We start from the raw sequence: 434,692 nt of genomic DNA, 5'->3' as shown, positions 1-434,692 counted from the left end.
TCAGAGATGTGTATAAGAGACAGGTACCGGAGGTAGAGCCGCCCGTTGTCGGCGAACTCGGGGTGGAAGGCGACGCCGAGGAAGCCGCGTTCGTCGTAGCCGTTGAGGTCGACGATGCGGTCGGTGATGTCGAGGTACGGCTCGCTCTGTAGTCCCGAGTCGTCGTGCAGCCAGATTCGACCGGGCTGGTCGACGACGAACCGCCGCGACCCGCCGAACGCCTCGGGGATGGCCACGTCGACCGGCGAGGCGAACCCGGTCGCCAGCGTCTCGTAGGCGACTTCGAGACCCGCGAGTGAGCCGTCGGACCCGCCGTTCGCGGTCGCGGTCGCCCCGTCAGTCTCGTCTGGCGTCGCGTCGCTGTCGGTCGTTCCCCCGGCTCCGTCGTCGGTCGGGGCGCTCGCACAGCCCGCGAGGCCGCCGAGGAGGGTCGCGCCGGTCGCGGCGAGGAAATCGCGTCGGGAACCGTTCATGTCAACGTAGAGCGGCGCGACCGGAGTAAGGCTTGCTACGACCGGGCTGGCGAGCCCTCCCCCGTTCGCCCACCGCCCCGCGACTCGAATCGAGCGGCGATTCCGAATCCCTTACCACCCGATAGTGACGACGGGTACGACATGGACGCGGTACTCGCCGCCGACGACCTCAGGAAGTCCTACGGCGACGTGGAGGCGCTCTCGGGCGTCTCCCTGTCGGTCGCCGAGGGAGAGGTCTTCGGCCTCATCGGTCCGAACGGCGCGGGGAAGACGACGCTGGTTCGCGCCCTCACGGGCACGACCGCGGTGGACTCGGGGTCGGCGGCCATCCTCGGACGCGACCCGACCGAGGTCGACCGCCAGCGCCTCGGCGTCCTCCCGCAGGAGTTTCGGCCCGCGGGTCGGCTCTCCGCCCGCGAACTCGTGGCCTACTACGCGGGGCTCTACGACGACGCCCGCGACCCCGACGCGGTGCTCGACGAGGTCGGCCTCGCCGACGCCGCCGACACGTGGTACGAGAACCTCTCGGGCGGCCAACAGCGCCGCGCCTGCATCGCCCTGACGCTCGTCAACGACCCCGACGTGCTGTTCTTGGACGAGCCGACGACCGGCATCGACCCCGCGGGTCGCCGGTCGCTGTGGGGGCTCGTCGAGGACCTCGCCGCCGGCGGGACGACGGTGTTTCTCACCAGCCACTCGATGGAGGAGATAGAGCGCCTCGCCGACCGCGTGGGCCTGCTCAACGCGGGCGGACTCGTCACGGTCGGCGAGCCGGACGACCTCGTCGCCGAGTACGGCGGCGAGAGCCGCCTCGTGGTCCGGACCGACGGCGACGCCGACGCGGCCCTCGGGTCGGTGTCGCTCCCGGCCGCGCTCGACGCGACGGTGTCGGGAGACGGCATCACCGTCCACGGCGTCGGCCCGCGCGACATCGGCGACGTGGTCGCCGCCTTCGACGACGCGGGCGTCGTCTACGAGTCGCTCGTCTGGAAACAGCCCGGCCTCGAAGAGGTCTACCTCTCGTTGACCGGCGAGCAGTTCGAGGCGGCCCGGCCCGCCGCGGCCGCCGCGGCCGGAGGTGACAGATGAGCCTCGCCGCCCGCGTCCGCGCTGAGTTCGTCGCCTCGTGGCACGCGTTCCTCCGGCGGCGGACGGCGGTGTTTTTCACGTTCTTCTTCCCCGCCATCATCGTCGTCATCTTCGGGGCGCTCGTGCAGACCCAGCCGACCGGCGGCGGCCTGTTCGCCGAGCCGAAGGAGTACTACATCGCCGGCTACCTCGCGGTCGTCGTGCTGTTCACCCCGCTGTCGCGCGTCGGCAGCACCATCGCGCGCCACCGCGAGGGAAGCCGCTTCGAGAAGCTGGCGACGACGCCGCTGTCTCGGGCCGAGTGGCTCCTCGCGCACTCGCTCGTCAACGTCGTCGTCATCGGCCTCGCGGCGCTGTTGCTCCTCGCGCTGTCGGCGCTCGTGACGGGCGCGTCGATTCCGCTGGCTCCCGCGACGCTCGCCATCGTCCCCTTCGTCGCGCTCGGCGTGACGCTCTTCTGCGGCCTCGGGGCCGTCATCGGGAGCGTCGCCGACTCGCAGGACGGCGTCATCGCCGCGAGCAACGCCATCGCGCTGCCCCTGCTCTTCCTCTCGGAGACGTTCGTGACGCCCGACCTGCTTCCGCCGTGGTTCGTCCCGGCGCTGAACCTCTCGCCGCTCACGTACTTCGCCCGCGGCGTCCGGGCGCTCACCTACGGCGGCGGCGACTGGCTCACCAACCTCGCGGTGCTCGCGGTGCTCGCGGTCGCGTTCTTCGCGGCGGGCACGGCAGCGATTCCGCGGACCGACTGAGGAGGCGCACCGCCCGCCTGCGGCGCTCGGGGGCGCTCCCGAGGGCGTCCGACGCGCCTGCAAACTCAAGCCTTAACCCGCGGCCGACCCCACGTGGGGGCATGGTCGAAACTGAGACGTACACCATCGAAGGACCGGACGGAGACACCGAAGCACTCGAACTCCCCGCGGGCCTCGTCGATATCTTCTCGGAGCAGGGCGAAGACCCGACCGACGTCGTCGCCGACGTCGTCGTGCAGGCGTTCGCACAGCAGGCGCACGTCGTCGCTCACCACAGCGAGGGCGGTGCACCGGCCGACATCGCCGAAATCAACGAGAAGATGGAAGAGCTGTTCGAGGACCGCTTCGGCGTCCCGCTCTCCGACGCGCTCGGCCACTCGCACTAAGTCGAGTTCGCGGTTGCTGTTTTCGCTGCCGTTCCGAGTCGAAGGCGAGAGCCGCGCGTCTGAGCCGCCGTGGCGGGTCCGCGGCGCTCAGATGAACGCCAGCGGCACCATGACGGCGAAGCCGGCGGCGAGTCCGGCGAGCAGTTCGACCCGACCGCCGCGCGGGAGGCGCTCGCCGAGTTCGAGCGCCTCGGGGATGAACTCCGTGAGGACGAGAAAGACCATCGCGCCCGCGGCGAAGCCGAAGCCGAACGGGAGGAACTCCCGCGCGATGCGGACGAAGTAGAAGGCGATGACCGCGCCGATGGGCTGGGGCAGACTGGAGAAGATAGCCCACCAGACGAGCTTCCAGTTCGAGACGTTCATCGACCGCAGCGGGATGGAGATGGCGAGCCCCTCGGGGACGTTGTGAATCGAGATGGCGAGAGTCATGAACACCGCGAGCAGCGGGACGACGAACCCGAACAGCTGGAAGCCGCCGTCGAGGCCGAGGTCGGCGAAAGAGACGCCGACGGCGACGCCCTCCGGGAAGCTGTGGACGGTGAGGATGCCGAGAATCAACAGCAGTTTGCGGAAATCGGCCTCCTCGTACTGCTTCGGGTTGACCTCCGCACCCTCGATGACGCGATGGGCGACGAGGACGAGTGCGACGCCCGCGAGCATCCCGATACCGAGTTGGAGCGGCGTCCCGTTGGCGAGCCCCTCGAAGACGAGTCCGAACAGTGACGCCGACACCATGATGCCCGAGGCGATACCCCACAGCGCCACGTTCCAGCGGTCGCTCACGTCGGAGACGAAGAAGAACGGAATCGCGCCGAGTCCGGTCGCGATGGCCGTGACGAGCCCGGCGAGAAAGACGAACGCGAGCGCAGAAAACTGGTCCATACCGAACGTAATCATTCGGTACCGATAAGTATTATCATATTCCATATACTTTTGGTTGGCCTAAACTCTGAATTGCGGATAGCTGCGCTCTACTGATTTAGACGGGCCAAAAATCCCCGTCATATTTATAATCGATATTCTGATATGTACGTCGGCGTGAGCGATTGCTCGCCGGCGATAGACGGTGAAGAAAAGACGTCGGTTCCGCGGTACACTCGTACCGAGCGCACCGGACGCACCGGGTGGAGCGTGTTCAGTCGTCGGCCGGCGACGCGCCCTCCGGCGAGTCGCTGTCGCCGCCCATGGGCGAGACGGGGGTGGCCGCGACGGAGCGGGCCGAACCCATCCAGCGCTCGACGTTGGCCGAGACGTAGTCGCGCGCGCCGAAGGCGACCGCGCCGCCGACGCCGATGGCGAGGGCCGCGGCGATGCCCCAGGCGAACGCCTGCGCGATGGTGAACAGGATGGCGACGTCGATGCCCATCGTGCTCAGGCCGATGACGACGGCGGTGAAGTAGAGGAACATCCGGGTGCCGACCGCGAAGACGCTCGTGTACGGCGTCTCGGTCGCTGCGCGGGTCCGCGTGATGGCGTCACCGATGAAGTCGGCGACGACGAACCCGAGGACGACGACGAGCAGGCCGGCCACGAACGACGGCGCGTACGACGCCGCGGTCGAGACCCATTCGGAGAACAGGTCGACCGCGAGCACGTCGGCGGCCGCGAGCACGGCGATGGCGTAGACGAACCACTTACCGAGCGTCCCGAACGCGCCCGAGACGGCCTTTTCGGTCCCGCCGAGAATCTTCCCGACGGGCGTTGCCAACACCGCCTTGTCGACCTCGACGCGGTCGGCGACCCGCGTGATGAGTCGGGCGGCGATGCTGCCGATGAACCAGCCGACGATGAGTATTAACAGCGCGCCCACGAGCCGCGGGACGAACGCGAGCACGGCGTTAGTCAACTCTGCGATGGACTCTGTCAACGTGACTTGTAACGGGTACATTGTTCCGGGTGGAACATCGCGCGCCCGACAGTTAGTTAAGAATATAAGAACCGTGAATAAAATCATCTCGTAATCGGAACCCTCCGATTTCGCCGATACTCGGTGAAACCGGACGGAGCGGCGGGCTACGGGTCGAAACGTCCGTTCCTCGTTCGACTCGCTCACCGGCGAGACAGTCTCGGGTGCGGGTGCGTCCGTCGTGGTTTAATCTCAGCTTGATTCGTCGCCGCGGTCGCGGGACCCAGTGCGCTCGTCGGCGAGGCGGCCGAGCTGTGTCGCGATTTCTTCCATGGCGACGACGAGTCGAGCGGCGTACCAGAGGACGACGACGGTGACGACGAGGAACACCCACGCGAGAATCTGCTGGGCGATGAGGAGCGCGTAGGCGAGCGTCAACACGAGGAAGACTACGACGGCGACTTTCGCGCCGGTGGAACGATGGAGGGGGATGTCGTCGGGTGATGGCGACATAGCCCGTTGTTCTTGGGGGGAGAAGTTATGTATTTGGCCGCCGCGGGCCGGCGGGGTCGACCCCCCTGCTGACGAGCGTAACCGGCCCAATTCTGTGGTATAAATCACGAACCATACCGATTAATTGCGCTACTGTATCGTGCCACCAAAGGCCGTGAGACGCCCCACACCACCGAGTTTATCAGTCAATGACGGGAATCAACAACCAATGGGAGAGCTATCCGAATTGTTCGCGCCGAACCGAATCGCGGTGGTCGGTGCGACCGAGCGCGAAGGAGCAATCGGGCGGGCAATCATGGACAACCTCATCGACGAGTTCGACGGTGAGGTCGTTCCGGTCAACCCCAAGTACGACGAACTGTTCGGCCTGCAGTGCTACGGCGACGTCGGTGAGACGAACGCCGACCTCGCGGTCATCGTCGTTCCTCCGAAGGTCGTCCTCCCCGCGATGAAGTCCGCCGGGGAAGCGGGCATCGAGAACGTGGTGGTCATCACCGCCGGCTTCGGCGAGACGGGCAGCGAGGGCGCCGCCCGCGAGCAGGAACTCCGCGACATCGCCGAGGAGTACGACCTCAACGTCGTCGGCCCGAACAGTCTGGGAATCATGAACACGGACGTGGGCATGAACGCGACGTTCGGCCCCGACATGGCCCTCGACGGCAACATGTCGTTCATGAGCCAGTCGGGCGCGTTCATCACGGCCGTCATCGACTGGGCCAACGACGAGGACATCGGCTTCAAGGACATCGTCTCCTTGGGCAACAAGGCCGTCCTCGACGAGGCCGACTTCATCGAGGCGTGGAACGACGACCCCGACACCGAGGTCATCATCGGCTACCTCGAAGGCATCTCGGCGGGCCGCGAGTTCATCGACTCCGCCCGCGACGTGACGAAGGACACGCCCATCGTCCTCGTCAAGTCCGGGAAGACCGACGCTGGCGCGCAGGCCGCCTCCTCGCACACCGGCACCATCGCCGGCTCCGACGCGGCCTACGAGGCCGGCCTCGAACAGGCGGGCGTCATCCGCGCGGACTCCGTCCAGCACCTGTTCGACACCGCCCGCGTGCTGGGCGACCAGCCGCTCCCCGAGAACAAGGACGTCGCCGTCATCACGAACGCCGGCGGCCCCGGCGTCATGACGACCGACGCCATCGGCGAGTCGGAGCTGCAGATGGCCGACTTCACCGACGAGACGCTCGAAGCGTTCTCCGAGTCGCTGCCCGCCGAGGGGAACATCTACAACCCGGTCGACATCGTCGGCGACGCCGACAACGACCGGTTCAAGGAGGCCCTCGACGTGGCGCTCGCCGACGACAACGTCGGCATGGCGCTCGTCCTGACCTGTCCGACGGCCGTCCTCGACTACAACCAACTGGCCGCCGACACCGTCGAACTCCAACAGGAGTACGACAAGCCCATCGCGGCCTGCTTCATGGGCGGCGAGCGCGTCGAAACCGCGTCCGACGTGATGAAAGACGCCGGCATCCCGAACTACTTCGACCCCTCGCGCGCCGTCGACGGCCTCGAAGCCCTCTCGGAGTACGCCGACATCCGCCAGCGCGAGTACGACGCGCCCACCGAGTTCGACGTGGACCGCGAGCGCGCCCGCGACATCCTCGAAACCGTCAAGGAACGCGACGAGACCCGCCTCGGGGTCGAGGCGATGGAACTGCTCGACGCCTACGGCATCGAGACGCCGACGGGTGACATCGTCGACGACCCCGCCGACGCGCTGGAAGTCGCCGAAAACATCGACGGCGACGTCGTGATGAAAATCGTCAGCCCGGACATCCTCCACAAGTCCGACATCGGCGGCGTCAAGGTCGGCGTCGAAAACGAGGACGTCTACGACGCCTACGAGGACCTCATCACCCGCGCGAAGAACTACCAGCCCGACGCCAACATCCTCGGCGTGCAGGTCCAGGAGATGGTGAACCTCGACGACGGCGTCGAGACCATCGTCGGCATGAACCGCGACCCGCAGTTCGGCCCGCTCATGATGTTCGGCCTCGGCGGCATCTTCGTGGAAATCCTCGAAGACACGACGTTCCGCGTCGCGCCCGTCTCCGAGGCGGAAGCCGAGGACATGACGAAGGAAATCGACGCCGCGCCGATGCTCCGCGGTGCCCGCGGTAACGACCCGGTCGACATCGGCGGCATCACGGAGACCATCCAGCGGCTCTCCCAACTGGTCACCGACTTCCCGGCCATCCTCGAACTCGACATCAACCCGCTCGTCGCGCTGCCGGACGGCGTGAAGGCCGTCGACGTTCGACTCACCGTGGACCCGGACGAACTTTAAACACTTCACCACCCTACCATTCAACAATGAACACGGTACTCGTCACCTCGACCGGAGAAAGCACCGGGAAGACCGCAATCACGCTCGCACTCGGCGTCCTCGCCAAGGAGCGCGGACTGGACGTGGGCTACATGAAGCCCAAGGGCACCCGCCTGCAGTCCAGCACCGGAAAAACCCTCGACGAGGACCCGATGCTCGCCCGCGAACTGCTCGACATCGACGCGGAGATGCACCAGCTCGAACCCGTCGTCTACTCCCCGACGTTCATCCAGGGTGCCGTCCGCGGCAAGGAGAACGCCGAGGAGCTTTCGGAGGTCATCTCCCACCACTTCGAGGACATCTCGGCCGGCAAGGACCTGATGCTCATCGAGGGCGGCGGCTCCTACCGCACCGGCGGCATCGTGGACCTCACCGACGGCGACGTGGCGAACCTCCTCGACGCCGAGGTCATCCTCGTCGCCGACTACCAGCACCCGAGCGACCTCGACGACGTGGTCGCGGCGGTCGAAGACATCGGCCCCGACCGCCTCGCGGGCGTCGTCTTCAACCGCGTGAGCGACGCCTCCTACGACGAACTCGAAACGGAGGTCGCGCCGTTCCTCGAAGCCCGCGGCGTCCCCGTCCTCGGCGTCGTTCCGACCGAAAAAGATCTCGCGGGCGTCACCGTCGAGGAACTCGCGAACGAACTCGGCGCGGACTTCGCGACCGACGCGCCGACGGACGCCTTCGTCGAGCGCTTCCTCGTCGGCGCGATGGGCGGCGACGCGGCGCTTCGCTACTTCCGCCGCACGAAGAACGCCGCGGTCATCACCGGCGGCGACCGCGCGAACATCCAGCGCGCCGCGCTCGAAGCCCCCGGCGTCAAGTGCATCATCCTCACCGGCGGCCACCGACCCGTCGGTGCCGTCATCGGTAAGGCCGAAGAGAAGGGCGTCCCGGTGCTTCTCGTCAACGGCGACACGCTCTCGGTGACCGACCGCGCCGAGGACATCGTCAGCACGGGTCGCACCCGCGACGAGCGCACGGTCAACCGGATGCGCGACCTGCTGTACGAACACGCCGACATCGACGCCATCATCGGAAACATCGAACCGTCCGGTGACGGCGCGGCCGACGACGACGAGTAACGACCGACGCGTCGCTATCGTCGACTACTTTTTCCGAATTCGGACTCAGACCCCGTTTCCGTCGCTCTCGTGCCTATCGAGGTAGTCGTTGACGAGCGACGGTGCGCCGACGCCGACGGCGAGGAGCGCGAGAAACGAGAGCGTGAACTGCCCGCTGGCCGCCTCCACGAGGTAGGCGGCCGGGAGGGCTGCGAGGACGAAGGCGGTGACGACGAGCGTCTGTCGAGAGACCATACGCCCGCCACGTCAGTCAGGAAGTTAACAGCTTTGCGCCTAACAGCGCCAGCCGCGGTCGGTGTCGTTCAGGAGTTCCGCGCCGTCGTCGGTGACGACGACGAGGTCTTCGATTCGGACGCCGAACTCGTCGGGGAGGTAGACGCCCGGTTCGACGCTGAAGACGTTCCCGACCTCGAGTTCGCGGTCGCTCCCGGCGACGATGTAGGGTTCTTCGTGCACGTCGAGGCCGACGCCGTGGCCGGTCCGGTGGATGAAGCGGTCGCCGTAGCCCGCCTCCTCGATGACCTCGCGGGCGGCGCGGTCGACGTCGCCGGCGGCGACGCCCGGTTCGACGGTCTCGACGGCGGCGGTCCGTGCGGCCTGCACGACGCCGTGGACCTCGGCGAACTCCGCGGGTGGCTCGCCGGCGAAGACGACGGTGCGCGTCTGGTCGCTCGGGTAGTGGTCGACGACGGTGCCGAAGTCGAGGACGACCGGGTCGCCCGACTCGATGACGCGGTCGCCGTGGCTGTGGTGGGGCATCGCGCCGTTGGGGCCAGAGCCGACGAGCGGGCCGAAGGGAATCCCCTCGCCGCCCTCGTCGGCGAGGAGGCGCTCGATTTCCGCCGCGAGTTCGTTTTCGGTCATACCGACGGCGTCCGCACCCATGTCGCGGACGCGTTCGACCGCGCGGTCGACGGCCGCGCCGGCGCGGCGGAGCGCGTCGAGTTCGGCGTCGTCCTTCCGCGCGCGGAGCGGGGCGACGACCTCGCTGGCGAGGCCGAAGTCGGCGTCGGGGAGCGCCGCCCGGAGGTCCTGCGAGAAACGGGCCCACATCGTGTCGTCGACGAGGACGCGCCCGCCGGCGAGGTCGAAATTCGAGACCACGTCGTCGAGGGCGTCACGCGGGTCGTCGTCGTCGCTCCACGTGCGCACGTCTCCGACCCACGACTCGGCGCGGACCTGCGTCTCGTAGAGGTCGGGGACGAGAAACGCCGGTTCGCCCTCGCGGGGGACGAAAAGAAGCAGGTGCCGCTCCGCGGGTTCCTCGTCGAAGCCCGAGAGGTACAGCAGGTTTCGGCTGGGGAACAGTACGGCGGCGTCGGCGTCCGCGTCGGCCAATCGTTCCTGACACGCGCGGGTCCGTCGTTCGAAGGGCGTCATGCGAGTGGATACGGGCGGCGGATGAAAAGCGTGGGCGGTCCGCGGGAGCGCGTCGAGGCGCGAACCATCGGGTGGGGCCGGTACGAGGGCGTCCCGCAGGCGGCCTACGCCCCGAGGTCGAGCGGGTCGTAGAGCTGGCCGGTGATGGACTCGAAGGCGTCGGAGGCGGTCACGAGGCCGACCACGGAGCCGCCTTCGGGGTCGCGGACCATGGCGAGTTCCTGATTCTCCGCCTGGAAGCGGTCGATGAGGTCGCTGACCGAGAGGTCCGAGGGAACCGAAAGCGGGGGCGCGGCGATGTCTTCGAGGCGGCGGTCGCCCGACTGGAGGCGGTCGATGTTCGAGAGGACCGTCGGCGCGTAGACGACGCCCCGAACGTCGTCGAGCGAGTCGCCGACGAGCGGGAACCGCGAGTGCTGGGGGTTCGCCCGAATTCGTTCGAGGCTCTCGTCGGTGCTCGCGTCGACCGAGAGCGCGACGACGCGGTCCGCGGGAACCATCACGTCGCGGACGGGTAACTCGCCGATGCGAAGCGCGTTCAGGACCTCCTCGCGGCGGTCCTCGGGGAGCGAGCCCTGCGCGAGGATGTCGCCCATCTGGCTTCGGACCTCGCCGCGGGTGAGCCGGGTGCCCTCGCCGGCGGCGTCACCGTCGCCGTCTTCCTCCTCGTCGATTTCGGCTTCCTGCCACGACCGGGTTATCTCGACGCCGACGAGCGACAGCAGGCGCTTTGCCAGCCAGTCGGCGACGACGATGACCGGGTACATGAGCTTCGTCCAGCCGTACAGGACGGGCGCGGTGTACTTCGCCACCGTGCGAGAGCGCTCGACGCCGAGGTACGTCGGCACCTGCTCGCCGAGGACGACGTGCGAGAGGTTGATGACGACGAGCGCCAGTCCGACCGACAGCGACGTGTGGGAACCCGCCGCCCCACCGCCGCCGAGGACCGCGGCGAAGGTGGCCGCGACGGCCGGTTCGGCGACGACGCCGAGGCCGACGCTAGCGATGGTAATCCCGACCTGACAGCCCGAGAGGTACACCTCCAGCCGCTCTGTCATCTCCCACGCGAGTTCGAGGCCGCGAGACCCCACGAAGGCGGACTCGTCGAACTGCGGCACGCGCGTCATCGCGAACTCCGAGACGACGAAGAAGGCGTTCGCGAGCAACAACACGAGGCCGCCGCCGAGCCGAAGCGCGGTGTCGACACCTACCATGTGGGTCGAGCGTTCGAACCGGACTCTCGTGAGCGTGTCGGCTCCGGTACGACGTTGTGGTTTTTCGAGGAATTATTTTAAACTCAAAAATGTGCCGTAACAACTATGTTTTCGACGGCCGCGGTGTCTGGTATGCGTCAGCAACACAGGCGGACGTTCCTGAAGCTGAGTGGTTCCCTCCTCGGTGGGATCGCCGCCGGGTCGACCGTCGTCGCGGCCGAGCGGACCGACCGGTTCATCGTCGACCTCGGGGGCGGCGACGCGTCGGCGGCGACGAGCGCCGACCTGGAGGTCGTCTACGACCTCTCGCCGGCCGGCGTGGTGGTCGTCGAGGGGAGCGAGTCGGCCGTCTCCGCCCTGAACGCGACCTACGCGCCCGACGTGGAGATAACGCTCGACGCGCCGGCGGTCGAAGACGCGGGTCCGGCCGATGCGGTCGACGACCCCGGCTACGCCGCGCAGTGGGACAAACAGAGCCAGCGGATTCCGGCGGTCCACGACGTGACCCGCGGGGAGGGCGCGCGCGTCGCCGTCATCGACACCGGCGTCGCCGCCGACCACCCGGACCTCGAACACGCGGTCAACGCATCGCTCTCGCGGAACTTCACCGGCGACGGCTTCGGCGCGGGCGTCCCCGCGGGCGGCGACCACGGCACCCACGTCGCGGGCATCGTCGCCGCGAACGACCGAAACGAGACGGGCGTCGTCGGCTCCGCGCCGGGGGCCGAAGTCGTCGACTGCCGCGTGTTCTCGCCGAACACGCTGGCCTCGTTCGCCGACATCCTCGCGGCCCTCGTCTACAGCGCCGAAATCGGCTGCGACGCCGCGAACCTCAGCCTCGGTTCCTACCCGGTCCCGCGACAGGGCGAAGGGAAGTTCTACGGTAAAGTGCTGAACAAGACGCTGACCCACGCCAACCGCTCGGGGACTGTCGTCGTCGTCGCCGCCGGCAACGACAGCGCCGACCTCCAGCACGACGGCGGCATCATCAGCCTCCCCAACGAGGGGGCACAGGCGCTCAGCGTCAGCGCGACCGGACCCAAGGGGACCGCCTTCGACGCGGGCGACGCCGAAGAAGGACCGAAGACACCGGCGTTCTACACGAACTACGGGACCAACGCCGTCGGCGTGGCCGCGCCGGGCGGCGACGCCCTCCTCTCCGCGCAGGAGACCAACCCCGAAACGTGGTTCTACGACCTCGTCTACAACACCGTCTCGACGCCCGCCTACGACGACGACGGGAACTACGTCGGCTCGGCGAACGGCTACGGCTGGAAGGCCGGCACCTCGATGGCCGCGCCGCAGGTCGCCGCCGCCGTCGCGCTCGTGCGGTCGGTCGAACCGGGTCTGAACGCGAATCGGGTCGCGTCGAAACTCGGCCGCACCGCGACCGTCCCCGAGGGGTCCGACAAGGCGTACTACGGGGCCGGCTACCTCGACCCGCTGGCCGCCGTCACCGAGTAACGGCCTCCGCACCCCCGAGGAGGTTCACCGAGCGAACTGATACCTTAGCTCTCGAACACCTTTATCTCGCGAGGCGTCGCATTGTCACTCATGAGTTGGAAAGCAATCGACGCCCTCGACGACGCCCGTGACGCCACGGCGTCGCTCCTCCTCCCGTTCGACGCGGGTCGATGGGCGCGCCTCGCACTCATCGCCCTCTTCGTCGGCGGCCTCGGCGGGAGCGGCGGTGCCGGAAGCAACACCGGAACGACCACCCCGACCGGAGGCGGGTCGACCGACATCCCGGTCGACTCGCTACCCGGCTTCGTGACGCCCGAAAACGTCGTCGCCGCCGTCATCGCGATTGCGGCGGTCGCTATCGCCCTCAGCATCGTCTGGTCGTTCGTCGGCTCCGTGATGCAGTTCGTCCTCGTGGACGCCGTCGTCACGAAAGACGTGCGCATCCGAAAGCCGTTCCGCGAGCGCTTCTGGCTCGGCGTCAGGCTGTTCGGGTTCCAAGTCGGCCTCCTCGTCGCCGTGCTCGCGGTCATCGGAATCCCGGTCGCGGCGGTGTTCCTCGGCTCCGTCGCGTTCACGCCCGCGGTGGCCCTCTTCGCTATCCCGCTCGTACTGCTCGGGCTCCTGTTGGTGTTCGTGCTCGCGGTCGTCATGCAGTTGACGACCGACTTCGTCGTCCCGACGATGATAGCCGAAGACCGCGCCCTCCTGTCGTCGTGGGGCCGGGTCGTGCCGGTGTTCCGCGCCGAGTTCTCCGAGTTCGGGCTGTACGTCATCGTCCGGTTCATCCTCGGCATCCTCGCGAGCATCGGTATCGGCATCGCGGCCCTCCTCGCCCTGCTCGTCGTCGCCATCCCCTTCGCCATCGTCGGCGGCGGGGCGTTCCTCGCGCTCAACGCCGCGAACGTCGCGTTGACCTCGACGGTCGGGCTGGTCGTCTTCGGCGCGCTCGGGCTCCTGTTCGTCCTCGCGGCCATCGCGGTCGGCGCGGTCGTCCAGATGCCCGTCGTGACCTACTTCCGGTACTATTCGCTGTTCCTGCTGGGCAGCGCCGACGACTCGCTCGACCTCGTCTCGCAGTTCCGGTCCGACGACGACTCGTCGGCCCCGGAAGGCCCGACCCCCGCGTAAGGACCGGCGACTCGCTTCGCCGTTCCGCCTCCGTTTTCACGCCGTCGCCGACGTGACCGCCTCGCGGTCCAGCCGCCCGAGAAGCACGAGAATCGGAACCATCAGCGCGCCACCGACGACGAACGGTGCCCAGAACGCGACGGCCGTGTAGAGTCCGCCCGCCAGCGCCGGCCCGAACGTCCGGGCGAGGCTCCCCGCGCTCTGGGTGAGGCCGAACGCGCCACCCTGCTCGTCGTCCGTCGCCGAGCGGGAGACGAGCGTGTTCAAGGAGACGTTCGTGAGGGCGTTGCCGAACGACAGCGGCGTCATCACGACGAGGAGCGCGAGCACGCCCGCCGGGAGGACGGGACCGACCGGGAGTATCCTTCCGAGGTCGGGGACGAACGCGCCCAGTTGGGGTGAAAAGGGAACGGCCGCGAGCGTGAGCACCTGAATCGCCGCGCCGGCGACCGCGAGTCGGTACTCGCCGAAGCGGTCGGTGAGCGGGCCGACGAGGCCGCCCTGAACGACCGCGAGGACGACGCCGACGTAGGTGAGGATAATCGCGTTCTCGGTCGCGCCGTAGCCGTACTGGTCGTTGGTGAGGAAGATGAACTGGCTTTCGAGCGCCGAGAAGGCGAAGGAGACGAGGAAGAAGGAGGCGACGAGCGTGCCCAGTCCGGGCGACCGGAGCGCGGAAAGGAGCTGTTGGACGCGGGACTCGCGGTCCCCGGCCGGCGTCCCGCGCGCTTCGGGCGGCCGCGACTCGGGCAGGACGAAGAACGCGACGACGAGGTTCGTTCCGGTGATGGCCGCGGCGGCGAAGCTCGGCAGCGAGAACTCGGAGACGGGGACGAACGCGGGCAGGAGGTCCCGGGCGGCGGCGATGACCGGCTCGCTGGCGAAGAAGCCGCCGAGCGCGGGGCCGAACACGAAGCCGAGGCCGAACGCGGCCCCGAGGAGACCGAGCCCCTTTGCACGCTCGTCCGCCGCGGTGATGTCGGCGATGTACGCCTGTGCGGTGGCGATGTTGCCGCCCATCGCGCCCGCGAGCATCCGCGCGGCGAACAGCACCGCGAGCGACCCGGCGACGCCGAACAGGAGCCACGCGAGGACGCTCCCCGTGAGCGACAAGAGGAGCACGGGTCGCCGACCGCGGGAGTCCGACAGGCGGCCCAAAAACGGCGCGGCGAGGAACTGCATCGCCGAGTAGGAGGCGATGAGCAGACTCCCGACGAACTCCGTCGCACCGAACGAGAGCGCGTACAGGGGAATCACCGGGATGAGGATACCGAAGCCGAGGAGGTCGACGAAGACGATGAAAAAGACCACCCCGAGCGCCCGACGCGGGTTCTCGACTGTCATCGTCTCCTCGTTGGCGGGGTGTCGAATAACCGCACCGATACCCTCCGTCTCGGGGGGTAAGCGGTGATTAATTAATACGTTGACAATCCTGAGTGTCAGTATGTCCTTCGAATGGGTCTCGTACTTCACGTGCGAGGAGTGTGGGCTGGAACGCCCGTCGCCGGAGGTTCCCTACGACCGCCTCGGATACGCCGTCTGTCCGAGTTGCGGCGCGGAGACGCGCCCGGCCGCCTCGGCGACGGTCGACGCCTCGACGCCGGTGGATGGGTAGACACTTCGGGCTCCGCCGCCATCCCCCGGTATGAGCTGGACGGAAGTCCGTCGGGACGACCGCATCGTGGAGTGGGAGCGAAGCGACGGTCACGCGACTATTCGGCTCCGTCGCGGGCCGAACGCGTGGCACGTCAGGGTCGACCGACTCTATCAGTCTGCCGAGGGCCGCGGCTACGAGGGTGAGCGGTTCGAGTCGGAATCCGAGGCCCGCGAGACCGCCGAGGCGTGGAAGGACGAGTACGACGTGGAGAACTGAGCTACTGGAGTCGGCGCGTCGTCTCGACCAGCGGGTGTCGCGCGTAGTCGACGATATCGATGTCCGAGATAGATTTGAGGCCCTCTTTTTCCGCGGTCCGCTGCATGCCGAGTTCGACGGGGTCGTCGACGACGATGACGTAGGCGTCCATCTCCTCGATGCCGATTCGGTCGGCCGCGAGGACGCGGTGGTGGCCGTCGGCGAGGAGCAGCGTCCCGTTGTTGTCGATGACGACGAGCGGCTCCGCGAGGCCGCGTTCGAGTTCGTACCGGCGACCGTCGAGTTCGTCGGCGTAGACGCGGGCCTGCGTGGGAATGAGGTTCGAAAGCGAGACCGTGCGGCGCTCTTGATGGACCGTGATGCCGTGAATCTGTTCGAGCGTCCGCATGAGTTTGCCCACTTTCTCCGGCGTCGCGCGCTCGATTTGGCTCCGGATGACGTCGGTGTTCGAGATGATGCCGACGAGGTTGCCCGCGTCGTCGACGACCGGGAGCTTCTGGATGCCCGACCGGAGGATGACGCGGGCGGCGTCGTTCACGTCCATCTCGGGGTGAGCGACGACGAGGTCCGTCGCCATCACCGTCTCGATGGGGGCGGCGTCGTCGGCGAGGAGGATATCGCGCGCCGTGACGAAGCCCTCGGCCTTGCGTCCGTCGCAGACGGGAAACCCGTTGTGCCCGTCGCTCTCCGCGATGCGTTGGGCGACGTCCGCGACCGTGTCGGTCGGAGAGACGGTCTGGACCTCGCGCGTCATGTACTCCTTGACGGTCGCTTTGGTACTCATCTCCCACCTCATAGGGCCACCGTCGGCAAAAACGTGTGGGCGTTCACTCATCGAGCGGGTACTCGAAGGCCACGTCGGTATCCAGACTCGGCGTCGGCGTCGCGTGCTCCAGCGTCTCGAACATCCGCCCGGCGACGATGTCCGTGACGATGGTGGCGAGCGACTCCCGCGAGTCGTCGCCCACGTCGTCGAGGATGCCCAGTGGAATCTGTGCGCCCGCCATGTCCGCGTGGCCGCCGGCGCTCCCGATAGAGCCGAGGGCGTCGCGGAACGTCTCACCGAGGTCGATTTTCGCCCCGCGGGCGCGACCGGAGACGTAGACGGTGCCGTCCATCAGGCCGTAGACGACCGTCACCTCGACGCCCTCCATCCCGAGGAGGTGGTCGGCGGCCTGCGCGAGCGCGTCCCGCTCGCGGATGTCGCCGACGTTCGTCGTGAGGACGTTCCCCCGAACGTCGCGGTTCGAGATGGCGCGGGCGAGCGTCTCCATCGTCTCGGAGGTCAGACTCGGCGTCTCGACCCGTTCGAGCAGGTCCACGTCGACGTGAGGGATGAGGAAGGCGGCGGCCTCGAAGTCGGCGGTCGAGACCTCCCGCGTGAAGTCGTTGGTGTCGACCTGAATCCCGAACAGGAGGGCCGTCGCCACCGTCGTGTCGGGGACGATGCCGAGCCGTTCGAGGTACTCCGCGAGCAGCGTGCTCGTCGCACCGACGCCGCGTCTGAGGTCCACGTACGCCGCTTCGACCGGCGCGCGCGGCGGGTGGTGGTCGATGACGATGTCGATGGTCGTCTCCGGCGGCAGGCGGTCGTTGACGCCCGGCCGGGAGTGGTCGACGAGCGCGAAGCCGGCGTACTCGTCGTCCGCCGGAACCTCGTCGAGAACCCGAAGGTCCAAATCGAGGAGGTTCACGAGCGCGCGGTTCTCCTGGTGAGAGATGTCGCCGAAGTAACACACGTCTGCGTCGACGCTCGCCCGCTGGGCGATTGCCTGCAACGCCAGCGCCGCGGCGATGGCGTCGGGGTCCGGGTTGTCGTGCATCACGACCGCGAGCCTGCCGTCGAGGTTTCGGAGGACCCGCATCAGGCGGTTCAACCGCTCCGTGTGCGACGTGCCGACGGCGTCGAGGATTCGACCGGAGACGATTCGACGCGGGTCGATGACCTCGTCGGCGATCGCGTCGATGTCGGCGCGGACCGACGGGTCCGCGTCGTCGCCGAGGTAGACGACGAGCGGCGCGTCGGGGAATCGGTCGCGGGCCGCGCGCGCCGCGTCGAGGTTCGACGCCGAGGACTGCCCTCCGACGATGACGAGGTCGACCGCGTCGGGGTAGTTCGACGGGTCTGCGGGGTCGCCCTCCCTCGCGGCGATGCCATCCGAGCGGAGGTCATCGGCGCGGCCCTTCCGGTCCGTGACGACCGTTACCGTCCCCCCGCGGTCGGCGAGTAGCCCGACGAGGTTCCCGCCGAGCGACCCGCAGCCGAGAACCAGGCGACGTACCATACACGGAGGGTCGGACTCCGGCCGCAAAACCCTACCGTCCTCCCATCCGGCGATGATATTATGTCATGCCAACGCATGACACATATACGATGGAACTCGAGACGCAACTGCTCCCCGAGTCGCGAGCCGAGTCGTTCGTCCGAACCTGTCGAACCGTCGTCGGCGACGACCTCAGGAGCGTGACGTACTTCACGCACGACCGCTGCGACCAGATATACCTCCGAAGCGACCTCGAAGCGGACGCCGACCTCACCGGGTTCGTCGAACACGAGACCGACGGGTTTCAGGCGCGGACCGCCTACCGCGGCTCCGAACTCGGGAACTACCGATACACCGTCCGTGCGTTCGACCACGGGTACCTCACCCGGGTGACGGCCGACGACAAGGGCGTGTTCGTCACCACCGACGGCCTGACGCTCAGGCGTTCCGAGGAGCTGGCGTCGGCGCTCGGCGAGTTACTGCGAGAATAAAAGAAACCGAATCGAACCGAATCGCCGAAACGCTCAGAAGAGCGCGGCGGCGACGGTCTGAGCCGTCTCGATGACGGGTTGGAAGCCGGGCAGGAGCAGGACCGTCCCGACCGCGGCGAAGATGATCGCCACGTAGAGACCGACCGGCTGGCTGCCGATTTCGAGGGGCTTCGACGGCTCCTCGATCCACATCGCCTTCACGACGCGGCTGTAGTAGAACAGCGACAGCGCGCTGTTGACCGCGCCGACCGCGGCGAGCCACCAGAAGCCCGACCCGATAGCCGACTCGAACAGGGCGTACTTCGAGAAGAAGCCGCCGAACGGCGGAAGCCCCGCGAGCGAGAACATGAAGACGGTCATCGCCGAGGCGGCGATGGGTGCCTTCGACGCGATACCATTGTAGTCCTCGAAGGTGCGGCCGAGACCCCACTTTTCGACCATGGCGATGAACAGGAACGCGCCCGTGTTCATGAAGCCGTAGACGAACAGGTGGGCCATGCTCGCGCCGAGCACGTCACCGTTCGCGGCACCGCCGTCAGTGGTGATTGCCGCGAGGCCGATGAGTGCGTACCCTGCGTGACCGATAGAGGAGTACGCGAGCATCCGCTTGACGTTGTTCTGGGTCGCCGCCGCGAAGTTACCGAGCGTCATGGTGACGACGGCGAGCACCGCGAACAGCAGCGACCAGTCGACGCTCCCGCCGCCGACCGCGGTGACGGTTTCGAGGGGGAACGCGACGGTGAACACGCGGAAGGCGACGGCGAAGCCGGCCGCCTTCGACGCCGACGAGAGGAACGCGCTCACGGGAGCGGGCGCGCCCTCGTAGGCCTCCGGCGCCCAGAAGTGGAACGGGACGGAGGCAGTCTTGAATGCGAAGCCGCCGGCGATCATCAGCACGCCGAGACCGAGGACACCGACGAGTTCGGTGCCTTCGGCGAGCGACGCGGCGACTTCCGGGAGCACCAGCGAGCCGGTGACGGCGAACACGAGGCTGATACCGAACGCGAACACCGCCGACGACAGCGCGCCGATGAGGAAGTACTTCAGACCGGCCTCGATGCTGCCGCGGTCCTTCTTGAGGAACGCGACGAGCGCGTACGAGGGCAGGGACGCCAGTTCGAGGCTGATGAAGACGGTCGCCAGCGAGTTCGACATCCCCATGAGCGTCATGCCGGTCGTGGCGAATATCACGAGCGAGTAGAACTCACCCTGGTGGGCCTCATCCGCGAGGTAGTCGTAGGAGGCGACGGTCACCATCGCGGCGACGCTGGTGAAGATGAGCGTGAAGAACAGGCTCATCCCGTCGACGACGAGCGCGTCGCCGTACAGCGAGATAGCGCCGCCCGTGGACTCCATGCCGGTTCCGTTGATGAGGAACCAGCCGGCGATACCGCCGGCGGCGAGCGCGCCGAGCGTCGCCGTGCCGGCCAGAAGGCCGTTGTTCGTGGAGTCCGGGTCGATGGTGTCGATGAGCAGCAGCGCGAGCCCCGTCAGCGCGAGCACGATGGCGGGAGCCGTCGCCGCCCACTCTGGGAGCGTCTGGAGGGGCGTCATCTAGAACGCACCTCCCAGTTCGAGAATCGGGTTAACCGCGTCCTGAATCATCGTGAAGAAGATGTCCGGAGAGACACCGAGCACGATGGTGAGCAGGAGCAGCACCGCGAGGGGTGCGACGTCGTGGAACGGCGCTTCCGTGATGTCGTAGTCGCCGTCGAACCGGAAGGGTCCGAACAGCGTCCGCTGCATCGCGAACAGCAGGTAACCGGCGACGATGACGATACCGAACATCGCGGCGCCGGTGAACAGCGGCATGGCCTCCATCACCGTGGACTCGAACGCGCCCTTGAAGATGAAGAACTCGGCCGCGAAGCCGGCCATGAGCGGCAGACCCATGTACCCGAACGCACCGGCGACGAAGATGCCCGCCGTGACGGGCATCCGGTCGGCGATGCCGGACATGTCCGACACCATGCGCGTGTGGGTCGTGTTGTAGATGACGCCGACGGCCATGAACATGAGTCCGGAGATGAGACCGTGGGCGACCATCTGGAAGGTCGCACCGCCGACGCCGTAGGTGGTGTAGGCGATGAGACCGAGGATGACGTACCCCATCGACGAGACGGAGGAGTACGCGACGATGCGCTTGAGGTCCTGCTGGGCCAGCGCGAGCAGTGCGCCGTAGATGACGCTTGCGACGGCGAGCAGGGCGATGGGAAGCGCGAAGGCGCGCGCCGTCTCCGGCAGCATCGTGAAGTTGAACCGGAGCAGGGCGTACGTACCCATCTTCAGGAGGACCCCGGCCAGCATGACCGACACCGGCGTGGGGGCCTCAACGTGTGCGTCCGGCAGCCACGTGTGGAGCGGGGCGACCGGGACCTTCACCGCGAACCCGAAGAACATCGCGACGAACGCGACCGACGCGAGCGCGCCGGCCGACAGTCCCGCGAAGCTCCCGAGCTGTCCGGCCTGCAACGCCTGCGCGATTTCGGGCAGGCGGAACGACGAGATCGAGTCGCCGAGACCGAACACGAGCGAGATGAACCCGATGAACATCACGAGCGACGCGATGTTCGTGTAGACGAAGAACTTGATAGCCGCGTACTTGCGGCGTGGGCCGCCCCAGACGCCGATGAGGAAGTACATCGGCAGGAGCACAGCCTCCCAGAAGATGAACCAGACGAAGAAGTCGAGCGCCGTGAAGACGCCGAGCAGGTTCGCCTCCATGAGAAGCATCAGGCCGAAGAACTGGGACTGACGCTCCGAGATGGGCGTCCACGCGCTGACGATAGCGAGCGTGGTGAGGATGGTCGTAAGGACGACAAGCGGCATGCTGATGCCGTCGACGCCGACCATCCAGTGAATGTCGTACTGGCCGAGTTGCAGCCAGGCGACGTCTGTCTCGAACGCGATGTTCCCGCCGAGTAAGGCGTTCCCGCTCGCGTCGTACTGTTGCCACATGTAGAGGCTCCCGACGACGGGAGCCAGACTCAGCGCGAAGGCCGCCTTGCCGGCGTACCGGTTCGGCAGGACGAAGGTGACCAGCGCGGCGAGGAACGTGACTGCGATGAGCGCTTCGATTATCATGCGAACCAACCTCCGAGCAGACCGAGACCGAGAAGCAGCGCGGTCAGACCGAGCGTGAGGAGCGCGGCGTAGTTGCTCACCACACCGGTCTGAATGCGCTTGACGCGACCGCCAGCGAACAGGCTCACGCTGGAGATACCGTTGACGACGCCGTCGACGATACCCTGGTCGAACTTATCGAGGACGCGCGAGATGGGTTGGACGACGCCGGTCGCGATCCAGACCTGGTACTCGTCTTGGTAGTAGTTGTTGTACAGTACGGTCTTGATGCTCCCGAGCTTGTCCGTGTGTTCGACGGGCTCGGGGACGTTGTACAGCACGTGCGCGAGCGCGGCACCGCCGAGCGCGAAGCCGAGCGAGACGGCCGCCCCGATAGCAACCGTTCCGGCCTCGCCGCCGATGTAGCCCGAACTGTACGGGATGAGTTCGGCGTAGTGGTGCGCGTTCAGCGAGCTGAAGCTCCCGTCGAGGAACTGGTGTAGGAAGTCGATGCCCTTGATACCGAAGAGCTTCTCGACCGGGACCATGTTGACGAGCCCGGTCGTCGCGGCGAGCACGCCGAGGACGGCGAGCGGACCCTTGACGTTCCAGCGAACGCCGTGGGGGTCACGCGCCGTTCCGGACCGTGGCTCGCCGTGGAAGGTGAGGAACACCATCCGGAAGGTGTAGAACCCCGTGAAGAACACGGCGAGCAGGCCCATCGCGTACGCGGCGAGCAGAATCGGACTGCCGCCGAGGCCGTGGATGAGCGTCTCGTAGAGGACCTCGTCTTTCGACCAGAAGCCCGCGAACGGGACGATGCCCGCGAGGGCGAGCGACCCGGAGAGGAACGCGTAGTAGGTCACGGGCATCTTGTCTTTCAGACCGCCCATGTCCCACATGTTCTCGTTGTGGTGCATCGCGATGATGACCGAACCGGCACCGAGGAAGAGCAGCGCCTTGAAGAAGGCGTGCGTCATGAGGTGGAACGTCGCCGCGACGTAGCCACCGGCACCGAGGCCGAGCATCATGTAGCCGTACTGGCTGATAGTCGAGTACGCGAGCACCTGCTTGATCTCTTTCTTGACGACGCCCATGGTCGCCGCGAAGAGAGCGGTGAATCCGCCGATGAGGGCGATGATAGCGAGCGTCGTCGGCGTCAGCACGTAGAACCCGTACATCCGGGCGACGAGGTAGACGCCGGCCGCGACCATCGTCGCTGCGTGGATGAGCGCGGAGACGGGCGTCGGACCTTCCATCGCGTCCGGAAGCCACGTGTGCAGGGGGAACTGCGCGGACTTACCGACGACGCCTCCGAGAACGAGGAGGCCGACGACGGTGAACCACGCCTGTTCGCCCATACCGAGGAACGTGTTGACCGAGTGTTCGCCGTTGAGCGCCTCCTCGGCGAGGACCGGGAAGGCGTCCGGACCGGCGAAAGCGGCGGAGCCGAACGTCGCGAAGACGGCGACGACGCCGATGAGGAAGAAGTAGTCACCGAAGCGGGTGACGAGGAACGCCTTCTTCGCGGCACTCGGCGGGCCGTCCTGCCGGAAGTGGAAACCGATGAGCAGGTAGGAACACAGGCCCACCAGCTCGAAGAACATGAACGCCATGAGCAGGTTGTCGGCGACGACGAACCCGAGCATGGAGGCCGTGAACAGGCCGAGTCCGGCGTAGTAGCGCGGGAGGCCCGTCTCGCCCTCGTCGTTCATGTATCCGAGGCTGAAGATGTGGACGAGGAGCGCGACGAGCGTCACGATGACGAGCATCATCGACGAAAGCGGGTCGATGAGCAGACCGAACGTCAGGTTGATCGCGTCGAGGCCCTCCGCCCACGTGTAAATCGTTTGGTTGTAGGTCTGTCCGCCGCTGACGGCGAAGAACGTCGCGATGGACAGGACGAACGAGCCTGCCGTCGCGCCGATGCCCGCCAGCGCGCCTCCCTTCGGCATGTACCGTCCCGCCCCGAGTGCAATCAGGAACGAGAGGAACGGGAGGAGGACGATGGCCGGAGCGAAGTCTAAGATACCTGCCATATATTACCACCTCATCGTGGTCGCGTTGGTCACGTCCACGTCGTCGAAGTTACGGTACAGTACGAGGATGATACCGATACCGACTGCGACCTCCGCGGCCGCGAGCGCCAGCGTGAACAGGGTGAACGTTTGCCCCGTAACGTTCCCCCAGTAGAGCGAGAACGCGACGAGATTGATGTTTGCGGCGTTCAGCATCAGTTCGACCGACATCAGGAACAACAGCGCGTTCCGTCGAGTCAAGAGGCCGAAAATGCCGATGCAGAACACGGCTGCCGACAAGAGCAGATAGTATTGCGGGGGCACCATCAGCGGTCACCCTCCTCGTCGTCGAACAACGTTCGCTTGATTTCACGGCCGCCGTCGGTCAGAATAGTCCGCATCTGACCACCCTCCTCGCGCCGTGCGAGGTGGATGGCACCGTCAAGAGCGACGTCGAGCGTTACCGCGATGACGATGAACGCGGCGAGGAACCCTTCCCCGGCGACGTCCCCGAAGTCGAGGTTGAACATCGAATAGCCGATGCTCGCGGTGATGTTTGCTCCCTCTGCGAACCCCTGTGGGTTCGGGAACGACGCGCCGAGGAACACGACCGCCATCACGACGAACAGCGCGACGGCAGCCAGTCCGGGCACGAGGTGCGAACCGAGTTTCAGCTGCGGTTTCGTGGTCATGTACTACTCACCTCCGGATCGATACGCGTCAGCATCACGGCGAACGTGATGAGAATCAGTACCCCGCCGACGTAGACGAGGACTTGCATGGCGGCGAGGAACTCCGCCTGCAACATCACGTAATGCACCGCGACGCTCAAGAGCGCGCCCCCGAGCAGGAGTGCGGAATGCCAGATGTCCCGCACGAGGACGACGCCCAGGCTGCAGCCCACGGTGACGAGGGCGAACAGCGCGAACGCGATGGTTTCATAAACCATTGTGTATGTCTCCTTGAGATATCCCTTTGAACATTTCGAGAACGTCCTCAGCGTCCGGTAGCGGACGCGGGCTGACGGGACTCGAACGATTCACTCGCGGTCATGTTACTGGTAATCGACCTCTCCTTCGCCCTCGCCGATCCACGCGTTGCGGTCGGGGTTGCGAGAGTTGAGCGGGTCGATATCCTTGTACCACGGGACGTTCTTGAGCTGTTCTTTGTTGTAGACGAAGTCGTTTTTCGTGTCCGCCGTGAACTCGAAGTTCTGCGTGAGCAGGATGGCATCGACGGGACAGACCTCCTCGCACAGCCGGCAGTAGATACACTGGCCGATGTGGAGGTTGTACTGCTCGCCGTTGCGCTTGTCGTCCTGAACGATCTGAATCGTGTCGTTCGGACAGACGTTCTCACACTGACGGCACCAGATACACCGCTCTTGGCTGAACTTGTGGACGCCGCGGAAACGCGGGCTCACTTCTGGCGCGGTCTCGGGGTACTCGACCGTGAACGTCTCGCCGTCGAGCGCGTGCCTCAGCGTCACTGCCATGCCTTTCAGGATTCCGATCATACAATCACCCCCACGATGATGGCCGTGAGAACCAGGTTGGCGAAGGAGAGCACGAGCATCCCCTTCCAACCGATTTCGAGGAACTGATCGACGCGAAGGCGCGGAATCGCGGAGCGCGCCCACTGGGTGAACAGGAAGAACGCCCAGATTTTGATGGTGAACCAGACGAATCCGGGCAGGACCGGGCCCGCCGGACCGCCGAGGAACAGCGTCGCCGCGATAGCGCCGCCGAGGAAGATGTGGATGAACTCACCGAGGTAGATGAGCACGAAGTAGACCGAGGAGTACTCGGTCTGGAACCCGGCGACAATCTCGGTCGGCGCTTCGGGGATGTCGAACGGGTTACGGCCGACCTCCGCGAGGTTCGCGATGATGAACAGCGCGAACGCGAAGGGGTTCACGAACGCGAACCACGTCGGAATCGTCACGCCCGCGACCGAAAGCAGCGGCTCGGCCTGCACGGCGACGATTTCGCTCATGCGGAGCGACCCGGCGAAGATGACGACGGAGGCCGCCGTGACGACGAGCGGAATCTCGTAGGCGATGTTCGACGCGACCGCGCGGAGCGCGCCGATGAGCGAGAACTTGTTGTTCGATGCGTAGCCGGTCATGACGATGCCCAGCGAGGCGATAGACGCCGCGGCGAAGGCGAACGCGAGACCGGTCTCGGGGTCCGCGAGCTGGATGCCGTTACCCATCGGGATGACGGCGAATCCGAGCAGCGCGGAGAAGGGAATGACCATCGGCGCGAGGTCCCACGCGGGACGGTCGACGCCCTCGGGAACGATGAGTTCCTTCGACAGCAGTCGGACCGCGTCCGTGACGATGGTCAGGAGACCGAACGGGCCGATTCGGTTGACCGCGATGCGGTCACCGAAAGCGGCCGTAATCTTCCGTTTGGCCCACGGTCCGGCGAACGCCGTCATGATGAGCATGATGTTGGCGATGAGGAACGCGCCAACGAGACCCCCGACGACGTCGCCGAGGATGCCTTCGAGACCGAGGAGGCCGCTGATCGTGTCCGGAAGGACCGCTTGCAGACTCATTACCGGTCCACCTCTCCGAGAACGATGTCGAGACTGCCGAGCGAGGCAATCATGTCCGGGATGTACTCACCCTCGGACATCTCGGGGAGCGTCTGGAGGTTCGAGAAGCACGGACTGCGAATCTTGAATCGGGCCGGCTTGTCGGTGCCGTCGGCGCGGATGTAGATGCCGAGTTCGCCCTTCGCGCCTTCGACGGCGCGGTAGATCTCCGTGTCCTCTTCGGGCTTCAGGGTGCGCGGAACGTTCGCCTGGATGTTCCGCTCGTCTTCGGGCCAGTCTTCGAGCAGGTCAACGCACTGCTGGATGATCTTGGCCGACTCCTCGACCTCGCGCATGCGCACGAGCAGGCGCGAGAAGTTGTCGCAGCCGTCCTCGACGACGACGTCCCAGTCGAGTTCGTCGTAGTAGCCGTAGGAGTCGTCGCGGCGGAGGTCGTAGTCGATGCCCGAGCCGCGGGCGACCGGGCCGGTCGCACCGTAGCTCTTGGCGACCTCAGGCGGCAGGACGCCCGTGCCGACCGTCCGCGCCTGGAGAATCTCGTTCGAGGTGATCATGTCGTGGTACTCCTCGAGCGCTTGCGGGAGCTCGTCGATGAAGTCGCGAATCTTCTCGAAGAACTCCTCTCGGGGTTCCGGGAGGTCCCAGACGACCCCGCCGAGCCGGAAGTAGTTGAACATCATGCGCTGACCGGTGAGGTCCTCCAGAATGTTCTGGACGATTTCGCGGTCCCGCATGGCGTACATGAAGATGGCCGTGAAGTCGCCGTACACGTCCAGCGCGAACGTGCCGAGCGCGATCATGTGCGACGCGATGCGGCACAGTTCCGCGCCCATCGTGCGGATGATCTGGGCGTACTCGGGGACCTCGATGTCCGCGAGGTCCTCCGCGGTGCGGGCGTAGGCCCACTCGTTCAGCAGCCCCGCCGAGATGTAGTCCCAGCGGTCGGGGTACGGCATAATCTGGTGCCGGTAGGTCCCCTGCTGACACATCTGCTCCTCGCAGCGGTGGAGGTAGCCGATGTCGGAATCGAGGTCGACCACCTGCTCGCCGTCGACGACCGTCTCGACGTGCAGCACGCCGTGGGTCGCCGGGTGGTGCGGCCCGATGTTGATGTACATCGTGTTGCTGTCGCCCGCGGAGCGGTGGTCTCCTTCGAGCGGGTTGGCGTGCTCGCGGAGCGTCGCGATCTGCGGGCGGTCCTGGTCGTAGTCCAGTCCGAGCGGGTGACCCTGCCACGTGTCCGGAAGCAGGATGCGACGCAGGTCCGGGTGGTCCTCGTACTGGATGCCGACGAGGTCGTACGCCTCGCGCTCGTGCCAGTCGGCCGTCCGGAACACCGGCTCGGCGGACTGACTGACCGGGTTGTCCTTCGAGGTGGGCACGACGACCGAGACCTCGTCGGTCCGGTCGTCGAACTTCGTCAGATGGTAGATGGACTCGTAGCGGTCCTCGTACTCCTGNGCCAGTCCGCCGTCCGGAACACCTGCTCGGCGGACTTACTGACCGGGTTGTCCTTCGAGGTGGGCACGACGACCGAGACCTCGTCGGTCCGGTCGTCGAACTTCGTCAGATGGTAGATGGACTCGTAGCGGTCCTCGTACTCCTGTGCGGTCACACACGAGAGGTGGTCGAATCCGGCCTCGTCGCGGAGCTTGAACAGCGCGTCTTGGACCTCGTCGGGACGGATGACGAGGCCTGGCGCGTTCAGGTGTTCTTCGCGACCGACGACGAGGTCGCCGAGCAGGTCGGCGAGTTCGTCGCCGCGGCTGACGCCCGATTCGAGTTCCGCGGGGTCGTCGGGCTGTTGTTCTTCGAGGCTCATGGCGAATCAGCCCAGTTGTACCGCATGACGAGGTCTTCCTCGTCGATTTCCGCCGCGAGCTTGTCGACGATTTCGTCGCGCTCGAGGTCGCCGAACTGCTCCAGTTCGTACGGCTTGACCGTCACCGGGCTGGACTCGCCGTTCGCGATGCGCTCTTGGAGCTTCGCGATACCGTAGATGAGCGCCTCCGGGCGCGGCGGGCAGCCGGGGATGTGGATGTCAACCGGGATGACCTCTTCTGCGCCCTTGATGACGTTGTAGCCCTCCTGGAACGGGCCGCCGGAAATCGTACACGACCCCATGCCGACGACGAACTTCGGTTCGGGCATCTGGTCGTAGACGCGCTTCATGCGCGGGGCGAACTTCGAGACGATAGTCCCCGGCACGATAATCACGTCAGCCTGTCGCGGCGACGCGCGCGGCACACCCGCCGCGAATCGGTCGAGGTCGTGCTTGATTCCGTAGGTGTGCATCATCTCGATGCTGCAGCACGCGATACCGAACTGCAGCATGAACATCGAGGACCCGCGGACCCAGTTCATGAACTTGTCGAACTTCGTGAGGATGAACGGTGACGAGCCGAACGCCTCCCGAAGCTTCGAGTTGAACCGGTCGTCCGCCCCCGCCATCCGGGCGTCGCGAGTCTCGGTCTGTACCTGTGTGTCGTCCGTGACGAATGGCTTCTGTTCGCTACTCATGCATCTTGCCTCTCTGTCTTACGACGGTTTGCCTGCGGGCTTTTGACCCACTTGACTGCGCCGTTGCGCCACGCCCAGACGAGGCCGACGACGAGGATACCGATGAAAACGAGCATCGGCGTCAGAATCGTCGCCAGCGACGCGCCCTGTTCGAGGGCCGAGCGGTAAATGACCGTCCACGGGAAAATCAGGACGGTCTCGATGTCGAACACGAGGAACAGCAGCGCGACCATGTAGTACTGAATGTTAAACTGGACGCGCGCCGTGCCTGTCGGCACCTCACCACTCTCGTACGTGGCACTCTTTCCTTGTTCCGGTACGCTTGGGCGCAGCAGCGCCGACACCGCCATCATCGCGAGCGGTATGCCGACACCAACCAGCCCCATCGCACCGATTGCAATCCAATCACTCATGCCGTGTCTCCCTGACGTGCGGCGGTTAGAAGCGCTCCCCTATAAACATTGATTTGTGTGTTTCGGGCGCGAGAGAGCTTCTATTTGGAAAATACGCGAGAGACGCCCGGAACCCCGCACGGGCAGGGTTTCGACGCCGGGAGCGACCCCCGCTTGCGGAAGACTGACCGGCGACGACGGACGCTTCGCTACCGCGATTCGCGGAAGCCCGCGACGCCGAGGTCGTGGAGCGCGGCCGAGGTCTCGGCCACGTCGGAAACGAGGTCTTCGTGGTACTCGATGAGCCGGTCTTCGAGCTCGGGGTAGCCGCGCGAGAGTGCCTGTACGGCCGACAGCGCGGCGTTGAACGACTTGCCGGCGTCGACCGCGACGATGGGTGCGCCCGTCGGCATCCCGATGACCGAGTCGACCGACTTCTCCTGGACGGGGACGCCGACGACCGGAATCGGGTACGCGATGGAGGCGGTCATGTTCGGCAGGTCCGCGGACTTGCCGCCCGCGCCGGCGATGATGACCTCGACGCCGCGGTCGCGCGCGGTGTCGCCGTAGGCGTACATCAGGTCGGGCGTCCGGTGCGCGGAGACGACGTACGTCTCGTAGGTGAACCGCTCTTCGGGCGGCGCGTCGAAGTCGGTCTGCTCGCCGAACCCGAGCGTGTCCAGCGCCTCGTGCGCGCCGGACATCACGTCGAGGTCGGAGTCCGACCCCATGATAATGCCCACGTCGGGCGTCGTCTCGGGGTCGCGGTCGGCGTCGGCCTGTGCGTGCAGTTCGTCGATGAGGTCCCGTTCTGTCGTCATTGTGTATCAGTCGAAGTGTAGTCCGTCCCGGAGGTCTCGCGTGCGTGCGAGAAGCGCTTCGAGGTCGACGTCCTCGTCGCCGACGGCGGTGAGGTGGCCCATCTTGCGGAGCGGGCGCACCTCGTCTTTGCCGTACCAGTGCAGCGAAACGCCCGATTCACCGAGGGCGTCGTCGAGGCCGCCGAGCCGCGCCGGTCGGCTCTCGTCGACGGTGCCGAGGACGTTCGCCATCACGGTGGGCGACCGGCGAGTCGTCGCGCCGAGCGGCCACCCGAGCACGGCGCGGACGTGCTGTTCGAACTGCGAGGTGAGCGCGCCCTCGATGGACCAGTGGCCGGAGTTGTGCGGGCGCGGGGCGACCTCGTTGACGAGCACGTCGCCCGCCGCCGTCTCGAACAGTTCGATGCCGAAGACGCCGCGGCCGGGCAGGTGCGAAAGCACCTCGCGGGCGACGCGGTCGGCCTCCTCACGGACCTCGTCGGTCGTCCGCGCCGGGACGACGGTCTCGCGGAGAATCTCCTCTTCGTGGACGTTCTCGCCGACGGGGAAGGTCCGAATCTCGTCCTCGCCGCGGACGCCGATGACCGACAGTTCGCGCTCGAAGTCGACGAACGCCTCGGCCATCGCCGGGCCGCCGACCGCCTCGATGGCGGCCTCGGCGTCCTCCGGGTCGGTGACGGGGACGTTTCCGCGGCCGTCGTAGCCGCCGGTCCGGGCTTTCAGCATGACCGAGCCGAACTCGTCGAGCGCGTCGCGGAGGTCGGCCGCGTCGTCGACGCGGTGGAACGGCGGAATCGGGATGCCCGCCTCGCCGAAGGTGTCCTTCTGGACCAGTTTGTCCTCGATGGTCCGAAGCGCGTCGGGCGAGGGGTGGACCTCGATTCCCTCCTCGGCGGCCAGTTCGTCGAGCAGGTCCGGGTCGGCGAGTTCGATTTCGAACGTCAGCGCGTCGGCCCGCGCGGCGAGTTCCGCCATCGCCTCGGGGTCGTCGAAGTCGCCGACGATCTGGTCGGCGACGGCCGATGCCGGGCAGTCGGGTGTCGGGTCGAGCACGACGATGTCGACGCCGAGCGGTGCGGCGGCCTCGCCGAGCATACGCCCGAGCTGGCCCCCACCGACGACGCCGAGCGTGGGTCCGGGTACGGTGACGGTCACAGTCGCGGGTTCAGTACGTCGATGCATAAACGTTGCCACATTATACGTTCAAATGAGCACATCCGTGGATATAATCGGTGCAGAAGACGCAGAACGAGCCGGGCGCCCGCACGCGTCGGGCGCGAGGAAAATCGGGTCGTCAGACGCCGGCGGCCGGCGTCAGCCCCGCGTCTCGTTCGCGGCGGCGAGGGCGTCCTCGTCGATGAAGACGACCACGTCTTCGCTCCAGAGCTTGAAGGCGTGCTGGCGCGCGACGTAGCCGTCGAGTTCGGATTCGAGTTCGGTTCGGTCCCATTCGTAGGCGATGACGACGGGCGGCGCGTCGGCGGTCACCTCGGAGACGTTCGCGTCCGGCGCGCTACTGGTGCGCTCGACGCCCGAGCCCTCGAAGTACCACGGGAGCGGGAGTCGGCTGTGCCACGATGGCCCGCCGAGCGGGTTCGACTCGTTGGAGACGTAGAAGTGCGTCTCGTCGCTGTCCGGCGGGTGGGTCCCGTACAGGAGCACGTCGGTTCCGGGGTTGGCGGCCGAGACGCGCTCCACGTCGTCGAGCGTGGCCTTGAGGTCGTTTTCGGGTTGGGCCCACTGGAGCACCTCCTTGTCCTCGTCGGTCGAGGCGTTCCAGTAGTCGACGTTGGCGGCCGCGACGCCGCCGACCGAGGCGACGAGCACGAGTACCGCGAGGCCGACGCCGACCGTGTCCTTGGCGTCAAGCGCCTGCACGCCGGAGCGGAAGACGAACGCCGCGCCGACCGCCGCCGGGACCGCGAGCGGGACAATCGCGTGGACGACGACCCACGGCGCTTGGATGTCGGTCGCCAGCGGGTAGCCGAAGATGCTCACGACGCCCCAGTAGGTCGCGAAGGCGACGAGCCAGCGAACCCGGCCCGCGACGACGCCGTACCGGTCCACGACGATGCCGACGAGCGCGAAGACGATGAGCACCGGCGCGCCGTAGACGAACGTCTCGAGGAAGTCCTTCAGGTACGGGAGGTACTCGTGGGACTGGTGGCTCCCGCCGAGCCAACTGCCGAACATCTCGGAAACCGCGCCGACGGTCCCGGCTCTGAGGACGGGCAGAACCGCAGTTGAGCCGCCGAGCGCGTTCCAGAGGTCGGGCCGCGGCGCGTAGAAGAAGACGAAGACGGCGAGGAACGCGAGCAGGCCCCCGAGGACGCCGACGGCGTACCGAACCCCGCCGTAGCCGAGACTGCCGGCCCCGCGTGCGCGAAGTCGGTCGCGGATGCTCGCGGGCAGTTCCGAAAAGAGGATGTCGCGGGCGGACTCGCCGGCCGAGGTCCGAGCGAGCAGTCGGTGGTCGAAGACGAGGAACGCCGCCCCGAGGAAACACGCGAGGTAGACGACGTAGTTCTCCTTCGCCGCCGACCCGGTCGCGAAGGAGACGCCCGCGGGGATGAGGTAGGCGAGGCGGCCGGTGTCGTACGCGCGGACGACGAAGCCGAGCGCGACGAACGAGAAGGCGGCCACCAGCACGTCGTTGCGCATGAACCGCGAGTAGTAGACCAAAATGGGGTTCGCCGCGAAGAAGAGCGCGAGCGCGACCATCTCGTCGCGGCGGAGATGCTCTCGGAACAGCCAGACCGAAAGCGGGAGCAGGCCGCCGACGAGCGCCACGGGGAGTCGAGCCGTGAAGTCGGTCGCCGGAAGGACGGCGAAGAGATAGTCGTTGACGACGGGGAGAAACGGGCCGTGGATGATGGGCCGGTAGGAGAACTCACCGGTCTCGTGATAGCGCAGAATCCAGTAGCCGACGCGGCCTTCGTCCCAGTGGAAGATTCGGCCGCCGAGGTCGACGAGGCGGACGAGGAGGGCGACGACCACCGCGCCCGAAAGCGCCAGGAGGGCACGGGACCGAGTGACCGTCTCGGTCCCACTGTCAGTACTCATGCCCACCCATCGCAACGCCGACAATACAACTTTTGTGCTTGCCCGTCGCCGGAGACCAAATTCGGTCGGTGTCGGTAGTTCTTTTATCCGAGGCGGGAAGGGTCGGCCATGGTCTCACTCGGACTCGTCGTGGCCCGATTCAACTCGTCGGTCACGGAGCAGATGGAGGAGGCGGCCCGCGACGCGGCCGCCGAGCGCGACGCGGAGGTGGTCGAGACGATTCAGGTCCCCGGCGCGTACGACTCGCCCCTCGCGGCCGACCGACTCGCCCGCCGCGACGATATCGACGCCGTCGCCGTCGTCGGCGCAATCGTCACCGGCGACACCGACCACGACCGCGTCATCGCCGATGCGACCGCGAAGTCGCTGACGGAGGTCTCGCTGGACCGCGACAAACCCGTCTCGTTCGGCGTCTCCGGCCCCGGCATGAGCGGCGCTGAGGCACGCGAGCGCGTCAGCAAAGGTGCGGAAGCGGTTTACGCTGCGACTGATATGGTGGAGGCGTTGGCATGAACTTCGATTTCAGCGACCGAGTCGGCCGCGTCGAACCGAGCGCGACGCTCGCCATCTCGAACCTCGCGAGCGAACTGGAAGCGCAGGGCGAAGACGTGGTCGACCTCTCGGTCGGCGCGCCGGACTTCCCGACTCCGGACAACATCACGCAGGCGGCGAAGGACGCGCTCGACGCGGGACACACGAGCTACACCTCGTCGAACGGAATCCCGGAACTCAAGGAAGCAATCGCGGCGAAACTCCGCGGGAACGGCGTCGACGCCGAGGCCGACGAGGTCATCGTCACGCCCGGCGGGAAGCAGGCGCTCTTCGAGACGTTCCAGACGCTCGTCGACGACGGCGACGAGGTCGTTCTCCTCGACCCCGCGTGGGTCTCCTACGAGGCGATGGTGAAGCTCGCCGGCGGCACCCTCAGCCGCGTCGACCTCGCACAGCACGACTTCAGGCTCGAACCCGCACTGGACGAACTCGCCGAGACGGTCTCCGACGAGACGAAGCTCCTCGTCGTCAACTCCCCGTCGAACCCGACGGGCGGCGTCTTCTCCGACGCGGCGCTCGAAGGCGTCCGCGACCTCGCGGTCGAACACGACTTCGCCGTCATCTCCGACGAGATTTACGAGCGCATCGTCTACGACGGCTTCGAGCACACCTCGCTGGGCTCCCTCGACGGGATGGAAGACCGCACCATCACCATCAACGGCTTCTCGAAGGCGTTCTCGATGACCGGCTGGCGGCTCGGCTACCTCCACGCCCCGTCGGACCTCATCTCGCAGGCCGGTAAGCTCCACTCGCACTCGGTCTCCTGCGCCGTGAACTTCGTCCAGCACGCCGGCGTCGAGGCGCTCTCGGAGCGCACCGACGACGACGTCGAGGAGATGCGCCAGGCGTTCGAGGCCCGCCGCGACATGCTCGTGGACCTCCTCGCCGAACACGACGTTGATGTCGCCGTCCCGAAGGGCGCGTTCTACATGATGCTCCCCGTCGACGACGACGACCAGGCGTGGTGCGAGGGCGCGATTCAGGACGCGAAGGTCGCGACCGTCCCCGGCAGCGCCTTCAACGCCCCGGGCTACGCCCGTATCTCCTACGCCGCGAGCGAAGAGCGACTCCGCGAGGCCGTCGAGCGCCTCGCCGAGCACGACTACATCTGAGCCGCCCGCGGCGACCCGATTTTTCCACCGTCGTATCGAGCCCCGAGAGCGCGTACTGGCAACTAATCTGACAGTGTGCTAGGGATGAACGTGATTTTTGTTGTCGTATCTTCGGTTAGATTTATGTCCACTACCACCTAGGTACTACTCGTACATACCGCTCTTCGGGTGGGTTCTCCGCGGACGGTCCGCGTATGTATGGAGCATACAACTCATGAAAATAAGACAACTACTAGCAGACGATGGTGCAGTCTCGCCGGTCATCGGCGTGATTCTGATGGTCGCGATTACGGTGATTCTCGCGGCCGTTATCGGGACGTTCGTCCTCGGACTGGGTGGGCAGACGGCGACCGCTCCGCAGGCGAGTTTCAGTTTCGACTACAACAACAACTCCGCGAATGCAGCCGGCGGTGACGGTGTGGAGGGGGACGTACTCAAGATCACTCACGAGAGTGGTTCACAAATTGCGGCCGCTCGGCTCTCAGTGGCGATTACTGGTGCAGTAGACGGTTCAGGAAATAGTGAGTCACTCGACACCAATAAGCCAGACATCCCAGACCCGATGAATGCCGGTAAAACAATTGAGATCAACGACAGTTCATTCGGTCTAGCCGCGACAGACGCACCAGGAGATGACATTAACCTCGCAGGTGCGACGGTCCGCGTCGTCTGGACCGACGAGTCTGGTTCGAGTTCCGCGACTCTCCAGAGATGGTCTGGACCCAACGCGTAACCAACTTCAAAAAATTTCGCAGTAATCAGCCACTACGTGGCTGACGGCGACCCCAATTTTCATCAGAATTCTCCACCCAGAGTCCCAACTACTTCCGAAGCGCCTCCACCGGTCGCTCGTTGGCCGCCTTCCACGCCGGGTACAGCCCCGAGAGGACGCTGGTGCCGACGCCGAACCCGACCGCGAGGACGATGTAGAGGAGGTTCGCCGCCTGGAAGGTCGCAAGCGGGTCGTTCAGGACGAACGCGTTGAGCGCGACGCCCGCGCCGACAGCGAGTATCGCGCCGATGACGCCGCCGGCGACGCCGAGCAGGCCGGCCTCGGCGAGAATCATGCGAATCACGTCGCCGCGCTGGACGCCGACGGCGCGGAGGACGCCGATTTCCTGGCGTCGCTCGATGGTGCTCATGAGCATGACGTTCAGGATGCTCACGCCGGCGACGACCAGCGAGATGGAGCCGATGCCGATGAGGAAGGCGTTGAGGATGCCGAAGAACTCGTTGATGCCCGCCGTAATGGACTGGAGTTCGAACACCGAGACGCGCTCTTCGCGCTCGTTGAGGGCCTCGCGGATGGCGACCGCCGACTCGTTCGCGGCCTGTCCGGAGTCGGCGCTGACGACGACCTGCGAGTAGCCCGTGCCGTTTACGTCCTCGACGGGGACGATGACGGCGTTGTTCGGGCTGACCAGCGAGATACCCTGCTGTTCGGCGAGCACGGCCGAGACGCGGTAGGTCCGACCGTCGACGGAGATGGTGTTTCCGGGCTCGACGTCGAGCAGGCCGGCGGTGCCGGAGCCGACGAGCGCGCCCTGTCTGAGCCGGTCGGGGATGCGGCCCTCTTCGGCCTCGTAGAGCGCGCCGGGGTCTTCCATCCCGTAGACCGTTGTGACGGTCTGTCGATCACCTCGCGAGACGAGTTTCGACTCGGAGCGGACGGGGACGACCGCGCCGTCGGTGACCGCGCGACGAATCTCGTCGACGTCGCGCTCGGTGAGCTCCTCGATTCCCTCCTGGAAGTTGGGCGAGACGCTGATCTCGTTGCCGATGTCGCCGAGCTGCTGGGTCGCACCGGTACGGAGCGTCGTGCCGAACATGCCGAGCGACGCGATGGCGAGGACGCCGATGATGATGCCGAGGACGGCGAGCCCCGAGCGGATGCGGTTGCGCGAGAGGTTCCGACGCGCCATCAACAGCGCGGGGACGCGCCGGAAGAGGTCGTCGAGGACGCTCACTGTATCCTCCCGTCGATGAGTTCGACCGTTCGGTCCGCGTAGTCGCCGATTTGGGGGTCGTGGGTGACGGCGATGACCGCCACGTCGTCCTCGCGGCGAATCTCGTCGAACAGGTCGAGGACGCTCCGCCCGGTCGCCCGGTCGAGGTTCCCCGTCGGCTCGTCGGCGAGGAGGATGCGCGGCTCGTTGATGAGCGCCCGCGCGATGGCGACGCGCTGTTTCTGCCCACCCGAGAGCTGGTCGGGCCGGTGGTCGAGTCGCTCGCCGAGGCCGACGCGTTCGAGCAGGCGCGTCGCCCGGTCGCGGGCGGTCGGGTCGTCGCCGAACAGCGTCGGCATCTCCACGTTTTCCAGCGCCGACAGCGTCGGAATCAGGTGGAAGCTCTGGAAGATGAAGCCGATAAAGCGCTTTCTGTGGACCGTCATCTCCCGGTCGGAGAGGTCGGTCACGTCCTGTCCGTCGAGGTAGACGGTCCCTTCAGTCGGTGTGTCGAGGAGGCCGAGGACGTTCAGCATCGTGGACTTCCCGCTCCCGGAGGGTCCCATGACGGTGACGAACTCGCCGGGGTCGGCGTGGAAGTCCACGTCCTTGAGCGCCTCGACGACCTCGCCACCGGTGTCGTAGCGCTTCCAGACGCGTTGGAGTTCGATGATGTGGTTCATCTCGAATCAGCGTCGTCTGTAGGCGTAGATTCCGACGCCGACCACGACGAGGAGGGCGACGAGGCCGCCGACGAGGAGGAGCGTGGTGCCGAGACCGCCGCCGCCGTCGTTCGAGTCGACGGGTTGCGAGAGGTCGCTCACGTCCACCGTCGTTTCGACGGTCCGCTCACGGCCGTCGGCGAGGTAGGTCACCTCGACCGGGACGGAGGCCACGCCGTCGTCGACGGTGGCGTAGAGGTCGAACGAGGCGAAGTCGCTCGCGGGCACCGAGCCGACGAAGTACTCCTTGTAGGGGCGCTCGGGGGTGACGCCGTCGGTCGGGACGACCCGGACGACGACGCTCTGGGCGTCGCTGAGGCCGACGTTGCTCGCGCTGCCCGAGATATGTATCTTCCCGTCTTCGCGCTCCACGTCGACGCCGGTGAGCGAAATCCGACCGGGGGCGGCGACGTAGTCGATGGTCGTCGCCGCGGAGCCGTCGCGCCCGCCGGTCTCGTAGTCGGCGACCACGTCGAGCGTCGCACGGTCGACCGACGAGACGTTCAGTCGGACGGTCCGGGTGGACTCGGCCGCGACGGTTCCGACGGGGTTCCCGACGACGGTCGCGTCGCCATCGCGAAGCGAGAGGACGAGGTCTTCGAGGGGCGCGTTGCCGAGGTTCGTCACGTCGACGACGACCGCGGGGCGAGCGCCGTCGCCGAGGGTCGCGTCGAGGCGGACGTTCTCTCGGAGTTCGTCGGCGGCGAGCGGCGCGGTGGTCGTCGTCGTCCGGGCGTTGCCGTCGGCCGTGGTGTAGCGCAGCGTCGCCGTCACCTCGGAGTCGGTCGCGCCGGGCGTCACGTCGAACTGGAACGTCTGGGCCTGTCCGGAGTCGAGGCGCGGGACGACGCGGGTGTCGTTCCGCACGGTCGCGTCCTCGGCGGCCACCGACAGCCGAAGGTTGCGCGCCACCTCGTCTTCGCCGTTCGAGACGGTGACTTGCACGGGCGTCTCCGTGCCGATGACCGCGTCACCGACCTCGACGGTCACCTGCGGACCGCCCTCGCGGACGCGGACGACGACGGGGTACTGGAGTCGCTGGACTTGGCCGTCGCTCCGGCCGACGACGGTCACGCGGAGGTCGTAGGTCCCCGCGTCGGCGAGTCGGACGGAAAGCGGGATTTGCAGGTCGCTCCCGGGCGGAATCGTCCCGAGGTCTTCGGCCCGCGCGAGGTCGTTCGAGCCGCTCGCGGTGCGGACGTACACGTCCGTCACTTGGAGGTTCGACGGGCTGTTCTGTGCGTTCTGTACGATAGTCGAGAGGATGAACCGCTCGCCCGGCGTCGGCTGTGCGGGCGAGACGGAGACGTCGTCGATGTAAGCGGTCGCCTCCGCGCCGAGCGTCGGTGCCGGGAGTCCGGCGAGCACGACGACGACGAGAAGGGCGACCGGGAGGGCGCGCCTGCTCATGTTTATCACTCCATATATCGAGCAGGCGACGGAAATACCTGCCGTGGCTGACGGTCGCACGAGGCCGAACGTCTCGGCTCGGTTCGGCGGGCCGTCGGTCGGCGAACCCCCGCTCGGCGAAGGTACTTATGTGAGTCCGCCACCAGAACGGTGACAGATGCGCGTGCGTGACCTCCCGCTGTCGGCGGCCCTCGTCTCCCACTACGAGTCGAACGGTATCGAGGAACTCTATCCGCCGCAGGCCGCCGCGGTCGAGGCGGGCGTCGCGGAGGGCGGCCGCGTCGTCGCCGCCATTCCGACCGCCAGCGGCAAGACCTTCATCGCGGAACTCGCCATGCTCACCGCCGAGGGGCCGGCGCTCTACATCGTCCCGTTGCGCGCGCTCGCCCGCGAGAAGTACGAGACGTTCGACCGACTCCCCGGCGTGAGCGTCGGCATCTCCACCGGCGACTTCGACGCGGACGAGGCGGAACTCGGCGACCACGACATCGTCGTCGCCACGAGCGAGAAGGTCGACTCGGCGATTCGAAACGGCGCGCCGTGGGTCGAACGCCTCGCCTGTGTCGTCGTCGACGAGGTCCACCTGCTCGGCGCGCCGGGCCGCGGGCCGACGCTCGAAGTCACGCTGGCCACGCTCCAGCGCCGCGTTCCGGACCTCCAGCTCGTCGCCCTCTCGGCGACCGTCGACAACCCCGAGGTCATCGCCGACTGGCTCGACGCGGCGTTGGTCGAGAGCACGTGGCGGCCCGTCTCGCTCCGAACCGGCGTCTACGCCGACGAGACTGTCGAGTTCGACGACGGCACCGACCTCGACGTGGTCGTCCCCCCGACCGGCCCGAACGACGACGAGGCCACCGAGGCGACCGTCGCGCTCGTCGAAGACGCCGTCGAGACTGGCGGACAGTGTCTCGCGTTCGTCCGGTCGCGCCGCGAGGCCGAGGCGCTCGCCGACCGCCTCGCCGGCGAGGACCTCTCGCCCGCGCCCGCCCTCGGCGACGAACTCGACGAACTCGGCGGCACCGCGACCGGCCGCCAGCTCTCGGAGTGCGCCCGGACCGGCGTCGGCTTCCACCACGCCGGCCTGCGGAGCGCCCACCGGGTCGCCGTCGAGAACGCCTTTCGAGACCGCCGGCTCGCGGTCATCTGCGCGACGCCGACGCTCGCCGCCGGGGTGAACGTCCCCGCTCGCCGGGTCGTCATCCGCGACCAGAAGCGCTACACCGGCGACTCGATGGCGTGGATTCCCGTCCTCGACGTGCACCAGATGTGCGGCCGCGCCGGCCGCCCGCACCTCGACCCGTTCGGCGAGGCGGTCCTCGTCGGCGACGCGGACACGAAAGCCGAGCTGTTCGACCGCTACGTGACGGCCGACGCGGAGGCCGTGGACTCGCAGTTCGACGACCCCGAGGCGCTCCGGACGCACGTTCTCTCGGTCGTCGCCTCCGGGTTCGCCGACAGCCTCGACGGCGTCGCCGACGTGTTCTCGGCGACCTACTACGCTCACCAGAATCCGAGCGTGGACCTCGCGGAACTCGTCGCCGACGTGGTCTCGGAGCTCGAAGCGATGGAGCTCCTCGACGCGACGGGGGGGACGCTGTCGGCGACGACGCTGGGCGCACAGACCTCCAGACAGTACGTCTCGCCGACGACCGGGGCGCGCATCGTCTCGGGCATCCGCACCATCGAGACGATGGCCGACGAGCACGTCACCGCCCGGACCGCCCTCGAGATCGTCTGCGACACGCCGGACATGCACGACACGTACCTCGGCAACCGCGAGCGGGCGCTGATGTACCAGTACGCCCGGAGCCACGCCGCGGAGTTCACCACCGCGATGCACGACGCCGACCCCTTCGAGGAGTGGCTGACCGCGGTCAAGACCGCCCGCATCCTCCACGAGTGGACCGAGGGCTCGGACATCGAGGAACTCGTCGAGCGCTACCGAATCGGGCCGGGCGACGTGGAGTCCCGCGTCGAGCGCGCCGAGTGGTTGCTGGGCGCGGCCGACGCGCTCTGTGCCGCCCTCGACACCGACGTGCCGGAGTTCCGCGAGGTCCGGGCGTTGCTGTCGCCCTGACGCGGGAGCCGAATCCCCCGCTCTGCGCCGAGCCGCGTCTCCTCGCGTCGAGGGGGCAAAGTCGCTTCGGGATGCCGTTTTAAGCTTCGCGGGAGCGTAGGCGAAGCTATGGGTATCACGTACGAAGACTTCCTCGACCTCGAGTACGAACCGACCGACGAGGACCTCGTCTGCACCTTCCGCATCGACCCCGCGACGGGGATGTCGACGGAGGCGGCGGCGAGTCGCGTGGCCTCGGAGTCCTCCAACGGCACGTGGGCGGCCCTCCAGACCGGCGCGGACTTCACCGACATGGGCGCGACGACGTTCGACATCGACGGCGACCTGATTCGGGTCGCCTACCCCGCCGGACTGTTCGAACCCGGAAACATGCCGCAGGTGCTGTCGTGCATCGCCGGCAACATCATGGGTATGAAGGCGGTCGATACGATTCGGCTCCTCGACTGCGAGTGGCCCGAGTCGGTCGTCTCGTCGTACCCCGGTCCGCTGTACGGGTCGTCGGTCCGCGAGGAGGTATTCGGCGTCACCGACCGCCCCATCACGGCGACGGTCCCCAAGCCGAAAGTCGGCCTCTCGACGGCGGCGCACGCGCAGGTCGGCTACGACGCGTGGGTCGGCGGCGTCGACCTCCTGAAGGACGACGAGAACCTGACCGACCAGGCGTTCAACCCCTTCTCCGACCGCCTCACGGAGTCGCTGTCGCTCCGCGACGACGCCGAGGACGAGACGGGCGAGAAGAAGTCCTACCTCATCAACGTCACCGCCGACACCCAGACGATGCTCGACCGGGTCGACGAGGTGGCCGCGCAGGGCGGCGAGTACGTTATGGTGGATATCATCACCGCGGGCTGGGCGGGCCTCCAGACCGTCCGCGAGCGCACCGAGAAACACGGCATCGCAATCCACGCCCACCGCGCCATGCACGCCGCCTTCGACCGGCTCCCGTCCCACGGCGTCTCGATGCGGGTGCTCGCGCAGATAAGTCGCCTCTGCGGCGTCGACCAACTCCACACCGGCACCGCCGGCCTCGGCAAGCTCGCCAACGAGGACACCGTCGGCATCAACGAGTGGCTCGCGGGCGACCTCTACGGGATGAACGACGTGCTGCCGGTCGCCTCCGGCGGGCTCCACCCCGGCCTGCTCCCCGACCTACTCGACGCCACGGGGACGAACGTCTGCGTCCAACTCGGCGGCGGCATCCACGGCCATCCCGACGGCACCCGCGCGGGCGCGGTCGCGCTCCGGTCGGCCATCGACGCCTACGTCGAGGGGCGGTCCATCTCGGCGGCCGCCGAGGAGACGCCCGAACTCGCCGTCGCCCTCGATAAGTGGGGGACGGAGACGCCGCGGTAGGGGTGACGAGGCGGCGCGACCGCCGCCGCGGCCGCAAGTGTTGCTAGTTCGTGACAATCTCCAGAGAAGCGTTGAGTCAGTACTACAATATCGAAGAGGGTCCCCTCGTCATTCCACGGGCCCCGAAGTGGTTCGGGGCTCGAATATCGTCGATAATAATTGGCGGGTGAGCTTTATACGGTTGTTTTTTCAGAGCTAGATTCAGAGCTATTCGGACACACACCCGGCTGCTCGGCGTGTATTGGGGGATGCCGGGGTTCGCCGATATCAACTAAACCATGAAGATACGAACGAAACTTATCGCGCTGTGTCTCGCCATCTCGCTGCTACCCGTGGCAGTCGTTGGCGTCGCAGGCGTCCAAGGAATGTCAAGTATTGGTGATTACGCACAAGAACAGAGCGAGGCGACGCTCGAAGCGCAGATTACCGGCGAGTTGAACCAAACCGTCGCCGCCCGGCAAGAGGAGATACAGAACCTACTCGACGTCCGCCGAATCGACGCGCTCGCGCTGGCGGACTCGGCGCCGGTACAGAACTACGAAGCCGCCCGGGCGGGCCAGATGGAACTCGTCCAGGAACAGAGCCAGGCGCAGTTAGGGTACATGGCGCTCCAGATGCGTGCGACCGTCGAGACGACGAAAGAGACGGTGCTCGCGAACCAGTACGGCGGCCGGGACTGGGAGGAACTCACTTCGGCAGAGCAACAACAGGTGAAAGACCAAGTCGAGGCGCGAATCGCCGGAACGGCCGGAAACGGCGTCCAACAGAGTGGAACGCTCTCTGACGCGTTCCGACCGGGCTACGTCGGGTCGACCGGCTACGCGTTCGTCCTGAACGGCGACCTCGACTTCGTCGTCCACCACAGCCTCGAAGACGGAATCAACGCCGTCGACGACACCGAGATACAGGCGTTCAATCAGGTGCCCGCCGAAATCGAGTCGAACGCCGCCGTCCGCAACGGCGAGGACTGGGGCATCGTCGAGTACGAGTGGGAAGACACCACCCAAGCGGGCAACCCCGTCGAGGAGAAGTTCGTCGCGTACGCCTACCACGAGGACTTCGACTGGGTGCTCGCGCCGAGCGTCTACTACTACGAGCTCCAGACGGCCGCCGTCGCCGACGCCCGCGGCCAGATTAACGACTCGTTCGAGAGCTACCTCAGAACGCGCTCCGTGACTATCGACGGCGAGGAGCGCCCCGCCTACGACGAGATTCTGTTCACCGACGAAAACGGGCAGGGAGTCGTCCAAACGGTTCGCACGGAAGACGGCATCACCACCCGTTCGGTGTCCGACGTCTCCTACGCCGAAGAGGAATGGTTCGAGACCGCGACCGGGCTTCAGGAGGGTGAAATCCAGGTCAGTGAGGTGGTACCGACCGACGACGGGGCCACGGTCTACGTCACTACGCCGGTCTACCACGGGGGCGAACTCACGGGGACTATCACGCTCCAGTTCAACTTCGACCTCCTCAACGTGCTCATCGACGACATCCAGGTCGGTGAGAGCGGTCACATGACCATCGTGGGCGAAGGGGGCACGCTCCTGACCGATTCGAAGGAATCGCTCGGAACCGTCGAGGGCGAAGTCGCCGAGAACCTCTCGGCCGGCCTCGTCCAGCGCGGCCTCACCACCTACGAGACGGCCGGCGAAAGCGGCGACTCGGACCGGTACTTCGTCGGGTACGCGCCGCTCCACTTCGGCAACGGACAGTACAAACTCGTCGCGACCGTCCCCGAGTCGGACGTGACGGGGCCGGTCAAACAGCTCGGACAGGCGATGAACAGTCGGGCAGACACCTCCCGGAACGTCATGCTCCTGTTAATCGTCGGTATCATCGTGGTCGTCGTCGGCGTCGGCTACGTCGCCGCGCGGTACTTCTCGGAGCCGATAGAGGCGCTTCGGGACCGCGCGCAGTCGCTCGCCCGCGGGCGGTTCGACGACGACGAAGCCATCGACGCCAACGACGACGAACTCGGGGAGCTCGTCGAGGCGTTCGACGACATGCAGGCGAACCTCCAACGGCAGGTCTCGGCGCTTCGAACCGCCGGAACGGAGCTCGGCGACGGCAACCTCGACCAGAACCTCCGGACCGACCTGCCCGGCGAGTTCGGCGCCATCATGACCGACCTCGACACGGGGATTCAGAAGCTCCAGGACGGCTTCGTCGAGGTGCAGTCCGTCGCCGACGAGTTCGCGGCGGTGAGCAACGAGACGGTGTCGAGCGCGAAGGAAATCGAGTCCGCGAGCCAGGAGACCGCGCGGTCGGTCGAGGAAATCGCTCACGGCGCGGAACAGCAGACCGAACGGCTCCAGACGGTCGCAAACGAGATGAACGACCTCTCTGCGACCATCGAGGAGGTCGCCGCCTCCGCCGACGGCGTCGTCCAGTCGGCGAATCAGGCCGTGTCGCTCGCCGACGAGGGGCGCGAACACGCCGCGGAGGCGACCGAGGAGATATCTACCATCGAGACCGAGGCCGACGAGGCGGTCGAGCGGGTCGAAGCCCTCGGCGAGCAGGTGGGCGAAATCAACGAAATCGTCCAACTCATCAACGACATCGCGGAGCAGACGGACCTGCTCGCGCTCAACGCATCCATCGAGGCGGCCCGCGCGGGCGAGGCCGGCGAGGGCTTCGCCGTCGTCGCCAACGAGATCAAGGCGCTGGCGAAGGAGGCCAGTCAGGCCACCGACGACGTGGAAGCCCGCATCGACGAGGTGCGCGACCGCGCCGACGACACGGTCGACGACATGCAGTCCATGCAGGAGAGCGTCGAGAGCGGCTCCGAGACCATCGGCGACGCCATCGAGATGTTCGACCACATCTCCGGGGCGATTCGCGAGGCCGAACACGGCGTCGAGGAGATTTCGCAGGCGACCGAGAACCAGGCCGTCTCGACCGAGGAGGTCGTCTCGATGGTCGACGACGTGTCGAGCGTGAGCGAGGAGACGACCTCGGAGACGGCGACGGTCTCCGCGGCGACCGAAGAACAGACCGCCGCGATAAACGAAGTCACGCGGAACATCCGGCAGGTGTCGAAGTCGGCGGAGTCGCTCAAAGACCTCGTCGGACGGTTCGACGTCGGCGACGCCGGCGGAAGCGGGCGCGGCGGCGACGCTCCCGCGTCGGTCGGGACGTCCCCCGACGGGTCGCCGCCGTCGGGACCACAGGCCGTCGCCGACGGGTCGGGTGACGCGGCGGGTCCCGCCTCGCCGTCGGACGACTGAACTGTCGCCGACGCGCGACACCCGCCGTCCCACCGCCGATTACCGGTCTACTTCTCCCATTATCGTATCGAGACTCCCGAGCGCAGCGATGAGGTCCGGGATGTACTCGCCTTCGGCCATCTCGGGGAGTGACTGGAGGTTCGAAAACGAAGGGCCGCGAATCTTGAACCGCGCCGGGGTGTCCGTGCCGTCGGCGCGGATGTAGATGCCGAGTTCGCCCTTCGCGGCTTCGACCGCGCGGTAGACCTCGGTGTCGTCGTCCGGCTTGATGGTGCGCGGGACGTTCGACTGGATGGTCCGCTCGTCTTCGGGCCAGTCTTCGAGGAGGTCGACGCACTGCGCGACGATTTTGGCCGACTCCTCGACCTCCCGGAGGCGGACGAGCAGGCGCGCGAAGTTGTCGCAGTCGTCCTCGACGGCGACCTCCCAGTCGAGTTCGTCGTAGTAGCCGTAGGGGTCGTCGCGGCGAAGGTCGTAGTCGATGCCCGAGCCGCGGGCGACCGGCCCCGTCACGCCGTAGTCCTTCGCCACCTCGGGCGGGAGGATACCGGTTTCGAGCGTTCGGGCCTGCAGAATCTCGTTTGCCGTCAGGAGGTCGTGGTACTCCCGCAGTTTCTCGGGGAGGCCGTCGACGAACGTCCGAATCTTCTCGAAGAATTCCTCGCGGGGTTCCGGGAGGTCCCAGACGACCCCGCCGAGCCGGAAGTAGTTGAACATCAGCCGCTGGCCCGTGAGGTCTTCGAGGACGTTCTGGACGAGTTCCCGGTCCCGCATGGCGTACATGAACGTCGCGGTGAAGTCGCCGACGACGTCGAGGGCGTACGCGCCGACCGCGAGCATGTGCGAGAGGATACGGCTCAGTTCGGCCGCCAGCGTCCGGAGCACCTGCGCGTACTCGGGCACGTCGATGTCCGCCAGCGCCTCGGCGGTGCGGGCGTAGGCCCACTCGTTCAGGAGGCCGCCGCCGCCCCAGTCCCAGCGGTCGGGGTACGGCATAATCTGGTGCCGGTAGGTGCCCCGCTGGCACATCTGTTCCTCGCAGCGGTGGATGTAGCCGATGTCCGGCTCCACGTCGGCGACTTGCTCGCCGTCCAGCGTGACCTGCAGGTGCATCACGCCGTGGGTCGCCGGGTGGTGCGGCCCGATGTTGAGAAGCATCGTGTTCGAGCTGGCCCGGCCGTCCTCGGCCAGCGGGTTCGCGTTCTCGTCGTACCGGACCACCTGCGGGCGCGTCTGGTCGTAGTCCAGCCCGAGCGGGTGACCCTGCCACGTCTCCGGCAGGAGGATACGACGCAAGTCCGGGTGTCCCTCGTACTCGATGCCGACGAGGTCGTACGCCTCTCGCTCGTGCCACTCGGCCGTCCGGAACACCGGCGCGGCCGACTGGCTGACGGGGTCGGTTCGGGGCGTCGGGACGACGACGCTCGCCTCTCGGGTCGGGTCGTCGTACGACTTCAGGTGATAGATGGACTCGTAGCGGTCCTCGTACTCCTGGGCGGTCACACACGAGAGGTGGTCGAGGCCGAGGTCGTCGCGGAGCGTCGAGAGCGACGACTGCACCNTAGATGGACTCGTAGCGGTCCTCGTACTCCTGGGCGGTCACACACGAGAGGTGGTCGAGGCCGAGGTCGTCGCGGAGCGTCGAGAGCGACGACTGCACCGCGTCCGGGCGAACCTGCACCGCGGGCGCGTGAACGTGCGCTTCGGTGGCGAGGACGGCGTCGCCCAACGCCCGCCGGAGCGCGTCGGCGTCGAGGGGACCGGAGGCGTCGTCGGCGAGCGCGGCGGGGTCGGCGTCGGACTCGGGGGGCTGCTGCGGGCGTTCGAGTGACATGACGGTTGACATCCGCCCGTTCGTCCGGTCGTCGGTTCGTCGTTCTGCCTCACGAGTGCGGCCGGTTTTTATGTCGCAGTCGAATCAATTCGCCGGCATGAAATCGGTCAGGCTTCGCTTCACGCCCGACGACGAACAGTTGCATCCGATGCACGAGTTCGTCGTCGAACACGAGGCGTTCGAGCGGACCGAACTCCACCACTGGAACCCGACGGTGACCGACAGGAACACCATCGTCTTCGAGGTCTTCGGGACCGACGTCGAGGCCTACGAGGCGGCGCTCGCGGAGACGGAGCGCATCCTGTCGTACGAACTCTCCCAGCTCCCCGGCGACTCCTTTTTCATCGTGGTCGACGAGCGGCTCGACGCGGCGGGAACGAGGCAGACGGCCGCCGTCACGCGGGGCGGTCTCATCGTCGTCCCGCCGGTCGTCTTCGACGGCGACGGAACGGTCTCGATGACGCTCGTCGGGACCGACGAGGCGCTCCAGTCGGCGGTCGAACAGCTCCCCGAGGGCCGCGGCCTCGAAGTCGTGCGGGTGAGGGAGTACACGGGGCCGGGGAGCGTCTCGGCCGGGTCGCTGTCGCCCCGCCAGCGCGAGGCCATCGAGGTCGCCGTCGACTGCGGCTACTACCGCGAGCCGCGGACCGGGTCGGTCGCCGACGTGGCCGCGCGGCTCGACTGCTCGACGAGCACCGCGGCGGAGCACCTGCGAAAAGCGGAGATGAAAGTCATGGCCGACCTCGTCGGCCGGTCGTGACTGCGGGTCGGTTCGCGACGACGTCTCCGCCTACGGTTCGGCCCGCGGCGACGGCTCCGCCCACGGCTCAGAAGTGCCCTCGCCGAACAGTTCTCGCATCAGGATGACGATGCTCTCCGGCGGGAACTGCCCGCGCTCGGTGACGATGGCGTCCACGTATCGCGGCGGCGTCACGTCGAACGCGGGGTTCTTCACGGTGGGGGTTCCGAGGTCCGCGAGCGTGTCGTCGTCGACGACCTCGGCGGTGTCGCGCATCTCGATATCGACGGTGTGACCGGTCATCGTCCCCGGATGGAGTTTGAGCGTCTGCGCGGCGACCATGATGGGCGACCCCCGCTCGCGTGCGTTGACCGCGAGGCCGCTCGTCCCGATTTTGTTGATGACGCTTCCGTCGGCCGCGACGGCGTCCGCGCCGACGAGCACGTGGTCCACGTCGTTGAGGTAGCGGCGGGCCGCCGAGTCGACGATGAGCGTGACGGGCACGCCCAGTTCGTGGAGTCGCTTCGCGGTGATGTGTCCCTGATTTCGAGGCCGCGTCTCCTTGACGACCGCCTCGATGTGCTTTCCCTGCTCGACGGCCGCCTCGACGCACGCCAGCGCGTCCGTGGAGTGGCAGTGGGTCATGATGGTGTCGCCGTCGCGGAGGCGGTTCGCGCCGACCTGTCCGAGGTCGGCCTGCGCCCGTTCGAGCCGGGCGCAGAACTCGTCGGCCGAGTCGACGACGTTCTGTCGGAGCCCCTCGACGGTCGTACTCGACATGTCGCGGAGGACGTACCGGAGGGCGTTGGGGAGGCTCACGGCCGTCGGCCGCGTCTCGTGGAGCGTCCGGGCGGTCGCGCGGAGCTCGGCCCGGAACGCCTCGGCGTCGGCGGCGTCGCTCTCCGTGGCCTGTGTCCGGAGCGCCCGCGCGGCCGCGTCGGCGATGGTCGCCGCGCCGCGAATCTCCATCGTGTCGATTTCCGTCGCGGTGCGTCGGACCTCGGAATGTACGCGGTCGTCCATGCGGGAACTACGGGCGTCGAATGGAAAAAGGTCGCCGCGGAGACGGCGTTCAGACCCGGTCGACGAGCGCCTCGTCGGGGTGTCGCACCCGGACGGTCTCGACACGCTCTGAGAGCGCCTTCGCGTCGGCGAGTTTGTCCTCGGACTCGGCGTGGACGGTAAACAGCGTCTCGCCGCTGGCGGCCATCTCGCCGACGCGGCGGTGGAGTTCGAGGCCCGCGCCGGGGTCTCTCGGCGCGCCGGCCCGGCGAGCGACCTCGTTGACGAGGCGGTTGTTGACGTGGGTGACCACGCCGTCGCGGTCGGCGCGGACCGCGACGGTGTGTCGGCCGGGCGAGAGGTCCGCCGCCTCCACGTCGGGGTCGCCGTTCTGCGCGGCGAGTATCTCGCGGAAGGTCTCTTCGGCCTGCCCCGAGTCCAGAATCTCGGCGGCGTCGGCGTCGACGCCGACGGACTCGAACAGCACGTCGGCGAGGCGAATCGCCTTCACCCGCAGGTCGTTCGGGCCGCCGCCGGCGAGCGTGGCGAGGACCTCGCGGGCTTCGAGCACGGGACCGACCCCGCGGCCGACCGGCGCGACCCCGTTCGTGATGGCGCACTCGACCGCCATCCCGAGGTGGTCGCCGACGCGGTTGAAGTCCTTCGCGAGTTCGCGCGCCTCGGCGAGGCTCTCGACTTTCGCGCCCTCGCCGTAGGGGATGTCGACGACGACGTTGGTCGAGCCGGCGCTCTTCTTTTTCGAGAGGACGGAGGCGATGAGCTGCCCCTTGGGGTCGATAGAGAGCGGCGTCTCGGCGCGGATGATGCGGTCGTCGACCGGCGAGAGATTCACCGCGCCGCCCCAGACGAGACAGCCGCCAGTCTTCCCGACGATATCGCGTATCTCCGCGACGGAGAACTCCACGTCGCAGAGGACCTCCATCGTGTCTGCGGTACCCGCCGCGGAGGTGACGGCCCGCGAGGAGGTCTTCGGAATCTTCAGCCCCGCCGCGGCGACGATGGGGACGAGAATCGGCGTGACGCGGTTGCCCGCGACGCCCCCGATGGAGTGCTTGTCGGCGATGACCGGCTCTTCCCACGTGATGGTCTCGCCCACGTCCGCCATCGACTCCGTGAGGTGCATCGTCTCTTCCATCGACAGCCCGTTCGTGTAGATTCCAGAGACGTACGCCCCGAGTTCCACGTCGGCGAGGCGCTCCTCGTAGATGTCGCGGACGAGTTGGGACAGTTCGTCGGCTTCGAGTTCGATGTCGTCGAGCTTCTTGCGGATGTAGTACACCGAGTCGGGTTGCGGCGCGACCGAAACCTCGACCTCGCCCTCGATGTGACCGAGCCGGCGCGTCACGCCGAGAGTCCCCTCAGAAACGAGTTCGTCCGTCAGCTCCACGATGGCGATGGTCGTCCGCCCGTCTCGCCGCAGTTGGACGCGTTCGAGCGCGTGGACCCCGAGTTCGGCCGCGTCGCTCTCGTTCAGGAGGACCGTCGGCGACCGGGTTCCGATGTCGATGGGTTCGGCGAGGAGTTGCATACCCGAAGGTCGGACGAGAGCGTCAATAAATCGACCCCGAGTCTCGGGGGGAGAGAACGCTTACGCGAGGTGGGATTCGACGAGGTTCTTCAGGTCGTCGTAGCCGCGGACGCCCACGAGCTGTTCGACCGCCTCGCCGTCGGCGAAAAGCACCATCGTCGGGACGCCCCGAACCTGGTACTGTGCGGCGAGCTCCTGGTTCGCGTCCACGTCGACCTTGGCGACCGCGGCGTCGGTGTTCTGCGCGAGTTTCTTCACCGTGGGTTCGAGCATCTTGCACGGACCACACCAGTCCGCGTAGAAATCGACGAGCACCACGTCGTTCGTGGAGACGACGTCTTCCAGGACCTCAGCGCCGTCGACGTGGACGGGCTCCGAGGGGGAATCTGCGGCTCCTTTCGCCGTGCTTCCGCCGTCGCCGCGGAGATTGGATTCGAGCTGTTCGCGTTTCTGCTGCCGGATATCGTTCAGTTCGTCGTCGGACATACCTACTGGTACCGGCCGCTACCTAATAACGGTTTTGCACAATTTAGGCAATAATATCTGCGACCATTGATTCGTGGTGACGAGCGGCACGCTCCGGGATATCGCTGTGGTTCACGACCGAGAGACGTGACAGAAACGGCGGGGGCGCGACCGCGAGTTACGGGCTGGTTCGAAGGCGGTTCGATTGGACTCGGTCGGGGCCATCCGAGAGCAGCCTCCCGAACCAGCTCAGTCGACGTACAACGAGTAGGTGATGACCGCGAAGCCGACGAGCGTCAGCACCGAGTCGAAGAGCAGTCCGGTGGCGAGGTCGACGTTGAGAATCACGTCGAGCGCGCCGCCGAGCATCGCGCCGAGCGTGACGACACCGAAGCCGAGCGCGAGCGCGCGGAGCGACGCCGCCCCGGTGTTCCGGTACGCCTTGTAGCTGAAGTAGGTGATGAGCCCGCCGAGGACGAGGATGCCCGTCTTGACGACGATGATCATCGTCGTAATCGTCGGCGAGGCGCTGAGGTGCCCCATCAGGTCTCCCTCCGGACCCGCGACCAGATGTCCGCGAGGCGTTCGTCGGGCGTCTGCTCCGGGCGGCCGACCGCGACGTCGAAGTCGCGGTCCTCGTTGAGAGCGATTCGAACCTCGTCGAAGGCGACCTCGTAGGTCGTCGCGTGGTGACCGTCCGCGCGAATCTGGGTCCCCTCGGCGAGGAGCGCCGCGTCGGTGAGCAGGTCCAACTTCCTGTACGTCGTCGAAAGCGGGATGTCACACGTGTCTGAAATTTCACTTGCCGTCATGGGTTCTTCGAGTCCTCTGATGATGGCTCGTGCGTCCGCGTCGTCGAGCGCGTCGAGCACCGCCGTCAGTTCGGCCGACTCCATCGCGGACCGGTCGCGCGCCATTACCCAGATTGACCGACGAGAGCCTTATTAACCCACCGGGTCGGGCTCGTCGTCGTCCGCCGTCTCGGTGTCTGTGTCGTATGCTCCCTCCATTCTGAGGGTTCCCGCGCGAGCCAACACGTCGGGCGTTCGACAGACGCCCGGCGCGCCCGTCGCCTGCGGCACCGCGCAGTTGTTGCAGTTCTCGCAGACGACCCGTGTGCCGGCCGGGACATCGCGGCCGAGCAGTCGCGCGGGGAGTTCCGGTTCGGCGTAGAACGGCCGAGCCATCCCGACGGCGTCGCAGGCGTCGCCGAGCAGCCGGTCGATTTCGCCGCGCTCGCGGATGCCGCCCTCGCAGAGCACGGGCACCGAGACGGCGTCGCGGACCCGGCGGCACAGGTCGGCGTTCCACGCCGGGTCGAAGTCATACCACGCCGCCTCGATTCGGTTGCCGAGTTCGACGAGTCGCGCCCGAAGCGGGCCGCCGAAGGCCGCGGCGTAGCCGTCGCGGTAGCGGTCGTCGCGCCACGCGCGGGCCGGGAACGACCCGCGGACGATGCTCGCGTCCCAGAACACCGACCCCGAAACGGGGACGAGCGCGTCGTAACCCGCCTCGTCGAGTCGACGACAGATTTCGACCGCGTCGTCCTCGGTCAGGCGTCGGCGGATGCCGGGCGGCGCGGCCGTCTCCGCCGGCACTTTCGTCATGAGCGGCACGTCGCCCACCTGCGAGCGAACCTCGTCGGCGACGACCTCCAAAAACCGGACGCCGTCGCCGAACTCGTCGTCCCGGCGGTTGTAGAACGGCGAGAGGAACTGGTGGACGATACCCATGTTCGCGCCGGCGACGTGGACCACGTCGTAGCCGGCGTCGACCGCCATCGCGGCGGAGCGACCGAAGTCGGCCGCGAGTTCGTACACCTCGTCGGTCGTCATGACGCGCGCGTCGTAGTCGAGAAAGCCGAGGGCGTCGAGGAGTCTGAGGAGTCGCGGCGGCCGGGAGACGGCGAGCTGTTGCAAATCCGGGTGGTCGCGCCGGTACTCGGCGTGCCACGTCTCCATGCTCCGCAGGCCGCCGTACTCCAACTGGACCGCGACGGCCGCGCCGTGGTCGTGGATTCGCTCGGTCACCGCCGACAGCGACGCCGCGAACTCCGGGTCCGCGATTCGCGTCATCCCCGGCGCGGCGCAGCCACCCGTCTCGCGCACGATAGTCGCGCCCTGACAGATGAGTCCCGCACCGGCCCGCGCCGCGGGTTCGAGTTCGGCCGCGAGGCGCTTGGGGGTCTCGGGACCGGTGCCCGCACATTCGAGCACCGGCGCGCGGTAGAGCCGGTTTCGGAGCGTGAACCCGCCGATGTCGAGCGGGTCGTCGAGCCGAGGAGTCGCCATGAGGACGACATGGCGCGCGAGCGACGTAAATCGACGCGACGGTCGTCGCCGCGTCAGTTCACCAACGGGTCCTGCCGCCGATATCGATAATCGCGCCGCAGCGCCCGCACTCCGACACCTGCAGGGGGTCCGAGCCGGCGTGTCGGACGACCACGCCACCGGGACCCGTGGGGGAACCGCACCGCTTGCAGACCGGACGTTTCGCCGTCATCTGTGGATACACATCTCTCGAGGAGACAGACGACTGCGGCGGAGATAGCCGTATTGTCCCGCGTCTGTCCGGACGAGGCCCGAAGCCGGTCAACCTTCTTACCCGTCGGCTCCGATGAACGTCCCATGGACCCCGAACCGTTCAGGTACGACTCGGAGGTGCCGCCGGGCGAGGTGCGACACCTCAGGTACGAAATCAGCGAGACGTACCTCGGCGACCCCGTCGAGATACCCGTCACCGTCATCAACGGCGAGCAGGGCGGGCCGTCGGTCTTCATGACCGCGGCGCTCCACGGCGACGAACTCAACGGCGTGAAGGTGATGCAGGAGGTCGCGAGCCGGTACAACCCCGCCGACATCCACGGGACCATCGTCTGCATCCACGTGGCGAACGTTCCGGGCTACCTCGCCCAACAGCGCTACATCCCCATCTACGACCTCGACCTGAACCGGTCGTTCCCCGGCCGCGACGGCGCGAACACGGCCGAGCGCATGGCGAACCAGATCTACCGTCGGTTCGTCGAGCCCTGCGACCTCGGCATCGACTTCCACACCTCGACGCGCAACCGGACGACGATGTACCACGTCCGCGCCGATATGAACCGCCCCGAGGTCGCCCGCCTCGCGCGGTCGTTCGGCGCGAACCTCATCCTCTCGGGCGAGGCCGAGGCGAGTTCGCTCCGCACCGTCGCCACGAACGACGGGATTCCGACCATCACCGTCGAGATGGGCCGCGCCCACCGCTTCCAGCCCGCGATGGTCGACCGCGCGCTCGAAGGCGTCGAGAGCGTCCTCGCCGAGTACGGCGTCCTCCCGGAGAAGCCGGTCAGTTGGCCGGGCTGGACGCGCGTCATCGACTCCGCGACGGACAAGACGTGGCTCCGCGCCGACGTTGGCGGCCTCGTCGAGATGCAGTACGGCGACGTGCCGCTGGTCCACGAGGGCGACACCATCTGCACCATCTCTGACCACTTCAAGACGAGAGACAAGCGCGTCTCGGCCCCCTTCACAGGGCTCGTCGCCGGCGTCCTCCAGAACCCGGTCGCCGCGCCCGGCCACCCGCTTTGCCACCTCGTCAGCGTCGACGACGCGACGCTCCGCGAGATAGAGCGCGAAATCGAGGCCGGCGAGTTCACGGAACGCCCGTGGAGTTAGGCCGGACGCGTCGCTTGCGCCTCCGCACCCGCTCGCCACCTCACTCTCACTCAGTCAGTCGTCCGCGCCGACCTGCTCGTGAGTGTGGTGGAAAAACCGGACGTGCGGCCGCCCGTCGCGTTCGACCGGCTCGAAGCAGACGCGACGGTACCGCTCGTTGTCGAGGAGATTGACGAGCAGGCCGCGGTCGTGGAGCGAGACGGAGTCGTAGGGCGTCGAGCAGACGGGGCACAGCACCGGGTCGGCGTCTTCGTCGGCGGCTCCGTGGGTTTCGCCCGCCGACAGGTCCGAGTCGGCCGTGTCGCCCACTGTTATTCCTCCGTCGCCGCCCCGACCGCGTCGGCGACCCGCGAAATCGTCTCGAACTCGTCGTCCGCGTAGGCGATGAACCGAACGTCGCGGAGCGAACTCGGCTCGAACGCCCGGAGTTCCTCGCAGATGAGTCGCGCGCCGTCGGCGAGGTCGAACCCGGCGATACCGCAACCGAGCGCCGGAATCACGAGCGACTCGCAACCGCGGTCGTCCGCGGCTCGCAGGGCGTTTCGCGCGGCGTCGCGGATGCTCTCGGCGGTCGCCCGCCCGTCGCCGTAGTGCGGCATCGCCGCGGCGTGAATCACGACCTCTGCGTCGAGGTCGAAGGCGTCGGTGACGGCGACCGCACCGAGGTCTCTCGGCCCCTTCGCCATCGCGGCCTCGTTCAGTTCGGGGCCGCCGCCGCGACGGAGCGCGCCCGCGACACCCGGCCCCATCCGAAGGCTCGTCCCAGCGGCGTTCACCAGCGCGTCGGCCGACTGAGCGGCGATGTCGCCCTGCACGACGGTGAAGTTCATGTCAGTCGAGTCGGTCCATGTCCTCGTCGTCGAGGTCGATGTGGGAGGCCGCCACGTTGTCGCGGAGGTGCGAGACGCTCGACGTACCGGGGATGGGAAGCATCACGTCGGAGCGGTGCAGGAGCCACGCGAGGGCGACCTGCTGGGGCGTCGCGTCGTGTTTCGCCGCGACCGCGGAGACGGCGTCGGCCCGGTCGCCGAGGTCGCCCGCGCCGAGCGGGTACCACGGGATGAAGCCGATACCGTACGCCTCGCAGGCGTCGAGGCTCGCCTCGAACTCGCGGTCGCCGACGTTGAAGCGGTTCTGGACCGTGGCGATGTCGACGATGTCGCGCGCCTCGTCGAGCTGTTCGACCGAGACGTTCGAGAGGCCGACGTGCCGAATCAGTCCCTCGTCTTTCATCTCGGCGAGCGCGTGGACCGAGTCCTCGAAGGCGACGTGCGGGTCGGGGCGGTGGAGCTGATAGAGGTCGATGGTGTCCACCCGAAGGCGGTCGAGGCTCCCGAGGACGGCGTTCCGGAGGTAGTCGGGGTCGCCGTTTGGCATCCAGTCGCCGTCGGTGTTGCGGAGTAGTCCGCCCTTGGTGGCGACTACGAGGTCGTCCGGATAGGGCGCGAGCGCCTCGCCGATGAGGCGCTCGGAGACGGCGGGGCCGTAGGAGTCCGCCGTGTCGATGAGGTCGATACCGTGGACGAGCGACTCGTGGAGGACCTTTCGCGCGTTCTCCACGTCGTCGGGCTCGCCGATGATGTCGTCGCCGGTGATGCGCATCGCGCCGAAGCCGAGTCGGTGAACCGTGAGGTCGCCGCCGATGTCGAACGTGCCGCTTGCGTTTTCCAGTCCCATGGGCGGGGATTGGTCGCCAGACAGGAGTTCGTTTCGGCGGGGTGGGCGGACGACGGCCGTGCGTTCGCGGTGCCCCGGAACCGCCGAAACCCACACCCGTCGTCGGTCCTAACGGCCGCTATGGACCTCCTGTCGATGCGCTGGCGGCACACGCTGTTCGCCCACTGGCCGGTCGACCCCGACCTCGTGGAGCCGCGACTCCCCGACCGGCTCTCGGTGGCGACTCACGACGGGCGGGCGTGGCTCGGCGTCGTCTCGTTCGACATGACGGACATCCGCCCGCGCGGGTCGCCCATCGGACTGGGGTTCCCCGAGGTGAACCTCCGGACCTACGTCGAACCCGCCGACGGCGGCCCCCGCGGCGTCTACTTCTTCACCCTCGACGCCGCGGACCGCCTCGGCGTGGCGATGGCCCGACTGGGCTACCGGCTCCCGTACCACTACGCGAACATCTCGGTGGAGGAGCGAGACGGCGCGGTCGACTACGAGAGCTACCGGCCCGCGACGGCCGAGACGCCGGGAGCGCGGTTCGAGGCGACCTACCGACCGACCGGCGAGGTCCGAACCCTCGAACCCGGCTCGCTCGACGCGTTCCTCGTCGAGAACTACCGCTTTTACACGGACGACTGGCCCGTCGTCATCGGCGACATCGACCACGACCCGTGGCCGATACAGGACGTGGAGGCGGAGATTCGCGCGAACACGATGTTCGAGGCCTGCGGCTTCGACCACCCCGACGGCGACCCGATACTCCACTACGCGGCCGACCTCGACGTGACGGCGAAGCCGCCCGCCGTGCTTCGCTGAGGTCGGTGCCCCGGCGGTGACTCGCTGACTCGCTCACGCGCCGTCGTCCGCATCCAGCTCCCCGCCGGTCCCGACCGAGCGAAGGTGAAACCTTCAAGCATCGCTGAACTAACCCGACGGACATGGCACTCATCGACACCGTGATGGCAACGCTCCACCTCGTCGTGGGCGGCCTCTGGACGGGGAGCGTCCTCTTTTTCGCGCTCGCCGTGTTGCCGACCGCCCGCGCCGGGAACATCCGCGCCGCCGCGTTCGAATCGGTCGTCTCGCGCCTGACGATGTGGTCTCGCGGGGCCTCGCTCGTGATGTTCGCGACCGGCGGCCACCTCGCCGGCACGCGCTACACGGTCGACAGCCTGTTCGGCTCCGGCCGCGGCCACCTCGTCCTCGGGATGCTCGTGCTCTGGTTCGTCCTGACCGGCCTCGTCGAAGTCGGGCGGGCCCGCGCCAAAGACGGCCTCGCGGAGAAGAAGGTCCGCACGCCGGCCGAGAAGGCCGCGCCGTTCTACCTCGGTGCCGCGCTCGTCGCCGTCTTGCTCCTCGTCGACGCCGGCCTGCTCCTCAACTGACGCCGGAGCCGACTCCCGAGGACTCCGTAGAGTATCCATATCTACGTTCGAAAATATATATTCTGTACGACATGTTTATCATCTCGGTCCGGGTGAGTCCACGTGTATGCACGGGGACGAGACGCGCGCCACCGAGTCGCCGCTTCGAATCGAGTTGTGTCCCGACACCGGGCGGATACGCGTCCACCGGGAGACCGCGCTGGGGACGTTCACGCGGACCATCGACCGATGAGCCCGGACGCCCCGCCGACCATCGGGGAGACGCCGGTCGGGAAGTCGGCCGAGCGAGGTCCCGGACCGGTGCTCGCGCGCCTCGCACGACCGGTCTCTGAGACGCCGACCCGGCTCGCGGTCGTCGCCGACCCGCACGTCACCCCGACAGGGTCCGGCACGTGGAAAGTCTACCACCGGAGCGAGACGCGGCTTCGGACCGCCGTCTCGACCATCGCCGACCTCGACGTCGACGCGACGGTCCTCCTCGGCGACCTGACCCGCGACGGCCGCCCCGAGGAGTACGAGGTCGTCGAGGAAATCATCCGCGACCTGCCGGGGCCGCGGGTCGCGGTCCCCGGCAACCACGACGTGCCGAAGCGCTGGGACGACTACGACGCCCCGACGCCGGCCGAGTTCGCGGCGCGCTACGCCGACGACGCCCTCCCGTTCGTCCGTCGGGTCGGCGGCGTCGACATCGTCGGCCTCGACTCCGCCAGCGGCGGCCCGGACCTCACCCTCACCGACACCCACGAGGGGGCCGTGCCCGACTCTCAACTCCGCTGGCTCGACACCGTCCTCGCTGACGCGGCGACCCCGGTCGTCGTCCTCCACCACAACGTCTTCCACCCTCGCCGCCACACCGGCCAGTTCCCCGACGCCGACTTCTACCAGCTCCGCAACGCCGACGAACTCGCCGCGGTGCTCGCGCGCCACGACGTGCCGCTGGTACTCTCCGGGCACATCCACTGGCCCGCGACGGCCGTGAGAGCCGGTGTCCGCGAACTCATCGCCCCGGCGACCTGCTCGTTCCCGCAGTCGTTCGTCGTGGTCGATATCGACCGCCGCGGGACGACGGTTCGACTCGTCCCGCTCGCGGGGCCGAAGGGAATGGCCGAGGCGTACACCCTCGCCGCCAGCGGGGCCGCCCACGGGCAGGGTATCGCCGCGCACGCCGACCGCGGACACCTGTCGGCGCTCCCACTCGTAGACGAGCGGACGCCGCCCGGGCGGGTCGTCGGCTCGGACGTTCCGGGGGCGGTTCGATGGCGGTGAGCCTCGACCGCCTCGACGACGCCCGCAGCGCCCTCCGCGCCGAGCGCCGCCGCTGTGTGGACGAGCGCGAGGCGTTCCGGGCGTTCCGCCGGGAGGTCGCCGCGTCGCAGGCGACGGCGTCGGCTCCGAATCAGGCCCCCGCGGCCGCGACGCTCGTGGGCCAGCGGGGCGGGCGAGACAGGACCGACGCGGCGCTCTCCGGCCTGCGTCGGAGCTACGAGCGGACCGTGATGTCCGTCCCGCACTACGACGAGGAGTACGGCGACTCCTTCGAAGCGAGCCTCGCCGCCGAGTTCGGCCCGGACGTGGCGACCGCGTTCCGGTCGGCGAGCGTCCTCTCGCCGCCGCTCCGGCGGACCGTCGCCGCGGCGGCCGCGTCGTCGCGAGACGAGCGCGAGAAGTTCATCGAAGTCGTCGACGAGGAAACCGAATCGGTGGCGTCGATGCGCGGCGATATCGAAGACCTCCTCGAACGGCTCGACGACCTCGACCGGACGCCGCTGTCCGAACGCGGCTTCGACGCGCTGGTGACGCTCTACGACGACCTGTCCGCGCTCCGCGAGCGGCTCTCGGAGCTGGTCGCGGCGCGACAGGAGACGATTTCCCACCACCGACGGGCGCTCTCCGGGCTGGTGCCGGACGTGACGGAGTTCTTCTACGCCGACCTGTCGGTCCGGTATCCGGTGCTCGCGACGCTCGCGGAGGTCGGCGCGACGCTCGACACCGCGACCCGCCGGGTCGAACGCCGCCTCGCCGCCACACCGTAGGCCGATTCCCGCGGCCACAGTTATTTACCCGTTCGAAGAGACGCCGGAGTATACGATGTTCACGCGCTCGGAGGGATTCCCGTGAATCGCCTCCACCCCCGTATCCGTCTCCTCTGGGTCGCCCGAGCGGTCGTGTTCGCGCTCGTCGTCGGCGGCGTGGCGACCGCGGCGACGCTGTTCGCGCCCGTCTCGATACCCTCGTACGTCCCCGTCGCGGTCGGCGGCGTCTTCCTCGTCGTCGGCGTCGCCGTCGCCTTACTCCGGTATCGGGCGTGGGGCTACGAGGTCCGCGACGACTCGCTGTATCTCCAGCGCGGCGTCCTCACCAAGGTCAATACCGTCGTCCCGTTCGTCCGGGTCCAGCACGTCGACTCGACGCGCGGCCCGCTCGAACGACTCGTCGGCCTCGCGTCGACTGTCGTCTACACCGCCGGCTCCCGCGGCGCTGACGTGTCGATTCCCGGACTGACGCCGGAGGGCGCGGAGGACCTCCAAGACCGACTGAAGCGCCTCGCAATCGCGTCCGAGGGCGACGACGCGGTATGACCCGGCTGTCGCCGCTTTCGGTTCCCTACCGGGCGGTCCAGCGCAGCGCCAGCGTCGTCTTCGCGCTCGCCTTCTTCGCCTTCACCGGCGGGACCGCCTTCGGCGGTTTCCTCGGCGGCCTCGGCTCGGTCGCGCTCGTCGGCGTCGCTGTGGTCGCAATCGCCGGCTACGAACTCGCATACTTCCGTCGGTTCGAGTACGAACTGACGCCGGACACGCTGGACATCCGCTCGGGCGTGTTCTCCCGGCGTAACCGCGAGATTCCCTACCGTCGCATCCAGAACGTCGACATCTCTCGCAACGTCGCCCAGCGGCTGGTCGGCATCGCCGCCGTGAACCTCGAAACCGCCGGCGGCGGCGAGACCGAGGGCAGTCTCCGCTTCGTCAGCTACGAGGAGGCTCGTCGCATCCAGTCGGAAGTCGCCCGCCTGAAACGCGGCGGTACCGACGGCGACGCGCCCGAACCCGAACAGGAACTGCTGTTCGAACTGACCCCCCGAGAGTTGGCCATCGTCGGCGCGCTGTCGTTCGACCTCCGACTGCCCGGTCTCGTCTTCGTGTTCGGGTCGACCGCCTTCCCCATCGTCGCCTCGTACGTGGACGTGCCGGTCCCCGCCGGGAGCGTCGCGGCCGCGGGCGTCGGCGTCGTCGCGCTGGGGCTCCTCGTCGCGCTCGTCTCGTGGGCCGCCGGCTTCGCCTCCGCGGTGGTGAACTACTACGGCTTCCGTCTGACCCGCGTCGGCGACGAACTCCAGTACGAGCGCGGCCTCCTCCAGCGCTACAACGGGTCGATTCCGCTCGACAAGCTCCAGACGCTCACCGTCGAGGACAACCCACTGAAGCGGCGGTTCGGCTACGCGACGCTCCTCGTGGAGACGGCGGGCTACGCCCCAAGCTCCGACGGATCGAACGGGTCGGGCGGCGGTCGCGGCTCCGAGGCGGCCATCCCGCTTGCGACCCGCGACCGCGTGCTCGGCCTCGTCGCCGACCTCGAGGGCGTCGAGGAGCCGACGTTCGAAGGACCGCCGACGCGCATCCGCCGGCGCTACGCCGTCCGGTACTCGCTCGTCCTCGGCGCGGCGACTCTCGCGCTCTACGGGGCGAACCGATTCCTCCCGCAGGAGATTCCGTGGTTCGTGCCGCTGGCGCTCGTCCCGGTTGCGGTCGTCGCCGGCGCGCTCCAGTGGCGGCACCGCGGCTACGCGCTCGCCGAGAACCACTTCGTCACCCGAAACGGCTTCTGGAAGCGCGAGATGCGCTTTGTCCCCTACTACCGGGTCCAGACGGCCATCGAGCGGCGGACGATTTTCCAGCGCCGCTGGCGCGTCTCGACGGTCACGGCGGACACGGCCGGGAGCATCTCCCTCGTCGGCGGCGACGCGACGGCCGTGGACATCGAAGTCGACGACGCGGCGGAGCTCCGGGAGACGCTGAACGACCGCCTCCGCGAAGCGCTGGCGGCGCGCCGGGAGGCGCGACAACAGTCCCGGCAGGCCGCGCTCGGCATCCGCGCCGCGGAGCCGGGCCGCGACCCCGACGAATCGGACTCGGGCTCGACCCCTGACGACGAGACCGACGTGAGCGAGACGCCCGAGTTCGTCGAGGAGGCCGAACCCGCGGTCGGCGGGGGCGACGAAGACGCTGAGGAGGCCGGTGACGGCGACGAAGTCGAGGCGGACGACCCCTTCATCTGGGGCGAGTCGGTCGAGTCCGAACCCGGACCCGGTCCCGAGTCCGAGAGCGAGAGGGGCGACGGAGCAGAGACCGACACCGACAGCGACACCGACAGCGACACCGACTCCGACTCGGACGACGCCGACGACACCGGTGACGCCGACGACACCGAGGAATCGAGCGACGAGCGGGGAGCTATATAGACGCGCGGACGCAACCTACACCAATGACGCGAACGGTGCTGGAGTCACTCTTGGCCGGGAACGCACGGCACGTCGAGAGCCTCGCCGCCGACCACTTCGACGGCGTGCGCGAGGCGCAGTCGCCGGCGGTCGTCTCGGTGAGCTGTTCTGACTCTCGCGTCCCGGCCGACGCTGTCTGGAGCGCCGACAAAGCCGGCGAGCTGTTCACGTCGGTCAACGTCGGCAACCAAGTGTGGACCGAAGTCGACGGGAAACTCGTCGTCAACGACGCCGTCGGCTACGCCGTCTCGGCGCTCAGGACGACCGACGTGGCCGTCCTCGGGCACACGGGCTGCGGCGCGGTGACGGCCGCCTACGAGACCGTCGCCGGCGGGAGCGTCGGGGACCTTCCCCCGGCGGTCGAAGCCGCCGTCTCGCGGCTCGTTCCGCTCGCCGAGGAGGCCCGCGAACTCGGCGTGTTCGACGCGGACACGCCGGGCGGCGAGGCGGTCAACCGACTCGTCGAGTACGCGGTCGTCCGGCAGGTGGAGTACCTCACCGAGAGCGACGAGGTGCCAGAGGCGACCGACTGCTGGGGCTTCGTCTACGACTTCCAGCGCGTCTACGGCGACGACGACGGCGCAGCCTACCTCGTCGCGGCCAACGGCGAGTCGGACCCCGACGCGCTCGCGGACGTGGTTCCCGCAGGGTTCGAAGAGCGCGTGCAGTCGATTCGGTAAAAGCGATTGATGGGTGGTCAGTTCGGGTTCGGACTCAGTCGTCCCGAGCGTCGTCGATGACGGTCGAGAACTCGCGGGCCGTCTCGGTGATGACCTCGAAGTCGCCGTTTTCGATGGCTTCGCCGTCCATGAGCGCGCCGCCCGCGCCGACGACGACCGCCCCGGCGTCGATGTAGTCCGCGGCGTTGTCGAGGCCGACGCCGCCGGTCGGCATCATCGGAATCTGCGGGAGCGGCCCCTTCATGCTCTTGAGGTGGCCGGGGCCGAGCGAGGAGGCGGGGAACACCTTCACGAGGTCCGCGCCCGCGGAGTACGCGTCGACCGCCTCGGTCGGCGTCATGATGCCCGGCGCGACGAGCGTCCCGTAGCGGTTGCAGGTCTCGACGACGCCCTCGTCGAAGTTCGGCCCGACGACGAACTCCGCGCCGGCCTGGATGGCCGCGTTGGCGGTCGGCGCGTCGAGGACGGTCCCGGCCCCGACGATGGCCTCGCGGTCCGAGAAGGACGCCGATACCTCGCGGATGAGGTCCATCGCGTCGGGGTTGTCGGCCGTGATTTCGTAGGCGGTGACGCCGCCCTCGTGGAGCGCGTCGGCCACGTCGATGATGGTGTCCGCATCCGCGCCGCGCATCACCGCGACGACGCCGCTGTCGGCGAGTCGTTGCATGTCCTCGTGTACGTCGAGTGCGACCATTGCTGTCTCGACGTTTACTACAGATAGTATTAAATTGGGGGTCTCGCGGCATCGTTTCGCTCGCGACCCGCGGCCGCCGCTCCCGACCGCTCCGCCGCCCGTGACAGTCGTGTTGGCTGTCACCGTGCGACACGCTCAAATCCGCTGGGCGCTAACCCGAGGTAAGCGACGCCCCGGCGGTATGTGCCGTCTCGTCGCACCACCATGCCAACGTATCCCGATTTCGAAGCGCTGTATCGCGACGTCATCCCCTCGGTCGTCTCCGTCTACGTCGGCGGCCGCCGACGCCCCGGCGGGGCGGGGAGCGCCTTCGTCTACGACGACCGGCATCTCGTCACCAACGAGCACGTCTCTCGGCTCGCCGACGCCAGCGACGCCGGCCGGGTCGAACTCCGCTTTGCCGACGGGTCGTGGCGCGTCGGCGAGGTCGTGGGCGCGGACGCCTACACCGACCTCGCCGTCGTCGCCGTCGACGACCTGCCCGAAGACGCCGCGGCGCTTCCGCTGGCGACCGAGAACCCCGCGCCGGGACGCTCGGTCGCCGCCCTCGGGAACCCGCTGGGACTCGACGGCTCCATCTCCGCGGGTATCGTCTCGGGAGCGAACCGGTCGCTTCCCACCTCGAACGGGTTCGCCATCCCGGACGTGGTCCAGACGGACGCACCCATCAACCCCGGGAACTCGGGCGGGCCGCTCGTCGGATTCGCCGCCCCCGAGGGCGACTCGACCGCTGACGGCGGCGACACCGCCGACCCCGCCTACGAGGTCGTCGGCGTCAACCGCGCTAAACAGGGCGACAACATCGGCTTCGCCGTCTCGCCCGTCATCGCCAACCGCATCCTTCCGGCGCTCGTCGCCGACGGTCGCTACCGCCACTCGTACCTCCGGGCGCGCACCCTCGACGTGACGCCGACCGTCGCCGAGGTGAACGGCCTCGACGCGCCCCACGGCGTCCTCGTCGTCGACGCCGCCGGTGCCGACGGTGACGAGGGATTCCTCCACGGCTGTCACGAATCGGCCGACTACCGCGGTTCTCCGATTCCCGTCGGCGGCGACGTGCTCGTCGCCATCGAGGGCAACCCGGTCCGCACCCACGAGGAACTGATGCGCTACCTCATCACCGAAACTCGCCCCGGCGAACCGGTCGCCGTCGGCATCGTCCGCGAGGGCGACCCGCTGACGCTCGTCGTCGAACTCGACGAGCGCCCCGCCATCGACCGCGACGACCGGACTGGCGGGGACGGCGGCAGTCGCATCCCCGTGGAGTAAGCGGACCGCGACCGGACGAGAGAATAGAACTTTGACAGTTCCGGACGAACGTACGACTGTGCCTCCGACATCTACGACGCCGGCGGATGGCGGCTCGAACGTCGTCCCGCCGGACAAATCGCTGTTCGCCGAAATCGCGCCGCTACGGCTCGCCGTCGGCGTCGTCTTCTGTGCGTTCGCCGTCGGCGCGGTCGCGCTCGGCTGGCTCCCGCCGATGAGTGCCGACGTGGTCGGTATCGCGCTCCTCTGTGTCGTCTTCCTCGCCGGGGGATTCGTCCCGTTCAACGAGACGCTCGCGTTCTACGTCGCGCAGGCCGCCGCGTTCCTCGTCTGGGGCGCGCTCCGGCTCGCAGTCGACGGCTTCGACGTGATTCCGCTCCTCTTGGGCGCGGCCGGAGCCGTCGGCCTCGCGGTCTACGGCCGGCGGGCGCTCCGCGACGGACTCAGGGCGCTGGTCTGAGTCGGGGTCGGTTCACTCTCTGACCGTCAACACCGGCACGTCGGCGAGCCTGACGACCCGCTCTGTCGTGCTTCCGAGAACCGCGTGTTCGAGACCGGTCCGGCCGTGCGTCGCCATCACCACGAGGTCCGCGTCACCCTCGTCGGCCACGTCGAGTATCTCCCGGTACGGCACGCCGACTCGGACCGTTGTCTCGCAGGGGACGCCCGCGTCCGCGGCGAGCGACGCGACCTCTTCGACGGCCATCTCGGCGGCGTCGCGGAGGCTCGCGCGCACTCGCTCGACCGGCACGTCGGCGGCCGTCCACAGCCCGAGGTCGCCGACGTCGATGACCGAGAGGGCCCGAATCGACGCGTCGTAGGCGCTCGCGAGGTCGATGGCGCGACGGGCCGCCGCCCGGGAGCGGGCGCTGCCGTCGGTGGGGACGAGAACGGTGTCGTACATGTCATTCCATTGGTGTTCGGTCGATATCGCTTTTCGCCTTCGCGTCAGGGCAATCGGGCGGTGCGGTCGCTCAGCGGGTCGGGAAACGGAGAACGGAGGTCAGCGGAGCCGGTCGTGCGGTCGGTGCGATCGCTCAGATACGGGTTCGGGGCCGGGGAACGACCTTCCGGACGCCCGCGGCGGCCGCGACGAGCAGGCCGCCGAAGAGGACGGAGACGAGGAGTTCCGGCGCGACGGTCAGGCCTTCGATACCGCCGAACGTTGCGAACAGCGCGTAGCCGGCGACCGCCGTGAGGACGATACCGATGACGACCGCGAGGCCGATGCCGGCCTTCATCAAGTCGAGGTTGCTCATGATCGCTTGTACCTACGCGGGACTATCGAATATAAACGGAGACTGCTTCCCAGCGACCGGGAAACTGACCGGGCGTCTTCCACGCTATCGCGGGGGTTTTATACCGGTACGGGGCTCGTCGCGTGGCGGTACTGCGGCGACGAATCGGAAACTCAGGCGTCGAAACGAGCGCCCGGCCTGTCGAAACGTTGTTCGAGTCGTCGGTTACGCCGCCGACTCCGACCCCTCGCCGTAGAGCCCGTACAGCACGAACAGCAGGGCGAGAAAGAGGAACTCGATGACCGCCACGGCGATGAGCGGGAGCTCCACGTTGAAGAAGCCCGCCACCGTGCGCAGTTCGATGGCGACGGGGACGCTGAACGCGATGAGGATGAGCGCCCGCGCCTTCGTGAGCTTCACGCGACGACCCCCCAGAGGGTGTTGAACGCGCTCGTGACCGTCGTCAACACGAGGTCGAAGCCGGCCGAGACGGTCGCCGGGACGGGGAGGCCGCCGCCGAACAGTCCGCCGCCGTTCTGGATGATGCCGGCCAGCGGGAGCGTGTACGCGAGCACGACGAGCACCGCCGCGATACCGGTCCACATCGCGAGGTTGTCGAGGATGCGCGGGCTCCCCTCGGGCCCCGAAAGCGGCTCGGGGAGGTGCGAATCGACCGGCCGGTCGGACTCCTCGCCGAGCGAGGTCAGGAGGATGTTGAACAGGAACAGCACCACCGACAGGAACAGGAGCGTCCCGCCGAGGGCGATCTGCACCCGAAGCTCGAAGATGCTCCCGATGGGCGTCAGGAACTCGAAGTTCTGGTACTGCGGTTCGGCGGTGCGCCGCGGGATGCCGGCGAGGCCGGCGCGGTGCATCGCGTTCGACATGAACACCATGCCGACGAACCACATGATGACCTGCAGGAGGCCGATGGGACGGCTGTAGAGCTTCGTGCCCGTGACCTGCGGGACGAGCCAGTACGAGCCGGCCATCATCGTCAGCGCGACGGCCGTGCCGACGGTGAGGTGGAAGTGCCCCGGCACCCACAGCGTGTTGTGGATGAGGTAGTTGATGTTCATCCCGGCGTTGATCATGCCGGAGAAGCCGCCGGCGGCGAACATCGCACCCGCGAGCGCCATGCCGGTGAAGGCGGGGTCGCGCCACGGGAGCGCGCCGAGCCAGCGGAGGTAGCCCTTACCGCCGCGCTGGCGCGCGCCGTGTTCGACGCTGGCGACGACCGTGAACGCCGTGAGCAGCGACGGGAGGAGCAGGAACATCGTGTTCGTCATGGCGATGAACTTGAAGCCCTCCGCGATGCCCGGGTCGAGGTACTGGTGGTGAATCCCGACCGGGGTCGAAAGCAGGAGGAACAGGAGGAACACCACGCGTGCCAGCGGGTCGCTGAACAGGCGACCGCCCGCGAGTTTGGGGAGCACGGTGTACCAAAGCAGGTACGCCGGCATCAGCCAGAAGTAGACGATGGGGTGGCCGAAGTACCAAAAGAGCGTCCGCGTCAGAAGCGGGTTGACGCTCTCGATGAGACCGAGCGACCACGGGATGAGGAAGAACACCACCGAGACGGCGACGCCGAGGGTGGAGATGTACCACATAATCATGGTCGTGAGGACCATGAACGTCTGCAGCGGGATGCGCTCGTCCGGGTGGTCCTGTCGCCACGCGCGGTAGGAGAGGAACCAGTCCGCGCCGGAGAGCCACGTCCCGACGATGAACATCGCGAGCCCGATGTAGAATACCGGGTGGGCTTGGAGCGGCGCGTAGAACGTGAACAGCACGTCCGCGCTCATGCCGAGGTTCGGGACGAAGCCGCCGAGGATGGCGATGGTGGCCAGAACCGCGCCCGTCGTCATCAGGCCGACCCACGCCCACGAGAACAGCGCGCTCTCGGCGGGTCGGTCGAGGCTTCTGGCGACCGCCCAGTGGAACACGCCGCAGAGGAAGAAGATGGTAAATACGATGGCGAGCAGCACGCCGTGGCCCGTCAGCATGGTGTAGTAGTCCGCCGAGTCGATGACGCGGAGGACGTTCGTTCGGTGGAGCGCCTGAACGAGGCCGAAGAAGGCACCGATGCCGAGCGAGACGAACGCGATGAGGAAACTCGCCTTGATGACGGCCGCCTCGTCGGGGAACTTATCGACGAACTCGCCGCCGCCGGATGCGGTCGCCATCAGTTCTCAGCCTCCCCTTGTGCCTGCTGTTGCTCGTACCAACTGTCGAATTCTTCCTGTTCCATAACCACAATCTTCCCTTCCATCACGTGGTGGCCGGAGCCACAGTATTCGTTGCACAGCATCCCGTACTCGCCCGGCTCGCCGAACTCGACGGTGAACTCCGCGACCTGCCCGGGGATGGCCATCGTGTTCGCGTTCGTGCCGACGACCTCGAAGCCGTGGATGACGTCGGCGGCGGTCACGTGGAACGTGACCGTGCTGCCGGCGGGAACGCGGAGCGGCTCGGTCGTGCCGGGTTCGAAGACGAACTGGCGAGCGACGACGTACACGTCGTAGCTGTTCTCCCCGTTGCGTTCGATGCCGGGGTCGCCGAACTTCGGATGCTGGTCGAGCGTCGCCGGGTCGACCGTGCCGCCCTTGTCGTCTATCATGTCGATACCCGCGCCCGCGGCCCCGTAAGTAATCGTCCCGATGAACCCGACGATGAGGACGAGCGCCAGCGCCAACCAGAGTTTCTCGTAGGCGTGAATCTCCATCTATCCCACCACCGTGAGGCCCCGTCCGAGGAACTCGACGAAGTACATGAACACCCACATGCCGATGAGAATCGCCATGTAGATGAGGACGAGCACGAGCGTCCCGACCGGGTCGAAATCGTCGTGTCCGAGTTCGCGAACGATGCCGTCGTCGGCCGTCCCGACGATGGAGTCGACCGGGGGGTCTGCCTGCCCGGAATCACCTTGGGAATCCGCGTTTGCTGGCACGCCTCCGTCGGTGGAAGTGCGCGCGGCAGAGGACGCGGCTCCCTCTGCTGTCGAATCAACGGCCATACCCGGTCATGAGGAATAACGGGACTTTAACGCAACTCCCCATTCCAACGCGGTGGGAATGGGCGAAATCAGAAACACCGTGGTCGCGAATGGACCGGTATGGAACTCACGCCACGACGCGCCGGAACCGTCGCACTGCTCGCGCTCCTGCCAGCGGTCATCTTCGGCGTGACGAAAAACCCCCTCGCGGGCGTCGTCACGGCCGTCAACGTGCTCCTCATCTCCGCGGTCATCTACTTCCTGATGAGCCCGACCGAGGGCGGCCACGGTCACGACGGCGACGGCGACGCCGAGACCGACGGCGAACACGCCGCCTGAGATGGACGGCGGCATCTCGCTCGGACTGCCGGCCGCGACGCCCGAGGCCGTCGCGTTCCTCCTCGTCGGCCTCTTCGGCGGGGCGCACTGTCTCGGGATGTGTGGCCCGCTCGTCAGCGTCTACGCCGACCGCCTCGCCGACCGCGAGGGCGTCGATAGCCGGTCGCTCACACTCCGGCAGGTCCGCCAACACGCCCTGTTCAACGTCGGCCGGGCGCTGAGTTACGCGGCCATCGGTGCCGTCTTCGCCCTCGTCGGCGGGCTGTTCTTCGACGCGTTCGACTCGGTGACCGCCATCGGGAGCGGCGTCCGCGCGACGACCGGCCTGCTCGTCGGGGCCGCGATCATCCTCACCGGCGTCGGCTACCTCGTCGGGCAGTCGGCCGCCATCGACCGGTTCACCCCGACCGCGGTGACGAGCCTGTTCGGTCGCGTCAGCGGGTGGGCGACCGCGCGGGTCGATAGGCTCGTCGGCGGCCCGCGAATCCTCGGCCTCGGGGCGATTCACGGCCTGCTCCCGTGTCCCATCATCTACCCGGCGTACCTCTACGCTTTCTCGACAGGCGAACCGCTCCGGGCCGCCGCCCTGCTCGGCCTGCTCGGCCTCGGGACGGTACCGACGCTGTTCCTCTACGGGACGCTTCTGGGCCGCGTCTCGGCGCGCCGGCGGGCGACGCTCCACCGGGCGCTCGGGGCGGCGTTCCTCGTCCTCGGCTACATCCCGCTGTCCCACGGGCTGATGCTTCTGGGCGTGTCGGTCCCGCACCTTCACGTGCCCTTCTACCAACCGTTGTGACGATGTCGACCACGACGCGGTCCCGCGGGTCAGCCGGCGGCGGAAGCGACGCCGACGCCGAGGACTGTGACCTCTGTGGACTACCGACGCCGACGCCGCCCGTCACCGGCGACGGCGTAGCCGGCGAGTTCTGCTGTCGCGGCTGTCTCGAAATAACCCGCGCGCTCGGCGACGCCGCGAGCGCCGACCCGGAGACTGTCGAGCGCGAACTCGCGGGCGAGGCCGACGAGGTTCCCGACGACGCCGAGCGAACGTACATGGCCGTCGACGGGATGCACTGCGCCACCTGCGAGGCGTTCGTCTCGGGAACCGCGCGGACCTGCGAGGGCGTCTACGCCGCGGAAGCCAGCTACGCCAACGACATGGTCCGCGTCACCTACGACCCGGAGGCCACCGACTTAGACGGGCTGTCGGGGACACTGGCCCGCTACGGCTACGGCACGCGCGACCCCGAGGAGCGCGAGGCGGCCGAACGGCCCGACAACCAGGTCGCGCGGTTCGTCATCGGCGGCGGCGTCTTCGGCATGATGGTGATGCTGTGGTACGTCCTGTTTCTGTACCCGACCTACGTCGGCGTCCGGCCGGTGGTCGAACTCGGCGTGTTCGACGGTATCTACATCCTCGGCAACATCTGGGTGATGACCTCCATCGTCCTGTTCTACACCGGCTTTCCCATCCTCCGCGGGGCGCTCGTCAGCCTCCGCGCCGGCCAGCCGAACATGGACCTGCTCGTCTCGCTGGCGGCGACGAGCGCCTACGTCTACTCGACGGCCGCCGTCCTCGTCGGCGAGACCCACGTCTACTTCGACGTGACCGTCGCAATCATCCTCGTCGTCACGCTTGGCAACTACTACGAGGACCGCATCAAGCGGAAGGCCGCCGGGATGCTCTCGGACCTCGCGGCCTCCCGCGTCTCGGAGGCCCGGCGGCGAGTCGCCGGCGATGCCGACGGCTCCGGCGACACCGCCGTCGAGATGGTCGCGCTCGACGCGCTCGAACCGGGCGACCTCGTGGAAGTCCGGCCGGGCGAGCGCGTTCCGGTCGACGGAACCGTCCGCGAGGGGACCGCCGCGGTCGACGAGGCGCTCGTCACCGGCGAGTCGATGCCGCGGACGAAGCGCCCCGGCGACGACGTGCTCGGCGGGACCGTCGTCACCGACCGCCCGCTCGTCGTCGCGGTCGGCGAGGACGCGACGAGCACGCTCGACCGGCTGGTCGAACTGCTCTGGGACATCCAGAGCGCCCGCTCGGGCGTCCAGCGCCTCGCCGACAAACTGGCGACCATCTTCGTCCCGACGGTGCTCGTCCTCGCCGCCGTCGCCTTCGGCTGGACGCTGTTCAGCGGCGGCACGCCGACCGACGCGCTCCTCGTGGGGCTCACGGTCCTCATCGTCTCGTGTCCCTGTGCGCTCGGCCTCGCCACGCCGCTGGCGGTCGCCTCGGGAATCAAGGAGGCGGCGAGCCGGGGTATCGTCGTCGCCTCCGAGGCCGTCTTCGAGGCCGTCCCCGACGTTGACGTGGTCGTCTTCGACAAGACCGGGACGCTCACGGACGGCGACATGGCGGTCCTCCGGGTCGTCCGCGAGGACGAGAACGGGGGAGAAATCGACGGGAGCGACGCGCTCGCCGCGGCAGCCGCGTTGGAACGCTTCTCCGCGCACCCGCTCGCGGCCGCCGTCGTGGAGGCGGCCGAGGACGCCGGCGTGTCGGTTCCCGAGGTCTCGGCCGACGACGTGACCGTCCACGACCGCGGCGTCTCCGGCGCAGTCGACGGCGAGCGCGTCGTCGTCGGCCACCCCTCGCTCCTCCGCGACGAGGGCGCGACGCTTTCCCCGGCCCACGAGACCGCCGTCGAGGCCGCCCGCGACGAGGGCGCGGTCCCGGTCGTCGTCGGCCGGGGCGGGCGCTCTCTGGCGGTGCTCGTCGTCGGCGACGAACCGCGGGCCGCGTGGGACGACGTGGTCGCCGCCGTCGCCGAGGGGGGCCGGCGCGAGGTCGTGGTTCTCACGGGAGACTCCGAGCGCGCCGCGCGGCGGTTCCGCGACCACCCGGACGTGACAGACGTGTTCGCGGGCGTCCCGCCGGAGGCGAAAGCCGAGACCGTCGAACGCCTCCGCGCCCGGGGCACCGTGGCGATGGTCGGCGACGGGAGCAACGACGCGCCCGCGCTCGCCGCCGCCGACATCGGCATCGCGCTCGGCACGGGGACGGACATCGCGGGCGACGCCGCCGACGCGGTGCTCGTCGGCCGCGACATCGACGCAATTCCCGAGGTGTTCTCGCTTTCCGCCGGGGTGAACCGCCGCATCCGCGGCAACCTCACATGGGCGTTCGGCTACAACGCGGTCGCCATCCCGCTGGCCGCCCTCGGCGTGCTCAACCCGCTTTTCGCCGCCGTCGCCATGGGCACGTCGAGCCTGCTCGTCGTCGCCAACTCGGCGCGGTCGCTCGACTGAGCCGCCGACACTCCACCGGCAGCCGGGGTCGTCGCGGCCGGCCGACCGGTCGCCTTCCCGAGACGGTCGCCGAAAGCGGACCAATCAAGTCGCTCCGACCCGTCGGGAACGATAATGACAGACGACCCCTTCTCGCTCGCCGTTCCGGAGGGGTGGACCGTCGAGACCGACGTGGACACCGACGAGGCGAGCGCTAAGACCGTCTACGAGTCGCCCGACTCGGACCGGCGCGTCACCATCACCGAGTTCGCCCGGGGGCTGACGCTCTACTGGTGGGTCGACATCTTCGCCTTCGCCGACGGGGAGTGGCACCGCCGCGAGGTCGGCCTCGGCGACTCCTACCGCGACGCGGACGCCGTGAGCGACGCCGCACAGGACGCCCTCGACCGACTCGCGTCGTCGGGCGAGCGGGTCGAATCGATAGCCGACGACTGATTTATCACGGCCGCCGTACGACCGGCAAGCATGTATCTCGTCGCCTACGACGGCTCCGCGCTGGCGAACGCGGCGCTCGACAGGGCCGCGCAGTTCGCATCGGCAACCGGCCACGACGTGCTCGCGGTCGCCGTCGTCCCCGACGATTCGAAATACGCCGTCGAGGCGGGGTGGGTCCCCTCGAGAGAGGTGTTCGACCGGCAGACCGTCGTCGGCGAACTCCACAAAACCGCAGTCGACATCGCGCCGTCGGCGTCGTTTCAGGCAGTCACAGTCGGCCGGAACCCCGCTCCGGGGAACATCGTCGCGAAGCTCAAGTCAGTCGCGTCCGAGACGGACGCGAGCGTCGTCTTCGTCGGCAGCGAGAACGCGGGTCGCGTCGTCGTCCCGCTCGTCAGCGTCGGCGGGAACGTCGCCAGCGACGACTCCCACGACGTGCACATCGTCCGCCACGCGTCCCCGGAGATCCACAGACGGTTCCCGAAGTCGCATTTCTATCTCCCCTGAGTCACCGACCCGGCGTCCAGCGAACTCGCCTCGCGCACCACCGTTTCATGTGTCGCGGCCGCGAACGTCACGTATGCGAGATATCAGATACGTCTACACCGTCGGGACCGACCCCGAGACCGTCACCGAACGGCTTTCGAACGCCTCGTCGGGCGTGCTGTCGCTGGCCGACGGCGGGCGCTCCTACGCGATTCCCGCGCACGTCTCCTACGACGCCGAGGGGGGTCGAGTCCTGTTCCGTCTGACCGACGACGGGCGAAGCGAGAAGTTCGCGTTCATCGAGGAGACCGAGGAGGCGACGTTCGTCTGTTACGAGGACGCGGGCAAAGACTCGTGGAGTATCATGGCCCGCGGGCCGATTCGCGTCCTCCCGGACGACGAGCGCCCCGACGCGACGACTATCAACGAACTGTTCGGCGGCGTCCGGGTGTTCGACGAGGAGGTCGACGACCTCGAGTTCCACCTCGTCGAACTCGAACTCGACGAGCTGACGGGCCGCGAAACAGCCAGATGAGCCGTCTCGCCGCCGAGGGACCGCTTGTATCGGTCGCCACCGTGGCGGCAGAACGACCCCTCTGCGACCGGGAGCCGGGTCAGTAGAATCCGACGACCGACTCGTCGGCGGCGAGCGACGTCGCCACCACTCGGTCGACGCGCGGGTGTTCACAGAGCCATCTGGCGATTGCTTCGGCCGTCTCTGCCAGTCGCTCGTCGTCGACCATGTTGAGCACCGGGACGACCCGAGCCGTCTCGGGCACGTCCTTCATCCCGCCGGCGTCGTTCGACAGCACGGCGGCCACGTCCCACTCGGATATCGGGTCGCCGACGGCCGTGCCCGACACGTCCGAGACGAGTTCCGGCCGGTGGACGCGTTCGTCGGAAAGCGGCTCGCCGACGACCCGGACGCTGGCGACCGGGCAGACGAGGTCCGCCGTGTCGGGGAGTTGCGGTTCGTCCTCGCCGGGCGCTTTCAGCCAGCGCGCCCGCGCCCCGTCGGCCTTGACGAGCACCACGTCGTCGGTGGCGCGCGCGACTCGGTCGACCGTCGCCGGGTCGTAGCCGCGGTAGCGGTCGGATCGCTCGCGCTCCGCGACGACGCCGAGCGGGCGGGTCGGCGTCTCCGCGATGGCGGTCTCGGGGTCGTCCGTGACGATGACCTCGCCGACCTCGTCGTCGAAGATTGGGATGCGGACGGTGCTCGTGACCACGCCGTCGAGGTCGCGGGCGAGCCGGTAGAGAAGCGACTTCTTGCCACCCGCGCCGACGGCGCAGACGAGGTCGTCGGGGCCGATGCCGAGGGCGTCGGCGAGCGTCGGGGGCGATGTAGGCGACGCGAACGGCTCGTCAGTCACCGGCCGCCACCTCCGGTTCGACCGTCACGCGGACGGCGCTGTGTTTGTACTCGGGAATCTTCGCCACCGGGTCGAGCGCGTCTCCAGTCAACCGGTTCACCAACGGGTCGGCGTAGTGGAACGTGGCGAAGACGGTCCCGCGGCGGACCGCGGGCGTCACCTCGGCCGCGACCGTGACGCCGCCGCGGTCGTTTTCCACGCGGACGGCCGCGCCGTCTTCGATGCCGCGGGCGGCGGCGTCGTCGGGGTGAATCTGCAGGGAGTCCTCACCGCGCATCCGCATCAGCACGCCCGACCGCCGGGTGAGCGCGCCGCTGTTGAAGTGCTGGAGGACCCGCCCCGTGATGAGTGCGAGTTCGCCGTCGGCGACGGGGTCCGCCGGGTCGACGTGTTCGACCACCCGGAACGGGGCGGTCTTCGACCCGGATTCGAACGCGTCGGCGTGGAGAATCGCCGTCCCCTCGGTCGCGCCAACCGGGAACGGCCAGCGCTGGCTTCCCGTGCCGATGCCCTCGTACGACATGCCGGCGTAGATGGGCGTCACCAGCCGGAGTTCGTCGAAGACGCCCTCGGGGGTCGCGGGCGCGTCGAGGCCGGCCACGCGGGCGGCGAACTCCCGGAGGATATCGAGGTCGGCGCGGGCGTCTCCCGGCGGCGCGACATTTCGGTTCATCCGGATGACCTGTCGGTCGGTGTTCGTCACCGACCCCGACTTCTCGGCCCAGACGCTCCCGGGAAGCACCACGTCGGCGAACTCGGCCGTCTCGGTCGGGAACACGTCGTGGACGACGCAGAAGTCGAGCGCCTCGAACGCCTCGCGGACGCGGTTCGCGTTCGGTTCGGTCACGGCGGGGTTCTCGCCGAAGACGTAGGCCGCTCGCACCTCGTCGCCGAAGCGGTGGGTCGCTTCGACCTCCGTGAGTCCCGGCAGGGCGGGCGGTTCGAACCCCCACACGTCGGCGACGGCGGCGCGGGCGTCGTCGTCGGTGACGGGTCGATACCCCGGCAGGACGTTCGGAAGCGCGCCTACGTCGCCCGCGCCCTGCACGTTGTTCTGCCCGCGGAGCGGGTTGACGCCGGTGCCCACCTTCCCGATGTTGCCGGTCAGGAGCGGGAGGTTGATGAGCGCCTGCACGTTGTCGGTGCCGTAGTGGTGTTGGCTCATCCCCATCCCGGTGAAGATGGCCGCGCGGCCGGCCTCGCCGTAGGCTCTCGCGGCGGCTCTGAGGTCGGCGGGGTCGACGCCGGCGCGCTCGGCTTCCGCGTCGATATCGAGCCCCGAGAGGTGCTCGCGGAGCGCCTCGAACCCCGTGGTCCGCTCGGCGACGAACGCCTCGTCGACTAACCTCTGCTCGACGACGACAGCGGCCATCGCGTTGAGAAGCGGGATATCGAATCCCGGCTTCACCGGGAGGTGGATGTCCGCCGCCTTCGTCGTCTGGTTCTCGCGGGGGTCGACGTGAATCATCGTCGTCCCCGACTTGAGCGCCGGGAGCAGATACGACCGGAAGATGACCGGATGCTGTTCGGCGGGGTTCGCGCCGGTCACGAGGAACACGTCGGCCTCCCCGAGGTCCGAAAGCGAGTTGGTCATCGCCCCCGCGCCGAAGCGGTCGCCCATCGCCGCCACCGTCGAGGCGTGACAGAGCCGCGCGCAGTTGTCGACGTTGTTCGTCCCGAGCGCCCGCGCCGTCTTCTGGAGCAGGTAGTTCTCCTCGTTCGTGCAGTTCGACGACGAGAAGAAGAACACCGAGTCGGGGCCGTGGTCGGCGACGACCCGGGAGAACTCGCGTTCGATGCGGTCGAACGCCTCGTCCCACGTCGCCTCGACGAGCCGGCCGTTCACTCGCACCAGCGGGGTAGTCAGGCGCTCGTCGTGTTCGACCACGTCCCACGCCGCGGCCCCTTTGGGACAGAGTTCGCCCCGCGTGTTGACCGGCCCATTCCACCCGACGGCGCTCTCGCGGTCGGCGTCGTAGCGGATGCCGCAGCCGACGCCGCAGTACGGACAGACGCTCTCGTTCGGTTCCGCCGCCCGATTAGACACGCTGACACACCACACACATAGTCGAACGTGTGACCCGGACGATATTCATCGTACCGCCGACTGCGGCGGCGTGAAAATCGCCGGTGGACATACGTCCGCTCGTGTCGTTCGGTCGAAGCGTGCACGAGCAGGCAACCGCGCATCGGGAGTCAGAGGACGCGAGCGGACGCGAGGACGTCCCGTGGCACGCGCTCGAACGCGAGGCGGCGCTGGAGCGACTCGGGTCGAGCCGCGAGGGTCTCGACGCCGACGACGCGGCCCGCCGACTCACCGAGGAGGGGCCGAACGAACTCGCCGACGAGGAGGGCGTCTCGCCGCTTTCGCTCCTCGTCTCGCAGTTCACCGGGCCGCTCATCCTCCTGCTTTTCGTCGCGGCCGGGCTTTCGCTCGCCGTCGGCCTCCTGCCCGGCCGCGACCCGGGCTACACCGACGCCGCGCTCATCCTGCTCATCCTGCTCGGAAACGGGCTGTTCGGCTTCGTGCAGGACTACCGGGCCGAACAGGCGCTCGCGGCGCTCCGGGAGATGGCGACGCCGGACGCGACGGTCCGACGCAACGGCTCGATTCGAGCGGTCCCCTCGACCGAGGTCGTCCCGGGCGACGTGGTCGTCCTCGAAGCGGGCGACGCCGTCCCCGCAGACGCCCGTATTCTCACGGCGGCCGACTGCCGGGCCGACGAATCGACGCTGACCGGCGAGAGCGTCCCAGTTGACAAGGCGGCCGAACCGGTGTCGGCCGACACGGCGCTTGCCGACCGGGGGAGCGTCCTCCACGCCGGGACCACCGTGGTCAGAGGCCGCGCCGAGGCCGTCGTCGTCGCCACCGCGATGGACACCGAACTGGGCGCCATCGCCGACCAACTGGGGCAGGCCCGCCAGCGGGAGACACCGTTCGAAATCGAGGTCGACCGCCTCGGCCGCCGCATCGGCGTCGGCATCGTCGCGCTCATCCTGCTCATCGCGGCGGTCCAGTTGTTCCTCACCGCGACCGACCCGGTGGTCGTCCTCCTCGTCGCCGTCACGCTCGCCGTCGCGGCCGTCCCCGAGGGCCTGCCGGCGGTCGTCACGCTCACCCTCGCGCTCGGGTCGCGGACGCTCATGGAGCGCAACGCGCTCGTCCGCAACCTCGCGGTCGTCGAGAGCCTCGGCGCGGTCGACTACATCGTCACCGACAAGACCGGCACGCTGACCGAAAACCGCATGACCGTCACCCGCGCGTGGCTTCCCGGCGACCGGACGGTCGAACTAGGCGGCGATTCGGCGTCGGCCGGGACGGCCTCCGGAGACGGCGGCGCGCCGACCGCGACCGACGCGGCGGCTGCGGCCGACTCAGCATCCGCGACTGCCACGGGTCCGAACCCCGGTCCGGACCCTGCGCTCGCGGCACTCCTGTCCTGCGGTGCTCGCTGTAACGACACCAAGGAACTCGACGACGGAGCCCACCGGGGCGACCCCACCGAGGTCGCGCTCGTGAACGCCGCCGCCGACGCGGGCCTCGACGGCTCGCGCGACCCCGACGACCGACTTCGCGAAGTTCCCTTCACTTCCGAGCGAAAGCGCATGTCGGTCGTCGTCGACGCGTTCGACGCGCCCGGCGACGGCCCCGTCGCGCTCGTGAAGGGCGCGCCCGAGGAAATCGTCGCGCGGTGCGACCGCGTCCTCGTCGACGGGGAACTCGAGTCGTTCGACGACGAGCGCCGCGAGCGCGTCGACGCGACCGTGGCCGCCTTCGCCGACGACGCCCTTCGCGTGCTCGGGTTCGCCTACGCGCCCGCGGCAGACCTCGACGCCGACGACGAGACGCTCGAATCCGGGCTCGTCTTCCTCGGGTTGCAGGGCATGACCGACCCGGCGCGAGCGGGCGTCGCCGAGGCGGTCGCCGACTGCCTCGACGCCGGGGTTCGGGTGACGATGGCGACCGGCGACACCCCGCGGACGGCCCGCGCCATCGCCCGCGAGGTCGGCATCGACGCCGGCTCGGTCGTCACCGGAACCGAGGTGGCCGCCATGGACGACGCGGAACTCGGCCGGGTCGTCGAGGAGACGAACGTGTTCGCCCGCGTCTCCCCCGAGCACAAGGTCCGCATCCTCCGGGCGCTCCAGGACGCGGGCTACACGGTCGCGATGACCGGTGACGGCGTCAACGACGCGCCGGCGCTCGGCAACGCCGACGTGGGTATCGCCATGGGCGACCGCGGGACGCAGGTCGCACAGGGCGCGTCGGACGTGGTGCTCCGCGACGACAACTTCGTCACTATCCGCGACGCCATCGCGGAGGGCCGCGGCATCTTCGACAACATCCGCAAGTTCGTCAACTACCTGCTGTCGGCGAACGCCGGCGAGGTGTTCGTCGTCTTCCTCGGGACGCTCCTCGGAGCGGCGCTGTTCCCCGAGGTGTTCGCGGCCGAGTCGGCGCTCGTCATCACGCCCGTCGCGCTCCTGTGGCTCAACCTCGTCACCGACGGCTTCCCCGCGCTCGCGCTCGGCGCGGACCCCAAGTCGGACGACGTGATGCGCAGGCCGCCGCGCCCACGCGACGAGGGCGTCCTCGACCGCCGGACCGTCGCTTCGATTCTCGGCATCGGCGTCGCGCTCACCGCGGCCGGACTGGGCGTGTTCTTCTACGCGCTCTCTCGGTCCGACGACCTCGTCGTCGCCCAGACGGTGCTGTTTACGTTCCTCGTCACCGCCGAGTTGGTCCGCACGCAGTCGGTGCGGCTCCGCTACCGGCTGTCGCCGCTCTCGAACCCGTGGCTCCTCGGCGCGGTCGGGCTGTCGCTCGCGCTCCACCTCGTATTGCTCTACACGCCGGTCGCGGACCTCTTCGGCGTCGTCCCGCTCGGGCTCACCGAGTGGGGCTGGGTCGCGGGGGCGTTCGTTCCGTTCCTCGCCGCGAACCTGTGGCTGGTGTGGCTCAACGACCGGCTGTTTGCCCCGTGAGCGACCCGAGCGCGCCCATGAGCCGGTCGCGGTAGAGGTAGCCGAGAACCGATGCACCGAGCAGCGCGCCGACGAAGACCGCGGTGAGTTCGGCGTTGCCGTCGGCGGCGGCCGCGCCAGCGAGGTTCACGAGCAGGAAGCCGGGGAGCCGACCCACCGCCGCGACGAGGACGACCCTGCGGACCGGGATGTCGGTGAGGCCGGCGGCGAAGCAGATGGCGTCGTCGGGGAGGCCGGGAACGAGGAAGACGAGAAAGAGGACGGCCAGCCCGTGGGTCTCCATCGCGTCGTCGAACACCGAGAGCGCGTCGGCGGTGACGACGCGTTCGACGTACGGGCGACCGAGAGACCGCGCGATTCCGACGGCGAGCGCCGTGCCGAGGACGATGCCGACCATGCTGTAGACCGTCCCCCAGAGCGCCCCGAACAGGTAGCCGCTGGCGAACCCGAGTGCCTGTCCGGGGATGGGCGCCACGAGGACCTGCGCGATCTGCACGCCGACGAACGCGAGGGGGGCGAGCGCGCCGAACCCGAGGAGCCACGTCCGCAGCGCGGCCGGGTTGGCGAGAAACGGAAAGCGGCCGACGAGCGTCGTGCCGGCGAACGCGACGACGGCGACGACGACGGCGGCGAGCGCGAGCGTCCGCCACCGGTCGCGCGGCGACTCGAACAGTTCGGGGACGGATAGCACGGGTTGCACCTCGCACGCCGCGGAGAAAAACCCGGCGCGGGAGCGTTTTTGTGTCGAGATGGCGTAGGAATAATCGTGATGGATACGATTCTCGTCGCCGTCGACGGCTCGCCGCTGTCGAAGCGAGCGTTCGAACAGGCCCTCGCGCACGCCGATTCGACGGTCGTCGCCCTGCACGTCATCGACCCGACGGACCCCGGCTACAGCGCGCCGCTCGACGTGGATATCAGCACGGAACCGCTCCACGGCTCCGAGGAGTGGTACGAACGCGCCGACGAACTCGCGGCCGACATCTTCGACGAACTCGCGGCGCTGGCCGACGGGAGCGGCGTGGAACTCCGGACCGAGACCCTCCGCGGCGACCCCGCGCGGACTATCGTCGACTTCGCGCGCCGGGAGGGCGTCGACGCCGTCTACCTCGGCGGCCACGGCCGCGCCGGCGAGACGGACCTGCTGTTCGGCAGCGTCGCCGAGTTGGTCTCCGGCCGTGCGCCGATGAGCGTGATGGTCGTCCGCTGAGGGTCGCCACTCATGCCTCACGGCTCGTCTGCCAGTCCCGAGCGACGCACCTCACTCGTCGTCGGCCGCGGGCGGTACGCACAGCACCGGGACGTCCGAGAGCCTGACGACTCGCTCCGCGACGCTCCCGAGCAGGTATCGCTCCAGCCCGCTCGTCCCGTGGGTGCCCATCACCACGAGGTCGATGCCGCGTTCCTCACCGTAGTCGACGATTGTCTCGTGCGGCAGGCCGACCCGAATCTCCGTCTCGACGGGCACGTCGCGGTCGGCCGCCAAGTCGGCGACGACGCCGACGGCCGCCTCCCCGCGCGTCCGGGAATCGCCGTCGTCGACGGGCGCGTCCGCGTGGCCGGTCCGAACGTCGACGACGTAGAGGACGTGGAGCGCGGCCCCGTAGGTCGCCGCGAGGTCGACCGCGTAGTCGGCGGCGCGGACCGCGTGGTCGCTGCCGTCGGTGGGGACGAGGATGTGGTCGAACATGTCGTCACAGACGCGCGCCGAGCGAATAAACCCGAACCCGGTCGCCCGGGGTTCGGCCTCTCGTCACCTCACAGCCGACCGCAGCCCCGCCACCACCGTCTCGATTCCCGGCCACCGGGAAGGAAGAGCCCGCCTTATGTCCGGAGCGAGCGTACCGTAATCTGGGTGGTGAGGAGCATGCAGACCGACCAACAACGGAGGGTAGAACTGTGGATTCGTCCGATTCGGGACGGCCTCGGCGAGGAACACCAGACGCTGGTGGTCCGACTCGAACGGCTCGCGGACGAGGGGCTCGTCGACGACGTGTGCGTCCGGACGTGGGGCCGCGAGGTGGATGTCGAGTCCGATACCGCGCCGACGAAACGAGACGCGGTCGTCCGCGAGCGACTCGCCGAGTGTCGGTTGTGGGCGCGAACGGAAGGGGTCGCGCTCCCGACGCTCGACGAGCGGGCGACGGTCGGGTCGGGCCGGATGGGTCCCGAACACGACGCGGTCGTCCTTCCGCCGACGCTGGGCATCGTCTTCCGCGACGACGAAATCGAGGCCGTCTATCCGCACGAGCGAGACGATGGGACTCGAACGCTCGCCGACTGGGTCGAGACCGCCGAGTCGTTCCTCGGTATCGATCGCGAGCACGTCGAGGTGTAAACGGGGACGAGTCGCCGACTCGTGGCTACGAAAACAACGCCACCCGGTCGAGACGGTCAATTTTCGAACGATGCGTTCCGCGAGAAACGTCGCCATCGACGGACGCGATTCCGGCGGCGTACACCCGAATCACTCGCCCCGGGACTTGGTACCGAAAGTGGGCCCGGGCAAGGCCCAACTGTGTCAGAGGCACCCCACTCGAACGACGACTGTCGTCGAGAGTGTGGGCGAATCATCGTTTCCTCGCCAGTCATCTATACTTGGTCCCTGATACATCAGGGTCGTATATACGTCCGCGGCGAAGCGTCACCCTTACTCGGAGCCGTGTAGTGGTGGGGGTATGAACGTCCCCTGCGTCCGCGTGCCCCGCGAGTCCGGCGAGGCGGCGCGCCGGCGCCTCGCCGACGCCGGCCTGCTCGACCACGACCACGAGATTACCGTCGCCGAGGGGACCCTCTACATTCCCGTCGTCGACGCCGACGCCGTTCCCGACGACCTGACGGTCGTCGACTACGAGCCACCCGCCCGCGAGACGCAGACCACGCCCGCCGACCTGCTCGGCTTCGAACCCTCGTACGAGCGACTCGGCGACATCGTCATCCTCGACGAGGACGACCCCGACCGCGCCCGCGACATCGCCGACGCCATCGTCACCTCGGACCTCAAGGCCGAGACAGTCGTCAACCGCGCCTCGAAGGTCAAAGGCGAGCTCCGCGTCCGCGACTGGGACGTGCTCGTCGGCGACTCGACCGAGACAGTCCACCGCGAGTACGGCCACGAGTTCCGTCTCGACATCGACGCAGTCTACTTCTCGCCTCGACTGGCGACCGAGCGCCACCGGGTCGTCGAGGCGATTCGCGAGGGCGAGCACGTGTTCGACATGTTCGCCGGCGTCGGCCCCTTCGCGGTCCCCGCCGCCGCCGCGGGTGCGGAAGTCGTCGCCTGCGACCTCAACGAGGCGGCTGTCGAATACCTCCGCGAGAACGCCGAGCGAAACGACGTGGCCGACCGACTCACCGCGATTCACGGCGACGTGCGCGAGGTCGCCGCCGACTACGAGGGCTGGGCCGACCGACTCATCATGAACCTCCCGCACAGCGCCAGCGACTTCCTCGACACGGCGGTCCGCCTCGCGAGCGACGAGTGCGTGATTCACCTCTACGACATCCAACACGAGGACGACCCGTTCGGACCGGGACTGGCCGCCGTCCGCGCCGCCGCCGAGTCGACGTACGAGGTCGAGGTCGTAAACGAGCACGTCGTCCGGTCGTACGCCCCCCACGAGTACAACGTCTGTCTCGACGTTCGCCTGACGAAGCGGACGTGAGCGGGCTGGTGCCGAACGGCAGACACCGGGTTGATTCGCAAGTCTTAATTACGTAACCGGGGTACGGAAGAATGCGTTCGAAAGCCCACCGCGCCGGTGTAGCTCAGCTGGCAGAGCGATTCCTTCGTAAGGAATAGGCCGAGGGTTCAAATCCCTCCACCGGCTCTTTCTGCCGAACTCAAAACCCAGAGATGTTGGTTCACCTCGCAGCCGCCGCGTCAGAATCACGCGCCCACCTCTGAGTAGGTGTGGGCGCTCCGAAAAGGGGGGGTCGACTAACGGGGGGGTCGACTAACCCGTTCGAGTAGTCGCCGTGCGAACGGCGGTTAGCCCGCGTCGAAACGTCCTCGTTCTCGAACTCGAACCGGACCCAACCGGACCCGGGCGCGTCGAGACCCGAACGCGTCTTCTCGCCCGGTTCCGACCAGTAGGCAACCACTACACCGACGGTCGCGGCGGACGGCGGGGCGTCGCAGGGACGGCCTAAAATCCGATGTGTGACGTCGAACTCGGAATATCGTCGTCGTCCTCGTCATCCTCGTCGTCCTCGTCGTTGCGGGCCGCGCCCTCGTAGAGATAGGTATACTCGTCGTCAATCAGGAAGACGCCGCCGTCGGCGACCGTGACATCCACCTCGGGGAGACTGGTACCGGCCGCCTCGCCGTTTTCGCACGCGCCGGAACAGGCGTCGAACATCGACCCGTGTTTCGGGCAGATAATCTCGCCGTCGCGCATCGCCGCGCCGGTCCCGCGGTCGAACCGCTGGTTCTCGTGGGTGCACGTGTTCGGCCACGCTTCGATGCCCGGTCCGTCGTCGCATCGGACGAGGATGAGCTCTTTCGTCCGCGAATACGCGTCCTCCGCGGTGAACAGGTACGACCCGTTTTCGGGGACGTCGTCTACGGCCGCGACTCGGGTTCCATCGACCATCGAACACAGCTATCGGCCGGGTCGAAAAGTAGCTATCGGCGACGCTGGGGGTGAGTAACGAGACCGGAACCGACCTCGCCGATTACGCCGACGTGAACCGGTCCCAAACTACCCGACAGTCGCTACAGAGGAACCCGGTGAACTCGTCTACCGCGTGTCTCCGAACCGTCGTATCTCGTCCGCACCGTTCACACCACATACCCACTCGTTCGAGGGAATGTCGTATTGTTATGAATCTCATATCCGCTGACTCGACACTCGGCGAGACTGGGGTGCGGAATGTAGGTCAGCGGTCCCCGTCGAGGTTCACACCGCAGACGCCCGCTTCGTCGCCCATCTTCTCCACGCCGGGTGCGAACCGGCCCAACTCCCACGTAGGGTCGTGTCCGGTCGCCGCGCGGTGTGCTTCGATTCTGAGACGCGCGTCGGCGAGCTTCGAGAAGTGTTCTTCGAGGCCGCACGTCGGACAGGAGACCGTCGCACGAGGTGTCGACATCAGTCGAACGAAACGCGGCAGTCGAGAAAGTTCCGTCGGGTTCGGCGCCGAGGCCCAAAGAACGGTCGCTGGTGCGCGGTCGTCAGCCCATGACGAGACTCATCCACCGGTTACGCCGCACGAACTCCATGTTCTCGAGGTAGGCGTCGACGCCAAGGATGCGACCCGCGCCGAACGCGCCGAGGCCGAACAGTAACACCGCGTAGACGATGTGGTCGTCGACGACCCAACCGTGAGCCAGCGGCAGTCCGGCGAGGATGCCGCCTTCGAGCGCCGCCGCCCAGTAGAACAGCATCATAACTGCGCCCCAGAAGGCGCTAAATCGGACGAACGCGCCGAGGATAAGCGCCAACCCCGCGAGCGTCAAGCCCCACATGTTCAGCATGTCGATGAGCGGGCTCCCCGCCATCGAGCCCCACAGCCCCATCAGGGGGTTTCCCTCGGGGATCGCGTTGGCGAGGTAGCCCGCCGCAGTCCAGTTGTTCGAGGGGTCCGCATCGAGGTACGTCACGAGCTTCGTGATGCCGCCTTGGAACAACGTCCACCCCATCACCACTCTGAGGAGGAACAGCGAGTAACCGACCCACCGCTCCGAGTAGTCGAACCGCACCGCTCGTCCGAACATCTCCGTCTCTAGTGTACGACTATCGGTTGACATACAGAGGTAACATTTTCCGCCAAACTACAATAGTGTGTTGGGTAATCTCACACGATGAGTATCGGCCGTCTCGCCGGAGGTCACGCCGCTTATCACCGCCCGCGACAGAACACGGACATGCTCACTTTCATCGGCCTCGGTCTGTACGACGAGCGCTCCATCACCGTCGAAGGGCGGGAGGCGCTCGCGGACGCCGACCGCGCCTTCGCGGAGTTCTACACGAGCCACCTCGTCGGCGCGACCGTCGAGGAACTCGAAGCCTACCACGACATCGACATTGAGGTCCGCGACCGCGCCGGCGTCGAACAGGACCCCGAGCCGATACTCGACGCCGCGGAGGACGAATACGTCGCGTTCCTCACCGCCGGCGACACGATGATTTCGACCACGCACGTCGACCTGCGCCTCCGGGCCGAAGAACGCGGTATCGAGACGCGACTCGTCCACGGCGTGACCGCCCAGTCCGCCGCCAGCGGCCTGACTGGACTCCAGAACTACCGCTTCGGGAAGGCCGTGACGCTCCCGTTCCCGTACGTTCACGGCGGCGACCCGGTTCCGAAGAGCGTCGTCGACTCGCTCGAAGCGAACCGCGAACTCGGCTTGCACACGCTGGTCTACCTCGACATCAAGGTCGACTGGGAGGGTCGTCGCGGCGTCGAGGTCGACGGCGACCAGTACATGACCGCGGACTACGCCGCCGAACTCTTCGCCGAGCACTGGGACGGCGACGCCCTCGGCGTGGCCGTCTGCCGGGCCGGGAGTCCGGACCCCGTCGTCGCCGCGGACCGGTTGTCGGCGCTCGCCGAGCGCGACTTCGGCGAACCGCTGCACATGCTCGTCATCCCCGGCGAGGTCCATCACGTCGAATCCGATGCGCTCTCGGCGCTCGGCGGTGCGCCCGAGGAGCTGTTCGACGACGAAAACTGAACCGAGACGAAAATCGAACAAACGAGAACGAAACTGGGGCTACGTCCGCACGGAGCCGACTACGCCCGGCCGTCGAGGCCCAACTCAGTTCTGAGGTCGTACTCCTCGCCGGTCACCATGTAGAGCACGTCTTCGATGACGGTGAGGAGTTCCGGCACCTCTTGGACGACGAGATACGTGATGCCGACGAGCGCGACGACCGCGAGCGCCTGGCTGATGATGCGGTCGGAGATGAAAAACGACACCATGTAGGGGTCGGACGAGCCGAAGAGGAACAGAACCTCGTCGACGAACCACTGGAAGTACTGCTTGCCGACCGAGATGGTGATGAACGTCGTCCGAAGCAGGTTCAGCGCGTAGATGATGGGGACGGCGATTGCGAGTCCGCGGAGCTTCCGGCGCATCGGGGCGTCGACGGCGGCGATGAGGCCGGCGAAGATGGCGATGCTGCCGAGACCGGTACAGGCGAGGACGACCGAGATTTCGATTCGGTGAGAGCCCTGCATCCACAGGAACGTGTTCAGGTACCCCTCGTCACCGGGAATCATCTGGGGTGTGTAGCCCAGCGACTCGATGAGGAAGCGCGTCTGCGCCGCGACGGACTCCATGAGGACGCCGCGGGGAGCGGGGACGGTCGTCCCGAACAGCGTCAGCGCGGGAATCGTCTCGAAGGGGAGGTAGACCACGCCCATGGCGGCGACGGCCCGCGAGAGAACGAACAGCGTGTCGCGGCCGTTGTAGAGGAGCCACCCGGCGTAGAGCGACGCCGGGACGGCCGCGATGGTCAACAGCCCCTCGATGTAGCTCTTGTGAACGAGCGTGAAATGCGGGATGAGTTGGAGCCAGAAGACCGCAAACAACACCCACGCTGCGGTCATCACCCGCCGTCCGAGCTCGCGGTCCCGCCCGTTGGCGACCGCGCCGGCGACGAAGGTACCGATGACCAGCCACGCGAGGACGTCGGAGAGGAGACCGGGCATACGTGTTCGATGCGGTGGAGCGAATAAATCCCTTGTCGTTCCGGGCGTCGACTCCACGCGACCGTTGGGTCGACCCGAACGCGCAGCGCTGCCGCTGTGCGGGCGGTCGATAAAGAAGTGTTGAGGGGACCGGGACAAAGCCCGGTGGTGGGTTAGCGGTCGTTAGTTGTCGCGGCGGACTGCGAGGAGTGCCGCGGCGACGAGGGCGACGAGGGCGACAACGACACCGAAGCCAGGCGTGCTGGACTCGGTGGTCTCCTCGGTCGCTTCCTCAGTCGGCTCTTCGGTCGCGGTTGCCGTTTCCGTGGGCTCCTCGGTCGACTCTTCGGTGGTGGTCGTTTCCGTGGATTCCTCGGTGGTGGTCGTTTCCGCGGCCGTCGTCGTCTCCATGGCTTCGCCGACGATACCGTCAGCGGTCGCGTCAGCGGCCGTGCCGGAGTCGACGGAAGCCGTCACTTCGAACGTGTCGTTGAGGTTCTGCTCCGAGAAGTCGAACGCGGAGGAGAACGTGCCGTCGGCCTGCACGTACACCGAAGCGGTCTTCAGGAAGCGCGGCTGGGTGTCGCCGTCGGAGGTCACGCGGATGGTGAGCTCCGTACCGGGGGCGACAGTGGCCGTGCCCGAGAGGGACTGCTCGGCGGCGTTACCGACTGCGAACTCGTCCTGGTCCAGTTCGAGTTCGGGGGTGACGACTTCGAACTCGTCGGAGGCCGACTCGTCGTCTTCGGCGAGGTCACCGTCTTCGAGGACGGTGAACGTCGCGTTGAACGCGTCGTCGTCCTCGACTTCGTAGAGCGTCGAGGTGTTGTCGTAGTAGTCCGTGCGCGAAGCAGAGACGTCGTCGAGGTCGTAGACGATGAAGTACGTGTCGTTGTCACCGTCAGCGATGATCGTGGCGCTCGAGCTGTTGATACCCAGAACCTTCGCGTCGCGGTTCGGGCCGGGGTTCGTCTGCTCGACCGTGAGGTTGAACTGCGTGCCCGAGAGGGCGTCGAAGTTCGACGCGTCGAACGCGCCTTCGAGGCCCGTCGCGGAGACCTGCGTGACGACGACGTCGCCGTTAGCAAGCGAGTCCGTCTGCGTCAGGTTCTCGTTCTCGATGGCGTCGTAGACGTCTTCGGTCTCGGTGAGGTCAGCGCCCGTGGGTGCCGTCCAAGTGGCGACACTGTCGGTGCTGCGGTCTTCGAGGACGAGCGTCGCGACGTTGTCCGCGTCGCCGCCGGTGGCGACCTCGAGGTCGTAATCGCCGGCGTCGAGGGTCTCACCGCTCGGGATATCCGTGGTGATGTCCTCGACCGTGTACTCGTCGTCGCTGTCGTCAACGTCGAACGAGGAGGTCTTCTTCGGTGCGTAGCTGTTGAACAGAAGGACGACCTCACCGTCGTCGTTGTCGTCTTCGACGGTGACGTTCGCGCTGTAACCGAGACTGTAGTCACCGATGGTGACCGTTCCGGTGTCCGTGCCGTCGAGCGTGACGGTGATTTCGGCAACGTCGCCGACCTGTTCGTTGATGACGGACGACGCGAAGTCACCCGTGGAGTCCTTGGCCTTCGAGACGGTGACCGTGTCGGACTCGAGCGTGACGCCCGTGAAGGCGTCAGTTGCCTCAATCGTGTACTCGCCAGCGTCGACCGAGCTCAGGTTGAAGTCAGCTTCACCCTGGCCGTTGAGCGTAACGGTGGTTTCGGTGTCCTCGACCTCGTCGCCGTCGTCGTCAAGTGCGACGACGTCGACGGTGCGGTCGCCCGCGTTGGCCGAGACGGAGCCTTCGATACCGTCCTTGGTCGTGATGTTGAGGTCGTCGACAGTGAGTTCGAGACCGAGGTCGCGAACGTCAACCTGCGCCTTCTGGGCGCCGCCGACCGTGAACTGGTACGTGTCGAGGGTCTTGCCGTCCGTGTCGAAGACGAAGACCTGACTGTTGGGGCCAGTGGAACCGGAGAACTGGTAGTTGTTGTCGTCGTCAGCGCCTTCGACTTCGACGTCGGTGTCCACCGCGCTCGCGACGAGCGCGACGTTGGAGCCCTGGTAGGCCGTGTTGTTGGACTCGTTTGCGACGTAGACCGGAGCGAAGGTGACGTCCTCAGTCGCGGTGGCCGTGTTACCGGAGGAGTCGGTCACGTCGTACGTGACTTCGAGGTCGTCGGTGTAAACCTGGCTGAGGGTGACGTTGACTTGGCCGCTGGAGACGGAAACGGACTGCGAGAGGTTGGTCTCGCCGTCCGTGACGTTCATCTCGTTGACCGTGACGTCCTCGTCGAAGGCGACTTCGACCTTCGGCGTGCCATCGTCGAAGTGGATGGCGGAGCTGAAGTCAGCAGGGTTGGCGGCAACGACGTCGAGCGTGTCGTAAGCCTCCTGCTGGGTGGTACCGGCGGTCAGGCTAGCGCTCTCTGCGGCGGAGACGTTGTACTCACCGGCGGAGACGCTCTCAGGAATCGAGAGTGAGAGGGTTGCCGGGGAGCCCGCGGTATCCGTGGTGTTTGGTTCCGAGGCGTTGTAATAGCCATCGTCGTTCAGATCGAGCCATACGTGAACATCGTTCGTTCCGCCGGAATTAACCGTAACATCGACGGTCGCAGACGGGCCTTTGTCGACGGTATCAGGAGATACCGTTGCCGACGTAGCCGCTGCGGCGGCAGTGCCCGTGAACGCGATGGACCCGGCAAAGACCGAGAAAACCATCAGCGCAGCGAGCAGAACCGCGCGAACTTGTTTGTTTGCTGTCATTGTTGTAGATGAGTCTATAAGCGGCGAAGCAGCTTTTTCCCGTACGCCCGTGGGTAGGTCGGGCGGGGGGATTACTCGCTGATTTTCACCTTGGGTAGGGGTACGAAAGCGACTCTCCGGAGATTGGATAAATACTTTGTGGAATGTCTCTCCACGGAGAGCATCGAGACTCGAGTACTGTTCAGCGAATAAACAGAAACGACGACGTGTTAGAAGTTCTATCTGTTATTCCGGTGACTCGAAATCGGCCGGGATGACTTCGATTTCGTGGCCGTCGGGGTCCTTCGTGAACGCGAACATGTCGTCGCAGGACTCGGGGTCGCGGTAGTCCTCGGCTTCGCGCTCCATGAGCGTCTCCCAGTAGTCGTGGAGGTCGTCGGCGCTGACGGCGAGATGGCCCCACGCGTCGCCCATCTCGTAGCTCCGGCCGTCGTAGTTGTAGGTGAGTTCGACGGCCATCGCCTCTTCGGCCGCGCCCTCGGGCTTCATGAAGTAGTTCGCGAAGGTGTCGGACTCCCAACGGCCGGTGTGCTCGTAGCCGAACTTTCGGGTCCAAAATCCGAGCGCCTCGTCGGCGTCCTCGACGCGAATCATCGTGTGGTCGAGGCTCCACTTTGCGCCGTGATCGCGCTTGACGATTTCGACCTCGTGACCGTCGGGGTCCTTGACGAACGCGTAGCGGCCGCCGCAGGACTCGGGGTCGCGGTAGTCCTCGACGCCCTCGTCCATGAGCTGCTGGTAGGAGGATTCGAGTTCGTCCTCGGGGACGCGGACCGCGATGTGGCCCCACGCGTCGCCCATCTCGTAGGTGTGGTCGCCGTGGTTGTAGGTGAGTTCGAGGACCGCGCCCTCCTCGTGGAGGTCCTCGGGGCCGAGGTAGACGTTAGTGAACGTGTCGGCCTCCCAGCGACCCTTCTCCTCGTAGCCGAGGTGGGTCGTGTACCAGTCGAGCGACTCCTCGAGGTCTTCGACGCGAATCATCACGTGGTCGAGGGTTCCGGACATACCCGAGTGATGTGTCGCGCCGGCGAAAAACGTACCGAACGCGGAACCCACCGTCGATGGTTGCCACACGCCGTCTACCGGAACTTTCGGTCCGTTACGTGGTGCATAAGTACCCCCCGAAGTTACGATTCAGCAGTGTTTCCGGTCCCCAACCCCGTTCGCCTCCTCATCCTCGGCATCGGGCTGGCGCTCGCCCGACTCGGTCTCCTCGACCGCGAGCGCGCAGTCCGCATCGCCGACCTCTCGTGGCCCCGCGTCGTCACCGGCATCGCCCGGATGTCGAAGAACGCCGTCGACGTGGCGATGGTGGGTATCGCCTCCGGGACCGTCGCCATCACCGGCGTCGGCTTCGCCGGACCGTACTGGGGGCTCGCCTTCGCACTCGGCGGCGGTATCGCTGGGGGGACCATCGCGCTCGTCTCCCAGCGCTTCGGCGCGGACGCGATAGACGAGTTAGGACTCGCGGTACGGTCGAGCGCGCTCTTGACCGTCGTCGCCACGCTCCCCGTCACGGCCGTCTTCTGGCTGTTTCCCACCGAACTCATCTCCGTGCTGAGCAGCAACCAAGGAGCCATCGAACTCGGGGCGGCGTACCTCCGAATCGTCGGCCTCGGCGTCCCCTTCGCCGGCCTGAACCTCATCGGGAGTCGCGTCCTCGTCGGCAGCGACGATGCCTACACCGCGATGACGCTCCGCGCGAGCGGCGCGGTCATCAACATCGTCCTCAACGCGGTGCTCATCTTCGGCCTCGACATGGGCGTTGAGGGCGCGGCCCTCGGAACCGTCCTCTCGAACGTCGTCGTCGCCGGCGCGTTCGCAGTCGGCCTGTCTCGCGGGTCGCTTCCCGGCGTCGGCGCGTTTCCCGTCACCATCGACCCCTTCGGGTCGTTCGTCGACCCCCGGACGCTCGTCGACCTCGTCAAAATCGGTCTGCCCGTGATGGGTCGCGGGCTCGTCTGGACGGTCGCCGAGTTCCCGATGCTCGCCATCCTCGACAGCTTCGGGCCGGACGTGGTGGCGGCGTTCGTCATCGCCCGCCGCATCTGGGGACTGATGAACACCCCCGGTTGGGGCTTCGGACTGGCGTCGTCGAGCCTCGTCGGGCAGGCGCTCGGCAAGGACGACGAGCAGACCGCCGAGGCTTACGGCAACGAAGTCATTCGGTTCGCCGTCGCCACGTACATCGTTTCGGCGGCCCTCGTGGCGATATTCGCCCGACCCATCGTCCTCGGGTTCGTGGACGACCCGACGGACCCGGCGATTCCCATCGCCATCAACCTCGTCTACGTCGCCTGTATCGCAGTCATCTTACAGGGCGTCTCCGGCGGGTCCGCGGGTCCGCTCGATGCCAGCGGCGACACCCGCTGGACGTTCGGCAGCCAGTTCGTCGGGATGTTCCTCGGGTCGATTCCGCTCACCTACATCGGCTCCGTCACTTCGCTGGGGCTCGTCGGACTTTATCTGGCGTTCATCGCCGAGACGACGATTCCAGCGGCGCTGAACTACTACCGCTTCAAGACGGGGACGTGGAAGGCCGTCAGCCGAAACTACCGGCCCAAGACGGCCGCGGACGACTGAAGCGGCGTCACCGTGGGTCGCGCCCGTTCGCGCGTGACCAATATATGAACCATATGAACCCCGCCACGGCCCACAGGAGAACGGTACCGACCGGCCACGCGGTCCGACCCGGTTGGACCGAAAACCCGCGGGCGACCTCTAACTGAGTCACACCGGCGAGCGCGAGCCCGGCCGCGGTGAGTCGAACGTCCTCGCGGCCGAACAGGACGCCCGAGAGCGCGCTTCCGAGCGCGACGGCGTAGCAGACGACGCCGACCGGCCACACGAGGATGTAGTCCGGAAGCCCCATCGTAAAACGCAGGAAGAAGTCGGTAATGGTCGTCACGCTCCCGGTCGAGGGGCCGACGAGCCCCCACGGGAACAGGAGCGTGAGGGACCCGGTCGTGAACGTCTGGACGGACCACGGAACGAGACCGAGGACGAAGACGAGGAGTAGCTGGAATCGGCGGCGCGCGGGCGACCGCGGAGCCGACCGGGCCGCCGGGTCGGTCGTCACCGCTGGGCGATGATGCGGAGCACGTCCTCGTCGGCGAGGACGTGGTCGCGGCCGACCTGCTGGTCGTCGTGTTTCGCGCTCGGACCGGAGACGCGGGCGAACCGGAACCGCTCGTCGAGTTTGGCTCCGAGTTCGTGGATGGCGTCGTCGATGGTGTCGCCCTCGCGGAGGACGAGCGGTTCGTCGTAGTCGACACCGCGGCCGGGCTTGTCCATGTAGATGCGGATGAGCCCGAGGGCGTCCCAGATTTCCTCTTTCAGCGCGTCGAGACCCTTCTCGGCCTCGGCGCTGATGAACGTGACCTCGTCGGGGTCGAGGCCGATCTCGCGGAGGTTCTCCTCGACCGTCGGGAGGTAGTCCTTGTCGATGAGGTCGGCCTTGTTGACGGCGACGATAGACGGCAGGTAGACCCGGTTTTTCATGATGCCGTCGACGAGTTCGTCGATGGTCGTCTCGCCGCGGAGGGTCACCTCGGCGTTGACGAAGCCGTGCTCGCGGAGGATGCCCTTGATCGTCTCCTCTTCGAGGTCGACGCTGTCGCTTTTTGTCACGTTGATGCCGCCTTTACCCTTCTTGTTGATAGAGAGGTTCGGCGGGGACGTGTCGAGCCGAATTTTGTTGTTGTAGAGTTCGTGTTTCAGCCGCTCGTAGCGCTCTATCTCGAACACCGAGAGCATGAACACGACGAGGTCGGCGGTGCGGACGACCGAAAGGACTTCCTTGCCGCCGCCGCGACCGCCAGCGGCCCCCTCGATAAGGCCCGGCACGTCGAGTATCTGGATGTTCGCGCCCTTGTACTTCAGCATCCCCGGATTCACGTTGAGCGTCGTGAACTCGTACTCGCCCGTCTCGCTGTCGGCGTTGGTGAGGGCGTTGATGAGCGTCGATTTGCCGACGCTGGGGAAGCCGACGAGCGCGACCGTCGCGTCGCCGGTCTTCTCGACGGCGTACCCTTGGCCGCCGCCGGCCGAACTCTGGTTTTCGAGTTTCTCTTTCAGTTCCGCGAGTTTCGCCTTCAGCCGACCGATGTGCGCCTCGGTCGACTTGTTGTACGGCGTGTTAGATATCTCCTCGCGGATATCTTCGATCTCCTCCTCCAGTCCCATCGTCAACAGTTCCGCCGCGTCCGTCGAAAAACCCTTTCCTTCCGCGCGGCGGATTTCGACGCGCCGACGCGTCGAGTATCGTGGTAGTCTCGCGTGCGCGAACAGACAAGTATCGGCACGGTTATACACGACCCCTTCGACCGCCCGATGAACACCGATGCCCGACCCTCGGACGCTCCGCGATAGCACGCAAATCGTGCTCCCGTGCGACCTCTTGGAGAGCGTGCGCGACGACCTCGAAGCGGAGTTCATCGTCTCCGTCCACCGAAAAGACGGAGGCACGTGCCGAATCATCGGGAGCCCGGTCGAAATTCGTGCGGTCAGCGACTTTCTCGCGCGACAGGGCATCTCCCTCCGCTAGTCTCGGTTCCGAAGGGCTTGTTACCACACAGTCCAACGGACGGGTATGGACGAAGCGCCGGGACTTTCCGACCAGTACCGCACGGCCAGTCCGTGGCCCGTGTTCATCGCGCTCGGGATACCAATCTCCGAGTTGGGTCTGTTGTTTGGCCTGTTTCCACTCGCCGTCGGCGGCCTGCTCCTGTTCGGCGGGAGCGTCGTCGGCATCCTCAAGGAGTCCGGCTACGTCACCTCGACGATTCGCGCAGTCACCGCGCTTGCGGTCATCTTCCTCGCGTTCGGCGCGGGACTCGCGTTCACCGACATCGCCCTCGTCACCCGCGGCTACGCGGTCATCGCGGCCGCGATTCTGCTGGTGGTCGGCGGCGTCGTCTTCGAACTGTTCGTCCGCGAGCAGCGACAGACCTTCTGACCGCCGCGGACGCCCACGCGACCGTCCCAGCCCACACCCCCGACCGGACGAGAAACCAACAATCTATTTGAACGGCGTCCCCGAGTGTCTCGATATGGCAACCAAGACGTTCGACAAGGAGACCATCCTCGACCTCACGGTCAACATGGTTCCGCTGGCCATCATCCTGTTTTTCGTGGTGGCTTTCACCTTCGTCAATCCGTTTGGGTTCGAATCGCTCACCTCGGGGCTCCAGTACACGCTTCTCATCGCGCCGTTCGTGCTCCTCGCCGCGCTCACCTATCTCTCGGGGAAGGCCATCGCGGGCTCCGAGAAGGAAGGCACCGTTTACGCGCCCGGACAAGCGACCGTTCCCGGCGCGAAGCCGCTTCACGAAAAGGAGGGCGAAGAGACGGCCGAACTCGAAGAATCGACGGATGACGACGCCGTCGAAGCCGCGGACGAGACGGCTTAAAGCACCTCGAATCGCAGGGCGGTCCCGAATCTTTCATTACCCTGCACTACTCAGGCACTTCCATGGAGGTTAACGGACAGTTAGCACTGACGGTGCTCATGGGGGTCTTCCTCATCGCCGTCGCCGCGTGGCTCGCGCGGGTCGAAGACTGGCGGTCGTACACCCCGCTCGCGGGCGGAGGCACGGTCGGTGGTACCGCAGAGCAGTACGTCTCGGAGGAGAAACCATCCGGGGTCATCCGTTGGTTGACGACGGTCGACCACAAGGACATCGGGATGCTCTACGGCGCGTACGCGCTCGTCGCGTTCGCCGTGGGCGGACTCATGGTCGTCCTGATGCGGATTGAACTGGCGGACCCGTCGATGACGCTTATCTCGAACACGTTCTACAACTCGTTGCTCACAAGCCACGGGATTACGATGCTGTTCCTGTTCGGGACGCCCATCATCGCCGCGTTCTCGAACTACTTTATCCCGCTTCTCATCGGCGCGGACGACATGGCGTTCCCGCGCATCAACGCCATCGCCTTTTGGCTCCTGCCGCCGGCGGCGCTGCTCATCTGGGCCGGGTTCTTCCCCATCCCGGACGTCATCCCAGCGCAGACGGCCTGGACGATGTACACGCCGCTCTCCGCCGGTGTCGGCTCCGGAAACCAGATGAACGCCGGCGTCGACCTGATGCTCCTCGGCCTGCACCTCTCCGGTGTCTCGGCCACGATGGGTGCGATCAACTTCATCGCGACCATCTTCACGGAGCGTAACGAGAAAGTCTCGTGGGCGAATCTCGACATCTTCTCGTGGACGATTCTGACCCAGTCGGGCCTCATCCTCTTCGCGTTCCCGCTTCTCGGCAGCGCCATCGTGATGCTGCTTCTCGACCGGAACTTCGGTACGATGTTCTTCTCGGTCGACGGCGGCGCGATTCTCTGGCAACACCTGTTTTGGTTCTTCGGCCACCCCGAAGTGTACATCCTCGTGTTGCCCCCGATGGGCATCGTGAGCCTCGTGCTCCCGCGCTTTGCGGGCCGTCGGCTCTTCGGGTTCAAGTTCGTCGTCTACTCCACGCTCGCCATCGGCGTCCTCTCGTTCGGCGTCTGGGCGCACCACATGTTCGCGACGGGTATCGACCCCCGTCTCCGCGCTTCGTTCATGGCCGTCTCGCTGGCCATCGCGATACCGAGCGCGGTCAAGACGTTCAACTGGATCACGACGATGTGGAACGGGAAGATTCGCCTCACGACGCCGATGCTGTTCTGTATCGGCTTCGTCTCGAACTTCATCATCGGCGGCGTGACGGGCGTCTTCCTCGCGTCGATTCCGGTGGACCTCGTGCTCCACGACACCTACTACGTCGTCGGACACTTCCACTACATCGTCATGGGAGCCATCGCCTTCGCCGGCTTCGCCGGGCTCTACTACTGGTTCCCCATCTACACCGGCCGGATGTACCAGGTCACGCTCGGTAAGTGGCACTTCTGGCTCTCGATGGTCGGGACGAACCTGACGTTCTTCGCGATGATTCTGCTCGGCTACGGCGGGATGCCGCGTCGCTACGCGACCTACCTGCCGCAGTTCGCGACGCTCCATCAGGTCGCCACGGTCGGCGCGCTCATCCTGCTCGTCGGCCAGATAATCTTCGTCTGGAACTTCGTCCAGTCGTGGCTCGAAGGCCGCGAAGTCCAAGACGGCGACCCGTGGGACCTCGCCGACGACGACCTCGTCACGGCCGAGTGGACCTGGTTCGAGCGCAAACTGGAGACGGCCGTCACCGACGGCGGCGAAGAAGAGACCGAACTCGCCACCGACGGCGGACAGACGGTCGACGACGCGGACGCGGAATCCGCGGACGACGCGTAGTCGACGCCGCTCGCCGGCGTTTCGGTTTCATTTTTCGGACGCTATCTTTCGAGAGCGAACGCGCCCGACGACGCTGACTGTCCGTGCGACCGCACTGTCGTTATCGTAGCTGTCGGTCGCTCGCGTGCGCTGAAACATCACGATATCGCCTGCGCCGCCGCTCGCGACGACGGTCACGGTGGAGAAAAGCGACTGCTCTCGATGCGGTGGCGCGGAAAACCGGGCGGTGCTCAGACGACGAGGAGGACGCCCGTCGCGAACATCAGTATCGCGATGGCCCCGAGCACGAGTCCGAGGATATCGGTATCCGACATAGCTCACCCTTAGCGCGTGCGGCAAAAGGTGCATCGGTACGCGGACGGGAACCGCCACCTCCCGAGGCGAACGGAAACCCCTAACAGCGTCCGACCCCGAGCGTGGACCGTGAGTTCGAACGTCGGCGGTCACCGCTTCGTCCTCGGACTGTACGCCGCCCTCGTCGCCGTCGCCGGGGCTGCGGGCTACCTCACGGGCACGTTCGTCTCGGGGCTCAGCGCCCCCCAGTTCCTCTTTCTGGTGCCGTTCCCGCCGACGCCCCTCGGCTTTGCGGCCTACGGTGCGCTGACCATCGCGCTCGTCCTCGGCGTCCCGCTCGCGCTCGTCGTCTACGTCTCGGCAGGACTCGACGACGCGGCCTAATTCGCACGAACGTTCAGCACAAATACTAAGACCGGCGACCGGGACGTGGTAGTATGTATCACGTGGTAATCGGTGTGGATGACGACGCGGAGCACGCGCTCGCGTGCGTCGAAGAGGTCGCGAATCTCCCCGGCGAACCCGACGAGAAGGAGGTGACGCTCGTCCACAGTTTCACCGACAACCCGAGCGGGGCGTCGGCGACGCAGATTCACTCGGTCCGGGAGGCCGGCGAGTTCCTCGAAGACCGCGGTATCGAGTACGACGTCAACGAGTCGTCGGGCGACCCCGCGGAGGTCATCATCGAGTTCGCCGACGAGGAGGACGCAGACCTCATCGTCACCGCCGGGCGGAAGCGCTCGCCGGCGGGGAAGGCGCTGTTCGGGAGCGTCACGCAGACGGTGATTCTGAACTCCGAGCGGCCCGTCATGGTGACGGGCACGACGAAGCGAAAAGACTAGTAGACCCGGTCGAAGAATCCCGCGACTTCGTCGGGGGTCTGACGGCCGGACGCTCGTTCTCGCAGTTCGCCGTCGCGAACGTACAGCACCGTCGGCGCCGCGTCGACCTCGAAGGACCGACAGAACTCGTCGGCCGTCTCGCCGTCGACGCCCGCGGCCGCAACGCCATCCGGGACTCGGTCGAGGATAGCGCTGAGGTCCTCCTTCATCGCGTCACAGGGCTCGCAAAAGCGTCGCCAGACGAAAACGACGGCGTCCGGGTGGTCTGCGAGGTAGGATTCGAAGGTATCGTCGTCGAGTTCGTCGAGCGCGGCCGGCACCGGCGACGACGAGGTCATCTCGACGAGCAGGCCCGCCATGACCAACAGCGAGTCCTGTTCGACCGGCACGTCGAGGAACGACTTCGCCGCGAGGTAGGCGACCACGTCGGCTCTGGTGACGCCGAACTCGTCGAGTCGCTCTTCGACGTTCTCGGGCGCGACGCCGAAGAGGTCCGAGACAGTCCGGTGGAACTCCTCGGTCGAAACCGCGCCGTAGATGTCGTGGTAGACGGCGAGCGTCTGCTCGAACTCCGGCGTTGTCGAGAGCGTCCCGTCGGGCGCTTCGTCGACCGCGCCGGCGGCGATGAGCGTTTCGAGCGCCGTCTCGGGGTCGGCGTGGGTCGCGGCCACGGTCAGACCCCCAGATACCGCTCGCGGGTCTCGTCGTCCTCGCGGAGTTCGTCGGCGCTCCCGTCGAAGACGATGCTCCCCTGGTCGATGACGTACGCGCGGTCGGCGAGCTTGATGGCCGCCGCGGCGTTCTGTTCGACGAGGAGGATGGTCGTGCCCGCGTCGCTGATTCGCTCAACCGCGTTCTCCACGTCCTCGATAATCTTGGGCGCGAGCCCCTCGTACGGCTCGTCGAGGAGAAGCAGGTCCGTGTTCTGCTTCAGAGCGCGCGCGATGGCGAGCATCTGCTGTTCGCCGCCCGAGAGCGTCCCCGCCCGCTGGTCCTTCCGCTCGTCCAGTCGAGGGAACTGGTCGTAGACCTCCTCGGTCGACATCCCCTTGTGACCGAACGACAGCGACCGACCCCACGTGTTGGACTTGTTGTTGACCACCTCGGCGAGGTGGAGGTTCTCCGCGACCGAGAGGTTCGGGAAGATGCGTCGCTCCTCGGGCACGAGGGAGATTCCCTGCACCGACACGTCTTCCGCGGCGACGCCCGTGATGTCGCCGCCCTTGAACCGAATTTGCCCCTTCCGAACGTCGGGCGGCGTCGCGCCGGCGATACACCGGAGCGTGGTGGTCTTGCCCGCGCCGTTGCGGCCGAGGAGCGCGCATATCTCGCCCTCCTCGACGCTCATCGAGAGGTCGCGGATGATGTGGCTCTCGCCGTAGTAGGCGTCGACACCGTCGATTTCGAGGAGGCTCATAGCTCGACACCTCCGAGGTACGCCTCTTGGACGGCTTCGTTGCCCCGAATCTCGTCGGGGGTCCCCTCGGCGATGATGCCGCCGCGGCTGAGGACGACGATGCGATCTGAGATGCTGAAGACGATTTCCATGTCGTGTTCGACGAGGACGAACGTGAGCCCGTGGTCGCGTTTGACCCGCTCGATGAGGTCGACCGTCGACTTCGTCTCCTCGGGAGACATGCCGGCGGTCGGTTCGTCCATGAGAAGCAGGTCGGGCTCGCTCGCGAGTGCGATACCGATTTCGAGGCGACGCTTGTCGCCGTAGGGAAGGTCGGTCGCGATTGTGTCCGCGCGGTCCAACAGCCCGACCGAGTCGAGCGTGTCGCGGGCGACGCCGTGTACGTCGGTGAGGCTGTCGCGGTGTTTCAGGAACTCGAAGCCGAACGCGCCGCGCTCGGCCGCCAGCGCCGCGATTTCGGCGTTCTCCCTGACGGTGAGGTCGGGGAAGATAGAGGCGGTCTGGAACGACTTCGAGACGCCGCGTTGGACCACCTGATGCGGTTCGAGGCCGACGATTGACTCGCCTTTGAACCGGATATCGCCGCTCGTCGGGTCGAGCCGTCGCGTGATGAGATTGATGAGCGTCGACTTCCCCGCGCCGTTCGGGCCGATGATAGAGACGCGCTCGTCCTCCTCGACGGTGAGGTTCACGTCGTCGGTCGCGACGAGGCCGCCGAACTCCTTGACGAGGTTCTCCGTTTCGAGGAGGGTCATTGGCCGCCACCTCCGTTCTCGGAGCGCGCGCGAAGTCGCTTCGCCGCCTTCGAACCGAGGTCGACCGCGAGTTCGCGGAGCCGGTTCAGGATGCCCCACAGGCCGTCCGGAACGACCCAGACGACCGCGACGAAGACGACGCCCAAGAGCAGGTGCCAGTAGAACCCGAAGTCCCGGACGAGCACGATGCCCGTGAAGGGAATCGTCAGCGCCTGGATGGTGCTGACGATGTTCTCGATGTAGAGGTACAGTCCGACACCGAGGACCGGTCCGAACATCGAGCCCGCGCCGCCGAGGACGGTCATGACGACGATGTCGCCGGACTCCGTCCAGAACAGCGACTGGAGCGGAACGTACGCACCGTGGATGGTAAAGAGGCTCCCGGCGACGCCCGCGAACCCGCCCGAGATGATGAACGCCATGAGCTTGTACCGCCAGACGTTGAGTCCGACGAACTCCGCACGCTGTTCGTTCTCCCGGATGGCGCGAAACACCATCCCGTACGGGGAGTTGAGGATGCGGTAGGCGACCGCGACCGCGCCGACGAAGAAGACGCCGACGAAGGCGTAGAGCCACGTTCCGAGGAGCATCCCGCCGATTGACGGCACGTCCGCTTCGAGGTGGATGACGCCGAGGAAACTGCCGACCTCGACGCCGGTCAGGCCGTTTTCGCCGTTGGTCAGGAACGCCAGCGGCGACGCGGCCATGTAGTAGAACATTTGGGCGAACGCCAGCGTGAGGATGGAAAAGTAGATGCCGCCGCGGCGGAGCGACAGGAAGCCGAGCACCCACGCGAGGAGCACGGCGAAAAGCGTCCCCGAGACGACCATCACGATGGGGTCGCCGCTGACGTTCTTGGCGACGATGCCCGCGGCGTACGCCGCGCCGCCCCAGAAGGCCGCGTGGCCGAACGAGAGCAGTCCGGTGTAGCCGAGCAGCAGGTCGAAGCCGATGGCGAAGATGCCCCAGATGAGGATGAGCGTCGCGAGGCTCTGGTAGCCCTGCAGGAACCCCGAGACGACGGGTGCGCGGGCGAAGAGGTACGGGAACACCGCGACGAGAATGGCCGTGATACCGACAACCGTCCCCTCCCGGCCGCGGAGTTTCTCCCAGCGACCGAAGAGGGTGCCGCCGACGAGCGCGTCCTTCGCGCTCGGGTTGGCGTCCTTCTCGCTCATGGCGTCACCTCTTCGTCGCCGAGGAGGCCCTGCGGCCTCGTCAGGAGGACGATGGCCGCGATGGCGTACAGGCCGACCTGCGACCACGCGGGCGCGAAGGAGACGAGCGCGGCGGTCGTGAGGCCGAAGACGATGCCGCCGAGGACCGCGCCGGCGATGCTTCCGACCCCGCCGATGACGACCGTCAGGAACGCCGGGACGAGGATGTTCGTCCCGATGGTCGGGTTGACGACGTTCAGCGGGCCGCCGACGACGCCCGCCACCCCGGCGAGCGCCGCGCCGATACCGAAGACCACGATGTACGGGCGGGTGATTTTGATGCCGAGGAGTCGGACCATCTCGGCGTCGCGGGTGCCGGCGCGAACGACGAGACCGAAGTCGGTGTACTCGACGAGCAGGTACACGAGCGCCACGAGGACGGCCGTGATACCGATGACCCAGAGCCGCCACTGCGGGAAGTTACCCACGATGGGCAGCGCTATCGGGCCGGAGACGGGGATGCCGGCGAACGAGCCGACAGAGAGGATTCGCTCGGGCTGTTCGAACGGCAGGCTGTTGCTGCCGAACAGGACGCGGAACAGCTCCTGGACGACGATTGCGAGGCCGAACGTGACGAGAATCTGGTCGGTGTCGGGACGGTCGTAGAACGCTCGCGCGAGGTACCGCTCCATCAGCAGGCCGACCCCGAAGACGAAAAGCGGGACGAAAAGCAGGGCGGCCAGAAAGCCGATGTCGAGCCCGAAGCTCGAAAAGCCCCACTCGGCCAGTTTCCCGTTCGAAAGCGGGACGTTCAGCGCGACGAACAGCCCCGCGTACGTGCCGACGAGATACAGCGCGCCGTGCGCGAAGTTGACGAACTTGAGCGTGCCGAGGATGATGGAGAGACCGACCGCCAAGAGGACGTAGATAGCCCCCTGCTGCAGCCCGTTGAGCAGGATGACGAGTACGTCCGACAGAAGGCTCATCGCCCCCTACCTCCGCCTCGGATGTTCGAAGCGCGAACTACCATGGGTATGCTAAACTTACTCATTTACGTGTGCGTGGTTGTCTGCGATTAACTTTCATTAAGATAACGGTGGGGGTGAGTGTCTACTCGTAGGACCCGAGTTCACACTCGGCCGCCGGCCCGGCGTCGCACGCGTAGCCGAGGTCGTCGCGGCTGGTGATGTTGACGATGTTGAAGTACGTCCCCTCGCTCTGCTCGGAGGCGGGAAGCCCCTGGACGACCGGCACGTCTCGCTGCGCCTGGTGGTCACAGCCGCGCATCGTCTCCGAGCCCATCCCGATGTTGTCGTACTCGTAGTCTTCGAGTTGCTTGATGACCTCCGGCGGGTAGAACGTGCCCGCGCGCTCGACGGCGGCCGCGTACTGGAGCGTCTGTGCGTACGCCAGTTGAGCGGGGCCCGATGGCGTCCGGTCGTACTCGTCTCGGAACGCCTGCGTGAACTCCTGCGACGGCGTGTTGTCTATCTGCGAGTCCCACGCGACGGTGCCGTAGATTCCCTCTATCGCACCGCCCGCCGCCTCCGCCATCGGGCGGTTGTACAGCGGAACGATGATTTCCATGTCCTCGTCGATGCCGGCGTCGATGGCCTGCTGCATGGAGTTCGCGCCGTCGAGGCCGTAGTGGTTCAAGATGAGCACGTCCGCACCGGAGCTCTGTGCCTCCGAGAGGTACGTCGAGTAGTCGGACGTTCCGAGCGGGGTCGCGACCGACTCGATCTGCTCCCCCCCGGCCACGTCCGTCATGAACTGCTCCATCGACGCCTGCTGGGTCTGCCCCCAACTATAGTCGGCGTAGAGCTGGTAGAACTGCAGGCCCTCTCCGTAGGCGTCGCGGACGACCGGTGCGAGCGCCTGCCCCGTCATGTAGGCGTTGAACATCTCGCGGAAGGAGTAGCGGACGCAGTCTTTTCCGGTGGTGTCGTTCGAGTGCGTCAGACAGCACATGAACATGACTTTCTCGTTTTGACACAGCCCCTGCACCGCGATGGCGACCGCCGAGGACGACCCGCCCGAAATCATGATGGCGTCGTCGCGCTGAATCATCCCCGAGGCGGACTGCCGCGCCTGGTCCGCGTCCGTGGCCGTGTCCCCGTCCACGTGGTCGATGGTGTAGCCGAGGACGCCGTCGCCGGAGAGGTCGTCGAACTGCGAGTCGACCCAGCCGCCGCCCTCGTTGAGGTGCTTCACCGCGAGCTGATAGGCCCGAAGCTCGTCTTCACCCTCCGAGGCGTACGGTCCCGACTGCGGGACGTTGAAGCCGAACGTGGCCGTGTCACCCTCGATGGGGAAGTTGCCCAGCGCCGGATACTCGTCGTCTCCGCCGCCACCCCCTCCACCGCCGCTTCCGTCGCCACCGTTACTCCCGTCGCCGCCGCCGGTGCACCCCGCCAGCCCTGCCAAGCCAGCGGTCCCAACAGCACCAGTCGCCTTCAGCACGTCTCGTCGATTTAGAGACTTGTTATCCCGTGCCATAGACACATCGGCGGATACATCGTTAATAATAGTTATGTATGGATTCCCTATTACTTGTATTAACAATAATGATAGAATCGGGTCGTCTACGGGATAGTACAAGGGCCACCAGCCGGAGGCACCGGTGGAGCGGGCGCTTCGTTACGTCCCACGCGTTGCAGACGTAAAATACGCGCCGGTGGCGGACTTGCTCGCCACGTTCGTCCCCCTTAGGCCGGTCGTCGAAGGCGGTAAACAGAGCCAACGAACTCGATTCAGTGGGGGCGCTGCGCCCGCGAGTCCGCAGCGTCGCCGACCGCCTGAGCGAGTCGACTATCGGTTCACAACTATCAGAATACTAGATATATATACGCGGATTCCACCGTTTCAACGTGATTCTCCCGGTTCGACAGCGACCGTTAAGCTCCTGCTCTTCGTGAATGTCCGATTTATAACTAACCCGGCAAAGCGCAAATAACGCATCAGCCACACTCGTGGCAGCCACTATGACAAACGACACGAACGACGGATTCAGACCGACAAGACGCTCCGTGCTCCGACTCGGCGCGATGTCGGCGATCGGTATCGGTATCGGCATCCCCGCGGTCTCCGGCTCCGTGGCGGCGACCATCGATTGTCCCAAGACGCCCGGCTACTGGGCGAACCACCCAGAAACGTGGCCTGGCGACGAACTGACAATCGCGGGTGTAACGAAATCGAACGAGGACTGGCAAGAGATTCTGCTCGACCCGCCGAGAGGTGACAAGGCGGTCATAATGCTGAAGCACTACATCGCCACCGTCCTCAACCTTCGGACGCTCCAATCGGGGTGCACCAGCGCGACAATCAAGTACGGCTATTACGAGGGCTACACCATCGAGGAAGTCAAGAACATGGCCGGCACGTGGCTCAGACACACCTCGTCATGGCAGAACGGTAGCAAGCAGACGAGCTGGTACGCCAACGACATGGACGGCGAGAAGCTCAAAGACACCCTCGACGCGTTCAACAACAATCCGGCCTCGCTCGGCCTCGACTGCGGCTGCGACGACCGCTGAACCGCGCTCGGCCCTCGAACGAAAACCAGACCCCGCGACCGCGGTTAAGAGTCGGCTACCCGCAGAAATGCGGACTTAACGCGGTCGTTCCTATCCTTCCCCGACCATCCGCCCTTCGTCTTCCCACTCCCGCTCGCGCAGTTCGTACTTCTGAATCTTCCCGGTCGCGGTCTTCGGGAGTTCGGCGACGAACTCGATTTCCTTCGGCACCTTGTACGTCGCGATGCGCTCCCGGCAGAACTCGATGAGCGCCTCGGCGGTGACACCCGGCGCGTCGGGGTCGCCGCTCGTCGGCACGACGAACGCCTTCGGCGACTCGCCCCACTCGTCGGACGGAACGGGGATGACCGCCACGTCGCCGACGGCGTCGTGGTCGAACAGCGTGTCCTCCAGTTCGATGCTGGAGATGTTCTCGCCGCCGGAGATGATGATGTCCTTCTTGCGGTCCTGGATGCTGATGAAGCCGTTCTCGTCGACGACCGCGAGGTCGCCCATGTGGTAATATCCTTCCAGCCGCGCCGAGAAGGCCTCCTCCGTCTCCTCGGGTTTGTTCCAGTACTTCTCCATCACCTGGTTGCCCGCGACGACAATTTCGCCGATGGACTGGTCGTCTCTCGGCACGTCGGTTCCGTCCTCGTCGACGACGCGAACGTCGGTGCCGAGGTAGCCGATGCCCTGTTTCTTCTTCACGCCGAAGCGGTCGTCGCCGTCTGTCAGGTAGCGACCGGCCTCCGAGGTCGTGATGAGCGGTCCGGTCTCGGTGGCTCCGTAAACGTGCATGAGCCGCCAGCCGAACTCGTCTTCGACGGTCCGAATCGTCGCCTCCGGCGGGGCCGCGCCCGCGGTCGCCGCCCGGACGGGGCTCGCGCCGGTCGTCTCGACGCCCCCCGCCTCGCGGTAGTGTTTCATCAGGATGTTCAGCACCGTCGGCGCGGCGCAGAGATACGACACGTCCTCGTCGCGGATGGCGTCTAACACGGTCTCGGCGTCGACCCCGCGGGTGCAGACGTGCTTCGCGCCGTGTCCGGTAATCGCGTAGATGTGGCCCCAGCCGTTGACGTGGAACATCGGGAGCGTCCAGAGGTAGACGTCGTCGTCGGCGATATCCTGGTGCATCGAGACGAGGTAGGCGTGAATCGTCTCGGCGCGGTGGGTCCGACAGACGCCCTTCGGGTCGCCGGTCGTCCCCGAGGTGTAGTTGATGGTGACGATGTCGTCTTCGTCCATCTCCGGGCGCTCGTAGTCGGTCGACTCCGCGACCAACTCGTCGAAGTCGAGCCACTCGCCGTCGGTCGATTCGGCGGCCTTCTCGGGGTCGTTCGTGACGAAAATCTCCGTCGGAATCTCGTCGCGGACCTCGTCTATCTTCTCGGCGAAGGCGTAGTCGGCGTAGACGGCCGTCACGTCCGCGTCGTTCAGCATGTACTCGAAGTCGGCCGGGACGAGCCGGTAGTTCAGCGGCATGTGTACGGCTCCGAGCTGCATCGACCCGTAGGCGGCTTCGAGGTGGTAGTGCGTGTTCGGGTCGAGCACTGCGACCCGGTCGCCCTTCTCGACGCCGCGGGACTGGAGCGCCGCCGAGAAGCCGTCGGCGCGCTCGCCGAGTTCGTCGTAGGTAAAGCGCTCGCCCGTCGTCGCCACGACCGCCTCCTCGTCCCCGTAGTACCGCCGCGCGCGGTCGAGGAACTCCGTCACCAGGAGTGGTTTCTTCATACGCGCTATCCTTCACTAACGTTCAAAATAAATGTGCGGGCTGGTACCGCGGCGCGAATGATTGAGAACAATTCGCACACCGAGCGACAATAGCCCACGACTCGGGCCGCGAGAGACTATATTACTACACAAACTATGCAGGAAAATACCTTATTCGTGGAGTTCGTAGCGCGCGTATGGCGCTTTCAGACTACACCGGGCGCTCGCCGACGGGGCGGGACGAGACCATCGTCCGCGTCGTCCCCCACCGACTGTGGCGTCCGGGCGACGAGCGAATCGAACCGTGTACCTACAGCGGCGAGGAGATTCGGCTCTCCGAGAAACACCTCCTCGCCGTGGTCGAACGAGACGGCGTCCGGGAACGGCTGTACTTCCGCGACGAGCCGTCGCTGTCGGCGTGGGTCGAAGAAAAGCCGCGATAGGACGGAGCCGACGGTGGTGGAGCCGGTGGTTACTCGCTTTCGACCTGCCGCTGAATCGACTCGACGATTTCGGGGTTCCGGAGCGTCGTCGTGTCACCGAGTTCCTCGCCGTTCGCGATTTCCTCGAGGAGGCGGCGCATGATCTTCCCGGACCGCGTCTTCGGCAGTTCGGGCGTGAACACGACCATCTCGGGGCGGGCGATGGGACCGATGGCGTCCTCGACGCCCTCGATGATGCGTTTTCGCATCTCGTCGTCTTCGTCCTGTCCCTCCTCGGTGATGACGTAGGCGTAGACGGCCTCGCCTTTCACCTCGTGATTGCCGCCGACGACCGCCGCCTCGGCGACGCCCTCGACGCCGACGATAGCCGACTCGATTTCCATCGTCCCGAGGCGGTGGCCCGAGACGTTGATGACGTCGTCAACGCGCCCGAGGATGGTTATGTAGTCGTCGCCGTCGATTTTCGCGCCGTCCTCGGGGAAGTAGACCCAGTCGTCGGGGTCGTCGCTGTCGGTGTCGGAGTACTCCTGCCAGTACTCCTGGATGAAGCGCTCGTCGTTCTTGTAGAGCGTCCGGAGCATCCCCGGCCACGGCTTGTTCACCGTGAGATAGCCCGCCCGTCCGGCGTCGACCCGCCTCCCTTTCGTGTCGACGATCCGGGCGTCGATGCCCGGCAGCGGCGGGCCGGCCGACCCGGGTTTCATCTTCTTGATTCCCGGGAGGGTCGTTATCATCATGCCGCCGGTCTCGGTCTGCCACCACGTGTCCACGACCGGGCAGTCCTCGTTGCCGATGTGNTTCATCTTCTTGATTCCCGGGAGGGTCGTTATCATCATGCCGCCGGTCTCGGTCTGCCACCACGTGTCCACGACCGGGCAGTCCTCGTTGCCGATGTGCTTGTAGTACCACTTCCACGCCCGCGGATTGATGGGCTCACCGACTGTGCCGAGCAGGCGGAGGCTCGACAGGTCGTGCTGTTCGGGGAACCTGCTGCCCCATTTCATGAACGCGCGAATCGCCGTCGGCGCGGTGTAGAAGATGTCGACGGCGTACTTCTCGATGATGTCCCACAGGCGGTCGCGGTTGGGGAAGTCGGGCGTCCCCTCGTACATGACCGTCGTCGTCCCCAGCGCCAGCGGCCCGTAGACGATGTAGGAGTGGCCCGTAATCCAGCCGATGTCGGCCGAACACCAGTACGTGTCNGTACATGACCGTCGTCGTCCCCAGCGCCAGCGGCCCGTAGACGATGTAGGAGTGGCCCGTAATCCAGCCGATGTCGGCCGAACACCAGTACGTGTCTTCCTTCTCGATGTCGAGGACGGTGTGGGAGGTCCACGCCGCGTACGCGAGGTAGCCGCCGGTGGTGTGCTTGACGCCCTTCGGCTGTCCCGTCGTCCCCGAGGTGTACATCAGGAACAGCATGTCTTCGGCGTCGCGCTCGACGGGGTCGACGCGCTCGCCGGCGTGCTCGTCGAGGAGGTCGTCCCAGTCGTGCTGGTTGCCCTTCAGGTCGTGGCCGAAGCCGTCGTCGCCGAGGCGGTCGACGACGACCGTGGCGTCGACGCCGTGGTCGACGCCGTCGAGGCCCTCGTTGGCCTTGTCGAGGTGGTCGAGCGGGTCGCCACGGCGGTAGTAGCCGTCGCAGGTGACGAGGAACTGGGAGTCCGCGGCGTTCATCCGCGTCGCCAGCGCGTCGGCGGAGAAGCCGCCGAAGACGACCGAGTGCGGCGCGCCGATGCGGGCGCACGCGAGCATGGCGATGGGCAGTTCGGGAATCATCGGCATGTACAGCGTGACCACGTCGTCCTCCTCGACGCCGAGGTCGCGCAGCGCCGCCGCGAACTCGTTCACCTCGCGATAGAGGTCCTGATAGGTGTAGGTCCGCGTCTCGCCGTGTTCGCCCTCCCATTTGATGGCGACGCGGTTCTTGTCCCCGTTCTCGACGTGGCGGTCCACGCAGTTGTACGAGACGTTGAGCTTGCCGCCCGTGAACCACTTGTAGAACGGCGGGTTCGAGTCGTCCAGCACCTCGTCGTACTCTTCGTCCCAGTCGAGCATCTCGGCGGCCCCCTCCCAACACTCGGGCCAGTTCTCCTCGAACTCGTCGTAGACGGCCGGGTCGGAGACGTTCGCTTGCGCGACGAACTCCTCGGAGGGTTCGAACTCCTCTTGCTCGACCAGCCGTGCCTCCAGTTCGGTGTCACCGTCTGCCATAGTACGTGCTAACTACACCAATCCTCCATGATAAATCTATGTAGTCCAGCAGTCCGAGCGGGGACTCTCGCCGCGGGTGGTCACCGGTCCGTCGGTCGGTTACGCGAGCCGGCGGTGCGCGTTCCAGTCAGCGAACGTTCATGTCATCCCCAACGTTTCGGGCGGGCTCGCCGCGTCGGCGACGCTCACATCACGCCGATAGTCTCGCGGTAGGTGCCGTACTCTTCGGCGAACACACCCATGATTTCGCCCATCGTGACGTACTCCTTGGCGGCGTCGACGAGCACCGGCATGACGTTCCCGCCGTCGCGGACCGTCTCGCGGAGTTCGTCGAGGGCGGCTTCGACCGCCTCGTCGTCGCGGTCGTCCTTGACGGATTCGAGGCGCGAGAGCTGTCGGTCCTGCACCTCGTCTTCGACGTGCAGCAGGTCGGGACGGCTGTCGTCGTCGCTGGCGTACTTGTTGACGCCGACGACGACCTCCTCGCCGTCTTCGACCCGCGACTGGTACTCGTAGGACGCCTCGCTTATCTCGCGGTGGTAGTAGCCCTCGTCGATACCGGCGAGGACGCCGTCGCGGACCGAGCCGTCGCCCATCTCTCGAATCTCCTCGATGTAGGCCATCGCCTCGGCCTCGATTTCGTCGGTCAGCGTCTCCACGAAGAAGCTCCCGCCGAGGGGGTCGATGACGTCGGCCGCGCCCGACTCCTCGGCGATTATCTGCTGGGTCCGCAGGGCGACGGTGACGGCCTCCTCCGAGGGGAGCGCCAGCGCCTCGTCGAAGCTGTTCGTGTGGAGCGACTGCGTGCCGCCGAGGACGCCCGCGAGCGCCTGAATCGTGACGCGGACGATGTTGTTGAGCGGCTGTTGGGCCGTCAGCGACTGCCCCGCCGTCTGGGTGTGGAACTTCAACTGCTTCGAGCGCTCGTCTTCGGCGTCGTACCACTCCGACATCACGTCGTGGTAGATGCGACGGGCGGCGCGGAACTTCGCCACCTCCTCGAAGATGGAGTTGTGGGAGTTGAAGAAAAACGACAGCTGGGGGGCGAACTCGTCCACGTCGAGGCCGCGGTCCACCGCGTCTTCGACGTAGGCGAAGCCGTCGGCGAGCGTGAACGCGAGTTCCTGAATCGCCGTCGACCCGGCCTCGCGGATGTGGTAGCCCGACACCGAGATGGGTCGGATGCGCGGAGTCTCCTCGGCGGCGAACTCGACGGTGTCGGTGACGAGTTTGAGCGACGGTTCCGGCGGGATGACCCACTCCTTCTGCGCGATGAACTCCTTGAGCATGTCGTTCTGGAAGGTGCCACCTATCTGCTTGCGGGGGACGCCGCGGTTGTCCGCGAGCGCGACGTACATGGCGAAGACGACCGGCGCGGAGGGGTTGATGGTAAAGGAGGTCGTGACCTCACCGATGTCGATGCCGTCGAACAGCACCTCCATGTCGCGGAGGGTGTCGACGGCGACACCCTCCTTTCCGACCTCACCGTCGGAAAGCGGGTCGTCGGAGTCCTTGCCCATGAGGGAGGGCATGTCGAACGCCGTCGAGAGCCCGGTCTGACCGTTCTCGATGAGGTAGTGGAAGCGCTCGTTGGTCTCTTTCGCCGTGCCGAAGCCGGCGAACTGCCGCATGGTCCACGTCCGCCCGCGGAACATCGTTGGGTACACCCCGCGCGTGTACGGGGACTCGCCGGGGAAGCCGAGGTCCGATTCGTAGTCGAGGTCGGCCACGTCGTCGGGGGTGTAGAGGTCCTCGACCTCGTGGTTCGAGACGGTGGCGAACCGGTCTTTGCGCTCGCCGCCCTTCTCCACGAAGGGGTCGCGGGTCTCCGATTCCCACTCGTCGCGCGCCTCGCGGATGGACGCCAAATCTTCCTCGTCGTACATGCTCGTGAATCCGTATGGACGATGATTAAGGATTCGGGTCGAAGTCGCCCCTTCGGTCGGTTCGCCCTCGACCGCGAGGCTTCGACGCACAGACCATCGCGCATATCACCCCCCGAAGACCTAGCCACCGGCATGTACGACCGCGCGACAGGCACGGGGACCCTCGATGCGGCAGCTCACCCCGCCGGGGCCCCCGCATCCGACGGGGTCGAGCGCTGACCGATGGCGCTCGTCACGCCCGAGACGACCCGCTGGGTCGCCGCCGCGACGGCGCTCGTCTTCGTCCTCGCGAGCGTCTCCTTCGTCGTCCCGGCCTCCGGGTCCGTCGCGCCGGTCCCCTTCGACGACACCGTCAAGACCGGCGGCACGTCGGTCGACGTTCGCACGGCCGAAGTCGAGGGCTTCGAAGTCCCGCTCGCGCAGGTCCACTTCTCGCGGTACCGCTTCATCATCGGCTACTACGACGTGACCACGGCCGCCGCCGACGTGTCCACGTCCGAGAGCGCCCGCCAGTTCGGTGACCCCCTCGCGGTGTTCGTCACCGACTACGCGACGGTCTCGCCCGCGCTCGACGACGACGGCTACCTCCGAACCGAACACAACCGCAACCCCGGCTGGACGAAAGCGTCCGAGGCGTCGTTCGTCGTGGACTCCGGCGCGCGAGTCCCCTCCGGGCCGATTGCCGTCCCGTTTTCCGACGCCGACGCGGCCCGCTCGTTCGCGGAGGCTCACGGCGGCACGGTCGTCGATTGGGCGACGCTCCGCGACCGCGCCGGCGACCCGCTTTCGTCACGGCTCGACGCCTTCGAGTCGTCGGTCGCCGCCCACCACGAGTGGGCGAACCAGACCACCGCTGCGAGTGATGCGCTGTTCGACAGGCCCGTCTCGACCGTCGTCGGCGAGGACGCGCCGACCGTCGAAGCCGCCGTCACGTCGGCCCCCGCGAACACGACCGTCTACGTCCCCGCGGGCACCTACTCGGTCGACGCGGTCGAACTGAACCGCTCGATTACGCTCCTCGGGGCCGGACCCGAGACGCGACTCGTCGGCGACGGAAACGGGAGCGTCGTCCACCTCCGCGCCGAACGGAGCGCGGTCGGGAACCTCTCCGTGTCCGGCGTCGGCGAGGTTGGAACCCGCCGGGTCCGCGCCAGCAACGAGTCCGTCGACTGGGACACCCGGGTCGAACTCGCCTACGGCCGCGGCGACGCCGGGGTCGTCCTCGACGGCGCGAACGAGTCGGCCGTCCGCGGGGTCGAAATCGACACGCCAGCGAGCGGCATCATCGCCCGCGAGAGCGCCGACAGCGTCGTCGACGATGTGACCGTCCGCGGGGCCGACGAGCCCTCCGAGGGCTTCATGGGCGTCGTCCTCATCGGCGAGCGGTCGGTCGTGCAGGACTCGACGTTCATCGACGGCCGCGACGGCGTCTACACCCACCGCGCCGACGGGAGCGTCGTCCGCGACAACCGCATGGAAGACGGTCGCTACGGCGTCCACCAGATGTACACCTCGGACGCGCTCGTCGCCGACAACGTCGTCCGCGGGGACCGCATCGGTGTCGTCCTCATGACCCGGCCCGTCGGCAACCTCGTCGTCGGAAACGACGTGCGCGAGTCGGAGTTCGGGTTCATGCCCGCCGGGAGCGACACCTACGTCGCTGACAACGTCTTCGCCGGCAACGGCTACGGCATGGACGTGAGCGGCGACCGGCAGGTGTACGTCGGAAACGTCGTTGCCGGAAACGGGGTCGGCATCCGCGGGAGTTCGACGTTCCCGACGAACGTCGTCGTCCGAAACGACATCGTCGACAACGACGTGCGCGTCGAGTCGTCGCTCGGCCCGATGCGGACCTGGACCGCCGACGGCGAGGGCAACTACTGGGGCGACCTCCCACTCGAAGACGCCGACGGCGACGGGGTCTACGACCGAGCGTACCAACCCTCCGGGGCGGTCGACGCCGAACTCGGCCGCGAACCCGGCGCGCTCGCGCTCTCGGAGTCGCCCGCGGTGCGCGCGCTCCGCAGCGCCCGCGACGCGGTGTCTGGCCTCCGCGGGTCCGGCGTGGTCGACGCCGCGCCGCGGACCGAACCGGTCCGCCCCGAGACGCTCGCCGCCCTGAACGCGACGGAGGAGACCGATGACTGACCGCGACCGGACGAACCCGGCGACTGACGAAAGCGAGACAGACCCGACGGCCGATGGAACCACGACGCCACCGACGACCGACGGAGACACCACGATGCCGAATCCCGAACCAGCGACGACCGCCGAGACCGCTTCCGACGAATCGACGGGCGAGAGCGCCGCCGCCGACGCCGACGCCGCGACCGCCGAGAGCGGCCGACCGGCCATCGCCGCGACCGACCTCAGTCACGCCTTCGGCGACGTGCGCGTCCTCGACGGCGTCTCGCTGTCGGTCGCCCCCGGCGAAATCGTCGCGCTCGTCGGCCCCAACGGCTCGGGGAAGTCCACGCTCCTGCGGTTTCTCGCGCGGGTCCGCGCGCCCGACGAGGGAACGGTCACCATCGGAGCCAGTGACGGGCGCGCCCGCGTGGGCTACCTCCCGCAACAGCCCGGCTTCCGCGCCGGCTTCTCTGCGACCGACACGCTCGACTTCTACGCGCAGTTCGTGGACGACCCCGTGGACGTGGCCGACGTGTTGGAGCGAGTCGGCCTCGCGGGCGCCGCCGACCGCCGGGTCGACGCGCTCTCCGGCGGGATGACGCGGTTGCTCGGCCTCGGGCGGGCGCTCGTCGGCGACCCGGCCGTGGTCGTCCTCGACGAACCGGCCAGCGGCCTCGACCCCGGCATGGTTGAACGGCTGTTCGACATCGTCTCCGACCTCGCCGACGCGGGCGTCGCGGTCGTCCTCTCGTCGCACAACCTCGGCCCCGTCGAGCGGACCGCCGACCGCGTGGTCGTCCTCGACGGCGGGCGGTTCGTCGCCGACGGCGACCCGCGAGCGGTGGTCGAGTCGGTCGGCGCGGCCGACCTCCAGACCGCCTTCGGCGACCTCGTGGCGACCGAGGAGGTGACGGGGAGATGAGCGCCGACGGCCGAGACAGCCTCGGCGACCTGTTCGCCATCGCGGCCCGGGAGCTTCGAACGGTGGTCAGAACCCCGGCTGTCGTCGCGCTCTCGGTCGTCTTCGCGCTGACCGTCGTCGCGGTCGCGGCCGCGGGCTCCGGCGCGCGCGGCGGCTACGTCCCGCTCGTCCTCGACTTGGCCCCGTTCGTGGAGGCGCTCGTCCCGCTTCTCGCCGTCGCGCTCTGCTACCGGGCGGTGCTCTCGGACCGCGAGTCGGGCGAACTCGACGTGCTCAGGACGTTCGACGTGTCTCGCCCGGCCTACGTCGGCGGCGTCTACCTCGGCCGGGGGCTCGCGCTCGTGTTCGTCGTCTTCGGGTCGCTGCTCGCCGCGGGCGCGACCGTCCCCGTCCTCTCGCCGCCGGACCCGACGTTCCTCGCGCTGAACGAGGCCGCCGACTCGCCGGTCGCGTTCCTCCGGTTTTCGGTCCTCGCGGTCCTGTTCGCCCTCGCGGTCGCGGCCGTCGCGCTCGCCGTCTCGGCCGCCGCGCGGACCGCTCGGCAGGCAATCGCGCTCGCCGTCGGCCTGCTCGTCGCCTTCGTCGTCGGCGTCGACGCCGCCGCCGTCGCCGGACTGGCCTCGGGGAACCTCGGCATCGACGCGGTCCCGCTCGTGCTCGCGGCGAGCCCGAACGGCGCGTTTCGGTCGCTCGTCCTCGGCGTCGCCGTCGAGACCGGCGGTTCGACCTCGCCGGTCGCGGCGCTTACGGGGCTCGTCGGGTGGGTCGCCGTCGCGCTCGCGGTCGCGGTGCTGACGGCGTGGCGACCGGTAGAATAGTGCTGGGCAGTGCTGGACAGCGCTGGGCGGGCGAGCAGGCGGTCGAAGCGCCTACCCGAAGTTCTCGACCTTCGCCGCGTCGGCGTCACCGCCGGCCGCTTCGACCGCGTCGGTCGCGCGCTCGACGAAGTCGGCGAAGCCGTAGACGAACACCTGCTCGCCCTCGTCGCCGGTGAGCGCGTCGGAGACGGCGTCGGCGAGGTCGGAGTCGTCGCCGGTGACGACGACGCTCGCGCCGTCGTCCCGGATCGCCGCGAGGCGTTCTTCGTGCGCTGGCGCGTCGTCGAGGTAGACCACGGCGGCCTCGTTGCCGTCGGCGACCGCGGCCTCGGCGATGCCGACCGCGGGGCCGACGCCGGGGCCGCCCGCGAGGACGACCACGCGCGACTCGCCGTCGTAGTAGCTCTGACCGAACGGCCCGGAGACCTCGACGTCGTCGCCGGCGGCGAGCGAGTCGAGGTGCTGGCTGAACGGCCCGGCCTCCTCGGGGTCGATGCCGACGGTCACCTCGAACGTGTCGCCGACGCCGGGCGACGAGAGCGTGTAGAACCGCGCGTACGACTCGCCGTCGACCTCGGCGGAGAGCTTGACGAACTGGCCCGGTTCGGCCTCGAAGCCGTCGGGCGTCTCGAACTCGATGGCGACCGTTCCGGGGCCGACGTCGCGGACCGCGGCGACGGTGACGATTGCGTCCATGCGAGCGGCTTGGTCGCAGGCTCACAAGGGCCTTGCCTTCCCGGACGCGCGCGCCGGAGAGCAGGACAAACCGTCCCGGCCGTGCACATAGTGTGAACCGGAAAGAATTGCCACGAGAGGGCAAAACACACCTTGATTGGATGTTCGTCCAGTTATTCCCCGTATGTGCGGCCTCTTATTTCATATAACCATCTCAATCAGCGTCTCTAAAACTTGTTCGTTAAATTTCCATATGTTACCGGTACCGTCGTTTAACACCAATTTTCAGAAGGCTTTTGACCCGGCTATGGGTAGATTTCACTCAGCATGCCTGCGGACTTCAACTGGGCCATCGGCGGCGAGGCTGGCGATGGCATCGACTCCACGGGGAAGATTTTCGCTCAGGCGCTATCCCGGGCTGGACGCCACGTGTTCACCTCTAAGGACTTCGCTTCGCGAATCCGGGGCGGATACACCGCGTACAAGGTTCGGACTGCCATCGACCCCGTACAGAGCGTCGTCGACCGACTCGACGTGCTCATCGCACTCACACAACGAACAATCGACGAGAACCTCGACGAACTGCACGAGGGCTCCGTCATCATCTACGACGGCGACCGCTCGACGATGGCGGACGTCGAAATCCCCGAGGGAATGGTCGGGCTGGACATCCCCCTCAAGGCGCTCGCCGAGGAGGCGGGCGGCGCTATCATGCGCAACGTCGTCGCGCTCGGCGCGGCGTGCGCCGTCGCGGACTTCCCCATCGAGAACCTCGACAGCGCACTGCAGAAGCGCTTCGGCGGGAAGGGCGAGGCCATCGTCGAGAACAACAAGAAGGCGGCTCGCGCGGGCCTCGAATACGTCCACGACGAGTACGACCACGAGTTCGACTACGACCTCGAGACGACCGACGAGGACTACGTGCTCATCAACGGCGACCAAGCCATCGGCATGGGCGCCATCGCCGCCGGTTGCCGCTTCTACGCCGGCTACCCCATCACGCCCGCGACGGACGTGATGGAGTATCTCACCGGCCGTATCGAACGCTACGGCGGTCACGTCGTACAGGCGGAAGACGAACTCGCGGCCATCAACCTCGCGCTCGGTGCGGCACGCGCCGGCGCGCGGTCGATGACCGCGACGTCCGGTCCGGGTATCGACCTGATGACCGAGACGTTCGGTCTCGTCGCCACCTCGGAGACGCCGCTCGTCATCGTCGACGTGATGCGCTCGGGCCCCTCGACGGGGATGCCGACCAAGCAGGAACAGGGCGACCTCAACATGATGCTCTACGGCGGCCACGGCGAGATTCCGCGCTTCGTCGTCGCGCCGACGAGCATCGACGAGTGCTTCTGGAAGACCGTCGAAGCGTTCAACTTCGCCGAGAAGTATCAGGTTCCGGTCTACGTCGCGGCCGACCTCGCGATGGCGGTCACGGAACAGACGTTCTCCCCCGAGGCGTTCGACATGGACGAAGTCGAAATCGACCGCGGCAAGGTCGTCGACGACGACTCCATCGACGAGTGGCTCGACGAGGAAGGTCGCTTCCAGCCGCACGCGCTCACTGACGACGGCGTCAGCCCGCGCGCGTTCCCCGGCACGGAACAGGGCGCACACATGTCGACCGGTCTCGAACACGACGAACTCGGTCGGCGGACCGAAGACCGGTCGATGCGCGTCGAGCAGGTCGACAAGCGCGACCGGAAGGTCGAGACCGCAAAGGAGACCGAGGACTTCTCGCCGCGCGAGTTCGGTGACGCCGATTCCGACACGCTCATCCTCTCGTGGGGCTCCAACGAGGGCGCGCTCGTCGAGGCGCTCGACTTCCTCGAAGCGGACGGTATCGACGTTCGGTTCCTGTCGGTCCCGTACATGTTCCCGCGGCCGGACCTCACCGAGGAAATCGAGGCGGCAGACGAGGTCATCGTCGTCGAGTGTAACGCGACGGGGCAGTTCGCCAACGTCGTCGAGCACGACACATTGACCCGTGTCAAGCGCATTAACAAGTACGACGGCGTCCGCTTCAAGGCGGACGAACTCGCAGACGAAATCAAAGCCACCCTCGACGCAGAGGAGGTCTCAGCATGAGCTCAAACGTCCGCTTCACCGACTTCAAGTCAGACAAACAACCGACCTGGTGTCCCGGCTGTGGGGACTTCGGGACGATGAACGGCATCATGAAAGCCCTCGCCAACTCCGGCACCGACCCCGACAACACGTTCATGGTCGCCGGCATCGGCTGTTCCGGGAAAATCGGGACGTACATGCACTCGTACGCCATCCACGGCGTCCACGGGCGCTCGCTCCCGGTCGCCGCCGGCGTCAAGCTGGCGAACCCCGACCTGACCGTCGTCGCCGCCGGCGGCGACGGTGACGGCTACTCCATCGGTGCGGGCCACTTCATCCACGCCGTCCGCCGCAACGTGGACATGGCCTACACCGTCATGGACAACCGCATCTACGGCCTCACGAAGGGTCAGGCCTCGCCGACCTCGCGCGAGGACTTCGAGACCTCGACGACCCCCGAAGGACCGAAGCAGCCCCCGGTCAACCCGCTCGCGCTGTCGCTCGCGGCCGGCGGCACGTTCATCGCGCAGTCGTTCGCGACGGACCACAAGCGCCACGCGGAAATCGTCCAGGAGGCCATCGAGCACGACGGCTTCGGCTTCGTGAACGTGTTCAGTCCGTGTGTCACGTTCAACGACGTGGACACCTACGACTACTTCCGCGACAACCTCGTGGACCTCGCGGACACCGACCACGACCCGACCGACTACGACGCGGCCAAAGAGAAGATTCTCGACTCGTCGAAGGAGTACGAGGGCGTCATCTACAAGGACGAAAGCTCCGTCTCCTACGAGGAGAAGTTCGGCGTCGACCAGAACATGTCGGACATCCCGTCGGGCGCGCCCGACGACGCGATGGACCTCGTCCGCGAGTTCTACTAACGACTCCCGCCGAACTCGCGGTCGACGCCGCGCCGCTCGCTCATCGAACTTCGACCGTTCTTTCGACCGTCCCCGGATGCTCGACAGCGCCCGCGAGCGCCGCGACCGCCTCGGTCTCGTCCACGTCGGCCCCGTGGACCGCGAGAACGATCACCACGTCGCCGTCGTGTTCGACCGTCGCGAGGTGGAGTCTCACTTCGGCCGTCCCGCCCTCGTAGGCGACCGTCTCGCCGTCGACTGCGGTCTCCCCGGCTTCGACTTCGACCGTGCCAGCGTAGGTGACGAGTTCCGTCTCCGACCCGAGCATCGTGACGTTCCGTGCGCCGACCTCGCGGACGCCGTTGACCTCTGGGACGTTTCCGAGCGCCTGCGCGTCGGCCAGCAAGTCGAGACCGGCCGCGACAAGGTCGCGGTTGCCGAGGTTCGAAAGCGGGTTGACCGACTGGCCGGCGACTTCGGCGTTCGGCGACGAGACGACCACGAGGGCCGTGATATCGTCGTCGTCGGTCGTCTTCGAGTATCCGGACACCCAGACGTCCGCGCCGACGGAGCGAGAGGCGGGACCGACGCCGACGTCGTACGAAATCGGGACGACGGTGCTGTTGCCGTGGACGTAACCGTGTGCCTCGTAAGCCGACGCGGGAATCGTCGCGGGCTGGGCCGCGAACGTGGTCGAGCCGCCGAGTCCACCGAGGCATCCCGCGAGCGCGACGACGAGCGCGAGCGCGAGGGCTGTGCGTAGTTGAGGCATGCTACCTAGAGGCGCTCTGAGAGTATGACAGTCTCGCCGCCGCGAAAAAGACCGATTCGGACCGCTCCCGAAAGATTTCCGTCGACCGCTGGTTACTCTACCGACTCGACGTGGAGTCGGTAGCGCGTCCCGCAATCGAGACACCGGGCGTCGTCGGATTCGATGAGTTCCGTCACCAACACCTCGCCGAACTCGCAGTTCGGACACTCGTAGACGAGCGAGTCACCCGCGATGCGGTGTGCGAACGCGTTCGTGTTCTCTTCTGTCAACGGCTCTGATGCGGACGACATTCCTGATCACCGTTCAGATATGCTACCACATGTCACATAAACTATCCGCCGCCAAGCGTCGAGCGGCGTCGGGAGGCATCGGGGAGCGAACATCTGAGACCCCGTGTGACACACTCTCGGGCCATGGGAGCCGGAAATTCGCCCGCCCTTTCGGAACGCCTTTTCAACTCGCGGCCCACGGTCCGACCATGACGGAGAACGCCGCTTCAGCAGACGATGCACCGCGGGCGAACGGGATGCCGATGCTCGGGCTCGGGACGTGGCAAAACACGAACGCCGACGAGTGTCGCAACGCGGTGCAGACGGCGCTGGAGATGGGCTACCGCCACATCGACACCGCCCAAGCGTACGAGAACGAAGCGGAGGTCGGCGAGGGCATCGCTGCCGCCGACGTCGACCGCGACGAGGTGTTCCTCGCGACGAAGGTGTGGGCCGACAAGCTGTCCCACGACGACGTCATCGAAAGCACGGAAGAGAGCCTCGAAAAGCTCGGCGTAGACTACGTCGACCTCCTGTACGTCCACTGGCCGTCCCGCGAGTACGACGCCGAAGAGACGCTCGCGGCGTTCGACGAACTCGTCGAACGCGGGCTGACAAAGCGCGTCGGCATCTCCAACTTCGAGCCCGAACAGGTCCGCGAGGCCGTCGAACTGTCCGAGTCGGGCGCCTTCGCCAACCAAATCGAGATGCACCCGCTCCTCCAGCAGGAAGAGCTCCGCGAGGTCTGCGCCGAGGAGGACATCGAAATCGTCGCGTACTCGCCGCTCGCCCGCGGGAACGTTTTCGACGTCGACGTGCTGTCCGACATCGCCGAGAAGCACGACGCGAGCGAGGCGCAGGTGTCCTTGGCGTGGCTCCGCGAGAAAGGCGTCACCGCGATTCCGAAGGCGACGAGCGAGGGCCACATCCGCGACAACTGGGAGTCGCTCGCGCTCGACCTCGACGACGAAGACGTGGCCGCCATCGACGCCATCCAGACCGAAGAGCGCTGCATCGACCCCGACTTCGCGCCCTGGTAAGCGACTGAACCCGCGTTTTTCCGGTTCGCCTCTCGATTCGCCGTCGGAAGCCGCAACGGATTTGTCGAACGGGTCCCGACAGAATCGCATGGAGTTCGACCTCCCCAAGACAGTCGCGTTGCTCGTCGCGCTCGTCGTCGTCGGAACCGCGGCCCTCGTCGGGATGGGCGTCATGGCCACGAGTACCGTACTGATGATGGTGACGCCCGCGATGCTCGTCTTCGGGGCCGTCTGTCTCGCCATCGGCGTCAAGCACGGCGAGTACCGAGCGGCGAACTAACGGCGCGGAACGAAGCGAAAAAGCGGCACGGAAGACCGCAACTCTCGTTTTCTCACGGCGTGTCGACCACGTCTTCGAGCGCGTCGTCCGAGACGCTCGCCGAGATGCGGACGCCCACGACGCTCACGACGATGCCGGCGACGATGAACATCGCCAGCCGCTGGACCGGCGTGAGCGCGAGTCGCCCGAGCAGTTCGAGGTTCGGCAACTCCCCCTGTCGTTCGAGGAGGAAACCGGCGAACCCGCGGACGACCAGCCCGATGGCGACGACGCCGAACGGGAGGTTCATGTACGACGTGGAGACGCGCTCGCTCCCGATGAGTTCGTCCAAGAGACGGCCCGCGCTCGCGGTTAGCGCGGCGAGCGCCAGCCACGGGACGCTGTGGTAGACGAACAGGAGCGACGGGACGAGCACCTCCTCGCTCCCGCCGACGCCCGGCGTCCGGATGGCGAGCGCGCCGAGGAACAGCCCGACGATGGCCAGCCCCGCGGCGACCGCGTAAGTGACGACCGACACCTGTCCGGAGTAGAGGGCGTCGCGAATCTGGTCGGGTGCGTCCGAGAGGAACTCGTCGATAGCGAGCCCCTTGTAGAGGAACACCGCGCCCATGAGGGCGGCGAGCCCGGCCATCGCGACCGCGGGAGTGAACTGGACGAGAAGCAGCGGGACGAGGAGCAGTCCGACCCCGAGCGGGACGAGTATCGTCGAGCGAAGCTCCTCGTCGCCGAGGAACTGCTTGAGCAGGTAGTACGTCGACTCGATGTCGTGGGCCTGTCGGACCACCACGCGGTCGACCGCGTCGACCCGGAACCGGCTCTCGACGACGGGGACGAGTCGCTCGTCTTCCGCGCTGTCGATGACGACGACCGCGGACTCGACGTCGAACTGCTCGGCGAGGTCGTCGAGCTGTCGTGCGACGGCGCGGTCGGCCCCGACGGGGCTGTCGCTCGTCCCCGAGATAACCGCGATTTCGGCGTCTTCGCGCTCGTCTCTGAGTTCACGCGTCGTCCGCAACGCCGCGAGAAGGCAGTTGACGCTCGAATCCTCGGGGTCGGCGAGCCCCACGTCGGTGACGAGCGACCGGACCGCTTCCCAGCCGACAACGGGCGTCGAGAGCCCGGTCTTGCGGCCGATGTCGTTCGCCCGGTCGACACAGAGGACGAGCGTTGTCACGTCGAAGACGAACGCGGGCGCGGGCTAAAAAGCCTCCCAGTCGTCAGAACCGAAACGAAAAGCCGTCGTCCGGTTCGACCGACGAGGCGACCCCCGCACCGAAGGCGTACGCCGCCCCCTCGACACCGCCGCGGAGCCGGTCGGTGAGGCCGACCTCGGGGGTGAACTCCCGCACCGAGACCTCGTCGCGGCCGAGGAGTTCGGCGAGTCGAGCCTCCACGTCGTCGCGGGTGCCCAGCGAGTCGACCAGCCCGAGTTCGTGGGCCTCCTCGCCGAGGTAGACGCGGGCCTCAGTATCGCGGACGACTTGCGGGTCCATGTCGCGCCCTTCGGCCACGCGCTCGACGAAGTCGTCGTAGTAGTCGTCGATGAGCCCCTGGAGGTACTCGCGTTCGTCCTCGGTCGGCTCCTTGAGGGCCATCCCCGCGTCCTTGTACTTCCCCGCGGCGAACCGCTCGTAGGAGAGGCCGACCTTGTCGGCCAACTCCGAGGCGTTGACCGACGAGCCGATGACACCGATGGAGCCGACGACGCTCACGTCGTGGGACCACAGTTCGTCACAGCCGCTGGCGATCCAGTAGCCGCCCGAGGCGCAGGTGTCCGTGGCGTACGCGACCGTCGGGCCGTCGAAGTCGGCGGCCGCCCGGCGGATGTTGTCGCTCGGCAGCACCTCGCCGCCGGGCGTGTTCAGTTTGACGAGGAGCGCGTCGACGTTCTCGTCGTCGGCCGCGGCGTCGATCTGTTCGACGATGTCGTCGGCGGGCGTGCCGCCGCCGCGACCCGGAACGGGGCCCCCGCCGCCGTCGCGGGAAATCGGCCCCTCGACGGCGACCTCGGCTACGTCGTAGTCGGGGAAGGCCGAGGCGGCGAGCCTGCCGCCGACGCGGAGCGCGGCGACGACGGTTCCGATGACCAAGAGGAGCCCCGCGAGGTCCGCGAGCGTGTCGGGGACGCGGTAGAACAGGACCCAGCCGACCGCCGCCGCGACGACGGCGAGGACGACCACGATAGTCAGCCGGTAGATGCGCGTGAAGCTGTCGGTCACGGTGAATCACTCATGGCTGTCGCTGGGGCTTCGAACGGGATAAAAATGATACGTCGCAAGCGCGACGAAGAGAGAGAAAGTGACCGGGGTTTAGAGCAGACCGGACTTCTGAAGCTTCATCAGGTCCTCGGTCTCGAGGGTCTCGCCTTCCTTGAACTTCTGGTAGATCTCCTCGGCCTCGGCCTTGGCGGCTTCGCGCTCCTCGGCGCGGGAGTCCTTGCGCTGGCGCTCTTCCTTCTTGTCCAGCTCGCGGAGGCGCTTCTGGACGCGGACGAAGTCCTCGTGGTGACGGTCGGCCGCTTCCTGGGCTTCGACGAAGAGCTCGTGCATCTCGTCGGCCTTGTCGCGGATGTCGTCGGCCTCGCGGTAGGCCTCGATCATCTGGTTGTGGTGTTCCTGGGCGTCGTCGGCCAGCTCTGTCACCTTCTGGTGGTGCTGGGACGCCTCGGAGCGGACCTCTTCTGCCTCTTCGATGAGCGCTTCGAGGTCACCGCTCTCTTCGACCTTGTCCTTTTTTTGGCGAAGTTCTTCGCGCTTGTTCTCGATCTTCTCGATGAGCTCGCGCTCGTCTTCGGTCGAGAGGACTTCGGTCTGCTGGCGGAACTCGAGTTGCTCGATCTCCTCTTTGAGCTCGTCGATGTCCTTGCCGTCGTCGAGCTCGAGGTCGCTTTTCATTTCGTCGACCTCGTCGAACAGCTCGTTGGCTTTCGCGTTGAGCTCGTTGCGGCTCTGCTTGTGTTCCTGCACCTGCGAGTTCATCTCGTCGCGCTTCTCGCGGTGCTTCTGGGCTTCGTCAACCTTCTCGCGAGTCTTCGCGTTGAGGTCGTCGCGCTTGGATGCGCGCTCAGAAGCCATCTGGTTTAGTTCATTGCGGCGGTCACGGAGTTGACCGGCGAGTTTGATGAGTTCGCCTTTCGAGCCGCTCTCGAGCTTTTCGTCTGGGAGATCGATGTTTCGTGCCTCGTCGAGTTCCTGCACGTCGAACTCGCTAAGTACTTCCTGCTTCGTTACCATGCGTAATCAATCCTCGATACCATCACCACTCCGTGCGTGGCGGCTGCTCGTGGGAGTGCGACCGACCGTGGATAAGAATTCCCGATCATTCTGCGTGCGATGCCGCCGAAACGCCGGAGGCGCTCAGGTACATACACATACAGGCGACCAGTTAATAAATACTTCGGTGAAAATTCGGGTGAAAACAGTTACCACACCGCTCGTATCGACCGTATTCACCATGTCAGTGTTTGCCATGGACGTATATAAATGGGATGCGAACCGTGGGGGCTAAACCGAGTCGGGTCGGATGCCACGCCATGAGAGAAGTCATCCGCGCACGCGGCCACGAGCACGTGCGCGCCGAGCACGCGAGCACGTTCGAGGTGACGACAGACGACTGGCTCACCCCCGCGGGCGACTGCATCATCGGCGTCGAGGCCGACCGCACCCCCGCCGACTTCGACCCGTCGTTCGTCGAGGCCTGTCAGTCCCACGACGCCACTATCGACGTGCGCGTCCGCGTGGACGCGGACGGCGACACCTACGAGCAGGCGGTCCGCGCCCGCGGACACCCGGACCTCTCCTTCGAGGGCGACCGCAGCGTCGTCTTCCGCACGAGCGACTACGTGGACGACCGGACGGGCGCGGTCGGCGCGGCCCACGCCGCCGCGGGCTTCGACCGCGACCTCGTCTCGGCGCTCGCCGACGGCGCGGAACTGACGGTCACCATCGAAGTCGAATAGCCCCGCGCAGACGGCGGACCAACGCGAGCCGACCGACGGAATGCGCTTTTCACCGCGCGGTCGTAACCTCCGGGCATGCCCGAAGAACCCTCCGAGAACATCAGCGGCGGCACGAGCGGCGGCGGTCGAGAGACGGCGGTCGACCCCGCCGATCCCGAGACCGCGACGCGCGCCGAGGTCGTCGTCGACCGACTCGGCGAGCGCTACTGGCGGAAGGCCTACGGCGGGCAGGGCGGCTTCGAGTGCCTCGTCCGGACGATTCTGAGTCAGAACACGAGCGACAAGGCGAGCCAACCCGCCCACGACGAACTCATGGCGCAGTACGGCGGCGGCGACCTCGCCGAGTCGCTGGCGGCGGCCGACCGCGAGGGCATCGTCGAGGCCATCCGCTCGGGCGGGCTCTACAACCAGAAGTCGAAGCTCATCCAAGGCGTCGCCGAGGACGTGCTGGCCGACTTCGGGAGCGAGGCCGATTTCGACCGCTACGTCCGCGAGGAAGTGCCCGCGACGGTCCGCGACCGACTCCTGGAGATGAAGGGCGTCGGCCCGAAGACCGCCGACTGCGTCCTCCTCTTTGCGGGCGGCCGCGGCGGCGTCTTCCCGGTTGACACCCACGTCCACCGCATCGCTCGGCGAATCGGACTCGCGCCGGCTGACGCCGACCACGAAGGCGTTCGCGCGGCGCTCGAACGCGACATCCCCGACGAGAAATGCGGCTTCGGCCACACCGCGATGATTCAGTTCGGTCGCGAGTTCTGCACGGCCCGAAAGCCCGCGTGTCTCGACGGACCGGAGGCGTGCCCGATGGCCGACGTGTGCGACATGGTCGGCGTCGACGCGGCGGCACAGGCCGTCACCGACCCCGCGGCCGCGGACGACTGACTAACAGGACTTCGTTTTGAGTCCGCTCACCGGCGAGCCGTCGTCCTCGTAGCTCGATTCGATACCCGAACCGGCGAACATCGGGAGGTTCATCGAGTAGTCGTAGACGACGCTGAATCGCGAGAAGGGGTTCGAGAGGAACGCCGACGCGGGGCCGACGCCGTCGAACGCGACGCCTGCCCGGAGTTGGACGATGGAGTCGTTGCCGACGGAGCCGCTGGCTTCCATCCCGAAGCCGCCCTCGCCGCCGAGGTTCTCGAAGACCGAGAGGAAGACGACGAGGTCGATGCCCGCGCCCTCGCCGCCGATGTCGAACTGGTGGCCCTCGCCGGGGAAACACGGCGAGGTCGGGCCGGTCGCGGCGGCGACCGGGGCGGTCGCAACGGTGAGAATCACGGTGAGCGTCAAGGACGCGCGGGTCGCGGCGTTCATACCGTCGCCTCCGGCGCGCTGGTAATTAAGGATACGTCGCGATTCTCAGGGGTGATACCACGAGTCGGCGAAAAACGAGACGAGAGACGGGGGTCGCGGCGGGGCGCGGACCCGGCGATTACTCCTCGCCGTCGAGCTGTCTGATGAGTTCGTCGAGGACGGCGTCTGCGCTGGCGAGGTTGGTCGCCAGCGGCGTCTGATGCACGTCGCAGATGCGGAGCAGAGCGGTGATGTCCGGCTCGTGGGGCTGGGCGGTCAGCGGGTCGCGAAGGAAGATGACGCCGTCGCAGGTCTCGCTGGCAATCTCCGCGCCGATCTGCATGTCGCCGCCGAGCGGCCCGGACTGCTTGCGCTCGATGTCGAGGCCCGTGGCGTCGATGAGTCGCTGCCCGGTCGTCCCCGTCGCCATGAGTTCGAAGCGTTCGAGGTCGGCCTGTCGCTCCTCGGCGAACGAGATGAGGTCCGGCTTCTTCTCGTCGTGAGCAATAAGTGCGAGACGCATGGCAAACACTCGTTCGAGCGTCGTGATTAATCTTCGCCCGGAAGCCGTCCGTGAGAAATCGTCGCGCGGCGGCGATTGATACGTCGACGCGGGTCGCCGTGGACGAGAGTCGTTACTTGAAGCGGAACGTCTCGAGGTTCTTCGGCGCGAACGTCCGCATGTTGTAGTCGTGGTAGAGCGCCGACGAGAGGTCCTGCACGGAGCGCTCGTCGCCGTGGACGCACAGCACCTTCTCCGGGCGCGGGTTCATCGTCTTGACGAAGTTCTCGAGGCCCTGCCGGTCGGCGTGACCGGAGAAGCCGTCGACGGTCTCGACGTCCATCTCGAGTTTCAGCGTGTCAGACCGGCCCATGCCGTCGCGGCCGTTGACCGGAATTTCGTCCCAGCCGTTCTGGATGCGGCGACCGAGCGTTCCCTGCGCCTGGTAACCGACGAAGACCAGCCGGGACTTCGGGTCGGGACCGACGTGGCGGAGCCACGACATGATGGGGCCGCCGGTGACCATCCCGGAGGTCGAGAGGATGATGGCCTGGTCGCCGTCGGCGACGTCCTGTCGCTCCTCTTCGCCGCCGTCGATGTGGTTGAACTCCTCGGCGAGGAACGGGTTTTCGTCTTCGTGGAAGATGCGGTCGCGGAGGTCGTCGCGGAGGTACTCGGGGTAGGTCGTGTGGATGGCCGTCGCCTCCCAGATCATCCCGTCGAGGTGGACGGGCATCTCCGGAATCTTGCCGGAGCGCATCGCCTCTTCGAGGACGAGCATGATCTCTTGGGAGCGACCGACGGCGAACGCCGGGATGACGACCTTGCCGCCGCGGTCGTACGTCTCGTTTATGACCTCGATGAGGCGCTTTTCGGAGTCCTGCTGGTCGGTCTGGTAGTCGTTGCGGCCGCCGTAGGTCGATTCGAGGACGAGCGTCTCCACGCGCGGGAAGTCGTTGACCGCGCCGTTGAACAGGCGGGTGTCCTCGTAGTGGATGTCGCCGGAGAACGCGACGTTGTAGAGGCCGTCGCCGATGTGGAAGTGCGAGACTGCGGAGCCGAGGATGTGGCCCGCGTTGTGGAACGTGAGCTTCACGTCGGGCGCGATGTCGGTCACGTCGCCGTACTCCAGCGGGATGGTGTGCTTGATGGCCTCGCGGACCATCTCGGACTCGTACGGCGGGGTGCGACCTTCCTTCGAGGCGACGTCGAGGTAGTCGAGCGTGAGCAAGCCCATGAGGTCGCGGGTCGGCTCGGTCGTGTAGATGGGACCGTCGTAGCCGTACTTGAACAGAAGCGGGACGAGCGCCGAGTGGTCGAGGTGGGCGTGGGTGAGAACGACCGCGTCGAGCGAGTTCGCGCCCGACCCGAGCGCCTCGGGGACCTGCAGATACGGCACGTCGTCGGAACCGGGCTTGTCGCCGCAGTCGACGAGGATGCGGGTCTCGGGCGTCGAGACGATGAATGACGCGCGACCGACCTCGCGGCAGCAGCCGAGGGTCGTGATTCGGACCCACTCGTCGTCCGAGAGCTGTTCGCGGTGAATCTGCCGACCGGTCCGTTCGAGGATGCGGCGACGGTCCTCGCGTTCCTGTTTCAGGAAGTTGCGGACGTTCGAGACCGTCGAGGACTCGATGGGCGGGGTGCGGACGACTTCGGGCGTCCAGCCGACTTTCTGCGTAATCTCGCGGAGCGTCGAGCCGTGGCGACCGATGACCATGCCCGGTTTCTCGGCCTCGATAACGACTTCGCCGGTGTCGATGTGGAAGTCGAGGTCGGTGACGCCGGCCTCCTCGGGGATGACGCTCAGAATCTTGGGTTCGGCCTCCCGGGGGTCGGACAGCACGTCCGGGTCCGGGCGAACCGTGATTCGCTTTCGGAGCTTACTCGCGAGTTTCCGGATGAGGTCGCCGTTCTGAGCGAACTTCTTCGGGTCGCGCGTGTAGACGACGAGTTCGGGACCCTCGTACTTGACGTCGGAAACCGAGATGTCGCGGGGGAGTTCGTTCGTAATCTCTGCCTTCAAATTCTCGAGTTGTTTATCTACGGAACTCATAGTTACGAGCGACCCGTCCGGTCCTGCGCCGGCAGGTCTCGGGAACCCCTACCTCAGGAGCGTCGACACGAGACGGTCCACGTGTACGAGTGCCAGTCTCGGCCAACTGCGGAGAGAGCATAGTGAACTGAATACGGTGGTATCTCGACTGCGGGAAGAGGCAGGGAAAACCCGCTTACCCGACAGTACCATGTCGCCAGTATAAAACCCTTCGCAAAGTCGAAGCGTCTCGGGGCCGACCGACGACCATGGAACTCACACCGGCGGCCGTCTCGGCGGAACACGATTGGGTTCGAGAGCGCGCGGACGTGGTCGTCCCGCTCATCAACGAGACGCGGAGCCGACTCGGCGAGCAGTTCGGCACGCGCGTCGGCGAGGTCGACGACGCGGCCTACTTCGACGCGGTCGACGCGGTGTTCGCCGACGGCGAGGTCGGCGTCAACGTCGCGGCCTACGTGCGCATCCTCAAACAGTTGGACGTGCAGGACGACTATCCCGGGTTCGTCGTGGACGAGGTGCTCGGCCGCGAACTCGCGGCGACCATCGCCGGCGGCGAACCGCTTCGACTGCTCGCGCAGGCGACGTTCCACTTCGCGGACGTGGCCGTCCACACCGACGGTCCCGCCGGACGCGACGACCTCGATGCCGCGCTCGCCGCGGGGTTTCAGACCCGCCTGCCGGGGTGGTCGTGGCGCGAGGGCGACTCACCGTTCGACAGCCGGCGCTGACGACGGGACGGCGTCGCCGGAAAAAACCGTGTTCGGACCGCTTACCACTCGATTCGGACGCGCTCCGACGACTGCTCGGACTCGCGTTCGGCCTGCGAATCGAGGTCGCTGAGACGTCCGCGGAACGCACCGATGCACTCCTCGCACGCGGTCACGTGCGCGAGAACGCCGTCTTCGTACTCCGCCATGACCGCCCGCGGGGTCCGCCGCGTCGGTCGCTCCGGCCCCATCCGGCCGATGCCGCGCACCTCGGGGTCGCCTAACCCCGCCAAGCGCTCGCCGCGCGTCGCCGCCCACCGCGCGTACGACGCGAGTCGGTCGCGGGTGCGGCGCTCGCGCGGACTCAACCTCCCAGAGAGGTCCACGAACCGGTCCCACGTCTCGACCGTGTACTCCGAGACGAGACCGCGTTCGACGATGTTGTCCAGTCGTTCGATGACCGGTGTGAACTCCGCGCGCCGGCCGCTCGGAACCCACAGTTCGATCCGGACCGCCTCCTCCCGAGGAGTCGGCCGCTCGTCGCTCACAATTGTGTCCATTGTTAGCACGCCAACCACCACGTCGAAGGTAGGGCATCCGACGATATGTATCTATGCGTCCGCCGGAACCCCCGACGGTCGTCGGCGAGAGACGGTCCGCGCGGCGGGGCGGCGCGCCGGCACCTTCGGGGCGTTTAAGGGTTCGCTACGGCTACCGATGGGCAATGAGCGACGAGCAGGAACTCGGTATCACCGAGTCGAAGCAGTACAACACCGGCGAGTGGTACGCCGAGGTCGTCCAGAAGGCGGGCCTCGCGAACTACGGGCCGGAGGGGATGAGCGGCTTCATCGTGACCCGCCCGCGCGGCTACGCGCTGTGGGAGGCCATCCAGAACTACCTCGACGGCGAGTTCAAGAAGACGGGCGTCCAGAACGCGTACTTCCCGCTGTTTATCCCCGAGAGCTATCTCGAACGCGAGAAGGACATCGTCGAGGGCTTCGACCCCGAGGTCGCGTGGGTCACCCACGGCGGCCACGAGGAACTCGAAGAGCGCCTCGCCGTCCGCCCGACCTCCGAGTCCATCATCGCGCCCTACATGGCCCGGTGGGTCCGTAGCCACCGCGACCTCCCGCTCCGCGTGAACCAGTGGGCCTCCGTCGTGCGCTGGGAGGCCACGGAGACGAAGCCGTTCTTCCGCACCAAAGAGTTCCTCTGGCAGGAGGGCCACACGGCCCACGAGACCCGCGACGGCGCGTGGGACGAGACGATGACTCGCCTCTCGCAGTACCGGTCGCTCTACGAGGACGTGCTCGCCATCCCCGTGCTCCGCGGCGCGAAGCCGGAACACGACAAGTTCCCCGGCGCGGACACGACGACGACCGTCGAGGCGCTCATGCCCGACGGCAAGTCCGTGCAGGCCGGCACCTCCCACTACCTCGGCACCTCCTTCGCCGAGGCGTTCGACCTCACCTACACGACCGAAGACGAGGACGAAGAGCCCGCCCACACGACCTCGTGGGGCCTGTCGTGGCGCTCGCTCGGCGCGCTCATTATGACGCACTCCGACGACCAGGGCCTCGTCCTGCCGCCGACCATCGCACCCGAGCAGGTCGTCATCGTCCCCATCTGGCAGGCCGACACGCAGGAGAAGGTCCTCGAGTACGCCGAGGGCATCGCCGACGAGCTCGAAGACGCCGGCGTCCGCGTCGAACTCGACGCCCGCGACGAGCGCAACCCCGGGTTCAAGTTCAACGAGTGGGAGCTCAAGGGCGTCCCCGTCCGCTTCGAAATCGGCCCGAACGAGGTCGACGACGACGTCGTCACCGCCGTCCACCGCCCCGACGGCGAGTCGGTCGAACTCGACCGCGAGAACATCGCCGAGGCCGTCCAAGAGCAGTTCGACGAGGTGTACGCGAAGCTCTACGCCGCCGCCGAGGAGAACCTCGAAGAGAACGTCCGCGAGGCGACCGCTCGCAACGAGATTCTCGGCACCATCGGCCAGCACGGCGGCTACGTGAAAGCGCCGTGGTGCGGTGACGAGGCCTGCGAGGACGAGATTAAAGATCAGATCGCCGCCGAAATCGTCATGGTTCCCCTGAACGACGAAGACGCGGAGATTCACGACGGCGAGGACTGTGCGGTCTGCGGCGACGACGCCGAGGAGACCGCGTACTTCGCGAAGTCCTACTGAGCCGCCCGCCGCGCCGTTCTACACGATTGTTCATATTTTTCGTCGTGCGTCGAATCATCATTAGTCGACATACTATGTATGGATACATCCTTATATGACATTGTAACACCCTTATGGTTTCAGGAAAAGTTGCTTATGGTGGTAGCTGTATCATTGGCGTATGACCAAGCCACACATAGACGCACCCTTCGCTCAGGGCGGGTTAGCCGACCCGACCGACGAGCGGTCGAACTGCGGCGTTGGGGCCGTCGTAGACCTTGAAAACGGCGCCTCGCACCGAGTCGTCGCAGACAGCCTCGAACTCCTCGAGAACCTCGAGCACCGCGGCACCACGGGCGCCGAGGAGAACACCGGAGACGGGGCGGGTATCCTGTTCCAGCGACCGGACGAATTCTTCGAAGCAGTCCTCGAAACCGAGCTTCCGGACCGTTACGCGGCTGGTTCGGTGTTCATGCCGACCGACGACGAGGTCCGCGAGCGCGTTTCGGCGGTTGTCGAGGATTCGCTGGCCGACCACGGGCTGTCCGTGTTCGACTGGCGCGACGTGCCGACCGACAACGCCGAACTCGGCGCGACCGCGCTCGAATCGGAACCCGACGTCTGGCAACTGTTCGTCGAGCCGGCCGACGAGATGACCGCAGACGAGTTCGACCGGGCGCTCTACCTCGCCCGTCGCGCCGCCGAGAAGGCGGTCGATACCCTCGCTATCGAGGGCGCAGGCCGGTTCTACGTCTGCTCACTCGACCGCAAGACCATCGTCTACAAGGGGCTGCTCACGGCCGAACAGCTCCCGAACTACTACCCCGACCTCGGCGACGAGCGGATGGTGACCGAACTCGCGCTCGTTCACGCGCGCTTCTCCACCAACACGCTGGGCGCGTGGCACCTCGCCCACCCGTACCGCCAGGTCATCCACAACGGCGAGATAAACACCATCCGCGGTAACGTCAACTGGATGCGCGCCCGCGAGACGGACCTCCAGCACGAGGCCTTCGGTGACGACATCGAGACGCTCAGGCCCATCACGAAGGCCGACCAGTCCGACACCGCGAGCGTCGACAACGCGGTCGAACTGCTCCTCAAGGGCGGCCGCGAACTCCCGCACGTCCTGCGGATGCTCATCCCCGAGGCGTACCGCAACGACGACGCGATGGACCAGGCGCGCCGCGACTGGTACGACTTCCACGCCTCGCTGGTCGAGCCGTGGGACGGCCCCGCGCTCGTCGCGGCGACCGACGGTGACCGCATCGCCGCCGTCCTCGACCGCAACGGACTCCGACCGTGCCGCTACGAGGTGACGACCGACGGTCGCCTCATCGTCGCCAGCGAGGTCGGCGCGCTCGACACCGACCCCGCGGAAATCGAGTCCCGCGGCCGCCTCCAACCCGGCGAGATTTTCATGGCCGACCCCGACGAGGGTCGCGTCATCCCCGACGCCGAGGTGTTCGACTCCCTCACGGACGAGAAGTACGGCGAGTGGCTCGACGAACAGCAGCGCCACCTCGACGAGCTCGCCGGCGACGCGGACTCAACCTCGCGCGGACAGGTCGAGTCGCTTCGGGCGACGCAGGCGGCGTTCGGCTACACGCACGACCAGCTCAACCACATGATAGAGCCGATGGCCCGCGACGGCAAGGATCCCGTCGGCTCGATGGGCGACGACACGCCGCTTTCGGTGCTGTCGGACCTCAACCGCCCGCTGTTTACCTACTTCAAGCAGCTGTTCGCGCAGGTGTCGAACCCGCCTATCGACTACATCCGCGAGAAGCTCGTGACGAGCCTGGAGTCGCGGCTCGGCTTCCAGCGTAACCTGCTCGACGAGTCGGCCGACCACGCGCGCCAACTCGTCCTCGACTCGCCGGTCCTCACGGACGCCGAGACGGCGGCCATCAAGGACCTCGACGACGACATGCGCAGCGCCGTCGTCGACATCACCTACGAGCAGGGCGGCGACCTCCGCGAGGCCATCGAGGCCGTCCGCGACGAGGCCAAGGCGGTCATCGAAGACGGCGCGGATATCGTCGTCCTCTCCGACCGCAACGTCGGCTCCGACCGGGTTGCCATTCCGAGCCTGCTCGCGACGGGCGCGGTCCACCACAGCCTCGTCCGCAACGGCCTGCGGAACCACGCCGGCCTCGTCGTCGAGTCCGGCGACCCCCGTGAAGTCCACCACCTCGCCACGCTCGTCGGCTACGGCGCGGGCGCGGTGAATCCCTACCTCGCCTACCAGACCATCGAGGACGTCGTCGCCGGCCCCGACGGGGCCGACGAGGGCGAGGCCATCGACGCGTACGTCCACGCGCTCGAAGACGGCCTGCTCAAGACGATGGCCAAGATGGGTATCTCGACGGTCGAGAGTTACCGCGGCGCGCAGATCTTCGAAGCCGTGGGCCTCGCCTCCGACTTCGTCGCCGAGTACTTCGAGGGCACCGAAATCCGCACCGAGGGAATCGGACTCGACGTCATCGAAGAGGACCTGCTGACCCGCCACGCCGCCGCCTTCGGCGCGGACCCGAAGCTCGAACGACAGGGCGAGTACGAGAACCGCTCGGCCGGCATCCACCACGGCTGGAACCCCCAGACCGTCGGCACGCTCCAGCAGTCGGTCCGCGCCGGCGACTACGAGAAGTACAAGGAGTTCGCCGAGCTGGTCAACGACCAGTCGGAGCAGCTGAAGGCGCTCCGCGGCCTGCTCGAGTTCGACTCCGACCGCGAGCCCGTGGACATCGACGAGGTCGAACCCGTCGAGGACATCGTCAAGCGCTTCTCGACGGCCGCGATGTCGCTCGGCAGCCTCTCGCCGGAGGCCCACGAGAACAACTCCATCGCGATGAACCGCATCGGCGGCAAGTCCAACTCCGGCGAGGGCGGCGAACCGCCGGAGCGCTTCGGCACCGAAAAGGAGTGTAACGTCAAGCAGGTCGCCTCCGGCCGCTTCGGCGTCACCTCGCATTACCTCTCGTCGGCCGACGAGATTCAGATCAAGATGGCGCAGGGCTCGAAGCCCGGCGAGGGCGGCCACCTCCCCGGCAAGAAGGTCAACGAGATGATCGCCCACGTCCGCTATGCGACGCCGGGCGTCGGCCTCATCTCGCCGCCGCCGCTGCACGACATCTACTCCATCGAGGACCTCAAGCAGCTCATCTTCGACCTGAAGTCGGCCAACTCCGACGCCGACATCAACGTCAAGCTCGTCTCCGAGGCCGGTATCGGCACCATCGCCGCCGGCGTCTCGAAGGCGAAAGCCGACGTGGTCCACATCTCCGGTCACGACGGCGGCACCGGCGCGTCGCCGAAGACCTCCATCAAGAACGCGGGCCTCCCGTGGGAACTCGGCCTCGCCGAGGCCAACCAGATGCTCCGCGCGACGGGGCTTCGCTCCCGCATCCGCGTCTCCGTCGACGGCGGCATGAAGACCGGCCGCGACGTGGCCATGGCCGCCCTCCTCGGCGGCGAGGAGTACATCTTCGGGACCGCGTCGCTCGTCACCTCGGGCTGCGTGATGGCCCGCCAGTGCCACGAGAACACCTGTCCGGTCGGCGTCGCCACGCAGGACGAGAACCTGCGCCGCCGCTTCCCCGGCGAGCCCGACCACGTCATCAACTACATGACGTTCATCGCGGAGGAGCTCCGCGAGATTATGGCCGACCTCGGCTTCACCTCGCTCGACGAGATGATCGGTCGTCCGTCCCTGCTCCGGCAGATAGAGACGGACCACGAGAAGGCCAAGCACCTCGACCTCTCGTCGGTGCTGGCCGAGCCCAAGACGGGCGCACGCCGCAAGACCGAAGACCAGGTCCACGCGGACATCGAGACGCACGTCGACCACAAGCTCATCGACGAGGCCGCGGAGGCAATCGAGGACCGCGAGCCGGTCGTCATCCGCCGCGACCTCTCGAACGTCGACCGCGCGGTCGGCGCGATGCTCTCGAACCGCATCTCGAACGCCCACGGCGGCGAGGGGCTCCCGGACGACACCATCCGCTGCGAGTTCGACGGCATCGCCGGCCAGACGTTCGGCGGCTTCCTCGCCCGCGGCGTCACGATGCGGCTCACCGGGGCCGCGAACGACTACGTCGGTAAGGGCCTCTCCGGCGGCCGCGTCATCGTCAACACGCCCGCCGAGGCAAACTACGAGGCCGCAGAGAACATCCTCATCGGCAACGTCGCTCTCTACGGCGCGACGCAGGGCGAGTGTTACGTCAACGGCCTCGCCGGCGAGCGCTTCGGCGTCCGCAACTCCGGCGTGAAGGCGGTCGTCGAGGGCGTCGGCGACCACGGCTGCGAGTACATGACCGGCGGCGTCGTCGCCGTGCTCGGCGAGACGGGGCGCAACTTCGCCGCGGGCATGTCCGGCGGCGTGGCCTACGTCTACGACCCCGACGACGAGTTCGCCGCGAAGGCGAACACCGAGATGGTGACGCTCGAAACCCACCTCGACGACAAGGACGAGGCGATGCTCACCCGACTCGTCGAGAACCACCTCGCGTACACCGAGTCCGACCGCGCGGCCGAACTGCTCGACGACTGGCAGTCGGTGCTCGGTGACTTCGTGAAGGTGATGCCCGACGCGTACGCCGAGGTCATCGCCGAGGACGGCCGCGAGGACGTCCGCAACGAACTTCCGGCGAAGGCGGGCGCAATCGTCGACGCCGGGACCGACAGAGTCGGCGCAGCGACGACGAGCGACGACTGAGGACCGACTCGACCGTCAGCGACTGACGGTTCGGTCGCCATCCCGCGTTTTCTTGCTGTTCGGCGTGTTTTTTCGGACTGTTTCGTATCACTTACCGAACAGATAATGATGAGCCGTCCGGGGCCATGTCGGCGTGGACATGACCCGTGATTACTCGCGGCGGACGGTTCTCGCCACGCTCGGTGCTCTCGCGGCATCCGGCGTGGCCGGCACCTCGCTCGCGGACAGTCACTCGACAGCAGAATCGGACACGGTCACGACCGAGGATTGGTCGCAGTCTCGTGCAGAGCCGGGGCGCACCGGCGCAGTCGCTCCCGAATCGGCACCCGACGACGAGTACGCCGCCCTGTCGTGGCTCGACGGAACGTGGCATAAGACCAGCGCGAACGAGGTACTCGTCGACGACGGGGCCGTCTTCCAGACGTTCTACACCAACGACAGCACGTTCCGAGGGGGCGTCGTCGCCTACGAGGCCGACACGGGCGAAGAACGTTGGAAATACATTGCCCCGGAGTACGGGGCGTCAGAACCCGGAATCGGCCGGGTGACCGACACACCAGCCGTGGCAGAAGGGACGCTCTTCGTGACGAGTGAGGCAGGATACACCGATTCGGACGTCAAATACGGTGGACTCCACGCGCTCGACTTGGATACCGGCGAAATTAATTGGCAGAAGACACCAGCGGACTACGCGAGTCCGGACAAGGAGTGGCTCGGGACGCCGCTCGTCGCCGACGGCTCCCTCTACGTCCAACACCTGACAAACGCCAGCGCAGACCCGGACCAACAGGAGTCGGTCGTCGTGGAACTCGACCCCGAGAGCGGCGAAGTCGTGTGGCGCTCCGACGCGTCGTACCGGACCTATCCCTACATTGGCGACGACGAGACGCTCTACGGGATGGCGACGTACACCGACGAGAAGAACGAACTCGTCGCGTGGAACGCGAACGACGGGAGCAGGCGGTGGACCGCAGTGCTGGAAGACGGTGTGAACTTCGTCGACTCGGCCCACAAAAACGGTCGCATCTACCGTTCCTCCGGGAATCGGTTCCGAACCGACGAGATAAACCGAGTCGTCGCACACAGCGACGAGGACGGGAGCATCGAGTGGGAGACGAGACTCACCCCCGACGGCGAGGAGTCGGTGCGGTTCATCAGCGCACCGGCCGTCGCCGACGGCACCGTCTACGTCACCACCGCGCTCGACGTGGACTCGGTGGCGGAAGAGGGTATCCTCTCGACGGTCGCCGCGCTCGACGCCGACACCGGAGACATGCTGTGGACGCACGACACCTCGACGGAACTCCACGGCGACCCGAGCGTCGCAGGCGACACCGTCTACCTCGGCGGGAGCGCCATCCCCAAGGCTATCGGAGACCTCGAACGCGAACGCCGACATCCCACGATACACGCGCTCTCGACCGAAGACGGGACCCAGCAGTGGTCCTATCTGGTTCGACACGAGCAGGACGCACCGTCTCGAAAAGCATCGACGCCGGCGCTCGCGGGCGGACGAATCCTCACGGGCTATCTGGAAGAAGCGTCCACGGAGCAAGCCGGGGTGTTCGCCCTCGAAGGGAGTCCGGAGGCCCCCGATTCGAGGAATCTTCCGCGTTCTTCGGACGCCCCGGTCGCCCGCATCGTCACCGACCCCGAAGACGCCGACTCGGCGGACCTCGATTCCGGGACCACCGTCGCCCTCGACGGAACCGCGTCGACGGGTGAGGTGGCGACCTACGAGTGGCAGTTCGGCGAGGGCGCATCGTTCGAAGAACGCGGTTCGACGACAGAGATTACGCTCGACTTCTGTGGGACGCTCGACGTGACGCTCCGCGTGACGGGTCCCGACGGCAACCAGAGCACCGACAGGGTTCGTCTCTCCACCGACAGATAGTCGCACAAGCGGGACCGCGGCCCACCCTCGTCGCCCCATTTTTCCACCGGCCGTCCGAACTCGATGGTATGCCCCGCGAGTACGACAAACTCGTCCGCGACGACATTCCCCGAATCGTCCGCGAGTCGGGCGAGACGCCGGTCGTCCACGTCGCCGACGACGAGGAGTTCGACCGCCGACTGCGCGAGAAACTGGTGGAAGAGGCCGAAGAGTTCGCCGAATCAGGGCGCGTCGAAGAACTCGCAGACGTGTACGCCGTCGTCGACGCGGTCCTCGCCCGACGCGACGAGGACTGGAAGACGGTCCAGACGGCAGCACGAGAGAAGGCGACCGAGCGCGGTGGGTTCGAAGACGGCATCGTGCTCGAACGGGTGGAGTGAGGTCCAGCGGCCGGGACGGGTTCCGGCACCCGCCACCGATTCTCCCACGTTTTTCACCGCGCGCGCCCTCGACCGAGACATGGACAACGCACTCGTCATCGGCGGCACGCGGTTCATCGGCCGCCACCTCGTCTCGGAACTCCTCGACGGCGGCTACGCCGTGACCATCTTCAACCGCGGCAACCACGACAACCCCTTCGAGGACGACCCGCGCGTCCAGCACGTCCAGGGCGACCGAACGGACGACGAGGCGCTCCGGACCGCGAAGCTGACCGTCGACCCCGACGCCGTGTTCGACTGCGTGGCGTACAAGCCCGCCGAGGTCGCCTCCGCGGTCGACATCTTCGCCGACGTGGACGCCTACGTCTACATCTCCAGCGGCGCGGCCTACGGACGCGAGGTCATTCCGAAGCGCGAAAACGAGACGCCGCTTTGCGACTGCACCGACGAGCAGGCGGCGGACGACTCGGGCGCGAGCTACGGCCCGCGGAAGGCCGAGGGCGACCGGGTCGTCTTCGAGGCGGCCTCGCGGGGTATCAACGCGATGTCCGTCCGCCCCTGTATCGTCTACGGCCCGGAGGACTACACAGAGCGCCTCGACTACTGGATCGACCGCGTGCTGAACTACGACCGCGTCGTCGTCCCCGGCGACGGGACGAACGTCTGGCACCGCGCCTACGTCGAGGACGTGGCGAGCGCGATGCGCGTCGTCGCCGAGGAGGGCGAGGCCGGCGAGGCCTACAACGTCGGCGACAGGCGGGTCGTCACGCTCGAAGAGATGGTTCAGGTCATCGCCGACGCCGCGGGCACCGACGTCGAAGTCGTCCACGCGGGCGAGCGCGAACTCGCCGCGACGGACCTCTCGATGGACGATTTCATCCTCTACCGCGGCTACCCGCACGTCCTCGCGACGGACAAACTCGCCCGCCTCGGCTGGGAGTCGACCCCCGTCGAGGAGGCGATGCGCCGGTCGGTCGCCGCCCACCGCGACAGCGACCGCGACGGCTCCGAACACGACCCCGGCCGCGACGCCGAAGAACGNCTCTACCGCGGCTACCCGCACGTCCTCGCGACGGACAAACTCGCCCGCCTCGGCTGGGAGTCGACCCCCGTCGAGGAGGCGATGCGCCGGTCGGTCGCCGACCACCGCGACAGCGACCGCGACGGCTCCGAACACGACCCCGGCCGCGACGCCGAAGAACGCGTGCTGTCGATTCTCGACACGCTCTGAGGAGGGTCGGAAAACCGGGACCGCGGTCGCGACGGGGTTTCGTTCAGCCGCTGAACTGGCCGTCGTGGTCCATCTCGGGGACCTCGTCTTCGAGCCACTCGCGGAACCACTTGACGCGCTTGAGCCGCTGGTGGGCGAAGCTCTGGGCCGTGTCGGTCTCGAGACGCGCGGACGCGTCGCGGCCGCGCTCGAAGACGCGCTCGACCATCTCGGCGGCGTCCATGTGCGTCCGCGCCTCGTAGCCCATCCGCAGGAGCATCAGCGCGGTGCCGTTCGCGCCGATTTTGTCGAGGATGTCGGCCTCGATGAGACAGCGCGTCTCCAGCGACACGTCCGTCAGCGGCCCCTGATACGAATGGTCGGAGACGACCTGACACACCTGGTCGACGAAGGACTCTGGGTAGTCGCCGTGGGTGCTGAGGAACTCGCGGGCGACGCGAGCGCCCTCCTCGGCGTGGACCTCCTGGTCGGCTTCGAGCTTCGAGATGTCGTGAAAGAGCGCGGCGACGCGGACGACGTCGACGTCAGCGCCCTCGCGGTCGGCGATGCGCGTCGCGAGGTCGACGACGTTGAGGATGTGATTGAACCGGTACTCCGCGGAGTGCCACGGGTACCAGCGCATCCGTCCGCCGTCGTCTTCGTTTTCGACGCTCGCAGAGAGATAGTCCGAGACGAAACGCTTCATATCCTCGAACTCCGCGTCGGAGACGGCCGACTCTTTGATTTCAACGCCCACGGCAGAACCTCCGTAGGTGTTGGCACGTGCGTATTCTCATTACACGGAATGAGGGTCGTTCCACTCTTAGGCGTTACGACCACCCTGAGTCGCGCGAACCGGGCTCTCGGGCGACCAGACCGGGTCTCGTGGCCGGCGGTGTGACTCGGTGCCACATCGGTGGGAGTTAACTCGACCGACCGCGTCGTCCCCGCCGTGACCGAAGCACGATACCTCGACGACGCGACGACACACGAGTTCGAGGCGACCGTCGAGACGGTCCGCGGAAGCGACCGCGTCGTCCTCGACCGGACCTATTTCTACCCGACCGGCGGCGGCCAACCGAACGACACGGGCACCCTATCGAGAGACGGCGAGAACGGCGACGGCGAGACGTGGGACGTGACGGACGTGCGGAAACGCGACCGAATCGAACACGTCGTCGCGGGCGACGCCCCCGAGCCGGGAACGACCGTCTCCGGACGCGTCGACGCGGCGCGGCGGCGGGCACACAGCCGCTACCACACGGCCCAGCATCTCCTCTCTGCGGTCCTCCTCGACGAGTTCGACGCCGAGACGACCGGTAACCAGCTGTACGCCGACCACGCGCACCTCGACTGCGCCTACGACCGCTTCGACGGCGACGACCTCCGGACCATCGAGACGCGCCTGAACGACCTCGTCGCGTCCGACCTCCCCGTTCGGTGGTACAGCCTCGACCGCGACGAGGCCGAGGCGACGCTCGACCCCGAGCGCACCCGACTGCACCTGCTCCCGGACTCGATTCGAGAAGTCCGAATCGTCGAAATCGGCGACTCGGACGACCCCTTCGACCGGACCGCCTGCGCGGGGACGCACGTCTCGGCGACGGGCGACATCGGCACGGTTTCCGTCACCGGGCGGACCACCCAAGGCTCGACTCACGAGCGCGTGAACTTCGTCCTCGAATAGCCGATTCGACCCCGACTGAACCCGACTGACCGCCCGCGACTACGCCGACTGGGCCGCCTCGGTCCGCGCCCGTGGCTCGCACACCCAACCTTCCTTGACCGGGACCAGTTCGTAGCCCGCCTCCCGGAGCAGGGCCTTCGCCGCCGCCTCGTCGTGGCTCCCGCGGGCGTCGTGCAGTTCGAAATACACCGTCGGCCGGTGCTCGCGGAGGACCGTTTCCGCCCCCCGGAGCACGTTCAGGCCGAACCCCTCTACGTCCACCTTCAGGTGGTTCGGCGGCGGGACCGTCCCGGAATCGACGAGCGAGTCGAGCCGCCGCATCGACACCGACGCCGTGTCGACGACCTGCGCTTCCCACGCGCTCGCGTGGTCCCGCGAGAACGAACCCAACTCGTCGTAACTCGACAGGTGGAACTCCCGCGACTCGTCGGCCTCGCCGAGGCCGCACTCGAGAAGGTCCACCCGGTCGCCGAAGTCATTGACCTCGACGTTCGCCCGCAACTGGTCGGCGACGTCAGGGTGCGGTTCGACGGCGACGACCCGCGCGGGGGACTCGCTGGCCGCGGTTGCGAGCGTGTAGGTTCCCGTGTTCGCGCCCACGTCGACCACGACGTCGCCGTCGTCGAGACCGAGCAACAGCGCCTGCAGGAGCACGTCGTTGCCGTGGCGGTTGTACAGTTCGTAGCTCCTGAAACTCGTGCGCCCGACGTGCTTCTTCGTGGCGACGAGCCGTCGTTCGTAGTTCGCCCGAACGACCGCGTAGTGGAGGGAGTACGCGAGGTGGCGAGCGGCCGATACCGGGTGCAGCAGAGACACGTTAGTATACTGTCATTGTCCGGTATTAAAAATCGCTCGGCAGCGAAGCGACTCGGCGTGTCGTGTTTTCGAAGGTTCGGTGGGATCGAATTTCGACGAGACGACGCGCTCTTCGCGTCGGTTCGTCGGAGAAGTTTGAGTAGTCCCGGGCGGATTCGAACCGCCGTCAGCGGCTGTCTTCTCGGCACGCATTGAACCGTACCAATCCAAAGGCCGCTATGATTGGCCACTACACCACGGGACTTCGGTCACGGTGTCCACTCGTCGGTTGTCCGCTGGTAAATGAAAACGCTTCGGTTCCGGCCGGTCGGCGGCGGCGATTAATCGGCGACTTCCGTCTCCGTCTCGGGCTCCGCGCCGCACACCTCGAGATACTCGCAGGCGTCCGTCTCGGGGTCGAAACAGTCCGGACACTCGGAGTTGCGGTCGATGATGGTGTCGAGTCGCTCCGCGATCATCCCGTCGATGACGGGTTCGAGTTCGCGGGCCTCCGCGCGGAACTCCTCGACGTCGAGGACGTTCGAGAGGAAGCGCTCGATGATGCAGTAGGTCTGGAGCGCGTCGCGAGCGCGGACGATACCCTCGTCGGTGAGGGTGACGCCCTTGTACTTCTCGTGTTCGGCGAGGCCGCGGGATTCGAGTTTGCCGATCATCTCGTTCGCGCTCGCCGGGCTCACCTCCATCATGTCCGCGAGCGCGCCGGTGGCTGCCGGGCCGTTCTCCATCTCCTGCAGCAGGTAAATCGCCTTGACGTATTGGTCTGCCGTGTTCATCGTTTCACTCGCGGTCTTCCATGATTCGCGTTACTTCTTCTACGCCCTCGGCCTCCTCCTCGCGAATCGCCGACAGCGTCGCGACGAGTTCCTCGCGGTCGATAGAGAACTGTGCGTCGCTCGCCTCGATGGCCTCGATGACGTCGTCGTAGAACTTGTAGGCGGTCTCCTCGTTACAGAGTTGGTCGTAGAGAACACCGTCGAAGTCCTCGGGTTTCGTCTGGCCGTATTGGGCTTCGACCAGCGCCTCTATCTCCTCGAAGGGGACGCTGTCGACCTCCAGCCGGTCGATGACGGCCTCGAGGCGTTCGCGGTGGTCGGCAGACTCCTCGGCGGCGTGCGAAAGAAGGGCTCGAACCTCCTCGTCGAGCGCGTCTTCGCCGAGTTCCTCGTGGTGGTGGTAGGCGCGTGCCTCCACGACCTCTTCGAGGACAATACCGATCTGGAGGAGTCGGGCGAGCTGGTGGTCCGAGGTGACCTGATACCCGACGCTCACGGACTCGTCCCCCTCGACGTTCGAAGACACGGTCCCACGACGTACATACACACCTCTCCGGGAGTAACCGACTTAAGCGGTTCCCTCGCGGGTCGGCGGGACGAGAAAAACGGTCGTCGAAGCCGCGCCGCGGAGCGGTCTGCCTACCGCAGGCGGGCCGCGATGAGCTCCTCGAGGTCGTCGCGGAACTCGTCGACTGCAATCTCTTCGAGGACGGGCACGAAGAAGCCCTCCACGAGCATGTTACGGGCCTGTTCTTCCGGGATGGACCGAGAGACCATGTAGAAGAGGTCCTCGGCGTCGACCTGCCCGACGGAGGCGGCGTGGGACGCCTCGGTGTCGTGGTTGTTGATGATGAGCTTCGGCGACGCGTCGGCCTCGGACTGGTCCGAGAGCATCAGCGTGTTCTCGCGCTGGTAGGAGTTCGTACTCCACGCGTCGCGGCCGACGTCCTGGACGCCCTCGTACACCGAGCGCGCCTCGTCGTCGAGGACGCCGCGGGTCACGAGGTCGGCCGTCGTGTTCTCGGCCTTGTGCCAGACGCGGGCGTTGACGTCGAGATGCTGGTCGTCGTGACCGAAGAACGCGCCGACGATTTTCGTCTCCGACGCTTCGCCGTTGAGTTCGGTCTCGACGTCGCTGCGGGTGAGCCGCGAGCCGAGGTTCCCCTCGATCCAGTTGACGGTCGAGTAGGTGTCGGCGTCGGCGCGCTTGAGCGAGTACGTGTACGTCTCCTCGTCGAGGTTCTGCAGGGAGCCGTACTGGACGTACGAGTTCTCGCCCGCGTCGATTTCGACGAGGTTCGAGAAGTACCGCGCGTCGTCGACGCTGTCGCCGGATTCGACGGCTTCGAGGATGGTGACCGACGAGGACTTCTCGGTGACGACGAGCGTGTGGCTGAACAGCGACCGAGAGTTCATCTCGGCGCGAATCTTCACGTCCTCGGCGTCGACGCCCTCGGGGACGTAGATGAACGTGCCCGTCGTGAACAGCGCCGCCGAAAGGGCGGTGAGGTAGTTCGACTGGGGGTCAACGACGGAGCCGAACCGCTCCTCGATGAGGTCGCCGTACTCGGAGAGCGCCTCCGTGAAGGGGAGGACGACGACGCCTTCGGGCGACTCGCGGGTCGTCTCGTCGGCCTGGTTCAGCGGGTCGACGAGCGACTCGAAGTCGAGCGCTTCGAGGTTCGTCCAGCGGCGACCAGGCGTCTGGATGACGTCCGGTAGTTCGAGCTCGTCGAGTGCTTCGAGGGCCTCGAGACGGGTCTCGAGGAGCCACTCCGGCTCGTCCCGTGCGTCCGAAATCTCTCGTACCGTCTCTGCGGACAGGTTCGCGGGAAGTTGCGCACTCATTGGTTATCCGAGGCTACCCTCCATCTCGAGTTCGACGAGTCGGTTGAGTTCGACCGCGTACTCGATGGGCAGTTCCTCCGTGATGGGTTCGATGAACCCGGAGACGATCATCTGCTTCGCGTCGTCGTCGTCGAGACCGCGCGACTGGAGGTAGAAGATGTCCTCGTCGCCGATCTTGCCGACGGTCGCCTCGTGGGCGACGTCCACCGTGGACTCGTTGATCTCCATGTACGGCATCGTGTCCGAGGTGGACTCGTTGTCGAACATGAGCGCGTCACACTCGACCGCGGTCGAGGAGTTCTTCGCGCCGTTGGCGATGTGGACGAGACCCCGGTAGTTCGTGCGGCCGCCGTCCTTCGAGATGGACTTCGACTCGATGGTCGACTTCGTCTCGGGGGCGTTGTGGTACACCTTCGCGCCGGTGTCGATGTTCTGGCCCTCGCCCGCGAAGGCGATGGTGATGTGGTTGTCGGAGGCGCCGCGGCCCTTCAGAATCGAGGCCGGGTACAGCATGGTGGCCTTCGAGCCCATCGAGCCCGAAATCCACTCCATGCGACCGCCCTTCTCGACGATAGCGCGCTTGGTGTTGAGGTTGTAGGTGTTCTTCGACCAGTTCTGAACGGTCGAGTACTGGACGTGGGCGTCCTCGCCGACGAACACTTCGACGCCGCCGGAGTGGAGGTTGAACGCGGAGTACTTGGGAGCCGAACAGCCCTCGATGTAGTGGACTTCGGAGCCCTTCTCCGCGACGATGAGCGTGTGCTCGAACTGGCCCATGCCCTCGGAGTTCATGCGGAAGTACGCCTGCACCGGCATCTCGACCGTCACGTCCTCGGGGACGTAGACGAACGAGCCGCCGGACCAGATAGCGCCGTGAAGCGCCGCGAACTTGTTGTCGCTCGGGGGGACGCACTTCGTCATGAAGTACTCCTTGACGATGTCTTCGTGCTCCTGGACCGCCTGGTCCATGTTCATGAAGACGACGCCTTTCTCCTCCCAGCGCTCCTGCATGTTCTGGTAGACGACTTCGGACTCGTACTGGGCGCCGACGCCAGAGAGGGCGTTCTTCTCGGCTTCCGGGATACCCAGTTTGTCGAAGGTGTCCTTGATGTCGTCCGGCAGGTCGCGCCAGTCGTCGACGCCGCCGCGGACTTCCACGTCGGGTCGGATGTACGGGACGATTTCGTCCACGTTGACCTCGGAGAGGTCAGGCTGGCCGGGCCAGTCGGTCGGCATCGGCATCTTCTGGTACTGCTTGAGCGCGCGAAGGCGGCGCTCGAGCATCCATTCGGGCTCGTCTTTGTCCTCCGAGATGACGCGGATGGTCTCTTCGGTGAGACCCTTCTCGGCCACGAACGCGGCCTTCTGCTCCTTCTTGAACTCGAAGCGAGCTTCCGTGTCTGTCTCTTTGAGGTGGTCTTGGTCGGAACTCATGATGTTGGGGGATTACGCGGCTTCGTACACTTCCTCACGGACCCAGTCGTAGCCCTTGTCTTCGAGTTCGGACGCGAGCGAGGCGTCGCCGCTCTTGACGACCTTGCCGTCCAGCATGATGTGGACGTGGTCCGGCTCGACGTATTCGAGGATACGCTGGTAGTGAGTGATCTGGAGGATACCGGTGCCCTGCTCGTCGCGCAGCGCGTTGATACCCTTCGAGACGTCCTGCAGGCGGTCGATGTCGAGACCGGAGTCGATCTCGTCGAGAACCGCAATCGACGGTTCGAGAATCGCGGCCTGAAGGACCTCGTTTTGTTTCTTCTCGCCGCCGGAGAACCCGGCGTTGAGGTAGCGCTGCATGAACTTCTCGTCCATGTCGAGGAGGTCCATCTTCTCCTTGAGGAGCTTCTGGAACTCGGCGACGCCGACTTCGCCGTCGTCGACGTTACCCTCCATCGGGGAGGTGTCGTAGCCGGCTTCCTCTTCTTCTTCCTCGTCGTCCTCGCCGAAGAGGAGCTCCTCGCGCTCGTCGATCTTCGCGTTGAGCGCGGTGCGGAGGAAGTTCGTCATGGTGACGCCCTCGATTTCCGCGGGGTACTGGAAGCCGAGGAAGATGCCGAGCGCGGCGCGCTCGTTCGGCTCCAGTTCCAGAAGGTTCCACGTGCGGGCGTCGTCCGGAATTTCGAGGTCGCCGAAGTCGTCGTCCTCCAGGTGGAGGAGGATTTCGCCGTCGGTTACCTCGTAGGCGGGGTGCCCGGCGATGATTTTAGAAGTCGTAGACTTGCCGGACCCGTTGGGACCCATCAGTGCGTGGATCTCGCCGGATTTGACTTCCAGGTCGACACCTCGCAGAATCTGCTCACCGTCTTCCTCCGCGACACGTGCGTGGAGGTTCTTGATCTCGAGAGTTGCCATCGTTGGTTCGTTGCCTCGTACTCGAAGGGTGGGGAGTATCGCCCATAATGCTTGCGCATTCACCCCCGCCACCTTTTGTAGAAAGAAAATTTGTTTTCAAAACCGCAAAGAATCACGGCAGTTCGGAACGCTCGTCCGGGTTTTGGACAGCCGAACAACGTTACGGTGCCGTCGTCTATGTAACCGAATATAGTTTCATTACTCGGTGATACGGCCGGTCACATGAAACTCCCGAGGCCGGTCTGTTCCTGTCCGCTTTTCACCTCGTCCCACGACATCCCGAGCGCCTCGATGACGCGGGAGATGGGCCCTTCGAGCGTCTTGGTGAGCATCGTGTCCCAGTCGACCTCGAACGCCTCTGGAATCTGGTCGGCGTACTCGAAGCAGATGACGTCGGGGTCGCGCTTGAACTCGCGGTAGAGGTCGTCGACCTGCGGGTCGAACTCGCCGGTCTCCATCTCGCGGAACCACGACGGGTGGACCTTCTTGAGGTAGACCCGCTTCGGCTTCGAGCCCCGCCCGAAGTTCGTCCCGAGGAAGGCGTTGGCGTACTGCGCGCCCCGGACGTGCGCGGTCGGTGTCTCGTACGCCGAGAGGCGCTTGCCGATTCCGCCGGGGATACCGGCCTGTTCGAGCGGCAGGTTCCCCGACTCGAAGTCGGTGATGATGTCGTGGAGGTAGTCTTTGATGACTTCCGTCTCCTCGCCGTGGACGATCATGTCGATGACGTTCTTCTGGACCTCTTTCGTTATCTGCGCGATGTCCGAGCGCTTGTACTCGAAGCCCGTGATGTCGATGTCGTCGACGTCCTTGCCCTCCTTCCAGACGATGTGGCCCGCATAGCGCTTCTTCTTCCCCGCCTGGAAGAACCGCCGGTACAGCTTCTCGAACTCGATTTGGAAGCGGTGTTCGTCCGCGCCCAACTCGTCGCGCGCGAAGTCGTCGTAGGCGGCGTTGATGTGCTCCTCGATGTCGAACGACTGCTCGATGGCCTCCTGTTTCGACACGTCGGGGCCGAGTTCGAGCATGACGCTGTCGGTGTTGTGAAGGACAATCCCTCCAACACCGTCGACGAAGTTTTCGTTTTCTTCGACGCTCAGGTCGTACACGTAGCCGTCGTGGTCGGCTTCGGTCAGCACGGGGTCTCGGCCTTCCCGGTAGGTGCTACACGTCCGAATAGTGTACGAGTCTTTACTGTCCCGATACTTGAGCGAGTGTTTTTGCCCCCGTTGCGTGAGCAACATCGAGAGACCGGCAGCAAGTTCTCGGCTCGTCGTCTCGAAGTCGAAGTTTCGCTGTGCGTACGCTTCGGTGTATCGTGGGAATTCGCGAGATCCATCGCCTTCGACGAGCAACGTCAGGAACAAGTCTTGCTTCTCCTCAGGAAGGTGGAAGACGAATGAGGGGATCCGTTTACCACGCGACGTCTGCCCTGCGAACTCGCGGAAGAACACAGCAGCGAGTTCGTTCATCATCTGCAGTTTCAGCGTCTCGTCATTGTACGTGACCGACGCACCGCCTGTGTCCGTTTGATACTCGACGGTTCGCTCCGCTCGTCGGTCGCTCGTAATGATACCGGCGGTCGTGTTCTCGAACAGTCGAGAGTAATCTCGCTGGAGTTGGGCTAGCCACTCACGGTCGGATTCAGCGATACTTGCCCCGAATTCCGACGTCGCCGTCTCGCCAGTGGATGCGCTTCCTTCAGGGACGTACGCACCGAGGAGCCGAATGAGTGCTGCACCATCTTCGCTGTCGATATCGACGAATCGTTTGACTTTGACGGTCGAGTCGACGTCTCGGTGGTGCTCGTGGCCGAACCAGACATACTCGTCGTCCGCATGGATTTGTTTCCGCTTCGTTATCGAATTATCGCTCCCGACGCTCCGTCCGTCCTCGTACTCGCGTTCGTACCCACGAAGGACCTCGTAGACGTCGACCTGCTCGACAGGCTCGACATCGGGTACCCCGGAGACGCGATACGGCTCCGCCACGTCGTCCGGAGAGACAGTTGTGAGGCCGTCTTCACCGGGGACGACGTACGAGTGGTCTCTCGTCGTCGTCGACTCACCGAACTTGTGTTGGAGGTTCACCACCGGTTTGTCTGTGTTATGGCGAATCGCCTGCGCAATCGGTTGCCACTCCGCCTCTCCATCTTCGTTCACAGAGAGGGCGTCCCACCCGTCGAGCGCTCGGCGAGTCTTCCCGGGAGTGGCACTTGCGACGACGTCCCCGTCGGCAGCGATGAGTACCTCAGATTCAGTCGTTCCGCGGGCAAACAAGTCCTCGATAGGAAGGATTCGAACAGTCCCACCGGGGTCTCTGACGACGACCGGGCGATCTCCCGTCACGCTGTCGCCGTAGGCCACGTCGTAGCCGATTTGGTTCGCGGCCTGCTCCGTGAACTCGATGACCTTCCGACCGGTCGCCGTCACCGCCGCGCCCATCTCCTTGTCGTAGAGTCGGAAGCGGTCCCAGCCCAGCACGCCGTACAGCGAGTTCATGATGACCTTCACCGCGGCCTGCTGGCGGTCGAACTGCTCGTACTCCGAGGAGCCGGGGTCGTGGGAGTTCCGCAGCGACTTCTTTTCCTCCCGCTCGGTGAGGAGTTCGTCGACCATCTCCCGAATCATGCCGTCCGGCTCCTGCTGGAAGTGCGTCCCGTTGGGCGCGCGGAACATCTCCCCATCGTAGCGCTCGGGGTCGACTTTCGTCTCCGGCGACGCGTTGATGGTCACCATGCACATCGGGTACAGCGACTTCAAGTCGAGCACCGTGACGTTCTCCTTGACGCCGGTGATGGGGTCGAAGACGGCTCCGCCCTCGTAGTCTTCCGACTCCTGTTTGCCCTTCGAGGGGAGCGCGAACTCGCCGTGGACCTTGTGGAGCACGTAGATGTCGACGGTGTCGCCGGGCGTCGGCGCGTCTTCGAGCTTACAGCCGACGAACGTCCGCACCTCGTCCCAGAAGGCGATGATGTCCTGTTTCCGGTCGATTTCGACGCACAGCTCCACGTCACGGAGGTTGTATTCGAGCAGGCGCTCGGGGTCTTCCTCCCAGAGGTCGCCGATGTCGCCCGAGTAGCGCTCCTTGCCCGCGTCGAGTTCGAGTTCGCCGACCGCGTCGAGACGGTAGGATTCGAGTTCGGTGAACTGGGTGCGCTTGTAGGCGTACAGCAGGTCGAAGACGACGCGCCCTTTGATGTCCGGGCCGCCCCAGCCGCCGCGCCAGACCTCGCCGAGCCGCGACATGCGGTTGTAGTCGAGGTTCAGGTCGGTCCTCCTGTCGACCTCCTCCAACCGGTCGAGGAAGTACGGCGCGTCGAAGTCCTCGAAGTTCCACCCGGTGAGGATGTCGGGGTCGGTCTCCTCGATGTACGAGAGGAAGGCGTCGAGCATCGTCGCCTCCTCGTCGAACGTCCTGACCTCCACGTCCGCGTCCTCCCCGAGGAACTCGTAGTTCGGCAGCGAGTCGGGGCGCTTGCCGAGACCCTCCTCGGCGACGGCGTGCCAGACGACGTACTCGTCGCGGTAGGAGTCGTGGCTGGTGAGGCAGATAATCGGCTCTTCGCCATCCTCGGGGAAGCCGTTCCGGTCGTTGACCTCGATGTCGAAGGTGTTCACCCGAAGGCTCGCGTCGACCTCCGCGGGCGCAACCTCCTGGTGGGGTATCTGAATCGACCCGTCGTCGAGGCGGCGCTCGGGGACGCGGACGCCGCTCTTGATGTCCTTGTCGATGAGCAGGCGGTTCGGAAAGAGGATGTCCGCCTCGTAGTGGTCGAACTCGTCGCGAATCTGGCCGACGTCGCGGGGGGTGCGGCCGTAAATCTTCGTTAGCTCCTCGCCACGGATGCTCTCGTAGCCGTCCTCGGTGCCGGTGATGACGTCCTTGTCGAGCGCGTCGTCGTCGAGGCTGGCGGTGGGCGCGTAGAAGTACGGCCGGAACCCGAGCACGCGGACGTGTTCGGTCTCGTCGTCCGCCGTCCGACCGAAGATGTGAATCACCGGGTACTCGTCGCGGCCCGCGCCCTCGATGGTGTAGTCGACCTGCGTGACGGCCAGTTCGACCGTCCCGTCCGGGTCGGGAAACCGCACCTCGTCCGTGTCGATGACGTCGGAGACGTGCTGGCCGGCGTCGCCGGCGACGATGGCGGCCTCCTCGTCAGGCCGCGCGTCGCCCGCGCCGTCGGCGTCGTTCCCCCCGAAGTCGGTCAGACCCGTCTGCGTCATGCCAGTCGCTTCGATGGCGCGGCTAAAAACCCCGGCGTTTCCGCGTACTGCACCCCGAACCACGGAAAGACATATATCCATGTGTGACATTCCTTGTCACACGATATGACCGACCACGCAACTCCGGAGCGGTGGGATGGCACGATCGACGGCGACGGACCGGCTGGTCCGACTGGAGCCGAGACGGTCGAATCCTACGACATCGACGGTGGCGTGGTGTTCTATGACGCGGAGAACCCACTCGCGTGGGTCGAGGCATCGCGGTCGATGCGCCTCGACGACTGCGCCTGACTCGGCCGAAACGGACACTTTTTCTCGGCACGGCGTCTCGACGCGAGCGTGACGGACGACGAGCGACGCGAGGGAACGCCCGCCGCTGGCGCGGAAGACGAAGGCGACGAGGCGGAGCGTCCGTCGGCGGACATGGCCTCGAAAATCGACCCCGAAACGCGATGGGGCGACCCCGAGGCCCGCTGGGGAGACCCGGAAGCCCGCTGGGGGAACCCCGAGAAGGAGCTCCCGACGATTCCCCGCGTTCGCATCCCCGGCGAGGACGCCGACGACGAGGACCCGGACGGCGAGAGCCACGGCGACGACGCACCGGAGTTCTCCCCCGACGTGAATCCCGAGGTAGCCCGTCTGTTCTGGGCGAGCGTCGTCCTCGCGAACGTCGGCCTCGCGGGGGTCACGGTCGGCCCGATGCTCGCCTACTTCCGCGGCGACACGCTCCTCGGCGCAGGCCTGTTTCTGTTCGGTACGGTCGTGCTCGTCCGCGTCTACTCCATCTACCGAGAGTTCAAGCGAGGGGAGTGGCGGGACGACGGGGACGATGCGGACGACGGTGATGTAAGCGACACCGACGAAGACGCTCCCGAGCGCAACCGCTAACAGTCGCCGCGCCCTTCGCCGAGACATATGCGAACCGTCCGCGGGCCAGACGGCCGGACGTACCTCCTCGTCAAGCAGTCGAGCGACGCCAGCCGCGTCCGCGACCCGGAGACCGGCGAGGAGCGATACCTGCCGAACGACGACCTCGAAGCCGTGAGCGGCGAGTCCCCGCTCGAAACCGCCGCGCGCGCCGTTCCCGAACCGGTCCGGAAGATACTCGTCGCGGTCCCGACCGAGCGCGGACTGGGCTTGCTCGTCGACCTCGTCGACCGCGGGCCGCTCCCCGTGGTCGACCTCCTCGGGGCCTACGACCTCTGCGAGAGCGACCTCCACGGCCTCCTGACCGAGTTCCGGGTCGCCGGCCTCGTCGCCGAGACCACGGTCTACGGGGAGCGCGGCTACGAGGCGACCGACGCCGCAAAAGAAGGGGTCGAACTACTCCGGGCGAGCGCATAAGTCACTCGCGGCGGAACCGACCCGCACTCAGTCGTCCGCGAGCGCGCTCTCGACTATCGGCGCGTCGGTCCGCTCGACCGTCGAGCGGTTCGTCGTCGGGTTCTTCTCCACGCGGACGAGGTCGTCGGCCGCGCCGACCAGTTCGTCGTCGTGACTGACGATGAGAATCTGCTTGACGCCGCGGCTCTGCATGTCCCCGACGAGGTCGACCAACCGCGAGACGTGGCCGTCGTCGAGGAAGACCGTCGGTTCGTCGAGGATGAGCGGCGGAAGCGGGGCCGCGCCGTCGATTCCCTCGGCGAGGAGCCGGTAGATTGCACACCGGAGGCTGAGGTTGAACAGGGCGCGCTCGCCGCCCGAGAGCTGTTCGGGTTCGAGCGCGGTGCCGTCCTTCTGGAACACCGTCAGCCCGTACTCGCCGTCGAGTCGGATGCGCGAGTAGGCGTCGTTGGCGTAGACGAGGTCGAACGTCTCGTTGAGCATCCGTTCGAGCACCTCGACGTTGCGCTGTCGAAGCTCCGCCCGGAGGTCGCCGTAGGTCGATTCGAGCGTCGACACCTCCTCGTGGACCGATTCGAGGGCGCCGACGCGCTCGGCGAGGTGTTCGCGGCGCTCCCGGAGGTCGTCCAACTGTTCGAGTTCGGCCTCGACGCCGCCGACGCGGCTCTGGAGTTCGTCGCGCTTGTCTCGCAGTTCGGGGAGCACTTCGTCCTCGACCCGTTCGAGATACGTCGCGGCGTTCTCCTTGCGCTGTCTCGCTCCCTCGACCGCCTCCTCGTCGACCGTCTCGCGGAGTTCGTCGCGGCGCTCGCGACGCTCTCGGAGGTGTTCGCGGCGCTCGCGATTCACGTCTGCGAGCGTCTCGCGCTTCTCTCGGAGCCGGTCCCGCACGTCGATTTTCTCGGCCCGCGCGTCGACCAGCGACTCGACGCGGTCGAGTCGGTCGCGCCGCTCGTCGAGTGCTTCGAGGTCCGCTTCGAGCGACTCGACCGTCTCCGCGACCTCCTCGGCCCGCTCGGCCTGCGTCGTCGCGGCCTCGCGTTTCTCCTCGGCCTCGGCTTCGAGTTCCGCGGCCACTTCGCGTTTCTCCGCGGCGGCCTCGCGGCGGCTCTCGACGGTCCCCTCGCGGTCGGCGATACGTTCTTCGACGAGGTCGAGTTTGTCGCGCTGAGAGCTCGCGCGGTTCTCGATTTCGACCAGTGCCTCGGCCGCCTCGACGGCCGCCGAGCGCGACTCGACGTCCGATTCGAGCGAGTCGAGGTCGGCCTCCAACGATTCGACCGCGGCCTCGCGCTCGCTGATGGCGTCGACGTGGGGCGAGCCCTCGACCGGCTGTCCGCACTCGGGACACTTGCCCGCGTCGCGGAGGCGCTCGGCCTCGGCGAGACGCTCGCGCGCGTTCTTCAGTTCGGTCTCCGTCTCCGCGAGCGACTCGCGGGCGTCGGACCGCGCCTCACGCCGTTTTTCGAGGAGGTCGGCGGCCTCGCCGAGTTGGACGGGGGCGTCTTCGAACCGCGCTTCGGCGTCGTCGAGCGACGACCGAAGCTCCGCGCGCGTCTCGCGGAACGATTCGAGTTCCCGTTCGGCCTCGGCGGCGGTCTCCGCGTCGGCCTCGGCGGCCTCGCGTTTCTCCTCGGCGCGCGATTCGAGGTCGGCGGCGCGCTCGGCGAGCCGCTCGGCCTGCGTCTCGAACGCCTGCGCCCGCGTCCGCGCCTCGGAGAGGTCGTCGCGCAGCCCGGATTCGCGCTCCGAAAGCGCCTCCCGCGCGCCGGCAATCGCCTCGTCGCTCGCGTCGTCGAGGTCGGACCGGTCGAGGGCGTCGTCGATGTCGGATTCGAGGTCGTCGGCGGCGGCGTCGAGTTCGCGGACGCGCTCCGAGAGGTCGTCGCGCTTCGTCTCGTCCGCGGAGATTTTCGCGGTCAGGTCCTCGATTGCCGCCTCGACCTCGTCGAGTCGCTCCCGCTTTTCTGCGTGCTCGTCGAGCGTCGCCTCGGCGGCGTCGAGCGCCGCCTTCGCCTTGTCGCGCTGGCCCTCGTAGTTCGAAATCTCCTCGTCGAGGGAGTCGAGTTCGGATTCGAGCGCGTTGAGCGTCGCGTGGAGGTCCGCCTCCTCTTTCGTCTCGATTTGCGACTCGACGTCTTCGAGGACGCTCCGCTTTCTCGTCAGCACGTCTTCGACCCCGAGCCGGGCGTTGCCGGCGCGCTCGCGGTACGTTTCGAGCGTTCCGAGTTGCAGGAGGTCGTCTATCATGTCCTGGCGCTGGCTCGGCGTCGCGTTGATGAGCTTGTTGACCTCGCCCTGCTGGACGTACGCGCAGTTCACGAACGCCTCGGCGTCCATGCGCAGGAGCGACGCGACGTGCCGGCGAACGTCGCGCGCGCCTTCGACGGTCCCCTCGGGACCTTCGAGGACGCACTTCGCGGTGGTCGCGCGGTCGCCGGAGACGCGAACCCGACGCTCGATGCGGTACTCGCCGCCGTCGTGGACGAATTCGAGCGCGATTTCGGCGTCGGCGGCGCCCGTCGTCACCACGTCTTCGAGCGTCCCCGCGAGCGCCTTCGAGCCGTAGAGCGCGAAGAAACACGCTTCGAGGAGCGACGACTTTCCGCTGCCGTTGACGCCGTGGATGACCGTAACGCCGTCTCGGAGGTCGAGTTCGGCGTCTTCGTAGGGTTTGAAGTTCCGGATGGCGATGCGGGTGAACCTCACGCGAAATCACCCAGCGAACTGTCGCGGCTCGCCGCCGGTTCCGCGGCGGCCTCCGAATCGGATTCGGTCGTCGTTTCAGCGGTGGTCTCGGTCGTCGGCTCTGTGTCGGCCTCGGCCGCGTCTTCGGGGGCTTCCGCGTCCTCCGACTCCCCGGCCTCGACGCCGTCGTCGCTCTCGATGTCATCCTCGCTCTCGGCGGCGACAAAGGCTCCGGGGTCGTCGGAGAGCAGCGATTCGACGCGCTCGCGGACCTCGTCGCGGACGTTCGAGTCGGCGACCTTGCTCGCGCGGACCGTCTCGTCCACGTCGAGGGCGGCGCTCGACAGGCCCATCTCGCGGACCCGCTCGCGCACCGCGTCGTCGGGGTCGGCGAAGCTCACGTCGGCCGCCAGTTCGGCGTCGTCGGCGATATCGCGCTTGTCGTTGACGCGGGCGACGAGCGCGCCCTCCTCCACGGCGAACGACTCGACCGCCGCGGGCGTGACGGTCTCACCCTCGCCTCGCAGTTCGACGATGACGACCGCGTCTTCGAGGTCGAACTCGCGGACCCGCTGGCGGACGCGTTCGATGCCCTCGTCGCCGGCGAGGTCGACCTCGACGAAGGCGAACGGGCGCGTTTCGAGGGTGCGCCGGCGGATGTCGACCTCGCCGGGCGCGAACTGAACGAGGTTGTACCCGCGCGGGTCGCGCTCGGTCGCGCTCGCGCGCTCGGTCGACCCGCAGTAGGTCACCCACGTCCCGTCGAGTTCGGCGGTGTCGGGGACGTGGTTGTCACCGAGGAGGACCGCGTCGAAGTCGACGTTCGACTCGGCGAGGACGGTTTCGGTCTCCCAGTCGGCGTGCGCGAAGGGGGTGAACAGACCGTGGGCGACGAGCACCGCGCGCTCGGCGTCGTGCGGTTCGAACTGGTAGTCGAGTTCGTCTCGGCGCGAGCGCGGGACGTGGTCGAGACCGTAGAAGGCCACGTCGCCGACGACGTGGGGGTCGCGTCCGAGTCTCGTCGCCAGTCCGAGGCGCTCGAAGAGGTCGAGCCACTGGCCCCCGCGGGTCGACTCGTGGTTGCCGACGATGGCGAGGAAGGGTATCCCGGCGTCGTCGAGGCGGCGGAGCGCGGCGAGCGTCCCGAGGAGGTCGGGGAGTTCGGGACGGCGGTCGTGGTAGAGGTCGCCGGCGTGGACGACGGCGTCCACGTCTCCGTCGAGCGCGTCCGCGACGACCCGCTCGAAGGCGTCGAGGAAGTCCTGTCGGCGCTCCGGCGAGTGGTACTGCTGATACCCGATGTGGGTGTCGCCGGTGTGTATCACCCGTGTCATCTATCAACCGGTTCGCCACCGCCGCTGAAAACGGTTGTGCGACCGGAGCGGAAGTGGTCGGCGTCCCGCGGTCGCCGCTGAGCGGTTCGGGAACACCGATTCGACACCTCGGTCGCGCCCGCGTCGACGAGCGCGCCGCGCAGGCGGTCGAGGTCCGTGAGGAGCGTCCGTCCGGTGCGCGCGCACTCGTGGTGTCCGCGCCGGTCGGCCTCGCCGACCGCTCGGCGGAGCGTTAGTTCGCCTCCGTCGGAGAGAAACCGGGCGGCAGAGTGGAGCGACTCGAAGGCGGTTCGCGCCTCGGCGACGACTTCGGCGGACGGGCGCGACTCGTAGTCAGGGATACCGGCGTCGGCGTCGGCGAGCGCGGCGAGCGCGCGGCCGACGTCGTCGGGAGCGGGCGAAGACATGCGGCGACGTGGCCGCGCGTTCGGATTTAAATGTTGAGCGTGTAGAGGCGCTTGCGCGCGTCGGAGAACGAAAACCGGGAGTCGACCGCGCCCTCGTCTTCCAGCCGGGAGAGCGCGTAGCGGACGGTACGCGGGGGCAGAAGCGATTCTTCGGCGATTTGGCTCTGGGTGAGCGTGTCCTCGTAGTCGAGAATCTTCGCGACCAACTTCGCGCTCGGGGGCATGTCCCGAACCGATTCCCACCGGTCGTCTGACTGGGGCTCGGACTCGCGTTCGACTGCTTCCGTGGTGCTCATCGTACGAGACACCATGCAATGCTATTAGATAATATTTGCTATCCAGATTTATTACTATGGGGAATTTATGTGACGCGCGTCAGACTCGTCATCCGGGCGGCAGACGGGCCCTAGGCGGCGAATCCCTCACACACCCGAAGCCTCTTATGAACCTGCACCCTATGCCGGATGATGACCGATACTGTGGACGACGTCGACCTCCCCTACGATAAGGACTCGGCGTCGCAGCAGGAGAAGATCACCGCCCTTCAAGAGCGGCTCGAAGTTCTCGAAACGCAGAACGAGGAGATGCGCGACAAGCTCCTCGACACGAACGCCGAGAACAACAAGTATCAACAGAAGCTCGAGCGGCTTACCCACGAGAACAAGAAGCTCAAGCAGTCGCCGCTCTTCGTTGCGACGGTTCAGGAAATCACCGACGAGGGGGTCATCATCAAGCAGCACGGTAACAACCAAGAGGCCCTCACCGAAGTGACAGACGAGATGCGCGAGGAGCTCGAACCCGACGCGCGCGTCGCCGTGAACAACTCCCTCTCTATCGTCAAGCGACTCGACAAGGAGACGGACGTCCGGGCTCGCGTGATGCAGGTCGAACACAGCCCCGACGTGACCTACGAGGACATCGGCGGACTCGAAGAGCAGATGCAGGAGGTCCGCGAGACGGTCGAGATGCCGCTCGACCGCCCCGAGATGTTCGAGAAGGTCGGCATCGACCCGCCGTCCGGCGTGCTCCTGTACGGTCCGCCGGGGACCGGCAAGACGATGCTCGCCAAGGCCGTCGCCAACCAGACGAACGCCTCGTTCATCAAGATGGCCGGCTCCGAGCTGGTGCACAAGTTCATCGGCGAGGGCGCGAAGCTCGTCCGCGACCTGTTCGAGGTCGCCCGCGAGAACGAGCCCGCCGTCATCTTCATCGACGAGATTGACGCCATCGCCTCGAAGCGCACGGACTCGAAGACCTCCGGCGACGCCGAGGTCCAGCGCACGATGATGCAGCTGCTCGCCGAGATGGACGGCTTCGACGAGCGCGGCAACATCCGCATCATCGCGGCGACCAACCGCTTCGACATGCTCGACCCCGCGATTCTCCGGCCGGGTCGGTTCGACCGCCTCATCGAGGTGCCCAAGCCGAACGAGGACGGCCGCGAGATAATCTTCCAGATTCACACCCGGAAGATGAACGTCTCCGACGACGTGGACTTCGTCGAACTCGCCGAGATGGCCGACAACGCCTCCGGTGCCGACATCAAGGCCGTCTGTACGGAGGCGGGGATGTTCGCCATCCGCGACGACCGCACGGAGATATACATGCAGGACTTCCTCGACGCCTGGGAGAAGATTCAGCAGGAAGCCTCGGACGAGACGGAAGTCTCCCGCGCGTTCGCGTAACCGACGCGAGTCGCGTTTCGTTTCGGCTTTCGATTCTACCTTCGCTTTTCGCGCGACGCCGACCGCCGAGTGGCTACGCGGCGAACGCGAAGTACGGCAGGACGAACAGCGCGAGGAACATCGCGGCGAGGATGAGACCGTACCCGCCGAGCGTCGCGGCCGCGGTCAACCACGATTCGCGCCGGCCGGGGAGTTCGAGCGCGGACATACTCGGTCGGTCGCGGTCGTGAATGATAAATCGTCGGTATTCACGCGGCCGAATCGGTGGTGTCAGCGGGAGCCGTCTCCGACGCGGACCCCATCAGGTAGCCGCCGAACCCGATGAACCACAGGAGCACCGGGTAGGCGACGTAGCGCTCGATACCACCCGCGCCGAGGAACGAAAGCGGGTGCGGGAGGCCGAGGAGGCCGAACGCGAAGATGCTCGCCAGGAGGGCGAGGACGAACCCGCCCACCGCGACCGAGAGATACCGGAACGGGGTCTCGATGACCCGCGCGGCGACGACCGCGGAGAGGCCGCCGGCGAAGAACGTCAAGAGCGCGAACAGCCCGTGCATCGGGGCTTCGCTCCCGTCGAAGACGCCCACGCCGAGGATGCCTATGCCGAGCATCGCGACGGCGGTGGTGACGACGCGGTCGCGGAGCGCCCGGTGCGCGAAGTAGCTCGCGCCGAGGACCAACAGCCCCGAAAGCACCATCGTCGCGTTGAAAATCGTCGCCGACGGCTGAAGGATGATGCTGTTTGGCGGCCTGGTCGCGCCGAGGTCGCTTATCTCCTGTACGCCCGCGTTGTAGCCAGGGTAGAACGCCTCGGCGGTAATGATTCCCATGAACGCGAGCAGGCCGAACGCGAACAGCATCGCGCCGGCGACGAACCGGTCGCGCCGGTGGTCGTGTGCGCCCGGCGTCTCGGCGATTCGTTCGGGTCGCGTCTCAGTCGGCGGACTGCCGTCCCGTCGGGAGTCGGTGGTTGGTGTCATCGTGCTCACTCCGTCCGTCTAGACGGCTGACGCGTCGATAACACCGACCGATGGCTCTTAAACCGCGAGAATCCGGACGGTCAGGAATCCGCACCCCTCGCCCCAACCCGAACGACTGAAACCGACCGGGTCGCACCCACAGGTATGGGCACGCCACTCGAAAGCCGCGAGGCGCAAGCCGAGGAGGTCCTCGACCGACTGTACGAGGAGTACCCCGACACCACCATCTCGCTTTCCTACTCGAACCGCCTCGAACTGCTCATCGCCGTCATGCTCTCGGCGCAGTGTACCGACGAGCGCGTCAACAAGGTCACCGCGGAACTGTTCGAGAAGTACGACGACGCCGCGGACTACGCCGCCGCCGACCAAGAGGAGCTGGCTGACGACATCAGCTCCATCACCTACTACAACAACAAGGCGAAGTACATCCGCTCCGCGTGCGCGGACATCATTGAGAAGCACGACGGCGAGGTCCCGGACACCATGTCCGCGCTGACCGACCTCGCCGGCGTCGGCCGGAAGACCGCGAACGTCGTCCTCCAGCACGGCCACGACATCGTGGAGGGAATCGTCGTCGATACCCACGTCCAGCGGCTCTCGCGCCGCCTCGGCCTGACCGAAGAGGAGTACCCCGAGCGAATCGAGGAGGACCTGATGCCGGTGGTCCCCGAACGCGACTGGCAGCAGTTCACCCACCTGTTCATCAGCCACGGCCGGGCCGTCTGCGACGCGCGCAACCCGGACTGCGACGCCTGCGTGCTCGAAGACGTCTGCCCCTCGTCGAAGCTCGACCACGAGGTCGACCTCGCCAGCGGCGAGGCGTGGTGAACGCTCAGACGAACACGTAGCCGCTCAGGTAGCGGTAGATGCCGAGCAGCCACGCGAACACCCAGAAGATGACGTAGCCGAAGACGCCGACGCGGAGGCGGCCGCGCCACGCGCCCATGTTCTCGTGGAGGTCGTCGAGCGACACGTCCTGGTCCGGGTCGCGGTAGAGGTCGGCCTCCCACTTGGCCTGGAAGATGCGGACGATTCCCGTGAGCGCGAAGATGAGCATCGCGTACGCCTGCAGGCCGAGAATCGCGTGGAGGGCGCTGAGCCCGTTGAGCTGCTGAAAGAGCCGGGGGAGCATCCACGTGACGACCGGGACCGTGTTCAACACGAGCCCGGGGAAGATGATTTTGAGGTGGTAGACGAGCACGTCCCACGACACCGTCTCGGCGTCGATCATTATCCACGCGCCGTAGAGGTAAAACGGGAAGCTGGCCGTGACGGTAATCGCGGCGAGCGTGGCGAGCGTCGTCTCGTCTGCCATCGCACGGCGTTAGAACCCGGTCGGCCTAAAGGGACCGATGCGCCGCGTCCCGTTCGAGCGCTAGACCACGCGACAGGGGCTAAACGTCGGCCGCGACCGCCAGGATTCGAGCGCCGGACCACCTCCATTCGAGCGCCGGACCAGCGGGCGGTCGCTTCCGATGGGCGGCTCGTGGCCGACCGCCCGCGACGAACGCGGTTCGGGGTCGGAACACGTTTACCGGCGTGGACCCTACTCCGTGGCGATGTCAGACTCGTCTTCCGCCCCGGCCGACGACGGCTCGTCACCGGACGCGGACGCCGACGCCGCGATGTCCGACGCGGAGCTCGCGGCCCTCCGCGAGGAGGTCGAAGCCAAGTACGACTTCGAGAACTTCGGCCCGGCCGACATGGCGAAGATGACCCCCGAAGAGTGGGACGCCGCGTTCGACCCCGATTCGTGGGTCGTCGGCGAGGAGTTGCTCGACCGCGTCGAACAGGAACTCCGCTACCGCGTCGCGATTCGCGAGGTGTTCGCCGTCCTCGAACGCGTGACGGAAAACGGCGAGCCACGGATTCTCGCGTACTCCGACGAGGGCTACGCCGTCGTCTACCCGGACGGGAGCGTCGAGGGCGAGGGGACCGTCCTCCGCGACGTGAAACCGACCGTCGCGCTCTGTTCGATGGAGGACTTCGAAGTGAACGACGCGCCCGAGACCGTCAGGCTCCCCGAACCCGAAGAGGTCGCACAGGGGACCGGCGACTTCGGCAACCGAATGCTCCAAATCGTCGCGTTCGGGCAGCTACTCGGTGGGTTCGCGCTCATCGGCGCGTGGCTCGTCCTCCCCGACCTCGATTCGATTATCGCGCCGCTGGCCGGTCTGGGCTTTCTCGTCATCGGCTTTTTCCTCTTCGTCGTCGTGGCGAACGCCCGGCTCTCGGACCGCTTCCGCGCCGAGGAGTACCGAGACAGGCTCCGCGTCATGGGTCTCGAAGGCGGGTCGCGCCCCGAGTTCGTCCCGACGTTCGACGGGGACGAGAACGTCGCGTCCTTGGTCGAGGCCCCCGAGAGAGACGCCCTCAGTTCTGAGGGCTGAGACCGGCGCGCACTCACCTCGCAAACACCCTCCGTGACGGCATAGTCGGTGGGTTTAAGCGCGTCCCATCCTGACGAACGACCGTATGAAAAGGCGGGAGTTTCTCCGAACGGCTGGCGGTGCGACAGCCGCCGCGACCGCTGCCGCCGGGACCGCTGCTGCGCAGGAAGGCGGCGGTGGAGCGCAGGTTCAACCCGACTTCGGTGGCTACCTCGACGGCGTCGACGGAGGCTACGAAGACCTCCGCGGTCAGAGCGAAGTCACCATCGAGGTCGGCGCGTCCGGCAACGGAGGTAACCTTGCGTTCGCACCGGCTGGCATCTGGATCGACCCCGGCACGACCGTGACGTGGGAGTGGACCGGCGAAGGCGGCGGCCACAACGTCGTCGCGAGCGAGGGCGCGTCGCTCGACTCCGGCGCGGCCGTCTCCGAGGCCGGAACGACCTACGAGTTCACCTTCGAGAGCGGTGGTATCACGAAGTACCACTGCGTGCCCCACGAGGCGCTCGGTATGCTCGGCGCGGTCGCCGTCGGCGACGACGTGGCGACTATCAGCACCGGCGGTGGCGGCGAGAAGGAACTGCACGAACTCGGCGTCCCGATTCAGGCCCACTGGGTCGGCTCGGCGACGATTCTGGGCATCCTCGTCACCATCATCTACACGTTCTTCATCTTGAAGTACGGCGAGTCCCCAAATACGGGTAACACCGGAGGTGGCGAATAATGTCTTCGACCGGCAGCACATACGGCGATATTCACCGATACGAACCGGCGCGAGAGAGCACCGCAGCGGCCATCGCAATCGTCCTCCTGACGATTATCGAGGTCGTGTTCGTGTTCCTCTTCACCTACGGCTTCGTCTCCGGGTGGGGCCTGACGGACACGGGGAACATGTTCCTCGGAGGCGTCCTCGCCGTCATCTTCGTGGACCTCGCGTTCATCCTCGCGCTGTACCGCAAGGAGTTCCTCCCCGACGTGATGATCGTGAAAAAGCGGCGTCGCAAGTGGGAAGACCTCTACGTCCGCGAGGAGGACGTCGACGGTGTCACCTTCAGCAGCGACGACGCGTGGGAACAGGTCAAACGCGCGGTGTACCCCTACTACAAGCGATAAACCATGAGTCTCGAACGCAAAGACGACTACGACCACAAGGCCTGGATGAAAAAGAAGGACCTCACTCCGGTTGAGGCCACCTTCCTCACCACGCTCATCTGGCTGGATAAGCGACTCCGCATCGTCGATTATCTGGAACTTCTGGAGACGCTCTACTACCGAGTCAACCTCCAGATGCCGAAGAGCCACACCGAGCAGTACAACCTCGACAACAAGTTCTGGTACTGGTACCCCCTGTACACGCTCGGCTTGTTCTCGACGCTCGCGTACGTCGTCGCGGCGATAAGTGGTGCCCTTCTCGGGTTCTACTACTCCCCGGCGACGACCGGTGACCCCACGACGGCCTACAGCAGTATCGAATTCATCATGCGCGACCTGCAGTTCGGCTTCATGCTCCGCTCCGTCCACCGCTGGGCGGCGCAGGTCATGGTCGCGGCCGTGTTCCTGCACATGCTCCGTGTCTACTTCACGGGGTCGTACAAGGAACCCCGCGAGCTGAACTGGCTTCTCGGCATCGTCCTGATCAGCCTGACGATGGTGTTCGGGTACACCGGATACCTCCTTCCGTGGGACCAGCTAGCCTACTGGGCGGGGCAGATCGGCGTCGAGATGTCGCTGTCGGTCCCGCTCGCCGGTGAGTGGGTCGCACAGCTCCTGTTCGGCGGCTTCTCGCTGAGCCAGTCGACGCTACAGCGCATGTACATCATCCACGTGTTCCTGCTCCCGTTCGTCGTGACGACGCTCATCGCGATCCACATCGGCATCGTGTGGGTGCAGGGCATCGCGGAGCCGCACTGAGGTGACAATCATGAGCGACAACGAACCCGAAAACGAGGAGATTCGATCCGACGGCGCGGGCATCGTAGCCCCCGACGACGAGACGCCCACTTGGAGCGAGCGCAAGGCTCGTAAGACGGGGCTCTCCCGGCTCACCTACGAGTACTTCGAACGCGCACGCCGCGAAGACCAGGACCTCCGCACGGAGTCCGACTACGTCGAACGCGACGTCCTGGCGTTCCCAACTTGGCCCCACGAGACCGTCCGCAACCTCTCTATCGCGTCGTTCTTCGTCGGGATGATCCTGTTCCTCTCGGCGACCATGCCGCCTCACATCGGCAACCCCGCGAATCCGTCGAGCACCCCGGCGATTATCCTGCCCGACTGGTACCTCTACTGGTCGTTCGGCCTGCTCAAGCTCAACCCGCTGAACCCCGAGCTGGCCATCCTCGGCGGGCAGAAGCTGATGGCCGACCGCACCTACGGCGTGCTGGCGAACGGTGTCGTCGTCGGCTTCATCGCCATCGTGCCCTTCCTCAACAAGGGCTCGGCCCGGCGACCCGTCGAGCAGCCGTTCTGGTCCGCGGTCGGCGTCTTCGGCGTCGTGTTCGCGATGACCATCTCGCTTCTGGCCATCAAGAACCTCATGCCGATGAACGTCGACCTGCTGTTCGACCTGACGTTCCTGCTCCCGTTCGTCTTCGGGACCATCACCTACGCGGTGCTGAAGACGATGCGCGAGGGGTACATGTACAACCTCAACCGCCGCTACTACCGGCTTCGCCCGCCGAAATAGAGCGGAACCACTACCAACCGTCCCTTCTTAGCGTCACTGATGACAGACAGCGACGCAACCGGCCGAACCGGCGACGCCGACGAGACGCGGCGCGGACGCCGCGGCCGGCGCGACATCGTCGTTCCCATGCGGCTCTACAAGACGATCACCGTCTTCTCGACGCTCATCGCCGTCGTCAGCGTGGTCCTCGGCTTCGTCTTCCTCGACGCCGCGACGCTGCAGGTGAGCGCGCTCCGCGCGGTCATCGCGGGCGCGCTCGGCGCGCTCGGAATCGGCGTCGGGGACGGTCTGCTGAGCACGGCCCTCGCGGTCTTCGGACTCGGTATCATCGCGTTCGGCGCGGTCGTCTACACGCTCGGGACCCGATTTCGCGCCCAAGGAATGGGAAAGTCTCAAGAGGACTCCGGCGAAGACTCGAACAATGGCTGACGAATTCATCAAGGGTCTGGGTATCCTGACCGGGTCCGGACTCGCGTGGCTGGTGCTCGCGTCGTGGTACCGGACGAGCAGTTTCGAGAGCACACAACAGCTCATCGAGCCGCTGTCGTCCGGTGCGACCGAGGGACTGTTCAACATCATCGCCGTCACCCTGATGGACGTGTTCCTCTGGTTCGCGCTTCTCGGCGCACTCACCTTCTGGGTGCTCATCCCGGCGGGTCACCAGATTATGTCCGCGCTCGAAGAGCGCCGCAACGCGCAGTAAGCCGACACCGCGCTCCGTTCTCCTCTCATCTCGCTTCGAGTCGACGAAGACCCCCCACAATAGCGGTCGCCCTCCCCGCCGCTCCCGCGTCGGATTGGAAAAACTCTAATGAGTCTCGCTCCGACGGTCCTGTATGCACCCACTACAGTTCCTCGTCCCGCTCGACCAGTTGGCGGCGGTCGAACCGGTTGTCCCGCACGTGGCGCTCGTGCTCGTGCTTGCGAACTTCGCGACGCGCTTCCTCGGTCACCGGTCGCACGTCCGACAGGCCAAGGAGGGTGGAGAGGAGGCCATCTCCCGGTACCTCCCGCACTCGATTAGTTCGGGTGCGCTCGTCTTGACCTCGTTCCTCTACCTGCTCGTCGAGCCGCACGGTGGCATGGTGCTGACCGTGCTGGTCGTCGGGATGTTCGTCACCGACTTCTTCGAGTTCGAAGCGCGCAAGGTCGAAGCCCGCACCGACAAGCCGCTCGAACGCCCGAACGGCTCGCTCGTCGCCGCGACGCTCGTGCTCCTGTACGCGGCGTTCCAGAGCCTCTTCTTCCTCGTCGCGGACTACTGGAACCTCATCGTCTAACTCCGCGACGCACTCTTCTCCGCGTCGTCACGCTCGCACCGCTCACGAGGAACACGTATTTTCGCCGCGCCGAGCGCCGCCGCTCGGTGTCTGAATCACGGCCGAGTGAGACGCTACTCGACGAGAAGCGGAACGCTCCCGTCGCGGTCGATGACCACCGATTCGGACGGGAGAACCTCCCGGACGACCTCGTCGTCGGCGACGAGCGACACGGGCGCGTCGTCGCGTTCGACCGACAGCCGGACGGGCGGTTGGAGGACCCACGAGTCCGTCTGCGTCGCGTACGGTGAGACGGGGACGACGGCGAGCCCGGCGGCCGGACCGACGACCGCGCCGCCCGCGGCGCGCGCGTAGCCGGAACTCCCGAGCGGAGTGGCGACGACGACGCCGTCGGCGCGGAACTCGTCGACCGGCGTCCAGCGCGCCGCCGCGTGCGACTCACCGGTCGGGTCCGACGAGAAGGGGACCGCCGCCTCCGCGTGGGTGACACCGTACTCGGAGATGTGCGCCGGCTCGCTCGTGACGAGCATCGCGTCGAAGAGCGCGCGGGTCGCAGGGTCGCCGCCGACGCGGAGCGAGAGCGTCGGGTGGTCGACGACTCGGCCGTCACCCGCCGCGACCGCGGACAGCCGCGATTCGAGTCCGCGCCGCGGGGTCGACCACGGCGCGCCGCAGTCGACGGGGACGACCGGACACGACCACTCGGAGCCGAGCGCGACCGTCGAGAGCGCTGACTCGCCGACCGCGACGACGGCGTCCGCCTCGGCCGACGTCGGTTCGACCGACGCACCGACCGCTCTGACGGCGGTGGCGACCGAGTCGTCACCGACGATACCGAATCTCATCGTCGTCCACCCGCGGCGAGCCCCCGTAGCATCGTCCCGTGCTACGCCGCCGCGAATAAAAGCCCTCGTGGTTCGGTTGCGCGAGGTTCGGCGCGACCCGAGCGGGACGGCCGCGTCGCCGACCGCCTCAGAACGGCCAGTCGCCGGTGACTTTCATGCCCTCGGCCTGGTCTTCGGCTTCGAGCGCCGCCGCGATGTCCGCGGGGTCGGCGTGGGGAATCTCGCGGTCGGCGTCGGCGAGTTCGACGGTCAGTTCCGTCAGGAGAATCGCCTGCTCGCGGAGCGTCCGCGACTCCAGTTTCTCGATGGTGTCGGCGTGGGTGTGACCCCACCCGCGGCCGCGACCCTCCTTTTCGCTTCCGACCATGTACGCCGGGACGCCGTGGGCGACGAACGGCCAGTGGTCGCTGTGAGGGAGCTGTTCGGGGAGCGTCGAGATATCGTGGTCGAACCGCTCGGCGACGGCGTCGGCGACGGTTTCGAGCTCGCCGAAGCCGTGGGTCGTGAGCTTGAGCGTCCGCCCGGCGACGACGCCGTCGTTGTTGACGATGGCCTTCACGTCCGCCCGGTCGTCGCCGAGGCGGTCGGCCTCGTACTCGGAGCCGACGAGCCCGACTTCCTCCGCGCCGAAGCAGAGGAAGCGGACGCGCGTATCGAGTTCGTCCTCGCGGGCGGCGAGCGCGCGGGCGACCTCGACCACCATCGCGGTGCCCGCGCCGTTGTCCATCGCGCCCTCGGCGATGTCGTGGGCGTCGAGGTGGCTCGTGACGAGCACCTCCTCGTCGGTGTCGGGGCCGAGTTCGGCGTGGACGTTCCCGCTTTCGGCCGCGGGCGTCTCGCAGGTCACGTCGACGGTCACCTCGTCGCCGTCGAACCGGCGGCGGAGGCGCGCGCCGACCTCCTTGCTCACGCCGACGGCGGGGATGTCGCCGATGGGCGCTTCGGCGGTGCCGACGCTGCCCGTGGGCGGGAGTTGGCCGGGGACGTGGTTGGCGAAGACGAACGCGGCCGCGCCGGCCTCGACGGCGTAGTAGTACTTCTCGCGACGGTGGATGAAGCGGTCGTAGTGGTCGGGAACCGTCGTGGAGACGACGACGACCTTCCCCGAGAGGTCGCGGTCGAAGTCCTCGGGCAACCCGTAGCCGAGGTCGACCAGTTCGCCGCTCGCTGTTCCGGCGGGACTGCGCGGGAGCGCGATGCAGTCCTGCGTGGTGTCGGCGGCGTAGACGGCGCTGTCGCCGCGCTCCCAGCCCTGAATCTCGAATGGGTCGATGCGGGCGTTCCGCGCGCCGACGCGTTCGAGGGCGTCTCGCGTCGCCTCCATCGCCTCGCGCTCGCCGGGCGAACCGGTCATCCGGTTGCCGATGTCGACGAGCGTCTCGAGGTGGTTCCAGCCGACCTCGCTGGTGAACGTGTCGCCTATCCAGTCACTCATAGTGGACCGTCTCGCGGGGCTGTGGTAACCGTTGCGATGGGTCGAAAACGCGGCGGTGGTCAGGTGGAAAAACCGACCGACACCGGCGAGACGCTCGCTTCGAGGCGTCGCGGCCGCGACGGCGAGCGAACGGGGCCGAACCGCGACTCGACCCACGGGCGAACGGCAGGTTCAAGGACCATCTATCACGTACGTTCATTCATGACTGACGTGCGAATCGCCGGGGTCGGACTGACGAAGTTCGGCAGTCACCCCGAGCGAACCGGCCGCGACCTGTTCGCGGAGGCCGCCCTCGCCGCCCGCGAGGACGCCGGCGTCTCCCGCGACGACTACGAGGAAATCTTCTACGGCAACTTCATGGGCGAACTCGCCGAGAAGCAGGGCCACCAGGGGCCGGTCATGGCCGAGGCGGCCGGTCTCGACTGCCCCGCGACCCGCTACGAGCAGGCCTGCGCCTCCGCGGGCGTCGCCTTCCGACAGGCCGTCGCCGCGATTCGGAGCGGCGCGGCCGACGTGGTCCTCGCCGGTGGCATGGAGCGCATGAACAACCTCGGGACCGCCGAGGTGACCCAGTCGCTCGCCATCGCCGCGGACGAACTGTTCGAGGTCCGCGCGGGCGTCACGTTCCCCGGCGCGTACGCGCTCATGGCTCGCGCGTACTTCGACGCCTTCGGCGGCGACAGCGAGGACCTCGCGCACATCGCGGTAAAGAACCACGCCAACGCGATGCACAACGACTACGCGCAGTTCCACCGCGAAATCACCGTCGACGACGCCCTCGAAAGCCCCGTCGTCGCCGACCCGCTCACCCTCTACGACGCCTGTCCCATCACCGACGGCGCGAGCGCGGTCGTCCTCGTCAGCGACGACTACGCCGAGCGACACGGCCTCGACGCGCCCGTCTCCGTCACCGGATCGGGGCAGGGCGGCGACAAGGCCGCGCTCCAAGACAGGCCCCACCTCGCGCGGACGCCCGCCGCGACGAAAGCGGCCGACGCGGCCTACGCGGACGCCGGCATCGTACCCGACGAGGTGGACGTGGCCGAGGTCCACGACTGCTTTACCATCGCCGAGGTGCTCGCGCTCGAATCGCTCGGCCTCTACGACCACGGCGAGGGAGTCGGCGCGGCCGCCCGCGGCGAGACGACCCGCGACGGCGACCTCCCGGTGAACCTCTCGGGCGGCCTCAAGGCCAAGGGCCATCCCGTCGGCGCGACGGGAACCGCCCAAATCGTCGAGATGACGAAGCTCCTGCGCGGCGACCACGGCAACAGCGACGCCGTCCCGGACGCTCGGGTCGGCATCACCCACAACGCGGGCGGAACCGTCGCCAGCGCGGTCGTCCACGTCTTGGAGGTGGACCGATGAGCGACACCGGCTACGACGAGTGGCTGGCCGCAATCGCCGATGGCGAGGGCTACTACCTCGCGTGTCCGGACGGTCACGGCTCGCTCCCGCCGCGGCGCTCTTGTCCGCACTGCGGCGCGGCCGAGTTGACCGAAGAACCGCTCCCGGAGACGGGCGAGGTACTCACGTTCACCGAAGTGCACGTCCCCGCACCGAACTTCGCCGACGAAGCGCCCTACGTGACGGCTATCGCGTCGTTCGGCCCCGTCAAACTCACGGGCGTCGTCCGCGAGCTCCCCGCCGACGAGGTCGACCTCGGCGCGACCGTCTCGGCAGCCGTGGGCACGAACGCGACCACCGACGAGCAGTTGCTCGTGTTCCGGCCCGCGAGCGAGTAGCGCCGCACCCGCCGCACGTTATTTCTCACGCGCCTCGACGGCCTCCAGCGGCGAGCGCCAGCCGAAGACGTACGAACCGAGGAGCCACGCCCAGAAGCCGGCCGCGAGGAGCGCGATAGCTCCGTACAGGAACAGCGAGAGCAGGGAGAGGGAGTCGAACATCGGTTCAGTTCGGGGGGTTGGTTCGGGTTGGGTCGGTTCGGCTCGCGGTTGGGGTCGCGGTCGCGGCCGCGGCTTCGACCCCGTTCAGTCGAGGGCGTCGCGGACGGTGTCGACGAAGGCGTTCGGGAACTCGACGTGCGGGAGCAACATCGCGTCGTCGAAGACGACGAGCGTGCAGTCCGCCGCGTCCGCGAGGTCGCGGCCCCGCTTCAGCGGCGTGATGTCGCTCTCGCGGCCCCAGACGAGCGTCGTCGGGACGTCGAGGGCCGACAGCGTCTCGCCGAGGTCGGTGTCGGTGTTGAGGTAGCCGGAGATGAACGACGCCGGCGCGAAGCGCGCGCCCTCCTGATGGGCGGTGCGCCACTCGTACTCCTGCCACTCCTCGCCCGCCTTCTCGGGGTCGTAGTAGCCGTGGTCGGCGTTGAAGTAACGAATCGAGGGTCGGGAGGCGACGACGTTGAACAGCGCCTCGCCGACGACCGGCGCGCGGACGAGTTCGCGGAGCCACTCCTTGGGGTCCGGGCCGCCGCGCGACGTGGGACAGACGAGGACGAACCGCGAGACCGACACGTCGTCTCGCTCCGCGGCGGCGACGGCGTAGGCCGCGGTGAGCGACGAGGCGACGACTGCGGGGTCGTCGTACTCGGCGAGGAAGTCGCCGACGAAGTCCTCGTAGAGCGCGGGCGAGTAGTACAGCGCCGGCCGGTCCGAAAGCCCGAATCCGGGGAGGTCGGGCGCGACGACGTGGTAGTCCTCGGCGAGGGTCAAAAACACCTCGCGGAACTCGCCGGACGACCCCGCGGCGTTGATGCCGTGGAGGAGGACGAGCGTCGGGTCGTCCTCGTCGCCGGCTTCGACGTACGAGACGTCCATACCGCGCCAGCGGTACGTCCCGTGGTTTCCGGAGAGCGGCGGTTCGAGGGGACCCACGCGTTTCGAGAGGGCGGCGTTGGTCGCGGCGGCGAGACCGACGCCCGCTGTGGCCAGTCCGATGGCTCGTCGGAGTTTCATGTCACGTAGATGGTGCGCGGTGGCCTTAATTCGCCCGCCCGTGGCGGGGTGACGGGTGACGGGCAACGGGCGGAACGCGGCGAGCGTCCCGCCCGAATCGCGGCCGTCTCGGTCGTCTCGGCGTCAGCCGTCTCAGCGTCAGTCGTCTCGACCGTCCAGACACTCCCGGAACGGTTCGAGCACGTCTTCTGCGACCGCGTAGGGGTCGGTCTCCTTTTCGACGACCGCCTCGGCGAACGCGTCGACCCCGCCGCGGCGGTCGAGCTCGGCTTCGAGGAGCCGGTTCACGTCGCTTCGGAGGAGCTGTCGAATCTCCTCTCCCGCGCGCTTGCGGGCCTTCTCCGCCAACTCGCCGGAGGCGTCGAGGTAGTCGCGGTGGTCGTCCAGCGTCTCGACCAACTCGTTGATTCCCTCGCCGGTCGTGGCGACGGTCTCGAGGACCTGTGGCGTCCAGACGGGCGGTTTGTCGCCGTCGGAAGGGTCATCCTCGGCGTCGACGTCGGTTTCGGCATCGCTCGCGTCCGCGTGCCCGCCGTGTCCGTGGCCGGCGTCGTCGAACGCCTCGGCCCCGTGGTGGCCCGTATCGAGGTTCGCCCGCGGGTCGTCGCGGAGGTGGATCATCTCCTGTAGTTCGGCGACGGTGCGCGACGCGCCCTCCATGTCGGCCTTGTTGACGACGAACAGGTCGCCGATTTCGAGGATGCCCGCCTTGAGCATCTGCACGTCGTCGCCGCTGCCGGGTTGGACGAGGACGACGACCGTGTCCGCGGTCTTCACCACGTCCACCTCGTTTTGCCCCGCGCCGACGGTCTCGATGATGATGCGGTCTTTCCCGAAGGCGTCGAGCGCCTTCACGGCGTCCGCGGTGGCGGTCGAGAGGCCGCCGAGTTGGCCGCGGGCGCTCATCGACCGGAAGAACACGTCCATGTCGCCGACGTTCGAGGCCATGCGGATGCGGTCGCCGAGGACGGCCCCGCCGGTGTACGGCGAGGAAGGGTCCACGGCGATGACGCCGACCGTTTCCCCTTGGTCGCGGTAGTACTTCGCAAGCTTGTCGACGAGCGTCGACTTGCCGGCACCCGGACTGCCCGTGATGCCGACGACGGAGGCGTCGCCCGTGTGGGCGTGGAGTTCCGAGACGATGTCCCGGTAGCCCGGCGACTGCGATTCGATTTTGGTGATGGCCCGCGCGAGCGCCCGGTGTTCGCCGTCGAGGAGTCGCTCGACGAGGTCGGATTCGACCGCCCGGCTCATCGTCACGCTCGCTCGGGCGCGTTTTCCTTCACGAAGTCGATGGTCTCCTGCATCGGCGTGCCGGGACCGAAGATGGCGTCGACGCCCTGTTCGAGGAGTCCCGGCCGGTCTTCTTCGGGGATGATGCCGCCGACGATGACGAGCGTGTCGTCGAGCGCGCCGTACTCTTCGAGGCCGGCCATCACCTTCGGGACGAGCGTGTTGTGCGCGCCGGAGAGGATGGAGATACCCAGTACGTCCACGTCCTCCTGGACCGTCGCCTGAATAATCTCGTCCGGAGCGCGATGCAGTCCGGAGTAGATGACTTCGAATCCCGCGTCGCGGAAGGCGCGAGAGATGACGTGTGCACCGCGGTCGTGGCCGTCCAGTCCCACCTTCGCGATGAGACACCGGATCGTTCGCTGTTCGGAGTCCGCGCTCATAGACGGGGATTCGATGTCCCGCGCTTTGACTCTAACGGAAAATAAGGCAGGTCCGATTCAGTCGTCCGCGGCGGGCGCGCTCCGGACGTACTCGTCGAGGAAGTCGGCTATCTGGGAGTACGCCTCGATGCGGTTCTCCAACTTCGAGAAGCCGTGGCCCTCGTCGTCGAAGATGAGTTCGCGGACGTGGGCGTGTTCTCTGGCCTCCTCGACGAGTTGGTGGGCCTCGCTGACCGGTACCCGCGGGTCGTTCTCGCCGTGGAGGACGAAAAGCGGCGCGCGAATCTTCTCGACGTTGTTGATGGGCGAGATGGATTCGAGGAACTCGCGGTCGTCTTCGAGCGACCCGTACTCCGCCTCGCGGAGTTCGCGCCGCCAGTCGCCCGTGTTTTCGAGGAACGTCACGAAGTTGGCGATGCCGACGATGTCGACGCCGGCGGCCCACAGGTCCGGGTACTCGGTCATCGCCGCGAGCACCATGAACCCGCCGTACGAGCCGCCCATGGCGACGATTTTGTCGGGGTCGACGGCCGGGTGGTCGTGGAGCCACTCGACGGCGGCCTCGATGTCGGCGACGGAGTCCATCCGCTTTTCCACGTCGTCGAGGTGGCCGTAGGCCTTCCCGTAGCCCGCGGAGCCGCGGACGTTCGGCTCGAAGTAGGCGTAGCCCCGAGAGAGGAAGTACTGTTTGACCGACGAGAACGACGGCCTACGTTGGGACTCCGGCCCGCCGTGGATGTCCACGATGACGGGCGTCTCGCCCTCGGGTGACTCCTCGGGGAGCGTGAAGAACGCCGGGATGTCGCGGCCGTCGAACGTCGGGTACCGGACGAGTTCGGGCGAGACGAACGTATCGCGCGGGATGCCCGCCGTCGCCGCGAGCGTCCAGCGTTCGGCGTCGCCCGTGGCTAACTCGACCACGTAGACGTTCGCGGTGTCGGCGCTGGCGGTGACGGTGACCGCGGCGCGCTCGCCGTCCGGCGAGAACGAGACGCCGCCGGCGACGCCGTTCGGCAGGTCGGGCTGGGGGAGCAAGTCGATTCGGTCGGGCGCGGTGAGTTCTCCGAAGGTGAGTTCCGTGTACCCCTCGACGTTCCGGGAGTAGACGAGCCGGCGCGAGTCGTGGTCGATGCTGATGCCCTCGAGTTCGTGGTCGCCGCCGGTATCGACGGTGGTGAACTCCCCGGAGGCGAGCTCGTAGCGGACGAGTTCGAGCGTGTCGCTCCCGCGGTCGGTCACCATGTAGACGTTCTCGCCGTCCGGCCCCCACTCGGGGCTCTGGAAGCGGACCGTCCCCTGATGCGGCGTGATGTGGGTCAGTTCCCCCGTGGCGAGGTCGAGGACGGACACGTCCTGGTCGAAGTTCGAGTACGCCTCTTGGACGATGAGCTTCGAGTCGTCGGGCGACCATCCGCCGACGGTGAGCCAGCCGTCGCCCTCGTGGACGAGTTCGGCGTCGGTGCCGCTCCCGTTTCGGGCCTGCACGTACACGTCGAAGACGGCGTTGTCGCGGCGGTTGGAGGTGAACGCGAACCGCTCGCCGTCGCGGCTCCAGCCGCCCCAGCGGTGCTTGGCGTCGGGGTGTTCGGTCAGGTTCTCGATGACGCCGGTGTCGGGTTCGAGCCGGAACAACTGCGCGCGCTCGTTGCCGCCTTTGTCCATGCCGAAGGCCAGTTCGGGGCGTTCGGGCGACCACGAGGCGAAGGTGACGCGCTCCTCGTAGAACGTCCGCTGTTCGGGCCACGCGCCGGGCGAATCGACCGTCCAGACCTGCGGGACGCCCGTCGTGTCCATGAGGAACGACAGGCGCTCGCCGTCGGCCGAGAAGGACGCGCCGTAGGCGCTCCTGATGTTCAGGTAGCGCTCGATGTCGTACGTTCGCATACCTCGAATTGTCCCGGCGACGAGAAATCGGTTTGGGTGTCAGAAGTCCGAAAGCCGCGTGTCCTCGCGGTCGGTCCACCCGCGCATCTTCGCGTACGCCTCCGGGTTCGTCGGCACGCCCTCGGTGTTGAGCAGGCGCTCCGGGTACAGTTCGAAGGCGATACCGATGAGTTGGTACTCCAGTTCTTCGAGGTAGGGTCGCGTGTCGGGGTACGGTCCCTCGGTGCCGACCGCCCACGGCTCGACCCAGAAGTACACCGGTTCGCGGAGCCGCGGCGGGTCTGTCGAGGTGAACAGCGCGTCCACCCAGCGGTCGTACTTCCCCGGCCCGTCGCCGCGGAAGACGGCCGACGAGAGGTCGCCAAAGTGGTAGTAGTTCCCGTAGCCCCAACGCGCGAGCTTTCCGTCGTTGGTGTCGACGTTTCGCAGGTTGCTGTTGAGGTCGGTGCCGGACGCGCCGAACTTCCCGCACTTGCCGAGGTATCGGGGGACCACCTCGTCGCCGTCGAGGGTGTACATCATGTAGACGAGCCCCTCGTAGCGGCCCTCGCGTCGGTCGTAGTCGGCGACGACGCGGCCGCCGGCCTCGCGGAGTCGCCGCTCCATGCGCTCGCCGCGGCGGAGTGTCCGCCGGCCGGAACGGCCGTACGCGATGGTCTCGACGGTCCCGTCGGCGGCCGTCTCGAAAAGTGAAATCGGGTCCGCGGCGTCGACGAAGCGGTCGACGAAGCGGTCCCAGAGCGCACGTTTCGTCTCGGTCACGCGACGACCGAACTCAGATCATGTCTTCGGCCTTGAGGCCGGCGATGATGTCGTCGACGAGGCTCTCGGCGTCCTCGTACGGGAAGTCCTGGTGCTTGCCGAGCTTCGCGGCCAGCTCCATCGCCGTGATGGTCACGTCGTCGGCCTTGAACTTCGTGCCCGGACCGTTCGGGAGCGCGGGGACGAGAGACATCTGGTTCTTCACGGGGAAGTCGGCGTTCGCGAAGGCGTCCATGAACTGCTCGCGGAGCTGAGATTCGGTGTCGGACATACCGTGTACCTACGTAGAGAGGTGGAAAAGGGTTCCGGAACAATAATGAATATATTTAGAGTTCTTTGCGAGACGGCGCGGCGGCCCGTCGAGTGTCGGCACGCTCGCCCGGGACTGATGGACTTATCTACAACGGCAATTCATGCACTCGCATGGACTTCGACTTCGACCGTCTGAAGCAACTCACCGAGACCAGCGGTGTCCCCGGCTACGAGGACCGAATCCGCGCGCTCGTCCGCGAGGACCTCGAAGCGACGACCGATTCCATCCGCGTCGACGCGATGGGGAACGTCGTCGGCACCATCGAGGGCGAAGGCGACTACGAGGTCGCCGTCGCCGCCCACATGGACGAGATCGGCTTCATGGTCCGCCACGTCAACGACGAGGGCTTCCTGCAGCTCGACGCCCTCGGCGGCTGGGACCCCCGCGTTCTGAAGGCCCAGCGCGTGACGGTTCACACCAAAGACGAGGACCTCACCGGCGTCATCGGCTCGGTTCCCCCGCACACGCTGACTGAGGAACAGAAGAAGAAAGAGCCGAAAGTCGAGGACGTGTACGTCGACCTCGGCCTCCCCGCCGAGACCGTCGAGGAGACCGTCTCCGTCGGCGACCTCGTGACGATGGAGCAGACGACCGTCCGCATGGGGAACCACGTGACGGGCAAGGCCATCGACGACCGTGTCTGCCTGTTCGCCATGCTGGAGGCCGCCCGGCGCATCGAGAACCCCGAGGTGACGGTCCACTTCGCCGCGACGGTCCAGGAGGAAGTCGGCCTCCGCGGCGCGCAGGCGCTCGGCGTCGACCTCGACCCCGACCTCGCGCTCGGCCTCGACACCACCGTCGCCAACGACGTGCCCGGCTTCGACCCCGCCGACCACGTCACGAAACTCGGCGAGGGCGCGGGCATCAAACTCAAGGACTCCAGCGCCATCGCCAACCCGAAGGTCCACCGTCGCCTCCGGAGCGTGGCCGAGGACAACGACATCGCCTACCAGATGGAACTGCTCCCCGCGGGCGGCACCGACACCGGCGGCTTCCAGAACAGCTACGGCGCGAAGCCCGTCGGCGCGATTTCGATGCCGACGCGCTACCTCCACACCGTCACCGAGAGCGTCCACGAGGACGACGTGGTCGCCTACATCGACCTCCTGACGGCCTTCTTGGAGAGCGAGACGGGCGAGTTCGACTACACGCTGTAGGCAACCCCGCGAGGCGGTCCCTGTGGCGACCCCCGTTGTCGCGCCCGGCACCGCGGGGATACCCCCCTATATCGAGGCGCGGCACCCCCGACCGGCGGACGAGAACCAAAGTATTCACTACAGGCCCACACCAAGCGGCGGACATGACCGACGGCAACGTGGATATGTCTCGGCGGGCGTTCCTCGGGGCGGCCGCTGGCGGCGCGGCGGTCGCCGCCACTTCCGGCACGGCCGCGGCGCAGACGGAAGAACCAGACTTCGGTGGCTACCTCGACGGCATCGACGGAGGCTACGAAGACCTCCGCGGCCAGAGCGAGGTCACCATCGAAGTGGGCGCGGAAGGTAACGGCGGCGCACTCGCGTTCGCGCCCGCCGGCGTCTGGATAGACACCGGAACGACCGTGACGTGGGAGTGGACCGGCGAGGGCGGCGGCCACAACGTCGTCGCGAGCGAGGGCGCGTCGCTCGACTCCGGCGCGGCCGTCTCCGAGGCCGGAAGCACCTACGAATACACCTTCGAAGAGGGCGACGCGGGCATCACCAAGTACCACTGCGTGCCCCACGAGGCGCTCGGCATGCTCGGCGCGGTCGCCGTCGGCGGCGACGTGCCGACCGTCAGCACCGGCGGTGGCGGCGGACCGAGTCTCCCGCAGGTCCCGGACAGCGCGAAGTCCCTCGGCGTGGCCACGACGTTCGCGATGGTCGCGACGCTCGGCCTCGCGTACTTCTTCATGAAGTACGGTGGCGACTACGACGTTCAGGACTGACGCGGTCGTCACTCCTCTCGATTTTTAGCAGTTCCGAGCGGCCGCACTCGCTCGGGTTCGGTCGACGCGGCGGCGACCCGGTCAGAAGAAGCCGTAGTCGTCGCGCTCGGCCTCGTAGACCGACTCGTACTGCTCGATGACCCGCCGGTAGTCGTAGCGCGCGAAGTCGTCGTCGACCGTCTCGTGATCGTACCGACGGGCGGCGACGATTTCGTCCGCGAGTTCCTGCGGACTCGTGACGAGCGACCCTCGCTCGCGCCCCTCGACGAGTTCGTGGGCCGACGACCGAGCCTGATACTCGACGATGGACACACACCCGCAGGCGAGCGCCCACAGCAGGTTCGTGGCGAAGGGTTCGACCGTCGCGGTCTGCGCGAAGACGTGCGCGCCCTTCATGATGGGAACCGCCTCGTCCGCGGGGAGGTCGCCGAGGAACTCCACACGGTCGTCGATGCGGAGGTCGCGGGCGGTCTGTTCGGCCGTCGAGCGCTCGGGGCCGTCGCCGATGACGGCGGCGGACCAGCCCTTGTCGCGGAGTTCCGCGAGCGCGAGGAGGAAGCTCTCGACGTTCGCGTGCTCGTCGAGGTCGCGGGCGTACACCACGTCCGCGCGCTCCTCGGCGTCGGCGCTCCGGACGAGGTCCATGCTGATGGGTTCGGGGACGAGGTGGGTCGCGTCGACCGACGCGCCGAGTTCGCGGACCTGCGTGCGGACCATCTCCGAGGGGACCAAGACGGCGTTCGGGGCCTTCGCCGCCCGCCGGTAGGCCCGCGAGCCGCCGCGGTCGTCGCGGGTCCACCAGTCGGCGACGACCGGCGTCCGGAGGAACCGCGCCGCGGTCTTGACCGCCGCGATGTGCGACGGCGGGTAGCTCGCGACCTGAATCACGTCGGGAGACACCTCGCGGAGGGCGAAGGGAACGCGGGAGGCGAAGCCGCCGACGGAGGGCGCGTCGGTCACGCGGTGATAGGTCACCCCGTCCTGTTTGAACTCGACGACCTCGCCGTCCCACCACTTCGCACAGAGCACCGTCACCTCGTGGTCGCGCTCGGCGAGGAGTTCGGCCGTCCGTCGGAGCCGTCTGGTCGCTCCCGTCTCCTCGTGGTGCGTCGTGTACATCGAGACGAGCGCGACTCGCATATTCGCCGCCACTACGCCGCGCAATAAAAATCCACAGTTTTCGAGGGCGCGACACGAGCGACCGCCGGAGCGCCGACAGAACGGAGCACGGTCCGGCGACGCGCCTCAGAGCCCGACGGTGGGTGCGACGAGCGCGCCCGCTGACTCGACGGCGGTGACCGTGTACTCCCAGCTGTAGATGTGGTTGAGAAGCAGGTACGTCACGACGCCGAGGGCGAGCGAGACGAGCCACGCGCCGGCCGCGATGCGGCCGACTTTCCGGTGGGGCGTCTCGGCCCGGAGTTCGCGTTCTGAGTGGGTTATCCCGAGGATGAGCGCGTAGAGGACGACCGGCACCGAGACGATAGAGAGGATGATGTGAATCGCCAGCATCGCCAGATACGGATAGTACGCGAACGCGGGGCCGACGAACTCCTTGGTGCCGCCGCCGCCGATTTTCGCGAGGTACATCACGAGGAAGACGAGGATGAGGCCGAACGACGTGACCATCGCGGCCGCGTGCTTCTTGACCTCGTCGCGGCGAATCCAGCGCCAGCCCGCCGCGATGACGAGGACGTTCACCGTGTTCACGACGGCGATGGCGTCGGAGAGGAGGTTCACCTGTGGGAGCGACAGGTCGGGAAAGACCCTCCCGGGGACGACGCCGAGGAAGGTCCCGATGACGAGGGCGTACCCGACGACCGAGAGGACGGCGGTCGCGGCCGCGGGGTGTTCCTTCAGCGGGTTGTCTGCACTCGCAGTTGCCATGGCCGGGGGTTGGGAAGACGGCGTATTCCGTCTTCGGGTTCCGGACGGCGTTTGAGAGCGGAACCACCAAGACTCGACTCAATCGAGTGACCGTGCGAAGTCGACTTGCTTCGGTCAGAACTCCGTGCCACGGAGTCCCGAGCGCACCACGTCGTGTGACACGAACGTGCTGTCCCACGAGCGAGGCCGGAGGCCGAGTCTCGTGGCTTTTTCCCGCCAGGTTTTTGCGCCGGGTGGTCGCCCCGCGACCCGAGGCGTAAAAAGGTGGGTTTAGATGACGCCGGTGATGGTCGCGGCCTCGATGGCCGCCTCCTCGCTCACGCCGTTGCCGAGAATCGTGTAGCGGTCGCGAATCTCGTGGGCGGTCGTGAGCGCCTCGATAATCGTCTCGTCGTCGATGCCGAGTTCGTCCGCGGTCGTCGGCGCGCCCATCGTCGACAGGGCGTCGCGGATGTCGGTCCACTCGCCGCGTGCGCCGCTGTGGAAGTACTCGGTCATGATGGAGCCGACGCCGACCTGATGGCCGTGGAGGGCGCTCCCGGGCGCGATGCGGTCGAGCTGGTGCGAAAAGAGGTGCTCCGCGCCCGACGCGGGCCGCGAGGAGCCGGCGATGGACATGGCGACGCCCGAGGAGACGAGCGCCTTCGTCACTATCCACGCGGACTCTTCGAGCCCCGGCTTAATCGAGTCGGCGCTGCCGACGAGCATCTCGGCGGTCATCTGCGAGAGCGCGCCCGCGTATTCGGAGTACTCCACGTTCTTCAGGCGGTGGGCGAGTTCCCAGTCTTTGACCGCGGTGTAGTTCGAGATGATGTCGGCGCAGCCGGCGGTCGTGAGCTCCCACGGGGCCTCCGCGAGCAGCTCCGTGTCGGCGACGACCGCGAGCGGCGGGTCGGCGGCGACCGAGTGGCGGGTGTCGCCCTCGGGAATCGACGACCGACCCGAGACGATGCCGTCGTGGCTCGCCGCCGTCGGGACCGAGATGAACCCGCAGTCGAGACGGTCGGAGGCCATCTTCGCCACGTCGATGGGCTTGCCGCCGCCGAGGGCGATGAGGTAGCCCGCGTCGGCCTCGCGCGCCGCGTCGACGACGCGCTCGACCGACTCGAAGCTCGCGCGGTCCAAGGAGACGGACGAGATACCGTCGAACTGCTCGCGAACCCGGTCGCCGGCGATGCGGTTCGGCGACGGACTCGTGACGAGAAACGGCTCGCCCGAGAGGTACAACTCGTCGACCGCGGCCGAGAGGTCGTCGAGCACGCCGTGGCCCTGAAGGACGCTCCGGGGCAGCTTTATCCACGTCGATTTGTCGAACATACGCGGAAATCGGCCACGGCGGTTCATAGTGTTTCTCGTCTCGACGGCCGGCCCCCCGTCGGTTCTACCACCCCGACTACGACACGGGAGCGAGGTTTCGCCCGACTGTTGGGACAGTATCTCAACGTACCGAACCGTAGTTTGATTTATCACGTTTCGCTTCGCACGAAAGACACCCGCAGACGCGCGGGTAGACAACCCATGGCACACAGACGGCAGTTCCTCGCGACGACAGCAGCAGCGCTCTCCGGACTCGCGGCCCTCGGAAGCGGTCCCACGGCCGCCGCGTCGGTCCCCCACGTCTCGACGCGCGACCACTTCGACGACGACGGCTCGCTCGCGTCCGGTCACACCGCCCGCGGCTACGACACCTCCGGCGACGTGCCCGGCGTCGACGCCGGTTGCGCCTCCGACCTGACCGTGTTCGTCCACGGCTGGGACAAGGACGGCGACGACCCCGAGGCGGCCGCCCTCGACAAGATAGCGACGGCCGACGCCGAACTCTCCGCCGCCGGCTACGGCGGGACGGTCGTCGGCTACACGTGGGACAACGACAAGGGCGGCGGCTGGGACTACGGCTGGGCCGAGTCGCAGGACATCGCCCAAGCGAACGGCCGCAAACTCGCGCAGTTCGCCGTCGACCTCAAGGCGGCCTGCCCGGGCGCGACCCTCCGGTTCGCCAGCCACTCGCTCGGCGCGCAGGTCGTCTTCAGCGCGCTCCGAACCCTCGACGGCCGAAGCGACTGGACCGACCCGGGCCACGAGGTGGCGACCGTCCACCCGTTCGGGGCCGCGACCGACAACGAGGTTCCCGGCGAGGAAGAAGGGCGAGCCACCTACGAGGCCATCCGCGACCGGACCGGCCACGTTCACAACTACTACAACGAGGCCGACGACGTGCTCCAGTGGGTGTACAACACCATCGAGTTCGACCAGGCCCTCGGCGAGACGGGCCTCGAAGACGGCGACACGCCACCCGCGAACTACACCGACCACGACGTGGAGGGACAGGTCGGCGACGACCACAGCAACTACCTGAACACGATTGCCGACGACATCGTCGGCGACATGTAGCGGCTCAGAAACACATTTTTCCGCGCTTCAGAGCGCGAGCGACCGCACCGCGTCCCAGATGAAGACGAGCGACTGCACCGCATCCCAGATGAAGACGACGCCGAACCCGCCGAGAACGACGGCGCTGACGGCGGCGACGGCCGGCGCGAAGGAGTCGACGCGCTGTTCGGCCGCGACGAGCGCCGCGGGGAACCCGGTCACCCAGAGCGCGATACCGCCGAAGAAGCCGAGGATGAGCGCCGGGCTGCCCGTCTCGACGATGAGCAGGTTCGACAGCGACGCGCCGAGATAGGGCGTGTGGGCGAGCACGTCGACGGTCCCGGTTTCGAGCAGGCCGACGCCGATGGTGAGCCAGAACAGAATCTGGTAGGGGTTCGTCAGCGCGAGCACGAACGCCTTCGTGAACCCGGCGCTGTCCTCGTCGGGGTCGGCGGCCTCGCGGAACGTGGTGTCCATCTCCTGTGCCGCGCCGTAGGCGAAGTAGAGCATGAGGACGCCCCCGGCACCGACCATGACGGCCTGCACCGTCGGGAACTGCTCGACGAACGCGACGAGGCCGAGCGCCGCGAGGACGAAAAACAGCGCGTCGGCGCTCATCGCGCCGAGCCCGGCCCGAGCGCCCGCGGTCCACCCGCGGACGACGCTCTCCTCGGCGATGACGGCGTTCATCGGGCCGGGCGGCGCGGCGAGGGCCAGCCCGAACACCAACCCGGCACCCAAGGACGGAAGGAGGGTAGACATGGCTCTCTCTTGGGCGCGATGCCGTGAAAAATGGCGCGGAAGCGACGGCGCGGGGGAGTTAGACGCCCCGCGGCAGGTGGGGCTGACCGGGGGATTCGGGACGTCTACCGTCCGGTCAGACCAGCGCGAGGACGGCGTCGCTGACGGTGCCGACGAGCGTCTCCCAGACGGAGAAGCCGGTGGCGATGGCGAGCAGGGTGTCGACGGCGAAGAAGCCGAACAGGGCGGCCGCGCCGAGGTACGCCTTGCGCGTGTCGACCCGGCCCGAGAAGCGGTGGAAGAAGTACGCGTTGGCGATGCTCACGGGGATGATGGCGAGCATCTCACCCACCCAGATGGCCGAGGTCGCGCCGTACTGCAGGGCCAGTCCGATGGTGACGACTTGGGTCTTGTCACCGAACTCGCCCGCGGCCATCATGGCGAAGATGGGCAGAAAGCCGCCGAAGCCCTGCGTCGACAGTTCGCGGCCGAACACCGTCGGCGCGTCGTCGAACCCGGAGACGCCGCCGTCGGTGGTCGCGACCTCGATCCCCGCGGACGCGTCGGGCGCGGAACGGTAGAGCAACACCGCGAACGTGGCGAACAGGACGGCGGTGATGGCGTCGAGCGCGGCCGGCGGGAGCGCGCTCTTGAGCGCCTGCCCGAGCATGATTTCGAGGGCCGTCCAGAGTGCGAACGCCGACCCCGCGGCCGCGACGACGACCTTCGGGTCGAAGCGGGTCGAGAGGCCCGCGATGATGAACTGGACCTTCTCGCCCGGCAGGACCGCAAGTTGGGAGACGAGGGCGATGACGAGAATCTCCCACCAGCCGGTCACGCAGGCGACACCTCCTCGCTACTCGGCTCGTCGGGCGGTCGGACGCGAATCGTTCGGGCCACGGACTCCGGGAGACTCTGCTCGCGACCGTCGTCGCCGACGCGCACCGTCACCATCCCGAAGGGGGCGATGTCAGTCACTTCGATGGTCGTGCCGGGTGTGACGCCGGCCTCGGAGAGGTACTCCAACTCCGCGGGGTCGCGGTCGCTGACGCGGGCGACCACGAGGCGGTCGCCGACCTCGCACTCGGAAAGCGCCGACAGACCCGAGGAGTCCGGCGGCGTGAGGTCGGCGCTCGGGATGGGGTCGCCGTGGGGGTCGACCTCGGGTTCGCCGAGGGCGGCCGCGACCCGCTTTTCGAACTCCTCGCTGATGTGGTGTTCGAGCGCGTCTGCCTCGTCGTGGACCTCGCTCCACGAGTAGTCGAGGTGCTCCGTGAGATACGCCTCCAAGAGGCGGTGGTGGCGGAGGACTTCCAGCGCGACGGTCTCGCCTTCCGTGGTCAGTTCGACGCCTTTGTACTTCTCGCGGTCGACCAGCCCGCGGTCTTCGAGCTTTCCGACCATGCTCGTCACGGTCGGCGGCGTCTTCCCGAGGTACTCCGCGATGTCGGAGGTCGAAACCGGCGGCCCCTGCTCCATCTGGAGCGTGTAGATTGCCTTCAGGTAGTCCTCCATCACGTCGCTCAACATACCACGGATTAGATGCGTCTAAAGTAAAAGTCTGATGGAGGTAACGTGGGCGTTCGAACGGGGAACCAGCCGGCCGAAGCGGTCCTCAGACGCCCTGTCCCATCAGGTGACTGCGGAGGATGTCGGCGTTCTTCGTCCCGGATTCGGTGTTGACGACGACGACCGTGTCGTCCTCGTCGAACTCGTCCGCGAGTTCCCACGCGCCGGCGAGCGCGACGCCGCCCGCGGGGCCGACCTCGACGCCGGCGGACTGAGCGGCAGTAACGGCGGATTCGAGCGCGTCGTCGTCGCTGACGGCGACGGCCACACCGCCGGACTCGCGGACGGCGCGGAGCGCGAGCGACCCGCCCGCAGGGTCGGGGATTTCCAGTTCGCCGACGATGGTGTCCGGGTGGTTCCACGCCTCGTGAGCGTCGCTGTCGGCCTCCCACGCGGTGGTGACCGGCGAGCACCCGACGGACTGCGCGGCGACGAGTTTGGGGGCCGACTCGACCAGTCCGAGTCCGACGAGGTCGGAAAAGCCCTTGTAGACGCCGTAGGCGAGTTCGCCGGTCGAGACGGGGACGACGACCCAGTCGGGCACCGACCAGTCGAGGCGCTCTGCGACCTCGTAGGCGATGGTCTTCGCGCCGTCGTGGCGGTAGGGATTGTCGAACTCCTGCAGGGTGTACCAGTCGCTTTTGAGCTGTTCGTGAAGCGCCGAGAGGGCGGCGGGGTAGCGCCCGCCGACGACCTTCATCTGGCCGCCGTGGACGTTCACCATGGCCTTGTTCGGGAACGGCGTCCGCGAGGGGACGAAGCCGTAGGAGCGAGCGTCCACGAGGCCCGCGTAGGAGGCCGCCGACTGCGCGCCGTTGCCGGGCGAGGCGTGCGCGACGACCTCGGCGTCGGCCTCACGCGCGGCGGTGACGGCGAGCGAGAAGCCGCGGTCGAGAAACGTCCCGGTCGGGTTTCGGCCCTCGTCCTTGATGAGGAGCGAACCGACCTCGGCCTCCTCGCCGAGCGCGTCGGCCGAAACAAGCGGCGTCGCGCCCTCGTTGGCCGTCACCGGCTCCGCGAAGGGGAGCAGTTCGCGGTAGCGCCACATCGTATCGAAGGGGCGCTCGGCGAGCGTCTCGGCGTCCCACTCGACCGCGTCGAGGTCGTAGGTGGGGTCAAGCGGCGCGTCGGCGTCGCTCGCGCCGGTCGCGTCCGCGTCGTACTCGTCGCCGGTCTCCGTGCACACCAGCCCGGAGAAGGTGTCGGACGTCTGCATGGGCGGGGCTTACGGGGGGAGGGACTAAGCCCTTCCCGTCGGTCGATGGCCGCCACCCGTAGCGGCTTTGTGTCGCCCGTCCGAGAGGCGAGGTATGGACGATAGCCACATCGCGGTCGTCGGCGCGGGCCTCGCTGGCCTCGTCGCCGCGCGACACCTCGCCGCCGCCGGGGCCGACGTGACCGTCGTGGAGCGGCGCGACGGCGTCGGCGGACGGGTCCGCACCCGGACGAAAGACGGCTTCACGCTCGACCGCGGGTTCCAGGTCCTCATCACCGACTACCCCGCGGTCCGACGGGAACTCGACCTCGACGCCCTCGACCTCCGGCGGTTCACGCCCGGCGCGACCATCTGCCGACCGAGCAGACGCGCGGTCCTCTCGGACCCCTTCCGCGACATCGGGAGCCTGTTCGAGTCCGTCCGCAACCCGGAGGTGACGACGAGCGACAAGCTCCGGACGCTGGCGCTCAGACAGGACGTGAGCACCCGCGACGAGGAGGGAATCTTCGCCTCGGCGGACCGGAGCATCCGGTCGTATCTCCGCGACTGGGGCTTCTCCGAAGACTACATCGAGCACTTCGTCGCGCCCTTCTACGGCGGCATCACGCTCGACCGCTCGCTCTCCTCGTCGAAGCGGGTGTTCGAGTACACCTTCAAGATGCTCTCGACGGGGAGCACCGCGGTCCCCGCGGCGGGGATGCAGGCGGTTCCCGAGCAACTCGCCGACGCCGCCCGCGACGAGGGCGCGACCGTCCGCCTCGGCGAGCGCGTCGAGTCGGTCGAGTCCGACGGCGACGGCGCGGTCGTCACCACGGGCCGCGAGTCGCTCGAAGCCGACGCGGTCGTCGTCGCCACCGACCCCAAGGAGGCGCGCCGACTGACCGGGGTCGGGTCGATTCCGACCGAGGCTCACGGCTGTGTCACCCAGTACTACACGCTCCCGAGCGGGAGCGGCCTCGACGCGGGCAAGCGCATCATGCTCAACGCGCCGAGTCCCGACCCCAACACGGTCGTCCCGCTGTCGACCGTCGCGCCGGAGTACGCCCCGCCGGGCGCTGAACTCCTGAACGCGACGTTCCTCGGCGCGGCCGCACAGGACAACTCCGAGGAAGAACTGTTCGAGAAGACTCGGCGGACGCTCGAAGCGTGGTACCCCGACCGCTACTTCGAGGACCTCGAACTCCTCCACACCGACTACATCTCCTTCGCGCAGTTCGCCCAACCGCCGGGCGTCCACGAGTCGCTTCCGGACGCCCGCGACGCCCCCGGCCGGGCGTACCTCGCCGGCGACTACACCGCGTGGTCGTCGATTCAGGGCGCGATGCGGAGCGGGAAAGAGGCGGCCGACGCCGTCCGCGACGACCTCTCGTCGTAGCTCGTCACGGCCTTCGCCGTCGCTTTTCGACCCGAGGTCCGCCACAGAAAATCAGAGCATCCGCCGAAGCGTCCCCAGCGGCGGGAACGTGAGCGTCTCGTCCGCCTCCACGTCGCGGACGAGCGGCCTGAAGTCGTCCGCGTCGCGCACCAGCGGCGAGTCGAAGTCGGTCCCGCGCATCCCGTTTACTTCGACGCCCGCGGCGAGGCGGGTGAACGCCGGGAGCATCAGCACGTCGCCGCCGCGGTAGGCGTCGGGGCCGTAGAGGACGCAGGGCCGCCGCCGACCCTCGATAGCGAGCGTCGGGTGGTCGTGGCCGACGACGTAGCGCTCGGCGTCGCCGTCCGGTTCGCGGTGGCCGTGGCAGACGACCGTCTCGTCGGCGAGGCGGTACTCGTCGTGTACGTCTCCCGACCAGCCCTCCGCGAGCATCGTGTCGTGGTTGCCGGCGACGAACACCGGGTCGGAACCCGCGTCGACGCACGTCTCTGCGAGGACTTCGAGGGCCGCGACGTGGCGCTCCGAGACGCGGTCGAACCGGTGGAGCACGTCGCCGGCGAAGACGACCTCGCCGGGGGCGAACTCGGCGCAGTAGGCTTGCAGGCGCTCCGCGAGGTCGGTCCCCTCGCCGAGCGGAAAATCGACCGCCGACGCGTCGGCTCGGCCGACGTGGAGGTCCGAGAGGACGAGCGCGTCGGCGTCGGGAAAGAAGACGGCGCGCTCGCGGACGGAGACGCGGGTCACGACCGAGTGGAAGGGCGTCGGAGACAAATCTCCACCGGCAGCGCGCGACGAGGCGAACGCTCGCGGGAGGCCGGCGAAGTTGGGGGCAGAGCCAGCGTCGGAGCAGGGGCCTTTTTAGTCGGTGCGTCCCACGTTCGGCACATGAGCGGCGCACTGGAGGACAAGCGCACCGCGACCCGCTTTCGCATCCTCGCCGAGATAGCCGACCGGCAACCGGCCGTGAGTCAGGGCGAAATCGCCGAGGCGGTCGGGGTGACGAGCCAGGCGGTCTCCGAGTACATCCGCGACCTCGTCGAAGACGGGCTCGTCGAAAAGCAGGGCCGGTCGCGCTACCGCGTGACGAAAGAGGGCGTCGACTGGCTGTTTCAGGAGGCGCGCGCCCTCCAGCGGTTCGCCGAGCACGTCACCGACGACGTGCTGGAGAGCGTCAACGAGGACGCCGCAATCGTCACCGACGACGTCGCGGCCGGCGATACGGTGACCCTGTCGCTCCGCGACGGTCTGCTACACGCCACGCCCGGCGACGACGGGCCGGCCATCGGGGTCGCCACCACCGACGCCGAGGCGGGCGACGCGGCCAGCGTCACCGGCTTCGAGGGCGTCATCGAGATGGAACCCGGCTCGGTCCGCGTGCTGCAGGTGCCGCCGGCGCGAGTCGCCGAGGCCGACGCGGTCGACGCCGATGCGCTCGCGGCGGCGTGCGACGAGGCCGACATCGTCGTCGCCGCGGGCGTCGAGGCGGTCGTCGCCTGCCGCCACGCGGAAGTCGATGTCAGAACGTGGTTCGCGCCGGGCGAAGTCGCCGCCGACGCCGCGGCCCGCGGACTCGACGCCGCGGTCGTCGCCAGCACCGACACCGCCGGGCGCGTGACCGACGCGCTCCGCGACGCGGGCGTGCTGTTCGAAGTGACGGAGCCGTAGCTCCGCGCCGGTTTCGGGTTTTCTCGACCTCGAATTCGCCGCTTAACTCTCCGCGTGTTCCCGCGCCATCGTGTACGCCTCCCGTAGCTCCCGGAACCGCTCTCGGTCGCCCCCGTGGTCGGGGTGTACGTCTTTCACCCGCGCTCGATAGGCGTCTCTGACGGCGTCAGAGGAGGCGTTCGCGGGGAGGTCGAGCCGGTCGAACGCGGCCGACACGGGGTCGTCGAGGTCGGCCAGTTCGGGCTCGATGTCCGGCACGTCGAAGGGGAGCCGCCGGCCGAGTTGGCCGCCGGGCATCTCGTGTTCGCAGAGGACGGCGTAGACGCCGGCGCGTTCGAGGCGGAAGAACGCCTGCGCGTCGAAGGTGATGGCGACGCCGCGGTCGGGGAGGAAGAACGCCACCGTCTCGCCGCGGACCGGGCGGTCCTCGACGAACCGCTCGTCGATGGCGGTGAGGTAGTCGCGGATTTCGTGGCGGCGGCGGCCCGTCCCGTCGACGCGGGGGCCGCGGGAGACCCGCCGCTCCGGGAAGACACGACCGCCGACGACGAAGACGCCGGCGACGACGACGGAGGCGACCGCACCCGCGGCGAGGCCGACGAGGAGCCACGGCGGGAGCAGAAAGACCCACTCCGGAAGCACGCTAGAAATCACGGGACGAGCGATTATGAACCCCTCGCTGCCCGTACCGATTTGCCGCCGGCGGCCCACGCGTTGGTATGCGACCGATTCGCTTCGAGGAGGCCGACAGCGCGGAGCGCACGCAAATCGGCGAGGGACTGACGCGACCGGCCGTCGCCGCCGGGCGACTGGAGACGGGCCGCGCCGAGGGGAAGTACTTCCTCCGACACGACGACGGCTGTGCGGTCTGCGGGAAGCCGGTCGAAGCGGGGTCGCCGTTCTATCTCGACCCGGACGCCGGCGAAATCCTCTGCGAAGAACACGGACGGGCGCGCCGAGAGTCATGAGAACGGCCGTTTCCGGGTCGACGCCGCAATTTCATACTCGCCTTCGAGTGAGTTTTCATTCATACTTGTTTCGTTCGCAAACTTCTTTATCGGGGTGCGGGACCATACGAACATCACATGGCTGTAGTCTGGCTGGACGACGTACGGGCTGACGACCTCGACCTGGTCGGCGGGAAAGGCGCGTCGCTGGGCGAACTAACCGGTGCGGGGCTTCCCGTCCCGCCGGGATTCGTCGTGACGGCGGGCACGTACCGCGCGTTCATCGAGGACGCGGGCATCGACGACGAGCTGTTCGCCGCGGTCGAGGTCGACCACGAGGACTCCGAGGCGCTGCAGGCGGCCCACGAGACGGCGCACGACCTCATCATGGAGACGCCGATGCCGGACGACGTGCGGGAGGAAATCCTCGACGCCTACCGGAGCGTCGGCGAGGGCGACGCCTTCGTCGCCGTCCGGTCGTCCGCGACGGCCGAGGACCTGCCGGACGCCTCCTTCGCGGGCCAACAGGAGACGTTCCTGAACGTCACCGAGGAGGACCTCCTCGACCGCGTCAAGGAGTGTTGGGCCTCGCTGTTCTCCGAGCGCGCCATCTACTACCGCAACCGCAAGGGCTTCCCCCACGACAAGGTCGACATCGCGGTGGTCGTCCAGCAGATGGTCGACGCCGAGAAGTCCGGCGTGATGTTCACCCGACACCCCTCGACCGGCAAGAAGGAGATTATCATCGAGGCCGCGTGGGGCCTCGGCGAAGCCGTCGTCTCCGGCACCGTCTCGCCCGACAACTACGTCATCAGCCGCGAGACCGGCGAGGTCGAGACGGCGACCATCGCGGACAAGAAGACGATGTGCGTCCGCGACGAGGAGAGCGGCGAGACCGTGATGCGCGACGTGCCGAACGACCGCCGCCACGAGCGCGTCCTCACCGACGACGAGGTCTCCCGCCTGCTCGAACTCGGCGAACTGGTCGAAGACCACTACGAGACGCCGCAGGACGTGGAGTGGGCCGTCTACGAGGGCGAGGTCTACATGCTCCAGTCACGCCCGATTACGACTATCGCCGAGGCTGACGACGGCGAGGAAGACGAGAGCGACAGCGGACGTTCGCGGGCGGCCGCGACCGGCGACGACGTGCTCATCCGCGGCCTCGGCGCGAGCCCCGGCATCGCCTCCGGTCGCGCCCGCATCGTCACCAAGCTCGACCACCTCGACCAGGTCGCCGAGGGCGACATCATCGTCACCGAGATGACCATGCCCGACATGGTGCCCGCGATGAAGCGCGCCGCCGGCATCGTCACCGACGAGGGCGGCATGACCTCCCACGCGGCCATCGTCTCCCGCGAACTCGGCGTGCCCGCGGTCGTCGGCACCGGCGACGGGACGAAGACCCTCGAAGACGGCGAGGTCGTCACCATCGACGGCGACAAGGGAACCGTCCGCGAGGGCGAAGAGCCCGAGGAGAAACAGCGCCAGCCCGTCGAGGAGGCCCGCCCCAAGACGCCCGTCAAGCCGATGACCGCGACCGAGGTCAAGGTCAACGTCTCCATCCCCGAGGCGGCCGAGCGCGCCGCCGCAACGGGCGCTGACGGCGTCGGCCTGCTCCGCATCGAACACATGGTCCTGACGCTCGGCAAGACCCCCGAGCGGTTCATCGAGCAGAACGGCGAGCGCGCCTACGTGGACGAAATCGTCTCGGGCGTCCGCGAGGCCGCAGAGGAGTTCTACCCGCGACCGGTCCGCGTCCGCACCCTCGACGCGCCGACAGACGAGTTCCGACAGCTCGAAGGCGGCGAGAACGAGCCGCGCGAGCACAACCCGATGCTCGGCTACCGCGGCATCCGCCGCGGCCTCGACAACCCGAGCGTCTTCCGCCTCGAACTGCAGGCGTTCCGCCGCCTGTTCGACATGGGCTACGACAACCTCGAAGTCATGTTCCCGCTCGTCAACGACGCGGAGGACGTGCTGCGGGCGAAAGAGCACATGCGCGAGGCCGGCATCGACCCCGAAAAGCGCGAGTGGGGCGTCATGATAGAGACGCCGGCCGCGGCGCTCTGCATCGAAGAACTCGCCGACGCCGGCATCGACTTCGCCTCGTTCGGCACGAACGACCTGACGCAGTACACCCTCGCGGTGGACCGCAACAACGAGCACGTCGCCGACATCTACGACGAACTGCACCCGGCGGTGCTCAAACTCATCGGCGACACCGTCGAGACGTGCCGCGAGGTCGGCGTGAAGACGAGCATCTGCGGGCAGGCCGGCTCGAAGCCCAAGATGGTTCAGTTCCTCGTCGACAAGGGCGTCAGCTCCATCTCGGCCAACATCGACGCCGTCCGCGACGTGCAACACGAGGTCAAGCGCGTCGAACAGCGACTCCTCCTCGATTCGGTTCGCTGACCCCGGCGAACGTCGAGGGCCGACCACCCGCGTTCCGTCTTTTCTCGTCCCCGTAGCGGTGGCCGTCGGCTGGGCGACGCGGCGCAATGGAGCGGAACCGATATACTGGGTGTGGTTATAGTGGGATGCATGCAGCGCGCGGCACCGCAGGAGTTCGACCGCGTCCTCTCTTCGATGTGCACCCGACCGCACCCGGCCGCCCGGAAGGCCGCAGAGCGGTTCTTTGCCACCAATCCCGGCGACCCGGCGACCTATCAGGCCGTCGCCGCCCTCGAAGAAGACGCACTCTCGTACCTCGGCGACATCACCGGCCTCTCGACCCCCCACGGCTACGTGACGAGCGGCGGGACCGAAGCCAACATCCAGGCCATCCGAGCCGCGCGCAACCACGCCCGCGACGACGACCCGAACGTCGTCGCCCCCGAGAGCATCCACTTCAGTTTCCAGAAGGCCGCCGACGTGCTCGACGTGGAACTCCGAATCGTCCCCGTCGACGACGACTACCGCGCGAACGTCGCGGCCGTCCGCGAGGCCGTCGACGACCACACCGTCCTCGTGGCCGGCGTCGCCGGCACGACCGAGTTCGGCCGCGTCGACCCGATTCCCGAGTTGACCGCGGTCGCCCACGACGCCGGCGCGCTGATGCACGTCGACGCCGCGTGGGGCGGCTTCGTCCTCCCCTTCACCGACCACGAGTGGTCGTTCGCCCACGCGCCAATCGACTCGATGACCATCGACCCCCACAAGTACGGGCAGGCGGTCGTCCCCGCCGGCGGCCTGTTGTTCCGCGACAAGTCGGTCGTCGACTCGCTGGCGGTCGACACGCCGTACCTCGAATCCGCGTCGCAGGCGAGCCTCACCGGGACTCGAAGCGGCGCGGGCGTCGCCTCCGCGGCCGCCGCGATGCGCGAACTCTGGCCCGACGGCTACCGCGACGCCTACGAGCGCCAGCAGGCGAACGCCGAGTGGTTCTACGACGAACTCCGCTCTCGGGGCTACGACGCGGTCGAACCGGACCTCCCGCTGGTCGCCGCGAGCGTCCCCGACGAGCAGTTCGAGTCGCTCCGGGACCTCGGCTGGCGCATCTCGCGGACCGCGAGCGGCGAACTCCGCATCGTCTGCATGCCGCACGTCTCCCGCGAGTCGCTCCGGGCGTTCCTCTCGGACCTCGACGACCTCCGGTCGACCCCGACGCGCAACTGAGCCGGTCCGAACCTGAAAACTTACAACCGACTGGCTTCGACCCTCTCGTGTGTCTCTCACCGCGTTCGCATCGCTCGCAGACCTGACGCTCAGTCTGTACCCCGACTTTTCGTGGCTCTCGTCGCTCGTCGAGACGGCCACGGGCTGGGTCGGGTTGGTCATCATCTTCGCGTACTCGTTTCTCATCGCCTTCGCCCTCCCCGGCGTAAGCGAAATCGTCCTCGCCGCGCCGCTCGACCTCGGGCTCCCCTACGGCGCGAAGCTGGCGGTCATCATCCTCGTTAGCGGCGCGGGCAAGGCCGCAGGAAGCGTCTTCGCGTTCCACATCGGCCGCCAGACGAAGGAGTCGGGCTACGTCGAGCGGGCGCTCGAACGGCTCCCGGTCGACGTGATGGGCTGGACCGAGCGCAAGGCCGTCCAAATCGCACAGAACTGGGGCTTCGCCGGCCTCGCGGCCGCGCTCTGCGTGCCGGGCTTTCCCGACACGCTCTCGATTTACGCGTTTTCGGTCCTCGAAGACGACTACCTCAAGTTCGCGGCCGCGACGTTCGTCGGCTCCTGCGGTCGACTCGTCGTGACGGTCATCGGAATCGAGGCCGCGCTGGCGTTCCTCTGAGCGGAGCGCACGCGCGGGTCGGTCACCCCGCCGTCGTTGTCGCGTCGCCGTCAGTACCGCTGTCAGCCGCTCGTTTCTGCCCCCGTCGCTGTCTCCGAGGTCGCTTCGAACGACTCGACGGACGCGTAGTTGACGACGACGAACGCGACGAAGAGGATGGCTGCGAGCGCCGCGAACGACAGCGACAGCGTCCGGCACGTGGCCGCGGACAGGCCGAGGCGTCGGCCGACCGACTCGATCGCGAAGAGTCCGGCGAGCGCGAGCGAGACGCCGATAGCGAGAATCCAGCCGCCACCGAGGGGCGACTGCGGGACGAGGAGGAGGCCGTAGCCGGAGACGAACAGGCCGAGGAGGACGGCGAACACGGCGGCGAAGCCGACGCTCCGTGCGGGTTGGGAGGCGGTAGTCGTAGTCACGACGGAGAGAGCGTCGGTCGACGAGATAGCGGTTGCGTGACTCGTGTTGGCGCGTCGCCGACGCGTTCGGTCGTGACCGGTCGAGTGCGGCGGTCCCGAGCGCTCCCAACGATTTATACGCCTGCTCGGCTTCAGTACCGGTGTGACCGCGACGGGTCTCCCCGACAACATGCGTATGCGCGCGTTCTTTTAGCCGCGGGTGGACCCGCCTCCGGCCGTCGACTCGGTAACGTGAGACGACGGTCGGGTCCGGCGAACCTCGGGGCGATATCGCACCGCCAGACAGACGCATCCGAAGCGGCGGGCTTTAGGCCCGCTTCCGAGATACACGACACATATGAGTCACGAGGACTTCCCCACGGAGAAGCCAGCGGTGGTGACGTGTGGACTGCCGTACGCCAACGGCGACCTCCACATCGGCCACCTCAGAACGTACGTCGGCGGCGACATCTACAGTCGCTCGCTGCGAACACTCGGCCAAAAGACGGCCTTCGTCAGCGGGTCGGACATGCACGGCACGCCCGTCGCCGTCAACGCCGAGAAGGAGGGCGTCACGCCCGAGGAGTTCGCGCTCCGCCACCACGAGAAGTACGAGGCGACGTTCCCCCGCTTCAACATCGAGTTCGACAACTACGGCCACACCCACGACGAGACGAACACCGAACTGACCCAGGAAATCGTCCGCACGCTCGAAGCCGAGGGCTACGTCTACGAGAAGGAGATTCCGGTCGCCTACGACCCCGAAGCGGACCAGTGGCTCCCCGACCGCTTCGTCGAGGGCGCCTGTCCGTACTGCGGCGCGCACGCCCGCGGCGACGAGTGCGACGAGGGCTGCGGTCGCCACCTCGAACCCGGCGAAATCGAAGCCCCGACCTCGACGCTCACTGGCAACGCCGCGGAGTACCGCGAGCGCGAGCACAAGTTCTTCGCGGTCTCCGACCTCCAAGACTACCTTCAGGAGTTCATCGACCGCCTCGAAGGCACCTCGAACGCCCAGAACCAGCCCCGCGAGTGGATCGAGGGCGAACTGCAGGACTGGTGTATCACCCGGGACATGGACTGGGGCATCGACTACCCCGGAGAGGAGGGTGACGACCTCGTGCTGTACGTCTGGGTCGACGCGCCCATCGAGTACGTCTCTTCCACCAAGCAGTACACGGAGCGCGTCGGAGCCGACACGTTCGACTGGGAGGCCGCGTGGAAGGAGTCCGGCGACATCGTCCACATCATCGGCCGCGACATCATCCAGCACCACACCGTGTTCTGGCCGGCGATGCTCCGCGGCGCGGGCTACGTCGAACCGCGCGCGGTCATGGCCTCCGGCTTCATCACGCTCAACGGCAAGGGCTTTTCCACCTCGCGCAACCGCGCCGTCTGGGCCGACGAGTACCTCGACGAGGGCTTCCATCCCGACCTGCTTCGGTACTACCTCGCCACCAACGGCGGGGTCCAGCAGGACGTGGACTTCTCGTGGTCGAAGTTCAAAGACCGCGTGAACAGCGAACTCGTCGGTACGGTCGGCAACTTCCTCTACCGGTCGATGCTCTTCGCGTACCGCAACTTCGAGGGGACGCCGGATGTCTCCGAGTTACACTCGGAGGCCAGTGAGACGGAGTCTCGCGCTGCGGAGGTGTCCGAGGAAGTCGAAGCCCGCATTCAGGAGGCCATCGACGAGTTCGAAGCCGGCATCAACGACTACTCGGTCCGGAAGTCCGGCAACGCCGCCGTCCGCCTCGCGCAGTTCGGCAACGAGTACATCCAGCGCAACGAGCCGTGGAAGCTCACCGACGAGGACCCCGAGGCCGCGGCGCAGGTCATCCGCGACTGCGTGCAGATTGCGAAGGCCATCGCCGTGCTGTTCTTCCCCGTCGCGCCGGACAAGATGCAGGCGCTCTGGGAGCAACTCGGCGAGGACGGGTCGGTGGCCGACACCGGCGTCGACGCCGCCTTCGAGGCCCCGCCGGCGTCCTTCGGCGAGCCCGAGGCGCTGTTCGAGAAAATCGAAGACGAGCGCGTCGAGGAGCTCAACGAGAAGCTCGAAGCGCGCGTGGCCGAGACGGAATCCGAAAGCGACGAGTCCGACGAGGACGCGGAGGAGAACATGGACGCAGACTCCGACGCTGACGCCGACATCGACTTCGAACCCCTCGCCGACGACCGCATCAGCTTCGAGGACTTCCAGGGCCTCGACATCCGCGTGGGCGAAATCGTCGCCGCCGAGGGCATCGACGGCGCGGACAAGCTCGCCAAACTCACCGTCGACATCGGCGTCGAAGAGCGTCAAATCGTCGCCGGCATCAAACAGCTCCACGACCTCGACTCGCTCGCCGGGTCGAAGGTCATCATCGTCGCCAACCTCGAGAAGGCCGAACTGTTCGGCGTCGAGTCCAACGGGATGCTGTTGGCCGCGGGCGACGAGGCCGACATCCTGACCACCCACGGCGACGCCGTCCCCGGCACGAAGGTCCAGTAAGCGACCGTCCGCGACCCGATACGCGACCGCTCGCGACCCGTTTTTTCGACGCGCCGTCTCGACCGCGCCACCGCCCTCGTATCAGGCGTGGACCACAGCGCCTAACTGCGCCGACTCCCGAGCGTCGTCCATGCGAATCGGAAGACGGGAAGCGGTCGGAATCGTCGTCGCGCTCGCGGTGTTCGCGGGCGTCGTCGCCGCGGTCACGGGCGGCGGCGCTGGCACCCTGACCGTCGAGCGCGTGGACGAACTCCCGCAGGGACAGGGCGCGGTGGCCTTCGGCAACCTCGACCCCGACCAGCGCGAGACGTTCGAGGAGGCAGTCTCGACCGGCGAACCGGCGGCGATACCGAACGAGGCCGCGAGAAACGAGTTCGCCGACCCCGGCTACGTCCGGTACGACGGCGACATCTACCGGACGACCGTCTCCGGCTGAGTCGGCGTTCGACGCTCGAATCCCGCGCCACAATCGGAGCCGATTTGAGCGGCGACGATGGAGCGCCGCCATGCGACTCAGCGTGTTACTCGCCGTGGCGCTCGTCGTCTCGACGGGCTGTCTCGGCGGCACGAGCGGGACCGCGAGACTGAGCGTCGCCCGGGTCGACGACCTCCCGCAGGGCGAGGGCGCCGTCTCGTACCAGAACCTCGCGCCGGCCCAGCAGTCGGCGTTTCGCGAGGCGCTCGGAGGCGAGACCGTGACCCTCCGAGAGGGAACGGACAGAAACGAGTTCCGCGACCCCGGCTACGTCAGATACGACGAGAGAATTTACCGAACGACCATTATAGTTTCGTGAGGGCGACCGAGCGGTCAGTTCGACGGGCGAACTATAGAGAGTACGTATGCGAACCCGTTACTCGGCACCGGGTTCATCATCGGGCTTTTTTATCAGTCACTCGTAGGCGACGCCATGAGAAACGCAAAAATCGTCTGCACCCTCGGTCCCGCGTCCTTCGACCGAGAGACGATTCGCGGGCTCGCCGACGCCGGCATGAGCGTCGCCCGGATGAACGCGAGCCACGGCAACGTCGAACACCGGTCCGACGTCATCGACAGCATCCGCGCCGTCGACGACGCGACCGACGAACCGCTCGCGGCCATGCTCGACCTGCAGGGCCCCGAGGTACGAACCGCCGACATCGACGAGGACATCTACCTCGAAACCGGAAGCGAGGTCCGCTTCTACGAGGGCGACGACGCCACGCCTGAGGCCGTCGGCCTGTCGTACTCCATCACCGCCGCGGAGTCCGGCGACACCATCCTCCTCGACGACGGCCGCATCGAAGCCACCGTCGAGCGCGTCGAGGACGACTCGGTCCACGCGACCATCGTCTCCGGCGGGAAGCTCAGTTCGCGTAAGGGCGTGAACGTCCCCGGCGTCGACCTCGACATCGACCTCATCACCGACTCCGACTACGAGAACCTGAAGCTCGCCGCCAAGAAGGAAGTCGACTACGTCGCCGCCTCGTTCATCCGCGACGCGGAGGACGTTTACACCATCAGCGACACCCTCGAGAACCTCGGCGCGGAGATTCCCATTATCGCCAAAATCGAGCGCGCCGGCGCGGTCGAGAATCTCGACGAAATCATCCAGGCGGCCCACGGCGTGATGGTCGCTCGGGGCGACCTCGGCGTCGAGTGCCCTCTCGAAGAGGTTCCCATCATCCAGAAGCGCACCATCCGCAAAGCGCAGGCCGCGGGCGCGCCGGTCATCACCGCGACCGAGATGCTCGACTCGATGGTCCGCTCGCGCCGCCCGACCCGCGCGGAGGCGTCCGACGTGGCCAACGCCGTCCTCGACGGCACCGACGCCGTGATGCTCTCCGGCGAGACCGCCGTCGGCGACCACCCCGTCCGCGTCGTCGAGACGATGTCCCGCATCGTCGAGGAAGTCGAAGAGAGCCCCGAGTACGACGAGAGCCAAGAACAGCGCGTCCCGACCGCCGACGAGGGCTCCCGCACCGAGGCGCTGGCTCGCTCGGCGCGCTACCTCGCCCGCGACGTGAACGCCGCGGCCGTCGTCGCCGTCTCCGAGTCCGGTTACACCGCCCGGAAGACCGCGAAGTTCCGCCCCGGCGTCCCCGTCGTCGCCGTCACGCCGAACGACCGGACGCGCCGTCAGCTCGCCGTCTCGTGGGGCGTCTCGGCGCAGTACGCCGACTACAGCCCGAGCGTGGAGGGCGTCATGGACGACGCCGTCACCGCCGCGCTCGACGCCGGCGTCGCGGAGTCCGGCGACACCATCGTCGTCCTCTCCGGCATGATGACGGAGCTCGAAGGAACGAACACGACGAACATGCTCAAGGTCCACGTCGCCGCCGAGCCCGTCGCCACGGGTCGGAAAATCGTCAGCGGCCGGGTCGCCGGTCCCCTCTACCGCACCGAGGACGGCGACCTCACGGACGTGCCCGAGGGCGCGATTCTCGCGCTGTCCGCCGAGTTCGACGGCGAGTTCAACGGCGACGCCGACAAGCTCGCCGGCATCGTCGACGCCCGCGCGGGCATGACCGGCTACCCGGCGCTCGTCGCGCGCGAACTCGACATCCCGATGGTGTCGGGCGCGCCGCTCCCGAAGACCATCAAACAGGGCGCGACCGTCACGCTCCACGCCGAACGCGGCATCGTCTACGAGGGCGACGTCATCAGCCACGACCGCGGCAACCGGAAGTAGTGCGGTAGCCCTTTCCGGCCGCGACGCCTACCCACGATTCGATGTCCCGCGCACCCTCTCCCGAGGCCGAAGACGACCGCGACGGCGACGGCGAGTGGCGCTTCGGCGTCGACGACGTCGGCCCCGACGGCATCGTCGACGACGAACCCGAGATCGAACAGCTCCCCATCGAGCCCGGGTCACCGCGGGCCGAAAACGTCGCGTTCGTTTTCCTCGGCGTCCTCCTCGCTGTCGGGCTCATCGTCATCACCGTGTTCCCGGGCGCGGTCTGACCGCCCCACGGCGCGCCGGTCGCGAGCCGCCGCGAGGTCCGGGCTTCGACCATCCGACTTTCCGTTTTGATAATCGGGACTGTTGATTTATGTGACCCCGAGGGGAACCACCGTCAACCCCCCCGACCGGGACACACCAAATGAGTTACGCAGTCCGCGCACCCTCCGTGTTGGTCGCCGCGTTGATTCTCCTCGCGGCGCTCTGGGTTCCGACGCCCGCAGTCGCCGCCGACGAGCCGACCGCGTCGTTCGGCGAGGACGTTACCACCGTCACCCGCGGCGACGTCGTCGAGATACGCGTCCAGCACTCCCAGCCGGGCACGCTCCACATCGGCGGCGACGGCTACGGCTACCACCTGACCGTCGCCCTCGTCGGGTCGGGAACGACCACCCTGACCATCGACACCTACAACTCGACTGGCGCGCCCGAGACGTACGTCTCCGGTGGCGGCAACAAGACGCTCCACACCGGCCACCTCAGCGAGCCGATCGAGCCGGCGACGTACATGATGAACGTCACCATCGACGGCGTCGAACGCGCCATCGGCCAACTCGACGTCACGGAGCGCGGGAACACGTCGGCGACGACCAACGTCGCGCCCGCGAGCCTGAACGACTCCGACTCGTCGGTGTCGCCCGGGGACGTTCGGGGCGTGATGACCGAGCGGACGACCGTCGCCAAGGGCGACCTCGCGGTCGTCCGCCTCAACGAGAGCGGACTCGAGTCGGCGCTGAACCCGGACGACGTGACCGGCGGCGCGAACGCACGCGGCATCGAAATTACGCTGAATCAGCTCGAAGTCCGGCCGAACCGAGAACAACAGACGTTCCTCGCGACGCCGGAAAACGGGACGACGGTCGTCACCGACTTCGAAAACGACGAGGTGTTCGTCGTCTGGGACACCTCGGAACTCCCGCTGGAAGGTGACACCGAGGAGTACGAACTGCAGGTGACGCTCCGCGGCGACCACAGCGACTTCGTCGACGAGGACACCATCACGGCGCGCTCGCGGGTGCGACTCGTCGAACCGACCGTCTCCATCGAGGTGCGAAACGAGACGGTGTACCCGTGGGAGTCACTGCGGGTGAACGTCACCGGCGAGACCACCCTCGCGCCGAACAGCGTCGTCGAACTCCGGGCGCGCGCCCCCGGGCAGCCGTTCTTGAAGCTCGTGCCGATGACGGTCACGGCGAACCGGACCGTCTCGCAGAACCTCACGTTCGCGCCCGATGACCGCGGGCTCACGTTCCCGCTTTGGGTGCGCGACTACCGTGACGAGACCGAACACACGATGCGCATCCTCGACTCCGAGGCGAACCTCCGGTTCGTCGACCAGGAGACCGACGGGACGTTCGTCACCATCAGCCGGGTGAACCTCTCGGTCGGCGGATTCGTCGCCGTCGAGACCGCCGACGAGGAGCCGCTGGGGACGAGCGCGTATCTCCCGCCGGGGACGCACCAGAACGTCGTCGTGGAGTTCGACCGTCGGCAGTTGGTCGACGCGGAGTTGCTCGCCATCGCCTACGCGGACCGCGACCGCGACGGGAACTTCTCGGTCGCGGTCGACGCGCCGTACCGGACCGCTACCGACGGTAATGGTACCGACGGCAACGCGACCGCGGACGACAACGAGACGGTCGGCACCATCGTCGCCGACGACGCGATGGTCCGGCTCGAACCCGGCGCGAAGACGCCGACACCGACGGCCACGCCGACCGCGACGCCAACAGAATCGACCGCAGAAACGACAACTGAGACGCCGTTCCCGGTCGTCGAACGGACGCCGCTGGAACCGGCCGCCGCCGGAACGAACACTGGAATCCCGTTCTCGCCGGGGCTGACGGTCGTCGCGCTCGTCCTCACCGGACTGGCCGCGCGGCGACTGCGACGCTGACGAACACCGAGGCGATAAGATGACACACGACCGACGCGGACACGACCGACGACCCGCCCCCGACGGACCGGAGGGACGCGAACAGTGACGAGACTCGTCGAACTCGAACCGACGAAGTTCGTCCACTTCCTCTCGGACCTCTGGACCCAACGGAACTGGCAGACGAACGCCCAGCCCCGAGGCGAAGGTCGATACCTCGTACAGGGGCAGCGCGGCGACGGCACGAAAGGGCTCATGCTCGTGCTCCCGTCCGTCGAGACGACGGTGGGAACGGGGCACGTCAAGGGGTTCGTCGCGCACGCGAAAAAACGCGGCATCGACACCGTCGTCGTCGCCACGCAGGGCGAGTTCGACGACTCGGTCCGCGGGTTCGCCACGAACCACGACGTGACGCTGCTCGACCGCGAGGAACTCGGCGAGACCGTCGCCGACGAGGGGCTCGAACAGACCGTCAAACAGTACACGGACGGCGACGTGTTCGAGACGGCAGAGGTCGAGTTCGGCCTGCCGTTCGACCTGCCCGAACCGGTCGAGGAGGCGTTGGCGTCGCTCCCGATAGCCGCTCTCCGCGAACGGCTCGCCGGACTCACCGGCGGCGGGGGCGACGGCGGCGATTCTTCGGGCGACTCGCTCCGCGACAGGCTGCCGTCGTCGGTCGACGACCTGAAATCGGGGTCGCCGCCGAGCGTCCGCGTGGTCGTCGTCGCCGTCCTGTTGCTCGTCCTCGCGCTCGGTTCTGTGGCCGCGCTCGGGCCGATGGTGGACGGACTCGGCGGGTCGAGCGGCGGCGGAAGCGGCGTCGCCGTCTCCGCGCTCTCGGGCGCGAGCACCGACTCGGCCGACCTGGTCGCCCGGTGGAACGCGCGGACGGCAGACTCGCTTCAGGTGGGTAACCAAACGTACGCCGCGCCGGAGGGAGAGCGGTTCGTCGTCGTCGGACTCAATGCGACGGCCGCGAGCGGCTCACCCGGGAACCTACCGCAGTCGGCGCTCGTGTTCGAGTCTGACGGCGTCAGCTACGGTCACCAGCCGCTGTCGAACGCGACCGGCTTCGACAACGGCGCGCTGTTCGCTCCCGGCGAGAGCACGCACGTCTGGACCGTCTTCGCCGTGCCGACGAACGCGACCACCGGGACCGTCCTCGTCCAGCCGACGAACGAGGACACCGTGGCGTTCGTCCACGACGACACCGTCTCGACCGACCCGAACGGCGACGACTGAGCGCGGGCGAGTCCGACCCGCCACGGGAATCGCGCACCGACCGCGGCCGCCGCGACGAATTCGACCCTCAATCCTTAATCGGACGACGACCCTAGAGCCGGTATGGCATACCTGCCGTTCCCGTTACAGACCGGTCTCATCACCCCCGAGACGCTTCCGCTGTTGCTCGTGCTCGCGGGTCTCGGCCTGTCACTCGCGGAGGCCATCGCCCCCGGCGCACACTTCGTCGTCCTCGGCGTCGCCCTCCTCGCGGCGGGGCTGGCCGGCCTCCTCATCGCGCCGCTCTCGGGCCCGCTCGCGCTCGCCTTCCTCGTGTTGGTCTTCGGCGCGCTCGCACTCTACGGCTATCGAGAGCTCGATTTCTACGGCGGGAAAGGAGAGGGAAAGACGAGCGACTCGGACGCGTTAACGGGGAAGATGGGGCGCGTCACGGAGCGCGTCACGCCGACCAGCGGCGAGGTCAAACTCGACGAGGGCGGCTTTAACCCCTACTACGCCGCCCGCTCCGTCCACGGCGAACTGGAGGAGGGAACCGAAGTCATCGTCGTCGACCCCGGCGGCGGCAACGTCGTGACCGTCGAGGGAGTCGGCCCCGGCGAAGACGAAATCGACCGCGAACTCGCCCGCGAGCGGGCGCGGCAGCGACGCGAGGAGTCCGCGGAGCGGGAAGAAGAACTCGAACGAGAGGGCACCGAAGGCGTCTGATCGGCGGCCGCCGCACGCCAACCGGCGCGGTTCGGGCCGACTACGCCCTCGTCGCCGCCGAAATCGTCCGACGTGACGGCCGCACCACACGAATACTTATCATTCGTCCAACCCAACACGGGCGTATGGACTTACTTGCCCTCCAGGCGGGACTGGGCATCGGAGGCGTCGTCGTCGGCCTCCTCGTGCTCGTCCTCGCCATCGTGACGGTGTATCAGATGGTCGAAATCGTGGACGCCTACGAGAAGAAGGCGCTCACGGTGTTCGGGGAGTACCGACGCCTCCTCGAACCGGGTATCAACTTCATCCCGCCGTTCGTCTCTCGGACCTACGCGTTCGACATGCGGACCCAGACGCTCGACGTGCCCCGACAGGAAGCCATCACGCGCGACAACTCGCCGGTGACCGCCGACGCCGTCGTCTACATCAAGGTGATGGACGCGAAGAAGGCGTTCCTCGAGGTCGACAACTACAAGCGCGCCGTCTCCAACCTCGCCCAGACGACCCTCCGGGCCGTCCTCGGCGACATGGAACTCGACGACACGCTCAACAAGCGCCAGGAGATCAACGCGCGCATCCGCAAGGAACTCGACGAGCCGACCGACGAGTGGGGCGTCCGCGTGGAGTCCGTCGAAGTCCGCGAGGTCAACCCCAGCGCCGACGTGCAGCAGGCGATGGAACAACAGACCTCCGCCGAGCGCCGCCGCCGCGCCATGATTCTCGAAGCGCAGGGTGAGCGACGCTCCGCCGTCGAGACCGCGGAGGGTGAAAAGCAGTCGAACATCATCCGCGCGCAGGGTGAAAAGCAGTCGCAGATTCTCGAAGCGCAGGGTGACGCAATCTCGACGGTCCTCCGCGCGAAATCCGCCGAGTCGATGGGCGAGCGCGCCATCATCGACAAGGGCATGGAGACGCTCGAACGCATCGGACAGGGCGAGTCGACGACGTTCGTCCTCCCGCAGGAGCTCACGTCGCTCGTCGGCCGCTACGGCAAACAGCTCACCGGCTCCGACGTGCAGGACATGGAAGGCCTCTCCAGCAAGCAGTTCGACGAGGAGACCCGCGAACTCATCGGGCTCGACGACATCGAGGAGATTCTCGGCCAGATAGACCAGGCCGCCGAGATGGACGTCGAACAGCTCGAACAGGAAGCCGAAGCCATCAAGGCGGGCGCGGAGGTCAACGACATCAAGTCGCCCGACGAGGTCATCGCCGAGGCCGACGAGGAAGAAGAACCCATCAAGTCGTCCGACGAGGTCGTCGCCGAAAGCGAGGGCGCCGACGGCGCGGCCGCGACCGGCGGGTCGTCGGACACGGAGACCGCGAGCAACGGGCAACCGGCCGCCGACGAGGACGGCGACGACGACGAAAGCGAGATGTCCTTCGAGAAGGACCTCGAATAGTCGCGTCGGCCGACCGTCCCGGATTCGGACGGGTGTAAATGCCGAAGCCCTTTTCTTCGCGCCGTCTCGTATGTGGGAGTAGATGTCGAACCGCCGGGTAGACGAAGACAAGCGCGCGACCCTCCGTCGGTTCGCCGCGCTCGGGGCCGCCACGCCGCTCGTGGGCCTCGGGGGTGGCGACGACAGCGAGGACGACTCGTCCGGGTCGAGCGACGCGCGGGACGCTATCGTCGGCTACGTCGCGTCCACGCCCGGCGCGCACTTCTCGAAGGTCCGCGACGACCTCAAGTTGGGAACCGGCGAGACGCAGTACCACCTCCGAAACCTCGTCGACGATGACACGCTCGAAGTGCGCCGCGACGGCGACTACAAGCGATTTTTCCCCGCGAGTCGGTTCTCCGAGTTCGAGCAGGTCGCGCTCGGCTATCTCCGCCGTGACACGCCGCGCGGGATGCTCGTTCACCTGCTTCGCGACCCCGACGCGACGGGGAGCGAACTCGCCGACCGCCTCGGCGTCTCGCGGGCGACGGTGAGCACGTACGCGAAGAAACTCGACGCCGTGGGGCTCCTCTCGCGCGAGGACGGCTACGCGGTCCGCAACCCCGAGACGGTCATCACGCTCCTGATTCGCTACGCCGACTCCTTCGGCTCCGACGCCGCGGCGTTCGCCGACGACGCGGCCGAACTCATCCGGTTCGACCCCTGACGAGGTCGGACGAGTCGAGGCCGGCAGTCGAGACGGGCGATTGACGCTGTACCATGTGACGGTTCCGTGTCCGTTCCGACTCGTAGCGGCGGCGCTGGGACGCGAGAAAACCCGAAAAAACGGGGATGGAACGACGTGTGGGTGGGAGACGACGGCGTTCCGGGTGGGGTGGCGCGATGGAGGACGCGCCGGGGTGCACGCCGAGGACGGCGTGCGGCGGGGCCTGAGTGAAACGTCAGCGGGGACTCAGACGGTCACCTTCCACGTGGTGCCCGAGGAGTAGCCCCACTTCTCGACGCTCACGTCGAAGTCGCCGTCGAGGATGGGGCGCATGTTCGCGCCGACCTCCTTCGCCGAGAGGTCGAGGTCGTCGGCGATGAGGCGGGACTTGAAGTACGTCTTCGCCCCGGCGTTGGAGCGGAGGTAGTCGAGGATGCGGCGCTGTTTCTCCGAGAGACTGCGGTTGGCGTCGAGGACCTCGCCCTCGACTGCGGTCGCGGAGGCGGTCGTGCTCATACCTACACAGAGAGACGAGACGCCTATCAGGGGTTTGGTACGGGAGCTTAACACGGCGTTGTCTTGCGATTTCAACCGAAAACGAGCCGTCCGGACGGCTCCACCGAGCCGTCGCAGGTACAGTCGCCTAACACCCACGCGGCCCGGACACACCAACGAGGGAACAGGCCGGACGCATCGAAGCGCGTCGGGGCGGGGGCGCGCCGGGGCGCATCGAAGCGGCCGTCGAACACCCGAACGTTCCGAACTGTCCGTCTCACGGACCGTATCTGTTCCAAGACAGAAAATTCATACGCGGATAGCGGCCATACGACGACAATGGGTCGCCCGACAGAACGACGCCCGGCCGCCGCGACCGCGGCCGGCGTCGAAGTGAGCGTCGTCCTCCCCGCCTACAACGAGGCGCGGACCATCGAGAACACGGTCCGCGTCACCGTCGAGACGCTCGAATCGTTCCTCCCCGCCGACGCCTTCGAAGTCATCGTGGCCGAAGACGGCTGCGACGACGAGACGCCGGAGATAGCCGACCGGTTGGCCGCCGAAGACGACCGGATTCGCCACTACCACAGCGACGACCGCCTCGGTCGCGGCGGCGCGCTCGAACGCGCCTTCGAGGCCGCACGCGGCGACACGCTCGTCTACTTCGACACGGACCTCGCCACGGACATGCGACACCTCGAAGAGCTGGTCGAGCGCGTCCGCTCCGGCGAGTACGACGCCGCGACCGGGTCGCGCTGGATGCCCGACCGCGTCGCCGACCGTCCGCGGAAACGCGGCGTGCCGAGTCGCGCCTACAACGGCCTCGTCCGCCTGTTTCTCCGCTCGGACCTCCGCGACCACCAGTGCGGCTTCAAGGCGTTCAGCCGCGAGGCGTTCGAGGCGCTCCGCGACGACGTAGAGGACAACCACTGGTTTTGGGACACGGAGATGCTCGTCCGCGCCCAGCGCGCGGGCTTTCGGGTCGCCGAGTTCCCCGTCGACTGGGAGCCGAAAGGCGACACGAAAGTCGACCTCGTCCGCGACATCCTCGGGATGGGAAGCCAGATCCTCCGGACGTGGTGGCAGCTCACGGTCCGGCCCCGCATCACCCGCCGGGTGACCATCGTCGCCGGCCTGCTTTTGACCGTCCTCGCGCTCGCGCTGATGACGCTCTACATCGACCCCTCGGAAGTCATCACGGTCCTCGGCGACGCCGACCCCGCGCTCGTCGCGGCGGCCGCGATAATCTACGTCGTCTCGTGGCCGCTCCGGGGGATTCGCTACCGCGACATCCTCGCCGAACTCGGCTACCGCGAGAAGGCGGGGTTCCTCACGGGGGCGATATTCATCAGTCAGACCGGGAACCTCGTGTTCCCCGCCCGCGCGGGCGACGCCGTGCGCGCCTACGTCGTGAAGGCGCGCCGGAACATCCCGTATCCCTCGGGCTTCGCGTCGCTCGCGGTCGAGCGCGTCTTCGACCTGCTCACCATCGCGGGGCTCGCGGGCGTCGTCCTCGTCGGCCTCGCGGCGACCGGCGGCCTCGACGACATCGCCACGGTGCTCGCGACCGGCGTGAGCGGCGGCACGGTCGACGTGTCCGCCGACGACGTGCGAACCGTCGCCTACGTCGCCACGGGCGTCGGCGTCGTCGCCATCCTCGGCGTCATCGGTATCGCGCTGTCGGCCCGCGCGGACCGGAACGTCGTCCGGGCGTTCGTCGGCCGGTTCTCGTCGGACTCCTACGTCGAACTCGTCGCGGGCGTCATCGAGCAGTTCGTCTCCGACCTGCAGGCGGTCGCCGGCAACCGCGCCGCCTTCGGCCGCGTCGGCCTGACGAGCCTCGCCATCTGGACCGTCGACGTGGTGACGGCCGTCGTCGTCCTGCTCGCGCTCGGCGTCGACATCGACCCCGTCGTCCTCGTCGGCGTCTCGTTTTTCGCCGTGAGCGTCGGCAACCTCGCGAAGGTGCTTCCGCTCTCGCCCGGCGGCGTCGGCCTCTACGAAATCGCCTTCACGGTGTTCATGGCCGCCCTCGCGCCGATTACGCCCGCCGCCGCGCTCGCCGCGGCGGTCCTCGACCACGCCGTCAAAAACGCCGTCACCATCGTCGGCGGCGTCGCGTCGATGCTGTCGCTCAACGTCTCGTTGACGACCGCGGTCGAAGAGAGCGCCGACGTGCGCGACCGCGAGCACGAACTCGCCGAGTCGGAGTAACGGAGCGACTCAGTACAGTTCACACCGGAAGGGCGCGAACGCGCCCGTCACGGCCGATTCGAGCGCGTCGGTTCGGGTGAGCCGGCCGCCGGTGAACACGCCGGCCGCGCCCTCGTTTTTCGCGATGTCGTCGGTGCCGAGCACGTCGTCCATCACCGGCCCGAGTTCCTCGCCCGCGTCGATGCGGTCCGCGATGCGGTCGGGGAGCGCAAGGCTCGGGCCCGCCGCGCGACCGACGCGCTCGCCGTCGGTCACGGCCGCCCACATCACGAGATACGTGTCCCGCCCGTCGGTGCCGTCGCCGGTCGGGAAGGTCGCGACGCCGCCTTCGATGCCGACGCCGAAGTCGTAGTCGCCCGCGTCGAGGGCTCGTTCCGCGCGGGTGACCGCACCCGCGATGGTCTCGTCGTTTCCCGTCGGCTGTTCGGAGACGCCGGAGTCGACGGCGACCGCCGCCACGGAGGCGTCGGGGCAGGTTCGTTCGACCGCGCGCCGCTTCACCGGGTTGCCGCTTCCGACCGCGATGTCCATGTCGATAGCGCGTCGCCCGGTTATTTCCCTTCGTCGGATTCGGTCGCGGTCGTGCCCGACCACGGCTCGGGGAGGTCGGCGTCGGGGTGCAGCAGTCTCGCGAGGCGGTCGACGCCGGAGACGACGGCGGGGCTCGGCTGATTGAGAAGCGAGTCGTCAACGGCGTGGACCGCGGCGTCGAGGTTCCACCCGCGGGCCTCGAACGCCTCGGGGTCGCCGCGTTCGCCCTTCCCGCAGGGGTGGAGAACCACGTGGTCGGGGTCGGCGGCCGCGACGGTCTCGGGGTCGACTTCGGCGGACCGCTCGCCGGGCGCGACGAACGGGGCAGAGCCGCCGGCGGCGCGGACGAGGTCGGGGACCCAGTTGCCGGCGGCCATCGGCGGGTCGGCCCACTCCTCGCAGTAGACGGTCGAGTGGTCGCGGTCGGCGACCGCGTCGGCGACGCGGGCGAGGTGGTCGCGGCAGTCCTCGGCGAGCGTCGCGCCGGCGCTGGCGTCGCCCGCGGCGTCGCAGACGACGGGAAACGAGTCGAACACCTCGGCGAGCGTCGCGGGCGCGACGTGGAACACGTCGTAGCCGCGGTCGCGGGCCGCCGCCGCGACGTCCGACTGGAGGTCGTCGCAGGTGCAGACGGCGTCGGCGTCGAGTTCGTCGACTCGGTCGAAATCTGGGTTCAGCCAGCCGCCGACGACCGGCTTGTCGGTCGGCGAGTGAACGGTCGCCCCGACGACGTGAGCGTCGAGACCGGCGGCATCGAGGATGGCCGTCGCGCTCGGCGCGAGCGAGACGACGCGGGGGTGGGCGGCCATGCGTAGTCGTGGCAACGCCCCTTCGAGAAAAGTATGTATCGCGTCACGGTCGGCGAGAAGCCGCCGCTGAGTGACCGGTGAATCGCCGAATCCCTCACGAACCTCAATTGTCCGTGTGACCGTCTCACACGTACAAACGACGCCGCTGGCCGAAAGCGATACCAAACCATTTATGCGGTCGTCTGCGGTTGCTGGTGTTACGGACAGCATCCGGGTTCTAGCCGCCTCTAACCACCCCCTCCCGGAGCACCCGCCGTCGTATCCATGAGTGAACGAATCTGGACCCGAAACCCCGGCGCACAGGAGCAGGAACGAAACACGCAGAACGGCCGACAGGAGGCCGAAACCGAACAGGAAGACACGAAGGGCGACACGCTGCAGTGTCCCGAGTGTGGCGGTCACGTCGTCACCGACGACGAACACGGTGAGACCGTCTGTAACGACTGCGGCCTCGTCGTGACCGCGGACTCCGTCGACCGCGGCCCCGAGTGGCGCGCGTTCGACGCCCGCGAGAAAGACGAGAAGTCCCGCGTCGGCGCGCCGACGACCAACACGATGCACGACAAGGGCCTGTCGACGAACATCGACTGGCGCGACCGCGACGCGTACGGGAACTCCCTCGGCGCGCGCCAGCGCCAGAAGATGCAGCGGCTCCGTAAGTGGAACGAGCGGTTCCGCACCCGCGACTCCAAAGAGCGCAACCTCAAGCAGGCGCTCGGCGAAATCGACCGCATGGCCTCCGCGCTCGGCCTGCCCGAGAACGTCCGCGAGACGGCGTCGGTCATCTACCGCCGCGCGCTCGACGACGACCTCCTGCCCGGCCGCTCCATCGAGGGCGTCGCCACGTCGTGTACCTACGCCGCCGCCCGCATGGCCGGCGTCCCACGCTCGCTCGACGAAATCGCGGAGGTCTCGCGCGTCGAGAAGAGCGAGGTCGCCCGCACCTACCGCTACATCGCCCGCGAACTCTCGCTGGAGGTCAAGCCCGCCGACCCCGAGCAGTACGTCCCGCGGTTCGCCAGCGAACTCGGCCTCTCCGACGAGTCGAAGATGCGCGCGCGCCAACTCCTGAAGAACGCCAAGGAGAAGGGCGTCCACTCGGGTAAGTCGCCGGTCGGCCTGGCCGCCGCCGCCGTCTACGCCGCCGCCCTCCTCACCAACGAGAAGACCACGCAGGCCGCCGTCAGCGACGTGGCCGACATCTCCGAGGTCACCATCCGCAACCGCTACCACGAGCTCCTCGAAGCCGAGGAGAACCTCGGCCTCGTCTGAGCACGCGCCGGACGACCGCGCCGGACGGCGGTTCGAATCGGACGAGACGACTCGATTTTCGGTTATTCGCTCATCAGCGGCGGCGCTGGTCGGGACGAGTGGCCGGCCGGAGCTTCGAACCGCGCGACCGCGACGCGGGACCGACCGGCTCCGTACCGAGGCGAAGGGTTTTGTTTCGGGGCGAACACGTCCGTACGATGCGCACGACTCACGCCCTCACGGTGGGCGACGCCGCCGACACCGGACTCGCCGACGAGAGCGTGAACCTCGTCGTCACGTCGCCGCCGTACCCCATGATAGAGATGTGGGACGACCTCTTTTCGGCGCGCGACGACGCCATCGCGGCGGCGCTCGACGAGGGCGACGGCGACGCGGCGTTCGAGGCGATGCACGAGCAGCTCGACGCCGTCTGGGACGAGGTGGCCCGCGTGCTCGCCCCCGGCGGGCTGGCTTGCGTGAACGTCGGCGACGCGACCCGGAGCCTCGACGGGTCGTTTCGCCAGTACCCCAACCACGCCCGCGTGCTCACCGCGCTCGGCGAGCGCGGGCTGACGCCGCTTCCGGACGCCGTCTGGCGCAAGCCGACCAACAGTCTGACGAAGTTCATGGGGTCGGGAACGCTTCCGACGAACGCCTACGTCACGCTCGAACACGAGTACGTGCTTGTGGTCCGCAAGGGCGAAGCGCGGTCGTTCCCGCCGGGCGACGACCGGCGCTACGAGAGCGCCTTCTTCTGGGAGGAGCGAAACCGCTGGTTCTCCGACCTCTGGGAGTTCGGCGGAACCGACCAGCGCCTCGATTCGGGCACTAGAGAGCGCTCGGCGGCGTTCCCCGTCGAGCTTCCGCTCCGGCTGATTCGGATGTACTCCGTCTACGGCGACACCGTCTTCGACCCCTTCGCCGGGACCGGGACGACGACGCTCGCGGCCATGCTCGCGGGCCGAAACTCGGTCGGCTACGACCTCGACGCCGACCTCGTCTCCGGGTTCGAAACGCGGCTCGACGACCTCCCGGAACGCTCGCGCGCGGAGGTCGAACGCCGGCTCGACGACCACCGGGAGTTCGTCGCCGACCGCGACGAGCGCCCCGGCCACGACGCCGAGCACTACGACTTCCCGGTCGTGACGAAACAGGAGCGTCGCATCCGTCTGTACCGCGTGTCGTCGGTCGAGGCGTCGGCCGACGGGTCGGACCGCGAGTTCGTCGTCGAACACGAACCGCACGACGGACCCGGGGCAGCCAACGCCGCGGGAACGCCGCCGACTTCGGAAGACGCGCAGACGACCGACTAACCTCGAAACGCTCTAATCAGGGGTGTTCGAACGCGTACGGTCAGGATTCGGTTCGGTTGACTGACTATCCGATAATCCAGACGTTTAAGAGTGCGGACGACGACGCCAACGAACAATGCCCGATGCTCGTCGTCGCGCGTTCGTCGCAGCCCTCGTCGGCGTGGTTGGTGCCTCGCTCGGAATCGCCGGGGCGGGCCACGTCTACCTCCGCGAGTGGCGACGTGCGATTGCGTGGTTCACCTTCGTCGTCGGCGCGGGGCTGGTGTTGCTCTCGACGTTCGCCGACCCGGCGACCGTGACCGTGGACTCGGTTCCGAGAGAGGTGCTGATTCCCGTCCTCGGACTGCTGTTCCTGAGCGCGCTCGACGCCTACCGCGTCGGGATTCGCCCCCGCGGCCGCAACGCGAACGGCGAGCCGACCTGTCCGGTCTGCGGCGGCGAACTCGACCGAAACCTCGACTTCTGTCCGTGGTGTGCGACGGAACTCGAATGGTACACGGTCGAAACATAAAGGCGCTCCCGTCGGCGGCCCGCCTCGAAAAAACGGTTCTCCGGAATTACTTCTCGATGATGCTCTCTTCGACGGCCTCGCCGAAGTGGCGAGCCGTGTCCTCGTAGTAGATGAGCATCTCGTCGCCGGGTTCGAGGTCCGTGACCGCGGTTCGTCCCTCGCGGGTGTGAACCTTGATGGTCTCGGCGTTCTGCAGGAGCGTGGTGACGCGGTCGCCCTCGTAGTCGGCGGAGATTCGGAACATCGGTCGCTTTTCTATCTTCACGCGCCCGACGATGGCCTCGCGGGTGTTCCCGTTCGTGTCGATGAGCTGCACCTCGTCGCCGCTTTCGAGTTCGGAGAGGTAGACGGTGCCGCCGTCGGGAGTCCGCGCGTAGGCGTGGACCGCGCCGGCGTTGACCCTGAACGGCCGAGACGCGACGTACGGGGATTTCGCCGTCTCGGCGTGGACAAAGAAAAGGCCGCGAGCCATCGAGCCGACGAGCATCCCCTCGTCGTGGTCCATGATGGTGCCCGTGTCGACGCAGACGCGGTCGGCCATGCCCGTGCGTTCGACCTCCGTGACCTCGGCCCAGACGAGGTCGAGCGACTCGCGTTCGGCCTCGTCGCGGACCTCGACGGTCTTTCGAATCTCGTCGGGGTCGTCGCTGTCGAGGAGGACGCCGTCGGAGCCGAGTTCGAGCGTCTCGAAGGCGGTTTTGGCCTCCTCGGCGGTCGTGACGCCAGCGATAAGGTCGGTCTCGTCGCCGATGCGGGCGATGAGGTTCTCCAGCGGGATGATGGTCCAGTCCTCACCGATGACGATAGTGTAGTCGCCGTCGCGAGCGGCCTCCTCGGCGAACGCCTCGTAGTCCTTACTCAGGATGCGGACGTACGACCCGTTTGCGAGGTCGTCGCCGCGGCGGAGCGTCGTCAAGTCGGCAGAACCGGAGAAGTCGGAGGGGAGTTCGACGGTCGCGTCGCCCTCGCCGTCCTTGCCGACGATGTAGGCGTCGGCGAGCGCCTCGGGGTCCGCGTCGTCTTCTTCCGCTTCCATCACGTGGACGTCGGCGTCGGTCCGAAACGCGGCGATGTTGACGTCGCCGAGTTCGCGCACCTTCTCGACGTCGGCCTCGTCGACGAGAACCCAGTCGACGCCGGCTTCCAGTCCGGCCGTGATGCGTCGCTTCCGCGTCTCCCAGTCGCCGACCGCGTCGTCGGCTTTGAGCCAGACGCTTCGTGTCATTATCGACTTCACTCGGTGGGTGGGCTTGAACGTGGCGAATGAATCAACGGACGGCGAACGGGTCCCGGCGGGTCGGTGCGGCCGCACCCCGCCAATTCTATATCGCGCTATACGATTTATTTTAGGTATCCGGTCCCAACTTCGAGGTTGAACGACCGATTCGAACGCGCTGACGCGAACCCGAGACTTCGGGCTGTTGGGTCCGGAAAACGGGTTCGTAGAGCACACGGTGGTTACGGCCGAGTTCGGAGGGTAACTCCCGCGGTCGAATCGAAGACTTCGACCGGGGGTGTCGAGTCCAAAACCCGCTCTGATAGGACGATGACTGAGACGCAGTTCGGAACGAAATTTCGCGGTCAAACCGGTTGTGATGCCCGAACCTCCGACGGGTTGGGAGACGAGTTCGACCGGGCTGTCGCGGTACTGACTCACAGACACAGAATAGGTCGGAACCGTACACGCACCACCCGACATTCCGCACGAAACTCCGGGGGTAAGTGGGAAAGACGCACGTCCGTCGTCCGTCGCCGTCATCGACAGAGGACCGGTGACGCAGGTCGCGTTTCGGGAACGGTACGCCGTCGCCGACGCAGAAAGACGGAGCAATCGAATGCGGGCCCGAATCCGTTGGACCGTTCGGCGAGCGCCGGGGAAGTCGAACTGTGTTGGGTTCGACCGAGAGTCGTCGAGAAATACTACCCGCGCGCGGCGTTTCCCGACCAAATCGAAGCTCGATAAACCAGTTACGGCGATATAAAATCAGTCAGAACGCGTCAAGCCCCGTCTGGACTGCGCCGCGCTCGTGGTCGAGGAGCGCGCGCTTCAGTTCGACGCCGCCAGCGGCGGAGAAGCCGCCGAGGGAGTCCGCTCCGACGACGCGGTGACACGGGACGACGAGCGGGACCGGGTTCCGCCCGCAGGCCTGGCCGACGGCGACCGCGTGGCTGTCGAGTTCGGCCGCGACCTCGCCGTAGGTTCGCGTCTCGCCGTACGGAATCGACGCCATGACGCGCATCACCTCGCCGGTGAACGAGTCGGGAAACCGAACGTCCGCGTCGAACTCGCGGCGCTCCCCGCGTTCGTACTCGGCGAGCTGTGTTCGGAGCGAGTCGGTCGAACATCCGAGAAGTCGTTCGTCCACGGCGACCGCGAACTCCCACATCGTGACGCGCATGCTCGGGGTTCGCGCTCGGCGGGTATCTATCTGTAGGCTGGATGCCGAAGGAAGCCGAAAACAGAAACGTCGTCCGAAGAGGGCCGCGTTACGCTTCGATACCGAGGCCGGCGCGTTCGAGGGCCGTATCGGCGTCGGCGTCGTCGTGGATGACGGCGCTCACGGCGCGGGTGATGGCTTCGGGGTTCTCGTGTTGGAAGATGGAACGGCCCATCGAGACGCCGGCCGCGCCGGCGTCCATCGTGCCGCGGACCATCTCGACCGTCTCGCGGTCGGTACCGCGGCTCCCGCCGGCGATGACGACCGGCAGGCGCGTGGCCTCGACGACGCGGCCGAAGGAGTCTGCGTCGCCGCTGTAGGCCGTCTTCACCACGTCGGCACCGACTTCCTCGGCGAGGCGAACGGCGTGGGCGAGCGCCTCGGGGTCCTGTTCGTCGATGCCGGGGCCGCGGGCGTAGGACATCGCGAGGACGGGCACGCCGAAGTCGGCGGCGCGGGAACAGAGGTCGGCGAGCTGGGTCATCTGGTCGGGCTCGTAGTTCGAGCCGACGTTGATGTGGAAGGAGACGGCGTCGGCACCGACGCGGAGGGCGTCTTCGACGGTACCGGTGAGTCGCTTGTCGTTTTCGTCCGGGCCGATGACGGTCGAGCCGTTGACGTGGACGATGTATCCTTTGCCGTTTTTGTTCGGGTGGACGCGCGGGGCCGTGCCCTTGTGCGTGAGGACGGCGTCAGCGCCGCCGCGCGTGATGCCGTCGATGGTGGATTCGATGTCGACGAGGCCCGTGACCGGGCCGAGGGTGATGCCGTGGTCCATCGGGACGATGAGGTATCGCCCGTCTGTGGAGATGCGTTCGAGTCGTGCGGAGAGTCCGATGTCTGTGTTCATGTATGAGAAAGGGTGGCAGAGCAGTTATGTGCGTTCCGGATGCGGTGGGCGTTGCGAGGCGCCAGCCACTGCACCTTCTTTCAACTCGCGGGCGAGCGTTTCGAGGCGGTCGGCGACCGTCTCGGCGTCGTCGCCGTTCTCGTGGCCGTCGGCGACGTCGTCAGACGCAGTCTGACGGGCTGCCGAAGTTCCTTCGGCAACGATGTCCACGAGCGCGCTGCCGACGATGATGCCGTCAGCGCCGCTCGCGACGATGCGCTCTGCGTGGTCGCCGCTGCTGATACCGAAGCCGACCGCCTTGGGCACGTCGTAGTCGGCGAGTCGTTCGAGCGACGAGCCGGTCTGGTCGGAGACGCTCGACTGCGCGCCCGTCGTGCCGAGGCGCGCCTGCACGTAGACGTAGCCCGAGACCTGTTCCATCATGCGGTCGAGGCGCTCGCCGCGGGTCGTCGGCGCGACGATGAAGACGAGGTCGAGGCCGAACTCGTCGCAGGCCTCGCGGAGCGGGCCGGCCTCCTCGGCCGGCAGGTCGGGAACGACGAAGCCCTCGATTCCAACCTCGGCCGCCTTCTCGACGAACGGCCGCGGGCCGGGGTCATCTCCGTAGCGGTAGATGAGGTTGTAGTAGGTCATGCAGACCAGCGGCACCGACACGTCGAGGTCCTCGACGAACTCGAAGAAGCGCGTCGGCGTCATGCCGCCTTCGAGCGACCGAACGACCGCGTTCTGGATAGTCGGTCCCTCAGCGATGGGCTCCGAGAACGGAAGCCCGAGTTCGATGATATCCGCGCCGCCGCGTTCGAGCGCCTCGACGTATTTCAGCGAGGACTCGTAGTCGGGGTCGCCGGCGGCGAGGTACGGGATGAACGCCGGTCCGTCGGCGAAGGCGTCTTCGAGCGACATCACAGGCCCCCCGTGAACTCGTCCATGTTCGGCGCGATGTCGATGTCGCGCTCGTAGGTCTCCTCGATGGCCGATTCGAGGTCCTTGTCGCCGCGGCCGGAGACGTTGACGACGACGTACTCGCCGAGGGCGTCCGCCTCCGCCGAGTCGGGCGCGTCGGGACCGACGACCGATTCGAGGTAGCCGAACGCGTGGGCCGACTCCAGCGCGGGGATGATGCCCTCCATCTGCGAGAGCCGGTGGAACGCGGTCAGCGCCTCGTCGTCGTCGACGTTGACGGCGGTGACGCGACCGGTGTCCACGAGATACGCGAGTTCGGGACCGACGCCGGCGTAGTCGAGGCCGGACGACACCGAGTGCGACTCCATAATCTGGCCGTCGCGGTCCTGTAGGAGCCGAGTGCGAGCGCCGTGGAGAATCCCCTCCGACCCGGTCGTGAGCGACGCCGAGTTGGGCGCGACGCCGGCTTCCTCGTCGACTTCGAGCGTCGAGCCGCCGGCCTCGACGGCGTAGAGCGCGGTCTCCTCGTCGTCGACGAACTCGGCGAACGCGCCCATCGTGTTCGAGCCGCCGCCCGCGCAGGCGACGACGGCGTCGGGGAGCCGACCCAACTTCTCTCTGGCCTGCGTGCGGGCCTCCTCGGAGATGACCGACTGGAAGTCTCGGACCATGCTCGGGAACGGGTGCGGGCCGACCACGGAGCCGATGACGTAGTGGGTGTCTTCGACGTTGGTCGCCCAGTCGCGCATCGTCTCGGAGATGGCCTCCTTGAGCGTGCCGCGGCCGACGGTGACGGGGTTCACCTCCGAGCCGTTGAGTTTCATCCGGAAGACGTTGGGTCGCTGGCGGTTGATGTCGCGCTCGCCCATGTAAATCTCGCAGGGCATATCGAGGTGGGCGCAGGCCATCGCCGTGGCGGTGCCGTGCTGGCCCGCGCCGGTCTCTGCGATGATGCGTTCTTTGCCCATGTACTTCGCCAGTAGGACCTGCCCGAGCGCGTTGTTGAGCTTGTGCGCGCCGCCGTGCAGGAGGTCCTCGCGCTTGAGGTAGACCTCGCGGTCGTAGCGCTCGGAGAGTCGGTCCGCGCGCTGGAGGGGCGTCGGCCGCCCGCCGAAGTCCCGCAGTCGCGCGCGGAAGTCGTCCATGAAGCCGTCCTCGTTGTCGAGGACGTACCGCTCGTACGCGTCGGTCAGTTCCTCGATGGCCGGCATGAGGGCCTCGGGAACGTACTGTCCGCCGTAGTCGCCGAATTTGCCGTCTGCGCTCATTGTGTGAGTGTCTCCGTGTTCTGTCGTACGTCGCCGTCCATGATGGCGGTCCCGACGAGGAGGGCGTCGGCACCGGCCTCGCGCATCCGCCGCGCGTCTTCGACCGACTTCACGCCGCTTTCGGCCACGAGGAGCACGTCGTCGGGCGCTTCCGGCGCGAGTTCCTCGAACGTGCCGAGGTCGACTTCGAGTTTCCCGAGGTCGCGGTTGTTGATGCCGATGATGTCGGCTCCGGCCGCGAGCGCCGCCGTCAGTTCCTCGCGGGTGTGGACCTCCACGAGCGGCTGGAAGCCGCGGTCGCGGGCGGCCTCAACGAGGTCGGAGAGGTCCTCGCCGACGAACCGCGCGATGAGGAGCACGAGGTCGGATTCCACGACGTCCAGTTGGGCCTCGTTCATGATGAAGTCCTTGCGGAGGACGGGCACGTCGACGGCCTCCCGGATGCGCCGCAGCGACTCGGCCGAGCCGCCGAAGTGCTCGGGCTCTGTGAGGACCGACAGCGCCGTCGCGCCGCCGGCGACCATCTCGCGGGCCAGTTCGACCGGGTCGTCCTCGCGGACGCCCTCGGTCGTCGGACTCGTGGGCTTCACCTCGGCGATGACCGGGACCCGGCCCGCGGCCTCCGTTTCGGCCACGGCCTCGGGGAACGACTGCGCGTCGACCGACACGCGCGTCTCCCCACCGGGTCGCTCCCGCGCGGCCTCCAAGATGGCGCGCACGTCGGGAGCTAATTCGTCTCCACTAGCGTTCATTGATGTACACTAACGCACGTATCTGTACATAAGACTTGCGCCGGCGGGGACACTCACCGTCTCTCGCGTGCGCGCGGGCGAGAGCGCACCGTCGAAGGGGACGAACCCCACGCCGTCGCCGGAAGGGTCAAGCGTCCGGCGACGGGAGCCGAACGTATGCCCGTCTCGGGAATCTACGCGCGCGAATCGTCCACGCTCGGCCGCCCCGTGCAGGTCGGCGTGGTCAGCGGAAAGGTCATCAACGTCTCGTTTCCGGACTCGCTGCCGGCGGACGCCGAGTCGGAACACGACCACCTCGACGCCGTGTTGGCCGCCATCGACCGGGGCGAGACGGACCTCTCGTCGGTCCCTATCGGTCTGACCGTCCCGACCGACCAGCGGAGCGTGCTGGAGTCGCTTCGGAACGTCCCGCAGGGCGACACGGTCGATGTAGCCCTGCTCGTCCGCATGGCCGGCCTCGACCCCGAGGACGACGACTCGAAGCGCGTCGTGCGCGAGGCGCTCGCGGCCAATCCCGTTCCGGTCGTCGTCCCCGACCACCGCGTGAAAGACGGCCCGAGCGCCGCCCCCGACGACGTGGTCGAAGTGCTCCGGAAGTCGGAAGGAATCTAGTTTTCGCTCGTTGTCGCGGCCGCGGTCACCGCCGCCATCGTCACGGTCATCGTCGCAGTCGCCGGAGTTCAGAAGGGCATCGTGTCGGTCTCCCGGCGGAGCGCGAGGTAGCCGAGCAGGCCGCCGAGGAGGAACAGCGTGCTCGCGAGGCCGACGGACCCGACGCCGGTCGCGAGTTCGGCGAACTGTGAGATGCCCGCGAGGACGAAGCCGCCGCCGGCGACGTACTTGAGTCGGCTGTCGACCGGAATCCTGAGCGTGACGACGCCGAGGAGAATCGCCGTCAGTCCGAAGGCAGCGTCGGCGGCGAGCCGGAGCGTCGGGTTCCCCGTGGCGAACGCCGCGACGACGAGCGCCAGATAGCCGATGAGCCCCGCCTGCGTCAACTGCCGCGTGTCGATATCCATACTGGCTACGCGTGATGCGGGCACTTGAACGCATCCCCGCGTCGCCGCCGCGACGGCGAGCGGTTCGGCGGGACTCGACGGCGCGTCCGACGCACGCTACCAGCCGAACAGTTCGTGGCCGGCGAACTCCAGCGCGTTCACGAGGTAGTGGGCGACGACCACGACCAGCAGGCTCTCGGTGAGGACGAACGCCGCCGCGAGGACGAACCCGAGGAGGCCGGTGACGATGATGCCGAGTCGGCCCTGCGCGCCGTGACCCGCGCCGAAGGCGGCCGACGACACTGCCGCCATGAGCCACGGCGACACGTCGAAACCGGCGGCGACCGCCCCCACGAGCGCGCCCCGAAAGAGCAGTTCCTCGAAGCCGGCGATGAGCGGAAGTGCGACCGCGAACAGGAACACCCAGCCCGCGGTCGTCCGCGGCGTCAACGACTCGCGGACCGCCTCGTCGGGCGCGACGCCGAACCGCTCGCTGACCGTCGAACCGACACGGTTGGCCCCGTAGAGCGCGAGTCCGAGTCCGACGCCGACGGCGAGTTGCGTCGGGAGGTCGGCGGCGGAGAGGCCGAGCGCCGCGGCCGGCACGCCCGCGTACCACGCGCCGAGGCCGAGAAAGCCGCCGAGAAAGGCCTGCGAGAGCGCGACGTTGGCGAGCAGGAGATGCGGCGGGAGGTCCTCGGCGGACGCCGAGCGCTCCGAGACGGCCGAAACGGGGGCCGCGGTGACGCCGGGCGGCGTCGCCCGGTCGGAGTCGGCGTCGAACTCAGGTTCGGAGTCGGACTCGGGGCCAGCGTCAACGTCAGCGTGGGCGTCGCCCGCAACGTCGGCCTCCGCGGGCGTCGACGGCTCGGGACGCGGTGACGCGCCGGTCGAGTCGACCGAGAAGGAAGCCAGAGAGACGGTGTCGAGTTCGGCCGACCAGTCGGTCTCGTCCGACTCGGCAGCGGTCGGAACGGAGTCGTCCGCGGCAGTCGCTCGGGAGTCGGAATCGGAAGCGCCGTCGCCCGGAGCGGCGGGCGCGTCGAGTGCGTCGGAGCCGGTCCCCTCCGCGTGCGGGACGCCGCGAGAAAAGTGTGCGAGAGAGAGTAAGACGGCGAGGACGAGGCCGGTGAAGCCCGCGAACGCCGCCCAGTCGGTCATCCGGCGTTACTGCGGGCTGGGGCTGGAGGGGCCCTTGACGCCCTGGCCCTTGTTGAGGGCGGAGCCAGTGATGCTCTTGAGGCGGTCCACGAGCGAGTCCTTCTCAGGTTCGCCTTCGAGGGCGACGTCGAGGACCTCGCTGATGTGCGAGACGGGGATGATGTCGACCATCTCCTTGTACTCGTCTTCGATCATCACGTCCTGCTCGTTGGCGGCGGGGATGATGACCGTCGAACAGCCGGCCTTCGCGGCGGCTTCGATTTTGTGGGTGACGCCGCCGACCGGGAGCACGTCGCCGCGCACCGACAGCGAGCCGGTCATGGCGACCGACTGGTCGATGGGGATGTCCTCCAGCGCGGAGATGACGGCGGTCGCGACCGTGATGGACGCGGAGTCGCCGTCGACGCCCTGCTGGCCGGTCTGGACGAACTGCACGTGCACGTCCATCTCCGAGAGGTCCTGGTTGGAGAACTTCTTGATGATGGCCGAGACGTTCTGGACGGACTCTTCGGCCATCTCCTTGAGCTGGCCGGTCGCGATGACCTGGCCGGGACCCTGCGAGGGCGTGACTTCGGCCATCACGGGGAGCATGATACCAGAGTCTTCGCCCATGACGGCGAGGCCGTTGACGCGGCCGGTGACGAAGCCGTCGTTGACCGAGAGCTCGTAGTCCTTGCGGCGCTCGATGTACTGGTCCGCGATCTGCTGTTCGATGGAGCGCGCACGGCGCTTGGCCTGCAGCACGTGGTCACGGGTGGTCAGCTCGGCGTTCTCGCCGCGGGCGATGTCGCCAGCGACGCGGACGAGGCCGCCGAGGTTACGGAATTCGAGGGTGAGGTGGCCCTTGCGGCCGGCGCGGCGGCGGGCTTCGAGGATGAGCTCCTCGACCGCCTCCTCGGTGAAGTGCGGGAGCCGCCCGTCGTTGGTGACCTCTTGGGCCACGAAGCGCGCGTACTTGCGGCGCATCTCGGGGGTGTCCTCGATGGTGTCGTCCATGTACACCTCGTACCCGTACCCCTTGATACGGGAGCGGAGCGCGGGGTGCATGTTCTCCATCGCGTCGAGGTTACCCGCGGCGATCATGATGAAGTCCGTCGGGACGGGTTCGGTCTGGACCATCGCGCCCGAGGAGCGCTCGGACTGGCCCGTGATGGAGAACTCGCCCTCCTGGATGGCCGTCATCAGGTGCTGCTGGCTGCGCACGTCGAGCGTGTTGATCTCGTCGACGAACAAGACGCCCTTGTTCGACTTGTGAATCGCGCCGGGTTCGACGCGGTCGTGGCTGGGCGTTTCCATGCCGCCGGACTGGAACGGGTCGTGGCGGACGTCGCCGAGGAGCGCACCCGCGTGGGCACCCGTCGCGTCCTGGAAGGGCGCGGACTTCTGGTCCGCGTTGTTCACGATGAGGTTCGGAATCATCGCGTCGCTGCCGCGCGAGCCGTAGCGGAACGCGAGGTAGATGATACCCGCGGCGAGGATGCCGAGCAGGACCTGCTGGGCGATGATGAGCGAGTAGCCCAGCACGACCGCGATAATGATCCACATGAGGAACGAGCGCATCTGGTTGCGCTTGCGTGCCTCCTCTTTGTGCGCCTCGACGATTTGGTCACCCTTGCCCGCGGGGACCGTGCGGACCTTGGGGCGATTGCCGTCGTCGGGGTTGTGGTAGACGAGCACGTCCTGCAGCTCCTCGCGGGGGAGAAGCTCGGACATCGCCTTGGCGAGCATCGACTTCCCCGTCCCCGGGGAGCCGATCATCATGACGTGGCGGCGCTGCTTGGCCGCCTTCATGATGACGTCGCGGGCGTGCTCCTGCCCGATGACTTGGTCGACGAGGCGGTCCGGAACGGGAATCTCGTCGGTCGTCTCTATCCGGAGACCACCGAGGAGGTCGTTCTCGTCCACGTTCTCGGCCACGTCGGCGTCGATTTCGACATCGCTCCCGAGGTCGTCGATCGTCTTCTTGTCGACCTCTTCGGCCTCGTCGTGCTGGAGCGTCCCCCCGTCGTCGATGCCCTCTTCGGAGGGCGCGTCGTCGGGTGAATCCTCCCGCTCGTGGAGGCTGTCGTCGGTGTTCGTATCGTTACTCATAGAACTGTCGTCGCTACTTCTAACGTAGGCCCTGCGACTGATATACTTTCTCCCCGGTTGCATCCGGCGTACCTTGCCGTAACCTCGCGTTTCGACGGCCCTACCACCAGAATACCGGAATTCTCGTGACTCGGCGTATTTATAAGTAATCCGGACTAACGCCCGATGCATGCGGGGGTTCTACATCGGCCGGTTCCAGCCGTACCACAACGGCCACCACCGAATGGTCGAAGAGATTGCCACCGAGGTCGACGAGCTCGTCCTCGGCATCGGGTCCGCGGGCGACTCGCACTCGCCGCGGAACCCGTTCACCGCGGGCGAACGAATCATGATGGTCAACAAGGCCGTCTCGGATTTCGACATCACGACCTACGCGGTCCCCATCGAGGACCTCGACCGCAACTCGGTGTGGGTCAGCCACGTCCAGTCGATGTCCCCCGCCTTCGAGGTGGCGTACTCCAACAACCCGCTCGTCATCCAACTGTTCAAAGAGGCGGGCGTCGAGGTCCACCAGTCGCCCATGTTCAACCGCGAGGTGCTGGAGGGCACGGAGGTCCGCCAGCGCATGATCGAAGACCGCGACTGGGAGTCGCTCGTCCCCGACGAGGTGGCGGACGTGGTCCGAGAAATCGACGGTATCGAGCGCCTCCAGCGCGTCACGGCCACCGACGGGTCGGAGCGCGTCGGCGACGACGGGAGCCGCGACCCGAACCCCTGTTGAGATGATTACGCTCGCGTCCGACTTCGGGCTGGCGTACCCGGCCGCGATGAAGGGCGTCGTCCTCTCGCGGACCGACGCGCGACTCGTGGACGTGGCCCACGACCTCCCACGGCAGGACGTTCGCGCGGCCGCCTTCTGGCTCCGCGAGACGCTTCCGTACTTCCCGCCCGCGGTCCACCTCGTCGTGGTCGACCCCGGCGTCGGGACCGACCGCCGCGCGGTCATCTTCCGCGTCGGCGACCACGTTCTCGTCGGCCCTGACAACGGCGTTCTCCGCCCCCCGGCGAGACGCGTGATCGACGCCCTCGGCGACGCCGACGCATCGGTCGAAGCCTACGAAATCGACGTTCCGAACCCCGATTCGACGACCTTCCACGGACGGGACGTGTTCGCGCCCGCGGCCGCCGACGCCCACGTCGCGGGCGCGTCGGCGCTCGGGTCGGTCGACCGCTTCGAACCGATTCCCGTCGACTCGCTCGCCGAGTGCCGCCTCCCCGAGGCGACCGTCTCGGCCGACGGCCGCGAGGCGACGGGCGAGGTGCTCGTCGTCGACGACTTCGGCAACTGCATCACCAACGTCCCGGGCGAGTTCGTCCGCGACGCGGCCGGCAGCCGCGCGACGGTAAACGGCGAGTCGGTCTCGGTCGGTCGCACCTTCGAGGCCGTCCCGCGCGGCGAGCGACTGCTCACCGTCGGCAGCCACGGCAACGTCGAGTGCGACGTGAACCACGGCCGCGGCGACGAGGCGTTCGGCCTCGCGCCCGGCGACCGCGTCGAACTCCGGGTCGACTGATGGGCGTTCTCGTCTCCGTCCCTGGCCTCAGTTCCGCCGCCGTCCCCGTCACCGTCGTCGTCCCCGAGGTCGACCCCTTCGCGGTGATGAACGTCGTCGGCCTCCTCGCGTTCGCGGTCGCCGGGGCACTCAAGGCCGCCGAGGCCGGTCTCGACGTGTTCGGTGTCTCCGTGCTCGGCGTCGTGACCGCCCTCGGCGGCGGGACGACCCGCGACGTGCTGGTCGACCGACTGCCAGCCTCGCTCGCGGCGACGTGGGACATGAGCGTCGCGCTCGTCGGCGTCGGCCTCGCAATCGTTCTCATCCACTCGATAGAGGGCCGCGTGCGCGACCACCCGGCGTTCCTGACCACCGACGCGGTCGGGCTGTCGGCGTTCGCGGCGACCGGCGCGCTCGTCGGCGTCGACGCCGGCGTCACGTCGTTCGGCGTCGTCATCCTCGCGACCATCACGGCCGTCGGCGGGGGCTCCATCGCCGACATCCTCATCGGGCGCGTCCCGGTCGTCCTCCGCGACGACTTCTATGCGACCCCCGCGGTCGTCGGCGGCCTCGGCTTCCTCGCCGCCCGTGCGGTCGGCGCGCCGACCGGCGTCCCCTCGGGGCTGTGCGCCGCGCTCGTCTTCTCGGTCCGGCTGCTCGCGCTCCGCTACGACTGGCGGTTACCGCGGGTCTGAGTGGTGAACCCGAGGCCACGCACCAGACGTTACAGTTCGTTTTCCACGCGCCGCTCCGCGGACTGGACCTCGTCCGCGATGGTCTCGCGCTCGAAGTAGAGCACCTCGACGCCGACGACGACTACCGCGAGCGCGAGGACGGTCCAGAACGTCCCCCGCTCGGCGTCGAACAGGTGCCACAGGAGCGCGACCGCGGAGCCGAGCGCGCCGACGGTTCCGACGGCGGGAATCACGGTCGTTTGGAGGTTCTCGCGCTCCCGGAACGCGAGAAGCGAGAGGCCGCCGAAAATGCTGATGAACGCGAGCGACGCGAACGAACTGATGGCGTCCAGACTTCCGAGGAAGGCGAACCCGGCGGCGAGCACCCCGAGCGTCAAGAGCGGACGAATCGGTTCGTCGGTGGACTCGTCGCGGAGCCGACTCGGGAGCAGGTCGTCGGCGACGAGGCGCTTCGAGAGCCGCGCGGAGCTGAACAGCGTGGCGTTGATGGCGCTCCCCGTGGAGAACAGCGCCGCGACCGAGATGAGGACGTACCCGGCCTGTCCGAGGAACGGCTGGGCCGCGACCGCGAGCGCGGTCTCGGCGTGCTGCTGGATGGCGTCGATTCCGGCGAGGTTGGTCGTGACGAGCGCGACGAGGATGTACAGAGCGGTCGCGCCCGCGATGGAGATGTAAATCGCTTTTCTGACCGTCTCCCGGGGGTCGGCGATGTTCTCTTGGTCGAACAGCAGGAGCTCCCACCCCTCGAAGGCGACGAAGGAGACGGCGGCCGCGACGAGCGGGCCGATACCGACGTTCGACAGACCGAACCCGAGGCCGCCGTGGGTCGCGCCGTAGGCGACGCCGCCGAGACCGAACAGGAGCAGGATGGCGACCTTGAGTCCGACGAGGAGGTCTTCGGCCCGCCCGGAGGCGTGCGCGCCGAAGACGTTGAGGCCCACGAACGCGGCGACGGTGAGCGCGGAGACGAACGGCTGTATCGAGACCGACGCGACCGTCGAGACGCCGGTGAGTTCGACGAAGTAGCCGCCGAACGCGTAGGCGTACATCGCCATCGTCCCGACGTAGCCGAAGACGAACGTCCATCCCACGACGCCCGAGAGCGTGGTGTTGTCGGTGAACTTCCCGACGTATCCGACGGGCGACCGCGGCGACTCGCACAGACCGTTCAGCCGGAGGAGCGAGTAACCGGCACAGACCGCGAGCACGCCGGCGACGACGAACGCCGCCCACGCGAGGGTCCCGGCCGCGCCGGCGACGACGCCGAGCACGGCGAAGATACCCCCGCCGACCATTCCACCGATCGCCATCGACACGGCTTCCGGAAGCCCGACTTCGTCGGACATGGAGTGCAGTTCGACGCTCGCGGCTGAAGAACGTAGCGACCAGTTGATAGGTGCTCGCGCAGCGGCAGCGGTACGGCTCTGGAGCGGCCGTTCGAGAGCGGACAGACGGAAAAAGCGACACGAAGTGGCCCGGCGGCGGAACGCGCCGCCGGTGGGGGAGCGTGTCTGCGAGCGGTTCGGTTACTTGGCGGCGATGACGTCGTCGATGCGGACGATCATCGTCGCGGCCTCGGTCGCGGACTCGATGGCTTCGCGCTTGACCGCGACGGGGTCGATGACGCCGAGTTCGACGGGGTCGCCGATTTCGCCGGTGCGGCCCGAGGAGATGATACCGGCGATGCCTTCGTTCTCGTAGCGGGCGCGGAGGTCGACGAGCGCGTCGATGGGGTCCATACCGGTGTTCTCGGCGAGGGTGCGCGGGAGCGCCTCGATGGCGTCGGCGTAGGCCTCGACGGCCAGTTGCTTGCGGCCCTCGATGCCGGCGGCCTCCGAGCGGATGCGGTCGGCGATGGCGATTTCAGTCGCGCCCGCGCCGGGGACGACTCCGCCCTTGTCGATGGCGGCGACGACCACGTCGACCGCGTCTTGGATGGCGCGTTCGAGTTCGTCGACGACGTGTTCGGTGCCGCCGCGGAGGAACAGCGTGACGGCCTTCGCCGCCGAGCCGCCCTCGACGAACGCGAGGTCGTCGTCGCCGAAGGTGCGGATGCTCACGGAGTCGACGTGACCGAGGTCGGACTCGTCGAGGTCGGACAGCGAGCCGAGGCGCTTCGCGCCGGTCGCGCGGGCGAGGGCGCGAGCGTCGGACTTCTTCACGCTCTTGAACGCGAGGATGCCCGCGTCGGCGAGGTAGCCCGCAACGCGGTCGTCGATGGACTTGGTGCAGAACACCACGTCGACGCCGGCGTCCTTGAGGGCCTTCGCGTAGCCGCGGAGTTCATTGTCCTCGGCGTCGATGGCCGCGGTGAGCTGGTCGACGGAGGTGATGTTGTACTCGGTGTCGACCTCGCCTTTGCGCACGTCGAGTTTCATGTCGAGGACCGCGACGGTCGCGTCGGAGACGGCGCGGGGCATGTTCTCGTTGACGGGTTCCTTGTCGAGGACGACGCCCTCGACGAGTTCGGTCGCCGAGGAGGACGCGCCCGTTCGGGTGAGCACGCGAACGTCGTCGCGGTGGAAGGCCCCGTCGGCGTCACCGTGGACCATCTGGACCGCCTTGACGACGTGTTTGGCGAGCACGTCGGCGGTCACATCGCCGGTGCCCTTGCCGGTCATGGAGGACTCGGCGACCTTGCGGAGCAGGTCGTCGTCGAGCGTCACGTCGAGGACCATGTCGTCGATGGCGTCCTGGGCGATGCGGGCGGCCTCGGTGTAGCCCTCGACGATGACGGTCGGGTGGAGGTCGTCGTCGAGGAGGTCCTCGGCGTGCGCGAGGAGTTCGCCGGTGAGGACGGCCGCGGTGGTCGTGCCGTCGCCGACTTCCTCCTCTTGAGTCTGGGAGACTTCGACGATCATCTGCGCGGCGGGGTGCTCGATGTCCATCTTCTCGAGGATGGTCGCACCGTCGTTCGTGATGACGACCTCGCCCGAGGAGTCGACGAGCATCTTGTCCATGCCGCGCGGGCCGAGTGTGGTCCGTACGGCTTCGGCGACCGCCTTTCCGGCGCGGATGTTGGAGTCCTGCGCGGAGCGGCCGTGCGTTCGGTTCGTCCCCTCTGCGAGAATGTATAACGGTTGCTGCATTCGTGAAGCCATGTTGAAACCTCAACCGCTATCAACGATTGCAGTTCTATAAATACGTTTCGGCGAGAGCGAGCTACGAAATCGCACGACAGGGCGACGGTTTTCGAATTCGAGCGCGGGGCGGGCGTCGCAGGGGTTCGGAGGGGGCCGCTCCGGGGTTCGGGCCGCGGTCGGCGGCCGGTTCGCGCCTCGCTACTCGTCGAGCGTGTCGACGGTGAGCGTTCCGTCGCCGAACAAGGAGACGAGATAGCCCGCGTACTGAAACGAGAACCTTCGAGACGGGTCGTGAGAGAGGCGAAAGAGAACGTCGAGCGCTTCGGGGTCGACACCGATGTCCGAGAGCGGCGGGAGTTCGAGTGGGCTGAGTTCCGTGGCAGTCGCGACCGCCGAAGCGATGGCGACCGCCACCTCGTCGTAGCGGTCGACGGAGGTGGTTACCACGGACCCGGCTCCATCTTCGAGCGGGTCGTCCATACAGTCCGGATGGGTAGTCGGGTACCTATTGGTGTGCGTTGATTATGTAACCCGTTATTGTGGGGGTCGCTCGTCGCGAATTCGCTCTGCGAGCGTTCGGTAGGCGCGTTTGAGGCGGGCCGCGACCGCCTGCCGCGAGATTCCGAGCTCCGTGCCGAGCTCGTCGAGCGACGTGTCCCGTCGCTCGTCGAAGTAACCGCGTTCGAGCGCGAGGAGCAGGGCTTCGAGTTGTGTGTCGGTCAGTCCCTCGCTCGCCGGCGCTTCCTCGGCCGCGACGGACGTGATGCGGTCGAACTCGGCGTCGATGCCGTGGGCCGCCCACTCGCGTCTGAGCTCGGTCAGCACGCGGTGCGAGGAGACGCGGAGTTTGAGCCACCACGAGTCACCGGTCGAGAGACACTCTAAGAGAACCGCGTCTCTGGACACTAACGCGTCGAAAATCGGAGCCTGAGAGACGTCCCACGAGACGCCGTAGAGCGCCCGGTCCGAGACGGATTCGACGAGCGTGAGGTCGTCGACGCTCGGAAGCGACCGCGCCGACTCTCCGAACGCCCCCGCGTCGGGACCGCGGACCCAGACGAACGACGCCGCCTGCGAGGCGGTCGGGACGGACCGTTCCAGCTCCAGTTCGACGTCGTGTTCCTCGGCCGCGGGACCGAACGGGAGCGCGGACAGCGGGGCGACGACCTCGACGATGAGGCACACGCGTGGACGATAGGTGGAGTAGGCCAAAAAACTGCGTTTCAGCGTCTCTCCCTACCGTCGTGAAGGAATGAACGTCACGCGGCGCTGAACGAACGAGTCGGTACTGTGTACTCGATGAAACGACTACGGCGGATTCTGCAACCTATTTGGCGGACACCGATGAGTGACTCGACAATGCTGGAGTTGGAACACGGGTTCAGGGTCGTGGACGTGAACGCCCGCCTCGACCCCGACGAGCAGTCGATTGCGGCGCGCGGGCGGGAGATAAGCCCCGAGCGGCTGGAGCGCGAACTGCATCAGGCGGGCGTCGTCCGCGCCGTCGTCTCGCCGGGCGCACAGCGGGTCAAGGGGAGCTACCTCCGTCCGAACAACGCGGTCGCGCGGATGAGCGTCGACCGGCCGTTTCTGGCGTTCGCCCGCATCAACGGCCCGCGCGACCCGAGCAGTCGGGCCTCGGCGCGGCTCCGGAACCTCACGTCGTCGCGGACAGACCAGCACGCCGACCCCGACGACATCGAGCAGTACGCCTACGACGACCGCTTCCACGGGTTCTCGCTCGCGCCGGCGGTCGACGGGCTCCCCGACGACGAGACGCTCGCGATGCTGGAGGACGTCGGGCTTCCCGTCTTCGTCGAGGGCGGGAAGGTCTTCGAGCCGAGCGCCGTCGCCGAGTCGCTGCTCGGTCGGTTCCCCGTCATCCTGTCGAGCTTCGGCGGCTTCCCGCTCGACCGCGGGCTGATGGACGAAGCTATCGACCTCCTCGACGACCACGACGACCTCTACCTCGACACGAGTTTCGTCCGCTATCGGAGCGTGCTCGAACGCGCGCTGCTCGAACACCCGGACCGCGTGCTGTTCGGCAGCGGCGCGCCCGAGACCCACCCGAACGTGGGCGTCATGGAGATTCTGACGCTCGACGTGTCGGAGGACGCGCTGGCGAAGGCGTTCTCGAAGAACGCGGCGCGGGTCATCGAGGCGCTCGGCCCCGGAGAGCGGTAAAACGAGTCAGCGCCAGTCGTACCGGGCGACGGCGCGGTCGGCGCGCTTCGACCGGCCGTGGGGGTTGCGGGCGCGGGTTCGGTCGCGGGCGCGGGCTACCAATCCGTCCGAGACGCCCGTGGCGATACCACCGACCACGTCGCGGCCGGTGCCGGCCCACCCGGAGGGTGTCACGTCCCCTTTCACGACGCCGAGCGCGGCGTCGACGCCGTCCGAAATCGCGTGTTTCGCCGTCCGCTTGACGGTCCCGGGTCTGACGCCGTAGTTCTTCACGAGTCGGTAGGTCAGAGAGCGGTACTTCCAGCCCCAGTCGCGTTCGGAGATGCCGCCGTCGGCCTCGAACTCGCGGCGGACGCACATCTCGGGAGCCCACGCGACGGAGCGGTCGAAGCCGGCGAGTCGGTGCGCCGCGTCGCGCGCGCCACCCGTCTGGAGGTACTCGTCGAAGCCGTCGAGGGCGTCGATGATCTCGCGGCGGAACGCGACGTTGCCGCCGTTGAAGTACGTCACCGTGCGGCCGCCGATGGCGTTCCGTTCGAGGGATTCGGTCGTCATGCCGTTGCGGAGCGTCTGGTGCATCGGCCCGGTGACCACGTCGGCGTCGGCAATGCCGTCTTCGAGCGCCGACAGCCACGACGACTCCACGGAGAGGTCGTATCGGAGGAGCGCGACCACGTCGCCGCCGGCGACTTCGAGGCCGGCGTTGCGGGCGACGTTGAGGTTGCGGTCGGAGATTTCGACCAGCACGTCCACGTCGTCGCGCTCTCTCACCATCCCGGTCGTGCCGTCGGCGGAGGGGCCGTTGACGACGACGACTTCCGCGTCGGGAGCGTGCTCGGCCAGCGCGTCGAGGCTGGTGGCGAGCCGGTCCCGACCGTTGAGCGTCGGGAGCACAACCGAGAGATCCATACCCGACAGTTGCGGTGGACGTACTTAAATGTGAATCGAGAATCGTGTTAAATTCTGCCGTGAGAACGCCTCACTCGGCGTCGCTCGCCCGAGTCGCCGCGCGGGACTGCTCGTCGGCCGACCCGCGCGTTCCAGTACGACACGGACGCGAGGTCGTCGCCGACCGGCGAGTCGCCGACGGCGAGGTCGAGCGAGCGGAAGGGCTGTGCGACGCCGTTGGGAACCTTCCGGTAGAAGCCGAACGGGATGACGAAGTCGTGTTTCGCGTCGGCGAGGTCGAGTCCGGCGTCGCCGAGCAGCCGCCGCACGTCGCCTTCCGAGTAGAGCCGCGACCCCATCGGGAGCAGCCAGTTGTAGGCCACTCGGAGGCTCCCGTCGTTGAACGTGTCGAAGAACACCTGCTGTTTCGAGACGCGAGCCATTTCGGCTAAGAACTTCGCCGGGGTGTCCGCGAGGTGGAAAAACCGCATCGCGAACACCGCGTCGAAGTGGTCGTCCGGGAAGGGCAGCCGCGCGGCGTCGCCGCGGAGGAACTCGATGCGGTCGGCGACGCCCGCTCTGCGGGCCTTCTCCCGCCCCTGTACCATCATCGCCCGCGAAATGTCCAGTCCGACGACGTTCGCCCCCTCCTGGGCGAGCATCACGGTGAACCGGCCGGTCCCGCAGGCGATTTCGAGGACGTTCTTGTCCTCGACGGGGCCGAGCGCCGCGAGGACCGCCTCCTTCTCTCGCCGGTCGATGAGGCGACCGCCCTTGGAGAACCGCTTCGAGTCGTACTCCTGGGCGACCTCGTCGGCCTGGTACCACTCCTTTCCTTTCACGCTACGCATACTCGCGGGGGGGAGCCTAAAACGGTACTGGATACGCGGTGCGGAAGCGGGGTTCGGCGAGCGACGACAGAGAGGTTTTCCCCCGCTGAGCGCGTATCGTGCCATATGCCAACATGCAGAAACTGCGGGGAGACCTGTGATGCGGCTGAACTGACGCGCCACGTCAGCGAGGGGTGGCTCGTCGTCCACTGCCCGGCGTGTCACGCGCCGCTCGGGAGCTATCGACTCGGCACTCCTTCGGTCGATAGAATTCGAAACACGGAGTGAGACACCTACTCGCGGGCGATTTTCCAACAAACGCACGATATTAATATGTGTATTATGTGTCTGGATTCTTTTCACACACTTGTAGCTAACCCTTAACACGGAGCAACCGACTGTGTCGGGTATGAGCACCACCACTGCAGAGCCAGATACTGAAGACCTGCTCTCGGAAGCCGAGTTCCGAGAGCGCCTCCGCGAGCTTCCCCCGAGCGCGAAGCTCGTCGCAAAAGTCCTCGAAAGCGACGCGCCCCTCTCGCAGGGCCAGCTCGCGGAGGAGTCGCTGCTGCCGGACCGCACCGTCCGCTACGCGCTCAACCGTCTCGAAGAGTCTGACCTCGTCGGCTCGCGTTACTCCTTCAAGGACGCGCGAAAGCAGGTCTACTTCCTCAACACGTAAGCGCGCGGTCCCACGATAGCGCGACAGAACACGCCCGCGGGGGCGCACTCCCGCAGACCAAGCCACCACTTCTCTCGAACCACCTAACCCGTCGGCGAGCGTAGCCGCCGGCATGCACGTCACGCGCGTCTCCGTCCCCGTCGCCACTCGCGCGCCGACCGGCGCGACGAACGCCTATCTCGTCGCCGACGGCGGCGACACGCTGCTCGTGGACCCCGCGGCCCGCACCGACGAACTGGACTCCCTCGTCGCGCGCGAGAGCGTCGACCACATCGCGGTCACCCACACCCACGCGGACCACGTCGGCGCGGTCGCCGCCTACGCCCGCGAGACGGGCGCGACGGTCTGGTGTCGTCACGGCCGCGAGCGCGCCTTCTCGGACGCGACCGGCGTCGAACCGGACCGAACGTTCGCAGAGGGGTCGGTTCTCTCCGTCGGCGCGGGCGTCGAAGTGCTCGACACGCCGGGACACGCCCGCGACCACGTGAGCTTCGTCGCCGGCGACGACGTGCTCTGTGGCGACCTCGCGGTGGCCGAGGGGAGCGTCGTCGTGGGCGCGCCCGAGGGTGACGTGCGCGCCTACCTCGTCGCGCTCAGGCGACTCCACGCGCGGGGTCCCGAGCGACTGCTTCCGGGTCACGGCCCCGAAATCACGGACCCGCGGGCGACGCTGGCACGGCTCGTCGCGCACCGAAACGACCGCGAACGGGCCGTCCTCGACGCGGTGCTGGCCGGGAACGCGACGCCGGACGCCGTGACCGACGCCGCCTACGACAAGGACGTGTCCGCCGTGCGCGACCTCGCCCGCGCGACGGTCGTCGCGCACATCGAGAAACTCGCCGCCGAGCGTCGAGTCCGGTGGAACCCGGAGGCGGAGCGGGTCGAACCGCGGTAGGTCGCGCGTCGTCGGCGTCCGGGTCCGCGGGTAGCCGAGGCTCGCGCTCCGGCGAAAAACCGCGCCCCTCTTTGGGCTCGCGCCCGCATCGCGGGTATGGACCTCGACGCCGAACTGGACCGCGCCCGCGACCTCGACGTGTCGGAACTCGCCGACGCCATCGAGTCCATCGGCTTCGAGTGCACGCGCTGCGGGGCCTGCTGCAAGGGCTACGAGGGCGACGACGGCCCCGAACCGCACACCGCGACCGTCTTTCCCGACGAGGTGCGCGCCCTGCAGGAGGCCGGACCGGAACCGATGGAGTGGCGGGACGTGGCCCGCCCGATGCCCTACGGCCTCGCCGAGGGCGACGACGGCCCCGAGGGCGAGACGTTCGAATGGGCGCTCCAGACGAGCGCCTGCGGCGACTGCCGGTTCTACGAGGAAGACGACGACGGGCAGGGGGCCTGTCAGGTCCACGAGGATCGCCCCCTGATCTGCGAGACCTACCCGTTCAGCGTCGCCCTCGGCGGGACGAGCCAGCCGATGGGCGAGGCCGTCGACGAGGAGGGCGTCGTCCGCGCCCACGAGTGCGAGGGGCTCGGACGAGACATCTCCCGGGAGGACGCGGAGGAACTGGCGCGGGCGCTGAAAGAACGGGCGGTCCGAGAGCTACGCGAGGCGCGGGGCGTCACCGAGGCCTACGAGCCGGTCGAGACCGGACCGGGCGAGGTCGTCGTCCACGACTCGGAGGGCGCGAAACGGCCCGACGGGACGCGGGTTCAGTAGTCGAATCCCGATGACTGCGGTACATCTTTAACACTCCGGCCTGACCACATATTGGAGGTCTTACGGTGGAAATCTCAGATAAACTCCTGTGTCTGTTCAATGCTGACGTTCGCACCGAGGACGACCGATACGTCGTCGAAATTCCGCGCCGCGAAGTCGAGACCGGAACCGTCGAACCCGGCGAGACCTACCGCGTCGCGCTCATCTCCCGCGAGTCGAACGAGCCCGCCGAGTCCGAATCGAACGCCGGACCGACGCCCTCGGCCGAACCGCAACCGCCCGTCGAAGCCGGTGAACTCCGCTACGTCGAAATCGAGGACATCGGCAAGCAGGGCGACGGTATCGCCCGCGTCGAACGCGGCTACGTCATCATCGTCCCCGGCACCGAAGTCGGCGAGCGCGTGAAGGTCGAAATCACCGAGGTCAAGTCTAACTTCGCCGTCGGCGAAGTCGTCGAAGACGACTTCTGACGGCGCTGTTTTCGCGGTTCGACGCCGTTCGTCTCGACGGGACGTTTCTCCCGCCGCCGACAGACCACGTCTGCAAGTGAATCACGCACCACGCTTGCGAGTGAACAGAGAGGTGTTCCGGACGCCTAGAGAGAGCACGATTGCACGTGAAGAATTAGTTTCTGAGTCCCGAGACGGCTACTGAACGTACTTCGTCACATCGGCGTCGACGCCCACGTCGGCCGCGTCGGCGTAGGGTCGATTCACCACGATGTCGCCGGCGGTCGAGCGACCGATGCCGGGGATGGCGGTGAGTTCGTCCATCGACGCCTCGTTGAAGTCGAGCGGGTAGGGAACGCCGGTGACGGAGCGGTAGCCGTGGTCGACGACGGCCACGTCGATGGTCTTCCCGAGTTCGCGCTCGCCCGGAATCCCGACCAAAAGCGGGTAGGTTCCGAGCTGGCGGCCGAACGTCCGGCCGTCCTGGTGGTATTCGAGGTGGACGTTCGGGAGGACCGTGCCCGCGGGCGCGACCCGGCGGAGCATCGGTTGGTCGATTTCCTCGCGGACCTCCTTTTTGTACGTCTTGAACAGCTGTTTGTGGTCGCGGGCGATGTCGGCACCCGTATCGGACATGTCGGTGCCGTCGAACGCCATCACCTGCCGGATGTTGATGCGGCGGACCATGAGGCCCTCGTCGTAGACGCGCTGGAGAAACCGCTTGTTGTGCTCGAACGTCTCCTCGCGCTCGCCTTTCAGCCCGTGGAGGAGGTTGATGCCGGGGAGGAGCTTCGGCAGGCGGTTCGCGGCGTCCGGGCCGTGGGTCGGCGCGTCCGCCGGGTCGTCGCCGGGCCGCCAGCCGGCGACCTCGTTGACGATTTTGACCGCCTCGAAGCACTCGTCGGCGGAGACGTTGAGGTTGTTCTCCTCTTGGACCACGGGGTCGGCGGATTCGAGGCCGAACGCCGCGGTGTCGCCGGCCGTGTTGTGCTCGGCGATGATGCGGAGCGCCTCGCGAGACTTCTCGGGCCAGCCGACGATAGTGATGGGGTTGACGTTGTCGAGGTGGAGCGTGCCGAGGTCGGGGGCGACCTCGCGGATACCGCCGTAGAGTCGGCGGAGCGCGTCGGGGTTCGGGGCCTCGCCGTCGCCGCCGAACGCGAGGATGTCGGCCTGTCGGCCGAGCCGGAAGTGCCGCGCGCCGCGGTTATAGAGGTTCTCGACTTCCTTGACGACGGAGTCGGCGGTGCGGAACGCGGGGTTGCCGTACAGCGGTTCGGTACAGAACGAACAGCGGTAGGCACAGCCCCGCGAGGTCTCCATCTCGCAGATGAGGTGGTCGGGGTGGTTCGGGTGCTGTTCGACGACGAACGCGCCCGTGGCGGCCCAGCGGTCGAGTTCCTCGTTGTCGCGCATGCGGTTGCCGAAGCCTTCGAGCCCGGAGTCGACGAGGTCGTAGGCGGCCGCCTCGATGTCGCCCTTGGCGACGAAGTCGTAGTCGAGGTTCTTGCGCTCCATGTCCTGGCCGCCGGCGTTCTCGTCGCCGACGCCGAAGCGAATCGGCCCGCCCATGAGCGCGGTCCCCTCGGCGACCCACGCGAGTTCGCGGACCTCGTCGGGTTCGGCGGGCGTCCCGCCGACGTACTTGCCGGGGACGGTCATGCCGCCGATGTAAATCATGAGGTCGGCGTCGGCCACGTCGCGCCACTTCTGTCTGTCCTCGCGGAGTTCGTCGATGGTGTGGTAGACGACGTTGGACTCGGGGACGCCCGCGTCGACCACCGCACCCGCGGTGAACCTGGGATACGTCGAGATGTACGGCGGCACGCCGAAGTGCGCCGGCTCGTCGACGTATCCGTCGACGATAGTCACGGTGAGGTCGGCGGGGTCGGTCATCGGTCGCGGTTCGGGTTCGACGCGGAAAACGCAACCGGTCGGCGGTCGAAGACGGGGGTAGTCGTGCGAGGGCGAGCGCAGGTGTCGGCGATGGTGCGGCCCGCGGGTCGCTTCCGCCTCCCGCGCGTTTATCAGCGTGGGAGCGTAACTGACGGCCATGCCCGCGACCCTCGAAGTCAAGTGCGCCAACGAGGACTGCGAACTCGACATGTTCGAGCTGCACTACACCTACGATATGCCCGACGACGTGACGGTGGCGGACTTCTCCTGTCCGTACTGCGGCGAGTCCCGCTTCCTGGAGGAGATTCAGCTATGAGCGACCTGCGGAAGTTCGGCGAGTCGGCGGCGAACGCCGTCCTCGAACGGGTCGGCCGCGGCGTCAGCCAGATGCAAGAGCGCAAGCCCCTCGCCCACGACCTGCTCGAATCCGAGGACGCCTACCTCGTCGTCTTCGACGCGCCCGGTGCCCGTGCCGAGGACGTGCAGGTCCGCTTCCTCGACGGCGAGGTCGAGATTCGCATCGACCGCTTCCGCGACTTCCACGAGGGCTACGAGATGCGCTTCCCCGGCCGCGGCCTCACGCTCTCGGGGAAGGCGACCATCCCCTCCGACGCCTCGGTCGAGGCCGCCGAGGGGACCGCCACGGTCGGCAAGAACGGCACGCTCCAGATTCGGATTCCCAAGGACGAGCGCGCGAGCGACATCGCCGTGACCGAGGAGGAAGACGAAGGCGAGGCCGACACTGAGTCCGAGTCCGAGTCCGAGTCCGAGGCCGGCGACGAAGCCGACGACTTCGGTGACGTGGACGACCAAGACGCCTGAAGTGCAGTTTCGGGCGCGACGCGGTGACCGCCCCCTTTTCCCGTTCTTTCATTCCCCGTCGAGCGTCATCCCCTCGACCACCGCGAACTCCTCGTCGCCGTCGAAGCGCCGAGGGTCGAACGCGTCCGGTATCGACGCCTGACCGTCGTCGAGCACCGCCTCGGCGAGTCGCTCACCGATTGCCGGCGACCACATGAAGCCGTGGCCGTGCCAGCCGGCGGCGACGTAGACGCCCTCGGCGACCGCGCCGACGAGCGGGTTCCGGTCGGGGGTCGCCCCGCAGAGGCCGGCCCACGCGCGGTCGAGTTCCGGGTCCGTCGCGTCCGCAGGCACCGGGTCGCCCGCATCGCCGACCGTCGTCCGGTGTCGAACCGCGTCGAGCGCGTCGGCGACGAACCAGTCGTCCGCGGTCGGGTCCCAGTCGTCGGGGTCGGGTTCGACAGGTTCGACGCCGTCGCCGGCGAGGACGCCACCGGGGTGCGGCCGAAGGTACGACTCGGCGGTCGCGTCGTAGACGGTCGGTCCGCGGTAGTCGCAGTCGGCGACGAGCGCCTGCGCCCGGTAGGGCTTGAGCGCGATGGGGAGACCGGCGTCGACCAGCAGGCGGCGCGAGTGGACGCCGGCCGCGACGACGACGGCGTCGAAGCGGGCGGACACCACGTCGTCGACGGCGACGCCCGGCGGGTCCGTTCGGAGCGACACCGCGTCGCCGACGCGGAACTCGACGCCCGCGGACTCGCACTTCTCGACGAACAGGTCCGCGTAGGCCGCCGGGTCGGCCCAGCCGGCGTTCTCGGCCAGGCCCGCGAGGAGCACGTCGTCGGTCCGAATCGGGAACCGGTCGGCCAGTTCGTCGGCTCCGACGAGCGACACCGCGCGGTCGTGGACCCGCATTCGCTCGACCGACTCTTCGAGGGCCGCGGCCGCCGCGTCGTCGCCCTCGCGAGCGAGAAAGACGTAGGGTGTCTCGTGGAAGGTGAACGCTCCCTCGCCCGAGAGGCACCGGAACCGGGCCATCGCGTGGTCGGCGACGGCCACGTCGATGTCCTCCGCGTAGGCGTCGTAGCAGATGCCGGCGGCGCGGCCCGTCGACCCGCCGCCGGGGGCGTCGCGTTCGAACAGCGTGACTCGCGCCCCGCGCTCGGCGAGGTCGAAGGCGGTCGTCAGGCCGACCGCGCCCGCGCCGACGACGGCGACGCGCGCTGATTCGTTCATACCCCGTCTGCGTCGGCGAGCGACTTGAATGGCCGCCGCTCGCGGTCGTAACGTCGGTCGAGACCCGCGCGGCGCGGTCGCTCAGGATGTGTAGAGAGACGGGGTAGGTCGGCCGGCCGTGGCCCACGTGGAAACCACGTGGGTCCGAAAGGAGCCACCCGACCGTGCCGTCACCTGTCCTCTCCGGCGACCGCGTAAAAGGCCTCCGGTGCGAGTTCGGAGACAGGGCGGGCGGCGCGCGAGCGGCGCGCCGGACTACTCGGCGAACTCGTCGACGCCGCGGGCGGGATAGCCGACCACCAGGTCGATGCCGGCGTCGCGGAGGTCGTCGATTCGCCGGCGCACGTCGGCCACGGAGCCGATGAGCGCGTAGTCGCGCGAGGCCTTCAGGAGCACCTCGCGGGCGCGAGCCTCGGCCGAGGCGTCGGTCGCGGCGTCGTCGGGGAGCGCGCGAGCGACGGGACGGCGACGGGAGACGTACGCGCCGACGGCGTCGAGAATCTCGTCGTCGTCGTCGGTGAGGGCGGTCGGGGCGTAGACCGCGATTTCGCCGTCGAAGCCGGCGGCCCGGAGCGCCCGAACGTCCCTGCGGGTCGACCGCGAGAGGAGTTCGTACTGGGTGCCGCCGGCGGCGAGGGCGATTCGTTCGATACCCTCGGTGCCGACCCACGCGTCGGGCGCGCGCTCTCTCGCGGCGCGGAGTCGGGGGGCGACCGCGCGACCAACCTCGTCGTCGGTCAGATACGCGCCGTGGCCGGCCACGAGCACCTGCCGAATTCCGTCGGGGAGCCACTCGTACAGCGAGTCGTCGCCGAGCGGGTCGAAGCCGTCGGCGCGGACCGGCGTAGTCAGTCGAACTTCCTTTTCGGCCGTGAGTTCGCGCAGCACGTCCTCGTCGGGGAGTCGCTCGCGGCCCTCGTAGTCGATAGCCACGATGTCGAGCGGGACCGACAGCGCCTCGCGCACGTCGCACTCGGCGGGCTTGAGTGCGACAGCGTCCAGACCGGCTTTCGAGACCGCACGCTCGGCGGTCAACATACTATCACCACAGAAATTTCAGTACCGTCGCGGAACGCGATCCATCGTCTGTGCGACCATGTGAGAACGGATAGCGCGGAGGAGGCCAAAACCCTGTCGGTGACGGCGATGCTGGCTCTCCCGGCGTCGTTTATATACCCCGTTTCGAAGCGGCGGCGAGCGGCGTCGAAGCGCGTGACGACTCGTCTCACGGCGGAATACCGATGGTTCGTCCGTCGTACCGCCACGATTGTATTCAGGACGCAATTCTAAATTCGAAGTAGTAGTCGAAACTGAATCGTGACAGCCTCAGACGCCCGTTTTCGGTGATTCCCAGTTCTATAGATTCGGAAATCGCGTCGCCGTTATATGGGGTTCGCGGCCGACGATTCAGATGTAAGGTGAACCGAGATGAGCGCTAACGCACAAATCGAGATGCTGGGGAACAGGATGGACTTCGACTACTCGCGGGGCGTCACGGGCTACGTGCTCGTGTTGACCCGCCTCATCACCGGGTACTGGTTCCTCCACGCGGGCTGGGGGAAGATAACCGGTGAAGCGTTCAACGCCGGCGGCTACCTCGCGAACGCCCCCGCCGCCTCGCCGCTGCAGGGCTTCTTCGCGTGGGCCGCCGCGACTCCGTGGCTCCTCGACCTCACGAACATCATGGTTCCGTGGGGCGAGTTCCTCATCGGCCTCGGGCTCATCGTGGGTGCACTCGTCCGGCTCGCCGCCTTCTTCGGCGGCGTCCTGATGGTGTTCTTCTACCTCGGGAACGCCGACTGGGCCCACGGCGTGGTCAACGGTGACCTGTTCGGGCTGATGATGTTCGCCATCGTCGGCACCCTCGCCGCGGGCCGCATCCTCGGCCTCGACGCCATCATCGAGAAGATGGAGTTCGTCCGCCAGCGCCCCGCGCTCAAGTACCTCCTCGGCTGAGGGGGTACTCGGGGGGGCAGAAAGGGAGTTGCCGTGGGGACGACGACACGCTGACGCTGTTTTGTTTTTCGGAACCGACTCAGACACCGCGAGCGGGCGCGCTGGGGGCAGTGAGCCGAGGAGAACGAGACGTCGAGTGGGGACGCTACACCGGGTAGTCCGCGTCGGGGTCGACCACGCGGTCGACCTCCTCGGGGGCCCGCCAGTCGGTCGTGAGTTCGAGCAGTTGCACGAGCATCCGCCCGGTCGCGCCCCAGACGGTGTAGCCGTCGACGTGGAAGAAGTGGAGTCGAATCTCGCCGTACTGCGGGTGGTCGCGGCGCTCCGACTCGTAGTTCGCGCGGTCGGTCAGGTCGTCGACCGCGAGCACCGCGATTTCGGCCACCTCGCGCTGGTCGGGTTCGTACTCGCGGTCGGGCACCGTGGCGACGAACGGGGAGACGGCGTAGTCGGTCACGGTGAGGATATCGTCGAGTCGGCCGTGGAAAGCCGCCTCCTCGGGCCGGAGCCCGATTTCCTCGTTGGACTCGCGGAGCGCGGTCGCCCGCAGGTCGGCGTCGCTCGGCTCGCGCCCGCCGCCGGGAAAACTCATCTGGCCCGGATGCTCGCCGAGGTGGTCGGCGCGCTTGGTAAACAGGATGTGCGGCCGCTCGTCGCGGAACACGACGGGGGCGATGACGGCCGCCCGCCGGCCCGCGTCGACGGTCACCGGTTCGTGTCGGGTGACGCCCGCGAGGTCCATCGTCACGATTCGTAAAGAGATGCCGAGACTTAGGCCTGCCCCTCCGCGTCCAGCGCGGCGTCGAGGCGCTCGCGAATCGACCCGACGTCGGTGTCGGCCCACGCTTCGAGGTCGTACGTCACGTCCAGCAAGCGGGCGATTTCGTCGTCGTCGCCCGTCTGCACCGCGCTCGCGGCCGCCGCGCGGAGACGGCTTTCGACCTGCGTCGCCAGTTCGTCCCGCGGCACCTCGCGGGTGGGGTAATCGAGGATGTGCGGCAGGTCCTCCGCCCGGTCGGGGAGCGTCGGAAACGCCATCGGCCCGACCGTCAGGAGTTCCGCGTCTGTCTCGTCGTCCTCGTAGGGGACGAGGTAGTAGGCGTCGACCGCGTCGGAAATCGCGCCCGAGAGGGCGTTGCCGTCGGTTTCGCGGCCCTGCTTGAACGCGAGTTCGTCCAGCGCGGTCTCCAGTTCCTCGCGGGTGAGCGCCCCGAAGAGGTCGACGACGCCAGCGAGGTCGTCGTAGGTCGCCTCGCTCATCGACCCGCAGCCTCCCGCACGTCGTCGAGGTCGTCGCTCGCGGCGGCAAGCACCTCGTCGGGCGACAGCGACGTGTCCCGCCACGCCGGGAGCCGCGTGTCCTCGCCGGGCTTCGAGATGGCCTCGGCGTAGGTGGCGACCTGCTCGCGCTCGTCTGTCCGGTCGTAGTCGAAGCCGTTGAACGCCGCGTCGGCCGCGTACTGCTCGACCAGTCTGTTCCCGGCCTCGCGGTAGCGCTCCGCGAGCGTGTCGAACTCGACGGTTCCGCCGTGTTCCACGACAGCCCGGAGGAGCGTCCGCCCGACCGACTCGCTCATGTCCGAGAGGCCGGTCGGCCCGCTCACGGAGCGGTGGTCGTGTTCGTACTCGCCGAGGTCGACCTGCGCGCTCCGGTCGAAGCCGGCGTGGGCGAAGGCGTCCCCGAGGGTGCCGACTTCGAGGCCCCACTTCCGCGGCGACCGCATCCGCAACGCGAGGTCCGAGGTGGCCGCGAACTCCCCCGCGAGGGCGTACCGGAACGAGTCGAGATACCGGACGATGGGCGCGTCAGTCTCGTCCTCGAGCGCCCGGACGAGCGGGGCGTAAAACAGCCTGAACAGCCGGCCGTAGAGCCGCCCCTCCTCGACGCGGGCGTAGTAGCCCTTCGAGAAGTCGTGGCCGTGCGCGAGCGGGAACAGGAGCCGCGGGACGTAGCGCTCGTCGTAGGTCTTCGTGTCCGCGTCGTGGACGACGACGTACTCCTCGCGGGCGGCGCAGCCGAGCGCGAGCCACACGTCGCGGCCCTTGCCCCGCTCGCCGTCGAGGCCGTGGGAGTCGAGGAGGTCGGCGACGCGGGGGCCGTCGCACCACAGCACGTCGAGCGGTAGGTCGTACTCGTCGAGCCAGTCGGCGAACGGGGCGACCCGGTCGGCGGGCGCACGGAGGGGGACGACGACCCGCGCCGGCGAGAGCGACTCCAGCGTCGAGAGCACCCGCTCGGCGGCGAGGCCGGCGTACTCTCGCTCCGTCATCGGCACGACCACGGCGGCGCGGTCGGTCGGGGCGTCGGGGACCGCGCCGGAGAGGTCGTGGAGCGTCGTGACCCGCTCTTGTACGTACTCCATCGTGTCGGTCGTGGGACCGGGCGAGCAAAAGTGCGGCGAGAGCCGAGCCGGCTGCCGGCTTCGCTCCGGGAGCGGACGGGCGGTCAGGGGGGTCAGTTCGGGATGCGCCCGGCGCGCTGGAAGACGATGAGGCCCGTGACGACGACCGCCAGCCCGACCGAGAACCAGAAGAACACCTCGTCGAACGCGTAGCCGAAGTCGGTCAGGGTGCCGACCACGCCCGACCCGCTGGCCTGGAATATCATCATGCCGAACGAGTACACCGAGTAGGCGCTCCCGCGGCTCTCGTCGGGCAGCGTGTCGAGCAGGTAGGCGTCGAGCGCCGGAAAGAGGCTGTGGATGACGTAGCCGACGACCGCGGTGACGACGACGAGGCCGACGAGGCTCGTCGTCACGGTCAGGACGAACACCGAGACGACGAAGGAGACGAGCACGCCGAGGATGTACGGGATGCGCGGCAGCTTGTCGGCGAGCCGCCCCGAGAGGAAGAACGCCGGCACGCCCGCGCCGAAGATGACCGTCAGCATGTTGCGCGCCGTCGTCGCCGGCAGACCCTTCGACACCATGTACAGCTCGTAGAAGTTGAACAGGCCCTGCCAGACGAAGCCGGTGAAGCCGAGAATGACGATGCCGGTGAGGATGACGCGCCACTCACTCCGGGCCGCGCCGAGGAGGTCGCGGTCGGCCGCGCCCGCGTCGGGGAGGTCGGTCGAGCGGGCCGTGAAAAAGAGCGCGAGGGTCACGACGGCGGCCGCGAGGCCGACGCAGACGAAGACGAGTTGCCACGCCGCGGAGACGAACGGGAGCCGGGGGACGAGGTCAGGACCGACCGCGAGGACCAGCGTGACGAAGGGCGCGACGCCGACGGCCGCGAGCTGGCTGGCGGTGCCGTGGATACCCATCGCGCGGCCGACGCGGTCGGGGAACAGCTCGCTCACGAGCGGGTTGGCGGCGACGAAGTACGCGCCCGAGGCGAGACCCATCGAGACCGCGCCGACCATCAGCGTCTCGACGGTGGTCGCGCTGGCGGTCACGCCCGAGGCGACGACGAGGACGACGCCGGTCCCGAGCACCACGCGGTGTCTCGGAACGCGGGTGAGGAGCCAACCGGTCGGGACGCGGAGGACGGCGCTCCCGAGCCAGACGAGGGTGGCGACGATGCCGACGGTGGCGCGGTCGACCGCGAAGAACGTGATGAACTCCCCGAGAAGCGGTGCGAAGACGACCCGCGCGAGGTTGACGAGCAGCACCATCCCGCAGAGCGTTCCGAAGAGGCGGCCACGTGACACGGACGGAACCGCGCGCCGCGGGGTCACAACACTTTCGACTGAGCGGGGTCGTCGGCGTGTCGTGCGGGCGAAAACGGGGGTCGTCGTCGGGTTTTTATGTTCGTTGCACAAACGGACACCTATGAAGACAACGCGGAAGGGGCTTCGAGACGGGGAGTTGGAGAAGGATACCTACGGGCGACTGACCTGTTCCGAGTGCGGCGAGTCGCTGAAGAAGAAAAACGACCCGGACGAGGTGTTTTCCCTCCGCATCTGCGCCGACTGCGGACGGGAGTGGAAAGAGCTCAGATAAGACGAACCGACCGACAGCGGACGCCCGACGGGAATCGGCGGCCGCTCACTCGAACACCGAATCGAACGTCCGCGCCCCGAGGGGGTCGAACGTGCCGGCCGCGATGTTCTCCGCGACGTGTGCTACCGACGACGCACCGACGAGCGCCGCGGTCACGCCGGGCGCGCTCCGCGAGAAGTTGAGCGCCCGCTGAGCCGCCGTGTCGCCGGCAAGCACCGAGTTCACCGACGCCGGAATCTCCGCCGCGAGGTCGCCCTGCGCGAGGCTGGCGCTCGTGAAGGCGTGCAGGCCGTGTTCGTGGGCGTACCAGAGCGCGCTCATCGCCTCGCCCGCGTCGGTGTCGTGGGCCTCGACGGTGAACGCGTCGGCCATCACGACGTTGAACGGGAGCTGAATCGCTTCGAGCGAGTGCTCGTCGTTGCCGACAGTGCCGGCCGCGCGCTCGGCCCGACGGACGAGTTCTGGGAGCGACAGGTACGCGTCGTGGTCGGGCGCGACCCGGAGCGCCTCCCACGTGGCGACGCCGTAGCGGCCGATGTCGTCAGCGGCGACCCGGCGTTCGAGGACCTCGAAGGCGGCCTCGATTCGGTCGTACACCGTCTCGCGGTCGGCGACGGCCAGTTGCGTCTCGGGGTTGTGCAGGTAGTAGCAGTCGACGTGGTCCAGTCCCGTCAGGTCGAGCGACCGGTCGACCATCTCGTCGACGAACGCGGGCGCGATGGTGTGGCTGCCGTGGGCGAGTTCGTCCGGTTCGGCGAGACCGGCGTCGAGGACCGTCTCGCGGACGTACGCGCCGGGGTCGTCGGGGCGCTCGCGGTCGAAGGGGACGAACCCGGCCTTCGAGGCGACGACGACGGCGTCGCGGTCGACGTCGGCCCCGCGGACCGCGTCGCCGACGACCCGCTCGGCGCGGCTGTGGCGGTAGTTCGACGCGGTATCGACGAGGTTGACGCCATGTTCGAGCGCGGAGACGAGCGACTCGCGGTAGCGGTCGTCGACCGCGTCGGTCGGCTCGCCGAGGTAGGTTCCGATGCCGATACTGGAGACGACGCCGGGGCCGAACCGGCGGTAGAAGGTGCGGCCGAAACTGTCACCGAACCGGTCGCGGTAGGCCCACGTCGCCCGTCCTGTAGCCATGGCCGGGGCTACGGCGGCCGACGGTTAAGGGCCACCGGTCCGGGTTCGGAGAGGGCCGCCAGCGAGTCAGATATCGCCCGACAGCGCCTCGAACACGTGTTCGATGAGTTCGTCGCGGGCGATGGACTCGCCGTTGCCGCCGTCGGTGACGGCGTCGGGGCGGATTATCTGGCCGCCGCCCATCCGGGCGTGGCCGCCGGCGCTCGACCCGCGGTAGTGGTCGAGGGCGGCCTCCAGCGTCCGACCCATGTGAACCCGGTCGTCGCGGGAGCGACCCGAGAGGTAGACGTTGCTCTCGCGCTCGCCGCAGACGACCGCCGCGGTGACGCCCTCGAGTTGGATGAGTTCGTCGGCCGCCTGCGGGATGGCGTCGACGTTCGAGATGGTGCCGATGTCGGCGACCGCGAAGGGACCGCGCACGTCGCGGCCGGCGATGGCCCGCGCCTTTGCCTCCAGCACCTCGCGGGAGACCTCGGGATTGGCGATGCGGTCGAGGTGGTCCTCGTTGACGCCGGGGAAGAGGAAGCCGGCGGCGTCGAAGTCGGCGGCCGAACAGCCCGCAGTGAGGTGTTTGGTGTCCGTGAGAATCCCGTAGACGAGGCCCGTCGCGACCTGCGAGGGGACGGTGTACGAGGCGTTCACCTCGCTGGCGTGCATGTCCGGCGGGACGGGTTTCGCGCCCACGTCGCGGAAGTACTCGGCGACGATGCTCGAACACGCGCCGTAGTCGGTGCGCACGTCGGTAAACATCTCACCGGTCCCGTCGCCGGGGTGGTGGTCGACGACGGCGTAGGGGAGGACGCCCTCTGCCCCCGCGAAGCCGCGAGGCGCGTTGTGATCGACGAGGACGACCGCCTCGGCGGCGAGGTCGCTCACGTGGTCGATAGGGTCTAAGTCGAGGTCGAGAACGGTACGAAACGCGCGATTTTCCTGGTGTCGAATCTGGCCGGCGAACTGGATGGTCGGTGTGGTACCGACCTGTTCTGCGAGACAGGCTACGCCGATCGCCGCGGCCATGGCGTCGGGGTCCGGGTTCGGGTGCATGAGGACGGCGACCTCGTCGACGTCCTCCAGCGCCTCGGCGAAGCGCGTGCCCATCGGCCGCTTGAAGCGAATCGCGGCGTAGACGACGAGCGAGAGGGCACCGAGCGCGACGACGAGCGCCGCCGCGATTTCGGGGTGCGCGCGCACGAACGAGTCGATAGACTCGAAGATAGCACCCGTATCGAACTGCCCCACCGGACCGAACATACACAACACGACCGGGGCCTACCGTATGAATATTCCCCCTAATCGAGTTGTCCTGATTGACAGAATTTCGGGGAGTCGAACCTGTCGCCCCCCGAATACGCTCAGTCGTCGCCGGCCCGGTAGGCGTCGATTGCCGCCCGGTAACCCTCGCGATACGTCGGATACGCGAACGAATAGCCGAGGTCGCGGAGGCGGTCGTTCGAACAGCGCTTGCTCGTCAGGATGCGGCGACGGGCGGCCTCCGAGAGGTCGCCGACGTCGAGGCGTTCTTCTTTCGTGCGCTTCTCCGGACGCGGAACGCCGCACTCGTCGGCCAGCCAGTCCGCGAACTCGTGTTTCGAGACGGGTTCGTCGTCGACGACGAGGACGGTGTCGTCGCGGGCGCGGTCGGTTTCGAGGAGGTACGCGACGACGCCCGCGGCGTCGTCCCGGTGGACCATGTTGAGGTAACCCGCGGTGACCGGGCCGTTCAGGTAGCGTTCGAGCCGGTAGCGGTCGGGGCCGTAGAGCCCGGCGAACCGGGTGACCGTTCCCTCGACTCCACGCTCGGCGGCGTACTCGCGGGCGACGCGCTCGGCCTCCGCGAGGACGCGCGTCTTGTCGGTCGTCGGGTCGAGCGGCGTCGATTCGTCGACGAAGTCGCCGCCGTGGTCGCCGTAGACGCCCGTGCTCGACGTGTAGACGAGGCGCTCTGGCGGCGAGTCGCGCGCGGCGAACTGGTCGATTGCCGTTCGGAGACCCTCGACGAAGACGGCCCGGGCGGCGTCGGCTCCGCGGCCGCCGGAACTCGCGGCGAAGACGACGTGGTCTACGTCGGGGACCGACGCCAGCGCGTCGGCGTCAGTCACGTCGGCGCGGACCGCTTCCGCACCGGTCGCTTCGACGGCGGCGAGGCCGTCGTCGGAGCGGCGGACGCCCCACACGTCGTGGTCGTCGGCGACGAGCGTGCGTGCGAGTTCGAGGCCGACGTAGCCGCAGCCGAGGATGGCGACTCTCATCGTTCGTTTCGGACGGCGATGACGTGGTAGATGGCGGCCAGTTCGTTCAGCGTGGCGGCCGTGCGGCCCTCGATTGCCTGTTGAATCTCCTGTCCGGAGAGGTCGAGGTCGACCTCGGCGGCGAGCGAGTCAACGTCGAGGATGCCGCTCGTCATGCCCATGAGGAGGTGGTCGCGGAACTCCCAGATGATGGCGTCGGCGTCGGGGTTGCCGTCGGCGAGTTCGAGAACCGCGGCGGCCTGTTCGAGCGTGAGGTCTAACACGCCGTTCGAGAGCGCGGCTTCCGAGACGCCGGCGGCCTCGGCGGCCGTCTCCGACCCGGCGGCGGCGACTGCGCGGCGAATCTCGTCCTCGTAGGCGGCTCGCAACTCGTCTGCCGAGAGGGTTCCGGGCTCCGCGGCGGCGTCGTGCAACATACACCGCGATTCGGCGTTCCGGCGGCAAAACGGTTGCCACTCGGGTCGTATTGGCGGCTACCCGTCCGCATGGCAGTCGGCCGCGACGGTGCATCCCGGTCCGCCCTGCCACCCCTCGGAGCGCTCGTCCGCGTCGCCGTCGATGTCGCCGACGCCGACGCCCGACGGAGGAACTGCGACGACGATTGTCGTCTCAGCGTCGAACGTGACGCGGTCGCCGTGGCCGACCGTCTCCGCGACGCCGTCGCCGTCCCAGTCGAGAGCGACGGTCGAGCCGTCGCGGGCGTACGTGAGGGATTCGGCGTCCCCGCGGGCGTGGACGCGGAACTGCGCGAACTCGCCGGCGACTTCCACGTCCCAGACGTTGACCGTCGCGTACCAGTAGCCGGGGACGGGCGCGACCGGCATCCCGGCGGGGACGCGCTTGAACGACGTATCGAAGCGGGAGTCGAGCGTGTCGTTCACGCGGTCGGTGACTGCCTTCTCGGTGGCGCGCATCGCCGCGTCGGTCGCCATGTCGGCGACGGCCTGCTGACGGGCGGTCCGCGTCGTCTCGACGGTCCGGTTCGTGAGCCGCTGTGAGACCGTCGTCGAGCGGTCCCGGCGGACGGTTCGGAACGCCTCGTCGAGGCGGCGTTCGAGAAGGTCGGCCTCGACGGTTCCCGCGCCGGCGGCCTCGACGGCGATTGCGCGGCCCGCGGAGCCGTTCGTCACCGCCAGGGCCCGGTGGGCCGGGTCGTCCCACTCGCCGAGCGCGCGCTCCAGAATCCGCTGGCGCTCCGTCACCGAGCGGTCGGTGTGCGCGCGCAGCACGTCCTTGGCGGCCTCTTCGGCGGGAACCGTCGACCGGTCGACCGCGATTTCGAGCCTGTCGCGCCGGTCGGCGAGCGTCTCGTTCGTGCCGTTCGTCGCCGCGAGCGTCGAGTCGGCGGCGAGGAGCGCGCGGGCCGCGACGCGGAGCGGGACGCGGCGGTTCGCGCCGAACACCGGTTCGAGGACGGTGTCGACGGCGTCGCCGTAGGGGAGCGTGAACAGGTTGGTGTTTCGGGCGACGAGCGGGTGGTAGGTGCCGCCGCGGGAGACGGTCGGCACCGCGGACCCCGAGAGGCCGCCGAGCGAGAGATACATCGGGTCCGCGTCGGGGACGAACCGAACGCCGGTTTCGTTGCCGGTTCCGTTCGCGCCGTCCGCTCGGGTCTCGCCGAGCGTCGCGCGAGCGACCTCCTCGGCGCGGACCGCCTCCGAGAGCGACCCGAGGTTCGCGTCCGTACTCGCGTCGTCGGCCGCGCCGGTCGCCGCCGCGGTCCGGTTCGCCCGGCGGTCGAGCGCCGCCAGCACGCGGTCGAGGTACGCGGCGCGGACCGCGACGCGCGCCCGGTCGGAGACGCCGTCGTAGGCGGCCGGGGCACCGACGAGTTCGAGACGGTCGGCGCGGAGGTCGGACGCGAGTTCCGCGGCGGGGTTCACCTCGCCCGCGGCGACCCGCCGAGCCGACACCGTCACACTGCGGTTTTTGACGCGGTCGGCGAGCGCGACGAGGTCGGAACGAATCCAGCGGTCGAGGCCGGGAGCCATCGGTACGGTCGTCTGCTGTCGGGCGGGCGCGTCGCCGTCGGCGACGTCGCGGGCGAGGTCATCGAAGCCGCCGCGGGTCGCAACCGCGTCTTCGACCGCGTCAGCGGCCGCGGCGAAGTTCTCGCCGTCGAGCGCGCCGCCGGGTTCGACCGCCGGGTCGAGAGGTCGTTCCGGGGCGGAAACGGCGGCCGGGTCGACGACGGCCGCGAGGTCGACGCGCGTCTTCGTCTCCGTCGTTTCTTCGGTGTGGAACGTCTCGTTGCCCCGACGCCACGTCCGAGTGGTCGTCTCGCTCGTCGTCACGATTCGGGAGCCGGCGTCGACGACGACGGTATCGGCTTCGAGCGCCGGCGTTCGCGTCGCCACCGTCTCGACCGACGACGACGTCTCGGTCGCGGTGTCGACGAGTTCCCATTCGGTTCCGAGGTCGACCGGCGGGTCGTCGCTGTGGGCGATGACGGTCGCGTCGGCTTCGATTGCGGTGGTGGCGCGATGGGCGTCCGCGACCACGTCGTCGGAGGCGGGCGCGTCACCGTGGCCGTCGATGAGGCCGACCAGCGCGTGGTCGGCCGCAGAGCCGACGGAGGCGTTGATGGTCCGGTTCGTCGGAATCTCGTTCGCGACCGACTCGGCGGACGGGTTCGGTGCGGGAAGCGCGTTCGCCAGTTCGGGCGCGGCCGGAACGCCGGTCTGCGAGAGCAGGCTCCGGGCACCGGCGCGGACGGCGGCGCGCCCGGTCGCCCCGCGAGCATCGGCGTCGGTGGTTCCGAACGCCTGCTGTTCGGCGAGCAGGACGCCGGCGTTCGTCGCCAGCGCGGCGTGGTCGTTCGAGACGACGTTGCCCACGGGCGCGCCGGCGTACTGGCTCCAGCCGCGGGTCCACGCCGAGGCCCACAGCGCGGTCGTCACCGTCGCGTCGAGCGTCCCGCCGTCCAGCGCGTTCGCGTCGAGGCGGCGCTCGAAGGCCTCGGTTCGGTCGTGGAGCGCGAGGACGGGCGTCCGGACGCCGGCCGTCACGGTGACGGACTCGGCGGCGACCGTGCGACCGCCGCGAGCGACCTCGACCGAGACGTTCTCGACGGTCGCGACGAGGACGGTCCCGTTCTCGCGGCCCGAAATCGAGACGCGGTCCATCGCGTCGCGCAGACTCGACTCGTTCGTCGGTCGCGGCAGGGTCACAGTCGCGTTCACGTCGCCGCGGGCGACCGAGACGGCCCGAAGCCGCTCGCTCGCGGCGAGAGCGATGCGGAGTCTGAGGTAGTCGCGGAAGGGGCGCTCCTCCGAGAGCAGTCGCCCGACGGTCGTATTGGCGGGCGAGATGACGGGGTTCGCCGCGGCCTCGCGCGCCGCGTTGCCGACGGCCGCGCGAACGGCGGCGTCGGCCTGTGCGGTCGCGCGGTCCATCGCGTCGTCGACGCGGCGGTCGGCAACGGGGTCGTGAGCCGAGAGCGCGCCGGAGAACGTCGCGCTCCCGACGAGGAGCAACACGCCGAGCAGGGCGAAGGGAACCCGACCGCGGTCGTCGTCGGCGAGTCTCACGCCGACCACGTCCTGACGACGATAGTGACGCGTCCGACCGAGACGGCCTCGGCGGCGGCGCGCGGGGTGTCGTACCGGGCGCGCATCGCGTCGGCGAAGCGCGGGGCCAGCGCCGCCGCGAGGTCAGCGTTGGCGGCGCGGGTCTCCTCGCGGGCGACTTCGGGCGCGACGGAGGCGTTCACCAGCGCGCCGGCTCGTTCGTACCGGTGGGTCATCAGCGTCGAAACCGGCTCGTCGCCACGGAGCGCGAGGCGGGCGAGCGCGGGCGGGAACAGCCCGGCGACGGTCCGGTTCGCAGCGACGCGAGCGACGGCGTCGAAGCCGTCGTCGCTGGCGGCCACAGCGTCTTCGCGCGCCGCGGGGAACCCGCTCGGCACGTCGAGCGTCGCGGAGTGAACCGTCGACGACGACGTCGGTTCGGGTCCGAGGGAATCGGTCGCGCGGACCGGCGCACCGGGGAACGGCGTCCACGCGACGGCGACAGAGACGCCGCGAGTCGGAAGTTCGGAGGCGGCGCGGGCGGCGGTCCGGTCCCGGAAGTCGTCGCGGGCGCGGGTCAGGCGAACGCCGTCGACGGTGACCGCACCGAGCGTCGCGCGGGCGAGGAGGCCGGCGAGGCTGCCGTGCGCGGTTCGGTCGAGTTCGCGGGCGTCGACGCCGCCAGCATCGAGGAGCGACGGGTCCGCGGCCTCGACGCCGGGGGCGAGCGAGTAGGTGACCGTCGCGGTGCTCGTCGCCAGCGACGAGGCGACCCCGTCGGCGTCGATAGCGGCGGTGTCACGGTCGATTCCGGTGTCTGCGCCGGCGTCCGCAGTGACGACGAGACCGATGCTCGCGCTCACGAGCAGCAGGCAGACGGTCACGTCGAAGACGAGGTCGGTCATCGCCACACCTCGACGCGGAGCGTCCCGAAGCCGACGCGACCGGGTTCGACGCGAACGCTGACCCGAGTCGAATCGGCGTCGGCGTCGGTAGGCGCGGCGGGGCCGACGGCGCGGCGGTCGCCGTCGACCGCGACGACGACGCGGCAGGAAAACCCGTCCGGACAGGCGTCGAACGCGTCCGAGAGCCGGGAGCTGACGACCACGCCGGAGTCGTCGGTGAGGGCGGACTCGACGTTCGACAGCGTCGCCGGCGCGAGGTCGCGTTCGGCGGTCGGCAGCGAGTCGTCGAGGACCGTCGCGTAGCCCGAAATCGCCGCGCAGACGACGAACAGCGCGGTGAGCGCGGCGACCGGCGAGGTCTGTGCCCTACGCCGAGACGACGGTGACATCGGTTCCCTCCCAGATGACGTGGCGGACGACGAGCGGTTCGCTGGCGGGCCGCCACGAGGCGTTCCGGTCGCGCGCGGTCTCTGCCGCGGCGGCGAACGCGGCGGGCGAGTCGAAGACGGCGCTCGGGGACGCGCCGGCGGCGACCGACCCGAGTCGGGAGTCGGGCGTCGCCGGTGTCACCGGGCCAAAGACGAACGCGGCGTGCGCCGCGCCGCCGTCGTTGCGGAGGCCGATTCGGTGCGAGCCGAGACGGATGGCGTCGGCGTCGAGTTCGTGTTCGGCGGTCGCGTCGTACTCGGCGACGGCCACGGCGTCGACGGCGTCGGCGACTCCCGAGGCGTCGGGCGCGGGCGTCGTCGGGAGGCCGGCGACCGCCCCGACGAGGACGGTCGCGGCCACGGAGAGCGCGGCCCACGTGTAGAGCGTATCGAGCGGTGCGTCGAGCATAGACCGGGGTGGCCCCGTCCGGGTATATAAACCTCAGCACGGGACGGCGACGGAACCGGAGCCGGTGACGAGCGTCCCGAGGACCGCGACTTAGACGAGCGTTCCCGCGGCGGCGAATGCGACTGCGAACGTCGTCGTCGCCGAGACGAGCGCGCGGCCGACCCGTGAGGCCACGAGATGGCGGTCGAGGCCGTGTTCGACGCCGACCGAGAGCGTCGTCAGGATAACCGCCGAGAGGAGGACGTACGCGCCGACGGCCAACCCGAGGTCGGCGGTCGAAAGCGGCGTCGCGACGGCCGTCTGGTCGAGCGTCTTCGCAGGGGCCATCCCGTCGGCGAGCGCGACGGTCGCACCGGCGACGAGCGGCCCGAAGACGGCGGCCGTGTTCGACAGCGTCTCCGTGACCGAGGCGAGTTCGCGGCGGGCCTCGGCGTCGAGTCGGGAGAGCGCCGAAAGTTGGTCTGCCATCGAGACGATTGCGCGACCGGCGGGGCGACCCTCGCTGGCGGCGAGGCCGAGGAGCGTCGCCACGCCCGCGACGCGGGGGCTCGGCGTCGATTCGAGAACGCCGTACTCGCCGCGGAACGACTCGACGACTCCCACGCGGAGGCGACGCTGGACGCCGACAGCCTCGTCGAGCAGGTCGCCGGTTTCGCCCGGGATGGAGGTCGCTGCACGGGCAAGCGCGGATTCGACGGCCTCGCCCTCGTCGACGGCGCGACCGACGAGGTAGAGCGCGTCGGAGAGGCCGTCTTCGACCGCGCGGACGCGGGCTCTGAGCGCCACGACCGGGCGGGCCGCGACGAAAAGCCCGGTTCCGGTCCCAAGGCCGATGGCGGCGAGCGGCGCGAGCCACGGCGCGACGAGCGCGTCGGCGGCGACGAAGCCGGTGATTCCAGCGACTGCGCCACCGGCGACGCCGAGAGCACGGTGGTCGTCGACCGCGGGGTGAGACGCGTCGACCGAGAGCGGTGCGAACGCGACCGGCCGCCGAACGAGCACCCATCCGACCGCGGCGAGGAGACAGGCGGGAAGCGCCACGTCGTAGACGAAGGCGACGTGCCCGGCGGTGACGCCGACGCCGGCGACGCGGGCGGCCGGGAGCGCGCCGACCAGCGCGAGCGGGAGCAGGACACCGAAGGCGTAGACCGCCGTCACCGGCCCGCGGACGGAGCCGACGAAGTCGGCGAGGCGGTCGCGGGTCCCCTCGCGGACGACCTCGTGGGCCCGGTCGAGCGCCCGGTCGCGCTCGCCGGCGGGAACGTCGGCGGCGGTCTGCAGGAGCGCGGTCGAGCGGTCGAGCGCCGGGAACCACGTGCGCCACGCGTCGGCGAACTCGGAGAGCCCCGCCGTCGGTGTCCCGCGGGCGCGGTCGACGTGTGCGGCGAGCGAGGCCGAAAGCGGGTCGTCGTCGCCGTGCGCGGCGAACGCGCTGGCCCGCTCGACCGAGGGCTCGATGCGCATCCGGAGCGCGATACGGCCGACGAGTTCCGGCGCGTTCCCGAGCGCCCGCGTCCGGCGGAGCGTCGCCAGCCAGACCGGGAGCGTGTGAATCGCGTGGGCCGCACCGAGCGCGGCCGCGAGCGCGACGAAGACGACCGTGACGGCCGGGAGTCGAGCGAGATGGGCGACCAGTCCGCCGAGTAGTCCGGCGGGAAGCGACGAGCCGTAGCCCGCGGCGACGACCGTCTCGGGGGCGAGATTCGAGCCGAGAAACGCGAGCGACCGACGAAGGTCGTCGCTCGGCTCGGCGTCGATTGAGTCGGGCGAGAGCCGCGCGAGCGTCGTCGCGCCCGAGTGAAGTATCCGGGTCGAAGCGGAGTCCACTCCCGCTCCCGTGCTCGTGGTCGTGTCCGGAGTCAGCATCCCGAACCACGCTCCGTGCGGGCGGCGGCGATGTCGTCCGGCGTCGTTCGTCCCGTGTCAGCCAGCGATTCGAGACGCGCAGCGCGAGCGTCGAGCACGTCGAGTACGTCCGCGTACGACTCGCCGGGACGGGCCACGGATTCGACCGCGAGACTGTCACCGCGCGCGACCGACCCCGTCGGTTCGAGGGTGCGTCCGTCGTGTTCGAACAGCGTCTCGAACGTCGCGTCGTCGCCGACGGGCCGGACCTCCTCGACGCGTGCGACTCGGTGGGCGTTCGCGCGCTCGCAGGTGACGACGAGGTCGGTCGCGGCGAACGACGACGCCGGGACGTCGAGGTCGGAGACGACGCGCTCGCGCACGTCGGCGGCCCCGTCACCGTGAATCGTTCCGAGGACCGCGTTGGCGCTCGCCCCGACGCGCATCGCCTCGTAGAGGACGGCGGCTTCCTCGCCCCTGACTTCGCCGAGGGCGAGCGCGCCATCACCCAGCCGGAGCGCCGCGTGAAGCGCCTCCTGTGGCGTCGGTTCGGGGCCGCCGGTCGTGTCGGTTCGGAGCGTCTGGACGTCGCGGTCGGCGTCCAACAGGCTCGACGCCGGAAGCTCCGGCGTGTCCTCGATGAGCACCGTGCGAACGTCGCGCGGGAGTTCCCACAGGAGCGAGCCGAGGAACGTCGTCTTGCCGGCCCCGCGCGACCCGGCCACGAGGACCGAGGCACCGCGTTCGACCGCGAGCGAGCAGAGCGCCGCGGCCTCGGCCGATAGCGTTCCGTTGGCGACGAGCGCGGGGAGCGTCAGCGGCGTCTCGTCGTGGCGGCGGAACGCGAAGCCGAGGCCGTCGCTGGCGGGCGCGGTCACGCCCGCGACCCGAACGGTCGCGCCGCCTGCCTCGACCACGGTATCGAGCGTCGGGTCGGCGCGGGAGAACGACGCGCCGCTCACGCGACGCAGGCGGGAGGCGAGCGACTCCGCCCCGCCGGGAGCGAGGCGGACGTTCGTCGGCATCGAGACGCCGTCGGCGACGACGCGAATCGGATTCTCGTCGGCGGGCGTCGAGACGTACACGTCCGAGACCGCGGGGTCGGAAAACAGGTCGTCGAGGACGCCGTGTCCCGCGGTGTGCTTCGCCAGTATCGCCGCGAGCGTCTCGACCGGGTCGTCCGGGTCGGCGACGAGTCTGACGGCGCGGCCCGGCGCGCGCGGGCCGGCGTCGACGGCACCGCTGGCGAGTCTGTCGTGGGCGGCTTCGAGGGTCCGCGCCGCGCGCTGGTTGAGCGTCGATTCGGGCGGCGTAAGGTGGTAGACGGGTCCGCGAGCGCTCTCGTACCGGCGGGCGACCGCGCCGGTGTCGAGGTCGGTCGCTCCGACGAGTCGCCCGTCGGTCGGCGGTCGCGGGTCGACGCGGGAGCGCGCGAGCGTCGGGCCGACGACCGCCCGGAGCGCGTCACCGTAGTCGGCGCTTCGAGACGTGCCCTCTGCGAGTCCGGTCTCGATGGCCGCGCGGCGGACCGGTCCCGCGCGACCCGTCGCCTCGTGGGCGGCCCCGAGCGGATCTTCACGGGCGCGGTCGGCGAGGCGGTCGTCGCGGAAGCGGACGCGTTCTGCGAACCGGCCGGCGGCGACGAGCAGGCCGGTCGCGGCGTCGTCGTACCGTCGTTCCAGTCCGTCGGCGCGGACGACGAGTCGGTCGGCGTCGCGGGTTTCGAGCGCCTCGACGACCGCCGCGCGGCAGGCGGGTGAGGTCGGGAGCGACCCGCGGTGCGGGCAGGTTCCGGCATCGACCACGAGTGTCACGGTGTCGTCGTCGGGGCGGTCGGCGGGCGTCGAGAACGCGGTCACGCAACCGCACTCCGCGGCGGAATCGACCGACGTGCCGCGCCCACCGGTCGCGTCGGTGAGGCGGTCACCGAGCGCGTCCGGGAGCGCCGCGGCGACGGTTTCGGAGAGGGAACCGGTGGAAGAGGAGTCGAGGGGCATACGGGGGCGTGGTCCCGTCCGGGTATTTGAACCTACGCCGCCGGCGGGTCGGCCGTCGCGGGGGCGATGACGACGACCGAACCGCCCGCGTCAGCTTCGAGTGTCAGTCTGAGGCGGTGTTCGCCCGGTCCGAGGACGAGTCGGTCGCCGACGACGCGAATCCGGGGACCGCCGACGCGACGGACGACGGTTGGGCCGGCGGCGACGCTCGCCGAGAGTTTGACGCCGTCGCCGCCGCGAACCGCGAGTTCGGAGACGCCGGCGGCCCGCCACGACCCGACGGGAACGTCGAGGACGACGTGACGCCGCGCGCCCGCGACACCCGCCGGTGTCGGGTCTTCGGCGGCCGCGAGCGCCGTCGCGGCGTGCGCGATGTCGTCGGCCATCGAGCCGATTTTCACGGTCGTCGCGTCCGCCCGCGCCGCGTCGGCCGCCGGGAAGACGACGCCGGCGATGGCGACCGCGAGGAGACACGCGAGGACGACGCGAATCACAGCGCGTCGCGGAGGCGGGCGGCCAGTCCGCGGCCGGCGGCATCATTCCGGGAGTCGGTGGCACGGGTGCCGGATTTGCGCCTGGAAGTACCGCCGCGCCCGTCGGCGGGTCGTTCGGCGTGCGAGGCCGCCTCCGCGGCGAGCGTGTCGGCCGACTGCGACGGCGCGGGAGACGCCGTCTCGTCGACGAGGTCGGCTTCGAGCGATTCGGCCTTGGCGAGCGCGGCGTTCGCCCGGCGCTCGACGTCCTCGTTGACCGCGCGGACGCCGCCGAGATAGCCGCGCATCGCCTGCGTCGCGGCGTCCATCTCGTCGAGGCGCTCGGTGAGCGACCCGACCGCCGATTCGAGTTCGGAGACCCGACGCTCGACGGACGCGAGGTCCTCCAGCGACGAGAAGTCGGCGTCGCCGTCGGTGATGGTTCGCTCGACCGCGTCGAGTCGTGCGGCGAGGTCGGCAGTGCGGTCGGAGGTGTGGTCCACCGCGACCGGTTCGCGGGAAGCGGGCGTTCCGGTGTCTGTGTCACCGTCAGCGTCGAAGTGGACTGAGTCGGCTGTCATGGGGCGGTCTGGTCCCGTTATCCCTGATAAAGCTCCGGGGCCGAACGGGGTTCGACCGGCCGAACAGTTCTCCCGTGGGGAACGTTCAAGACGAGCGACGGAGTGGACTGTGGTATGAAAACCGTCCTGATTGGTGTGGGCCAAGCGGGTGGGAAGCTCACCACCGCACTCCAGTCGTTCGACCGACAGATGGGGTTCGGCGCGGTACTCGACGCCGTCGCGGTGAACACCGCGAAAGCGGACCTCCAGCCGCTTCCGGTCGAGACCGTGCTCATCGGCCAAGACCGCGTCAACGGTCACGGCGTCGGCGGCGACAACGAACTCGGAGCCGAGGTCATGGAGTCGGACCAGACCGAGGTCATGTCCGCCCTCGACGGCCGCGTCACGGCCGAAGCGGAGTCGATTTTCGTCGTCGCCGGACTCGGCGGCGGCTCCGGTTCCGGCGGCGCGCCCGTCCTCACGAAGGCACTTCGCCGCGTCTACGACGTGCCGGTGTACGTCCTCGGGATCCTGCCCGGACAAGACGAAGGAGCGATGTATCAGGTGAACGCCGGCCGCTCGCTCAAGACCATCGCCCGCGAGTCCGACGCCGTCCTCCTCGTCGACAACGACGCCTTCCGCTCCTCCGGCGAGTCGATGAGCGAGGGCTACGACGCCATCAACGACGCCATCGCCCGGCGGGTCGGCCTGCTCTTGGCGGCCGGCGAGGCGACCGAGGGCGTCGGCGAGAGCGTCGTCGACACCTCCGAGGTCATCAACACCCTTCGTTCCGGGGGCATCGCCGCGCTCGGCTACGCGAGCGCCGAGGCCTCCCCCGACGCCGAGGATAACATCAACACCGTCATGAGCACGACCCGCCGCGCCGTCCTGACGGGAACGAGCCTGCCGGACGCGAGCGACGCGGACTCCGCGCTCGTCATCGTCGCCGGCGAACCCGACACCATCCCGCGGAAGGGCGTCGAGCGAGCGCGCCGCTGGGTCGAAGAGGAGACCGGCAGCCTGCAGGTCCGCGGCGGCGACTTCCCGCTGGAGAGCGGCCGTCTCGCGTCGCTCGTCCTCCTCGGCGGCGTCGAGCGCTCCGAGCGGGTCGAGTCGTTCATGGAACGCGCCCGCGAGGCCATCGACCAGGCGAAGACCGAGACGCGAGAGGACCCCAAAGAGATGTGGCACAACGACGACCTCGACGACCTGCTGTGATGACGACCGGCCGCCACTGACGCGACCAACGACCACATAATTCCACTTTTTCAAGACGTTCGTCCACCGAATGACAGACTTCTCTCCCCAATCTGCGAATGACTTTTCCGTCATGCCCCCAATCCGTGCTATGTGTTAACAATAATTTGGAGTGAGTGGAACGAAACGATGAGCGTAGGAGCCGTCTCGGCGCGACGCCGGAGTCGCCATGTCTGAGTCGACGGTCGACCCGCTCCGGCGAAGTGTCGAAGTCGAGTACTGGGTCACCGACGGCGACGGGTCGCTCACCGACCCGGGCGAACTCGTCGACGCCTCGCCGGGGGCCGAACGGGAGTTCGTCGAGCCGGTGTTGGAGGTGAAGACGACGCCGTGCGACTCGGCGGCCGAGTTGCGCGAGGAGCTGTACGAGCGGCTCGGCGACGTCCTCTCGCGGGCGGAGGAAGTCGGAAAGCGACTCGTCCCGCTCGCCACGCCGATTAGCACCGAGACGGTGACGGAGCGTCAGAGCGACCGAACCCGCATCCAGAACCGCGTCATCGGGTCGGACTTCCAGTACGCGCGACACTGCGTGGGGACGCACGTCCACGTCGAACAGCGCCCCGGCCGCGAAATCGACCAGTACAACGCGCTCGTGGCGCTGGACCCCGCGCTGGCGCTGGTGAACTCCTCGCCGTACTACGACGGGCGGCGGTTGGCGGCGGGCGCACGGTCGAAGCTGTACCGTCGGATGGCCTACGACGACGTGCCCCACCAAGGTCGGCTGTGGCGCTACGCCGACGACACGCGGGAGTGGTCGCGCCGCCTCGAACGCCGGTTCGAGGAGTTCGTCGTGCGCGCCGAGGAGGAGGGCGTCGACCGGGCGACCATCGAGGCGAACTTCGACCCGGAGAGCGCGGTCTGGACGCCGGTGCAACTCAGAGCCGAGTTCGGCACGGTCGAGTGGCGCTCGCCGGACTGCGCGCTCCCGAGCGACGTACTCAGGCTGGCGAACAGCGTCGCGGACGTGGTGAACCGCCTCGACGACGCGGAACTCAGAATCGAGGGTGACAGGGGGCGCGTGACGGACGACCGGGTCGTCCTCCCCGAGTTCGACGCGGTTCTCGGCTACGTCGACGCCGCCATCGAGGACGGCCTCGACTCCGAGGCGGTGCGGTCGTACCTCGACCGGATGGGGTTCGATGTGGACGCGTACAGCCCTGTGTCGCACGAGGTAGCCGACCGCGAGACGGTCACGGCCGCCGAGGCGCGGGAGGTGCGACTGGCCCACGCCGACCGTCTCGACCGGGACGTGTGGAGCGCGGTCCGGCAGTAAGTCACCGCGGGCGTCTCCTCAGGGGACTGGGGGCGTCACGCGGCGCTCGCGCGGGCGGACGCGACTGCGAAAAACGGAACCGGAAGCCGAAGCGGTCGCTTACTGCTGAATGAGGCTCGCGCCGTCGAGTTCAGTGCGGCTGTACTCGATGTCCATGAGGTCGAGGATGGTCGGCGCGATGTCGTAGAGGTCGGCGTCCTCGATGACCGCACCGGGGTCGTCGACGTAGAGCGTCGCGTTGTCGAACGAGTGCATGCCGTTGCGGGGGCCGACGCCGAACACGTCGTCGTGGCCTTTGAACCCGGACTTCAGGTCGAAGCCGTGGTTCGGGATGACGACGAGGTCGGGGGCGATGTCGTCGTGGTCGCCGCGGAAGGCGTCTTCCTTGACGACGACGCGGTCTGCGACCTTGTTGCCGTCGGGGCCTTCGAGGGCTTCGAGTTCGGCCTTGAGCTCGTCGCGGACGTCCTCGTACTCCGACTGCGGGACCGATCCGCGGGGCTCGCGCCCTTCGAGGTTGATGAAGAACCGACCGGGGATGAGCGAGTACGCCTTCGAGTCCTCGTCGATGTCCGAAAGCGAGTCGTGGTCGTCGTCCTCGTAGGAGAGCCAGCCGTTCTCCTCGAGCCACGTGTTGCAGTGGACCTCGTAGTCGAGGGAGGTAAAGCCGTGGTCGGACGCGACGATGAGCGTCACGTCCTCGGGGAGGGCGTCGCGGATGCGGCCGAGGTAGTCGTCGACGGTGCGGTAGAACTCCATGAAGGCGTCCTTGTTCTTCCCGTCGCGCTCGTAGTCCTTGAACAGGAAGTGGTTGACGCGGTCGGTCGTCATGAAGACGCCGAAAAAGAGGTCCCAGTCGTCCTGGTCGATGTAGCGCTCGAACGCCTCGTAGCGCCGGTCGAGCGTCTTGCGGGCGTCCTCCATGAACGCGGTCTTGTCCTCGTCGTGACCGAGCTTCGCGTTCACGTCGATCTTGTAGTTCATCTCGGAGAGCGCGTCGCGGAAGTCGTCGGGGTAGGCGGCCTTGTCGACGCCGGGCGAAAGGAAGCCCGAGACCATGCGCTGGACGTTGCGCTGGGGCGGGAACGTCACGGGGACGTTCATCACAGTGGCCTTGCGGCCGGCGTCGGTGACGCGGTCCCAGACGCGGGTGGCCTGCACGTCCCGACCCATCGGGACGTAGGTGTCGTAGGAGCCGACCTCACGGTCCTGGAAGCCGTAGACGCCGGTCTCGCCGGGGTTGACGCCGGTCGTGAGCGCCGGCCAACACGCCGAGGACTCGGGCGGGACGATGCTGTCGATGTCGCCCGCCGAGCCCGCGTCGGCCAGCGCCGCGAAGTTGGGGAACTCGTCGGGGTGCTCAGAGAGGAGAGTGAACGGAACCCCGTCGATGCCGATGAAGGCGACGCGGGGGTGGTCTTTGCCGCGGAGTCGGTCGAACAAACCCATACCTCACGGTATCCAAGAGAACCATAAGAAGGTTCGTCTCTCCGCCGGAGTTTGCGACGAGAGACGACGGATACGGAGCCGCTGTCGGAGAAAGCGGCGAATCTCACCGGGCGAGACGGGGCGCTAACACCGCCGACGACGTGTCAGACTCGAATCAGGCTATCTCGACCGGCCGGACAGCGCGCGTGCGGGACGTCCGCGCAGCCTAGACCCGCGGCTGTCCGGGCATCGAGAACGGGCGCTCCTGAGCGACAGCGGTCCGGCCGCTGACCCGAAGTTCGCTCGCGACGACGAACGCCAGCCCCCACACGACGAGCGCGACGGCCCACATCGTCCCCACGCTGGACACCTGCGTCGGGAAGACGAGTGAGACCGCGCCGAAGTAGACGGCGAGGCCGCCGGTCAGCCACGCGACGAAGCGGTGTCCGGGCGCGCCCGCGGCCGCGACGAGACCGAGCAAGAGGAGTCCGATTGCCATCGTCGTCATCTCCATGTAGTGGCCGGCGACGGCGTGAATGTCGCCGGTCGCTTGCAGACCGAACTGGTTGACTGCGAACGCGAGCACCGGGAGCGCCGCGACCGCGACGAGGCCGAGGAGCGCCGGACTGTAGTCGTCGCCGACCGAGATGACGTCCCGTCCCGCGGGGTGGAACAGTCCCATCAGGCCGGTGAGCACGAAGAAGGGAACGACCTCCTCGACCGGCCCGCCGCCGACGATAGTGCCGACGAGGACGAGCGTCGTCACGGCGAAGGCGACCTGCATGAGCGCGACCCGCTTCAGCGGGCGGTACAGTTGGCTCGCCACGCCGAGGATGATTATCCAGACGTTCGCCGCGATGACCATCAGGTGCAGGCGGTGTTCGGCGAGCACGTCGCCACCCGCACCCCAGCCGACGATGGCGAACGAAAGCAGTTCGCTGATGAAGACTGCCGCCATCCCCAGCGTCACGACCGCGAGCAAGTAAAAGGCGTACAGCCGAGCCTGACCGAACGTGGTCGACGAGTCCGTGGCGGCGTCCGGTGCGTCGTTACTACTGTGTGATTTGGTGTCAATTGGCATGGTCCAGCAGAGAGTACGACGGCCGAGAGAATAACCGTTATTCGGGGGTTTCGGACCTGTTTCTCGGCAGGACGCTCAGCGGGTCGAGAGAGTTGAGCCGGACCGGTCGAAGGAGCGAAGTGCCGCGCGGGACAACGACCGGACGTGAAGGAGTTCGAGCGTAAACAGCTCTTGGAGCGCGTCAATCGGGAGGGTGCGACCGTCGGCACGCAGATTCCCGACCGCATCGAGGTCCAAGGCGAGGAGATAGACCTCAGAGAGTTCGTCTTCGAGATAAAGCGCCGCGACACCATTCCGTCGGGCGAGCGGGAGCGCGTCGACCAGGCGAAGCGGAACCTCCGCCGCGAGCGCCTCGAACGGCTCCAGCGAATCGAGGACAACGAGGTGAGCTACGACGAGGGTCGGCGGCTGGTCGAGGACATCGTCGGCATCGACCGGGCGCTGAACGCCCTCGAACAGCTTCGGCCGGTCGACCTCGAACAGGAAGAGACCCTCCAGAACGCCGCGGACCAGAAGCGCTGGATGAACTTCCTGAAGAAGGCGCTGGGCCGCGACGGCGGCAAGGGCAAACGGGGCGGCCGATGAGCCGAAACGACGAGATAGCGAGCCTGCTGGAGGAGTTCGCCGACCTGCTGGAGGCGAAGGACGTGGCCTACAAGCCGTCGAGCTACCGCCGCGCCGCCGAGAACGTCCGCGAGCATCCGAAGCCCGTCGAGGAACTCGCCGCGGAGGGCGAAGACGCGGTCCAAGAGATAGACCGCGTCGGCGACGCCATCGCCTCGAAAATCGTCGAGTACGTCGAGACGGGCCGCATCGAGGAATTGGAGGAGCTCCGCGCGGACCTCCCGGTTGACATGGCTGGGCTGACGAGCGTCGAGGGCGTCGGCCCGAAGACGGTCGGCAAACTGTACGAGGCACTCGGCGTCGCCGACCTCGACGACCTCGAAGCGGCCGCCCGCGACGGCAAGATACAGGAGGTCAAGGGGTTCGGCGCGAAGACCGAGGCGAACATCCTCGACGGCATCGAGTTCGCCCGCGAAGCGACCGGCCGCGAACTGCTGGGGAAGGCGCGACCCGTCGCCGACGACCTGCTCGCGTACCTCGGCGGCCACGACGCCGTCGGGAGGGTCGAACCCGCGGGGTCGATGCGGCGGTGGCGCGAGACGGTCGGCGACATCGACGTGCTCGCCGAGAGCGCCGACGCCGAGGCGGTCATCGACCGCTTCCTCGCGTGGGACCTCGTCGGCGACACCATCGAGGCGGGCGAGCAGAAGGCGAGCGTCCGGGTGAACGGGATGCGGGTCGACCTCCGCGTCGTCGACCCCGCGGAGTACGGCGCGGCGCTCCAGTATTTCACCGGGAGCAAGGACCACAACGTCCACCTCCGCAACATCGCCATCGACCGCGGCCTCAAGATGAACGAGTACGGGATGTTCGACATCTCCGACGTGGACGACCCCGATGACGGCCCGCGGGCCGGAGCCCGCGTCGCCGGCGACACCGAGGAGTCGATGTACGCCGCGCTCGACCTCCCGCTCGTCCCGCCGGAGATGCGCGAGGACACCGGCGAAATCGAGCGCGCCGCCGACGGCGACCTGCCCGACCTCGTCGCGGAGGGCGACCTCCGCGGCGACCTCCACACCCACACCGACTGGTCCGACGGCGACAACACGGTCGCGGAGATGGTCGCGGCCGCCGAGGAACGCGGGTACGACTACCACGCCGTCACCGACCACGCCACCGGCCCCGGCATGGTCGGCGGCGTCGGCGTCGAGGACGACGACCTGCTCGACCAGATTGACGAGGTCCGTGCCGTCGCCGACGACGCCGACATCGCGGTGTTCACCGGCGTCGAGGCCAACATCGACGCCGAGGGCGGCATCTCCGTCGCCGACGACGTGCTTGACCAACTCGACGTAGTGGTCGCCTCGCCCCACAGCGCGCTCGACCAGGACCGCGAGACGGCCACCGAACGGCTCGTCACCGCGATGGAGCACCCCGGGGTGGACATTCTCGGCCACCCGACCGGCCGGCTCATCAATCAGCGCCCCGGCCTGCCCCTCGACTACGAGCGACTCGCCGAGGCCGCCGTCGAAAACGGAGTCGCGCTCGAACTCAACGCCAGCCCGTACCGCCTCGACCTGAACGGCGAGGCGCTCAAAATCGCCGTCGAGGCGGGTGCAACGGTCGTCATCGACACCGACGCCCACCGACCGGCCGAACTTGACCACGCCCGCTACGGGGTCCACACGGCCCGCCGCGGCTGGGTCGAGACCGCGGACGTGTTGAACGCGCGGTCGGTCGAGGGACTGTCCGACTTCCTCGAGTGACCGACGACATCGGGTCAGACCACCCCGGCACGGTCGCCTCGGGCGTCGATAGGGCGGCACCCGGCGACACCGCGCTCCTCTTGGACGTGATGCTCGGCAAACTCGCCACCTACCTGCGGATGTGCGGCTACGACGCCGAATATGCGCTCGACAGCGAGGACGAGGCGGGTGATTCTGAAGGTAACCGCGACCCCCGAACCGACCCCGGCGACGACAGCCTGCTCGCACGAGCGGACGCCGAGAGGCGTGTTCTTCTCACACGCGACGTGCGACTGGCCGAGCGAGCCTCCCGGAGCGTCCTCCTCGCCGAACGGGAACCAATCGCGCAACTCCGCGAACTCGAATCGGTCGGCTTCGCGGTTTCGCTGGACGAGGAGCCGTCGCGGTGCGGCGCCTGTAACGGCCGCGTGGAGGCCGTCGGCCGCGACGAACCGGTCCCCGACTACGCGCCCGACCCGAAGGAGACGGCGCTGTGGCGGTGTCGCGACTGCGGGCAGGTGTTCTGGTGCGGGAGCCACTGGCGCGACGTGGAAGCGAGATTGGACGGCGGAGAACAGTAAGCGGTACGCGGTCGTCGGGTCGTCCGGGTTCGGCGGCGGGACTACTCGCGGCGGCGCGGGAACCACTCGTCGCAGGCTTCCATGTCCCGCATCATCTCGTCGTGGGCCGCACAGTAGGGCTTGAGCCCGTCGGAGGTGCGGACGTACTCGAAGTACGTGCAGTTGCCGCAGTAGCGGTCGCCGACCGTAGCGTTCGCCGGGCGGTCCGCGGCGGGGTGGTCGGCCGCGCCCGCCGGCGAGCGCTCCGATTCCGCCGACTGGACGGTGTCGACGCCGGACCGGCCCGTCGACGAGGCGTCGGGGGCGGGGGCGTTCGACCCGTCCGACGACGTCGAGGCCGAGGCCGATGGTTCGACGTCAAGCGGGGTGATGTCCTGCGTCGACGCGCCGCCGTCGGTCGCGCCGGCGTTCGGGTTGGCTCCGGCGGTCGACTGGTTCGTCTGCGTCTGGACGTCACCGTCGGGCGTGCCGCCGAGGAAACCGATGCCGCCGAGTCCGCCGCCGGACTTCTCGACTTCGACGACGCGGGTTTCTCCCTTCTTCGTCACCTGAACCGTGGCCGTGCCGCCGGGGTCGTTCCGCGTCTTGAAGTTGGCGACGCCGACGAACAGACACCAGAACGTCGTGAGCGTGCCGAAGAAGTAGACGGCGACGGTTTCGAGGGTGAGGTCGGTGAGCCCGGCCCCGCAGGTCGCGCCGGTCCACTGACAGGGGTACGCGTGCGAGAAGAGCGCGACGCCGAGAACGGCGATGCTCGCTCCGATGAGCGACGCGGCGCGGGTTCGACGGCTCGCGGGGAGGACCGCGAGGACGCCGAGGAAGACGGCGGGGACGCCGATGCCTCCGAGGATGCCCCCGAGTTCGCGCGCTTCGCCGAGGGTCGCTCCACCAGACGTGTACACGTCGGTGGTCGCGACGACGATGCCCGCGACGACGAGCAACACGCCGAGGAGGAACCCCCCGAAGCCCAGGGACAGCCGTCGGAGACTCGGCCCGCCCCGGCCGCCGTGGTACGCCTCCGAAAGACTGGTCATGGCCCCGACTACGAAAGCAGCCCCTAAAACGATGCGTCAGACGATTGTCTGTTTCTCGACACGTCGCGGGCTGTCGATATCCGTGCGGCGGCTCGTTCGCCGCGCCGCGAGTGCGTCACGGTCGCATGCGAATCTCGAAGGGATTATCATGCGCGGTGGCTAACCCTCGCGCATGGCTGACGAGGAAGCAGACGAGGCACCCGCCGTCGAACTCGGTACGGGCGCGTCCGTCGAAGGTGCGCCTCTCGCGCGCGTCGCCTCCCGACTGACGTGGCCGCAAGAAAAGAGCAGCATTCTGAACAAAGAAGGCGACGCGGTCCTCCGCACGCCCGACGGTCCCCAGAGCCTCGAAGACGTGCTCGCCGAGGCCGACGAGACCTACTTCGAGACGCGACAGACCTTCGTCGACGACGTGCTCGACATCGTCGGCCGCGACCCCGTTCAGACGGAATAACGGTGTTGCGCCGCCGGCTCGCCCGCCTCCCGTGGCTCTACCGCGCCCTCATCGTCGGGGGCATCGTCGGGGCCGCGTGGAGTCTCTGGCCGCTTCCCGCGGGCGACCTCACCTACCGCGCGGTCCACGACGCCCTCCTGTTCATCCTCGTACCCGGAGCGCTCGCGCTCGCCCACGGTCGCAACCTCGGCTGGAACGTCGACCGGGCGGCGCTCCGCAACACGGTTCTCCTCGCGCTGTTCGTTCTCCCGTTTTACCTCGTCGGGTCGAGCCTCCCGTCGATTCGGGCCTACTACCCGATGTGGCACACCTCGACCGCCCTCGCCGACTTCCTCCCGCACGCAGCCCAGCAGTTGCTCGTCGTCGTCGCGGCCGAGACGTACTACCGCGGCCTGCTCTGCGTCGGCGTCCGCGAAATCGGCCGGAAGAGCGCGCTCATCAGCCCGGTGCTCTACGCGTTTCACCACGTCGGTAAGCCCCCGATAGAGATTCTCCTGTCGGCACCGACGGACGTGCTGTTCGGCCTCGTCGACTACGAGAGCGACTCGATTCTGCCCTCCATCGTCGCCCACGGCGGCGGGCTCATCCTCTTGGACTGGCTCGTGCTCCACCCGCCGCTGTTGCCGCCCGAGCAGGTCGCTTCGGCGCTCCAGTGGCTCCCGATTCCGCTATGAGCGACGGCGACGACCGCAAGGACGGGTCCGCGGCCGACGACGACGAGCCGTATCCGTCGCTCGGCCTCGCCCGCGGCACCGTGGAACTCGTCGCGCACGCCTCGCGCTGGCGCGAGGCGTACGAGCGCGAGGTCGAGCGCCTGCGACCACGACTCTGTGCCGCCGACGAGAACGGCGTCCGGTTCGAACACGTCGGAAGCACCGCAGTTCCGGGATTAGCCGCAAAGCCCATCCTCGACCTGCTCGTCCTCGTCTCCGACCTCGACGACGCCGGCGACGTTGCGCGGGCGCTCGAAGCCGCGGGCTACGAAGAACGACCCGACGACGACGTTCCCGACCGCCGGTTTTTCGTCCGCGGCCCGCCCGAGCGACGGACGCACTATCTCTCCGTGACCGAAGCCGGGAGCGACTGCCACCGCGAGCAGGTCACCTTCCGCGACGTCCTTCGCGCAGACGGCGACCTCGCGGCCGAGTACGAGCGACACAAGCGCAGGCTCGCCGAGGCGCACCCGGACGGCCGGAGTCGATACACGAACGCGAAGGCGTCGTTCGTCGAATCCGTGCTCGACGACGCCGCGTCGTGGGAAGGCGACGACTCGCTCGTGTAGGTCAAGCACACTACCATACCTTTTCCCCGACGGGGAGTCAACGGTGGGTCATGGCACTCCCAATCGACCCCAGCGCCATCAAACCGGAAGACATCGGCGAGGAGCGCGTCGTCCTCGAAATGGAACACGAGGCCGCAATCGAGCGCGTCCGCGAGGCCTTCACCGACGCCGGGTTCGGTGTCGCCACCGAATTTTCGCCCTCCGAGATGCTCAACGAGAAGGTCGACGCCGGCCGCGACCCCTACTACGTCCTCGGCGCGTGTAACCCGAACATGGCGGACCGCGCGCTCGACGCCACCGACAAGAAGATGGGCGGGCTCTTCCCGTGCAACGTGGTCATCTGGGAGGAGGAACCGGGCAAGCAGGTCGTCTACCACCTGAGCATCATGCGCGTCGCCCGGCTCATCGGTATCGCGCCCGACAACGACGAGATGGCAGACATCATCGCCGACACGGGCGAACTCGTCGAACAGGCGCTCGCCAACCTCGACGCGGCCGAGGCATAATCGAGGTCACCGAGCGTACCCAGCCGTCTCGAGTTATAACCCGTCTCGCGCGTCGACCGCGTCCGCGATGCGCTTGACGTCGCTTCGAATCTTGTACAGCAGGTAGAGCGCGACGAGCGCCGCGACCACGGGGAGGAGCGCGAAGATGCCGTAGATGAGGATGATGATGAGCAGTTCGGGACCGCCGGGTACCTGTAACGGAACCATGCGGAAACGTATTATCCGGCTGTCAAAATACGTTGCTCACGTGAAGTCGAAGATGTCGGTCTGGAGGCCGGCAGCCATCGTGGACTTCCGCCGGAGGTCCGCAAGCGACACCGGGAGGTACTCCGCCACGTCGCGGACGGCGTCGCCGAACGTCTCGGCTTCGGCCGTCTCGCCTTCGAAGGCGTGGCGGATGGACTCGCGTATCTGCCAGACGCCGACGGGTCCCCAGTAGTCGTCGGAGACGTGCCTGATGACGAGCGCCTTCGCCTGTCGGCCGCGCTCCTGGAGGTGTTCGAGAACGCCGAGTCGGGAGGCGTGGTACGCGCCGGCCGTCTCGTTCACGTAGCCGGTCCGGCCCTCGTAGCCCTCGCGGTCTGCCGCGAGGTACATCCCGGCCTCGGGGTCGGGGTTCCAGACGCTCCCCGGGGCTTTCAGCTCTATCAGTTCGAACTCCCAGCGCCCCGGTGCGAGGATGACCCAGAAGGCGTTGCCGATGAACTCGTTGCGGTAGATTTCGACGCCGTCGACGCTGTCAGCGTGTTTGACCTGTCCGCGGAGATACTGGCCGAGCGTGTCGTCGACGGCGGTGATGGACCACCGCGTCGGGACGAGTCGGCGCTGTTCGGTCTGGCCGAGCGCGCCCGCAGAGAGGATGGTGTTGATGTCGTACACGTCGAACCCGCGGCGGTAGAGGTACGTCATCGCGCCCTCGGCGTTCCAGTCGTCGTCTTCGAGCGTCTTTTTCACCAGTTTGGGAACGTGGGGGTTCTCCGCGAGGTCGGCGGAGCGGGCGCGGGCCCGCGGGCCGACGGGGGTCGCCACGTCGTCGGCGCTGGCGTCGAGGTCGAGCGACGGCTTCCCGTCGAGGCCGATTTCGACCGTCACGGGGCGGTCGGCGATGGCGACCTCGCGTTGCGTCCCGAGGAAGCCGTCCCACGAGTCGGCGACGTTCGTCACCTTCGTCCCGCGATTTGAGTTCAAAAGCGAGGTGCGCCGCTGGAACACGTCGTCGATGCTCACGCCCTCGTCGTACCACGCGGCGCTCGTCTCGAACGACGCCGCGTCCTCGTCGTGGCCGACCGGCGAGAGGATGCCCGTCGAGACGTTCGGGTAGTTCGACCGCCCGACGAAGATAGACGGGGAGACGCCGCCGTACAGCGAGTCTCCCTGCACCGTCTCCTCGAACCGGTCTTGGAACGTCTCGAGGTGGTCGAGGATGCCGTAGGACTTCTCCTCGGCGAGTCGCCGCCGCTCGGCGCGCTCGTCCCGCTCGATGTCCATGTACTCGTCGAGCCGCATTCACCGGACGTGGGTCGCCCGCGGGTATGAACCTTCGGCGACGCGTCCGGGGTCAGAAAGGGATGCGACTCGCGCGGGCGGGGCTCAGGTGTGGATGCCCATCGCTTCGATCTGCTCTTGGTAGCGGTTCCGGATGGTGACTTCCGTCACCTGCGCGACCTCGGCGACCTCGCGCTGGGTCTTCTTCTCGTTGCAGAGAAGCGAGGCGGCGTAGATTGCGGCGGCGGCGAAGCCGGTCGGCGACTTCCCGGAGAGAAGCCCCTGTTCCGCGGTCGTCTCGATAATCTCGTTCGCCTTCGACTGGACCTCCTTCGAGAGGTCGAGTTCGGACGAAAACCGCGGGACGTACTTCTTCGGGTCCACCGGCCGCATCTCCAGGCCGAGCTCCTGGGAGATGTAGCGGTACGTGCGCCCGATTTCCTTGCGCTCGACGCGAGACACCTCGGAAATCTCTTCGAGGGAACGAGGAATGCCCTCCTTCCGACAGGCGGCGTAGAGCGCCGAGGTGGCGACGCCCTCGATGGAGCGCCCGCGAATCAGGTCCTCGCTGAGCGCGCGGCGGTAGATGACCGAAGCGACCTCGCGGACCGACCGCGGGACGCCGAGCGCCGAGGCCATGCGGTCGATTTCGCTGAGGNGCGGCGGTAGATGACCGAAGCGACCTCGCGGACCGACCGCGGGACGCCGAGCGCCGAGGCCATGCGGTCGATTTCGCTGAGGGCGAACTGGAGGTTACGCTCGCCGGCGTCCTTGGTCCGGATGCGCTCTTGCCACTTGCGCAGGCGGTGCATCTGCGACCGCTTCTTCGAGGAGATAGAGCGGCCGTAGGCGTCTTTGTCCTTCCAGTCGATGGTCGTCGTCAGCCCCTTGTCGTGCATCGTCTGCGTGGTCGGCGCGCCCACGCGAGACTTGGACTGCCGCTCGGAGTGGTTGAACGCCCGCCACTCCGGGCCGGGGTCGATGCGCTCTTCTTCGATGATGATGCCGGTCTCTTCGTGAATCAATTCGCCGTCGCCGGTCCGAACGACCTCCTCGGGGTCGAGGTCGTCGAGGTCCAACTCCTCTTCTGATGTCTCGTCGTCCTGTGACTCGTCTCCCCATCGAGTCCGGTCGTGCTCACGCTCCCGCTGGCGGGTAGGCCGTTTCATCGCATTTATATATTGTCTATTTCCTTGCACTTCAACCTTTGGCGGGGTTCGTCGGAGTGTCGTCGTGCCCGCAGCGACGAACGGAGCGCCTTTACCGAATCACCGGTGAGGTGACGGTATGCCGACCGTCGAGTGCGACCCCGACGAAGCCCGAGGACGACTCGAAGCCGCGGGCGTGTCCGTCTCGCCCGGAAACACCGACCACGAGCGGTGGCGCGCCGAACGCGGCGACGCCAGCGCCGTCGCCTACGACGGGAAAGTCGTCGTACAGGGGTCGAGGCCGACGGACCTGCTCGCGCTCATCCAGCCGAAAGGCGGCCGCGCGCACGTCTACTTCGACGGCGCGAGCCGCGGGAACCCCGGCCCCGCGGCCATCGGGTGGGCTATCGTGACCAGCAACGGTATCGTCGCCGAGGGCTCGAAGCGAATCGGCGAGACGACCAACAACCGCGCGGAGTACGAGGCGCTCGTGGAGGCGCTGTCGGTCGCCGAGGAGTACGGGTACGACGAGGTCGACGTGCGCGGCGACTCCCAACTGGTCGTCAAGCAGGTCCGCGGCGAGTGGAAGACCAACGACCCCGGTCTGAGAGAGCGCCGCGTGAAGGCCCGAGAGCACCTGTCGACGTTCGACCGCTGGTCGCTGGAGCACGTACCGCGAGAGATAAACGACCGCGCCGACTCCCTAGCCAACGAGGCCCTCGACGATGCCTGAGTCAGAACTCCCCGAAGACGTGCTCTCTGAAGCAGAACGGCTGACGCGGCTGGCCCGCGACGCCGTGGACCCCGACGAGGCGGCGACGTACCGGTCCGTCCGCGACGAACTCGTGAGCGAACACGAGTTCCGCGCGCGACACCGCGAGGAAGACGACGTGTTGGTGCTCCACCCCGACGAGTGGGTCGACGACGACGGAATCGTCGACCCGGCGGAGATAGACGACGTCGACCGCGGAATCGAACGTGCACTGTCGGGGACTGGTGAGGACCACGAGTGGAGCGCGGTCGAAGAGCACAACGCGGCGTGCGTCGCGACCGTCGATGAGGAACACGGCGCGGACCACGCGGCGAACGCGCGGGCGTTCGCGGACTTCCTCGGAAACCACTACGTCCGACGAATCGAGACGGCCGGCGCTCCCGAAGTGCGCGAGTTCGTCGAAGAATATTATCCACGCAATGCGTGGACGACCGCGGAACAGCGGTCGTTGTTGCCGGAGTCGCTCGAGTTGCTCTTCGACGCCGCAGACGCCGAAGTGCCCGAATACAACTGAGCGAACCCCGCGGTTCGTGCGGTGTGTTCGGCCGATTACAGCTTGGCTTCGACGAGCGCCGAGACCATCTCGGCGCGCTCGTCGTCGGTGACGAACTTCGAGAGCATCCAGTCGAAGCGGTCGAGGACCGCCTGGAGGCCGTCGTCGGTCAGTTCGTACTGGTTCGTCCGCTTGTCGAGTTCGCTCTTTTCGACCAGCCCCATCTCGACGAGGTCGTCGAGGTTGGGGTACAGACGCCCGTGGTTGACCTCGGTGTCGTAGTACGATTCGAGGTGACGCTTGATAGCCAGGCCGTACATCGGTTCCTCGGCGAGAATGACGAGGATATTCTGTTGGAACGCGGTGAGGTCCCGAGCCGCACCGGATTTGTTGCCAATTGTTTGTGCCTCTGACATGCATATGGAAATGTCACCTTCCTATTTAAACTTTGTCAACGAGCAGTCTGTTTCGCCGTCATACGGAGGCCCATTATTCAAAGAAATTGGGGCGGAGCGCACACGAGTGCCGGGTATTGCACAGAGTCGGGTCACGGCGATAAAGCGAAGACGACGGAGCGTCGCCGAGCGGGCATACCCGAGGAATATCTCAGACGCATAAGGGTAGCGTCGTGGGATTCTGTGAGGAATACCTCTACATGTAGAGGGGTTCGAAGCGGCCGACGGAACCCGGATGACAGCGATACGAGACCAATCCCGAAAGGACTTTTGCCCGCATCGAGGATGGGTTCGGTATGGTGAACCTCTGGGAAGACATGGAGACCGGCCCCGACGCGCCGGACGAAATCTACGCAGTTGTCGAGTGTCTCAAAGGCGAGCGCAACAAGTACGAGTACGACAAGGACATCCCCGGCGTCGTCCTCGACCGCGTGCTCCACTCCAACGTCCACTACCCGTCGGACTACGGCTTCATCCCGCAGACGTACTACGACGACGAAGACCCCTTCGACGTGCTCGTCCTCGTCGAGGACCAGACGTTCCCCGGCTGCGTCATCGAGGCCCGCCCGGTCGCGCTCATGAAGATGGACGACGACGGCGAGCAGGACGACAAGGTCATCGCCGTCCCCATCGAGGACCCCCGCTACGACCACATCGAGGACCTCGAAGACATCCCGCAGCAGACGCTCGACGAGATTGACGAGTTCTTCGCGACCTACAAGAACCTCGAGGCCGGCAAGGAAGTCGAGACGCTGGGCTGGGAGGACAAGCAGGCCGCAAAGGACGCCATCGAACACGCGATGGACCTCTACGAAGAGAACTTCGCGTAAGCGACTCCACCGCGCGCTTTTTTCGACACCGCCGTCGAGCGAGAGCGTTGCCGCCGGTCGCGGCGTCGACTCCCGAGACGCGTCCGACGGAAACCGACCAGCGTCGGCGACGCGGATACCCGACAGTTATCGCCGGCGCATCGACCGATAAATTATGCGCATGGGTAATCTTTAGTTCCTGTGCCGGGTACGTCGAGACGAGTATGGCAGCCAAGCAACCCCGTCTCGGGCTTCAGCACCCGACCGTCGTCCCCACGAACTTCACGCCCGCCGACGAGGCGGACGAAGACGCCGAGGAAGCGTCCTCCGAAGACGCGTAACCCCGAATTCCCGCGCAACGACCGCCGAGCGCGACACGATGTCTACGCCGACGACAGCCACGCGGCCGCCTCTGACAGATGGGGCGACCCACCGACCGAAGCGACGAAACACCTGAATCTATCACTCGTTCGCTGTATGTTCACACCCCACATCCATGAGGGAACCCCTTTTTATCTCGCCGCTGTAAGGCGTTGGTAATGCCTATCTGCGACGTGTGCGGCAAGGACGAGAGTCTGCCGTACCGCTGTTCACGGTGTGGCGGGACGTTCTGTTCCGAACACCGCCTCCCCGAGAACCACGATTGCGCGGGGCTCTCCGACTGGGACGACCCCGCTGGCGTCTTCGATAGCTCTTTCGACGATTCCGTAAACAACGAAGGCGTCCGCAGCGGCGGACTGTTGAGTTCGCTCACGGGCGCCGGCGGTGTGCTCGGCTACTTCCGCGGGAACGTCACGTACCTGTTCCTCGCGCTGATGTGGCTCACGTTCTTCGCCCAGCTCGTCTTGGAGCAGTTCCTCGGCCTCCCCTCCCTCTCGATTAACGCGTTCTACCTCACGAGCATTCACCCCGAGTACGTCTGGACGTGGGTCACCTCGATATTCGCCCACGGCGGCTTCTACCACATCGTCGGCAACTCCATCGTGCTGTTCTTCTTCGGCCCGCTGGTGGAGCGCTACGTCGGGTCGCGGAAGTTCGCGGCGCTGTTCCTCGTCAGCGGGATGCTCGCCGGACTCGCGCAGGTCGGCTCGTCGATGCTCCTGTCGCCGGGAAGCGTGAGCGCCGTCGTCGGCGCGAGTGGTGCCATCATGGCCGTCCTCGGCGTCCTGACGGTCCTCAACCCGGGGCTGAAGATTTACCTGTACTTCATCATCCCGGTGCCGCTGTGGCTGTTCACGCTCGGGTTCGCCGGCATCTCGGTGTTCTTCTTCGTCAGCCAGAGCGCCGACGGCATCGCCCACTTCGCGCACCTCATCGGTCTCGTCATCGGCCTCGCCTACGGCCAGCGGGTGAAGGGCCAACGGAAGGTCCCCTCGCAGCTCTCGCTCGGCGGGCGCGGTCCCGGCGGTCCCGGCGGCCCCGGCCGCGGCCGGTTCTGAGATGCGTCCGGCCCGCCCCGAACTCGCGCCGCGCCCCGGCCTCTCGCGCGACGAGATGGAGTCGCTCCAGCGCCGCGTCGCCGAGGCCGCCGTCTTCGAGGACGACCTCCCGTTCGACCCGACGCGCGTCTCGCTCGCCACCCCGGAGACGGAAAACGAGACGCTCACGGACGCGATAGTACCCGGCGGTGACGCCGACTCGCCACCGCCGCTCGTCGCCGGCATCGACCAGTCGTTTCTGGACGACCGCGCGCTGAGCGCCGTCGTCGTCCTCCGCGGCGACGAGGTGGTCGAGCGCGTCCACGCCGTCTCCGACCTCGATTTGCCCTACGTCCCCGGCCTGCTCTCGTTCCGCGAGGGCGGCCCCATCCTCGACGCACTCGCCGAACTCGACTGCGACCCAGACCTGCTCGTCTTCGACGGGTCGGGGCGAATCCACTTCCGACAGGCCGGCCTCGCCACCCACCTCGGCGTCGTCTGCGACGCGCCGAGCATCGGCGTCGCCAAGTCTCTCCTCTGCGGGACGCCGGACGAAGACGTGGACGGCCGGCCGGAGGGCTGGCGAACGCCGATTCGCGCCGACGACTCGGTCGACCCCGTCGGCGGCCACCCCGCCGGCCCCGAGACGACCATCGGCTACGCCTTCCAGTCGCGGCAGTACGACTCGCGGCCCATCGTGAACCCGCTGTACGTCAGCCCCGGCCACCGCCTCTCTGCGGCCACGACCGTCGACCTCGTCTCCCGGCTCTCGGGGCAGTACAAGCTCCCCGAACCGACTCGGTTGGCCGACGCCTACGCCGACGAGGCGAAGGCGCAGTACGAAGACTGAGCGGAGGCCAATCGTGGCGAACCGCGAACACTTAACAGCGCGCGGTTCGACCTACCGACGTGCATCAAAAGACGGTCCTCATCACCGGTTGCTCCTCGGGAATCGGGCGCGCGACGGCGCTCGACTTCCTCGACGAGGAGTGGGAGGTTTACGCCACCGCCCGGAACCCGGCCGACATCGAGACGCTGGGGGAGCGCGGCGCGAACATCGCGACGCTCGACGTGACCGACCAGGGGGACGTCGACCGCGTGGTCGACCGCATCACCGACGAGCAGGGCCGAATCGACTGCCTCGTCAACAACGCCGGCTACGGCCAGATGGGCCCCGTCGAGGACGTGCCGACCGAGAAGGTCCACGACCAGTTCGACGTGAACGTCTACGGCCCCCACCGGCTCATCCGCGCCGTGTTGCCTCACATGCGCTCGCAGGGCGACGGCACCATCGTCAACGTCTCCAGCGTCGTCGGCCGCGTCGCCTTCCCCGGCACCGGCGTCTACGCCGGCTCGAAGTTCGCCGTCGAGGCGATGACCGACGCGCTCCGCACCGAGGTCGAGGAGTACGGTATCGACGCCGTCCTCATCGAACCCGGTCCGGTCGAGACGCAGTTTTCGAACCGCGTGGACGACGAGGTCAACGGCAACGGAGAGGACGCCGACGGCCTCGACCGCTCCGGCGCGTACGAGAAGCTCTACAAGCTGTTCGACGACTCGCAGGCGCTCGGCGGCGGCGGTCCCGGCGCGATTCCGCCCGAGCGCGTCGCAGAAGACATCGTCAACGCCGCGAGTTCGACCAAGCCGCGGGCGCGCTACCAGCCCGGAACCGTCGCCCGCGTCGGCGTCCTCGCGCGCTTCCTGCCCGACGCGTGGCGCGACGCGCTCTACGGCTTCGCTCGCAAGCTTCCCTGAACCCGTCGCGGTCGGCCCGCGAAGGCGTTCTTCTCGGCGTTACTTCAGACAGGTCGCGACGACCCGGAGGGCGTCTTCGCCCTGTACCTGTTCTGCGAGCAGCGGCACCCGCTTCACGTCGCGGCCGCGGAAGAGGTTCGTCGCCGAGCGGAGCGCGTCCTGTTGGACCTGCCAGCGGCGCTGACAGAAGCCGCAGTTCTCCAAGTCGGGCGATTCTATCCACTTGGGGTCCACGTCGGCCACGTCCTCGACGGACTCCATCACGCGGTTGACGACGAGCGTCTGGACGGGGATGCCGAACTCGTCGAGCCGCGAGACGAGGCGCTTCGACTCCACGACGCTCATCTCCTCGGGAATCATGACGACACGGAAGTCGGTCCGCGTCGGGTCGCGGAGGACCGCGCGCAGGCGCTCGATGCGCTCGCGGAGGTCGTCGAGGTCCGCCATCCCGGCCTGCGGGTCGTCGGGGCCGCCGCCGAACATCCCCTTGAGGTTGTCCATCATGCCGGAGAAGCGCTGGCGCATGCGGGCGATGCGACCGAGCATGGAGTCCATCAGTTCGGGGAGTTCGAGCAGGCGGAGCGTGTGGCCCGTGGGCGCGGTGTCGACGACGACGCGGTCGAACCGCGGGTCGTCCATGTATTCGAGGAGCTGCTGCATCGCCGCGGCCTCGTCCGCGCCGGGCATCGGGCCGCCCATCCCCATCGGGCCGTCGCCGCCGAGGAGGTCCTCGAAGCCGCCCATTCCACCGCCCATCCCACCGAACGGGGAGTCCGAGTCGCCGCCGGCGAAGGGGTTGTCGTCGTCGTACTCGCCGGTCTCGAAGTCGGTCTCGTCGTCGAAGTCCTCGCTCGAGCCGTCGCCGCCGGCGAACGGCCCTTCCATGACCGCGTCGGGGTCGATTTCGGCCGCGTAGAGGGGAATCTCCTCGCGGATCCGAGTCGGCTTGTCGGGGACCGGCACGCCGAGCGTGTCGGACAGAGAGTGCGCGGGGTCCGTGGAGACGACGAGCGTCGCGGTGCCGTCGGCCGCGCTGGCGAGCGCCGTCGCCGCGGCCATCGTGGTCTTTCCGACGCCGCCCTTGCCGCCGTAGAGGACGTAATCCGGGGCGTCGATGCCCTCGGGGAGGTCTTCGGTGTCGGTCGAGGTGACCTCGTCTGGGTCGGTGACTTCCACCTCGATTTCGGCCGGCCCGTCGTCGCCGGCGTCGTCGTCTTCGTCGGCGTCGGGTCGCTCCGTCGGCTCAACGTCGATGTCCATGTCGGACCCGACACCGCGGGGCTTTGTGTACTTCTCGGTCTCGGAACCGCCGGTGGACTTTTGTCCCGCCGCATCGGTTCCGACCGCGACGCCAGCCCCGGCGGTGACCTCCCCGACCGCTTTTTGTCCCGACCGCCCGTCGTCGGTCGTATGCGCGAGTTCGCATCCGACCCGCCCGAGGAGGTCCGCGTCGGCGACGCCCTCCGCGAGGCGGACCACACCGTCGCAGTCGCGGAGTCCTGTACGGGCGGCCTCGTCGGGTCGCTCCTGACCGACGTGCCCGGCTCCAGCGACTACTTCGACCGCTCGCTCGTCACCTACTCCTACGACGCCAAGCGCCACGAACTGGCGGTCTCGCGGGAGTCGCTCGACGAACACGGCGCCGTCTCCGAGCCCGTCGCCCGCGGGATGGCCGCCGGCGTCCGCGACGTGGCCGACGCGACGTGGGGGCTCGCAACGACGGGTATCGCCGGGCCGGAGGGCGGACTCCCCGGCAAGCCGGTCGGGACCGTCTTCGTCGGCGTCGCCTTCGCCGCGCCGTGGGGCTCCGGCGACTCGTACGCCCGCGTCGAGCGCTTCGAGTACGACGGGTCGCGGACGCAGGTGAAAGAACAGATTGCGCGCGGGGCGCTGGCGCTCCTCCACGAAGAAATCGAGTCCGCCACGACCGGCTGAGTCGGTCGCACGGCCGCTGTCGGTCGGTTCCGTGGGAAAGCTTTGTATCCCGCCAGACCAGTCTGCATCCATGAACAAGAAGGGACACGTGCTCAACGCCATTCTGTTGGCGCTCGGGCTCGGCGTCATCCTCACCGTGGACCCGCGGTCGTTCGAACCGACGGTCGACTCGGCGTTCCTCCTCGCCCAGAAAATCGGCCAGTTGTCGCTGCCCGTCGTCCTCGGGGCGCTGTTCCCCGACGTGGACACCGCCTTCGGCAAGCACCGCAAGACGCTCCACAACCTCCCGGTGCTGGCGATATTCCTCGCGTTCCCGCTCGTCTTCGGCAACCTCCACTTCGTCTGGATCGGCGTCGCCACCCACTACGTCCTCGACATGGTCGGCTCGAAGCGCGGCATCGCGCTGTTCTACCCGCTGTCGCCGCAGGAGTACGACCTGCCGACCGGCGTGGCGACGAGTTCGAAACACGCCGACGCGGTGACCGTCGTCGTCACGGTCGCCGAACTCGGCGTCCTCGCGGGCGTCCACTACTACCTCTTTTCGCTCGACGTGTCCCTCGCGGACGCCGCGGCGACGTTCACCGCGGTGGTCTGAGGGCGGGGCGGCCGCGATGCTGGCGCGTTCGGACGCGCTCGAAAAACTATTTTGCGAGACTCAGTAGACGCTCACGTCGTCGAACCGACCGTCGTAGGCGATGTGGCTCGGATGCGTCGGCTCCATCCCCGAAAGCAGGAGTCGGTCGACTTTCCCCCACGAGTTCTCGTAGCCGAGGTGGGCGAACTCGGCCGCGCCGCGGAGCGCGTGGGAGACTCCTGTGCGGCGGACGACCCGGCGTTCCGCCCCCTCGCGGAGCGCGGTGACGAGGTCGGCCTCGGAGTCGATGTCGCAGTCGAACTCGGTCCACGCCTCGCCGACGGTGCCGTGGAGGTGCGCGTAGGACGACGCGAACCCCGGCAGCCCCGTCTCGCGGGCGATGTCGCGCCCGCGGCGGTTGTCCCGCGGCAAGGACTTCGTGTTGTACGTCTCGACGGCGTCGATGTCGTCGCGGCGGGCGGCCACGTCCTCGGCGGTGAGGCTCACCGTCAGGAACTCGGGGTGCGGGACGAGCGTCGCCGCGTCCTGCCGGTCGAACTCGGCGAAGGCCCCGTCGAGGGTGATGAAGTCGGGCACGGGGTCCGAGAGGCCGACCACGAGGACGTGTTTCCGGTCGCGCCACGACCCCGTGAACACCTCGCGGGCGGGGACGACGAGCAGGTCGTCGTCCGAAAAGCGCGCCGCGCGGGCGCGGATGTCTGGCAGGCGAACGAAGTGCGGCGCGTAGACGAGCACGTCGATACCGCGGGCTTTCGCGCGCGAGACGACCCGCTCGTCGAGAATCTTCACGTGCATATCGACCCGCGTCGTCGTGGTCGCGCTCACACGATACGGTCGGGTCAGCCACCAGTTAGTGGTTGCTATTTGTCGAACGCCGGGCGGTCGAAGAAACGGTTTTGTCGCTCACGTCCGTCGGTGGGAACATGTCCCGGTGGAAGTGCGGAATCGAAGGGTGTGACGGTCGGTTCGAAGACGCGGAAAGCGCGGTCATCCACCAGACGGTGGAACACGAGCGCCACGAGTGCAAGGTGTGCGGGACCATCGTGCCCGAGGGCTACTTCGCGATTCGACACGCCTTCGACGAGCACACCCGCGCCGAGTTCGTCCGCGCGTACGACGCCGACTCCTCCGCGGTCCGCATCCGCGAGGACGTGAAAGACGCCGTCGAGGCGGACGCAGACCTCAACAGCGTCGTCGAGACGCTCCGCGAGCAGGGCGCGCTGTAGACAGAGCGACGAAACGTCGGAGGTCGCGGTGGGACGCGACACGGTCGCGCGAGACGGTCTCGTCGGTGACTGTCGGGGGACATGGGAGTCGCCGGGAGGGTGGATGTCGCCGGGGGACGCGGCGCTCGTCGCGCGCGGTGAGTCGAGCCGAAACTGAGAGAGAAAAGAGCCCTCGTCGGGGCGGACGCTTACCGCTCTTCGGAGTCGAGGACGCGAATCTGGTCCCCGCGGACGGTGACCGGAATCGGGACCGTCGCCTCGTACAGTTCGACGGTGACCTGGTCTTTCGTCTCGTCGATGCGCTGGACGCGCGCCTTCTCGCCTTTGAACGGGCCGGCGATGAGTTCGACGATGTCGCCCTCCGCGATACCCTCCACGTCCGGCGTCGGCGAGAGGAAGTGTTCGACTTCGGCCATGCTGGAGGTGCCGACCGCGCCGCCGCTCTCGACGAGACCTCGGGCGTGCGGAATCTCCTCGAGGACGCGCGTGACAATACCGTCGTCGTCGGCCTCGACCATCACGTAACTCGTGAGCGAGTCGGGCGCGAGGACGGCGTGAATCTGTTCGAATTCCTTCGTCGCAATCATGTCCGCGACCGTTTGCTCCTGACGAGCGGTGGTCTTTACCGCGAAGATGGGCATCTCAGACCCCTCCGGGGAGGAAGCTCATGACCGCGAAGATGATGAAACCGAGCAGTCCGACGAGGAAGATACCCGCGCCAGCGATTTTGGAGATCTGGGAGAACTCCTGCCAGGACGGGGTGCTCGCGAGTTTCAACACGCGAACGTAGCTGTTCAGGTCGTACTTAACGTCCATGTTGCTGGGGCCTAAGGCGTCGGGCTTTTTCTATCTATTGATGCACCGTCGAGCCGAATTCGGTCTCGAAGGCGAGTGAGAACGCCGAATCCGGCGGAGTGACGCCACTACGCGGAACGCGAGGGGAGGAGAACGGAGGGCATCCGGACCGCGAGAGCGGTGGACGCGTTCCCGGCCGCGTCGCCGACGACGGCGACTACTCGACGTAGTCGATGTCTTCGAGACGGCCTTCGGCCTGCGCCTGCACCTCGCCGTTTCGGCCGTAGATTTGGGGCGACTCGACGCCGGTGACGACGATCATCGTCCGCATCATGCCTTCGAGTTCGTCGTCGACGGAGGTCCCCCAGATGATGCGCGCGTCGGGGTCGATGCGGTCGTAAATCTCCTCGACGACGCCCTCGGCCTCCTCGATGCTCATGTCGGAGCCGCCGGTGACGTTGACGAGCGCGGAGTTCGCGCCGGAGATGTCCACGTCGAGAAGCGGCGAGCGGAGGGCAGACTTGACGGACTCTTGGGCCTTGGACTCGGAGTCGGACTCGCCGAGACCGATCATGGCGACGCCGCCGCGCTCCATGACCGTCTTCACGTCGGCGAAGTCGAGGTTGACGAGACCGGGCTTGGTGATGAGTTCGGTGATACCCTTGACCGAGCGCATCAGCACCTCGTCGGAGACCTTGAACGCCTGACGGACCGGGAGCTTCCCCACGGCGTCGAGCAGGCGGTCGTTCGGGACGACGATGACCGTGTCAGAAACGTCGCGGAGGCGTTCGAGACCGGCTTCGGCGTTGGTTCGTCGCACCTCGCCTTCGGCCGTGAACGGCGTCGTGACGATGGCGATGGTGAGCGCGCCCGACTCGCGGGCCGCCTTGGCGACCACGGGGGCCGAACCGGTGCCGGTGCCGCCGCCGAGCCCGGCGGTGACGAACACCATGTCGGAGCCCTCGATGGCGTCGTAAATCTCCTCTTGGGATTCGAGAGCGGCTTCCTCGCCGACCTGCGGGAGCGAGCCCGCGCCGCGACCCTGGGTCTTCTGTTCGCCCATGAGAATCTTCGTGTCGGCACCGATTTCCACGAGGTGCTGCACGTCGGTGTTAGCGGCGACGAGCTTCGCCCCCTTGATTCCCTCCTCGTGCATCCGGTTGACGGTGTTCCCGCCGGCACCGCCGCACCCGACCACCGTGATGTTGGTCTGGAGGTCTTTGAGAACCGCTTTCAGTTCGTCGTCAGTCATCGTCCCGGACCGGTTGATGTTGGTCGAGTCGTCGACCTGAACCGACTCATCCCCCATGTCCTCGGCCTCGGCCTCGTCAATTGCGTCGCCGACGATAGAGTCCATATTTATGGAGACGGTTTACGGAGGACGACTAATTATCTTTCCCCCTTCCGTCAGACATCTGTCCGACGAGCCGCCGATTCGTGCCGAAACGTGACATGAGAGCCCGCGGCACAGGACGGTTCACGGGGCGAATCGGCCGGCCGCGCTCCGCCGGGGCTCACACGACGAACTCGATGAGTCGTTCTTTCGATACCTCTTCGGGCGCGACGGTCTCGCCGTCGATTTCGACCGGCTGCCCGGCCGAGAGCTTGCCGAACGCCGGCCCTTCGGGGACGCCAAACTCGCGTGCGGCGGCGGGGTCGAACGCCCGAACCGTCGCCGTGACCGCCCCGTCTTCGCGGACCACGCTGTCGTATTTCTCGCGCAGCACGTCGCAGAGCCGCGACGCGAGTTCGTCGTAGCCGTCGCCCGCGACGGCGGCGCGACCCACCGCGCGCGCGCCGCCCTCGGTCGTGTGGAAGGCGACGGTGGTCTCGCGGACGGCGTCGAGCGCGGCGTCGAGGTCGATGCCCTGCGCCTCGCCGAGCAGGCCGTCGGGGAGCGAGACGACCTCGTAGTCGTCGGCGTCGATTCGCGCGCCGAACCGGAGCCCCTCCTCGACGGTCGTGACGTCGGCTTCGAGGGCGGCAACGCGGTCGAGGGGGACGCCCGCGGTCTCGCGGACCCACGTCTCGGAGACGACCCGGAACCCCTCGGCTTCGAGGGCGGCCGCGAGGTCGTCGCGGTCGCCGTCGACCAGCGCGAGGTCGGCCGCGGAGGCCTCGAACGCCCGGCGGAGCACGTCGCGGTTGTTCTCGGGCGCGCCCATCGCCTTGAGCTGCCAGTCGGCGGCGATGTGGCCGACGCGCCAGTCGGTCTCGCGGAGGACGCGCTCGAACCGCGGGGCGTAGTGGCCGCCGCCGAAGCCGACGAGCTGGCGGTCCGCGTCGGGCGCGACGCCTTCGATGTCGAGAACGGCCGCCGCGACGGCGCGGGCTCCCTCGGGGTCACCCCACTGCTCTTCGTCGCTCCCGAGCTCGACGAACATCGAGGGGACCGTCGGCTCGGTCGGGCCGTGGTGGGTCGCCTCGATGCCGACCTCGTAGTCGTCGGGCGCACGCTCGCGGAGCGCCTCGATGACGGCGCGCTGGGCGTTGGGGCACGCGCGGGCGAACCGCCCCGGCTCGCCGCCGTAGTCGGCGGGGCCGAAGTTCCCGGTGAAGTGCGCGGTCAGGAGCGCGCCGGTCTCGCCGGCGTGCCGGGAGACGACGACGACGAGGTCGAGGTCGGCGTCGAACGCCTCGGCAGGGTCGTCGAGGTCGATGTGTAGGTCGTCGAACTCCCGGAGTTCGAAGCCGTCCCGGGAGAAGACGGTGCCGCCGCCGTCGGCGTCGGGTCGGTCCCCGTCGGTCCGTTCGTCCCAGTCGGCGAGTTCGAGCAGGTGCTCGCCGATGTGAACCGATGCGCTGTCGGCGCGGCTGACGACGATTCCAATCACGATACGAGGGTCGCCGAGGTCGGCGAAAAGGGCGTCGGAAGCGGCGAGGGGAACCGGTCAGTCTTCGACCGCGGCCGGAATCTCGTTCGCGCCGTAGTCGCCGCGAACGCGTCGAACGGAGAGCTTTGCCACCGCGGCGAGTTGCTCGCGCCGCCGGACGAAAAGCGTTGTTCCGACGACCAGATAGACGACGGAGAAGCCGATGAGCGAGGTTGCGCCGTCGAAGGTGACCGCGCCGAGTCCCGGAATCGGGAGCGTGAGCGCCAGTCCGGTGACGGAGTAGACGAACTGTGCCAAGAAGAGCCCGAGCAGGGCGACCGCCTCGCGGAGGCTGATGGAGAACGTGATGAGGATGGCGATGGCGAAGTAGCTCTGGGCGGCCGTCAGCCAGAGTTCGCCCATCTGGTGGGTGTCGAGCGGAAGCGGCCCGTAGTAGCCGAGCGAGAGACTGTAGACGAGCACGAGCGTCCCGATGAGGAGCGTCCACTGGTTGAGCTTCGAGGAGATGAGCGCGTTGAAGCCGGCGGTCGACCGCGCCTTGTTGACGAGGTAGGCCACGACGATGAGTTCGGGGCTCTCGCTCGCCAGCGGCGCGACCCACTGAATCATCAGGAACGACGGGATGCCGACCGACTTCCCGAGGGCTTCGAGGCCGTGAGCGAACGGCTCGACGGCGACGAGGATGACGATGCCCGAGAAGACGAACAGCGAGAGGGTCGTGGCGATGCGCTTGGGTTTCCGGTACGACTGGAGGTACGCGGGCACGCCGATTTGCTCTTCGTCCTCGTGCGGCGAGTTCATCGCCACGAAGATGTACGCGACGTAGAGTCCGACGAGGACGAACATGTCGACCGCGCCGATTCCCGCCCCGAGCGGGACGAAGAAGGCGAACACGGTCGCGGCGAAGAGAAACAGAATCTCCGTCGCGATGCCGTGATCGAGTCGGACCACGTCCGCGAGGAAGCCGGGACGAGACTCGACCGCCTCGTCGCCGGTGTCACGGGCGCGATAGACGGTGAAGAGCGCGATTGCGGACCAGCCGATGCCGATGAGGATGCGGTTCGCGCCGGTCATGTTGGCGACGGCGAGGCTCGCGGCCTCGGCCGATTCGGGGGAGCCGGGGTTGATGCCGGCTTCCCACGCGTAGAGGGCGTCAACGGCGTATTCGGGGGCGACCGCGAGCACCGCGAGGATGGCGAGAGCGAACGCCCGCGGCACGTCGGCCTCGGCGGTCTCCGCGCCCCACGCGAGGAGGAACGAGGCCCCGAGAACGGCGATACCGCTGAGGGCGACGGTGACGCCGGTCGCGAGGTCAACGCCGAACACCGTGTGGAGGCCCAGCCACGGGACCGTCAGAAGTGCGGCTCCGAACACCGCGGTCAGCGGATGGCTGAGTCGTCGTCGTCCCATCGTGGCTACAAGACCGAAGCCGAAGCCGGTAGCTCTTGTGTTTCAAAATCGGCCCGAGACGGGCGCGAGAGACGGTCGAAATCGCCCGTTTGGGACGTCAGGGAAGGATGAGCCAGAAGAACACGAGGTAGCCGACGACGAGGATGCCGCCGTCGAGGCGGGACACGTCGCGGTTGCGGAGCATCAGCGCGATGACCCCGAAGGTGAACACGAGGAGCGCCGGGAAGTCCAGCGAGATGGTGCTCGGGGGGACGTTCACGGGAACCATGATGGCGAGGATGCCGAGGACGGCGACGACGTTGTAGATGTTGGAACCGACGACGTTGCCGATGCTGAACTCCGACTCGCCGCGAACCGCGCTGATGACGGACGCCGCGAGTTCCGGCAGCGACGTGCCGAACGCGAGGACGGTCAGCCCGATGAACCGCGGGCCGAACCCAAAGGATTCGAGCAGTCCCTGTCCGCCCTGAATGAGCCAGTTCGAGCCGACGAACAGGAGGAGCAGGCCGAGGCCGAGATAGACCACGTCCTTGAACTGCGCGGAGACCTCGTCTTCGTCCTCGATGTCGATTTCGTCCGCGCCGATGGCGTCTGCTGTCGCCGACCGGGCGCGGTAGAGCAGGTAGCCCGTGAACGCGACGAGGATGAGCAGGAGGACGCCGCCGTCGACGGCGCTGAGGTTCCCGTCCATCCCGAGCGCGACGAGCGCGACCGCCGCGGCAATCATGAACGGGACGTGCCGGCGGAGCGTCGCGGTCGAGACGCCCATCGGCTGGATGAGCGCCGAGATTCCGAGGACAAGACCGATGTTGGCGATGTTCGAGCCGACGATAGCGCCGAGTCCGAGGTCGGAGCTGTAGCCCAGGCCGCTCAGGACCGCGACGAAGAGTTCGGGGGTGGTCGTCGCGAACGCGACGATGGTCACACCGACGATGGCCGCCCGGAGACCGAGGCCGATGGCGAGTCGAGACGCGCCCTCGACGAGCGCCTCGGCCCCGAGGTAGAGCGCGACGATACCCGCCACGAGGAGCGCGGTATCGAAGGAAAGCAGGGTTGCGAGTGCCGACATACGCGGGAGTAGACCAACGGGAGACTAAAAGCGCGCCGGTACACCGTGGATCCGCGACAATCTATCACGGGAGAGCGAACGGGTGGAAATCCGCGCTGTGAGGGCCGTCGGGTCCCGGCGGAATCCGACGCGGGCGGGCGAGTTATATCGTCGGCAGGACACCTCCCGCCCATGCAAGTCTACGGTCTCGTCGGCAACCCGGTCGGCCACTCGCTGTCGCCGCCGATGCACGAGGCGGCCTACGAGGAAACCGGCCTCGACGCTCGGTACGTCACGTTCGAACCCGCCCGCGACGATATCGCGGCGGCCGTCGAGGGCGCGGACGCCCTCGGCGTCTCGGGGCTGAACGTCACCATCCCGTTCAAACAGGACGTGCTCGAACTGGTCGACCCCGACCCGCTTGCCGAGCGAATCGGCGCGGTCAACACGGTCGATTTCGGCGGGGAGACGCCGAAGGGGTACAACACCGACGCGGCGGGCGTCACGCGGTCGTTCGAGCGCCACGGCGTGGGCCTCGCCGGGAACTCGGCCGTAGTCGTCGGTGCCGGCGGCGCGGGGCGGGCCGCCGCGTTCGCCCTCTCCGACGCGGACGCGTCGGTCCACGTCGCCAACCGAACCGCCGAGACCGCGGTCGAACTCGCCGAGGCCGTCCCCGGCGCGACCGGCGGCGGACTGGACACGCTCGACCGGATTCGAGAGGCGGACGTCCTCGTCAACGCGACGAGCGTCGGGATGGAGTCGCCCGACGAGACGCCCGTTCCCGCAGAGTACCTCCACGGGGACCTCGCGGTGCTCGACGCGGTCTACACCCCGCTCGAGACCCAACTCATCCGCGATGCGGCCGCGGCAGGTGCGGTCACCATCGACGGCGCGTGGATGCTCCTCCTGCAGGGCGTCGAGGCCTTCGAGCGGTGGACCGGGCGCGACGCGCCGGTCGACGCGATGAACGCCGCTCTCCGGAGCCACCTCGAGAGCGACTGAGGCCGCTGGTTTTTAAATAACGGGATTGCATAGGAGAAGGTAACATGGGCTTGCTTGACACTATTTCGTCGCTCTGGAAATCCCTCGTTGGTGGCGACTCGTCGTCTTCCTCGAAGGAGGGACGTGACGACACGGCGACCGTTACGGTCGAACGCGACACCAGAACCGAACGCGAGGAAGCGAACGTCGAGACCGAGGCCGCGGTGAAGGAACCGGTCGAAGAGACGGAACCGAGCGACGAAGAGACCGACGACGTGGTCGAATCAGCGGTCGAAGACGAGGCCGACGCGGCGTCTGAGACCGACGACGAAGCCGCCGAAGACGCCCGCGACGACGCGGAGGTCGCGGCCGACGCCATTGAGGAGGCCGAACCGAAGGACGAAGACGCCGAAGCGGAGCCTGAGTCCGAGTCCGAATCCGAGGTCGAAGCCGACGGCGAACCCGAACTCGAAGATGAGGACGGGTCTGAATCCGCCGACTCCGACGAAGCCGACACCGAGGAATCGGACGAAGAAGCGGTCGACGAAGGTGACGAAGAAGCGGTCGACGAAGGTGACGAAGAAGCGGAGGCCGAAGACGAAGCAGACGACGAGGAAACTGCAGACGACGAACCGGCCGACTCGTCGGCCGCCGACCCCGACGCGCCGACCGTGGACACGATTCGCGGCATCGGCCCGGCGTACGCCGAGCGACTCTCCGAAATCGGCATCGAGACCGTCGCGGACCTCGCCGCGGCCGACGCCGACGAGGTCGGCGACGAAATCGACGTGTCGCCGAAGCGCGTCCAGCGCTGGATAGACCGCGCCGGCGACGCGTAACCGACGCGCGTTCCGGCCGACCGAGACTATTTTTTCACCCGCCGGCCGCTCACGCTCCCTCGCAGACACGTCGCGAAACCGTTTACCCGACGGGCGGACTGGTGTGGGTAATGACCGCACCGACCGTCGTCACCGACCGCGACGACTTTCGCGCGACCGCCGCGGTCGCACCCGCCGGCGCGCGCGTCCCCGTCGAGGCCCGCATCGCCGTCTCGGACCCCTTCGACGCCTATCGACGCGCCCGCCGGAACGCCGGCGGCTTCTTCTACGAGACGACCGGCGGGCAACCCGGCTGGGGTGCCTTCGGCGTCTCCCCCGCGGAGCGCCTGACCGTCGACGACCCGACCGACGACTGGGGCGAGCCCGGCGTCGACACCGCACCGAGCCTCGCCGCGCTCGAATCGCTCGTCGACTCGGAGACGCTCGTCCGCGGCGACTGCGACGTGCCGTACCCCTGCGGACTGTTCGGGTGGCTCTCGTACGACGCGGCCCGCGAACTCGAATCGCTCCCCGAGCACACGACCGACGACCGGGGATTACCTCACCTCCAACTCGGCCTCTACGACCTCGTGGCGTCGTGGGAGGAACCACGTCCTGACGACGGAAAGACGACGCTCCGTGTCACCTGCTGTCCAGTCGTCGACGACGACGCCGACCTCGATGCCGTCTACGACGAGGCGCGAACGCGGGCGACCGACTTCGCCACCGAAGCGGTCGAAGGTGAACCGGAACCCGTCTCCGCGCCCGTCGAATCCGACGAGGCGACGTTCGAGAGCGCCTGCGGTCGCGAGGCGTTCGCCGACCGCGTTCGCGCCGCGAAGCGGTACATCCGCGACGGCGACACGTTTCAGGCGAACCTCTCCCAGCGACTCGTCGCGCCCGCCGCGGTCCACCCGGTGGACGCCTACGCGGCGCTCCGAGAGGTCAACCCCGCGCCGTACTCGGGGCTGCTCGAACTCCCCGGCGTCGACCTCGTGAGCGCCAGCCCGGAACTCCTCTTGCGCGTCGAGGGCGACCGCCTCGTCACCGAACCCATCGCCGGCACCCGCCCGCGGGGGGGGACGACCGAGGAAGACGAGGCGCTGGAGGCCGACCTGACGACCGATGAGAAAGAGCGCGCCGAACACGCGATGCTCGTCGACCTCGAACGCAACGACCTCGGAAAGGTCTCGGAGTACGGGTCGGTCGAGGTGACGGAGTACCGCCGGGTGGACCGCTACTCGGAGGTGATGCATCTCGTCTCCCTAGTCGAGGGGACCCGGCGCGAGGGAACCAGCCTCGCCGACGCCGTCGCCGCGGTGTTCCCCGGCGGGACCATCACGGGCGCGCCGAAGCCCCGGACGATGGAGATTATCGACGAACTCGAAGCCACCCGTCGCGGCCCCTACACCGGGAGCATGTTCGCCGTCGGCTTCGACGACCGCGCGGTGCTGAACATCGTCATCCGGACGCTCGTCCGCTTCGGAGACGAGTACCACCTCCGCGTGGGTGCGGGCATCGTCCACGACTCCGACCCCGACAGCGAGTACGACGAGACGCTGGCGAAGGCGCGGGCGCTCATCACCGCCATCGACGAGGCGCTCGGCGAGCGCGCGGACATGACCGTGGGGGGCGAGCGATGACGCGTATCCTCGTCGTCGACAACTACGACTCGTTCGCCTACAACCTCGTGCAGTACGTCGGCGAGGCGGTCGCGGAGGCCGGGGACGGGGACGGGGATGGTTCGAACGCTTCGAACGACGTGCTCGTCTACCGCAACGACGCGCTCTCGGCCGACGACATCCGCGACATCGACCCGGACGGCATCGTCGTCTCGCCCGGCCCCGGCACCCCCGCGGACGCCGGCGTCTCGGTCTCGGTCTTCCGCGACCTCGACTACCCGACGCTCGGCGTCTGTCTCGGCCACCAGTCGCTCTGTGCCGCCCTCGGGAGCCGCGTCGGCCACGCTCCTCACGTCGTCCACGGGAAACCCTCGCTGGTCGAACACGACGGCGCAGGCGTCTTTTCCGGCCTGCCCGACCGAATCGAAGTCGGCCGCTATCACTCGCTCGCGGTCGAACACGACGACGTCCCCCCCGAGTTGGCGGTGACCGCCCACACCGTCGCAGCAGGGTCCGAAACCGGCGGTTCCGACACTGAGGAGGGCGACGAACCGTCAGTCGTGATGGGCGTTCGCCACCGCGAGAAGCCACACGTCGGCGTGCAGTTCCACCCCGAGAGCATCCTCACCGACTCTGGGAAGGACATCGTCCGCAACTTCGTCGCGCTCGCGGCCGGCGACGGCCCGGCGGCCGACGCGTGGGAGGTGGAGCGATGAGCGGTGACGGCGACGCCGGTGGGCGTTCGCTTCGCTACCACGTCGGCGGCGAACTCGTCCCCGCCGAGTCGGCGGCGATTCCGGTCACCGACCGCGGCTTCCTCTACGGCGACGCGGCCTTCGAGACGCTCCGTGCCTACGGCGGCGAGGTGTTCCATTGGGACGCCCACGCCGACCGCCTCGCCGAGACGTGCGACGCGCTCGGGATGGACCACGGCCTGTCCGACGACGACCTGCACGCGCGAGTCGACGAGACGCTCGCGGCGAACGACCTCGACGAGGCGTACGTCAGGCTCTCTGTCACCCGCGGCAGTCAGGGCGGCCGCCTCACGCCGGCCGAAGAGGTCGACCCCCGCGTCGTCGTCATCGTGGAACCACTCGCCCGCGGCGGCCGCGGCTCCAACCCCGTGTGGGACGGCCCCGCGTCGGTCCAGACCGTCAAGACCCGGCGCATTCCCGACCGGTCGCTCCCTTCGCGGGCGAAGACGCACAACTACCTCAACGGCATCCTCGCCCGCGTCGAACTCCGCGTCACCGGCGCGGACGAGGCGCTCATGCTCGACGCCGACGGCTACGTCACCGAGGGCGCGACGAGCAACCTCTTTTTCGTCGAGGACGACGCGCTCTGCACGCCGAGCCTCGACGGCCCGGTCCTCCCGGGAATCACCCGCCGCGTCGTCCTCGACCTCGCTCGACAGGAGGGCATCCCGATTCGGGAGCGGCGCTTCACGCCGGACGACGTGCGCGGCGCGAACGAGGCGTTCCTCACGAACTCGACGTGGGAACTCCGACCCGTGGAGACGGTCGACGGCATCCAAGTAGGCGACGGACCAGTGACGAAACTCATCTCGCGGCTCTACGACGACTACGTGGAGCGACGCCACTACGGCGGCGACAGCGACAGCGACAACGATGGCGGCGACGAGAACTGAGTCACTTCGCCGCGCTCAGCCTCAGAACTCGACGTTCGAACTCGAACTCCGGTCGGCGGGGTCGGTCTCGATTTCGCCCGCACCGACGTAGTCGAACTCCGCGTCCGAGAGGAAGACGTGGTCGCCGTCGACCGTGATTTCGAGGTCGTCGAGCACCGCGCCCTCGCAGGGCCCGTAGTTGCAGTAGCCCGTGTCGGCCTCGAAGTACGCGCCGTGGTTCTGACAGATGACCTCGCCGTTGCGCATCGGCGCCCCGGAGCCCTTGTCGAGTTTGATGTGCGTCAGGTGCATGCAGTAGTTCAGCCACCCTTGGATGCCGTCGTCGGTGCGCACGAGGATGGCCTCGCGCTCCTCGGCGTCGTCTTCATCGGCCGCGCGGACCCGAAAGAGAAAGGTCGTGTCGTCGGGCACGTCGCCGACCGCGCAGATTCGTTCGAGGTCACTCATTGTGCTCTCGTTGGGTCGGGGTCGAAAATCTCCTTCGGAAGCGGTCGATTGGGGCGACGGCGCGAAGCCTCGTCTCGCGATCACTCTTCGAGGCCCGTTCGAAAGAGGTCGAGGAGCCAGTATCCAGCACCCACGAACAGGAGGACTCCGAAACTTCCCACGAGGAGATTGCCAGTTCCCAGTTGCTGTGCCCAGCCGAACCCGAGTATCGCGACGATGGCGAGGAGTCCGCCGAGTATCGCTCGCTGGGTCGCAGACCAAAGCTCCGTTCCCGAATCTGTGGAGGGCATACTCGAGTCGTACTCGTGGAGTAGTTAGTAATTCGTGTCACAAATTTGAGAAGGGTTGAGTTCTCTGGTTCAAACTACCTGTCACAATTACCACGGAAAACGGGTCGCTGCAGCGCGATAAACCGCGCTGCTTGGGGTGTAGTTTTCAGGAGAATAGCGGGAGGTAGATTTGAACCCCGGTCGCTGACGCTCTCCGGTTCAAATCTACTGAGCTATGTGGCTGACCTCGTGGGTCGCGCCGAGCCAAGACTCGGCGCTCAGGAGTTGAGGTCAGCAAAACCATAGCGGGAGGTAGATTTGAACTACCGATCTCCGGGTTATGAGCCCGGCGGAATCTCCTGGCTNGTTGAGGTCAGCAAAACCATAGCGGGAGGTAGATTTGAACTACCGATCTCCGGGTTATGAGCCCGGCGGAATCTCCTGGCTATCCCATCCCGCTGAATCAACAAACGAGTCTGCTATTGTTAAGACTTCTGTTTCGACCGCTGTGTGTCAATTTTCACCGTGAGTCGCGCTGACTCGAACGGGTCGCGATGCGCCACGTGAACAGGCTTTCTGCGACGTAGTTCAGGAGCATCGACGCGCCGATAGCGAGGGGCAGCGGGATGAGTTCCCAGAGGTCGATGCCGGCGACCGGAATCGACAGCGGAACCTCGCCGAGCGCCCGAACGACGAGCACCTGCACGAGGAGGCCGCCGCTCCTGACGAGGTTCGACTTCACGAAGCGCCGGACCTTCGCGGTGAGCAGGTCCGAGCCGGCCCCCGCGAACGTCCAGCGGTCGTTGATGACGAACATAATGATGATTGCGAGCTCCGCGCCGGCGAGCTTCGCGAGTTCGTTGGCGACGCCGAAAAAGACGATGAGGAGACTGCTCAACGAGAGGTCGAACACCGCGCCGACCGCGCCGACGGAGGCGAACTTGCCGAATCGGGTGCCGGAGACGAGCGCCGAGAGCCGGTCAGTCATCCGTGACCTCCGCCGAGAACTGCTCGACGAGGGTCCGCTCGTCGTTCCGAGCGTCGATGAGTTCGTGGAGGCGGTCCTCGCGAATCGTCCGGGCGCGGTGGCGCGACCGGAGCAGGCCGCGGGCCATCTTGAGCGTCGTGTCGACCGGCGAGACCGTCGAGTTCGGCTGGTCCTCCCAGACGACCGGCACCTCGGCCACGCGGTGGCCGAACGCGCCCGAGACGGCGATGAGTTCGATGTCCCACGCGAATCCGGGCTCGTACAGGTGGGTCCGAACGTCGTTCCACGCCGCGGCGGTGATGGCCTTCGCGCCGCACTGGTAGTCGTACAGCGGGACTTCGGTCAGGTGGCGGGCCAGCCACGCGAAGCCGTCGCCGAGGTAGCGCCGGGCGACCGTCTGGTGGGAGGCGACGGTCGCGTTCGGATGACGGCGCGATCCCACGGCGAGGTCGGACCCCTCGCGGACGGCGGCGACGACGTTCGCCATCGACGCGGCCGGGGTGCTCCCGTCGGCGTCGGCGAACGAGAGGATGTCCGTGCGGAGCGACTCGAACCCGGCGGTGATGGCCGCGCCCTTGCCGCGACGGGCGTCGACCGGGTTCACGTGAGCGACGGCGGGGAGGGCGTCGAGGGCGTCGAGCGTCTCGGGCCGCGGCGCGTCGAGTTCGACCCGGACCACCTCGGGGTCCAGTTCCTCGACGAGAGCGTGGACGTAGGGGACCAGACGCTCTGGGTCGGGTCGATAGGCGGGGACCACCACCCCGACAGACTTCGACATGCACGACCATTCACTCAACGGGGTAAAAAGCGAACCGCTCTGTTTCGCACCGGCCATCACAAAACGTATTGCATCCGCGGCGCAGTCATCGGACAGATGGAGTACGCCCTCGTTGTCCGGTGGTTGCTGCTGTTCGCGGCCCTCTGGGCGGTCGGTCTTCCCCTCGCGGCCCGCCTGTTCCGACGCCTTCCCGGTCGCGGTGCCGGACTCGCCCTCCCCGTCTCGCTCGTCGTCTTGACTCTCCCCGCCTACTACGTCGGCCACCTCTCGTTCGGCCCCATTGCCCTCGTCGCCGGCGTCGGGACGCTCCTCGTCGCGTCCGCGGTCGCGGGCCTCGACCTCGGCGCGCTCCGCCGCGGCGACCTCCGACTCGCGTCCGACCTCGACATCGACCGTCGCGCCGTCGCCGACGCGGCCGCGGTGTTCCTCGTCGCCTTCCTGTTCGCGGTCTCGCTCCGGGCGCTCGACCCGTCGGTCCACGCCGGCGGCGGCGAGAAGTTCCTCGACTTCGGCCTCCTCCAGTCGCTCGCCCGCGCGTCGGTCCTCCCGCCGGAAGACATGTGGTTCGCCGGCGAGCCGGTCCGCTACTACTACGGCGGCCACCTCGTCTCGATTCTCCTCGCGCGGCTCACCGCCACCGACCCGTCGTTCGCCTACAATCTCGCGCTCGCCGGCTTCTTCGGCTTCCTCGTCACCGCGGCGTTCGAACTCGGGCGCGGGGTCGCGGCCGCCTCGGGGGCGAACGGTCGGCTCGCCGGCCTGCTTTCGGCGTTCTTCGTCGGCTTCGCCAGCAACCTCGTCACCGCGGGGCGGTTCGCCCTCGCCGCGCTCCCCGAGGGGCTCCGCCGACCCGTCGCGCGAGCCGTCGCCGAGCGCTCGCAGTACACCGTCGAGCAGGTACTCGCCGGAACCTCGAGCTTCTCGTACTGGAGCGCGAGCCGCGTGATTCCGGGCACCATCAACGAGTTCCCGCTTTTCGCGTGGCTCAACGGCGACCTCCACGCCCACATGATGGGCACGCCGTTTCTGCTCCTCGCGGCCGGCCTCGCCTTCGCGTACTTCCGGACGCCGGAGGAGGCGGTCGGCGAGCGCCGACTCCTCGTCGCCGCGACGACGCTCGTCGGCGCGCTCCAGGTCGTCGTCGACACGTGGAGTTTCCCGTCGGTGTTCGGCGTGCTGTTCCTCGGGATGGTCTTCGCGCCCGCACGGCCGTGGACGCTGTTTCCCGGTCGGGAGCGCGTCCGCTCAGTCGTCGGTGACGACCCACTCACCGGCGAGTTAGCCCGACTCGTTGGGACGGTCGCGGCGGTCGGACTCGCCGGCGTCGTCGCCGCCGTGCTCGCGAGCCCGTTCCTCCTCGGCGCGGTCGCGGGGGGTGGAAGCGCCCGGACGGTCGAGATTCTCGCGCCCGACCAGCGAAGCGGGTTCGGCGCGCTGGCGCTCGTCCACGGGGCGTTCCTCGCGGCGTTCGCGGGCTACTACGTCCGTCGCCTCGGGGCACAGGACGGCCTCGGCGGCCACGAGTGGGCCGCGCTCCTCGGGAGCTTCGCGGTGCTGACCGTCGTCGCTGCCGTCCACTCGTTCGCCGCGCTCGCGCTCGTCGTGCCCCTCGTCGCCGTCGGCTGGGTGCTCCTCCGGTTCGCCGACGACCCGCGATTCGAGGCGGTGCTCGTCGTCGCCGGCGCGGGCCTCGTGACGCTCGTCGAGCTCATCTACGTGAACGAGCAGGCGGGGCCGGGCCGGATGAACACGGTGTTCAAGACGTACATGCAGGTCTGGGTGCTCTGGGGGAGTGCGATGGGTGCCGTGCTGGCCGGCTTCGTCGGCGACGCGGTCGCCGCGAGCGACGTGTCGCTTCCGAGGGTCGACCTCAGCGTCCGCGGGGGGGCAGTCAGCGCCGTCGGGGTCGCGTTCGTCGTCCTCCTCGTCGCGTCCACGTCGGTCTACGGCGGACTGGCCGTCGCCGACCACGCGGACTCCCCCCGGCAGGAGGAGACGCTGGACGCGACGGCCTTCGCGGAGTGGTGGCACGAAAACGAATCGACCGCCATCACGTGGCTCGACGAGAACGTCGAGGGCAACCCGACGATGCTCACCGCGCCGGGGACGACGTGGTCGGCGACCGTGAGCGACGAGCGCGAGACCGTCATGTACGGTTGGCGCGGGAATCCCGAATCGAGCCTGACCGGCGTGCCGACGGTCGCCGGCTGGGCGCACGAGGTCGGCTACCGCGGGCCCGACGCCTACTACGACCGCGTGCGCGACGTGGACGCGATGTACGTCGGCAACGAGTCGACGCGGGCGCGGCTCGTCGAGCAGTACGAGGTGCGGTACGTGTGGGTCGGACCGGGCGAGCGCGCCCGCTACGGGGAGCTAGAGACGGACGTGGCGTGGCTGACGCCGGTCCACCGGTCGGGGTCGGTCGTGGTCTACGAGGTAGAAGAAGCGAGACTACCTTAGGCCGCGCCGCGCTCGCGGACGACCTCGACGGCCTCGGCGTCGACGCCCTCGGTCTCGAGCCAGTGCGGGACGAACTCGCGCTTTTCGAACGCCTCGCGCTCGTCTTCGGTGCCGACGGTGCACCACAGCTGGACGCGGTCGGGACCGTGCCAGTCGCCCTGTCGGTCGACGGAAAAGAGGACGTACTCCTCGCCGTCGTACTCGATGACGCCGTCGCGGCGGACGCCGGGGTCGCCGTGGATGATGAGCTTCTTCATGTGCCGGGATTGGCACAGTCACCGCTTAATCGCTTCGGCTTCGGGCGTGCGGCGTGCGGCGGGGGAACCGCGGACGGTGCAGTCACCGTGGGCTGCCCACACGTGACACGGTGAACGCCCGGTCGCGGCGAGTTCAGGGGCCGCGTCGAACCAAACGGGTTTTAACGGGCCACACCAAAACCCAGCACAAGGTCGATATCTATGCAGATGCCACGCCGTTTCAACACGTACTGCCCGAACTGCAAGGGTCACCACGAACACGAAGTGGAGAAGGTCCGGAAGGGACGCCCGACCGGCATGAAGTGGAACGCCCGTCAGACGCGACGCGGCAAGGCCACGATCGGTAACGCCGGTAAGTTCTCCAAGGTTCCCGGTGGCGACAAGCCGACGAAGAAGACCCACCTGAAGTACATCTGCTCCGACTGTGGCAAGGCCCACATGCGCGAGGGCTGGCGCGCCGGTCGCCTGGAGTTCCAGGAGTAAATCATGGCAGGAAACTTCTACAAAGTCGCGTGCAGCGACTGCGAGAACGAACAGGTCGTCTTCGGAAAGGCCTCCTCGGTCGTCAACTGCGCCGTCTGCGGGACGACCCTCGCCACGCCGACCGGCGGCAACGCCGAATTCCACGGCGAGGTCGTCGAGACGGTCGAGCGTCGCGACAGCGACGAACTTGAGGCGTAACTCCCTGGAGGACCTCGTATGAAGTACAGCGGATGGCCTGACCCCGGCGAACTCGTCGTCGGAAAGGTAGACGACATCGCGGACTTCGGCGTCTTCGTCGACCTCGAAGAGTACGAAGACAAACGCGGCCTCTGCCACATCAGCGAGGTCGCCAGCGGATGGATCAAGAACGTTCGCGACCACGTCCGCGAGGGACAGACAGTCGTCGCTAAAGTGCTCGAAGTCAACGAGAGTTCCCAGCAGATCGACCTCTCGATAAAGGACGTCAACGAGCACCAGCGCAAAGAGAAGATTCAGGAGTGGAAAAACGAGCAGAAGGCGGATAAGTGGATGGCGCTGGCGTTCGGCGAGGACATCGCCGACGACCGCTACCAGTCCATCGCCAACGCCCTGCTCGCCGAGTTCGAATCGCTCTACGACGGCTTCGAGCAGGCCGCGATTCACGGTCTCGAGGCGCTCGAAGACGTCGAACTCGACGACGACGAGCTCGAAGCCATCGTCGAGACCGCGCGCCAGAACGTGTCGGTCCCCTTCGTCAACGTCACCGGCTACGTCGACCTGCGCTCGCCCGCGGGCGACGGCGTCGACGACGTGAAGGAGGCCCTCAAAGCCGCCGAGGGCGACGACGAAATCGGCGACGAAATCGAACTGTCGGTCACGTACGTCGGCGCGCCCGAGTACCGCGTGAAGGTCAAAGCGCCCGACTACAAGACCGCCGAGACGGAACTCGAATCGAGCGTCGCTCGGGCCCGCGAGGTCATCGAGGCCGCGGGCGGAACCGCGGAGTACCACCGCGAACGCAGCGGCGACGAAGAGTAATCGCATGAAGTCAGACATCCGGGTGTGCAGCGCGTGGCGCGACCGCCACGACCGCCCGGTGTACTCACTTTCTGAGACCTGTCCGGAGTGCGGCGCAACCACAGAGAACAGCGCGCCCGCCCCCTACAACCCAGAAGACCCCTACGGCGAGTACCGCCGCGCTCGGAAGCGCCGACTCGCCGAGGAATAGCCGTCTTCGGCTACCGACGCTCTCTTAACCGGCGCGTCCGCCACTACGTGCATGGACGACATCGAAATCGAGGCTGTCGAGGAGGTCGACCTCACCGACGCGGTCCTCATCGAGGGACTGCCGGGCGTCGGGAACGTCGGCAAACTCGCCGTCGAGCACCTGCTGGAGGAGTTCGAGGAGGCCACGCTGGTCCGCCGCGTCTACGCCGACGTGTTCCCGCCGCAGGTGAGCATCGACGAGGGCGTCGCCGAGCTGACCCACGCCGCGATTCACGCCGTCGAGACGCCCGGCGAGGGGCCGGACCTGCTCCTCCTGACGGGCGACCACCAGGCGCAGTCCAACGAGGGTCACTACCACCTCACCGACGCCTTCCTCGACGTGGCCGAAGAGTTCGGCGTCGAGCGACTGTTCGCGCTTGGGGGCGTCCCGACCGGCGAACTCGTCGACGAGCCGTCGGTCCTCGGGGCCGTCGCCGACGAGTCCCGCCTCGACGAACTCGAAGCCGCGGGCATCGAGTTCCGAGAGGACGAGCCCGCCGGCGGCGTCGTCGGCGTCTCGGGACTGCTTCTCGGTCTCGGTAGTCGCCGCGGCCTCGACGCGACGTGCCTGATGGGCGAGACGAGCGGCTACCTCGTCGACCCCCAGAGCGCGCAGGTCGTCATCGAGGTCCTGCAGGACCTCCTCGAGTTCAGCGTCGACTTCGAGTCGCTCGAAGAGCGCGCCGAGGAGATGAAGGAGGTCGCCGCGAAGATTCAGGAGATGCAACAACAACAGCAGGGCGGCATCGCCAGCGACGACGACCTCCGGTACATCGGCTGAGGTCGCGTCGACCGGCGCGGTCCCGACTCGTTTTCGAACGGAGTTTAGGCTTCGATGATGTCGTCGTCTGCGAACTCCGGGACGACGACCTCGCCGTCGAGCGACTGCACCGCGCGGCCGCCGACGCGTATCTCCGCGCCGACCCGCACGCGAACGGTGCCCGGCCGGTCCACGAAGTGGCCCTGTTCGAAGCGGAGTTCGTCCGGCATGGAGTCGAACGCGCCGACCTGCCGGAGGTACGCGCCGCACGCACCCGCAGCGGTGCCGGTCGCGGGGTCCTCGGAGATGCCGATACCGGGCGCGAAACACCGCGCGTGGAGCGTAGAGTCGCCGTCGATAGCGTCGAAGGTGAAGGCGTAGACGCCCGCCGCGTCGTGTTCGGCGGCGAGGTCGGCGATGGCGGCGTCGTCGGGGTCGGCACCCGAGAGATGTTCGAGGAAGTTGACCGGGACGACGAGGAAGGGAAGACCCGTGGAGGCGACCGCGACGGGGAGGTCCGCGCCCACGTCGCGGAGGGCGGCATCGTCGACGCCGAGCGCCGCCGCGAGGCGGTCGTAGTCGACTTCCAGGGGACGCACCGTCGGCGCGTTCTGCGTCATCCACACCTCGCCGAGGTCGCCGAGTTCGATGTCGAGGGTACCGACGTTCGTCTCCAGCGTGTGGGTCCCCGGTTCGAGTTCGCGGTCGGCCGCGAGGTGGGCGTGGGCCGCGATAGTCGCGTGTCCGCAGAGGTCGACTTCCTGCTTCGGCGTGAAATAGCGGATGCGGCGGTCCGCGGCGGCCGACGAGCAGACGAACGCCGTCTCGCTCGCGCCGAGTTCGGCGGCGACGGCGCGCATCTGTTCCGCGTCGAGTCCGTCGGCGTCGGGGACGACCCCGGCCGCGTTACCGGACAGCGGTTCGGTCGTGAAAGCGTCGACGAGGAGGGCGCGTCGGCTATCCATGGAAAGGCGCACTACACGGCGATGTATCAAACCAGCGGGTCGGCGGTCACGTCACGAGAGAGAAGGGAAGAACGCGATACGAGCGCGGGTCGGTCGGTGTCGACCGATTCACGCGCGGGTCCACCGGACGCGGCCGCTCGTTTGAGCTGCGCCGTCGCCCTGCATCACTTCGCGCATGTTCATACAGGCTGGGCACCCGACGACCTCGTCCATGTCGTTGCCGAAGACGCGGACGAAGTCGCGGGAGACGAACTCACCACAGTTACCACACGTGTGCATTCTGTTTCACCTACAAATCCGCATACTCCGGCACTCGACATAACTATGCCCCTTGTTAACATGCGTTAGTGTCCGCCTGAACGACGGGTTCACCGGTTAGTCACCGAATAACGCCGGTTCGAGCGGTTTTGATACGGCGACACACGGGCGGAGCGAGTCGTACAGATTAAAGGGCGTCAGGCGCGGCAGTACGCACGGTGAACGGAAGATATGGGCGACCTCCCCGACGAGTTTAACTGTACTATCACGAACTGGGAGTACATCTACGGCCTCTGCCGCGACGTTTCGGACGAGGTCAAGACATCCGAGTTCGAACCCGACGTCATCGTCGCGTTGGCCCGCGGCGGCTGGTTCGCCGGCCGCTGCATCTGTGACTTCCTCGGGTTGGACGACCTGACGAGCCTGAAGATGGAACACTACGTCGGGACGGCCCAGAAATCGAACGAGCCGGAGGTGCGCTACCCGATGCCGGAAGGCAGCGTCGAGGGCAAGGACGTGCTCATCATCGACGACATCGCCGACACCGGCGGCTCCATCAAGCGCGCACACGAGTACGTCAACGAGCGCAACGCGGGCGAGGTCCGGACCGCGACGCTCCAACTCCTCCAGACCAGCGAGTTCGAACCCGACTACGTCGGCGAGCGCCTCGAAGCGTGGGCGTGGGTCGTCTACCCGTGGAACTTCATCGAGGACATGATAGACCTCACCTCGGGCGTCATGGCGAAGGCCGACGACGACACCTTCGAACTCGAAGACGTCCGCCACTACCTCGCGGAGTTCCACGACGTGGACCGTATCGAGATGGAAATCGCTCAACCCGACCGGATGCCGGAAGTCATGTCCGAGATGGAGCGCCGCGGCTACGTCGAATCCACCGGCGATGGCGCGTGGCGGCTCCTCGAAAACGACGGCGTCGGGGCCTGAGCGCGGATTCTCTCGGCCCACCCGGCTTCGTTCGACTGCTTCGGCGCTGTTGAATCCCCTTGAGTTTGATAGGACTGGTGACACAGACAGAGGATGTCGTCAGCACGGCCGCTATCTCCTGTAGCGACGCCGTCACGGCTCAAGAGTGAAGATAGGACCGATTAGTCGGGTGAAACGGCCATCGAATCGGACGGGCGTCCGGTGGTCGGTCGCTCAGGCACCCATGTTCGCCACTTTCTCGGCGAACTCGGCGTGGAGGTCGGCGTGGTGATGGACGATTTTCCACTCGTCTTTCTCCTTCCGGTAGACGTTGGTCGTCCGGCCCTCCAGAGACATGGGTTCACCCGCAAAAGTCCACGACACCGACTCGGTGCAGAGTTCGTACGCAGCGTCGCCCATGACGCGGATTGCCTGGTCCGCTCGGGTGACCGTGCCATCCGTGCTCGCCGATGCGACTCCGGCGAAGGACCCAGAGACCGCCTCCCAACCCTCTTCCCGTCCACCGATTGGGTGCATGGTCGTCACGTCGTCCTCGTGTGACCAGACGTCCGCCATGGAGTCGGCATTCCCGTTCGCCATCGCTTCCAGCGCCCCGTAGAACTGGTCGGATGCGGCTCGGACGTCGTCTTCAGCTGCTACGCGTTTTGTAGACATTACAAACCTCACGGTGATGACGGCTCCAGAGCACATATACTAAATCTATGATATTTCGTACGGTCATCTATTTCGGACGTTTCGCCGGTAGGAGGCCTGACTGCTCGTTTCGACTAGAGTGAGTAAGGGACTGTACACGTCGGTATCGGACTGTTCGAACCGACACTGGATGCGAGACTCGCACCCCGTAGTTAGCACGGTCTCGACAAACTATCACCAGTCGAGAATTTCAACAGAGCCGCGTCTCCGACTGCTTCGACCGTCGGCTTCACCGTCTCTCCGACCGCTCACACTCGACCGCCGCCCAGACTCGCCCGAAGCGAAACGTTCGTTTGCGTGACGGACCTCGGCACGCGCATGTCGCTGTTTTCTATCTTCGTCACCGCGCTCCTGCCGATTCTCGCCATCGGCGCGGTGGGGTTCGCCCTCGGCCGCGTCCGCGACGTGGACCCCGAGCCGCTCAACACGGTCACGGTGTACGTCCTCGCGCCGGTCCTCGTGTTCTACAGCCTCGCGACGACCGAACTCGCCGGCGAGACGCTGGCGACTATCACCGCCGGCGTCGTCGTCTACCACGTCGCCATGCTCCTCGTCGCGGGGGGCGTCGCCCGACTCGCCGGCGTCTCCGAACCCCTCCTCGGCGCGCTCGTCCTCGTCGCCGCCTTTCCGAACTCGGGGAACTACGGCATCCCCGTCAGTTCGTTCGCCTTCGGCGACACCGGCCGCTCGACGGCCGTCGTCTACCTCGCCGTCCAGAGCGTCCTCATCTACACGCTGGGCGTGTACATCGCCGGACGAGGGACCGACCGCGACGACGGCGCGCCGGGGTGGCGCGTCGGCCTCGAACGCATCGTCCGCATCCCGCTCGTCTACGCGGTCGTCGCCGCGCTCGCGGCCCGGTGGCTCGGCGTCGTCCCGCCGACGAGCGTCCCCGCGATGGAGACGCTCAGGCTCGTCGGCGACTCGTCGATTCCGATGATGCTCCTCATCCTCGGCATCCAACTCGCGGGGGCCGACCTCGGCTCGACGCTCTCGGAGGTCGGCGTCGTCGCCGCGCTCAAGACAGTCGTCGCCCCCGCGGTCGCCGTCGGCGTCGCGCTCGTCGCCGGTTTCGGCGACCCGACGGTCGCGCGGACGTTCGTCCTCGAATCCGCGATGCCCGCCGCGGTCACACCGCTCATCCTCGTCGCGGAGTTCGGCGACGCCACCGGAACCGGCTCGGCCACCTCGCTCGGCGAGTTCGTCTCCGCGGCCGTCTTCGTGACGACCCTCCTCAGCGTGCCCGCGCTCTCGGTGCTCATCTACCTCTTGAACCACGGCTTCGTGGTGTAGGCCCCGTTTCGCCACGATTTTGTGCGCTCTCTCCCACCTCCGAGTATGAAGATCGGATTCATCGGTGGCAGCGGTATCTACGAGGCGCTCCCGCTGGAGAACACCCGCGAGGAACCCGTCGAGACGCCCTTCGGCGAGCCCTCGACGACGCCCGTCGTCGGCGAGTTCGGCGACACCGGACGCGAGGTCGTCTTCCTCCCGCGACACGGCCCGGACCACCAGCACTCGCCGACGACGCTCCCCTACCGCGCGAACATCTTCGCGCTGAAGCAACTCGGCGTCACCCACGTCCTCGCCAGCAACGCCGTCGGCAGTCTCAAAGAGGACCTGCCGCCGCAGACGCTCGTCGTCCCCGACCAGATTTACGACCGCACGAAACACCGCCCGCTTACGTTCTTCGACGAGGGCATCGTCGTCCACCAACCCTTCGCGATGCCGTACGACGAGGAGCTCGTCTCCATCCTCGCCGAGGCCGCCGAGGAGGCGACCGACGCGCAGGTCCAAGCGGGCGGCACCTACGTCTGCATCGAAGGCCCCTCGTACTCCACGAAGGCCGAAAGCGAACACTACCGCGCACAGGGCTGGGACGTCATCGGCATGACGACCATCCCCGAGGCCAAACTCGCCCGGGAGGCCGAGATGGCCTACGCGACCATCACCGGCGTCACCGACTACGACGTCTGGAAGGAAGACAGCGAAGTCACGCTCGACGAGGTGCTGAAAAACGCCGCCGCCAACGAGGAGGCCATCAAGGAGACCGTCGAGGCCGCCATCCGCAAGATTCCCGACGGCCACGAGACCGACAGCCACTCCGCACTCGAAGGGACCATCAACACGCCCGACGAGGCCATCCCCGCCGAGACGAAACAAAAGCTCGCGCCGCTCATCGACGAGTACGTCGACTGAGCCGGCCTCAGTCGTTCAGTTCTGCGGATTCTGGCGAGTTGCCCTCCGGCTCCGGGGCCTCGCCTTCGCCGCGCGCCGCCTCGTCGTCCGGCGAGAACTCGACCGCGTGACAGCGCGCGCAGTACGCGTTTTCGCCGCGGTCGGTCGTCGCGAGCGGGATGCCGGCCGCCACGAGTTGCGTGCTGAACTCCCGAGCGACGCCGCTTTCGTCCGACTCGCCGCAGACGACGCACTCGCGGACCGCCCGCGGCGACGTGACCACCTCGCGGACGCGACCGAACGAGGTCGGACTGTACGAGACGTAGCCGGGGAAATAGCAGTGCAACCAGAATATGGGCAAGAAAAACAGGAGCGCCCACGTCCAGATGGCAGACTGGGGAAACAGGATAGCCGCCGCGAGCGCCGCGAACAGCGTCGACGTGACGAGCGAAACCGCGACCGTCAACCGCCGGAGCGTGCTGGAGAGCAGGGTCGGATGGGGCACGCCTGAGAGTGACGACGGGCCCGATAAAATAGCTAGTCGTCCGCGATAGCCTCGGCTTCGAGTTCGGGGTCGTCGCCGTCCTCATCAGCACCGTCGGAGCCGTCGGCGACCGCCTCGGCTTCCGGCGCATCAGTTCCGTCGGCGGTCGAGTCGACCCCCGACCCCGCGCCGGGGTCGGCGTCGAACACCTCGGGGTTCCGAATCCAGAGGTCGCCGAACAGGTCGTCCTGCTTGAGGTAGACCGTGCTCCGGTGGGACAGAAACAGGAGCGCGAGGTAGGTCGTCATCACGGTGTCGGCCACGTCGCGAACCTCGGCGAACAGCACCTCGTCGCGGCCCTTCTCGTAGTGCGTCGCGAGCACGTCGCCGACGGCTTCGACGACCGCCTCGATGTCTTCGTTGTGGGCGGTTCCCGTCACGTCGTCCTCCGTGGGCTCGCCCGCGCCGCGCATCTCGCCAGGCGTGTGGTAGTCGAGCGTCTGCGTCCCCCGGGAGAAGCCGCGGGGCGACTGCGAGGTGTCGTACTCGCGTCGGCGCTTCCACCACGACCCGCGTTCGACCTCTCGGAGTTCGCGGACGAGTTCGTCCAGCGTCTCCGGCGACCCGCGGGCGTGCTTGCGTTCGAGCCGACGGTCCATCTCGTCTTCCAGCGCGTCGATGGGGTCGAACCCGGGTGCGCCGCCGTCGTCGTCGCCGGGGTGGCCCTCGTCGCCGCCGCCCTGTAAGGCGAGTTCCCACGGTTCGAGTTCCTCCTCGTCGGGTTCGTCCGGCGCGAGGAGTTCGTCGGACTTCATGCGCAGGAGGACGCTCGCGTAGAACAGCGCCCGCCCGGTCGTCCGGAGGTCCATCGCGTCGAGGCGGTTCAGGAAGGCGTCTGTGACCTCCACGATGTCGATGTCCCACGGGTCGATGGTGCCCTCCTTCGCGAGTTGGACGAGGAGTTCGACCGGTTCGACCTCGTCGTCGTCGGTCTCCGAGACGTCCTCCGGGAGGACGTCGTCCATCGCGTCGGGTTCGGTGGGGCCGGTGGAGTCAGCGGCGTCCGGAGTGGTGTCGACCGCGGAGCCCGACTCGGCGTCGTCGCCGCCGAACGAGAAGACCGCGTCGTCATCGTCATCCTCGTCGCTCGCGTCGCGCTCGCCGCGCCCGCGAGAGAGATTCAGTTCGGGGATGTCGTCAGTCATCCGCCGGAACCTCCGCTTCCACGTCCGCGTCGGCTCCGCCGCCGTCACCACCGTCGGCGTCGTCGCCGTCGTCGCTTCCGCTGTCGTCGCCGCCGAACCCGTCCGCGTCGCCTCCGTCGCCTCCGTCGCTTCCGGGCCCGCCGTCGCCGCCGAACTGGATACCCGTGACGGCGCTGACGTTGTCGCCCTGCATCGTCACGCCGATGGCGCGCTCGGCGCGTTCGAGGAGCGCGGAGCGGTGCGAGACGACGACGAACTGGGCGTCGCCCGCGAGGTCGTCGACCATCTGGCCGACGCGCTCGGCGTTCGCGGCGTCGAGGAAGGCGTCCACCTCGTCGAGCGCGTAGAACGGCGCGGGGTTGTGCCGCTGGATTGCGAAGATGAACGCGAGCGCCGTCAGCGACTTCTCGCCGCCAGACATGGCGTCGAGGCGCTGGATGGGTTTGTCGCCCGGTTGGGCCTTCATCGTCAGGCCCTCCTCGAAGGGGTCCTCGGGATTCTCCAACTGGAGGTGACCCGTCCCGTTCGACAGGCGCTCGAAGATGTCGGTGAAGTTCTCGGCGATGGCGTCGAACGACTCCATGAACGTCGCCTTCTTCTGGGACTCGTACTGGTCGATGCGGTCGGCGATGGCGTCCCGCTCTTCGACCAGCACGTCGCGGCGCTCTTGGAGGTCTTCGAGGTCGGCCTTCACGTCGTCGTACTCGTCGATGGCGAGCATGTTGACCGGTTCGAGCTCTTCCATCTCCTCGGTGAGGCGCTCGATTTCGGACTCGACCGTATCGTGGTCGGGAATCTCGTCGGGGTCGTAGTCGCCGACCTGCGATTCGAGTTCGTCGATTTCCCACTCGAGGCGCTCCGCGGCCGAGCGCATGCTTTCGAGTTTCGATTCGACCGCGCTCACGCGGTCTTTCTTCTCGTCTCGGGCGCTCCGGGCCTCGCGGAGGTCGCCCTGGAGCTCCTTTCGGTCCTCCTTGAGGTCGACCAGTTCCTCCTCGAGTTCGGCGACCGCCTCGCGCTTGGCCTCGAGGTCGTCCTCGCGGTCCTCGATTTTCGACTCCGCCTCGGAGATGGACTTACGGGCCTCTGCCTTGCGGTTCTGGGCGGCCTCGACCGTGTCGTGGAGGTCGTCGACCGCGTCCTCGGCGTACTGCTTTTCGAGCTGAATCTCGTTGAGTCGGCCGTCGAGCGTGGACATCCGGTCTTCGAGGTCGTCGATGTCCGCGCGAATCTCGTCGGCGCGGGCGGTGAGTTCCGGGATCTCGGAGTCCGCGAGTTCGGCTTCGATGTCCTCGATTGCGGCTTCGACCGTCTCGATTTCGTCGTCGAGGTCGGCGATTTCGTCGTCGAGGTCGGACATCTGTTCGTCCACCGACTCGCGTTCGGACTGGAGTTCGTCGAGGCGGTCGTCGAGGCGGTCGATTTCGGCTTCGGCGTCCTCGATGTCCTCCTCGGCGTCCTCGATTTCGCGCTCGATGGTCCGGACGCGGTCGGCGGCGTCGGAGGCCCGGCCGCGGGCGTCGTCGAGGTCGTCGTCGATGTCTCGAATCTCCTCGTTGAGCGAGCGACGGCGGTCTTCGAGCTTCGTAATCTCCTTCGCGAGGCGGTCGAGTTTGCCCTCGCCGGACTTCGAAAAGGAGTAGCGAGAGCCGCCGCCGGAGCCGCCGGTCATCGCGCCGGAGCGCTCGACGAGGTCGCCGTCGAGGGTGACCATGCGGTAGTCGCCCATCAGGTCGCGGGCGGTCCCCATGTCCTCGACGACGAGCGTCGAGCCGAGGACGTACGAGAAGACGGACTCGTACTGCGAATCGTAGTCGACGAGGTTTCGCGCGAAGTCCACGACGCCGGGGTTGTTGGGCTTGCGCGGCAGGCTCCGGTTGTCCATCTTCGTGATGGGCAGGAACGTCGCGCGACCCGCGTTTCGGGACTTCAGGTGGTCGATACAGGACGAGCCCACGCCGTCGTCGTCGACGACGACGTTGGCGAGGCGGCCGCCGGCGGCCGTCTCACACGCCTTGGCGTACTCGCCGTCGACGGAGCCGAGTTGGCCGACCGCGCCGTGAACGCCGGAGATGCCGGCGTTGAGGATGGTCGTGACGGCTCGGGGCCACGAGTTGTCGCCGTCCTTCCCGGCGCGGGCTTCGAGGCGGGCGTACTCGGACTGCTTGGTCTGGAGTTCGTCCGTGACCTCCGAGAGTTCGTCGTTCAGTTCGGCCTTCTCGGCCTGCAGGTCCTCGATGACGCCGTCTATCTTCGCTTTGTTCTTCTCGGCGGTGTCGAGTTCGCTGTGCAGGTCGGAGACCGTCGCCTTCAGTTCGGGGATGCGCTCGCGGGCGCGTTCGAGTTCGTCCCGCGTCTCCGAAATCTGGTTCGAGCGGCGGCGCGCGTCGTCGAGCAGGCGGTCCTTGGCGCGCTGGCGGTCGTTCTTCTCGTCTTTGAGCTCGTCGAGCGTCTCCTTTCTCGCCGCGAGTTCGGACTTCAGCTCGTCGAACTCGGTGTCGACCGAGTCGATTTCGGCCTGCACCTCGGAGAGTTCGACCCGCTTGGACTGGATATCGCTTTTGACCGACGCCTTCTCGACTTTGACCTCGCGGATGTCGTCTTCGAGGTCGTCGATCTGTTCTTGCTTGCGGTCGATGTCGACGAACGCCTTCCGGCGCTCGGCCTCGGCGTCGTCGCGCTTTTCCTCGGCGGCCTCGATGGCGTTTTCGAGCCGGGAGATGTCGCCCTTTATCTCCTCCATCTCCGACTTGATGCGGAGCTGTTCGTCCTCGCCCTTGCGCTCTATCTCGCGGGTGAGGTCTTCGAGGTCCGCTTCGAGACGGGTGACCTTGCCCTGTCGCTCGTCGAGTTCGGCCTGCAGGTCTTCGAGGTCTGCCTCGGTGGACTCGATGCGCGATTCGGTCCGCGAGAGGTCGTCGCGCTTGTCTTCGAGCTCCGCGGCCTTCAGGTAGCCCTCGTACTCCTCTTTCTCTTCGCGGAGTCCCTTGTAGGTGAGCGCGGTCTCGCGCTCGTCGGCGAGTTGGTCGAGGCGCGTCTCCTTTTCCTCGATGCGGAGGTCCGCCTCGTCGACGCGCTCTTCGACCGCCTCCAACTCCTCGAAGGCGGCGTCTTTCTTCTCGTCGAACTCGGCGACGCCCGCGATTTCGTCGATGATGCCCCGCCGCTGGTAGGGCGTCATGTTGATTATCTCGGTCACGTCGCCCTGCATGACGACGTTGTAGCCCTCGGGGGTGATTCCCGCCTGGGCGAGCAGGTCCTTGATGTCCGAGAGGTTGACGGAGCGCTCGTTGAGGTAGTAGTACGAGTAGTAGTTGTCCGGCGTCTCCTTGACGCGGCGCTTGATGGTTATCTCCTCGACGTCGCCGACCTTGTCGGTGCCGGCGGCGTTGACGACCTGCGACCGGTCGAGCGTCCCCTCGGAGTTGTCGAGGACGACCGTGACGCTGGCCTCCTTGGGCTGTTTCGCGGCCTCGTCGCTCCCGTCGGCGTGACCGGGGTTGTAGATGAGGTCCGTCAGCTTCTCGGCGCGAATCCCGCGGGTGCGGGCGAGACCGAGCGCGAAGAGGACGCCGTCGATGATGTTCGATTTGCCGGAACCGTTCGGGCCCGTAACGACCGTGAAATCCTCGTAGAACGGGATGCGAGTCGGCCGCCCGAAGCTCTTGAAACCGTCAAGGACGAGCTCTTTGATGTGCATGGGTTGGTGTTCACGCGGGCGACGCCCGCAGGTGGAGCGCGCCGCATGAACACGGGGCGCGCTCGCGTCGGACGGCGCGCCCGATTACGCGACGATGATGTCGTCGTCGGGGGTCTCGCCGTCGCCTTCGTCAGTCTCGTCGGTCTCGTCCGGTTTAGTCTCATCGCCGTCGGCCGGCGCCGCCTCGTCGGCTTCGCCGGGCTCCGCGGCGGACTCGGCTTCGGTCTCCCAGTCGCCGCGACGGGTCGCGGCCCGCGAGGGGACGTCCACGTCGTTGGCGTCTTCGAGCTGGCGAAGCCGTTCTTTGGTCTCGACGAGTTCCTCGGTGAGTCCGTTCACGGCGGCCTGCAGTTCTGCGACTTTGGATTCGAGTTCCTCCACCCGGTTACTCATGGGTAACATAGCCCCTCGCGTGAGACATAAATGTGCGTCAGACAATCACCGAAAATGTGATACGTGTGCGGGCGACCCCGCCCTCGAACGCTCGCCGCCGGCCCCTCAGTCTCGGTACGACTCGGTCGTCGTCTTCCGGAGCGAGCGGACCGCCTCGAGGTACTCCTCCCGACTGCGCTTTTCTGCTTTCGCCGCGCGGACCTCGGCCATCGCCTCGGGGCTGGTGAGCAGGTCGACCAGCGTGCAGGCGGTGAGTTTCGCCGGGATGACGTACGCCATCTCCTCGTCGACGACCCGGAAGTCCCGGGCGTGAATCGCGCCCTCGAAGCCGCCGGTCCACGGGTGGATTCCGGGGACGAGCTGCGTGATGTCGCCCATGTCTGTCGAGCCCGAGAGGTGGGCGTGGCCCTCGTCGACGGCGTCGGGGCCGACGATGTCGCGGGCGTTCTCGTCGTAGAACGCGACCATCGTCTCGTCGGTCCGAAGCGGCATGTAACCGGGGTAGTCCTCGATTTCCACGTCGCCGCCGACGCCCATCGCGCCGGAGGCGAGCGCCCGGTTGACCGACTCGTTCGCCTCGGAGACGGCCTCGACGGAGGCCGCGCGGACGTACGACTCCATCGTCACCTCTGCGGGGACGACGTTGACGCCGTCGCCGCCGCGGGTGATGATGGGGTGGACGCGGACGTGGTCCTCGTCGCGGAAGCGCTCGCGCTGGGCGTGGACCGCGTTCATCCCCAGCATCGCGGCGTTGAGCGCGTTGACGCCCTCGTCGGGAGCCGCGCCGGCGTGCGCCTCGGCCCCGCGGTAGGTGACGAACTTGCCGACGAACCCGTTCGTCGAGAAGTCGCTCGTAATCGTCCGCTCGGGCGTGTCGCTGCCGGCGTGCATCATCGCGGCGGCGTCCCAGTCGTCGACGTAGCCGCAGCGGATGAGCTCCTGTTTGCCGCCGAAGAACTCGATGTCGCCCGCTTCGAGCAGGTCGCGGCGGTAGTCGAGGTCGAGGTACTCCTCCGCCGGGACGGCGACGAACTCGACCGCACCGTCGAGGTCGTCGACGACGCCGCTGCCGACGAGGCCGAAGGCGGTCCCGACGAGGTGCGCGAGTTGGGCGTTGTGGCCGCAGGCGTGGACCGCGCCGGTCTCGGGGTCCGCCATCGGGTGGTCCGGGTTGACGAGCGCGTCGAGTTCACCGAGGACGGCCGCGACGAAGTCGCCCGAGCCGGTTCTGGCCCGCGCGCCGGTAATCGCCAGTTCCGTCTCCACGTCGAGGTCGAGGTCCTCGAAGAGAGAGACGACCTTCTCGGTCGTCTTGACCTCCTTGTAGCCGAGTTCCGGTTCGGCTTGCACGTCCTTCGCGAAGGCGATGATTTCGTCGGCGCGGTCGTCGATAGCGTCGCAGACGCGGGCTTTGAGGGCCGCGACGCGGTCGTCGTCGGTCATCGCGTCTCACTCCTGCGGGCGGAGCGGTCGTCGGTGGCGGTCGTCATCAGATAATCCCCTGTGCGGAGAGCACGGCCTGCGAGATGAGCGCGGAGCCGAAGAACGTCCCGAAGAAGACGAACACCGCCACGAGGACGAGCTTCCAGCTGACTTCCTTCATCTTCCCGGTCTGGAGGCCGATAGAGAGCCCCGCGTAGGCGAGAATCGGCGTCGTCGTCGCGAGGAAGTCGACCTTCCCGACGGCGGCCAGAAACGGCGCTTGGACCGGCGAAAACGGGAGCGCCAGGGCGAACGCGAGAATCATCGCGTAGGCGAACGCCGGCAGGTCGAGCGGAACCAGCCGGCCCATGAGCAGGGCGACGAGCCCGATGAGGACGATGAGCGCCATGCCGGGGAGCGCGGCGAGGAAGCCGGTGCCGGTGGCGAGGAGGTTCGCCGTCAGCGTCAGGAACGCCACCACGAGCAGCATCTTCAGCGACTCGACGGAGAACTCCGGGGTCGACATCGACATCTCACTCACCTCCGTCGGTCGCGGCGGTACCGCGGCCGAGTACGGGTGCGAGGACCGCGTAGAGGCGCGTGATGACCGGGAGGCCGACGAGGATGACCATGTAGAGCCCCGTGATGCCGGTCAGGAGGTTGCTCGTCGCGGCGAAGCTCAGAATCTGGTCTTCGGCGACGCCCGCGCCGCCGACGGCCGCCGCCAGCGACGTGGAACAGGCGGTCATCATACTCGCGGAGCCCATGCCGCAGGCCATCGAGAGCGCGAGCGGGTGGAGCCCCGTCGCGGGGGCGAAACCGCCGAGCAGACCGAAGAAGACGGTTCCGAGGACCGTTCCCGTCATGTAGGTACCGAGGACGCCGCGCCCCTCGGGCGACTCGATGCCGTACTTGTCGGTGATGACGCCGAGGGTCGGTTCGCGGGCGATGCTGACCGCGGCCCCGATGGACTCGCGCTTGAGGCCCAAAAGCAGGGCGAGCGGGAGGGCGACGAGAATCGTGCCGAGGTTACCGAACTCCTGCAGGACGAACGCCGGGCCGGCCGCCACGAGGTCGTAGAACGACGGCGCGACGAGCGTTCCGTACTTGACGCCGAGCGGCATCAGCGCGATGACCAGAAGCGGCGAAGCGATGCGGCTCACGTCCTCGTCGACGACCCGCCGGAGCGGTTCGAAGAGCGACCCGAGGACGCTGTAACTGAGGACGAGACCGAGGACGACGGCGTACAGGAGCGGCAGGAGCACGACCTGCCCCGGCCCGAGCGGGAACGTTATCGTGCCGACGAGTTCCGCGACGACGACGATGAAAAGAACCGTCAGGTGCGTCCGGAGGTGCGCCGAGAGTCGGCCGCCGGTGCGAATCGGTGCCCATCTATCCGAGGTGGTATCGTTTGTCATATGTGAACGACGTCTGTGAATCGTGGAGATGAAACGCCAGTATATAAAACCTCGTTAGTGATTGTCTGCCGGTTGTGGCAGGGGTCGGTGCCGGGGCCAGCGACCCACGAACGGGCTCCGCTGCGACCAGTCCCGTTAGTCTTTAGCCCACCGCCGTCGAAGCGCGGCCAATGACTGCGCAAGCGCTCGAACAGCGCGAACTCGCGGTCGTCATCGGGTTGGAGGTCCACGTTCAACTCGAGACGGCCACGAAGATTTTCTGTAGCTGTTCGACCGAGCCTGCCGAGGACGAGGAGCCGAACACCCGCGTGTGCCCCGTCTGTCTCGGGCTGCCGGGCGCGCTCCCGGTGCTCAACGAGGCGGCGGTGGAGTCGGCGGTCAAAATCGGCAAGGCGCTGAACGCCGATATCGCCGAGGACACCCGCTTCCACCGGAAGAACTACTACTACCCCGACCTGCCCAAGAACTTCCAAATCACCCAGTACGACGCGCCCATCTGCGCCGACGGGACGCTGGAGGTGTCCGTCGAGGGCACCCGCCGGGACATCGGCATCACGCGCGCCCACCTCGAAGAGGACCCCGGCAGCCTCCAGCACAAAGGCGGCAGCATCGACACGGCGGACTACACCCTCGTCAACTACAACCGCGCCGGTACGCCGCTGGTCGAAATCGTCACCGAGCCCGACTTCCGGAGCCCGCAGGAGACTCGCGCGTTCCTCGCGAAGCTCGAAGAGGTGCTCGAATACCTCGGCGTGTTCGACGCCACCCGCGACGGCTCGCTCCGCATCGACGCCAACATCTCGCTCGTCCCCGCCGACGAGGTCGACGACGACGGCTCGATTTCCGACGAGGCGCTCGAGGCGGCCAACCGCACCGAGGTCAAGAACATCTCCAGCCACAAGGGCGCAGAGAAGGCGCTGGCCTACGAGGTCACCCGCCAGAAGAACGCCATCAAGCGCGGCCGCGCCGTCGAGCAGGAGACGCGCCACTGGGACGAGTCCCGCGGCATCACCGTCTCGATGCGTTCGAAGGAAGAAGAAAAGGACTACCGCTACTTCCGCGAGGCCGACCTCCCGCCGCTCCAGGTCGCCCACTGGAAGGAGGAGATTCCGATTCCGGAACTCCCCGACGCCCGCCGCGAGCGCTTCCACACCGAGTACGGCATCGACGAGGAGTCCGCCTCGAAGCTCACCTCGACCAAGGAGGTCGCCGACTTCTTCGAGGACGTGGCCGCCGAGTTCGACGCCGACCTCGCCGCGACGTGGGTCGCCGACAACCTGCTCGGCGAACTCAACTACCGCGACATGCACATCACGGACGTGTCGGACCGCCTCGACGAGTTCACGCGGCTCGTCGAACTCGTCGACGCCGACGAGGTGACGACGAAGAACGCCGAGGAAATCGTCCTCCGCGAGATGCTCGACGAGGGCAAAGACCCCGACACCATCGTCGACGAAGCAGGACTCGGCAAGGCCGACGACGACGAAATCGGCGGCTTCGTGCAGGAAGCCATCGACGAGAACCCCGACGCCGTCGAGGACTACCACGACGGCGAGGGCGGCGCGCTGAACTTCCTCGTCGGACAGGTCATGCAGAAGTCCAAGGGGAGCGCCGACCCCGGCACCGTGAACCAGTTGCTCCGCGAGCGACTGGACGAGTAACCGACCGTCTTCGGTTTCGCTTCTCCGCGACGAGCGGTCGTTTCCTGTTAGGGTCGGCGTGCGTGGCTACGACCAGTCATCGTCATCATCGTCGCGCCCGAACAGCATCGCCGACCCGAGGACGACCGCGAACCACGTCAGCGCCTCCTCCGTTGCCGGGGAAGACGGAAGCGGACGCTCCACGCCGGTCCGGTAGACGAGGAAGTAGTCGCCGTCGACCTCGAACACTCTCGCGCCCGCGTCCGCAGACCAGAGTTCGCGGTCCGTCGTCGCCGACCCGTCTTCGATAACCGTCCACGCGGTCGGGTACCGGTCGGGAGGTCGAGCGACCCCATCCAGCGCCGCCGCGGCCGAGACGCGCGCCGTCGAGAGGACGTACCGGCCGTCCTCCCACGTCGATTCGCGCTCGAAGACCCGGCCGTCGTAGTACGCGAGGTACGGTTCGTCGGCGTCGAGATGCCCGGACGAACTGAATTTCACGTCCGGGTGGTCCACCGCGAGCGTCCCGTTCAGGGTCGCGGCCTCCAGCGCGCAGTAGCGAGTCACCGACGACCCGACCGAGCAGGCGAATCCGTCGATGCCGTGCCACAACTCCGAGCGAGCGTCGCGGTCGGGGACGACGAGTCGGTTGTCCTCGACCCCGATTTCGGCTGACTCGTAGGTGTACGTCGGTCCGGTGAGCCCGAGCGCAGGTCCCCAGAGCGGCGTGAAAATCAGCAGGACCGCGAGGCCGAGACGAAGGTGTTCGGTGGAGGGCTGTCGCATGGCGCTCCCTTCCGACCCGTCGAGGAAAGTCGTTCTGCTGTCAGGTTCGTCGATGTGAGTCGAAGGTGGCCGAGATTAATCGTCGCCCGCCGCCGGCGTCGCCCCGCGGTCGAGGACGCCCTCGCGCCACGTGCCGAGCCGGAACCACGCGACGGCGACCGCAAAGGAGGCGACGGCACCGACGACGTACGCCCACCAGAGGCCTTCGACGCCCCACGCGAGTCCCGAGACGGGGCCGACGACCGGGAGAGAGACGGTCCACGCGAACGCGACCGCGAGGGCGACCGGGACGCGGAAAATCCACCGCGAGAGGAACGACAGCGCCATCGCGGCCTTGGTGACGCCCGCGCCGCGGAACGCCCCCTGAATCACCATCACGCCGCCGAAGAACGCCCACGACGGGGCGACGATTCGGAGGAACGTCACGCCCGCATCGATGACCGGCTGTTCGTCGATAAAGAGACGCATCGCCTCGGCCGGGAAGGCCACCACGAGCCCCGCGGCGGCGAAGAGCAGCCCCATCGTCCCCGCCATCGCGGTCCACGCGACCGAGGCGGCCCGGTCGGGCGTCCGCGCGCCGAGGTTCTGGCCGACGCCGGTCGCCGTCGCCTGCCCGACCGCGCCGGAGACGGTCCACGAGACAGACATGAGTCGGACGCCGATACCGTAGGCCGCGGTCGCGGTCGGCCCGAACCGGGCGACGAACGCGGCCATCACGACCGCAGAGAAGCTCCGTGCCCAGCCATCGAGAGTGGCCGGGGAGCCGATATCGACCAGCTTTCTGAGGCGCTCCGGGTCGGGGCGGAGGTCGGTGGGGCGGAGTCTGACTCCCCAGTCGCCGCGCAGGAGGATGTAGACGCCGGCGGCCGTCGCGAACAGTCGGGCGATGAGCGTCGCAATCGCCGCGCCGCGGGTTCCCATCCCCGCGATTGGGCCCCAGCCGATGATGAGAATCGGGTCGAGGACGACGTTGAGGCCGGCGGAGGCGACCATGAGCCACATCGCGGTCTTCGTGTCGCCCGCGCCCTGTAGCGCCGCCCGGAACGCGAAAAACAGGAACGTGAGCGGGAGCGAGAGGAAGATGACTTCGATGTAGGCGAGCGCCGCGGTGAAGACGGCTCCCTCCGCGCCGATGAGTTCCAAAAGCGGATGTCTGAACGCGAAGCCGGCGACGGCGAGGACGACCGACACGGCGAGGGTGAGAAGCACCGTCTGGCCGACGACGCGGTCGGCCTCGCGGTCCTCGCCCGCGCCGACGTGTTGCGAGACGAGGGCGATGGTCGCCGCGGTGATGCCCATCGCAGTCGAGACGAACATCCAGCTCGTCGGGAACATGAGCGAGACGGCGGCGACGGCGTCCGCACCGACGCGGCCGACCCAGAACACGTCCGCGAGGTTGTACAGCGTCTGGAGGAGGTTCCCCGCGACGAGCGGCCACGAGAGCGAGAGCAGTTTGGGGGCGATTCGCCCCTCGGTCATGTCGATTCGCGAATCACCCGACACGGTCTCAGGTTCGGCGGGGAGGATGTCAACGCTTCTGGTGTCGCGGGCGCGCTCGGTGTCGAGCCGGGTGGCAAGGCGAGTCGGTGAAATCCGACGGGAGACGCGGCGTGTGGTGGACCGTCGGCAGACACACACCTTCGCGCGCGAAGCGCGCTCACCCGCACGCTCGTATCCGCGCGCGTTGAGGCCGCTACGCTCCGAATTCGGCACGAAAGGTTTAGGACAACCCCCGACATATCGCCGCTCAATGAGTAGGGGTCCGGAACTCATCATCACCGAGAAGGACAACGCCGCGAGGCGCATCGCCGACATCCTGAGCGGCGAGACCGCCTCCGCGGAGCGAATGAACGGCGTGAACGTCTACAAGTGGGGCGGCAAGCGTTGTATCGGCCTGTCGGGCCACGTCGTCGGCGTGGACTTCCCGCCGGAGTACAACGACTGGCGCGACGTGGAGCCGGTCGAGCTCATCGGCGCGCCCGTCGAGAAACACCCCACGCAGGAGAACATCGTCGCCGCGCTCCGCCGGCTCGCTCGCCGCGCGGGGACGGTCACCATCGCGACCGACTACGACCGTGAGGGCGAACTCATCGGGAAAGAGGCCTACGAGCTCGTCCGCGACGTGAACGAGGACGTGCCCGTCGACCGCGTGCGGTTTTCCTCCATCACGAAGCGCGAGGTGACCGAGGCGTTCGATAATCCCGACGACCTCGACTTCAACCTCGCCGCCGCGGGCGAGGCCCGACAGATTATCGACCTCGTCTGGGGGGCCGCGCTCACGCGCTTCCTCTCGCTTTCGGCCCGCCAGCTCGGCAACGACTTCATCTCGGTCGGCCGCGTGCAGGGACCGACGCTGAAGCTCATCGTCGACCGCGAGCGCGAAATCGAGGCGTTCGACCCCGAGGACTACTGGGAGCTGTTCTCCAAGCTGACGAAGGACGCCGACGGTGACGCCGAGTCCTTCGAGGCGCAGTACTTCTACCTCGACGACGACGGCACCGAAGCCGAGCGCATCTGGGACGAGGAGTCCGCGGAGTCGGCCTACCAGACGCTCCTCGGCGTCGAGGCCGCAGAAGTCGCGTCGGTCAATCGCCGCACGCGAACCGACACGCCGCCCGCACCGTTCAATACCACGCAGTTCATCCGCGCCGCCGGCTCTATCGGCTACTCCGCACAGCGGGCGATGAGCATCGCCGAGGACCTCTACACGGCCGGCTACATCACCTATCCGCGGACCGACAACACGGTGTACCCCGACGACCTCGACCCGCGCGAACTGCTCGGCGCGTTCGAGGGCGACCGCCGGTTCAAGGAGGACGCCGAATCCCTCCTCGAACAGGAGGAAATCGAGCCCACCGAGGGCGACAACGAGACGACCGACCACCCGCCGATTCACCCGACCGGCGAACTCCCCTCGGCGTCCGACCTCACCGAAGACGAGTGGGACGTGTACGAACTCGTCGTCCGGCGCTTCTTCGCAACCGTCGCCGAGGACGCCGTCTGGGAGCACCTCCGCGTCGTCGCCGAGGTCGAGGGGCTCTCGCTGAAGGCCAACGGCAAGCGCCTGCTCGAAGCCGGCTACCACGACGTCTACCCGTACTTCAACTCCAGCGAGTCGTTCGTGCCGGACGTCGAGGAAGGCGAGTCGCTCGTGCTGTCCGACACGCACCTCGACGCCAAGCAGACCCAGCCCCCGCGGCGCTACGGCCAGTCGCGGCTCATCGAGACGATGGAACAGATGGGCATCGGGACGAAGGCGACCCGCCACGACGTGATTCAGAAGCTCTACGACCGCGGCTACATCGAGAGCGACCCACCGCGGCCGACACGCCTCGCGCGGGCCGTCGTGGAGGCCTCCGAGGACTTCGCGAAACTCATCGTCAGCGAGGAGATGACCTCGCAACTCGAATCCGACATGCTGGCCATCGCCCGCGGCGAGGCCACCCTCGAAGACGTGACCGAGGAGTCCAAAGAGATGCTCCAGGACGTGTTCGAGGGGCTAATGGAGTCCCGCGAGGAACTCGGCAAGCAACTGCAGGACTCACTGAAAGCCGACAAGACGGTCGGCACCTGCCCCGACTGCGGCGGCGACCTCGTCGTCAGAAAGAGCCGCCGCGGCTCGTACTTCATCGGCTGTGACTCCTACCCCGACTGTACCTACACGCTCCCGCTTCCCTCCACGGGCAAGCCGCTCATCATGGAGGACTCCTGCGAGGAACACGACCTCCACCACATCAAGATGCTCGCCGGGCGCAAGACGTTCGTCCACGGCTGTCCGCTCTGTAAGGCCAAGGAGGCCGACGAGGAAGACGACCTCGTCATCGGGACGTGTCCGGAGTGCGGTGAGGAAGAAGGGGGAGAGCTAGCTATCAAGCGCCTCCGCTCCGGCTCTCGGCTCGTCGGCTGTACCCGCTACCCCGACTGTGACTACTCGTTGCCGCTGCCTCGTCGCGGCGACATCGAGGTGACAGACGAGTCCTGCGAGGAACACGACCTGCCAGAGCTCCGGATTACGTACGAAGGCGACCGCGAGCCGTGGGAGCTCGGCTGTCCCATCTGCAACTACCGCGAGTATCAGGCCCAGCAGAACGGCGAGGGCGGCTCGGACTTAGAGAGCATCAGCGGCATCGGCGCGAAGACCGCCGAGAAGCTGAAGGACGCCGGCATCGAGGACGTGAAGACGCTGAAGGCGTCCGAACCCGACGACATCGCGGCGAAAGTCGAAGGCGTTGGTGCGGATACGGTTCGGAAGTGGCAGACGGCGGCGGATTAATTCCCGTTCCAAACGTATCGTTTTCCCCGGCCGTTTTCGACCGAGACTTCGGGGAGTCGGGCGAGCCAAACGCCGACCGAACTCGCCCGGCGTTTCGCGCTACTCCGCGATAGCTCTGACTCGGATTCGACGAAGTCAACGAGCTCGCTGTGTCCGAACGACTCCGACTCCGAGAGCGGGTGTGCGAGTCGTTCGATTATCTCTGCGTTTCGAATCCCGTCAAGAAGGAGGGGTTCGGCCTCGGCGTTGAGGCCCGCTGTTCGATAGGCGATGTACCGAGCGCCGCTTCGGGTGAGCGACCAGCGGCGCTGTCTGTGGGTCTCCTCGTCGGGCCACTCTTGGTGAACGAACCCGAGAATCCAGCCCGCACCCGCGTACAGGTCCGCGTGGCGGGGCGATACGCCCGCGGACGAGACAATGTCGTCTTTGGTTCCGCGGGTGTCGCCGATAGCCGAGAGAACAGCGTCGAGGGTTTCGAACGAGTTGGCGAGCGGAATTCGTTTCGACGGAACCGTGCTCGTCTCGTCGGTCTCTCCGAACAGGTTCCAGAAACCCTCGTCGGGTTCGAACTGTCCGCCGCCTCGCCGAACGCCGACGCGAAGGTCGACCATCGACTCGAACAGCGCGGAACCGTTCACCAAGTGGATACCCGCCCGCTCGGCGCTTTCGGCGGCTGGTGTGGTAAACGAACTCGTCGTGATGACCGTCCCGGTGTCGCATCCCGTATCGGCTAGCGCGCCCTGAAATCGCTGTATTGCGGGCGAACCGACCGTGTTGCTCGGGTCGTACTGCTTCGCCTGAACGCCGAGCGAAACGTCCAGAAGCGGATTACTGACGCGACCGTCGAGGTCGATGCCGCCGTCCTGTCGAAAAGCGGTTACCGAGAACCGCGCCGGGGGAAGCGACTCCGTGAGCACCGACTCGCAGAGTAGTTCGAACTCCGCCGCGGACAGGGACATCGCTCTGTGTTCGACGTATTCGGTCGCGTCGGCAGCGTCCATCGTACACCGGATTTGGTGACAGGTGGGTTAAAATTCACTCCCGACTATGCGTGTGACCCATTTCATCCGCACGCTTTTTACGCCCCCTCAAGCATAGAGCGACCAATGAGCTATCCGTGGGAAGACTGGGACCATATCACCAAAATCGACCCGGACAAGGACCTCGTCGACGGCGAGACGTTCGAAGACGTGTGTGAGACGGGCACCGACGCCCTCGAAATCGGCGGCACGCTCGACATCACAGAGGAGAAGATGGAACGCGTCATCGAGGCCACCTCGAAGTACGACGTGCCAATCTACCAGGAGCCGTCGAACCCCGGCGTCGTCATCGACGACGACGCGCTGGACGGTTACCTCATCCCGACGGTGTTCAACGCGAGCGACTCGTTTTGGATCACCGGCGCGCACAAGGAGTGGGTCCGCATCGAAGACGGCCTCGACTGGGACCGCACCCACACCGAGGCGTACATCGTGTTGAACCCCGAGTCGTCGGTCGCCGAGTACACCGACGCCGACACCGACCAGTCCGCCGAGGACGTGGCCTCGTTCGCTCGCGTCGCCGAGAAGATGTTCGGCCAGAAGATCATCTACGTCGAGTACTCCGGCACCTACGGCGACCCCGAGAAGGTCGGCGCGGCGCACGACGCGCTCGACGAGGCGACGCTGTTCTACGGCGGCGGTATCCACGACTACGACACCGCCTATGAGATGGGCCAGCACGCGGACGCGGTCGTCGTCGGCAACCTCCTGCACGACGAGGGCGTCGACGCGGTGCGCGAGACGGTCGAGGGCGCGAAAGACGCGACGGCCGAACTCGTCGCGGAGTAATCCCCACGGGCGCGGGTTCCTCTTCTACGCCGACTCCATCGACTCGGCCGACCCCGAGCTCACGCCGCCAGCGTGTGACTGCCGAGACGCATCGACGTCGAGCACCGACGCGTTCGGCGCGCCGCGACCGAGGAGCGTCGCCGACGCGACGAGAGAGTAGAACGACGCGGTCGCGGCGAGCGCGGTACCGACGGCCGGCACCGCGGCGCAGAGGGCGACGAGCAGGCCGACCACGAAGCCGACGAGCGCGACGCCAGAGGCGACGCCGATAAACGAGCGGTCGAACGCGAGGTCGCGCGTGACTGGAATTGCCGCGACGAGCGACCCCTCGCGGGCGATGGCGACCGTGGCGGCCACCGAGAGATACGAACCCATCAGTGCCGCGAGGCCGGCCGCGACGAGACCGACGGTTTCGAGCGTAGAGAGGCCGAGGAGCCCGAGTATCGCCGGATTGGTCGCATACGTGAGCATCGCAAGTGAGGGTCCGGAACCCGGAAGGGCGACGGTCGCGAGGCCGATTGCGGGGAGTTGGAACGCGACGAGCGCGGCCGAGAGACGAGCGCCGTCGGCGACTATGTCGGTGTAGTCGTCGAACGACGGGAGCGCGGTCGCGTCGCGGTCGCCCGCGCGAACGAGGCGGACCACGTAGCCCGCAAGGAGAACGCCCGCGAGGGGCGTGACGAACGACGCGAGCGTCGTGAGGACGCCGACGACGGTCGTGTCGAACGAGGTGTCTTCGGCGAGCGGGAGGGCGAACGCGGCTTCGAGGTCTGAAACGTCCATGTCCGAGGCGAGGTGGCCGCGGGTTCGGATATAAACCTCAGCATCGGAGCCGTCGCGGTGGAAGGGAGAAGCGATTCACTCCTCGTCGGTCGGCTCACCCTCCCAGTAGCCGACGGCGGCGTCTCGGGGGAAATAATCGTTGAGCGTCCGGGCGTTCTTGTCGCCGCCCGGCGGCGCACCGCAGAACACTCCGACTTTGCCGGAGTCCGGATAGACCGTCACGTCGGGGTGGTTCATCGTCGAGAGCGCGAGGTACCGGAGCGGTTCGTCGCCGTCGTTCTCGATTTGTCTCGCGTAGTCGGCCCCGGCGGGGAGTGCGACGTAGGTATCCGCTTCGAGGTCGAGGTCGGCCGCGCCCTCTCGTGTCCGGAGCGTGCCCGTTCCGGAGAGCACGTACAGCGCCTCTTCGTTGCCTTCGTGGTAGTGGGTCGGCCACGGGCGCCTCCCCGGCGGGACCTCGTAGAGCGAGCAGCCGAGGTCGCGGCCGCCGGCGCGTTCGGCGAGTCGCTTCCGGCGGAACGCGAATCGGTCGCCCCGCTCGCTCTCGGACCAGTCGAGGTCGGCGACGCGGGCGGCGTTGGGTGCCGGGCCGGACTCCGGGGAAGCGTCCGCGTCGGTTCGCGGTTCGTCCGCCGGCGCGTCCGGTGAGTCGGGAGCCATACCGGGTGGACACGCGCAGCGAACTAAGTACCACGGTACCACAGACCCCGTCAACGCGTGCCTCGTATCGTCCCGCTTCTCGGTGGGTTCGACACTCGAACGCGTCCGAGCGAGGCGAAGACACGATGTTTAAGACGAACGGTCGGGAACCACGTCGTATGCGAAACCGAACGTACACGGCCGACGCCGAACCCGGTGACACGGTCACCGTCGCCGGCTGGGTCCACGAAGTTCGTGACCTCGGCGGCATCGCGTTTCTGATTCTCCGGGACACCTCCGGCAAGATTCAGGTCAAGTTCGAGAAAGACGAGATGGACGACGACCTCGTCGAGACGGGTCTCGGCGTCCACCGCGAGAGCGTCATCTCCGTGACCGGCGAGGTCGCAGAGGAGCCCCGCGCGCCGACGGGCGTCGAAGTCACGCCCGAGAGCCTCGACGTCATCGCCGAGGCGGAGGCGCAGCTCCCGCTCGACCCCTCCGGCAAGGTCGACGCCGAGCTCTCGACGCGCCTCGACAACCGCACGCTCGACCTCCGCAAGGACGAGGTCAAGGCCATCTTCGAGATTCGCGCCGAGGTCCAGCGCGCCGTCCGCGAGCAGTTCCGCGACCTCCGCGCCACCGAGATCAACACGCCGAAAATCGTCGCCACGGGGACCGAGGGCGGCACCGAGCTCTTCCCCATCACGTACTTCGGCAAGGAAGCGTTCATGAACCAGTCGCCGCAGCTGTTCAAGCAGCTGATGGTCGGTTCCGGACTCGAACGCGTCTTCGAGGTCGGCCCCATCTTCCGCGCCGAAGAGCACAACACGCCCCGCCACCTCAACGAGGCGACCTCCATCGACTTCGAGTCGGCGTTCATCGACCACACCGAGGCGATGGACGTGTGCGAGGCCGTCGTCAAGGCCGGCTACGAGGCCGTCGAAGAGAACTGCCAGGACGAACTCGAAGCGCTCGGTCTCGAAGACGAGTTCGAAGCGCCGTCCGGCGAGTTCCCGCGGCTCAGCTACGAGGAGGCCATCCAGCGCATCAACGCCACGGGCAAGCTCGACGAGCAGCTCGTCTGGGGCGACGACCTCCCCACCGAGGGCGAGAAGGCGCTCGGCGAGGACGTCGGCGAGCACTACTTCATCACCGACTGGCCCAGCGAGATCAAGCCGTTCTACATCAAGGACCACGACGACGACGAGACGCTCTCGACGGGCTTCGACATGATGCACCCGAACATGGAGCTCGTCTCGGGCGGGCAGCGTGAACACCGCTTCGACCACCTCGTCGCCGGCTTCGAACAGCAGGGCCTCGACCCCGACGCGTTCGAGTACTACACGAAGATGTTCAAGTACGGCATGCCCCCGCACGCCGGCTTCGGACTCGGCGGCGAGCGACTCATCATGACGATGCTCGGACTGGAGAACATCCGGGAAGCGGTGCTGTTCCCACGAGACAGACAACGCCTGAGTCCGTAGACGAAGGCGTTTCTGCGAGTGGGTGCTCGTCGGACGAACGACGTGAGTCCGACGGTGTTCCCGCGCGACCGGCAGCGCCTGTCGCCCGAGGCGACGGCGCAACACGAGCGCGGGAACAGGGAGCAACGCGAAGCGTTGCGAGTGAGTTCCCGCGTGATCGCCAGCGTCTGAGCCCATAAGGGCGAAGACGCACCCACCGACGCGACCCATTTTTTGCGAAACAGTCGTTATCTCCCGGACACGTTAGAACACCATGCACGAACGTCGTCGTCGCGGAGGAGACCGATGACCGACCCGAAGCGAATCGTCGACGACGCCATCGACGACGCGGGCGACGACGAGGACTCGGCGCTCGAAGAACTGGTCGCCGGCGTCGTCATGGGGCTCATCTTTCTGGTCGGATTCGGCCTACTCGCGCTCGGAGTGTCGTGGTTCTGGGTCGTCTTCCCGGTCGGCTTCGCGGGCGTGCTCCCCGCCGCGATAGCCCTCGCTCGCATCTACGAGTCCCGTCGCGGCGACGACGCGGCCGAGTCGATGACGACCGAGACCGAAGACGCGCTCGAAACGCTCCGGCGGCGCTACGCGACCGGCGAACTCTCCGAAGAGGAGTTCGAGGCGAAAGTCGAGCGGCTGTTGGAGACGGAGACGGTCGCGGACGCTCGCAAAACGGCGGAATCGCGGCGAACGACCCGTGAGGACGAAGCGACCGAATACGAGCGTTCCTGAGTCAGACTCGGTATGAACGCGGACGCGACGAAACGCAACACCGTTAACCGACCCCCGTCGTAGAACGACCGATGAGCGACGACGCGACGGCGTTCGTGCCCGGCCACGTCACGGGCTTTTTCAGCGCCCACCCCGCCGACGACCCGGCGGTCGCCGGTTCCCGCGGCGCGGGGCTGACACTCTCCCACGGCGTCACCGTGACGGTCGAACCGGCACCGGAGACCACCGTCAGTCTCGACGGCGAGGCGGTCGAGATGCCGCCCGTCGCGGACGTGCTTCGGTCGCTCGGCGTGACGGCCACCGTCGACGCGGAAAGCGACCTCCCACTCGGCGCGGGCTTCGGCGTCTCGGGCGCGATGGCGCTCGGGACGGCGCTCGCGGCGAACGCGGTGTTCGCCTGCGGCCGGTCGGAGAACGAACTCGTCACCCTCGCCCACGTGGCCGAGGTCCGCGCGGGGACCGGCCTCGGCGACGTGGTCGCGCAGGCCCGCGGCGGGATGCCCGTTCGGGTCGAACCCGGCGCGCCGGCCCACGGCCGGATGGACGGCGTCCCCGCGCGCCCCGAAATCGAGTACGTCGCGTTCGGCGGGCTCTCGACGGCCGACGTGCTGTCCGGGGACACCACCACACTCACCGCCGCCGGGGAGACGGCCCTCGAAGCACTCCGCGCCGAGCCCACGCTCGACCGATTCGTCGCCGAGTCGCGGCGGTTCGCCCGCGACGCCGGCCTCCTGACCGGCGGCCGGGTGGAGACCGCCATCGACGACGTGCGCGCGGCCGGTGGCGACGGCTCGATGGCGATGCTCGGCGAGACGGTGTTCGCGGTCGGGACGGGGCTGTCGGACGCCGGCTACGACCCAGAGCGCTGCCGCGTCCACCCCGCCGGCGCGACGCTGCGGAGCGAGTAGGCGGCCGCGAGGCCTCACCGAGCGGTCGGGGGCGTTGCGGAATCCCGCCCGCCCCGATGAGAAAACGTGTTACTGTCGCGGCGACGACCCACCACCAATGAGCGACATCGAGATTCCCGAGAGCCACCCGAGATACCAGTCGCTTCTCACCCGCCACCGCATCGAGGAGGGCGTCGAGAAGGGTATCACGAGCCGGCAGGGACTCATCGCGCAGGGGCGCGGCGAGGCGTTCGATTACCTCCTCGGCGAGCGGACGATTCCGAGCGCGGACGAGGCCGCGCGGGCGGCCGCGGCGCACCTCCTACGCGCCGACCAGCCGGTTATCTCGGTCAACGGGAACGTCGCGGCGCTCTGCCCCGGCGAAATCGTCGAACTCGCGGCGGCCGTCGACGCCGACATCGAAGTCAATCTGTTCAACCGAACCGACGAGCGCATGCGAGCCATCGTCGAGCACCTGCGCGACCACGGCGCGGACGAGGTGAAGGGACTCACCGCCGACGGGCGGATTCCGGGCATCGACCACGAGCGCGCGAAAGTCGACGCCGACGGTATCGGGAGCGCCGACGTGGTCGTCGTCCCGCTGGAGGACGGCGACCGGGCCGAGGCGCTCGGCGCGATGGATAAAGTCGAAATCGTCGTCGACCTCAACCCGATGTCGCGGTCGGCGCAGGTCGCCACGGTCCCCATCGTGGACAACATCGTGCGCGCCGTGCCGAACATCACCGCTCACGCCCGCGACCTGCGGGACGCCGGTGCGACGCGCGAGGAACTGGAAGCCATCGTCGCCGAGTTCGACGCCGACGCCGCTCTCGACGCCGCCGAGCAGGCGATTCGAAGCGGAAGCGACGAGTGAGAACTGGGAGCAAGATTATTGCTGGGTGACACGAGACGTGTCGATATGGACCGTCAGCGAATTCTCGCGGTCGTGATGGCAGTCGCTGGCTTCGGAGCCGTGGTCGCCGGCATTCACCAGGAACTGCTCCACGTCGCACCCGGATACGACGGGTCGATAACGACGGGATGGGACGGTCAACTCAACCACGAGGAGAACCTGCTAGCGCGACTCGGGGGCCTCGGTGTCGTCGGGGCGCTGGCCGCACTCCGGTGGAAGTACGCCGCAGTCGTCCCAGTAGTAGTCGGTGTCGTCGAAGTCGGCTATTCGCTCGTTGCCGTGTCCCACTACGTCCGGGACCCGGGACTCTACACCACGGTCCAAACGTTCGACGGGACGACGCGATTTGTCCTCGGGGCGGAACCGTTCTTACTCGTCGGCGGCGGCCTCCTGTTCCTCGGTGCCGGCTTCGTCGCGTGGCGAACTCACGGTGAGCGCCCCGCATCACACGATGCGGCGACAGAGGCGTCCTCACACGCGTAGTCGCCCCACGAGGACTCGCGGCGGTCCGGCGGCCGCGACGGGAGGGACCCAGCAAAATCCCATACCCGCCGAACCGTAGCGCTCGTCACTCGTCACATCCCTCGGTTCGGCGTGCGGCCCCCTCCCCACAGAAAGTATTTCCACGTTGACAAGCATAGCGACGAGCATGCCCTCCACCGATTCGAGCGCGCCCGACGAAGTCGGGGTGACGGACGTACAGGACGCGTCGGCTGACGACACGGCGGACGATGACCACGAGAGAGAAAAGACGATTCTGGACCGCCTCGTCGACGTGCTGTGGATTCTCCCGTGGTGAGCGCCGCTATCCGAATCCGCTCACCAGCACCGCGAGCCACTGCGCCGGGTCGCGTCGCCGGCGCACCTCGACCGCATCGACCCACTTGACCCACTGGAAGCCGCGTCGGTTCGGCGCGACCAGTCGGAGCGGCGCGCCGTGGCCGTGCGAGAGCGGTTCGCCGCCGACCCCGGTCGCCAACAGCATCTCTCGAGCCTCCGCGATGGGGAAGGACCACCGAAAGCCCGTCACCGACCGGACCGTCACCCACCGCGCTGACGAGTGAACACCGGCGCTATCGAGCGCGTCGCCGAGTCTCACGCCGGTCCAGTTCTGCTCGGTGTACCACCCGCTCGTGCAGTCCAAGAGGACCGACCGCGTCTCGTCGGGCGCGAGGTCCGCCCGGTCGAGTTCGAGCGGGCGGTCAACTAACCCCGCGACCGAAAGGGACCACGAGTCGGGGTCGACGGGGTCGGGGTCGTCGGCGACCCAACTCGTCACCGGAAAGGCGTCGTTGCCCTCGCCGGGCGGGAGCGGCCGCGACCCGGTGAATCGGCGACCGACGCCGCGGAGCGCCCCAACCGTCTCGGTCGCCCGGTAGCTCGCCGCGCCGAAGACGAGTATCGCGCCGTACTGGAGCGCCCGGCGTCGCTCCGCGAAGTCGACCGCGCGGGGCGCGCGGAAGCGCGACCGGAGGTGGACGAGAAGGACTGGAATGACGAGCAGGCCGAAGCCGATGTGGACGTTGAGAAGCGTCCAGAAGGCGATTCGGACCTCGACGCCGAGCACCCACGCGATGCCGGTTCCGAGTGCCGCGAGCGCGACGACCGCGAGGAGAATCGAGACGGCTGTGTGGCGGTCCCGGAGCCGCGAGTCGATGACGCGGTGGCGGACCCGATAGAGTTTGAAGCCGACGAGCGCGACCAGCGAGAGGCCGGCGACGCCGTGGACGACGAACAGGAGACCGTTGGCCGGGTGGCCGGCCCCGAGGCTCAGCACGCCCGAGAGCGTCTCGAAGACGACGAGCGCGAAGATGGACCAGTCGACCGCCCGCGGCGGCGGTTCGAATCGCCGGAGCGCGCGGGTCGCGCGGCTTGCCATGAGAAGTGATAGCGTTTCGAACGGGAATAGGGTGTCGAGAGAGGCGGCGAGAACGGAGCCGAGTGCGAAACGGAGACGGAGACGGAGACGAGCGCGAAAACCGAGCGACGGCTCAGTTGTCGGCCGTCAGCGCCGCGGGAAGGTCCGCCGGGAGGCGGTCGCGGTCGTGTTCCGCCTCGAAGTCGAGGTCGGGACCGACGCCGTAGATGCGCTTGGGGTTGATGTCGCCGTGGCTGACGAAGTAGTGCCGGACGATGTGGTCCATGTTGACCGTCTTTGCGACCCCCGGAAGCTGGTAGAGTTCCTTCGTGTAGTTCCAGAGGTTGTCGTACTCGTGGATGGCCTTCTTGTTACATTTGAAGTGCGTGTGGTAGACGTGGTCGAAGCGAATCAGCGTCGCGAACATCGCGATGTCCGCCTCGGTGAGCACGTCGCCGGCGAGGAACCGCTGGTCGTCGAGGACCTCGTCCCAGTGGTCCAGCGCGTCGAACAGTTCCTCGACGGCCTCCTCGTAGGCTTCTTGGGTCGTCGCGAATCCGGCGCGGTAGACGCCGTTGTTGACCGGCTCGTAAATCTCGTCGATGAGGCGGTCGACCTCCTCCTCGTAGCCGTCGGGGTTGAGGTCCGCGTCGTGCTCGGCGAGGGGGTCGAACGCCTCGTCGAGCATCCGCATGATTTCGCGTGACTCGTTGTTGACGATGGTCTCGCGCTCTTTGTCCCACAGCACGGGCACGGTGACGCGTCCGGTGAACTCGTCGTCGGCGCGGAGGTAGATGTCGCGGAGGAACTCCTTGCCGTACAGCGGGTCCGGGAGGTCCTCGGAGAACTCCCAGCCGTCGTCGATGCGGACGGGTTCGACGAGCGACAGCGAAATCGCGTCTTCGAGGCCCTTCAGCGCGCGCGTCATCGCGGTGCGGTGTGCCCACGGGCACGCCCGGCAGATGTAGAGGTGGTATCGCCCGGCCTCGACCGGGAACCGCTCGTCCTCGCCGACCCAGTTGCGGAAGTCGGTCGTCTGGCGCTCGAACTCGCCGTCTTCGTTGTTGGCGACGAACTTGTCGGTTCGCCACTCGCCTTCGTAGAGCATGTTCATGCTACCACGACCTGGAGTGCTTGCATGTCCGTTCGTTGGGACGTGAACACCAAAAGTTGGGAGGCGACATCGGTGTAACCGGCCGGCGATGGGGGACTAGAGACGCGCGCGCCACCTCGTGTAAGAAAGTCGTCAAAATCGACACAGCCCCGTGTGATTCGATTATACAGTCTCTTTCTCACGACTAACCCGATGACTGTCAGTTTGAGAAAAAGTCATCATAGATTATGGCAATTGTTGGTACGTCACATGGTGGTACTAGACATTGAGACGGAGGATGGACAGCGCGAGGCGCTTCGCCGGATGCTCACGATACGGGCGTTCGACACGAAGGCGGCCGACCTATTCAGCGACGGCGAACTCCCCGGGTTCGTCCACCTCTACGTCGGTGAAGAAGCGGTCGGGGTCGGCGCGTGTTCGGCCCTCGAATCGGACGACTACATCACGAGCACCCACAGGGGACACGGCCACTGTATCGCCAAGGGACTCGACCCGGACCTGATGATGGCCGAACTGTTCGGGAAGGCCAACGGCTACTGTAACGGCAAAGGCGGGTCGATGCACATCGCGGACGTCGACGCGGGGATGCTCGGGGCGAACGGCATCGTCGGCGCGGGGCCGCCACTGGCGACAGGTGCCGCGCTCACGTCGCACCTGAAAGGAGAAGACACCGTCGCGCTGGCGTTTTTCGGCGACGGCGCGGTCGCACAGGGACAGGTCCACGAGGCCATCAACCTCGCGGCGACGTGGAGCCTCCCGGCGGTGTTCCTCGTCGAGAACAACCAGTACGGCGAGGCGACGCCCGTCGAGAAACAGCACAACGTCCAGAACCTCAGCGAGACCGCGGAGGCGTACAACATCCCCGGCTTCACCGTCGACGGGATGGACATCACCGCGGTCTACGAGGCCGTCAAGGAGGCGCGCAAGCGGGCCGCCGACGGCGAGGGACCGACGTTCATCGAGGCCGAGACGTATCGGTACCACGGCCACTTCGAGGGCGACCAACAGCCGTACCGGACCGAAGAAGACGTGGCGATTTGGAAGGACCGCGACGCCATCGAGTCGTTCAAGCGACGACTCGTGGACGCGGGGGCGATTACCGAAGCCGAGTTCGACGAGATGAAAGCCGAAATCCACCAGCAGATCGAAGACGCCGTGGGGAAGGCGAAGGAGGCGGCGTACCCGGACCCCAGCGAGGCGTACGAAGACATGTTCAACGCGGCCGTCCCGGAGATTAGCGACTTCTCCAGCGGGATGCGGGCCGACGGAGGTGAGAACCGATGAGCACCGAGACCAGCAGCGGAACCGGCCCGGACCAGACGAAGGAGATGACCATCCGCGAGGCGATTCGACTCGCCCTCCGCGAGGAACTCGAACGCGACGACGACGTGTTCGTCATGGGCGAGGACGTCGGCAAGTTCGGCGGCGTCTACGAGGTCACGGGCGACCTCGTCGAGCAGTTCGGCGAGACGCGCGTCCGCGACACGCCCATCAGCGAGGCCGGCTTCATGGGCGCGGCGGTCGGCGCGGCGGCGACCGGGACGCGGCCGGTCGTCGAAATCATGTTCTCGGACTTCATCGGCGTCTGCTCCGAGCAGATAATCAACCAGATGGCGAAGAACCGCTACATGTTCGGCGGTAAAACGGAGATGCCCGTCACCGTCAGAACGACCGAGGGCGGCGGGAGCGGCGCGGCCAGCCAGCACTCCGGGACGATTCACACGTGGTTTGCCCACTTCCCGGGCGTGATGGCCGTCGCGCCCGCGACGCCGGCGTCCGCAAAGGGCCTGTTGAAGTCGGCCATCCGGTCGGACGACCCAGTCATCGTCTTCGAGAACAAGCAGATATACGAACAGAAAGGCGAGGTGCCGCTCGACGAGGACTTCACCATCCCAATCGGCACCGCGAGCGTCGAGCGCGAGGGCGAGGACGTGACCGTCGTCGCCACCCAACGCATGGTCGGCGAGTCGCTCGAACTCGCCGAGGAACTCGCGGGCCAGACGAGCGTCGAGGTCATCGACCTCCGGTCGCTCTACCCGATGGACACCGACACGCTGGTCGAGAGCGTCGGAAAGACCGGCCGCCTCGTCATCGCCGACGAGAGCCCGCTGTCGTACGGAACTCACGCCGAGGTGGCGACGCGCGTCATGGAAAACGCGTTCTACAGCCTCGACGCCCCCATCCAGCGGGTCGGCGTCGCCGACGTTCACATCCCCTTCAGCCCCGCGCTCGAAGAGGAAGTGCTCCCCAGCGGCTCCGACGTGGAGGCCGCAATCAACCGCATCGTGTAAGTGACGACCACTATCGGGCTCGTCGTCAACCCCGCCGCGGGCCGCGACATCCGCAGACTCACCGGCGGCGCGAGCGTCAGTAACAACTACGCGAAACGCCGCACCGCGGGCTGCGTCCTCGCGGGACTGACGCTCGTCGACGACGTGGAGGTGCTCGTCATGCCCGACAGCACGGGGCTCGCCGACCGCATCGTCGACGACGCGCCCGACGACCTCGGCGTCGAGTTCGTGGACATGACGGTCACCGCGTCGGGACGGGACAGCCGAGCGGCCGCGGCCCACTTCGCGGACCACGCCGACGCCGTCGTCGTCCTCGGCGGCGACGGCACGACGCGAGACGTGGCCCAGACCATCGGCGACGTGCCGGTCGTGAGCATCTCGACGGGGACGAACAACGTCGTCCCGACGCCCGTCGACGGCACCGTTGCGGGCGCGGCCGCCGGCCTCGTCGGAAGCGGGGCCGTCCCCACCGCGGAGGCGACGACGCGCCACGGAACCATCGAGGTCGACGTCGTCCGGTCTGAAGAGACGACGGTCATCCGCGGACTCGCGACCGTCGGCGTGCTCGACCGACCCTTCGTCGGTACACGGGCGATTCTCGACCCGAGCGACATCGTCGGCGGCGTCGTCTCGCGCTCGTCGCCCGCGGAAATCGGGCTCTCGGGCATCGCCGGCGGCCTCGTTACGCACCGACCGGACGACCCCGGCGGCGTCGGCTTCCGACTGGCCCGTGCGGGCGAGAACGAAGCGACCGCCCCAACGACGGTCAGGGCGATTACCGTCCCCGGAACCCTCTCGACGGTCGACGTGGCCGAACACCGCGTCCTCGACGACCGTGAGGACTACGCGTTCGAGGTGGACCGCGGGGTCATAAGCGTCGACGGCGAGCGAGAACACGAGGTTCGGGACGGGACCGTCCGCCTCCGTCCGGTGAGCGACGGCCCGCGACTGGTCGACGTCGAGTCGGTCCTCGAACGGGCTGCCGACGAGGGACGCTTCAGGCTCGGGTGAGCCTCTTTCACCGCCCGCCGGCGGCGATGACGAGCGACCACGGGTTCTCGACGTGTTCGACGAGCGTGCCGAGCATGCGGGCGGCGTCCGCCCCGTCGACGATGCGGTGGTCGAACGACAGCGAAAAGGAGATGACCCGCCGGACGGTCACGTCGCCGTCGTCGGTCGGCACGGCCTCCCGGCGAATCGTGTTGACGCCGAGGATGGCGACCTGCGGCGGGTTGATGACCGGGTCGAACGACTCGACGCCGAGGACGCCGAGGTTCGAGACGGTGAACGTGCCCCCGGAGAGGTCGTCCATCGTGAAGTCACCCGACAGCGCCCGCTGGGTGACCTCGGCGCGGGTCTCGGCGAGTTCGGCGAGCGACAGCGAGGCCACGTCGCGGACGACCGGTGCGATGAGTCCCTCGTCGATGTCGACCGCGACGCAGACGTTGTGTTCCCCGTGGAGCCTGTGGACGCCGTCCTCGAAGGTCGCGTTGAACGCGGGGTGTTCGTCGAGCGACGCCGAGAGCGCGAGCAGCAGCACGTCCGTTATCGACACGTCCACGCCGAGGGCGTCGTCGGCGGCGTTCGCCGCGGCGAGCAGTTCCTCCGCGTCGGCGCGCCGGTCGACCGTGACGTGGACCGCCTCGCGGTAGCTCTCGCCGAGGCGGTCGGCGATGGTGCGGCGCATCCCCGACAGCGGCCGCTCCGTCTCGACCGGTTCGCTCGCGGCGGTCGCGTCGGTCGCGTCGTCGCCGGCGGCCGCGGAGTCGGTTGCCGCCGCGCTCGCGCCGCCCGCCGCCCGCACGTCGGACTCGGTGATGCGGCCGTTCTGTCCCGTGCCTTCGACCGCTGCGATGTCGACGCCGAGTTCGCGGGCGAGGCGACGGGCGCTCGGCGGGGCGAACACGCGCTTTTCGGCCGCCGCGACCGTCGCTCCGGCGTCGTCGGTCTCGGCGGGCGTCGCGGAGTCCGCGGCGGCCTCCACATCGCTCTCAGTGATTGCCCCCTGCGGACCGGTGCCCTCGACGGCCGTGAGGTCGACACCGAGGTCGTCCGCGAGTCGCTTCGCGCGGGGCGACGCGCGGACCTCGCCGTTCCCCGACGCCCCGTCCGACCCGCTCGACCCTTGCTTCGTGACCGACGAGGCGTCGCCGGTCGCCGCCGCCGTCTCAGTCGTCTCGGTCGCGCCCGAGTCCGCCACCGCGTCGTCGGTCCCGGCGGATTCGTCGCCGCCCTCACCGACGCCCGCGTCCGCCTCCAACTGGGAGATGTCCTCGTCCGCGCCGGCGACGATGGCTAACGCGCCGCCGGGCGCTGTCGACTCGCCCTCAGCGAGAACGACACGCCGCAGGACGCCGTCTTCCTTGGCGTCAATCTCCGCCGTCGTCTTCTCCGACTCGATTTCGGCGATTGGCTCGCCCTCGGTGACCTCGTCGCCCTCCGAGACGAGCCACGCCGAGAGCTCGCCTGACTTCATCTCCAACCCCAGTTTGGGCATCTTGACTACGTACGCCATGGTAGTGACATACACAATAGAACATGATATACCTAGGTCGCCGCGGCCGCAGTCAACAGCTTTTACTACTAGGTGGTATCACTAGGTGATATGTCGTTCGACGGATTCACCGACGCGACAGAAGCACAGGTCACACGCGCGATTTCGGACTCGTGGATGGAGGAGTTCCGCGAGCGCACGGACACCGAAGTCATCGTCGTGGGCGGCGGGCCCTCCGGGCTCGTCGCGGCCAAGGAACTCGCCGAGCGCGGCGTCGACGTGACCATCGTGGAGAAGAACAACTACCTCGGCGGCGGCTTCTGGCTGGGCGGCTTCCTCATGAACAAGGTGACCGTCCGCGACCCGGCCCAGCGCGTCCTCGACGAGCTCGGCGTCCCCTACGAGGAGAGCGACGAGGCCGAGGGGCTGTACGTCGCCGACGGCCCGCACGCCTGTTCCGCACTCATCAAGGCCGCCTGCGACGCCGGCGCGAAAATCCAGAACATGACGGAGTTCACCGACGTCGTCCTCCGCGAGGAAGACCGCGTCGGCGGCATCGTCATGAACTGGACGCCGGTCCACGCGCTCCCGCGGGAACTCACCTGCGTCGACCCCATCGCGGTCGAGTCCGACCTCGTGCTCGACGCGACGGGCCACGACGCGGTCGTCCTCTCGAAGCTCTCCGAGCGCGGCGTCCTCGACGTGAACGGCATCGAACACGCCAAGGAACACAACACGGGCATGGACAAGACCGCCGACGGCGAGTACGGCGCGCCCGGCCACGACTCGCCCGGCCACGACTCGATGTGGGTCTCCGAGAGCGAAGACAGCATCGTCGACGCGACGGGCGTCGTCCACCCCGGCGTCGTCGCCTCCGGCATGGCCGTCGCCACCGCCCACCACCTGCCGCGTATGGGGCCGACCTTCGGTGCCATGCTGCTGTCCGGCCGACAGGCGGCGCAGTCCTGTCTCGACGAACTCGGCCGCGACGCGCCCGAAGTGAGCATCTCCGGGCCCGCTCCGGCCGACGACTGACCGTCTCCCGACGGTCCGATTGTCGGTTCCCCCGACGCCTCTGACACTTGTTTCGGGTCGCTCCCGACCCGTTTTCGACGTATCGCAGACTCCCCGAAAGTGACGACAGCGCGGCGCTCGGAACGCTTCTCACTCCACGACGCCCGCACGAACCCGCGCGAAGCCGAGGGCGTGGGTCGTCTCGTGAGTCACCCGACACCGCGATTCGAGCGCCCGATGGGCCGCGACGAGCCGCCGATTCAGCAGCTTCGTCGGCGAGGCGCGCATGGTGCGCGACCCCGGCGGCGCGGTGGCGCGGACGAGCGCCCGAAACACCGGGTTGAGCGGCCGCCAGCGCGGGTCGGTCGTCTCCGCGAGGTCCACGAGACAGAGTCGCCCGCCGGAGCCGACGAGGTCCGCCCACGACGAGACGACGGCCGCGGAGTCGTCGAACATCCCCGAGACGAAGGTGGCGAGGAGAGCGTCCGGGTCGTGAGGGACGCCGGCGGCGTCGGTCGGTCGAATCGGCGGGCGGGTCGCGTCGGCGCGGACGAGGTGGACCTGCGGGAACTCGCGGGTTCGCTCGCGGGCCACGTCGAGGACGCCGGGAGAGAAATCGACGCCGACGACAGTTCCCTCGGGACCGACGCGCTCGGCGAGGTACGGGAGGTTCGCGCCCGTCCCGCAGCCCATCTCGACGACCGTCTCGCCGGGGTCGAGCGCGAGCGCGTCGGCGGCTTCGGTTCTGACGCTCCCGACGCCGGGCGCGCGGCGGGCGAGCGCGTCGTACAGCGTCGCCCAGCGGGTGTAGAACGACTGGGCGACCGACGACGGGGAACGGGACTGTTCGGCTGTCATGGGACGGACCTCAGAACAGGACGCGGACCACGTCGGCGACGGCGGGCGCGTCGGGGCCGAGGATGTACGTGATGGGTTCGATGCCGTAGCCGCCGCTCTGGTAGACGACGAACGTCTCCGGCAGGTCGCGGCCGGTGAGGTGTTCGCGGACCGGGTCGGTCGGCGCGTCCGGGTCGAACTCGATGCACTCGTAGCCCGCGGCTTCGAGGTCCTCGATGACGCCCGCGTCGTAGACGATGTTGAGCGCGGCGTTCACGTCGGCACCGGCAGCGCGAGCCGAAAGCAGAACGCCCGCGACGTGGCCGCTGACGCCGAACTCGGGTTCGCCGGGGACGGTCGCCTGCCCCTTCACGTCGAAGATGCGGCCGGGGATGGCGGCCACGTCGTCGACGCTGTCGGCGTCCGGGAGCGACTCCACGAGGTTGGAGCCGACGTTCGGGATGAGCCCCGCGAAGCCGGAGGTGTTCGTGAGCATGCGGAGGCCGCGGCGGACCGACGAGCGGACCTGCTCGACGGTTCGGAGGCGACCCTCGGGGTCGTGGATGCTCCGGAAGCCGTCGTGGGAGGCGAGTTCGGGCATCTCCGCTTCGTGGAGATCGGACAGGAGGTCGCCCTCTTCGAGTTGGCGGATGAGGACCTCGGCCTCGACGAGCGCCTGCACGGGCGTCATGTCGCCGGTGGCGAGGCCGTCGCCGACGCGGGAGACGAGGTCGACGACGCGGGGGTCGGTGGCGACCCGCTCGTTCGTGGCGACCTCGCCGTGGGCGTACTTCGAGACGGCGCTCTGGCTGATGCCGAGCGCCTCGGCGACCTCCGACTGGGTGAACCCGCGGTCGCGGAGGTCCTCCGCGAGGAGCGCGCGGAACGTCGGGAGGAACGCGTCCACGACGATTTCTTCGATGAACTTCATTCGTCGCCACCGAACTCGGGGTCCGAGCTGAGCCGCGACGCCTGCGGCCCGCGCTGGCCCTGATACTTCGAGCCGCGTTCGACCCCGTAGGGGCGGTCGGCGGGCGACTTCATCTCCGTGAACACGAGCTGTGAGATGCGCATCCCGGGGGTGAGCGCGACCGGCGCGGTGCCGAGGTTCGACAGTTCGAGCGTGATTTGGCCCTCGTAGCCGGGGTCGACGATGCCGGCGGTCGCGTGGATGACGACCGCGAGGCGACCGAGGGAAGAGCGCCCCTCGACGGTCGCCAGCAGGTCGTCCGGAATCGCCACGCGCTCTTTGGTCGTGCCGAGGACGAAGTCGCCGGGGTGGAGGATGAAGTCGTCGCCCTCCGGGACGTGCGTCTCGCGGACGTACTCGGAGACTTCGTGCTCTCGGTTCGGGTGGATACAGGAGATGTTCGTGCGCTGGAACTCCAGGAATTCGGTGCCGAGGCGGAGGTCGACGCTCGCGGGCTGGACCTGCATGTCCACGTCGTCTATCGGGTCGACCACGAGGTCACCCTCGGCGAGGCGCGAAAGGATGTCCGAGTCGGAGAGTATCATACTCGAAGGGAGCGCGTCGCGGACAAGTAAATCCACCTTTCGACGGGAGACACCGCCGCGTCTCGGCGCGGAGACGACACCCCGCTCGGCGCGGCTCAGACGAGTTCGAACAGGAGGCCGACGAGGCTCAGGCCGACAGTGACGACCGCGGCCGACTCGACGTCGAGGTCGCGGGCGCGGGCCATCCCGTAGGTCCGGACGTACGTCGCCCACGCGACCGTGACGACCACGACGACCCCGCTGACGAGGCCGAACCCGGACAGCGCGGACTGCATCGCGGTGACCGCGGCCTCGGGAGTCGACGGGAGGTCGATTCGCGGGAGGGCGTAGGCGAGGTAGCCGGCGAGCGCGACGGCGCGGGCCGCGCTCGGGACCATGCCCCACGCGGCGACCGTCAGGGACTCGGCGAAGCCGCCCTCGCCGCCGACGAGCGACGTGCCGAGGTGGAGCATCGCCCCCTCGAAGAGCCAGAACAGCGGCACGCCGACGAGCATCGCCCACGGGACCCACGAGATTTCGTCCCAGACGAGGTCGCCGAGGCGCTCGTCGAGCTGTTCGGGGACCGAGGAGTCACAGCCCGCCGGCGCGTCCATGTCGGCGAACGGACCGCCCGCTTCGTAGTTTTCACACATCCACTCGGGGGCGTGCGCGGGATTGTCGACGCTGACCTGCTGGTCGAGCTGTTGGGTGAACGTGACGAGGATGCCGCCGGTGGCGGCCGCGACGACGAGCGTCACGAGCGCGACGACGGCGAGCGCCCGCTTGGTGCCGAGCGGTCGCGTCCGCGACGCGAAGTACTCGCGCGGCTTGAGGAGGGGCGTTCGGGGACCTGCCATCAGTCGAACCACGGAGATGTCGGTGAAATGTCTTCTGCCCCGCACGCGACGCCCGCGATGGGAGGACATTTACCGCGTCGGCGGGGAGTAGCGGGCATGAAACAGGCCATCGTCGCACGCGCCGACCTCGGCATGGGCCGGGGGAAGCTCGCCGCGCAGGTCGCCCACGCCTCGCTGTCCGCCTACGAGGACACCGACTCGCAGACCCGGAAGCGCTGGAAGGGCGAGGGACAGAAGAAAGTCGTCCTCAAGGCCAACGGTGAGTCCGAACTGTTCCAACTCGCCGACAAGGCCGAGCGGGCGGGCATCCCCCACGCCATCATCCGCGACGCGGGGCACACGCAGCTCGACCCCGGCACGGTGACGGCGCTGGCGGTCGGCCCCGCCGACGACGAATCGGTCGACCGCGTGACCGGCGACCTCTCGCTGTACTGATGCGCGAGGCACACCCGCTGGAGCGCGCGGTCGGCATCGACAGCTACGTGAGCGACGCCGACGGCGTCGGCGGCCGCCTTCGCGTCGCTCCCGAGGACTTCCGCGTGCGCGAACTCGAACTCGACTCGCTGAACGTCCGCCCACCGGACGCGCCGACCGGCGACTTCCCGAACCTCGTGCTCCGCGTCACTCTCCGCGGCTGGGACACCAATGACTTCGCGGGGCGGCTCTCGGACGAACTCGACGCGAGTAGAGAGCGCGTCTCGTGGGCCGGCACGAAGGACAAACACGCCGTGACGACCCAACTGTTCACCGTCAACGGCGGCGACGCCGACGACGTGCCCGAGATTCCGAACGCCGACATCGAGGTCGTCGGCCGCCTCGGCCGCACGCTGAACTTCGGCGACCTCGCGGGCAACGGCTTCCGCATCCGCGTCCGCGACCCCGAGAACCCCGACAACGCCGCGGCCGTCACCGACGCACTCGCCGAGTTCGGCGGCCGCGAGGGCCGCGTCGGCGTCCCGAACTTCTTCGGCCACCAGCGGTTCGGCAGCATCCGCCCCATCACCCACAAAGTCGGCCTGCACGTCGTCCGCGGCGAGTGGCGCGAGGCCGTGTTGGCGTACTGCGGCGGGCCGACCGAGGACGAACCCGAGGAGACACAGGCGGGCCGCGCCGTCGTCGACGAGGAAGCCGCGTCGGCCGACCCCGACTGGCACCGCGCGCTCGACCGGATTCCGGGCTACCTCGGCTACGAGCGCGGCATGCTCCACCGACTCGCCGAGGACGGCGCGGAGACCGACGAGGACTGGCGCAACGCGCTCGAATCGGTCCCGTCGAACCTCCAGCGACTGTTCGTCAACGCCGCGCAGTCCTACGCGTTCAACCGGATGCTCTCGGAGCGCCTCGACCGCGGCCTCCCGTTCGACGAACCCGTCGAGGGCGACGTGGTCTGCTTCGCCGACCGCGACGCGCCCGAGGGGCTGGAGCTCCCCGACGTGAGCCGGCTCCAGACCGCGACGGGCCGCCGCGTCGAGGTCATGGGCCGACACATCGAACGCGGCCGCGCGTTCGTCACGGCCCCGCTCGTCGGCACCGACACCGAACTCGCCGAGGGCGAACAGGGCGACATCGAGCGGGCCGTCCTCGACGACCTCGACCTCGAACCGGGCGACTTCGACCTCCCAGGCAACTTCCGGTCGACCGGGACGCGCCGGGCGATGCTCGTCCGCACCGACCTCGACGTGGACCGCGAGGGCGGCGACGGCGATGGTGACGATGGCGACGCTGGCGACGACCTCGTCTTCGACTTCGCGCTCCCCCACGGCTCGTACGCGACGGCCGTGATGCGCGAGTACCTGAAGGCCGGCCCGCTCGACCTCTGAAACGGAAATCGAGACGCGAACCTCGAAGCTACTGTTTTGCGGCGCTCGCGGCGGGGGTCGTATCTGTCCGTCGCTCGGCGTCCGCGGTGCGCGTGGTCGCGTAGCCGATAGCAGCGAACGGAAGCGAAAAGAGCGTCGCGGTGACCGCGAATCCGACCGCGAGGCCGACGGTCTCCAGCCGGAAGCCGGCAGCCTCCGCGGCCGGCGGGAAGTACGACCACGCGGGGATTGCGAACGCGAGCGCCGAGACCGTCGCGCCGAGGCGGAACCGGCCGCGGGCGCTGGCGACGCCGAGCGCGTAGCCGACCGCCAGCGGGAGCGCCAGCGTCGCGGTTCGGGCCACCGAGGGGCCGGCGACGAGCGACGCGACGACACCGCCGAGCGCCACGGGGGCCATCGCGTACAGCGACCCGGTGACGACGCCCTCGGCGTTCGAGCGACCGGCGAAGACGGCACCGCCGGCGGCGAGGAGTGCGACGCCCGCGCCGGCGACGACGACGGGTCTGTCGCGGGCGAAGACGACGACGAGCGGGACGGCCGCGGAGGCGACGAGCGCGAACGCGAGTTCGGCGGTCGTCCGCGTGTCCGAGGGGTCGCGGTGGGCGACGAACGCGCGGAAGCCCCCGGCGGCGACCCACGCGAGAACGGCGAAGAGCGCCGTCGAGAGGGGCGCCGCCCGGCGGAGGTACGAGGCGACAGCGAGACCCGTGTCGAGCGCCGACTGGCCCAGTTGCGTGGCGAGGCGGACGGTCGTCTCGGGGTCGAGCGCGAGCGCGACCAGTCCGACGAGACCGGCGAGCGCAAGCGGCGACAGCGACGCGAGAAGGGCGCGGCGGCGCATACGGAGTGGACTCTCGGACACGGGGACGAATATGTTTCGCCGGGCGAACCGCGCGCCGGGGACCGCGGCGCGGCCGCCCCGACCCGCATAAACGGCCTTTTGTACGCGCACGCCCGACACGTCGATATGCACTGTCGGCGGTGTGGAAACCCGTTAGAGAAGCCGGGAGACTACTGTCTCACCTGCAATACCGCCAATTGCGACGCTGTCGTGGCCGTCTTCGAGGCCGACCGCGCGACGCTGACGTTTCTCGACGAGGAAGACGTAGTCGGCGAGACGACGGTCACGACGATTCCCGAGTCGGACGACGAGACGAAGGTCGTCCAACTCCGCAACTTCGCCGGCCTCGTCGCCGACGAGATTCGGCGCAAGCGCCCCGGGACCGTGTACGCCGCGGGCGAGCGCGACCCGCTCCGCGAGACGCGCGCCCAACTCCACCACGAGTTCTACCGCGTCTCCGACGACGACCCGGTCCGGCGCGTCCTCGACACCCGCGGCGAGCGGACGCTGGAGGTCGTCGACATCCCGCCCGCGGAGAAGTTGGGCGGGAGCCACAGCACGCTCATCGGCGGGCGACGGGGTCGCCGGGCAATCGGCGTCGTCGCCGGCCACCCGCACGTCAAGAAGGTCATTCCGGGCCCCATCGACGCCGGGGGCACCGGGTCGCGGACGGGGCTCCGGGCAAAGGTCACCCGCGCCGACGACAACGGCAACGTCAGACTCCTCCTGCGAGACGGGTCGAGCGTCCAGGAGAACCGCATCGTCACGACGGCGATGAACCGCGAGACGGGCGAGCGCGTCCGCGACGACCTGAACGAGGCGCTGCGAGAAGACGAGTTACAAGACACGTAGCGGAGGAAAACACGCCGAGTCGGAGTCGGCGTCGGCGTTGGAGTCGGAGTCGAGTGGCCGACTCAGGCCGACTCGGCGGTCCCCTCCGAAACCGTCTCGATGTGAATCGGCTCGGCTTCGGCCGCTGTTTCTTCCCGTTGCGTTTCGTACCACGCGACCGTCTCGGCGATGGCGTCTTGCAGCGGCGTCGCCTCGACGGCGTCGCCGAACGTCTCGCGGAACTTCGCGTCACGGACGACGTACGGCTCCTCGAAGGCGTAGCGCATCTCCGAGAGTTCCTTCAGCGGCGCGCTCAGGTAGCCGCCGAGGGTCAGTGCGAGCCCCGGCGCGGCGATGATGTGCGGAAAGCCCGGGTCGACGTCGGCGGCCTCGTAGACGAGGTCGACGAAGCGGCGCGTCGAGACCGTCTCGGGGTTTGGGACGTGCCAGACCTCGCCGAGGGCCTCGTCGCGCTCGCCGAGGAGGACGAGCGCCCGCGCGAAGTCAGGGACGTAGGTGTAGGTGTGGGCGAGTCGCGGGTCGCCGAACACCTTCGCGCGCTTACCCGCGACGGCGGCCCCGAACACCTGCTCGCCGACGGCCGACTCGCGGACGCGCGGGCCGAAGAAATCGCTGGCGCGGCCGATGGTGGCCTCGATGCGACCCGCCTCGTGGGCGTCGAGGACGATATCGGCGCACTCGGCTCTGGTCTGGCCCTTCGGGCCGGTGGCGGCGTACGGGAGGTCCTCGGTGAGACGGGCCTGCACCGGGCCGTACATGTAGAGATTCTCGGCGACGACGAGACGCGCGCCGGCGGCTTCGACGCCCGCGACGATGCCGCGGGTGAGGTCGGGAAACAGTTCGGGCCACTCGTCGTACGGCGGTTGAGCGCAGTGGTAGACGACATCCGCACCCGCGAACGCGGCGACGGCGCGGTCAGGGTAGAGCACGTCGGCGAGGCGGCTCTCGACGCCCTCGGGGAGGAAGTCGGGTTCGTGGCGCGTCACCGCGGCCACGTCCGCCCCGCGCTCCCTGAGCTGTTCCATCACCGCGAGTCCGACCGGGCCGGCACCAACCACCACGTGTTGTGTCATGGTCTCCCGTACGCGCGCCGGCGACAAAGCGGTGTCTAGGCCCGTCACATGCCGAGACGACTCGTAGGGTTTATCCATACCGGCGAGGTAGTTCGCGGTACTATGGCCGACAAGAAGGCTCGATCCGTCGGTAGTTCCGGGCGCTTCGGCGCGCGGTACGGCCGCGTCGCTCGACGCCGCGTCAAGGAAATCGAAGCAGAGATGCGCAACTCCAAAGTCGACGGCGACGACGTCACCCGCGTCGGAACCGGCATCTGGAAGAACGAAGAGACCGGTGAGGTCTTCACCGGCGGTACCTACCGCCCGCAGACCCCCGCAGGCAAGCAGGTCCGCCGTTCCATCCGCGCCGCGCTCACCGGCGAGGACGAATAACTCCCAAGTAGCCTCGACTCTTCACATCTCACAATGAGCTACAAGTGTTCCCGGTGCAAGCGCGATGTCGAACTGGACGAGTTCGGTGGCGTCCGCTGTCCGTACTGCGGGCACCGCGTCCTGCTGAAGGAGCGGTCCCCCAACGTCAAAGAAGTCGCCGTCGAGTAGCGTGCGTCCAGCGCACAGCGCTTCGCTCGAATTCGACTATTCTGAGGAGCGGCGCGCACGCGTCGTCGAGCGGAGCGTCGCCGTTGAGGAAGGCGAGATAGACGACGCACGGTCCGGTGCCCGCGTCGACCGCGAGGGACGGACCGTCGTCGTCACCGTCGAGGCCGACGACCTCGTCGCGCTCCGCGCGGGCGTGAACTCGTGGATACGCCTCGTCGAGACCGCAGAGCGCGTCGCGGACGTCGGCGAGCCACTGTCCGGGTCCGCGTAGGAGACCGCGGGGGTTTTAGGGCCGGCGTCCCGTCGGTTCGGGTATGCAGGGAAGTCTGCCGCCGGAAGCCCAAGAGAAGCTCGAAGAACTGCAGAACCTTCAGGAGACCGCCCAGAACGTCTCCGAGCAGAAGCAGTCCTCCGAGACCGCGCTCAACGAAGCACAGACGGCGCTCACCACGCTCGAGGAAATCGACGCTGACTCCAAGATGTACCGCGAGGTCGGCGAACTCCTCATCGAGACCGACTACGAAGCAGCCAAGGACGACCTCGAAGAGAAGGTCGAGAGCCTCGAAGTGCGCGTCGAACAGCTCACGAAGCAGGAGACGCGCGTGCAGGAGAAGTTCGAGAGCCTGCAGGAAGAACTCCAGCAGATGCTCCAGGGCGGCGCGGGCGGCGCGGGTCCGATGGGCCCCGGCGGCGCGTAAATGCCACAGCCGACGGACGAAGAAGTGGTCCAGACCGCCGCGGAGGCGGCTGAGGGCCTCATCTTCGCCCGCTTCAAGCAGTCTCGCGTCAAGGACTTCGACGTCACCGTGACGTTCGAAGACGGCGTCCTCGACGTTGACGTGTACGTCAACGCGCCCGACGACGCCGACGACGCGGAAGCCGTCGCCGAGGAGGCGGCGCTGACGGCGCAGGAGGCCGTGGACGAACTGTTCGCGGCCGCCGACGAAGAGTAAGGGACGTTCTCGCGGGCACCCCCCGCACTCGCTTTCTCCCGGTGAGCGACGGCGCTGTCCCGAGCGACGCTGTGCCGGTCGGCGCACGGGCCGACCGCGAAATATTCGGGCGATGATTTTTGCATTCCGTAAGTATCACCGCAGTTCGGTGTGCGATCTCCCGACACAATTAAACGTGATAGTGGTGTATGTTATCGTATGTCAATTAGACGGACGCCGAGAGGAACGACTGCGTTGGACCGGTTACGAGAGCGATACACCGAAGCCGACCTGACCTGTTCGGAGTGCGGCTTCACCGACGACGACGGCGAGTGGTCGGCAAAGACGTCCGGGTCGAGCGTGTTCTACCGGCGCGTCTGCCCCAGTTGCGGCGCTATCGAGACGCGAACCCTCTCGCTGAAGTAGTTCGACGGGCTGGTTGCTCGTCGCTCGAACCGAGTCGTGAGTGGCGACGCGAGCGGCAGGAGAACAGGAGTAGGCGACGGGTGACGGTGAATCGTCCGTCTATCCGTCTAGGCGAGGAAGAACACGAGCAAGCTGACGGCCATCGCCGCGAGGATGAGCGCGAGCGCGAGCGCCCCGCCCATCGAGACGACGACGTTGGCGTGGCTGGCGAGCGTCTCGGTGCGGTCGTTGCCGAAGATAGTCACCTCGGCGCGCTCGGTCGCCATGCCGGCGACGACGGGTTCGCTGTCCGCGAGCGCCTCGTCGACGAGGCGGTCGATGGTCTCGCGGAGTTCGTCGGGGTCGATGGCCGCGCCGACCTGGTTTTCCGCCTCGACGGTGTTGACGATGTGCGTGTCGGTCGTCATCACCTCGGCCACGTCGGCTTTCGCGTTCGGCCCGGTCGTGAGTCCCTCGACGATGCGGTCGCGCAGGCCCGGTTCCATGTTGTTCCCGTCGATGAGAACGTACGCGGTCGTCTGGTCGCCGACGGTGGTCGCGGCCACGCGGATGCCCAGCGGGCCGATACCCTCCCGGGGCGTCCAGTCGGTCGGGTCGAACGCCGTCCCCAAGGTGAGCGAGGCGTGCGACGACGCGGAGAGTTCCTCGCCCGCGAGGCCGGCGGCGGTAATCATGTCGAACGACCGTTTGCTCCCCGGGGTGACGTGACCGAGGTCGGCTCCTTGGAGTCCGTTGTTACAGTTGTGGGCGTCGACGAGGAGCACGTCCCGGAGGCCGCTTGTGCGGGCCTCGGCGGACGCCGAGAGGCCGACCGCGTACTCGACGTCGTCGGCGAACTGCGGGGCGTACGTCGACACGAGGAGCGCGTCGTCGCCGAAACGCTGGCCGAGCATCTTCGCGTCGCCGGACTGCACGCGGACGCTTTCTGTCACGTCGGGGCTGTACTCGATGTTCTCGTAGGCGTCGTCGGCCGCGTCGAGGACCACGTCGACCTCGCGCTCGGTCACGAGGTTGAAGTCGTGTCCGGCGGTCGCGTGCGGCGGGAACGCGAGCCCCTCGGAGCGTCGGGCGACGCGTTCGGGGAAGTTGCCGCCGCCGATTTCGCCCATCGGTCCGGGGTGAATCATCGGCAGGACGAAGCGGGCCTTCTCGGTGCCGTCCTCGCGCTCGAACGAGAGCACGGTGACGGGGACGATTGCCTCCTGGCCGAGCTGTTCGAAGAAGTCCTCCAGCTCACGGGTCCCCTCGGCGATGTGGCCGATGAAACCGCGGATGAAGTCGAGGACGGACACCCCGAGGCTCCGACGCCACGGGCGGTCGACGATGCGGAGGAAGACGTAGACGCCGAGGGCGTACACAACGCAGGTGATAGCGAGGAGTTGGAAGTGGCTCAGGGCGATAGCCGACAGCTCCGGAGGTGCCCGGTCGGGACGGGCGAGATACGGCATCAGATAGGCGTCGAGGATGGGACCGCCGACCTCGAAGAAGCGGAGCGTCCCGCTGTAGACGAACAGGAGCGCGGCGGACGTGAGCGTCTGGATGCTCGCCGGGACCGCCGCGATGAGCAGCGACGACCGCGAGACGGCCATCACGATGAGCAGGCGGAAGGCGAACACCGACGCGAGGGCGACCACGAGCGCGTCGAAGATGAACGTCTGGCCGAGGCCGGTGAAGACGGAGACGATGGCGGCTCCGGTGAGGAACGTGACGATGATTACCTCGCCGGCGAGCGCGAGGAGCGACGAGCGGTTGTGCGTCAGCTTCCCGCCGACGAACCGGTCGACGCCGGTGGTCCCGAACGCCGCGACGACGGTCGGAATCCCGATGAAGAAGATGCCTTCCCAAGCGTCTCTCCCGAGGAAGAAGATGCCCCGCCACGAGCCGGCGAGGTCCCCGGAGTCGAACGCCCCGATACCCGCCATCGCGGCGACGAGCAGGGCGAACCCGAGACTCGTGTACCAGCTGGGCGCGCGGAAGATGAACCGCGAGAGCCCGGCGAGGTCGCTCTGGGTGGAGGTCATTTCCCGAACAGACAGAACGGAGGCCGGTAAATGTCTCGGCTTGCTTCCGAGAAACGACCGTGAGAGACCGCGTCGTGTCGCCGGATTGCGGTTTTTCCCCGCGGCGGCGGAGAGAAAGAGACGCGTCGCCGCGGAGAACGCGGTCGCGGTCGGAGGCGACCGACCGCTCGCAGTCGTCGATTACCGCTCGCAGATGTCGATGAAGTTCTCGAAGACTTCCTCGCCCTCGGCGGTGTGGGCGACCTCGGGGTGCCACTGGACGCCGTAGAGGTCGCGGTCGGCGTCGCTCATGGCCTCGATGGTACACACGTCGCTCGTGGCGGTGTGGGTGAAGCCCTCGGGAACCTCCTTGACCTCGTCGGCGTGGCTGGCCCAGACGCGGGTCTCGGGGGCGAGCGAGCCGATGAGTGGGTCGTCCTCGTCGAGGATTTCCACGTCCACGTCGGCGTAGCCGCCGTAGTCGCCGGAGCCGACGCGACCGTCGAGTTCTTCGGCGAGAATCTGCATGCCGAGACAGATGCCGAGGACGGGGACGTCGAGGTCGAGGTAGTCGGGACAGCGGCCGATGCGGTCCATGTCGGGGCCGCCGGAGAGGACGATGCCGTCCGCGTCGATGTCCGCGGGGTCGGTGTCGTTGTCGACGAGTTCGGTGTCGACGCCGAGGTCGCGGAGCGCGCGCCGTTCGAGGTGGGTGAACTGCCCGTGGTTGTCGATGACGACGATGCGGGTCATGTCCCGGATTGGACTACCGTGCCTAAAAGTCAATCGAAGAGTGGTCGAGATACGCGTATCCGTGCATCAGATTGGCACATCGGGGGCGGTTGGGGGGCGAGGCTCGCCACGGCGACTCACCCGTCGCCGGCGCGGTCCCGGGCCGTCTGAAACCCGAGTTCGTCGAGTTCCTTCGTCCGGCGGCCCTCCCGCTCGGCGAGTGCCTCGACGTCGGGCGAGGCGTCGTCGTCGATGCGGGCGAACGACTTGTGGACCTTCGTGTGACACCACCGACACAGCGCGACCGTAATCTCGTGGGAGGGTTCGTCGCCGTCGCGGCCGCCGTACGAGAGGTGGTGTTCTTCGAGTAACGGGCGGGCGGCTGAGTCGTGGGCCATGCGAACCTCTTCGAGGCCGCAGCGGACGCACTCGCGGCCGCTCGTCGTCGACGCGTAGTGCGGGCAGTCGCGGAAGTCACAGCCCTCCGTGGCCGCGACACATTCGTAGTCCGCTCGGGCGCGTTCGCGGGCGAACGCCGGGTCGCGGTCGGCGTACTCGCGGGCGAGGCGACACGCGCCGTCGCTCGTGAGGTGGTCGCAGCGACCGGCGTGGTCGTAGGGGTCGTCGACTCCCACGGGCGTCCCTGTCGGCGTCCGCTCCATGGGGCGCGTTCGGAGCGGGGCGGGCCTAAACGTTGCTCTCGACGGCGGGCGAACCGTCGTCCCGGCGGTGGATTCATCACGCGCGCCGTCGAAGCCGGCGTCGTGAGACTCGTCCACCGACAGAACGGAACCCAATCGACACTCGCGTCGGACGTCGAGACGGCCGACTCGTTTCTCTCGCAGGCGCGCGGGCTGATGTTCCGCGGCTCCGTGCCGGACGACTACGCCCTCGTGTTCCGGTTCGACGACGCCGACCGCCACAGCCTCCACATGGTGTTCGTCCCGTTCGACATCGACGCGCTCTGGCTCGTCGGCGACGAGGTGACGAAGAAAAAGCGACTGTCGGCGTGGACGGGTATCGGCTTCGGCATGGCCGACACCATCATCGAACTCCCCGCGGGCGCGGCCGACGACGTGGAACCCGGCGATTTGGTCGAACTCTCGCAGTGAGGGGCAGCCCAAACGACCGGCCGCGACGCCGACACCGCTGCCGACCCCCGCGCCGCCAAGTGAACGCGCTTCCAACGACACCCCCGCCGAGACACCAATTACTGTCGGAACCATCTCTTTTATACACTCGACGACATATGTGTTCAACTACTATGTCGGGACCTACCACACCGACGGAGGATAGAGTAAGTCGTCGCGAGACGGCTGGCTGTGAAATTCGACGGTTCTAACCTACAAGGACACGATTCTACCGTGAACGAACGATTCGGGAAGACCCCCGAGCTACGCACTTCTGATTCAGTACAGCTCTTAGACACCACGCTCCGCGACGGCGAGCAGGCCCCCGGCGTCTCGCTGACGCCGGCCGAGAAGGCCGATATCGCCCGCGCGCTCGACCGCGCGGAGGTCAACTACATCGAAGCCGGGAGCGCCTGCACCGGCCCCGGCGAGCGCGAGACGATAAAGCGCGTCACGTCGCTCGGCCTCGACGCGACGGTGACGAGTTTCGCCCGCGGCGTCAAGAACGACGTCGACCTCGCGCTCGACTGCGACGTGGACGGCATCACGCTCGTCGTGCCGGCGAGCGACCGACACGTCGAGTCGAAAGTCGGGACGACCCGCGAGGGTGTCGTCGAGACGACCGACGAACTCGTCGCCTACGCCAAGGACCACGGCCTCTGGGTCGAGGTCATCGGTGAAGACGGCTCGCGGGCCGCCCCGGAGTTCCTCGAATCGCTCGCGCGCGCCAGCCACGACGCCGGTGCCGACCGCTTCTGTTTCGCCGACACGGTCGGCCACACGAGCCCCGAACACACCTACGAGGTCGTCTCCCGGCTCGCCGAACTGGGGCCGACCTCGACGCACACCCACGACGACCTCGGCCTCGCGATGGCGAACGTCCACGCCAGCCTCGCCGCGGGCGCGGACCTCGTCCACACCACGGTCAACGGCATCGGCGAGCGCGCCGGCAACGTGGCGCTCGAAGAGGTCGCCATCGCGCTCGACCACTGCTACGACGTGGAGTCGGTGAAGCTCGACGAACTCTACGCGCTCGCCCAGAAGGTCGCACAGGCCACGGGCGTCGCGCTCCCGCCGAACAAGGCGGTCGTCGGCCAGAACGCCTTCACCCACGAGAGCGGCATCCACACCGACGGGACGCTCAAGGACGACGCGATGTACGAGCCGTACCCGCCGGAGACGGTCGGCCGCGAGCGCCGGCTCGTCCTCGGGAAGCACGCCGGTCGCGCCGGCGTCAAGGCCGCCCTCGACGAACACGGCGTCGACGCCACCGACGAGGAAGTCGCGGCCGTCGTCGAGCGCGTGAAGGAACTCGGCGACCGCGGCAAGCGCGTCACCGACGCCGACCTCCTCGCGTTCGCAGAAGACGTCCAGGGCCGCGAGCGCGCCAGACAGGTCGAACTGCTCGACCTCACGGCCGCCTCGGGCGGCGGCACGCCGACCGCGAGCGTTCGCCTCCGCGTCGAGGGCGAAGAGCGCGTCGCCTCCGGCACCGGTTCCGGGCCGGTCGACGCCGCGGTGAAGGCGGTCCGCGAGGCGCTCGGCCCCGACGCCGACGCCCAACTCGACGAGTACCACGTCGACGCCATCACCGGCGGTACCGACGCCGTCGTGACCGTCGAGGTGACGATGTCGCTCGGCGACCGAAGCGTCACCGTCGCGGCGTCGCACGCCGACATCACGCGGGCGAGCGTCCAGGCGATGGTGAACGCGCTGGACCGACTGCTCGCGCCGAATCACACGTCGCCGACGCCCGCGTCGGCCGACGACTGAGAAAACGACCCTATCGCGTCCGCGTCCGCGTTCGCTCCCGCTCCCACTTCCCTTCTCGCGGCCGACCGATTTCGCTCAGAGACCGCAGTCGACCCCGAGTTACTGCGTGTCTTTGGCGACGAGGTAGGTCCAGCCGCCCCGGCGCTCGAACCCGATAGCGGCGTCGCCGAGTTCCGTCTCCGCGAAGTCGGCGACGCGGCCGGTCCGGACCGTCGTCACGTCGATGCGTCGCGTCCCGTCCCGTTCGCTCGTGTCCGCGCTTGCTACGTTCGCACTCATACTTGCGCTGATGCGGGCAGGGGATATGTATCGCATCCTAGGAGAGTGAAAGTGAAATCGAGGGACTGCGCGGGGGAGGCGCTCACGCGGGGAGAGCGCGACTCAGGTCGAACTCGGCTTCGAGCCCAGTCCGAAGGTGATGAGAGTGGCCACGAGGACGAACGCGACGCCGAAGTAGCCGGCAAGTCGGTAGATCTCGATGGTGAGCAACAGGAACAGGAGGGCGATGATGACTTCGAGTCTGTGTTCGAGTGTGGCGTCCATACGGTCCACCATTCGTGTCTGATTAGTAACTATTTCGGCAGGCGAAGCGTGAGCCGTCTGGCGTATCAGAACCGATTTGCAAGCCAGTCTGGACTATCGAAACGATGGTTGGATTCACGGAGTCCGAGCGGGCGGGCGTGTACAAGTCGATATACGCGCGGCGGGACATTCGGCGGTTCAGCGACGACCCGGTGTCCGAGGAGACGCTGGCTCGACTGCTCGACGCCGCGCATCACGCCCCGAGCGTCGGCTTCTCGCAACCGTGGGACTTCGTCGTCGTCGAGGACGACGAGACGAAGACGGCCGTCGCGTCCATCGCGGAGCGGGCGATTGCAGCGGCCCGCGAGGGCTATCGAGAGCCCCGGAAGTCAGAGTTCGGTCGGCTGAAGTTGGAGGGCATCACCGACGCGCCGGTGAACATCTGCGTCACGTGCGACCCGACGCGGGACGCCCCGCACGTCCTCGGACGTAACACGATGCAGGCGATGGACACCTACTCGACGTGTCTCGCCGTGCAGAACCTCTGGCTGGCCGCGCGGGCCGAGGGCGTCGGCGTCGGCTGGGTGTCGTTTCTCTATCCGCACGAGGTCCGCGAGGTGCTCGGGATTCCACACCACGTCGCGCCGGTTGCGTATCTCTGCGTCGGCTATCCCGAGGACGGATTTCCCGAGGAGCCGGTGCTTCAGCGGGAGGGCTGGCGCGAGCGCATCGACACGAGCGAACTCGTCCATCGAGAGCAGTGGGACTGCGGGTCTGTCTAAGAGAATCGGAGCCGCGGCGCGACGAGACGCGCCGCTCGGAACGTTGTGGCCGCGAGAAGCGCCGAGGGTGAGATTTGAACCTCACTCGCTCACTGCGTTCGCTCGCTGGTTCAAATCTCGGGTCGTCGCACAGCCTCGTCACGCAGGGCGAGAGACACGAGCGTCTCTCGGGGGGTGACGTTCGGAAGAAGCGCCGAGGGTGAGATTTGAACTCACGTGTCCGAATGGACAGTAGATTTCGAATCTACCGCCTTGGCCGGGCTAGGCTACCTCGGCTTCCATCGTTGTCTCTCTCGCGGATAGTTTAATCCGTTTCGATTTCCGAGGGCCGCGGCGAGGACTCACACGGACGCAGTCGGCGAGTCTGTGGCCCAACTGCGTCCGGGCGGAGCGGGCGGTGTCGCCGACGGGCGAGCGAGCGCCGGCGACCAATGGGAATAAGTCGCACGCAGACCCGGGAGGTGTATGGACATCGACACGGCCAGCGAGACGTGCGCCGAGGTGCTCGACGCCATCTCGGAGGCCGTCATCGCCGACCGAGCCTTCCTCGAAACCGTCCTGACGGGCGTCCTCGCCCGCGGTCACGTCCTCCTCGAAGACGTCCCGGGAACCGGAAAGACACTCACCGCGCGGAGCGTCGCCACCGCGCTCGGACTGTCGTTTTCCCGCGTGCAGTTCACCCCGGACCTGCTTCCCGCCGACGTGACCGGGACGAACATCTACGACGAACGCGAGCGGACCTTCGAGTTCTCGCCGGGTCCTATCTTCGCCAACGTCGTCCTCGCCGACGAAATCAACCGCGCGCCGCCGAAGACCCAAGCCGCCCTCCTCGAAGCGATGGAGGAGGGACAGGTGACCGTCGACGGCGAGACCCACCAGCTCCCGAGGCCCTTTTTCGTCATCGCCACGCAGAACCCCGTCGAGCAGGAGGGGACGTTCACCCTCCCCGAGGCGCAGGTCGACCGGTTCGTCGTGAAGTCGGCCATCGGCTACCCCGACCTCGACGGCGAGGTCGAACTCCTCCACCGGCGCGCCGGCCGGAGCGAACAGAGCCCGAGCGTCGAGCGAGTCCTCGACCGCGACACCGTCGCCGCCATCCGCCGCGCGCCCGAGTCGGTCCGCGTCGAGGACGACCTGCTCGAATACATGGCGAAACTCGCGCGGGAGACGCGCACCGACCGCCGAGTCCGCATCGGCGTCTCCCCCCGCGGGACCCAACGGCTGTTCGAGGCGACCCGCGCCCGCGCCGTCATCGAGGGCCGCGAGTTCGTCACGCCCGACGACGTGAAACGCGTCTCGCAGTCCGTACTCGCCCACCGGCTCGTTCTGACACCGGACGCGCGGGTCGAAGACGTGCAGAAATCGGACGTCGTCGACGACGTGCTCGGCCGGGTGACCGTGCCGACGCTGGAGTGAGGCGGGAATCGAGGAGAATCGAGAAGACAGCGAGAGACCGCTCAGCGCGTGACGACCGTCACGAGCGCGACCACCCCGACCAAGAGTAAGACGACGGCCGTGATGGGCTGGCCGCCGGCGGCCGCCCGGTCCGCGCCGTAGACGACCGCTGCCCCGACCGCGAGCACGACGAGCGTCGCCGCCGCGTGGACGAGTTCGAGCCGGAGCGTATCGGTTTCGCGGCCGAGGTGTTCGCCGACCGAGTGCGCGTTCTCGGCGAGGTCCCACGCGAGTATCGAGCCGAGCGCGGCGAGGAGGAGCGCCTCCGTTCCGGCCCCGGTCGCGCCCGCGAAGAGGAGCGAGAGGAAGAACAGCCCGCCCGCGGCGTCGACGATGCGCCGCGAGCCCCGGAACAGCCCCGCGGCGAGCGCGACCGTCGCGACGAGGCCGCCGACCGCCGCGGTGGACGTGGTAAACCCGAGTGTGAACGTCGTGAGTCCGGCGACCGACAGCGCCATCGCGGTCCCCGTGCGGGTCGGCTTGCGGGTGATTTCGCTCACCGCGACCACCCCGCTTCGGCCCGCGCGAGCGCGACCCCGAGCGGTTCGTCACCCCAGTCGAGGACGCGGACGCCGCTCCGTCGGAGTTCGCGGAGCCGCAGGTCGCGCTCGATGCGCGCGAGCCGCGCGCCGATGGTCGCGGTCGTCGTCGGGTCGGGCGAGACGACCGTCACGGCGTGGCCGTAGGCCTCCAACCTGCGGGCGACCGACACGCCGTAGTCGTCCACGAGCGGCGAGCAGAAGATGACCTGCGCGTCGCTGGCGAGCCGACGCCGGAGCCGGCGGACCGCGACGGACGGGAAAAAGGCCCCGTCCGGCGGCGTCGGCGCGAACGCCGGGTGGGTCGCGAACAGCCGACGGGCGCGGGCGCGGTGGTCGGCGCCCGACGAGGGGGCGAGCCAGCACTCGTCGGGGCCGAACGCCGCGACGCCGACGCTGTCGCCGCTGTCGAGGAGCGCCGAGAAGGCGACGCTCGCGGCGTCGACGGAGCGCTCGACCGCGGTCTCCGCCTCGTCGCCGGGGGCGACGTGCGCCTCCGGGCGGGTGTCGACGACGAGGACGACGGATGCGGCGCGCTCCTCTCTGAACTCCACGGTGGCGAGTTCGCCCGTGCGAGCGCGGCGGTTCCAGTCGATGCGCCGAATCGGGTCGCCGTGGCGGTACTCGCGGATTGAGGCGAACTCCAGTCCCGACCCCGGCACGTCGGTCTCGACGCGGCCGGCGTACTTCGAGGTGAGGCCGCGAAGCGGCAGATCGGCGGTCGCGGCGAGTTCGGGTTCACACCGGAGCGTCGTCTCGGCGCTGACCGTCTCGCGGGACTCGACGGCCCCGCTCGGGTCGCGGACGACGACGACCGTCTCGTCCCACGCGTGCTCGCCGCGGACGGCCGTGACCGTGTAGGTCGCGGTCGCGGTCGCTCCCGGTCGGAGCGCCGTTCCCAGTCGGGCAGGGCCGTCCGCGACGCCGAGCGCCGGCGGGACGCCGTCGACGACGCGGAGGTCGAACAGCGTCCCTGACCCCTCGTTGGTGACCCGGAGCGTCACCTCGACCTCGTCGTCGGGGTCGGGCGTCGCGTCCGAGAGGTCGCGCTCGATTCGGAGCGACACCTCGGGAATCGCCGCGACCCGGACGTAGCCGAGCACGACGACGCCGAGGCCGGCCGCGAGGAGCAGCGACGCCTCGCGGGTGAACACGCCCGCGCCGGCCGCGACGAGAACGAGGCCGTCGAGACCGGTCCAGCGTTCGGTGTCGAACCCGCGGCTCATCGGCGCTCACCCGTGGAGTCGTCGTCGGTGCCGATTCGCTCTATCGCGGCGACGGTTCGCCCGGCACGGTCGGTGAGCGACGACTGTCCCGACAGGAAGAGCCGGACGCGCTGTCGGAGCGGAATCGAGACGGACGCGCCGAGAAAGCGCGCGGCGACCGGGTCGTCGGTCCAGCCGCCGGTGTCGAGGAGCGCGGCCGCTTCCTCGGGGGCGCGACCGTCGCGGGCGACGAGCGCCTGTGTCGCCCGCGATTCGAGTCGGTCGACGACTCGCTTGCGGGCGGCCCAGTGGGTGTGCCGACCCATCGCCGACACGAGGTCGTCGTCGAAGTCGGAGCCGGGTATCGGGACCGCGACTCTCGCCTCCGGGTCGCCGGTGACCGTGGTGTTCATCGGGGTTTCGCGGCGGCGCTGGACGTACCGAAGCCCCTGAAGCGCCGCGAGCGCCGCGACGAGACCGAGGAAGATGTCCGTCAGTTCGAGGCCGAGCGAGACGCCGGCGACGACCGCGAAGCCCGCGGCCGTGGCGACGACGCCGACGAGCAAGAACAGCCGACGCGCGAGCGTCATCGGTCGTCCCCCGTCGCGTCGGCGTAGGTGTCTTCGATGTTCCTGAGCGCGTCGACCGCGCGGCGCTCGCGCTCCGGCGTCGCCTCGAAGCCGCCGTAGCGGACTTCCTCGAACAGCGTCGTCAGGTCACCCACGTCGTCGCGGTCCATGCCCGCGTCGACGGCCGAATCCGCGAACTCGGCGGGCGTCGCGGCGCGGCGGTTCGGCACGTCGAGGAGCGCCGTCATCTCACCCCACGCGCGGAACACTTCGTTTTCCACGTCGGCGTCACCGTCTTCGATGCGCTGGGCCGCGGCCCCGGCGGCCCGTCCGACGGCGGCGACGTTCGGCCCCTCGTCCTCGTCGATGGGCGCGACTTCATCGTCGGCCTCGGGCGAGTCGCCGGTCCCGGTGACGAGCAGGAAGACAGCGACGACGAGCGCGGTCGCGAGCAGGAGACCGAACACGAGCGTCGGCGGCGAGACGGCCTGTGCCGCGCCGCCGTCGCCGAGGCTACCGCCACCACCGGCGGGGAGAAACGAGACGTTTCGCGCGGCGGCCGCGGCGCGAGACGAAAACGAGAACTCGCGGCGACACGCCGTGAGGAGGGCGAAAAGCAAGACGACCGGCGGGCCGAGCGCCACGAAAATGGCAAGCGGCGGGAGCAACGAACCGGTCTCTCGATAGGCGTACGCGCCGAGGAGGACGAAGACGAGGGCGACCCCGGCGAGGATTCCGGGCGAGAGCAGCCACGGGAGACACGGCGTCGGAATGCTGAGACCGTCGAACGACCCCGAGGGTTGCACGCCGGTCCCGTTCGTGTCACCAGCGACTGCGCCCCCGGTCTCACCGCCACCGAATCCGACTGGACCGCCGCTCGTGACGACGGTCGAATCGATGGTGGCGGCGACGACCGAGAGGGCGACGACCGCGAGGAGGGCGAGCGCGAGTGCGCGGAGGGCGGAACGGTCCACGATGGTAGGTAACAGTATGCGGGGTAAAGACATTTCGAGGGACGAAGCGGTCGTCGGGACGTGAGCGACGTCACCTCGGTACCCGACCGGACCGGATGTTGCTGCTAAACTCCTCAACCGCTGCTAGCTTGTCGAGGCCGTGCTGAATACATCGCGCGAGTCGGTCACACACTCGGCCTCGTGATTTATGTTAATACTTTAGCACTACTACGGCATGGAACGATTTTACGTATTTAACGCACTCCTGGCGATATATGGTGCAGCCTTCGCAATCGAATCAATCTCCGCTCTCGCCGACGGGAGCACAAGCCTACCAATCATTTTGGGTAGCATCGCTGGAATAGGACTGGCGAGTGCATCCGTATACGAGATGACTACTGGCTCTCCATCCGACTTCGAGATTGGCGACATAGGGTTCTGGGCTGTCGTTTTGGGTGTTGTGGCACTTCTCTCACTTCAGGTTCTTGAGATTACTCAGATTGTGGGATAGTAACCATTCGAAAGAGACGAGACAGACCACCCGTGCAAGTGAAACAGCCGCGGGTACGGCGGACGAAAGCCGAGGCTCGACACCCACACACCACGTTTGCAAGTGAATTGGCGGTGGGAAGGAGGGGCTGGGGAGACACACAGACACCACCGTTGCACGTGAAGCGTGGTAACGCCGAGAGGGGGTGCCATCGGCGGGCACTCGGAGAGAGCACGGGTGCAAGTGAACCTCGGTCGCGACTCGAACGTCGTCACCCACCACCGTTGCAGGTGATTTCTCCCGAACTGGACCGTTTACGGGCCGTTCACGACAGAAACGTTTGACTGCAAACTGCACCGCGGGCACCGAGACATGTCAACGGTTTAGTTGAACGCGTGCTCTGTTGTTCTACTAGCTACTCTCGTATCCTCCTATTCACTTGCAAAAGTGGTGTGTGTCTGTTCAAACGAGTTCACACGAACCACGGTATGTGGTACCAAGAGTTGGTTGGGAGGCGACGATTCCGACCCGAACACGCCACCCATCACCCGACGACACCGCCGCCGCAATTCACATGAATCAGATGAAATCGGGGTTTTAAATAAGGGGACGCCACAACGGACCGACGCTAATGCGCCGGTTCGAGCGAAAACAAAACGTCTTCACCAACAAGGACGCCCTCGGGGAGTCCTACAAGCCCGAGCGCATCGAGGAGCGCGACGACGAGATTTCGGAGTACATGGACGCGCTCCAACCGGTCGTCGACGGCTGGGAGCCGAACAACGTCTTCCTGTACGGAAACACCGGCGTGGGGAAGACCGCGGTCACCGAATTCCTCCTCGAGATGCTCCTCGAAGACGTCTCGCAGTACGACGACGTGGACCTCAGCGTCATCTCCATCAACTGCAAGACGCTCAACTCCTCGTATCAGGTGGCGGTCGAACTCGTCAACGAGCTTCGACCACCGGGCGCGGAGATTAGCTCGACCGGCTACCCCCAACAGACCGTCTTCAAGAAACTGTTTCAGGAGTTGGACGACGTGGGCGGGACGGTTCTCATCGTTCTCGACGAGGTGGATTCCATCGGCGACCGCGACGAACTCCTCTACGAACTCCCGCGAGCGCGCTCGAACGGCAAGCTCGAAGACGCCAAGGTCGGCCTCATCGGCATCTCGAACGATTTCAAGTTCCACGACCAACTCGACCCGCGCGTGCAGGATACCCTCTGCGAGCGCGAACTGCACTTTCCGCCGTACCAAGCGCCCGAACTGCAGAACATCCTTGAATCGCGCGCTGAGGTCGCCATCGCCGAAGACGCCTGCGAGGAGGGCGTGCTCAACCTCTGTGCGGCGCTCGCCGCCCGCGACAGCGGGAGCGCGAGACAGGCGCTCGACCTCCTCCGACTGGCCGGCGAACACGCCGAGAACAAAGACGACGAGCGAATCACGCTCGACCACGTCGACATCGCCCGGCAGAAGCTCGAACAGGAGCGCGTCGTCGAGGGGATGCGCGAGCTCACCGAAAACGGTCACTTCGCGCTCCTCGCGGTCGTCTCGAAGGCCGCCCACGACGAGACGCCGTGTCGGATGCGCGACCTCTATCAGGAGTACCTCCGGCTGTGCAACTCCGCCGGCATCGACCCGCTGGCCCAGCGGTCGGTCCACAACCACCTCTCTGACCTCCGGATGCTCGGCATCCTCTCGGCCGAGGAGAACCGCACCGGCTCGCGCGGGAACTACTACAGCTACGCGCTCGACGTCCCCTTCGCCAGCGCGATGGAAGCGCTCTCGGACGTGCTCGCTCTCGACTCCGTCCTCGACGAGATTCGGAAGACCGCGAAACAGGCCGAGGCAGTCTGAACCCCACCGGACGCCGCGCCTCTCCCGAGACCTTTTTCTGAGACTGTTGTTCTGAGGCGTGGCACGCCGAGACGGTGGTAGTTTCTTGGTGTGCCGGCGAGACGTGAGTAGCATGACGGATCTCTCCCCGCGGCTCTCCACGGGAATCGATGGACTCGATTCGGTACTGGACGGTGGGCTCATGCCGAACCGGACGTACATGGTCCGTGGAGCGTCCGGGGCGGGAAAGACAATCGTCGGCTACCACTTCCTGTCGGCTGGGATCGAACGCGGCGAAGGCGTCCTTTTCGTCTCCTTCGAGGAGTCGGCGGCCGACCTCCGAGCGAACGCCGAGACGCTCGGGTTCGACCTCGCCGCGGTACCGATTCTCGACCTGAGCCCGTCGCCCGAGGCGTTCCTCGACGACGAGGCGTACACGATGCTGTCGCCGAGCGAGGTCGAAGGGAAATCGACGACGACCGAACTGAAAGCGGCAATCGAGGAACGCGACCCCGACAGGGTGGTCATCGACCCGCTGAGCCAATTCGGCCGGCTCTCGTCGGACAAATACCAGTTCCGTCGACTCGTCTCGTCACTCCTGAGCTACCTCAAGCAGTCGGGGACGACGACGATGTTTACGAGCCAGCCGTCGAGCGACGACACCGACGAGACGCTCGCGTACCTCTGTGACGGGTCGCTGTCGCTCCTGCGGTCCGAGGAGGGACGGTCGGTTCGCGTCGAGAAGTTCCGCGGGTCGGACTCCCAGACGGGGCCGCACGCCATGCGAATCGACGGCGACCGCGGCATACGCGTCTTCCCGCGGCTCGTCCCCGGGTCGCACCACCGCGAATTCGCCATCGAACCGCTCTCGTCCGGCATCGACGACCTCGACGCCCTGCTCGGCGGCGGCATCGAGCGCGGGAGCATCACGCTCATCAGCGGCCCGAGCGGCGTCGGAAAATCGACCACCGGGGCCGCGTTCGCGCGGGCGACCGCCGACCGCGGCGAGCGCGCCGCAGTCTACCTCTTCGAAGAGAGCAAAGCGAGCTTCCGGCACCGCTCCGAGTCCATCGGTATCCCGATAGACGACCTCGTCGAGTCGGGGGCCCTCCGGGTCGACGCCGTCGAACCGCTCTCGCTTTCGACCGACGAGTTCGCCCACCGAGTCCGCGCCGAGGTCGAGGCGAACGGCACGGAGTTCGTGCTGATAGACGGCACGGCCGGCTACCAACTCAGCCTCACCGACGAGCGAAGCGACATCCGCCGCGAACTCCACGCGCTGGCGCGGTACCTCAAGAACATGGGCGTCACCGTCGTGCTGACCGAGGAGGTACAGCAGGTCACCGGCGCGTTCTACGCCTCCGACAACCACGTGAGCTACCTCGCGGACAACATCCTGTTCATCCGGTACATCGAGGTGCGCGGCGAGATTCGCAAGGCCATCGGCGTCCTGAAAAAGCGATTCGGTTCCTTCGAGCCGACGCTCCGGTCGTTCGAAATCGGGAGCGACGGCATCGTCGTCGGCGAACCGCTGGACGAACTCCGAGGCATCCTCACGGGGACGCCGACGTGGAACGAGGCTGAGTAACCGTGGGCGAAGACGCGTCCCGGAACGGAGCACGTTCCGCGCGAGACGCGTCCGGGGACGAGCGGATACTCCTCGCGCTCCACGGCGCTCGCGACCGCGAGCTACTGGCTGAACTCCTCGACGCGTACGAGGTCATCGTCTGGGAACGCGGCCGCGAAGGCGAAGACAGAGGTGCAGGCGAAGGCGAAGACGGAGACGAAGGTGCAGGCGAGGACCCGCTCCCGGAGTTCGACCTCTGCATCGTCGATATGGAGACCTACTCGACGGTCGCAGACGCGCTCGCCGAGCGCAAAGCCGACGCCGGTGACCGGTTCGTCCCGGTGTTGTTGACGGTCGCGCAGGACCAACAGGTCGTCGCCGCGCGACGACTCGACGACGTTCCCGACGACGTGCTCGCGGTGCCCGCACCGAAGGCGGTCATCCGGTCGCGGGTCGAATCGCTCCTCCAGACCCGACGGCAGTCGCTCCAACTCGCGTTGTACCGCCGCGCGATGGACAGCGCGACCGTCGGCATCACCATCACCGAGGCCGACGACGACCAGCCGCTCACGTACATCAACGACGCTTTCGAAGAGATGACCGGCTACGACCGCTCGGAGGTACTCGGTCGGAACTGTCGGTTTCTGCAGGGCGAAGAGACCGACTCCGAGCCGGTCGAGAAACTCCACGAGGCAATCGAAGCCGGCGAGAGCGTCGCCGTCAGTCTCACGAACTACCGGAAGGACGGGACGCCCTTCTGGAACGAACTGAAGATATCGCCGGTGTACGAGGACGGCGAGCTCACCCACTTCGTCGGGTTCCAGACCGACGCGACCGTCCGCCACGCGCTCAAGAACCAACTCGTCCACGAGACCCAAACGCTCAAACAGCTCTTCGAGACGAGTCCGGTCGGCATCGCGGTCCTCAACGACGACGGGATTATCGTGCGCGCCAACGAGGCGGCCCAGGCGGTCCTCGGTCTGCGGCGGTCGGTCGTGCTCGGACAGTCGTACGACGCCCCCGAGTGGGACCTCGTCGACGCACGCGGGGAGCCGCTCGACCACGAGGACCTCCCCTTCGACCGGGTGAGAGACACCGGCGAGACGGTCACGAACTTCGAACACGGTATCGGCGTCGACGGCGAGCGGCGGTGGCTCGTCGTCCACGCCGCTCCGCTGACCCGAAGCGACGGGGAACACGTCGGCGTGATTGCCGCCATCGAGGACGTGACAGCACAGAAGCGACAGGAGCGCGAGCGCGAACGATTACTCGACCTGTTCGACCAGAGCCAGAAGATCGCCTCGGTCGGCGCGTGGGAGGTCAACGCGGAGAGCGGAGCGGTTCTGTTCACGAGCGGGCTCGCGGAGCTCCTCGGCGTCGACCCGGGAACGGTGTTCGACCTCTCGGAGGCGTTTTCGTTCTACCACCCCGAAGACGAACCCCTGGTCCGAGCGGCGTTCGAACGGCTCGTCGAAACCGGCGAAGAACAGTCAGTCGAATGTCGCCTCGAGATGGCTGGCGGCGAGATGCGCTGGGTGAACGTCCGCGGCGTCGCGACGCGGGAGACCGACGCCCCCGTCTTCCGCGGAACCGTCCAAGACATCACCGAGCGAAAGGCCCGGTCGGGAGAGTTAGAGCGCTACGAGCGCATCGTCGAGACGACCGCGGACCCGATTTACACGCTGGACGACAATCTCCGGTTCGTCCTCGCGAACAGCGCGACCGCCGACCTGCTGGGTCGCGACCCCGACGACCTCGTCGGCGAACACGTCTCGACGGTGTTCGGCGAGCACCACTCGCAAGCGCTGTTAGAGTCCATCGCGTCGCTCCTCGCGGGCGACAGCGACAAAGAGACCATGGAGACGGTCGTCGTCGACCGAGACGGTGCCGAGCGACAGTTTCAGACGACCATCGCGGCGAAGTCTTCGGAGGACGAGTTCGAGGGCATCGTCTGTGTCGGCCGCGACGTGACCGAGCTCCAAGAGCGCGAACGGCGGCTGTCCGTCCTCGACCGCGTCATCAGACACAACCTCCGGAACAAGATGAACATCGCGCAGGCGCACGCGGCGATGCTGCTCGAACACACCGACGACGACGTGCTCGAGTCGGCGGCGGCCATCGAGCGAGCGACCAGCGAACTCCTCTCGCTCGCCGAGACGGCCCGGAAGTTCAGCTCCGCGCTCGACCCCAACGTGGCGGAGCGAGTGCAACCACAGAACGTCGCCGACTGCGTTCGCAACGTGGTCGAGGGCGCGCAGCTCAGCTACCCCGACGCGACCATCACCGTCGACGCGCCGGACGTCGCGAACGCGCGAGCCCACACGACGTTCGAACTCGCGGTGAACGAACTCATCGACAACGCCGTCGTTTACGGCGGTGACGAGGTCGAAATCCATCTCTCGGTCACCGACGACGACGGCCCGGAGCAGGTTGTCATCCGCGTCGCCGACAACGGACCGGGAATCCCACCACTCGAACGCGAATCGCTCAACTCCGGACGAGAGTCACCGCTCCAACACACGAACGGGCTCGGTCTCTGGTTCGTCCGCTGGGCGGTGACGAACAGCAACGGCTCGATGGAAATCACGGACAACCAACCGAACGGGACGGTCATCGAACTCCGACTGCCGAGAGCCTAACGCCGAGGCGTCGCTCGGCGGACTTAGGCGACGGCAGAGACGGCCGTACCGACCGTCGTCGCCCCGAGCATCACGCCGAGTCCGAACCCGAGAATCCGGGCCATCGCCCGCCGAGCGTCCGCTTCCGTCCACCCCGTGCCGGTGTCGAGGTGGGTCTGCATCGACTCGATACCGCGGCCGAGCGCGACCGCCCCGGACCAGCCGAGGAGGCCGAACCCGAACGCGAGCGAGCCGAGCGCGAACGTCGTCTCGACGCTCCCTGCGAAATCACCGACGACCAGCGTGGCGACCAGCCAGACGGCGGCGATGAGTGCGCCCGCGAGGGCCGCGGTGCCGACGAGACGGAGCCGAACCGCCGCCCGTTCGAGGGCTGGGGGCGCGTCCGCGTCCGCCGGCTCCGGTGGCGCTGACACGGTCGGTCAGTCGACCGCTTCGCGCATCCGCGGGTCGAGCGCGTCGCGCATGCCGTCGCCGAGGAGATTGAACCCCAGCACGGTGAGCGCGAGGAAGAACCCGGGGAAGAACGACCACCACCAGACGCCCGTGAGCAGGCCCTGACTCACGCCGTTCGAGAGCATGAGCCCCCACGAGGGCGTGCCGGCCTCGGCACCGAAGCCGAGGAACGACAGCGCCGCGAGGTCGATGATGGCCAGCCCGAAGTTGAGCGTGCTCTGGACCGTGATGGGCGCGAGGCAGTTCGGCAGGACGTGCCGAATCAGCACCCGCGGGTCGGCCGCGCCGAGCGCGACCGTCGCGTCGATGTACTCGTTTTCGAGCACGGTCAACGCGGCCCCGCGGACGACCCGGGCGAACCGCGGCGTGTAGACGAGCGTCAAGGCGGCGACCGCCCGCCACAGCCCGAGTTCGTCGGGGAAGATGGCGACGAGCGCCAGCGCCAACAGCAGCGACGGGAACGCGAGCAGCACGTCCATCGTCCGCATGATGACGTTGTCGGTCACGTCGCTGTAGTAGGCCGCGACGATGCCGAGGCCGACGCCGAGGACGGTCGAGGCGGCGACCGTGACGGTGCCGAACAGCATCGCGTACCACGCGCCGTAGGCAACCCGCGGCAGGAGACTACGGGCCTGTCCGTCGGTGCCGAACGGGAAGTCGAGACTCGGCGCGGCGCGGTTCGGGTTCGTCCCGAGCTGCGACTGCGTGATGACCTCGAGGTCCAAGAACAACCGCGCGTACAGCGCGGCGACCACCATCGCGACGATGATGGCGATGCCGGCGAGCGCGAGGCGGTTCGACAGCAGTCGGGAGACGAACGGCGACGCAGTCAAGCGGTCGATGAGCCCGCGCTGGTTGACGTCCGCCGCCGTCTCGTTCGTGGTCGTGGTTTCCGTGCTCATTGTTCGATCCTCGGGTCAAGGACGGAGTAGGTGATGTCGACGCCGAGGTTGACCAGCGTGAACAGGAACGCGAAGGTCAGGACCGTCCCCTGAACGATGGGGTAGTCGCCGACCTTGATGGCCTCGACCAGAAGCGTCCCGATGCCGCCGATGGCGAACACCGTCTCCGTGAGTACTGCGCCGCCGAGCAGGCCACCGAACTGGATGCCGATGACCGTGATGACGGGAATCATCGCGTTGCGGAAGCCGTGTTTCAGGACCGTTATCTTCGCGCCTTGGCCCTTCGCGCGGGCGGTCCGCATGTAGTCCTGCCGGATGACCTCCAGCATCGACGAACGCATCATCCGGGAGATGAGCGCCATCGAGTAAACCCCGATGACCGACGCCGGGAGAATCATGTGGCGGACCGCGGAGACGAACATCTCCCAGTTGCCCGCGATGAGGGTGTCGACCGTGACGAGCCCCGTCACCCGGATGGCCTCGACGTTGTAGAGGACCGAGATGCGGCCGCTCGTCGGGAGCCACCCGAGCACCTGCGCGAACAGCAAGATGAGAAGCGGGCCGCTCCAAAAGATGGGCACGCTGATGCCGGCGAGCGCGCCGATGCGGGTCAGGTGGTCCGTGATGCTGTCCTGCTTGACGGCGCTCAGGATGCCCAGCGGGATGCCCAGCGAGATACCGATGAGCTGGCCGTAGATGGCGAGTTCGAGCGTGACCGGCAGCTTGTTGGCGAGCACCTCGCGGACCGCGGTGTTCCGCTGGATGATGAACGACTCGCCGAACTGGAACTGCGCGGCATCGACGAGGAACCGCCCGTACTGCACCCAGATGGGGTCGTTCAGGCCGAGGCTCTCTTCGATCTGCCGGACGAACTCCTCGCTGGCGCGCTCGCCCGCGATGGTGAGCGCCGGGTCACCCGGCGAGAGGTGCAGAATGGAAAAGACGAGCGACGCCACTCCCACCAGCACGGGGACGAGCAACAGCAGCCGCTTGAGTACGAATCGTGTGGAAATCATGAAAGTCGAAGGCGCGGTCAGTGCCTCAGTTCAGGCTGACCAGGTTGAGGTACGGACCGCTGATGGCGGCGATCTGGAACCCGCTGACGCGGTTGGAGACGCCGCGAAGCTCGTCGGCGTAGTCGAGGTAGACCCACGGGGCTTCGTCGTGTGCGATCTGGTTCGCCTCGTTGTACAGCGACTCGCGCTCGGCCTCGTCGTAGGTGCTCTGGCCCTGTTCGACGAGGTCCATGTAGTCGCGGTTCGCCCACGCCGAGCGGTTACTGGTGTTGTAGCCTTCGGCGTCGAAGCTGACCCAGTCCTGTCCCTCCGTGAGTTCGCCTTCCTCTACCTGCGGGTGCAGGAGGACGTACATGAAGTTGTCCGGGTCGGCGTTGTCGGTGTACCAGCCGAGGAAACACGCGTCGTGGCGGCCCTGGGCGGTGTATTCGAGGAACGGCCCGAACGACTGCTGGTTGATGTCGACCTCGATGCCGATTTCGCCGAGGTTGGACGCGACGGTCTCGGCGGTCTGAATCGGCGACGGGTTGTAGCCGCGGGGGTTCTGGAACGTCGCCAGTTCGAACGAGAAGCCGTCACCGTAGCCGGCCTCTTCGAGGAGGCGCTGGGCCTCCTCGGGGTCGTACGGGTACGGGTCGATGTCGTCGTTGTGACCGAGGACGTTCGGCGGGAGCGGCTGGCTCGCCTGCGTCGCGAAGCCCGAGTAAATCTCGTTGACGATGGCCTCGGTGTTGATGGCGTGGCTGACGGCCTGCCGGACGCGGCGGTCGCGGAACTCCTCGCGGCTCGCCATGTTGAACGCCATGTAGCCGATGTTGATACCCTCGGTGCGGACGAGGTTCGCGTTGCTGGCGTTTTCGACCTGGACGGACGACTGCGCGCCGAGTCCGTCGATGATGTCGAGTTCGCCCGACGCGAGCGACTGGGCGCGCGTCGAGTTCTGTCCGATGGTGACGAAGACGACCTCGTCCACGTTCGGCCCCTCGCCCCAGTACTCGGAGTTAGCTTCGAGGCGGATGCGCTCGTTCGCGTCGTCAAGGTTGCTCAGCTGGAACGGGCCCGTGCCGACGGGGTTCGAACTGAGGTCCGTGCCGTACTCCTCGATTGCGGCGAGAGAGTGCACCGACGCCGCGAACATCGCCAGGTTACGCAGGAACGGCGCGTACGACTGGGTCAGCTGAATCGTCATCGAGTAGTCGCCGTCGACCTGAATCTCGTCGATCCACGAACCGAGGGTGAACGGCCCGTACGCCGAGACGTAGTCGTCGCCGGCGTAGTACTCGTAGTCGCTGTCGACGAAGCGGCGATACGTCGCCACGAAGTCCTCCGCCGTGAACTCCTCGCCGTTGTGGAACATCACGCCCTCGCGGAGCGTGATGGAGGCCGACTGGCCCTCCAGGGAGTACTCGGTGGCGAGCCCCTGCGTCAGCGTCGACTGGCCCGGCTCGAAGTTGATGAGCGTGTCGTAGAGCTGTTCGGTCACCTTCGCGACCTCGCCGCTCGTGCTGTTCTGGAAGTCGAGCGTCGGCGAGTGGCTGCCGCGACCGTAGCGGAGGACCGACGTCGACCCGCCGTCTTCGGTCTCCGTCTCGGTCTGGTCCGTCTCGCCCTCACCGGTCGTCTCACCGGATTCGGTGGTGGTGTCCTCACCGCCGCCGCCGGAACAGCCCGCGAGTCCGGCCGTCGCTGCAGCAGCTCCTGCGGCCGTCAGGAACCGACGCCGCGAAACATCATTGCCATCTTGTGACATACGTGTACCTATCAATGACTCCCTATAAAAATAACGAAGCGCTGAAGGAAGGAACGAGAGACACCGCCGACCTGTTCCGGTAAAAATACGAGACAATCAAAAAACGTCGAATACGTGACGAGAGGCCGCATAGGCCCCGATGCGCGGTCTATTCGTCTACGAGGTGACACGCCGCGGGGTGGGTCTGTTCGCCCAGTTCGGGCGCGTCGCGCTCGCAGACGCTCTCGAATCGGTCGCGCAGAATCTCGCTCGCCTCGTCCCAGTCGTCGGCGACGACGCGTTCGAGCGCGCGGTCGACGACGCCCCGGAGTTCGGGCGACAGCGTGTGTGACAGGTGCGACTCGCGGAGTTTGTCCACGACGGCGTCGGCGTCGGCGGTGCCGCCGTCGGCGCTCACCGTCGCTTCGGCGCTCGGGTCGCCCGCATCGAGTGCCGCGTCGCGAGCGGTCTCCACGTCCAGCGACTCGCGCTCGACGCGCTGGCGGAGGTCCATCACCTCGCGGTAGGCCGCCTGCTCGATGTCGAGGTCCGCGGGCGGGATGACCTGCGGACACCGCGTCCGGAAGTGACAGCCCGACGGCGGGTTGATAGGGCTCGGCACGTCGCCTTCGAGGATGATGCGGTCGTCGGTCTCGGCGGCCGGGTCGGGCTCCGGAATCGCCGACAGCAACGCCTGCGTGTAGGGGTGCCGCGGGTCGTCGAACAGCTCGTCGGTCGCCGCGACCTCCACGATTTCGCCGAGGTACATCACGGCCACGCGGTCGGAGATGTGGCGAACCACAGAGAGGTCGTGGGCGATAAAGAGGTACGTCAGCCCGAAGCGCTCTTGGAGGTCTTCGAGGAGGTTGAGAATCTGCGCCTGCACGGACACGTCGAGCGCCGACACCGGCTCGTCGGCGACGATGAAATCGGGGTCGACCGCGAGCGCCCGGGCGATGCCGACGCGCTGGCGCTGGCCGCCGGAGAGTTCGTGCGGGTAACGGTCGTACTGGCCGACTTCGAGGCCGACCGCGTCGAGCAGTTGGTGGACCCGGCGACGTCGACGCTCGCTGGTCGAGTCGCCCGGCGTGACGCGGACGGTGACGCCCGAGACGACGTCACCTTCGCGCTCGACTTCGACCTCGGCGCGGAGGCGCTCTTCGACGGCCACGTCGACCTCGCCGTCGGCGACCGTGACGGTCACGGTGGCGGTGGCGACGCCGTTCGAGGAGCCGACGATGGCGTCGATCTCGTCGCTCGCGGTGACCGAGACGCGCTCGGCATCGATGCCGGTCACGGTGACGTCGGCCTCGCCGCGCACGTCCGGGTCGGACACGGGGAGGTCGTGGACGTCGAGGGGCTCGCGGATGGTCTGTCCGACGGTCATCCGCGGGTCCAGCGACGACAGCGGGTCCTGGAAGATCATCTGCATGTCGCGGCGCATCGCGCGGAGTTCGTCGCTGTCGAGCCCGGAGAGGTCGGTCCCCGAGAAGACGACGCGCCCGCCGGTCGGCGGCGTCAGGTGCAGGAGGCTCCGCCCGGCGGTGGACTTCCCACAACCCGACTCGCCGACTAAGCCGAGCGTCTCGCCCTCGTAGACGGTGAAGTCGATGCCGTCGACCGCCTTCACGCTCCGGTCGTCCGCCCCGAGGAAGCGGTCGAGGAGGCCGTCGGCCTGCTCGTAGTACTTCTGCATGCCGTCGACTTCGAGCAGCGGCGTGTCGGAGGGCTCGGTACCCGTCGACGATTCGATGGCGTCGCCGCCGTACTCGTCGGTGTCGAAGTCGTCGAGGATGCACTTCGAGCGGTGGTCCACGGCGTCGTCGCCGTGTTGCTTGTACGGTATCTCACCCGAGGTACACTCCGGCTGGGCCCACGGACACCGGGGGGCGAAGTGGCACCCTTCGGGCATGTCGATGAGGTCCGGCACGTTGCCCTCGATGGGCGTCAGGCGCTCTTTTTCCTCGCTCGGGAGCGATTCGAGGAGCGTGTACGTGTAGGGGTGCGAGGGGTTGTGGAAGATTTCCTCGACCGGTCCTTCCTCGACGATTTCGCCGGCGTACATGACCGCCACCCGGTCGCACGTCTCGGCGACGACGCCGAGGTCGTGGGTGATCATGAGCACGGACATGCCGAGGTCCTCCTGGAGGTCGTCGATGAGGTCGAGAATCTGCGCCTGAATGGTCACGTCGAGCGCGGTCGTCGGCTCGTCGGCGACGAGCACGCGCGGCTGGCAGGCGAGCGCGATGGCGATGAGAACGCGCTGGCGCATCCCCCCGGAGAACTCGTGGGGGTACTCGTCGACCCGCGCGCCGGGTTCGGGGATGCCGACCGACTCGAGCACGTCGATGGTCCGCTCGACGACTTCGTCGTCGATGTCGCGGCTGATGCGGGGGAGCAGTTCGCGGACCGCGTTGAACCACGAGTCCTTGCGTCGGCCGCCGTACTGGTGGAGTCGCAGGCTCTCTGCGACCTGCTCGCCGACCGTCAGCGAGGGGTTCAGCGAGGTCATCGGGTCCTGGAAGATCATCCCGAGTTCGCGCCCGCGGACGGCCCGCAGCGCCTCCTCGGGGGCGTCGACGAGGTTGACCACGTCGCCGTCGACGAAGCCGGGGTTGTTGTACTCCTCGCGGAACTCCTCGGCGAGTCGGGCGCTCTCGAGTTCGACCGACCCGGAGACGATTTCGCCGGGGTCGTCGACGAGTCCCATCGCCGACAACGCCGTCACACTCTTTCCGGACCCGGATTCGCCGACCAGTCCGACCGTCTCGCCCTCGCCGACCGTGAGGTCGAGGCCGTCGACGGCCTTGACCCGACCCCGGCCGGTCGAGAACTGGGTTCGAAGGTCCGAAAGAGAGAGTAGATTCCTCATTGAATGGGAATGACCTGCATGGCGTGAAATACCTTTTCAATTTTTGCCAATTGATACGTGGGAAACATAATGCTGAATCGCCTGCGGTCGCCCGCGTGACGCGCGAAAGCGCGCGACTGCGGCGGGAGAAGCCAAAGTTTAGGTAGCGGACTCCGACACCATGCCGCATGGAAGAACATCCGCTCTCGGACGAGTCGGGCACGTGGGAGACCGTGGTCGAAGAGTGCGAGGCGCTCGCCGACGACTATCGGGAGCGAGACTGGACGGTCGTCGTCGCCCTGCCGGGGGACGTGGTCCCGGTTCCCGGAACGGGCGACGAAGTCGTCGACCACGTCGGCCTCGACGTGGTCGTTGGCGACGACGTGTACCCCGACCTCGAAGCCGCCGTCACGGGCGCGACGTTCGACGAGTACGAGGCGTTCCGCGCGGTCACCGGCGGCCTCGTCTACCTCGCGCTCGTCGTCCGCGCCACCGACGACGAAGTCGCCGTCTGCCTCCCGCTGTACTACCGCCTCGCGGAGTCCGAACGCATGTTCTCGCTCCTCGACGCCGGCGAGACGATGCGGACGAAGGTCCACCCGCTGGACCCCGACAAGGGCGTCGAGTTCGTCCACGAGGACCCCGACCCGCTGCTCCCGCCGGACTGGGACGCCGACCTCTCTGACGAGTTCGCGTAGTCGTCGCGTCGCCGACGGTCGAAGACGCGTTTTGGCGCTGCTGGAATTCGGCGCTGTCAGGCCCGCGGCGCGATATTCTGATTCACACGGAACCGGTTCTCCGGGTCGTACCGGCGTTTCAGTTCGACCAGTCGGCCGTAATTGTCTCCGAAGGCGGCGCGAACGCGCTTGTTCCCCTCGCGACTGAGGAAGTTCACGTAGGCGCCGTCGGAGAGGTCGGATTCCTCCCACGGCTAAAGCCGTGGGCTTCCTCCTCGAATCTGTGTGAGTTCAGCAAGCAAGATTGATTTGGTTGAGTGGGCATTTAGACAAATTCGGGGAAATTACTTGTACTTACCCACACAATATGAGCGTATGTCCGAAGCAACGCTGGACGGTCGTGGACGCCTGACGCTCCCGAAAGAGATTCGAGAGCGGTATGGCGAACACTACCACATCGTCCAGCTTCACGACGGTATCAAGTTGATTCCAATCGAGGATGACCCGCTCGATGCCCTCCGCGCTGAGTTCGCAGACGTCGAGAAGACGGCGGAAGAACTCCGGCAGGAAGCACGTAACGCAGCACGAGACGAGGCTGGACGCTGAATGTACGCGGAGACAGACTTCCTTCTGGCACTCATCAAGGACGAAGACTGGCTTGGTGACGCCGCAACGGAAGTATACCGCGACCACCGGGATGAACTATGGACATCTCAGTTCACACTCATCGAACTCCTCATGGTTGCATATCGTGAACAACGAGATACAGAGCGAGTCGTCACAAATGCCGCTGCTCTGTTGGAAGTACGTGGTGATGTGGACACCGTTGTCACAGCTGCGACCTACGTCGAAGACCACGGGTTCACACCGTTCGACGCGCTTCACCTCGTTGAATCAGATGGTGATACCATCGTTTCGAGCGATGAGACGTACGAATCGTTTGCTCCACGGCTCGACCTGAAGACAGTCCAAGACGAGTGAGACTAGTCCTCGTGCTCGTCGTCCTGTTCCTCACTAACCGAAATCTCCGTCTCGCGTTCCCGCTCGGCCCCTCGCCGTAACTCCTCGGCTCGGAGTTCGGCGCGGGTGTAGGCGTCGTACACCGAGTAGAGCCACACGGCAGGCGCGAGGAGGAAACCGATGAAGACCATCACCGAGACGGAGGCGACGATGAAGCCGACCGCGAAGACGAGGCCGCGTTCGAGTTCGCGGTTGTACAGCTGTCCGAGGCCGGGGAAAATCGCCGACAGCACCGCCGCGACGAAGGGGTTGCCGCCTTCGAGGAGGTCGTCGAGCGCCGAGTCGACCGACGACTTCGGCGGGTCGCGCTGACGGACCCCACATTCGGGACAGATTTCGGCGCGCGCGTCGATGACCGCGCCGCAGTCGCGGCAGAACACCTCGTCCGGGCCGCGTTCGCGAGTCGAGTCGTCCGCGGAGGGCGATGACATACCGGTTATCTGTCGGCGGGGGACGTTAGTCCTGCGGCGGTCGGACTGGAGGAATTCGCGGTCACGGCCGATGAGACCGACCACGCAGACGCCCCGCTCACAGACAGAACAGAAACGGCTTCATCAGCGCGACGCGGTCGCCGTCTTCGAGCCGCGTGTCGAAGCCGTCGAGGATCTCGTTGAACACGCCGTTGACGAGGACGCGAGCGTAGGGGCGCGTCTGCTCTCCTTCGGGGTTCTTTCGCCACGTGCCCGGGGGTCGCTCCACTCGCGCCCACCCCCGCGTCGTCGCGTCCGCCTCGCGCTCCGCGATGACGAGGTCGCGCACGTCGTACGCCGCGAAGAACGCGTCGAGGAACGCCCGGAGCGTCTCGCCCTCGAAGGTGAACTCGACCTGATGCGTGCCCGCGGCCGACCTGACGTGTCCGGTCAGTTTGACCTCGACCGTCGTCGTCACCGTCTCGGCCGTCTCCGACGCCGCATCTGTCGCTCCCGTCTCTCTCCGTTCCGCCCGCTCGGCAGTCCGTGTCTCCATGCGTCTCGATACGCACCGAATCCGGATGAGCGAGGCCCCGAACACGTTCGGACGCGCCGCAGACTAGGCCAGATCAGACCAGACTAGACTACTGCGCCGAACTGTTGTCTGGCTCACAACTAATCCGCTCGCGCCACGACACGAAGGCGCAATGCGAATCGTCCCCCCCCGCCTGTACAGTGCAGTCGTCCATAGCTCAGTATTCCTCGGCGCGTCGACCATCGCCGAGGTGTTCGTCGCGTCCGCACTCGCCGGAATCGCGCCGAACGCCGCCCTCGTCGTCGGCTTTCTCATCACCGTCGGCGTGTACAACTTCGACAAACTCGCCGACCTCGACGCCGACGCCGAGAACTACGCGGAGCGGACCGCCTTCGTGGCGTCCCACCCGCAGGTGTACGCCGCGTGCTCGGTGGTCGCCGTCGCCGTCGCGATCTGGCTCGCCGTCCGGCACGGCGGCGTCTACGCCCTCGGGCTGACGCTGTTTCCGGGCGTCGTCGCGGCGTTCTACAGCGTCCCGCTCGTCCCGCTGTCGTCTGTCGACCGACTCAAGGACGTCTTTCTCGTCAACACCGCGACGGTGTCGCTCGCGTGGGCGGTCCCCGTCGCGTTCATCCCGCTCGCGGTCGCCGCGACGGCACCCGAGTACGCCGCCGGCGCGGCCGGCGCGGCCGTCGCGGCGCTGTGGTTCTTCTTCCGCTCGGCCATCTCGGTCGAAGTCCACAACGTCCGTGACGTGACGGGCGACGCCCGGAACGGCATCGAGACCCTGCCGACGGTCGTCGGTGTCCGCCGCACGCAACTGGGCCTCTACGGACTGGAACTCGTCTCGCTCGGACTCGTCTGGGCGGCGTCGTGGGTCGGCGTCGTCCCCGCGTGGGCTCCGGTCGCGCTCCTTCCGTCGGTCGCCTATTCGACGTGGATTACCCACGCGCTCACCGGGTCGGACCGGTCGGTCGAACGACTCTGTACGCTCCGTGACGGCGAGGGCGTACTGATGGCCGTCGGCGTCGCGGTCGTCGCTTCGGTTGCCGGTCCCGCCGGTGCGTTCGTGTGACGCACACCGGACCGAGCGCCCGTGCGGAGTGACGCCGGCGTAGCTGTCGACCCGAGGCGGCCACCCCGAATTCTCGAATACCCTTTTGTCACTCGATGAATAACTATCTGGATAGTGATTCCGAACATCGGGTGGGCCACGTTCGAGCAGTTGGTGTTCGGGGGAACCGCCGGTGCGAATTTCCTCACGCAACCGGTGCCGCTCGTCGTCGTCATCGTGGGGCTGATGATACTCACCGCAGTGATAAGTGGCTACGTCGTCCTGTTCGCGTGGCGGCGACGGCCGACGCCCGGTTCGACCGGGCTGGTCGCGTTCGGCCTCGCCAGCGGGTGGTGGTCGGCAGGCTACCTCTTGGAACTCCTCGTCGAGGACCTGACGCTCAAGCTCGCGCTCGCGAACCTCCAGTGGATCGGCGTCCTCGCGGCCCCGCTCGCGTGGTTTCTGTTTTCGTTTTCCTACGCCGGGCGAGACCGCTACACCGCACCGGCGTCGCTCCTCGCGCTCTCTGTGCTCCCGCTAGCCAGCCTCGTCGCCGTGTGGACCAATCCCCTGCATCACCTGATGTGGGGCAGCGTGACGGTCGTCCCCGCCGTCGGCCGGACGATTACCGTCCTCCAGACCGAGTGGGGGCCGCTGTACTGGGTCGTGTTGGGGTACAGCTACTTGCTGTGGCTCGCCGGCTCGGCCGCCATCTTGCGGACGGCGCTCGACATGCCGACGATTTACCGACTGCAGGCGGCGACCCTCATCGTCGGGGCGCTGATGCCCGTCCTCGGAAACGCCGCCACGACGCTCCTCGAACTCTACGGCCCGGCCATCGACATGACTCCCGCGGCGTTCGCGTTCGCGGGACTCGCCTGTACCGTCGCCATCAGCCGCTACGAACTCCTCGAAGCCCGACCGGTCCCTCGGTGGGTCGCCCGCGAACGCGTGGTCGAGACGATGGCCGACGCGGTGCTCATCACCGACACGAAGTGGCGCGTCACCGACGTGAACCAGTCGGCCGCGCGGATTCTCGGCGACGACAACGCCGAACTCAAGGGCCGGCCCATCGGCGACGTCATCGAGGAATTCTCGCCCGACCAGCGGGACACAGACCAGATTACGGTCAGACTCGGGTCGGGCCAGCGGTACTTCGAACTTCGGACGAGCGCCTTCACCGACCACCACGGTCGCGACATCGGCCACGCGCTCGTCTTCCGCGACGTGACCGACCGCCGACTGAACCTCCAGCAACTCGAGGTGATGAACCGCGTCCTCCGGCACAACCTCCGGACTGAGGCGAACCTCCTCGAAGGCTACGCGAACCTCGTCTTGGACGACATCGACGGCGGCGAACTCGACGACGCGCGGGACCACGCCCAAACCCTCCACGACCACGCGTCGACGCTCGTCAACATCAGCCAGAAGGCGCGGAAACTCGGCGTGGCCCGCGATAACGACGGGAGCGGCGACATCCGCCTGCTCCCCGCGGCCGTCCAGATACGGGCCGCCGCCGACGCCGTCCGAGCCGACTCCCCCGGTGCGAACATCCGGCTCTCGTCGCTTCCCGACCCCGAAATCGTCTGCGCGCCCACGCTCGAACCCATCGTTCGCGAACTCGTCGAGAACGGCGTCCAGCACAACCCGTCGTCGACGCCGGTCGTCTCCGTGACGGCGACCGCGGACGAACGCGAACTCGTGATTCGCGTCGAAGACGACGGCCCCGGCATCAACGCGAGCGAACTCGCCGCCATCGACGCCCACGGCGAGACGCAACTCAGACACGCCAGCGGCCTCGGGCTCTGGCTGGTGAAGTGGGGCGTCGACCAACTCGGCGGCACCGTCGCGTTCCACTCCCACGACGTAGGTGGGACGGAAGTGGTGCTTCGGATTCCGGCGTTGCGGGGTGAGTAGTGTGCGTCCGGACAAACCGTGACCGGTCGCGCTCGATTCCAAATTTGATAATTTCTGAGGCCATTATTAGTCAAATTTTCAATTATTAATGAGGCATCTGTAATGCTCGAATCGGCATATCTGCCCGGAGAGTCTCGAATTCGTCGGTTTCTTCGCATCCAACATCGGTGGTCGGACGCAGTAAATTCTTAAATATGAATACTCGGCAAGCCACGGTGTATGCCTACCCAAGGCGATAACAACGGGTCGGAGCGGCCCACTCCGACCCTCGAATTCGGTGCCGCCTCGGCTCCCGCGGCGGCGGGCGCGGTCCCAGCGCCCGTCCCCCCGGACGACCCGAACGCGTGGTACGCGCCGACCGTCCGGTCGCAGTACGAAGTGGCCCCGGACACCGTCGTCACCATCAGCGACGCGGACCACGGCTTCGACTACGCGGTCCGAGAGCCGACGCTCGGCGCGCGTGAAGCCGATGCGTTGGCGACCGTCCGCGACCACTTCTCGACCGTCGTCCGCCGACGGCCGCTCACTCGCGAGGGCGCGGCCGCTCGCGCGGAGACCGGCCTCTCGCCGAAGTACCGCCGCATCTTCGACCGCCTGCTCGACCTGACGCCGAGCGCCCGCAGACGCGTCGAACACCACGCGCTGTCCGAGCTACGGCTCCTCGGCGAAGTCACGCCGCTGGCGCTCGACGAGCGAATCGAGGTCGTCGACGCCGGCCGCGGCGACGGCTCCGAGCGGTTGGTCGTCCACACCGAGGCCTTCGCACCGGCGGCGACCGACTTCGACTCCGACGTGAGGTTCGCGGACCGCATCGCCGCCGAGCGGGTCGCTCACTACACCGTCCCGTTCGCAGGCTACGACGTGGACGTGGTCGTCTACCGGGACCGGCTCCTCGGCGACGACCACTTCGCCACGAAGTACGCCGTCCTCGAACCGGACCTCGTGCCCGGCGACGCCGAACTCATCGAGGAGTGCAAGGAGCGAATCTGGGAGGCGAACGTCGACGACGTGGTCGCAGACCGCATCGACTTCGTCCGCGACCGCGCCCGCGAGTTCCTCTCGCGGCGACTCACCGCTCGCAACACCCGCGCGTGGGTCGACGCGACGCGATTCCGCGTCCGCGCCGCGCTCTCGGAGTACGGCCTCGCGCTCCCGCCGGTCGACCGCCGGTTCGCCGAGGACCGCCTCGACGACCTCGTCTACTACGTCCTCCGCGACTACGTCGGCGAGGGCGTCCTCACCGTTCCCATCCGCGACCCCCACCTCGAAGACGTAGAGGCCAACCGGGTCGGCGAACGGGTCAAAGTCATTCCGCGGGCGGACGTGACTGGCCGCGGCGGCCTGCGGGTGCCGACGAACCTCGTCTTCGAAGACGAGACCGAGTTCACGAACGTCGTCACCCAACTCGCCGCCGCCGACGGCGTGGAGTTGAACGCCTCGAACCCGAGCGCGAAGGTGAACCTCCGACCCGGAGCGGTCGGCGGCGACCCCGCGTCGGCCGACACCGACGAGACGATTCGCTGCGCCGTCGCCCTCCCCGTCATCTCCGAGGGCGGCCCGCACGTCTCGATTCGGAAACAGACTGGCGACGTGCTCACGCCGGTCGACCTCGTCGAAAGCGGTTCGGTCTCGACCGAACTCGTCACCCTGCTGTGGCTCTGTTACGAGCACCATCGTGTCGTCCTCTTTTCGGGCTCGACGGGGGTTGGAAAAACGACGTTGATGAACGCGTGCATGCCGTTCGTGCCCTACGACCACCGGCCCATCAGCATCGACGAGGGTTCTCGCGAGGTGCATCTCCCCCACGAGACGGGCATCTCCCTGACGACCCGCGACCACGAGTCCGAGTTCAAGCGCGTCTCGATGGCCGACCTGATGACCGAGGCGAACTACCTCAACCCCGACGTGGAGGTCATCGCCGAAATCAACACGCCCGAGTCGTTCGCCACGTTCGCCGAGACGCTCAACACCGGCCACGGCGTCATCGGCACGACTCACGCCGCCGACGTCGAGACGCTCGTCAATCGCGTCATCGAGCAGGGCCTCCCGCCGTACCTCCTCCGCGAACTCGACCTCGTCGTCTTCCCGCACAAGGTCGACGGCGAGCGGTACGTCTCCGAGGTGGTCGAACTCGTCCCCGAGTCGGAGTACGACGAGACGTGGGGTCGCCGCGGCGTCGTCGAGAAAGACGGGCGGACGCTCCACTGGAACACGGTCGGCCGGCGAACGCCGGACGGTTCGTTCGACCTCTCGTACGAGCACCCGCAGTTGGGCGACGACCACCGACGCGCCGGCATCCGATTGTTCCACCGCATCGCCGAGGCCACAGACCGCGACGTGGAGGCCGTCGAGCGCGAGTTCCACCGGAAGCACCGCTACGTTGAATACCTCGTCCGCGAGCAGGTGACCGACGTGGACCGGTTGTTCGGCTTCCTCTCGGACCTCCGAACCGACGAAGCCGCAACGGTCGAGCGCGTCCGCCGGCGGATGGCCGAGCGGACCGCTGACGGCAGAGATAGCGCCGACGGTGGAGACAGCGCCGACGACACGCGGGGGGTCGACTCCGACGCTGACGGCGAGGTCGACCCGTGACCGGATTCGACGCCGGACTCGAAGAGCGCCGGGTCGGCCGCGTTCGCTCGCTTTCGGTCCTCGACAGGGCGCTGTACGCGCTGTTCGCCCGCCACGTCGACGCCACCCGACACGACCGAGACCGCCGCCGCTACCGCGGTACCGACATGCGGATGAGCTTCGACCTCTACCTCGCTCGCGCCTACGGCCTCGCGTGGGCGGTCGGACTGTTCGTCGCATTCCCGACGGTGCTCGTCTTCCTCGCGGTACCCGACTCGGCGATAGATGCCGCACTCTCCGTCCTCCGCGCGGCGCTTCCACCTCTCGAATACGTCCCAGTACCCGTCGTTCCCCGACTCCCCGTGGCCGGGCTGTTCGCCCTCGGGGCGGCAGTAGCGACGCGACGCGTCGTTCTCGCCGTCGCCGGGCGGTACCTCGGCTGGCGAGCGACCGCCCGGCGGGAGAACATCGAGCGAACCCTGCCCGGCGCGGTCCGCTACCTGCACGTCCTCTCGTCGGGGAGCGACGGCCCCCGCGAGATGCTCCGGCGCGTCGCCGAGACCGACGCCTACGGCGAGACGGCCGTCGCCTTCCGTGGCGTCCTCAACACCGCCTCGCTGACCGGCAACGTGAACGAGGGCCTGCGGCGCGTCGCCCGCGACACGCCCTCCGAGGGGATGCTCGCGCCCTTCCTCTTGAAGTTCCGCGAGCACGCCGGACAGGGCGACGACGCGCTCCGGAACTACCTGCGGATGGAGAGCCGGATGCTCGGCCACCGGCAGGACCGCGCCCGCGAGCGCGCCGAGGGCTTCCTCGAACTGCTCGCCGAACTGTTCATCGTCCTCCTCGTGCTCCCGTCGCTGCTCGTCATCGTCCTCACGGTGATGAGCGTCATCGCGCCCGGCCTCTCCGCGCCGGTGGTCACGCCGCTCGGACAGACGACCACCCGCGGCATCGTCGTCTACGCGAGCGCCGCGTTCATCCTCGGCGTCGGTCTCGGCGCGAGCGTGCTCGTCGCCGGGCTCCGACCGCCGGACCAATCGGTCGAGTACGACCGGCCGACCGGCGCGTTCCGCGTCCTCGACTCGGCGCTCTGGAACCCGGCCAGCGCGGCCGTCGTCTTCGTCTTTCCGGGGCTCGTCGTGGCCGGCGTCGCGGCCCTCGCCGGCGCTGACGCCGTCGGTGTCGCGCTCGTCGGCTACGTCGCCTACGCGGCCCCGGTCGGACTCGTCGGCGTCCGCCGCGCCCGCCTCGACGACGCGAAGGACCGCGAGTTGAAGGACTTCGTCCACGCCGTCTCGGGACACGTCAGTCTCGGGCGACCCTTCGGTGACGCGGTCGAGCGCGTCGGCCGCGACGTGGACCTCGGCCCGCTCGATTCGGACGTGGCCGACCTCGCGCTCAACCTCCGGTTCACCGCACCGAGTTCCGGGACCGACGTGAACCTCCGAACGGCCGCGTTGGCTCGGTTCGTCGACCGCGTCGGGACGCCCATGGCCGAACAGACCATCGGCCTCGTCGTCGGCGCGCTCGACGGCGGCAGCGACACGGGAACCGTCTTCGACACGCTCCAGACCGAAATCGGCCGCCTCTACCACGAAAAGCGCGCGCTCCGGTCGGGACTGCTCGTCTACGTCGCGGTTGGCTGGACGACCGCGCTCCTCGTCGTCGGCATCACCGTCGCCGTCAACGTCCACGTCTTCGACGGCTTCGCCCAGCTCTCGACGCTTTCGACCGGCGGGTCGTTCGCCATCAACGCCGGCGCGGTGGACCTCGAACGCGACCGCTACCGGATGTACGTCGTCACCCAGGCGACGATGCTCGCGTCGGGGTGGTTCTCCGGGACGGCCAGCCGCGGTCGCTACGAGGCGCTGTTACACTCCGCCGCTCTCGTCGTCGCGTGCTATCTCGTCTACGCCGGGGTGGGACTGATATGACCGCGACCCGCGGGCAGGCGAACATGGTCGGCGTCGCGCTCCTGCTCGGCATCGGCGTGGTCGCCATCGGCCTCTTGACCGCCAGCGTCGGCGGCCTCGTGGATGCCCAAATCGCGACCGCGGACGCCGACGCCGCCGCGGACGGCTTCTCGTCGCTCCGGGACGGCGTCGCCGCCGGCGCGAACGACAGCTACCCGATTCGCGTCACCGACGGCGACCTCTCGCGAGTGAACAGGTCGGTCCGAATCATCCCGGAGGCGGGAACTAACAGGACCTACGACGCCGACGGCTACGTCGCCGACCTCGGCGGTCAGCGCGTGGCGTTCGTCGGCGGCGCGGTCGTCCGCGGAACCGGCGACCGCGCCGTGCTCGTCACGCCCGTCCCGCTGTCGTTCGCCGGCGACGCGGCGTTTCTCACGGTGCCCGTTCTAACCGCCGACGCCACCGACGGCGGCGGCCTCGGCGGCGGTGCAGCGCTTCGAACGCGAACGACGCGAACCGTGACCGACCTCCCGACAGACGGCTACGCCGTCGCCATCGAGACAGCGACCCCGGTCGCGTGGGAACGCGCGTTCGAGGGCCGCGGGTTCGATACGAGCCGAGCCGACTTCGACAGCGACGGCACCGAGAGCGTCGTCGCCGTCGTCTCCGGCGACCGAACGCTCACCGTCGCTCGATACGACCTCGCCGTGGTGGTCGACCGTGGCTGACGCTCCTCGCCGGCCGACCTCGTCACCGACCGAACCTGCCCGCCGCACCGCCGACCGTGCCGTGGTCCCCGTCGTCGGGAAAGCGCTCGAAGCCGCCATCGCCGTGCTGTTCATCGGACTCTTGACCACCGTGCTCCTCGGCGGCGTCGTTCCCGACCACCGCGCCGCGGTCGGCCACGAGCTCGCCGACCGGACGCTCGCAACGGCCACCGACCGGGTCGAAACCACCGCCGTCGTCCCCGAATCGGCGGTCGTCGGGTCCAGGCGAGCCGACGTTGACCTCCCGCGAACGATTCGCGGGAGTTCCTATCGCGTCGTGTACGTCCCGAACGCCACGTTCGGGGGCGGCTCGAACGCGACCGCCCCGGCACTGGTCCTCGACCATCCGAACGACGCGTTCGACCGGCAGGTCCCGGTCACGCTCCCCGAATCGGTGACCGTCTCGGGCGCGTGGGACAGCGGAAACGACTGCGTCGTTCGCGTCGTCGTCGGCGACGACGGCGCGACGCTCGAACTCACGAACGAACCTGTGTCGGGAGGGACTGATGAGTGACCGTAACCGGCCCGCAGCGCGCGCACAGACGACGCTCGCCGGACTCGCGGTGGCGCTCGTGCTCGTGACCGCGGTCACGGTCGGGGGCGTCGTCGCCGCCGACCGGGCCCTCGCGGACGCGGCCGGTGAGTCGCTCGAACAACACCGCGCTGAGCGCACCGCCGACGCGCTAGTCACGGAATCCCCGCTGGTCTCGTCCGACAATGGGAGCGCGGCCGAGGCAATCGACCTGGCGCTCGCGAACGACACGAACGCCACCGAACTCGCCGCCGCCGTTCCGTCTCTCCGCGGCGTCGCGTTCCGCGTCCGGGTCGATGACCGGACGATAGCCGAGCGGGGCGACCTGTCGGGCGGCCACACGGTCAGCCGCGGTGCGCTCGCCGTCAGTCGACGGAGCGTCGGCGGGACCGTCGACCTCTCGGAGGAGACCACCACGACGCTCGACGGGCGGACGAACCGCGTTCGACTCGACGTGAACCCCGGGTCGAACACGACTGTTCAGACGGTTCGAGTCGGCGACAGGGTCGTCCTCCACCGACCGACCGGAATCGAAGGGGTACGCGTCGTCGAGGTATCGTCTCGCGCGAGCCCCGTGATTCGAGTCGAAACCGCCGAGTCCGACCCGTCCGGGAGCGTCGACGCGTCCGCAATCGCGTTCGATTCGACGGTCGTGCGAATCGAGGTGACCGTCGATGTGTGAGCGTCACGGCGAGCGTTCGCGGCGGTTGAGCTGTCGCCGTACGGACGACGCCTCCGCCCGGACGGAAGACCGAGGACAACTCTCGCTGACGGTCGTCGAAGCGGCCGTCGCGACCCTGCTCGTCCTCGCCGTCGCGGCGGGGTTCGCACTCGCGCCGCCCGCGCCGGCTTCCGAGGCGGACTCGCTGGAGCGACAGGCGACAGATGCCGCGTCGCTGGTGGCGGCCGTGCCGGCGGGCGCGACGGGAACGCTTCTCGGCTCGGCCTGCGCTTCGTCGGGCGACTTCGACGCCCGTGCAGCGCGGCTTCACGAGGTCGCTTCGGCGGGGCTCCCGAGCGGGGCGTTCGTCTCGCTCCGAACCGACGTCGGGTCAGTCGGTAGGCCCCCGCCGGAGACCGCACGAGTCGGGAGTGCGACCGCCGCGGTCCCGCGCTGTACCGCGACGGTGAAGGTGTGGTACCCGTGACTCGTGTCGGGAGTTCGGATGACGACGTCACCACATCGAACGACGACCGCGGGCAGTTGGTGCTCGTCTCCGGTGCGGTCGTCGCCGTGGCCCTGCTCGCGCTCCTCGTCGTTCACGCGCAACTCGGCTTCGCCGGCGTGGTCGAAACCACCGAACCACCGCCGCTGGACGACGTCGTTGAGACGACCGATGGCGGGGTCGAAATGGCGGCCGCCGGCGTCGCGGGTCGGTACGATTGGGCGGCGAGAGACGTCGCAGTCGAGGATTTTCGCTCGCGACTCGACCCCGCGCTGGCGAACGTCGAGCGCGCGCACGCCGGCGAGGGCGGCGTCGCGCTGCGGACGAACGACTCCGCGGCCGCCGGCTGGGCGCTCAGGAACTGTCCCGACGGCCCGTACCGGGAGTTCGGTCCCTGCGTCGTCGACGACGGCGTCGTCGTCCAAGAGCGCGCGGGAGAGACGGCCGTCGTCGCCGTTCTCGTCGACGTTCGAATCGCGACGCCGCGCTCGCGGACGGCCCTGACGGTCGCCGTGCGCCCGAACTGAACGCGGTCGAAAAGGCAGTTAGGCGCTCGGCACGTAGCCGAGGACTTCGTAGGTGTGTTCGGCGTCGTCTTCCGATTTGGGCTCGGTGTAGCGCGCCTCGTGGACTCGGTCCAGTCGGGCGGCGAGGAGCGTCTTGTAGGCGTCCAGAATCGGCACCTCGGTGAGCGGCGCTTCCGGCCCCTCGTCTTGGCCGACGATGTTCGCCATACAGAGCACGCCGTCGGGGGAAAGCAGGCCGGCTACCACGTCGAGAAACCGGTGGAACTCTGGGACGCTCATCGTGTCCCCGAGATAGTAGATGGTCTCGCTCCAGACGATGACGTCGAACTGCTCGTCAAGGGAGTCGAGATACGCGCTCGCCTCGCCGGCGAAGAACGTCGCCCGGTCGCTATCGGTCCGCTCCCGAGCGCGCTCAACGGCAGCCTCGGAGATGTCGATGCCGTGGAGGTCTGCGTCGGGGAAGCGTTCTAAGAGGAGTTCCGAGTGAACGCCCTCGGCGCAGCCGATCTCCAGAATCGACTCCGGCGAGCCGACGTGGCTCTCGACGACGCGGTTCTGGCGGCGGTACTTGCGCTGCTCGTAGGTCGAAGAATCGAAGTCCCACGGGTCCGGTTCGTCGAACTCGTCCTCGAAGTAGTCGGCGTTCCAGCCGTCGTTTGGCACGTTAGTTCACCTCCGTGTCGCTGGTCTCGGCCGGATTGTAAATGCTCTGGATGACCCGAGATTGGAGCGCCGGGTCCTGGAGCCAGAGCTTGCAGAGAGCCCCGTAGGCGAACAGTTGAATCGCCACGAAGAGGATGAGGTCTCGGGCCTCGGGTTCGACGGCGTAGGCGTCGAGTCGGACGAGCCCGTCCCGACCGTACAGCGAGCGCTCGCGGACGGCCTGCTCTGCGGGACCACCGTTCAGCGTGAACGCGATGAGCGGGACCTTCTGGTCGAAGTCCGCAGACTGGAGGACGTTCCAGACGGAAGTTTCGTCGCCGAACAGGACGTCGTTCCACTCGCGGTACGTCGCGGAGCCCTGTTGCGGAATCGCCGTCACGAGGTAGCTCGAACCGCCGTGGAGGACGTTGACCAGGCGGTGGACGATGTTCTGGAGGTTTGTTGCCTCGGCGTGGACGTGGAGGAACTCCGTGAGCTTGAGTTGTGCCTCGTTTCCGAGTCCGCGCTGTGATCCGAGGGCCCCGAAGATGGGGTCGCTCTGGAGGTCGTTGTGTCGCTGTAGCTCTTCGATGGCCGCGAGAATATCGCTTTGGCCGGAGAGGCCGGCGGCGTCGTCGCCCTGTTTGAACTGGCCTTCGACGAACTCGTCGAGCGCCCTGAACCGCGCCTGAAACCGCTGGAGGTCGACGTAGTCGTCGAGGAAGACGACCTGGAGGACGGCGAGCTGGGCGACGAGACTTTTCGTCGCGTAGATGTCGATTCGCTCTTCGACGCTCGGAAGCGGAACGACGTGGTCGGCGCGCTCCGCGAGCGGACTGTCCGGGTCGGTCACGGCGACGACAGTCGCCGGTTGGTTCGAACAGAGGTCGAGTATAGAATCAGTCTTCCCGCTCCGTGAGATGGCGAGGATCGTGTCGTCGGCCGACGAGTGCATCCCGGTGGCTTCGACGCCGCTGCGGACCTGCGACCGGATGCCGCGGTCGCGGAGGCGGTCGGCGAGCCAGTAGCCGACTGACGTCGAGGACCCCTGCCCGGCGATGGTGACGGTGCCGTCGGCGTCGAACACCGGCCGCCGAACCTCCTGTCGGAAGGCGTCGTCGGCGATGGTCTCCCAGACCTGCGCTTCGATGGCCTCGTACACGCCCGTCCGCTCGCCCGTGTCGCGCGCAATCGAACGGAGGTCGTCTTCGAACAGCTTCGGGATGTTGACCGACGCGCTGTCGTCCGTGAGGTTCGCCTTGATGACCGACCGGACGTATTCGGACGTTTTCTTGTTCTTCTGCTGGGCGATCTCGTCCACCTGTCTCTTGACCCGCTTCGAGACGCGGGCCTGGAGTATCTCGTCTTTCGTCATGACCGCCGGTATGTCAAACGGTGAGATAGTTCTTGTCATCGTGTATGTCATACGATTTTGCCCTACTGTATACGCATATAAACTGTATACGAGAGTACAAAAGGCAGCGAGTTATGTCACACGCAATATATTTGTTTACAGTCATACAATCTGTTTGTGTGACGCGAAGACGAAAACGAGAACGTCACGAGAACACTCACAAACCCGATACACAACAGATCACGATGACCAACGATTCAACCCAGTCCAGCAAATCGACGGAATCGGATTCAAATACTCTGACTTCAGACATGAACTCGCGGCTCGGACACGGGTGTACCCACCGGGCGTCCGAAGAGACGGAGCGGCGGCCATCCGTGACGACGGTGGTCGTCCGCGCCACCCTCGCGGCGTTCGTCGTGCTTTCGCTGTTCGCGGTCGCCGTCCCAGTCGTCACGGCCGACGCGGGGCCGGCGGCGCTGTCCGGACCACCGACCGCTTCGGTGAGCGCGGACGAGGCGCTCGACGCCCGTGAAGCGGCGAAAGACAGACTCGCGGAACTCCGCCGCCTCGACGACCGACCGATGGTCTCGGTCGAGGCGAGCACGCTCCAGACGGTCCAGAACCGCATCGAGACGGGGAACCTGAGCTACACGCGAGCGAACTACGACACCGCGGCCGAACACTGGTCGGTCGCGGAGAAGCAGGCGACCGCGGCCCTCGCCCGCGCCTACGCCGAGGGAACCGCGCGGAACCTCAACGCGACGGTCGGCTTCATCGAAAAGCGCGAGGCGAAGGGCTACGCGACGGCCGATACCGCCGACTTCACCGAGCGCGCCGCCGAGCTGCGCGCCCAGAACCCGGAGACGCTCTCGGACCACCGGAAGCGCTACCGAGCGGCGCGGCAGCTGAACAGCGACGCCGAGTCGTCGCTTCCCTCGATGAACGTGGTCCGACTGGCGAACCTGCTGTCACCGACGTGGGTCGCTGGCGGGGTAGTCGTCGTCCTCGGCGCGGTGACGAGCGTCATCGGCTTCGCCCTCGGCCGTCGCGGACAGTCCGAAACGGAGACGAAACGCAAAAAAGGCGAACGCGAGGTCGAGAGGTCCGGACTCAGATAACCACTCACGGAGACACACATGAACCCACTCAACTACGTACGCAACGCGGTTTCGCGGAGCGGCACCGACGAATCGAGCGGCGACGCGGTCATCACCGACGGCGCGGGCGGCGGCGCGGTCGAGGCGAACGCGGCGGCAGACCGACCGAGTGCCGACGTCGACGACCACGACGAGCACAGCGTGGGCGTGTTCTTCCCGCCGAACACGCTCGCGGACGTGGTGCGGCGCGAGTGGATTTCCCGCGCCGAGGAGATGCTCGGAACGTCGATTCCGACGCGGTTCGTCCAGGACGTGCAACTCGGTCGCAACCCGCTTCGAATCGAGGACGTCACGCCGATGCTCGCCCCGGAAGTCGAGCGCGAACTGCTCAGGCTGTCGTACGACGCGGACCACGCGCTGGTCCCGTCGTCGCTCGGAACCGGCTTTCCGGCCTACAAGTTCGTCGACGTCGGCCTCGTCTTCGAGGAGACGGTCGACGTGGTCCTCCCCTCCCACAAGACCGCGGACGGGCTGTACAAGAACCCGCAGAACGCGCTGTTGGCCGGCCTCGGCGTCGCGGTCATGGACGCGCCGGCGATACTCATCGACCACCGGGCGCAGGAGATCGGAATGGACGAGGTGGCACCGGAGCTGGCGAAGTTCCTCGCGGCGACGACCCACACCGACGTGGCGAACCGGTCGTACGGCTACTGGAGCGCCGCGATGACGACGGTCCCGATCGGCGGCCGCGCCGAGATGGACCTCAACCCCGCGATTCAGCGGGCGGCCAACAGCCTCACGCCGTGGCTGTCGGCCGAGCAGTGGGCCCCGTGGGCGATCGAAAACGGAGACATCGAACCCGACGCGACGGTCCCGACGTTGGCCGAACCGGACCTGATGGTCGTCCTCCCCCACGGCGTCACCCTCGGCCAGCACCACAACCTCCGGACGATTCACGCGGACGTGGCAAACGCCCACGTCGTCGGCTTCTGGCCGCTCGACGCGGCGTGGATTCACACCCACGTCCGCCGAGGCGGCGCGGCGTACGTCGACGCGGAGGTCCACGACGAGTCGTCGCCGCTCCGGCAGGTGTGGGAGGCACACACGGCGAAGTTCGGCGTGAGCGACCCCGTCGACCGCTGGGAGCGCTTCTTCGCCGACCACGTCGAGCCGGCGCTCCCGGAGCAGTAAGCCGCACCGCCCGCAGACGACCCACGAACGCGCGTTTTCACCGACCATGACAGACGATATCCAACTCGTAGAACTGAGCGCAGTCATCGAGCCGACCGACGACGACCACGAGCGGGCCGACGAACCGAGCGACAGCGACTCCAGCTCCAGCCGACGCCGCCGCCTCCTTTGGGTCGCACTCGGCGTGACGGCCGCCGTGCTCCTCGGACTGGGCGTGGTCGCGGTCGTCGCTCCGGAATCGGTCGAGGCGGCCATCGCTCCGAACCTCGGTCTCTCGGGGCTGATGCCCGGATTCCGCCCGCGCCTGCGGGCGCTCCGACGGGCCGTTCGGAGGGTGGTCCCGTTCAGGGCGACCCGAGACGAACCACCGGACCGCCAGCCCGAGGGCGCGCCTTCGCTCGATGGGGCGGACGACGCGGACGACGCGAACGCCGAGATGAACCCGGACGGCTCGGGCCTCTCGGACGCGGACGACGCTCGTGGCGCGAGCGACCCGCCGTCGATTTCGGTCAGCCGCCTCTCCGACGAGCGAGACGTGTCCGTCATCGTCGACCACCTCATGCGCGCGGCGGACTCGCGGCCGCTCCCGGACGCGTTCGGCGTCGTCTCGCCCATCAAGCGCCCGCTGGCGTCGACGCTCGAAGGCATCCCGCAGGAACTCGGCGTTCACTGTCGGGACGTGAGTCCCGTTCTCGTCGGGACCGCCAACAACGAGACGACCGTCGAGCGCCTCAGCCGGACGTACGAGCTACTGCTCGTAGTCACCCCGGACCACGAGGCCGTCCTCTCGGACGTGCTCAGATACCTCCCAGCGCTGATTCGAACCGACGGGGTTGCCGGCGTCGGTTCCGTCCGCACCGTGACGCTCCCGGCGACCGAGCGGCCCGGAACCGAACGCGAGAGTCAGGGGACGCTGAAGGCACTCCGCGGACACAAGGGCGAGCCTCGGCACCCGATGGCCCGGACCGAACCGGACTTCATCGCCGCGTCGGCACCGTCCGAGTGGACCGGGCCCGTCCGGTCGGTGCTGTCCGACTACGCGCCGGTCATCGAGGTCGTCGAGTGGGACCGCCCCACGATTCACGTCGCGGGGTTCGTGTTCGCGTCGGCGGTCGACCTCCCCGACCACGTGACCGCGTCGGGCGACGACTCGCCGGGGCACGCGCCGTCCGGTGACTCGTCGTCGTCCGGCGCCGACGGGCGGCCGACCGGAAGCGGCGGGTCGACACCGACGAGAAGTTCGGCCCCCGCTGACGAGTCGACGCCCACCTCGCCGCCCGATTCCGACGGGCCGCCGAGTACCGACTCTTCGCCCGAGTCGTCGGGTGAGGACCCTCCGCAGTCGCCCGATACAGACGAGAAGGCGATGCCCCGCGACGGGACGACACCACAGACCACACCAGACGGCGGCCGCGCGTCGGGCGGGTCCACCCTGCCCCGTTCGTCGCAGTCGCCGCCGCAAACTGGAGGGGATGCGCCCGAGGAAGAGGCACCGCGGACTGGTGCGGAACCAGATGACTCGACGACCGGGGCGAAGCCCGACCAAGACGGACCGAACCGGACGAATCGTGGGTCCGATCCGACCCCGGAAAAAGACGATTCGAGTCCGGACGCTGGTAGTTCGGGTGCCGATTCCGACGACGACCAATCCGACGCAGAGGGTGAGCGAGACACTCGTGGAGCCGAAGCCGACGGCGGCGGCGACGGTGCGGGCGGCGCTGGCGGCGCTCTCGACGCGGGAGACGACGCGCCATCGAGCGAAAGCGCGGCGTCGGACGAATCGCCCCCTGCGTCGGACTCCGCGGAAGCGACGCCCGAGAGCCGGCCGGCCGCCCCAGAGAGCGGAGCGAATCGTTCCTCGACGGGCGGGGCACCGAGCGGTCGGGGTCCGTCCGGTGGCGGGGAGTCCCAGACGGCACCGGAGCCCGAGACGACGCTCCCGGCGGAGTTTCCGGTCCCGGCGGGGACGACCCCGGACGACGGCGCGGGCAGTCCGCCGAGCAGCGGTGGCTCGAAATCGCCTTCGCCGGAACCGACGCCGACCCGGCCCGAGGGGTCGTCAGCGTCGCCGTCGTCGACGCCGGAGACGCCCGCGGACGATATCGACGCCGGCGCGGGAATCGTCCCGTTCGGCGACGCGCCCGCGTCAAGCGACCCCTCGGTCGTCGACGTGACGGAGCACGTGCTGAACGAACTGACGTTTCAGGCCACCGCGACGCCGGGGCGTGAAGTCTACTCGACGGTGTACGCCGACGAGCGCGGCCTGATTCGCCACCACCACGCCATCGACCACCCGGACTTCCTCCGGAGCCGCACGGACTCCATCTCGTTTACCTCGGAGTTCTTCTCGCACCTCCGGCGACTGGCCAGCCTCCACAAGGACATCGACCACCGCCTGGCCGGCGGCGCGCACTCCCATCCGGTGAGCGGGCAACCGCTCCAGAGCGGCGCGGACAAGCGGTTCGTCCGGAAAGTCTGGCGGAACACCCGAAACACCTCGTTCATCGTCGGCGTGACCGAAGGCGAGGGGCCGGACGAGTGGACCATCACGGACGACGGCCGCGAGGTCCGCCGCCAGTCCAACGACCACCTCGTGCGAATCCGCGCCTTCTCGGGGCGAAACGAGCCGAAGCGGATTCGACTCCATCAGAACATGGGTCAGTAGTCGCGCAGAAGGTGTCGAGGAAATATCTATCCTGACACTTTCAAATAAATATATTATTTTGAGTATTTCTCAGCACTGAAGTCGAATATCCGTGGAGTCACCGAAATCACATTAAGAACACCTAAAGCTGAAGAATACGGCCATATCGGATACTTAGTAACCGAAATATTCGTATTCAACGTCAGAGAAAGAGAAAATCGGCGTAAAGCGATGTATTGAACGGTCTAACTCGATAGTAGGGTGCGCACCCAACAGGTGAAAATTCAGAAAACGCTGTCTTGGTGACTCAGAACTATCTATTCTCAGTACATAATCTAATTCTGTTAAAATGGATGCGAACGGATTTGGAACTGTGTGTTCGCACGTGCGCCGAACGACGCCACTGGTCGATTCAACCGATTCAGTACGACAGCGTCCACTCGCGGTCGATGAGCCAGGCGTCGAGCTTTCCGAGCGGGTCCTCGTCGACGTGCGTGCCGTGACTCACGAGGACCCGTTCGATGTCGTAGTCGAACAGTTTGACGAGGTTTCGCTCGGCTTCCTCGTGGCTCAGGTCGTTGAACTGCGCCGCGGGCGGGACGAGGAACCCCGGCGGGAGCCCGCGACGGTCCGACCCCTCCAAGACGTCACCGGCGATGAAGACGCCCTCGTCTTCCAAGAGCAGACCGCTGTTCGCGACCGTGTGCCCCGGGACCTGTACGATTCGAATCCCGCCGTCGAGCACGTCGTCGTGGCGGAAGTGCCGGTCGGCCTCGACGTCGAGCGCGTCGTAAAAACCCTTCGCGCCGCCGGGGACGAGGAGTTCGGGGTCGAACGCGTCTACCACGGCGGGCGTCCCGCCGAAGTGTCCCTCGTCGCCGTGGGTGATGACGAGTCGGTCGACGCCGCCGAACGTCGAGTCTAACACGGACACCAACTCGTCGCCGTCGTCCGGAAACGCGGCGTCGACCAGCGTGGTCGTTCCGGACGGTCGGTCTTCGAGGACGAACACGCGGACGTGGTCGAACTGTACCGTGTACACTCCGTCTGCGACTGCTGTTACCGTCATGTACGGTCGAGGCTACGGGGGATTGCGATAAAAAAAGGGACGCGCGTTCTCAGGGGCGTGTAACGGGTGTACGTGAAACGGCCCCGAGCGTCGGCGGCCCGCGGAGCGGACGTCCCGGAAAACGACTATTCCTCCGCGGCGAGCGTCGAGACGACCGGGCACGACGCGTTCAGGAGAATCGACTGAGCGACGCTTCCGAACAGCATCTTTCCCGTACGCGAGCGGCGTCGCGGGCTCACCACGATGTAGCTCGCGTCCTGTTCGTCGGCGTACTCGGTGACCTCGTCGGCCGGGTCGCCGACGAGTCCCACCGTCTCGTACGGGACGGACAGTCCCGACACGGCGTCTTCGGCCATCTCGGCGGCGGCGGACCGAATCTCCGCCATGTCCTTCGGCTTCTCGGCCTGCGCGCTCGTCAGCCCGAGGTCGACGAACTCCGAGCGGGTCAACGCGTGGACGACGTGGACCGGTTCGTCGAACGCCGCCGCCAGCGATGCGGCTTCCGCGACAACGTGTGATGAGCGACCTGACCGGTCAACTGCTGCAACAACGACCATATCAGCGTGTACCACGGAGAGATATAATATCGTTTCGCCGAATCTCGTTCGGAGCAACCGCGTCGACGCGGCTCGCGGTCCCGACGGTCGTCCTCCGCGCACGGGTTCGTCCGGCGAGCAGTATCTGATTTCAACGATGTCGTAATACGGGTCGGAATCGACGAGTTTCGTTACAGTTGTACTGCTGTAATTTCGATGCCGGACGGGAGAAAAATACCCCTGTATTTCAACATCCTCAAAACTGAGGGCGGGCCGACCGGTACGCTCCGCTCTCGACGAAGGTACGACAGAGAAATGCGGAAGCGAGCGGGCCGAAACGCTGCCAGCCGCGGCAGGGGCTCAGCGAGGCGACGGGAGCACAGAGCGGTTCGTGGACAGTCGGCGACGCGAGATGGCGCTCGACGGAACGCGCGTGCCGTGAGAAAAGAGGACGAGGTCTGAACGCGGTGCTACGCGCGAATCGAGCGCACGGCGGGCAGCGCGATCGCGCCCAGGCCGAGCAGGATGATGACGAGGGCGATGGGGCTCGTGAGGAAGATGCTCGGCGAGCCGCCCGAGAGGACGAGCGACCGACGGAGGTTCTCCTCCGCGATGGGGGCGAGGATGAGCCCGAGCACCATGGGTGCCAGCGGGTACCCCCGGAGCCGCATCGCGTACCCTAACACGCCCGCGCCGAGCATAATCCACGCGTCGAAGACGTTGCCGCGGAGGGCGATGGCTCCGATGACACACAGCACGAGGATGACGGGCCAGATATGGGACTTCGGGATGTTGATGAGGCGCGCCCAGTAGTTCGCGCCGAGCAGGCCGAAGATGAGGATGAACACGTAGATGAGGAGGAACCCGACGAAGATGGTGTACAGCAACACCGGCTCTTCTTGGTACAGGCCCGGCCCGGGGTTCACGTCGTGGACCAACAGCGCGCCGATGAGGATGGCGGAGACGGAGTCACCCGGGATACCGAGCGTCAGCGTCGGAATCAGCGCGCCGCCGGTGCTCGCGTTGTTCCCGGACTCGGCGGCCGCGACGCCGCGGACGTTCCCCTCGCCGAACGACGGGATACTGTCTTTGAGCCAGCGGGTGGCCTCGTTGTACGTGATGAACGCGGCGATGTCGCCGCCAGCGCCGGGAATCGCGCCGATGAACGACCCGAGAACGCCCGAACCGACGCTGACCGGTGCGATGGACCGCAGGTCAGAAAGCGAGGGGAACACGCCGGAAATCTCCTGGTCGACGCGGTCGTTCCCGCTGTTGATGCCCTGCGAGTACTTGCGGAGTCCCTCGGCGATGCCGAAGAGACCGATCATGACGGCGATGAACTCGACGCCCGTGAGCAGTTCGGGGATGTCGAAGGTAAAGCGGTGGAAGCCGGTCACGGGGTCGATACCTACCGTCGCGACGAGCATCCCGAGCAGGCCCGAGACCATCCCCTTCGTGAGCGAGTCGCCGCTCACGCTGGCGATGATTGTCAATCCGAAGAAGGCGAGCGCGAAGAACTCCGGCGACCGGAACCGGAGGGCGGCGTCGGCGATGACCGGCGAGAAGAACATCAGCGCGAAGACGCTGATGACGCCGCCGACGAACGACGCGATGGTGCTCACGCGAATCGCGCGGCCCGCCTCGCCCTTCTGGGAGAGCGGGTGGCCGTCGAAGATGGTCGCCGCCGCCGACGGGGTGCCCGGCGTGCGGATGAGAATCGCCGGAATCGACCCCGCGTAGACCGCGCCGCCGTAGATGCCCAACAGGAGAATCATTCCCTGACTCGGCTCCATCGTGAAGGTAAACGACAGCAGGACCGCGATGGTCATCGTCGCGGTCATCCCCGGAATCGACCCCATGAGGATGCCGAGGAAGATACCCCCGACCATCAGCAGGAGGACGAACGGGTCGGCGAGGTTGACGAGCGCCTGCGAAATGTACTCAAGCACCATCAGAACGTCACCACCAGCGGGAGCTGCGGCAGCAGCCGCGACACCGGGATGACGCCCTCAGGCAGGCGCACGAGGAAAATCCGGCCGAAGATGTAGAATAGCGCGACCGGGAATCCGATCGACAGCGCCACGACGAGGAGCTTCGAGCGGATGTCCGAGTAGTAGAGGACGACCGGCATGAACAGCATGGTCGACACGAGGAACCCGAGAGCCGGCATCAACAGGACGTACCCGACGAGGAAGGCCGCGACGACGGCGGCGGGTCCGAAGTCGAACTCCGACATTTCGAGTTCCGTGTCGGAGCCCGTCAGCACGTCGATAGCGGCGAAGAAGATGATGCCGACCGACACTGCAATCGGGAAGAACGACGGCCCGACGCCGTCGCCCGACGGGAACTGGCTCGCAAAGAAAATGACGACGACCGAAAACAGGATAAACAGGACTGACAGCGGACTTGAACGAACACTCTCCAAGCCGATTCTATCAAGGACGGCCCCGACTTTCTGAATCACCATTATTTTTTCTGCCTCGTGGTATGATACCAAGCAATCGTTCGTAATAAACATATTGGTCTTTACGAGCCCGTTCGGGGCTGAAAGTCACGATTTCGACACGAACGCCGCAGGCGGCCGAGTCGATTGTCCAGTCGAGCCTCGGGCTGGCCGTCGAGAGTGGGCGACTGCACAACGAGAGAGGTTGCGACGGCCGGCCGGTACGTTCACCGGTTCGACATGTCTACGGGCGACAACGCCGCGTTTCGCGGCCACCGATAGAATTAACCAGCGTTGCGAACTACCGTTCCACCGGAATGAGTGTTAGCAACGTCACCGAGGGTATCGACCAGATTCAGTTCGAACACGTCCGGGTGCTCGTGTTGAAGGACACGCCGACGGGGAAGACGACGCTCGTGGACACCGGCTTCGACGAGGACGGCGACGAACTCGTCGAGCATCTGGAACGGGAGTACGGCGGCGTCGACCGCGTCATCATCACCCACGGCGACCACGGCCACCACGGCGGTCTCCCGTCGGTGATGGAGGCGTTCGACCCCGAACTCCTCGCGTCGGCCAACGAGTCGAAGCTCCACGAGGCCATCGACTACGAGCCGGACGTGGCGTTCACCGACGGCGACGTGCTCGACGGAAACGTCCGCGTCATCGAGGTGCCGGGCCACACGAAGGCGACCTCGGCGCTCCTGCTCGAAGACCGCGGCATCCTCATCTCCGGGGACGCCCTCGACGGGGCCGACCGCGCGGGCCTCCCGGCGGGCTACCTCCTCCCGCCGCCGGCGCTGTTCAACGACGACCACGAAGCCGCCGAAATCAACCTCTACGACTTGCTCCAGTACGACTTCGAGACGCTGCTCGTCTTCCACGGCTCGCACGTCTTCGAGGACCCGAGGGGCAAACTCGACGACTTCCTCGTCGAGCGCGAGTGGGACCCACGTCCGGAGTGACCCCGACCCGCCGAACCGAGCGGCGTTGACGGCGTCACAGTCCTCGATAGCCGACTCCGCGGCATGCTTTTCCGACCGTCGACCCCGAGCGGCCGCGCCGTAAACGGCGTCCGATCGAGACACGAACGAACGGAGTAGTGAGCGACCTGCGTCTGAGAAAAACCGCGGTCGAGAGATGAATCGCTGAGGAGAGTCGGATACGAACGAGACGGAACTGGTCGGTCAGTCTCGAAGGACCGAAACGTCGAACACCGGCTTGCAGGTCTCGCCGGCCAGGAACGCCTCGAAGGCGTCTTCGGATTCGGTGAGTCGGAACCGGTCGTCGAGGAACGTGGCGTGGTCCACGTCGCCCGAGCCGATGAGCCGGAACGCCCGCTCGAAGTCCTCGTAGGTCGCGCCGTAGGTACACTGGAGGTCGACCTCGGCGCGGACGAGCGGCGTGAACTCCATCGTGGTCTCGCCGGTCTGGCCGACGAGGACGATTTGACCGCCCTTGCGGACCTGCTCGACCGCCATCGGCAGTCCCGACGGGTGGCCCGTCGTGTCGAACACCACGTCGAAGCCGACGCCGCCGGTCAGGTCACGCTGGGTGGCGGTCAGGTCGTCTTTCTCGATGTTGACCGCGGGGTAGCCGAGTTCCTCCGCGAGCGGCAGTCGGTAGTTCGTGTCTCGACCGACGCCCGCGACGACGACCTCCGCGCCCTGCGAGGCGGCCACCTGCGCGCAGAGCAACCCGATGGGACCGGGGCCGGCGACGAGCACTCGGTCGCCCGCCTCGACGCGGGAGTTCCGAAGGACCGCGCGCGTGCAAATCGCCGTCGGCTCGACGAGCGCCGCGTGCTTCGGGTCGACGTTCGAGGGTACCGACTGGAGCGCCGACTCGGGAACGGCGATGTACTCGGCGTACGCGCCGTCGTGGTCGATACCGGTCAGTTCTGCGTCCTGACAGATACTCTCCTCGCCGATTTGGCACTGGAAACACTCGCCGCAGCCCCGAATCGGCCGTTCGACCACGCGCTCACCGACGGAAAACCGGGTTGCGTCGTCGCCGCGCTCGACCACGCGACCGGTGTACTCGTGACCGATGATGGTCGGCATGGTCATCCGCTCGAAGGCGGACTTGAACTTGTAGATTCCCGCGTCGCTCCCGCAGAGCCCGGCGTAGTCGATTTCGATGAGGACCTCGTCCGACGCCGGTTCGGGTGTCTCGACGTCGACGAGTTCCATAGCTCCGGGCTCTCGGCTCGTTTTGGCTAACCCGCGCATACATCTCCTTGAATACCGCCGGGGTATAAATCTACGCTCTTGGGGGAGAAGCTTGCGGGCGGAAGCCGGTCCAGACGTACGCGAGCGTCCCGCCACGCGCCCGCTCGCCTCGGCGCTCGCGGGCGCATAGAAGCGAAGTACTGCGCCGACTCCGCTGGCTCCGCGTCATATTCAGAGGGACCGCAATGCTTATTGTATGGATTGTTCAAACATTCGGGTACAATGGGAGACGATACCATTAGCAATCGGAGTGGACGCAGCGCGCTGAACAGACGGAACTTCATCAAGGCAGCCGGCGTCGGCGGCGTGGCGCTATCTGCCGGTTGTCTCGGCAGTCTCTCCGGACAGCAGGAGTGGCCCTCTCGGCCGGTCGAAGTCATCTCCCCGTGGTCGGCCGGAGGCGGGGCCGACCGGACCAGCCGCGCGGTCGCCGACGCGGCCGAGAACCACACCGAGGTCTCGTGGAACGTCAGCAACCAGACCGGCGGCTCCGGCTCGGTCGGGATGAACGCGGCGGCCAACGCCGAGCCCGACGGGCACACTATCGGCTGTACGGCCCCCGAAATCGCGCTGTTCGAGCACCTCGGTATCGCCGACCTCAGCCCCGAAGACATCACGCCCATCATGCAGTACACCGAGTTCCCCGCGGCGCTCGTCGTCAGCGAGGACGCCGAGTTCTCCACGCTCGACGAGTGGATCAACTACGGGAAGGACAACACCCTGCAGATGGCGAACTCCGGCTTCGGCTCGTCGTGGCACATGGCCGCGGCGGGTATCGCCAGCGAGGCCGGCGTCAACGTCGAACACATCTCCTACGAGGGTGCCGCGCCGGCCATGACGGCCGTCGTGAACGGCGAGGTGGACTGTACCGCGGTCGGCGCGGCGGAAGTCGCCCCGCAGGTCCAAGACGGCGGGCTGACCGCCCTCGGCGTGGCGTTCGACCAGCAGGTCGACGCGCTCCCGAACACGCCGACGCTCGCCAACCAGGGCCTCGACATCTCCATCGGCTCGTGGCTCGCGCACTTCGCGCCCGCCGGCATCGACGACGAGCTGAAGCAGGAGCTCGCCGACGTGTACAGCGCCGTCTACGAGGACGACTCGTTCGTGGAGTTCATGGAGAACAACGACTTCATCCGCGTCGAACGGGGTCCCGACGAGCTTCAGGACTTCCTCGACCAGCAGTACGAGTTCTACGGCAACCTCGTCGACGAACTCGGCATCGAAAAGCAGTAACGCCGCAGTCGAATTCCGAGCCCCGCGACCGACTGACTCCCTACGCGACACGTACCTGCGCCCTTCTCCCTTTCGGACCCGCGTCACCGCGAGCGACGGCCGTTCCGACCGGACCGGACCCGCGGCACGCGGCGCGAACCGCACGTTCGACCGACCGATAGTTTAACGTGAATCGTCCGCATCAGGTCCGGTATGCACACGATAGAGCCCGACGTAGAGCGACCGGACCGCGAACTCGTCGAGGCGTTCGAAGAGATTCCGAGCACCATCGTCTCCGACGTGACCGGCAACATCGGACTGACCATGGACGCCGGCCTCCGGCCCGCCTACGAGGGCGTCGAGATGGCGGGCACCGCGGTCACGGTGAAGGCCGCCCCGGGCGACAATCTCATCATCCACAAGGCGATCACGCTGACCGAGCCCGGCGACGTGCTGATTATCGACTGCGACGGCTACACCGACACCGGCCACGTCGGCGAACTGATGTGTACCTCCTGTCAGGCGAACGGCCTCGCCGGGCTGGTCATCGACGGCGCGTACCGCGACAGCCGGGAAATCGCCGAGATGGAGTTCCCGGTGTACGGCCGCGGCGTCAACCCGCAGGGACCGCTCAAGCAGGACCCCGGCTCCATCAACGTCACCGTCTCCGTCGGCGGCGTGAGCGTCGACCCCGGCGACATCGTCATCGGCGACGACGACGGACTGGCGGTCATCCCCCGCGAGGGGGCCGAAGAAGTCCTCGAACGCGCCCACGAGAAGCTCAGCGCCGAAGACTCCGTCCGCGAGGAAGTACTGGACGGCGAGTACCTCTACGAACTCAACGGCTACGACGAACTGTTCGAGAACCTGACCATCGTCGGTCCCGAAGACTCGATTCAGTAACGTCACCGAAGACGCGGCGGACAGCGACCGCGACTGACCCGCGACGTCCGCATCTCGACTGGCATGCCATCCGGCGACCCGCGTTTTTTGCGAGCACCCGACCCGTAGCGAGCGACGCCTCGGCCCGTGACCCCGGTGACCGAAGCGTTCGCCACCTCGAAATCCAACATCGTTGAAACGAATCGGTGCTATTAGGGACGCGGTGGCCAATTGTCGAATCATGACGAACTCCACCGGGTCGGGCTCGCGGCGGATACAGAGCGTCGAACAGGCGTTCGACATCATTCGGTACCTCCGCGAAGTCGACGGCGCGACGCTGTCGGAGACCGCCGAGGACATGGAGATGCCGGTCAGCACGGCGCACATCCACCTGGCGACGCTCGTGGACACCGACTACGTCGTCAAGGTCGGAAGCGAGTACCGCTGTAGTCTCCGCTTTCTCGAGATGGGCGGGGCGATGCGCGACGGGATGGCGCTGTACCGGGTCGCCAAGCCGGAACTCGACGAGCTGAAAGAACAGACCGGCGAGCACACCAACGTGACGGTCGAGCAAAACGGGTTCGCCGTTCAGCTCTACAAGGCCCAGAGCCCGGAGTCCATCGACGACGACGCGCCGCTCGGCGACCACCTCTACCTCCACTCGACGGCGACGGGGAAGGCGATGCTCGCGGAGCGCTCGCGGGACGAGGTCGACCGAATCGTCGACCGCCGCGGTCTCCCCGCCCTGACCGACGACACCATCACCGACCGCGGGGCGCTCCACGAGGAACTCGCGGCGATTCGCGACCGAGGTTACTCCATCAACCGCGGCGAACACTACCCCGGCGTCTGCGCCGTCGGAACCGCCATCGTCTCCGAACCGGACGACGCCGTCGGCGCGATAAGCATCAGCGGTCCGATGAGCCGCATGGAGCCCGAGCGCATCGAGGAGGAACTCGCCCCGTCGCTTCTGAACAAGAAGAACATCATCGAGCTGAAAATAAAGCAGTACTGAGCGGGCGGCCTCACCGCCGTCGGCCGTGGCCGTCGCTCTCGGAGTCGGTCTCTCGTCGGCTCACTCGGGCGGGCTGTCCCACTCGGAGCCGTCGTCGGCCGGTTCGTAGTCGAGGACCGCCTTCGCGTGGTCGATATCGAACCAGCGGGCCTTGTTGCCGCTCACCGCGTAGAACGTGTCGTAGGTGACCGACTCGTCTTCGAGGCAGCATTCGAGCAGGTGCGCGAAGTCCCGCTGGGAGGTCCACGTCGCTTTGAGCCGCTTGACCATCTCCTCGTACTCGGGGCTGCCGCGCTCCCACGAACCGGTCTGGGACTGGTCCCACACCTCGCCCTCCTCGACTTTGTGCTCGTCGCCGCGGTCGACGCCGCGCTCCGCGTCACCGTAGGGATGGTCGTACCGCTCGGTCCGGACGCTCGAGATGCGAATCGAGTAGACCTGGCTCGGCGCGCCGTCGCGGCGGGCGTGCGTCCGGCAGATGTGCTCGCCGAACACCTTCGAGGCCCCGTAGTAGCCGTCCGGCTTCGGGAGCGTCTCGTGGGTGAGCCGGAAGGGGTCGTACCTGCTGGGGTAGTCTTCCTCGTAGAGGTCGGGCGCGAGGTCCTCTTCGTACAGCCCCATCACGCGCTGGGAGGAGGCGTAGATGAGCTTCTCGACGCCGGCGTCTTCCATCGCCGTGAGGACGTTGTACGTGCCCGTGATGTTTGGCTCGATGATGTCCTCGAAGGACGCGCCCGCGTCGGACTGCGCGGCGAGGTGGATGACGGCGTCCTGCCCGTCGAACGCCGGGCGAATCGCCTCGTAGTCCGCGATGTCGGCGACAAACGTCTCGTACTCCGGATGTTCGGTCCGGTCGAGATACGTGAACTCGTACTCGTCTCGTTCCGCGAGGTGGTTGAGAATCGCTTCGCCCGCCTCACCGAACGGACCCGTGACTAGGACTTGCTGCGTAACCATCGTTACTGAGGGATACGGAACTCCCCGATTTAAATCTTGGTGGCGTCGGTAAGTTCAGCCCGGCCGAACGAGCGACGATTGGATCCATCTCCTTTCGACATCGTTGAAACAAATTCGGGCTGTAAGACCATGATAATTACAGACATAAGATTGTAATCTATCGCGGGCAAACGGCGTCGTTTCCCGAGATTTCGCGGCTCTCGCGTCGTTACAACATTGTAGAAACGGCGGTGTCAGCGACTGCAACTGGAGTTTCACGGGGACGACAGGAGTCGCCGCGGAGCACTCTCGAGGGAACTACTTTTATACCAGTGCTTGGTATCAAATCTCATGGGTGCGGACGCATACGCGTTAGCCGGAGTGACCGACACGCTGACCGAAGCGACGGCCGCGGAGGGCATCGCGGACTACGTCGAGTTCCGGATGGACGGGGCGGACCGCCCGCTCGCCGCGCTCGGCGAGTACGAGGAAGCACTCCCGCTCGTCGTCTCCAACCGGCCGGAGTGGGCCGGCGGCACCGCCGGTGAGTCCGAGCGACTGGAGACGCTCGCGGCCGCCGCCGCGGTCGACGCCGTCGAGATGGTCGACGTGGAACTGCGGACGATTCGCGAGTGCGAGTGGCTTCGGGACGAACTGCGCGGACACGACGTCGAACTGGTCGTCTCTCACTACGACCGCCGCGAGACACCTCAGAAATCAGAACTAAACAGAATCATATCAGAGTGTAATACGTACGGGGACGTGGTGAAACTCGTCGTGTTCGCCGAGGAGAGGACGGACTCGCTCTCGCTGTTGCAGTCGTTCAACGCCGCCTCCGAGAGGGGAGTGCGAGTCACCGGATACGCGTTGGGGGATATCGGTCGGCACACTCGCGTTATCGGCGTTTTTTACGGTGCGTCCATCGCCTACGCGCCCGTCGTCAGCGACGAGCGCGGCCCGAACGACATCGACCTCAGAAAACTGTCAAACCTGCTTGACTGGGTCGCTTCCGCGCGCTGAGGCCGTACTTCCGGTGTCGAACACGTGGACACGGACACGCACCGAAGCGACCGGCCTGCCCGGAAAACAGTCCGCGACATCCGGGACCGCAGGGTGAGCGCTTCGAAGACGACGGGCCGGAAGGTTCGAATTAGTATCAGAAATAATGTATTCAAAATTTTTCGAGAGGTTTGGTATGGCTCGCTCGCTCGACCGCGCGTAGTCCAGCTATCATCTGGCTCCGCACAACTGAGCGGGCAGTCCCGAGCGCACGCACGCCCTCGGTGTACCTGTACCCAGCACCGACGACCACCTCCGCCGGTCCCGACTCGGGTCAACAGCGAATGGCCGACGATGAGCGACGAACACCGAAGATGTCTCGGGAGCATTCAAACCCGCGCCGATAGAGCGTCGGCTCACGCCGATTATTCTGGATGAACATTCCGGAGAATCCCCCGAAAACGGCGTCTCTCACCGCCTACGAGGAGGTGAGAACTCTTGCACCGACAGCTAACATTTATACGCGGCGGAGTGATAGGCGTTCACATGAAAATCGACGAGTCTGCGCTGGCGGCAACAACAAACGACCTCACACGAGAGGTCGACGCACGAGGGGTGGCAGACCTCATCGAATTCCGGATGGACAAGGCGGACGACCCGCTCGAACAACTCGCCGCGTACGACGGCGAACTCCCGATAATCGCGACTAACCGCGCTCGCTGGTTCGGAGGAAAGGCCAGCGACGCCGGACGGCTGGACGACCTCTTTTCCGCATCTCGATTCGACGCCGTGGAGTTCGTCGACATCGAACTCGAGACCGTTCGCGCCAAAGGGTGGTTGGCCCACGAGTTCCGCGAGAACGACGTCCAGCTCATCATCTCGCACCACGACTTCGACGAGACGCCCGACCGCGAGGTCCTCGACGCCATCATCGAACAGTGCGCGGAGTTCGGCGACATCGCGAAGGTGGCGGTCTTCCCCCAGAACCAAGGTGACACGCTCACCCTCCTCGAGGCCGTCAACGACGCGACCAACCGCGGCATCGACGTGGCCGGCATCTCCATGGGCGAAATCGGGAGCCACACGCGGGTCATCGGCCACCTCTACGGGTCGAAGCTCGGATACGCGCCCCTGCTCGCGGACGACAACGACTACGCACCCGGGCAGATTCCGCTCGAAAAGCTCGCTTCGCTCATCGAACTCACGAAAAACGAGCGCGTCGACGGGCAGGTCATCGACACGCTCCGGAGCGAAGTGTCGGTGCCGAAGGAACTGACGCTCTCGGACTGACGCCGGAAAACCCGAGGGCCGTCCGCCGTCAACAGACTCGTTTCATCTCTTTTCGCCGCGAACTCGTCGCTCGACGTCAGTCGGCGAGTCGCTCGACGTCTGTCAGCACCGCGCTCGCCGTCTCGGGACCGCCGGCGCCTCGGCCGGTGATACCCAGTCGACCGCAGTAGTCGGCTTCGATTTGAACGGCGTTTTCCGTCCCTGACGGGGCGACAGCCCCGTTTTCAGGTACCAGTCGCGGGCCGACACGGACCGCGCCGTCCGCGACCTCGACGATGAGTCGAATCGTCTGGCCGTCTTCCTGTGCCAGGTCGAGCATACTCCCCGAGAGCTCCTGAATCCCCTCGACTTCGGCGTCATCGAGCGTGAACTCCGTCTCACCGTCGGAGAGGACGTTGGCGACGATGACACCCTTGAGGGCCGTGTCCGTCCCGTCGACGTCGAACGTCGGGTCCGCCTCGGCGACGCCGAGGTCCTGGGCCTCCGCGAGCACGTGCTCGTAGTCGAGTCCCTCGGCGGCCATCCGCGAGAGGATGAAGTTCGCCGTCCCGTTCAGCACGCCGTAAACCGCCGACACCCGCGACGGACCCACGTCCTCGATAGTCGAGAGGATGGGAAGCGCGCCGCCGACGGTCGCGCCGAATCGGACGATTCCCTCGCTTTCGGCTTCGAGCGCGCGCAGGTCGGCGTACCGTTCAGCCACGGGCCCTTTGTTCGCGAGCACGACGTGCCGGTCGTCGGCCAGCGCCCGCTCGACGTGCGAGAACCCGGGCTCGGCGTCGCCCAGCGTCGTCGGCGTCGCCTCCACCAACACGTCGTAGTCTGCGTCGAACACCGCACCGGGGTCCGCCTCGCCGACCACGCCGTCGTCTCGTTTCTTCGAGCGCACCGCGTCGGCGTCGAGGCCGTCGGCGTCGACGGCGGCGCTCTCGGAGTCCGCGAACGCGGTCACGACGTGGCCGTGCTCCGCGGCCAGTTCGACGACGGCACTCCCGACCGCACCGGCGCCGAGGACACAGAGCCTCACGCGCGACCCCCCACGGTCAGCGGCTCGACGAGTTGCAGGTCCTTTTCGTCGGCGATTTCTCGCATCGCGGCGAGGACCTCTTCAGTCGCCCCCGACGCGGCGGCCAACTGGAAGCGGGCGCTGGAGACGTCGATGGAGCCGGCGGGCGCGGACAGCGAGATGTCGGTGACCGTCGCGTTCCGCGTCGCCTCGATCTGCGTCAGCGTGTCGGAGAGGTCCGTCTCGATGAGGTGACCCGAGAGGATGATGGTCAGGCGCTCGCTGTAGCGCTCGGTTCCGGCCTGAATGACGTTGATGCCGGCGTCGCTCAGGCCCTCGACGATGTTGTCGAAGCGGTCGGGAGTCGCCTCAATATCGACCTCCACCGGGATGTAACCGCGCGGGGTGACGTTGCCGCGCTCGTGGAAAATCGAGAGGAGGTTCCCTCCGTGTTCGGCGATGGGCTGCAGCGAGCGCAGGAGTTCGCCGGGTTCGTCGACGAGTTCGAGCCGGAGCGTGTACGCTTGGACGTCGTTGTGCACCTCACTCATCCGTACAACACCGTACCAACGTGTCGTTCATTGTCGGGAGTCGAGCGAGCACACCCATATACGTATTGCGTTCGAACGGCTCGGACGCCGACCGCGGACGCGGCCGTCGTCCCGCCTGCTGTGAGAGAGTCATCACTGAGGGTTCGCCGTACGCGCGTCGGCCCGAAATGTACTCAGGTTCGCTACAAAGATTACCGCACCGAGGCGACGATTGGGTCCGAGGTAGAACGCAAATATCATACAATACTCTTCATCGAGACAGCACCGGCCACGAGCGATTTCTGAGATAGTATTCGATGATCGACACATATTAGTAGCTATTCAACTGATTCTCAATAGCTATCAGAATATTTCAGAAGATAGTGTTCGAGTATATCTTATCGGATTAGTTCTCAGATTATCCACACCACCGTTTGTGTATGTTATAAACATAACTATCTCCCCGAACTACACGATTCTAAACAAACAATAGTTAACAGACCACACAGCGTAGATACAGTCGTATCCACCGCCGGCGGCGAGCGAGAACGCGGCCGCACGCGGACGGATACGAGAGGGGAAATTCAGAATGGCATCAGCAAGCACACCGACACCGACGCCGACGGGGAACGAGCGAATCGCCCGACGCTTCCCGGAGGAAGTCGCGAGCGAGGGGAACATCGGGCTCATCGACGAGATTTGTGCCGAGGACATCCTCGACCACAGCCCGCTCGGAGAGGTTCAGGGGCGCGACGAACTCAAAGCGCAGATTTCGGGGCTCCGAGAGTCCTTTTCGGATTTCTCGGCCACGGTCGAAGACGCGATTACGGAGGGCGACACGGTCGCCATGCGCGTCACGCTCCGCGGGACGCACGACGGCGCGTTCATGGGCATCGAACCCACCGGGAAGACGGTCGAGGTCGGCAACATGGTGTTCAGCCGTATCGAAGACGACATGATAGTCGAGCGGTGGGTCCAACCGGACATGCTCGGCATGCTCACGCAACTCGGCGCTGTCGAACTACCTGAGGCGTGACCTGAACAGAGACCGATACTTTTTGTGCGACGGACGCGCCGCTCAGCGACTGAGAAGGAAGTACGGGCGACCGGGCACCCGCCCGCACTCCACGGACACTGGGGAAAAACTCCCCTGTATACGCAACCCAAGTGCAGGTATGTACCTGCAGTAGACGCCTACAACGTCCTCGGTTAAAACATTTTTCAAGTGTCATATGCGACGTGTGGACAGCAATCACCCCTCGGCGACCGGCGAGTCAGCCGTCGAACGCCGAGAGCCGGCGGCGTTCCTGTGCGAGGATTCGCTCCCAGTAGTCGAACAGGACGCTGTCGAGGTCGTACACGTCGGCGATGCGACGGACCCACTCGTCGTCCGAAAACAGCAGTCGCTGGAAGGTCCGCACGTCGGGGTCGAGTTCGGTCCGCCGGCCGGTGTAGTAGGCGACGGTCTGCTCGCGGGTCCGCTCGACCAACAGCGGCGGGACGAAGATGCCCGACTCGCGGGCGACGTAGGTGAACCACTCTAGATGGAGAATCGCGTCGGCGAGGACGAACCGCTCGGCGAAGCCGTCGACGTACGCCGTCGCGGGGCGACCGTCGACGTACACGTCGTCCGGGCGGGAAAACCGTGGCACCGACAGGTGCGGGAGGTCGTCGGCGTAGCGCTCGGCGACCCGCCGAAGCCGGAAGTCGGCGTAGGCACAGGGGGCCGCGAGGCCGAGTTCGTACCACAGCGGCATCCACTGACAGAACGGGTCGCAGAACACCGCGTCGGCCAGCAGGTCGGCGGCGACAGAACGGGCGAGGTCCGGTGGGAGGTCGGTCCGCCCCGCCCGCATGGCGTCCGTCGCGCGGACCACCCGCGACTCGAAATCGCCGACGCGGAGCCCCATGCCTGCGGCCACGTCGTGGACGTACTCGGCACCGATTCGGTACCAGTCCGCGAAGTCGGCGGGCCGGCGGAGTCGAAGGAGACGCAGAACGGTCACAGGAGAACTACGGACGACGGCGGTTTGGCTCTATCCCCGTGTGGGCGAGGCGAGGACGACACCTACCGTCGGTCGAACGAGAGCGCGAGCGGCGTCGCGTTGGTCAGGTTGTCGCTGACCGGGCAGCGCGATTCCACGGCGGCGAGCCACGCGTCGATGGTCTCTTCGTCGGCGTCCACGTCGGCGGTGACCGCGACGCGAATCTCCTCGTAGCCGGCGCGGCCGTCGTCGCGCTTGCCGATGAACTTCGCGGGGTTCAGGTCGCCCTCGATGGAGATTTCGAGGTCTCGTACGTCGAGGTCCATCTCGCGGGCGACCACGTGCCCCGTGACGTTCAGACAGCCGGCGAGCGCCCCGAGGACGTACTCGACGGGGTTCGGCCCGGCGTTCGCCCCACCGAGCGATTCGGGCTCGTCGACGACGAACTCGAAGCCGCGGGTGGAGACGCGGGTCTCGGTCGGGGAGTCCGCGCGGGCGCTGACGTCGAAGGTGAGTTGTTGGGGTTTCTCTGCGGACATAGCCGTACAGACGTGCACGCGGTCGATAACACCAGTCGGCGGTTCTCAGCCCTCGGGAAGCGTGTTAGCGGCTGTCTGTCCCGGGTTCTATCGCGGCCGAGTCGCGCGCGTCGTCCGCCAGCACGTCGTCGAGTCCCCACTCCGACGCCCTCGCGCGAGCCTCCTCGCGGGCCTCGGACCGAATCTCCTCGATTGCGTCGGCGTCGGCGAGGAACGCTTCGACCGCGCTCTGGTCGCGGCCCTCGTCGCGGCGGGCGGCGGGGGCGGCGTCGACGGTCTGTTCTGCCAACCGCTCGTCGCCGGCGAGGACGCGGGCCGGATCGCCCGGCGGGATGCGGAACGCCTCGACCTCGTGGGCGTCCGCGAGGGCCGCGGTGTCGACGGCGTGGACCGCGGCGCGGGTCGGGCCGGTGACGGCGAACCCCTCCAAGCCGTCGCGGCCGCCGACCTCGCGCTCCGTGTCGTAGGCGAGCACGGGAATCCCGTCTTCGAACGTGACGACGCCGCTGGTGGTCTCGCCGAGGAGGAGCGCGTCTTGCGGCTCGAAGACGACGTAGCCGGTCAGTTCCTCGTCGAGCACCGCCCGAAGGACCGCCGCGGCGTCGTCGACGACGCGCGACCGGCGGAGTTCGCCCCGCGGGATTCTCATATCCGCTCGGGGACGACGGCGCTCTTGAACCGCTCTGCTACGTCGCGGCCGTCGCCGTCGCGCACGTCGAGTCGGGCGGCCGCCTCGCGGAAGGCGTCCGCGGCCGGGTCCTCGGGGGCGTGCGCAAGGAGGGGTTTCCCCTCGCGGCGGGCCGCCCGGACCGCGTCACTCTCGGGAACCGAGGCGAGCGTCTGCCCTCCGAAGTAGCGGCCGGCCTGCTCGGCGATTTTGTCGACGTTCTCGTCGGGTCGCACGCGGTTGAACACCACGCCCGCCGTGTCGGTGCCGTAGGAGTGAGCGTACTCCTGGACTTTCAGCCCGTCGGACAACGACGGCACGGTGGGCTGGAGGACGACGACGATGCGGTCCGCGAGGACGACCGGAAGCACCGCGCTCTTCGAGCCGAGCGCGGCGGGCGAATCAAGGAGGAGCACGTCCGCGTCGGCGGCGAGTTCGGCGACCACGTCCCGGAGGCGACCGGGGTCCGCGGCCTCGAACGCCGCGAGACTCGTCCCGCAGGGGACGACCGACATGCCGAACCGCTCGTAGACCGCGTCGGACACCGCGGCGTCGCGCTCGTCGACGAGTAAGTCGTGGAGCGTCACGTCGGCGTCGTCCAACCCGGCGTGGAACAGCAGGTTTGCCATGCCCGTGTCCGCGTCGATGACGGTCACGTCGTAGTCCTCGGCGAGCGCCATCCCCAGCGCGAGCGTACTCGTCGTCTTCCCCGTGCCGCCCTTCCCGCTGGCGACGGCGAACGCCTCGACCATGCCCCCACGTGTCCGGTGATTTCGCATAAGTGTTCGGAACGGCTGTGGACGCGCGCCGACGAACATCGTGTTAAACGGTGACAAGCATTAATAGTGAGGCCATAATGGTGTAGAACGACCAGCGATGTTCCGAATCGTCATCCAATCGTTCGCTTTCGTCGTCGACGACTCGACGTTCGCGGTGTACGCGACTCTCCTCACCATCGCGTTCATCGTCTATCTGAATCGGTGACTCGGCGGTCAGCGAGACGGTCGGTGAACGAGTTCCGCGGCCCCGACGGAGAGAAAGCGAGACCGAAACCGAGACCGAGACCCGCCAGCGGTCGTTCGATGAGTCGAAAGCGAGACGCGACCGCGGCGACTCAGGCCGCCTCGGCGAGCGCGGCGAGCAGGCGGTCGTTTTCGTCCGGGCGGCGGACGTTGATTCTGACGTGCGAGTCGAGCCGCTGGTAGTCGCGGGCGTCGCGGACGGCGAAGCCGCGACGCCGGGTCTCGTGAAGAACGCGGTCGACGTCGTCGGCGCGGAACAAGACGAGCGTGCTGTCGGCCGGGTGCGGTTCGTACCCGAGTCGGTCCAAGCCCGCGACCACCCGCGGGCGCTCCCGTTCGACCCGGTCCCGCGTGGCTTCGAGGAAGGCGTCCTGTTTGAGACAGAACGTCGCGACCTCCACCGCGGGGGCCGACAACACCCACGTACACCGCGCCCGCGAGAGCCGGTCGCCCAGGTCACCCGTCGCGGCCGCGAACCCCGCGCGGAGCGAGGGGACGCCGAAGACGTTCGTCACCGAGTGGAGGGCGATGACGCCGTCGAGGCCGGCCGTGCTCGGGAGGCGCGTGAAACCGAGGTACGACTCGTCGACGATGACGGGCGTGTCGACCCGGCGGCAGTCGTCGATGAACGCCCGAAGCTCGTCTCGCGGGTAGGCCGTCCCGAGCGGGTTCGCGGGGTAGCTGAGAATCACCGCCGCGTGCTCGTCGGGGTCGACGGTCTCGAGCAGTCGGTCGTGGGGAACGTGGACCGGCTCGCCGCCTTGGAGCCGGATTTCGCGGGCGTACTCGCCGCAGCACGGGGCCGGGAGCGCCACGCTGTCGCCCGGCGAGACTGTCACTCCGACGGCGAGTCGCATCGCCTCGATGACGCCCGCCGCGGGGACGACCTCCTCGGGGTGACAGCCCACGAACTCCGCGGCCGCGACGCGAAACCGAGAGTAGTCGTCCAGCGAGTATCGCCGCGAGGTGGAGAGCGCCGACTCGTAGACGCCGGCGATGCCCGCTGGCCGCTCCGGGTTCGACCCGGTGCTGAAATCGACGAGGGAGTGGTCGGCGGTCCCGCCGTGGGTAACGTGGTCGACATCGGGAACGGAACCGGGATCCATACCAACGTGCTAGCCACCGACTATAATCAAGGCTTCTACGGGAACCATTTAGCTACCACCGTGGATTCCACACCCCACGAGCCGTTTTTTCGGTGGTTCTCAAATCGGAGAGACGGTCGCGCGGTCGTCGGCGACGACGCCGTAACTCGCCTCGTCGACGCCCCGGGGAATCGGGTCGTCGTCGTACCGCGAGTCGAGGCTCGCGAGCACCGCGTCGCGGACGCAGACCCGCGCGGCGTTGCCGACCTCGGTCGCGCTCCCCGAGAACGTCACCGGGTCGCCCGTGGGGTCGCACGCGGCGACCACGGCGTCGGTCGTCGTCCCCGGCGCGCCGCAGCGGTCGAGGAGCGTCGCCGCCTTCGCCTCGGCGGCCACGGCGACGAGGTTCGCGAGCGCACCCGGCTCCAGCGACCGCGTCGTCCCGACGAAGACGTTGACCGTGCCTGTCGGGTCACCGCCGTCGCCGCCGGCCGTCACGTCAGCCGTGTCGGACTCGTCGTCCCATTCGCTCGGGTCGCCGTCTATCGGGAGTTCCGCCGGGTTCGACACGCCCGCAGTGGCGACGACCCCGACCGGGCCGAACCGGGCGCGTCGGGCGTGTTCCTGCCCCACGCCCGTCAGGAGCGTCGGGCCGCGCTCGTCGAAGCCGGCAGACGAGAGTCGACGTTCGACGTACGCGTCGAGGTCCGTCTCGGGCCAGCCCTCGGGGACGGTGACGTTGAACGCGGCGTCGGCCCGCGACTCGCCGCCGGCGTAGCCCGTCGAGAGCCAGCGCGTGTCCGGACGGCTCAGCCGACAGACGCCGTCGCGGCGCGTCGCCTCAAACATCGTCGGCGACGGCGGCGAGCGCCCGGAGCAGTTCGTCGTTCTCGTCGGGGCGTTTCACCGCGACGCGGACGTGCGAGTCGAGCGTCGGAAACGTCGTCGCGTCCCGGACGGCGACGCCGCGGTCGCGGGCGGTCTCGACCATCGCGTCGACGTCGCGGTCGCCGACGTCGAAGAGGAGAAACGGCGCGTCCGACGGGTACACGTCGAAGGCCTCGGACAGCGTCTCGCGGAGTCGTTCGCGCTCGTCCGCGACGCGCTCTCGCGTGCGCGAGACGAACTCTGCGTCGTCCATGCAGTGCGTGCCGACGGCGGCCGCGGGCGTCGAGAGCGACCACGCTCGTCGGGCCACGGCGAGTCGGTCGCTGAGGTCGTCGGTGGCGACGGCGAACCCGGCGCGGATGCCCGGCAGGCCGAACATCTTCGTCAGCGACCGGGCGACGACGACGCCGGGTTCTCCCGCGAGGCTCGGCTCGTCGGTGAAATCGAGGAACGCCTCGTCGACGACGAGGACCGTGTCGGCCTCGCGGCAGCGCGCCGCGAACGCCCGGAGGTCGGCGGCGGGCGCGAGTTCGCCCGTCGGGTTGTTCGGCGTGCAGACGACCGCGACCGCGTGGCCCGCGGGGTCGGCGTCGAGGAGTTCGTCGTGGGCGACGGGAACCGGCTCCGCGCCCTGCAGGCGAATCTCGCGGTCGTACTCCCCGAAACTCGGTTGGGGGACGAGCGCGGTGTCGCCGGGCGACAGCGTCACCTCGAACGCGAGCCGCAGGGCTTCGAGGCCGCCCGCGGTCGGCACGACCGCGTCGGGGACACAGCCGACGTAGTCGCCGGCGGCCGCCCGGAAGTCGCCGTAGTCGTCGTCGGGGTAGCGGGTCGAAGCGTCGAACGCCTCGCGGTACACCGCCTCGACGCCCGCGGGCCGCTCGGGGTTGGTGTTCGCGCTGAAGTCGAGGACGGTCGGGTCGGTGGTCCCGCCGTGGGGGACGCGGCTCCCCGCCCGGACGGACTCAGGGTCCATCGTCGGTATCGGCGTCGGCCGCCGTGGTCTCGACGGCCTCGGGGTCCAACGTCGAGAGCACGTCGAGCGTGGCCGACTCCACGTCGTCGAGGACGCCCATCCGGTCGGCGAGCATGAGCGCGCCGCCCATCCCCGCGCCCTCCTTGGCCTCGCCCGCGGCGTAGCGGTCCAGCGGGTGCGTCTCGAAGCCGGGGTCGGTGACGGTCAACTCGAGGTCGAGCGCCTCGGCGGCGGCGGCCAACTCGGGCACGTCGTCGGCGAGGTACGAAGTGGTGGCGAGGGTCAGGTCGCCGTTCGCGCCGGCGTGGCGGGCGAGCGCGGCGGCCGCGAGCAGTTGCGTCCCGCCGCCGAGCGTCACGTCGATACCGTTTTCGAGCGCGCCGACGGTGAGTCCGGCAACGACCGGAAGCACCGGGTCGCCGAGGTAGCGGGCGGCGCGCCGGGGCTTGTGGGCCGCGAAGCCGGGTTCGACGTCGCTGGCTTCGAACGCCTCGTCGACGACCTCTTCCTTCAGGCTCGTCGGGTTGTCCGGGAGCGACGACGAGACGGGGAACTCCTCGCCGAGCGCGCGGAACACCGCGAGCGCGGTGGTCGTCCCGCCGGGGACGGTCTCGCCGATGACGAGTTCGTCTTCGGGGAGCGCGAGGCCCATCCGCCGGGCCGCCTCGAACGCGCCGGGCGCGGTCGGGACCGGTTCGCTCTCACGGATGTCGCGGCCGGGTCGCGCCCCCACGTCGATGGTCGGTGCGGCGCTCGGCTTGGCGAGACCGGCGTCCACGGTGAGCACGTCGAATCCGGTGAGTTGCTTGACGGCGCGGGTGACGGCCGCGGGCGTCGGACAGCCGGTCGGGCTGATCGGCGTCACCGGCGAGCGGACGGGCTCGCCGTACTCGATGATTTCGGCGTCGGCGCTCGGCGTGTGGCCGACGAGCGAGGGGTCCGCGCCGGCGGCGCTGATACCGGGAATCTTCGCCGTCTCGGTCGTGCCGGCGACGAGGACTACTCGCATCGGTCCTCCGCGAGCGCGATGTCTGTCGGGCGGTTCACGTTGAGTGCGAGTTTGGTGTCTGTGGAGAGGTACATGGTCGAATCGGTGTCTGTGTCTGCGTCGGTGTTGGTGTCGGCGCCGGTGCCGGCGTTCGTCTCGGCGTCGGTCTCGGCAGCTGCGTCCGCGGGGCCGACGACGCCCAGTCCGGTCGGGCAGACGGCGGTCCCCTCGTAGTCGAAGACGAGCGCGTCGTCGACGCTGGCGCCGAGTTCTCGCTTCAGTTCGACGGGGACGCACGCGGTGGCGGCCCCGCCATCGGCGGCCGCGACGACGGCGTCGACGTGTTCGGGAGCTACGAGCGGCAGGTCGGAGACGACGGTGACGGCTGGTCGAGAGACGCGGGCCAGCGCGAATCCGAGGTCGGAGACGTAGCCGTCGCCGGGGGCCTCGATGGGGTCGAGACCGAGGTCGGCGGCGCGGTCGCGGGTGTTCGGCGTGTGCGGCGAGGTGACCGCGCGGACGGTCTCGACGCTCGAATCGCGGAGCGCCGCGGCGACTCGGTCGAGCATGGGCCGCCCGCAGATTTCCACGAGCGGCTTTTCGACCGGCGCGTCGAGGCGGGTGCCGCGGCCGCCGCACATCACGAGAGCGTCCATACCACCACCCCCACGTGGACGGCCGCGGCGCGGGCCAGTTCGTTCGTCGCGCCGAGCAGGTCGCCCGAGACGCCGCCGAGTCGGGCGCGACCCCACGAGCGGACGAGGAGCGCGACGACCGGTCCACAGCAGAGCGCCGCGACGACCGCGGGACCGCCCGTGACCGGCGCGAGCGCGACGACCGGGAGACAGGCCACGGCGACGGCGAGCAGCCCCGAGGGACTGTTCTCGCCGACGAGCGCCGATCCGAGCCCCTCGTGGGCGGGCGCGCCGAGACAGACCAGCGTCGCCATACCGGCTTTCGCGCCGACCTCGGCGGCGAGCGCGATTGCGACGGCGGCCGTGAGGCCGACGCGACCACCCGCGCCTGCGAGTCCGAACGCGCCGAGCGCGAGGACGACGAGCGTCAGGCCGAACGCGAGCAGACCGCCGACCCCCGTCTGAGAGTCCTTCAGGACCGACAGCCGCCGGCCGGCGTCGCCGTGGACGACCGCGGCGTCGCCGAGGTCCGCGAGGCCGTCGGCGTGGGTGACGCCGGTCACGAGGTACAGCGTCACGAGGTACAGCGCGGCCGCGGTCGGAATCGGCAGCGGGAGCAACAGCGGGAGCGCGGCGAGCGCGCCGACGACGTAGCCGACGAGCGGAAACGCCACGGGCGCGCGCCTGAAGGCGTCCCAGTTCGACTCGTCGCCGCCGACGGGGAGGCGGGTGAGGAAGCCGAGCGCGCCGCGGAGCGCGGTCAGAACCACGCGACCACCCCCGCGACGGCGAACGCGGCGAGGCCCGCCCGCGAGACGAGTCGGACGCCCCGCGCGGCCGTCGCCGCGTCGGGTGCCTCGGGACCCCCGTCGAGCAGGTAGTGGCCGGGCTTTTCGAGTCGCGTTTCCAGCAGGACCGCGAGGGTCGCCATCGGCCACCCCGAGTTGGGCGACGACGGGCGGCGCGCCAGCTCGCCGACCCGGGCCACCGTGGCCGGCGCGCCGGCGACGACGGCCAGTAAGACGGCCGAGACGCGCGCCGGGAGCCACATCACCGCGTCGTCGAGGCGGGCCGGAACGCGACCGACCGGCTTGTGTCGGTAGCCGAGCATCGAGTCGAGCGTGTTGACGCCTTTCACCCACGCGGCCGCGCCGACCGCGAGCGGGAGCGACGCGGGCGCGAGGAGCGTAAACGCGAGCAACGGGGCGACGAGCCCGTCGGCGAGGTTCTCCGCGGCGCTCTCGACGGCGGCGCTCCGGATGTCGGCCGCCGAGAGCGACGACGGGTCGCGCCCGGCCAGCGCCCGGAGTTCGTCCCGGGCGGCGTCGAGGTCGGACTCGTCCGCCGTGGCCGAGACGACCGTCTCCGCCGCGTCGAGCAACATGCGAAGGCTCGTGGTCGAAAACAGCGCGAGCGCGGCGACGGCCGCGCCGAGCCACGGCGAGACGAGCGTCGCACCCCACGTCGAGCCCGCGGCGACGCCCGCGGCGAGAGCCGGGAGCGCGACGGCCGCGACCGCGCCGACGAGCGTCGGACGGGCCCACTCGCGGTCGACGGGGGAGACGAGTCGTCCGAACAGCGCGACAGGGTGGATGCGCGCCGGCGGTTCGGCGAACCCTCGGTCCAGCGCCGCGGCGGCGACGACGGCGGCCGCGGCGGTCACGGGCACGGGTCCTCCCCGGTGCGTAGCCTCGCCGCGACCGATTCGAGCGTCGTCTCCCGGAGGTTCACGAACCGGCCGCCGACGCCCTCGACGCCGCCGTCGGAGTCCGGATCGTCGCCGACGTGGACTACCTCGGTCGCCTCGACGCCGAGGCCGCGAGCGGCCGCCTCGAACGCTTGCGGGTGAGGTTTCCGCCAGCCGCAGGCGACGCTCGTCGTGATGTCGTCGAAGCCGCGCCGGTCGAGGTCCGAGCGGATGAGCGTCCGCGCGACGAGTTCGGGAACCGAACAGTTCGAGAGGAGGCCGACCGCGCCGGCCTCGCGGGCAGCCGCGACCGCCTCGACCGCGCCGGGACGGGTGGTCACCTCGGGGTCGAACGCCGTGATGACCGCCCGCCGAGCGGCGTTATCCGGCGAGGCGACGCCCCGAGAGCGAAGCGCCGCGGCGACGTGGGCCGGAAGCGGGACCTCCGCGCCCTCGGGCGCGTCGATGTGGACCTCGCGGTAGGCGTCATCCCAGTCGTCGGGGACGGCGACGCCGTACTCGCGGAGCGCGTCTGCGACCGCCGCGCCGGGGTCTGACGGGTACTCGGCGTCGACGAGCGTACCGAAGAGGTCGAACGTGACTGCCACTAGAATTTCATTGGCGAAACTGTACTTGAATATAGCGAAGCGGGGGTTCAGCTGCGGAGACCAATCGAGTTTCTCGCTGGCCGTCAGCGACGACCCTCGGGACCGTCCCCACGGATGCGTCGCCCCCACCGTTCGAGGACGTACCACCCCCCAGCGAGGAGCACGATACCACTCCCGAGCAAGTACCCCGCGTCGTGGAGGTCAGTGCTCATACCCGCGTATCGGGTTGACAGCGGTGGTTGGGTCACGTGGAAGTACCGCCCGTCGTGCGCGACGAGAACGGTGGTCAGGCGTTCGTGTGTGGTGAGTTCCCCCGTTCGAACGAGTTCACGTAGTCGAGGGGTGGCGGCGGAACCCGCGAGTTCGTCGTAGAACGCGTGTAATGTGACTCGCTCGGCGGTAACTCGTACTGTCCCGCCTTCCTCGTATTCGTGGAGGCGGTAGACCTCACTCACGTCTGAGATGGTGCCGCTAGTCCCGACGACGGCATACCGGTGGTCGACGAGCGACCCGGGGAGCGCTGCTTTCGTCCGAGACCCGTTTGCCGCCTCGCGGAGCGCCGCCCGTTCCGGTCGGTCACCGGGACCGTCGCTGGCGATGAACGCCGCCGACGGCCCCGACGGGTCGACCGTGGTGTCGTCTACGACCACCGCTGCGGCGCCCTCGGCGGAGGCAGACAGCTCTCTCACCTCGTAGGTGTACGTCCTGTCGGGGGTCGTCGCGTCGAGCGCAACGGACCCGCCGATGAGCGCGACTCCAACAGCGACTGCGAGGAGGAGCATCTTGCGGGAGGGCACTACTGGGACCGAACGTGTTGGCGGATAAGTATCTTCTGCGGGAGGGCGTCAGAGACGCCCGCCGCTGCCGAACTGCAGATGCAGACGAACGATATCGCCGGGTGAGGAGTCCAACGACACCGCCGGCGACGACGTCGCTCTCTCCGAGACGCTGGAGACCGGGACGACCGGACCGACGGAAATTGAGCCCGGTACTTCATCCGCAACGACTACGAGGACGTCTTCGAGAGCTAATCGGCTGTCACGCACCGATAGCCGCTACTGGGGAGCACCTCACCAGCGATGGTGAACGTGCTCGCGCGCGTACGAGTCGTACGCTTCTTCGACACGTTCGAACTGGGCTGCCGACAGCGGCGGGAGCGACGCCGCGGCGACGTTGTCGCGGATGTGCGCCGGCGTCTTCGACCCGGGGATGATGGTGCTCACGGCGTCGAACGAGAGAATCCAACGGAGCGTGAACTGCGCGAGCGAGACGCCCTCGGGAACGACCTCCTGTATCGAGTCCGCGGCGGCGAGGCCGTCTTCGAACGGGATTCCGGCGAACGTCTCGCCCACGTCGAACGCCTCGCCGTTTCGGTTGTAGTTCCGGTGGTCGTCCTCGCCGAACTCGGCGTCTTCGGAGAGCGCGCCCGTGAGTAGGCCCGACGCGAGCGGGACGCGGACGATGACGCCGACGTTCCGGCGCTTCGCCTCCCGGAAGAACAGCTCGGCGGGTCGCTGTCGGAGCGGATTGAAGATTATCTGTACCGTCTCCACACCGTCGTACTCGATGGCCTTGAGGGCGTCTTCGACCTTCTCGACGCTCACGCCGTAGTGGTCTATCTTCCCGGCGTCGCGGAGGTCCGAGAGCGCGTCGAACACCTCCGGCTGGTAGTACACGTCTCGCGGCGGGCAGTGGAGTTGGACGAGGTCCAGCGAGTCCACGCGGAGGTTGTCCCGGCTTCGGTCCACGAACCGTTCGAGGTTCTCGCGGTTGTAGCCGTCCGCCTCGTGGGGGTCGAGTCGTCGCCCCGCCTTGGTGGCGACGGTGACGTCGTCATCGCGGTCGGCGAGTACGTCGCCGATTCGACGTTCGCTGTCGCCGTCGCCGTACACGTCGGCGGTGTCGAGGAAGTTGATGCCCGCGTCCAGCGCGGCTTCGATGGCGTCGTACGCCTCTTCGTCGGTCACCGGGCCCCAGCTACCGCCGAGTTGCCACGTACCCAGTGCGACCTCAGAGACGTCGAATCCAGTCGTACCGAGCGGTCGAGAATCCATGGCGTCCGATTTCGGACAGACGGCAGTAAATGACGGGGTCGCGGCGAGATATACGCCGATTGTTCGTGAAGGTTCGGACGAGGGCAGAATCTGACCGCTCTCTCCGATATGAACTCACTCGCAACACGTTGCGTTGCTCGCTGCTCAAATCGGGTCGAGAAGTCCGTCACATTCAACACCGCTCGCTGCGCTCGCGGGTGTTGAAGTTCAGTCCGCTCTCCCCGATTTGAACGGGGGACAAGCCGATCTACAGTCGGCTGCTCTGCCAGGCTGNGTTGAAGTTCAGTCCGCTCTCCCCGATTTGAACGGGGGACAAGCCGATCTACAGTCGGCTGCTCTGCCAGGCTGAGCTAAGAGCGGTCACCGATTGCTATCCGGTCGATGCGTTTAACCATTATCATTCTCGCCGCCGCGTGTGCTGTGTGTCAGACACGTGCGAACATTGATGTGCTGCCGAGATAATCCCGGAGTAATGAGTAAAATCACGTTCCGCGCCGACGACGCCCTCGTCGAGCGCTTGGACCGCCTCGACACCTCGAAAAGCGAGGTGATGCGCGAGGCGCTCCGCCAGTACCTCGACGACTTGGAACGTGACGACGCCGCGGACGACGATACGTCCGACACCGACGGCCTCGACGGCGCGCTCTCGGCGCGGGTCGAGGAACTCGTCGACGAGCGGCTCGACGAACGACTCCCGACGCTCGTCGAGGAAGTGGCGGCGGCCCGCGAGTCCGAGCGTCCGACACCCTCGGACCTGAACGTCAACATCAACGTCGATGGTTCGAACGGCGAATCACGCGTAAACGCGGGTGCAGACCGGGAAGAAACCCCGAATACGGTTCGTAAGACACGGGGCGAACTGGACGCTCCGGAGGCGGACTCTCCCGAGATGAACTGTGGCCAATGTGGCGAATCCGTGGGGCAGGACCACGTGTACTGCCCGAACTGCGGCGAGAAAACCTCTCATCGCGTGTTCTGCGAGTGCGGCGACGAACTCCGTTCCGACTGGGCGTTCTGCCCCGACTGCGGTCGCCGGACGCCCGCAGCCGACGTTCTGGAATGAGCATAACCGGCGATTAAAGCGCCCTATACGGGATATTCAGCGCCGTCTTACAATCGCCGTTACATTTATATTCTATCCCTCTGTGGTGATTATCGCGTAAGACGGTTGTCTTACAGCCACCCGACGGCGGCCCGTATCCCGGCGTCGTCCGTCGGTTTTCGGGTGTAAGACACTCGCACACGAGTGCGGCGCGCCGTCTTACCGGGGGAATGTAAACATGGAGCGTGTGACACTACGAATTCCGAAGCAGCAAATCGAGGAGGTCGAGCGGATGGTCGAGACGGGAGAGTTCCCGAACCGATCCGAAGCCATCCGTTCCGCCGTTCGCGATATGCTCAACGAACAGACTACTGACAAGCGACAGCGCGAATCTACCAGCAAGCGCGGCTGGGCAAAGGTGTAATTATGCAGGATATCGTTCGCGAGGCGATGGAACGGGACGAGGCCGAGCGCAAGACGCAGTCGTCGCTCGAAGACAGCGACGACCAGTTCGGTGACCCGCGAATCGTCATCGTCGGCGCTGGTGGTGCCGGCAACAACACCATCAACCGCCTGTACAACATCGGTGTCGAGGGGGCCGACACGGTCGCCATCAACACCGACAAGCAGCACCTGAAGATGATCGAAGCGGACACGAAAATCCTCGTCGGGAAGTCCCTGACGCAGGGTCTCGGCGCCGGTGGTGACCCGTCGATGGGTGAGCGCGCGACCGAGATGGCACAGGGCACGATCAAAGACGTGCTCGGCGACGCCGACCTCGTGTTCGTCACCGCAGGGATGGGCGGTGGCACCGGAACCGGTGCGGCCCCCGTCGTCGCGAAAATCGCAAAGGAGCAGGGCGCAATCGTCGTGGGCATGGTCTCGACCCCGTTCAACGTCGAGCGCGCCCGCACGGTCAAGGCCGAGGAGGGACTCGAAAACCTCCGCAACGAGGCCGACTCCATCATCGTGCTGGACAACAACCGCCTCCTCGATTACGTCCCGAACCTGCCCATCGGCAAGGCGTTCTCGGTCATGGACCAGATTATCGCCGAGACTGTCAAGGGCATCTCGGAGACGATTACCCAACCGTCGCTCATCAACCTCGACTACGCCGACATGTCGACCATCATGAATCAGGGCGGCGTCGCGGTGATGCTCGTCGGCGAGACCCAGGACAAGAACAAGACCCAAGAAGTGGTCAACGACGCGATGAACCACCCGCTTCTCGACGTGGACTACCGCGGTGCGTCCGGCGGTCTCGTCCACATCACGGGCGGCCCCGACCTCACGCTGAAGGAGGCCGAGGGAATCGCGAGCAACATCACCGAACGGCTGGAAGCCGCCGCGAACGTCATCTGGGGCGCTCGCATTCAGGACGAGTACAAGGGGAAAGTCCGCGTCATGGCCATCATGACGGGCGTCCAGTCCGCGCAGGTCCTCGGCCCGACGACGCAGAAGCAGGCCGATAAGTCGCGTCAGAGCATCCAGTCGCGCGAGTCGCAGCAACAACAGCACTCGGGTTCAAGCTCGGAGTTCGATAGCTCGGAACGAGCCCAGACGGCGCAGAGCGGCACGTGGTCCGACGGCGGCCGCGACGAAGTCGAGAAGAACAACGGTCTCGACGTCATCCGGTAACGCCCTGTCTGACCCGTGCGGACGCCGCCGCGCCCGTCGGGTACACTCGTGGGTTCTTTTTCGCTGACGCGGTTCTCCGACCGTGAGTGTCGACGACGGCTCGGTCGGTGTGACCTCACCCGTCGCTGTCTGACTGTCCGACTCGTAAGACACGACGAAAAACCGGCGTTCCGGACCGCTCAGACCGCTTCTATGGACTCGATGAGCCGGCACTTCCGACAGACGTCGCCGGCGGTCTTCGACCCGCAGCGCTCGCAGTCGTTGAGGTCGACGCGGCCCTCGCCGCGGTACTCGCGGGCGGTCAGTTCGGCCAACTCCTCGTAGCCGGCCATGATGGAGTGACGGGTACCGGGGTGGTTCTCTTCGAGTTTCAACAGCAACTGCTGAATCTCGCCGCGGTAGGCCTCCGAGGAGTGGGGGCACTCGGTGATGTGCGCCGGGAGGTCCTTCAGGTGGGCGTAGAGCGCGACTTCCTTTTCGGGCACGTCGCGCAACGGCTTGGCCCGCGGGATGAACTCGCCGGCGTCGCGGCGCTTTTCGAAGTCGCCGATGCTGGCGTCGAAGTGCTTTGCGACCTGCTTGAGGTCGCCCTCGAAGAAGTTCATGAGCGCCGTCTGCGCCTCGTCGTCGAGGTTGTGTCCCGTGAGCAGTTTGTCCGCCCCGAGCTCGTCGGCGAAGCGTTCGAGCAGGTCGCGACGGAACACCCCGCAGTAGGCGCAGGCGGCCATGTTCTCGGGGTCCTTTTCGACCACGTCGTCCATCTGGACGCCGAACTCGTCTTCGTAGGTGACCAGTTCGTGGTGGATGTCGAGGTCTTCCGCGAGTTCGACGCAGGCGTCGACGGACTTGTCGCGGTAGCCCTCGATGCCCTCGTGGATGGTGAGGGCGACGAGTTCGATGCGGGGGTCGCGCCCGAACGTGTCGTCGAGGATGTGTGTGAGGACGACGCTGTCCTTGCCGCCGGAGAGTCCGATAACCCACGTCTGAGGGTTCTCCGGGCTGGCGTCGCGGGGCAGCATGTTGTCCTCGCGAATGCGGCGGCGCACGCGTTTCTCGACCGAGGCGCAAAAGTGGTCTTCGCAGAGGTGGGCCCCGGAGTAGGCCGCGTGCATCACCGCGTCGCGGCCGCACTTGTCGCACTCCATTGCCGGTCGCTTGCCCGGCGGGAGGGATACGGGTTTCGCCTCGGGGCGGGCGTCGCTCGCTCGACCGACGTCTCCGTCGGACGCGGTCGCAACCGGTTTGACCCTCCGAACCCCACGGACAGTCGATGGACAGAGACGCCGCCCTCGACCGAGTCGACGCCGTCGTCGACGCCGTCGAGTCCGAGACGCTCCCCGTCCCGGTCCGCGAGGTGTGGGTCTACGGCGACGTGGCGCTCGGCCTCGACCCCCTCGACCGACTCGACGTGTACGTGACGAAAGACATCCTCCTCCGCGGCGACCCCGACGCGGCCGAGGCGTTCGAGCGGTCCCACGGCGTGAAGGGCGTCGGCAAGAGCGTCCGCGCCGAGTGGGCGCGCGAGCACCCCGACCTGTTGCGAGCCAACTCGAACGGCTACGCGGCCCCCGAGAAATGTCTCGCCGCTCACCTGCTCCCCGACGACGACGAACCGGTCCACCTCGAAGTGTGCAACGCCTCGTTCGAGGACAACGTCACCCAGCGGCTGAAGGGCGCAGTCGCCCGCGAGGCCTACGAGCAGATTCTCGACCCCCGCGGCGTCTGCCTCTACGCCGACGGTCAGCGCTCGCCCGACGCGATGTCGAAGCTCCGAAACAGCGAGTTCGCCTTCCCGACGCTCTCGGGCGCGCTGGAGATGCTCGGACTGGAAGGCGACGAGGCCGAGACGGCCGTCGAGGCGATGCGAGCCTACCGGGCCGAGCAGACCGGCACGTCGGTCCGCGGCGACGTGGTCTGAGGGCGGAGCCGAGCCGGGCCGACCGGCTACCAGTCGCGGGTGTCGTCGCGGCCGCGGTCGCCGGTGCGCTCGGAGCCCCAGCCAGAGCCGTCATCCCGGTCGCCCTCGTTCGGGCGGCGGTCGGTCCCTCGACCGTGTTTTTCGTTGTACCGCATCCCCTCGTCGCGGGCGCGGCGCTCCGCCTCCTCGCGGCTCATCGTCGGTAAGTCGCTCGTCTCGCCTTGAATCGCGGCGTAGAGGGCGACTGCGGCGGCGATGCTGAGGAGGACGAAGAGGAAGAACACGAGACCACCGGCGGGCATGTGCGTACTCGCGGGCGCGGAACAGGAAATCGTTTTGGAGGTGGTTTTTTCACTGGCGTAGTTCAACTACTCAACATGAGCCCTCCACCAAGTGCCGACCGCGACGGCTGCCCGAAGTGTGGCCACTCCGAGACCGAAATCGACTCCATCGCGACCTCCGGCACCGGTCTCTCGAAGATGTTCGATATCCAGAACCGCCAGTTCACCGTCGTCTCGTGTGCGAACTGCGGCTACTCCGAGCTCTACCGCGGTCAGTCGAGCGGGAACTTCGTCGACCTGTTCCTCGGCTAACTACCGGTCGAACCCGGCTACGACCCCGCGCCGCCGTCCTCTGACATCCATTTTTCTCCCCACTCGGAGATGTCGTCGAACGCCGGAAGCAGCTCCTCGCCCTTCTGGGTGAGCGAGTAGTACACCGCGATTGGACTGCCATCTTCGACCTCCCGCTCGACGTACCCTAGCTCTTGGAGGTCGTCCAACACGCGCGAGAGCGTCTGGGAGTTCGCGCCGCTCGCGCGCTTGAGTTCGTTGAACCGGAGGTCGCCCTCGCGCAGCACGTGGATGACCGTCATCCGCCACCGCGACCCGATTTCTTCGAGCGTCTTGATGACCGGACACTGTTCGTACTTCGTTTCGAGGTTCTGGTGCGGTGACATCGGCGTGACCTACTCACACCGAGGTTCGCTTAGCTATATTAAACTCACTCTCTTTGACCAAGTATGACGATGTGACCGCATCGTCGCGACGAGCCGGACGACGAACACGACTCACGACACTATATCACGCCATCATGAACGTACTTCTCCTCGGTGCGAGCGGACGAATCGGCACCCGAATCGCCAACGAACTCCTGAACCGCGGCCACGCGGTGACCGGCGTCTCCCGAAGCGGCGCGGTCGACGGCGTCGACGACCCCGACTTCTCGGCGGTCGCCGGCGACGCGACCGACGCCGACCAAATCGCGCGACTCGCCGCGGGCCACGACGCGGTCGTCTCCGCGCTCGGCCCGAGCGACGACGAGTCGCCCGAGGTCCTCGTCGAGATGCTCGACGCCGTGGTCGACGGGATGCGCCGCGCCTCGGTCGACCGCCTCGTCTGGACCGGCGGCGCGGGCATCCTGAACGTCGGCCCCGACACGCGGCTCATCGACTCGCCGGAGTTCCCCGACGAGTGGAAGCCAGTCGCCAGCGCCGCCATCGAAGCGTACGGCCTACTGGAAGACGCCGACGACCTGCGGTGGACCTACGTCGCGCCCGCGGCGTTCATCGAACCCGGCGATCGAACCGGCGAGTTCCGGACCGCGCTCGGCGAACTCGTCGCCGACGAAGACGGCGAGAGCCGCATCTCCATGGAGGACTTCGCAATCGCGTTCGCGGACGAACTGGAGAGTGGCGACGCGGTCCACGAACAGCTCGCGGTCGGCTACTGAACAGATAACCGCTTTTTCGGCCGTCGAGCCGGGTCGCGTTGAATCGGTCGCGACTCCGACCCGACTACACCCGGCCCGTCGTCACGTCGAACGGGACGACCTCGGCCCGGCGGTACTCCTCGTCTCGAATCTGCTGGACGACTTCGCGCCCCATCTCCCGCCACTTCCGGCGGACGGACTCGTACGAGTCACCGTCGAGCCCGCGGCGGAGGTCGGCCTCGTGGCGGTCCAGCCCCTCGCCGGTCGCTTTCTTGGCCGCGCTCCGAACATCGTGTTCGTCGTACGGCGGTTCGGTCAGTTTCCGGTGGTGGTACCGGCGAGTCCCGACGACCGAGAGGCCGGCGTCGTCGAACAGCCCGCGGACGCGGTTGCCGAGCGCCACGTCGGTCGCCACGCCGTCGCGGAAGGCGTCTCTGACGCGGCGGTCCAGTGCCGCCTCGGCCTCGACGGTCGAATCGACGCCGACGGCGGCGTTGTCGGGTTCGACCGTCGCCACGAGGTCCGACGAGACGCGGGCGAACTCCGCGAGCGCGGCCGTCGGGTCGGGGAGGTTCACGAGGAGCGCCTGACAGACGACCAAATCGAAGCTGTCGGCGGCGAAGGGAAGCCGAGTCGCGTCGCCGGCGACCGCCTCGATATCGCTGTCGCGGTCGCTGGCGACAGAAAGCAAGTCAGTGTCGGCATCGACGCCGACGACGCGGGCCTCCGAGGCCTCCGCGAGGACGCGCGTGAACTCGCCGGTCCCGCAGCCCACGTCGAGGATGCGGGCCCGGCCGCCGAGGTCGAGGTCGGCGAGGGCCGCGCGGGAGTCGTCCCACATACCCGCTCGCGTCCGCCGGAGGTACGATTCCGAGAAACGTCGCACACGCGGTGTCGGGCGCGGCGACCCAAAAAACAGTCGAAACAGTCGATACGGGGGCTCAGCGGCCCGCCGCCTGAACGCTCACTCCGCGTCTGCGCGGAGTTCGCGGACGCGGTCGATGTTCCACGCGAAGCCCTTGCCGTCCTCGGTGGGCGTCTCCAAGACGAGCGGCACGTCGTTGTCGACGATGGCGTCGTGGTTGATGAACGCGCGCATGCCCTCCTCGCCGATGAGTCCCTCGCCGATGAGGGCGTGTTCGTCCTTGTTCGTCCCGCACTCGTGTTTCGAGTCGTTGAGGTGGACGCACTTGAGGTGCTCCAGACCGACCTCGGCGTCGAGTTCCTCGAACGTCTCGTCGACGCCCGCCGCCGTCGAGAGGTCGTAGCCCGCGGCGAACGCGTGGGCCGTGTCGAGACAGACGTCGAGGTCCTGTTCGGACTCCTCGAGGACGTAGCCGAGGTGGGCGAAGTCGTCGCCCATCTTCGTGCCCGACCCCGCGTCGGACTCGATGAGGACGGTGACGCCGTCGGGGATGTCGAGGTCGTCGAGGACGGAGATGGCGTTGTCGAGGCCCTGCTGTTCACCCGCGCCGGTGTGGGCTCCGAGGTGGACGTTCACGTACTCGATGCCGAGTTTGTCGGCCATATCGACCTCCGTCTGCATCGAGTCCAGCGACTTCTGTCGGAGGCCGTCTTTGGGCGTACAGAGGTTGACGAGGTACGACGAGTGGATGACCCACGGCCCCGACAGTTCGTCGGCGGTCTCCTCGCGGAACAGTTCGGCCTCCTCGTCGGAGATGTCGGGGTCGCGCCACACCTGCGGCGAGGTGGTGAAAATCTGCCCGCAGTTGCCGCCGAAGGCGACCTGCCGGAAGACGGCGTTGGCGACGTTACCGTGCGGTGGGGTCTCGTCGTCGGAAGAGACCTTCGAACTGGACATCGAGACGTGTGCGCCGACGTGCATGCAGAGTCCGACGGCGTACCCGAACAAAGGGACTTCGGAGTCGGCGGAGTCGGGCGAAGACAGAACGGCTATCGTTCACGCGGCGAATCACGTCACATGACTGGACTTTCCGTCGGGACGACGGCCCCCGACGTGGCGCAGACGCTCGTCGCGCCTGACGGGGACGTGAGCGAGCGCAGCCTCTCGGACCTCGTCGCCGACAAGCCCGTCCTCCTCTGTTTCTACACCGCCGACTTCAGCCCCGACTGCACCGAGGAGTGGTGCGCCCTCCGCGACTTCGACTGGTTCACGAGCGGGAACGCGGTCCGCGTCGTCGGGTCGAGCAAGTCGGGCGTCGGGATGCACCGCCGCTTTATCGACCGGTACGGCCTGCTGTTCCCGCTGTACGCCGACACCGACCTCGAACTCGCCGCGGCGTTCGACGTCGTCTACCGGACCTTCGGCGTCTCGAAGCGCTCCCGACGCTCGTGTTTCCTCATCGACGAGAACCTGACCGTCCGCTACCGCTGGCTGGGCGATCACTGGCTCGACCCCACCCGCGACGTGCCGCCCCTGACGGAGGTCTACGAGGGCGTCACCGAAGCTCTCGACCTCGACGAACCGGAGACGTTCGGCTTCTGAGTCGAGGTCGGCCGCACGACTCGGCGCACGGTTCTCGACCACCCTGTGTTCGGCCGCTCTGTTCTCAGTCGCCCAGTTCTCGACCGCTCACCGCGACCCCGGACGACGGCGTACCCAGTCGTCAGCGCGGTACTTCTCGTCGACCTTCGCGCGCGCCCGGTCGAGTTCGTCGTCGGTCCACGAACCCTCGTCGGCGTCGGCGAATCCCGAGAGCGATTCGGTGAGCGCCGCGACGAACTCCTCGCGGGAGGCATCGCCGAGTTCGTCGATTCCGACGACGCGCTCGCAGAACGCCTCGGGCGTCACGTCGTGGCCCTCGAACACGTCGAGGTGGGTCTCGGCGTCCACCGAGTAGGTGAGAGAGCCGTGCTGGACGACGGCATCGCGGCGGCGGTACTGGGCGTTGCCCGCGACTTTCCGGCCTGCGGCGACCATGTCGTGGGCGGGGTGGAGCGCCCGCAGGTAGCAGGCAGGATGCCAGATGACGGGCACGTCGTCGTCGACGAAGTCCACGTCCACGCCGACCGCGCGAATCGCGTCGAGAATCGGCTCGCACAGGAGGTGATAGCAGTCCATGAGGTCGCCCGGCAACTCCGATTTCGGCGCGGCGATGGAGTAGGCCACGTCGCCGTGGCGGTCGTGGTAGATGCCGCCGCCGCCGGTCTGCCGGCGGGTCACGTCGATTCCCTCGCGTTCGCAGTAGTCCCAATCGACGGTCTCGGGGTCCTGTCCGTAGCCGAGCGAGAGGCAACTCGGCTCCCACGAGTAGACGCGGACAGTCCGAGGGCCGCCCGCGGCGGCCGTCTCGCCCGCGACCTCGTCGAGCGCCATCTGCATCGGCCCCGGTCGGACCTCCTCGCGAATCACACGCCACTCGCGGTCGGCAATCGACCCCTGCGAGTCGTTCATACGTCGGCTTCGTCCATGCGGGAGAAAGCGATTTCGACGCTCGGTCGCGAGCCATCCGGTCTCGCCGCGACGGCCACAAGCCGGCGACCGACCGCCGACGCGGCCGACACGAGCGATTCGATTAAACCGCGCCGCGGCGAGGTGTGACCATGAAGTTCAACCGCGTCGCTCTCGCCGCGACTGACCCCATCTCGCTGTGTGAGTTCTACGTCGAGACGCTCGGGTTCGCGCCGGTCACCGGGTCACAACGCTCTGCGACCGCCGGAGAGACGACCCTGTGGTTCGAACTCGGCGACACCGACCCCGGCCACCTCGCCTTCACCGTCTCCGCCGCGGTCGACTCCGTGGTCGCGTGGTTAGACGAGCGCGCAGGCGTTGACGTGCTCGACACCGACGAGGGGCCGAGCGTCCGGTTCGACTTCCTCGGCTGCGACTCCGTCTACTTCGAGGACCCCGAGGGCAACGTCATCGAGTACGTCTGCTACGACGGCGACGCCACGGGCGAGTTCGACCCGGCGACCGACCTCCGCGGCGCGACCGAGGTCGGGATGGCGGTCCCGAACGTCGAGGAGTTCGTGGCGTCGATGACCGAGGCCCTCGGCATCGAGCCGCTGGAGTCGTTCGAGGGCGGTGACCTCGTGTTCGTCGGCGGCCGAGACGCCCGCTTCGTCGTCTCGCCGGTCGGCCGCGCGTGGTATCCGACCGACAGCGAGGCGACGGTTGGCCCGGTCTCTGCGCAGTGCGACGCCGACGGCGTCTTCGACCCCGAGGGACTTCCGTACCGTGTCAACGTCGAGTGACAACTCGTTTCAGAGAAGCGTTATTACACTCACGAGAGTCAACGAACCGTGAACGTCTCTCGTCTCGTCGGCGCGGGGTCGCTCAGCCTCACCGGGCTGGCCCTGTTCGCCATCGTCTCAACCAGCGTCGCCTCGGTCGCATCCGACCTCGCGGGGCTCGTCGTCGCGGCCTTCGGCCTCATCATCTCGGTGCTCTTCGTCGCCGTCGGCCCCGTCGTCTATCGAAGCGACCTCAAAACCGTCCATGTCGCCCGCGTCGCCGGCTGGAACCTCCTCGGCGTCGTCGTCACCGTGTTCGTCCTCGCGCTCATCGGGAGCTACCAGCAGGCTGCGGGCGGGACGGTCAGCGAACCGCTTTTCAGCGCCGCCGTGGTCGTCGGCGTGAGCGCCGTCGCGCACGTCCTCATCGGCCTCAACGACGTGCGCCGGATTCGGACCCGCGAGCTATCGGAGCAGTACAAGCGGTCGGCAGTCATCAACCGACTCGTCCGCCACAATCTCCGGCACACCGCGCAGTTGCTCCTCGGCTGGGGCGACCAACTCGCGACCGACGGCGGCGACGACGAGATCGTCCACATCGGCGAGCGCCTGAAAGCGACCGGTGACGACCTCGGAACGATGAGCGACCAGGTCAAGACCGTCACCCAACTCGTCGACAGCGAACCCGAGGGCGAGACGGTCGACCTCCGCGCGCTCCTCGAATCGCTCGTCGACGACCGCTCGGCGGCCAACCCTGAGGCGACCATCACCATCAGCGGCGACGGCCCCGCGGCGGTCGTCAGCGGGAAGAAGCTGAAAATCGCCTTCCGCGAGGTCGTCGAGAACGCGCTCGAACACGCCGGCCCGGCTCCGACGGTCGAAGTCGCGTACGAGCGCGTCGGAAGCGAGGTCGTCGTGCGAATCGCGGACGACGGGCCGGGCATCCCCGACCACCAGCGCGAACTCATCGAGCAGAACGTCGAAGAGAGCGACCTCGCCCACGGCAACGGGCTGGGGCTCTGGCTCTCGAAGTGGATTGTGGAGGCCTACGGCGGCGAACTCCGCCTCCCGCCGACCGAAGAGGGCGAGGGCGCGGTCGTCGAGTTCCACCTCGACGCGGCCTGAGTCCACAGCCTCGGGGGCGGGAGATAGTGACGTTTCGCGCGGTTTCGTCGATTGAATCGGCAGTGGGCCTGTAACAGTCAGGAGAGCGTTTCTGCAGCCGGGGGGCAGTCAGAGTGGTTATCCGAACTGAGCGAAATCATCTCGTGATGCGCGAGGTCGTTTTCACCATCGAGTACGAGCGAGGGGCCGACTCATTGATGGATGCCTTCATCGAGTACCCCGATTTGTACGCACGATCAATGCAGGTACAAGCGACGAGCGAGGCAGTATGGGGCGTCGAGAAAATCGTCGGCACACCGTCCGCCCTCGGCGAGTACGACAAGCGCCTCGAACCGGCTGCCCGGGATTCGAGTTTGGTCGGCATGTGCGGCGCACCGGTCACCGAGTACAGGTGCCAGATTCTCTCGTCGAACCCGGAATCACGGAAAATCTACTCGCTCCGGCGGGAAGGCGACGGCCCACGGTCACTCCCGATCGCCGCCGCGAACCACCTCGGTGAAGGAGTGATAATGCGGTCGGAACGCCACGGCGACCAGTTCCACTGGCACCTCCTCGTCGACGGCTCGCTCGGAGCCTTACACGACGACATTCGAGCGAATCTCCGCGACGGACTTTCGCTGACGGTCGAACGACTCGGCGAACCTCCCTGCCTGCTCGAAGATGGACGGACACAACACGACCTTACGACAGCACAAAAGACAGCACTGGAAGCCGCGCTCACTCACGGCTACTACGAAGAACCCCGAGAGGCCTCGGTTAGCGAGATCGCCGAGGAGATCGGCGTGCCGAGTTCCACGCTCCAGTACCGACTCAACCGGGCCGAGGCGTGGCTTGCCGAACAGTTCGCCGCCGACTCGATGACCGTCGATATCGACACGTCCCTCGACCTCGGAGACGTTGAATTCATCGAGTAGTTGCCACCACGCTCGAATCGAGGGAGTTGGAATATTTCAGAATAAATCGTAACCAGCCAACTCCCCAAGCAAGGAGTGCATGACAAGCGACTCTGAGATTAGCGTACGACTCGTGCGAAACGCGACGGTACTTGCGACGGTCGGTGACACCACGTTCCTCGTTGACCCCATGTTCACGCCGCAGGGCGAGATGCCGACGGTGACGGACAGTCCGGGGGTACCTGAGTTCCTCACGACGGCGAACCAGAAGCGAAATCCGTTGGTGCCGCTCCCGGACGTCGAGCTTGACTACGACGCCGTGGTCGTTACGCACCGCCACCCCGACCACTGGGACGAGGCAGCCAGAGAGGAACTCGATGCGGACGTGCCGCTGTTCTGCCAGCCAGAGGACGCAGCCGCGTTCAGTGACGAAGGCTTCACCGACGTGCGATCCGTCGAGGATGAGACATCGTTCGGCGGGGTGACGATTCACCGGACACCGGGCCAGCACGGCCACGACGAACTTGCCGAGGGGATGGGTCCTGTCTCCGGATTCGTCTTCGAGGGCGAGAAAGCGCTGTACATCGCCGGGGACACCATCTGGTACGACCCAGTAAAAGGAACGCTCGACCGGTTCGAACCTGAGCTGGTCGTCGTCAACGGTGGGGAAGCACAGTTCGACCAGGGCGAACCAATCACGATGGGCGTCGAGGACGTCGCGGCTGTCCGAGAGGCCACGGGTGCGACCGTGGCAGTTGTCCATATGGAAGCCATCAATCACTGTCTGCTCTCTCGTGAGGAACTGCGAACGGAGACCGAAAACGTCCTCGTCCCCGAAGACGGTGAGCAGATATCCCTCTAGCGTTTCCACGGGGCTACTAACCGTACCGGATAGGTAGGACACCGATACGTAGCAACTTCTCCGTTCAGTTCCGACGCGAGACCCCAACACTCACACCACCCTCCGAAACTGCGTGAGCCGTCTTCCAGATTTTGTATCGTCACACGTGATTTATCGCGGGCGACATTCGCCGACTCGCGGGCCTTTTACGCCTCGCCGACGGACGGACGTGCATGGTACGGAACGTCGCCGGCGTCATGGCCGAACTCGAGCCCGAGGACTTCTACCTCCTCTCGGGCGTCGAGCAGGGCATGCGCTTCAGCGAGTGGGTCAACCGGGAGAAGCTCCCGAAGAACTCGGGGCTGACCGCCGAAGAGGTCGACTACCGCATCGACCGCTGTATGACCCGCGAGCTCATCGAGCGCAAGACCATCCAGTACGAGGGGTACAAGCTCACGGTCGAGGGGTACGACGCGCTCGCCCTCCGGACGTTCGCCCAGCGAGACACCATTCAGGGGTTCGGCGCGCCCCTCGGCGTCGGCAAAGAAAGCGACGTGTTCGAGGTGCAGTCGTTCAAGCCGCTCGCGCTCAAGTTCCACCGCGAGGGGTACACCAACTTCCGCGAGGTGCGCCGCGAGCGCGACTACACCTCCGAGAACCACCACGTCTCGTGGCTCTACACCGCCCGCAAGGCGGCCGAACGCGAGTACGAGGCGCTCGAAACCCTCTTTCCGCAGGTGTCGGTCCCGCGCCCCGTCGACCATAACCGCCACGCGATTATCATGGCGAAACTCGACGGCGTCGAACTCGCCAAGGCGAAACTCGAATCCGAGCAGGTGACGGGTGTCCTCGACCTGATTCTCTCCGAGATGGCCGAGGCCTACGAGGCCGGCTACGTCCACGCCGACATGTCCGAGTACAACGTCGCGGTCGGCGAGCGCGGCATCACGGTCTTCGACTGGCCGCAGGCCGTCCCGACCGACCACGACAACGCCCGCGAACTCCTCGCGCGCGACGCGAAGAACATCGTCGGCTACTTCCGCCGCAAGTACCCCGCCGAGATGCCCGATGAAGTTGATATCGACGCGCTGGCGGCCGCCATCGCCGAAAACGAGTTCGAGAGCGTCACTACCTACGCCTGACGGCCGTTCGCTCGGCCACGCCGGTTTTCAGCGACCCCGCGTTTCACCCGTGACGAGCGTCAGCTACCGGTCTCGTTCGCTGGGAGACCGCTCGATGGGAGAAATAAATCACATACTGCGATATGAAATCCCGAATCCGGCGTCTCAGTCCCGGAAGTCGTCCGGGACCGACCCGATGAGCAAGGAGTCTTCGACGAGCGCATCTGTTCCCCGCCTGATTCGCTCGGAGAGCGACTGGTGAGAGACACCCATCTTGTCGGCCAGTTCGGAGAGCGAGATTCGCCGGGGCACTTCGAAGTAGCCCTCTCGGGCCGCCGTCACGAGCGCCTCGAACTGGCTTTCGGTGAGACCGTACCGTCCGGCCGG

445 protein-coding genes, 6 tRNA genes and 7 pseudogenes (1 of these 458 running past the window's edge) are annotated in these 434,692 nt (G+C 67.5%); 214 read left to right on the top strand and 244 right to left on the bottom strand.

Annotation, left to right across the window (positions count from 1 at the left end; all coding sequences use genetic code 11):
- Positions 1-473 (bottom strand): annotated as a pseudogene (locus tag C457_RS05160) (PQQ-dependent sugar dehydrogenase); the annotation flags it as partial.
- Positions 474-614: 141 nt separating this feature from the next.
- Here C457_RS05160 and C457_RS05155 point away from each other — a divergent pair.
- The 3 genes from C457_RS05155 (at position 615) to C457_RS05145 (ending at position 2,700) form a co-directional block, all read left to right on the top strand.
- On the top strand, positions 615-1,562 hold the full coding sequence (locus C457_RS05155) for an ABC transporter ATP-binding protein (RefSeq protein ID WP_008092547.1): 948 nt from the start codon (positions 615-617) through the stop codon (positions 1,560-1,562).
- Entirely contained in the window at positions 1,559-2,314 is a 756-nt protein-coding gene (locus C457_RS05150; protein ID WP_008092545.1) for an ABC transporter permease, read from the top strand. Before C457_RS05155 ends, C457_RS05150 begins: the two co-directional genes overlap by 4 nt.
- Before the next feature lie 101 nt (positions 2,315-2,415).
- Positions 2,416-2,700: a DUF7545 family protein gene (locus tag C457_RS05145; RefSeq protein WP_008092543.1), complete on the top strand. Its 285-nt coding sequence runs from the start codon at positions 2,416-2,418 to the stop codon at positions 2,698-2,700.
- An 87-nt stretch (positions 2,701-2,787) separates the two neighbouring features.
- Here C457_RS05145 and C457_RS05140 read toward each other — a convergent pair whose 3' ends face one another.
- From C457_RS05140 to C457_RS05130, 3 genes are all read right to left on the bottom strand, one after another.
- Positions 2,788-3,585: a ZIP family metal transporter gene (locus tag C457_RS05140; RefSeq protein WP_008092541.1), complete on the bottom strand. Its 798-nt coding sequence runs from the start codon at positions 3,583-3,585 to the stop codon at positions 2,788-2,790.
- A 253-nt stretch (positions 3,586-3,838) separates the two neighbouring features.
- The gene (locus C457_RS05135) at positions 3,839-4,591 is read right to left on the bottom strand and encodes a mechanosensitive ion channel family protein (protein ID WP_008092539.1); all 753 of its coding nucleotides are present in this window, start codon (positions 4,589-4,591) and stop codon (positions 3,839-3,841) included.
- Between the two features lie 210 nt (positions 4,592-4,801).
- Positions 4,802-5,062, bottom strand: coding sequence for a hypothetical protein (locus C457_RS05130; RefSeq protein WP_008092536.1), 261 nt, complete (start codon positions 5,060-5,062; stop codon positions 4,802-4,804).
- A gap of 208 nt (positions 5,063-5,270) precedes the next feature.
- Between C457_RS05130 and C457_RS05125 the strand changes: the two genes are divergently transcribed.
- Both C457_RS05125 and C457_RS05120 read left to right on the top strand, forming a co-directional pair.
- Positions 5,271-7,364, top strand: a complete 2,094-nt coding sequence (locus C457_RS05125) for an acetate--CoA ligase family protein (RefSeq protein WP_008092534.1) — start codon at positions 5,271-5,273, stop codon at positions 7,362-7,364.
- Between the two features lie 26 nt (positions 7,365-7,390).
- The gene (locus C457_RS05120) at positions 7,391-8,491 is read left to right on the top strand and encodes a phosphotransacetylase family protein (protein ID WP_008092532.1); all 1,101 of its coding nucleotides are present in this window, start codon (positions 7,391-7,393) and stop codon (positions 8,489-8,491) included.
- A gap of 45 nt (positions 8,492-8,536) precedes the next feature.
- Here C457_RS05120 and C457_RS05115 read toward each other — a convergent pair whose 3' ends face one another.
- From C457_RS05115 to C457_RS05105, 3 genes are all read right to left on the bottom strand, one after another.
- Positions 8,537-8,725: a hypothetical protein gene (locus C457_RS05115; RefSeq protein ID WP_008092530.1), complete on the bottom strand. Its 189-nt coding sequence runs from the start codon at positions 8,723-8,725 to the stop codon at positions 8,537-8,539.
- A gap of 39 nt (positions 8,726-8,764) precedes the next feature.
- Positions 8,765-9,871, bottom strand: coding sequence for a M24 family metallopeptidase (locus tag C457_RS05110; protein WP_008092528.1), 1,107 nt, complete (start codon positions 9,869-9,871; stop codon positions 8,765-8,767).
- A gap of 104 nt (positions 9,872-9,975) precedes the next feature.
- The gene (locus C457_RS05105) at positions 9,976-11,085 is read right to left on the bottom strand and encodes a CNNM domain-containing protein (protein WP_008092526.1); all 1,110 of its coding nucleotides are present in this window, start codon (positions 11,083-11,085) and stop codon (positions 9,976-9,978) included.
- A gap of 132 nt (positions 11,086-11,217) precedes the next feature.
- Between C457_RS05105 and C457_RS05100 the strand changes: the two genes are divergently transcribed.
- Positions 11,218-12,549: a S8 family peptidase gene (locus C457_RS05100; protein ID WP_008092524.1), complete on the top strand. Its 1,332-nt coding sequence runs from the start codon at positions 11,218-11,220 to the stop codon at positions 12,547-12,549.
- A 90-nt stretch (positions 12,550-12,639) separates the two neighbouring features.
- On the top strand, positions 12,640-13,677 hold the full coding sequence (locus C457_RS05095; protein WP_008092522.1) for a DUF7544 domain-containing protein: 1,038 nt from the start codon (positions 12,640-12,642) through the stop codon (positions 13,675-13,677).
- Positions 13,678-13,713: 36 nt separating this feature from the next.
- Here C457_RS05095 and C457_RS05090 read toward each other — a convergent pair whose 3' ends face one another.
- Complete coding sequence (locus C457_RS05090; RefSeq protein WP_008092520.1) at positions 13,714-15,021, bottom strand: MFS transporter; 1,308 nt, start codon at positions 15,019-15,021, stop codon at positions 13,714-13,716.
- Between the two features lie 100 nt (positions 15,022-15,121).
- On the opposite strand from C457_RS05090, the gene C457_RS20565 reads away from it, so the two are divergent.
- Together C457_RS20565 and C457_RS05085 are read left to right on the top strand one after the other, a co-directional pair.
- Positions 15,122-15,292 carry a hypothetical protein gene (locus tag C457_RS20565; RefSeq protein WP_008092516.1) on the top strand — a complete coding sequence of 57 codons (171 nt, stop codon included), beginning with the start codon at positions 15,122-15,124 and terminating at the stop codon, positions 15,290-15,292.
- Between the two features lie 30 nt (positions 15,293-15,322).
- Positions 15,323-15,550, top strand: a complete 228-nt coding sequence (locus C457_RS05085; protein WP_008092514.1) for a DUF7543 family protein — start codon at positions 15,323-15,325, stop codon at positions 15,548-15,550.
- Between the two features lies 1 nt (position 15,551).
- Here the strand turns inward: C457_RS05085 and C457_RS05080 are convergent, their stop codons facing one another.
- Both C457_RS05080 and C457_RS05075 read right to left on the bottom strand, forming a co-directional pair.
- The gene (locus C457_RS05080; protein ID WP_004977633.1) at positions 15,552-16,334 is read right to left on the bottom strand and encodes a CBS domain-containing protein; all 783 of its coding nucleotides are present in this window, start codon (positions 16,332-16,334) and stop codon (positions 15,552-15,554) included.
- 43 nt (positions 16,335-16,377) lie between these two features.
- A complete protein-coding gene (locus C457_RS05075; protein ID WP_008092513.1) occupies positions 16,378-17,835 on the bottom strand; it encodes a DHHA1 domain-containing protein in 1,458 nt (485 codons plus the stop codon).
- Positions 17,836-17,924: 89 nt separating this feature from the next.
- Between C457_RS05075 and C457_RS05070 the strand changes: the two genes are divergently transcribed.
- Entirely contained in the window at positions 17,925-18,305 is a 381-nt protein-coding gene (locus C457_RS05070; RefSeq protein ID WP_008092512.1) for a DUF7522 family protein, read from the top strand.
- Positions 18,306-18,338: 33 nt separating this feature from the next.
- Here the strand turns inward: C457_RS05070 and C457_RS05065 are convergent, their stop codons facing one another.
- From C457_RS05065 to C457_RS04995, 15 genes and pseudogenes are all read right to left on the bottom strand, one after another.
- Positions 18,339-19,859 carry an NADH-quinone oxidoreductase subunit N gene (locus C457_RS05065; protein ID WP_008092511.1) on the bottom strand — a complete coding sequence of 507 codons (1,521 nt, stop codon included), beginning with the start codon at positions 19,857-19,859 and terminating at the stop codon, positions 18,339-18,341.
- Positions 19,860-21,389 carry a complex I subunit 4 family protein gene (locus C457_RS05060; protein ID WP_008092510.1) on the bottom strand — a complete coding sequence of 510 codons (1,530 nt, stop codon included), beginning with the start codon at positions 21,387-21,389 and terminating at the stop codon, positions 19,860-19,862.
- Positions 21,386-23,407 carry an NADH-quinone oxidoreductase subunit L gene (gene nuoL, locus C457_RS05055; RefSeq protein ID WP_008092507.1) on the bottom strand — a complete coding sequence of 674 codons (2,022 nt, stop codon included), beginning with the start codon at positions 23,405-23,407 and terminating at the stop codon, positions 21,386-21,388. The genes C457_RS05060 and nuoL overlap by 4 nt, the downstream gene beginning before the upstream one ends.
- Before the next feature lie 3 nt (positions 23,408-23,410).
- Positions 23,411-23,713, bottom strand: a complete 303-nt coding sequence (gene nuoK, locus C457_RS05050; RefSeq protein ID WP_008092506.1) for an NADH-quinone oxidoreductase subunit NuoK — start codon at positions 23,711-23,713, stop codon at positions 23,411-23,413.
- Positions 23,713-24,078, bottom strand: a complete 366-nt coding sequence (locus C457_RS05045) for an NADH-quinone oxidoreductase subunit J family protein (RefSeq protein ID WP_008092505.1) — start codon at positions 24,076-24,078, stop codon at positions 23,713-23,715. Before C457_RS05045 ends, nuoK begins: the two co-directional genes overlap by 1 nt.
- Positions 24,075-24,335 carry an NADH-quinone oxidoreductase subunit J gene (locus C457_RS05040; RefSeq protein ID WP_004977641.1) on the bottom strand — a complete coding sequence of 87 codons (261 nt, stop codon included), beginning with the start codon at positions 24,333-24,335 and terminating at the stop codon, positions 24,075-24,077. Before C457_RS05040 ends, C457_RS05045 begins: the two co-directional genes overlap by 4 nt.
- Before the next feature lie 105 nt (positions 24,336-24,440).
- Entirely contained in the window at positions 24,441-24,902 is a 462-nt protein-coding gene (locus C457_RS05035) for a NuoI/complex I 23 kDa subunit family protein (protein WP_004977642.1), read from the bottom strand.
- Complete coding sequence (locus C457_RS05030; protein ID WP_004977643.1) at positions 24,899-25,948, bottom strand: complex I subunit 1/NuoH family protein; 1,050 nt, start codon at positions 25,946-25,948, stop codon at positions 24,899-24,901. Before C457_RS05030 ends, C457_RS05035 begins: the two co-directional genes overlap by 4 nt.
- A pseudogene (locus C457_RS05025) lies at positions 25,948-27,408 on the bottom strand (NADH-quinone oxidoreductase subunit D); the annotation flags it as partial. The pseudogene C457_RS05025 and the gene C457_RS05030, both read right to left, overlap by 1 nt.
- A gap of 146 nt (positions 27,409-27,554) precedes the next feature.
- A pseudogene (locus C457_RS21140) lies at positions 27,555-27,770 on the bottom strand (NADH-quinone oxidoreductase subunit C); the annotation flags it as partial.
- Positions 27,767-28,468 carry an NADH-quinone oxidoreductase subunit B gene (locus C457_RS05015; protein WP_004977645.1) on the bottom strand — a complete coding sequence of 234 codons (702 nt, stop codon included), beginning with the start codon at positions 28,466-28,468 and terminating at the stop codon, positions 27,767-27,769. The gene C457_RS05015 and the pseudogene C457_RS21140, both read right to left, overlap by 4 nt.
- On the bottom strand, positions 28,465-28,881 hold the full coding sequence (locus C457_RS05010; RefSeq protein WP_004977646.1) for an NADH-quinone oxidoreductase subunit A: 417 nt from the start codon (positions 28,879-28,881) through the stop codon (positions 28,465-28,467). The genes C457_RS05015 and C457_RS05010 overlap by 4 nt, the downstream gene beginning before the upstream one ends.
- A gap of 188 nt (positions 28,882-29,069) precedes the next feature.
- A complete protein-coding gene (gene purE, locus C457_RS05005) occupies positions 29,070-29,681 on the bottom strand; it encodes a 5-(carboxyamino)imidazole ribonucleotide mutase (protein ID WP_008092497.1) in 612 nt (203 codons plus the stop codon).
- Positions 29,682-29,687: 6 nt separating this feature from the next.
- The gene (locus C457_RS05000) at positions 29,688-30,836 is read right to left on the bottom strand and encodes a 5-(carboxyamino)imidazole ribonucleotide synthase (RefSeq protein WP_008092495.1); all 1,149 of its coding nucleotides are present in this window, start codon (positions 30,834-30,836) and stop codon (positions 29,688-29,690) included.
- 159 nt (positions 30,837-30,995) lie between these two features.
- Complete coding sequence (locus C457_RS04995) at positions 30,996-32,744, bottom strand: flippase activity-associated protein Agl23 (RefSeq protein ID WP_008092493.1); 1,749 nt, start codon at positions 32,742-32,744, stop codon at positions 30,996-30,998.
- A gap of 108 nt (positions 32,745-32,852) precedes the next feature.
- Here C457_RS04995 and ribH point away from each other — a divergent pair, with 108 nt between their 5' ends.
- The 3 genes from ribH (at position 32,853) to C457_RS04980 (ending at position 35,141) form a co-directional block, all read left to right on the top strand.
- Positions 32,853-33,257, top strand: a complete 405-nt coding sequence (gene ribH / locus C457_RS04990) for a 6,7-dimethyl-8-ribityllumazine synthase (protein ID WP_008092491.1) — start codon at positions 32,853-32,855, stop codon at positions 33,255-33,257.
- Positions 33,254-34,408 carry a pyridoxal phosphate-dependent aminotransferase gene (locus C457_RS04985; RefSeq protein ID WP_008092489.1) on the top strand — a complete coding sequence of 385 codons (1,155 nt, stop codon included), beginning with the start codon at positions 33,254-33,256 and terminating at the stop codon, positions 34,406-34,408. The genes ribH and C457_RS04985 overlap by 4 nt, the downstream gene beginning before the upstream one ends.
- Before the next feature lie 214 nt (positions 34,409-34,622).
- Entirely contained in the window at positions 34,623-35,141 is a 519-nt protein-coding gene (locus C457_RS04980; protein WP_049913386.1) for a type IV pilin, read from the top strand.
- An 88-nt stretch (positions 35,142-35,229) separates the two neighbouring features.
- Here the strand turns inward: C457_RS04980 and C457_RS04975 are convergent, their stop codons facing one another.
- The 3 genes from C457_RS04975 to C457_RS04965 are packed head-to-tail and all read right to left on the bottom strand — an operon-like array spanning position 35,230 to position 38,486.
- Positions 35,230-36,375 (bottom strand): ABC transporter permease, encoded by a 1,146-nt coding sequence (locus C457_RS04975; protein WP_008092486.1) that lies wholly within the window; start codon positions 36,373-36,375, stop codon positions 35,230-35,232.
- Positions 36,372-37,037: an ABC transporter ATP-binding protein gene (locus tag C457_RS04970; RefSeq protein ID WP_008092484.1), complete on the bottom strand. Its 666-nt coding sequence runs from the start codon at positions 37,035-37,037 to the stop codon at positions 36,372-36,374. Before C457_RS04970 ends, C457_RS04975 begins: the two co-directional genes overlap by 4 nt.
- A 6-nt stretch (positions 37,038-37,043) precedes the next feature.
- Positions 37,044-38,486, bottom strand: a complete 1,443-nt coding sequence (locus C457_RS04965) for a hypothetical protein (RefSeq protein ID WP_008092482.1) — start codon at positions 38,484-38,486, stop codon at positions 37,044-37,046.
- Positions 38,487-38,643: 157 nt separating this feature from the next.
- Here C457_RS04965 and C457_RS04960 point away from each other — a divergent pair, with 157 nt between their 5' ends.
- The 4 genes and pseudogenes from C457_RS04960 to C457_RS21130 all read left to right on the top strand — a co-directional run bounded on the left by C457_RS04960 (position 38,644) and on the right by C457_RS21130 (position 45,143).
- Positions 38,644-40,563 (top strand): DEAD/DEAH box helicase, encoded by a 1,920-nt coding sequence (locus tag C457_RS04960; protein ID WP_008092480.1) that lies wholly within the window; start codon positions 38,644-38,646, stop codon positions 40,561-40,563.
- Between the two features lie 108 nt (positions 40,564-40,671).
- Complete coding sequence (gene rbcL, locus C457_RS04955) at positions 40,672-41,916, top strand: type III ribulose-bisphosphate carboxylase (RefSeq protein ID WP_008092479.1); 1,245 nt, start codon at positions 40,672-40,674, stop codon at positions 41,914-41,916.
- Between the two features lie 278 nt (positions 41,917-42,194).
- Positions 42,195-43,925, top strand: a pseudogene (locus C457_RS21135) (cache domain-containing protein); the annotation flags it as partial.
- Positions 43,920-45,143 carry a methyl-accepting chemotaxis protein gene (locus C457_RS21130; RefSeq protein ID WP_394295174.1) on the top strand — a complete coding sequence of 408 codons (1,224 nt, stop codon included), beginning with the start codon at positions 43,920-43,922 and terminating at the stop codon, positions 45,141-45,143. The pseudogene C457_RS21135 and the gene C457_RS21130, both read left to right, overlap by 6 nt.
- 39 nt (positions 45,144-45,182) lie before the next feature.
- Here the strand turns inward: C457_RS21130 and C457_RS04945 are convergent.
- Positions 45,183-46,977 (bottom strand): annotated as a pseudogene (locus C457_RS04945) (NADH-quinone oxidoreductase subunit D).
- A 97-nt stretch (positions 46,978-47,074) separates the two neighbouring features.
- Between C457_RS04945 and C457_RS04940 the strand changes: the two are divergent.
- Positions 47,075-47,737, top strand: coding sequence for a helix-turn-helix domain-containing protein (locus C457_RS04940; RefSeq protein WP_049913385.1), 663 nt, complete (start codon positions 47,075-47,077; stop codon positions 47,735-47,737).
- Positions 47,738-47,767: 30 nt separating this feature from the next.
- On the opposite strand, the gene C457_RS04935 is transcribed toward C457_RS04940, so the two are convergent.
- From C457_RS04935 to C457_RS04910, 6 genes are all read right to left on the bottom strand, one after another.
- On the bottom strand, positions 47,768-48,739 hold the full coding sequence (locus tag C457_RS04935; RefSeq protein ID WP_008092473.1) for a ribose 1,5-bisphosphate isomerase: 972 nt from the start codon (positions 48,737-48,739) through the stop codon (positions 47,768-47,770).
- Positions 48,740-48,788: 49 nt separating this feature from the next.
- Positions 48,789-50,267: an AMP phosphorylase gene (locus C457_RS04930; protein ID WP_008092471.1), complete on the bottom strand. Its 1,479-nt coding sequence runs from the start codon at positions 50,265-50,267 to the stop codon at positions 48,789-48,791.
- A gap of 60 nt (positions 50,268-50,327) precedes the next feature.
- Positions 50,328-50,753: a thioredoxin gene (trxA, locus tag C457_RS04925; protein WP_008092469.1), complete on the bottom strand. Its 426-nt coding sequence runs from the start codon at positions 50,751-50,753 to the stop codon at positions 50,328-50,330.
- 228 nt (positions 50,754-50,981) lie between these two features.
- A complete protein-coding gene (locus C457_RS04920) occupies positions 50,982-51,275 on the bottom strand; it encodes a DUF7521 family protein (protein WP_008092467.1) in 294 nt (97 codons plus the stop codon).
- Positions 51,275-51,649, bottom strand: coding sequence for a helix-turn-helix domain-containing protein (locus C457_RS04915; RefSeq protein WP_004971053.1), 375 nt, complete (start codon positions 51,647-51,649; stop codon positions 51,275-51,277). The genes C457_RS04920 and C457_RS04915 overlap by 1 nt, the downstream gene beginning before the upstream one ends.
- A 27-nt stretch (positions 51,650-51,676) precedes the next feature.
- Entirely contained in the window at positions 51,677-53,023 is a 1,347-nt protein-coding gene (locus tag C457_RS04910; RefSeq protein WP_008092465.1) for an oxidoreductase, read from the bottom strand.
- Positions 53,024-53,359: 336 nt separating this feature from the next.
- On the opposite strand from C457_RS04910, the gene C457_RS04905 reads away from it, so the two are divergent.
- Positions 53,360-54,388, top strand: coding sequence for a succinylglutamate desuccinylase/aspartoacylase family protein (locus tag C457_RS04905; protein WP_008092463.1), 1,029 nt, complete (start codon positions 53,360-53,362; stop codon positions 54,386-54,388).
- Positions 54,389-54,442: 54 nt separating this feature from the next.
- Here the strand turns inward: C457_RS04905 and C457_RS04900 are convergent, their stop codons facing one another.
- Genes C457_RS04900 through C457_RS04890 form a run of 3 tightly spaced genes read right to left on the bottom strand, consistent with a single transcriptional unit; the run spans position 54,443 to position 56,065 of the window.
- Positions 54,443-54,673: a hypothetical protein gene (locus C457_RS04900; protein WP_049913402.1), complete on the bottom strand. Its 231-nt coding sequence runs from the start codon at positions 54,671-54,673 to the stop codon at positions 54,443-54,445.
- 26 nt (positions 54,674-54,699) lie between these two features.
- Positions 54,700-55,218 carry a macro domain-containing protein gene (locus C457_RS04895; protein ID WP_008092459.1) on the bottom strand — a complete coding sequence of 173 codons (519 nt, stop codon included), beginning with the start codon at positions 55,216-55,218 and terminating at the stop codon, positions 54,700-54,702.
- Position 55,219: 1 nt separating this feature from the next.
- Positions 55,220-56,065, bottom strand: coding sequence for an aldo/keto reductase (locus tag C457_RS04890; protein ID WP_008092457.1), 846 nt, complete (start codon positions 56,063-56,065; stop codon positions 55,220-55,222).
- A 120-nt stretch (positions 56,066-56,185) separates the two neighbouring features.
- Here C457_RS04890 and C457_RS04885 point away from each other — a divergent pair, with 120 nt between their 5' ends.
- The 8 genes from C457_RS04885 (at position 56,186) to C457_RS04855 (ending at position 62,616) form a co-directional block, all read left to right on the top strand.
- A complete protein-coding gene (locus C457_RS04885; RefSeq protein WP_008092456.1) occupies positions 56,186-56,872 on the top strand; it encodes a YqjF family protein in 687 nt (228 codons plus the stop codon).
- A 122-nt stretch (positions 56,873-56,994) separates the two neighbouring features.
- Positions 56,995-57,441 (top strand): hypothetical protein, encoded by a 447-nt coding sequence (locus C457_RS04880; RefSeq protein WP_008092453.1) that lies wholly within the window; start codon positions 56,995-56,997, stop codon positions 57,439-57,441.
- 106 nt (positions 57,442-57,547) lie between these two features.
- On the top strand, positions 57,548-57,673 hold the full coding sequence (locus C457_RS21010; protein WP_004043988.1) for a hypothetical protein: 126 nt from the start codon (positions 57,548-57,550) through the stop codon (positions 57,671-57,673).
- Positions 57,670-58,707 carry a metallophosphoesterase family protein gene (locus C457_RS04875; protein WP_008092452.1) on the top strand — a complete coding sequence of 346 codons (1,038 nt, stop codon included), beginning with the start codon at positions 57,670-57,672 and terminating at the stop codon, positions 58,705-58,707. The genes C457_RS21010 and C457_RS04875 overlap by 4 nt, the downstream gene beginning before the upstream one ends.
- Positions 58,698-59,474: a DUF7260 family protein gene (locus C457_RS04870; RefSeq protein ID WP_008092451.1), complete on the top strand. Its 777-nt coding sequence runs from the start codon at positions 58,698-58,700 to the stop codon at positions 59,472-59,474. The genes C457_RS04875 and C457_RS04870 overlap by 10 nt, the downstream gene beginning before the upstream one ends.
- An 81-nt stretch (positions 59,475-59,555) precedes the next feature.
- Positions 59,556-60,020 (top strand): PH domain-containing protein, encoded by a 465-nt coding sequence (locus C457_RS04865; RefSeq protein ID WP_004972329.1) that lies wholly within the window; start codon positions 59,556-59,558, stop codon positions 60,018-60,020.
- The gene (locus C457_RS04860; protein ID WP_008092450.1) at positions 60,017-61,897 is read left to right on the top strand and encodes a PH domain-containing protein; all 1,881 of its coding nucleotides are present in this window, start codon (positions 60,017-60,019) and stop codon (positions 61,895-61,897) included. Before C457_RS04865 ends, C457_RS04860 begins: the two co-directional genes overlap by 4 nt.
- Before the next feature lie 23 nt (positions 61,898-61,920).
- On the top strand, positions 61,921-62,616 hold the full coding sequence (locus tag C457_RS04855; protein WP_008092449.1) for a carbonic anhydrase: 696 nt from the start codon (positions 61,921-61,923) through the stop codon (positions 62,614-62,616).
- 34 nt (positions 62,617-62,650) lie between these two features.
- Here the strand turns inward: C457_RS04855 and C457_RS04850 are convergent, their stop codons facing one another.
- The gene (locus C457_RS04850) at positions 62,651-63,310 is read right to left on the bottom strand and encodes a bifunctional 4-hydroxy-2-oxoglutarate aldolase/2-dehydro-3-deoxy-phosphogluconate aldolase (RefSeq protein ID WP_008092448.1); all 660 of its coding nucleotides are present in this window, start codon (positions 63,308-63,310) and stop codon (positions 62,651-62,653) included.
- A 204-nt stretch (positions 63,311-63,514) separates the two neighbouring features.
- Here C457_RS04850 and C457_RS04845 point away from each other — a divergent pair, with 204 nt between their 5' ends.
- A complete protein-coding gene (locus C457_RS04845) occupies positions 63,515-64,579 on the top strand; it encodes a S1C family serine protease (protein WP_008092447.1) in 1,065 nt (354 codons plus the stop codon).
- A gap of 58 nt (positions 64,580-64,637) precedes the next feature.
- On the top strand, positions 64,638-65,039 hold the full coding sequence (locus tag C457_RS04840; protein ID WP_008092446.1) for a hypothetical protein: 402 nt from the start codon (positions 64,638-64,640) through the stop codon (positions 65,037-65,039).
- Positions 65,040-65,051: 12 nt separating this feature from the next.
- Here C457_RS04840 and C457_RS04835 read toward each other — a convergent pair whose 3' ends face one another.
- From C457_RS04835 to C457_RS04810, 6 genes are all read right to left on the bottom strand, one after another.
- The gene (locus C457_RS04835; RefSeq protein ID WP_008092445.1) at positions 65,052-65,483 is read right to left on the bottom strand and encodes a universal stress protein; all 432 of its coding nucleotides are present in this window, start codon (positions 65,481-65,483) and stop codon (positions 65,052-65,054) included.
- Between the two features lie 133 nt (positions 65,484-65,616).
- Positions 65,617-65,838 (bottom strand): hypothetical protein, encoded by a 222-nt coding sequence (locus C457_RS04830; RefSeq protein ID WP_008092444.1) that lies wholly within the window; start codon positions 65,836-65,838, stop codon positions 65,617-65,619.
- A gap of 204 nt (positions 65,839-66,042) precedes the next feature.
- Positions 66,043-66,237 carry a hypothetical protein gene (locus C457_RS04825; RefSeq protein WP_004971074.1) on the bottom strand — a complete coding sequence of 65 codons (195 nt, stop codon included), beginning with the start codon at positions 66,235-66,237 and terminating at the stop codon, positions 66,043-66,045.
- Positions 66,234-68,003 carry a b(o/a)3-type cytochrome-c oxidase subunit 1 gene (locus tag C457_RS04820; RefSeq protein WP_008092443.1) on the bottom strand — a complete coding sequence of 590 codons (1,770 nt, stop codon included), beginning with the start codon at positions 68,001-68,003 and terminating at the stop codon, positions 66,234-66,236. Before C457_RS04820 ends, C457_RS04825 begins: the two co-directional genes overlap by 4 nt.
- Entirely contained in the window at positions 68,003-68,542 is a 540-nt protein-coding gene (locus C457_RS04815) for a cytochrome c oxidase subunit II (protein WP_008092442.1), read from the bottom strand. The genes C457_RS04820 and C457_RS04815 overlap by 1 nt, the downstream gene beginning before the upstream one ends.
- Complete coding sequence (locus C457_RS04810) at positions 68,543-68,770, bottom strand: hypothetical protein (RefSeq protein ID WP_004044002.1); 228 nt, start codon at positions 68,768-68,770, stop codon at positions 68,543-68,545.
- A gap of 165 nt (positions 68,771-68,935) precedes the next feature.
- On the opposite strand from C457_RS04810, the gene C457_RS04805 reads away from it, so the two are divergent.
- The 6 genes from C457_RS04805 (at position 68,936) to C457_RS04780 (ending at position 73,862) form a co-directional block, all read left to right on the top strand.
- Positions 68,936-69,154 carry a hypothetical protein gene (locus C457_RS04805; protein ID WP_004972354.1) on the top strand — a complete coding sequence of 73 codons (219 nt, stop codon included), beginning with the start codon at positions 68,936-68,938 and terminating at the stop codon, positions 69,152-69,154.
- Position 69,155: 1 nt separating this feature from the next.
- Positions 69,156-69,950 carry a sulfite exporter TauE/SafE family protein gene (locus tag C457_RS04800; protein WP_008092441.1) on the top strand — a complete coding sequence of 265 codons (795 nt, stop codon included), beginning with the start codon at positions 69,156-69,158 and terminating at the stop codon, positions 69,948-69,950.
- A 2-nt stretch (positions 69,951-69,952) separates the two neighbouring features.
- A complete protein-coding gene (locus tag C457_RS04795; protein WP_008092440.1) occupies positions 69,953-72,406 on the top strand; it encodes a heavy metal translocating P-type ATPase in 2,454 nt (817 codons plus the stop codon).
- A gap of 114 nt (positions 72,407-72,520) precedes the next feature.
- Positions 72,521-72,841 carry a hypothetical protein gene (locus C457_RS04790; RefSeq protein ID WP_008092439.1) on the top strand — a complete coding sequence of 107 codons (321 nt, stop codon included), beginning with the start codon at positions 72,521-72,523 and terminating at the stop codon, positions 72,839-72,841.
- A 30-nt stretch (positions 72,842-72,871) separates the two neighbouring features.
- Entirely contained in the window at positions 72,872-73,348 is a 477-nt protein-coding gene (locus C457_RS04785; RefSeq protein WP_008092438.1) for a universal stress protein, read from the top strand.
- 73 nt (positions 73,349-73,421) lie between these two features.
- Positions 73,422-73,862: a pyridoxamine 5'-phosphate oxidase family protein gene (locus tag C457_RS04780; RefSeq protein ID WP_008092437.1), complete on the top strand. Its 441-nt coding sequence runs from the start codon at positions 73,422-73,424 to the stop codon at positions 73,860-73,862.
- 79 nt (positions 73,863-73,941) lie between these two features.
- Here C457_RS04780 and yqeC read toward each other — a convergent pair whose 3' ends face one another.
- Together yqeC and fdhF are read right to left on the bottom strand one after the other, a co-directional pair.
- Positions 73,942-74,700 (bottom strand): selenium cofactor biosynthesis protein YqeC, encoded by a 759-nt coding sequence (gene yqeC, locus C457_RS04775; RefSeq protein ID WP_008092436.1) that lies wholly within the window; start codon positions 74,698-74,700, stop codon positions 73,942-73,944.
- Complete coding sequence (gene fdhF / locus C457_RS04770; protein ID WP_008092435.1) at positions 74,693-76,747, bottom strand: formate dehydrogenase subunit alpha; 2,055 nt, start codon at positions 76,745-76,747, stop codon at positions 74,693-74,695. Before fdhF ends, yqeC begins: the two co-directional genes overlap by 8 nt.
- A gap of 83 nt (positions 76,748-76,830) precedes the next feature.
- On the opposite strand from fdhF, the gene C457_RS04765 reads away from it, so the two are divergent.
- On the top strand, positions 76,831-79,686 hold the full coding sequence (locus tag C457_RS04765; protein WP_008092434.1) for a cation-translocating P-type ATPase: 2,856 nt from the start codon (positions 76,831-76,833) through the stop codon (positions 79,684-79,686).
- Here C457_RS04765 and C457_RS04760 read toward each other — a convergent pair.
- Positions 79,661-80,377, bottom strand: a complete 717-nt coding sequence (locus tag C457_RS04760; RefSeq protein ID WP_008092433.1) for a TVP38/TMEM64 family protein — start codon at positions 80,375-80,377, stop codon at positions 79,661-79,663. The genes C457_RS04765 and C457_RS04760 overlap by 26 nt on opposite strands.
- Positions 80,378-80,455: 78 nt before the next feature.
- Here C457_RS04760 and C457_RS04755 point away from each other — a divergent pair, with 78 nt between their 5' ends.
- The gene (locus C457_RS04755) at positions 80,456-80,896 is read left to right on the top strand and encodes a universal stress protein (RefSeq protein WP_004972377.1); all 441 of its coding nucleotides are present in this window, start codon (positions 80,456-80,458) and stop codon (positions 80,894-80,896) included.
- Between the two features lie 51 nt (positions 80,897-80,947).
- On the opposite strand, the gene C457_RS04750 is transcribed toward C457_RS04755, so the two are convergent.
- Complete coding sequence (locus C457_RS04750) at positions 80,948-81,376, bottom strand: universal stress protein (RefSeq protein ID WP_008092431.1); 429 nt, start codon at positions 81,374-81,376, stop codon at positions 80,948-80,950.
- Between the two features lie 177 nt (positions 81,377-81,553).
- On the opposite strand from C457_RS04750, the gene C457_RS04745 reads away from it, so the two are divergent.
- From C457_RS04745 to C457_RS04735, 3 genes are all read left to right on the top strand, one after another.
- Positions 81,554-82,024 carry an HTH domain-containing protein gene (locus C457_RS04745; RefSeq protein WP_004044015.1) on the top strand — a complete coding sequence of 157 codons (471 nt, stop codon included), beginning with the start codon at positions 81,554-81,556 and terminating at the stop codon, positions 82,022-82,024.
- 340 nt (positions 82,025-82,364) lie between these two features.
- The gene (locus tag C457_RS04740) at positions 82,365-83,351 is read left to right on the top strand and encodes a class I SAM-dependent methyltransferase (RefSeq protein WP_008092427.1); all 987 of its coding nucleotides are present in this window, start codon (positions 82,365-82,367) and stop codon (positions 83,349-83,351) included.
- 92 nt (positions 83,352-83,443) lie between these two features.
- Positions 83,444-83,516: transfer RNA gene (locus tag C457_RS04735), tRNA-Thr, on the top strand.
- A 318-nt stretch (positions 83,517-83,834) separates the two neighbouring features.
- Here the strand turns inward: C457_RS04735 and C457_RS04730 are convergent.
- The 3 genes from C457_RS04730 to C457_RS04720 all read right to left on the bottom strand — a co-directional run bounded on the left by C457_RS04730 (position 83,835) and on the right by C457_RS04720 (position 85,402).
- Positions 83,835-84,281 (bottom strand): Rieske (2Fe-2S) protein, encoded by a 447-nt coding sequence (locus C457_RS04730; RefSeq protein ID WP_008092426.1) that lies wholly within the window; start codon positions 84,279-84,281, stop codon positions 83,835-83,837.
- A gap of 286 nt (positions 84,282-84,567) precedes the next feature.
- Positions 84,568-84,777 carry a DUF7542 family protein gene (locus C457_RS04725; protein ID WP_008092424.1) on the bottom strand — a complete coding sequence of 70 codons (210 nt, stop codon included), beginning with the start codon at positions 84,775-84,777 and terminating at the stop codon, positions 84,568-84,570.
- An 82-nt stretch (positions 84,778-84,859) separates the two neighbouring features.
- Complete coding sequence (locus C457_RS04720; protein WP_008092422.1) at positions 84,860-85,402, bottom strand: DoxX family protein; 543 nt, start codon at positions 85,400-85,402, stop codon at positions 84,860-84,862.
- A 150-nt stretch (positions 85,403-85,552) separates the two neighbouring features.
- Between C457_RS04720 and dph5 the strand changes: the two genes are divergently transcribed.
- The gene (gene dph5, locus C457_RS04715; RefSeq protein WP_008092420.1) at positions 85,553-86,362 is read left to right on the top strand and encodes a diphthine synthase; all 810 of its coding nucleotides are present in this window, start codon (positions 85,553-85,555) and stop codon (positions 86,360-86,362) included.
- Positions 86,363-86,421: 59 nt separating this feature from the next.
- On the opposite strand, the gene artA is transcribed toward dph5, so the two are convergent.
- The 3 genes from artA to C457_RS04700 all read right to left on the bottom strand — a co-directional run bounded on the left by artA (position 86,422) and on the right by C457_RS04700 (position 91,077).
- The gene (gene artA / locus C457_RS04710) at positions 86,422-87,342 is read right to left on the bottom strand and encodes an archaeosortase A (protein ID WP_008092419.1); all 921 of its coding nucleotides are present in this window, start codon (positions 87,340-87,342) and stop codon (positions 86,422-86,424) included.
- Positions 87,343-87,504: 162 nt separating this feature from the next.
- Positions 87,505-90,072, bottom strand: a complete 2,568-nt coding sequence (locus C457_RS04705) for an ArtA-dependent S-layer glycoprotein (protein WP_049913383.1) — start codon at positions 90,070-90,072, stop codon at positions 87,505-87,507.
- A gap of 225 nt (positions 90,073-90,297) precedes the next feature.
- Entirely contained in the window at positions 90,298-91,077 is a 780-nt protein-coding gene (locus C457_RS04700; RefSeq protein ID WP_049904940.1) for a VOC family protein, read from the bottom strand.
- 135 nt (positions 91,078-91,212) lie between these two features.
- Between C457_RS04700 and C457_RS04695 the strand changes: the two genes are divergently transcribed.
- On the top strand, positions 91,213-92,655 hold the full coding sequence (locus tag C457_RS04695) for an MATE family efflux transporter (RefSeq protein WP_008092417.1): 1,443 nt from the start codon (positions 91,213-91,215) through the stop codon (positions 92,653-92,655).
- Positions 92,656-92,662: 7 nt separating this feature from the next.
- On the opposite strand, the gene C457_RS04690 is transcribed toward C457_RS04695, so the two are convergent.
- Positions 92,663-93,151 carry a TIGR04206 family protein gene (locus C457_RS04690; RefSeq protein ID WP_008092416.1) on the bottom strand — a complete coding sequence of 163 codons (489 nt, stop codon included), beginning with the start codon at positions 93,149-93,151 and terminating at the stop codon, positions 92,663-92,665.
- Positions 93,148-94,257: an OBG GTPase family GTP-binding protein gene (locus C457_RS04685; protein WP_004972516.1), complete on the bottom strand. Its 1,110-nt coding sequence runs from the start codon at positions 94,255-94,257 to the stop codon at positions 93,148-93,150. Before C457_RS04685 ends, C457_RS04690 begins: the two co-directional genes overlap by 4 nt.
- Positions 94,258-94,414: 157 nt before the next feature.
- On the opposite strand from C457_RS04685, the gene C457_RS04680 reads away from it, so the two are divergent.
- The 6 genes from C457_RS04680 to C457_RS04655 all read left to right on the top strand — a co-directional run bounded on the left by C457_RS04680 (position 94,415) and on the right by C457_RS04655 (position 98,475).
- The gene (locus C457_RS04680) at positions 94,415-94,618 is read left to right on the top strand and encodes a VNG_1110C family protein (RefSeq protein WP_008092415.1); all 204 of its coding nucleotides are present in this window, start codon (positions 94,415-94,417) and stop codon (positions 94,616-94,618) included.
- Between the two features lie 45 nt (positions 94,619-94,663).
- Positions 94,664-95,029: a DUF7541 family protein gene (locus tag C457_RS04675; protein ID WP_008092414.1), complete on the top strand. Its 366-nt coding sequence runs from the start codon at positions 94,664-94,666 to the stop codon at positions 95,027-95,029.
- Between the two features lie 94 nt (positions 95,030-95,123).
- Positions 95,124-95,483 (top strand): DUF6684 family protein, encoded by a 360-nt coding sequence (locus C457_RS04670; protein ID WP_049913382.1) that lies wholly within the window; start codon positions 95,124-95,126, stop codon positions 95,481-95,483.
- A gap of 98 nt (positions 95,484-95,581) precedes the next feature.
- The gene (locus C457_RS04665; RefSeq protein ID WP_004972520.1) at positions 95,582-97,339 is read left to right on the top strand and encodes a cbb3-type cytochrome c oxidase subunit I; all 1,758 of its coding nucleotides are present in this window, start codon (positions 95,582-95,584) and stop codon (positions 97,337-97,339) included.
- 423 nt (positions 97,340-97,762) lie between these two features.
- On the top strand, positions 97,763-98,017 hold the full coding sequence (locus tag C457_RS04660; protein WP_008092411.1) for a DUF7520 family protein: 255 nt from the start codon (positions 97,763-97,765) through the stop codon (positions 98,015-98,017).
- Between the two features lie 53 nt (positions 98,018-98,070).
- On the top strand, positions 98,071-98,475 hold the full coding sequence (locus tag C457_RS04655) for a universal stress protein (protein WP_004972522.1): 405 nt from the start codon (positions 98,071-98,073) through the stop codon (positions 98,473-98,475).
- Here C457_RS04655 and C457_RS04650 read toward each other — a convergent pair.
- The 6 genes from C457_RS04650 to C457_RS04625 all read right to left on the bottom strand — a co-directional run bounded on the left by C457_RS04650 (position 98,472) and on the right by C457_RS04625 (position 104,231).
- On the bottom strand, positions 98,472-99,146 hold the full coding sequence (locus tag C457_RS04650; RefSeq protein ID WP_008092409.1) for a thioredoxin family protein: 675 nt from the start codon (positions 99,144-99,146) through the stop codon (positions 98,472-98,474). The genes C457_RS04655 and C457_RS04650 overlap by 4 nt on opposite strands.
- 2 nt (positions 99,147-99,148) lie before the next feature.
- The gene (locus tag C457_RS04645) at positions 99,149-99,892 is read right to left on the bottom strand and encodes an ABC transporter ATP-binding protein (protein ID WP_008092407.1); all 744 of its coding nucleotides are present in this window, start codon (positions 99,890-99,892) and stop codon (positions 99,149-99,151) included.
- The gene (locus C457_RS04640; protein ID WP_008092404.1) at positions 99,889-100,647 is read right to left on the bottom strand and encodes an ABC transporter ATP-binding protein; all 759 of its coding nucleotides are present in this window, start codon (positions 100,645-100,647) and stop codon (positions 99,889-99,891) included. The genes C457_RS04645 and C457_RS04640 overlap by 4 nt, the downstream gene beginning before the upstream one ends.
- Positions 100,644-101,825 carry a branched-chain amino acid ABC transporter permease gene (locus C457_RS04635; protein WP_004972526.1) on the bottom strand — a complete coding sequence of 394 codons (1,182 nt, stop codon included), beginning with the start codon at positions 101,823-101,825 and terminating at the stop codon, positions 100,644-100,646. Before C457_RS04635 ends, C457_RS04640 begins: the two co-directional genes overlap by 4 nt.
- Entirely contained in the window at positions 101,822-102,790 is a 969-nt protein-coding gene (locus C457_RS04630; protein ID WP_008092402.1) for a branched-chain amino acid ABC transporter permease, read from the bottom strand. Before C457_RS04630 ends, C457_RS04635 begins: the two co-directional genes overlap by 4 nt.
- Before the next feature lie 124 nt (positions 102,791-102,914).
- Positions 102,915-104,231 (bottom strand): substrate-binding protein, encoded by a 1,317-nt coding sequence (locus tag C457_RS04625; RefSeq protein ID WP_004972528.1) that lies wholly within the window; start codon positions 104,229-104,231, stop codon positions 102,915-102,917.
- Positions 104,232-104,788: 557 nt separating this feature from the next.
- Here C457_RS04625 and C457_RS04620 point away from each other — a divergent pair.
- The gene (locus C457_RS04620) at positions 104,789-105,340 is read left to right on the top strand and encodes a hypothetical protein (protein WP_049913381.1); all 552 of its coding nucleotides are present in this window, start codon (positions 104,789-104,791) and stop codon (positions 105,338-105,340) included.
- Positions 105,341-105,430: 90 nt separating this feature from the next.
- Here C457_RS04620 and C457_RS04615 read toward each other — a convergent pair whose 3' ends face one another.
- Entirely contained in the window at positions 105,431-107,053 is a 1,623-nt protein-coding gene (locus C457_RS04615) for a long-chain-fatty-acid--CoA ligase (RefSeq protein WP_008092398.1), read from the bottom strand.
- 176 nt (positions 107,054-107,229) lie between these two features.
- Here C457_RS04615 and C457_RS04610 point away from each other — a divergent pair, with 176 nt between their 5' ends.
- Positions 107,230-107,475: a hypothetical protein gene (locus C457_RS04610; protein WP_004972531.1), complete on the top strand. Its 246-nt coding sequence runs from the start codon at positions 107,230-107,232 to the stop codon at positions 107,473-107,475.
- Between the two features lie 29 nt (positions 107,476-107,504).
- Here the strand turns inward: C457_RS04610 and C457_RS04605 are convergent.
- Positions 107,505-109,689: pseudogene (locus C457_RS04605) on the bottom strand (AMP-binding protein).
- A gap of 185 nt (positions 109,690-109,874) precedes the next feature.
- The gene (locus C457_RS04600) at positions 109,875-111,575 is read right to left on the bottom strand and encodes an acyl-CoA mutase large subunit family protein (protein WP_008092396.1); all 1,701 of its coding nucleotides are present in this window, start codon (positions 111,573-111,575) and stop codon (positions 109,875-109,877) included.
- Positions 111,576-111,797: 222 nt separating this feature from the next.
- Between C457_RS04600 and C457_RS04595 the strand changes: the two genes are divergently transcribed.
- From C457_RS04595 to C457_RS04585, 3 genes are all read left to right on the top strand, one after another.
- Positions 111,798-113,723 carry a NosD domain-containing protein gene (locus C457_RS04595; protein ID WP_008092395.1) on the top strand — a complete coding sequence of 642 codons (1,926 nt, stop codon included), beginning with the start codon at positions 111,798-111,800 and terminating at the stop codon, positions 113,721-113,723.
- A 94-nt stretch (positions 113,724-113,817) separates the two neighbouring features.
- Complete coding sequence (locus C457_RS04590) at positions 113,818-114,624, top strand: ABC transporter ATP-binding protein (protein ID WP_083864265.1); 807 nt, start codon at positions 113,818-113,820, stop codon at positions 114,622-114,624.
- Positions 114,621-115,442 carry an ABC transporter permease gene (locus tag C457_RS04585; RefSeq protein ID WP_008092393.1) on the top strand — a complete coding sequence of 274 codons (822 nt, stop codon included), beginning with the start codon at positions 114,621-114,623 and terminating at the stop codon, positions 115,440-115,442. Before C457_RS04590 ends, C457_RS04585 begins: the two co-directional genes overlap by 4 nt.
- 51 nt (positions 115,443-115,493) lie before the next feature.
- Here the strand turns inward: C457_RS04585 and C457_RS04580 are convergent, their stop codons facing one another.
- The gene (locus tag C457_RS04580; RefSeq protein WP_008092392.1) at positions 115,494-116,138 is read right to left on the bottom strand and encodes an FAD-dependent oxidoreductase; all 645 of its coding nucleotides are present in this window, start codon (positions 116,136-116,138) and stop codon (positions 115,494-115,496) included.
- A 306-nt stretch (positions 116,139-116,444) separates the two neighbouring features.
- On the opposite strand from C457_RS04580, the gene C457_RS04575 reads away from it, so the two are divergent.
- Both C457_RS04575 and C457_RS04570 read left to right on the top strand, forming a co-directional pair.
- Positions 116,445-118,205, top strand: a complete 1,761-nt coding sequence (locus tag C457_RS04575) for a 2-oxoacid:acceptor oxidoreductase subunit alpha (RefSeq protein ID WP_008092391.1) — start codon at positions 116,445-116,447, stop codon at positions 118,203-118,205.
- The gene (locus tag C457_RS04570) at positions 118,202-119,065 is read left to right on the top strand and encodes a 2-oxoacid:ferredoxin oxidoreductase subunit beta (protein WP_004972539.1); all 864 of its coding nucleotides are present in this window, start codon (positions 118,202-118,204) and stop codon (positions 119,063-119,065) included. Before C457_RS04575 ends, C457_RS04570 begins: the two co-directional genes overlap by 4 nt.
- A gap of 40 nt (positions 119,066-119,105) precedes the next feature.
- Here the strand turns inward: C457_RS04570 and C457_RS04565 are convergent, their stop codons facing one another.
- Complete coding sequence (locus C457_RS04565; protein ID WP_008092390.1) at positions 119,106-119,816, bottom strand: DUF6517 family protein; 711 nt, start codon at positions 119,814-119,816, stop codon at positions 119,106-119,108.
- A gap of 92 nt (positions 119,817-119,908) precedes the next feature.
- A complete protein-coding gene (locus C457_RS04560) occupies positions 119,909-120,106 on the bottom strand; it encodes a hypothetical protein (RefSeq protein ID WP_049904942.1) in 198 nt (65 codons plus the stop codon).
- Between the two features lie 236 nt (positions 120,107-120,342).
- Between C457_RS04560 and C457_RS04555 the strand changes: the two genes are divergently transcribed.
- Together C457_RS04555 and C457_RS04550 are read left to right on the top strand one after the other, a co-directional pair.
- A complete protein-coding gene (locus C457_RS04555; RefSeq protein WP_049913401.1) occupies positions 120,343-121,125 on the top strand; it encodes an aldo/keto reductase in 783 nt (260 codons plus the stop codon).
- An 88-nt stretch (positions 121,126-121,213) separates the two neighbouring features.
- Positions 121,214-121,405 carry a DUF7333 family protein gene (locus C457_RS04550; protein ID WP_004972543.1) on the top strand — a complete coding sequence of 64 codons (192 nt, stop codon included), beginning with the start codon at positions 121,214-121,216 and terminating at the stop codon, positions 121,403-121,405.
- Positions 121,406-121,457: 52 nt separating this feature from the next.
- On the opposite strand, the gene C457_RS04545 is transcribed toward C457_RS04550, so the two are convergent.
- From C457_RS04545 to C457_RS04535, 3 genes are all read right to left on the bottom strand, one after another.
- Positions 121,458-122,579: a DUF373 family protein gene (locus C457_RS04545; protein WP_008092386.1), complete on the bottom strand. Its 1,122-nt coding sequence runs from the start codon at positions 122,577-122,579 to the stop codon at positions 121,458-121,460.
- 43 nt (positions 122,580-122,622) lie between these two features.
- Positions 122,623-123,624: a signal peptide peptidase SppA gene (gene sppA / locus C457_RS04540; RefSeq protein WP_008092384.1), complete on the bottom strand. Its 1,002-nt coding sequence runs from the start codon at positions 123,622-123,624 to the stop codon at positions 122,623-122,625.
- A 90-nt stretch (positions 123,625-123,714) separates the two neighbouring features.
- Positions 123,715-124,638 carry a coiled-coil protein gene (locus tag C457_RS04535; protein WP_008092382.1) on the bottom strand — a complete coding sequence of 308 codons (924 nt, stop codon included), beginning with the start codon at positions 124,636-124,638 and terminating at the stop codon, positions 123,715-123,717.
- 299 nt (positions 124,639-124,937) lie between these two features.
- Here C457_RS04535 and C457_RS04530 point away from each other — a divergent pair, with 299 nt between their 5' ends.
- Together C457_RS04530 and C457_RS04525 are read left to right on the top strand one after the other, a co-directional pair.
- Positions 124,938-125,363, top strand: a complete 426-nt coding sequence (locus C457_RS04530; RefSeq protein ID WP_008092380.1) for a DUF371 domain-containing protein — start codon at positions 124,938-124,940, stop codon at positions 125,361-125,363.
- Positions 125,364-125,438: 75 nt separating this feature from the next.
- Positions 125,439-126,245: an endonuclease III domain-containing protein gene (locus C457_RS04525; RefSeq protein WP_008092378.1), complete on the top strand. Its 807-nt coding sequence runs from the start codon at positions 125,439-125,441 to the stop codon at positions 126,243-126,245.
- Here the strand turns inward: C457_RS04525 and C457_RS04520 are convergent, their stop codons facing one another.
- The 3 genes from C457_RS04520 to C457_RS04510 all read right to left on the bottom strand — a co-directional run bounded on the left by C457_RS04520 (position 126,246) and on the right by C457_RS04510 (position 129,214).
- Positions 126,246-126,677, bottom strand: a complete 432-nt coding sequence (locus C457_RS04520; RefSeq protein WP_008092376.1) for a DUF7332 family protein — start codon at positions 126,675-126,677, stop codon at positions 126,246-126,248. It abuts the gene before it with no gap.
- Positions 126,678-126,795: 118 nt separating this feature from the next.
- Positions 126,796-127,179, bottom strand: coding sequence for a methylglyoxal synthase (locus tag C457_RS04515; protein ID WP_004972550.1), 384 nt, complete (start codon positions 127,177-127,179; stop codon positions 126,796-126,798).
- Between the two features lie 112 nt (positions 127,180-127,291).
- Entirely contained in the window at positions 127,292-129,214 is a 1,923-nt protein-coding gene (locus C457_RS04510; RefSeq protein ID WP_008092373.1) for a beta-CASP ribonuclease aCPSF1, read from the bottom strand.
- A gap of 248 nt (positions 129,215-129,462) precedes the next feature.
- Here C457_RS04510 and C457_RS04505 point away from each other — a divergent pair, with 248 nt between their 5' ends.
- On the top strand, positions 129,463-129,942 hold the full coding sequence (locus C457_RS04505) for a hypothetical protein (RefSeq protein ID WP_008092370.1): 480 nt from the start codon (positions 129,463-129,465) through the stop codon (positions 129,940-129,942).
- 41 nt (positions 129,943-129,983) lie between these two features.
- Here C457_RS04505 and C457_RS04500 read toward each other — a convergent pair whose 3' ends face one another.
- Positions 129,984-130,481 carry an HTH domain-containing protein gene (locus tag C457_RS04500; RefSeq protein WP_008092368.1) on the bottom strand — a complete coding sequence of 166 codons (498 nt, stop codon included), beginning with the start codon at positions 130,479-130,481 and terminating at the stop codon, positions 129,984-129,986.
- Between the two features lie 164 nt (positions 130,482-130,645).
- Here C457_RS04500 and proS point away from each other — a divergent pair, with 164 nt between their 5' ends.
- The 5 genes from proS (at position 130,646) to C457_RS04475 (ending at position 140,313) form a co-directional block, all read left to right on the top strand.
- Entirely contained in the window at positions 130,646-132,112 is a 1,467-nt protein-coding gene (gene proS / locus C457_RS04495; protein ID WP_008092365.1) for a proline--tRNA ligase, read from the top strand.
- A 160-nt stretch (positions 132,113-132,272) separates the two neighbouring features.
- Positions 132,273-136,808 carry a glutamate synthase large subunit gene (gene gltB, locus C457_RS04490; protein ID WP_008092363.1) on the top strand — a complete coding sequence of 1,512 codons (4,536 nt, stop codon included), beginning with the start codon at positions 132,273-132,275 and terminating at the stop codon, positions 136,806-136,808.
- A 139-nt stretch (positions 136,809-136,947) separates the two neighbouring features.
- Entirely contained in the window at positions 136,948-138,702 is a 1,755-nt protein-coding gene (locus C457_RS04485) for an outer membrane protein assembly factor BamB family protein (protein WP_008092361.1), read from the top strand.
- Between the two features lie 68 nt (positions 138,703-138,770).
- Positions 138,771-139,082: a nucleoside triphosphate pyrophosphohydrolase gene (locus tag C457_RS04480; RefSeq protein WP_008092359.1), complete on the top strand. Its 312-nt coding sequence runs from the start codon at positions 138,771-138,773 to the stop codon at positions 139,080-139,082.
- A gap of 79 nt (positions 139,083-139,161) precedes the next feature.
- The gene (locus tag C457_RS04475; RefSeq protein ID WP_008092357.1) at positions 139,162-140,313 is read left to right on the top strand and encodes an NAD-dependent epimerase/dehydratase family protein; all 1,152 of its coding nucleotides are present in this window, start codon (positions 139,162-139,164) and stop codon (positions 140,311-140,313) included.
- A gap of 43 nt (positions 140,314-140,356) precedes the next feature.
- On the opposite strand, the gene C457_RS04470 is transcribed toward C457_RS04475, so the two are convergent.
- Entirely contained in the window at positions 140,357-141,049 is a 693-nt protein-coding gene (locus C457_RS04470; RefSeq protein WP_004972562.1) for an HD domain-containing protein, read from the bottom strand.
- 195 nt (positions 141,050-141,244) lie between these two features.
- On the opposite strand from C457_RS04470, the gene C457_RS04465 reads away from it, so the two are divergent.
- Positions 141,245-141,979 (top strand): alanyl-tRNA editing protein, encoded by a 735-nt coding sequence (locus C457_RS04465; protein WP_049913380.1) that lies wholly within the window; start codon positions 141,245-141,247, stop codon positions 141,977-141,979.
- A gap of 39 nt (positions 141,980-142,018) precedes the next feature.
- Here the strand turns inward: C457_RS04465 and C457_RS04460 are convergent, their stop codons facing one another.
- From C457_RS04460 to C457_RS04425, 8 genes are all read right to left on the bottom strand, one after another.
- On the bottom strand, positions 142,019-142,795 hold the full coding sequence (locus C457_RS04460; protein ID WP_008092350.1) for an FkbM family methyltransferase: 777 nt from the start codon (positions 142,793-142,795) through the stop codon (positions 142,019-142,021).
- A gap of 140 nt (positions 142,796-142,935) precedes the next feature.
- Positions 142,936-143,039 (bottom strand) — tRNA-Gln (locus tag C457_RS04455).
- Between the two features lie 76 nt (positions 143,040-143,115).
- Positions 143,116-143,568 (bottom strand): metal-dependent transcriptional regulator, encoded by a 453-nt coding sequence (locus C457_RS04450; RefSeq protein WP_004972567.1) that lies wholly within the window; start codon positions 143,566-143,568, stop codon positions 143,116-143,118.
- A 4-nt stretch (positions 143,569-143,572) separates the two neighbouring features.
- The gene (locus tag C457_RS04445; protein ID WP_004972568.1) at positions 143,573-144,064 is read right to left on the bottom strand and encodes a hypothetical protein; all 492 of its coding nucleotides are present in this window, start codon (positions 144,062-144,064) and stop codon (positions 143,573-143,575) included.
- A gap of 143 nt (positions 144,065-144,207) precedes the next feature.
- The gene (gene sufD / locus C457_RS04440; protein WP_008092346.1) at positions 144,208-145,416 is read right to left on the bottom strand and encodes a Fe-S cluster assembly protein SufD; all 1,209 of its coding nucleotides are present in this window, start codon (positions 145,414-145,416) and stop codon (positions 144,208-144,210) included.
- A 3-nt stretch (positions 145,417-145,419) separates the two neighbouring features.
- Positions 145,420-146,850 (bottom strand): Fe-S cluster assembly protein SufB, encoded by a 1,431-nt coding sequence (gene sufB, locus C457_RS04435; protein ID WP_004044077.1) that lies wholly within the window; start codon positions 146,848-146,850, stop codon positions 145,420-145,422.
- 12 nt (positions 146,851-146,862) lie between these two features.
- Positions 146,863-147,768 (bottom strand): ABC transporter ATP-binding protein, encoded by a 906-nt coding sequence (locus tag C457_RS04430; RefSeq protein ID WP_008092342.1) that lies wholly within the window; start codon positions 147,766-147,768, stop codon positions 146,863-146,865.
- A gap of 218 nt (positions 147,769-147,986) precedes the next feature.
- The gene (locus C457_RS04425; RefSeq protein ID WP_008092340.1) at positions 147,987-151,994 is read right to left on the bottom strand and encodes a DNA polymerase domain-containing protein; all 4,008 of its coding nucleotides are present in this window, start codon (positions 151,992-151,994) and stop codon (positions 147,987-147,989) included.
- A gap of 105 nt (positions 151,995-152,099) precedes the next feature.
- Here C457_RS04425 and C457_RS04420 point away from each other — a divergent pair, with 105 nt between their 5' ends.
- Genes C457_RS04420 through C457_RS04410 form a run of 3 tightly spaced genes read left to right on the top strand, consistent with a single transcriptional unit; the run spans position 152,100 to position 153,338 of the window.
- Positions 152,100-152,285, top strand: a complete 186-nt coding sequence (locus tag C457_RS04420) for a DUF7331 family protein (RefSeq protein WP_004972572.1) — start codon at positions 152,100-152,102, stop codon at positions 152,283-152,285.
- Positions 152,286-152,333: 48 nt separating this feature from the next.
- A complete protein-coding gene (locus tag C457_RS04415) occupies positions 152,334-152,882 on the top strand; it encodes a DUF7322 domain-containing protein (protein WP_008092337.1) in 549 nt (182 codons plus the stop codon).
- Between the two features lie 27 nt (positions 152,883-152,909).
- Positions 152,910-153,338 (top strand): DUF7346 family protein, encoded by a 429-nt coding sequence (locus C457_RS04410; RefSeq protein WP_008092335.1) that lies wholly within the window; start codon positions 152,910-152,912, stop codon positions 153,336-153,338.
- A 27-nt stretch (positions 153,339-153,365) separates the two neighbouring features.
- On the opposite strand, the gene rad50 is transcribed toward C457_RS04410, so the two are convergent.
- From rad50 to C457_RS04390, 4 genes are read right to left on the bottom strand one after another with little or no spacing between them, the layout of a single operon-like run.
- Positions 153,366-156,047 carry a DNA double-strand break repair ATPase Rad50 gene (gene rad50, locus C457_RS04405; RefSeq protein WP_008092334.1) on the bottom strand — a complete coding sequence of 894 codons (2,682 nt, stop codon included), beginning with the start codon at positions 156,045-156,047 and terminating at the stop codon, positions 153,366-153,368.
- The gene (mre11, locus tag C457_RS04400; protein WP_049913379.1) at positions 156,044-157,360 is read right to left on the bottom strand and encodes a DNA double-strand break repair protein Mre11; all 1,317 of its coding nucleotides are present in this window, start codon (positions 157,358-157,360) and stop codon (positions 156,044-156,046) included. The genes rad50 and mre11 overlap by 4 nt, the downstream gene beginning before the upstream one ends.
- Positions 157,357-157,767 carry a hypothetical protein gene (locus C457_RS04395; protein ID WP_008092330.1) on the bottom strand — a complete coding sequence of 137 codons (411 nt, stop codon included), beginning with the start codon at positions 157,765-157,767 and terminating at the stop codon, positions 157,357-157,359. Before C457_RS04395 ends, mre11 begins: the two co-directional genes overlap by 4 nt.
- A 26-nt stretch (positions 157,768-157,793) precedes the next feature.
- The gene (locus C457_RS04390; protein WP_004972579.1) at positions 157,794-158,063 is read right to left on the bottom strand and encodes a helix-turn-helix domain-containing protein; all 270 of its coding nucleotides are present in this window, start codon (positions 158,061-158,063) and stop codon (positions 157,794-157,796) included.
- 171 nt (positions 158,064-158,234) lie between these two features.
- Between C457_RS04390 and pan1 the strand changes: the two genes are divergently transcribed.
- The gene (pan1, locus tag C457_RS04385; RefSeq protein WP_004971162.1) at positions 158,235-159,452 is read left to right on the top strand and encodes a proteasome-activating nucleotidase Pan1; all 1,218 of its coding nucleotides are present in this window, start codon (positions 158,235-158,237) and stop codon (positions 159,450-159,452) included.
- Between the two features lie 73 nt (positions 159,453-159,525).
- On the opposite strand, the gene C457_RS21005 is transcribed toward pan1, so the two are convergent.
- Positions 159,526-159,660, bottom strand: coding sequence for a hypothetical protein (locus tag C457_RS21005; protein ID WP_004972580.1), 135 nt, complete (start codon positions 159,658-159,660; stop codon positions 159,526-159,528).
- 40 nt (positions 159,661-159,700) lie between these two features.
- Positions 159,701-160,432, bottom strand: a complete 732-nt coding sequence (locus C457_RS04380) for a DUF998 domain-containing protein (RefSeq protein WP_008092323.1) — start codon at positions 160,430-160,432, stop codon at positions 159,701-159,703.
- A gap of 144 nt (positions 160,433-160,576) precedes the next feature.
- Here C457_RS04380 and nth point away from each other — a divergent pair, with 144 nt between their 5' ends.
- Positions 160,577-161,260 carry an endonuclease III gene (gene nth, locus C457_RS04375; RefSeq protein WP_008092322.1) on the top strand — a complete coding sequence of 228 codons (684 nt, stop codon included), beginning with the start codon at positions 160,577-160,579 and terminating at the stop codon, positions 161,258-161,260.
- Positions 161,261-161,264: 4 nt separating this feature from the next.
- On the opposite strand, the gene C457_RS04370 is transcribed toward nth, so the two are convergent.
- Positions 161,265-161,747, bottom strand: coding sequence for a DUF7321 family protein (locus tag C457_RS04370; RefSeq protein ID WP_008092321.1), 483 nt, complete (start codon positions 161,745-161,747; stop codon positions 161,265-161,267).
- A gap of 244 nt (positions 161,748-161,991) precedes the next feature.
- Between C457_RS04370 and C457_RS04365 the strand changes: the two genes are divergently transcribed.
- From C457_RS04365 to C457_RS04330, 8 genes are all read left to right on the top strand, one after another.
- Positions 161,992-162,822 (top strand): DUF7319 domain-containing protein, encoded by an 831-nt coding sequence (locus tag C457_RS04365; RefSeq protein WP_004044091.1) that lies wholly within the window; start codon positions 161,992-161,994, stop codon positions 162,820-162,822.
- An 85-nt stretch (positions 162,823-162,907) separates the two neighbouring features.
- Positions 162,908-163,546 carry a halocyanin domain-containing protein gene (locus C457_RS04360; protein WP_008092319.1) on the top strand — a complete coding sequence of 213 codons (639 nt, stop codon included), beginning with the start codon at positions 162,908-162,910 and terminating at the stop codon, positions 163,544-163,546.
- Positions 163,546-163,935: a DUF7318 family protein gene (locus C457_RS04355; protein ID WP_004971171.1), complete on the top strand. Its 390-nt coding sequence runs from the start codon at positions 163,546-163,548 to the stop codon at positions 163,933-163,935. Before C457_RS04360 ends, C457_RS04355 begins: the two co-directional genes overlap by 1 nt.
- A 3-nt stretch (positions 163,936-163,938) precedes the next feature.
- Complete coding sequence (locus C457_RS04350; RefSeq protein ID WP_004972586.1) at positions 163,939-164,733, top strand: cytochrome b; 795 nt, start codon at positions 163,939-163,941, stop codon at positions 164,731-164,733.
- A 10-nt stretch (positions 164,734-164,743) separates the two neighbouring features.
- A complete protein-coding gene (locus C457_RS04345; protein WP_004972588.1) occupies positions 164,744-165,508 on the top strand; it encodes a cytochrome bc complex cytochrome b subunit in 765 nt (254 codons plus the stop codon).
- A gap of 39 nt (positions 165,509-165,547) precedes the next feature.
- Complete coding sequence (locus C457_RS04340) at positions 165,548-165,937, top strand: DUF7315 family membrane protein (protein WP_008092315.1); 390 nt, start codon at positions 165,548-165,550, stop codon at positions 165,935-165,937.
- Positions 165,930-166,211, top strand: a complete 282-nt coding sequence (locus C457_RS04335; RefSeq protein WP_004972591.1) for a DUF7314 family protein — start codon at positions 165,930-165,932, stop codon at positions 166,209-166,211. Before C457_RS04340 ends, C457_RS04335 begins: the two co-directional genes overlap by 8 nt.
- A gap of 133 nt (positions 166,212-166,344) precedes the next feature.
- A complete protein-coding gene (locus tag C457_RS04330; protein WP_008092312.1) occupies positions 166,345-166,788 on the top strand; it encodes a DUF7313 family protein in 444 nt (147 codons plus the stop codon).
- Between the two features lie 113 nt (positions 166,789-166,901).
- Here C457_RS04330 and C457_RS04325 read toward each other — a convergent pair whose 3' ends face one another.
- Positions 166,902-167,633 (bottom strand): NAD(+)/NADH kinase, encoded by a 732-nt coding sequence (locus tag C457_RS04325; RefSeq protein WP_008092310.1) that lies wholly within the window; start codon positions 167,631-167,633, stop codon positions 166,902-166,904.
- A 127-nt stretch (positions 167,634-167,760) separates the two neighbouring features.
- Positions 167,761-169,068, bottom strand: a complete 1,308-nt coding sequence (locus C457_RS04320; protein WP_008092309.1) for a M28 family peptidase — start codon at positions 169,066-169,068, stop codon at positions 167,761-167,763.
- Between the two features lie 201 nt (positions 169,069-169,269).
- Here C457_RS04320 and C457_RS04315 point away from each other — a divergent pair, with 201 nt between their 5' ends.
- Together C457_RS04315 and C457_RS04310 are read left to right on the top strand one after the other, a co-directional pair.
- Complete coding sequence (locus tag C457_RS04315; RefSeq protein ID WP_008092308.1) at positions 169,270-170,436, top strand: thiolase domain-containing protein; 1,167 nt, start codon at positions 169,270-169,272, stop codon at positions 170,434-170,436.
- Positions 170,433-170,813 (top strand): Zn-ribbon domain-containing OB-fold protein, encoded by a 381-nt coding sequence (locus tag C457_RS04310; protein WP_008092307.1) that lies wholly within the window; start codon positions 170,433-170,435, stop codon positions 170,811-170,813. Before C457_RS04315 ends, C457_RS04310 begins: the two co-directional genes overlap by 4 nt.
- An 18-nt stretch (positions 170,814-170,831) precedes the next feature.
- On the opposite strand, the gene C457_RS20560 is transcribed toward C457_RS04310, so the two are convergent.
- The 7 genes from C457_RS20560 to C457_RS04280 form a co-directional block, all read right to left on the bottom strand.
- Positions 170,832-170,975 (bottom strand): hypothetical protein, encoded by a 144-nt coding sequence (locus C457_RS20560; RefSeq protein WP_008092306.1) that lies wholly within the window; start codon positions 170,973-170,975, stop codon positions 170,832-170,834.
- A gap of 84 nt (positions 170,976-171,059) precedes the next feature.
- Positions 171,060-171,986, bottom strand: coding sequence for an alpha/beta fold hydrolase (locus C457_RS04305; protein ID WP_008092305.1), 927 nt, complete (start codon positions 171,984-171,986; stop codon positions 171,060-171,062).
- A 138-nt stretch (positions 171,987-172,124) separates the two neighbouring features.
- Positions 172,125-173,240, bottom strand: coding sequence for a methylmalonyl Co-A mutase-associated GTPase MeaB (gene meaB, locus C457_RS04300; RefSeq protein WP_049913378.1), 1,116 nt, complete (start codon positions 173,238-173,240; stop codon positions 172,125-172,127).
- 2 nt (positions 173,241-173,242) lie between these two features.
- The gene (locus tag C457_RS04295; RefSeq protein WP_008092303.1) at positions 173,243-173,662 is read right to left on the bottom strand and encodes a cobalamin B12-binding domain-containing protein; all 420 of its coding nucleotides are present in this window, start codon (positions 173,660-173,662) and stop codon (positions 173,243-173,245) included.
- A 57-nt stretch (positions 173,663-173,719) separates the two neighbouring features.
- Entirely contained in the window at positions 173,720-175,546 is a 1,827-nt protein-coding gene (locus C457_RS04290) for a S9 family peptidase (RefSeq protein WP_008092302.1), read from the bottom strand.
- Positions 175,547-175,585: 39 nt separating this feature from the next.
- Positions 175,586-176,308: a hypothetical protein gene (locus C457_RS04285; protein ID WP_008092301.1), complete on the bottom strand. Its 723-nt coding sequence runs from the start codon at positions 176,306-176,308 to the stop codon at positions 175,586-175,588.
- A 13-nt stretch (positions 176,309-176,321) separates the two neighbouring features.
- Complete coding sequence (locus C457_RS04280; RefSeq protein WP_008092300.1) at positions 176,322-176,579, bottom strand: MTH865 family protein; 258 nt, start codon at positions 176,577-176,579, stop codon at positions 176,322-176,324.
- Positions 176,580-176,731: 152 nt separating this feature from the next.
- Between C457_RS04280 and C457_RS04275 the strand changes: the two genes are divergently transcribed.
- Both C457_RS04275 and C457_RS04270 read left to right on the top strand, forming a co-directional pair.
- Positions 176,732-177,778, top strand: a complete 1,047-nt coding sequence (locus C457_RS04275) for a M42 family metallopeptidase (protein WP_008092299.1) — start codon at positions 176,732-176,734, stop codon at positions 177,776-177,778.
- 143 nt (positions 177,779-177,921) lie between these two features.
- Positions 177,922-178,545, top strand: coding sequence for a halocyanin domain-containing protein (locus C457_RS04270; RefSeq protein WP_008092298.1), 624 nt, complete (start codon positions 177,922-177,924; stop codon positions 178,543-178,545).
- Between the two features lie 81 nt (positions 178,546-178,626).
- Here the strand turns inward: C457_RS04270 and C457_RS04265 are convergent, their stop codons facing one another.
- The 3 genes from C457_RS04265 to C457_RS04255 all read right to left on the bottom strand — a co-directional run bounded on the left by C457_RS04265 (position 178,627) and on the right by C457_RS04255 (position 181,749).
- A complete protein-coding gene (locus C457_RS04265; protein ID WP_008092297.1) occupies positions 178,627-179,685 on the bottom strand; it encodes a glycosyltransferase in 1,059 nt (352 codons plus the stop codon).
- A 105-nt stretch (positions 179,686-179,790) separates the two neighbouring features.
- Positions 179,791-180,432, bottom strand: a complete 642-nt coding sequence (locus C457_RS04260; RefSeq protein WP_008092296.1) for a DUF420 domain-containing protein — start codon at positions 180,430-180,432, stop codon at positions 179,791-179,793.
- A 270-nt stretch (positions 180,433-180,702) separates the two neighbouring features.
- A complete protein-coding gene (locus C457_RS04255; RefSeq protein WP_004972614.1) occupies positions 180,703-181,749 on the bottom strand; it encodes an NAD(P)-dependent glycerol-1-phosphate dehydrogenase in 1,047 nt (348 codons plus the stop codon).
- 201 nt (positions 181,750-181,950) lie between these two features.
- Between C457_RS04255 and C457_RS04250 the strand changes: the two genes are divergently transcribed.
- Complete coding sequence (locus C457_RS04250) at positions 181,951-182,823, top strand: alpha/beta hydrolase (RefSeq protein ID WP_008092295.1); 873 nt, start codon at positions 181,951-181,953, stop codon at positions 182,821-182,823.
- Between the two features lie 27 nt (positions 182,824-182,850).
- On the opposite strand, the gene C457_RS04245 is transcribed toward C457_RS04250, so the two are convergent.
- The 4 genes from C457_RS04245 to C457_RS04230 all read right to left on the bottom strand — a co-directional run bounded on the left by C457_RS04245 (position 182,851) and on the right by C457_RS04230 (position 186,328).
- Entirely contained in the window at positions 182,851-183,528 is a 678-nt protein-coding gene (locus C457_RS04245; protein ID WP_049913399.1) for a LysE family translocator, read from the bottom strand.
- Between the two features lie 151 nt (positions 183,529-183,679).
- The gene (locus C457_RS04240) at positions 183,680-184,381 is read right to left on the bottom strand and encodes a TMEM165/GDT1 family protein (protein WP_008092293.1); all 702 of its coding nucleotides are present in this window, start codon (positions 184,379-184,381) and stop codon (positions 183,680-183,682) included.
- A complete protein-coding gene (locus C457_RS04235) occupies positions 184,378-185,073 on the bottom strand; it encodes a metal-dependent transcriptional regulator (protein ID WP_049913377.1) in 696 nt (231 codons plus the stop codon). The genes C457_RS04240 and C457_RS04235 overlap by 4 nt, the downstream gene beginning before the upstream one ends.
- A gap of 85 nt (positions 185,074-185,158) precedes the next feature.
- A complete protein-coding gene (locus C457_RS04230) occupies positions 185,159-186,328 on the bottom strand; it encodes a threonine synthase (protein ID WP_008092291.1) in 1,170 nt (389 codons plus the stop codon).
- Positions 186,329-186,422: 94 nt separating this feature from the next.
- Here C457_RS04230 and C457_RS04225 point away from each other — a divergent pair, with 94 nt between their 5' ends.
- Positions 186,423-187,703: an NAD(P)/FAD-dependent oxidoreductase gene (locus tag C457_RS04225; protein ID WP_008092290.1), complete on the top strand. Its 1,281-nt coding sequence runs from the start codon at positions 186,423-186,425 to the stop codon at positions 187,701-187,703.
- Positions 187,704-187,754: 51 nt separating this feature from the next.
- Here the strand turns inward: C457_RS04225 and C457_RS04220 are convergent, their stop codons facing one another.
- Positions 187,755-188,447 carry a metallophosphoesterase gene (locus tag C457_RS04220; RefSeq protein ID WP_008092289.1) on the bottom strand — a complete coding sequence of 231 codons (693 nt, stop codon included), beginning with the start codon at positions 188,445-188,447 and terminating at the stop codon, positions 187,755-187,757.
- 141 nt (positions 188,448-188,588) lie between these two features.
- Here C457_RS04220 and C457_RS04215 point away from each other — a divergent pair, with 141 nt between their 5' ends.
- Positions 188,589-189,368 (top strand): DUF7839 domain-containing protein, encoded by a 780-nt coding sequence (locus C457_RS04215; protein ID WP_008092288.1) that lies wholly within the window; start codon positions 188,589-188,591, stop codon positions 189,366-189,368.
- Positions 189,369-189,410: 42 nt separating this feature from the next.
- Here C457_RS04215 and C457_RS04210 read toward each other — a convergent pair whose 3' ends face one another.
- On the bottom strand, positions 189,411-190,010 hold the full coding sequence (locus tag C457_RS04210; RefSeq protein ID WP_008092287.1) for a J domain-containing protein: 600 nt from the start codon (positions 190,008-190,010) through the stop codon (positions 189,411-189,413).
- A gap of 77 nt (positions 190,011-190,087) precedes the next feature.
- Between C457_RS04210 and C457_RS04205 the strand changes: the two genes are divergently transcribed.
- The 4 genes from C457_RS04205 (at position 190,088) to C457_RS04190 (ending at position 194,549) form a co-directional block, all read left to right on the top strand.
- Complete coding sequence (locus C457_RS04205; protein WP_008092285.1) at positions 190,088-190,336, top strand: hypothetical protein; 249 nt, start codon at positions 190,088-190,090, stop codon at positions 190,334-190,336.
- A gap of 117 nt (positions 190,337-190,453) precedes the next feature.
- Positions 190,454-192,730, top strand: a complete 2,277-nt coding sequence (ppsA, locus tag C457_RS04200; protein ID WP_008092284.1) for a phosphoenolpyruvate synthase — start codon at positions 190,454-190,456, stop codon at positions 192,728-192,730.
- 129 nt (positions 192,731-192,859) lie between these two features.
- On the top strand, positions 192,860-193,933 hold the full coding sequence (gene mfnA, locus C457_RS04195) for a tyrosine decarboxylase MfnA (RefSeq protein ID WP_008092283.1): 1,074 nt from the start codon (positions 192,860-192,862) through the stop codon (positions 193,931-193,933).
- A gap of 49 nt (positions 193,934-193,982) precedes the next feature.
- Positions 193,983-194,549, top strand: coding sequence for a YqaA family protein (locus C457_RS04190; protein ID WP_008092282.1), 567 nt, complete (start codon positions 193,983-193,985; stop codon positions 194,547-194,549).
- A gap of 62 nt (positions 194,550-194,611) precedes the next feature.
- On the opposite strand, the gene C457_RS04185 is transcribed toward C457_RS04190, so the two are convergent.
- Positions 194,612-194,965, bottom strand: coding sequence for a hypothetical protein (locus C457_RS04185; RefSeq protein WP_008092280.1), 354 nt, complete (start codon positions 194,963-194,965; stop codon positions 194,612-194,614).
- 337 nt (positions 194,966-195,302) lie between these two features.
- Between C457_RS04185 and metG the strand changes: the two genes are divergently transcribed.
- From metG to C457_RS04135, 10 genes are all read left to right on the top strand, one after another.
- Complete coding sequence (gene metG / locus C457_RS04180; protein WP_008092279.1) at positions 195,303-197,438, top strand: methionine--tRNA ligase; 2,136 nt, start codon at positions 195,303-195,305, stop codon at positions 197,436-197,438.
- 130 nt (positions 197,439-197,568) lie between these two features.
- The gene (locus tag C457_RS04175; RefSeq protein ID WP_008092278.1) at positions 197,569-197,874 is read left to right on the top strand and encodes a hypothetical protein; all 306 of its coding nucleotides are present in this window, start codon (positions 197,569-197,571) and stop codon (positions 197,872-197,874) included.
- Between the two features lie 70 nt (positions 197,875-197,944).
- Positions 197,945-198,232 carry a hypothetical protein gene (locus tag C457_RS04170; protein ID WP_008092277.1) on the top strand — a complete coding sequence of 96 codons (288 nt, stop codon included), beginning with the start codon at positions 197,945-197,947 and terminating at the stop codon, positions 198,230-198,232.
- A gap of 114 nt (positions 198,233-198,346) precedes the next feature.
- Entirely contained in the window at positions 198,347-200,107 is a 1,761-nt protein-coding gene (gene pyk / locus C457_RS04165; RefSeq protein WP_008092276.1) for a pyruvate kinase, read from the top strand.
- Between the two features lie 41 nt (positions 200,108-200,148).
- Positions 200,149-200,379 carry a DUF7312 domain-containing protein gene (locus tag C457_RS04160; protein WP_004972634.1) on the top strand — a complete coding sequence of 77 codons (231 nt, stop codon included), beginning with the start codon at positions 200,149-200,151 and terminating at the stop codon, positions 200,377-200,379.
- Between the two features lie 140 nt (positions 200,380-200,519).
- Positions 200,520-202,274, top strand: a complete 1,755-nt coding sequence (locus C457_RS04155; RefSeq protein WP_008092275.1) for a DUF7282 domain-containing protein — start codon at positions 200,520-200,522, stop codon at positions 202,272-202,274.
- Positions 202,275-202,358: 84 nt separating this feature from the next.
- A complete protein-coding gene (locus tag C457_RS04150; RefSeq protein ID WP_008092274.1) occupies positions 202,359-203,495 on the top strand; it encodes a restriction endonuclease in 1,137 nt (378 codons plus the stop codon).
- A 102-nt stretch (positions 203,496-203,597) separates the two neighbouring features.
- Positions 203,598-204,200, top strand: a complete 603-nt coding sequence (locus C457_RS04145; protein WP_008092273.1) for an NfeD family protein — start codon at positions 203,598-203,600, stop codon at positions 204,198-204,200.
- Between the two features lie 125 nt (positions 204,201-204,325).
- Complete coding sequence (locus tag C457_RS04140) at positions 204,326-205,603, top strand: SPFH domain-containing protein (RefSeq protein ID WP_008092271.1); 1,278 nt, start codon at positions 204,326-204,328, stop codon at positions 205,601-205,603.
- 82 nt (positions 205,604-205,685) lie between these two features.
- Positions 205,686-206,309: a winged helix-turn-helix transcriptional regulator gene (locus tag C457_RS04135; protein ID WP_004972642.1), complete on the top strand. Its 624-nt coding sequence runs from the start codon at positions 205,686-205,688 to the stop codon at positions 206,307-206,309.
- A 246-nt stretch (positions 206,310-206,555) separates the two neighbouring features.
- Here the strand turns inward: C457_RS04135 and C457_RS04130 are convergent, their stop codons facing one another.
- Positions 206,556-206,825, bottom strand: coding sequence for a DUF7123 family protein (locus C457_RS04130; protein WP_004972643.1), 270 nt, complete (start codon positions 206,823-206,825; stop codon positions 206,556-206,558).
- Positions 206,826-207,143: 318 nt separating this feature from the next.
- Between C457_RS04130 and aglD the strand changes: the two genes are divergently transcribed.
- Complete coding sequence (aglD, locus tag C457_RS04125; RefSeq protein ID WP_008092270.1) at positions 207,144-209,018, top strand: flippase domain-containing glycosyltransferase AglD; 1,875 nt, start codon at positions 207,144-207,146, stop codon at positions 209,016-209,018.
- Positions 209,019-209,027: 9 nt separating this feature from the next.
- Here the strand turns inward: aglD and yjjX are convergent, their stop codons facing one another.
- On the bottom strand, positions 209,028-209,549 hold the full coding sequence (gene yjjX / locus C457_RS04120; protein WP_008092269.1) for an inosine/xanthosine triphosphatase: 522 nt from the start codon (positions 209,547-209,549) through the stop codon (positions 209,028-209,030).
- Between the two features lie 20 nt (positions 209,550-209,569).
- Positions 209,570-210,358, bottom strand: coding sequence for a helical backbone metal receptor (locus C457_RS04115; protein ID WP_008092268.1), 789 nt, complete (start codon positions 210,356-210,358; stop codon positions 209,570-209,572).
- A 264-nt stretch (positions 210,359-210,622) separates the two neighbouring features.
- Here C457_RS04115 and C457_RS04110 point away from each other — a divergent pair, with 264 nt between their 5' ends.
- The 3 genes from C457_RS04110 (at position 210,623) to C457_RS04100 (ending at position 213,433) form a co-directional block, all read left to right on the top strand.
- On the top strand, positions 210,623-211,630 hold the full coding sequence (locus C457_RS04110) for a transcription initiation factor IIB (RefSeq protein WP_004971221.1): 1,008 nt from the start codon (positions 210,623-210,625) through the stop codon (positions 211,628-211,630).
- A gap of 197 nt (positions 211,631-211,827) precedes the next feature.
- Positions 211,828-212,922 carry a DNA-methyltransferase gene (locus C457_RS04105; protein ID WP_008092266.1) on the top strand — a complete coding sequence of 365 codons (1,095 nt, stop codon included), beginning with the start codon at positions 211,828-211,830 and terminating at the stop codon, positions 212,920-212,922.
- Between the two features lie 115 nt (positions 212,923-213,037).
- The gene (locus tag C457_RS04100; protein ID WP_008092253.1) at positions 213,038-213,433 is read left to right on the top strand and encodes a DUF7575 domain-containing protein; all 396 of its coding nucleotides are present in this window, start codon (positions 213,038-213,040) and stop codon (positions 213,431-213,433) included.
- A gap of 46 nt (positions 213,434-213,479) precedes the next feature.
- Here C457_RS04100 and C457_RS04095 read toward each other — a convergent pair whose 3' ends face one another.
- From C457_RS04095 to trpC, 6 genes are all read right to left on the bottom strand, one after another.
- Positions 213,480-214,658: a 3-dehydroquinate synthase II gene (locus C457_RS04095; RefSeq protein WP_004972657.1), complete on the bottom strand. Its 1,179-nt coding sequence runs from the start codon at positions 214,656-214,658 to the stop codon at positions 213,480-213,482.
- Positions 214,659-215,421: 763 nt separating this feature from the next.
- Positions 215,422-215,832: a methylated-DNA--[protein]-cysteine S-methyltransferase gene (locus C457_RS04090; RefSeq protein WP_008092251.1), complete on the bottom strand. Its 411-nt coding sequence runs from the start codon at positions 215,830-215,832 to the stop codon at positions 215,422-215,424.
- A gap of 88 nt (positions 215,833-215,920) precedes the next feature.
- A complete protein-coding gene (locus C457_RS04085; protein ID WP_004972661.1) occupies positions 215,921-216,721 on the bottom strand; it encodes a 2-amino-3,7-dideoxy-D-threo-hept-6-ulosonate synthase in 801 nt (266 codons plus the stop codon).
- A gap of 24 nt (positions 216,722-216,745) precedes the next feature.
- Complete coding sequence (gene trpA, locus C457_RS04080) at positions 216,746-217,624, bottom strand: tryptophan synthase subunit alpha (protein WP_008092248.1); 879 nt, start codon at positions 217,622-217,624, stop codon at positions 216,746-216,748.
- Entirely contained in the window at positions 217,624-218,892 is a 1,269-nt protein-coding gene (trpB, locus tag C457_RS04075) for a tryptophan synthase subunit beta (protein WP_008092247.1), read from the bottom strand. Before trpB ends, trpA begins: the two co-directional genes overlap by 1 nt.
- Entirely contained in the window at positions 218,889-219,644 is a 756-nt protein-coding gene (trpC, locus tag C457_RS04070) for an indole-3-glycerol phosphate synthase (RefSeq protein WP_049913376.1), read from the bottom strand. The genes trpB and trpC overlap by 4 nt, the downstream gene beginning before the upstream one ends.
- Before the next feature lie 156 nt (positions 219,645-219,800).
- On the opposite strand from trpC, the gene C457_RS04065 reads away from it, so the two are divergent.
- The gene (locus tag C457_RS04065; RefSeq protein WP_008092245.1) at positions 219,801-220,256 is read left to right on the top strand and encodes an MGMT family protein; all 456 of its coding nucleotides are present in this window, start codon (positions 219,801-219,803) and stop codon (positions 220,254-220,256) included.
- A gap of 68 nt (positions 220,257-220,324) precedes the next feature.
- On the opposite strand, the gene C457_RS04060 is transcribed toward C457_RS04065, so the two are convergent.
- The 3 genes from C457_RS04060 to lonB all read right to left on the bottom strand — a co-directional run bounded on the left by C457_RS04060 (position 220,325) and on the right by lonB (position 223,894).
- Positions 220,325-220,663 (bottom strand): hypothetical protein, encoded by a 339-nt coding sequence (locus tag C457_RS04060; protein WP_008092244.1) that lies wholly within the window; start codon positions 220,661-220,663, stop codon positions 220,325-220,327.
- A 96-nt stretch (positions 220,664-220,759) separates the two neighbouring features.
- The gene (locus C457_RS04055; RefSeq protein WP_008092238.1) at positions 220,760-221,803 is read right to left on the bottom strand and encodes a CPBP family intramembrane glutamic endopeptidase; all 1,044 of its coding nucleotides are present in this window, start codon (positions 221,801-221,803) and stop codon (positions 220,760-220,762) included.
- 6 nt (positions 221,804-221,809) lie between these two features.
- Positions 221,810-223,894, bottom strand: coding sequence for an ATP-dependent protease LonB (lonB, locus tag C457_RS04050; protein WP_008092235.1), 2,085 nt, complete (start codon positions 223,892-223,894; stop codon positions 221,810-221,812).
- A 169-nt stretch (positions 223,895-224,063) separates the two neighbouring features.
- Here lonB and C457_RS04045 point away from each other — a divergent pair, with 169 nt between their 5' ends.
- The 3 genes from C457_RS04045 to C457_RS04035 are packed head-to-tail and all read left to right on the top strand — an operon-like array spanning position 224,064 to position 226,082.
- On the top strand, positions 224,064-224,615 hold the full coding sequence (locus C457_RS04045; RefSeq protein ID WP_008092232.1) for a nicotinamide-nucleotide adenylyltransferase: 552 nt from the start codon (positions 224,064-224,066) through the stop codon (positions 224,613-224,615).
- A gap of 1 nt (position 224,616) precedes the next feature.
- Positions 224,617-225,408 (top strand): SAM hydrolase/SAM-dependent halogenase family protein, encoded by a 792-nt coding sequence (locus C457_RS04040; protein ID WP_008092231.1) that lies wholly within the window; start codon positions 224,617-224,619, stop codon positions 225,406-225,408.
- The gene (locus tag C457_RS04035) at positions 225,408-226,082 is read left to right on the top strand and encodes a trimeric intracellular cation channel family protein (protein WP_008092230.1); all 675 of its coding nucleotides are present in this window, start codon (positions 225,408-225,410) and stop codon (positions 226,080-226,082) included. Before C457_RS04040 ends, C457_RS04035 begins: the two co-directional genes overlap by 1 nt.
- Before the next feature lie 29 nt (positions 226,083-226,111).
- On the opposite strand, the gene C457_RS04030 is transcribed toward C457_RS04035, so the two are convergent.
- From C457_RS04030 to C457_RS04015, 4 genes are all read right to left on the bottom strand, one after another.
- On the bottom strand, positions 226,112-227,428 hold the full coding sequence (locus C457_RS04030) for an APC family permease (RefSeq protein WP_008092229.1): 1,317 nt from the start codon (positions 227,426-227,428) through the stop codon (positions 226,112-226,114).
- A 180-nt stretch (positions 227,429-227,608) separates the two neighbouring features.
- Positions 227,609-229,171 (bottom strand): thermosome subunit alpha, encoded by a 1,563-nt coding sequence (gene thsA / locus C457_RS04025; RefSeq protein ID WP_008092226.1) that lies wholly within the window; start codon positions 229,169-229,171, stop codon positions 227,609-227,611.
- Between the two features lie 192 nt (positions 229,172-229,363).
- Positions 229,364-229,645: a HalOD1 output domain-containing protein gene (locus C457_RS04020; protein WP_004972693.1), complete on the bottom strand. Its 282-nt coding sequence runs from the start codon at positions 229,643-229,645 to the stop codon at positions 229,364-229,366.
- A gap of 54 nt (positions 229,646-229,699) precedes the next feature.
- Complete coding sequence (locus tag C457_RS04015) at positions 229,700-230,350, bottom strand: helix-turn-helix domain-containing protein (RefSeq protein ID WP_008092224.1); 651 nt, start codon at positions 230,348-230,350, stop codon at positions 229,700-229,702.
- A gap of 174 nt (positions 230,351-230,524) precedes the next feature.
- Between C457_RS04015 and C457_RS04010 the strand changes: the two genes are divergently transcribed.
- Positions 230,525-231,349: an amidohydrolase family protein gene (locus C457_RS04010; RefSeq protein ID WP_008092223.1), complete on the top strand. Its 825-nt coding sequence runs from the start codon at positions 230,525-230,527 to the stop codon at positions 231,347-231,349.
- A 6-nt stretch (positions 231,350-231,355) separates the two neighbouring features.
- On the opposite strand, the gene C457_RS04005 is transcribed toward C457_RS04010, so the two are convergent.
- Complete coding sequence (locus C457_RS04005; protein WP_008092221.1) at positions 231,356-232,258, bottom strand: glycosyltransferase family 2 protein; 903 nt, start codon at positions 232,256-232,258, stop codon at positions 231,356-231,358.
- A gap of 47 nt (positions 232,259-232,305) precedes the next feature.
- Complete coding sequence (locus C457_RS04000) at positions 232,306-233,079, bottom strand: class I SAM-dependent methyltransferase (RefSeq protein ID WP_193363432.1); 774 nt, start codon at positions 233,077-233,079, stop codon at positions 232,306-232,308.
- A gap of 114 nt (positions 233,080-233,193) precedes the next feature.
- Between C457_RS04000 and C457_RS20555 the strand changes: the two genes are divergently transcribed.
- The 5 genes from C457_RS20555 to C457_RS03980 all read left to right on the top strand — a co-directional run bounded on the left by C457_RS20555 (position 233,194) and on the right by C457_RS03980 (position 235,882).
- Entirely contained in the window at positions 233,194-233,355 is a 162-nt protein-coding gene (locus tag C457_RS20555; RefSeq protein ID WP_008092215.1) for a hypothetical protein, read from the top strand.
- 121 nt (positions 233,356-233,476) lie between these two features.
- Positions 233,477-233,749: a winged helix-turn-helix domain-containing protein gene (locus tag C457_RS03995; RefSeq protein WP_004044165.1), complete on the top strand. Its 273-nt coding sequence runs from the start codon at positions 233,477-233,479 to the stop codon at positions 233,747-233,749.
- A gap of 112 nt (positions 233,750-233,861) precedes the next feature.
- On the top strand, positions 233,862-234,644 hold the full coding sequence (locus tag C457_RS03990) for an MBL fold metallo-hydrolase (RefSeq protein WP_008092212.1): 783 nt from the start codon (positions 233,862-233,864) through the stop codon (positions 234,642-234,644).
- A 96-nt stretch (positions 234,645-234,740) separates the two neighbouring features.
- Entirely contained in the window at positions 234,741-235,412 is a 672-nt protein-coding gene (locus C457_RS03985; RefSeq protein WP_008092210.1) for a YkgJ family cysteine cluster protein, read from the top strand.
- 65 nt (positions 235,413-235,477) lie between these two features.
- Positions 235,478-235,882 (top strand): TRAM domain-containing protein, encoded by a 405-nt coding sequence (locus C457_RS03980; protein ID WP_004972711.1) that lies wholly within the window; start codon positions 235,478-235,480, stop codon positions 235,880-235,882.
- A 177-nt stretch (positions 235,883-236,059) separates the two neighbouring features.
- Here the strand turns inward: C457_RS03980 and C457_RS03975 are convergent, their stop codons facing one another.
- Positions 236,060-237,757 (bottom strand): radical SAM protein, encoded by a 1,698-nt coding sequence (locus C457_RS03975; RefSeq protein ID WP_049913375.1) that lies wholly within the window; start codon positions 237,755-237,757, stop codon positions 236,060-236,062.
- 157 nt (positions 237,758-237,914) lie between these two features.
- On the opposite strand from C457_RS03975, the gene C457_RS20550 reads away from it, so the two are divergent.
- Both C457_RS20550 and C457_RS03970 read left to right on the top strand, forming a co-directional pair.
- On the top strand, positions 237,915-238,073 hold the full coding sequence (locus tag C457_RS20550) for a DUF7559 family protein (RefSeq protein ID WP_004972714.1): 159 nt from the start codon (positions 237,915-237,917) through the stop codon (positions 238,071-238,073).
- On the top strand, positions 238,070-238,579 hold the full coding sequence (locus C457_RS03970; protein ID WP_008092207.1) for an Hsp20/alpha crystallin family protein: 510 nt from the start codon (positions 238,070-238,072) through the stop codon (positions 238,577-238,579). Before C457_RS20550 ends, C457_RS03970 begins: the two co-directional genes overlap by 4 nt.
- Positions 238,580-238,627: 48 nt before the next feature.
- Here the strand turns inward: C457_RS03970 and C457_RS03965 are convergent, their stop codons facing one another.
- Together C457_RS03965 and C457_RS03960 are read right to left on the bottom strand one after the other, a co-directional pair.
- Positions 238,628-239,794, bottom strand: coding sequence for an NAD(P)/FAD-dependent oxidoreductase (locus C457_RS03965; RefSeq protein ID WP_008092206.1), 1,167 nt, complete (start codon positions 239,792-239,794; stop codon positions 238,628-238,630).
- A gap of 255 nt (positions 239,795-240,049) precedes the next feature.
- A complete protein-coding gene (locus C457_RS03960) occupies positions 240,050-240,832 on the bottom strand; it encodes a DUF7388 family protein (protein ID WP_008092205.1) in 783 nt (260 codons plus the stop codon).
- A 429-nt stretch (positions 240,833-241,261) separates the two neighbouring features.
- Here C457_RS03960 and C457_RS03955 point away from each other — a divergent pair, with 429 nt between their 5' ends.
- Positions 241,262-241,750, top strand: coding sequence for a DoxX family protein (locus C457_RS03955; protein ID WP_008092204.1), 489 nt, complete (start codon positions 241,262-241,264; stop codon positions 241,748-241,750).
- A gap of 145 nt (positions 241,751-241,895) precedes the next feature.
- Here C457_RS03955 and C457_RS03950 read toward each other — a convergent pair whose 3' ends face one another.
- The 4 genes from C457_RS03950 to C457_RS03935 all read right to left on the bottom strand — a co-directional run bounded on the left by C457_RS03950 (position 241,896) and on the right by C457_RS03935 (position 245,366).
- Entirely contained in the window at positions 241,896-242,492 is a 597-nt protein-coding gene (locus C457_RS03950; RefSeq protein ID WP_008092203.1) for an NUDIX hydrolase, read from the bottom strand.
- A 29-nt stretch (positions 242,493-242,521) separates the two neighbouring features.
- Entirely contained in the window at positions 242,522-243,010 is a 489-nt protein-coding gene (locus C457_RS03945; RefSeq protein ID WP_008092200.1) for a DUF7109 family protein, read from the bottom strand.
- Entirely contained in the window at positions 243,007-244,113 is a 1,107-nt protein-coding gene (locus C457_RS03940) for a hypothetical protein (RefSeq protein ID WP_008092199.1), read from the bottom strand. The genes C457_RS03945 and C457_RS03940 overlap by 4 nt, the downstream gene beginning before the upstream one ends.
- A 92-nt stretch (positions 244,114-244,205) precedes the next feature.
- The gene (locus C457_RS03935) at positions 244,206-245,366 is read right to left on the bottom strand and encodes an MFS transporter (RefSeq protein WP_008092198.1); all 1,161 of its coding nucleotides are present in this window, start codon (positions 245,364-245,366) and stop codon (positions 244,206-244,208) included.
- 157 nt (positions 245,367-245,523) lie between these two features.
- On the opposite strand from C457_RS03935, the gene C457_RS20545 reads away from it, so the two are divergent.
- A complete protein-coding gene (locus C457_RS20545) occupies positions 245,524-245,694 on the top strand; it encodes an HVO_0758 family zinc finger protein (RefSeq protein WP_004972738.1) in 171 nt (56 codons plus the stop codon).
- Positions 245,695-245,739: 45 nt separating this feature from the next.
- On the opposite strand, the gene C457_RS03930 is transcribed toward C457_RS20545, so the two are convergent.
- The 12 genes from C457_RS03930 to C457_RS03875 all read right to left on the bottom strand — a co-directional run bounded on the left by C457_RS03930 (position 245,740) and on the right by C457_RS03875 (position 259,227).
- Positions 245,740-246,831, bottom strand: coding sequence for an aldo/keto reductase (locus tag C457_RS03930; RefSeq protein ID WP_008092196.1), 1,092 nt, complete (start codon positions 246,829-246,831; stop codon positions 245,740-245,742).
- A 66-nt stretch (positions 246,832-246,897) separates the two neighbouring features.
- Positions 246,898-248,082, bottom strand: a complete 1,185-nt coding sequence (locus C457_RS03925; RefSeq protein WP_008092194.1) for a DHH family phosphoesterase — start codon at positions 248,080-248,082, stop codon at positions 246,898-246,900.
- Positions 248,083-248,183: 101 nt separating this feature from the next.
- Positions 248,184-249,080, bottom strand: a complete 897-nt coding sequence (locus tag C457_RS03920; protein WP_008092192.1) for an SDR family oxidoreductase — start codon at positions 249,078-249,080, stop codon at positions 248,184-248,186.
- Complete coding sequence (locus tag C457_RS03915) at positions 249,077-249,496, bottom strand: DUF5791 family protein (RefSeq protein WP_008092190.1); 420 nt, start codon at positions 249,494-249,496, stop codon at positions 249,077-249,079. The genes C457_RS03920 and C457_RS03915 overlap by 4 nt, the downstream gene beginning before the upstream one ends.
- Positions 249,497-249,553: 57 nt before the next feature.
- The gene (locus C457_RS03910) at positions 249,554-252,619 is read right to left on the bottom strand and encodes a DUF7286 family protein (RefSeq protein ID WP_008092188.1); all 3,066 of its coding nucleotides are present in this window, start codon (positions 252,617-252,619) and stop codon (positions 249,554-249,556) included.
- Positions 252,607-253,494: a DUF7284 family protein gene (locus tag C457_RS03905; protein WP_049913398.1), complete on the bottom strand. Its 888-nt coding sequence runs from the start codon at positions 253,492-253,494 to the stop codon at positions 252,607-252,609. The genes C457_RS03910 and C457_RS03905 overlap by 13 nt, the downstream gene beginning before the upstream one ends.
- Positions 253,491-253,883, bottom strand: a complete 393-nt coding sequence (locus tag C457_RS03900; protein ID WP_008092186.1) for a DUF7285 family protein — start codon at positions 253,881-253,883, stop codon at positions 253,491-253,493. Before C457_RS03900 ends, C457_RS03905 begins: the two co-directional genes overlap by 4 nt.
- Positions 253,861-254,331: a DUF7283 family protein gene (locus C457_RS03895; protein ID WP_008092184.1), complete on the bottom strand. Its 471-nt coding sequence runs from the start codon at positions 254,329-254,331 to the stop codon at positions 253,861-253,863. The genes C457_RS03900 and C457_RS03895 overlap by 23 nt, the downstream gene beginning before the upstream one ends.
- A gap of 90 nt (positions 254,332-254,421) precedes the next feature.
- Positions 254,422-256,197: a hypothetical protein gene (locus C457_RS03890; RefSeq protein WP_049913374.1), complete on the bottom strand. Its 1,776-nt coding sequence runs from the start codon at positions 256,195-256,197 to the stop codon at positions 254,422-254,424.
- Positions 256,191-258,173: a type II/IV secretion system ATPase subunit gene (locus C457_RS03885; RefSeq protein WP_008092180.1), complete on the bottom strand. Its 1,983-nt coding sequence runs from the start codon at positions 258,171-258,173 to the stop codon at positions 256,191-256,193. The genes C457_RS03890 and C457_RS03885 overlap by 7 nt, the downstream gene beginning before the upstream one ends.
- 32 nt (positions 258,174-258,205) lie before the next feature.
- Positions 258,206-258,667 carry a DUF7311 family protein gene (locus C457_RS03880; RefSeq protein ID WP_008092177.1) on the bottom strand — a complete coding sequence of 154 codons (462 nt, stop codon included), beginning with the start codon at positions 258,665-258,667 and terminating at the stop codon, positions 258,206-258,208.
- Entirely contained in the window at positions 258,664-259,227 is a 564-nt protein-coding gene (locus C457_RS03875) for a DUF7310 family coiled-coil domain-containing protein (protein WP_008092170.1), read from the bottom strand. Before C457_RS03875 ends, C457_RS03880 begins: the two co-directional genes overlap by 4 nt.
- A 114-nt stretch (positions 259,228-259,341) precedes the next feature.
- Here C457_RS03875 and C457_RS03870 point away from each other — a divergent pair, with 114 nt between their 5' ends.
- Both C457_RS03870 and C457_RS03865 read left to right on the top strand, forming a co-directional pair.
- Entirely contained in the window at positions 259,342-260,424 is a 1,083-nt protein-coding gene (locus tag C457_RS03870) for a tubulin/FtsZ family protein (protein ID WP_008092168.1), read from the top strand.
- A 208-nt stretch (positions 260,425-260,632) separates the two neighbouring features.
- Positions 260,633-261,736, top strand: coding sequence for a glutamate-cysteine ligase family protein (locus C457_RS03865; RefSeq protein WP_008092167.1), 1,104 nt, complete (start codon positions 260,633-260,635; stop codon positions 261,734-261,736).
- Between the two features lie 99 nt (positions 261,737-261,835).
- Here C457_RS03865 and C457_RS03860 read toward each other — a convergent pair whose 3' ends face one another.
- Together C457_RS03860 and C457_RS03855 are read right to left on the bottom strand one after the other, a co-directional pair.
- Complete coding sequence (locus C457_RS03860; RefSeq protein ID WP_008092165.1) at positions 261,836-263,185, bottom strand: alkaline phosphatase family protein; 1,350 nt, start codon at positions 263,183-263,185, stop codon at positions 261,836-261,838.
- A 205-nt stretch (positions 263,186-263,390) separates the two neighbouring features.
- Positions 263,391-264,245, bottom strand: a complete 855-nt coding sequence (locus C457_RS03855; protein ID WP_008092163.1) for a hypothetical protein — start codon at positions 264,243-264,245, stop codon at positions 263,391-263,393.
- Between the two features lie 144 nt (positions 264,246-264,389).
- Between C457_RS03855 and C457_RS03850 the strand changes: the two genes are divergently transcribed.
- The 3 genes from C457_RS03850 to C457_RS03840 are packed head-to-tail and all read left to right on the top strand — an operon-like array spanning position 264,390 to position 267,135.
- Positions 264,390-264,830 (top strand): DUF5788 family protein, encoded by a 441-nt coding sequence (locus C457_RS03850; protein WP_008092161.1) that lies wholly within the window; start codon positions 264,390-264,392, stop codon positions 264,828-264,830.
- Complete coding sequence (gene polX / locus C457_RS03845) at positions 264,827-266,575, top strand: DNA polymerase/3'-5' exonuclease PolX (protein ID WP_008092159.1); 1,749 nt, start codon at positions 264,827-264,829, stop codon at positions 266,573-266,575. The genes C457_RS03850 and polX overlap by 4 nt, the downstream gene beginning before the upstream one ends.
- Positions 266,572-267,135, top strand: coding sequence for a Mut7-C RNAse domain-containing protein (locus tag C457_RS03840; protein WP_008092157.1), 564 nt, complete (start codon positions 266,572-266,574; stop codon positions 267,133-267,135). Before polX ends, C457_RS03840 begins: the two co-directional genes overlap by 4 nt.
- A gap of 41 nt (positions 267,136-267,176) precedes the next feature.
- Here the strand turns inward: C457_RS03840 and C457_RS03835 are convergent, their stop codons facing one another.
- A complete protein-coding gene (locus C457_RS03835) occupies positions 267,177-268,169 on the bottom strand; it encodes a DUF7139 domain-containing protein (protein ID WP_008092155.1) in 993 nt (330 codons plus the stop codon).
- Positions 268,170-268,341: 172 nt separating this feature from the next.
- Here C457_RS03835 and C457_RS03830 point away from each other — a divergent pair, with 172 nt between their 5' ends.
- From C457_RS03830 to C457_RS03815, 4 genes are read left to right on the top strand one after another with little or no spacing between them, the layout of a single operon-like run.
- A complete protein-coding gene (locus C457_RS03830; RefSeq protein WP_008092153.1) occupies positions 268,342-268,623 on the top strand; it encodes a DUF5789 family protein in 282 nt (93 codons plus the stop codon).
- Positions 268,624-268,625: 2 nt separating this feature from the next.
- Positions 268,626-269,297, top strand: coding sequence for a CPBP family glutamic-type intramembrane protease (locus C457_RS03825; RefSeq protein ID WP_049913373.1), 672 nt, complete (start codon positions 268,626-268,628; stop codon positions 269,295-269,297).
- The gene (locus tag C457_RS03820) at positions 269,294-269,905 is read left to right on the top strand and encodes a GrpB family protein (RefSeq protein ID WP_008092149.1); all 612 of its coding nucleotides are present in this window, start codon (positions 269,294-269,296) and stop codon (positions 269,903-269,905) included. Before C457_RS03825 ends, C457_RS03820 begins: the two co-directional genes overlap by 4 nt.
- Before the next feature lie 50 nt (positions 269,906-269,955).
- Entirely contained in the window at positions 269,956-270,411 is a 456-nt protein-coding gene (locus tag C457_RS03815; protein ID WP_004972792.1) for a DUF302 domain-containing protein, read from the top strand.
- Between the two features lie 33 nt (positions 270,412-270,444).
- Here the strand turns inward: C457_RS03815 and C457_RS20540 are convergent, their stop codons facing one another.
- The 3 genes and pseudogenes from C457_RS20540 to C457_RS03805 form a co-directional block, all read right to left on the bottom strand.
- Entirely contained in the window at positions 270,445-270,618 is a 174-nt protein-coding gene (locus C457_RS20540; RefSeq protein ID WP_008092147.1) for a hypothetical protein, read from the bottom strand.
- Positions 270,619-270,654: 36 nt separating this feature from the next.
- Positions 270,655-271,917, bottom strand: a complete 1,263-nt coding sequence (gene nreA / locus C457_RS03810) for a DNA repair protein NreA (RefSeq protein ID WP_008092145.1) — start codon at positions 271,915-271,917, stop codon at positions 270,655-270,657.
- A gap of 84 nt (positions 271,918-272,001) precedes the next feature.
- Positions 272,002-273,065 (bottom strand): annotated as a pseudogene (locus C457_RS03805) (transcription initiation factor IIB).
- A 118-nt stretch (positions 273,066-273,183) separates the two neighbouring features.
- Here C457_RS03805 and rnhA point away from each other — a divergent pair.
- Together rnhA and C457_RS03795 are read left to right on the top strand one after the other, a co-directional pair.
- Complete coding sequence (gene rnhA, locus C457_RS03800) at positions 273,184-273,777, top strand: ribonuclease HI (RefSeq protein WP_008092144.1); 594 nt, start codon at positions 273,184-273,186, stop codon at positions 273,775-273,777.
- Positions 273,770-274,330, top strand: coding sequence for a DUF7108 family protein (locus C457_RS03795; RefSeq protein ID WP_008092142.1), 561 nt, complete (start codon positions 273,770-273,772; stop codon positions 274,328-274,330). The genes rnhA and C457_RS03795 overlap by 8 nt, the downstream gene beginning before the upstream one ends.
- A gap of 35 nt (positions 274,331-274,365) precedes the next feature.
- Here C457_RS03795 and C457_RS03790 read toward each other — a convergent pair whose 3' ends face one another.
- Positions 274,366-274,725 carry a PadR family transcriptional regulator gene (locus C457_RS03790; protein WP_008092140.1) on the bottom strand — a complete coding sequence of 120 codons (360 nt, stop codon included), beginning with the start codon at positions 274,723-274,725 and terminating at the stop codon, positions 274,366-274,368.
- Positions 274,726-275,060: 335 nt separating this feature from the next.
- Here C457_RS03790 and C457_RS03785 point away from each other — a divergent pair, with 335 nt between their 5' ends.
- The 4 genes from C457_RS03785 to C457_RS03770 all read left to right on the top strand — a co-directional run bounded on the left by C457_RS03785 (position 275,061) and on the right by C457_RS03770 (position 278,746).
- Entirely contained in the window at positions 275,061-275,594 is a 534-nt protein-coding gene (locus C457_RS03785) for an inorganic diphosphatase (RefSeq protein ID WP_004972805.1), read from the top strand.
- A 518-nt stretch (positions 275,595-276,112) separates the two neighbouring features.
- On the top strand, positions 276,113-277,012 hold the full coding sequence (locus tag C457_RS03780) for a rhomboid family intramembrane serine protease (RefSeq protein WP_008092138.1): 900 nt from the start codon (positions 276,113-276,115) through the stop codon (positions 277,010-277,012).
- 1 nt (position 277,013) lies between these two features.
- Positions 277,014-277,841: an endonuclease V gene (locus tag C457_RS03775; protein WP_008092132.1), complete on the top strand. Its 828-nt coding sequence runs from the start codon at positions 277,014-277,016 to the stop codon at positions 277,839-277,841.
- A 59-nt stretch (positions 277,842-277,900) separates the two neighbouring features.
- Positions 277,901-278,746 (top strand): SDR family oxidoreductase, encoded by an 846-nt coding sequence (locus C457_RS03770; protein ID WP_008092131.1) that lies wholly within the window; start codon positions 277,901-277,903, stop codon positions 278,744-278,746.
- Positions 278,747-278,785: 39 nt separating this feature from the next.
- Here C457_RS03770 and C457_RS03765 read toward each other — a convergent pair whose 3' ends face one another.
- The gene (locus C457_RS03765) at positions 278,786-280,006 is read right to left on the bottom strand and encodes an ArsA family ATPase (RefSeq protein WP_049913397.1); all 1,221 of its coding nucleotides are present in this window, start codon (positions 280,004-280,006) and stop codon (positions 278,786-278,788) included.
- Positions 280,007-280,156: 150 nt separating this feature from the next.
- On the opposite strand from C457_RS03765, the gene C457_RS03760 reads away from it, so the two are divergent.
- Entirely contained in the window at positions 280,157-280,681 is a 525-nt protein-coding gene (locus tag C457_RS03760; RefSeq protein ID WP_008092129.1) for a CinA family protein, read from the top strand.
- A 70-nt stretch (positions 280,682-280,751) separates the two neighbouring features.
- Positions 280,752-281,276 (top strand): metal-dependent hydrolase, encoded by a 525-nt coding sequence (locus C457_RS03755; protein ID WP_008092128.1) that lies wholly within the window; start codon positions 280,752-280,754, stop codon positions 281,274-281,276.
- A 60-nt stretch (positions 281,277-281,336) separates the two neighbouring features.
- Here C457_RS03755 and C457_RS03750 read toward each other — a convergent pair whose 3' ends face one another.
- The gene (locus C457_RS03750) at positions 281,337-282,101 is read right to left on the bottom strand and encodes a PHP-associated domain-containing protein (protein WP_008092125.1); all 765 of its coding nucleotides are present in this window, start codon (positions 282,099-282,101) and stop codon (positions 281,337-281,339) included.
- Positions 282,102-282,199: 98 nt separating this feature from the next.
- Here C457_RS03750 and C457_RS03745 point away from each other — a divergent pair, with 98 nt between their 5' ends.
- Positions 282,200-282,502, top strand: coding sequence for a DUF7565 family protein (locus C457_RS03745; RefSeq protein WP_049905009.1), 303 nt, complete (start codon positions 282,200-282,202; stop codon positions 282,500-282,502).
- A gap of 188 nt (positions 282,503-282,690) precedes the next feature.
- On the opposite strand, the gene C457_RS03740 is transcribed toward C457_RS03745, so the two are convergent.
- The 6 genes from C457_RS03740 to C457_RS03715 all read right to left on the bottom strand — a co-directional run bounded on the left by C457_RS03740 (position 282,691) and on the right by C457_RS03715 (position 288,610).
- Entirely contained in the window at positions 282,691-283,143 is a 453-nt protein-coding gene (locus C457_RS03740; RefSeq protein WP_004044218.1) for a transcription elongation factor Spt5, read from the bottom strand.
- 1 nt (position 283,144) lies between these two features.
- Entirely contained in the window at positions 283,145-283,318 is a 174-nt protein-coding gene (locus tag C457_RS03735; RefSeq protein WP_004044219.1) for a protein translocase SEC61 complex subunit gamma, read from the bottom strand.
- Positions 283,319-283,514: 196 nt separating this feature from the next.
- On the bottom strand, positions 283,515-284,654 hold the full coding sequence (ftsZ, locus tag C457_RS03730; protein WP_004972824.1) for a cell division protein FtsZ: 1,140 nt from the start codon (positions 284,652-284,654) through the stop codon (positions 283,515-283,517).
- A gap of 157 nt (positions 284,655-284,811) precedes the next feature.
- On the bottom strand, positions 284,812-286,131 hold the full coding sequence (locus C457_RS03725; protein ID WP_008092122.1) for a D-aminoacyl-tRNA deacylase: 1,320 nt from the start codon (positions 286,129-286,131) through the stop codon (positions 284,812-284,814).
- A 57-nt stretch (positions 286,132-286,188) separates the two neighbouring features.
- Positions 286,189-287,505 (bottom strand): Na+/Ca2+-exchanging protein, encoded by a 1,317-nt coding sequence (locus C457_RS03720; RefSeq protein ID WP_008092118.1) that lies wholly within the window; start codon positions 287,503-287,505, stop codon positions 286,189-286,191.
- A gap of 133 nt (positions 287,506-287,638) precedes the next feature.
- Entirely contained in the window at positions 287,639-288,610 is a 972-nt protein-coding gene (locus C457_RS03715) for a calcium/sodium antiporter (RefSeq protein ID WP_004972832.1), read from the bottom strand.
- A 171-nt stretch (positions 288,611-288,781) separates the two neighbouring features.
- Between C457_RS03715 and C457_RS03710 the strand changes: the two genes are divergently transcribed.
- The 5 genes from C457_RS03710 to C457_RS03690 all read left to right on the top strand — a co-directional run bounded on the left by C457_RS03710 (position 288,782) and on the right by C457_RS03690 (position 293,658).
- Positions 288,782-289,591 carry a shikimate dehydrogenase gene (locus tag C457_RS03710; protein WP_008092116.1) on the top strand — a complete coding sequence of 270 codons (810 nt, stop codon included), beginning with the start codon at positions 288,782-288,784 and terminating at the stop codon, positions 289,589-289,591.
- Positions 289,592-289,635: 44 nt separating this feature from the next.
- Positions 289,636-290,409: a helix-hairpin-helix domain-containing protein gene (locus C457_RS03705; RefSeq protein WP_008092111.1), complete on the top strand. Its 774-nt coding sequence runs from the start codon at positions 289,636-289,638 to the stop codon at positions 290,407-290,409.
- 110 nt (positions 290,410-290,519) lie between these two features.
- The gene (gene pabB, locus C457_RS03700; protein ID WP_008092110.1) at positions 290,520-292,031 is read left to right on the top strand and encodes an aminodeoxychorismate synthase, component I; all 1,512 of its coding nucleotides are present in this window, start codon (positions 290,520-290,522) and stop codon (positions 292,029-292,031) included.
- The gene (locus tag C457_RS03695) at positions 292,028-292,726 is read left to right on the top strand and encodes an anthranilate synthase component II (RefSeq protein WP_008092108.1); all 699 of its coding nucleotides are present in this window, start codon (positions 292,028-292,030) and stop codon (positions 292,724-292,726) included. The genes pabB and C457_RS03695 overlap by 4 nt, the downstream gene beginning before the upstream one ends.
- A complete protein-coding gene (locus C457_RS03690) occupies positions 292,723-293,658 on the top strand; it encodes an aminotransferase class IV (RefSeq protein ID WP_008092106.1) in 936 nt (311 codons plus the stop codon). The genes C457_RS03695 and C457_RS03690 overlap by 4 nt, the downstream gene beginning before the upstream one ends.
- A 21-nt stretch (positions 293,659-293,679) precedes the next feature.
- Here C457_RS03690 and C457_RS03685 read toward each other — a convergent pair whose 3' ends face one another.
- The 5 genes from C457_RS03685 to C457_RS03665 all read right to left on the bottom strand — a co-directional run bounded on the left by C457_RS03685 (position 293,680) and on the right by C457_RS03665 (position 296,140).
- Positions 293,680-294,105, bottom strand: coding sequence for a Rieske (2Fe-2S) protein (locus C457_RS03685; protein ID WP_008092104.1), 426 nt, complete (start codon positions 294,103-294,105; stop codon positions 293,680-293,682).
- 80 nt (positions 294,106-294,185) lie between these two features.
- A complete protein-coding gene (locus C457_RS03680) occupies positions 294,186-294,395 on the bottom strand; it encodes a hypothetical protein (protein WP_008092101.1) in 210 nt (69 codons plus the stop codon).
- Between the two features lie 364 nt (positions 294,396-294,759).
- A tRNA-Met gene (locus tag C457_RS03675) sits at positions 294,760-294,834 on the bottom strand.
- A 60-nt stretch (positions 294,835-294,894) separates the two neighbouring features.
- Entirely contained in the window at positions 294,895-295,362 is a 468-nt protein-coding gene (locus tag C457_RS03670) for a GtrA family protein (RefSeq protein ID WP_004972853.1), read from the bottom strand.
- The gene (locus tag C457_RS03665; protein WP_049913372.1) at positions 295,355-296,140 is read right to left on the bottom strand and encodes a glycosyltransferase; all 786 of its coding nucleotides are present in this window, start codon (positions 296,138-296,140) and stop codon (positions 295,355-295,357) included. Before C457_RS03665 ends, C457_RS03670 begins: the two co-directional genes overlap by 8 nt.
- Positions 296,141-296,236: 96 nt before the next feature.
- Here C457_RS03665 and C457_RS03660 point away from each other — a divergent pair, with 96 nt between their 5' ends.
- A complete protein-coding gene (locus tag C457_RS03660; RefSeq protein ID WP_008092096.1) occupies positions 296,237-298,600 on the top strand; it encodes a DUF2298 domain-containing protein in 2,364 nt (787 codons plus the stop codon).
- On the opposite strand, the gene C457_RS03655 is transcribed toward C457_RS03660, so the two are convergent.
- A complete protein-coding gene (locus C457_RS03655) occupies positions 298,597-298,857 on the bottom strand; it encodes an HAH_0734 family protein (protein WP_004972858.1) in 261 nt (86 codons plus the stop codon). The genes C457_RS03660 and C457_RS03655 overlap by 4 nt on opposite strands.
- 201 nt (positions 298,858-299,058) lie before the next feature.
- Here C457_RS03655 and C457_RS03650 point away from each other — a divergent pair, with 201 nt between their 5' ends.
- Genes C457_RS03650 through C457_RS03635 form a run of 5 tightly spaced genes read left to right on the top strand, consistent with a single transcriptional unit; the run spans position 299,059 to position 301,366 of the window.
- Entirely contained in the window at positions 299,059-299,340 is a 282-nt protein-coding gene (locus C457_RS03650) for a 50S ribosomal protein L44e (protein ID WP_004972860.1), read from the top strand.
- A gap of 3 nt (positions 299,341-299,343) precedes the next feature.
- On the top strand, positions 299,344-299,538 hold the full coding sequence (locus C457_RS03645) for a 30S ribosomal protein S27e (RefSeq protein ID WP_004044235.1): 195 nt from the start codon (positions 299,344-299,346) through the stop codon (positions 299,536-299,538).
- A gap of 18 nt (positions 299,539-299,556) precedes the next feature.
- Positions 299,557-300,357 (top strand): translation initiation factor IF-2 subunit alpha, encoded by an 801-nt coding sequence (locus C457_RS03640; protein WP_004972863.1) that lies wholly within the window; start codon positions 299,557-299,559, stop codon positions 300,355-300,357.
- Between the two features lie 4 nt (positions 300,358-300,361).
- Positions 300,362-300,547 carry an RNA-protein complex protein Nop10 gene (locus C457_RS19405; protein ID WP_004972865.1) on the top strand — a complete coding sequence of 62 codons (186 nt, stop codon included), beginning with the start codon at positions 300,362-300,364 and terminating at the stop codon, positions 300,545-300,547.
- A 51-nt stretch (positions 300,548-300,598) separates the two neighbouring features.
- Positions 300,599-301,366 carry a proteasome assembly chaperone family protein gene (locus C457_RS03635; protein ID WP_008092080.1) on the top strand — a complete coding sequence of 256 codons (768 nt, stop codon included), beginning with the start codon at positions 300,599-300,601 and terminating at the stop codon, positions 301,364-301,366.
- Positions 301,367-301,410: 44 nt separating this feature from the next.
- Here C457_RS03635 and C457_RS03630 read toward each other — a convergent pair whose 3' ends face one another.
- On the bottom strand, positions 301,411-302,310 hold the full coding sequence (locus C457_RS03630) for a PhzF family phenazine biosynthesis protein (RefSeq protein WP_008092078.1): 900 nt from the start codon (positions 302,308-302,310) through the stop codon (positions 301,411-301,413).
- Between the two features lie 108 nt (positions 302,311-302,418).
- Positions 302,419-302,589 (bottom strand): DUF7563 family protein, encoded by a 171-nt coding sequence (locus C457_RS20535; RefSeq protein ID WP_004044240.1) that lies wholly within the window; start codon positions 302,587-302,589, stop codon positions 302,419-302,421.
- Between the two features lie 210 nt (positions 302,590-302,799).
- Between C457_RS20535 and C457_RS03625 the strand changes: the two genes are divergently transcribed.
- Positions 302,800-303,513, top strand: a complete 714-nt coding sequence (locus C457_RS03625; protein ID WP_004970128.1) for a phosphoribosyltransferase — start codon at positions 302,800-302,802, stop codon at positions 303,511-303,513.
- A gap of 213 nt (positions 303,514-303,726) precedes the next feature.
- On the opposite strand, the gene C457_RS03620 is transcribed toward C457_RS03625, so the two are convergent.
- Positions 303,727-304,167, bottom strand: a complete 441-nt coding sequence (locus tag C457_RS03620; RefSeq protein WP_233514183.1) for a YybH family protein — start codon at positions 304,165-304,167, stop codon at positions 303,727-303,729.
- A 336-nt stretch (positions 304,168-304,503) separates the two neighbouring features.
- Between C457_RS03620 and C457_RS03615 the strand changes: the two genes are divergently transcribed.
- On the top strand, positions 304,504-305,499 hold the full coding sequence (locus C457_RS03615) for an AEC family transporter (RefSeq protein ID WP_008092069.1): 996 nt from the start codon (positions 304,504-304,506) through the stop codon (positions 305,497-305,499).
- A gap of 45 nt (positions 305,500-305,544) precedes the next feature.
- Positions 305,545-306,405, top strand: a complete 861-nt coding sequence (mtnP, locus tag C457_RS03610; RefSeq protein ID WP_008092066.1) for an S-methyl-5'-thioadenosine phosphorylase — start codon at positions 305,545-305,547, stop codon at positions 306,403-306,405.
- Positions 306,406-306,412: 7 nt separating this feature from the next.
- Here mtnP and C457_RS03605 read toward each other — a convergent pair whose 3' ends face one another.
- The 7 genes from C457_RS03605 to C457_RS03575 all read right to left on the bottom strand — a co-directional run bounded on the left by C457_RS03605 (position 306,413) and on the right by C457_RS03575 (position 315,006).
- Positions 306,413-306,889 (bottom strand): hypothetical protein, encoded by a 477-nt coding sequence (locus C457_RS03605; protein WP_049913371.1) that lies wholly within the window; start codon positions 306,887-306,889, stop codon positions 306,413-306,415.
- A gap of 32 nt (positions 306,890-306,921) precedes the next feature.
- Positions 306,922-308,073 (bottom strand): segregation and condensation protein A, encoded by a 1,152-nt coding sequence (locus C457_RS03600; protein WP_049913394.1) that lies wholly within the window; start codon positions 308,071-308,073, stop codon positions 306,922-306,924.
- Positions 308,066-311,773, bottom strand: coding sequence for a chromosome segregation protein SMC (smc, locus tag C457_RS03595; RefSeq protein ID WP_008092059.1), 3,708 nt, complete (start codon positions 311,771-311,773; stop codon positions 308,066-308,068). Before smc ends, C457_RS03600 begins: the two co-directional genes overlap by 8 nt.
- A gap of 84 nt (positions 311,774-311,857) precedes the next feature.
- On the bottom strand, positions 311,858-312,166 hold the full coding sequence (locus tag C457_RS03590) for a DUF7518 family protein (protein WP_008092056.1): 309 nt from the start codon (positions 312,164-312,166) through the stop codon (positions 311,858-311,860).
- Positions 312,167-312,271: 105 nt separating this feature from the next.
- On the bottom strand, positions 312,272-313,609 hold the full coding sequence (locus C457_RS03585) for an amidohydrolase (RefSeq protein ID WP_008092055.1): 1,338 nt from the start codon (positions 313,607-313,609) through the stop codon (positions 312,272-312,274).
- A 46-nt stretch (positions 313,610-313,655) separates the two neighbouring features.
- The gene (locus C457_RS03580) at positions 313,656-314,120 is read right to left on the bottom strand and encodes a hypothetical protein (protein WP_008092052.1); all 465 of its coding nucleotides are present in this window, start codon (positions 314,118-314,120) and stop codon (positions 313,656-313,658) included.
- A gap of 1 nt (position 314,121) precedes the next feature.
- On the bottom strand, positions 314,122-315,006 hold the full coding sequence (locus C457_RS03575; protein ID WP_008092050.1) for a DUF3100 domain-containing protein: 885 nt from the start codon (positions 315,004-315,006) through the stop codon (positions 314,122-314,124).
- A 170-nt stretch (positions 315,007-315,176) separates the two neighbouring features.
- Here C457_RS03575 and gatB point away from each other — a divergent pair, with 170 nt between their 5' ends.
- Positions 315,177-316,667: an Asp-tRNA(Asn)/Glu-tRNA(Gln) amidotransferase subunit GatB gene (gene gatB, locus C457_RS03570; RefSeq protein ID WP_008092047.1), complete on the top strand. Its 1,491-nt coding sequence runs from the start codon at positions 315,177-315,179 to the stop codon at positions 316,665-316,667.
- 66 nt (positions 316,668-316,733) lie between these two features.
- Here gatB and C457_RS03565 read toward each other — a convergent pair whose 3' ends face one another.
- Both C457_RS03565 and C457_RS03560 read right to left on the bottom strand, forming a co-directional pair.
- Complete coding sequence (locus C457_RS03565) at positions 316,734-317,432, bottom strand: hypothetical protein (protein WP_008092045.1); 699 nt, start codon at positions 317,430-317,432, stop codon at positions 316,734-316,736.
- Between the two features lie 75 nt (positions 317,433-317,507).
- Positions 317,508-318,935 (bottom strand): MATE family efflux transporter, encoded by a 1,428-nt coding sequence (locus C457_RS03560; protein WP_008092044.1) that lies wholly within the window; start codon positions 318,933-318,935, stop codon positions 317,508-317,510.
- Positions 318,936-319,182: 247 nt separating this feature from the next.
- Here C457_RS03560 and C457_RS03555 point away from each other — a divergent pair, with 247 nt between their 5' ends.
- Positions 319,183-321,705 (top strand): DNA topoisomerase I, encoded by a 2,523-nt coding sequence (locus C457_RS03555; RefSeq protein WP_008092043.1) that lies wholly within the window; start codon positions 319,183-319,185, stop codon positions 321,703-321,705.
- On the opposite strand, the gene C457_RS03550 is transcribed toward C457_RS03555, so the two are convergent.
- Complete coding sequence (locus C457_RS03550) at positions 321,702-322,706, bottom strand: restriction endonuclease (RefSeq protein ID WP_008092042.1); 1,005 nt, start codon at positions 322,704-322,706, stop codon at positions 321,702-321,704. The genes C457_RS03555 and C457_RS03550 overlap by 4 nt on opposite strands.
- A gap of 105 nt (positions 322,707-322,811) precedes the next feature.
- On the opposite strand from C457_RS03550, the gene C457_RS03545 reads away from it, so the two are divergent.
- Positions 322,812-323,534 carry a phosphoglycerol geranylgeranyltransferase gene (locus tag C457_RS03545; protein WP_008092041.1) on the top strand — a complete coding sequence of 241 codons (723 nt, stop codon included), beginning with the start codon at positions 322,812-322,814 and terminating at the stop codon, positions 323,532-323,534.
- 24 nt (positions 323,535-323,558) lie between these two features.
- Here C457_RS03545 and C457_RS03540 read toward each other — a convergent pair whose 3' ends face one another.
- Both C457_RS03540 and C457_RS03535 read right to left on the bottom strand, forming a co-directional pair.
- On the bottom strand, positions 323,559-324,317 hold the full coding sequence (locus C457_RS03540; protein ID WP_008092040.1) for a DUF4013 domain-containing protein: 759 nt from the start codon (positions 324,315-324,317) through the stop codon (positions 323,559-323,561).
- A gap of 75 nt (positions 324,318-324,392) precedes the next feature.
- A complete protein-coding gene (locus C457_RS03535) occupies positions 324,393-324,977 on the bottom strand; it encodes a cupin domain-containing protein (RefSeq protein ID WP_008092039.1) in 585 nt (194 codons plus the stop codon).
- Positions 324,978-325,135: 158 nt separating this feature from the next.
- On the opposite strand from C457_RS03535, the gene aspS reads away from it, so the two are divergent.
- From aspS to C457_RS20530, 6 genes are all read left to right on the top strand, one after another.
- Positions 325,136-326,440, top strand: coding sequence for an aspartate--tRNA(Asn) ligase (aspS, locus tag C457_RS03530; protein ID WP_008092038.1), 1,305 nt, complete (start codon positions 325,136-325,138; stop codon positions 326,438-326,440).
- Positions 326,441-326,725: 285 nt separating this feature from the next.
- Positions 326,726-327,166 carry an SHOCT domain-containing protein gene (locus C457_RS03525; protein ID WP_008092037.1) on the top strand — a complete coding sequence of 147 codons (441 nt, stop codon included), beginning with the start codon at positions 326,726-326,728 and terminating at the stop codon, positions 327,164-327,166.
- A 71-nt stretch (positions 327,167-327,237) separates the two neighbouring features.
- Complete coding sequence (locus C457_RS03520) at positions 327,238-328,074, top strand: pantoate kinase (RefSeq protein ID WP_008092036.1); 837 nt, start codon at positions 327,238-327,240, stop codon at positions 328,072-328,074.
- Between the two features lie 97 nt (positions 328,075-328,171).
- Positions 328,172-328,927, top strand: a complete 756-nt coding sequence (locus C457_RS03515) for a 4-phosphopantoate--beta-alanine ligase (protein ID WP_008092035.1) — start codon at positions 328,172-328,174, stop codon at positions 328,925-328,927.
- A gap of 45 nt (positions 328,928-328,972) precedes the next feature.
- The gene (locus C457_RS03510; RefSeq protein ID WP_008092034.1) at positions 328,973-329,449 is read left to right on the top strand and encodes a hypothetical protein; all 477 of its coding nucleotides are present in this window, start codon (positions 328,973-328,975) and stop codon (positions 329,447-329,449) included.
- 166 nt (positions 329,450-329,615) lie between these two features.
- Positions 329,616-329,765 (top strand): hypothetical protein, encoded by a 150-nt coding sequence (locus tag C457_RS20530; RefSeq protein ID WP_008092033.1) that lies wholly within the window; start codon positions 329,616-329,618, stop codon positions 329,763-329,765.
- Between the two features lie 6 nt (positions 329,766-329,771).
- Here the strand turns inward: C457_RS20530 and C457_RS03505 are convergent, their stop codons facing one another.
- Both C457_RS03505 and C457_RS03500 read right to left on the bottom strand, forming a co-directional pair.
- Positions 329,772-330,845, bottom strand: a complete 1,074-nt coding sequence (locus tag C457_RS03505; protein WP_008092031.1) for a molybdopterin-dependent oxidoreductase — start codon at positions 330,843-330,845, stop codon at positions 329,772-329,774.
- 112 nt (positions 330,846-330,957) lie between these two features.
- Positions 330,958-331,938: a glutathione S-transferase family protein gene (locus tag C457_RS03500; protein ID WP_008092030.1), complete on the bottom strand. Its 981-nt coding sequence runs from the start codon at positions 331,936-331,938 to the stop codon at positions 330,958-330,960.
- Between the two features lie 249 nt (positions 331,939-332,187).
- On the opposite strand from C457_RS03500, the gene C457_RS03495 reads away from it, so the two are divergent.
- Genes C457_RS03495 through C457_RS03485 form a run of 3 tightly spaced genes read left to right on the top strand, consistent with a single transcriptional unit; the run spans position 332,188 to position 335,240 of the window.
- A complete protein-coding gene (locus C457_RS03495) occupies positions 332,188-333,222 on the top strand; it encodes a thiamine pyrophosphate-dependent dehydrogenase E1 component subunit alpha (RefSeq protein ID WP_049913369.1) in 1,035 nt (344 codons plus the stop codon).
- Positions 333,219-334,229, top strand: coding sequence for an alpha-ketoacid dehydrogenase subunit beta (locus tag C457_RS03490; protein ID WP_004044267.1), 1,011 nt, complete (start codon positions 333,219-333,221; stop codon positions 334,227-334,229). Before C457_RS03495 ends, C457_RS03490 begins: the two co-directional genes overlap by 4 nt.
- Entirely contained in the window at positions 334,230-335,240 is a 1,011-nt protein-coding gene (locus C457_RS03485; RefSeq protein WP_008092022.1) for an NAD(+)/NADH kinase, read from the top strand. It abuts the gene before it with no gap.
- 7 nt (positions 335,241-335,247) lie between these two features.
- On the opposite strand, the gene C457_RS03480 is transcribed toward C457_RS03485, so the two are convergent.
- Positions 335,248-336,744 carry a 2-oxo acid dehydrogenase subunit E2 gene (locus tag C457_RS03480; protein WP_049913368.1) on the bottom strand — a complete coding sequence of 499 codons (1,497 nt, stop codon included), beginning with the start codon at positions 336,742-336,744 and terminating at the stop codon, positions 335,248-335,250.
- A gap of 90 nt (positions 336,745-336,834) precedes the next feature.
- On the opposite strand from C457_RS03480, the gene C457_RS03475 reads away from it, so the two are divergent.
- Positions 336,835-337,758, top strand: a complete 924-nt coding sequence (locus tag C457_RS03475; protein WP_008092018.1) for a sulfide-dependent adenosine diphosphate thiazole synthase — start codon at positions 336,835-336,837, stop codon at positions 337,756-337,758.
- A 129-nt stretch (positions 337,759-337,887) separates the two neighbouring features.
- Here the strand turns inward: C457_RS03475 and C457_RS03470 are convergent, their stop codons facing one another.
- From C457_RS03470 to C457_RS03455, 4 genes are all read right to left on the bottom strand, one after another.
- Positions 337,888-338,595 carry a class I SAM-dependent methyltransferase gene (locus C457_RS03470; RefSeq protein WP_008092016.1) on the bottom strand — a complete coding sequence of 236 codons (708 nt, stop codon included), beginning with the start codon at positions 338,593-338,595 and terminating at the stop codon, positions 337,888-337,890.
- 10 nt (positions 338,596-338,605) lie between these two features.
- A complete protein-coding gene (locus C457_RS03465; protein WP_008092015.1) occupies positions 338,606-339,505 on the bottom strand; it encodes a thiamine-phosphate synthase family protein in 900 nt (299 codons plus the stop codon).
- Entirely contained in the window at positions 339,502-340,089 is a 588-nt protein-coding gene (gene dcd / locus C457_RS03460) for a dCTP deaminase (protein WP_008092013.1), read from the bottom strand. Before dcd ends, C457_RS03465 begins: the two co-directional genes overlap by 4 nt.
- Before the next feature lie 95 nt (positions 340,090-340,184).
- Complete coding sequence (locus tag C457_RS03455; protein ID WP_008092010.1) at positions 340,185-340,925, bottom strand: Yip1 family protein; 741 nt, start codon at positions 340,923-340,925, stop codon at positions 340,185-340,187.
- 96 nt (positions 340,926-341,021) lie between these two features.
- On the opposite strand from C457_RS03455, the gene pth2 reads away from it, so the two are divergent.
- Together pth2 and truD are read left to right on the top strand one after the other, a co-directional pair.
- Positions 341,022-341,360 (top strand): peptidyl-tRNA hydrolase Pth2, encoded by a 339-nt coding sequence (gene pth2 / locus C457_RS03450; protein WP_008092008.1) that lies wholly within the window; start codon positions 341,022-341,024, stop codon positions 341,358-341,360.
- Positions 341,360-342,745 carry a tRNA pseudouridine(13) synthase TruD gene (gene truD, locus C457_RS03445; RefSeq protein WP_008092006.1) on the top strand — a complete coding sequence of 462 codons (1,386 nt, stop codon included), beginning with the start codon at positions 341,360-341,362 and terminating at the stop codon, positions 342,743-342,745. The genes pth2 and truD overlap by 1 nt, the downstream gene beginning before the upstream one ends.
- Positions 342,746-342,773: 28 nt before the next feature.
- On the opposite strand, the gene C457_RS03440 is transcribed toward truD, so the two are convergent.
- Positions 342,774-343,586 (bottom strand): hypothetical protein, encoded by an 813-nt coding sequence (locus tag C457_RS03440; RefSeq protein WP_049913392.1) that lies wholly within the window; start codon positions 343,584-343,586, stop codon positions 342,774-342,776.
- A 126-nt stretch (positions 343,587-343,712) separates the two neighbouring features.
- Between C457_RS03440 and C457_RS03435 the strand changes: the two genes are divergently transcribed.
- Complete coding sequence (locus tag C457_RS03435; protein WP_008092002.1) at positions 343,713-344,438, top strand: DUF2103 domain-containing protein; 726 nt, start codon at positions 343,713-343,715, stop codon at positions 344,436-344,438.
- Between the two features lie 62 nt (positions 344,439-344,500).
- Here C457_RS03435 and C457_RS03430 read toward each other — a convergent pair whose 3' ends face one another.
- Positions 344,501-345,511 carry an NAD-dependent epimerase/dehydratase family protein gene (locus C457_RS03430; RefSeq protein WP_049913367.1) on the bottom strand — a complete coding sequence of 337 codons (1,011 nt, stop codon included), beginning with the start codon at positions 345,509-345,511 and terminating at the stop codon, positions 344,501-344,503.
- Positions 345,512-345,613: 102 nt separating this feature from the next.
- Here C457_RS03430 and C457_RS03425 point away from each other — a divergent pair, with 102 nt between their 5' ends.
- From C457_RS03425 to C457_RS20420, 6 genes are all read left to right on the top strand, one after another.
- Entirely contained in the window at positions 345,614-345,883 is a 270-nt protein-coding gene (locus tag C457_RS03425; RefSeq protein WP_004972948.1) for a hypothetical protein, read from the top strand.
- A gap of 33 nt (positions 345,884-345,916) precedes the next feature.
- Positions 345,917-346,051 (top strand): DNA-directed RNA polymerase subunit P, encoded by a 135-nt coding sequence (locus C457_RS03420; RefSeq protein ID WP_004044283.1) that lies wholly within the window; start codon positions 345,917-345,919, stop codon positions 346,049-346,051.
- A 1-nt stretch (position 346,052) separates the two neighbouring features.
- The gene (locus tag C457_RS03415) at positions 346,053-346,322 is read left to right on the top strand and encodes a KEOPS complex subunit Pcc1 (protein ID WP_008091987.1); all 270 of its coding nucleotides are present in this window, start codon (positions 346,053-346,055) and stop codon (positions 346,320-346,322) included.
- 43 nt (positions 346,323-346,365) lie between these two features.
- Positions 346,366-346,749 carry a prefoldin subunit beta gene (locus tag C457_RS03410; RefSeq protein WP_004972952.1) on the top strand — a complete coding sequence of 128 codons (384 nt, stop codon included), beginning with the start codon at positions 346,366-346,368 and terminating at the stop codon, positions 346,747-346,749.
- A complete protein-coding gene (locus C457_RS03405) occupies positions 346,750-347,004 on the top strand; it encodes a DUF3194 domain-containing protein (protein WP_004972953.1) in 255 nt (84 codons plus the stop codon).
- Positions 347,005-347,202: 198 nt separating this feature from the next.
- On the top strand, positions 347,203-347,409 hold the full coding sequence (locus C457_RS20420) for an HVO_0649 family zinc finger protein (RefSeq protein ID WP_152419969.1): 207 nt from the start codon (positions 347,203-347,205) through the stop codon (positions 347,407-347,409).
- A 107-nt stretch (positions 347,410-347,516) separates the two neighbouring features.
- On the opposite strand, the gene C457_RS03400 is transcribed toward C457_RS20420, so the two are convergent.
- The 3 genes from C457_RS03400 to C457_RS03390 form a co-directional block, all read right to left on the bottom strand.
- Positions 347,517-349,430 carry a DUF2070 family protein gene (locus C457_RS03400; RefSeq protein ID WP_008091981.1) on the bottom strand — a complete coding sequence of 638 codons (1,914 nt, stop codon included), beginning with the start codon at positions 349,428-349,430 and terminating at the stop codon, positions 347,517-347,519.
- 180 nt (positions 349,431-349,610) lie between these two features.
- Positions 349,611-350,162 carry a GMP synthase subunit A gene (locus C457_RS03395; RefSeq protein ID WP_004044289.1) on the bottom strand — a complete coding sequence of 184 codons (552 nt, stop codon included), beginning with the start codon at positions 350,160-350,162 and terminating at the stop codon, positions 349,611-349,613.
- Positions 350,163-350,278: 116 nt separating this feature from the next.
- Entirely contained in the window at positions 350,279-350,803 is a 525-nt protein-coding gene (locus tag C457_RS03390; protein ID WP_008091972.1) for a DUF7097 family protein, read from the bottom strand.
- A gap of 102 nt (positions 350,804-350,905) precedes the next feature.
- Here C457_RS03390 and C457_RS03385 point away from each other — a divergent pair, with 102 nt between their 5' ends.
- Positions 350,906-351,253, top strand: coding sequence for a DUF192 domain-containing protein (locus tag C457_RS03385; RefSeq protein WP_008091970.1), 348 nt, complete (start codon positions 350,906-350,908; stop codon positions 351,251-351,253).
- Positions 351,254-351,505: 252 nt separating this feature from the next.
- On the top strand, positions 351,506-353,044 hold the full coding sequence (locus tag C457_RS03380) for a (R)-citramalate synthase (protein WP_008091968.1): 1,539 nt from the start codon (positions 351,506-351,508) through the stop codon (positions 353,042-353,044).
- 99 nt (positions 353,045-353,143) lie between these two features.
- Here C457_RS03380 and C457_RS03375 read toward each other — a convergent pair whose 3' ends face one another.
- Positions 353,144-353,323: a hypothetical protein gene (locus C457_RS03375; RefSeq protein WP_004972970.1), complete on the bottom strand. Its 180-nt coding sequence runs from the start codon at positions 353,321-353,323 to the stop codon at positions 353,144-353,146.
- A gap of 102 nt (positions 353,324-353,425) precedes the next feature.
- Positions 353,426-353,587, bottom strand: a complete 162-nt coding sequence (locus C457_RS20525; RefSeq protein ID WP_008091965.1) for a hypothetical protein — start codon at positions 353,585-353,587, stop codon at positions 353,426-353,428.
- A gap of 104 nt (positions 353,588-353,691) precedes the next feature.
- Between C457_RS20525 and bluB the strand changes: the two genes are divergently transcribed.
- Complete coding sequence (gene bluB, locus C457_RS03370) at positions 353,692-354,348, top strand: 5,6-dimethylbenzimidazole synthase (RefSeq protein ID WP_008091962.1); 657 nt, start codon at positions 353,692-353,694, stop codon at positions 354,346-354,348.
- A 191-nt stretch (positions 354,349-354,539) separates the two neighbouring features.
- On the opposite strand, the gene C457_RS03365 is transcribed toward bluB, so the two are convergent.
- Positions 354,540-354,624 (bottom strand) — tRNA-Ser (locus C457_RS03365).
- A 189-nt stretch (positions 354,625-354,813) separates the two neighbouring features.
- Between C457_RS03365 and C457_RS03360 the strand changes: the two genes are divergently transcribed.
- Positions 354,814-355,764 carry an AAA family ATPase gene (locus C457_RS03360; RefSeq protein WP_008091961.1) on the top strand — a complete coding sequence of 317 codons (951 nt, stop codon included), beginning with the start codon at positions 354,814-354,816 and terminating at the stop codon, positions 355,762-355,764.
- A 41-nt stretch (positions 355,765-355,805) separates the two neighbouring features.
- Here C457_RS03360 and C457_RS03355 read toward each other — a convergent pair whose 3' ends face one another.
- From C457_RS03355 to C457_RS03340, 4 genes are read right to left on the bottom strand one after another with little or no spacing between them, the layout of a single operon-like run.
- Entirely contained in the window at positions 355,806-356,312 is a 507-nt protein-coding gene (locus C457_RS03355; RefSeq protein WP_008091959.1) for a DUF7519 family protein, read from the bottom strand.
- Positions 356,300-357,568, bottom strand: coding sequence for a DUF58 domain-containing protein (locus C457_RS03350; protein ID WP_008091957.1), 1,269 nt, complete (start codon positions 357,566-357,568; stop codon positions 356,300-356,302). Before C457_RS03350 ends, C457_RS03355 begins: the two co-directional genes overlap by 13 nt.
- A complete protein-coding gene (locus tag C457_RS03345; protein WP_008091954.1) occupies positions 357,565-358,137 on the bottom strand; it encodes a DUF7269 family protein in 573 nt (190 codons plus the stop codon). Before C457_RS03345 ends, C457_RS03350 begins: the two co-directional genes overlap by 4 nt.
- Complete coding sequence (locus C457_RS03340) at positions 358,134-359,090, bottom strand: DUF4129 domain-containing protein (protein WP_008091952.1); 957 nt, start codon at positions 359,088-359,090, stop codon at positions 358,134-358,136. The genes C457_RS03345 and C457_RS03340 overlap by 4 nt, the downstream gene beginning before the upstream one ends.
- Positions 359,091-359,304: 214 nt before the next feature.
- Here C457_RS03340 and C457_RS03335 point away from each other — a divergent pair, with 214 nt between their 5' ends.
- The 4 genes from C457_RS03335 (at position 359,305) to C457_RS03320 (ending at position 365,602) form a co-directional block, all read left to right on the top strand.
- Positions 359,305-359,580, top strand: coding sequence for a hypothetical protein (locus tag C457_RS03335; RefSeq protein WP_049913366.1), 276 nt, complete (start codon positions 359,305-359,307; stop codon positions 359,578-359,580).
- A 610-nt stretch (positions 359,581-360,190) separates the two neighbouring features.
- Positions 360,191-361,417, top strand: a complete 1,227-nt coding sequence (locus tag C457_RS03330) for an orc1/cdc6 family replication initiation protein (RefSeq protein WP_004972987.1) — start codon at positions 360,191-360,193, stop codon at positions 361,415-361,417.
- Positions 361,418-361,529: 112 nt separating this feature from the next.
- Complete coding sequence (locus C457_RS03325) at positions 361,530-362,984, top strand: ATPase domain-containing protein (RefSeq protein WP_049913365.1); 1,455 nt, start codon at positions 361,530-361,532, stop codon at positions 362,982-362,984.
- 2 nt (positions 362,985-362,986) lie between these two features.
- Entirely contained in the window at positions 362,987-365,602 is a 2,616-nt protein-coding gene (locus C457_RS03320) for a PAS domain S-box protein (RefSeq protein WP_008091948.1), read from the top strand.
- A 23-nt stretch (positions 365,603-365,625) separates the two neighbouring features.
- Here C457_RS03320 and C457_RS03315 read toward each other — a convergent pair whose 3' ends face one another.
- From C457_RS03315 to C457_RS03295, 5 genes are all read right to left on the bottom strand, one after another.
- Positions 365,626-366,015 carry a DUF7268 family protein gene (locus C457_RS03315; RefSeq protein WP_008091947.1) on the bottom strand — a complete coding sequence of 130 codons (390 nt, stop codon included), beginning with the start codon at positions 366,013-366,015 and terminating at the stop codon, positions 365,626-365,628.
- A gap of 6 nt (positions 366,016-366,021) precedes the next feature.
- Positions 366,022-366,957, bottom strand: coding sequence for an ABC transporter permease (locus C457_RS03310; RefSeq protein WP_008091946.1), 936 nt, complete (start codon positions 366,955-366,957; stop codon positions 366,022-366,024).
- On the bottom strand, positions 366,954-367,973 hold the full coding sequence (locus C457_RS03305) for an ABC transporter permease (protein ID WP_008091945.1): 1,020 nt from the start codon (positions 367,971-367,973) through the stop codon (positions 366,954-366,956). Before C457_RS03305 ends, C457_RS03310 begins: the two co-directional genes overlap by 4 nt.
- Positions 367,974-367,998: 25 nt before the next feature.
- Entirely contained in the window at positions 367,999-369,723 is a 1,725-nt protein-coding gene (locus C457_RS03300; RefSeq protein WP_008091944.1) for an ABC transporter substrate-binding protein, read from the bottom strand.
- Positions 369,724-369,871: 148 nt separating this feature from the next.
- On the bottom strand, positions 369,872-372,574 hold the full coding sequence (locus C457_RS03295; protein WP_008091943.1) for an ABC transporter ATP-binding protein: 2,703 nt from the start codon (positions 372,572-372,574) through the stop codon (positions 369,872-369,874).
- 167 nt (positions 372,575-372,741) lie between these two features.
- Between C457_RS03295 and C457_RS03290 the strand changes: the two genes are divergently transcribed.
- Positions 372,742-373,251, top strand: a complete 510-nt coding sequence (locus C457_RS03290; protein ID WP_008091942.1) for a DUF7529 family protein — start codon at positions 372,742-372,744, stop codon at positions 373,249-373,251.
- A gap of 56 nt (positions 373,252-373,307) precedes the next feature.
- Here C457_RS03290 and C457_RS03285 read toward each other — a convergent pair whose 3' ends face one another.
- The gene (locus C457_RS03285) at positions 373,308-373,448 is read right to left on the bottom strand and encodes a BBE domain-containing protein (RefSeq protein WP_008091940.1); all 141 of its coding nucleotides are present in this window, start codon (positions 373,446-373,448) and stop codon (positions 373,308-373,310) included.
- Positions 373,449-373,605: 157 nt separating this feature from the next.
- Here C457_RS03285 and C457_RS03280 point away from each other — a divergent pair, with 157 nt between their 5' ends.
- Together C457_RS03280 and C457_RS03275 are read left to right on the top strand one after the other, a co-directional pair.
- Entirely contained in the window at positions 373,606-373,836 is a 231-nt protein-coding gene (locus C457_RS03280) for an AbrB/MazE/SpoVT family DNA-binding domain-containing protein (RefSeq protein ID WP_008091937.1), read from the top strand.
- Positions 373,837-374,211 carry a type II toxin-antitoxin system VapC family toxin gene (locus tag C457_RS03275; RefSeq protein WP_008091936.1) on the top strand — a complete coding sequence of 125 codons (375 nt, stop codon included), beginning with the start codon at positions 373,837-373,839 and terminating at the stop codon, positions 374,209-374,211.
- Positions 374,212-374,213: 2 nt separating this feature from the next.
- On the opposite strand, the gene C457_RS03270 is transcribed toward C457_RS03275, so the two are convergent.
- Both C457_RS03270 and C457_RS03265 read right to left on the bottom strand, forming a co-directional pair.
- Positions 374,214-374,681, bottom strand: coding sequence for a zinc ribbon domain-containing protein (locus C457_RS03270; RefSeq protein ID WP_008091934.1), 468 nt, complete (start codon positions 374,679-374,681; stop codon positions 374,214-374,216).
- A 97-nt stretch (positions 374,682-374,778) separates the two neighbouring features.
- Complete coding sequence (locus C457_RS03265) at positions 374,779-375,216, bottom strand: MoaD/ThiS family protein (RefSeq protein WP_008091932.1); 438 nt, start codon at positions 375,214-375,216, stop codon at positions 374,779-374,781.
- 151 nt (positions 375,217-375,367) lie between these two features.
- On the opposite strand from C457_RS03265, the gene C457_RS03260 reads away from it, so the two are divergent.
- The 9 genes from C457_RS03260 (at position 375,368) to C457_RS03220 (ending at position 385,648) form a co-directional block, all read left to right on the top strand.
- A complete protein-coding gene (locus C457_RS03260; RefSeq protein ID WP_008091931.1) occupies positions 375,368-376,270 on the top strand; it encodes a UbiA family prenyltransferase in 903 nt (300 codons plus the stop codon).
- 114 nt (positions 376,271-376,384) lie between these two features.
- Positions 376,385-378,166, top strand: a complete 1,782-nt coding sequence (locus tag C457_RS03255) for a histidine kinase N-terminal 7TM domain-containing protein (protein WP_008091928.1) — start codon at positions 376,385-376,387, stop codon at positions 378,164-378,166.
- 219 nt (positions 378,167-378,385) lie between these two features.
- Entirely contained in the window at positions 378,386-380,758 is a 2,373-nt protein-coding gene (locus C457_RS03250; protein WP_008091926.1) for a type II/IV secretion system ATPase subunit, read from the top strand.
- Positions 380,755-382,674, top strand: a complete 1,920-nt coding sequence (locus C457_RS03245) for a type II secretion system F family protein (RefSeq protein WP_008091924.1) — start codon at positions 380,755-380,757, stop codon at positions 382,672-382,674. Before C457_RS03250 ends, C457_RS03245 begins: the two co-directional genes overlap by 4 nt.
- Positions 382,671-383,384, top strand: coding sequence for a DUF7289 family protein (locus C457_RS03240; RefSeq protein WP_008091923.1), 714 nt, complete (start codon positions 382,671-382,673; stop codon positions 383,382-383,384). Before C457_RS03245 ends, C457_RS03240 begins: the two co-directional genes overlap by 4 nt.
- On the top strand, positions 383,377-383,937 hold the full coding sequence (locus C457_RS03235; protein WP_049913364.1) for a DUF7266 family protein: 561 nt from the start codon (positions 383,377-383,379) through the stop codon (positions 383,935-383,937). Before C457_RS03240 ends, C457_RS03235 begins: the two co-directional genes overlap by 8 nt.
- On the top strand, positions 383,930-384,637 hold the full coding sequence (locus C457_RS03230; RefSeq protein ID WP_008091921.1) for a DUF7263 family protein: 708 nt from the start codon (positions 383,930-383,932) through the stop codon (positions 384,635-384,637). Before C457_RS03235 ends, C457_RS03230 begins: the two co-directional genes overlap by 8 nt.
- Complete coding sequence (locus C457_RS03225; RefSeq protein WP_008091920.1) at positions 384,630-385,103, top strand: DUF7262 family protein; 474 nt, start codon at positions 384,630-384,632, stop codon at positions 385,101-385,103. Before C457_RS03230 ends, C457_RS03225 begins: the two co-directional genes overlap by 8 nt.
- Complete coding sequence (locus tag C457_RS03220; RefSeq protein ID WP_008091919.1) at positions 385,100-385,648, top strand: DUF7261 family protein; 549 nt, start codon at positions 385,100-385,102, stop codon at positions 385,646-385,648. Before C457_RS03225 ends, C457_RS03220 begins: the two co-directional genes overlap by 4 nt.
- 18 nt (positions 385,649-385,666) lie before the next feature.
- Here the strand turns inward: C457_RS03220 and C457_RS03215 are convergent, their stop codons facing one another.
- Positions 385,667-386,311: a class I SAM-dependent methyltransferase gene (locus C457_RS03215; RefSeq protein ID WP_008091918.1), complete on the bottom strand. Its 645-nt coding sequence runs from the start codon at positions 386,309-386,311 to the stop codon at positions 385,667-385,669.
- Position 386,312: 1 nt separating this feature from the next.
- Positions 386,313-387,665, bottom strand: coding sequence for an SIS domain-containing protein (locus tag C457_RS03210; protein WP_008091917.1), 1,353 nt, complete (start codon positions 387,663-387,665; stop codon positions 386,313-386,315).
- A gap of 290 nt (positions 387,666-387,955) precedes the next feature.
- Between C457_RS03210 and C457_RS03205 the strand changes: the two genes are divergently transcribed.
- The 3 genes from C457_RS03205 to C457_RS03195 are packed head-to-tail and all read left to right on the top strand — an operon-like array spanning position 387,956 to position 392,600.
- Positions 387,956-388,765 (top strand): hypothetical protein, encoded by an 810-nt coding sequence (locus tag C457_RS03205; RefSeq protein WP_008091916.1) that lies wholly within the window; start codon positions 387,956-387,958, stop codon positions 388,763-388,765.
- Between the two features lie 18 nt (positions 388,766-388,783).
- On the top strand, positions 388,784-389,935 hold the full coding sequence (locus C457_RS03200) for a hypothetical protein (RefSeq protein ID WP_008091915.1): 1,152 nt from the start codon (positions 388,784-388,786) through the stop codon (positions 389,933-389,935).
- Between the two features lie 46 nt (positions 389,936-389,981).
- A complete protein-coding gene (locus C457_RS03195; RefSeq protein ID WP_049913363.1) occupies positions 389,982-392,600 on the top strand; it encodes a hypothetical protein in 2,619 nt (872 codons plus the stop codon).
- Between the two features lie 400 nt (positions 392,601-393,000).
- Here the strand turns inward: C457_RS03195 and C457_RS03190 are convergent, their stop codons facing one another.
- From C457_RS03190 to C457_RS03175, 4 genes are all read right to left on the bottom strand, one after another.
- Complete coding sequence (locus C457_RS03190; RefSeq protein WP_049913362.1) at positions 393,001-393,648, bottom strand: MBL fold metallo-hydrolase; 648 nt, start codon at positions 393,646-393,648, stop codon at positions 393,001-393,003.
- A 125-nt stretch (positions 393,649-393,773) separates the two neighbouring features.
- A complete protein-coding gene (locus C457_RS03185) occupies positions 393,774-394,205 on the bottom strand; it encodes a universal stress protein (protein ID WP_049913361.1) in 432 nt (143 codons plus the stop codon).
- 449 nt (positions 394,206-394,654) lie between these two features.
- On the bottom strand, positions 394,655-396,136 hold the full coding sequence (locus C457_RS03180) for a tripartite tricarboxylate transporter permease (protein WP_008091907.1): 1,482 nt from the start codon (positions 396,134-396,136) through the stop codon (positions 394,655-394,657).
- On the bottom strand, positions 396,136-396,651 hold the full coding sequence (locus C457_RS03175) for a tripartite tricarboxylate transporter TctB family protein (RefSeq protein WP_008091904.1): 516 nt from the start codon (positions 396,649-396,651) through the stop codon (positions 396,136-396,138). The genes C457_RS03180 and C457_RS03175 overlap by 1 nt, the downstream gene beginning before the upstream one ends.
- Before the next feature lie 293 nt (positions 396,652-396,944).
- Here C457_RS03175 and C457_RS03170 point away from each other — a divergent pair, with 293 nt between their 5' ends.
- On the top strand, positions 396,945-397,592 hold the full coding sequence (locus C457_RS03170; protein WP_008091901.1) for an MBL fold metallo-hydrolase: 648 nt from the start codon (positions 396,945-396,947) through the stop codon (positions 397,590-397,592).
- 222 nt (positions 397,593-397,814) lie between these two features.
- On the opposite strand, the gene C457_RS03165 is transcribed toward C457_RS03170, so the two are convergent.
- Positions 397,815-398,858 (bottom strand): zinc-dependent alcohol dehydrogenase, encoded by a 1,044-nt coding sequence (locus tag C457_RS03165; protein WP_008091900.1) that lies wholly within the window; start codon positions 398,856-398,858, stop codon positions 397,815-397,817.
- 222 nt (positions 398,859-399,080) lie between these two features.
- On the opposite strand from C457_RS03165, the gene C457_RS03160 reads away from it, so the two are divergent.
- The 3 genes from C457_RS03160 to C457_RS03150 all read left to right on the top strand — a co-directional run bounded on the left by C457_RS03160 (position 399,081) and on the right by C457_RS03150 (position 401,967).
- Complete coding sequence (locus tag C457_RS03160) at positions 399,081-400,091, top strand: Bug family tripartite tricarboxylate transporter substrate binding protein (protein WP_008091899.1); 1,011 nt, start codon at positions 399,081-399,083, stop codon at positions 400,089-400,091.
- A gap of 192 nt (positions 400,092-400,283) precedes the next feature.
- Positions 400,284-400,973 carry a 4-carboxy-4-hydroxy-2-oxoadipate aldolase/oxaloacetate decarboxylase gene (locus tag C457_RS03155; RefSeq protein ID WP_004973111.1) on the top strand — a complete coding sequence of 230 codons (690 nt, stop codon included), beginning with the start codon at positions 400,284-400,286 and terminating at the stop codon, positions 400,971-400,973.
- Between the two features lie 220 nt (positions 400,974-401,193).
- Positions 401,194-401,967 (top strand): IclR family transcriptional regulator, encoded by a 774-nt coding sequence (locus tag C457_RS03150; protein ID WP_004973112.1) that lies wholly within the window; start codon positions 401,194-401,196, stop codon positions 401,965-401,967.
- A gap of 60 nt (positions 401,968-402,027) precedes the next feature.
- On the opposite strand, the gene C457_RS03145 is transcribed toward C457_RS03150, so the two are convergent.
- Complete coding sequence (locus C457_RS03145; protein WP_008091898.1) at positions 402,028-402,924, bottom strand: NAD-dependent epimerase/dehydratase family protein; 897 nt, start codon at positions 402,922-402,924, stop codon at positions 402,028-402,030.
- Positions 402,925-403,254: 330 nt separating this feature from the next.
- Here C457_RS03145 and C457_RS03140 point away from each other — a divergent pair, with 330 nt between their 5' ends.
- Together C457_RS03140 and C457_RS03135 are read left to right on the top strand one after the other, a co-directional pair.
- The gene (locus C457_RS03140) at positions 403,255-403,923 is read left to right on the top strand and encodes a type I 3-dehydroquinate dehydratase (RefSeq protein ID WP_008091897.1); all 669 of its coding nucleotides are present in this window, start codon (positions 403,255-403,257) and stop codon (positions 403,921-403,923) included.
- 594 nt (positions 403,924-404,517) lie between these two features.
- A complete protein-coding gene (locus C457_RS03135; RefSeq protein ID WP_008091896.1) occupies positions 404,518-405,192 on the top strand; it encodes a type I 3-dehydroquinate dehydratase in 675 nt (224 codons plus the stop codon).
- 76 nt (positions 405,193-405,268) lie between these two features.
- On the opposite strand, the gene C457_RS03130 is transcribed toward C457_RS03135, so the two are convergent.
- Both C457_RS03130 and C457_RS03125 read right to left on the bottom strand, forming a co-directional pair.
- Entirely contained in the window at positions 405,269-406,219 is a 951-nt protein-coding gene (locus tag C457_RS03130) for a homoserine dehydrogenase (protein WP_008091895.1), read from the bottom strand.
- Complete coding sequence (locus tag C457_RS03125; protein WP_004973130.1) at positions 406,216-406,749, bottom strand: amino acid-binding protein; 534 nt, start codon at positions 406,747-406,749, stop codon at positions 406,216-406,218. The genes C457_RS03130 and C457_RS03125 overlap by 4 nt, the downstream gene beginning before the upstream one ends.
- A 568-nt stretch (positions 406,750-407,317) precedes the next feature.
- On the opposite strand from C457_RS03125, the gene C457_RS03120 reads away from it, so the two are divergent.
- Complete coding sequence (locus C457_RS03120; RefSeq protein ID WP_008091894.1) at positions 407,318-407,764, top strand: ester cyclase; 447 nt, start codon at positions 407,318-407,320, stop codon at positions 407,762-407,764.
- 238 nt (positions 407,765-408,002) lie between these two features.
- On the opposite strand, the gene C457_RS03115 is transcribed toward C457_RS03120, so the two are convergent.
- The 16 genes from C457_RS03115 to C457_RS03045 all read right to left on the bottom strand — a co-directional run bounded on the left by C457_RS03115 (position 408,003) and on the right by C457_RS03045 (position 420,222).
- Positions 408,003-408,734 carry a hypothetical protein gene (locus C457_RS03115; RefSeq protein WP_008091893.1) on the bottom strand — a complete coding sequence of 244 codons (732 nt, stop codon included), beginning with the start codon at positions 408,732-408,734 and terminating at the stop codon, positions 408,003-408,005.
- 62 nt (positions 408,735-408,796) lie between these two features.
- Positions 408,797-409,252 (bottom strand): OsmC family protein, encoded by a 456-nt coding sequence (locus C457_RS03110; protein WP_008091892.1) that lies wholly within the window; start codon positions 409,250-409,252, stop codon positions 408,797-408,799.
- 64 nt (positions 409,253-409,316) lie between these two features.
- The gene (locus tag C457_RS03105; RefSeq protein WP_008091891.1) at positions 409,317-409,901 is read right to left on the bottom strand and encodes a hypothetical protein; all 585 of its coding nucleotides are present in this window, start codon (positions 409,899-409,901) and stop codon (positions 409,317-409,319) included.
- The gene (locus tag C457_RS03100) at positions 409,898-410,671 is read right to left on the bottom strand and encodes a nucleotide-binding protein (RefSeq protein WP_008091890.1); all 774 of its coding nucleotides are present in this window, start codon (positions 410,669-410,671) and stop codon (positions 409,898-409,900) included. Before C457_RS03100 ends, C457_RS03105 begins: the two co-directional genes overlap by 4 nt.
- A gap of 362 nt (positions 410,672-411,033) precedes the next feature.
- On the bottom strand, positions 411,034-412,047 hold the full coding sequence (locus C457_RS03095; RefSeq protein ID WP_008091888.1) for a pyridoxal phosphate-dependent aminotransferase: 1,014 nt from the start codon (positions 412,045-412,047) through the stop codon (positions 411,034-411,036).
- A gap of 99 nt (positions 412,048-412,146) precedes the next feature.
- Complete coding sequence (locus C457_RS03090) at positions 412,147-412,875, bottom strand: adenosylcobinamide amidohydrolase (protein ID WP_008091886.1); 729 nt, start codon at positions 412,873-412,875, stop codon at positions 412,147-412,149.
- Positions 412,868-413,890 carry a threonine-phosphate decarboxylase CobD gene (cobD, locus tag C457_RS03085; protein ID WP_008091884.1) on the bottom strand — a complete coding sequence of 341 codons (1,023 nt, stop codon included), beginning with the start codon at positions 413,888-413,890 and terminating at the stop codon, positions 412,868-412,870. The genes C457_RS03090 and cobD overlap by 8 nt, the downstream gene beginning before the upstream one ends.
- Positions 413,880-414,899, bottom strand: coding sequence for a nicotinate-nucleotide--dimethylbenzimidazole phosphoribosyltransferase (locus C457_RS03080; protein WP_008091882.1), 1,020 nt, complete (start codon positions 414,897-414,899; stop codon positions 413,880-413,882). Before C457_RS03080 ends, cobD begins: the two co-directional genes overlap by 11 nt.
- Entirely contained in the window at positions 414,890-415,534 is a 645-nt protein-coding gene (locus tag C457_RS03075; RefSeq protein ID WP_008091880.1) for an NTP transferase domain-containing protein, read from the bottom strand. Before C457_RS03075 ends, C457_RS03080 begins: the two co-directional genes overlap by 10 nt.
- Positions 415,519-416,283 (bottom strand): adenosylcobinamide-GDP ribazoletransferase, encoded by a 765-nt coding sequence (gene cobS, locus C457_RS03070; protein WP_008091878.1) that lies wholly within the window; start codon positions 416,281-416,283, stop codon positions 415,519-415,521. Before cobS ends, C457_RS03075 begins: the two co-directional genes overlap by 16 nt.
- The gene (locus C457_RS03065; RefSeq protein WP_008091877.1) at positions 416,274-417,182 is read right to left on the bottom strand and encodes a CobD/CbiB family cobalamin biosynthesis protein; all 909 of its coding nucleotides are present in this window, start codon (positions 417,180-417,182) and stop codon (positions 416,274-416,276) included. Before C457_RS03065 ends, cobS begins: the two co-directional genes overlap by 10 nt.
- A complete protein-coding gene (locus tag C457_RS03060; protein WP_008091876.1) occupies positions 417,173-417,808 on the bottom strand; it encodes an HAD family hydrolase in 636 nt (211 codons plus the stop codon). Before C457_RS03060 ends, C457_RS03065 begins: the two co-directional genes overlap by 10 nt.
- Positions 417,809-417,891: 83 nt before the next feature.
- Positions 417,892-418,605: a hypothetical protein gene (locus tag C457_RS03055; RefSeq protein WP_152419968.1), complete on the bottom strand. Its 714-nt coding sequence runs from the start codon at positions 418,603-418,605 to the stop codon at positions 417,892-417,894.
- Between the two features lie 273 nt (positions 418,606-418,878).
- Positions 418,879-419,862, bottom strand: coding sequence for an aldo/keto reductase (locus C457_RS03050; RefSeq protein WP_008091874.1), 984 nt, complete (start codon positions 419,860-419,862; stop codon positions 418,879-418,881).
- A gap of 211 nt (positions 419,863-420,073) precedes the next feature.
- A tRNA-Tyr gene (locus C457_RS19950) sits at positions 420,074-420,143 on the bottom strand.
- 5 nt (positions 420,144-420,148) lie between these two features.
- Positions 420,149-420,222, bottom strand: a tRNA-Tyr gene (locus C457_RS03045).
- Between the two features lie 112 nt (positions 420,223-420,334).
- Here C457_RS03045 and C457_RS03040 point away from each other — a divergent pair.
- From C457_RS03040 to ftsZ (C457_RS03030), 3 genes are all read left to right on the top strand, one after another.
- The gene (locus C457_RS03040; RefSeq protein WP_008091873.1) at positions 420,335-420,925 is read left to right on the top strand and encodes a double zinc ribbon domain-containing protein; all 591 of its coding nucleotides are present in this window, start codon (positions 420,335-420,337) and stop codon (positions 420,923-420,925) included.
- A 217-nt stretch (positions 420,926-421,142) separates the two neighbouring features.
- Positions 421,143-421,328 (top strand): ribbon-helix-helix domain-containing protein, encoded by a 186-nt coding sequence (locus C457_RS03035; protein WP_004973176.1) that lies wholly within the window; start codon positions 421,143-421,145, stop codon positions 421,326-421,328.
- Positions 421,329-421,330: 2 nt separating this feature from the next.
- Positions 421,331-422,542 (top strand): cell division protein FtsZ, encoded by a 1,212-nt coding sequence (gene ftsZ, locus C457_RS03030; RefSeq protein ID WP_008091869.1) that lies wholly within the window; start codon positions 421,331-421,333, stop codon positions 422,540-422,542.
- Between the two features lie 179 nt (positions 422,543-422,721).
- Here ftsZ (C457_RS03030) and ncsA read toward each other — a convergent pair whose 3' ends face one another.
- Entirely contained in the window at positions 422,722-423,687 is a 966-nt protein-coding gene (gene ncsA, locus C457_RS03025) for a tRNA 2-thiolation protein NcsA (protein WP_004973180.1), read from the bottom strand.
- Positions 423,688-423,812: 125 nt separating this feature from the next.
- Here ncsA and C457_RS03020 point away from each other — a divergent pair, with 125 nt between their 5' ends.
- Positions 423,813-424,460 carry a DUF7095 family protein gene (locus C457_RS03020; protein WP_008091867.1) on the top strand — a complete coding sequence of 216 codons (648 nt, stop codon included), beginning with the start codon at positions 423,813-423,815 and terminating at the stop codon, positions 424,458-424,460.
- A gap of 26 nt (positions 424,461-424,486) precedes the next feature.
- Here C457_RS03020 and C457_RS03015 read toward each other — a convergent pair whose 3' ends face one another.
- Entirely contained in the window at positions 424,487-424,762 is a 276-nt protein-coding gene (locus tag C457_RS03015) for a hypothetical protein (protein ID WP_008091865.1), read from the bottom strand.
- A gap of 75 nt (positions 424,763-424,837) precedes the next feature.
- On the opposite strand from C457_RS03015, the gene C457_RS03010 reads away from it, so the two are divergent.
- Positions 424,838-425,053, top strand: coding sequence for a zinc ribbon domain-containing protein (locus tag C457_RS03010; RefSeq protein ID WP_004973188.1), 216 nt, complete (start codon positions 424,838-424,840; stop codon positions 425,051-425,053).
- Positions 425,054-425,070: 17 nt separating this feature from the next.
- On the opposite strand, the gene C457_RS03005 is transcribed toward C457_RS03010, so the two are convergent.
- Positions 425,071-425,418 (bottom strand): winged helix-turn-helix transcriptional regulator, encoded by a 348-nt coding sequence (locus C457_RS03005; RefSeq protein ID WP_008091862.1) that lies wholly within the window; start codon positions 425,416-425,418, stop codon positions 425,071-425,073.
- Between the two features lie 134 nt (positions 425,419-425,552).
- Between C457_RS03005 and C457_RS03000 the strand changes: the two genes are divergently transcribed.
- Positions 425,553-426,191 (top strand): NAD(P)-dependent oxidoreductase, encoded by a 639-nt coding sequence (locus C457_RS03000; protein WP_008091861.1) that lies wholly within the window; start codon positions 425,553-425,555, stop codon positions 426,189-426,191.
- A 64-nt stretch (positions 426,192-426,255) separates the two neighbouring features.
- Here C457_RS03000 and C457_RS02995 read toward each other — a convergent pair whose 3' ends face one another.
- A complete protein-coding gene (locus C457_RS02995) occupies positions 426,256-427,056 on the bottom strand; it encodes a class I SAM-dependent methyltransferase (RefSeq protein ID WP_193363431.1) in 801 nt (266 codons plus the stop codon).
- A 78-nt stretch (positions 427,057-427,134) separates the two neighbouring features.
- Entirely contained in the window at positions 427,135-428,016 is an 882-nt protein-coding gene (locus C457_RS02990) for a deoxyribonuclease IV (RefSeq protein ID WP_008091859.1), read from the bottom strand.
- Positions 428,017-428,112: 96 nt separating this feature from the next.
- Between C457_RS02990 and C457_RS02985 the strand changes: the two genes are divergently transcribed.
- On the top strand, positions 428,113-428,637 hold the full coding sequence (locus tag C457_RS02985; protein WP_008091858.1) for a redoxin domain-containing protein: 525 nt from the start codon (positions 428,113-428,115) through the stop codon (positions 428,635-428,637).
- An 87-nt stretch (positions 428,638-428,724) separates the two neighbouring features.
- On the opposite strand, the gene C457_RS02980 is transcribed toward C457_RS02985, so the two are convergent.
- Complete coding sequence (locus tag C457_RS02980; RefSeq protein ID WP_008091857.1) at positions 428,725-429,546, bottom strand: lipoate--protein ligase family protein; 822 nt, start codon at positions 429,544-429,546, stop codon at positions 428,725-428,727.
- 149 nt (positions 429,547-429,695) lie between these two features.
- Between C457_RS02980 and C457_RS02975 the strand changes: the two genes are divergently transcribed.
- The 5 genes from C457_RS02975 (at position 429,696) to C457_RS02955 (ending at position 434,326) form a co-directional block, all read left to right on the top strand.
- Complete coding sequence (locus C457_RS02975; protein WP_049913358.1) at positions 429,696-430,346, top strand: VOC family protein; 651 nt, start codon at positions 429,696-429,698, stop codon at positions 430,344-430,346.
- 48 nt (positions 430,347-430,394) lie between these two features.
- Positions 430,395-431,450 carry a sensor histidine kinase gene (locus tag C457_RS02970; protein WP_008091854.1) on the top strand — a complete coding sequence of 352 codons (1,056 nt, stop codon included), beginning with the start codon at positions 430,395-430,397 and terminating at the stop codon, positions 431,448-431,450.
- 146 nt (positions 431,451-431,596) lie between these two features.
- The gene (locus tag C457_RS02965) at positions 431,597-432,364 is read left to right on the top strand and encodes a helix-turn-helix domain-containing protein (RefSeq protein ID WP_008091852.1); all 768 of its coding nucleotides are present in this window, start codon (positions 431,597-431,599) and stop codon (positions 432,362-432,364) included.
- Positions 432,365-432,443: 79 nt separating this feature from the next.
- Entirely contained in the window at positions 432,444-433,205 is a 762-nt protein-coding gene (locus tag C457_RS02960) for an MBL fold metallo-hydrolase (RefSeq protein ID WP_049913357.1), read from the top strand.
- Between the two features lie 212 nt (positions 433,206-433,417).
- On the top strand, positions 433,418-434,326 hold the full coding sequence (locus C457_RS02955; protein ID WP_008091848.1) for a serine/threonine-protein kinase RIO2: 909 nt from the start codon (positions 433,418-433,420) through the stop codon (positions 434,324-434,326).
- Between the two features lie 144 nt (positions 434,327-434,470).
- Here C457_RS02955 and C457_RS02950 read toward each other — a convergent pair whose 3' ends face one another.
- Positions 434,471-434,692, bottom strand: the 3' end of a protein-coding gene (locus C457_RS02950) for a helix-turn-helix domain-containing protein (RefSeq protein ID WP_008091846.1). The gene runs 447 nt beyond the window's last position; 222 of the gene's 669 nt are visible here — the last part of the coding sequence; its start codon lies beyond the right edge, outside the window; the stop codon is at positions 434,471-434,473.

This window comes from Haloferax prahovense DSM 18310 (assembly GCF_000336815.1).
GTDB lineage: Archaea > Halobacteriota > Halobacteria > Halobacteriales > Haloferacaceae > Haloferax > Haloferax prahovense.
This window is presented reverse-complemented; position numbering and strand designations above follow the sequence as displayed.

What these genes read in the sequence shown, in the direction of transcription:
- trpC (WP_049913376.1), bottom strand. Translation starts at nt 219,644, where the DNA reads ATGAACGCTAGTGGAGACGAATTAGCTCCCGACGTGCGCGCCATCTTG.
- C457_RS05110 (WP_008092528.1), bottom strand. Translation starts at nt 9,871, where the DNA reads ATGACGCCCTTCGAACGACGGACCCGCGCGTGTCAGGAACGATTGGCC.
- C457_RS03715 (WP_004972832.1), bottom strand. Translation starts at nt 288,610, where the DNA reads ATGTCGGCACTCGCAACCCTGCTTTCCTTCGATACCGCGCTCCTCGTG.
- C457_RS04930 (WP_008092471.1), bottom strand. Translation starts at nt 50,267, where the DNA reads ATGCAACTCCTCGCCGAACCCATCGACATCGGAACCCGGTCGCCGACG.
- C457_RS03640 (WP_004972863.1), top strand. Translation starts at nt 299,557, where the DNA reads ATGAAGTACAGCGGATGGCCTGACCCCGGCGAACTCGTCGTCGGAAAG.
- C457_RS03830 (WP_008092153.1), top strand. Translation starts at nt 268,342, where the DNA reads ATGGCTGACGAGGAAGCAGACGAGGCACCCGCCGTCGAACTCGGTACG.
- C457_RS03435 (WP_008092002.1), top strand. Translation starts at nt 343,713, where the DNA reads ATGCACTGTCGGCGGTGTGGAAACCCGTTAGAGAAGCCGGGAGACTAC.
- sufD (WP_008092346.1), bottom strand. Translation starts at nt 145,416, where the DNA reads ATGAGTGCGCAACTTCCCGCGAACCTGTCCGCAGAGACGGTACGAGAG.
- C457_RS03405 (WP_004972953.1), top strand. Translation starts at nt 346,750, where the DNA reads ATGCCACAGCCGACGGACGAAGAAGTGGTCCAGACCGCCGCGGAGGCG.
- C457_RS03690 (WP_008092106.1), top strand. Translation starts at nt 292,723, where the DNA reads ATGAGCGGTGACGGCGACGCCGGTGGGCGTTCGCTTCGCTACCACGTC.
- C457_RS02985 (WP_008091858.1), top strand. Translation starts at nt 428,113, where the DNA reads ATGACTGGACTTTCCGTCGGGACGACGGCCCCCGACGTGGCGCAGACG.
- C457_RS04520 (WP_008092376.1), bottom strand. Translation starts at nt 126,677, where the DNA reads ATGAACGCCGCGACCCGCGCGTCCTTGACGCTCACCGTGATTCTCACC.
- C457_RS04880 (WP_008092453.1), top strand. Translation starts at nt 56,995, where the DNA reads ATGGCACTCATCGACACCGTGATGGCAACGCTCCACCTCGTCGTGGGC.
- C457_RS03310 (WP_008091946.1), bottom strand. Translation starts at nt 366,957, where the DNA reads ATGAGCACGGAAACCACGACCACGAACGAGACGGCGGCGGACGTCAAC.
- C457_RS03090 (WP_008091886.1), bottom strand. Translation starts at nt 412,875, where the DNA reads ATGTTTGAGGCGACGCGCCGCGACGGCGTCTGTCGGCTGAGCCGTCCG.
- C457_RS03465 (WP_008092015.1), bottom strand. Translation starts at nt 339,505, where the DNA reads ATGAAGTTCATCGAAGAAATCGTCGTGGACGCGTTCCTCCCGACGTTC.
- gatB (WP_008092047.1), top strand. Translation starts at nt 315,177, where the DNA reads ATGACTGCGCAAGCGCTCGAACAGCGCGAACTCGCGGTCGTCATCGGG.
- C457_RS03755 (WP_008092128.1), top strand. Translation starts at nt 280,752, where the DNA reads ATGAACAAGAAGGGACACGTGCTCAACGCCATTCTGTTGGCGCTCGGG.
- C457_RS03155 (WP_004973111.1), top strand. Translation starts at nt 400,284, where the DNA reads ATGCACACGATAGAGCCCGACGTAGAGCGACCGGACCGCGAACTCGTC.
- C457_RS03835 (WP_008092155.1), bottom strand. Translation starts at nt 268,169, where the DNA reads ATGACCAGTCTTTCGGAGGCGTACCACGGCGGCCGGGGCGGGCCGAGT.
- C457_RS03985 (WP_008092210.1), top strand. Translation starts at nt 234,741, where the DNA reads ATGGACCTCGACGCCGAACTGGACCGCGCCCGCGACCTCGACGTGTCG.
- C457_RS04800 (WP_008092441.1), top strand. Translation starts at nt 69,156, where the DNA reads ATGGACGGCGGCATCTCGCTCGGACTGCCGGCCGCGACGCCCGAGGCC.
- smc (WP_008092059.1), bottom strand. Translation starts at nt 311,773, where the DNA reads ATGCACATCAAAGAGCTCGTCCTTGACGGTTTCAAGAGCTTCGGGCGG.
- mfnA (WP_008092283.1), top strand. Translation starts at nt 192,860, where the DNA reads ATGCAGCGCGCGGCACCGCAGGAGTTCGACCGCGTCCTCTCTTCGATG.
- C457_RS04130 (WP_004972643.1), bottom strand. Translation starts at nt 206,825, where the DNA reads ATGAGCACGACCGCCTCCGCGACCGCAGTCGAGGGCGAGGTCCTCGAC.
- C457_RS04500 (WP_008092368.1), bottom strand. Translation starts at nt 130,481, where the DNA reads ATGGACACAATTGTGAGCGACGAGCGGCCGACTCCTCGGGAGGAGGCG.
- C457_RS04410 (WP_008092335.1), top strand. Translation starts at nt 152,910, where the DNA reads ATGCGAACCGTCCGCGGGCCAGACGGCCGGACGTACCTCCTCGTCAAG.
- C457_RS04505 (WP_008092370.1), top strand. Translation starts at nt 129,463, where the DNA reads ATGGAACTCACACCGGCGGCCGTCTCGGCGGAACACGATTGGGTTCGA.
- C457_RS05035 (WP_004977642.1), bottom strand. Translation starts at nt 24,902, where the DNA reads ATGATCGGAATCCTGAAAGGCATGGCAGTGACGCTGAGGCACGCGCTC.
- C457_RS03705 (WP_008092111.1), top strand. Translation starts at nt 289,636, where the DNA reads ATGGGCTTGCTTGACACTATTTCGTCGCTCTGGAAATCCCTCGTTGGT.
- C457_RS03600 (WP_049913394.1), bottom strand. Translation starts at nt 308,073, where the DNA reads ATGACTGACGACATCCCCGAACTGAATCTCTCTCGCGGGCGCGGCGAG.
- C457_RS20555 (WP_008092215.1), top strand. Translation starts at nt 233,194, where the DNA reads ATGCCAACATGCAGAAACTGCGGGGAGACCTGTGATGCGGCTGAACTG.
- C457_RS03945 (WP_008092200.1), bottom strand. Translation starts at nt 243,010, where the DNA reads ATGAGCGAGGCGACCTACGACGACCTCGCTGGCGTCGTCGACCTCTTC.
- C457_RS03000 (WP_008091861.1), top strand. Translation starts at nt 425,553, where the DNA reads ATGAACGTACTTCTCCTCGGTGCGAGCGGACGAATCGGCACCCGAATC.
- C457_RS03170 (WP_008091901.1), top strand. Translation starts at nt 396,945, where the DNA reads ATGAGTGTTAGCAACGTCACCGAGGGTATCGACCAGATTCAGTTCGAA.
- C457_RS03760 (WP_008092129.1), top strand. Translation starts at nt 280,157, where the DNA reads ATGCGCGAGTTCGCATCCGACCCGCCCGAGGAGGTCCGCGTCGGCGAC.
- C457_RS04320 (WP_008092309.1), bottom strand. Translation starts at nt 169,068, where the DNA reads ATGAGTGACTGGATAGGCGACACGTTCACCAGCGAGGTCGGCTGGAAC.
- C457_RS03515 (WP_008092035.1), top strand. Translation starts at nt 328,172, where the DNA reads ATGAGCGACATCGAGATTCCCGAGAGCCACCCGAGATACCAGTCGCTT.
- C457_RS04870 (WP_008092451.1), top strand. Translation starts at nt 58,698, where the DNA reads ATGGCGGTGAGCCTCGACCGCCTCGACGACGCCCGCAGCGCCCTCCGC.
- C457_RS04255 (WP_004972614.1), bottom strand. Translation starts at nt 181,749, where the DNA reads ATGTTCGACAAATCGACGTGGATAAAGCTGCCCCGGAGCGTCCTTCAG.
- C457_RS04780 (WP_008092437.1), top strand. Translation starts at nt 73,422, where the DNA reads ATGCGAGATATCAGATACGTCTACACCGTCGGGACCGACCCCGAGACC.
- C457_RS04875 (WP_008092452.1), top strand. Translation starts at nt 57,670, where the DNA reads ATGAGCCCGGACGCCCCGCCGACCATCGGGGAGACGCCGGTCGGGAAG.
- C457_RS21005 (WP_004972580.1), bottom strand. Translation starts at nt 159,660, where the DNA reads ATGTCCGCGCTCGAACTCCCCGGCCGGCGCGAATCGTGGTTGACCGCG.
- C457_RS03745 (WP_049905009.1), top strand. Translation starts at nt 282,200, where the DNA reads ATGTCCCGGTGGAAGTGCGGAATCGAAGGGTGTGACGGTCGGTTCGAA.
- C457_RS04135 (WP_004972642.1), top strand. Translation starts at nt 205,686, where the DNA reads ATGTCGAACCGCCGGGTAGACGAAGACAAGCGCGCGACCCTCCGTCGG.
- pabB (WP_008092110.1), top strand. Translation starts at nt 290,520, where the DNA reads ATGACCGCACCGACCGTCGTCACCGACCGCGACGACTTTCGCGCGACC.
- C457_RS03510 (WP_008092034.1), top strand. Translation starts at nt 328,973, where the DNA reads ATGGACCGTCAGCGAATTCTCGCGGTCGTGATGGCAGTCGCTGGCTTC.
- C457_RS04280 (WP_008092300.1), bottom strand. Translation starts at nt 176,579, where the DNA reads ATGTCCGACACCGAATCTCAGCTCCGCGAGCAGTTCATGGACGCCTTC.
- meaB (WP_049913378.1), bottom strand. Translation starts at nt 173,240, where the DNA reads ATGAGCCGGGCGGTCGAATCCGACCTCGTCGAGCGACTCCTCGACGGC.
- C457_RS03390 (WP_008091972.1), bottom strand. Translation starts at nt 350,803, where the DNA reads ATGGAGCGGACGCCGACAGGGACGCCCGTGGGAGTCGACGACCCCTAC.
- C457_RS04550 (WP_004972543.1), top strand. Translation starts at nt 121,214, where the DNA reads ATGGAGTTCGACCTCCCCAAGACAGTCGCGTTGCTCGTCGCGCTCGTC.
- C457_RS03175 (WP_008091904.1), bottom strand. Translation starts at nt 396,651, where the DNA reads ATGGTGATTCAGAAAGTCGGGGCCGTCCTTGATAGAATCGGCTTGGAG.
- C457_RS04535 (WP_008092382.1), bottom strand. Translation starts at nt 124,638, where the DNA reads ATGGTAACGAAGCAGGAAGTACTTAGCGAGTTCGACGTGCAGGAACTC.
- C457_RS03860 (WP_008092165.1), bottom strand. Translation starts at nt 263,185, where the DNA reads ATGGGTTTGTTCGACCGACTCCGCGGCAAAGACCACCCCCGCGTCGCC.
- C457_RS04700 (WP_049904940.1), bottom strand. Translation starts at nt 91,077, where the DNA reads ATGTCCGGAACCCTCGACCACGTGATGATTCGCGTCGAAGACCTCGAG.
- C457_RS05095 (WP_008092522.1), top strand. Translation starts at nt 12,640, where the DNA reads ATGAGTTGGAAAGCAATCGACGCCCTCGACGACGCCCGTGACGCCACG.
- C457_RS04140 (WP_008092271.1), top strand. Translation starts at nt 204,326, where the DNA reads ATGGACTTACTTGCCCTCCAGGCGGGACTGGGCATCGGAGGCGTCGTC.
- C457_RS05140 (WP_008092541.1), bottom strand. Translation starts at nt 3,585, where the DNA reads ATGGACCAGTTTTCTGCGCTCGCGTTCGTCTTTCTCGCCGGGCTCGTC.
- C457_RS03630 (WP_008092078.1), bottom strand. Translation starts at nt 302,310, where the DNA reads ATGGATAGCCGACGCGCCCTCCTCGTCGACGCTTTCACGACCGAACCG.
- C457_RS03525 (WP_008092037.1), top strand. Translation starts at nt 326,726, where the DNA reads ATGACCGACCCGAAGCGAATCGTCGACGACGCCATCGACGACGCGGGC.
- C457_RS05070 (WP_008092512.1), top strand. Translation starts at nt 17,925, where the DNA reads ATGGAACTCGAGACGCAACTGCTCCCCGAGTCGCGAGCCGAGTCGTTC.
- C457_RS03545 (WP_008092041.1), top strand. Translation starts at nt 322,812, where the DNA reads ATGAGCTATCCGTGGGAAGACTGGGACCATATCACCAAAATCGACCCG.
- C457_RS05155 (WP_008092547.1), top strand. Translation starts at nt 615, where the DNA reads ATGGACGCGGTACTCGCCGCCGACGACCTCAGGAAGTCCTACGGCGAC.
- C457_RS03565 (WP_008092045.1), bottom strand. Translation starts at nt 317,432, where the DNA reads ATGCGACAGCCCTCCACCGAACACCTTCGTCTCGGCCTCGCGGTCCTG.
- C457_RS03650 (WP_004972860.1), top strand. Translation starts at nt 299,059, where the DNA reads ATGCAGATGCCACGCCGTTTCAACACGTACTGCCCGAACTGCAAGGGT.
- C457_RS03625 (WP_004970128.1), top strand. Translation starts at nt 302,800, where the DNA reads ATGGGCGACCTCCCCGACGAGTTTAACTGTACTATCACGAACTGGGAG.
- C457_RS04915 (WP_004971053.1), bottom strand. Translation starts at nt 51,649, where the DNA reads ATGGCGCGCGACCGGTCCGCGATGGAGTCGGCCGAACTGACGGCGGTG.
- C457_RS04755 (WP_004972377.1), top strand. Translation starts at nt 80,456, where the DNA reads ATGGATACGATTCTCGTCGCCGTCGACGGCTCGCCGCTGTCGAAGCGA.
- C457_RS03185 (WP_049913361.1), bottom strand. Translation starts at nt 394,205, where the DNA reads ATGGTCGTTGTTGCAGCAGTTGACCGGTCAGGTCGCTCATCACACGTT.
- C457_RS04065 (WP_008092245.1), top strand. Translation starts at nt 219,801, where the DNA reads ATGCCCGTCTCGGGAATCTACGCGCGCGAATCGTCCACGCTCGGCCGC.
- C457_RS03225 (WP_008091920.1), top strand. Translation starts at nt 384,630, where the DNA reads ATGTGTGAGCGTCACGGCGAGCGTTCGCGGCGGTTGAGCTGTCGCCGT.
- aspS (WP_008092038.1), top strand. Translation starts at nt 325,136, where the DNA reads ATGCGAAACCGAACGTACACGGCCGACGCCGAACCCGGTGACACGGTC.
- C457_RS03010 (WP_004973188.1), top strand. Translation starts at nt 424,838, where the DNA reads ATGAGCCCTCCACCAAGTGCCGACCGCGACGGCTGCCCGAAGTGTGGC.
- C457_RS20550 (WP_004972714.1), top strand. Translation starts at nt 237,915, where the DNA reads ATGCCCGCGACCCTCGAAGTCAAGTGCGCCAACGAGGACTGCGAACTC.
- C457_RS03585 (WP_008092055.1), bottom strand. Translation starts at nt 313,609, where the DNA reads ATGACCGACGACGACCGCGTCGCGGCCCTCAAAGCCCGCGTCTGCGAC.
- C457_RS20560 (WP_008092306.1), bottom strand. Translation starts at nt 170,975, where the DNA reads ATGTTCGACTCCCTCTCCCTGCTCTCGCTGTTCCTGTACGGAGCTATC.
- C457_RS03505 (WP_008092031.1), bottom strand. Translation starts at nt 330,845, where the DNA reads ATGGCAAGCCGCGCGACCCGCGCGCTCCGGCGATTCGAACCGCCGCCG.
- C457_RS04575 (WP_008092391.1), top strand. Translation starts at nt 116,445, where the DNA reads ATGCCTGCGGACTTCAACTGGGCCATCGGCGGCGAGGCTGGCGATGGC.
- trpA (WP_008092248.1), bottom strand. Translation starts at nt 217,624, where the DNA reads ATGTCGCTCGAAGACGCCTTCGCCGACGGACCGGCGTTCATCCCGTAC.
- C457_RS04745 (WP_004044015.1), top strand. Translation starts at nt 81,554, where the DNA reads ATGCAGACCGACCAACAACGGAGGGTAGAACTGTGGATTCGTCCGATT.
- C457_RS03950 (WP_008092203.1), bottom strand. Translation starts at nt 242,492, where the DNA reads ATGGACCTCGCGGGCGTCACCCGACACGAACCGGTGACCGTCGACGCG.
- C457_RS04310 (WP_008092307.1), top strand. Translation starts at nt 170,433, where the DNA reads ATGAGCGACACCGGCTACGACGAGTGGCTGGCCGCAATCGCCGATGGC.
- C457_RS05135 (WP_008092539.1), bottom strand. Translation starts at nt 4,591, where the DNA reads ATGTACCCGTTACAAGTCACGTTGACAGAGTCCATCGCAGAGTTGACT.
- C457_RS04645 (WP_008092407.1), bottom strand. Translation starts at nt 99,892, where the DNA reads ATGAGCCTCCTCGAAATCGACGGTGTCGACGCCTACTACGGCGAGAGC.
- sufB (WP_004044077.1), bottom strand. Translation starts at nt 146,850, where the DNA reads ATGAGTTCCGACCAAGACCACCTCAAAGAGACAGACACGGAAGCTCGC.
- C457_RS04365 (WP_004044091.1), top strand. Translation starts at nt 161,992, where the DNA reads ATGTCAGACTCGTCTTCCGCCCCGGCCGACGACGGCTCGTCACCGGAC.
- C457_RS02965 (WP_008091852.1), top strand. Translation starts at nt 431,597, where the DNA reads ATGCGCGAGGTCGTTTTCACCATCGAGTACGAGCGAGGGGCCGACTCA.
- C457_RS04905 (WP_008092463.1), top strand. Translation starts at nt 53,360, where the DNA reads ATGGACCCCGAACCGTTCAGGTACGACTCGGAGGTGCCGCCGGGCGAG.
- C457_RS04995 (WP_008092493.1), bottom strand. Translation starts at nt 32,744, where the DNA reads ATGAGTACTGACAGTGGGACCGAGACGGTCACTCGGTCCCGTGCCCTC.
- C457_RS05115 (WP_008092530.1), bottom strand. Translation starts at nt 8,725, where the DNA reads ATGGTCTCTCGACAGACGCTCGTCGTCACCGCCTTCGTCCTCGCAGCC.
- C457_RS04970 (WP_008092484.1), bottom strand. Translation starts at nt 37,037, where the DNA reads ATGAACCACATCATCGAACTCCAACGCGTCTGGAAGCGCTACGACACC.
- C457_RS04675 (WP_008092414.1), top strand. Translation starts at nt 94,664, where the DNA reads ATGGACGAAGCGCCGGGACTTTCCGACCAGTACCGCACGGCCAGTCCG.
- ncsA (WP_004973180.1), bottom strand. Translation starts at nt 423,687, where the DNA reads ATGGAGTGCGACAAGTGCGGCCGCGACGCGGTGATGCACGCGGCCTAC.
- C457_RS03275 (WP_008091936.1), top strand. Translation starts at nt 373,837, where the DNA reads ATGTACGCGGAGACAGACTTCCTTCTGGCACTCATCAAGGACGAAGAC.
- C457_RS02980 (WP_008091857.1), bottom strand. Translation starts at nt 429,546, where the DNA reads ATGAACGACTCGCAGGGGTCGATTGCCGACCGCGAGTGGCGTGTGATT.
- C457_RS04380 (WP_008092323.1), bottom strand. Translation starts at nt 160,432, where the DNA reads ATGACACCAACCACCGACTCCCGACGGGACGGCAGTCCGCCGACTGAG.
- C457_RS03265 (WP_008091932.1), bottom strand. Translation starts at nt 375,216, where the DNA reads ATGGAGACACGGACTGCCGAGCGGGCGGAACGGAGAGAGACGGGAGCG.
- C457_RS05045 (WP_008092505.1), bottom strand. Translation starts at nt 24,078, where the DNA reads ATGACCACGAAACCGCAGCTGAAACTCGGTTCGCACCTCGTGCCCGGA.
- truD (WP_008092006.1), top strand. Translation starts at nt 341,360, where the DNA reads ATGCGCGAGGCACACCCGCTGGAGCGCGCGGTCGGCATCGACAGCTAC.
- yjjX (WP_008092269.1), bottom strand. Translation starts at nt 209,549, where the DNA reads ATGGACATCGCGGTCGGAAGCGGCAACCCGGTGAAGCGGCGCGCGGTC.
- C457_RS04060 (WP_008092244.1), bottom strand. Translation starts at nt 220,663, where the DNA reads ATGGATATCGACACGCGGCAGTTGACGCAGGCGGGGCTCATCGGCTAT.
- C457_RS03775 (WP_008092132.1), top strand. Translation starts at nt 277,014, where the DNA reads ATGCGTCCGGCCCGCCCCGAACTCGCGCCGCGCCCCGGCCTCTCGCGC.
- C457_RS04830 (WP_008092444.1), bottom strand. Translation starts at nt 65,838, where the DNA reads ATGAGCAACCTCGACTTGATGAAGGCCGGCATCGGCCTCGCGGTCGTC.
- C457_RS03680 (WP_008092101.1), bottom strand. Translation starts at nt 294,395, where the DNA reads ATGCCCTCCACAGATTCGGGAACGGAGCTTTGGTCTGCGACCCAGCGA.
- C457_RS04835 (WP_008092445.1), bottom strand. Translation starts at nt 65,483, where the DNA reads ATGTACGACACCGTTCTCGTCCCCACCGACGGCAGCGCCCGCTCCCGG.
- C457_RS04235 (WP_049913377.1), bottom strand. Translation starts at nt 185,073, where the DNA reads ATGTTGAGCGACGTGATGGAGGACTACCTGAAGGCAATCTACACGCTC.
- C457_RS03180 (WP_008091907.1), bottom strand. Translation starts at nt 396,136, where the DNA reads ATGGTGCTTGAGTACATTTCGCAGGCGCTCGTCAACCTCGCCGACCCG.
- C457_RS03200 (WP_008091915.1), top strand. Translation starts at nt 388,784, where the DNA reads ATGAACCCACTCAACTACGTACGCAACGCGGTTTCGCGGAGCGGCACC.
- C457_RS03520 (WP_008092036.1), top strand. Translation starts at nt 327,238, where the DNA reads ATGAGCGACGACGCGACGGCGTTCGTGCCCGGCCACGTCACGGGCTTT.
- trxA (WP_008092469.1), bottom strand. Translation starts at nt 50,753, where the DNA reads ATGTCCGACGACGAACTGAACGATATCCGGCAGCAGAAACGCGAACAG.
- C457_RS03360 (WP_008091961.1), top strand. Translation starts at nt 354,814, where the DNA reads ATGGACATCGACACGGCCAGCGAGACGTGCGCCGAGGTGCTCGACGCC.
- C457_RS05100 (WP_008092524.1), top strand. Translation starts at nt 11,218, where the DNA reads ATGCGTCAGCAACACAGGCGGACGTTCCTGAAGCTGAGTGGTTCCCTC.
- C457_RS03920 (WP_008092192.1), bottom strand. Translation starts at nt 249,080, where the DNA reads ATGAGAGTCGCCATCCTCGGCTGCGGCTACGTCGGCCTCGAACTCGCA.
- C457_RS04040 (WP_008092231.1), top strand. Translation starts at nt 224,617, where the DNA reads ATGATTACGCTCGCGTCCGACTTCGGGCTGGCGTACCCGGCCGCGATG.
- C457_RS21130 (WP_394295174.1), top strand. Translation starts at nt 43,920, where the DNA reads ATGCAGGCGAACCTCCAACGGCAGGTCTCGGCGCTTCGAACCGCCGGA.
- C457_RS03960 (WP_008092205.1), bottom strand. Translation starts at nt 240,832, where the DNA reads ATGTTGACCGCCGAGCGTGCGGTCTCGAAAGCCGGTCTGGACGCTGTC.
- C457_RS04985 (WP_008092489.1), top strand. Translation starts at nt 33,254, where the DNA reads ATGAACTTCGATTTCAGCGACCGAGTCGGCCGCGTCGAACCGAGCGCG.
- C457_RS03105 (WP_008091891.1), bottom strand. Translation starts at nt 409,901, where the DNA reads ATGAGAATCCCGCGGGGCGAACTCCGCCGGTCGCGCGTCGTCGACGAC.
- C457_RS03150 (WP_004973112.1), top strand. Translation starts at nt 401,194, where the DNA reads ATGACGAACTCCACCGGGTCGGGCTCGCGGCGGATACAGAGCGTCGAA.
- gltB (WP_008092363.1), top strand. Translation starts at nt 132,273, where the DNA reads ATGACCAAGCCACACATAGACGCACCCTTCGCTCAGGGCGGGTTAGCC.
- C457_RS04530 (WP_008092380.1), top strand. Translation starts at nt 124,938, where the DNA reads ATGAGAGAAGTCATCCGCGCACGCGGCCACGAGCACGTGCGCGCCGAG.
- ppsA (WP_008092284.1), top strand. Translation starts at nt 190,454, where the DNA reads ATGGCTGTAGTCTGGCTGGACGACGTACGGGCTGACGACCTCGACCTG.
- C457_RS04275 (WP_008092299.1), top strand. Translation starts at nt 176,732, where the DNA reads ATGGACTTCGACTTCGACCGTCTGAAGCAACTCACCGAGACCAGCGGT.
- C457_RS04885 (WP_008092456.1), top strand. Translation starts at nt 56,186, where the DNA reads ATGGACCTCCTGTCGATGCGCTGGCGGCACACGCTGTTCGCCCACTGG.
- C457_RS04720 (WP_008092422.1), bottom strand. Translation starts at nt 85,402, where the DNA reads ATGTTCGGACGAGCGGTGCGGTTCGACTACTCGGAGCGGTGGGTCGGT.
- C457_RS03015 (WP_008091865.1), bottom strand. Translation starts at nt 424,762, where the DNA reads ATGCCCGCCGGTGGTCTCGTGTTCTTCCTCTTCGTCCTCCTCAGCATC.
- C457_RS03490 (WP_004044267.1), top strand. Translation starts at nt 333,219, where the DNA reads ATGAGCACCGAGACCAGCAGCGGAACCGGCCCGGACCAGACGAAGGAG.
- proS (WP_008092365.1), top strand. Translation starts at nt 130,646, where the DNA reads ATGAGCGACGAGCAGGAACTCGGTATCACCGAGTCGAAGCAGTACAAC.
- C457_RS04420 (WP_004972572.1), top strand. Translation starts at nt 152,100, where the DNA reads ATGACCGACCACGCAACTCCGGAGCGGTGGGATGGCACGATCGACGGC.
- C457_RS04740 (WP_008092427.1), top strand. Translation starts at nt 82,365, where the DNA reads ATGAACGTCCCCTGCGTCCGCGTGCCCCGCGAGTCCGGCGAGGCGGCG.
- C457_RS03240 (WP_008091923.1), top strand. Translation starts at nt 382,671, where the DNA reads ATGACCGCGACCCGCGGGCAGGCGAACATGGTCGGCGTCGCGCTCCTG.
- C457_RS03195 (WP_049913363.1), top strand. Translation starts at nt 389,982, where the DNA reads ATGACAGACGATATCCAACTCGTAGAACTGAGCGCAGTCATCGAGCCG.
- C457_RS03865 (WP_008092167.1), top strand. Translation starts at nt 260,633, where the DNA reads ATGTCTGAGTCGACGGTCGACCCGCTCCGGCGAAGTGTCGAAGTCGAG.
- C457_RS03375 (WP_004972970.1), bottom strand. Translation starts at nt 353,323, where the DNA reads ATGAGTGCGAACGTAGCAAGCGCGGACACGAGCGAACGGGACGGGACG.
- C457_RS04580 (WP_008092392.1), bottom strand. Translation starts at nt 116,138, where the DNA reads ATGGACGCAATCGTCACCGTCGCCGCGGTCCGCGACGTCGGCCCCGGA.
- C457_RS03875 (WP_008092170.1), bottom strand. Translation starts at nt 259,227, where the DNA reads ATGACAGCCGACTCAGTCCACTTCGACGCTGACGGTGACACAGACACC.
- C457_RS05125 (WP_008092534.1), top strand. Translation starts at nt 5,271, where the DNA reads ATGGGAGAGCTATCCGAATTGTTCGCGCCGAACCGAATCGCGGTGGTC.
- C457_RS04850 (WP_008092448.1), bottom strand. Translation starts at nt 63,310, where the DNA reads ATGGTCGCACTCGACGTACACGAGGACATGCAACGACTCGCCGACAGC.
- C457_RS03280 (WP_008091937.1), top strand. Translation starts at nt 373,606, where the DNA reads ATGTCCGAAGCAACGCTGGACGGTCGTGGACGCCTGACGCTCCCGAAA.
- C457_RS04290 (WP_008092302.1), bottom strand. Translation starts at nt 175,546, where the DNA reads ATGCGAACGTACGACATCGAGCGCTACCTGAACATCAGGAGCGCCTAC.
- C457_RS20525 (WP_008091965.1), bottom strand. Translation starts at nt 353,587, where the DNA reads ATGGACGCCACACTCGAACACAGACTCGAAGTCATCATCGCCCTCCTG.
- purE (WP_008092497.1), bottom strand. Translation starts at nt 29,681, where the DNA reads ATGACGACAGAACGGGACCTCATCGACGAACTGCACGCACAGGCCGAC.
- C457_RS04910 (WP_008092465.1), bottom strand. Translation starts at nt 53,023, where the DNA reads ATGGCGACTCCTCGGCTCGACGACCCGCTCGACATCGGCGGGTTCACG.
- C457_RS03080 (WP_008091882.1), bottom strand. Translation starts at nt 414,899, where the DNA reads ATGCGAGTAGTCCTCGTCGCCGGCACGACCGAGACGGCGAAGATTCCC.
- C457_RS04260 (WP_008092296.1), bottom strand. Translation starts at nt 180,432, where the DNA reads ATGGCAACTGCGAGTGCAGACAACCCGCTGAAGGAACACCCCGCGGCC.
- C457_RS04325 (WP_008092310.1), bottom strand. Translation starts at nt 167,633, where the DNA reads ATGAGATTCGGTATCGTCGGTGACGACTCGGTCGCCACCGCCGTCAGA.
- mre11 (WP_049913379.1), bottom strand. Translation starts at nt 157,360, where the DNA reads ATGACACGGGTGATACACACCGGCGACACCCACATCGGGTATCAGCAG.
- C457_RS03290 (WP_008091942.1), top strand. Translation starts at nt 372,742, where the DNA reads ATGGAAGAACATCCGCTCTCGGACGAGTCGGGCACGTGGGAGACCGTG.
- C457_RS03075 (WP_008091880.1), bottom strand. Translation starts at nt 415,534, where the DNA reads ATGGACGCTCTCGTGATGTGCGGCGGCCGCGGCACCCGCCTCGACGCG.
- C457_RS03535 (WP_008092039.1), bottom strand. Translation starts at nt 324,977, where the DNA reads ATGGCTCCCGACTCACCGGACGCGCCGGCGGACGAACCGCGAACCGAC.
- C457_RS19405 (WP_004972865.1), top strand. Translation starts at nt 300,362, where the DNA reads ATGAAGTCAGACATCCGGGTGTGCAGCGCGTGGCGCGACCGCCACGAC.
- C457_RS04155 (WP_008092275.1), top strand. Translation starts at nt 200,520, where the DNA reads ATGAGTTACGCAGTCCGCGCACCCTCCGTGTTGGTCGCCGCGTTGATT.
- C457_RS04525 (WP_008092378.1), top strand. Translation starts at nt 125,439, where the DNA reads ATGCCCGAAGAACCCTCCGAGAACATCAGCGGCGGCACGAGCGGCGGC.
- metG (WP_008092279.1), top strand. Translation starts at nt 195,303, where the DNA reads ATGAGTCACGAGGACTTCCCCACGGAGAAGCCAGCGGTGGTGACGTGT.
- C457_RS03645 (WP_004044235.1), top strand. Translation starts at nt 299,344, where the DNA reads ATGGCAGGAAACTTCTACAAAGTCGCGTGCAGCGACTGCGAGAACGAA.
- C457_RS04265 (WP_008092297.1), bottom strand. Translation starts at nt 179,685, where the DNA reads ATGCGAGTCGCGCTCGTCTCGATGTACACGACGCACCACGAGGAGACG.
- nth (WP_008092322.1), top strand. Translation starts at nt 160,577, where the DNA reads ATGGGCACGCCACTCGAAAGCCGCGAGGCGCAAGCCGAGGAGGTCCTC.
- C457_RS04570 (WP_004972539.1), top strand. Translation starts at nt 118,202, where the DNA reads ATGAGCTCAAACGTCCGCTTCACCGACTTCAAGTCAGACAAACAACCG.
- C457_RS04295 (WP_008092303.1), bottom strand. Translation starts at nt 173,662, where the DNA reads ATGAGCGCGGACTCCGAACAGCGAACGATCCGGTGTCTCATCGCGAAG.
- C457_RS02960 (WP_049913357.1), top strand. Translation starts at nt 432,444, where the DNA reads ATGACAAGCGACTCTGAGATTAGCGTACGACTCGTGCGAAACGCGACG.
- C457_RS04270 (WP_008092298.1), top strand. Translation starts at nt 177,922, where the DNA reads ATGACCGACGGCAACGTGGATATGTCTCGGCGGGCGTTCCTCGGGGCG.
- C457_RS04355 (WP_004971171.1), top strand. Translation starts at nt 163,546, where the DNA reads ATGTCTTCGACCGGCAGCACATACGGCGATATTCACCGATACGAACCG.
- C457_RS04095 (WP_004972657.1), bottom strand. Translation starts at nt 214,658, where the DNA reads ATGACACGAAGCGTCTGGCTCAAAGCCGACGACGCGGTCGGCGACTGG.
- C457_RS03300 (WP_008091944.1), bottom strand. Translation starts at nt 369,723, where the DNA reads ATGTCACAAGATGGCAATGATGTTTCGCGGCGTCGGTTCCTGACGGCC.
- C457_RS04790 (WP_008092439.1), top strand. Translation starts at nt 72,521, where the DNA reads ATGACAGACGACCCCTTCTCGCTCGCCGTTCCGGAGGGGTGGACCGTC.
- C457_RS05075 (WP_008092513.1), bottom strand. Translation starts at nt 17,835, where the DNA reads ATGGTACGTCGCCTGGTTCTCGGCTGCGGGTCGCTCGGCGGGAACCTC.
- C457_RS04815 (WP_008092442.1), bottom strand. Translation starts at nt 68,542, where the DNA reads ATGGAGATTCACGCCTACGAGAAACTCTGGTTGGCGCTGGCGCTCGTC.
- C457_RS03040 (WP_008091873.1), top strand. Translation starts at nt 420,335, where the DNA reads ATGAGTAAAATCACGTTCCGCGCCGACGACGCCCTCGTCGAGCGCTTG.
- C457_RS03685 (WP_008092104.1), bottom strand. Translation starts at nt 294,105, where the DNA reads ATGAGTGACCTCGAACGAATCTGCGCGGTCGGCGACGTGCCCGACGAC.
- C457_RS04680 (WP_008092415.1), top strand. Translation starts at nt 94,415, where the DNA reads ATGCCCGACCCTCGGACGCTCCGCGATAGCACGCAAATCGTGCTCCCG.
- C457_RS02975 (WP_049913358.1), top strand. Translation starts at nt 429,696, where the DNA reads ATGAAGTTCAACCGCGTCGCTCTCGCCGCGACTGACCCCATCTCGCTG.
- C457_RS04845 (WP_008092447.1), top strand. Translation starts at nt 63,515, where the DNA reads ATGCCAACGTATCCCGATTTCGAAGCGCTGTATCGCGACGTCATCCCC.
- C457_RS04035 (WP_008092230.1), top strand. Translation starts at nt 225,408, where the DNA reads ATGGGCGTTCTCGTCTCCGTCCCTGGCCTCAGTTCCGCCGCCGTCCCC.
- C457_RS03160 (WP_008091899.1), top strand. Translation starts at nt 399,081, where the DNA reads ATGGGAGACGATACCATTAGCAATCGGAGTGGACGCAGCGCGCTGAAC.
- C457_RS03765 (WP_049913397.1), bottom strand. Translation starts at nt 280,006, where the DNA reads ATGGACATCGACGTTGAGCCGACGGAGCGACCCGACGCCGACGAAGAC.
- C457_RS03500 (WP_008092030.1), bottom strand. Translation starts at nt 331,938, where the DNA reads ATGAACATGCTCTACGAAGGCGAGTGGCGAACCGACAAGTTCGTCGCC.
- C457_RS03905 (WP_049913398.1), bottom strand. Translation starts at nt 253,494, where the DNA reads ATGACCGACCTCGTCTTCGACGTGACCGTCTGCCTGCTGCTCGTGAGC.
- C457_RS03915 (WP_008092190.1), bottom strand. Translation starts at nt 249,496, where the DNA reads ATGTTGCACGACGCCGCCGCGGAGCCCGGAACCCTCTCGGCAGACGAG.
- C457_RS03855 (WP_008092163.1), bottom strand. Translation starts at nt 264,245, where the DNA reads ATGCCAATTGACACCAAATCACACAGTAGTAACGACGCACCGGACGCC.
- C457_RS04045 (WP_008092232.1), top strand. Translation starts at nt 224,064, where the DNA reads ATGCGGGGGTTCTACATCGGCCGGTTCCAGCCGTACCACAACGGCCAC.
- C457_RS04005 (WP_008092221.1), bottom strand. Translation starts at nt 232,258, where the DNA reads ATGGATCTCTCGGTTGTGCTCCCGACGCTCAACGGTCGGGACCGGCTC.
- C457_RS03230 (WP_008091921.1), top strand. Translation starts at nt 383,930, where the DNA reads ATGAGTGACCGTAACCGGCCCGCAGCGCGCGCACAGACGACGCTCGCC.
- C457_RS03050 (WP_008091874.1), bottom strand. Translation starts at nt 419,862, where the DNA reads ATGGATTCTCGACCGCTCGGTACGACTGGATTCGACGTCTCTGAGGTC.
- C457_RS20530 (WP_008092033.1), top strand. Translation starts at nt 329,616, where the DNA reads ATGCCCTCCACCGATTCGAGCGCGCCCGACGAAGTCGGGGTGACGGAC.
- C457_RS04315 (WP_008092308.1), top strand. Translation starts at nt 169,270, where the DNA reads ATGACTGACGTGCGAATCGCCGGGGTCGGACTGACGAAGTTCGGCAGT.
- C457_RS03440 (WP_049913392.1), bottom strand. Translation starts at nt 343,586, where the DNA reads ATGCGCCGCCGCGCCCTTCTCGCGTCGCTGTCGCCGCTTGCGCTCGCC.
- C457_RS03035 (WP_004973176.1), top strand. Translation starts at nt 421,143, where the DNA reads ATGGAGCGTGTGACACTACGAATTCCGAAGCAGCAAATCGAGGAGGTC.
- C457_RS03895 (WP_008092184.1), bottom strand. Translation starts at nt 254,331, where the DNA reads ATGCTCGACGCACCGCTCGATACGCTCTACACGTGGGCCGCGCTCTCC.
- nuoK (WP_008092506.1), bottom strand. Translation starts at nt 23,713, where the DNA reads ATGGTGCCCCCGCAATACTATCTGCTCTTGTCGGCAGCCGTGTTCTGC.
- C457_RS04935 (WP_008092473.1), bottom strand. Translation starts at nt 48,739, where the DNA reads ATGGACGACCGCGTACATTCCGAGGTCCGACGCACCGCGACGGAAATC.
- C457_RS04920 (WP_008092467.1), bottom strand. Translation starts at nt 51,275, where the DNA reads ATGGGGCACCTCAGCGCCTCGCCGACGATTACGACGATGATCATCGTC.
- C457_RS04620 (WP_049913381.1), top strand. Translation starts at nt 104,789, where the DNA reads ATGACAAACGACACGAACGACGGATTCAGACCGACAAGACGCTCCGTG.
- C457_RS04560 (WP_049904942.1), bottom strand. Translation starts at nt 120,106, where the DNA reads ATGTCGTCCGCATCAGAGCCGTTGACAGAAGAGAACACGAACGCGTTC.
- C457_RS05145 (WP_008092543.1), top strand. Translation starts at nt 2,416, where the DNA reads ATGGTCGAAACTGAGACGTACACCATCGAAGGACCGGACGGAGACACC.
- C457_RS03165 (WP_008091900.1), bottom strand. Translation starts at nt 398,858, where the DNA reads ATGCGCGGGTTAGCCAAAACGAGCCGAGAGCCCGGAGCTATGGAACTC.
- C457_RS04175 (WP_008092278.1), top strand. Translation starts at nt 197,569, where the DNA reads ATGCGAATCGGAAGACGGGAAGCGGTCGGAATCGTCGTCGCGCTCGCG.
- C457_RS03930 (WP_008092196.1), bottom strand. Translation starts at nt 246,831, where the DNA reads ATGGCTACAGGACGGGCGACGTGGGCCTACCGCGACCGGTTCGGTGAC.
- dph5 (WP_008092420.1), top strand. Translation starts at nt 85,553, where the DNA reads ATGCTCACTTTCATCGGCCTCGGTCTGTACGACGAGCGCTCCATCACC.
- C457_RS03575 (WP_008092050.1), bottom strand. Translation starts at nt 315,006, where the DNA reads ATGACAAACGATACCACCTCGGATAGATGGGCACCGATTCGCACCGGC.
- C457_RS03970 (WP_008092207.1), top strand. Translation starts at nt 238,070, where the DNA reads ATGAGCGACCTGCGGAAGTTCGGCGAGTCGGCGGCGAACGCCGTCCTC.
- C457_RS03420 (WP_004044283.1), top strand. Translation starts at nt 345,917, where the DNA reads ATGAGCTACAAGTGTTCCCGGTGCAAGCGCGATGTCGAACTGGACGAG.
- C457_RS04170 (WP_008092277.1), top strand. Translation starts at nt 197,945, where the DNA reads ATGCGACTCAGCGTGTTACTCGCCGTGGCGCTCGTCGTCTCGACGGGC.
- C457_RS05120 (WP_008092532.1), top strand. Translation starts at nt 7,391, where the DNA reads ATGAACACGGTACTCGTCACCTCGACCGGAGAAAGCACCGGGAAGACC.
- C457_RS03785 (WP_004972805.1), top strand. Translation starts at nt 275,061, where the DNA reads ATGGTGAACCTCTGGGAAGACATGGAGACCGGCCCCGACGCGCCGGAC.
- C457_RS03555 (WP_008092043.1), top strand. Translation starts at nt 319,183, where the DNA reads ATGAGTAGGGGTCCGGAACTCATCATCACCGAGAAGGACAACGCCGCG.
- C457_RS04215 (WP_008092288.1), top strand. Translation starts at nt 188,589, where the DNA reads ATGAGCGGCGCACTGGAGGACAAGCGCACCGCGACCCGCTTTCGCATC.
- C457_RS03975 (WP_049913375.1), bottom strand. Translation starts at nt 237,757, where the DNA reads ATGACCGACCCCGCCGACCTCACCGTGACTATCGTCGACGGATACGTC.
- C457_RS04010 (WP_008092223.1), top strand. Translation starts at nt 230,525, where the DNA reads ATGCTGGAGTTGGAACACGGGTTCAGGGTCGTGGACGTGAACGCCCGC.
- lonB (WP_008092235.1), bottom strand. Translation starts at nt 223,894, where the DNA reads ATGAGTAACGATACGAACACCGACGACAGCCTCCACGAGCGGGAGGAT.
- C457_RS03695 (WP_008092108.1), top strand. Translation starts at nt 292,028, where the DNA reads ATGACGCGTATCCTCGTCGTCGACAACTACGACTCGTTCGCCTACAAC.
- C457_RS02955 (WP_008091848.1), top strand. Translation starts at nt 433,418, where the DNA reads ATGGTACGGAACGTCGCCGGCGTCATGGCCGAACTCGAGCCCGAGGAC.
- C457_RS03330 (WP_004972987.1), top strand. Translation starts at nt 360,191, where the DNA reads ATGCGCCGGTTCGAGCGAAAACAAAACGTCTTCACCAACAAGGACGCC.
- C457_RS03955 (WP_008092204.1), top strand. Translation starts at nt 241,262, where the DNA reads ATGGACTTCGACTACTCGCGGGGCGTCACGGGCTACGTGCTCGTGTTG.
- C457_RS05015 (WP_004977645.1), bottom strand. Translation starts at nt 28,468, where the DNA reads ATGAGTAGCGAACAGAAGCCATTCGTCACGGACGACACACAGGTACAG.
- C457_RS03665 (WP_049913372.1), bottom strand. Translation starts at nt 296,140, where the DNA reads ATGTCGAAGTCTGTCGGGGTGGTGGTCCCCGCCTATCGACCCGACCCA.
- C457_RS04595 (WP_008092395.1), top strand. Translation starts at nt 111,798, where the DNA reads ATGGCGCTCGTCACGCCCGAGACGACCCGCTGGGTCGCCGCCGCGACG.
- C457_RS04795 (WP_008092440.1), top strand. Translation starts at nt 69,953, where the DNA reads ATGTCGACCACGACGCGGTCCCGCGGGTCAGCCGGCGGCGGAAGCGAC.
- C457_RS05040 (WP_004977641.1), bottom strand. Translation starts at nt 24,335, where the DNA reads ATGGTTTATGAAACCATCGCGTTCGCGCTGTTCGCCCTCGTCACCGTG.
- C457_RS04100 (WP_008092253.1), top strand. Translation starts at nt 213,038, where the DNA reads ATGCCCGATGCTCGTCGTCGCGCGTTCGTCGCAGCCCTCGTCGGCGTG.
- C457_RS03900 (WP_008092186.1), bottom strand. Translation starts at nt 253,883, where the DNA reads ATGTCACCGTCGTCTCGGCGTAGGGCACAGACCTCGCCGGTCGCCGCG.
- C457_RS05065 (WP_008092511.1), bottom strand. Translation starts at nt 19,859, where the DNA reads ATGACGCCCCTCCAGACGCTCCCAGAGTGGGCGGCGACGGCTCCCGCC.
- C457_RS04785 (WP_008092438.1), top strand. Translation starts at nt 72,872, where the DNA reads ATGTATCTCGTCGCCTACGACGGCTCCGCGCTGGCGAACGCGGCGCTC.
- C457_RS04205 (WP_008092285.1), top strand. Translation starts at nt 190,088, where the DNA reads ATGCGACCGATTCGCTTCGAGGAGGCCGACAGCGCGGAGCGCACGCAA.
- C457_RS03655 (WP_004972858.1), bottom strand. Translation starts at nt 298,857, where the DNA reads ATGAAGAAGCTCATCATCCACGGCGACCCCGGCGTCCGCCGCGACGGC.
- rnhA (WP_008092144.1), top strand. Translation starts at nt 273,184, where the DNA reads ATGCCGACCGTCGAGTGCGACCCCGACGAAGCCCGAGGACGACTCGAA.
- pan1 (WP_004971162.1), top strand. Translation starts at nt 158,235, where the DNA reads ATGACCGATACTGTGGACGACGTCGACCTCCCCTACGATAAGGACTCG.
- ftsZ (WP_004972824.1), bottom strand. Translation starts at nt 284,654, where the DNA reads ATGGACTCTATCGTCGGCGACGCAATTGACGAGGCCGAGGCCGAGGAC.
- C457_RS04305 (WP_008092305.1), bottom strand. Translation starts at nt 171,986, where the DNA reads ATGAAACTCCGACGAGCCATCGGACTGGCCACAGCGGGCGTCGGTCTC.
- C457_RS03550 (WP_008092042.1), bottom strand. Translation starts at nt 322,706, where the DNA reads ATGGACGCTGCCGACGCGACCGAATACGTCGAACACAGAGCGATGTCC.
- C457_RS04635 (WP_004972526.1), bottom strand. Translation starts at nt 101,825, where the DNA reads ATGAGCGAGAAGGACGCCAACCCGAGCGCGAAGGACGCGCTCGTCGGC.
- C457_RS05085 (WP_008092514.1), top strand. Translation starts at nt 15,323, where the DNA reads ATGAGCTGGACGGAAGTCCGTCGGGACGACCGCATCGTGGAGTGGGAG.
- C457_RS05130 (WP_008092536.1), bottom strand. Translation starts at nt 5,062, where the DNA reads ATGTCGCCATCACCCGACGACATCCCCCTCCATCGTTCCACCGGCGCG.
- C457_RS04725 (WP_008092424.1), bottom strand. Translation starts at nt 84,777, where the DNA reads ATGTCGACACCTCGTGCGACGGTCTCCTGTCCGACGTGCGGCCTCGAA.
- C457_RS04730 (WP_008092426.1), bottom strand. Translation starts at nt 84,281, where the DNA reads ATGGTCGATGGAACCCGAGTCGCGGCCGTAGACGACGTCCCCGAAAAC.
- ribH (WP_008092491.1), top strand. Translation starts at nt 32,853, where the DNA reads ATGGTCTCACTCGGACTCGTCGTGGCCCGATTCAACTCGTCGGTCACG.
- C457_RS03125 (WP_004973130.1), bottom strand. Translation starts at nt 406,749, where the DNA reads ATGAGTGAGGTGCACAACGACGTCCAAGCGTACACGCTCCGGCTCGAA.
- C457_RS04225 (WP_008092290.1), top strand. Translation starts at nt 186,423, where the DNA reads ATGGACGATAGCCACATCGCGGTCGTCGGCGCGGGCCTCGCTGGCCTC.
- C457_RS03735 (WP_004044219.1), bottom strand. Translation starts at nt 283,318, where the DNA reads ATGGACGTTAAGTACGACCTGAACAGCTACGTTCGCGTGTTGAAACTC.
- C457_RS03590 (WP_008092056.1), bottom strand. Translation starts at nt 312,166, where the DNA reads ATGAGTAACCGGGTGGAGGAACTCGAATCCAAAGTCGCAGAACTGCAG.
- C457_RS04425 (WP_008092340.1), bottom strand. Translation starts at nt 151,994, where the DNA reads ATGACGCAGACGGGTCTGACCGACTTCGGGGGGAACGACGCCGACGGC.
- C457_RS03710 (WP_008092116.1), top strand. Translation starts at nt 288,782, where the DNA reads ATGCAAGTCTACGGTCTCGTCGGCAACCCGGTCGGCCACTCGCTGTCG.
- C457_RS20535 (WP_004044240.1), bottom strand. Translation starts at nt 302,589, where the DNA reads ATGCACACGTGTGGTAACTGTGGTGAGTTCGTCTCCCGCGACTTCGTC.
- C457_RS03820 (WP_008092149.1), top strand. Translation starts at nt 269,294, where the DNA reads ATGAGCGACGGCGACGACCGCAAGGACGGGTCCGCGGCCGACGACGAC.
- C457_RS05150 (WP_008092545.1), top strand. Translation starts at nt 1,559, where the DNA reads ATGAGCCTCGCCGCCCGCGTCCGCGCTGAGTTCGTCGCCTCGTGGCAC.
- C457_RS03870 (WP_008092168.1), top strand. Translation starts at nt 259,342, where the DNA reads ATGAAAACCGTCCTGATTGGTGTGGGCCAAGCGGGTGGGAAGCTCACC.
- aglD (WP_008092270.1), top strand. Translation starts at nt 207,144, where the DNA reads ATGGGTCGCCCGACAGAACGACGCCCGGCCGCCGCGACCGCGGCCGGC.
- C457_RS04860 (WP_008092450.1), top strand. Translation starts at nt 60,017, where the DNA reads ATGACCCGGCTGTCGCCGCTTTCGGTTCCCTACCGGGCGGTCCAGCGC.
- C457_RS03990 (WP_008092212.1), top strand. Translation starts at nt 233,862, where the DNA reads ATGCACGTCACGCGCGTCTCCGTCCCCGTCGCCACTCGCGCGCCGACC.
- C457_RS04485 (WP_008092361.1), top strand. Translation starts at nt 136,948, where the DNA reads ATGACCCGTGATTACTCGCGGCGGACGGTTCTCGCCACGCTCGGTGCT.
- C457_RS05030 (WP_004977643.1), bottom strand. Translation starts at nt 25,948, where the DNA reads ATGAGTCTGCAAGCGGTCCTTCCGGACACGATCAGCGGCCTCCTCGGT.
- C457_RS04160 (WP_004972634.1), top strand. Translation starts at nt 200,149, where the DNA reads ATGTCCCGCGCACCCTCTCCCGAGGCCGAAGACGACCGCGACGGCGAC.
- C457_RS03925 (WP_008092194.1), bottom strand. Translation starts at nt 248,082, where the DNA reads ATGTTCGGTCCGGTGGGGCAGTTCGATACGGGTGCTATCTTCGAGTCT.
- C457_RS04940 (WP_049913385.1), top strand. Translation starts at nt 47,075, where the DNA reads ATGAAATCGGTCAGGCTTCGCTTCACGCCCGACGACGAACAGTTGCAT.
- C457_RS04820 (WP_008092443.1), bottom strand. Translation starts at nt 68,003, where the DNA reads ATGGCGACCGCATCCGGCGGCGGCGAGTTCGTCGATAAGTTCCCCGAC.
- C457_RS04055 (WP_008092238.1), bottom strand. Translation starts at nt 221,803, where the DNA reads ATGACCGACTGGGCGGCGTTCGCGGGCTTCACCGGCCTCGTCCTCGCC.
- C457_RS04960 (WP_008092480.1), top strand. Translation starts at nt 38,644, where the DNA reads ATGCGCGTGCGTGACCTCCCGCTGTCGGCGGCCCTCGTCTCCCACTAC.
- pth2 (WP_008092008.1), top strand. Translation starts at nt 341,022, where the DNA reads ATGAAACAGGCCATCGTCGCACGCGCCGACCTCGGCATGGGCCGGGGG.
- C457_RS04610 (WP_004972531.1), top strand. Translation starts at nt 107,230, where the DNA reads ATGGCGCTTTCAGACTACACCGGGCGCTCGCCGACGGGGCGGGACGAG.
- C457_RS04855 (WP_008092449.1), top strand. Translation starts at nt 61,921, where the DNA reads ATGACGCGAACGGTGCTGGAGTCACTCTTGGCCGGGAACGCACGGCAC.
- C457_RS04670 (WP_049913382.1), top strand. Translation starts at nt 95,124, where the DNA reads ATGGCAACCAAGACGTTCGACAAGGAGACCATCCTCGACCTCACGGTC.
- trpB (WP_008092247.1), bottom strand. Translation starts at nt 218,892, where the DNA reads ATGAGCGCAGACGGCAAATTCGGCGACTACGGCGGACAGTACGTTCCC.
- C457_RS04630 (WP_008092402.1), bottom strand. Translation starts at nt 102,790, where the DNA reads ATGAGCCTTCTGTCGGACGTACTCGTCATCCTGCTCAACGGGCTGCAG.
- C457_RS04555 (WP_049913401.1), top strand. Translation starts at nt 120,343, where the DNA reads ATGCCGATGCTCGGGCTCGGGACGTGGCAAAACACGAACGCCGACGAG.
- C457_RS03350 (WP_008091957.1), bottom strand. Translation starts at nt 357,568, where the DNA reads ATGAGCCGCGGGTTCGACACCGAACGCTGGACCGGTCTCGACGGCCTC.
- C457_RS03620 (WP_233514183.1), bottom strand. Translation starts at nt 304,167, where the DNA reads ATGTCTACAAAACGCGTAGCAGCTGAAGACGACGTCCGAGCCGCATCC.
- thsA (WP_008092226.1), bottom strand. Translation starts at nt 229,171, where the DNA reads ATGCAGCAACCGTTATACATTCTCGCAGAGGGGACGAACCGAACGCAC.
- C457_RS03660 (WP_008092096.1), top strand. Translation starts at nt 296,237, where the DNA reads ATGGAGTACGCCCTCGTTGTCCGGTGGTTGCTGCTGTTCGCGGCCCTC.
- C457_RS04340 (WP_008092315.1), top strand. Translation starts at nt 165,548, where the DNA reads ATGACAGACAGCGACGCAACCGGCCGAACCGGCGACGCCGACGAGACG.
- C457_RS03095 (WP_008091888.1), bottom strand. Translation starts at nt 412,047, where the DNA reads ATGGATCCCGGTTCCGTTCCCGATGTCGACCACGTTACCCACGGCGGG.
- C457_RS03635 (WP_008092080.1), top strand. Translation starts at nt 300,599, where the DNA reads ATGGACGACATCGAAATCGAGGCTGTCGAGGAGGTCGACCTCACCGAC.
- C457_RS03740 (WP_004044218.1), bottom strand. Translation starts at nt 283,143, where the DNA reads ATGCCCATCTTCGCGGTAAAGACCACCGCTCGTCAGGAGCAAACGGTC.
- C457_RS04895 (WP_008092459.1), bottom strand. Translation starts at nt 55,218, where the DNA reads ATGAACTTCACCGTCGTGCAGGGCGACATCGCCGCTCAGTCGGCCGAC.
- C457_RS05105 (WP_008092526.1), bottom strand. Translation starts at nt 11,085, where the DNA reads ATGGTAGGTGTCGACACCGCGCTTCGGCTCGGCGGCGGCCTCGTGTTG.
- C457_RS04020 (WP_004972693.1), bottom strand. Translation starts at nt 229,645, where the DNA reads ATGGACGACCCGCTCGAAGATGGAGCCGGGTCCGTGGTAACCACCTCC.
- C457_RS05090 (WP_008092520.1), bottom strand. Translation starts at nt 15,021, where the DNA reads ATGACAGTCGAGAACCCGCGTCGGGCGCTCGGGGTGGTCTTTTTCATC.
- C457_RS03455 (WP_008092010.1), bottom strand. Translation starts at nt 340,925, where the DNA reads ATGGCAGGTCCCCGAACGCCCCTCCTCAAGCCGCGCGAGTACTTCGCG.
- C457_RS03470 (WP_008092016.1), bottom strand. Translation starts at nt 338,595, where the DNA reads ATGACAGCCGAACAGTCCCGTTCCCCGTCGTCGGTCGCCCAGTCGTTC.
- C457_RS03020 (WP_008091867.1), top strand. Translation starts at nt 423,813, where the DNA reads ATGGACAGAGACGCCGCCCTCGACCGAGTCGACGCCGTCGTCGACGCC.
- C457_RS03250 (WP_008091926.1), top strand. Translation starts at nt 378,386, where the DNA reads ATGCCTACCCAAGGCGATAACAACGGGTCGGAGCGGCCCACTCCGACC.
- C457_RS04395 (WP_008092330.1), bottom strand. Translation starts at nt 157,767, where the DNA reads ATGTCTTCGCCCGCTCCCGACGACGTCGGCCGCGCGCTCGCCGCGCTC.
- C457_RS03935 (WP_008092198.1), bottom strand. Translation starts at nt 245,366, where the DNA reads ATGGTGCTGCTCGTCAACCTCGCGCGGGTCGTCTTCGCACCGCTTCTC.
- C457_RS04030 (WP_008092229.1), bottom strand. Translation starts at nt 227,428, where the DNA reads ATGTCCGACGAAGTCGGGCTTCCGGAAGCCGTGTCGATGGCGATCGGT.
- artA (WP_008092419.1), bottom strand. Translation starts at nt 87,342, where the DNA reads ATGCCCGGTCTCCTCTCCGACGTCCTCGCGTGGCTGGTCATCGGTACC.
- C457_RS03995 (WP_004044165.1), top strand. Translation starts at nt 233,477, where the DNA reads ATGAGCACCACCACTGCAGAGCCAGATACTGAAGACCTGCTCTCGGAA.
- C457_RS03270 (WP_008091934.1), bottom strand. Translation starts at nt 374,681, where the DNA reads ATGTCATCGCCCTCCGCGGACGACTCGACTCGCGAACGCGGCCCGGAC.
- rbcL (WP_008092479.1), top strand. Translation starts at nt 40,672, where the DNA reads ATGGGTATCACGTACGAAGACTTCCTCGACCTCGAGTACGAACCGACC.
- C457_RS03295 (WP_008091943.1), bottom strand. Translation starts at nt 372,574, where the DNA reads ATGAGGAATCTACTCTCTCTTTCGGACCTTCGAACCCAGTTCTCGACC.
- nuoL (WP_008092507.1), bottom strand. Translation starts at nt 23,407, where the DNA reads ATGGCAGGTATCTTAGACTTCGCTCCGGCCATCGTCCTCCTCCCGTTC.
- C457_RS04105 (WP_008092266.1), top strand. Translation starts at nt 211,828, where the DNA reads ATGCGCACGACTCACGCCCTCACGGTGGGCGACGCCGCCGACACCGGA.
- C457_RS03410 (WP_004972952.1), top strand. Translation starts at nt 346,366, where the DNA reads ATGCAGGGAAGTCTGCCGCCGGAAGCCCAAGAGAAGCTCGAAGAACTG.
- C457_RS03780 (WP_008092138.1), top strand. Translation starts at nt 276,113, where the DNA reads ATGCCTATCTGCGACGTGTGCGGCAAGGACGAGAGTCTGCCGTACCGC.
- C457_RS04350 (WP_004972586.1), top strand. Translation starts at nt 163,939, where the DNA reads ATGAGTCTCGAACGCAAAGACGACTACGACCACAAGGCCTGGATGAAA.
- C457_RS03205 (WP_008091916.1), top strand. Translation starts at nt 387,956, where the DNA reads ATGAACTCGCGGCTCGGACACGGGTGTACCCACCGGGCGTCCGAAGAG.
- dcd (WP_008092013.1), bottom strand. Translation starts at nt 340,089, where the DNA reads ATGATACTCTCCGACTCGGACATCCTTTCGCGCCTCGCCGAGGGTGAC.
- C457_RS04705 (WP_049913383.1), bottom strand. Translation starts at nt 90,072, where the DNA reads ATGACAGCAAACAAACAAGTTCGCGCGGTTCTGCTCGCTGCGCTGATG.
- C457_RS20565 (WP_008092516.1), top strand. Translation starts at nt 15,122, where the DNA reads ATGTCCTTCGAATGGGTCTCGTACTTCACGTGCGAGGAGTGTGGGCTG.
- C457_RS04335 (WP_004972591.1), top strand. Translation starts at nt 165,930, where the DNA reads ATGGCTGACGAATTCATCAAGGGTCTGGGTATCCTGACCGGGTCCGGA.
- C457_RS03120 (WP_008091894.1), top strand. Translation starts at nt 407,318, where the DNA reads ATGGCATCAGCAAGCACACCGACACCGACGCCGACGGGGAACGAGCGA.
- C457_RS03145 (WP_008091898.1), bottom strand. Translation starts at nt 402,924, where the DNA reads ATGGTTACGCAGCAAGTCCTAGTCACGGGTCCGTTCGGTGAGGCGGGC.
- C457_RS03965 (WP_008092206.1), bottom strand. Translation starts at nt 239,794, where the DNA reads ATGAACGAATCAGCGCGCGTCGCCGTCGTCGGCGCGGGCGCGGTCGGC.
- C457_RS04980 (WP_049913386.1), top strand. Translation starts at nt 34,623, where the DNA reads ATGAAAATAAGACAACTACTAGCAGACGATGGTGCAGTCTCGCCGGTC.
- C457_RS03795 (WP_008092142.1), top strand. Translation starts at nt 273,770, where the DNA reads ATGCCTGAGTCAGAACTCCCCGAAGACGTGCTCTCTGAAGCAGAACGG.
- C457_RS04565 (WP_008092390.1), bottom strand. Translation starts at nt 119,816, where the DNA reads ATGCCTCAACTACGCACAGCCCTCGCGCTCGCGCTCGTCGTCGCGCTC.
- C457_RS04090 (WP_008092251.1), bottom strand. Translation starts at nt 215,832, where the DNA reads ATGCGCGTCACGATGTGGGAGTTCGCGGTCGCCGTGGACGAACGACTT.
- polX (WP_008092159.1), top strand. Translation starts at nt 264,827, where the DNA reads ATGAGCCGAAACGACGAGATAGCGAGCCTGCTGGAGGAGTTCGCCGAC.
- C457_RS03885 (WP_008092180.1), bottom strand. Translation starts at nt 258,173, where the DNA reads ATGCCCCTCGACTCCTCTTCCACCGGTTCCCTCTCCGAAACCGTCGCC.
- C457_RS03110 (WP_008091892.1), bottom strand. Translation starts at nt 409,252, where the DNA reads ATGTCCGCAGAGAAACCCCAACAACTCACCTTCGACGTCAGCGCCCGC.
- C457_RS03480 (WP_049913368.1), bottom strand. Translation starts at nt 336,744, where the DNA reads ATGGCGTACGTAGTCAAGATGCCCAAACTGGGGTTGGAGATGAAGTCA.
- C457_RS04590 (WP_083864265.1), top strand. Translation starts at nt 113,818, where the DNA reads ATGCCGAATCCCGAACCAGCGACGACCGCCGAGACCGCTTCCGACGAA.
- C457_RS04085 (WP_004972661.1), bottom strand. Translation starts at nt 216,721, where the DNA reads ATGAACACAGACATCGGACTCTCCGCACGACTCGAACGCATCTCCACA.
- C457_RS04230 (WP_008092291.1), bottom strand. Translation starts at nt 186,328, where the DNA reads ATGCAGACGTCCGACACCTTCTCCGGGCTGGTGTGCACGGAGACCGGC.
- C457_RS04515 (WP_004972550.1), bottom strand. Translation starts at nt 127,179, where the DNA reads ATGCGTCTCGCACTTATTGCTCACGACGAGAAGAAGCCGGACCTCATC.
- C457_RS03495 (WP_049913369.1), top strand. Translation starts at nt 332,188, where the DNA reads ATGGTGGTACTAGACATTGAGACGGAGGATGGACAGCGCGAGGCGCTT.
- C457_RS03890 (WP_049913374.1), bottom strand. Translation starts at nt 256,197, where the DNA reads ATGCTGACTCCGGACACGACCACGAGCACGGGAGCGGGAGTGGACTCC.
- C457_RS03815 (WP_004972792.1), top strand. Translation starts at nt 269,956, where the DNA reads ATGGCACTCCCAATCGACCCCAGCGCCATCAAACCGGAAGACATCGGC.
- C457_RS05010 (WP_004977646.1), bottom strand. Translation starts at nt 28,881, where the DNA reads ATGAGTGATTGGATTGCAATCGGTGCGATGGGGCTGGTTGGTGTCGGC.
- nreA (WP_008092145.1), bottom strand. Translation starts at nt 271,917, where the DNA reads ATGCGGCTCGACGAGTACATGGACATCGAGCGGGACGAGCGCGCCGAG.
- C457_RS04370 (WP_008092321.1), bottom strand. Translation starts at nt 161,747, where the DNA reads ATGGCAGACGAGACGACGCTCGCCACGCTCGCCGCGATTACCGTCACG.
- C457_RS04345 (WP_004972588.1), top strand. Translation starts at nt 164,744, where the DNA reads ATGAGCGACAACGAACCCGAAAACGAGGAGATTCGATCCGACGGCGCG.
- bluB (WP_008091962.1), top strand. Translation starts at nt 353,692, where the DNA reads ATGGTTGGATTCACGGAGTCCGAGCGGGCGGGCGTGTACAAGTCGATA.
- C457_RS03395 (WP_004044289.1), bottom strand. Translation starts at nt 350,162, where the DNA reads ATGACCCGCATCGTCGTCATCGACAACCACGGGCAGTTCACCCACCTC.
- C457_RS04750 (WP_008092431.1), bottom strand. Translation starts at nt 81,376, where the DNA reads ATGTTCGACCACATCCTCGTCCCCACCGACGGCAGCGACCACGCGGTC.
- C457_RS04390 (WP_004972579.1), bottom strand. Translation starts at nt 158,063, where the DNA reads ATGAGCACCACGGAAGCAGTCGAACGCGAGTCCGAGCCCCAGTCAGAC.
- C457_RS20545 (WP_004972738.1), top strand. Translation starts at nt 245,524, where the DNA reads ATGAAGACAACGCGGAAGGGGCTTCGAGACGGGGAGTTGGAGAAGGAT.
- C457_RS03305 (WP_008091945.1), bottom strand. Translation starts at nt 367,973, where the DNA reads ATGATTTCCACACGATTCGTACTCAAGCGGCTGCTGTTGCTCGTCCCC.
- C457_RS04115 (WP_008092268.1), bottom strand. Translation starts at nt 210,358, where the DNA reads ATGGCCGCCCACCCCCGCGTCGTCTCGCTCGCGCCGAGCGCGACGGCC.
- C457_RS03190 (WP_049913362.1), bottom strand. Translation starts at nt 393,648, where the DNA reads ATGACGGTAACAGCAGTCGCAGACGGAGTGTACACGGTACAGTTCGAC.
- C457_RS03580 (WP_008092052.1), bottom strand. Translation starts at nt 314,120, where the DNA reads ATGTCGATGTCGACCCCGGAGTTCTCCGTCGAGTCGCTGAAGATGCTG.
- C457_RS03430 (WP_049913367.1), bottom strand. Translation starts at nt 345,511, where the DNA reads ATGACACAACACGTGGTGGTTGGTGCCGGCCCGGTCGGACTCGCGGTG.
- C457_RS03790 (WP_008092140.1), bottom strand. Translation starts at nt 274,725, where the DNA reads ATGTCAGAGGCACAAACAATTGGCAACAAATCCGGTGCGGCTCGGGAC.
- C457_RS04655 (WP_004972522.1), top strand. Translation starts at nt 98,071, where the DNA reads ATGTATCACGTGGTAATCGGTGTGGATGACGACGCGGAGCACGCGCTC.
- C457_RS02990 (WP_008091859.1), bottom strand. Translation starts at nt 428,016, where the DNA reads ATGCACGTCGGCGCACACGTCTCGATGTCCAGTTCGAAGGTCTCTTCC.
- C457_RS05060 (WP_008092510.1), bottom strand. Translation starts at nt 21,389, where the DNA reads ATGATAATCGAAGCGCTCATCGCAGTCACGTTCCTCGCCGCGCTGGTC.
- C457_RS03345 (WP_008091954.1), bottom strand. Translation starts at nt 358,137, where the DNA reads ATGACGCTCGCGCGTCGGCTGTTCTTGCTCGTCGGCGTCGTCGCCACG.
- C457_RS21010 (WP_004043988.1), top strand. Translation starts at nt 57,548, where the DNA reads ATGCACGGGGACGAGACGCGCGCCACCGAGTCGCCGCTTCGAATCGAG.
- pyk (WP_008092276.1), top strand. Translation starts at nt 198,347, where the DNA reads ATGAGAAACGCAAAAATCGTCTGCACCCTCGGTCCCGCGTCCTTCGAC.
- C457_RS04600 (WP_008092396.1), bottom strand. Translation starts at nt 111,575, where the DNA reads ATGTACGACGAGGAAGATTTGGCGTCCATCCGCGAGGCGCGCGACGAG.
- C457_RS04145 (WP_008092273.1), top strand. Translation starts at nt 203,598, where the DNA reads ATGGCATACCTGCCGTTCCCGTTACAGACCGGTCTCATCACCCCCGAG.
- C457_RS03400 (WP_008091981.1), bottom strand. Translation starts at nt 349,430, where the DNA reads ATGACCTCCACCCAGAGCGACCTCGCCGGGCTCTCGCGGTTCATCTTC.
- C457_RS04665 (WP_004972520.1), top strand. Translation starts at nt 95,582, where the DNA reads ATGGGGGTCTTCCTCATCGCCGTCGCCGCGTGGCTCGCGCGGGTCGAA.
- C457_RS04110 (WP_004971221.1), top strand. Translation starts at nt 210,623, where the DNA reads ATGAGTGAACGAATCTGGACCCGAAACCCCGGCGCACAGGAGCAGGAA.
- C457_RS03670 (WP_004972853.1), bottom strand. Translation starts at nt 295,362, where the DNA reads ATGACTGACCGGCTCTCGGCGCTCGTCTCCGGCACCCGATTCGGCAAG.
- C457_RS04805 (WP_004972354.1), top strand. Translation starts at nt 68,936, where the DNA reads ATGGAACTCACGCCACGACGCGCCGGAACCGTCGCACTGCTCGCGCTC.
- C457_RS04965 (WP_008092482.1), bottom strand. Translation starts at nt 38,486, where the DNA reads ATGAGCAGGCGCGCCCTCCCGGTCGCCCTTCTCGTCGTCGTCGTGCTC.
- C457_RS04685 (WP_004972516.1), bottom strand. Translation starts at nt 94,257, where the DNA reads ATGGGACTGGAGGAGGAGATCGAAGATATCCGCGAGGAGATATCTAAC.
- C457_RS03100 (WP_008091890.1), bottom strand. Translation starts at nt 410,671, where the DNA reads ATGGTCGAGGCGTTCGCCGTCGCCAGCGGGAAGGGCGGCACGGGGAAG.
- C457_RS20420 (WP_152419969.1), top strand. Translation starts at nt 347,203, where the DNA reads ATGTCAATTAGACGGACGCCGAGAGGAACGACTGCGTTGGACCGGTTA.
- C457_RS04615 (WP_008092398.1), bottom strand. Translation starts at nt 107,053, where the DNA reads ATGAAGAAACCACTCCTGGTGACGGAGTTCCTCGACCGCGCGCGGCGG.
- C457_RS04360 (WP_008092319.1), top strand. Translation starts at nt 162,908, where the DNA reads ATGAAAAGGCGGGAGTTTCTCCGAACGGCTGGCGGTGCGACAGCCGCC.
- C457_RS03335 (WP_049913366.1), top strand. Translation starts at nt 359,305, where the DNA reads ATGGAACGATTTTACGTATTTAACGCACTCCTGGCGATATATGGTGCA.
- C457_RS04450 (WP_004972567.1), bottom strand. Translation starts at nt 143,568, where the DNA reads ATGAACACGGCAGACCAATACGTCAAGGCGATTTACCTGCTGCAGGAG.
- C457_RS05080 (WP_004977633.1), bottom strand. Translation starts at nt 16,334, where the DNA reads ATGAGTACCAAAGCGACCGTCAAGGAGTACATGACGCGCGAGGTCCAG.
- C457_RS04330 (WP_008092312.1), top strand. Translation starts at nt 166,345, where the DNA reads ATGCACCCACTACAGTTCCTCGTCCCGCTCGACCAGTTGGCGGCGGTC.
- C457_RS03140 (WP_008091897.1), top strand. Translation starts at nt 403,255, where the DNA reads ATGGGTGCGGACGCATACGCGTTAGCCGGAGTGACCGACACGCTGACC.
- C457_RS04430 (WP_008092342.1), bottom strand. Translation starts at nt 147,768, where the DNA reads ATGGCAACTCTCGAGATCAAGAACCTCCACGCACGTGTCGCGGAGGAA.
- C457_RS04250 (WP_008092295.1), top strand. Translation starts at nt 181,951, where the DNA reads ATGGCACACAGACGGCAGTTCCTCGCGACGACAGCAGCAGCGCTCTCC.
- C457_RS03475 (WP_008092018.1), top strand. Translation starts at nt 336,835, where the DNA reads ATGTCGTTCGACGGATTCACCGACGCGACAGAAGCACAGGTCACACGC.
- cobD (WP_008091884.1), bottom strand. Translation starts at nt 413,890, where the DNA reads ATGGACCCTGAGTCCGTCCGGGCGGGGAGCCGCGTCCCCCACGGCGGG.
- C457_RS04510 (WP_008092373.1), bottom strand. Translation starts at nt 129,214, where the DNA reads ATGAGTTCCGTAGATAAACAACTCGAGAATTTGAAGGCAGAGATTACG.
- C457_RS04480 (WP_008092359.1), top strand. Translation starts at nt 138,771, where the DNA reads ATGCCCCGCGAGTACGACAAACTCGTCCGCGACGACATTCCCCGAATC.
- C457_RS04585 (WP_008092393.1), top strand. Translation starts at nt 114,621, where the DNA reads ATGAGCGCCGACGGCCGAGACAGCCTCGGCGACCTGTTCGCCATCGCG.
- C457_RS03540 (WP_008092040.1), bottom strand. Translation starts at nt 324,317, where the DNA reads ATGGACGTTTCAGACCTCGAAGCCGCGTTCGCCCTCCCGCTCGCCGAA.
- C457_RS03005 (WP_008091862.1), bottom strand. Translation starts at nt 425,418, where the DNA reads ATGTCACCGCACCAGAACCTCGAAACGAAGTACGAACAGTGTCCGGTC.
- mtnP (WP_008092066.1), top strand. Translation starts at nt 305,545, where the DNA reads ATGAAGATCGGATTCATCGGTGGCAGCGGTATCTACGAGGCGCTCCCG.
- ftsZ (WP_008091869.1), top strand. Translation starts at nt 421,331, where the DNA reads ATGCAGGATATCGTTCGCGAGGCGATGGAACGGGACGAGGCCGAGCGC.
- C457_RS03425 (WP_004972948.1), top strand. Translation starts at nt 345,614, where the DNA reads ATGGCCGACAAGAAGGCTCGATCCGTCGGTAGTTCCGGGCGCTTCGGC.
- C457_RS03940 (WP_008092199.1), bottom strand. Translation starts at nt 244,113, where the DNA reads ATGGAGTACGTACAAGAGCGGGTCACGACGCTCCACGACCTCTCCGGC.
- C457_RS04890 (WP_008092457.1), bottom strand. Translation starts at nt 56,065, where the DNA reads ATGGGACTGGAAAACGCAAGCGGCACGTTCGACATCGGCGGCGACCTC.
- C457_RS03210 (WP_008091917.1), bottom strand. Translation starts at nt 387,665, where the DNA reads ATGACGAAAGACGAGATACTCCAGGCCCGCGTCTCGAAGCGGGTCAAG.
- C457_RS03260 (WP_008091931.1), top strand. Translation starts at nt 375,368, where the DNA reads ATGCGAATCGTCCCCCCCCGCCTGTACAGTGCAGTCGTCCATAGCTCA.
- C457_RS20540 (WP_008092147.1), bottom strand. Translation starts at nt 270,618, where the DNA reads ATGGTTCCGTTACAGGTACCCGGCGGTCCCGAACTGCTCATCATCATC.
- C457_RS03325 (WP_049913365.1), top strand. Translation starts at nt 361,530, where the DNA reads ATGACGGATCTCTCCCCGCGGCTCTCCACGGGAATCGATGGACTCGAT.
- C457_RS04640 (WP_008092404.1), bottom strand. Translation starts at nt 100,647, where the DNA reads ATGACCCTCCTCGAAACGGAGAACCTCGTCAAGGAGTTCGGCGGCCTC.